At 70.0% G+C, this 453,860-nt stretch carries 425 protein-coding genes, 4 tRNA genes, 6 rRNA genes, 4 pseudogenes and 1 riboswitch (2 of these 440 cut by a window edge); of the genes and pseudogenes, 235 read left to right on the top strand and 204 right to left on the bottom strand.

The features are described from left to right. Positions 1-1,053 carry the 3' portion of a glutamine-hydrolyzing GMP synthase gene (guaA, locus tag DEJ14_RS17030; protein WP_111083415.1) on the top strand. The gene continues 528 nt to the left of window position 1, outside the view, so only the last 1,053 of its 1,581 coding nucleotides appear in the window; its start codon lies off the left edge, out of view; it ends in the stop codon at positions 1,051-1,053. Positions 1,054-1,345: 292 nt separating this feature from the next. On the opposite strand, the gene DEJ14_RS17025 is transcribed toward guaA, so the two are convergent. Together DEJ14_RS17025 and DEJ14_RS17020 are read right to left on the bottom strand one after the other, a co-directional pair. Then, positions 1,346-2,218, bottom strand: coding sequence for a Bax inhibitor-1/YccA family protein (locus DEJ14_RS17025; RefSeq protein ID WP_111083414.1), 873 nt, complete (start codon positions 2,216-2,218; stop codon positions 1,346-1,348). Between the two features lie 36 nt (positions 2,219-2,254). Then, positions 2,255-3,244, bottom strand: a complete 990-nt coding sequence (locus DEJ14_RS17020; protein ID WP_111083413.1) for a DUF817 domain-containing protein — start codon at positions 3,242-3,244, stop codon at positions 2,255-2,257. A gap of 106 nt (positions 3,245-3,350) precedes the next feature. Here DEJ14_RS17020 and DEJ14_RS17015 point away from each other — a divergent pair, with 106 nt between their 5' ends. From DEJ14_RS17015 to DEJ14_RS16985, 7 genes are all read left to right on the top strand, one after another. Then, positions 3,351-4,361: a glycerophosphodiester phosphodiesterase family protein gene (locus DEJ14_RS17015; RefSeq protein WP_111083412.1), complete on the top strand. Its 1,011-nt coding sequence runs from the start codon at positions 3,351-3,353 to the stop codon at positions 4,359-4,361. A 12-nt stretch (positions 4,362-4,373) separates the two neighbouring features. Beyond that, the gene (locus DEJ14_RS17010) at positions 4,374-6,815 is read left to right on the top strand and encodes an ATP-dependent helicase (RefSeq protein ID WP_111083411.1); all 2,442 of its coding nucleotides are present in this window, start codon (positions 4,374-4,376) and stop codon (positions 6,813-6,815) included. A gap of 150 nt (positions 6,816-6,965) precedes the next feature. Next, the gene (locus DEJ14_RS17005) at positions 6,966-8,387 is read left to right on the top strand and encodes a pyridoxal phosphate-dependent decarboxylase family protein (RefSeq protein WP_111083410.1); all 1,422 of its coding nucleotides are present in this window, start codon (positions 6,966-6,968) and stop codon (positions 8,385-8,387) included. Continuing rightward, positions 8,384-9,760, top strand: a complete 1,377-nt coding sequence (locus tag DEJ14_RS17000; protein WP_111083409.1) for a lysine N(6)-hydroxylase/L-ornithine N(5)-oxygenase family protein — start codon at positions 8,384-8,386, stop codon at positions 9,758-9,760. The genes DEJ14_RS17005 and DEJ14_RS17000 overlap by 4 nt, the downstream gene beginning before the upstream one ends. Then, positions 9,757-12,192: a GNAT family N-acetyltransferase gene (locus tag DEJ14_RS16995; RefSeq protein WP_258373120.1), complete on the top strand. Its 2,436-nt coding sequence runs from the start codon at positions 9,757-9,759 to the stop codon at positions 12,190-12,192. The genes DEJ14_RS17000 and DEJ14_RS16995 overlap by 4 nt, the downstream gene beginning before the upstream one ends. 248 nt (positions 12,193-12,440) lie before the next feature. Next, positions 12,441-12,980, top strand: coding sequence for a hypothetical protein (locus DEJ14_RS16990; protein ID WP_146249639.1), 540 nt, complete (start codon positions 12,441-12,443; stop codon positions 12,978-12,980). Positions 12,981-13,288: 308 nt separating this feature from the next. Next, positions 13,289-13,849: a hypothetical protein gene (locus DEJ14_RS16985; RefSeq protein ID WP_146249638.1), complete on the top strand. Its 561-nt coding sequence runs from the start codon at positions 13,289-13,291 to the stop codon at positions 13,847-13,849. A 16-nt stretch (positions 13,850-13,865) separates the two neighbouring features. Here DEJ14_RS16985 and DEJ14_RS16980 read toward each other — a convergent pair whose 3' ends face one another. The 11 genes from DEJ14_RS16980 to DEJ14_RS16930 form a co-directional block, all read right to left on the bottom strand. Beyond that, positions 13,866-14,501: a pyridoxine/pyridoxamine 5'-phosphate oxidase gene (locus DEJ14_RS16980; protein WP_111083405.1), complete on the bottom strand. Its 636-nt coding sequence runs from the start codon at positions 14,499-14,501 to the stop codon at positions 13,866-13,868. 18 nt (positions 14,502-14,519) lie between these two features. Next, on the bottom strand, positions 14,520-15,170 hold the full coding sequence (locus DEJ14_RS16975) for an NUDIX hydrolase (RefSeq protein WP_111083404.1): 651 nt from the start codon (positions 15,168-15,170) through the stop codon (positions 14,520-14,522). Continuing rightward, positions 15,167-16,747 (bottom strand): nicotinate phosphoribosyltransferase, encoded by a 1,581-nt coding sequence (locus DEJ14_RS16970; protein WP_111083403.1) that lies wholly within the window; start codon positions 16,745-16,747, stop codon positions 15,167-15,169. Before DEJ14_RS16970 ends, DEJ14_RS16975 begins: the two co-directional genes overlap by 4 nt. Further along, entirely contained in the window at positions 16,744-17,595 is an 852-nt protein-coding gene (locus DEJ14_RS16965; protein ID WP_111083402.1) for a phosphoribosyltransferase family protein, read from the bottom strand. The genes DEJ14_RS16970 and DEJ14_RS16965 overlap by 4 nt, the downstream gene beginning before the upstream one ends. Positions 17,596-17,619: 24 nt before the next feature. Continuing rightward, entirely contained in the window at positions 17,620-18,702 is a 1,083-nt protein-coding gene (locus tag DEJ14_RS16960) for a hypothetical protein (RefSeq protein WP_111083401.1), read from the bottom strand. Further along, positions 18,699-19,277: a hypothetical protein gene (locus tag DEJ14_RS16955; protein ID WP_146249636.1), complete on the bottom strand. Its 579-nt coding sequence runs from the start codon at positions 19,275-19,277 to the stop codon at positions 18,699-18,701. The genes DEJ14_RS16960 and DEJ14_RS16955 overlap by 4 nt, the downstream gene beginning before the upstream one ends. Before the next feature lie 44 nt (positions 19,278-19,321). Next, the gene (locus DEJ14_RS16950; protein WP_111083399.1) at positions 19,322-20,155 is read right to left on the bottom strand and encodes a hypothetical protein; all 834 of its coding nucleotides are present in this window, start codon (positions 20,153-20,155) and stop codon (positions 19,322-19,324) included. Then, positions 20,146-20,754 carry a hypothetical protein gene (locus DEJ14_RS16945; protein ID WP_111083398.1) on the bottom strand — a complete coding sequence of 203 codons (609 nt, stop codon included), beginning with the start codon at positions 20,752-20,754 and terminating at the stop codon, positions 20,146-20,148. Before DEJ14_RS16945 ends, DEJ14_RS16950 begins: the two co-directional genes overlap by 10 nt. Next, positions 20,751-22,589, bottom strand: coding sequence for a WXG100 family type VII secretion target (locus DEJ14_RS16940; RefSeq protein ID WP_284179745.1), 1,839 nt, complete (start codon positions 22,587-22,589; stop codon positions 20,751-20,753). Before DEJ14_RS16940 ends, DEJ14_RS16945 begins: the two co-directional genes overlap by 4 nt. A 2-nt stretch (positions 22,590-22,591) precedes the next feature. After that, a complete protein-coding gene (locus tag DEJ14_RS16935) occupies positions 22,592-22,921 on the bottom strand; it encodes a DUF6507 family protein (protein ID WP_123936922.1) in 330 nt (109 codons plus the stop codon). Between the two features lie 100 nt (positions 22,922-23,021). After that, on the bottom strand, positions 23,022-23,318 hold the full coding sequence (locus DEJ14_RS16930) for a WXG100 family type VII secretion target (RefSeq protein WP_071404660.1): 297 nt from the start codon (positions 23,316-23,318) through the stop codon (positions 23,022-23,024). 102 nt (positions 23,319-23,420) lie between these two features. Between DEJ14_RS16930 and DEJ14_RS16925 the strand changes: the two genes are divergently transcribed. Beyond that, on the top strand, positions 23,421-27,848 hold the full coding sequence (locus DEJ14_RS16925) for an FtsK/SpoIIIE domain-containing protein (RefSeq protein WP_220036424.1): 4,428 nt from the start codon (positions 23,421-23,423) through the stop codon (positions 27,846-27,848). 55 nt (positions 27,849-27,903) lie between these two features. Here the strand turns inward: DEJ14_RS16925 and DEJ14_RS16920 are convergent, their stop codons facing one another. From DEJ14_RS16920 to DEJ14_RS16895, 6 genes are all read right to left on the bottom strand, one after another. Then, positions 27,904-28,512 carry an FHA domain-containing protein gene (locus DEJ14_RS16920; protein WP_111085351.1) on the bottom strand — a complete coding sequence of 203 codons (609 nt, stop codon included), beginning with the start codon at positions 28,510-28,512 and terminating at the stop codon, positions 27,904-27,906. Continuing rightward, positions 28,512-29,120, bottom strand: coding sequence for a hypothetical protein (locus tag DEJ14_RS16915; RefSeq protein ID WP_111085350.1), 609 nt, complete (start codon positions 29,118-29,120; stop codon positions 28,512-28,514). Before DEJ14_RS16915 ends, DEJ14_RS16920 begins: the two co-directional genes overlap by 1 nt. A gap of 5 nt (positions 29,121-29,125) precedes the next feature. After that, positions 29,126-29,929 (bottom strand): oxygenase MpaB family protein, encoded by an 804-nt coding sequence (locus DEJ14_RS16910; protein WP_181437526.1) that lies wholly within the window; start codon positions 29,927-29,929, stop codon positions 29,126-29,128. A gap of 92 nt (positions 29,930-30,021) precedes the next feature. Then, positions 30,022-30,387 (bottom strand): hypothetical protein, encoded by a 366-nt coding sequence (locus DEJ14_RS16905; RefSeq protein WP_111085348.1) that lies wholly within the window; start codon positions 30,385-30,387, stop codon positions 30,022-30,024. Between the two features lie 63 nt (positions 30,388-30,450). Next, on the bottom strand, positions 30,451-30,744 hold the full coding sequence (locus tag DEJ14_RS16900) for a hypothetical protein (RefSeq protein ID WP_111085347.1): 294 nt from the start codon (positions 30,742-30,744) through the stop codon (positions 30,451-30,453). Positions 30,745-30,787: 43 nt separating this feature from the next. Further along, the gene (locus tag DEJ14_RS16895) at positions 30,788-31,222 is read right to left on the bottom strand and encodes an ester cyclase (protein WP_111085346.1); all 435 of its coding nucleotides are present in this window, start codon (positions 31,220-31,222) and stop codon (positions 30,788-30,790) included. Between the two features lie 325 nt (positions 31,223-31,547). On the opposite strand from DEJ14_RS16895, the gene sucC reads away from it, so the two are divergent. The 8 genes from sucC to DEJ14_RS16855 all read left to right on the top strand — a co-directional run bounded on the left by sucC (position 31,548) and on the right by DEJ14_RS16855 (position 42,789). Beyond that, a complete protein-coding gene (gene sucC / locus DEJ14_RS16890) occupies positions 31,548-32,717 on the top strand; it encodes an ADP-forming succinate--CoA ligase subunit beta (protein WP_111085345.1) in 1,170 nt (389 codons plus the stop codon). A gap of 11 nt (positions 32,718-32,728) precedes the next feature. After that, positions 32,729-33,616, top strand: coding sequence for a succinate--CoA ligase subunit alpha (gene sucD, locus DEJ14_RS16885; RefSeq protein ID WP_111085344.1), 888 nt, complete (start codon positions 32,729-32,731; stop codon positions 33,614-33,616). 142 nt (positions 33,617-33,758) lie between these two features. Next, the gene (locus DEJ14_RS16880) at positions 33,759-35,780 is read left to right on the top strand and encodes a cell division protein PerM (protein ID WP_111085343.1); all 2,022 of its coding nucleotides are present in this window, start codon (positions 33,759-33,761) and stop codon (positions 35,778-35,780) included. A gap of 41 nt (positions 35,781-35,821) precedes the next feature. Then, complete coding sequence (purN, locus tag DEJ14_RS16875) at positions 35,822-36,415, top strand: phosphoribosylglycinamide formyltransferase (RefSeq protein ID WP_111085342.1); 594 nt, start codon at positions 35,822-35,824, stop codon at positions 36,413-36,415. Continuing rightward, on the top strand, positions 36,412-38,046 hold the full coding sequence (purH, locus tag DEJ14_RS16870; RefSeq protein ID WP_111085341.1) for a bifunctional phosphoribosylaminoimidazolecarboxamide formyltransferase/IMP cyclohydrolase: 1,635 nt from the start codon (positions 36,412-36,414) through the stop codon (positions 38,044-38,046). Before purN ends, purH begins: the two co-directional genes overlap by 4 nt. 570 nt (positions 38,047-38,616) lie before the next feature. Next, positions 38,617-40,425: an ABC transporter ATP-binding protein gene (locus DEJ14_RS16865; protein ID WP_111085340.1), complete on the top strand. Its 1,809-nt coding sequence runs from the start codon at positions 38,617-38,619 to the stop codon at positions 40,423-40,425. A 92-nt stretch (positions 40,426-40,517) separates the two neighbouring features. Then, positions 40,518-42,326 carry an ABC transporter ATP-binding protein gene (locus tag DEJ14_RS16860; RefSeq protein ID WP_111085363.1) on the top strand — a complete coding sequence of 603 codons (1,809 nt, stop codon included), beginning with the start codon at positions 40,518-40,520 and terminating at the stop codon, positions 42,324-42,326. A gap of 37 nt (positions 42,327-42,363) precedes the next feature. Beyond that, entirely contained in the window at positions 42,364-42,789 is a 426-nt protein-coding gene (locus tag DEJ14_RS16855) for a DUF805 domain-containing protein (protein WP_111085339.1), read from the top strand. Positions 42,790-42,828: 39 nt separating this feature from the next. Here the strand turns inward: DEJ14_RS16855 and DEJ14_RS16850 are convergent, their stop codons facing one another. Next, positions 42,829-43,182 (bottom strand): MGMT family protein, encoded by a 354-nt coding sequence (locus DEJ14_RS16850; protein ID WP_284179736.1) that lies wholly within the window; start codon positions 43,180-43,182, stop codon positions 42,829-42,831. Between the two features lie 29 nt (positions 43,183-43,211). Further along, positions 43,212-43,667 carry a GNAT family N-acetyltransferase gene (locus DEJ14_RS16845; RefSeq protein ID WP_111085338.1) on the bottom strand — a complete coding sequence of 152 codons (456 nt, stop codon included), beginning with the start codon at positions 43,665-43,667 and terminating at the stop codon, positions 43,212-43,214. An 85-nt stretch (positions 43,668-43,752) separates the two neighbouring features. Between DEJ14_RS16845 and DEJ14_RS16840 the strand changes: the two genes are divergently transcribed. Both DEJ14_RS16840 and DEJ14_RS16835 read left to right on the top strand, forming a co-directional pair. Then, positions 43,753-45,048, top strand: a complete 1,296-nt coding sequence (locus DEJ14_RS16840; RefSeq protein WP_111085337.1) for an ROK family transcriptional regulator — start codon at positions 43,753-43,755, stop codon at positions 45,046-45,048. A 129-nt stretch (positions 45,049-45,177) separates the two neighbouring features. Continuing rightward, complete coding sequence (locus tag DEJ14_RS16835; protein WP_111085336.1) at positions 45,178-47,589, top strand: lamin tail domain-containing protein; 2,412 nt, start codon at positions 45,178-45,180, stop codon at positions 47,587-47,589. Positions 47,590-47,666: 77 nt separating this feature from the next. Here DEJ14_RS16835 and DEJ14_RS16830 read toward each other — a convergent pair whose 3' ends face one another. Next, complete coding sequence (locus DEJ14_RS16830) at positions 47,667-48,176, bottom strand: hypothetical protein (RefSeq protein WP_111085335.1); 510 nt, start codon at positions 48,174-48,176, stop codon at positions 47,667-47,669. A gap of 145 nt (positions 48,177-48,321) precedes the next feature. On the opposite strand from DEJ14_RS16830, the gene DEJ14_RS16825 reads away from it, so the two are divergent. The 7 genes from DEJ14_RS16825 (at position 48,322) to DEJ14_RS16795 (ending at position 57,752) form a co-directional block, all read left to right on the top strand. After that, complete coding sequence (locus DEJ14_RS16825; RefSeq protein WP_111085334.1) at positions 48,322-49,164, top strand: PhzF family phenazine biosynthesis protein; 843 nt, start codon at positions 48,322-48,324, stop codon at positions 49,162-49,164. A gap of 210 nt (positions 49,165-49,374) precedes the next feature. After that, entirely contained in the window at positions 49,375-50,733 is a 1,359-nt protein-coding gene (locus DEJ14_RS16820) for an extracellular solute-binding protein (RefSeq protein WP_111085333.1), read from the top strand. Positions 50,734-50,841: 108 nt separating this feature from the next. Further along, positions 50,842-51,792 carry a carbohydrate ABC transporter permease gene (locus DEJ14_RS16815; RefSeq protein WP_111085332.1) on the top strand — a complete coding sequence of 317 codons (951 nt, stop codon included), beginning with the start codon at positions 50,842-50,844 and terminating at the stop codon, positions 51,790-51,792. After that, the gene (locus DEJ14_RS16810; protein WP_374114446.1) at positions 51,792-52,691 is read left to right on the top strand and encodes a carbohydrate ABC transporter permease; all 900 of its coding nucleotides are present in this window, start codon (positions 51,792-51,794) and stop codon (positions 52,689-52,691) included. The genes DEJ14_RS16815 and DEJ14_RS16810 overlap by 1 nt, the downstream gene beginning before the upstream one ends. A gap of 37 nt (positions 52,692-52,728) precedes the next feature. Beyond that, positions 52,729-55,842, top strand: coding sequence for an alpha-mannosidase (locus DEJ14_RS16805; RefSeq protein WP_111085331.1), 3,114 nt, complete (start codon positions 52,729-52,731; stop codon positions 55,840-55,842). Positions 55,843-56,158: 316 nt separating this feature from the next. Then, positions 56,159-56,899 (top strand): histidine phosphatase family protein, encoded by a 741-nt coding sequence (locus DEJ14_RS16800; RefSeq protein ID WP_111085330.1) that lies wholly within the window; start codon positions 56,159-56,161, stop codon positions 56,897-56,899. Then, positions 56,889-57,752 (top strand): NAD(P)H-hydrate dehydratase, encoded by an 864-nt coding sequence (locus DEJ14_RS16795; protein ID WP_111085329.1) that lies wholly within the window; start codon positions 56,889-56,891, stop codon positions 57,750-57,752. Before DEJ14_RS16800 ends, DEJ14_RS16795 begins: the two co-directional genes overlap by 11 nt. Positions 57,753-57,884: 132 nt before the next feature. Here DEJ14_RS16795 and DEJ14_RS16790 read toward each other — a convergent pair whose 3' ends face one another. Further along, a complete protein-coding gene (locus DEJ14_RS16790; RefSeq protein ID WP_111085328.1) occupies positions 57,885-58,322 on the bottom strand; it encodes a YdeI/OmpD-associated family protein in 438 nt (145 codons plus the stop codon). Positions 58,323-58,516: 194 nt separating this feature from the next. Here DEJ14_RS16790 and DEJ14_RS16785 point away from each other — a divergent pair, with 194 nt between their 5' ends. The 4 genes from DEJ14_RS16785 to DEJ14_RS16770 are packed head-to-tail and all read left to right on the top strand — an operon-like array spanning position 58,517 to position 62,620. Beyond that, on the top strand, positions 58,517-59,659 hold the full coding sequence (locus DEJ14_RS16785; protein WP_111085327.1) for an ABC transporter substrate-binding protein: 1,143 nt from the start codon (positions 58,517-58,519) through the stop codon (positions 59,657-59,659). A gap of 5 nt (positions 59,660-59,664) precedes the next feature. Beyond that, on the top strand, positions 59,665-60,642 hold the full coding sequence (locus DEJ14_RS16780) for an ABC transporter permease (RefSeq protein WP_111085360.1): 978 nt from the start codon (positions 59,665-59,667) through the stop codon (positions 60,640-60,642). Beyond that, complete coding sequence (locus DEJ14_RS16775) at positions 60,639-61,553, top strand: ABC transporter permease (protein WP_111085326.1); 915 nt, start codon at positions 60,639-60,641, stop codon at positions 61,551-61,553. The genes DEJ14_RS16780 and DEJ14_RS16775 overlap by 4 nt, the downstream gene beginning before the upstream one ends. After that, complete coding sequence (locus DEJ14_RS16770) at positions 61,550-62,620, top strand: ABC transporter ATP-binding protein (protein WP_111085325.1); 1,071 nt, start codon at positions 61,550-61,552, stop codon at positions 62,618-62,620. Before DEJ14_RS16775 ends, DEJ14_RS16770 begins: the two co-directional genes overlap by 4 nt. Before the next feature lie 98 nt (positions 62,621-62,718). On the opposite strand, the gene DEJ14_RS16765 is transcribed toward DEJ14_RS16770, so the two are convergent. Beyond that, positions 62,719-63,198, bottom strand: a complete 480-nt coding sequence (locus DEJ14_RS16765) for an NUDIX hydrolase (protein WP_111085324.1) — start codon at positions 63,196-63,198, stop codon at positions 62,719-62,721. 59 nt (positions 63,199-63,257) lie between these two features. Here DEJ14_RS16765 and nagB point away from each other — a divergent pair, with 59 nt between their 5' ends. Next, a complete protein-coding gene (gene nagB, locus DEJ14_RS16760) occupies positions 63,258-64,043 on the top strand; it encodes a glucosamine-6-phosphate deaminase (protein ID WP_111085323.1) in 786 nt (261 codons plus the stop codon). Between the two features lie 9 nt (positions 64,044-64,052). Here the strand turns inward: nagB and DEJ14_RS16755 are convergent, their stop codons facing one another. Next, entirely contained in the window at positions 64,053-65,240 is a 1,188-nt protein-coding gene (locus DEJ14_RS16755; RefSeq protein WP_111085322.1) for a MalY/PatB family protein, read from the bottom strand. Between the two features lie 45 nt (positions 65,241-65,285). Next, on the bottom strand, positions 65,286-65,858 hold the full coding sequence (locus DEJ14_RS16750) for a TetR/AcrR family transcriptional regulator (protein WP_111085321.1): 573 nt from the start codon (positions 65,856-65,858) through the stop codon (positions 65,286-65,288). 77 nt (positions 65,859-65,935) lie between these two features. On the opposite strand from DEJ14_RS16750, the gene DEJ14_RS16745 reads away from it, so the two are divergent. Continuing rightward, a complete protein-coding gene (locus DEJ14_RS16745) occupies positions 65,936-66,832 on the top strand; it encodes an SDR family NAD(P)-dependent oxidoreductase (protein WP_111085320.1) in 897 nt (298 codons plus the stop codon). Positions 66,833-66,840: 8 nt separating this feature from the next. Here DEJ14_RS16745 and DEJ14_RS16740 read toward each other — a convergent pair whose 3' ends face one another. Further along, complete coding sequence (locus DEJ14_RS16740; protein WP_111085319.1) at positions 66,841-67,731, bottom strand: alpha/beta hydrolase family protein; 891 nt, start codon at positions 67,729-67,731, stop codon at positions 66,841-66,843. Positions 67,732-67,858: 127 nt separating this feature from the next. Between DEJ14_RS16740 and DEJ14_RS16735 the strand changes: the two genes are divergently transcribed. Continuing rightward, entirely contained in the window at positions 67,859-70,333 is a 2,475-nt protein-coding gene (locus DEJ14_RS16735; protein ID WP_258373266.1) for a GH92 family glycosyl hydrolase, read from the top strand. 42 nt (positions 70,334-70,375) lie between these two features. Here DEJ14_RS16735 and DEJ14_RS16730 read toward each other — a convergent pair whose 3' ends face one another. Then, positions 70,376-70,843 (bottom strand): DUF3592 domain-containing protein, encoded by a 468-nt coding sequence (locus DEJ14_RS16730; RefSeq protein ID WP_111085317.1) that lies wholly within the window; start codon positions 70,841-70,843, stop codon positions 70,376-70,378. Positions 70,844-71,140: 297 nt separating this feature from the next. Between DEJ14_RS16730 and DEJ14_RS16725 the strand changes: the two genes are divergently transcribed. Further along, entirely contained in the window at positions 71,141-71,443 is a 303-nt protein-coding gene (locus tag DEJ14_RS16725; protein WP_111085316.1) for a hypothetical protein, read from the top strand. Between the two features lie 5 nt (positions 71,444-71,448). On the opposite strand, the gene nagA is transcribed toward DEJ14_RS16725, so the two are convergent. The 6 genes from nagA to DEJ14_RS16695 form a co-directional block, all read right to left on the bottom strand. Continuing rightward, the gene (gene nagA / locus DEJ14_RS16720; protein ID WP_111085315.1) at positions 71,449-72,615 is read right to left on the bottom strand and encodes an N-acetylglucosamine-6-phosphate deacetylase; all 1,167 of its coding nucleotides are present in this window, start codon (positions 72,613-72,615) and stop codon (positions 71,449-71,451) included. Continuing rightward, positions 72,612-73,019, bottom strand: a complete 408-nt coding sequence (locus DEJ14_RS16715) for a YrdB family protein (RefSeq protein WP_111085314.1) — start codon at positions 73,017-73,019, stop codon at positions 72,612-72,614. Before DEJ14_RS16715 ends, nagA begins: the two co-directional genes overlap by 4 nt. A gap of 8 nt (positions 73,020-73,027) precedes the next feature. Beyond that, complete coding sequence (gene purU / locus DEJ14_RS16710) at positions 73,028-73,888, bottom strand: formyltetrahydrofolate deformylase (protein WP_111085312.1); 861 nt, start codon at positions 73,886-73,888, stop codon at positions 73,028-73,030. Positions 73,889-73,938: 50 nt separating this feature from the next. Then, positions 73,939-75,261 (bottom strand): MFS transporter, encoded by a 1,323-nt coding sequence (locus DEJ14_RS16705; RefSeq protein WP_220036423.1) that lies wholly within the window; start codon positions 75,259-75,261, stop codon positions 73,939-73,941. 92 nt (positions 75,262-75,353) lie between these two features. Then, complete coding sequence (locus tag DEJ14_RS16700) at positions 75,354-75,788, bottom strand: MarR family winged helix-turn-helix transcriptional regulator (protein ID WP_111085310.1); 435 nt, start codon at positions 75,786-75,788, stop codon at positions 75,354-75,356. 54 nt (positions 75,789-75,842) lie between these two features. Next, positions 75,843-76,301 carry a MarR family winged helix-turn-helix transcriptional regulator gene (locus DEJ14_RS16695; protein WP_111085358.1) on the bottom strand — a complete coding sequence of 153 codons (459 nt, stop codon included), beginning with the start codon at positions 76,299-76,301 and terminating at the stop codon, positions 75,843-75,845. 61 nt (positions 76,302-76,362) lie between these two features. On the opposite strand from DEJ14_RS16695, the gene DEJ14_RS16690 reads away from it, so the two are divergent. Then, positions 76,363-77,235, top strand: a complete 873-nt coding sequence (locus DEJ14_RS16690) for an NAD(P)H-binding protein (protein ID WP_181437525.1) — start codon at positions 76,363-76,365, stop codon at positions 77,233-77,235. A 7-nt stretch (positions 77,236-77,242) separates the two neighbouring features. On the opposite strand, the gene DEJ14_RS16685 is transcribed toward DEJ14_RS16690, so the two are convergent. Genes DEJ14_RS16685 through clpS form a run of 3 tightly spaced genes read right to left on the bottom strand, consistent with a single transcriptional unit; the run spans position 77,243 to position 78,944 of the window. After that, positions 77,243-78,169 carry a GNAT family N-acetyltransferase gene (locus tag DEJ14_RS16685; RefSeq protein WP_111085307.1) on the bottom strand — a complete coding sequence of 309 codons (927 nt, stop codon included), beginning with the start codon at positions 78,167-78,169 and terminating at the stop codon, positions 77,243-77,245. Next, positions 78,166-78,642 carry a DUF2017 family protein gene (locus tag DEJ14_RS16680; RefSeq protein ID WP_111085305.1) on the bottom strand — a complete coding sequence of 159 codons (477 nt, stop codon included), beginning with the start codon at positions 78,640-78,642 and terminating at the stop codon, positions 78,166-78,168. The genes DEJ14_RS16685 and DEJ14_RS16680 overlap by 4 nt, the downstream gene beginning before the upstream one ends. Beyond that, complete coding sequence (gene clpS, locus DEJ14_RS16675) at positions 78,639-78,944, bottom strand: ATP-dependent Clp protease adapter ClpS (RefSeq protein ID WP_111085304.1); 306 nt, start codon at positions 78,942-78,944, stop codon at positions 78,639-78,641. Before clpS ends, DEJ14_RS16680 begins: the two co-directional genes overlap by 4 nt. Before the next feature lie 37 nt (positions 78,945-78,981). Then, positions 78,982-79,067, top strand: a riboswitch (ZMP/ZTP riboswitch). Between the two features lie 54 nt (positions 79,068-79,121). Between clpS and glyA the strand changes: the two genes are divergently transcribed. The 3 genes from glyA to DEJ14_RS16660 all read left to right on the top strand — a co-directional run bounded on the left by glyA (position 79,122) and on the right by DEJ14_RS16660 (position 82,000). Further along, a complete protein-coding gene (gene glyA / locus DEJ14_RS16670; RefSeq protein ID WP_410004013.1) occupies positions 79,122-80,426 on the top strand; it encodes a serine hydroxymethyltransferase in 1,305 nt (434 codons plus the stop codon). Then, a complete protein-coding gene (locus DEJ14_RS16665) occupies positions 80,423-81,358 on the top strand; it encodes a bifunctional 5,10-methylenetetrahydrofolate dehydrogenase/5,10-methenyltetrahydrofolate cyclohydrolase (RefSeq protein ID WP_502868774.1) in 936 nt (311 codons plus the stop codon). The genes glyA and DEJ14_RS16665 overlap by 4 nt, the downstream gene beginning before the upstream one ends. A gap of 138 nt (positions 81,359-81,496) precedes the next feature. Continuing rightward, the gene (locus DEJ14_RS16660; protein WP_111085300.1) at positions 81,497-82,000 is read left to right on the top strand and encodes a hypothetical protein; all 504 of its coding nucleotides are present in this window, start codon (positions 81,497-81,499) and stop codon (positions 81,998-82,000) included. 120 nt (positions 82,001-82,120) lie between these two features. Here the strand turns inward: DEJ14_RS16660 and galK are convergent, their stop codons facing one another. Further along, entirely contained in the window at positions 82,121-83,257 is a 1,137-nt protein-coding gene (galK, locus tag DEJ14_RS16655) for a galactokinase (protein WP_111085298.1), read from the bottom strand. Next, positions 83,254-84,351: a galactose-1-phosphate uridylyltransferase gene (gene galT / locus DEJ14_RS16650; RefSeq protein ID WP_111085296.1), complete on the bottom strand. Its 1,098-nt coding sequence runs from the start codon at positions 84,349-84,351 to the stop codon at positions 83,254-83,256. The genes galK and galT overlap by 4 nt, the downstream gene beginning before the upstream one ends. Before the next feature lie 64 nt (positions 84,352-84,415). On the opposite strand from galT, the gene DEJ14_RS16645 reads away from it, so the two are divergent. After that, on the top strand, positions 84,416-85,261 hold the full coding sequence (locus DEJ14_RS16645; RefSeq protein WP_181437524.1) for a DeoR/GlpR family DNA-binding transcription regulator: 846 nt from the start codon (positions 84,416-84,418) through the stop codon (positions 85,259-85,261). Next, positions 85,258-86,190, top strand: coding sequence for an aldose 1-epimerase family protein (locus tag DEJ14_RS16640; protein WP_111085294.1), 933 nt, complete (start codon positions 85,258-85,260; stop codon positions 86,188-86,190). Before DEJ14_RS16645 ends, DEJ14_RS16640 begins: the two co-directional genes overlap by 4 nt. 74 nt (positions 86,191-86,264) lie before the next feature. Here the strand turns inward: DEJ14_RS16640 and DEJ14_RS16635 are convergent, their stop codons facing one another. From DEJ14_RS16635 to DEJ14_RS16620, 4 genes are all read right to left on the bottom strand, one after another. Then, entirely contained in the window at positions 86,265-86,585 is a 321-nt protein-coding gene (locus tag DEJ14_RS16635; RefSeq protein ID WP_111085292.1) for a hypothetical protein, read from the bottom strand. A 163-nt stretch (positions 86,586-86,748) separates the two neighbouring features. Further along, on the bottom strand, positions 86,749-87,498 hold the full coding sequence (locus DEJ14_RS16630; protein ID WP_181437523.1) for an SGNH/GDSL hydrolase family protein: 750 nt from the start codon (positions 87,496-87,498) through the stop codon (positions 86,749-86,751). A 172-nt stretch (positions 87,499-87,670) separates the two neighbouring features. Beyond that, positions 87,671-87,743: transfer RNA gene (locus DEJ14_RS16625), tRNA-Lys, on the bottom strand. 53 nt (positions 87,744-87,796) lie between these two features. Continuing rightward, positions 87,797-87,958: a DUF2207 domain-containing protein gene (locus tag DEJ14_RS16620; RefSeq protein WP_146249745.1), complete on the bottom strand. Its 162-nt coding sequence runs from the start codon at positions 87,956-87,958 to the stop codon at positions 87,797-87,799. A gap of 126 nt (positions 87,959-88,084) precedes the next feature. Between DEJ14_RS16620 and DEJ14_RS16615 the strand changes: the two genes are divergently transcribed. The 3 genes from DEJ14_RS16615 to DEJ14_RS16605 all read left to right on the top strand — a co-directional run bounded on the left by DEJ14_RS16615 (position 88,085) and on the right by DEJ14_RS16605 (position 90,775). Then, positions 88,085-88,714 (top strand): DNA-directed RNA polymerase subunit beta, encoded by a 630-nt coding sequence (locus DEJ14_RS16615; RefSeq protein ID WP_111085288.1) that lies wholly within the window; start codon positions 88,085-88,087, stop codon positions 88,712-88,714. Between the two features lie 595 nt (positions 88,715-89,309). Next, complete coding sequence (gene sigK, locus DEJ14_RS16610) at positions 89,310-89,909, top strand: ECF RNA polymerase sigma factor SigK (RefSeq protein ID WP_111085287.1); 600 nt, start codon at positions 89,310-89,312, stop codon at positions 89,907-89,909. Beyond that, on the top strand, positions 89,906-90,775 hold the full coding sequence (locus tag DEJ14_RS16605) for an anti-sigma factor (protein WP_111085285.1): 870 nt from the start codon (positions 89,906-89,908) through the stop codon (positions 90,773-90,775). The genes sigK and DEJ14_RS16605 overlap by 4 nt, the downstream gene beginning before the upstream one ends. Before the next feature lie 184 nt (positions 90,776-90,959). On the opposite strand, the gene pstB is transcribed toward DEJ14_RS16605, so the two are convergent. From pstB to DEJ14_RS16575, 6 genes are all read right to left on the bottom strand, one after another. Beyond that, entirely contained in the window at positions 90,960-91,739 is a 780-nt protein-coding gene (gene pstB, locus DEJ14_RS16600; protein ID WP_111085283.1) for a phosphate ABC transporter ATP-binding protein PstB, read from the bottom strand. 34 nt (positions 91,740-91,773) lie between these two features. Next, positions 91,774-92,859, bottom strand: a complete 1,086-nt coding sequence (pstA, locus tag DEJ14_RS16595) for a phosphate ABC transporter permease PstA (RefSeq protein ID WP_111085282.1) — start codon at positions 92,857-92,859, stop codon at positions 91,774-91,776. Positions 92,860-92,872: 13 nt separating this feature from the next. Continuing rightward, entirely contained in the window at positions 92,873-93,823 is a 951-nt protein-coding gene (gene pstC / locus DEJ14_RS16590; RefSeq protein ID WP_111085280.1) for a phosphate ABC transporter permease subunit PstC, read from the bottom strand. A gap of 179 nt (positions 93,824-94,002) precedes the next feature. Next, positions 94,003-95,106: a phosphate ABC transporter substrate-binding protein PstS gene (pstS, locus tag DEJ14_RS16585; protein WP_111085279.1), complete on the bottom strand. Its 1,104-nt coding sequence runs from the start codon at positions 95,104-95,106 to the stop codon at positions 94,003-94,005. 210 nt (positions 95,107-95,316) lie between these two features. Continuing rightward, positions 95,317-96,264, bottom strand: a complete 948-nt coding sequence (locus DEJ14_RS16580) for an NUDIX hydrolase (protein ID WP_111085277.1) — start codon at positions 96,262-96,264, stop codon at positions 95,317-95,319. Continuing rightward, on the bottom strand, positions 96,261-98,426 hold the full coding sequence (locus DEJ14_RS16575) for an RNA degradosome polyphosphate kinase (protein WP_111085276.1): 2,166 nt from the start codon (positions 98,424-98,426) through the stop codon (positions 96,261-96,263). Before DEJ14_RS16575 ends, DEJ14_RS16580 begins: the two co-directional genes overlap by 4 nt. A 207-nt stretch (positions 98,427-98,633) precedes the next feature. Between DEJ14_RS16575 and DEJ14_RS16570 the strand changes: the two genes are divergently transcribed. From DEJ14_RS16570 to DEJ14_RS16560, 3 genes are all read left to right on the top strand, one after another. Continuing rightward, complete coding sequence (locus tag DEJ14_RS16570) at positions 98,634-98,915, top strand: hypothetical protein (RefSeq protein ID WP_027466625.1); 282 nt, start codon at positions 98,634-98,636, stop codon at positions 98,913-98,915. Between the two features lie 106 nt (positions 98,916-99,021). After that, a complete protein-coding gene (locus DEJ14_RS16565; protein WP_111085274.1) occupies positions 99,022-104,403 on the top strand; it encodes a DUF6531 domain-containing protein in 5,382 nt (1,793 codons plus the stop codon). A gap of 83 nt (positions 104,404-104,486) precedes the next feature. After that, on the top strand, positions 104,487-104,792 hold the full coding sequence (locus DEJ14_RS16560; protein ID WP_146249744.1) for a hypothetical protein: 306 nt from the start codon (positions 104,487-104,489) through the stop codon (positions 104,790-104,792). Between the two features lie 66 nt (positions 104,793-104,858). Here DEJ14_RS16560 and DEJ14_RS16555 read toward each other — a convergent pair whose 3' ends face one another. Next, on the bottom strand, positions 104,859-105,272 hold the full coding sequence (locus DEJ14_RS16555; RefSeq protein WP_111085270.1) for a hypothetical protein: 414 nt from the start codon (positions 105,270-105,272) through the stop codon (positions 104,859-104,861). 19 nt (positions 105,273-105,291) lie between these two features. Here DEJ14_RS16555 and DEJ14_RS16550 point away from each other — a divergent pair, with 19 nt between their 5' ends. The 4 genes from DEJ14_RS16550 (at position 105,292) to DEJ14_RS16535 (ending at position 109,520) form a co-directional block, all read left to right on the top strand. Next, positions 105,292-107,283: an RHS repeat-associated core domain-containing protein gene (locus tag DEJ14_RS16550; RefSeq protein ID WP_146249743.1), complete on the top strand. Its 1,992-nt coding sequence runs from the start codon at positions 105,292-105,294 to the stop codon at positions 107,281-107,283. 32 nt (positions 107,284-107,315) lie between these two features. Beyond that, positions 107,316-107,768 carry a hypothetical protein gene (locus DEJ14_RS16545; protein WP_146249742.1) on the top strand — a complete coding sequence of 151 codons (453 nt, stop codon included), beginning with the start codon at positions 107,316-107,318 and terminating at the stop codon, positions 107,766-107,768. Between the two features lie 180 nt (positions 107,769-107,948). Next, positions 107,949-108,362 carry a hypothetical protein gene (locus DEJ14_RS16540; RefSeq protein ID WP_146249741.1) on the top strand — a complete coding sequence of 138 codons (414 nt, stop codon included), beginning with the start codon at positions 107,949-107,951 and terminating at the stop codon, positions 108,360-108,362. Between the two features lie 717 nt (positions 108,363-109,079). Continuing rightward, positions 109,080-109,520, top strand: coding sequence for a hypothetical protein (locus DEJ14_RS16535; protein ID WP_146249740.1), 441 nt, complete (start codon positions 109,080-109,082; stop codon positions 109,518-109,520). 18 nt (positions 109,521-109,538) lie between these two features. Here the strand turns inward: DEJ14_RS16535 and DEJ14_RS16530 are convergent, their stop codons facing one another. Continuing rightward, positions 109,539-110,132: a hypothetical protein gene (locus tag DEJ14_RS16530; RefSeq protein WP_111085265.1), complete on the bottom strand. Its 594-nt coding sequence runs from the start codon at positions 110,130-110,132 to the stop codon at positions 109,539-109,541. Between the two features lie 252 nt (positions 110,133-110,384). On the opposite strand from DEJ14_RS16530, the gene DEJ14_RS16525 reads away from it, so the two are divergent. From DEJ14_RS16525 to DEJ14_RS16515, 3 genes are read left to right on the top strand one after another with little or no spacing between them, the layout of a single operon-like run. Continuing rightward, the gene (locus tag DEJ14_RS16525) at positions 110,385-113,141 is read left to right on the top strand and encodes a hypothetical protein (protein ID WP_111085264.1); all 2,757 of its coding nucleotides are present in this window, start codon (positions 110,385-110,387) and stop codon (positions 113,139-113,141) included. Next, on the top strand, positions 113,138-114,550 hold the full coding sequence (locus DEJ14_RS16520) for a hypothetical protein (RefSeq protein ID WP_111085262.1): 1,413 nt from the start codon (positions 113,138-113,140) through the stop codon (positions 114,548-114,550). Before DEJ14_RS16525 ends, DEJ14_RS16520 begins: the two co-directional genes overlap by 4 nt. Before the next feature lie 36 nt (positions 114,551-114,586). Continuing rightward, a complete protein-coding gene (locus tag DEJ14_RS16515) occupies positions 114,587-118,822 on the top strand; it encodes a type VII secretion EssC family protein (protein ID WP_111085260.1) in 4,236 nt (1,411 codons plus the stop codon). An 88-nt stretch (positions 118,823-118,910) separates the two neighbouring features. Here DEJ14_RS16515 and DEJ14_RS16510 read toward each other — a convergent pair whose 3' ends face one another. Genes DEJ14_RS16510 through DEJ14_RS16500 form a run of 3 tightly spaced genes read right to left on the bottom strand, consistent with a single transcriptional unit; the run spans position 118,911 to position 122,493 of the window. Beyond that, the gene (locus tag DEJ14_RS16510; RefSeq protein ID WP_111085259.1) at positions 118,911-120,914 is read right to left on the bottom strand and encodes a serine/threonine-protein kinase; all 2,004 of its coding nucleotides are present in this window, start codon (positions 120,912-120,914) and stop codon (positions 118,911-118,913) included. Between the two features lie 56 nt (positions 120,915-120,970). Beyond that, positions 120,971-121,810: a mycothiol synthase gene (gene mshD, locus DEJ14_RS16505; protein ID WP_111085257.1), complete on the bottom strand. Its 840-nt coding sequence runs from the start codon at positions 121,808-121,810 to the stop codon at positions 120,971-120,973. Continuing rightward, positions 121,810-122,493 carry a response regulator transcription factor gene (locus DEJ14_RS16500; protein WP_111085255.1) on the bottom strand — a complete coding sequence of 228 codons (684 nt, stop codon included), beginning with the start codon at positions 122,491-122,493 and terminating at the stop codon, positions 121,810-121,812. Before DEJ14_RS16500 ends, mshD begins: the two co-directional genes overlap by 1 nt. Before the next feature lie 141 nt (positions 122,494-122,634). Between DEJ14_RS16500 and DEJ14_RS16495 the strand changes: the two genes are divergently transcribed. From DEJ14_RS16495 to ygfZ, 3 genes are all read left to right on the top strand, one after another. After that, positions 122,635-122,916, top strand: a complete 282-nt coding sequence (locus DEJ14_RS16495; protein ID WP_146249739.1) for a hypothetical protein — start codon at positions 122,635-122,637, stop codon at positions 122,914-122,916. Between the two features lie 137 nt (positions 122,917-123,053). Then, positions 123,054-123,656 (top strand): heme-binding beta-barrel domain-containing protein, encoded by a 603-nt coding sequence (locus DEJ14_RS16490; RefSeq protein ID WP_111085252.1) that lies wholly within the window; start codon positions 123,054-123,056, stop codon positions 123,654-123,656. Beyond that, positions 123,656-124,750, top strand: a complete 1,095-nt coding sequence (ygfZ, locus tag DEJ14_RS16485) for a CAF17-like 4Fe-4S cluster assembly/insertion protein YgfZ (protein ID WP_111085251.1) — start codon at positions 123,656-123,658, stop codon at positions 124,748-124,750. The genes DEJ14_RS16490 and ygfZ overlap by 1 nt, the downstream gene beginning before the upstream one ends. A gap of 97 nt (positions 124,751-124,847) precedes the next feature. On the opposite strand, the gene DEJ14_RS16480 is transcribed toward ygfZ, so the two are convergent. Further along, positions 124,848-125,624 (bottom strand): class I SAM-dependent methyltransferase, encoded by a 777-nt coding sequence (locus DEJ14_RS16480; protein ID WP_111085249.1) that lies wholly within the window; start codon positions 125,622-125,624, stop codon positions 124,848-124,850. 45 nt (positions 125,625-125,669) lie between these two features. Between DEJ14_RS16480 and DEJ14_RS16475 the strand changes: the two genes are divergently transcribed. Then, on the top strand, positions 125,670-126,416 hold the full coding sequence (locus DEJ14_RS16475) for a phosphoglyceromutase (RefSeq protein ID WP_111085248.1): 747 nt from the start codon (positions 125,670-125,672) through the stop codon (positions 126,414-126,416). Positions 126,417-126,474: 58 nt separating this feature from the next. Here DEJ14_RS16475 and DEJ14_RS16470 read toward each other — a convergent pair whose 3' ends face one another. Both DEJ14_RS16470 and phoU read right to left on the bottom strand, forming a co-directional pair. Further along, a complete protein-coding gene (locus DEJ14_RS16470) occupies positions 126,475-127,014 on the bottom strand; it encodes a P-loop nucleotide/nucleoside kinase family protein (protein ID WP_111085247.1) in 540 nt (179 codons plus the stop codon). Between the two features lie 55 nt (positions 127,015-127,069). Then, positions 127,070-127,738 carry a phosphate signaling complex protein PhoU gene (gene phoU / locus DEJ14_RS16465; RefSeq protein WP_111085245.1) on the bottom strand — a complete coding sequence of 223 codons (669 nt, stop codon included), beginning with the start codon at positions 127,736-127,738 and terminating at the stop codon, positions 127,070-127,072. A gap of 146 nt (positions 127,739-127,884) precedes the next feature. On the opposite strand from phoU, the gene DEJ14_RS16460 reads away from it, so the two are divergent. Beyond that, the gene (locus tag DEJ14_RS16460) at positions 127,885-129,051 is read left to right on the top strand and encodes a sensor histidine kinase (protein WP_111085243.1); all 1,167 of its coding nucleotides are present in this window, start codon (positions 127,885-127,887) and stop codon (positions 129,049-129,051) included. Next, a complete protein-coding gene (locus DEJ14_RS16455) occupies positions 129,048-129,728 on the top strand; it encodes a response regulator (RefSeq protein WP_111085241.1) in 681 nt (226 codons plus the stop codon). The genes DEJ14_RS16460 and DEJ14_RS16455 overlap by 4 nt, the downstream gene beginning before the upstream one ends. A 105-nt stretch (positions 129,729-129,833) precedes the next feature. Here the strand turns inward: DEJ14_RS16455 and DEJ14_RS16450 are convergent, their stop codons facing one another. Then, positions 129,834-130,298: a hypothetical protein gene (locus DEJ14_RS16450; RefSeq protein ID WP_146249738.1), complete on the bottom strand. Its 465-nt coding sequence runs from the start codon at positions 130,296-130,298 to the stop codon at positions 129,834-129,836. A 210-nt stretch (positions 130,299-130,508) separates the two neighbouring features. Here DEJ14_RS16450 and DEJ14_RS16445 point away from each other — a divergent pair, with 210 nt between their 5' ends. The 4 genes from DEJ14_RS16445 to rlmB are packed head-to-tail and all read left to right on the top strand — an operon-like array spanning position 130,509 to position 134,690. Beyond that, entirely contained in the window at positions 130,509-130,991 is a 483-nt protein-coding gene (locus DEJ14_RS16445; RefSeq protein ID WP_017888066.1) for a CarD family transcriptional regulator, read from the top strand. Positions 130,992-131,032: 41 nt separating this feature from the next. Further along, positions 131,033-132,223 (top strand): 2-C-methyl-D-erythritol 2,4-cyclodiphosphate synthase, encoded by a 1,191-nt coding sequence (ispF, locus tag DEJ14_RS16440; RefSeq protein ID WP_111085237.1) that lies wholly within the window; start codon positions 131,033-131,035, stop codon positions 132,221-132,223. A gap of 18 nt (positions 132,224-132,241) precedes the next feature. After that, the gene (cysS, locus tag DEJ14_RS16435) at positions 132,242-133,651 is read left to right on the top strand and encodes a cysteine--tRNA ligase (protein WP_111085236.1); all 1,410 of its coding nucleotides are present in this window, start codon (positions 132,242-132,244) and stop codon (positions 133,649-133,651) included. 28 nt (positions 133,652-133,679) lie between these two features. Then, the gene (gene rlmB / locus DEJ14_RS16430) at positions 133,680-134,690 is read left to right on the top strand and encodes a 23S rRNA (guanosine(2251)-2'-O)-methyltransferase RlmB (RefSeq protein WP_111085235.1); all 1,011 of its coding nucleotides are present in this window, start codon (positions 133,680-133,682) and stop codon (positions 134,688-134,690) included. Between the two features lie 386 nt (positions 134,691-135,076). Here the strand turns inward: rlmB and DEJ14_RS16425 are convergent, their stop codons facing one another. Together DEJ14_RS16425 and DEJ14_RS16420 are read right to left on the bottom strand one after the other, a co-directional pair. Further along, the gene (locus DEJ14_RS16425; protein ID WP_111085234.1) at positions 135,077-136,387 is read right to left on the bottom strand and encodes a DUF4032 domain-containing protein; all 1,311 of its coding nucleotides are present in this window, start codon (positions 136,385-136,387) and stop codon (positions 135,077-135,079) included. An 88-nt stretch (positions 136,388-136,475) separates the two neighbouring features. Further along, on the bottom strand, positions 136,476-137,576 hold the full coding sequence (locus DEJ14_RS16420) for an ABC transporter ATP-binding protein (protein WP_111085233.1): 1,101 nt from the start codon (positions 137,574-137,576) through the stop codon (positions 136,476-136,478). Positions 137,577-137,840: 264 nt separating this feature from the next. Between DEJ14_RS16420 and DEJ14_RS16415 the strand changes: the two genes are divergently transcribed. After that, the gene (locus DEJ14_RS16415) at positions 137,841-138,791 is read left to right on the top strand and encodes a DsbA family protein (protein WP_111085232.1); all 951 of its coding nucleotides are present in this window, start codon (positions 137,841-137,843) and stop codon (positions 138,789-138,791) included. A 3-nt stretch (positions 138,792-138,794) separates the two neighbouring features. Here DEJ14_RS16415 and ypfJ read toward each other — a convergent pair whose 3' ends face one another. Then, on the bottom strand, positions 138,795-139,688 hold the full coding sequence (gene ypfJ / locus DEJ14_RS16410; RefSeq protein WP_111085231.1) for a KPN_02809 family neutral zinc metallopeptidase: 894 nt from the start codon (positions 139,686-139,688) through the stop codon (positions 138,795-138,797). Between the two features lie 112 nt (positions 139,689-139,800). On the opposite strand from ypfJ, the gene DEJ14_RS16405 reads away from it, so the two are divergent. Beyond that, positions 139,801-140,943, top strand: a complete 1,143-nt coding sequence (locus DEJ14_RS16405) for a glycerol dehydrogenase (protein ID WP_111085230.1) — start codon at positions 139,801-139,803, stop codon at positions 140,941-140,943. Between the two features lie 27 nt (positions 140,944-140,970). Here DEJ14_RS16405 and DEJ14_RS16400 read toward each other — a convergent pair whose 3' ends face one another. Continuing rightward, positions 140,971-141,765, bottom strand: a complete 795-nt coding sequence (locus DEJ14_RS16400; RefSeq protein WP_258373265.1) for an NAD(P)H-hydrate epimerase — start codon at positions 141,763-141,765, stop codon at positions 140,971-140,973. On the opposite strand from DEJ14_RS16400, the gene DEJ14_RS16395 reads away from it, so the two are divergent. Both DEJ14_RS16395 and DEJ14_RS16390 read left to right on the top strand, forming a co-directional pair. Next, on the top strand, positions 141,764-142,543 hold the full coding sequence (locus DEJ14_RS16395; protein WP_111085229.1) for an alpha/beta fold hydrolase: 780 nt from the start codon (positions 141,764-141,766) through the stop codon (positions 142,541-142,543). The genes DEJ14_RS16400 and DEJ14_RS16395 overlap by 2 nt on opposite strands. Before the next feature lie 81 nt (positions 142,544-142,624). Beyond that, complete coding sequence (locus DEJ14_RS16390) at positions 142,625-143,656, top strand: aldo/keto reductase (protein WP_111085228.1); 1,032 nt, start codon at positions 142,625-142,627, stop codon at positions 143,654-143,656. 199 nt (positions 143,657-143,855) lie between these two features. Here the strand turns inward: DEJ14_RS16390 and DEJ14_RS16385 are convergent. Together DEJ14_RS16385 and msrB are read right to left on the bottom strand one after the other, a co-directional pair. Further along, a tRNA-Thr gene (locus DEJ14_RS16385) sits at positions 143,856-143,931 on the bottom strand. Positions 143,932-143,968: 37 nt separating this feature from the next. Next, positions 143,969-144,376 (bottom strand): peptide-methionine (R)-S-oxide reductase MsrB, encoded by a 408-nt coding sequence (gene msrB, locus DEJ14_RS16380; RefSeq protein WP_111085227.1) that lies wholly within the window; start codon positions 144,374-144,376, stop codon positions 143,969-143,971. A gap of 65 nt (positions 144,377-144,441) precedes the next feature. On the opposite strand from msrB, the gene DEJ14_RS16375 reads away from it, so the two are divergent. The 6 genes from DEJ14_RS16375 (at position 144,442) to groL (ending at position 149,289) form a co-directional block, all read left to right on the top strand. Further along, a complete protein-coding gene (locus DEJ14_RS16375; RefSeq protein ID WP_181437522.1) occupies positions 144,442-144,915 on the top strand; it encodes a GNAT family N-acetyltransferase in 474 nt (157 codons plus the stop codon). Continuing rightward, positions 144,915-145,994, top strand: coding sequence for a DUF2332 family protein (locus tag DEJ14_RS16370; RefSeq protein ID WP_111085225.1), 1,080 nt, complete (start codon positions 144,915-144,917; stop codon positions 145,992-145,994). Before DEJ14_RS16375 ends, DEJ14_RS16370 begins: the two co-directional genes overlap by 1 nt. 97 nt (positions 145,995-146,091) lie before the next feature. Beyond that, complete coding sequence (locus DEJ14_RS16365; protein ID WP_258373264.1) at positions 146,092-146,418, top strand: DUF3263 domain-containing protein; 327 nt, start codon at positions 146,092-146,094, stop codon at positions 146,416-146,418. Further along, positions 146,415-147,020, top strand: coding sequence for a LytR C-terminal domain-containing protein (locus DEJ14_RS16360; protein WP_111085223.1), 606 nt, complete (start codon positions 146,415-146,417; stop codon positions 147,018-147,020). The genes DEJ14_RS16365 and DEJ14_RS16360 overlap by 4 nt, the downstream gene beginning before the upstream one ends. A gap of 181 nt (positions 147,021-147,201) precedes the next feature. Next, positions 147,202-147,405 carry a cold-shock protein gene (locus DEJ14_RS16355; protein ID WP_111085222.1) on the top strand — a complete coding sequence of 68 codons (204 nt, stop codon included), beginning with the start codon at positions 147,202-147,204 and terminating at the stop codon, positions 147,403-147,405. Between the two features lie 261 nt (positions 147,406-147,666). Then, the gene (gene groL, locus DEJ14_RS16350) at positions 147,667-149,289 is read left to right on the top strand and encodes a chaperonin GroEL (protein WP_111085221.1); all 1,623 of its coding nucleotides are present in this window, start codon (positions 147,667-147,669) and stop codon (positions 149,287-149,289) included. Positions 149,290-149,851: 562 nt separating this feature from the next. Here the strand turns inward: groL and DEJ14_RS16345 are convergent. From DEJ14_RS16345 to DEJ14_RS16325, 5 genes are all read right to left on the bottom strand, one after another. Further along, positions 149,852-151,576, bottom strand: a complete 1,725-nt coding sequence (locus tag DEJ14_RS16345; protein ID WP_111085219.1) for a sensor histidine kinase — start codon at positions 151,574-151,576, stop codon at positions 149,852-149,854. Between the two features lie 66 nt (positions 151,577-151,642). Further along, positions 151,643-152,338, bottom strand: a complete 696-nt coding sequence (locus DEJ14_RS16340; protein WP_017888045.1) for a response regulator transcription factor — start codon at positions 152,336-152,338, stop codon at positions 151,643-151,645. A 51-nt stretch (positions 152,339-152,389) separates the two neighbouring features. Next, the gene (locus DEJ14_RS16335; RefSeq protein WP_111085218.1) at positions 152,390-154,087 is read right to left on the bottom strand and encodes a DNA repair helicase XPB; all 1,698 of its coding nucleotides are present in this window, start codon (positions 154,085-154,087) and stop codon (positions 152,390-152,392) included. A gap of 48 nt (positions 154,088-154,135) precedes the next feature. Further along, positions 154,136-155,899: a helicase-associated domain-containing protein gene (locus DEJ14_RS16330; protein WP_111085217.1), complete on the bottom strand. Its 1,764-nt coding sequence runs from the start codon at positions 155,897-155,899 to the stop codon at positions 154,136-154,138. A gap of 28 nt (positions 155,900-155,927) precedes the next feature. Then, positions 155,928-156,173: a multidrug ABC transporter ATPase gene (locus tag DEJ14_RS16325; RefSeq protein ID WP_111085216.1), complete on the bottom strand. Its 246-nt coding sequence runs from the start codon at positions 156,171-156,173 to the stop codon at positions 155,928-155,930. Between the two features lie 109 nt (positions 156,174-156,282). Here DEJ14_RS16325 and DEJ14_RS16320 point away from each other — a divergent pair, with 109 nt between their 5' ends. Together DEJ14_RS16320 and DEJ14_RS16315 are read left to right on the top strand one after the other, a co-directional pair. Further along, positions 156,283-156,660: a cold-shock protein gene (locus DEJ14_RS16320; protein WP_111085215.1), complete on the top strand. Its 378-nt coding sequence runs from the start codon at positions 156,283-156,285 to the stop codon at positions 156,658-156,660. 4 nt (positions 156,661-156,664) lie between these two features. Beyond that, positions 156,665-157,354, top strand: coding sequence for a DUF3027 domain-containing protein (locus DEJ14_RS16315; protein ID WP_111085214.1), 690 nt, complete (start codon positions 156,665-156,667; stop codon positions 157,352-157,354). Positions 157,355-157,450: 96 nt separating this feature from the next. Here the strand turns inward: DEJ14_RS16315 and serC are convergent, their stop codons facing one another. Further along, the gene (serC, locus tag DEJ14_RS16310) at positions 157,451-158,566 is read right to left on the bottom strand and encodes a phosphoserine transaminase (protein ID WP_111085213.1); all 1,116 of its coding nucleotides are present in this window, start codon (positions 158,564-158,566) and stop codon (positions 157,451-157,453) included. Positions 158,567-158,740: 174 nt separating this feature from the next. Here serC and DEJ14_RS16305 point away from each other — a divergent pair, with 174 nt between their 5' ends. The 8 genes from DEJ14_RS16305 (at position 158,741) to argG (ending at position 165,570) form a co-directional block, all read left to right on the top strand. Continuing rightward, positions 158,741-159,436, top strand: coding sequence for an iron-dependent transcriptional repressor DtxR (locus tag DEJ14_RS16305; RefSeq protein ID WP_111085212.1), 696 nt, complete (start codon positions 158,741-158,743; stop codon positions 159,434-159,436). Positions 159,437-159,613: 177 nt separating this feature from the next. Next, a complete protein-coding gene (locus DEJ14_RS16300) occupies positions 159,614-160,657 on the top strand; it encodes a C40 family peptidase (RefSeq protein WP_111085211.1) in 1,044 nt (347 codons plus the stop codon). Positions 160,658-161,022: 365 nt separating this feature from the next. After that, positions 161,023-161,517, top strand: coding sequence for an HNH endonuclease (locus DEJ14_RS16295; protein WP_111085210.1), 495 nt, complete (start codon positions 161,023-161,025; stop codon positions 161,515-161,517). 147 nt (positions 161,518-161,664) lie between these two features. Next, positions 161,665-162,018, top strand: coding sequence for a Cd(II)/Pb(II)-sensing metalloregulatory transcriptional regulator CmtR (gene cmtR / locus DEJ14_RS16290; RefSeq protein WP_111085209.1), 354 nt, complete (start codon positions 161,665-161,667; stop codon positions 162,016-162,018). Continuing rightward, positions 162,015-162,689, top strand: a complete 675-nt coding sequence (locus DEJ14_RS16285) for a cation diffusion facilitator family transporter (protein WP_111085208.1) — start codon at positions 162,015-162,017, stop codon at positions 162,687-162,689. Before cmtR ends, DEJ14_RS16285 begins: the two co-directional genes overlap by 4 nt. Positions 162,690-162,751: 62 nt before the next feature. Continuing rightward, positions 162,752-163,855, top strand: a complete 1,104-nt coding sequence (locus tag DEJ14_RS16280; RefSeq protein ID WP_111085207.1) for an epoxide hydrolase family protein — start codon at positions 162,752-162,754, stop codon at positions 163,853-163,855. Between the two features lie 13 nt (positions 163,856-163,868). Then, positions 163,869-163,943: transfer RNA gene (locus tag DEJ14_RS16275), tRNA-Arg, on the top strand. A 184-nt stretch (positions 163,944-164,127) separates the two neighbouring features. Further along, a complete protein-coding gene (gene argG / locus DEJ14_RS16270) occupies positions 164,128-165,570 on the top strand; it encodes an argininosuccinate synthase (RefSeq protein ID WP_111085206.1) in 1,443 nt (480 codons plus the stop codon). Positions 165,571-165,691: 121 nt separating this feature from the next. On the opposite strand, the gene DEJ14_RS16265 is transcribed toward argG, so the two are convergent. Continuing rightward, positions 165,692-166,405: an alpha/beta hydrolase gene (locus DEJ14_RS16265; protein ID WP_111085354.1), complete on the bottom strand. Its 714-nt coding sequence runs from the start codon at positions 166,403-166,405 to the stop codon at positions 165,692-165,694. A 215-nt stretch (positions 166,406-166,620) separates the two neighbouring features. On the opposite strand from DEJ14_RS16265, the gene DEJ14_RS16260 reads away from it, so the two are divergent. Both DEJ14_RS16260 and DEJ14_RS16255 read left to right on the top strand, forming a co-directional pair. Next, a complete protein-coding gene (locus DEJ14_RS16260; protein WP_181437521.1) occupies positions 166,621-166,788 on the top strand; it encodes a hypothetical protein in 168 nt (55 codons plus the stop codon). A 41-nt stretch (positions 166,789-166,829) separates the two neighbouring features. Continuing rightward, positions 166,830-167,444 (top strand): copper resistance CopC family protein, encoded by a 615-nt coding sequence (locus DEJ14_RS16255; protein ID WP_111085205.1) that lies wholly within the window; start codon positions 166,830-166,832, stop codon positions 167,442-167,444. Positions 167,445-167,710: 266 nt separating this feature from the next. On the opposite strand, the gene DEJ14_RS16250 is transcribed toward DEJ14_RS16255, so the two are convergent. Beyond that, entirely contained in the window at positions 167,711-169,147 is a 1,437-nt protein-coding gene (locus DEJ14_RS16250) for an MATE family efflux transporter (protein ID WP_111085204.1), read from the bottom strand. A gap of 118 nt (positions 169,148-169,265) precedes the next feature. Next, positions 169,266-169,703, bottom strand: coding sequence for a MarR family winged helix-turn-helix transcriptional regulator (locus tag DEJ14_RS16245; RefSeq protein WP_111086337.1), 438 nt, complete (start codon positions 169,701-169,703; stop codon positions 169,266-169,268). 409 nt (positions 169,704-170,112) lie between these two features. Between DEJ14_RS16245 and DEJ14_RS16240 the strand changes: the two genes are divergently transcribed. The 3 genes from DEJ14_RS16240 to DEJ14_RS16230 all read left to right on the top strand — a co-directional run bounded on the left by DEJ14_RS16240 (position 170,113) and on the right by DEJ14_RS16230 (position 172,747). Beyond that, positions 170,113-170,280 (top strand): hypothetical protein, encoded by a 168-nt coding sequence (locus tag DEJ14_RS16240; RefSeq protein ID WP_181437621.1) that lies wholly within the window; start codon positions 170,113-170,115, stop codon positions 170,278-170,280. Between the two features lie 40 nt (positions 170,281-170,320). After that, the gene (gene nadE, locus DEJ14_RS16235; RefSeq protein ID WP_111086342.1) at positions 170,321-171,148 is read left to right on the top strand and encodes an NAD(+) synthase; all 828 of its coding nucleotides are present in this window, start codon (positions 170,321-170,323) and stop codon (positions 171,146-171,148) included. Positions 171,149-171,289: 141 nt separating this feature from the next. Next, on the top strand, positions 171,290-172,747 hold the full coding sequence (locus DEJ14_RS16230; RefSeq protein ID WP_111086336.1) for an SPFH domain-containing protein: 1,458 nt from the start codon (positions 171,290-171,292) through the stop codon (positions 172,745-172,747). 35 nt (positions 172,748-172,782) lie between these two features. Here the strand turns inward: DEJ14_RS16230 and DEJ14_RS16225 are convergent, their stop codons facing one another. Together DEJ14_RS16225 and DEJ14_RS16220 are read right to left on the bottom strand one after the other, a co-directional pair. Beyond that, entirely contained in the window at positions 172,783-173,229 is a 447-nt protein-coding gene (locus DEJ14_RS16225) for a hypothetical protein (protein ID WP_111086335.1), read from the bottom strand. 71 nt (positions 173,230-173,300) lie between these two features. Further along, a complete protein-coding gene (locus tag DEJ14_RS16220; RefSeq protein ID WP_111086334.1) occupies positions 173,301-174,260 on the bottom strand; it encodes a phosphotransferase in 960 nt (319 codons plus the stop codon). A gap of 188 nt (positions 174,261-174,448) precedes the next feature. Here DEJ14_RS16220 and DEJ14_RS16215 point away from each other — a divergent pair, with 188 nt between their 5' ends. The 9 genes from DEJ14_RS16215 to DEJ14_RS16175 all read left to right on the top strand — a co-directional run bounded on the left by DEJ14_RS16215 (position 174,449) and on the right by DEJ14_RS16175 (position 184,666). Next, a complete protein-coding gene (locus DEJ14_RS16215) occupies positions 174,449-176,503 on the top strand; it encodes an MDR family MFS transporter (protein WP_111086333.1) in 2,055 nt (684 codons plus the stop codon). A 61-nt stretch (positions 176,504-176,564) separates the two neighbouring features. Beyond that, positions 176,565-177,149, top strand: a complete 585-nt coding sequence (locus DEJ14_RS16210) for a TetR/AcrR family transcriptional regulator (protein ID WP_111086332.1) — start codon at positions 176,565-176,567, stop codon at positions 177,147-177,149. A gap of 240 nt (positions 177,150-177,389) precedes the next feature. Then, the gene (locus tag DEJ14_RS16205) at positions 177,390-178,727 is read left to right on the top strand and encodes an enolase C-terminal domain-like protein (protein WP_111086331.1); all 1,338 of its coding nucleotides are present in this window, start codon (positions 177,390-177,392) and stop codon (positions 178,725-178,727) included. A 59-nt stretch (positions 178,728-178,786) separates the two neighbouring features. Further along, positions 178,787-180,025: an ABC transporter substrate-binding protein gene (locus DEJ14_RS16200; RefSeq protein WP_235035775.1), complete on the top strand. Its 1,239-nt coding sequence runs from the start codon at positions 178,787-178,789 to the stop codon at positions 180,023-180,025. Between the two features lie 108 nt (positions 180,026-180,133). Continuing rightward, positions 180,134-181,111 carry a carbohydrate ABC transporter permease gene (locus DEJ14_RS16195; protein ID WP_111086329.1) on the top strand — a complete coding sequence of 326 codons (978 nt, stop codon included), beginning with the start codon at positions 180,134-180,136 and terminating at the stop codon, positions 181,109-181,111. Further along, positions 181,104-182,021, top strand: a complete 918-nt coding sequence (locus DEJ14_RS16190; protein WP_111086328.1) for a carbohydrate ABC transporter permease — start codon at positions 181,104-181,106, stop codon at positions 182,019-182,021. The genes DEJ14_RS16195 and DEJ14_RS16190 overlap by 8 nt, the downstream gene beginning before the upstream one ends. Before the next feature lie 34 nt (positions 182,022-182,055). After that, the gene (locus tag DEJ14_RS16185) at positions 182,056-183,381 is read left to right on the top strand and encodes an alpha-L-fucosidase (RefSeq protein ID WP_111086327.1); all 1,326 of its coding nucleotides are present in this window, start codon (positions 182,056-182,058) and stop codon (positions 183,379-183,381) included. Next, positions 183,381-183,707 (top strand): L-rhamnose mutarotase, encoded by a 327-nt coding sequence (locus tag DEJ14_RS16180; protein ID WP_111086326.1) that lies wholly within the window; start codon positions 183,381-183,383, stop codon positions 183,705-183,707. Before DEJ14_RS16185 ends, DEJ14_RS16180 begins: the two co-directional genes overlap by 1 nt. Further along, the gene (locus tag DEJ14_RS16175; protein WP_111086325.1) at positions 183,704-184,666 is read left to right on the top strand and encodes an aldo/keto reductase; all 963 of its coding nucleotides are present in this window, start codon (positions 183,704-183,706) and stop codon (positions 184,664-184,666) included. The genes DEJ14_RS16180 and DEJ14_RS16175 overlap by 4 nt, the downstream gene beginning before the upstream one ends. A 91-nt stretch (positions 184,667-184,757) precedes the next feature. Here the strand turns inward: DEJ14_RS16175 and DEJ14_RS16170 are convergent, their stop codons facing one another. The 6 genes from DEJ14_RS16170 to DEJ14_RS16145 form a co-directional block, all read right to left on the bottom strand. Continuing rightward, positions 184,758-185,036 carry a GlsB/YeaQ/YmgE family stress response membrane protein gene (locus DEJ14_RS16170; protein ID WP_111086324.1) on the bottom strand — a complete coding sequence of 93 codons (279 nt, stop codon included), beginning with the start codon at positions 185,034-185,036 and terminating at the stop codon, positions 184,758-184,760. A 96-nt stretch (positions 185,037-185,132) separates the two neighbouring features. Beyond that, entirely contained in the window at positions 185,133-185,810 is a 678-nt protein-coding gene (locus tag DEJ14_RS16165; protein WP_111086323.1) for a FadR/GntR family transcriptional regulator, read from the bottom strand. Positions 185,811-185,897: 87 nt separating this feature from the next. Then, a complete protein-coding gene (locus tag DEJ14_RS16160) occupies positions 185,898-186,701 on the bottom strand; it encodes an SDR family NAD(P)-dependent oxidoreductase (protein ID WP_111086322.1) in 804 nt (267 codons plus the stop codon). Then, a complete protein-coding gene (locus tag DEJ14_RS16155; protein ID WP_111086321.1) occupies positions 186,701-187,570 on the bottom strand; it encodes a fumarylacetoacetate hydrolase family protein in 870 nt (289 codons plus the stop codon). Before DEJ14_RS16155 ends, DEJ14_RS16160 begins: the two co-directional genes overlap by 1 nt. A 42-nt stretch (positions 187,571-187,612) precedes the next feature. After that, complete coding sequence (locus DEJ14_RS16150) at positions 187,613-188,464, bottom strand: amidohydrolase family protein (protein WP_111086320.1); 852 nt, start codon at positions 188,462-188,464, stop codon at positions 187,613-187,615. Positions 188,465-188,625: 161 nt separating this feature from the next. Next, entirely contained in the window at positions 188,626-188,901 is a 276-nt protein-coding gene (locus tag DEJ14_RS16145; protein WP_111086319.1) for a glutaredoxin family protein, read from the bottom strand. Positions 188,902-188,950: 49 nt separating this feature from the next. Here DEJ14_RS16145 and DEJ14_RS16140 point away from each other — a divergent pair, with 49 nt between their 5' ends. The 3 genes from DEJ14_RS16140 to DEJ14_RS16130 are packed head-to-tail and all read left to right on the top strand — an operon-like array spanning position 188,951 to position 192,611. After that, positions 188,951-190,699, top strand: coding sequence for an adenosylhomocysteinase (locus DEJ14_RS16140; RefSeq protein ID WP_111086318.1), 1,749 nt, complete (start codon positions 188,951-188,953; stop codon positions 190,697-190,699). Further along, a complete protein-coding gene (locus DEJ14_RS16135; protein ID WP_258373343.1) occupies positions 190,696-192,117 on the top strand; it encodes an amidohydrolase family protein in 1,422 nt (473 codons plus the stop codon). Before DEJ14_RS16140 ends, DEJ14_RS16135 begins: the two co-directional genes overlap by 4 nt. Continuing rightward, entirely contained in the window at positions 192,114-192,611 is a 498-nt protein-coding gene (locus DEJ14_RS16130; protein WP_258373342.1) for a cupin domain-containing protein, read from the top strand. Before DEJ14_RS16135 ends, DEJ14_RS16130 begins: the two co-directional genes overlap by 4 nt. Before the next feature lie 42 nt (positions 192,612-192,653). On the opposite strand, the gene DEJ14_RS16125 is transcribed toward DEJ14_RS16130, so the two are convergent. The 3 genes from DEJ14_RS16125 to DEJ14_RS16115 form a co-directional block, all read right to left on the bottom strand. Further along, positions 192,654-193,229, bottom strand: a complete 576-nt coding sequence (locus tag DEJ14_RS16125) for a hypothetical protein (protein ID WP_111086317.1) — start codon at positions 193,227-193,229, stop codon at positions 192,654-192,656. Further along, positions 193,226-193,858: a hypothetical protein gene (locus DEJ14_RS16120; RefSeq protein WP_131846091.1), complete on the bottom strand. Its 633-nt coding sequence runs from the start codon at positions 193,856-193,858 to the stop codon at positions 193,226-193,228. Before DEJ14_RS16120 ends, DEJ14_RS16125 begins: the two co-directional genes overlap by 4 nt. Before the next feature lie 143 nt (positions 193,859-194,001). Further along, positions 194,002-194,493, bottom strand: a complete 492-nt coding sequence (locus DEJ14_RS16115) for a hypothetical protein (RefSeq protein ID WP_131846092.1) — start codon at positions 194,491-194,493, stop codon at positions 194,002-194,004. A gap of 471 nt (positions 194,494-194,964) precedes the next feature. Here DEJ14_RS16115 and DEJ14_RS16110 point away from each other — a divergent pair, with 471 nt between their 5' ends. The 3 genes from DEJ14_RS16110 to DEJ14_RS16100 are packed head-to-tail and all read left to right on the top strand — an operon-like array spanning position 194,965 to position 197,442. Beyond that, entirely contained in the window at positions 194,965-195,786 is an 822-nt protein-coding gene (locus DEJ14_RS16110; RefSeq protein ID WP_111086314.1) for an ABC transporter substrate-binding protein, read from the top strand. Positions 195,787-195,790: 4 nt separating this feature from the next. Then, a complete protein-coding gene (locus DEJ14_RS16105) occupies positions 195,791-196,669 on the top strand; it encodes an amino acid ABC transporter permease (RefSeq protein ID WP_111086313.1) in 879 nt (292 codons plus the stop codon). Then, complete coding sequence (locus DEJ14_RS16100; RefSeq protein WP_111086312.1) at positions 196,666-197,442, top strand: amino acid ABC transporter ATP-binding protein; 777 nt, start codon at positions 196,666-196,668, stop codon at positions 197,440-197,442. Before DEJ14_RS16105 ends, DEJ14_RS16100 begins: the two co-directional genes overlap by 4 nt. A gap of 66 nt (positions 197,443-197,508) precedes the next feature. Here the strand turns inward: DEJ14_RS16100 and DEJ14_RS16095 are convergent, their stop codons facing one another. Then, a complete protein-coding gene (locus tag DEJ14_RS16095) occupies positions 197,509-198,960 on the bottom strand; it encodes a DHA2 family efflux MFS transporter permease subunit (RefSeq protein ID WP_111086311.1) in 1,452 nt (483 codons plus the stop codon). 76 nt (positions 198,961-199,036) lie between these two features. Here DEJ14_RS16095 and DEJ14_RS16090 point away from each other — a divergent pair, with 76 nt between their 5' ends. Beyond that, on the top strand, positions 199,037-199,696 hold the full coding sequence (locus DEJ14_RS16090; RefSeq protein WP_181437620.1) for a TetR/AcrR family transcriptional regulator: 660 nt from the start codon (positions 199,037-199,039) through the stop codon (positions 199,694-199,696). On the opposite strand, the gene DEJ14_RS16085 is transcribed toward DEJ14_RS16090, so the two are convergent. Beyond that, positions 199,693-200,658, bottom strand: coding sequence for an NAD(P)H-quinone oxidoreductase (locus tag DEJ14_RS16085; RefSeq protein ID WP_111086309.1), 966 nt, complete (start codon positions 200,656-200,658; stop codon positions 199,693-199,695). The two genes, DEJ14_RS16090 and DEJ14_RS16085, sit on opposite strands and share 4 nt — an antisense overlap. 114 nt (positions 200,659-200,772) lie before the next feature. On the opposite strand from DEJ14_RS16085, the gene DEJ14_RS16080 reads away from it, so the two are divergent. Together DEJ14_RS16080 and DEJ14_RS16075 are read left to right on the top strand one after the other, a co-directional pair. Then, positions 200,773-201,183, top strand: coding sequence for a hypothetical protein (locus tag DEJ14_RS16080; RefSeq protein ID WP_111086308.1), 411 nt, complete (start codon positions 200,773-200,775; stop codon positions 201,181-201,183). After that, positions 201,183-201,659 carry a hypothetical protein gene (locus DEJ14_RS16075; protein WP_111086307.1) on the top strand — a complete coding sequence of 159 codons (477 nt, stop codon included), beginning with the start codon at positions 201,183-201,185 and terminating at the stop codon, positions 201,657-201,659. Before DEJ14_RS16080 ends, DEJ14_RS16075 begins: the two co-directional genes overlap by 1 nt. Before the next feature lie 74 nt (positions 201,660-201,733). On the opposite strand, the gene DEJ14_RS16070 is transcribed toward DEJ14_RS16075, so the two are convergent. The 4 genes from DEJ14_RS16070 to DEJ14_RS16055 form a co-directional block, all read right to left on the bottom strand. Then, positions 201,734-202,612, bottom strand: coding sequence for an aldo/keto reductase (locus DEJ14_RS16070; RefSeq protein ID WP_111086306.1), 879 nt, complete (start codon positions 202,610-202,612; stop codon positions 201,734-201,736). A gap of 145 nt (positions 202,613-202,757) precedes the next feature. Next, positions 202,758-204,005, bottom strand: coding sequence for an FAD-dependent oxidoreductase (locus DEJ14_RS16065; RefSeq protein WP_111086305.1), 1,248 nt, complete (start codon positions 204,003-204,005; stop codon positions 202,758-202,760). Positions 204,006-204,202: 197 nt separating this feature from the next. Continuing rightward, positions 204,203-204,670 (bottom strand): DUF6264 family protein, encoded by a 468-nt coding sequence (locus tag DEJ14_RS16060; protein WP_111086304.1) that lies wholly within the window; start codon positions 204,668-204,670, stop codon positions 204,203-204,205. A gap of 10 nt (positions 204,671-204,680) precedes the next feature. After that, on the bottom strand, positions 204,681-205,553 hold the full coding sequence (locus tag DEJ14_RS16055; protein WP_111086303.1) for an HpcH/HpaI aldolase/citrate lyase family protein: 873 nt from the start codon (positions 205,551-205,553) through the stop codon (positions 204,681-204,683). 161 nt (positions 205,554-205,714) lie between these two features. On the opposite strand from DEJ14_RS16055, the gene DEJ14_RS16050 reads away from it, so the two are divergent. Both DEJ14_RS16050 and DEJ14_RS16045 read left to right on the top strand, forming a co-directional pair. Then, positions 205,715-209,566, top strand: coding sequence for an AAA family ATPase (locus DEJ14_RS16050; protein ID WP_502868771.1), 3,852 nt, complete (start codon positions 205,715-205,717; stop codon positions 209,564-209,566). 314 nt (positions 209,567-209,880) lie between these two features. Next, on the top strand, positions 209,881-210,462 hold the full coding sequence (locus DEJ14_RS16045) for a CDP-alcohol phosphatidyltransferase family protein (protein ID WP_111086301.1): 582 nt from the start codon (positions 209,881-209,883) through the stop codon (positions 210,460-210,462). A 91-nt stretch (positions 210,463-210,553) separates the two neighbouring features. Here the strand turns inward: DEJ14_RS16045 and mscL are convergent, their stop codons facing one another. From mscL to DEJ14_RS16030, 3 genes are all read right to left on the bottom strand, one after another. Continuing rightward, a complete protein-coding gene (gene mscL, locus DEJ14_RS16040) occupies positions 210,554-211,054 on the bottom strand; it encodes a large conductance mechanosensitive channel protein MscL (protein WP_111086300.1) in 501 nt (166 codons plus the stop codon). A gap of 71 nt (positions 211,055-211,125) precedes the next feature. Further along, entirely contained in the window at positions 211,126-211,410 is a 285-nt protein-coding gene (locus DEJ14_RS16035; RefSeq protein WP_111086299.1) for an FmdB family zinc ribbon protein, read from the bottom strand. Between the two features lies 1 nt (position 211,411). Then, positions 211,412-211,996: a 5-formyltetrahydrofolate cyclo-ligase gene (locus tag DEJ14_RS16030; protein WP_111086298.1), complete on the bottom strand. Its 585-nt coding sequence runs from the start codon at positions 211,994-211,996 to the stop codon at positions 211,412-211,414. Between the two features lie 115 nt (positions 211,997-212,111). Here DEJ14_RS16030 and galU point away from each other — a divergent pair, with 115 nt between their 5' ends. The 5 genes from galU (at position 212,112) to DEJ14_RS16005 (ending at position 217,110) form a co-directional block, all read left to right on the top strand. Beyond that, complete coding sequence (gene galU, locus DEJ14_RS16025; RefSeq protein WP_111086297.1) at positions 212,112-213,002, top strand: UTP--glucose-1-phosphate uridylyltransferase GalU; 891 nt, start codon at positions 212,112-212,114, stop codon at positions 213,000-213,002. Positions 213,003-213,089: 87 nt separating this feature from the next. Further along, positions 213,090-213,749: a GNAT family N-acetyltransferase gene (locus DEJ14_RS16020; RefSeq protein WP_111086296.1), complete on the top strand. Its 660-nt coding sequence runs from the start codon at positions 213,090-213,092 to the stop codon at positions 213,747-213,749. Between the two features lie 73 nt (positions 213,750-213,822). Further along, positions 213,823-214,914, top strand: coding sequence for a hypothetical protein (locus tag DEJ14_RS16015; protein WP_111086295.1), 1,092 nt, complete (start codon positions 213,823-213,825; stop codon positions 214,912-214,914). A gap of 73 nt (positions 214,915-214,987) precedes the next feature. Further along, a tRNA-Ala gene (locus tag DEJ14_RS16010) sits at positions 214,988-215,063 on the top strand. A gap of 178 nt (positions 215,064-215,241) precedes the next feature. Continuing rightward, a complete protein-coding gene (locus tag DEJ14_RS16005; RefSeq protein ID WP_181437619.1) occupies positions 215,242-217,110 on the top strand; it encodes a glycoside hydrolase family 25 domain-containing protein in 1,869 nt (622 codons plus the stop codon). 106 nt (positions 217,111-217,216) lie between these two features. Here DEJ14_RS16005 and DEJ14_RS16000 read toward each other — a convergent pair whose 3' ends face one another. Then, the gene (locus DEJ14_RS16000) at positions 217,217-217,600 is read right to left on the bottom strand and encodes a hypothetical protein (RefSeq protein ID WP_111086293.1); all 384 of its coding nucleotides are present in this window, start codon (positions 217,598-217,600) and stop codon (positions 217,217-217,219) included. Positions 217,601-217,710: 110 nt separating this feature from the next. Between DEJ14_RS16000 and DEJ14_RS15995 the strand changes: the two genes are divergently transcribed. Then, positions 217,711-218,766: an amidase domain-containing protein gene (locus DEJ14_RS15995; protein WP_181437618.1), complete on the top strand. Its 1,056-nt coding sequence runs from the start codon at positions 217,711-217,713 to the stop codon at positions 218,764-218,766. Positions 218,767-218,797: 31 nt separating this feature from the next. Here DEJ14_RS15995 and DEJ14_RS15990 read toward each other — a convergent pair whose 3' ends face one another. The 4 genes from DEJ14_RS15990 to DEJ14_RS15975 form a co-directional block, all read right to left on the bottom strand. Continuing rightward, on the bottom strand, positions 218,798-220,018 hold the full coding sequence (locus DEJ14_RS15990) for a putative hexosyltransferase (protein WP_181437617.1): 1,221 nt from the start codon (positions 220,016-220,018) through the stop codon (positions 218,798-218,800). A 151-nt stretch (positions 220,019-220,169) separates the two neighbouring features. Continuing rightward, positions 220,170-222,032 (bottom strand): glycoside hydrolase family 2 protein, encoded by a 1,863-nt coding sequence (locus tag DEJ14_RS15985; RefSeq protein WP_111086291.1) that lies wholly within the window; start codon positions 222,030-222,032, stop codon positions 220,170-220,172. Between the two features lie 88 nt (positions 222,033-222,120). Next, the gene (locus DEJ14_RS15980; RefSeq protein WP_111086290.1) at positions 222,121-222,576 is read right to left on the bottom strand and encodes a MaoC/PaaZ C-terminal domain-containing protein; all 456 of its coding nucleotides are present in this window, start codon (positions 222,574-222,576) and stop codon (positions 222,121-222,123) included. Positions 222,577-222,625: 49 nt separating this feature from the next. Continuing rightward, positions 222,626-224,086, bottom strand: a complete 1,461-nt coding sequence (locus DEJ14_RS15975; RefSeq protein ID WP_111086289.1) for a CHAD domain-containing protein — start codon at positions 224,084-224,086, stop codon at positions 222,626-222,628. A 141-nt stretch (positions 224,087-224,227) separates the two neighbouring features. Between DEJ14_RS15975 and DEJ14_RS15970 the strand changes: the two genes are divergently transcribed. After that, positions 224,228-225,547, top strand: a complete 1,320-nt coding sequence (locus DEJ14_RS15970) for a phosphotransferase (protein ID WP_111086288.1) — start codon at positions 224,228-224,230, stop codon at positions 225,545-225,547. 102 nt (positions 225,548-225,649) lie between these two features. Here the strand turns inward: DEJ14_RS15970 and DEJ14_RS15965 are convergent, their stop codons facing one another. Beyond that, positions 225,650-226,006, bottom strand: a complete 357-nt coding sequence (locus DEJ14_RS15965; RefSeq protein WP_173170823.1) for a DUF1844 domain-containing protein — start codon at positions 226,004-226,006, stop codon at positions 225,650-225,652. A 288-nt stretch (positions 226,007-226,294) separates the two neighbouring features. Between DEJ14_RS15965 and infC the strand changes: the two genes are divergently transcribed. From infC to DEJ14_RS15810, 31 genes are all read left to right on the top strand, one after another. Then, on the top strand, positions 226,295-226,978 hold the full coding sequence (gene infC, locus DEJ14_RS15960; protein WP_111086287.1) for a translation initiation factor IF-3: 684 nt from the start codon (positions 226,295-226,297) through the stop codon (positions 226,976-226,978). 60 nt (positions 226,979-227,038) lie between these two features. Next, positions 227,039-227,233, top strand: coding sequence for a 50S ribosomal protein L35 (gene rpmI, locus DEJ14_RS15955; protein WP_111086286.1), 195 nt, complete (start codon positions 227,039-227,041; stop codon positions 227,231-227,233). A gap of 27 nt (positions 227,234-227,260) precedes the next feature. Further along, the gene (gene rplT, locus DEJ14_RS15950; protein WP_111086285.1) at positions 227,261-227,644 is read left to right on the top strand and encodes a 50S ribosomal protein L20; all 384 of its coding nucleotides are present in this window, start codon (positions 227,261-227,263) and stop codon (positions 227,642-227,644) included. A 65-nt stretch (positions 227,645-227,709) separates the two neighbouring features. Then, complete coding sequence (locus tag DEJ14_RS15945) at positions 227,710-228,573, top strand: TrmH family RNA methyltransferase (RefSeq protein ID WP_111086284.1); 864 nt, start codon at positions 227,710-227,712, stop codon at positions 228,571-228,573. A gap of 67 nt (positions 228,574-228,640) precedes the next feature. Further along, on the top strand, positions 228,641-229,681 hold the full coding sequence (gene pheS / locus DEJ14_RS15940) for a phenylalanine--tRNA ligase subunit alpha (protein WP_111086283.1): 1,041 nt from the start codon (positions 228,641-228,643) through the stop codon (positions 229,679-229,681). Next, positions 229,681-232,173, top strand: a complete 2,493-nt coding sequence (gene pheT, locus DEJ14_RS15935) for a phenylalanine--tRNA ligase subunit beta (RefSeq protein ID WP_111086282.1) — start codon at positions 229,681-229,683, stop codon at positions 232,171-232,173. Before pheS ends, pheT begins: the two co-directional genes overlap by 1 nt. 78 nt (positions 232,174-232,251) lie before the next feature. Next, complete coding sequence (locus tag DEJ14_RS15930) at positions 232,252-233,349, top strand: N-acetyl-gamma-glutamyl-phosphate reductase (RefSeq protein WP_111086281.1); 1,098 nt, start codon at positions 232,252-232,254, stop codon at positions 233,347-233,349. Next, positions 233,346-234,554, top strand: a complete 1,209-nt coding sequence (gene argJ / locus DEJ14_RS15925) for a bifunctional glutamate N-acetyltransferase/amino-acid acetyltransferase ArgJ (RefSeq protein ID WP_258373341.1) — start codon at positions 233,346-233,348, stop codon at positions 234,552-234,554. Before DEJ14_RS15930 ends, argJ begins: the two co-directional genes overlap by 4 nt. Next, a complete protein-coding gene (gene argB, locus DEJ14_RS15920; protein ID WP_111086280.1) occupies positions 234,554-235,606 on the top strand; it encodes an acetylglutamate kinase in 1,053 nt (350 codons plus the stop codon). Before argJ ends, argB begins: the two co-directional genes overlap by 1 nt. A 50-nt stretch (positions 235,607-235,656) precedes the next feature. Then, positions 235,657-236,841 carry an acetylornithine transaminase gene (locus DEJ14_RS15915; RefSeq protein ID WP_502868836.1) on the top strand — a complete coding sequence of 395 codons (1,185 nt, stop codon included), beginning with the start codon at positions 235,657-235,659 and terminating at the stop codon, positions 236,839-236,841. Then, complete coding sequence (argF, locus tag DEJ14_RS15910; protein WP_258373340.1) at positions 236,838-237,821, top strand: ornithine carbamoyltransferase; 984 nt, start codon at positions 236,838-236,840, stop codon at positions 237,819-237,821. The genes DEJ14_RS15915 and argF overlap by 4 nt, the downstream gene beginning before the upstream one ends. A gap of 9 nt (positions 237,822-237,830) precedes the next feature. Next, the gene (locus tag DEJ14_RS15905; RefSeq protein WP_111086278.1) at positions 237,831-239,027 is read left to right on the top strand and encodes an argininosuccinate synthase; all 1,197 of its coding nucleotides are present in this window, start codon (positions 237,831-237,833) and stop codon (positions 239,025-239,027) included. Positions 239,028-239,092: 65 nt separating this feature from the next. Continuing rightward, the gene (gene argH / locus DEJ14_RS15900) at positions 239,093-240,529 is read left to right on the top strand and encodes an argininosuccinate lyase (protein WP_111086277.1); all 1,437 of its coding nucleotides are present in this window, start codon (positions 239,093-239,095) and stop codon (positions 240,527-240,529) included. Next, complete coding sequence (locus DEJ14_RS15895) at positions 240,526-241,221, top strand: DNA-3-methyladenine glycosylase (RefSeq protein WP_111086276.1); 696 nt, start codon at positions 240,526-240,528, stop codon at positions 241,219-241,221. The genes argH and DEJ14_RS15895 overlap by 4 nt, the downstream gene beginning before the upstream one ends. 127 nt (positions 241,222-241,348) lie before the next feature. Further along, complete coding sequence (gene tyrS / locus DEJ14_RS15890) at positions 241,349-242,662, top strand: tyrosine--tRNA ligase (RefSeq protein ID WP_111086275.1); 1,314 nt, start codon at positions 241,349-241,351, stop codon at positions 242,660-242,662. 539 nt (positions 242,663-243,201) lie between these two features. Beyond that, a 16S ribosomal RNA gene (locus DEJ14_RS15885) occupies positions 243,202-244,723 on the top strand. Between the two features lie 429 nt (positions 244,724-245,152). Next, a 23S ribosomal RNA gene (locus DEJ14_RS15880) occupies positions 245,153-248,280 on the top strand. A 134-nt stretch (positions 248,281-248,414) separates the two neighbouring features. Continuing rightward, positions 248,415-248,531: ribosomal RNA gene (rrf, locus tag DEJ14_RS15875) — 5S ribosomal RNA — on the top strand. Positions 248,532-249,842: 1,311 nt separating this feature from the next. Further along, a 16S ribosomal RNA gene (locus tag DEJ14_RS15870) occupies positions 249,843-251,364 on the top strand. 429 nt (positions 251,365-251,793) lie between these two features. Then, a 23S ribosomal RNA gene (locus DEJ14_RS15865) occupies positions 251,794-254,921 on the top strand. Between the two features lie 138 nt (positions 254,922-255,059). Further along, positions 255,060-255,176: ribosomal RNA gene (rrf, locus tag DEJ14_RS15860) — 5S ribosomal RNA — on the top strand. Together the 16S, 23S and 5S rRNA genes form the textbook arrangement of a ribosomal RNA operon. A gap of 1,298 nt (positions 255,177-256,474) precedes the next feature. Beyond that, entirely contained in the window at positions 256,475-257,284 is an 810-nt protein-coding gene (locus DEJ14_RS15855; RefSeq protein ID WP_111086589.1) for a tetratricopeptide repeat protein, read from the top strand. A 31-nt stretch (positions 257,285-257,315) separates the two neighbouring features. Then, on the top strand, positions 257,316-258,287 hold the full coding sequence (locus DEJ14_RS15850; protein ID WP_131922791.1) for an HAD-IIA family hydrolase: 972 nt from the start codon (positions 257,316-257,318) through the stop codon (positions 258,285-258,287). A gap of 10 nt (positions 258,288-258,297) precedes the next feature. Then, a complete protein-coding gene (locus DEJ14_RS15845) occupies positions 258,298-258,465 on the top strand; it encodes a hypothetical protein (protein WP_165901481.1) in 168 nt (55 codons plus the stop codon). A gap of 13 nt (positions 258,466-258,478) precedes the next feature. Beyond that, positions 258,479-259,291, top strand: a complete 813-nt coding sequence (locus DEJ14_RS15840; protein WP_258373369.1) for a TlyA family RNA methyltransferase — start codon at positions 258,479-258,481, stop codon at positions 259,289-259,291. Further along, positions 259,288-260,217, top strand: a complete 930-nt coding sequence (locus DEJ14_RS15835) for an NAD kinase (protein WP_111086586.1) — start codon at positions 259,288-259,290, stop codon at positions 260,215-260,217. The genes DEJ14_RS15840 and DEJ14_RS15835 overlap by 4 nt, the downstream gene beginning before the upstream one ends. 25 nt (positions 260,218-260,242) lie before the next feature. Continuing rightward, entirely contained in the window at positions 260,243-261,937 is a 1,695-nt protein-coding gene (gene recN, locus DEJ14_RS15830) for a DNA repair protein RecN (RefSeq protein ID WP_111086585.1), read from the top strand. 94 nt (positions 261,938-262,031) lie between these two features. Further along, positions 262,032-263,747 carry a CTP synthase gene (pyrG, locus tag DEJ14_RS15825; RefSeq protein ID WP_181437642.1) on the top strand — a complete coding sequence of 572 codons (1,716 nt, stop codon included), beginning with the start codon at positions 262,032-262,034 and terminating at the stop codon, positions 263,745-263,747. A 101-nt stretch (positions 263,748-263,848) separates the two neighbouring features. Then, positions 263,849-264,424 (top strand): NUDIX domain-containing protein, encoded by a 576-nt coding sequence (locus tag DEJ14_RS15820; RefSeq protein WP_181437641.1) that lies wholly within the window; start codon positions 263,849-263,851, stop codon positions 264,422-264,424. Continuing rightward, positions 264,421-265,002, top strand: a complete 582-nt coding sequence (locus tag DEJ14_RS15815) for a DUF1349 domain-containing protein (RefSeq protein WP_111086583.1) — start codon at positions 264,421-264,423, stop codon at positions 265,000-265,002. The genes DEJ14_RS15820 and DEJ14_RS15815 overlap by 4 nt, the downstream gene beginning before the upstream one ends. Positions 265,003-265,021: 19 nt before the next feature. Then, positions 265,022-266,014 (top strand): site-specific tyrosine recombinase XerD, encoded by a 993-nt coding sequence (locus DEJ14_RS15810; protein ID WP_111086597.1) that lies wholly within the window; start codon positions 265,022-265,024, stop codon positions 266,012-266,014. Positions 266,015-266,066: 52 nt separating this feature from the next. On the opposite strand, the gene DEJ14_RS15805 is transcribed toward DEJ14_RS15810, so the two are convergent. Both DEJ14_RS15805 and DEJ14_RS15800 read right to left on the bottom strand, forming a co-directional pair. Then, positions 266,067-266,333, bottom strand: coding sequence for a hypothetical protein (locus DEJ14_RS15805; protein WP_111086582.1), 267 nt, complete (start codon positions 266,331-266,333; stop codon positions 266,067-266,069). An 87-nt stretch (positions 266,334-266,420) separates the two neighbouring features. Beyond that, the gene (locus DEJ14_RS15800; RefSeq protein WP_111086581.1) at positions 266,421-266,867 is read right to left on the bottom strand and encodes a DUF2510 domain-containing protein; all 447 of its coding nucleotides are present in this window, start codon (positions 266,865-266,867) and stop codon (positions 266,421-266,423) included. 123 nt (positions 266,868-266,990) lie between these two features. Here DEJ14_RS15800 and DEJ14_RS15795 point away from each other — a divergent pair, with 123 nt between their 5' ends. Next, positions 266,991-267,500 (top strand): ASCH domain-containing protein, encoded by a 510-nt coding sequence (locus DEJ14_RS15795; protein WP_258373368.1) that lies wholly within the window; start codon positions 266,991-266,993, stop codon positions 267,498-267,500. Between the two features lie 9 nt (positions 267,501-267,509). On the opposite strand, the gene DEJ14_RS15790 is transcribed toward DEJ14_RS15795, so the two are convergent. Further along, the gene (locus tag DEJ14_RS15790) at positions 267,510-268,541 is read right to left on the bottom strand and encodes an LLM class flavin-dependent oxidoreductase (RefSeq protein ID WP_502868767.1); all 1,032 of its coding nucleotides are present in this window, start codon (positions 268,539-268,541) and stop codon (positions 267,510-267,512) included. A gap of 56 nt (positions 268,542-268,597) precedes the next feature. On the opposite strand from DEJ14_RS15790, the gene DEJ14_RS15785 reads away from it, so the two are divergent. Beyond that, positions 268,598-268,930 (top strand): TraR/DksA family transcriptional regulator, encoded by a 333-nt coding sequence (locus DEJ14_RS15785; RefSeq protein WP_111086578.1) that lies wholly within the window; start codon positions 268,598-268,600, stop codon positions 268,928-268,930. 131 nt (positions 268,931-269,061) lie between these two features. Further along, positions 269,062-269,517 (top strand): TIGR02611 family protein, encoded by a 456-nt coding sequence (locus DEJ14_RS15780; protein WP_258373366.1) that lies wholly within the window; start codon positions 269,062-269,064, stop codon positions 269,515-269,517. A 97-nt stretch (positions 269,518-269,614) separates the two neighbouring features. Here the strand turns inward: DEJ14_RS15780 and DEJ14_RS15775 are convergent, their stop codons facing one another. Continuing rightward, the gene (locus tag DEJ14_RS15775) at positions 269,615-270,868 is read right to left on the bottom strand and encodes an MFS transporter (protein WP_111086577.1); all 1,254 of its coding nucleotides are present in this window, start codon (positions 270,866-270,868) and stop codon (positions 269,615-269,617) included. 100 nt (positions 270,869-270,968) lie between these two features. Here DEJ14_RS15775 and DEJ14_RS15770 point away from each other — a divergent pair, with 100 nt between their 5' ends. Together DEJ14_RS15770 and DEJ14_RS15765 are read left to right on the top strand one after the other, a co-directional pair. Further along, complete coding sequence (locus DEJ14_RS15770) at positions 270,969-271,334, top strand: ArsR/SmtB family transcription factor (RefSeq protein ID WP_111086576.1); 366 nt, start codon at positions 270,969-270,971, stop codon at positions 271,332-271,334. Positions 271,335-271,390: 56 nt separating this feature from the next. Then, complete coding sequence (locus tag DEJ14_RS15765) at positions 271,391-272,935, top strand: DUF7059 domain-containing protein (RefSeq protein ID WP_502868835.1); 1,545 nt, start codon at positions 271,391-271,393, stop codon at positions 272,933-272,935. Between the two features lie 18 nt (positions 272,936-272,953). On the opposite strand, the gene DEJ14_RS15760 is transcribed toward DEJ14_RS15765, so the two are convergent. After that, entirely contained in the window at positions 272,954-273,814 is an 861-nt protein-coding gene (locus tag DEJ14_RS15760; protein WP_111086594.1) for an NAD-dependent epimerase/dehydratase family protein, read from the bottom strand. A gap of 183 nt (positions 273,815-273,997) precedes the next feature. Here DEJ14_RS15760 and DEJ14_RS15755 point away from each other — a divergent pair, with 183 nt between their 5' ends. Genes DEJ14_RS15755 through DEJ14_RS15745 form a run of 3 tightly spaced genes read left to right on the top strand, consistent with a single transcriptional unit; the run spans position 273,998 to position 275,900 of the window. Beyond that, on the top strand, positions 273,998-274,744 hold the full coding sequence (locus tag DEJ14_RS15755; protein WP_111086575.1) for a S8 family serine peptidase: 747 nt from the start codon (positions 273,998-274,000) through the stop codon (positions 274,742-274,744). Next, the gene (locus DEJ14_RS15750; RefSeq protein ID WP_111086574.1) at positions 274,741-275,472 is read left to right on the top strand and encodes an SAR2788 family putative toxin; all 732 of its coding nucleotides are present in this window, start codon (positions 274,741-274,743) and stop codon (positions 275,470-275,472) included. The genes DEJ14_RS15755 and DEJ14_RS15750 overlap by 4 nt, the downstream gene beginning before the upstream one ends. Continuing rightward, complete coding sequence (locus DEJ14_RS15745) at positions 275,469-275,900, top strand: hypothetical protein (protein WP_111086573.1); 432 nt, start codon at positions 275,469-275,471, stop codon at positions 275,898-275,900. Before DEJ14_RS15750 ends, DEJ14_RS15745 begins: the two co-directional genes overlap by 4 nt. Positions 275,901-275,947: 47 nt before the next feature. Here the strand turns inward: DEJ14_RS15745 and DEJ14_RS15740 are convergent, their stop codons facing one another. Further along, a complete protein-coding gene (locus tag DEJ14_RS15740; RefSeq protein ID WP_111086572.1) occupies positions 275,948-276,538 on the bottom strand; it encodes a TetR/AcrR family transcriptional regulator in 591 nt (196 codons plus the stop codon). Between the two features lie 131 nt (positions 276,539-276,669). On the opposite strand from DEJ14_RS15740, the gene DEJ14_RS15735 reads away from it, so the two are divergent. After that, a complete protein-coding gene (locus DEJ14_RS15735; RefSeq protein WP_258373365.1) occupies positions 276,670-277,938 on the top strand; it encodes an MFS transporter in 1,269 nt (422 codons plus the stop codon). Between the two features lie 48 nt (positions 277,939-277,986). Next, positions 277,987-280,446, top strand: a complete 2,460-nt coding sequence (locus DEJ14_RS15730; RefSeq protein ID WP_258373364.1) for a glycoside hydrolase family 3 protein — start codon at positions 277,987-277,989, stop codon at positions 280,444-280,446. A 447-nt stretch (positions 280,447-280,893) separates the two neighbouring features. Here DEJ14_RS15730 and DEJ14_RS15725 read toward each other — a convergent pair whose 3' ends face one another. Next, positions 280,894-281,910 carry an LLM class flavin-dependent oxidoreductase gene (locus DEJ14_RS15725; protein WP_111086570.1) on the bottom strand — a complete coding sequence of 339 codons (1,017 nt, stop codon included), beginning with the start codon at positions 281,908-281,910 and terminating at the stop codon, positions 280,894-280,896. An 87-nt stretch (positions 281,911-281,997) separates the two neighbouring features. Between DEJ14_RS15725 and DEJ14_RS15720 the strand changes: the two genes are divergently transcribed. Continuing rightward, positions 281,998-284,601, top strand: coding sequence for a DEAD/DEAH box helicase (locus DEJ14_RS15720; RefSeq protein WP_111086592.1), 2,604 nt, complete (start codon positions 281,998-282,000; stop codon positions 284,599-284,601). Continuing rightward, on the top strand, positions 284,601-285,113 hold the full coding sequence (locus DEJ14_RS15715; RefSeq protein ID WP_111086569.1) for a GNAT family N-acetyltransferase: 513 nt from the start codon (positions 284,601-284,603) through the stop codon (positions 285,111-285,113). Before DEJ14_RS15720 ends, DEJ14_RS15715 begins: the two co-directional genes overlap by 1 nt. 10 nt (positions 285,114-285,123) lie before the next feature. Here the strand turns inward: DEJ14_RS15715 and DEJ14_RS15710 are convergent, their stop codons facing one another. The 3 genes from DEJ14_RS15710 to DEJ14_RS15700 form a co-directional block, all read right to left on the bottom strand. Then, positions 285,124-286,161, bottom strand: coding sequence for an NAD-dependent epimerase/dehydratase family protein (locus DEJ14_RS15710; RefSeq protein WP_111086568.1), 1,038 nt, complete (start codon positions 286,159-286,161; stop codon positions 285,124-285,126). A gap of 206 nt (positions 286,162-286,367) precedes the next feature. After that, positions 286,368-286,889 (bottom strand): ribonuclease H family protein, encoded by a 522-nt coding sequence (locus tag DEJ14_RS15705; protein ID WP_111086567.1) that lies wholly within the window; start codon positions 286,887-286,889, stop codon positions 286,368-286,370. Positions 286,890-286,959: 70 nt separating this feature from the next. Further along, entirely contained in the window at positions 286,960-287,820 is an 861-nt protein-coding gene (locus DEJ14_RS15700) for a LysM peptidoglycan-binding domain-containing protein (RefSeq protein WP_146249828.1), read from the bottom strand. Between the two features lie 85 nt (positions 287,821-287,905). Between DEJ14_RS15700 and DEJ14_RS15695 the strand changes: the two genes are divergently transcribed. Next, positions 287,906-288,157: a hypothetical protein gene (locus DEJ14_RS15695; protein WP_111086565.1), complete on the top strand. Its 252-nt coding sequence runs from the start codon at positions 287,906-287,908 to the stop codon at positions 288,155-288,157. On the opposite strand, the gene DEJ14_RS15690 is transcribed toward DEJ14_RS15695, so the two are convergent. The 3 genes from DEJ14_RS15690 to DEJ14_RS15680 form a co-directional block, all read right to left on the bottom strand. Further along, positions 288,154-288,726: a hypothetical protein gene (locus DEJ14_RS15690; protein WP_111086564.1), complete on the bottom strand. Its 573-nt coding sequence runs from the start codon at positions 288,724-288,726 to the stop codon at positions 288,154-288,156. The genes DEJ14_RS15695 and DEJ14_RS15690 overlap by 4 nt on opposite strands. A gap of 34 nt (positions 288,727-288,760) precedes the next feature. Continuing rightward, complete coding sequence (locus DEJ14_RS15685) at positions 288,761-289,579, bottom strand: aldo/keto reductase (RefSeq protein ID WP_111086563.1); 819 nt, start codon at positions 289,577-289,579, stop codon at positions 288,761-288,763. 200 nt (positions 289,580-289,779) lie between these two features. Then, entirely contained in the window at positions 289,780-290,985 is a 1,206-nt protein-coding gene (locus tag DEJ14_RS15680; protein WP_111086562.1) for an MFS transporter, read from the bottom strand. A gap of 334 nt (positions 290,986-291,319) precedes the next feature. Between DEJ14_RS15680 and nrdH the strand changes: the two genes are divergently transcribed. From nrdH to DEJ14_RS15635, 10 genes are all read left to right on the top strand, one after another. Then, entirely contained in the window at positions 291,320-291,553 is a 234-nt protein-coding gene (gene nrdH, locus DEJ14_RS15675) for a glutaredoxin-like protein NrdH (RefSeq protein WP_017886897.1), read from the top strand. Positions 291,554-291,664: 111 nt separating this feature from the next. After that, positions 291,665-292,081, top strand: coding sequence for a class Ib ribonucleoside-diphosphate reductase assembly flavoprotein NrdI (gene nrdI, locus DEJ14_RS15670; RefSeq protein ID WP_111086561.1), 417 nt, complete (start codon positions 291,665-291,667; stop codon positions 292,079-292,081). Positions 292,082-292,098: 17 nt separating this feature from the next. After that, positions 292,099-294,204, top strand: coding sequence for a class 1b ribonucleoside-diphosphate reductase subunit alpha (gene nrdE / locus DEJ14_RS15665; RefSeq protein ID WP_111086560.1), 2,106 nt, complete (start codon positions 292,099-292,101; stop codon positions 294,202-294,204). Between the two features lie 94 nt (positions 294,205-294,298). Then, positions 294,299-295,300 carry a class 1b ribonucleoside-diphosphate reductase subunit beta gene (nrdF, locus tag DEJ14_RS15660; protein WP_111086559.1) on the top strand — a complete coding sequence of 334 codons (1,002 nt, stop codon included), beginning with the start codon at positions 294,299-294,301 and terminating at the stop codon, positions 295,298-295,300. 201 nt (positions 295,301-295,501) lie between these two features. After that, complete coding sequence (locus DEJ14_RS19530; protein WP_111086558.1) at positions 295,502-295,774, top strand: helix-turn-helix domain-containing protein; 273 nt, start codon at positions 295,502-295,504, stop codon at positions 295,772-295,774. 507 nt (positions 295,775-296,281) lie between these two features. Continuing rightward, positions 296,282-296,470, top strand: coding sequence for a hypothetical protein (locus tag DEJ14_RS15655; protein WP_111086557.1), 189 nt, complete (start codon positions 296,282-296,284; stop codon positions 296,468-296,470). A 427-nt stretch (positions 296,471-296,897) separates the two neighbouring features. After that, the gene (locus DEJ14_RS15650) at positions 296,898-298,055 is read left to right on the top strand and encodes a hypothetical protein (protein ID WP_111086556.1); all 1,158 of its coding nucleotides are present in this window, start codon (positions 296,898-296,900) and stop codon (positions 298,053-298,055) included. A 362-nt stretch (positions 298,056-298,417) separates the two neighbouring features. Continuing rightward, positions 298,418-299,110 carry a PD-(D/E)XK nuclease family protein gene (locus tag DEJ14_RS15645; RefSeq protein ID WP_146249827.1) on the top strand — a complete coding sequence of 231 codons (693 nt, stop codon included), beginning with the start codon at positions 298,418-298,420 and terminating at the stop codon, positions 299,108-299,110. 115 nt (positions 299,111-299,225) lie between these two features. Then, positions 299,226-299,990 (top strand): HipA family kinase, encoded by a 765-nt coding sequence (locus tag DEJ14_RS15640; RefSeq protein ID WP_111086554.1) that lies wholly within the window; start codon positions 299,226-299,228, stop codon positions 299,988-299,990. Positions 299,991-300,008: 18 nt separating this feature from the next. Next, the gene (locus DEJ14_RS15635; RefSeq protein ID WP_146249826.1) at positions 300,009-300,869 is read left to right on the top strand and encodes a DUF3037 domain-containing protein; all 861 of its coding nucleotides are present in this window, start codon (positions 300,009-300,011) and stop codon (positions 300,867-300,869) included. A 323-nt stretch (positions 300,870-301,192) separates the two neighbouring features. Here DEJ14_RS15635 and DEJ14_RS15630 read toward each other — a convergent pair whose 3' ends face one another. Next, positions 301,193-302,011: a DUF4145 domain-containing protein gene (locus DEJ14_RS15630; protein ID WP_111086551.1), complete on the bottom strand. Its 819-nt coding sequence runs from the start codon at positions 302,009-302,011 to the stop codon at positions 301,193-301,195. A gap of 500 nt (positions 302,012-302,511) precedes the next feature. Here DEJ14_RS15630 and DEJ14_RS15625 point away from each other — a divergent pair, with 500 nt between their 5' ends. Next, positions 302,512-302,877 (top strand): hypothetical protein, encoded by a 366-nt coding sequence (locus DEJ14_RS15625; RefSeq protein ID WP_181437640.1) that lies wholly within the window; start codon positions 302,512-302,514, stop codon positions 302,875-302,877. A 152-nt stretch (positions 302,878-303,029) separates the two neighbouring features. Here the strand turns inward: DEJ14_RS15625 and DEJ14_RS15620 are convergent. Next, positions 303,030-304,177, bottom strand: a protein-coding gene (locus DEJ14_RS15620) for an IS3 family transposase (RefSeq protein WP_502868766.1) whose coding sequence is annotated in 2 segments (ribosomal slippage) — positions 303,030-303,907 and positions 303,907-304,177 — 1,149 coding nt in all. Because the reading frame shifts where the segments join, the coding sequence is not laid out codon by codon here. A gap of 138 nt (positions 304,178-304,315) precedes the next feature. Here DEJ14_RS15620 and DEJ14_RS15615 point away from each other — a divergent pair. Further along, positions 304,316-304,717: an NUDIX domain-containing protein gene (locus DEJ14_RS15615; protein WP_181437639.1), complete on the top strand. Its 402-nt coding sequence runs from the start codon at positions 304,316-304,318 to the stop codon at positions 304,715-304,717. Positions 304,718-304,867: 150 nt separating this feature from the next. Next, positions 304,868-305,515 carry an HAD family hydrolase gene (locus tag DEJ14_RS15610; RefSeq protein WP_111086550.1) on the top strand — a complete coding sequence of 216 codons (648 nt, stop codon included), beginning with the start codon at positions 304,868-304,870 and terminating at the stop codon, positions 305,513-305,515. A 519-nt stretch (positions 305,516-306,034) separates the two neighbouring features. Here the strand turns inward: DEJ14_RS15610 and DEJ14_RS15605 are convergent. Beyond that, the gene (locus DEJ14_RS15605; protein ID WP_284179592.1) at positions 306,035-307,057 is read right to left on the bottom strand and encodes an IS481 family transposase; all 1,023 of its coding nucleotides are present in this window, start codon (positions 307,055-307,057) and stop codon (positions 306,035-306,037) included. Between the two features lie 370 nt (positions 307,058-307,427). Between DEJ14_RS15605 and DEJ14_RS15600 the strand changes: the two genes are divergently transcribed. The 3 genes from DEJ14_RS15600 to DEJ14_RS15590 all read left to right on the top strand — a co-directional run bounded on the left by DEJ14_RS15600 (position 307,428) and on the right by DEJ14_RS15590 (position 311,726). Next, the gene (locus tag DEJ14_RS15600) at positions 307,428-309,044 is read left to right on the top strand and encodes a KAP family P-loop NTPase fold protein (RefSeq protein WP_111087042.1); all 1,617 of its coding nucleotides are present in this window, start codon (positions 307,428-307,430) and stop codon (positions 309,042-309,044) included. 397 nt (positions 309,045-309,441) lie between these two features. Beyond that, positions 309,442-310,467, top strand: coding sequence for a toll/interleukin-1 receptor domain-containing protein (locus DEJ14_RS15595; RefSeq protein WP_111087043.1), 1,026 nt, complete (start codon positions 309,442-309,444; stop codon positions 310,465-310,467). 398 nt (positions 310,468-310,865) lie between these two features. Next, positions 310,866-311,726, top strand: a complete 861-nt coding sequence (locus DEJ14_RS15590) for a hypothetical protein (RefSeq protein WP_146249866.1) — start codon at positions 310,866-310,868, stop codon at positions 311,724-311,726. 176 nt (positions 311,727-311,902) lie between these two features. Here DEJ14_RS15590 and DEJ14_RS15585 read toward each other — a convergent pair whose 3' ends face one another. Further along, positions 311,903-312,019, bottom strand: coding sequence for an LPXTG cell wall anchor domain-containing protein (locus DEJ14_RS15585; protein WP_146249867.1), 117 nt, complete (start codon positions 312,017-312,019; stop codon positions 311,903-311,905). Between the two features lie 122 nt (positions 312,020-312,141). Here DEJ14_RS15585 and DEJ14_RS15580 point away from each other — a divergent pair, with 122 nt between their 5' ends. Then, complete coding sequence (locus tag DEJ14_RS15580; protein ID WP_111087050.1) at positions 312,142-313,323, top strand: IS30 family transposase; 1,182 nt, start codon at positions 312,142-312,144, stop codon at positions 313,321-313,323. 107 nt (positions 313,324-313,430) lie between these two features. On the opposite strand, the gene DEJ14_RS15575 is transcribed toward DEJ14_RS15580, so the two are convergent. Continuing rightward, a complete protein-coding gene (locus DEJ14_RS15575) occupies positions 313,431-313,856 on the bottom strand; it encodes a hypothetical protein (RefSeq protein ID WP_111087045.1) in 426 nt (141 codons plus the stop codon). A gap of 129 nt (positions 313,857-313,985) precedes the next feature. Then, the gene (locus DEJ14_RS15570) at positions 313,986-314,339 is read right to left on the bottom strand and encodes an SdpI family protein (RefSeq protein WP_111087046.1); all 354 of its coding nucleotides are present in this window, start codon (positions 314,337-314,339) and stop codon (positions 313,986-313,988) included. A 104-nt stretch (positions 314,340-314,443) separates the two neighbouring features. On the opposite strand from DEJ14_RS15570, the gene DEJ14_RS15565 reads away from it, so the two are divergent. Beyond that, positions 314,444-314,683 (top strand): PLDc N-terminal domain-containing protein, encoded by a 240-nt coding sequence (locus DEJ14_RS15565; RefSeq protein WP_181437687.1) that lies wholly within the window; start codon positions 314,444-314,446, stop codon positions 314,681-314,683. 110 nt (positions 314,684-314,793) lie between these two features. After that, positions 314,794-315,639 carry a serine hydrolase domain-containing protein gene (locus tag DEJ14_RS15560; RefSeq protein WP_258373410.1) on the top strand — a complete coding sequence of 282 codons (846 nt, stop codon included), beginning with the start codon at positions 314,794-314,796 and terminating at the stop codon, positions 315,637-315,639. Positions 315,640-315,715: 76 nt separating this feature from the next. Here DEJ14_RS15560 and DEJ14_RS15555 read toward each other — a convergent pair whose 3' ends face one another. Further along, positions 315,716-316,231: a hypothetical protein gene (locus tag DEJ14_RS15555; RefSeq protein ID WP_146249868.1), complete on the bottom strand. Its 516-nt coding sequence runs from the start codon at positions 316,229-316,231 to the stop codon at positions 315,716-315,718. A gap of 254 nt (positions 316,232-316,485) precedes the next feature. On the opposite strand from DEJ14_RS15555, the gene DEJ14_RS15550 reads away from it, so the two are divergent. From DEJ14_RS15550 to DEJ14_RS15540, 3 genes are all read left to right on the top strand, one after another. Continuing rightward, positions 316,486-317,508, top strand: coding sequence for an IS481 family transposase (locus tag DEJ14_RS15550; RefSeq protein WP_284179592.1), 1,023 nt, complete (start codon positions 316,486-316,488; stop codon positions 317,506-317,508). Positions 317,509-317,626: 118 nt separating this feature from the next. Further along, the gene (locus DEJ14_RS15545; protein ID WP_111086691.1) at positions 317,627-319,513 is read left to right on the top strand and encodes an alpha/beta hydrolase; all 1,887 of its coding nucleotides are present in this window, start codon (positions 317,627-317,629) and stop codon (positions 319,511-319,513) included. A gap of 145 nt (positions 319,514-319,658) precedes the next feature. Continuing rightward, positions 319,659-320,057 carry a hypothetical protein gene (locus DEJ14_RS15540; protein ID WP_111086690.1) on the top strand — a complete coding sequence of 133 codons (399 nt, stop codon included), beginning with the start codon at positions 319,659-319,661 and terminating at the stop codon, positions 320,055-320,057. A 129-nt stretch (positions 320,058-320,186) separates the two neighbouring features. On the opposite strand, the pseudogene DEJ14_RS15535 reads toward DEJ14_RS15540, so the two are convergent. From DEJ14_RS15535 to DEJ14_RS15495, 10 genes and pseudogenes are all read right to left on the bottom strand, one after another. Beyond that, positions 320,187-320,702, bottom strand: a pseudogene (locus tag DEJ14_RS15535) (uroporphyrinogen decarboxylase/cobalamine-independent methonine synthase family protein); the annotation flags it as partial. Further along, positions 320,701-321,126 (bottom strand): hypothetical protein, encoded by a 426-nt coding sequence (locus DEJ14_RS15530; protein WP_111086689.1) that lies wholly within the window; start codon positions 321,124-321,126, stop codon positions 320,701-320,703. The gene DEJ14_RS15530 and the pseudogene DEJ14_RS15535, both read right to left, overlap by 2 nt. Positions 321,127-321,250: 124 nt before the next feature. Beyond that, positions 321,251-322,243: a CPBP family intramembrane glutamic endopeptidase gene (locus tag DEJ14_RS15525; RefSeq protein ID WP_111086688.1), complete on the bottom strand. Its 993-nt coding sequence runs from the start codon at positions 322,241-322,243 to the stop codon at positions 321,251-321,253. Beyond that, the gene (locus DEJ14_RS19525) at positions 322,240-322,653 is read right to left on the bottom strand and encodes a DUF1648 domain-containing protein (protein WP_502868834.1); all 414 of its coding nucleotides are present in this window, start codon (positions 322,651-322,653) and stop codon (positions 322,240-322,242) included. The genes DEJ14_RS15525 and DEJ14_RS19525 overlap by 4 nt, the downstream gene beginning before the upstream one ends. A gap of 11 nt (positions 322,654-322,664) precedes the next feature. After that, positions 322,665-323,627: a sporulation-delaying protein SdpB family protein gene (locus tag DEJ14_RS15520; RefSeq protein WP_111086686.1), complete on the bottom strand. Its 963-nt coding sequence runs from the start codon at positions 323,625-323,627 to the stop codon at positions 322,665-322,667. Beyond that, positions 323,618-324,121 carry an SdpA family antimicrobial peptide system protein gene (locus DEJ14_RS15515; RefSeq protein WP_220036464.1) on the bottom strand — a complete coding sequence of 168 codons (504 nt, stop codon included), beginning with the start codon at positions 324,119-324,121 and terminating at the stop codon, positions 323,618-323,620. The genes DEJ14_RS15520 and DEJ14_RS15515 overlap by 10 nt, the downstream gene beginning before the upstream one ends. 50 nt (positions 324,122-324,171) lie before the next feature. Further along, entirely contained in the window at positions 324,172-324,720 is a 549-nt protein-coding gene (locus DEJ14_RS15510) for a sporulation delaying protein family toxin (RefSeq protein ID WP_111086684.1), read from the bottom strand. Positions 324,721-324,747: 27 nt separating this feature from the next. Beyond that, a complete protein-coding gene (locus DEJ14_RS15505) occupies positions 324,748-325,305 on the bottom strand; it encodes a sporulation delaying protein family toxin (protein ID WP_284179587.1) in 558 nt (185 codons plus the stop codon). 275 nt (positions 325,306-325,580) lie between these two features. Beyond that, a complete protein-coding gene (locus DEJ14_RS15500; RefSeq protein WP_111086682.1) occupies positions 325,581-326,630 on the bottom strand; it encodes a methionine synthase in 1,050 nt (349 codons plus the stop codon). Between the two features lie 20 nt (positions 326,631-326,650). Then, positions 326,651-327,613 (bottom strand): putative oxygenase MesX, encoded by a 963-nt coding sequence (locus DEJ14_RS15495; RefSeq protein WP_111086681.1) that lies wholly within the window; start codon positions 327,611-327,613, stop codon positions 326,651-326,653. Positions 327,614-327,732: 119 nt separating this feature from the next. On the opposite strand from DEJ14_RS15495, the gene DEJ14_RS15490 reads away from it, so the two are divergent. Further along, positions 327,733-328,674 carry a LysR family transcriptional regulator gene (locus DEJ14_RS15490; protein ID WP_111086680.1) on the top strand — a complete coding sequence of 314 codons (942 nt, stop codon included), beginning with the start codon at positions 327,733-327,735 and terminating at the stop codon, positions 328,672-328,674. Between the two features lie 65 nt (positions 328,675-328,739). Here the strand turns inward: DEJ14_RS15490 and DEJ14_RS15485 are convergent, their stop codons facing one another. Continuing rightward, positions 328,740-330,242 (bottom strand): family 20 glycosylhydrolase, encoded by a 1,503-nt coding sequence (locus DEJ14_RS15485; RefSeq protein ID WP_111086679.1) that lies wholly within the window; start codon positions 330,240-330,242, stop codon positions 328,740-328,742. 90 nt (positions 330,243-330,332) lie between these two features. Here DEJ14_RS15485 and DEJ14_RS15480 point away from each other — a divergent pair, with 90 nt between their 5' ends. Continuing rightward, positions 330,333-331,511: an SGNH/GDSL hydrolase family protein gene (locus DEJ14_RS15480; RefSeq protein WP_111086678.1), complete on the top strand. Its 1,179-nt coding sequence runs from the start codon at positions 330,333-330,335 to the stop codon at positions 331,509-331,511. Between the two features lie 66 nt (positions 331,512-331,577). On the opposite strand, the gene DEJ14_RS15475 is transcribed toward DEJ14_RS15480, so the two are convergent. Beyond that, complete coding sequence (locus DEJ14_RS15475; protein WP_111086677.1) at positions 331,578-332,324, bottom strand: SDR family NAD(P)-dependent oxidoreductase; 747 nt, start codon at positions 332,322-332,324, stop codon at positions 331,578-331,580. Between the two features lie 86 nt (positions 332,325-332,410). Here DEJ14_RS15475 and DEJ14_RS15470 point away from each other — a divergent pair, with 86 nt between their 5' ends. Beyond that, positions 332,411-333,040, top strand: coding sequence for a TetR/AcrR family transcriptional regulator (locus DEJ14_RS15470; protein WP_181437649.1), 630 nt, complete (start codon positions 332,411-332,413; stop codon positions 333,038-333,040). Positions 333,041-333,080: 40 nt separating this feature from the next. After that, positions 333,081-333,515: a hypothetical protein gene (locus DEJ14_RS15465; protein WP_111086675.1), complete on the top strand. Its 435-nt coding sequence runs from the start codon at positions 333,081-333,083 to the stop codon at positions 333,513-333,515. Positions 333,516-333,637: 122 nt separating this feature from the next. Here the strand turns inward: DEJ14_RS15465 and DEJ14_RS15460 are convergent. The 10 genes and pseudogenes from DEJ14_RS15460 to DEJ14_RS15415 form a co-directional block, all read right to left on the bottom strand. Then, a pseudogene (locus tag DEJ14_RS15460) lies at positions 333,638-334,063 on the bottom strand (alpha/beta fold hydrolase); the annotation flags it as partial. A gap of 64 nt (positions 334,064-334,127) precedes the next feature. Further along, on the bottom strand, positions 334,128-334,634 hold the full coding sequence (locus DEJ14_RS15455; protein WP_146249835.1) for a hypothetical protein: 507 nt from the start codon (positions 334,632-334,634) through the stop codon (positions 334,128-334,130). 83 nt (positions 334,635-334,717) lie between these two features. After that, positions 334,718-336,184 carry an SDR family NAD(P)-dependent oxidoreductase gene (locus DEJ14_RS15450; protein WP_111086674.1) on the bottom strand — a complete coding sequence of 489 codons (1,467 nt, stop codon included), beginning with the start codon at positions 336,182-336,184 and terminating at the stop codon, positions 334,718-334,720. An 18-nt stretch (positions 336,185-336,202) separates the two neighbouring features. Beyond that, on the bottom strand, positions 336,203-337,276 hold the full coding sequence (locus DEJ14_RS15445) for a threonine aldolase family protein (protein ID WP_111086673.1): 1,074 nt from the start codon (positions 337,274-337,276) through the stop codon (positions 336,203-336,205). A gap of 9 nt (positions 337,277-337,285) precedes the next feature. Continuing rightward, complete coding sequence (locus DEJ14_RS15440; RefSeq protein WP_258373379.1) at positions 337,286-337,951, bottom strand: SDR family oxidoreductase; 666 nt, start codon at positions 337,949-337,951, stop codon at positions 337,286-337,288. Beyond that, positions 337,948-339,429, bottom strand: a complete 1,482-nt coding sequence (locus DEJ14_RS15435; RefSeq protein ID WP_111086672.1) for a DUF6421 family protein — start codon at positions 339,427-339,429, stop codon at positions 337,948-337,950. Before DEJ14_RS15435 ends, DEJ14_RS15440 begins: the two co-directional genes overlap by 4 nt. Positions 339,430-339,916: 487 nt before the next feature. Beyond that, complete coding sequence (locus tag DEJ14_RS15430; protein WP_111086670.1) at positions 339,917-340,642, bottom strand: hypothetical protein; 726 nt, start codon at positions 340,640-340,642, stop codon at positions 339,917-339,919. Then, a complete protein-coding gene (locus DEJ14_RS15425; RefSeq protein ID WP_181437648.1) occupies positions 340,639-341,538 on the bottom strand; it encodes an ABC transporter ATP-binding protein in 900 nt (299 codons plus the stop codon). Before DEJ14_RS15425 ends, DEJ14_RS15430 begins: the two co-directional genes overlap by 4 nt. Then, positions 341,535-341,789: a hypothetical protein gene (locus DEJ14_RS15420; protein WP_181437647.1), complete on the bottom strand. Its 255-nt coding sequence runs from the start codon at positions 341,787-341,789 to the stop codon at positions 341,535-341,537. The genes DEJ14_RS15425 and DEJ14_RS15420 overlap by 4 nt, the downstream gene beginning before the upstream one ends. 102 nt (positions 341,790-341,891) lie before the next feature. Then, the gene (locus DEJ14_RS15415; RefSeq protein ID WP_146249834.1) at positions 341,892-342,548 is read right to left on the bottom strand and encodes a hypothetical protein; all 657 of its coding nucleotides are present in this window, start codon (positions 342,546-342,548) and stop codon (positions 341,892-341,894) included. A 173-nt stretch (positions 342,549-342,721) separates the two neighbouring features. Here DEJ14_RS15415 and DEJ14_RS15410 point away from each other — a divergent pair, with 173 nt between their 5' ends. The 3 genes from DEJ14_RS15410 to DEJ14_RS15400 all read left to right on the top strand — a co-directional run bounded on the left by DEJ14_RS15410 (position 342,722) and on the right by DEJ14_RS15400 (position 344,065). Next, positions 342,722-343,174, top strand: coding sequence for a hypothetical protein (locus tag DEJ14_RS15410; protein WP_146249833.1), 453 nt, complete (start codon positions 342,722-342,724; stop codon positions 343,172-343,174). 61 nt (positions 343,175-343,235) lie between these two features. Further along, complete coding sequence (locus DEJ14_RS15405; RefSeq protein WP_111086666.1) at positions 343,236-343,811, top strand: TetR/AcrR family transcriptional regulator; 576 nt, start codon at positions 343,236-343,238, stop codon at positions 343,809-343,811. Positions 343,812-343,843: 32 nt separating this feature from the next. Next, positions 343,844-344,065, top strand: a complete 222-nt coding sequence (locus DEJ14_RS15400) for a hypothetical protein (protein ID WP_111086665.1) — start codon at positions 343,844-343,846, stop codon at positions 344,063-344,065. 46 nt (positions 344,066-344,111) lie between these two features. Here DEJ14_RS15400 and DEJ14_RS15395 read toward each other — a convergent pair whose 3' ends face one another. Continuing rightward, positions 344,112-344,756: a GntR family transcriptional regulator gene (locus DEJ14_RS15395; protein WP_111086664.1), complete on the bottom strand. Its 645-nt coding sequence runs from the start codon at positions 344,754-344,756 to the stop codon at positions 344,112-344,114. Positions 344,757-344,876: 120 nt separating this feature from the next. Between DEJ14_RS15395 and DEJ14_RS15390 the strand changes: the two genes are divergently transcribed. The 4 genes from DEJ14_RS15390 (at position 344,877) to DEJ14_RS15375 (ending at position 348,602) form a co-directional block, all read left to right on the top strand. After that, the gene (locus DEJ14_RS15390) at positions 344,877-345,584 is read left to right on the top strand and encodes a DUF969 domain-containing protein (protein ID WP_111086663.1); all 708 of its coding nucleotides are present in this window, start codon (positions 344,877-344,879) and stop codon (positions 345,582-345,584) included. Continuing rightward, positions 345,581-346,651 carry a DUF979 domain-containing protein gene (locus DEJ14_RS15385; RefSeq protein ID WP_111086662.1) on the top strand — a complete coding sequence of 357 codons (1,071 nt, stop codon included), beginning with the start codon at positions 345,581-345,583 and terminating at the stop codon, positions 346,649-346,651. Before DEJ14_RS15390 ends, DEJ14_RS15385 begins: the two co-directional genes overlap by 4 nt. Beyond that, on the top strand, positions 346,638-347,693 hold the full coding sequence (locus DEJ14_RS15380) for a DUF2891 family protein (protein ID WP_258373378.1): 1,056 nt from the start codon (positions 346,638-346,640) through the stop codon (positions 347,691-347,693). The genes DEJ14_RS15385 and DEJ14_RS15380 overlap by 14 nt, the downstream gene beginning before the upstream one ends. A 150-nt stretch (positions 347,694-347,843) precedes the next feature. Beyond that, the gene (locus DEJ14_RS15375) at positions 347,844-348,602 is read left to right on the top strand and encodes a glycoside hydrolase family 16 protein (RefSeq protein ID WP_111086661.1); all 759 of its coding nucleotides are present in this window, start codon (positions 347,844-347,846) and stop codon (positions 348,600-348,602) included. Positions 348,603-348,613: 11 nt separating this feature from the next. Here DEJ14_RS15375 and DEJ14_RS15370 read toward each other — a convergent pair whose 3' ends face one another. The 4 genes from DEJ14_RS15370 to DEJ14_RS15355 all read right to left on the bottom strand — a co-directional run bounded on the left by DEJ14_RS15370 (position 348,614) and on the right by DEJ14_RS15355 (position 351,268). Beyond that, the gene (locus tag DEJ14_RS15370) at positions 348,614-348,916 is read right to left on the bottom strand and encodes a putative quinol monooxygenase (RefSeq protein WP_111086660.1); all 303 of its coding nucleotides are present in this window, start codon (positions 348,914-348,916) and stop codon (positions 348,614-348,616) included. 80 nt (positions 348,917-348,996) lie between these two features. After that, positions 348,997-349,881, bottom strand: coding sequence for a 5-oxoprolinase subunit C family protein (locus DEJ14_RS15365; protein ID WP_111086659.1), 885 nt, complete (start codon positions 349,879-349,881; stop codon positions 348,997-348,999). Beyond that, positions 349,878-350,510: a 5-oxoprolinase subunit B family protein gene (locus DEJ14_RS15360; protein ID WP_111086658.1), complete on the bottom strand. Its 633-nt coding sequence runs from the start codon at positions 350,508-350,510 to the stop codon at positions 349,878-349,880. Before DEJ14_RS15360 ends, DEJ14_RS15365 begins: the two co-directional genes overlap by 4 nt. Beyond that, the gene (locus tag DEJ14_RS15355) at positions 350,507-351,268 is read right to left on the bottom strand and encodes a LamB/YcsF family protein (RefSeq protein WP_111086657.1); all 762 of its coding nucleotides are present in this window, start codon (positions 351,266-351,268) and stop codon (positions 350,507-350,509) included. Before DEJ14_RS15355 ends, DEJ14_RS15360 begins: the two co-directional genes overlap by 4 nt. Positions 351,269-351,440: 172 nt before the next feature. On the opposite strand from DEJ14_RS15355, the gene DEJ14_RS15350 reads away from it, so the two are divergent. After that, positions 351,441-351,623, top strand: coding sequence for a hypothetical protein (locus tag DEJ14_RS15350; protein ID WP_111086656.1), 183 nt, complete (start codon positions 351,441-351,443; stop codon positions 351,621-351,623). A 107-nt stretch (positions 351,624-351,730) separates the two neighbouring features. On the opposite strand, the gene DEJ14_RS15345 is transcribed toward DEJ14_RS15350, so the two are convergent. Beyond that, the gene (locus DEJ14_RS15345) at positions 351,731-352,315 is read right to left on the bottom strand and encodes a TetR/AcrR family transcriptional regulator (RefSeq protein ID WP_111086655.1); all 585 of its coding nucleotides are present in this window, start codon (positions 352,313-352,315) and stop codon (positions 351,731-351,733) included. A 132-nt stretch (positions 352,316-352,447) separates the two neighbouring features. Here DEJ14_RS15345 and DEJ14_RS15340 point away from each other — a divergent pair, with 132 nt between their 5' ends. From DEJ14_RS15340 to DEJ14_RS15330, 3 genes are all read left to right on the top strand, one after another. Further along, a complete protein-coding gene (locus DEJ14_RS15340) occupies positions 352,448-353,812 on the top strand; it encodes an MFS transporter (protein ID WP_111086654.1) in 1,365 nt (454 codons plus the stop codon). 92 nt (positions 353,813-353,904) lie between these two features. Continuing rightward, entirely contained in the window at positions 353,905-354,738 is an 834-nt protein-coding gene (locus DEJ14_RS15335) for a sugar phosphate isomerase/epimerase family protein (RefSeq protein ID WP_111086653.1), read from the top strand. Then, positions 354,735-355,886 carry a Gfo/Idh/MocA family protein gene (locus DEJ14_RS15330; protein ID WP_111086692.1) on the top strand — a complete coding sequence of 384 codons (1,152 nt, stop codon included), beginning with the start codon at positions 354,735-354,737 and terminating at the stop codon, positions 355,884-355,886. Before DEJ14_RS15335 ends, DEJ14_RS15330 begins: the two co-directional genes overlap by 4 nt. Positions 355,887-355,991: 105 nt before the next feature. Here DEJ14_RS15330 and DEJ14_RS15325 read toward each other — a convergent pair. The 4 genes and pseudogenes from DEJ14_RS15325 to DEJ14_RS15310 all read right to left on the bottom strand — a co-directional run. After that, positions 355,992-356,111, bottom strand: a pseudogene (locus tag DEJ14_RS15325) (DivIVA domain-containing protein); the annotation flags it as partial. Between the two features lie 39 nt (positions 356,112-356,150). Further along, positions 356,151-356,243: pseudogene (locus DEJ14_RS15320) on the bottom strand (DivIVA domain-containing protein); the annotation flags it as partial. 71 nt (positions 356,244-356,314) lie between these two features. Continuing rightward, positions 356,315-356,659 carry a hypothetical protein gene (locus DEJ14_RS15315; RefSeq protein ID WP_111086651.1) on the bottom strand — a complete coding sequence of 115 codons (345 nt, stop codon included), beginning with the start codon at positions 356,657-356,659 and terminating at the stop codon, positions 356,315-356,317. A gap of 146 nt (positions 356,660-356,805) precedes the next feature. Beyond that, a complete protein-coding gene (locus DEJ14_RS15310) occupies positions 356,806-357,627 on the bottom strand; it encodes an alpha/beta hydrolase (protein WP_111086650.1) in 822 nt (273 codons plus the stop codon). Positions 357,628-357,691: 64 nt separating this feature from the next. Here DEJ14_RS15310 and DEJ14_RS15305 point away from each other — a divergent pair, with 64 nt between their 5' ends. Next, positions 357,692-358,297, top strand: a complete 606-nt coding sequence (locus DEJ14_RS15305; RefSeq protein WP_181437646.1) for an LppP/LprE family lipoprotein — start codon at positions 357,692-357,694, stop codon at positions 358,295-358,297. 15 nt (positions 358,298-358,312) lie between these two features. Here the strand turns inward: DEJ14_RS15305 and DEJ14_RS15300 are convergent, their stop codons facing one another. After that, on the bottom strand, positions 358,313-358,978 hold the full coding sequence (locus DEJ14_RS15300) for a hypothetical protein (RefSeq protein ID WP_111086648.1): 666 nt from the start codon (positions 358,976-358,978) through the stop codon (positions 358,313-358,315). Positions 358,979-359,035: 57 nt separating this feature from the next. Here DEJ14_RS15300 and DEJ14_RS15295 point away from each other — a divergent pair, with 57 nt between their 5' ends. The 3 genes from DEJ14_RS15295 (at position 359,036) to DEJ14_RS15285 (ending at position 361,002) form a co-directional block, all read left to right on the top strand. Then, entirely contained in the window at positions 359,036-360,067 is a 1,032-nt protein-coding gene (locus DEJ14_RS15295) for a YeiH family protein (protein WP_111086647.1), read from the top strand. A 93-nt stretch (positions 360,068-360,160) separates the two neighbouring features. Next, positions 360,161-360,772 (top strand): hypothetical protein, encoded by a 612-nt coding sequence (locus DEJ14_RS15290; protein ID WP_111086646.1) that lies wholly within the window; start codon positions 360,161-360,163, stop codon positions 360,770-360,772. Beyond that, on the top strand, positions 360,772-361,002 hold the full coding sequence (locus DEJ14_RS15285; RefSeq protein ID WP_111086645.1) for a helix-turn-helix domain-containing protein: 231 nt from the start codon (positions 360,772-360,774) through the stop codon (positions 361,000-361,002). The genes DEJ14_RS15290 and DEJ14_RS15285 overlap by 1 nt, the downstream gene beginning before the upstream one ends. A gap of 78 nt (positions 361,003-361,080) precedes the next feature. Here the strand turns inward: DEJ14_RS15285 and DEJ14_RS15280 are convergent, their stop codons facing one another. From DEJ14_RS15280 to DEJ14_RS15265, 4 genes are all read right to left on the bottom strand, one after another. Further along, complete coding sequence (locus tag DEJ14_RS15280; protein ID WP_111086644.1) at positions 361,081-362,157, bottom strand: ABC transporter permease; 1,077 nt, start codon at positions 362,155-362,157, stop codon at positions 361,081-361,083. Beyond that, positions 362,154-363,035 carry an ABC transporter ATP-binding protein gene (locus DEJ14_RS15275; RefSeq protein WP_111086643.1) on the bottom strand — a complete coding sequence of 294 codons (882 nt, stop codon included), beginning with the start codon at positions 363,033-363,035 and terminating at the stop codon, positions 362,154-362,156. Before DEJ14_RS15275 ends, DEJ14_RS15280 begins: the two co-directional genes overlap by 4 nt. A gap of 330 nt (positions 363,036-363,365) precedes the next feature. After that, on the bottom strand, positions 363,366-364,070 hold the full coding sequence (locus DEJ14_RS15270) for a response regulator (RefSeq protein ID WP_111084770.1): 705 nt from the start codon (positions 364,068-364,070) through the stop codon (positions 363,366-363,368). After that, the gene (locus DEJ14_RS15265) at positions 364,052-365,326 is read right to left on the bottom strand and encodes a sensor histidine kinase (protein ID WP_258373221.1); all 1,275 of its coding nucleotides are present in this window, start codon (positions 365,324-365,326) and stop codon (positions 364,052-364,054) included. The genes DEJ14_RS15270 and DEJ14_RS15265 overlap by 19 nt, the downstream gene beginning before the upstream one ends. 65 nt (positions 365,327-365,391) lie before the next feature. Between DEJ14_RS15265 and DEJ14_RS15260 the strand changes: the two genes are divergently transcribed. Next, positions 365,392-365,730 (top strand): YciI family protein, encoded by a 339-nt coding sequence (locus tag DEJ14_RS15260; protein WP_111084769.1) that lies wholly within the window; start codon positions 365,392-365,394, stop codon positions 365,728-365,730. Here DEJ14_RS15260 and DEJ14_RS15255 read toward each other — a convergent pair. Beyond that, positions 365,636-366,892, bottom strand: a complete 1,257-nt coding sequence (locus DEJ14_RS15255) for an MFS transporter (protein WP_181437465.1) — start codon at positions 366,890-366,892, stop codon at positions 365,636-365,638. The two genes, DEJ14_RS15260 and DEJ14_RS15255, sit on opposite strands and share 95 nt — an antisense overlap. A 23-nt stretch (positions 366,893-366,915) precedes the next feature. Between DEJ14_RS15255 and DEJ14_RS15250 the strand changes: the two genes are divergently transcribed. Both DEJ14_RS15250 and DEJ14_RS15245 read left to right on the top strand, forming a co-directional pair. Then, positions 366,916-367,476 (top strand): TetR/AcrR family transcriptional regulator, encoded by a 561-nt coding sequence (locus DEJ14_RS15250; RefSeq protein WP_111084767.1) that lies wholly within the window; start codon positions 366,916-366,918, stop codon positions 367,474-367,476. Between the two features lie 120 nt (positions 367,477-367,596). Next, positions 367,597-368,490: an alpha/beta hydrolase gene (locus tag DEJ14_RS15245; RefSeq protein ID WP_220036398.1), complete on the top strand. Its 894-nt coding sequence runs from the start codon at positions 367,597-367,599 to the stop codon at positions 368,488-368,490. A gap of 119 nt (positions 368,491-368,609) precedes the next feature. Here DEJ14_RS15245 and DEJ14_RS15240 read toward each other — a convergent pair whose 3' ends face one another. Continuing rightward, on the bottom strand, positions 368,610-369,092 hold the full coding sequence (locus tag DEJ14_RS15240) for an ATP-dependent zinc protease family protein (RefSeq protein WP_111084766.1): 483 nt from the start codon (positions 369,090-369,092) through the stop codon (positions 368,610-368,612). Between the two features lie 87 nt (positions 369,093-369,179). Between DEJ14_RS15240 and rimK the strand changes: the two genes are divergently transcribed. From rimK to DEJ14_RS15220, 4 genes are read left to right on the top strand one after another with little or no spacing between them, the layout of a single operon-like run. Then, positions 369,180-370,358, top strand: coding sequence for a 30S ribosomal protein S6--L-glutamate ligase (gene rimK / locus DEJ14_RS15235; RefSeq protein ID WP_111084765.1), 1,179 nt, complete (start codon positions 369,180-369,182; stop codon positions 370,356-370,358). Between the two features lie 41 nt (positions 370,359-370,399). Then, positions 370,400-371,518: a 3-oxoacyl-ACP synthase III gene (locus DEJ14_RS15230; RefSeq protein ID WP_228505810.1), complete on the top strand. Its 1,119-nt coding sequence runs from the start codon at positions 370,400-370,402 to the stop codon at positions 371,516-371,518. Further along, positions 371,515-374,298 carry an alpha/beta fold hydrolase gene (locus DEJ14_RS15225; RefSeq protein ID WP_284179563.1) on the top strand — a complete coding sequence of 928 codons (2,784 nt, stop codon included), beginning with the start codon at positions 371,515-371,517 and terminating at the stop codon, positions 374,296-374,298. The genes DEJ14_RS15230 and DEJ14_RS15225 overlap by 4 nt, the downstream gene beginning before the upstream one ends. Beyond that, positions 374,295-375,290, top strand: coding sequence for an NAD-dependent epimerase/dehydratase family protein (locus tag DEJ14_RS15220; protein ID WP_111084763.1), 996 nt, complete (start codon positions 374,295-374,297; stop codon positions 375,288-375,290). Before DEJ14_RS15225 ends, DEJ14_RS15220 begins: the two co-directional genes overlap by 4 nt. 71 nt (positions 375,291-375,361) lie before the next feature. On the opposite strand, the gene DEJ14_RS15215 is transcribed toward DEJ14_RS15220, so the two are convergent. The 11 genes from DEJ14_RS15215 to DEJ14_RS15165 form a co-directional block, all read right to left on the bottom strand. Continuing rightward, complete coding sequence (locus DEJ14_RS15215; protein ID WP_258373220.1) at positions 375,362-376,012, bottom strand: gamma-glutamylcyclotransferase family protein; 651 nt, start codon at positions 376,010-376,012, stop codon at positions 375,362-375,364. A 73-nt stretch (positions 376,013-376,085) separates the two neighbouring features. Beyond that, on the bottom strand, positions 376,086-376,277 hold the full coding sequence (locus DEJ14_RS15210; RefSeq protein ID WP_111084762.1) for a hypothetical protein: 192 nt from the start codon (positions 376,275-376,277) through the stop codon (positions 376,086-376,088). 38 nt (positions 376,278-376,315) lie between these two features. Then, positions 376,316-376,732, bottom strand: coding sequence for an MFS transporter permease (locus DEJ14_RS15205; protein WP_111084761.1), 417 nt, complete (start codon positions 376,730-376,732; stop codon positions 376,316-376,318). Beyond that, complete coding sequence (locus tag DEJ14_RS15200; RefSeq protein WP_111084760.1) at positions 376,729-377,820, bottom strand: Asp23/Gls24 family envelope stress response protein; 1,092 nt, start codon at positions 377,818-377,820, stop codon at positions 376,729-376,731. The genes DEJ14_RS15205 and DEJ14_RS15200 overlap by 4 nt, the downstream gene beginning before the upstream one ends. A gap of 76 nt (positions 377,821-377,896) precedes the next feature. Continuing rightward, the gene (locus tag DEJ14_RS15195; protein ID WP_111084759.1) at positions 377,897-378,070 is read right to left on the bottom strand and encodes a CsbD family protein; all 174 of its coding nucleotides are present in this window, start codon (positions 378,068-378,070) and stop codon (positions 377,897-377,899) included. A gap of 98 nt (positions 378,071-378,168) precedes the next feature. Next, positions 378,169-378,732, bottom strand: coding sequence for a hypothetical protein (locus DEJ14_RS15190; RefSeq protein WP_111084758.1), 564 nt, complete (start codon positions 378,730-378,732; stop codon positions 378,169-378,171). Beyond that, positions 378,729-379,304: a DUF6286 domain-containing protein gene (locus tag DEJ14_RS15185; protein ID WP_111084757.1), complete on the bottom strand. Its 576-nt coding sequence runs from the start codon at positions 379,302-379,304 to the stop codon at positions 378,729-378,731. The genes DEJ14_RS15190 and DEJ14_RS15185 overlap by 4 nt, the downstream gene beginning before the upstream one ends. 9 nt (positions 379,305-379,313) lie before the next feature. Next, on the bottom strand, positions 379,314-379,631 hold the full coding sequence (locus tag DEJ14_RS15180) for a hypothetical protein (protein ID WP_111084756.1): 318 nt from the start codon (positions 379,629-379,631) through the stop codon (positions 379,314-379,316). Continuing rightward, positions 379,628-379,819, bottom strand: coding sequence for a DUF2273 domain-containing protein (locus tag DEJ14_RS15175; protein ID WP_111084755.1), 192 nt, complete (start codon positions 379,817-379,819; stop codon positions 379,628-379,630). The genes DEJ14_RS15180 and DEJ14_RS15175 overlap by 4 nt, the downstream gene beginning before the upstream one ends. After that, positions 379,816-380,283 (bottom strand): Asp23/Gls24 family envelope stress response protein, encoded by a 468-nt coding sequence (locus tag DEJ14_RS15170; protein WP_111084754.1) that lies wholly within the window; start codon positions 380,281-380,283, stop codon positions 379,816-379,818. The genes DEJ14_RS15175 and DEJ14_RS15170 overlap by 4 nt, the downstream gene beginning before the upstream one ends. A 162-nt stretch (positions 380,284-380,445) precedes the next feature. Then, positions 380,446-381,654, bottom strand: a complete 1,209-nt coding sequence (locus DEJ14_RS15165) for an AraC family transcriptional regulator (protein ID WP_146249712.1) — start codon at positions 381,652-381,654, stop codon at positions 380,446-380,448. A gap of 114 nt (positions 381,655-381,768) precedes the next feature. On the opposite strand from DEJ14_RS15165, the gene DEJ14_RS15160 reads away from it, so the two are divergent. The 4 genes from DEJ14_RS15160 (at position 381,769) to pgi (ending at position 386,436) form a co-directional block, all read left to right on the top strand. Beyond that, positions 381,769-382,059, top strand: a complete 291-nt coding sequence (locus DEJ14_RS15160; RefSeq protein ID WP_111084793.1) for a metal-sensitive transcriptional regulator — start codon at positions 381,769-381,771, stop codon at positions 382,057-382,059. Positions 382,060-382,094: 35 nt separating this feature from the next. Next, on the top strand, positions 382,095-382,313 hold the full coding sequence (locus DEJ14_RS15155; RefSeq protein WP_502868765.1) for a heavy-metal-associated domain-containing protein: 219 nt from the start codon (positions 382,095-382,097) through the stop codon (positions 382,311-382,313). Then, complete coding sequence (locus DEJ14_RS15150; RefSeq protein WP_111084752.1) at positions 382,310-384,547, top strand: heavy metal translocating P-type ATPase; 2,238 nt, start codon at positions 382,310-382,312, stop codon at positions 384,545-384,547. Before DEJ14_RS15155 ends, DEJ14_RS15150 begins: the two co-directional genes overlap by 4 nt. A 167-nt stretch (positions 384,548-384,714) precedes the next feature. Next, positions 384,715-386,436, top strand: coding sequence for a glucose-6-phosphate isomerase (gene pgi, locus DEJ14_RS15145; protein WP_111084751.1), 1,722 nt, complete (start codon positions 384,715-384,717; stop codon positions 386,434-386,436). Positions 386,437-386,624: 188 nt separating this feature from the next. Here pgi and DEJ14_RS15140 read toward each other — a convergent pair whose 3' ends face one another. Continuing rightward, positions 386,625-387,527, bottom strand: a complete 903-nt coding sequence (locus DEJ14_RS15140) for a LysM peptidoglycan-binding domain-containing protein (protein WP_111084750.1) — start codon at positions 387,525-387,527, stop codon at positions 386,625-386,627. A 138-nt stretch (positions 387,528-387,665) separates the two neighbouring features. On the opposite strand from DEJ14_RS15140, the gene DEJ14_RS15135 reads away from it, so the two are divergent. Together DEJ14_RS15135 and DEJ14_RS15130 are read left to right on the top strand one after the other, a co-directional pair. Beyond that, positions 387,666-388,199: a hypothetical protein gene (locus tag DEJ14_RS15135; RefSeq protein ID WP_111084749.1), complete on the top strand. Its 534-nt coding sequence runs from the start codon at positions 387,666-387,668 to the stop codon at positions 388,197-388,199. Between the two features lie 158 nt (positions 388,200-388,357). Beyond that, complete coding sequence (locus tag DEJ14_RS15130; protein ID WP_111084748.1) at positions 388,358-389,815, top strand: sugar porter family MFS transporter; 1,458 nt, start codon at positions 388,358-388,360, stop codon at positions 389,813-389,815. Positions 389,816-389,906: 91 nt separating this feature from the next. Here DEJ14_RS15130 and DEJ14_RS15125 read toward each other — a convergent pair whose 3' ends face one another. The 3 genes from DEJ14_RS15125 to DEJ14_RS15115 are packed head-to-tail and all read right to left on the bottom strand — an operon-like array spanning position 389,907 to position 391,808. Further along, positions 389,907-390,881 carry a zinc-binding dehydrogenase gene (locus DEJ14_RS15125; protein WP_111084791.1) on the bottom strand — a complete coding sequence of 325 codons (975 nt, stop codon included), beginning with the start codon at positions 390,879-390,881 and terminating at the stop codon, positions 389,907-389,909. Between the two features lie 24 nt (positions 390,882-390,905). Continuing rightward, the gene (locus tag DEJ14_RS15120) at positions 390,906-391,328 is read right to left on the bottom strand and encodes an organic hydroperoxide resistance protein (protein ID WP_071406102.1); all 423 of its coding nucleotides are present in this window, start codon (positions 391,326-391,328) and stop codon (positions 390,906-390,908) included. Positions 391,329-391,349: 21 nt separating this feature from the next. Beyond that, complete coding sequence (locus tag DEJ14_RS15115; RefSeq protein WP_181437464.1) at positions 391,350-391,808, bottom strand: MarR family winged helix-turn-helix transcriptional regulator; 459 nt, start codon at positions 391,806-391,808, stop codon at positions 391,350-391,352. A 107-nt stretch (positions 391,809-391,915) separates the two neighbouring features. Here DEJ14_RS15115 and mvk point away from each other — a divergent pair, with 107 nt between their 5' ends. The 5 genes from mvk to DEJ14_RS15090 are packed head-to-tail and all read left to right on the top strand — an operon-like array spanning position 391,916 to position 397,295. Then, positions 391,916-392,911 (top strand): mevalonate kinase, encoded by a 996-nt coding sequence (gene mvk / locus DEJ14_RS15110; RefSeq protein WP_111084747.1) that lies wholly within the window; start codon positions 391,916-391,918, stop codon positions 392,909-392,911. Beyond that, complete coding sequence (gene mvaD, locus DEJ14_RS15105; protein ID WP_258373219.1) at positions 392,911-393,996, top strand: diphosphomevalonate decarboxylase; 1,086 nt, start codon at positions 392,911-392,913, stop codon at positions 393,994-393,996. The genes mvk and mvaD overlap by 1 nt, the downstream gene beginning before the upstream one ends. Next, positions 393,993-395,075, top strand: a complete 1,083-nt coding sequence (locus DEJ14_RS15100; protein WP_111084745.1) for a phosphomevalonate kinase — start codon at positions 393,993-393,995, stop codon at positions 395,073-395,075. The genes mvaD and DEJ14_RS15100 overlap by 4 nt, the downstream gene beginning before the upstream one ends. Beyond that, a complete protein-coding gene (locus tag DEJ14_RS15095) occupies positions 395,068-396,132 on the top strand; it encodes a hydroxymethylglutaryl-coenzyme A reductase family protein (protein WP_111084744.1) in 1,065 nt (354 codons plus the stop codon). The genes DEJ14_RS15100 and DEJ14_RS15095 overlap by 8 nt, the downstream gene beginning before the upstream one ends. Next, a complete protein-coding gene (locus tag DEJ14_RS15090) occupies positions 396,129-397,295 on the top strand; it encodes a hydroxymethylglutaryl-CoA synthase (protein ID WP_111084743.1) in 1,167 nt (388 codons plus the stop codon). Before DEJ14_RS15095 ends, DEJ14_RS15090 begins: the two co-directional genes overlap by 4 nt. Before the next feature lie 66 nt (positions 397,296-397,361). On the opposite strand, the gene DEJ14_RS15085 is transcribed toward DEJ14_RS15090, so the two are convergent. Continuing rightward, positions 397,362-398,345, bottom strand: coding sequence for an SRPBCC family protein (locus DEJ14_RS15085; RefSeq protein WP_111084742.1), 984 nt, complete (start codon positions 398,343-398,345; stop codon positions 397,362-397,364). Positions 398,346-398,452: 107 nt separating this feature from the next. Between DEJ14_RS15085 and DEJ14_RS15080 the strand changes: the two genes are divergently transcribed. The 4 genes from DEJ14_RS15080 to DEJ14_RS15065 are packed head-to-tail and all read left to right on the top strand — an operon-like array spanning position 398,453 to position 401,424. After that, positions 398,453-398,920, top strand: a complete 468-nt coding sequence (locus tag DEJ14_RS15080; RefSeq protein WP_146249711.1) for a hypothetical protein — start codon at positions 398,453-398,455, stop codon at positions 398,918-398,920. Continuing rightward, a complete protein-coding gene (locus tag DEJ14_RS15075) occupies positions 398,920-399,825 on the top strand; it encodes a hypothetical protein (protein WP_111084740.1) in 906 nt (301 codons plus the stop codon). The genes DEJ14_RS15080 and DEJ14_RS15075 overlap by 1 nt, the downstream gene beginning before the upstream one ends. 4 nt (positions 399,826-399,829) lie before the next feature. Further along, positions 399,830-401,020, top strand: a complete 1,191-nt coding sequence (locus tag DEJ14_RS15070) for an alpha/beta hydrolase family protein (RefSeq protein WP_111084739.1) — start codon at positions 399,830-399,832, stop codon at positions 401,018-401,020. A gap of 8 nt (positions 401,021-401,028) precedes the next feature. Then, the gene (locus DEJ14_RS15065; protein WP_111084738.1) at positions 401,029-401,424 is read left to right on the top strand and encodes a DUF7882 family protein; all 396 of its coding nucleotides are present in this window, start codon (positions 401,029-401,031) and stop codon (positions 401,422-401,424) included. A 381-nt stretch (positions 401,425-401,805) separates the two neighbouring features. On the opposite strand, the gene DEJ14_RS15060 is transcribed toward DEJ14_RS15065, so the two are convergent. From DEJ14_RS15060 to DEJ14_RS15050, 3 genes are all read right to left on the bottom strand, one after another. Further along, positions 401,806-403,596, bottom strand: a complete 1,791-nt coding sequence (locus DEJ14_RS15060) for a sulfite reductase subunit alpha (RefSeq protein ID WP_111084737.1) — start codon at positions 403,594-403,596, stop codon at positions 401,806-401,808. After that, the gene (locus DEJ14_RS15055) at positions 403,593-409,160 is read right to left on the bottom strand and encodes a glutamate synthase-related protein (RefSeq protein WP_111084736.1); all 5,568 of its coding nucleotides are present in this window, start codon (positions 409,158-409,160) and stop codon (positions 403,593-403,595) included. Before DEJ14_RS15055 ends, DEJ14_RS15060 begins: the two co-directional genes overlap by 4 nt. Before the next feature lie 217 nt (positions 409,161-409,377). Then, positions 409,378-410,673 (bottom strand): bifunctional glycosyltransferase family 2/GtrA family protein, encoded by a 1,296-nt coding sequence (locus DEJ14_RS15050; protein ID WP_111084789.1) that lies wholly within the window; start codon positions 410,671-410,673, stop codon positions 409,378-409,380. Between the two features lie 122 nt (positions 410,674-410,795). Here DEJ14_RS15050 and DEJ14_RS15045 point away from each other — a divergent pair, with 122 nt between their 5' ends. Further along, the gene (locus tag DEJ14_RS15045; RefSeq protein WP_111084735.1) at positions 410,796-411,626 is read left to right on the top strand and encodes a helix-turn-helix transcriptional regulator; all 831 of its coding nucleotides are present in this window, start codon (positions 410,796-410,798) and stop codon (positions 411,624-411,626) included. Between the two features lie 67 nt (positions 411,627-411,693). Here DEJ14_RS15045 and DEJ14_RS15040 read toward each other — a convergent pair whose 3' ends face one another. From DEJ14_RS15040 to DEJ14_RS15015, 6 genes are all read right to left on the bottom strand, one after another. Then, the gene (locus tag DEJ14_RS15040) at positions 411,694-412,182 is read right to left on the bottom strand and encodes a hypothetical protein (RefSeq protein ID WP_111084734.1); all 489 of its coding nucleotides are present in this window, start codon (positions 412,180-412,182) and stop codon (positions 411,694-411,696) included. A 160-nt stretch (positions 412,183-412,342) separates the two neighbouring features. Further along, positions 412,343-413,947: a sensor histidine kinase gene (locus DEJ14_RS15035; RefSeq protein WP_181437463.1), complete on the bottom strand. Its 1,605-nt coding sequence runs from the start codon at positions 413,945-413,947 to the stop codon at positions 412,343-412,345. Continuing rightward, positions 413,944-414,666: a response regulator transcription factor gene (locus DEJ14_RS15030; protein WP_111084787.1), complete on the bottom strand. Its 723-nt coding sequence runs from the start codon at positions 414,664-414,666 to the stop codon at positions 413,944-413,946. Before DEJ14_RS15030 ends, DEJ14_RS15035 begins: the two co-directional genes overlap by 4 nt. Before the next feature lie 35 nt (positions 414,667-414,701). Beyond that, entirely contained in the window at positions 414,702-416,843 is a 2,142-nt protein-coding gene (locus DEJ14_RS15025; protein WP_258373217.1) for an ArnT family glycosyltransferase, read from the bottom strand. Between the two features lie 221 nt (positions 416,844-417,064). Then, positions 417,065-417,877 carry a fructosamine kinase family protein gene (locus tag DEJ14_RS15020; RefSeq protein ID WP_111084733.1) on the bottom strand — a complete coding sequence of 271 codons (813 nt, stop codon included), beginning with the start codon at positions 417,875-417,877 and terminating at the stop codon, positions 417,065-417,067. A 45-nt stretch (positions 417,878-417,922) separates the two neighbouring features. Beyond that, positions 417,923-418,771 carry a LysR family transcriptional regulator gene (locus DEJ14_RS15015; protein WP_111084732.1) on the bottom strand — a complete coding sequence of 283 codons (849 nt, stop codon included), beginning with the start codon at positions 418,769-418,771 and terminating at the stop codon, positions 417,923-417,925. Positions 418,772-418,842: 71 nt separating this feature from the next. On the opposite strand from DEJ14_RS15015, the gene DEJ14_RS15010 reads away from it, so the two are divergent. Together DEJ14_RS15010 and DEJ14_RS15005 are read left to right on the top strand one after the other, a co-directional pair. After that, positions 418,843-419,766 (top strand): DMT family transporter, encoded by a 924-nt coding sequence (locus DEJ14_RS15010; RefSeq protein WP_111084731.1) that lies wholly within the window; start codon positions 418,843-418,845, stop codon positions 419,764-419,766. Then, complete coding sequence (locus DEJ14_RS15005; RefSeq protein WP_258373216.1) at positions 419,763-420,632, top strand: UbiA family prenyltransferase; 870 nt, start codon at positions 419,763-419,765, stop codon at positions 420,630-420,632. Before DEJ14_RS15010 ends, DEJ14_RS15005 begins: the two co-directional genes overlap by 4 nt. An 87-nt stretch (positions 420,633-420,719) precedes the next feature. On the opposite strand, the gene DEJ14_RS15000 is transcribed toward DEJ14_RS15005, so the two are convergent. The 3 genes from DEJ14_RS15000 to DEJ14_RS14990 form a co-directional block, all read right to left on the bottom strand. After that, complete coding sequence (locus tag DEJ14_RS15000; RefSeq protein ID WP_111084730.1) at positions 420,720-421,901, bottom strand: FAD-dependent oxidoreductase; 1,182 nt, start codon at positions 421,899-421,901, stop codon at positions 420,720-420,722. A 10-nt stretch (positions 421,902-421,911) separates the two neighbouring features. Continuing rightward, positions 421,912-423,144, bottom strand: a complete 1,233-nt coding sequence (locus DEJ14_RS14995) for an acyltransferase family protein (RefSeq protein WP_181437461.1) — start codon at positions 423,142-423,144, stop codon at positions 421,912-421,914. An 89-nt stretch (positions 423,145-423,233) separates the two neighbouring features. Then, positions 423,234-423,806, bottom strand: a complete 573-nt coding sequence (locus DEJ14_RS14990; protein ID WP_111084728.1) for a TetR/AcrR family transcriptional regulator — start codon at positions 423,804-423,806, stop codon at positions 423,234-423,236. Positions 423,807-423,914: 108 nt separating this feature from the next. Between DEJ14_RS14990 and DEJ14_RS14985 the strand changes: the two genes are divergently transcribed. Continuing rightward, a complete protein-coding gene (locus DEJ14_RS14985; RefSeq protein WP_111084727.1) occupies positions 423,915-424,820 on the top strand; it encodes an SDR family oxidoreductase in 906 nt (301 codons plus the stop codon). Positions 424,821-424,899: 79 nt separating this feature from the next. Here DEJ14_RS14985 and DEJ14_RS14980 read toward each other — a convergent pair whose 3' ends face one another. From DEJ14_RS14980 to DEJ14_RS14970, 3 genes are all read right to left on the bottom strand, one after another. Continuing rightward, the gene (locus DEJ14_RS14980) at positions 424,900-426,198 is read right to left on the bottom strand and encodes an NAD(P)/FAD-dependent oxidoreductase (protein ID WP_111084726.1); all 1,299 of its coding nucleotides are present in this window, start codon (positions 426,196-426,198) and stop codon (positions 424,900-424,902) included. A 103-nt stretch (positions 426,199-426,301) separates the two neighbouring features. Then, complete coding sequence (locus tag DEJ14_RS14975; RefSeq protein WP_111084725.1) at positions 426,302-426,850, bottom strand: dihydrofolate reductase family protein; 549 nt, start codon at positions 426,848-426,850, stop codon at positions 426,302-426,304. Between the two features lie 19 nt (positions 426,851-426,869). Further along, positions 426,870-427,391, bottom strand: a complete 522-nt coding sequence (locus tag DEJ14_RS14970; RefSeq protein WP_111084724.1) for a hypothetical protein — start codon at positions 427,389-427,391, stop codon at positions 426,870-426,872. Positions 427,392-427,474: 83 nt separating this feature from the next. Here DEJ14_RS14970 and DEJ14_RS14965 point away from each other — a divergent pair, with 83 nt between their 5' ends. Together DEJ14_RS14965 and DEJ14_RS14960 are read left to right on the top strand one after the other, a co-directional pair. Next, entirely contained in the window at positions 427,475-428,248 is a 774-nt protein-coding gene (locus DEJ14_RS14965) for an alpha/beta fold hydrolase (RefSeq protein ID WP_111084723.1), read from the top strand. Continuing rightward, a complete protein-coding gene (locus DEJ14_RS14960) occupies positions 428,245-428,976 on the top strand; it encodes an esterase/lipase family protein (RefSeq protein ID WP_349775259.1) in 732 nt (243 codons plus the stop codon). The genes DEJ14_RS14965 and DEJ14_RS14960 overlap by 4 nt, the downstream gene beginning before the upstream one ends. 153 nt (positions 428,977-429,129) lie before the next feature. On the opposite strand, the gene DEJ14_RS14955 is transcribed toward DEJ14_RS14960, so the two are convergent. Both DEJ14_RS14955 and DEJ14_RS14950 read right to left on the bottom strand, forming a co-directional pair. Further along, a complete protein-coding gene (locus DEJ14_RS14955; protein WP_258373214.1) occupies positions 429,130-429,516 on the bottom strand; it encodes a VOC family protein in 387 nt (128 codons plus the stop codon). Positions 429,517-429,577: 61 nt separating this feature from the next. Then, positions 429,578-430,585 carry a LacI family DNA-binding transcriptional regulator gene (locus DEJ14_RS14950; RefSeq protein ID WP_111084722.1) on the bottom strand — a complete coding sequence of 336 codons (1,008 nt, stop codon included), beginning with the start codon at positions 430,583-430,585 and terminating at the stop codon, positions 429,578-429,580. A gap of 164 nt (positions 430,586-430,749) precedes the next feature. On the opposite strand from DEJ14_RS14950, the gene DEJ14_RS14945 reads away from it, so the two are divergent. The 3 genes from DEJ14_RS14945 to DEJ14_RS14935 are packed head-to-tail and all read left to right on the top strand — an operon-like array spanning position 430,750 to position 434,301. Next, on the top strand, positions 430,750-431,739 hold the full coding sequence (locus tag DEJ14_RS14945; protein WP_258373213.1) for an ABC transporter permease: 990 nt from the start codon (positions 430,750-430,752) through the stop codon (positions 431,737-431,739). Then, positions 431,736-432,662, top strand: coding sequence for a carbohydrate ABC transporter permease (locus DEJ14_RS14940; RefSeq protein ID WP_111084721.1), 927 nt, complete (start codon positions 431,736-431,738; stop codon positions 432,660-432,662). Before DEJ14_RS14945 ends, DEJ14_RS14940 begins: the two co-directional genes overlap by 4 nt. Positions 432,663-432,666: 4 nt before the next feature. Then, positions 432,667-434,301 carry a type 2 periplasmic-binding domain-containing protein gene (locus DEJ14_RS14935; RefSeq protein WP_111084720.1) on the top strand — a complete coding sequence of 545 codons (1,635 nt, stop codon included), beginning with the start codon at positions 432,667-432,669 and terminating at the stop codon, positions 434,299-434,301. A gap of 160 nt (positions 434,302-434,461) precedes the next feature. On the opposite strand, the gene DEJ14_RS14930 is transcribed toward DEJ14_RS14935, so the two are convergent. From DEJ14_RS14930 to DEJ14_RS14910, 5 genes are all read right to left on the bottom strand, one after another. Beyond that, positions 434,462-435,307 carry a PASTA domain-containing protein gene (locus DEJ14_RS14930; protein WP_181437460.1) on the bottom strand — a complete coding sequence of 282 codons (846 nt, stop codon included), beginning with the start codon at positions 435,305-435,307 and terminating at the stop codon, positions 434,462-434,464. Positions 435,308-435,552: 245 nt separating this feature from the next. Then, positions 435,553-435,933: a VOC family protein gene (locus DEJ14_RS14925; RefSeq protein ID WP_111084718.1), complete on the bottom strand. Its 381-nt coding sequence runs from the start codon at positions 435,931-435,933 to the stop codon at positions 435,553-435,555. A 27-nt stretch (positions 435,934-435,960) separates the two neighbouring features. Further along, positions 435,961-436,452 carry a GNAT family N-acetyltransferase gene (locus tag DEJ14_RS14920; RefSeq protein WP_258373212.1) on the bottom strand — a complete coding sequence of 164 codons (492 nt, stop codon included), beginning with the start codon at positions 436,450-436,452 and terminating at the stop codon, positions 435,961-435,963. After that, complete coding sequence (locus tag DEJ14_RS14915) at positions 436,449-437,102, bottom strand: CatA-like O-acetyltransferase (RefSeq protein WP_111084717.1); 654 nt, start codon at positions 437,100-437,102, stop codon at positions 436,449-436,451. Before DEJ14_RS14915 ends, DEJ14_RS14920 begins: the two co-directional genes overlap by 4 nt. Further along, positions 437,099-437,791: a maleylpyruvate isomerase family mycothiol-dependent enzyme gene (locus tag DEJ14_RS14910; protein WP_181437459.1), complete on the bottom strand. Its 693-nt coding sequence runs from the start codon at positions 437,789-437,791 to the stop codon at positions 437,099-437,101. Before DEJ14_RS14910 ends, DEJ14_RS14915 begins: the two co-directional genes overlap by 4 nt. 40 nt (positions 437,792-437,831) lie before the next feature. Here DEJ14_RS14910 and DEJ14_RS14905 point away from each other — a divergent pair, with 40 nt between their 5' ends. Next, positions 437,832-438,371 (top strand): YbaK/EbsC family protein, encoded by a 540-nt coding sequence (locus DEJ14_RS14905; protein ID WP_111084780.1) that lies wholly within the window; start codon positions 437,832-437,834, stop codon positions 438,369-438,371. Here DEJ14_RS14905 and DEJ14_RS14900 read toward each other — a convergent pair whose 3' ends face one another. The 7 genes from DEJ14_RS14900 to DEJ14_RS14870 form a co-directional block, all read right to left on the bottom strand. Continuing rightward, positions 438,372-438,740, bottom strand: coding sequence for a VOC family protein (locus DEJ14_RS14900; protein ID WP_111084715.1), 369 nt, complete (start codon positions 438,738-438,740; stop codon positions 438,372-438,374). Positions 438,741-438,759: 19 nt separating this feature from the next. After that, entirely contained in the window at positions 438,760-442,617 is a 3,858-nt protein-coding gene (gene hrpA, locus DEJ14_RS14895; RefSeq protein ID WP_111084779.1) for an ATP-dependent RNA helicase HrpA, read from the bottom strand. An 18-nt stretch (positions 442,618-442,635) separates the two neighbouring features. Continuing rightward, positions 442,636-444,480, bottom strand: a complete 1,845-nt coding sequence (locus DEJ14_RS14890) for a thioredoxin domain-containing protein (RefSeq protein WP_111084714.1) — start codon at positions 444,478-444,480, stop codon at positions 442,636-442,638. Between the two features lie 90 nt (positions 444,481-444,570). Further along, a complete protein-coding gene (locus DEJ14_RS14885; RefSeq protein WP_111084713.1) occupies positions 444,571-445,116 on the bottom strand; it encodes an AAA family ATPase in 546 nt (181 codons plus the stop codon). Continuing rightward, positions 445,113-446,180, bottom strand: a complete 1,068-nt coding sequence (locus DEJ14_RS14880; protein WP_111084712.1) for an NAD-dependent epimerase/dehydratase family protein — start codon at positions 446,178-446,180, stop codon at positions 445,113-445,115. The genes DEJ14_RS14885 and DEJ14_RS14880 overlap by 4 nt, the downstream gene beginning before the upstream one ends. A 31-nt stretch (positions 446,181-446,211) precedes the next feature. Further along, positions 446,212-447,084 carry a sulfurtransferase gene (locus DEJ14_RS14875; protein ID WP_181437458.1) on the bottom strand — a complete coding sequence of 291 codons (873 nt, stop codon included), beginning with the start codon at positions 447,082-447,084 and terminating at the stop codon, positions 446,212-446,214. 158 nt (positions 447,085-447,242) lie between these two features. Beyond that, complete coding sequence (locus DEJ14_RS14870) at positions 447,243-448,784, bottom strand: MFS transporter (RefSeq protein ID WP_111084710.1); 1,542 nt, start codon at positions 448,782-448,784, stop codon at positions 447,243-447,245. 169 nt (positions 448,785-448,953) lie between these two features. Between DEJ14_RS14870 and DEJ14_RS14865 the strand changes: the two genes are divergently transcribed. Further along, the gene (locus DEJ14_RS14865; RefSeq protein ID WP_159574131.1) at positions 448,954-449,616 is read left to right on the top strand and encodes a TetR/AcrR family transcriptional regulator; all 663 of its coding nucleotides are present in this window, start codon (positions 448,954-448,956) and stop codon (positions 449,614-449,616) included. Between the two features lie 132 nt (positions 449,617-449,748). On the opposite strand, the gene DEJ14_RS14860 is transcribed toward DEJ14_RS14865, so the two are convergent. Then, complete coding sequence (locus DEJ14_RS14860) at positions 449,749-451,380, bottom strand: dolichyl-phosphate-mannose--protein mannosyltransferase (protein WP_111084709.1); 1,632 nt, start codon at positions 451,378-451,380, stop codon at positions 449,749-449,751. A 66-nt stretch (positions 451,381-451,446) separates the two neighbouring features. On the opposite strand from DEJ14_RS14860, the gene rsmI reads away from it, so the two are divergent. Together rsmI and metG are read left to right on the top strand one after the other, a co-directional pair. Further along, positions 451,447-452,268 (top strand): 16S rRNA (cytidine(1402)-2'-O)-methyltransferase, encoded by an 822-nt coding sequence (gene rsmI, locus DEJ14_RS14855; protein ID WP_111084777.1) that lies wholly within the window; start codon positions 451,447-451,449, stop codon positions 452,266-452,268. Between the two features lie 121 nt (positions 452,269-452,389). Continuing rightward, on the top strand, positions 452,390-453,860 hold the 5' portion of the coding sequence (gene metG, locus DEJ14_RS14850; protein WP_111084708.1) for a methionine--tRNA ligase. It continues 107 nt past the right edge of the window; the window shows 1,471 of its 1,578 coding nt (coding positions 1-1,471); its start codon is at positions 452,390-452,392; the stop codon falls past the right edge of the window.

Raw genomic sequence — 453,860 nt, 5'->3', positions numbered from 1 at the left:
AAGCACTCCGAGCACGGCCAGGCCGTCCTCGAGAACTTCCTGCACCGCGCCGCCGGTCTGCCCGGCGACTGGAACTCGAGCAACGTCATCGACGAGCAGGTCGCCCGGATCCAGGCCCAGGTCGGATCGAACCGCGTGATCGCCGGCCTGTCCGGCGGTGTCGACTCCGCCGTCGCCGCAGCCATCGTGCACAAGGCCGTCGGTGACCAGCTCACCTGCGTGTTCGTCGACCACGGGCTCCTCCGCGCCGACGAGCGCAAGCAGGTGGAAGAGGACTACGTCGCCTCCACCGGTGTCCGGCTCATCACGATCGATGCCGAGCAGCAGTTCCTCGACGCCCTCGCCGGCGTGAGCGACCCCGAGCAGAAGCGCAAGATCATCGGGCGCGAGTTCATCCGCACGTTCGAGGCCGCGGCCGAGGCACTCGTGCTCGAGGCGCGTGGGGACGGTGACGACGGCGAGGTCAAGTTCCTCGTGCAGGGCACCCTCTACCCCGACGTCGTCGAGTCCGGCGGCGGAGCGGGTACTGCGAACATCAAGTCGCACCACAACGTGGGCGGCCTGCCCGAGGACATGACCTTCGAACTCGTCGAGCCGCTCCGTGCGCTCTTCAAGGACGAGGTCCGCGCCGTCGGTCGCGAGCTCGGTCTGCCCGAGGTCATCGTCGGCCGCCAGCCGTTCCCCGGACCGGGGCTCGGCATCCGCATCGTGGGTTCGGTCGACAAGCAGCGACTCGAGCTGCTCCGTGCCGCCGACAAGATCGCGCGCGAGGAACTCTCCGCAGCGGGCCTCGACGGGGAGATCTGGCAGTGCCCGGTCGTCCTGCTCGCCGACGTCCGCTCCGTGGGTGTCCAGGGTGACGGCCGCACGTACGGGCACCCGATCGTGCTCCGTCCGGTCTCGTCCGAGGACGCCATGACCGCGGACTGGACGCGCCTGCCGTACGACGTGCTCGCGAAGATCTCGAACCGCATCACGAACGAGGTGCCCGACGTCAACCGAGTCGTGCTCGACGTCACGTCGAAGCCGCCGGGGACGATCGAGTGGGAGTGACGCTCCCCTGAACGACCGGAGGCCCGGCACGCCCTGCGTGCCGGGCCTCCGCGCGTCCGGGGCCGTGCGCGTGCGTCCGGGCGCGCGTGCGTGCGTGCGTGCCCCGAGGTTCCGAGATCTCGGCATCTCGAGCCTCCCCCGGGGCGCCCGTGGAACCTCGGCGTCGCACCGGCGGCATGTCGTGGAACCTCGGCGCCGCACGGACGGAGCGTCGAATCGAGTCAGGACAACCCTGCTCCGGGAACGACGAAGGGCCCCGGCAGTGCCGGGGCCCTTCGTGGACGCGGTGGATCTAGTTGCGTGCGCTGCTCGCGACGATGGCGAGGATGCGCAGGATCTCGAGGTACAGCCAGACGAGCGTCACGATGAGGCCGAACGCGGCGGTCCACGCGTAGATCTTCGGGGCGCCGCGCTGGACACCGGTCTTGATCTGGTCGAAGTCGAGGATCAGCGAGTACGCCGCCATGACCACGACGAAGATGCCGATGAGGACGCCGAGCGGGATACCGAACAACGTCACACCCATGAGGCCGAAGGCGCTCTGGGTCACACCGGTCCACATCAGGACGAGGTTCACGAGCGAGAACGCCATGTACCCGACAATCGCGATGAGGAAGAAGCGGGTGGCCTTCGGGGTCGCACGGACCTTGCCCGACAGGAACAGGAGCAGCGTGACCGCGAACACCCCGAGGGTGCCGAACACGGCCTGGGCGACGATGCCGCCAGTCTGCGTGAAGTTGTACTCGAAGAAGTTCGAGATCCCGCCGACGAAGAGCCCCTCGAAGAACGCGTACGTCAGGATCAGACCCGGCGACGGCTTCTTCTTGAAGGTGTTCACGAGCGCCAGGACGAACCCGACGATCGCGCCGACGATCCACACGATCGGGGGCAGGTTCCAACCGGCCACCGCACCGACGAGCAGCACGCCGAAGGCGAGCAGCGTCTTGACGATGGTGTCCTCGTACGACATGCGGTCGGTGTCGACCGTCGATGCCGCCGGGCGGTCGTACATGTACTGCAGCTGCTCGGGGGTCATCCCGCCCTGTGCCTGCTGCGGGGTCTGTCCCCAGCCGGCCTGCTGCTGACCAGCGCCGCGCCCGCCCCAGGTGTTGGGTCCCTGGGCGTTGAAGGCGGGGGACTGGTCGAAACCGGGCTTGAAGGCCATGGTGTCCTCTTCCTAGGAGATATGAGTCCTCTCAGCCTAGGTGCGCTCGGTCGCGGAAGGCTGAGGATTCGCGGCGAGCGGACGCGGGCCCGGAGGCCCTGACGACGGCAGCCTATGGGCACCCGCTGCGCGCGCGCCTCGAAGTCGTCGAGAGTCCGCCGTCCAACGCGCCGAGCCGGACGGCAGCGCCGGGTAGAGCCAGGTGACGAGCGCGACCGAGATCGTCATGAGCAGGAACCACGCGACGATCTTCGTCGGGGCCACCGGGTGCCAGACGGCGAGCTGCGCGGGGTAGCTCCAGGCTCCGGCCCAGGTCGCGACGTTCTCGGCGAACCAGATGAACACGGCGACGAGTCCCATGGCGACGAGCACCGGCATGCGCATCGTCGCTCGGTGGATCCGGACGTGCATGGTCGTGCGGGCGAAGAGCAGCACGACGAGTGCGAGCAGGACCCAGCGGGCGTCGGGCAGGAAGTGGTGCCCGAAGAAGTTCAGGTACACGCCGGCAGCGACGACGGCGAGCAGCCACTGCCGCGGGTACCGGTCGAACCGCAGGTCGAACAGGCGGTACACGCGGACCATGTACGACCCGACCGCGCCGTACATGAACCCGGAGAACAGCGGAACCCCGGCGATCACGAACAGCCCGCCGGGTTCGTACGACCACGAGCCCATGTGCGTCTTGAAGACCTCCATGGCGGTGCCGACGACGTGGAAGAGCAGGACGACCCGGAGTTCCCGCACGGTCTCGAGCCCGAACACGAGCATGCCGAGCTGCAGCAGCACCGCCACGACGGTCAGCGCGTCGTTCCGGAACGCCGCCGGCACGGTCAGCGAGGCCACGGCCATCGAACCGAGCAGCAGTGCCCCGAACGCGCACGCCCACGCCTGCTTCGCGCCGAACACCAGGAACTCGGTGACGAACAGCCGGACGGGCCGGTGCGGCTGGTGCCCGGCGTCGAGCAGTCGGCGGGCGGCACGGTCGATCCTGGCCTCGACGGCGGTGGAGAGCGATCGGACGGTCATGCAGTGATGGTCAACGCCGATGCTGAGATGCACGGGCACCGGCCGGGCGCGTGTGTCCCGCGACACAGGACGGTCCGCCGTCACCCTGGCCCAGTAGGGTCGCGCCATGACCCTCGTGATCGCCCACCGCGGTGCGTCCGGCTACCGCCCCGAGCACTCGCGGAGCGCGTACGAACTCGCCATCGAGCTCGGTGCCGACGCGATCGAGCCGGACCTGGTGCCCACGAAGGACGGCGTGCTCGTGCTCCGCCACGAGAACGAGGTGTCCGGCACCACCGACGTCGCGGACCACCCGGAGTTCCGGCACCTGCGCACGACGAAGGCCGTCGACGGCCAGAGCCTGTCCGGCTGGTTCACCGAGGACTTCACCTGGGCCGAGCTGCAGACGCTCCGCACCCGGGAACGTCTGCCCGCCCTGCGGCCCGGGTCGGCCGAGCACGACGGCGAGGAGCCGATCCTGCGCCTCGAGGACCTGCTCGCGATCCTCGACGCCGCGCCTCGTCCGGTCGGGCTGGTCGCCGAGGTCAAGCACGCGGCGTTCTTCGACCGCGCGGGCTTCCCGATGGGCGAACTCGTCGACCGCACGCTCGGTGACGCCGGGTGGCGCCGTGACGAGCGGCTCACGGTCGAGAGCTTCGAGAAGGGCGTGCTCCGCGACCTGCGCGAGCGGCACACGGGTGGTCGGCTGGTGTACCTCCAGGAGGCCCGTGGCAGTGCCGCCGACGAGGTCGCGTCCCACGGATCGCTCGCCCCCACCTACGCTGCGGAGCGTTCCGAGGACGCGCTCGCGTCGTTCGCGACCGAGTTCCACGGCATCAGCGTCGACCTCGGCACGCTGATGGCCGGGGTGGACAGCGTCGCGCTCGAGGACCCGACGCCGGTCCGGAGCGCGATCGTCGACCGTGCGCACGCCGTGGGCCTCGCGGTGTACACGTGGACGCTCCGACCGGAGAACCGGTTCCTGCCCGGGCCGCTGCGCCGCGGTGGGGACGTCGCGGCCTTCGGCGACTGGGAGCGCTGGTACACCTCGGTGATCCGGACCGGCCTCGACGGGGTGTTCGCGGACCACACCGACCTGGCGGTCCTCGCCCGGTCGGCTGTCGGGGGTCCCGCTTAGACTGTCCCGAACATGACGATCGTGCTCGACCCCTTCGAATCGACGCCCGAGCCGGGCGCCGGTGCCCGTGCGTACGAAGACCCGTTCACCGCGGGTCTGAACCCCCAGCAGAAGGAAGCCGTCGAGTACCGCGGCGAGTCCCTGCTGATCGTGGCCGGTGCCGGATCCGGCAAGACGAGCGTCCTCACGCGCCGCATCGCGTTGCTGCTCGCCAACCGTGAAGCCTGGCCGTCGCAGATCCTCGCGATCACCTTCACGAACAAGGCCGCGGCCGAGATGCGTGAGCGCGTCCGGGCCCTGGTGGGTGGCGAGTCCGACGGCATGTGGATCTCGACGTTCCACTCGGCGTGCGTGCGCATCCTCCGGCGCGAGGCCGAGCGGTTCGGGTTCGCGCAGTCGTTCACGATCTACGACTCCGCCGACTCCAAGGCCCTGCTGAAGCGGATCATCAAGGACCTCGAGGCGGACACGCTCGGACTCACGGTGGGCGCCGCGGCGTCGAAGATCTCGAAGCTCAAGAACGAGCTGCAGGACATCGACTCGTACGCGCGCAACATCAACGTGAACGACCCGCAGGAAGTCATGTTCACCGAGGTCTTCCGTCGGTACACGAACGACCTGCGCCGGGCGAACGCCTTCGACTTCGACGACCTCATCGGCCAGACCGTCTTCCTGTTCCGGGCGTTCCCCGAGGTCGCCGCGCTCTACCAGCGGCGCTTCCGCTTCATCCTGGTCGACGAGTACCAGGACACCAACCACGCGCAGTACTCCCTGATCCGCGAGCTCACCCGTCCGGTGCCGGTCGAGCAGGTCGACAAGCTCGAGGACTCCGGTCAGCACGTCGCCCGCATGCGCGAGCGCGACGGGTCGATCGCCGGAGCGTCGCTGACCGTCGTCGGCGACTCGGACCAGTCGATCTACGCGTTCCGCGGGGCCGACATCCGCAACATCGTCGAGTTCGAGCGCGACTTCCCGAACTCCAAGGTGATCCTGCTCGAGCAGAACTACCGCTCGACGCAGACCATCCTCGACGCCGCGAACGCTGTCATCGCGAACAACTTCGACCGTCAGGCGAAGAACCTGTTCACCGACGTCGGCGCGGGCGAGAAGATCGTCGGCTTCACCGGGTACACCGGCCACGACGAGGCCCAGTTCGTCGCCGACGAGATCCAGCGCCTGCGCGAGGACGGCATGGACTACCGCGACATGGCGGTGTTCTACCGGACGAACTCGCAGACCCGTGCGCTCGAGGAGATCTTCATCCGCGCCGCGATCCCGTACCGGGTGCTCGGCGGCACGAAGTTCTACGAGCGCGCCGAGATCAAGGACGCCATGGCGTACCTGATCACCGTGGCGAACCCCGCCGACCCGATGGCGCTCCGTCGTGTGCTCAACGTGCCGAAGCGCGGCATCGGCTCCGTCACCGAGACGACCCTGCAGCGCTACGCCGACGAGCACGAGACCACGATGCGCGACGCCCTGCGGCACGCGGGCGAGCTCGGCTTCGGGCCGAAGGTGCGGAACGCCATCACCGAGTTCGCGGCGCTGCTGGACTCCGTGTCCGAGAAGGCCCCGACGCAGCCGGTCGTCGACACCTTGACCCAGCTGCTCGACGGCTCCCACCTGCTCGAGAACCTGCGGAAGTCGCCCGACGCGCAGGACGCTGCCCGAGCCGACAACATCGACGAGCTCGTGGCGGTGACGCGCGAGTTCCAGAAGAACAACCCCGAGGGCACCCTGACGGACTTCCTGACCGAGGTCTCGTTGGTCGCGGCGGCGGACGAGCTCGACGACTCGTCCGGCACCGTGTCGCTCATGACACTGCACACGGCCAAGGGGCTGGAGTACGAGGCCGTGTTCCTGACCGGGGTCGAGGAAGACCTGCTGCCGCACCGGATGTCCGCGAACGAGCCGGGTGGTCCCTCGGAGGAACGCCGGTTGTTCTACGTCGGCATCACCCGCGCGAAGAAGGTCCTGTTCCTGTCGCTGGCGATGACCCGCGCCCAGTTCGGTGACGTCAACGTCGCCATGCCGTCGCGCTTCCTGCAGGAGATCCCCGAGGGGCTCATCGAGTGGAAGCAGTCGCCGGGCATGGCGAACAGCCGTGGTGGCACGCAGCCCCGTGCGCTCAACGCGAAGCGCGAGGGCGGCATCGGCGGGGGTGGTGGTGGCTACCGCGGAGGCGGTGGCTGGGGCGGTGGCTCGTACGACCGCGCGGCCGCTGCGTCGAAGACCCGCCCGAAGACCGAGTGGGCGAACCGGGTATCCGGCCAGGTCCGCGACAACGGCGACATGGAACTCGTCGCCGGCGACCGGATCAAGCACGTCGACTTCGGCGAGGGCACCGTCTCGGCGGTGACCGGCCAGGGCGCGAAGCGCATCGCCGAGATCGCGTTCGACTCCGCGGGCCGCAAGAAGCTGCTCATCAAGATCGCGCCGATCGAGAAGCTCTAGCCCGAGCCGGCTGAACGTCCGTACACCCCGCCGGTTCCCCGGCGGGGTGCGGTCGTCGTGGGCATTGGAGCGTTGCGCCACGCCCGAGACCTGGGAGTCCACCCCTGTTCGGGTGACACCAAAAAGCAGGTGAGGTTAGCCTTACCTAACGTGACACCCATCGAACTGCTGACCACTGCCAACGCCGAGCGCTACCGGTCGACCGTCGGGTCGACGGTCGACCAGCTCGCCGACCGACTCGCCACCGTGGACCGCCCGACGACCGCGACCGCCCCTGGTGCGCTGCACGACCGGGTACGCGCGGTCGACCTGGACGCCGCTCCCGTCGGGACGGAACAGGCGCTCGCCGAACTCGACGACCTGTTCGTCCGCGAGGCCGTGTGGTTCCACGACCCCGGCTACCTCGCGCACCTCAACTGCCCGGTCGCACTGCCCGCGGTCGCCGCCGAGTCCGTCCTCGCCGCGGTGAACCCGTCGGTCGACACCTGGGACCAGTCCCGCATCGGCACGGACATCGAACGCCATGTGATCGACTGGCTGGCCCGTCGTGCCGGGTTCACTGCCGGCGACGGGGTGTTCACCTCGGGCGGTTCGCAGTCCAACCTGCAGGCGCTGCTGCTGGCGCGCGAAGCGGTCGGCGTGGCCGGAACCGTGTTCACGACGGCGGAGACCCACTTCAGCATCGCGAAGTCGGCACGACTCCTCGGTCTCGAGGCCGTGGTCGACGTCGCCACGGACGACGCCGGTCGGATGCGGCCGGCAGCCCTCGCGGAGGCGATCGCCGCGACCCGGGCAGCGGGCGGGACCCCGATCGCGGTCGTCGCGACCGCCGGCACCACCGACCGCGGGGTCATCGACCCGATCGAGCCGATCGCCGACGTCTGTGATCTGGAGGGCGTCTGGCTTCACGTCGACGCCGCGTACGGCTGCGGACTGCTCGTCTCCCCGACGCGTCGGCACCTGCTCGCCGGCATCGAGCGGGCGCGCAGCGTGACGACCGATCTGCACAAGTCCTTCTTCCAGCCGGTGTCCTCGAGTGCACTGCTCGTCCGTGACCCGGCCGACCTGCGCCGGACTGCCTGGTACGCCGACTACCTCAACCCCGAGGACGCCGCCGAACCGAACCAGGTCGACAAGTCGCTGCAGACCACCCGCCGCTTCGACGCCCTGAAGCTCTGGGCGACGCTGCGCGCGACCGGGGCCGACGCGATCGGCACCGCGTTCGACGCCGTCATCGACCTCGCCGCCGCCACCCACCGGATCGTCGAGGAGCACCCCGACCTGGTGCTCGTCGCCCCGACGCAGCTCAGCACCGTGCTCTTCCGCTGGCAGCCGGCCGGGGTGACCGACGAGCAGGCCGACGCGCTCGTCGCCCCGATCCGTGCGGCCCTGCTCGCCGAGGGCCGGGTCCTCATCGCGAAGACCGTGATCGACGGCCGACCCTGCAACAAGCTGACGCTGCTCAACCCCGAGACCACCCCGGCGCAGATGCGCGCCTCGCTCGACCACGTCGCTGCGACGGCGGCACGCGTCCGCGCGACCACCACCGCCCCGGAAGGAGCGATCCGATGAGCCACGTTGGGCAGCCCGTCCACGACCTGATCGGCATCGGCATCGGCCCGTTCAACCTCGGCCTCGCCTGCCTCACGGACCCGCTCGACGACCTCGACGCGGTGTTCCTCGACGCCGCCGACGGCTTCGCCTGGCACCACGGCATGATGCTCGACGACGCCACGATCCAGGTGCCCTTCATGGCGGACCTGGTGACGATGGCCGACCCGACGTCGCCGTTCTCGTTCCTCGCCTGGCTCAAGGAGACCGGCCGCCTGTACCCGTTCTACATCCGCGAGGACTTCCACCCCCTGCGCAGCGAGTACGACGCCTACTGCCGGTGGGCTGCCGACCGGCTCGACACGCTCCGGTGGGGCCGGTCCGTCACGGCGGTCGAGCACGACCCGGCGACGGACGTGTTCACGGTGCACGCCGAGACCGATCAGGGTCCCGAGACGTACCGCGCACGCCACGTCGTGGTCGGCATCGGCACGGAGCCGTCGGTCCCCGACCCGCTGCGCGGGATCGCCGGGCCGGCGATCCACTCCGCCGAGTTCCTGCCGAACCGCGACGCGCTCCGCGGTGCCGCCTCGATCGCGGTGATCGGCAGCGGGCAGTCCGCTGCCGAGGTCTACCGTGAGCTGCTCGAGGACCTGCGCCAGGACGGCTACCGACTCGACTGGATCACCCGGTCGCCGCGGTTCTTCCCGATGGAGGACACGAAGCTCACGCTCGAGATGACGAGTCCGGAGTACACGGACCACTTCCACGGCCTGCCCGAGGACGCTCGCGATCGACTCGGTCGTGAACAGCGCGGGCTCTACAAGGGCATCAGCGCGGACCTCGTCGACGAGCTCTACGACCAGCTGTACCGCATCAGCGCTCGAGGGCCGATCCCGACGACCCTGCGCACTGAGACCAGTGTCGTCGACGCCGAGTGGCTCGCCGACCGGGGGACGTACCGGCTGACGCTCCGCCACGAGCAGCTCGGCGAGTCCTACGAGCACGAGGTCGAGCGGCTGGTCCTGGCGACCGGCTACACCCCGCGGGTCCCGCGGTTCCTCGACCCCGTCGAGCACCTCGTCGCCCGTGACTCCCGTGGTCGACTGGCCGTCGCGCGCGACCACCACGTCGACACCCTCGGCGGCCGCATCTGGGTGCAGAACGCCGAGGAGCACACGCACGGCCTGACCGCGCCCGACCTCGGCATGGGTGCGTGGCGGAACGCATCGATCATCCGGTCCGTCACGGGTCGCCCCGTCTACGGCCTGGAGGCCCGGATCGCCTTCCAGGAGTTCGGCCTGCCCGCCACGGACCAGTCCACCGCCGCTCCCGCCGGTGCGCACCGCGCGCCGGCCCGGCAGGCGACCGAGCGCACGGAGGTGCCCGCATGAGCGCGCACGTGACGGGTACCGACGTGACGGGCACCGACGTGACGGGCACCGACGTGACGGGCACCGACGTGACGGGCACTGTACTGGCCGGTGCGCCCGAGGTGCCGGTGTCTGCCGGAGTCGCTCCGGGCCTCCTGACCGTCGAACCCGTGGACCCGGACCGCGACGCCGCCGTCGTCTGGTCGTGGCTCACCCACCCGGCGTCGTCGTGGTGGGAGATGGGGCACCTCGACGTGGCGGGCGTGCGCGACTACCTGACCGACGTGCAGGCCGACCCGGCGCAGGCCGCGTGGCTCGGCCGACGCGACGGGGAGCCGTGCTTCCTGGTCGAGACCTACGATCCCGCCGCCGTCCTGCTCACCGACGTGTGGGCGGCGGAGCCGGGCGACGTCGGCATGCACCTGCTCGTCGCACCGGTGCCGGCCGGCGGCCGCGTGCACGGACTGACGAGCGCCGTGATGCGCGCCGTCGTCGAGCACTGCCGCGACGTCCTCGGCGCATGCCGGGTCGTCGTCGAGCCGGACGTCCGGAACACCGCGGTGCAGGCGAAGAACGCGGAGGTGGGCTTCCGCGCGCTGCGCCAGGTCGACGTCGACGGCAAGCGGGCACTGTTGTCGGTGCTCGACACCGACCGGATCGGCGTGCCCGACGACGACGGGCCGGCCTCGCACCTGCGACCCGAGCACCTGGAACCCGCCGAACGGCACCTGGTGGCGAAGGCCATCGCCGAGTTCACCCACGAGCGGCTGATCGAACCCGTGCCGGACGGGGACGGGTGGCGGCTCGACGCGGGGGACTCGACCTACCGGTTCCGCGCACGGCAGCACGTGCTCGAACACTGGTCGATCGACGAAGCGTCGCTGACGCGCACTCGCTCTGGGATGCCGGCGTCGCTCAGTGCGCAGGACCTCGTGCTCGAACTGCACGAGGTGCTCGGGATCCCCGACGAGCTGCTCGGCACGTACCTGGAGGAGATCGCCTCCACGCTCGCCAGCGCCGCGGCGAAGCACCGGCGCGGCGGCCCGTCCGCTGCGCAGCTCGCGCGTGGGCGGGCGGGCGATTCCGTCGAGGCTGCCGTCGCCTCGTTCCAGGACGTCGAGGCGGCGATGACCGAAGGACACCCGGCGTTCGTCGCCGCGAACGGGCGGATCGGGTTCGGGCTCGACGAGTACCGGGCCTTCGCGCCGGAGGTCGGCGGCCGCTTCCGCTACCGATGGCTCGCCGCCCGACGCCAGCACACCCACCTGGCGCTCGCCGCGGACCGGACCGAGCGCGACCACTGGTCGGCGGAGCTCGACCCGCAGACCATCGTTGGGTTCCGGGCCGTGCTCGTGTCCCGCGGCCTCGACCCCGACGACTACGTGTGGATCCCCGTGCACCCCTGGCAGTGGCAGCACCGGATCGCCGTGACGTTCGCACCCGACCTGGGCCGGCAGGACCTCGTCGACCTCGGCGAGGGGCCGGACGAGTACCAGCCCCAGCAGTCGATCCGTACCGCGTTCGACCGCTCGGACCCGACGCGCTCGTACGTGAAGACGGCGCTCGCCGTGCAGAACATGGGGTTCCTGCGGGGGATGTCGCCCGCGTACATGCGGAACACCCCGGCCGTGAACGACTGGGTGGCCGGGGTGGTTGCTGCCGACCCGACACTCGCGTCGGTCGGGTTCTCGGTGCTCCGCGAGCACGCCGCCATCGGCTACACCGGCGACGCGTACCACCGGGTGGACGTGTCGTCGCCGCAGCGCAAGATGCTCGCGGCCCTGTGGCGGGAGAGCCCGCTGCCGCGGGTGACGGACGGCGAGCGACTGCTGACGATGGCGGCGCTGCTGCACCGGGACGCCTCGGGCAACGCCGTCGTCTCAGCGCTGATCGAGGCGTCGGGGCTGCCTGCCGACGAGTGGGTGCGGCGCTGGCTCGACGCGTACCTGTTGCCCGTCGTGCACTGCCTGACCGTGCACGACCTGGTGTTCATGCCGCACGGCGAGAACCTCGTGCTCGTCCTCCGCGACGATGCCGTTGTCCGTGCCGTCATGAAGGACATCGGGGAAGAAGCAGCGGTGCTCGGGCGGCACGACGATCGTCCCGTGCCCGCCGACATCGACCGGATCGTGCACCCGGTGTCCGACGACGAAGCCGCGCTCGCAGTGTTCACCGACGTGTTCGACGGGGTGCTGCGGTTCGTCGGCGCCATCCTCGACGACGACGGGGTGCTGCCGGAGGGCCGGTTCTGGCAGGTCGTGGGGGAGTGCATCGACGCGCACGCCGCCGCGCACCCGGACCGCCGGCGGCCGCTGGACCTGCGGGTGCCGACGTTCGAGCACTCCTGCCTGAACCGGCTGCAGCTGCGGAACACGCTGTCGATGGTCGACCTGGCAGACCAGTCGTCGTCGCTCATCCGGGCGGGGGCGATGGCGAACCCGATCGGGCGGTAGGGGCTGAGCGGCGGACGGCGGACCTACTCGGTGCGAGGTTGATCACTCGGTGCAGCGCAAGAAGCGCGCACGGAGTGGTCAACCTCGCACCAACCGGAGCAGCGACGAGGCTCTGGTCTTGCAGAGGACTTCATCTGCCTGGCTGTGTAACAAATGTATTTCAGAACATCACCGGTCAGTGGATGATCCTCTACTGTCGTGCGAGCAGGCCGCCGACGGTGGCGGCCCACGAACCGGTAGGGGTCGCAATGTCGAAACTGCGGAACACGTTCACTGGTGCAACGCTCGCTGGCACGCTCGTCGCGGGAGGGCTCGTTGCTGCGCCCGCGGCATCGGCAGCTGAGGTGCCAAGGCCCGTCGTCAATGTCGGAGCAGACCACCTGGAGGTCACGCCAGCGTTGGTGAATGAGGCCATCGCGGAAGCGCGTCGGGCGGGGGCAGTCAAGCGCGAGGACGTGCAACGGGACGGGACTCGTTCGGTCACCATCGACGGAGGCGACGGGTTCGAGTTCACGCTCAACGAGACAGACCCGCGGCAGCGCCTGGGCTTCGGGTCGGACAATCGCGGCGTCTACGTCGCCTTCAATACGTTCGACCAGAACGTGATCATCGGCGGGGCGGGCGCGGCACTGCTCGTCGGCATCTGCGCGCTCGGGCCGGCTGCTTGTGTGGTCGGCAACGCCGCGGTCATCCTCGGCGCCTCCTACCTCGCCACGCACAGCAAGTGCCCGAGCCCGAAGTCGGTTCGCGTGTACCCCGTCACCAAGAAGTCGTCCCGTTGCGTCTAGGCGGAAGTCGGCACGCCATGACGAAGTTCCTGCGCAGCGTTCCGTTCGCTGTCGCGTTCGGTATCGCACTCGTGATCGTCGGAGCAGCGGTCGCAAGCGCCACGGCGGGCACGCCGGGCCGTGCTCTCGGAGGTGTCGCCCTCGGGCTCGCAGCCGGTGGAGCCGGATGTTACGTCGGCTTGACGATCCGGTACCGTCGCCGACGCTGATCATCGACGGGAGCGCTCTGTGCTAGTCGGCGCGGAGCGCTCTCGTCCGCGGACATGGCTGTGGTCCGCGTCGATGGCCCGCTGCTGGGAAGCTCGTGCGTGCACACGAGTGGGGACGAGGTCACGGTCGACATCGGGGACGTCGTCGACGCGGATCAGACCTGGCGCGGTGCATGCCGGCCAGTCAGGCGGATCCGAGGCGCCGGACTGTTGCTCGGCGGGGCGGTCCTTGTCGGGGGAGTCGTCGTCGCGGACCGGCCGAGTGACCGCGGTACCGCAGCGGCCCTGGTCGGCACGGTGCTGGTTGCCGCGGGGCTCGTCGTCCTCGGGTACCTGGTCACGCGACGCCGGCTTCGGCTGGCCCGAGCCGCGCGGACGACGGCCATGGATGCCGGTGTCGCTCGTGTCCTCACGCAGGCGCGGGCTGCTGGCGTCCCCGAACTCGACCCTGCCAGCGTTCGACGTGTGCTGGTCGAGACCGACAACGGACCGGGGCCCTGGTACGACCCGAAGCTCGGCCCGGACACGTGGCCGGTGTGGCGCATGCTGACCGCCGACCCCACGGCGAGGGTGTTCGTGGTGGGCAGGAAGTCCGACAACGCACGGACGCTGACGATCACCGTCCAGTCCGCGAAGCCGTCCTGGTGGCAGCAGGACTGACCGGGAGCGGACTCGACTACGGCTGCAGGCGGGTAGCCGACCAGGCGCCGTCGGCGAGCACGTACTGCAGGCGGCGGTGCATCCGGTCGCGGCTGCCGTGCCAGAACTCCACCACGTCGGGTTCGAGCCGCCAGGCCACCCAGCCGGCGGGCCGCGGTACGGCGTCGTCGGACTCGTCGAGCAGCACGTTGGCATCGTCGATCAGGTCCTGCAGCGTCCGCGGTTCGAGCACGGCGGACTGGTCGGCGATGGCGGTGGCAGCACGGGACTTCGGCGAGCGATCGGCGAACAGCGCGTCGGACTCGTCGTCGGGCAGCTGCACCGCGAGGCCCTCGAACCGGAGCTGCTGCATGGTCTCGCGCCAGTAGACCTGGAGCGCCGCGTGCGGGTTGTCGGCGAGCTGACGACCCTTCGGGCTCAGCGTCGAGGTGCCGAACACGAGCCCGCGGTCGTCGAGCCGCTTCACGTCGACCGTGCGGGCGGACACCCGGCCATCCGCTCCGGCCGTGGCGAGGGTCATCGACTTCGGCTCGGAGACGTCGCGTTCGTCCGCGGCATCCAGCCACTGCTGCGCGAGGTCGAGCGGCGACGCCGGGGGTGCGTCGAACTCGGGCAGGTGCAGGGAGTCGTCACCGGACAGGGAAGAGGACATGGGCCCACCCAACCGTGCTCAGTCCTGCCACGTCCAGGCTGCCGGGGGACGCCCGCCCCGGGGTCCCGCACTCGCTGGGAGGTCGACCCGGGCAAGCGCGGTGTTCGTACGGAGCGTCCGGTTGAGGTTGCCCGGGTCCGGTGTGGTTCCCGTCAGGGCGATCCGCAGCCGAGCGGCGTCCGCCGTGGTGAACGGATCGCCGAGCAGCGCTCGCGTGAACGGCAGGTCAGACCAGAGGAGGACCCGTGCACGCTCGAGCGCCGAGTCGACGATCCGGTCGTGGTCGAACGGCAGTCCGAGCGGCAGCGCGCCGACGTCGTGCCACGTTGCGTCGGCGTGCGCTGTCGGGTCGATGACCGCGAGGAACGCGATGCTGATCGCGGAGCTCCGTGGATCGCGGTCGGGTCCGTCGAACGCGCCGACCTGCGCGAGGTGGCGCACCGCTGCCGGGCCGACGCCGGTCTTGGTCCGCAGGGCGCGCCGCGCACCGTCGGCGAGGATCTCGGTGCCGTCGAGGAGCACGCCGGGGAGCGCTTCCTGTCCGGCGTACGGTGCGTACGCCCGACGCGCGGTGGCGACCCGTAGACCGTCCGTCGTCACGAAGGACACCGGGACGACGTCGATCGCGATGAGCGGTTGGTCGCGGATCGCCGCTGCGGCATCGGTCACGCGGTGGCCCCCCGGCGGGTGGCACGAGCCGAACGCTCGTCGCGGAGCGTCTGGCGGACGTCGGCGAAGGACTGGAGGCGCGTGAAGCGGCCGTCGACCCACACCGGCTGGAGCAGGCTGGTCGCCTCGTCGTCGGCCGTGGCCTGGTCCGTCTGCCGGATCTCGCCGGTCTCGTCGCGGTGCAGGGCGATGCGGCCCTTCGCGCTCTTCTTGCCGCTGCCGGTCTTCGGGTCCTTCTGGATGTCGACGGGCTCGCCGTCGACGAGTGCCCACGTGGCCTTGACCGCGCTGCCGAGGTTGTCGCGGGTCATGTACTGGTAGGTGTACGACCCGATGCCGAGCACGATGTTGTCGCTCGAGTACCCCTTGGCGGCCAGGCGCTCGTATATGCGACGGGCACGGTCGAGCGTGATGCTGTCGCCGTAGATGACGCCGATGTGCTGGTCGAGGACCTTGAAGCCCTGCTCGTTCACGGTGTGCCCGAAGATCTCGTCGAGCAGTTCGACGACGCCCTTCTGCTCGTGGCTGCGGTCGGCGGCGAACAGTTCCGCCTCGTCGACGCCGTGCACGGTGCCGGTGACGATGTCGACCGGGTCGCCCGAGTCGGGTCGGATGACGAGCTTGCCGTCACGACCGGTGATGCGGTCCTTGAGCTGCGGCAGGGTCTCGGTGATGACCTTGAACAGGTCGAAGCCGTCGCTGACCGCCGAGACGATACCCGTCGGGTACACGTCGAGGATCTGCTCGAAGGTCGCCAGCTCGCCGTCGGCGCCGCGGACGCACATCACGCTGTGCTCGGTGGCGGGCACGCTCGCGGCCACGAGGCCGTTGTCGCCCGGGTAGTAGCGGTCGATGAAGTCGAGCGACGGCATCGAGTCCGTGCCGAGGAACGACAGGAGGTGGCCCGCGCCACCCGCTGCGGCCGACTCGATGCTCGACTGCCCACGGAACGAGAAGTCGTGCGCGGCGAAGTCGATGCCGGCCGGGACCGCGCCGGTGCGGGCGGCCCAGCCCTCCATCAGGTCGCGGTACTCGAGCGCCTTCGTCGCGACCGTCGACGGGTGCCAGATCGACGCCGACAGGGCGGTCTCGATGTAGTTGGGCAGCCAGTAGAACTCGTCGATCGTGTTCTCGACGGTGAGGGTCGCGACACCGATCGGGGCGAGGGTGCCTTCGGGCAGCGCACGGATCTCGAGGGGCAGGTAGCCGAGGCGGTGCAGGGCCCGGACGTGGTCGGTGCCGATGTGGTTCGGGCCGAAGTAGTTCTGCAGCGCTTCGTCGAAGAGCCGGACGACCTCGTCTTCGTCCGCCGCGAAGAACGGTGCCCAGGCCTCGACGAGCGAGCGCTGGATGAACGCCTGCAGCCCGAAGACCACGGCGTGCGTCGACTCGGGCATGTGCGCGTTCGAGCGGTTCGTCCAGTTGATCAGGATGCGGGTGGTGCCTGCCGGGTAGACCTGCCGGTGCGAGTGCTTGTAGCCGTCGACGGCCAGCAGTGGCGCGATCGGGCTTGCCGTGGTGATGCGCGGCTCGATCCCGGTGCTCGTGCTGGTCGTGGTGCTCGTGGTCTGCGTCATCGGATCTGCTCCGTCAGGTAGGGGGTGAGTGCGATCGTGCGCAGGCCGTCGATGGCGTTCTGCGCGGGGTACGAGTCGGTGGTGACGATCTCGCCGAAGTGGTCGGCGAGCTGTGCTGCCCGGCCGGAGAAGACGCCGTGCGAGACCCAGAGGCCGAGGCGTTCCTTGGGCAGGCCCGTCGAGCCGGCGAGGCCCATGAACGTGCCGCCGCCGTCGCAGATGTCGTCGACCACCAGGAACCGTCCGGTGTCCGGCAGGGGTTCGCAGGTGAAGCCGTCGAGCTTGCCGGTGTCGGGGTTGCGGTGTTTCTCGGCCCGGTAGAGCGGCAGCCCGCACGCCTCGGCGACCGCGGTGGCCCGGGGGACCGCGCCCTTGTCCGGAGCGATGATGCCGGTGTACGGGTCGCCGCCGTCGTACCCGGGTGCGCTGACCACCGCGTCACGGACGACCTGCTCGCTCGTGACGACGGTCAGGTTGTCGACGAGTCCGACGATGACCGGCGAGTGCGGGTCGAACGCGATGACCTGGTCGAGGCGGAAGCCGTTGAGGACGTCGGCGTAGACCTTCGCGCCGAACGGCAGGCCGCGGTCCTGCCGGGCACCGGGCAGGTAGGGGACGAGCGCGACCGACTTCGATCCGCGCTGCCGCACGGCGTCCGCCCACATGCCGAGCATGATCAGGTCGTCGCCGTTCGCGCCGCGCAGGGTCGCGATCTCGGTGAGGCCCCCCGGCTCGGCGGTGTCGTTCGCGACCTTGACGTGGGCTTCACCGGCGGGGAACCGCATGGTGGAGAACGTCGCTGTCGTCTGGTTGCCCTGGGCGTCCCAGGTGCTGAGTTCGACTGCCATGGTTCGACCGTACCACGGTAATTGTCAGTTGGACAAGAACGGTTCTTCCCGAACGATCCGGAGGTGCCCGGCACCGCTGACGAGCACCGTGTACCCCACCCCGTCGGCCGTGCTGTGGAAGGTCGTGTTCGCCCCCTGGTCGTCGTCGCGCCCCGTCGGGACGCGACCGTGGTCGGGCCAGAACATGGCGTCGATCGCTGTCGCCGGCACCATGCCGAGCCCCTCGATGTGTCGCCGCAGCGCTTCGACGTGCCGTTGCGGGGTGAGCGCTGCCAACTCGGTGGGTCGGAATCCGGTTGTCGGCAGGCCCTGCGCGCGGGTGTCGAGCAGCACCTCCACGTGCACGCGGGTCCGTCCGGTGTAGCGGCGTCGGAACCGTCGGACCTGCACCACGCCAGCCTCGTCGACCCCGATGTCGACGAGGTCCGACCACCGCACACCGTCCTCGTCCGCACCGACCGTCGTCACGAGCCGCACACCGTCCGGTTCGTCGGACAGCGCTTCGGCGTCGTCCCATTCGTCTGGTCGCAGTGCATCGGCGACCAGCGAACGTACGACCTGCCATCGCTCGTCGCCGGGGCGTCGACCACCGAAGAGTGCGGCACGGAGGCGGCCTCTCCGGCTCCGTGCGACGGCGAGTTGCTCGCACGGTGCAGAGACCGACACCACCTCGTCGGCGTCCTCGTACGCTGCGGCAGCAAGATCGAGTGGCGCGACCCCGACCGCCACGCGCTGCTCGGCCACGGTCGCCAGATGCTCGGTAGCGGGCGCGAACACGTCGACCACGTCCTCCGAACGGGGAGAACGCCCACGTCGGAGCCGGTAGGCGCGGAGCCCCCCGCCCTGGTCCCTCGCCATGCCGCTCGGCCAGACGTCCACCCGTGCACCCTCGATGCCGAGCAGCCAGCCGCGTTGTTCGAGCTCCATCCGCACCGTCGACAGGGCCTCGAAGGCGTCGTCCTCGACGGCGACGTGCCCGACACCGTCGACGACGACGGTCACGGAGTAGCGAAACCGGCCGTCCGCGCCGGACGGCTCGGAGCTCACGGTGATCATGGCTGGCGTCGTCTCGCCCTGGCGGTGCGCCGTTCGCGCGTACTCGGTCATCCGGGCGTCGATGCCAATGTCGGCCAGAGCAGGTTGCGGGCGGCCGTGCGCCAGGCACGGGGGACGGCGTCGAGGGAGTCGACGACGGTGATCTCCGGGTGCGGGCGTCGCCCGAGGGCCTCGACCGCTCGCCTCCGCCATCCGTCCGGGTCCGGGTCGATGACGACGGTGCAGCTCGCACCGCCCGTCGACGCCTCGAGGAGCATCCATGCCGAGTGCGGCCGAGCCAGTCTGCTGACGACGTCCCCCCAGATCCCGTTGGCTGCCGACAGCTCGAGGACGCGGACGCCGGACGGTGCGAACGGGAGCAGCCCTGGGCACCATGGACGCTGCTCCGTGATCGGGACGCCGTCGCCGTGTCCTTCGGCGGCGTCGACCTGCACGACGAAGCGACCGCTCCGCTCGTCCTCGAGCAGAGACTGCCGGGTCACCGGCCGCGTCGCGACGCCCCGCGTCGCCGGACGGTTCTCGGCGACCGAGTACGCGAACTCGACACGAACACCCCGATCGTGCGGTTCGGTGGCGGGGCGATCATCGGACTCGATCGCCAGGTAGAGGTCGTTCGGAACCGGCACGGCCCGGACCGTCGTCTGTCGGGTACTCGCGCGCCAGGTCACCATCAGGACACGTGGCTGTCGGGCCGCCCGAGCACCCACGCCTGCTCCGGTGAGGACCGGCGATCGGTCACGAAGACGGGCAGGGGCACGAGCGATGCGGCCTGGACCCGGACGCGTCCGAGTTCGTCGGCGTCGTCCGTGTCGACGACTACCACGATCCGCTCGGACGCCCGTTCGACGATGACACCGACCGTGCTGATCGCCGCCCCGCCGTACTGTTCGCGGAAGTCGGTCACCGCCGGGTACTGCTCCGGCTTCGGGGCACCGACGACGACGTCGAAACCCGCCGGGAACGGGCTCGCCGCTCGGATGAGTGCCGCCGTGGTCCATGCGTCGAGTTCGAGGGGCATCGTCGGCCCCGCCGCCAGCGTCAGCGGGACGCCGGATCGGCCGGCCTGGTCGAGGAGCACCCCCACGGGCAGACCATCCGGTTGCGGGCTGACGACTCCGTCCACGATCACCGCGGGGATCATCGACGTGATCGCCAGGTCGCGGGGTGAGAGCACCGGCGCGCGGTCCCGCGATCCACCGACGATCCGGTCCATGTCCTCGGGCAGCAGGACCTGCTCGTCGGGCTGGCCGGGCTGGAGCAGGAGAGCCACGTCGGCCGGGGCCGCGCGGAGCGCCGACCACAGCGTCGTGTGCAGGAGGACCGCGTCGTCCGGGGCCGCGGCCTGAGCCTGTTGCTGGTCGAGGAACGCGAGCGCGACGGCCTGGGGCGACTCGTCAGCCGGGGCGATGACCGCCGGGACGCCGTCCTCCGTCGCCAGCATCCACAGGTCCGTGTCGACCGCCCGTCGCCAGGCCGTGAGCTCGGCCGGCTCGCTCAGATCCACGGGCCTTCGAGTTCCCGTTGCGCGGGAGTGGCCTTCTTCCGCCAGCCATCGACGATCTTCGTCCATCGGTGCAGTGCCTTGGTGGTCTGCTTCGAGGGCGATGCAGCATTGTCGGTCTCGAAGGAGAGGACCTGGTCGAAGTACCCGGTGTCGCCGTAGCGCGTGAGTGCGGCTCCGGGGCCGATCTGCGAGACGACTTCGGCGCCGCGGGGGAAGGTGAAGAGCCCTTGTGCCATCGAGGGTTCGTTGCGGACATCCACGAGTCGGCCGAGGTCACTCGACCGGATCACAGTGGTCGTCAGCGAGCCGTACGCGAGCAGGCGCGGCGGAGTCCCACCGGCGCGGGTGTCGACGCGCCCGTCGATGTGGTCGTTGAGCAGGAACTGGTGACGTGCGCCGACTCGGACGTCGACTTCGGGGTCGAGCGCGTCGAGGAGCAGCGCCAGGAGTTTCGCCCGTGCGACGAGATCCGGGAGCGTTGCGTCAGGGGACCACCGAGGCGCCGTGCCGTAATCGATGACCAGCCGGCCGTCATCGGAGAACGACCGATCGGCGACCGGTCCCACGACGAGGACGTCCGGGAAGTCCTCGTGGATCATTCGTTGCTCCCGACGAGCGGCTGCGTGTAGGCCACCGCGCGCCACGGTGCGTGCAGGGCTCCGCGCATACCGACCGACTCGGTGATCGACCGAACGCTCGGGTCCATGCCGGAAGGCCCGCCTGCCGGGAACGGCGATGGGCTGTCGGTCGCCATGCCGGAGTGGAAGTACTGCGTTCCACCGCCGGCGCCGAACTGCGGGTTGGCCTGCGCCGTGCCGACGGCGTACGGCTGGTCCGCTCCGATGTGTGCGACTGAGACGTCTTCACGGTACGGGGTCGGGTAGTCGAAGTTCGCGCCGACCTGGGCCGATTCGTGGAACGCGGCGGAGTCGCCGCTCGGGGCGTTCGGGACGGCGTAGCTCGCCGACGGGCTCTGCATGCCGGACGGCGTCGAGGCGAACGCGTCGACCTGCGCATGCGGGCCGGTCACGTTGGTCATCGAGTCGACACCGTAGTAGCCGTCGCCGCCCTGCCACAGCTGGCTGGCCCGGGCCGGATCCGTCCGAGCGATGTCGGACACGTGGGCGTTGTAGGCGCCGCTGACGGTGCGGTTGAAGGCGCGGTCACTCGCGGTGAAAGCGTCGGTGAGGCGCTCGACGATCGGCTTGCCCTGCGACCCCACGAAGCCGGTGTGCAGTCCCCTCGCCGCATCGACGGCGCTGTGCACCATGTTCGCTGGGGTCAGGTAGCGCACCTGGAGCGCCATGCGCTCGAGTCGCCGCGTCGGGTTTGACGCGAACTGCTTCACCGCCAGCGGAAGCTCCTTGAGCGCCATCACGCCGTAGCGGCCAGCTCCGCTGAGGGTCCGGGCGGCGAGCGAGCCGAGCGATCCGGTCGAGCGGGCGAGCGAGAACGCCTTGCGTGCGTCGCCGGCTGCGGACAGGAGCCGTCCGGCGGTGGTGATGCCCTTCATCCCCGGGATGCAGTCGAGCAACGCGAAGGCGAGGTCCCACCCGTCGGCGGTGCCCTTCGACATCTTGTACAGGGTGTCGGCGAGTACGAGCAGGGCTGCGCCGAGCACGATCCAGGCGAGTGGCCCGCCGATGATCATGACGATGATCCCGCCCACCGCCACGACGACCTTCGCGACCGAGACGATGGTCTCCCACGCCTCGGACCCGAAGATCTTGTCCCACGTGGACTGCTTCCCCAGCCCCGCGTCGGCCGCTTCACCGATCTTGGTGGCGGTGCGCTGCTCCGCGTCCTGCCAGTCGCCCTTCGCGTCGGCGACGAGCCGCTTCGCCGCGTCGATCCGGGACTGCGCCGCCGCGATGTCGCCCTGCGCGGACGACACGGACCCCTGCGCGACGGAGGCGTTGTCGGACGCTGCCCGCAACTGCGCCGGCGACGGCACGTCCACCCCGTCCGGCACCTCGGAGCCGGCCGGGTACTTCTCCGCGACCTTCGACAGGTCGGACGATGCCGACTGGTAGTGCGACAGGGTCGACTGCGCGTCGGCGAGCCGGTCCTGCGCCGCGGCGAGGTCCCCGGAGGCGTCCTTCGCGTCCGCGAGCGCACCATCAGCCCGGTACTGGGTGTCGTCGACGGTGTCCGCCCACCCCGACAGGGCGGTCGCGGCGAGTTCGTAGGAGTCGACGAGCTTGGTCAGGTCCGACGGGGTGTCCTCGATCGCGTCGACGAACACGTCGGCGGCTTCACCCTCCCAGTCGGTCAGCCACCCGGAACCCTTGACGGACTTCAGCCGGGTCGAGGCGTCATCGGCTGCGTCGGAGATGCGCTGGTACTCCCGCGACATCATCCGCAACGTCGACGGATCACCCTTGACCGGGTCGTCACCCTGATCGACGACATCCCACCCCGACGGCCGCCCCATGACTACTCCGCCCTCGAGGCAGCGGGTCCGCCGCCGCCGTTCTCGTCGTTGACCTGCAGCGCCTGTGCGAGCTGCTCGTCGGTCTCGGTGTAGGTCTCGACGGACGCGCTGAGCATGTCCGCCAGCGCCTTCGTCGAGTCGCTGATCTTGTCGCGCTTGTCGCCCCAGCGGTGGTCGAAGTCGTGCAGGGCGTCCTGCACGGTGCCCGAGCCGATCTCGTCGTCGGACGCGTCGACGCGCTTGTGCGCCTGTTCGAGCGTGCTGTGCACGGTCGACAGGTCGGTCTGGAGCTCCCCGAGCCCCATCAGGTCAACGAGCAGTCTCGAAGCCACGGAACAATCCCTCCCCGATCACGAACCGGCAGCCACCACCACCGGAACCGCGTCGACCCCGTGCCCCACGCGATCGCGGGACACGGGGTCGTCAACGGTGTCAGCCCTTGAGGCCGGAAGCGAGCGACTCGTCCGTCTCGGACAGGGTCTGCGACGCCTTCGACAGGAACGTCGACAGGCCCTCGAGCCCCTGGACGGTCTGGGTCACGCCACGGTTGAACTCGTCGTAGGACTCGCCGAACGCGACGGACGACTTGTCGGTGACGTAGCCGTCGGAGATGAGCTGCTGGATCTTGCGCTGCAGGGCGGAGAGACGGTCTTCGATGTCCGCCTGACCCGCCTTGAGGTCGGAGGCTGCTGCCTCGAGGTCTGCGTACGAGACGTTGATGTTCGCCACGGTGTGACTCCCTTTCCCCGGAGTTTCGTCATGTCCCCCCAACGGGGCGTGTTGCAGGGGACATTACCATCGTCCTGCGACATGTAGTCAATGCTACGGGGGATGCCCATGACCTTCACGTTCACGATGGTCGACCGCGAGAGCGGTCAGACCGCCAACGTCTACGTCGACGGGGACGACACCCGTGCGGTCGGCGAGCTCGTCGCCGAGGCCGAACGCCTCATCGCGACGGACGTCGTGGCCTCCGGACGGACCCCGGCGTACTTCGTCGGGGAGCAACCGCTCGACCTGTCCGCGACGGTCGCGGAGTCCGGTGTGCGCGAGGGCGTGGTCGTGGCCCGCAGCCTCGAGCAGGTGCCGCCGCAGCCGCTCCGTCCGCTGACCGACGCCGAGATCCGGATCGTCTCGGGCCTGCACGCCGGCACCATCGTGCGGGTGGGCACCGGCACGGTGACGATCGGTACGGCGACGAACGCGACGGTGCGCATCCCGGTGAGCACCACCGCCGAGGTCGAGGCCGAGGCCACCGGAGCCGAGACCGTACCGGAGGTCGCCCTGCTCGTGTCGGTCACGGCCGACGGCGCGAAGGTCCGTCCGGCGAACGGCTTCGCCGGGGCGGTGCTCGACGGTGCTGCCGTCACCGAGGAGACCGACTGGCCGGAGACCGCGCAGCTGGCGATCGGCGGGGTCCTGCTCGGCTTCGGTCGGGCGCCGGACCGTGGGGCGCACCTGTCCCTGGCCGACGACGGCATGTCGCTCGAGTACAACCGCCCGCCGCGCATCCTGCCGCCCGACGAGCACACCCGCTACCAGCTGCCGGCCCCGCCGACCGAGCCCCCGGCGCGGGCGTTGCCCATCCTGATGGCGCTGGCGCCGATGGGCATGGCCGTGATGTTCGTGTCGACCACCGGTCGCTGGATCTACCTGCTCATCGCCCTGCTGTCGCCGATCCTGATGATCATCACGGGCCTCCAGGGCCGCCGTCAGGGCAAGAAGACGTACCGCCAGCGGATCGTGGAGTACGAGGACACCAAGGCGCGCATCGAGGCGGACGCGACCGAGAGCCTCCAGTCCGAACGGGCGCGCTGGATCGCGAGCGCCCCCGACCCGGCTGCCGTCTACGAGACGGCGGTCACGCCGCTGCCGCGCCTGTGGGAGCGGCGCCGGACCGACCCCGACCACCTGCTCGTCCGCGTCGGCACGGCGACGCAGCGGTCCGAGGTGACCATCGAGGACCCGGAACAGCTGTCGCACAAGCGGACCGTCGCGTGGGACGCGACCGACGTGCCGGTCCGGATCCGCCTGGCGGAGCGCGGCGTGATCGGCATCGCCGGTCCGGACGACGACGCCCGCCGGCTGGCGAACTGGGTGGTCGCGCAGCTCGCGACGCTGCAGAGCCCGAAGGACGTCACCTTCACGCTGCTCACCGACACCACCCGGACCGCGCTGTGGGAGTGGATGTCCTGGTTGCCGCACGTCCGCCGCGACGGCGCCGACCAGCCGATGACGAGCATCGCCTCGAACGCGGCGACGACCGCGCGGGCCATCGCCGAGCTCGCGGCGGTCATCGACGCCCGGAAGGAAGCCGGCATCGGCAAGAAGACCCCGCCGGCAGACGAGATCGTCGTCGTGATGGACGGCGCCAGGCGCCTGCGAGCGATGCCGTCGCTCGTGCAGGTGCTCAAGGAGGGGCCGTCGGTCGGGGTGTTCAGCATCTGCCTCGACCTGGACGAGCGGCTCCTGCCCGAGGAGTGCGACGCCGTGGTCGTGGTCCGCGACGACCGGATCCGGGTCACGCAGCAGCGCAGCGAGCGCATCGACGACGCCCGACCCGACCTGGTCGACCAGGACTGGCTCGAGTGGGTCGCCCGGTCGCTGTCGCCGATCGTCGACGCCAGCCCGGACGTGCAGGACGGCGCCATCCCGTCGTCGGCCCGCCTGCTCGACGTGCTGCAGCTCGAACCGCCGACGTCCGAGGCCGTGCAGGCCCGCTGGTTGCTCGGCGGACGCAGCACGACCGCCGTCATCGGCGCCTCGATCGACGGGCCGTTCGCGATCGACCTGCGGAACGACGGTCCGCACGGACTCGTCGCCGGCACGACCGGTTCCGGCAAGTCCGAGCTGCTGCAGACGATCGTCGCGTCGCTCGCCGTCGCGAACCGGCCGGACGAGATGAACTTCGTGCTCGTCGACTACAAGGGCGGTGCGGCGTTCAAGGACTGCGTCGACCTGCCGCACACGGTCGGCATGGTCACCGACCTCGACACCCACCAGGTGGAGCGGGCGCTCGAGTCGCTCGGCGCAGAACTGCGCACCCGCGAGCACGCCCTCGCCGAGGTCGGCGCGAAGGACCTCGAGGACTACCAGGACCTGCAGGCGAAGCGCGCCGCGTCGGGCGACGCGATCCCGAGCCTGCCGCGGCTGCTCATCGTCATCGACGAGTTCGCCTCGCTCGCCCGCGAGCTGCCCGACTTCGTCAAGGGCCTGGTCAACATCGCCCAGCGCGGTCGGTCGCTCGGTATCCACCTCGTGCTCGCCACCCAGCGCCCCGGCGGTGTCGTGTCGCCCGAGATCCGCGCCAACACGAACCTGCGGATCGCGTTGCGCGTCACCGACCAGTCGGAGAGCCAGGACGTCATCGGCGCGAACGACGCCGCGCGGATCGCCAAGACGACGCCCGGTCGCGCGTACGTGCGGCTCGGTGCGGCCTCGTTGCTGCCCTTCCAGTCCGGTCGGGTGGGTGGGCGTCGGCCCGGCACGGACGACCAGGAGGCCCGGCCCGCCCTGGTCCGCGAACTCACCTTCGCCTCGTACAGCGAACCAGCCCCCCGCCCGGCAGCCGTCGAGGCCGCCGCCAGCGACGTGGAGGTCACCGACCTGAGCGTCCTCGTCGCGTCGATCGGCGACGCCACCCGCGCCCTCGGCACCCCCGAGCAGCGGAAGCCGTGGCTGCCGCCGCTCGGTGCGGTCGTCGGGCTCGACGACGTCGAAGCCGCCGGTGCCGCCGGTGCCGCCGAGCTCCCGCCGCTCGCCGTGGCCTGGGGCGTCGAGGACCACCCCGCCGACCAGCAGCAGCGCCCCGCAGTGTTCGACCTCGACGCCGACGGCCACCTGTTCGTCATCGGGTCGCCGCGCTCCGGGCGCAGCCAGACGCTCCGCACCCTGGCCGGTGCGATGGCCCTGCGCCTCGGCGTCGGCGACGTGCACATGTACGGGATCGACTGCGGCAACGGCGCCCTGCTCGCGCTCGGGGCCCTGCCGCACTGCGGTGCCGTGGTGCAGCGGCACGAGCCCGACCGGGTCTCGCGGCTGCTCGGCATCCTGCTCCGCACCGTGCAGGAGCGCCAGGCGGCCTTCGCGAGCGGCGGGTACTCGTCCATCGCCGAGCAGCGGTCCGACGAGCACACCACCCCGCTGCCGCACGTCGTCGTGTTCCTGGACCAGTGGGAGAGCTTCATGGCGACCCTGGCCGACGCCGAGAACGGTGCGCTGCACGACGCCGTCCAGACGCTGCTGCGCGAGGGCGTCGGCGTCGGCGTGCACCTGATCGTCTCCGGTGACCGCACGCTGACCTCCGGCCGGATGTCGAGCCAGGTGGAGCGGAAGCTGCTGCTCGCCCTGGCCGACCGCGGCGACTACAACTACGAGGGCATCAACGGCAAGAAGCTGCCGGAGTCGATCCCGCCCGGCCGCGGCTTCCGGAACGCCACCGCGACGGAGACCCAGGTCGCCGTGCTGCCCGGCGGCCTCGGCGGACGCGACCAGGCGGCGGCGATCCGCGGCATCGGCGACGAGGTCCGCGCCCACGTGCCGGCGACCGTGCCGAAGCCGTTCCGGATCGACGTGCTGCCGCGGTCCATCACGTTCGAGGAGGCCGTGCGGTACCTGCCCTCGGCGGACGCCTCGGTCGGCCGGGTCGCGCTCGGCGTCGGCGGCGACGAGCTCCGGCTGTTCACCCACGACTTCGTGCAGGACACCCCGGTGTTCATCGTCGCCGGCAGTCCGCGCTCCGGCAAGAGCACGGCGCTCGTCGCGATGGCCCGGCACGTCCTGTCCGCGGGTGGGTCGGTCGTCGCGGTCACGCCGCGGGACTCCCCGCTCCGGGCACTCGAGGGCGCACCGCGCGCGACCGTGGTCACCGACGGTGGGATCGGGGCCGAGGGGCTCTCCGCCGCGATCGACACCGGGTCGGACGGCTTCACGCTCGTGCTCGTCGACGACGCCGAGGCGCTCAAGGAGACCCCGGCCGAACCGGTGTTCCGGGCGATCATGGACTCCGACCGGGGCCGTTCGGTCGGGCTCGTCATCGCGGGCGACGTCGAGGGCGTCGCGAGCGGGTTCCGTGGCTGGCAGGTCGACGCGAAGAAGGCCCGTCGCGGGATGCTGCTCGCGCCGCTCAGCACCGTCGACGGCGACCTGATCGGCACGAAGCTGTCGAAGAGCCTGGTGACGCAGGACCGGGTGCCGGGTCGTGCGCTGCTCAACGACGCCGACCAGGCGCTGCGGCTCGTGCAGGTGCCCGCCGACTGACGGGGACGGCGCGACGCTGGCGCGCGCCAGCGTCGCGCCGCAGCGCCGCTCGGCGTCAGCCGAGCGGGGCTTCGCCGACCAGCGCGGTCTGCGGCTCGGCGCGCAGGGTGTGGCCGCCGAACACGACCACGTCGCCCGGCTGCACCACGGTGCGCTGCGCCGGTGGCACCATCGTCGCCGGGAACCCCGGCCGCTGCAGCTCGACCCCGTTCGCCGACGCCGTGTCGAGCACCCAGAGCGAACCCTCGGCACCGAAGCCGAACTCCAGGTGCGTGCGGCTGAGCAGCTTGTCCGGGTCCTCGAGCGCGATCATGTGCGCGTAGCCGCCGTCCGGGTGGGCGCTCGCCGGGTCACGGCCGATCAGCCCGCCACCGGACACGGTCACCCGCTGGTGGTCGTCGAGCACCAGGACGGCCGCCGCGGTCTGCCGGGCCGGAGCCGCGTCGCGGCGAGCCGTGCCACCGGCGGAGCCCAAGGGACGCCCGGGCAGCTGCGCGACGGTCGCCCGCACCCGGTCGGCGCTGGCGCGGGGAGCCGGCGGCGGCGTGACGACCGCGCGGGCGAGTTCGCCGCGCTGCGCCATCCGCGCGAGGTCGTCGCCGGTGACCCGCTCCACGACGGGTTCGACGGGCTTCCGGCGCTTCCGGAACGGCCAGATCCGCATCAGTCGACCCCGCCGCCGACCGTGGCCGAGTCGATGAGCTCGAAGGTGTCGGTCACGGTCTCGAACAGTTCGTACAGCGGCTCGGCCAGGTCGGTCGCGGGCGAGGACACGCTCACCAGGGCGACCTGGTCGCCCGCCGGCACGAACGTCTGCATGAGCACGACGTCGAACGAGCCGCGGCCGTCCGGCGCCTGCACGGTCGAGACGCCCCAGACACGCGGCACACGGCCGACCCGGGGGACCTCGTGCACGTCGACGTGCATGCCGTCGTCGTCACCGCCGAGCGCGGCGACGTGGTCGGTCAGGGCGGCGAGCGGGTCGCCGCCGGCTTCGGGAGCGGGCAGGACCGTGACGGTCAGGGCGCCGGAGACGATGCCGTCCTCGCTCGGCTCGGCGAAGGCCGCGCAGTACCGCGCACCGCTGTCCCATGCCGACCGGGCGAACCGACGGAGGGCCCGGACGATCTCGGTGCGGTGGTCCCAGAGCTCGCGCTGGTCCTCGATGCGCTCCTGCACGAGGGCGCTGATCCGGTCGTCGCGGCGCTCCGGCTCGACGGGCAGCTCGAACCAGGAGCGCGGGACCGTGATGGCGAAGTGGTCGACCGACATGCCCGCTACCGTACCGTGGCGTGTCGCCCGGCCGTCCGGCGCATCGCCCGCAGCAGCAGCGGACCCGGCAGCCGCAGCAGGGCCCCGGGCAGGACCGACCGCACCCCGCTGACCACGGCGACCGTCCGCTGGAACCGACGGTGCTCACGCGGCCCCCACGCGAACCCGTACGCGGTCCGCAGCCGCTCCGGCAGCATCCCGACCGTGACGATCCGGACGAGCGGCATCGCGGCACGCACCCAGAGCGGCGCGAACCGCGGGTGGAGCAGGTCCCGCACCACCCCGCGGGCGTCGTCGGTGACCTCGAGCCGGTCGAGGGCGTCGGCCCAGTACTCGTCGAAGGCCGCGACCGAGGTCGGCCAGCGCTCGGCGGGCACCCGCAGCGTCGTCGCGATCGGGGCGTACGCGGCGAGCACGGCCTCGGCGCGTTCCGCCGTGACGGGAGCGCCGAACAGGTCGTGCGCCCGACGAGCCGAGTCGAACAGTGTCGCGGCCACCCACAGCTGCCGGTCGACCTCGTCCGCGCCGGTCACGGGCGCGTGGGCCCGGTTCACGAAGCCGGCGGCGATCGCGGCGTCCTGCTCCGTGCCGGAGACGACGGCGTACACGAACATCAGGGTGTGGGCCAGCCGCTGCTGCGGTCGACGGGCGAAGTCCGAGTGCCGGCGGACGCCCGCCGCGACGACCGGGTCGGCGATCTGCAGCAGGATGGCGCGGCCGCCCGCGGCCACGGGTGTGCTGTCACCGAGGAACCGACGCAGGTTGCGGTCGTGGACGCGACCGGACGACGGACGGGAGGTGGGCTCCACCAGCCGGTTCCGGCGCACCGCGCCAGCGGGGTGACGGCCGTGACTGGAGGGACGTGGCGGGCACGGCACCGGGCCTCCAGGCCGTGGGGTGGTCACGGTCCACCCCGTCGGCGTCGCGCCCGCAGGACGGGGACGAGATCAGCGGCGATCGCCGCGACGAGCGCGACCGCGCCGGTCACGAGGGCGGTCACCAGGTACGTGCCGTCGACCCGGACGTCGCCCGTCAGGGCGAGCAGGGTCGCGACGAGCCAGATCGCGGGGAGCGGCCAGTGGCGGCTCGGCGCTCCGGTGACGACGGCTCCGACCACCGCGACCGCGAGGAGCGGGACCCACCGTCCTGCCGGCTCGGACTGCGCGGCGAGGTGTGCGGAGGCCGCGACGAGCAGCATCGCCGCGATCGCCACCAGTCGGGCGGCCGACGGCATGCTGCGGACGCTGGCACGGACACGACGGAACACGGCCCGATGCTACGGGCCGTGTTCCGCGGATCGCTGGGGGAGGCGCTGATCAGGGGATGCGGATCAGAGCGGCTTGGTGCCGAGGTCGTCACCCAGGTCCGGCCGGTCCTCGTCGGCGTCGTGCTCCCACAGGTCGGGGGAGCCCTCGCGCGGGGAGCCGCCGGTCGGGCCGTCGTCGGTGCCGTCACCGGGCTGCGGCTCGACGGTCTCGCCGGCGACGGCGTCGTTCGTCACGGTCTCGAGGGACTCCTCGGACTCGTCCACCTCGTACGGGCCGACGTGCTCGCGGTCGATGTCGTCGTCGCGGCGCTGCTGGGCCTCGAAGTCGTCGACGGGGCTGATGCCGGGATCGCTCATGGTGTCCTCCTGGGTGTGGGTGGTGCCGGGTGTCAGATGGTGTTCAGGCGCTGACGAAGTGGACGTCGCCGGAGCCGAGCGCGAGCTGCTCCGCCAGACCCTTCTCGTCGGTGGCGCCCCAGCGTTCGGCGATCTTGCCGTCACGGAACTTCGAGACCTGGATGCCGCGGATCTCGAAGGTGCGACCCGTCGGCGCGTGGCCCTGGAACGGACCGGTGTGGGTCCCGCGGATCGTGAACACCGCGGTGATGAAGTCGTCCGTGACGACGAGCGGGTCGGGCTCGAGCGTGAGGTCCGGGAACGCGGTGGTGAACTCGGTCCAGAAGTCGACGATCCCCGCGAGGCCGGGCTGCTGGTCGGGCGCGGGGTCGTGGTCCACGACGTCCTCCGCCCAGACCTCGGGGAAGCGGTCGAAGGCCCGCGCCTCCAGGATCTCGCCGAGTCGTTCCTGCGCCTGCTGGTTCCGTTCCGCGGTCATGCGGGGTCCTTCCGTCGGGGTCTTCCGGTGTACGCCGGTCCCCCTGGGACGACCCGGAACGCCGGGGGAGTTCACCTCGACGTCACCTGCTCGTCACGAGGGACGTGCACACTGCCGGTGCTCGGGGGAGTGGAGCGCGGTCGCCGACGGGTGGTCGAGCGACCGCGCCTTCCCCTGCGTCCCGCGCCGCCCGTTGTCTCGACGTCCATGTCGCCGCGCTAGGCTGCGTGACGGCCGTTGTCTCGACATCGAGCGACCCTCGATGTGGAGTGCGCGACCGGGAAACCGATGCCGATCGCACGAACCGTGCGGGAAGAAGAACAGCGTGGATCTTTTCGAGTATCAGGCCAGGGACCTCTTCGAGTCCTACGGCGTCCCCGTCCTCCAGGGGATCATCGCCGACACCCCGGAAGAGGCGAGAGCGGCGGCCGAGGAGATCGGTGGCGTCGTGGTCGTCAAGGCCCAGGTGAAGGTCGGTGGGCGCGGCAAGGCCGGCGGCGTCAAGGTCGCGAAGACCCCCGACGAGGCGTTCGAGCACGCCCAGGCCATCCTCGGGCTCGACATCAAGGGCCACACCGTGCAGCGCGTCATGATCGCCCAGGGCGCCGACATCGCCGAGGAGTTCTACTTCTCCGTGCTGCTCGACCGGGCCAACCGCTCCTACCTCTCGCTCACCAGCGTCGAGGGCGGCATGGAGATCGAGCAGCTCGCCGTCGAGAAGCCCGAGGCGCTCGCCCGCGTCGAGGTCGACCCGCTCACCGGGATCGACGCTGCCGCCGGTCGCGCGATCGCCGAGCAGGCCGGGTTCCCGGCGGAGCTCGTCGACCAGGTGGCCGACGTCTTCTCGAAGCTCTACGACGTCTACAAGGGCGAGGACGCCACGCTCGTCGAGGTGAACCCCCTCGTCCGCACGGGCGACGGCCAGATCCTGGCGCTCGACGGCAAGGTCTCGCTCGACGAGAACGCCGACTTCCGCCACCCCGCGCACAAGGACCTCGAGGACTCCGCCAGCGAGGACCCGCTCGAGGCCAAGGCGAAGGCCCACGGCCTGAACTACGTCAAGCTCGACGGCCAGGTCGGCGTCATCGGCAACGGCGCGGGCCTCGTCATGTCGACGCTCGACGTCGTCGCCTACGCCGGTGAGCGGCACGGCGGCGTGAAGCCCGCGAACTTCCTCGACATCGGCGGCGGCGCCTCGGCCGAGGTCATGGCCAACGGCCTCGACGTCATCCTCGGCGACCCGCAGGTGAAGAGCGTCTTCGTGAACGTCTTCGGTGGCATCACCGCCTGCGACGCCGTCGCGAACGGCATCGTCGCCGCCCTCGGGATCCTCGGCGACGCGGCCACCAAGCCGCTCGTCGTGCGCCTGGACGGCAACAACGTGGAAGAGGGCCGACGGATCCTGGCGGAGGCAGCGCACCCGCTCGTCACCGTCGCCGCGACCATGGACGACGCGGCCGAGCAGGCCGCCGAACTCGCCGCTGCCGCGGCCTGAAGGGACTGACCATGTCGATCTTCCTCAACAAGGACTCCAAGGTCATCGTCCAGGGCATCACCGGCGGCGAGGGTACCAAGCACACCGCCCTCATGCTGAAGGCCGGCACCCAGGTCGTCGGTGGCGTCAACGCCCGCAAGGCCGGCACCACCGTCACCCACGGCGACGTGTCGCTGCCCGTCTTCGGCACCGTGCGCGAGGCCATCGACACCACCGGCGCCGACGTCTCCATCGTCTTCGTGCCGCCGGCCTTCGCCAAGGACGCCGTGCTCGAGGCCATCGATGCCGCGATCCCGCTCGTCGTCGTCATCACCGAGGGCATCCCGGTGCAGGACGCCGCCGAGTTCTGGGCGCACGCCAAGGCGCTCGGCGGGAAGACCCGCATCATCGGCCCGAACTGCCCCGGCATCATCACCCCGGGGGAGTCGCTCGTCGGCATCACCCCGGCGACGATCACCGGCAAGGGCCCGATCGGCCTCGTCTCGAAGTCGGGCACCCTGACCTACCAGATGATGTACGAGCTGCGGGACCTGGGCTTCTCGACCGCCATCGGCATCGGCGGCGACCCGGTCATCGGGACCACGCACATCGACGCGCTCGCCGCGTTCGAGGCGGACCCCGAGACCGAGGCCATCGTGATGATCGGTGAGATCGGTGGCGACGCCGAGGAGCGCGCAGCCGAGTTCATCAAGGCGCACGTCACGAAGCCGGTCGTCGGCTACGTCGCGGGCTTCACCGCCCCCGAGGGCAAGACGATGGGCCACGCCGGAGCGATCGTGTCCGGTTCCGCCGGCACCGCCGAGGCGAAGAAGCAGGCGCTCGAGGCCGCCGGCGTCAAGGTCGGCAAGACGCCGTCCGAGACCGCTGCGCTGCTGCGCGAGGTCGTCGCCGCCCGCTAGCGGTTCGTCCGTTCCGCAAAACACCGGTGTTCGTTCGTCGAACCGCGTCTTGCGCGTGTTCGTCCGACGAGCACCGGTGTTTTGCGTGGGTGGCCAGCGCGGCTGACCAGCGCAGGGCACGCCTCCACGTATCCTCGCTGCGATGAACCGCCTGGGAACCGCTCTGCTCGCCGCGATCGAGGCGGTCGTGACGGTCGGCGTCGGCATCGGGATCGCACTGGTGCCGCTCACCCTGCTGTGGGGCTTCGAGTACGGCCTGCAGGTCGACTGGGACGTGTTCTGGAAGGCCACCGGCAGCGTCTGGCTCGTCGGCCACGGCGTCGACGTCTCGTTCCTGCTCGGCTCCGCGCTGGCGAAGAGCTCCGGGGTCAGCGGTGCCGCCGACCCCATCCACGTGACGCTCGCGGCGCTCGGCTTCGCAGTCGTGACCGCCTGGCTCGGTGCACGTGCTGGTCGACGCTTCGCGGAGACCGAGCACCGCACCACCGGCCTGCTGGTGGGGACGGCGGTCGTCGCGGCGCTCGGCCTCGGCGTCGCGCTGTCGTCGACCTCCGCCGCCACGCAGCCGACGATCTGGCAGGCAGTGGTCCTGCCCGCCCTGTGGTTCGGGATCCCGGCGCTCATCAGCTCGGAGGTCTGCCGACGACGGCGGGACCTGCCGGCGGACCCCGCCACCCAGCGTGTGCTCGACCTGCTCGACCGCGTGCCCGAGCTCTGGCGTGCGATCGCCGGGTTCGGTCTCCGCGCCGGGACCGCCGCCACCGGAGTCGTCGTCGCGTTCGCCGGGGTCGTCGTCGCGTTCCTGCTCTTCACCTCGTTCGCCGAGGTCATCACCCTGTACGAGCAGTCGCACGCGGGCGTGATCGGCGGCATCGCCCTCACCGTCGGGCAGCTCGCGTTCCTGCCGGACTTCGTCGGGTGGGCGACGTCGTGGCTGGTCGGCCCCGGGTTCGCCATCGGGACCGGTTCGAGCGTGTCCCCGATCGCCACGACCCTCGGACCGATCCCCGGACTGCCGGTGTTCGGCGCACTGCCGACCTCGGGCCACACCTTCGGCCTGGTCTGGATCCTGGTACCGGTGATCGCCGGCTTCGCGATCGGCGGCTCGATGCGCCCGCGACTCGTCCGTGCGCTGGGGAACGCCGACTCCGCACTCCACCGAGCGCTCGCCGGTGTCGCGACGGGCGTCGTCGCCGGTGTCCTGACCGGGCTGATCGCCTGGGTGTCGTCGGGTTCGTTCGGCCCCGGACGACTGGCCGACGTCGGCCCGCACGCCCTGGTGGTCGGTGGCTTCGCCGCGCTCGAGATCGGCCTGCCGGCAGTCATCGCCCTCGCTGCGGGTAGCGACCTCGTCCGCCTGCCCGACCGGGGCTGGACACGGGAGCGCTGGACCGAGGCGGACGACGACGACGCGGACCGCAGCGGAGCCGAGGCCGGGACGGGATCGCTCCTCGCCGCGCTCGACCAGGCCGGCGCGGGACGGACCACCGACGTGCACCGGTTCGTCGTCGAGGAGACGCACGACGGGTCGACCGCTGCCCGCCCCCGCACCGCCGTGGAGCACCCGACGGAACCGATCGCCGACGGACCGGTCGCGCCGGCGCCCATCGCGACGCCTCGGACGCCTCGGACGCCTCGGACGCCCCCACGTGACCCGGACCACGACGTGGAACTGCCGGCCTGGGCCAAGACCGACGCCGTCGCTTCGGAGCGCCTGGTCGACGAGAGCCCGACCGAGCCCCGCTCGTCGGGACGTGCGGCGATGGGCGCCCTGCGCGATCGACTGCACGGTGTCGCCGACGGTGCGCGCGAACGGGCCGGTGGACTCCGCGAGCGAGCTGGTGGACTCCGCGACCGCGCCGGTGGACTCCGCGACCGCGTGACCGGTGCCGACGCCGTAGCCGAGCAGCAGCGCCCTGCGCCCGCTCCGGAACGGCCCGCCACGTCGACGTCCACTCCCGACCACACCGACGCGCAGCCGGCGTTCCCGTGGAGCACCGAGGAGTTCGTCGCCGGACGGGACGACGTCGCCGACGAACCGGCCGCACCCGAGGCCCCCGCCGCCGCTCCCACCCAGTCGTCCCGTCCGGCGAACTGGGACGTCACCGACCAGATCCCCGACGAGGAGCTGCCCTGGTGGCGCCGCCCGAAGGACGATCACTAGCGCCGACGTCATGCCGCGCGGGTCCCGGTAGGGTTGGTGCCGTGCTCGAACTGGTCGTCCTGATCTCCGGTACCGGGTCGAACCTCCGAGCCCTGCTCGAAGCGACCTTCGACGCCGAGTACCCCGCCCGTGTCGTCGCCATCGGTGCCGACCGCGACGCCGAGGGTCTCGGTCTGGGCGAGGAGTTCTCGATCCCGACCTTCACGGTGCCGTTCTCGCGCTACGAGACCCGCGCCGAGTGGGGACAGTCGCTCGCCGAGCAGATCCGCCCGTGGTCGCCCGACCTGCTCGTGCTCTCGGGCCTGATGCGCCTGCTGCCCCCGGCCGTGGTGTCCGAGTTCGCCCCGGGCATCATCAACACCCACCCGGCGTACCTGCCCGAGTTCCCCGGCGCCCACGGCGTGCGGGACGCCCTGGCAGCCGGCGTCACCGAGACCGGCGCGAGCGTCATCGCGGTCGACGACGGCGTGGACACCGGCCCGATCCTGGCCCAGGAGCGCGTCCCCGTGCTCCCGGGCGACTCCGAGTCGACGCTGCACGACCGCATCAAGCCGGTCGAGCGCCGCCTGCTCATCCAGACCATCCTCGACATCGCCAACGGCACCACCGACCTGAAGGGCACCCCGAGCGCATGAGCGTGCACGCAGCCGACCCCAGCCTCTACCGCGACCGTGACGTGGTGCCGGTCCGCCGCGCACTCATCTCGGTGAGCGACAAGTCCGGCCTGCTCGAGCTCGCCGGCGCCCTCGCCGAGTCGGGTGTCGAGATCGTGTCGACGGGGTCCACCGCCCAGACCATCCGCGACGCCGGGTACGCCGTCACCGACGTCGCGAGCGTCACCGGGTTCCCGGAGTCGCTCGACGGCCGGGTCAAGACGCTGCACCCCTCGGTGCACGCTGGTCTGCTCGCCGACCTGCGCCTCGAGTCGCACGAGCAGCAGCTCGCCGACCTCGGGATCGCGGCGTTCGAGCTCGTCGTCGTGAACCTGTACCCGTTCGTCGAGACGGTGGCCTCTGGTGCCGACACCGCGACCGTGGTCGAGAACGTCGACATCGGCGGCCCCGCGATGGTCCGTGCGTCGGCGAAGAACCACCCGAACGTCGCGATCGTCGTCTCGCCGTCGTCCTACGCCGAGGTCGTCGAGGCCGTCCGCGCCGGCGGCACCTCGCTCGAACTCCGCAAGCGTCTGGCGGCCCAGGCGTTCGCGCACACCGCGGCGTACGACACCGCGGTGGCGTCCTACTTCGCCAGCGACGTGGTCGCGGCCGCTGCGGCGCCGACGACCAGCGGCGACATCCAGACGCCCGGCGCGTTCGACGAGCACCTCGGCTTCACCGCCGACCTGTCGGCCACGCTCCGCTACGGCGAGAACGCGCACCAGGCAGCCGCGCTGTACACGAGCGCCGACGGCGCCGGCATCGCGCAGGCGACGCAGCTGCACGGCAAGGAGATGTCGTACAACAACTACGTCGACGCTGACGCGGCGGTCCGTGCGGCGTTCGACTTCGACACCCCCGCGGTCGCGATCATCAAGCACGCCAACCCGTGCGGCATCGCGATCGCCCCGTCGGACGCCGCCGACCCGATCGCCTCGGCCCACGCCGCCGCGCACGCCTGCGACCCGCTGTCGGCGTTCGGCGGGGTCATCGCCGCGAACCGTCCGGTCACCGTGGCGATGGCCGAGACCGTGAAGGACATCTTCACCGAGGTCGTCGTCGCCCCGGGCTTCGACCCCGAGGCGCTCGAGATCCTGTCGCGCAAGAAGAACATCCGCCTGCTCACGCTGCCGGCCGACTTCGCCCTGGCGCCGCGCGAGGTCAAGCAGATCTCCGGCGGCTTCCTGGTGCAGGACGCCGACCGCTTCACGGCGTTCGACCAGTCCACGTGGACCCTGGTCGCCGGCGCGCCCGCCGACGACCAGACCCTCGCCGACCTGGCCTTCGCGTGGAAGGCGAGCCGTTCGGTCAAGTCGAACGCCATCCTGCTGGCGAACCAGGGCGCGAGCGTCGGGGTCGGCATGGGCCAGGTCAACCGGGTGGACTCGTGCCACCTCGCGGTGAACCGTGCCGGTGACCGCGCGACCGGCAGCGTCGCGGCGTCCGATGCGTTCTTCCCGTTCGCCGACGGCCTGCAGGTGCTGCTCGACGCCGGTGTGCGTGCGGTGGCCCAGCCCGGTGGCAGCGTCCGCGACGACGAGGTCATCGCCGCGGCGACGGCCGCGGGCGTCACCATGTACTTCACGGGCGAGCGCCACTTCTTCCACTGAGGCGAGCGCCACTTCGTCCACTGAAGTGAACAAATCGCGGCACCCTATTGCGCGCTGAGAGTGACTGTGAATAGTCTGTAAGGCTCCGCGACAGGCAGCCGACGGTCCCCCGGGACCGGTGGCACCGCGGACACAACGGTGACGAAGACGACGACTGGAGTGACGATGGACAACATGACCGGAACCGTGGCGACGGCCGCCCGTGCAGGTCTCGTGTCCGTCGTGGGGACCACTCCCGCACGGCGATCCCTGATCGCACCGCGACCGCGCGTCGCGGCCGCCGTCTAGCCAGGCCGTTCCCACGGCCTCGCGGCGCAGCACCACCAGCGTTCGCGAACCACCCGCCTGAACCCGGGGGACGAGTGTCTCCCGGTGCCCTCCGGCCCGACCGACGTCACGCGAGTGACGGCGGAGGCGCGACCACGCGCCCGGCCGATGATCACCACGCAACGCCACACCGAGCCTCCAGGTCGAGGCCGCGCACGCACCGCACGCCAGCAGCAAGCAAGCAGCAGGCGGCCAGGGCGCAGCGCGACCCGGGGACCCGGCAGACGCATGAGGACGCAACGCATGTCCAAGTCGCCCACCACGGCGCGCCCGTCCACCTTCCGCGCGATCGCGCGGATCTACCCCTACGTGAAGCCCTACCAGGGGCGCCTCATCGGCGGCATGGCCGCAGCGATGGGAGCCTCCTTGGTGGCGCTCGCAATCCCCTACGTCCTGCAGTGGCTCGTCGACGGACCGCTGTCATCGAAGGACGGCGCACAGATCTGGCCAGCCGGCCTCGGCGTGCTCGCCCTCGGTGTGCTCGAGGCGTTCTTCATCGCCTCGCGCCGCCGGATGGTGATGCGCCCCTCGACGCGGATCGAGGCCAGCATGCGGAACTCGCTGTACGCGAAGCTGCAGGACCTGCCCGTCGCGTTCCACGACCGGTGGGAGTCGGGGCAGCTGCTGTCCCGTTCCGTGTCGGACCTGTCGCTGATCCGCCGCTGGCTGGCCTTCGGTGTCGTCCTGCTCGTCGTGAACGTCGTGACGATCGTCGTCGGCTTCGTCGTGCTGTTCACCTTCGGGTGGCTGCTCGGGCTGATCTTCCTGATCGCGTCGATCCCGCTGTGGATCAACGGGCTGCTGTTCGAGCGTCGGTACTCCGTGGTCGCGCGCCGCAGCCAGGACCAGGTCGGTGACCTCGCGACGAGCGTCGAGCAGTCGGTGCACGGCATCCGCGTGCTCAAGGCGTTCGGCCGCGGCGGGTCGAAGCTGGAGGAGTTCAGCGAGCAGGCCGAAGCCCTGCGCGGCACGGAGATCAAGAAGGCGAAGGCCATCGCGAGCATCTGGCTGTGGCTACTGCTCGTGCCGGACGTCGCGTTCGCGCTGTGCTTGCTCGCCGGAATCTGGCTGGCGTCGCAGGGCGAGATGACCGTCGGTCAGCTGTTCGCGTTCTTCGCGACGGCGACGGTGCTGCGGTTCCCGATCGAGTCGATCGGCTTCCTGCTCTCGATGACGTTCGACACCCGCACGGCGGTCGACCGCTTCTTCGAGGTCATGGACTCCGAGAACACCATCACGGACCCGCAGGACCCGAAGACGATCGCGGAGCCGCACGGTGCACTGTCGTTCAACGGCGTGCACTTCCGGTACCAGGACTCTGCGCCGCAGTACCCGGACCTGATCAACGGCGTCGAGCTGCAGCTGCAGCCGGGCGAGACCATGGCGCTCGTCGGGCTCACGGGCTGTGGCAAGACGACGCTCCTCTCGCTGGTGCCGCGCCTGTACGACGTGACCGGTGGTTCGGTCACGATCGACGGGGTCGACATCCGCGACCTCACCCGCGAAGAACTGCGCCGGCACGTCGGCGTCGCCTTCGAGGACGCCACCCTGTTCTCGTCGACCGTGCGCGAGAACGTGCTGCTCGGTCGTCCAGACGTGCAGGGTGCCGAGGCCGAGGCGCTCATGCGCGAGGCACTCGACATCGCGCAGGCGTCCTTCGTGGACGACCTGCCCGACGGCGTGGACACCCGGGTGGGCGAAGAGGGGCTGTCACTGTCCGGTGGACAGCGCCAGCGCTTGGCACTCGCTCGCGCGATCGCCGCGCGGCCGTCGGTGCTCGTGCTCGACGACCCGCTGTCGGCGCTCGACGTCGACACCGAGGCTCGGGTCGAGGCGGGCCTGCGCCGCGTGCTCGCCGACACCACCTCGCTCATCGTGGCGCACCGTCCGTCGACGGTGACGCTGGCCGACCGGGTCGCCCTGATGGAGAACGGCGTCGTCACCGCCGTCGGGACCCACCACGACCTGATGGCCACCAACGAGCACTACCGCTACGTCATCTCGTCGCTCGACGACGATGACGCGACCGCACGACAGGAGGCGATGGCATGAGCCAGCAGACCGACCAGAACCTGCCGGGAGGCACGGCGTCCGTCCCGCAGGAAGCTCCGGACGAGCAGTCTGCCGCGCCCGTCACCGCCTCGATCACCACCCTGGGCGTGCGCGGCGAGGAGCGCGAGGACTTCACCAAGGCGGAGAGCAAGCGCCTGCGGCGTCGTTCCCTCGCCCTGCTCGGTTCCCTCGCGGCCCCGCTGAAGCTCCGCCTGGTGCTGCTCGGGATCGTCGTCGTGGTCTCCACGGCGGGCACCGTCGCTGGCCCGGCGCTCATCGCGTGGGGCATCGACAACGCCCTGCCAGCCGTGATGGACCAGAACGACTGGGTGCCGGCGTTCGGCGTCGTCGCGACGTACATCGTCGTGGCCGTCCTCGGCGCGGTGCTCACCGCCTGGTACACCGTGCTCGCCGCACGGATCAGCCAGGCGATCCTGTTCGACCTGCGCAAGCGGGTGTTCCTGCACACGCAGCGGTTGTCGCTCGAGTTCCACGAGACCTACACGTCCGGCCGGATCATCTCCCGCCAGACGAGTGACCTCGACTCGATCCGCGAGCTGCTCGACTCCGGCCTGAACCAGCTCATCCAGGGCGTGCTGTACATGGCGTTCACCGCCGTGGCCCTGGTGCTGCTCGACCCGACGTCCGGCCTCGTGCTCGCGGTGTCGCTCGTGCCGCTCTGGTTCCTGATCCGCTGGTTCCAGAAGAACTCGCAGACGCTGTTCCGCGCCACCCGTGTCACCTCGGCGCGCGTGATCGTGCACTTCGTCGAGACGATGACGGGCATCCGCGCCGTGCAGGCGTTCCGCAAGGAGTCCCGCAACAAGGACGAGTACGGCGGCTTCGTCGAGGACTACCGGCTGGCGAACACGAAGGTGTTCAACCTGTTCGGGACGTTCGACCCGGTGCTCGTGCTCATCGGCAACGCCACGCTCGCCGCGGTCGTCATCGTCGGTGGGTTCCGGATCGTCGGCGGGACGCTCGAGGTCGGTGCGCTGCTCGCGGTCGCGCTGTACGCCAAGCGCTTCTTCGACCCGGCGCAGGAACTCGCGATGTTCTACAACGGGTACCAGTCGGCCTCGGCGGCGATGGAGAAGATCTCCGGCGTCCTCGAGGAGCGGCCGAGCGTGCCGGACCCCGTGAAGCCGACCAAGCTGGCCGACGCCACGGGGAAGATGGACTTCGACGAGGTCGTGTTCGCGTACAACGCGGGCAAGGTCGTCCTGCCGGAGTTCGACCTGCACATCCCGTCCGGGCAGACCATCGCGCTCGTCGGGTCCACCGGCGCCGGCAAGTCGACGCTCGCCAAGCTCATGGCGCGCTTCTACGACCCGTCGCACGGTTCCGTACGGCTCGACGGCGTGGACCTGCGCGACCTCGACACGAAGGACATGCGCCGCGCGATCGTCATGGTCACGCAGGAGGCGTACCTGTTCTCCGGCACGGTCGCGGACAACATCGCGCTCGGCAAGCCGGGGGCCTCCCGTGCCGAGATCGAGGCGTCCGCCAAGGCGGTCGGCGCGCACGAGTTCATCATGGCGCTCCCCGACGGGTACGACACCGACGTGAACAAGCGCGGTGGTCGTGTCTCGGCGGGACAGCGGCAGCTGCTCTCGTTCGCGCGGGCGTTCATCGCGGACCCGAAGGTGCTCATCCTCGACGAGGCCACGGCGTCGCTCGACATCCCCTCGGAGCGGCTGGTGCAGGAAGGGCTCGAGACCCTGCTCGCCGACCGCACCGCGGTGATCATCGCGCACCGCCTGTCCACGGTCGCGATCGCCCACCGCGTGCTGGTGATGGAACACGGGAAGATCGTCGAGGACGGCACCCCCGCCGACCTCATCTCGGGTACCGGGCGGTTCGCCCAGCTGCACGCGGCCTGGCGCGACTCGCTCGTGTAGGACGCAGCCGGGCTGCACCACGTGGTTGGCTTGCTCCATGAGCAACGACAGCGTGCAGCCCGGCGGCGTCGCCCTGCGCGACCCCTTCTACGGCGCACCCTTCACCGAGGCCGTCCGGCGGTTCTGGCGGAAGTACACCGTGTTCACCGGACGGGCCTCGCGTGCCGAGTTCTGGTGGTGGTGGATCACGTCGCTCGCGATCGGACTCGTGCTGCAGCTCGTCCCGCAGGCGTTCACGCCGGACACCGCGCTGTTCGAGAACCCCGTCGGGTCATACCTGTTCGTCCTCTGGGGCCTCGCGACCCTGATCGGGTCACTCGCCCTCGGCGTCCGACGGCTGCACGACGCCGGCCTGTCCGGCTTCTGGCAGTTCCTGCACGTCGTGCCGGGCATCGGCTCGCTCGTCGTGTACGTGCTGTGCCTGATCCCGACGAGCCCGAAGGGCGAGCGCTTCGACCGCTGACCGCCGGCGGACGGACGGCCGACGTGCGCGGGCTGCACGTCAGAACGGGTCGTCCGCCTCCGTGGACGGCGACCAGCGGGCACGACGCATGTCGAGCCTCCAGGCCGCCGTCCCCTGCACGAGCGGCGTCCCCTCCGCGCGGTAGTGCTGGAGCGCACGAGCCTCGTGGTGCAGCGGCGGGTGCCCACCCGCGCGCACGACACGCCACCAGGGCAGGTCGGCGCCCTCGTGGGCCATCACCTTGCCGACCGCACGCGACGCGCGTGAGCCGAGCGCCGCGGCGACGTCGCCGTACGTCATGACGTGACCGGACGGGATCATCCGGACCACCTCAGCGACGGCAGCGCCGAAGTCGACGGCAACGTCGTCGGAGGGCACGTCGTCGGACGGCACGTCGTTGGTGAGTACGTCGTTGGTGAGTACTAGAGCGTCAGGACCGCGAAGTGGTCGCCGTACTGGGTCTCGCGGACGACCTCGAAGCCCACGGCGCGGAAGAACGCCTCGGGGCTGTCGTCACCACCGGGCTCGTACACGACCGTCAGGCGTTCCTGCCCACGGCTGCGGGCCTCGTCCGCCAGGCCGTGCACGGCGAAGCGGCCGACGCCGCGACCCTGCGCGGTGCCGGCGACGTTGACGCGCCAGATGGCGCTGCGCAGCTCTTCCTGCGCGTTGTCGGCGTCGAACGAACCGATGATGAGGCCGAGGACCTCGTCGCCGTCCAGGACCACCCGGGTCCACGCGGAGCTCGGCTTGACGTCGGACTCGGCAACCCCGTAGGTGGTCGGCTGCACGAACTGTTCCTGACCCGGCTTGAGCGTCAGGGAGTTCGCCGCGGCAGCGGTCTTCGCGGAGAGTTCTTCGAGACGCAGGTCGGCCATGCGGCCAGGGTAACGGTGCGACCCGTGTGGGGGCCAGCGCGGACGGCAGACCGAGACCGCACCGTTGCCGCGGTATGGTCGCGGAATGGCAGAACATCGGCGTGGAGCGAACCTCCCGTCGATCGGCGGGTTCAACCGCACGGTCGTGCTCGATGCCGTCCGACGCTCGCCGGACGGCCTGAGCCGCGTCGAACTCGCCTCGCGAACGGGCCTCAGCGCGCAGACGGTGTCGAACGTCACCCGGTTCCTGATCGAGGCCGGCATGATCGTCGAGTCCGGCACCGTCGTCGCCGGTCGGGGCAAGCCGCGCACCATCCTGCGGCTCGAACCCGGCAGCCGGTACGCCGTCGGCGTGCACGTCGACCCGGCCGTCGTCACGTACGTGCTGCTCGACCTGGCCGGCACCGTCGTCGCCTCGTCCACCACCTCGACCCCGACCGCCGACGACCCGTCCGAGGTCGTCCGCACCATCGGCTCCGCCGTCGACGGCCTGATCGCCGACGCCGGCGTGGACGTCGACGGGGTGCTCGGCGTCGGGATCGCCAGTCCGGGCCCCATCGACGTCGACGCCGGCATCGTGGTCGACCCGCCGTTCCTGCCCCGGTGGCGGGACGTGCCCCTGCGCGACGCGCTCGCCGAGGCCACGGGCTACCCCGTCCTGCTCGAGAAGGACGTCACGGCCGCCGCGGTCGGCGAGATGTTCCTGGCGGGGGAGTCGTCGGCGCGGAACTTCGCGTTCGTGTACTTCGGCACCGGGTTCGGCGTCGGGCTCGTCGTCGACCACGAACCCGTGCGCGGCGTCGGGTCGAACGCCGGGGACGCCGGGCACATCATGGTCGACCAGCGATCGCTCGCCGGCACCCCCGACGGGTCCGGTACCCGGGGCGAGGTGGGTGCGGCCGTGGCGCCGGACCGGCTCGTGCGGATCGCGCGGGAGCGGGGGGTGGCGTTGTCCGGCGGCGACGCTGTCTCGTCCGACGGCCCGGTCTCGTCCGATGGCCCGGTCTCGTCCGACGGTTCGGTCGACGCGGTGAACCGTGCCTGGGACGAGCTCGCCAAGGCCATCGCCGCCGGCGACGAGGCCGCGATCACGCTCGCCGCCGAGGCCGGCACCGTCATGGGCGATGCCGCCGTCGTCATCGTGAACCTGCTCGACATCGACCGGGTCGTGTTCGGCGGACCGTTCTGGTCGCGCATCGCGAGCGCCGCACTGCCGGCCGCCCGCGCGGCGATCGTCGGGTCGCCGTTGCTCGTGCCGAAGCACGCGGTCGACGTGGTCGAGAGCGACCGCGGTGCCGACGTCGCCGCGGTGGGGGCCGCGTGCCTGGTGCTCGACGCCGCGTTGTCCCCGCGGGCGAGCGGGCTGCTCATCCGCCGCTGACGTCCGGCGCTGGGGCGTCGCGCGCTGCGGCGCCGCGCGACACCTGTCGTTCACCGGGCGGCCACCGGTCGGATGCCCGGGTGCTGAACAGTCGTGCAGGTCTCCCCTCCCCTCCCGAGAAGGACCTGCATGCGCACTCCTGCCCTGCGCCCCCGCTCCGTGCGGCTCGGCGCTGCCATCGTCACCGCGCTGGCCGTCGGCGCCGGTGTCGTCACGGCCAGCCCGGCACTCGCCGCCGTCGGTGACGACGACCCGAGCGTCGGCGCTGCCGCTCGGAACGGCCTCGTCGTCAACGAGGTCGAGTCGAACGGCGACGACACCGACTGGGTCGAGCTGAAGAACACGTCGTCGGCGTCGATCGACCTGACCGGTTACGCGTTCCTCGACGACGACAGCACCCACGACGCGTACGTCCTGCCCGCCGGCTCGACGATCGCCCCCGGCGGGTACTTCGTCATCGACCAGCTCTCGGCCACCGCACCCGGGTTCGACTTCGGGCTCGGTGGCGCCGACACCGCGCGGGTGTACGACCCCGCGGGCGACCTGGTGCTCCGGTACTCGTGGACGAGCCACGCGGTCGTCACGTACGGCCGGTGTGCCGACGGGACCGGTGCGCTGGTCGACACCACCGCGTCGACGAAGGGTGCCGCGAACGACTGCTCCTCGCCCGTGCGCATCAACGAGGTCGAGTCGCAGGACGGCACCCCCGGCGACTGGGTGGAGCTGACCAACGTCGGCAGCACCACGGTCGACCTGGGCGGGTACGTCCTCGAGGACAGCGAGGACGACCACGCGTACACGATCCCCGCCGGCACGGCCGTCGCGGCCGGGGGCTTCACCGTCCTCGACGAGGCGGACTTCGGCTTCGGGCTCGGCAAGGCCGACTCCGCACGGGTCTTCGATCCGCGGGGTGCGCTGGTCGACTCGTACTCGTGGACGGCCCACGCTGCCGCCACGTACGGCCGCAACCCGGACGGCACCGGCGACTTCGCCGACACCGCCGAGCCGACGAAGGGCACGGCGAACCGGTTCGCCGGAGTCGTCACCGCCGAGCCCTGGCCCGGTGGCCCGGACGAGACCGTGCTCGACGACGAGGACACCTTCACCGGTGACCTGAGCGGCATCGACTGGACCGCCTCCAGCACGTCCGAGGACGGCCAGCTCTGGGCCGTGCAGAACGGCGACGGGCTGCTCTACCACCTGACCTCGGACGGGCGGGGTGGCTGGGCGCTGTCGAACGCCGCGGGCACGGACCTGCGGTACGCCGACGGCACGGGGACCCCGGACGCCGAGGGCGTCACCGTCACGAGCGACGACCCGGGCGCCGTGTACGTGTCGACCGAGCGGGACAACGACGTGTCGAAGACCAGCCGTCCGTCGGTCCTGCGGTACGCCACCACCGACGGGTCCGAGTCGACGCTGCGCGCCACCGACGAGTGGGACCTCGCCGCCGACTTCCCGGGGCTCGGTGCGAACGCCGGCCTCGAGGGCGTCACCTGGATCCCGGACTCCTGGCTCACCGAGCACGGCTTCGCGGACGAGCACACCGGCGCGGCCTACGCGCCGTCGACGTACGCCGGACACGGCGAGGGGCTCTTCTTCGTCGGTGTCGAGGGCACCGCGAGCGTGTACGCGTACGCCCTGATGGCGGACGGCTCGTCCCAGCGCATCGCCACCATCGGGTCGCCGTTCGCGGTCGTCGCCGACGTGCAGTTCGACCCGACCCTCGACGTGCTCTGGGTGGTGTGCGACGACGCCTGCGCCGGACGCACCGCGCTGTACGAACTGACCGACGGTGTCTTCACCGCCGCGAAGGTCTTCGAGGCACCGTCGAACGCCGACCGGACCCTCGCCAACGAGGGCTTCGCGATCTCCGGCGTCTGCATCGACGGGGAACGTGCGACCTTCTACGCCGACGACAACGACACGGACGGGTTCTCGCTCCGCACGGGGACGTACCCGTGCGAGGGCAGCGGCACGGACCCTGGCACGGACCCGACGCCGACGCCGACGCCCACACCGACGCTCACGCCCGCTCCGGGTGGCGGTGGATCGACGCCCACGCCGACCCCCGGGACCGGTGGATCGACGCCGACCCCGTCGCCGGCCGCTCCGATCGCCCCGGTGGCCCCCTCGGAGACCGGCCTGACGGACACGAATCGCGGAAGCGTCTCGGCCCCGTCGTCCGCCCGCGCGGGGGAGAGCATCACGGTCACGGTGGGCACGCAGTACGCCGGTGACCGGGTGAGCGTGTGGCTGTACTCGACCCCGGCGCTGCTCGGCACGGTGACGGTCGCCGCTGACGGCACGGTGCGCGTCACGATCCCGGCCGATGCGCCGGCTGGCGAGCACCGCATCGTGGTGACCGCTGCGGACGGCACGGTGCTGGGCTGGACCACGATCACCATCACCGCTGACGGGCAGCTCGCGTTCACGGGTGCCGAAGGCCTCGGGGCCGGTGCGCTGATCGCGCTCCTGCTGCTCGCGGCGGGAACCGGCGTCCTGATCGTCCGCCGTCGCAAGGCGGCGGCTGCGGAGTAGCCCTGGGCGCGAGTCCACGGCGGACGGGAGGCCCGTGGCGGCGCCGCCACGGGCCTCCCGTCCGCTCTGTGGGTGCGTCAGCCGTCGGTGCGCAGCGTGTTCGAGTCGTCCTGCCCGGGAATCGCGTCCTTGGTGGTCCAGCCGTACCAGCGGTCGCCGATCTCGGCGACCGCGCGGCCGTCGCCGCACGTGACCAGGCCCGTCGTGGGCAGGTCGTCGGGGAGGAAGTCCGCCTTCATCGCCGATCCGCCGTAGGACTCGTCGAGCGGCGTGCACGCGTCCGTGTCGACGCCCTCCTTCGAGGCGAACCCGATGACGTACCCGGGTGCCGAGGCGTTGAGGCGGACGTCGATGTCCTTCGCGTCCTCGGGCACCCACTCCGGCATGAAGAACGCCATGTCCTCCGACTCACCGGACCGCGGCGCGTCCGAGTACGTGGCGAAGTGCTTCTGTGGCGTCTTGTTCGGGACGATGTCCTGGATCATGCTGCACCCCGTGGTCAGGAGGAGCGCGGACAGTGCTGCGGCCCCGGCGAGGGTGATGCGGAGGGTGCGGCGGGAGGTGTTCGGGCGCGTGTCGATGCTCATGCACCCAGTTTCGTGATCGATCACCTGCTGAAACATCACGTGCACACCCGGACCCGTGCGGGGGTTACCCCCACCTGCAGGTGCCGAGCCACCCGTCGGTGATCGGCCCGCGCGGACCTCGCTGCCCCCGCAGTAGCGTCGCACCATGAGCATCGACGTCCTCCGGTACACCGCCTTCGCCGCCGAGTCCGGGGGCGGCAACCCCGCCGGGCTGGTCCTCGACGCAGCAGCGCTTTCCGACGACGAGATGCTCGCCGTCGCGCGCGAGGTCGGCTACCCCGAGACCGCGTTCGTCATCGGCGCCACCGCAACGGGCCCGCACGTCCGCTACTTCTCGCCCGCCGCCGAGGTGCCGTTCTGCGGCCATGCGACGGTGGCGCTCGCGGTGGCGCTCGCCGAACGGCAGGGGCTCGGCCGGCGGGTGTTCACGACGGCCGCCGGCGAGGTCGCCCTCGACGCCACCACCGGCCCGAACGGGGAAGTCCAGGTGGCGATGACGAGTGTCGAACCGGCGACGCGGGACATCGACCCGACGCTCCTCGGGCGGTTGTTCGGCCTGCTCGGGCTCACGGCTGACGACATCGCGCCGGACTTCCCGGTGCTCGAGTCCTTCGCCGGCAACTGGCACCCGGTGCTCGTGCTGCACGACCGGGAGCTCTTCCACCAGTTCCGCTTCGCACCCGGCCCGCTCGCCGCCCTCAAGCACGAGGCGGGGTGGCAGGGAACGGTCACGGTGCTGCACCGGACCGGGGAGCGCGAGTACGAGGCCCGGAACCTGTTCCCCGCCGGCCGCATCACCGAGGATCCAGCGACGGGGTCGGCGGCGGCGTCGACCGGGGCGTACCTGCGCGAGGTCGGCGCCGTCGAGCCGGGGGACCGCGTCGTCATCCGGCAGGGGCGGCACGTCGGTCGTCCGAGCCTGCTGCTCGTCGACGTCCCGTCGGCCGGCGGGATCACCGTGACCGGGGGCGCGACCCCGATCGAGTGAGCCGCAGCGCGTGGGATGGGAAGCGGAATCGGGCGTACCTGGTCGAAAGTTCCGACCAGGTACGCCCGATTCGGCACGGTTCACCCCCGACCACGCGCACCCGACGCGCGCGGCGCGAGAAACTCCTTGACACGGATAAGTCCATACGCTGGACTAATCCTGCGCGCGGGCGATGGAGCCCGCGGATGTCACCCGTGCAAAGGAGCACCGATGAAACGCACCCGCATCATCGCCGGACTCGCAGCCGCGGCCGTCGCCGCGGTCGGCCTGGCAGGCTGCTCAGCCTCGGGGTCCGCCTCGAGCGACACGATCAAGATCGCGTACCAGAAGTTCGGAGCCTTCCAGCAGCTCGACGCCCAGATGAAGGTCGTCAAAAAGGAGTACGAGAAGGACAACCCGGGCAAGAAGGTCACGCTCGTCCCGATCCAGGCCCAGGGCAACGACTACTACACGAAGCTCGCGCTCATGAACAAGGCGCCCGCGACGGCTCCCGACGTCATGTACGAGGACACCTTCCTCGTCAAGGCCGACGCCGAGGCCGGCTACCTCCTGCCGCTCGACAAGTACACGGCGAAGTGGAAGGACTGGGACCAGTTCTTCGACAACGCCAAGCAGGCCGGGCAGGGTGACGACGGCAAGATCTACGGCGTCCCGATGGGCACCGACACCCGCGCTCTTTGGTACAACAAGGACATCTTCAAGTCCGTCGGCCTGCCCGTGCCGTGGCAGCCGAAGACCTGGGACGACGTGCTCGCCGCGGCGAAGACGATCAAGGACAAGAAGCCCGACCTCATCCCGTTCAACATCTACTCGGGCAAGGCGCAGGGCGAGGCGTCGACCATGCAGGGCTTCGAGATGCTCCTGTACGGGGCGGACGGCTCCGGCAACACGCTCTACAAGGACAAGAAGTGGGTCACGGGCTCGAAGCAGTTCGAGGACTCGCTGCAGTTCGTGAAGGACGTCTACCAGGGTGGTCTCGGCCCGACACCGCAGCAGGCGCTCGACACGAACGTCGGCACGACGATCGCGCAGACGTGGCTGCCGAAGGGCAAGCTCGCGATCGACCTCGACGGTTCGTGGCAGTCCGGCACGTGGCTCAAGTCCGGCACCGCGCCGTGGGCCGAGTGGAACGACGTGATGGGTCAGGCGCCGATGCCGACGCAGAACGGTCAGGACCCGGGCTACAACTCGATGTCCGGCGGCTGGACCCTGGCGGTCGGCGCGAAGTCGAAGAACCCGCAGGCGGCGTTCGACTTCATCACGAGCTTCCTCGACAAGGACGGCTCGCTGAAGTACGACACCGAGAACAGCCAGATCGCCGTCCGCAAGGACGTCGCGGACGACACCGCCTACACCGACGCCAACCCGACGTTCAAGTTCTTCTCCGGACTGGTGGAGAACACGAACTTCCGCCCGGCGACGAGCGACTACTCGCAGGTGTCCAACGCGATCCAGGTCGCGATGGAGTCGGTCATGACCGGACAGCAGACGCCGAAGCAGGCGGCTGCCGTGTACGACAAGGCCGTCACGCAGGTGGTCGGCAAGGAGAACACCGTCTCGGCTGGTTGACGGACGTCACCCACTGACGGACGGGAGGCGCGGGGCGGCCCCGCACCGCGCCTCCCGGTCCGTCCTTCCCCACCTTCGGAACCCCTCCGCACCCGGAAGGCACCCATCGTGTCCAGCACCCCCCTCGCGCCGACGCTGTCGGCGCCCGGTGCGCCGAAGCGCACCGATCCACCCGTGCCGCGCAAGCGGCGACCACTGCGGAACGTCGGCCGAGCGGTCCCGCTCCTGCCCGCCCTCGTCCTGCTCGTCATCTTCCTGCTCGGCCCCGTCATCTCGTCGTTCTACGGGTCGTTCACGAACTCCGCGCTCACCGGCGCCGGCGCTGCCGACCAGCAGTTCGTCGGCTTCCAGAACTACGTCGAACTCTTCCAGGACCCGGACTTCCCGAAGTCCGTCATCCTGACGGTCGTGTTCCTGCTCGCCTCGGCGGTCGTGGGACAGAACGTGCTGGGGCTCGGCCTCGCACTCCTGATGCGCTCGGCCAACAAGGCCGTCCGCGCGATCGTCGGCACCTTCGTCGTCGCAGCCTGGGTCCTGCCGGAGATCGTCGCCTCGTTCGCCGCGTACGCCTTCTTCAACGACGAGGGCACGCTCAACGAGTTCCTGAAGTCCATCGGCATCAGCGGACCGAACTGGCTCTACACGTTCCCGATGTTCGCCGTGATCCTGGCGAACATCTGGCGCGGCACGGCCTTCTCGATGCTCGTCTACTCCGCCGCCGTGCAGGAGGTCCCCGAGGAGATCACCGAGTCCGCCGAGGTCGACGGCGCCACCGGGTGGCAGCGCCTCGTCTACATCACGCTGCCGGTGATCCGACGGAGCATCTCGACCAACCTGATGCTGACGACGCTGCAGACGCTGTCGGTCTTCACCCTCATCTTCGTGATGACCGGGGGTGGGCCGGGCACGAACTCGTCGACCCTGCCGATCCTCGCCTACCAAGAGGCGTTCAAGTTCTCGCAGCTCGGCTTCGGGACCGCGATCGCGACCATCCTGCTCGTGGTGGGGGCGGTCTTCTCGATCATCTACATCCGAGCCCTCAAGCCGGAGGTGGACTGATGGCCATCACTGCCCCGTCTCTCGACCCGACCACCACCCGCTCGGTGACCGCTCCCGGTTCGCTGCACATGACGTCGCCCCGCGGCCGCACCATGCGGTGGGTGGCGAACATCGTGCTCCTCGTGATCGCGGTGTGCTTCGCGGTCCCGCTCCTCTGGCTCGTCCTCGCCTCGGTCGACACCCAGGCGTCGCTGTCCGTGAAGCTGCCGACGCAGTTCACACTCGACAACTTCACGAAGGTGCTCACGCCCGAGCTGTCGTTCATCCCGCTCGCGAACAGCCTGCTGCTCTCCGGTGGCACGGCGGTCGTCACCGTGGTCTTCGCACTGCTCGCCGCGTACCCGCTGTCCCGCTACAAGATGCGGGTCAACAAGCCGTTCCTGTACAGCATCCTGTTCGGGACCGGCCTGCCGATCACCGCCATGATGGTGCCCGTCTACGCGCTGTTCGTGTCGCTCAACCTGATCGACAACGTGTGGGGCTGCATCTTCTTCCTCGCCGCGACGTCGCTGCCGATGGCGATCTGGATGGCGAAGAACTTCATGGACTCCGTGCCGATCTCGCTCGAAGAAGCCGCGTGGACCGACGGGGCGTCGATGATGACCACCCTGACGCGCATCGTCGTCCCGCTCATGCGTCCGGGCATCGCCGTCGTGTTCATCTTCGTGTTCATCCAGGCGTGGGGGAACTTCTTCGTCCCGTTCGTCCTGCTGCTCTCGCCCGACAAGGTGCCCGCCGCGGTGAGCATCTTCAACTTCTTCGGGCAGAACGGGGCGGTCGCGTACGGACAGCTCGCCGCGTTCTCCATCGTCTACTCCGTGCCCGTCATCGCCCTCTACGTGATCGTGTCCCGAGGCCTCGGCGGCGGCAACGCCCTCGCCGGCGGCATCAAGGGCTGATCTGCTGGCTCCGGCCGGCTCTCTCGAAAGGAACCACATGCACCAGGACGAACCGCTCGTCGAGGCCCGGATCGCCCGCCTCGTCCGCGACCGTGTCGACCCCGCCGTCCACCGCCGCTCGGCGCCGGTGACGATCGAGGCGTGGGAGGTGCCGGACGAGCCGGTGCCGTTCGACTCCGCCGTCCAGCAGGCGTACACACCGTTCACCGTGGGCAGCGCCTGGGGTGGCCGGCCGTGGGGGACCACCTGGTTCCGGATCACCGGCACCGTCCCCGCCGACTTCGGCACCGCGCCGGGGACCACGGCGGAACTGCTCGTCGACCTCGGGTTCACGAAGCGGCACCCGGGGTTCCAGGCCGAGGGCCTGGCGTACCGCACCGACGGCTCCACGATCAAGGGCGTCGAGCCGCGGAACGACACCGTGCCCGTCGAGGCCCGGCCCGGGGAGTCCTTCGAGCTGTACGTCGAAGCCGGCGCGAACCCGGACATCGGCGGCGACTCGTTCCAGGGCGCGACGCCCCTCGGGTCGCGATCGACCGCGGGGGACAAGCCGATCTACCGCGTGCGTGCCCTCGAACTCGTCGAGCGTGACGACACGGTGTGGGAGCTGCAGCAGGACTTCTGGGTCCTGCGCGGCCTGATGGCGGAGCTGCCCACGGACGGCACGCGCGGCGCCGACATCCTGCACGCGCTCGAGTTGGCAGCGGACGCCCTCGACCCCGACGACGTCGCCGGCACCGCAGCCGACGCCCGCCAGGTTCTCGCACCGGTACTGGCCGTCCCCGCGAGCGCCGCGGCACACCGGGCGATCGCCGTCGGCCACGCGCACATCGACTCCGCCTGGCTGTGGCCGGTGCGCGAGACGATCCGCAAGTGCGCCCGCACGTTCTCGAACGTCCTCGACCTGATGGACCGCGACCCCGACTTCACCTTCGCCTGCTCGTCCGCGCAGCAGTACGCGTGGATCCGCGACGGCTACCCGTCGATCTGGGCCCGCATCAAGCAGCGCGTCGCCGAGGGCCGGTGGACCCCGGTGGGTGGCATGTGGGTGGAGTCGGACACGAACCTGCCCGGTGGTGAAGCGCTTGCACGACAGTTCGTCGCCGGCAAGCGGTTCTTCCTCGAGGAGTTCGGCATCGACACCCCCGAGGCCTGGCTGCCCGACTCGTTCGGCTACTCCGGGGCGCTGCCGCAGATCGTCCGCGCCGCCGGCTCGAAGTGGTTCGTCACGCAGAAGCCGTCGTGGAACGAGACCAACGTCATCCCCCACACCTCGTTCCACTGGGAGGGCATCGACGGCTCGCGCGTCCTGACGCACCTGCCGCCGGCGGACACCTACAACTCGGACGTCTCCGCGGCCGACCTGCACCGCGGGGAACGCAACAACAAGGAGCGCGGCGTCGCGAACACCTCGATGCTGCTCTACGGCTTCGGTGACGGCGGCGGCGGACCCACCCGCGAGATGGTCGCAGCGGCCCGACGCCAGCACGACCTGGACGGCTCGCCCCGCGTGCAGCTCGGCACCCCCGCCCAGGTCTTCGAGGAGCTCGAACGGGTGCTGCCGACCCCCGGCGTGTGGTCCGGCGAGATGTACCTCGAGTTCCACCGCGGCACCTACACGTCGCAGATCCGCACGAAGCAGGGCAACCGTCGCTCCGAGCACCTGCTCCGCGAAGCCGAGCTCTGGGCCTCGACCGCGGCCGTGCGCCTCGGGCTGGACTACCCCTACGAAGAGCTCGAGCGTGCCTGGCACACCGTCCTGCTGCAGCAGTTCCACGACATCCTGCCGGGGTCCTCGATCGCCTGGGTCTACGAGAACGCCGAGGAGAACTACGCGCAGATCGCCCAGGTGCTCGAGGGGCTGATCGGCAACGCGACGACCGCGCTCGCGAACGGGGGCGCTGCGGCGCTCGCCGGGGTCGGTGCCTCGTCGTCGACGGCCGCAGGGGGCAGCAGTGCGCTGCTCGACGCGCCGTCCGACGCCGACGCCGTCGGCGGCAGCGGCTCGTCCGGGAACGTCGTGCGCTTCAACGCCTCGCCGGTCGCGGCCGGAGACGCGGCCGCCCTGGGTGGTTCGCTCGGCTCGGAACCGCGACCCGTGCCTCCCGTCCGCTCCGGCGACCACTTCGTGTTCGACACGGGCATCGTCACGGCGACCATCGACGGAGCCGGGCACGTCGTGTCGCTCATCGACCGCGCGAGCGGACGCGACGCGATCGCACCGGGTGCGGCCGCTGCCGAGTACACGGTCTTCCGCGACACCCCGAACCAGTGGGAGGCGTGGGACATCGACCGTGCGTACCAGCGCAACGGCACGGTGCTGACGGCCTCGTCGGTCGCGATCGACGGCTCCTCGCTCGTGGTGGAACGGTCCTTCGGGTCGTCGACGCTCACCACGCGGTACTCGGCGGTCGCCGGGCTCGCAGAGCTGGTGATCGAGACCGAGGTCGACTGGCACGAGCACCAGAAGCTGCTGAAGCTCGCGTTCCCCGTCGACGTGCGTGCCGCGGCGGCCTCGAGCGAGATCCAGTTCGGCCACATCGACCGGCCGACCCACCAGAACACCTCGTGGGACCACGCCCGCTTCGAGACCTCGGCGCACCGCTGGGTCCACGTGGCGGAGCCCGGGTTCGGCGTCGCGGTGGCGAACGACTCCACCTACGGACACGACATCACGCGCTCCACGCGGCCCGACGGCGGCACCACGACGCTCGTGCGCGAGTCGCTGCTGCGCGGGCCGACGTTCCCGGACCCGAACGCCGACCAGGGGCACCACGTGTTCCGGACGGTGCTGCGGGTGGGGGCATCGGTGCTCGACGCCGCCGACTCCGGCTACCGGTTGAACCTGCCGGTGCGCTCGGTCGCGGGGACGACTGCCGTCGACCCGATCGTGACCGTGTCGTCGCCGCAGGTGCTGGTCGAGGCAGTGAAGCTCGCCGAGGACCGCTCCGGTGACGTGGTCGTGCGACTGTACGAGGCCTCCGGTGGTCGGGCGACCGACGTCGGGGTGTCGTTCGGGTTCGACGTCGCGTCGGTGGCGACGGTGGACCTGCTGGAACGCCCGCTGGGGGACTCGTGGGACTCGGGGGAGCCGGTCGTGCTCACGCTCCGGCCCTTCGAGATCGTGACCCTGCGGGTACGCCGGGCCTGAGGCAGCGGGGCCGGTCCCCTTCGGGGGAGAGACCGCGGCGTCGGACGGGACACGGGTGCGTTCCGTCCGGCGCCGCCTTCTGTGTGTGTGTGTGTGCGGGAGCGCCTGGTCGATTCGGGCGTAGGTGGTCGATTCGGGCGTACCTGGTCGGAAGTTCTCACCAGGTACGCCCGATTCCACTTGGCATCGCGGCCGTTCTGGGAAGGAACGTCCTTCCTCCACAGACGGGCAGGCCTGGAGGCCCGTCCACAGTCCTCGACGTCAGCCCGCTGGGCGTCGGTGAGCCGGCTCAGCGCGTCGTGGTTAGCGTGGCGGCATGGCAGTGCAGGAGATCTGGCTCGTCCGCCACGGTGAATCGCTCGCGAACGTCGCCGCCGCCCGAGCGGAGGCCGCGGGCGACGACGTCATCGACGTCCAGTACCGGGACGCCGACGTCCCGCTCAGCCCGCTCGGCGAGTCGCAGTCGCGGTCGCTCGGGCAGGAACTCGCCGATCGTGGCATCGACGACGTCCCCGTGGCGCTGTGGGTCTCCCCGTACCTGCGTGCGCAGCAGACCATCGAGATCGCGCTCGGGGCCGGCGGACTGGCCGAGCCGGAGAGACGGGTGGACGAGCGGCTCCGCGACCGCGAGCTCGGTGTCCTCGACCTGCTCACCCTGCAGGGTGTCCGGAACCGGCACCCCGACGAGGAACGTCGCCGGCAGTGGCTCGGCAAGTACTACCACCGGCCGGCGGGCGGCGAGTCCTGGGCCGATGTGATGCTCCGACTCCGATCGGCACTGGTCGACGTCGACCGGATCGAGGGCACCGAACGGCTCGTCGTCGCGGCCCACGACGCCGTCGTGATGCTGGTCGTGGCGGTGTGCCTCGACCTCGACGAGCCGGCGCTCACGGAGTTCGCTCGGACGCACGCGGTCGCGAACGCCTCCCTCACCCGACTCCGGCGCGAACGTGCCGGTGCACCGTGGGTGCTCGAGGAGTTCTCCTCCGTCGGGCACCTCGATGACGACGAGGTCACGGCACACACCGGTCGGAAGGACGACGAGCATGTCCGCTGAGACCGTCACCCCGAACTTCCTGCGGGACTGGCCGCTCCCCGAGCCCGGCGCCGGCAAGTACGGTCGCGGGCAGGTGCTCGTGGTCGGCGGCGCAGCGCGGACACCCGGAGCCGCGATGCTCTCGGCACTCGCTGCACTCCGGGTGGGAGCGGGGCGGCTCACCCTCGCAGTGGGACGGAGCATCGCGAACGAGGTCGCGGTCGCCGTGCCCGAGTCCGGCGTCGAACCGCTCGACGAGGACGCGGACGGTCACGTCGCCGTCGGTGCCATCGAGGGGATCGCCGCCTCCGCCGCGAGTGCGGACGCGCTGCTGGTCGGCCCGGGGCTCGACGAGCCGAACGGCACCCGTGACCTGGTGGCCGGCCTCGCCGACGTCGTCGGACCACGGACCACCGTCGTGCTCGATGCGTTCGCCCTCGGGGTGGCGGCCGACGTGCGGGACCGGCTGGAACCGCTCCGGGGTCGGCTGGTGATGACGCCCAACTCCGGCGAAGCCGAACGGCTCCTCGGTCGGGAGGGCAGCGACGACGACGTGGCCGACGCGATGGCGATCGCGCAGCGGTTCGGTGCGGTCGTGGCCCTGGGGGACGCCATCGCGACTCCGAAGGGGCGGAGCTGGATCAAGGGCACCGGCTCCGGAGGACTCGGCACCAGCGGCAGTGGGGACGTTCTGTCGGGTGCGGTCACGGGACTGCTGGCGCGGGGTGCCGATCCGGCGCAGGCGGTGGCGTGGGCGTCCTACGTGCACGCGGCTGCGGGTGACCGGCTCGCGGTGCAGGTCGGCCCGCTCGGTTACCTGGCGAGCGAGCTCGTAGCCGAGATCCCGCGGGTGCTCGTCGAACTCGGCGCCTGAGCTCGCCGGTTCTTTCCCAGGGCGCGCGCGGTACCTGATGTTCTCGGGCACACCTGCCAGGAACTTCTGACCGGGTACGCCCGAATCGACCAGGTACGCCGCCCGCCCGCCTCGCCCGCGCCCCCGCCCCGCTCAGCCCTGCAGCGCCTCCACGGCCTTCGCGATGCGCCGCGCTCGGGTCTCCGGCGCCTTCGCCTGCGACACCGGGTCGGCGAGCGCCCGCTGTCGCGAGTTCGACAGGGTGTCGAACGCTGCACGCACCCCGGCGACCTGCAGCGCCGCCGCCAGGTCGTCGGGCAGGTCGATGACCCGGGGCTGCGTGTCGACGACGAGCGTGACCTCGACGGTGTCGCCGGCAGCGATCCCGGCGGACTCGCGGTGTGCTGCGGAGAGCGGCACCAGGAACTGCTCGTCCATGACCCCGACGGTGGACCGGTAGGTGTAGCCGCCGTTGATCGTGACGACCACGGGCGGGCGCTTCCCCGAGCCGAGCGCATCGATCACGGACGACGGGACCGGGAGCCCGGTGGCCGTCTTCTTCGCCAGCAGGACCGTCGTCGTGAACTGCATCCGTGCCTCCAGGCCGTGAACCGGAGCACGCACCGAGCGTGCCGCCAGGCGAGATCGTACCGGCGCACCCGCTGTTCCGCAGCCGTTCACCGGCGCAGCACGGGCCGGAAACCGGCCGCCTCCACGATCGTCCCGGGCCGAGAACCGCGGCCCGACCCGAAGCACCCGCAGCACCCACCCGAAAGGCACCTCCCGTGCAGCACAAGCGCACCATCGCCGGCATCGCCCTCGCCGCAGCAGCGATCGTCACCCTCGCCGGATGCTCGGCCACGAGTTCGGCCAGCACGACGAAGGACGACACGAACTGGAAGACCGCCACGAGCGCCGAGGCCTCCGGTGGCATGGACGCCCTCGTGAAGGCCGCGAAGGCCGAGGGACAGCTCAACGTCATCGCGCTGCCGCCGTCGTGGGCCAACTACGGCAAGATCATCGACGGCTTCACGAAGAAGTACGACATCAAGGTCAACTCCGCGAACCCGAACGGCTCCAGCGCCGACGAGGTCGCCGCGGTGAAGTCGCAGAAGGGGCAGTCCACCGCTCCCGACGTGCTCGACCTCGGCAACGCCGTGCTGCAGGAGAACCTCGACCTGCTGACGGACTACAAGGTCGCGAACTGGAGCGACATCCCGGACACGCTCAAGGACAAGGACGGCGCCTGGACCCGCGACTACACGGGCCTGATGTCGATCGGCTACGACTCGTCGAAGATCACGGACGCCCCGAAGGACCTGACGGACCTGCTCGGCTCCGATTACAAGGGCAAGGTCTCCATCGCGGGTGACCCGACGCAGGCGAACCAGGCCGCATCAGCCGTGTACCTGGCAGCGCTCGAGAACGGCGGCTCGGCCGACGACATCACCAAGGGCGTCGACTACTTCGGCAAGCTCAAGCAGGCCGGCAACTTCCAGAACGTGCTGCCCACGCAGGCCACGGTCGCCTCGGGTGAGACCCCCGTCGTCATCCAGTGGTCCTACAACAACCTCGCGTGGGGCCCCGCCGCCGGTGCAAGTGGCAACAAGAACTGGAAGACCGTCGTGCCCGAGGGCCAGGCGCTCGGCTCGTACTACTCGCAGGCGATCAACAAGGACGCCCCGCACCCCGCCGCCGCTCGACTGTGGCAGGAGTACATCGCGAGCCCCGAGGCGCAGAACCTGTACCTGCAGGCCGGTGCGTTCCCGTCGACCCTCGCCGCCCTGGAGGAGTCCGGCAAGGTCGACCAGGACGCCCTCGACGCCGCCGGCGGTGCGCCGAAGGACTACGTCGAGCTGACCGATGCCCAGGTCGCCGACGCAGCGAAGGTGCTGTCGGCGAAGTGGTCCTCGACCATGGGGTCCTGACCAGCATGACCACCGCATCGGCGGGCGCGCCCGCGCCAGCGGCGAGCGCACCGGCGACGAGCGCGACGAGCCCCGTGCTCCCGACGTCCGCACGAGCGCCCGTCGATGCCACCCGCGGCGCCGGACCCCGTGTCCGGCGCCGTGTCGGCCTGGCCTGGATCGGCCTCACCCCGTTCGCCGCGTACGTCCTGCTCTTCCTCGCCGTCCCCGCGGTGATCGCGGTCGGCAGCGGGTTCTTCACCGACGACGGCGCGTTCACCCTCGCGAACCTCGCAGCGTTCGCCGAGCCCTCCGTCCTGCGGGCCTTCGGCGGCTCGTTCGGCCTCTCCGCGGTGTCCGCCGTGATCGGCGCCGTCATCGGAGCGCTCGTCTGCTGGGCGCTGTCAGCACTGCGGCCCGACGGGCTCGTCCGGTCGATGATCGACTCGGCCGCGAGCGTCCTCGCCCAGTTCGGCGGCGTCATGCTCGCGTTCGCGTTCATCGCCACGATCGGCGTGCAGGGTCTCGTCACGACGTGGCTGGCGTCCCTCGTCGACGTCGACCGCAACGCGACCGGCGCCTTCCTCTACACGGTGCCCGGTCTCGTGATCCCGTACGTCTACTTCCAGGTGCCGCTGATGGTCCTCACGTTCATGCCCGCGCTCGAGGGCGTGAAGACGCAGTGGGGCGAGGCCGCCGCCACCCTCGGCGCCTCCCGCGCCACGTACTGGCGCCGGATCGCCCTGCCCGTGCTCGCACCGGCGTTCTGGGGCTCGTTGCTCCTGCTCTTCGCGAACGGCTTCTCGTCGTTCGCCACCGCCGCGGCGCTCATCTCGCAGGGCGGCATCGTGCCGCTCACGATCCGCACGCAGCTCACGAGCGAGACGCTCATCGGTCTGCAGAACGTCGCCGGGGTGCTCGCGTTCGGCATGGTCGTCGTGATGGCGGTCGTGATGGGCGCGTACTCACTGCTGCAGCGCCGGGCTGCCCGGTGGCAGCGATGAGCGCGGCAACGCCGGTGGGGCCGTCGCGTCCGGCGGCGGTCGCGTCCGGTCGGACGGGAGGCCCGTCCCGCGTCGGCCGCTTCGGCACGGCTCCGTCACGGGGCACCGCCACGGCCGTGCTCACGGTCGTCGGGATCGTCTTCGCCGTCCCGCTGGCCGCGTTGGTGCAGTTCACCTTCCGCCAGGGCACCGACGACGGTCTGACCTTCGCGCACTGGGCGGCCATCGTCGACCCGGTCAACGCGTTCACCTACCAGCCGGTGGTCGACGGCCTCGGGGCATCGCTGCTCATCGCCGCCATCACCGTCGGCATCGTGCTGTTCGTCCTGCTGCCCGCCCAGGTCATCACGGCGCTGCGCTACCCGAGGCTCCGCCGCGTGCTCGAGTTCGTCTGCATCGTCCCGATCACGGTCCCCGTCGTGGTGCTCGTCGTCGGCTTCATCCCCGTGTACCAGGTGGTCTCGCGGGTCTTCGGGTCCGGGGCGTGGACGCTGGCCTTCGCGATCGGCATCGTCACGCTGCCGTTCGCGTTCCGCCCGATCGCCGCCGCCATCACCGCGACGGACATGACGGTGCTGTCCGAGGCTGCCCGGTCGCTCGGCGCGTCGTGGTGGACGGTCACCTGGCGGGTGCTCCTGCCGAACCTCCGCCGGGGCATCACCGCCGCGTGCTTCCTCACCATCACGGTGGTCCTCGGCGAGTACACGCTCGCCGCGTTCCTGTCCCGCACCACTTTCCAGACCGCGCTCGTGCTCGTGCAGCAGACCGACCCGTACGTCGCCGCGATCTTCTCGGTCGCGGCCCTCGTGTTCGGCTTCGTCCTGCTCGTCGTCATCGGCCGCATCGGGACCGGCCGTCGTGCCGGCCGTGCCCGCACCGTCCGCACCACCCGCGTCAAGGAGTCCGCATGACCGTCACCGCACCGGCAGCCCCGGCGTCCCTCGCCTCCACCGGCGCCGTCGTCGAGCTCGAGGCCGTCGAGAAGCACTACGGCACGCACCGGGCCCTGGCCGGGCTGTCGCTCCGTGTCGAACCGGGCGAGTTCGTGTCCCTGCTCGGCCCGTCCGGCTGCGGCAAGACGACGGCGCTCCGAGCGCTCGCCGGCCTCGAGGCCATCGACGCCGGAGCCATCCGCATCGACGGCCAGGACGTCGCCGACACCCCGGTGGACAAGCGCGACATCGGGATGGTGTTCCAGCAGTACTCGTTGTTCCCGCACATGACGGTGCGGCAGAACGTCGCCTTCGGCCTCGAGATGCGCCGCGTCCCCGCCGCCGAGCGCAGGAGCCGCGTCGTCGAGGCGCTCGACATGGTGCACCTGGGCGAGTTCGCCGAGCGCTTCCCCCACCAGCTGTCGGGTGGCCAGCAGCAGCGCGTCGCCCTCGCCCGCGCCCTGGTCACGCGGCCCCGCGTCCTCCTGCTCGACGAGCCGTTGTCCGCCCTCGACGCCAAGGTGCGCGTCTCGCTCCGTGAGGAGATCCGCCGCATCCAGAGCGACCTCGGCATCACCACCGTGTTCGTCACCCACGACCAGGAAGAGGCGCTCGCCGTCTCCGACCGCATCGCCGTGATGAACGCCGGTGACATCGAGCAGATCGGCACGCCGGAAGAGCTCTACCGCTCCCCGTCGTCGGCGTTCACGGCGGACTTCGTCGGGCAGTCCAACCGCCTGCAGGGCGACCTGCGCGGCGGCGACGTGTTCGTGTACGGGTTCCGCGTGCCCGCGCTCGACGCCTCGGTCGCCGACGGGCCGGTGCTCGCCTACGTCCGACCGGAGGACGTCGCCTTCGCCCCGGAGGGCATCACCGGCACCGTCGTGTCGTCGAGCTTCCTCGGCTCGATCCGCCGCACCACGGTCCGGCTCGACGACGACACCGTCGTGACCGTGCAGCACGAGGTCGGCGACCGTCGCGCCGCCGGCGAGTCCGTCGCCGTCCGCCTGCTCGGCGCCCCCGTCGCGGTCTCCCCGCTCGCCTAGGTCGCGGCTCCGTGCGCCCCGAGACTCGGCTGGGGCGACAGTATTCGCGACGAAACCGGCGAGAACTGTCGCTCACCGCGAGTCTCGGGCTGGACGGGTCAGCGCTGGAAGCGCGCCTCGCGCTCGTCGGCCAACGCTGCCGTGATGCGGGCACGCATGTTCGGGTGCATCTCGGGCAGGTCGTCGAGTCGTGCCCAGAACGCCTCGGTGTTCTCGCCGTCGGCGGGGTTCGGGGTGCCGGACACGTAGCGACAGGCGAACACCAGGTCGAGGTACTGCGCCCGGTCGCCGTTCGCGTACGTCAACTCCGGCAGCACCTGCACCCACGCCAGCCGTTCCGCGACGGCGACGACGTCGGCCTCTTCCAGGACCTCGCGCTCGGCGGCGACGGCGGGTTCCTCACCCGGGTCGATGATGCCGGTGACCGGGGTGAAGGAGCCGTTGTCGGCTCGGCGGACCACGAGGAGCTCCTGGTCGGCACCGGAACCCCGCGTGACCACGGCGGTGACGCCCGTCAGCCACAGCGGATCGGTACCGATCCTCGAGCGGAGGGACAGGACGAAGTCGGGGGTGGGCATGGGCCCACGCTACCGATCCCGCCCTGTCGGAGACTGGTCATGACCAGTAGCATGGGCGTGTGGAGATCATCATCCTGCCCACGCCGGCTGAGGTCGGTCGCGTCGCCGCGGCCAAGATCGCGTCCGTCGTCGCCAAGAAGCCGTCCGCCGTCATCGGTCTCGCCACCGGTTCCAGCCCGCAGGGCATCTACACCGACCTGCAGCGTCGGGTCGGTGCGGGCGAGATCTCGTTCGCCGAGGCACGCGGGTTCGCCCTCGACGAGTACGTCGGCATCCCGCTCGAGCACCCGGAGTCGTACGCCAGCGTCATCGCGCGCGACGTCGTGGCGCCGCTCGGGTTCGACCCCTCGCGGGTGCGGGTGCCCGACGGTCGTGCCGACGACCTCGAGTTCGCGGCGAAGGAGTACGACGCCGCGATCCGTGCCGCCGGTGGGATCGACGTGCAGATCCTCGGCATCGGCGCGAACGGGCACATCGGGTTCAACGAGCCGACGTCGTCCTTCGCCTCGCGCACCCGGATCAAGACCCTGGCGCCGTCGACCCGTGACGCCAACGCCCGGTTCTTCGACTCGCCCGAGCAGGTCCCGACGCACTGCATGACGCAGGGGCTCGGCACCATCCTCGACGCCCAGCAGCTCGTCCTCGTCGCGCAGGGCTCCGCCAAGGCCGACGCGGTCGCCGCCGCGGTCGAGGGGCCGCTCAGCTCGTTCGTCCCCGGTTCGGCGCTGCAGCTGCACGAGCACGCGACGGTCGTCGTCGACGAGGAAGCCGCGGCCGGCCTGCAGCTCGCCGACTACTACCGCTACACGTACGCGAACAAGCCGGCGTGGCAGGTGTTCGAGTAGAACCGACGATCAGCCGTCTGCGCGCTGCCGGAACGCGGTGTGCAGGCGGCTGAGGCCGTCGTCCAGGGTCTCGGCCGAGCACCCGAAGTTCAGCCGCGCGAAGCCCTGACCCTGGCGTCCGAACGCCGGGCCGGAGGCGAGCGCCACCTTCGCCTCGTCGACCAGCAGTGCCGCGGGGTCGTCGCCCCACGGCAGGGCGCGCAGATCCAGCCATGCCAGGTAGGACGCCTGCGGCTGCCGGTACTCCGCGCCGGGCAGGACGTCACCGATCCGCTCGGCCAGGGTGCGGCGGTTCGCAGCCAGTTCGGTGAGCAGTGACGCGAGCCACGGCCCCCCTTCGCTGAACGCGGCGACACTCGCGGTGTACCCGAGGATCCCGGTGCGCTCGACGACCTCGGTCGGCAGGGCGTCGAACCACGCACGGGCCCGCTCCGAGGCGCCGACGATCAACGCGCACTTCGTGCCCGCGAGGTTCCAGGCTTTGCTCGCACTCGTCAACGAGACGCCGAGCGCGGCTGCCTCGAGGCAGGACTCCAGGAACGGCGTGAAGACCGCGTCGGCGTGCACGAGCGGCGCGTGGATCTCGTCCGAGACGACCACGGCGTCCCACTCGGCGGCGAGCTTCGCGAGTGCGACGAGCGACGAGCGGTCGTGCACCAGGCCGAGGGGGTTGTGCGGGTTGCAGAGCAGCACCGTGCGGGCGCCGTCGGCGAACGCCTGCGCGAGGCCGTCCAGGTCCATCCGCCAACCGGCCGTGGTGTCGAACGGGTCCGCAGGGCCGTCGGGTGCGAGCAACGGGACCTCGGTCACGGTGCCTCCGGCTTCGGACACGTACTCCCAGAACGGTGGGTACACGGGCGGCATGATGACGACCTGGTCGCCGGGCTCGATGATCCGGCGGAGCATCTCGACCGCAGCGACCGACACGTCGGTGGTGGTGCGGACGAGTTCGGGGTCGACGCGCCAGGCCCACCGGCTCTCGGCGAAGTCCGCGAACGCCTCGGGCAGCGCACGACCGTGGCCGACGTACCCGGTGTCACCGTTGGTGACCGCGGCGACGAGGGCGTCGCGCACCGGTTCCGCGAGCATCGAGTCCATCTCGGCGACGAACATCGGCAGGACGTCCGGCGGGTACGCCGTGTACTTCTCGCTCGTACGGCTGCGGTGCGCATCGAACACGGAGACCATGACGCTCATGCGCCCATCCTGACAGTGCCCGCCGGTTCGTGGCAGTGCCGGCCCTCAGGCTGGACGGAGCCCGGCGAGCAGGATCTCGACGTAGCGCTCCGGATCGCTGACCCGGGTGCCGCCGGCGATGGCCGCCTCGCGCAGCCCGCACAGCAGTCGGCGGAGGTCGTCGGCGTCGACGTCCGTCCGGACGATCCCCTCGGTGCGTCCCCGCGCGAGCAGCGCGTCGACGGACACGACCAGGTCGCCGGCGAGGGCTGCGGTGTCCGCGCAGGAGAACCCGCCGTTCGTCAGCAGGTCGCCGAGGGCTGCGTTGTCCACCATGCTCCGGAACGCGGCCGTGACGACCCCGCGGAGCGCATCGGCTGCGTCCGGCAGCACGACGGCGTCGCGAACCTGGTCGAGCATGTCCTCGAGCGCGTCGATCGCGAGCGCTTCGAGCAGGTGCTGCTGGCTCGGGAAGTGCCGGTAGGCGGTCCCGACCCCCACTCCGGCCTCGTGCGCGACGGCGTTGAGCAGGGCCGGTTCGCCCCGGTCGACGAAGGTGCGGGCGACGTCGAGCAGAGCCGTCCGGTTGCGCTGGGCATCGGAGCGCAGTGCCTCGGGTCGGGCCATCGCGATCGTCATGTGGACACTCTATCCGGTTGTGCTAGCGTTCCGGATGAATCATCCGATTTGGTACGGCGAGCGAGCAGGAGACGACGATGGACAGCTTCGAGTGGGAACCGGCAGCGATGCCCGACCAGCACGGCAGGACCGTGGTGGTCACCGGCGCGACCGGTGGACTCGGCCTCGTCGTCGCCACGACCCTCGCGTCGGCCGGCGCCCGCGTCGTCGCCGGCGTGCGTGACCTCGACAAGGCGGCTCGCGTCCTCCCCGTGGGTCTCGACCTGGAGGCGCGGCTCGTCGACACCGCGTCCGTCGCCTCCGTCACGGCGTTCGCCCGGCAGCTCGCCGAGGACGGCATCGTCGTGGATGCCCTCGTCAACAACGCCGGTGCGACGATCGGCACGTTCGGGCGCACCGACGAGGGCATCGAGCGCACCTGGGCGACGAACGTCGTCGGGCCGGCCGCGCTCGCCGAGGCGATGCTCCCGCTGCTCGGCGGGCCGTCGCCCCGCATCGTGCTCGTCGGCTCGAACCTGTCGCAGCGCACCCGCCGCGTGCCCGGTCCCGGCGGGGTCGACGGTCCGGACGACTACTCGCAGTTCGGTGTGTACACCGACTCCAAGACCGCGGCCGCGGCGCTGAGCGTCGACCTCGGTGAACGACTCCGTGCTACCGGTTCGGACATCCGGTCGGTGATCGCGCACCCAGGCATCGCGGCGACGGGGATGAACGACCAGGCGGAGACCCTGACGCAGCGCCTCGGCGGCATGGTCGCACGCAGCCTGTCCCGGACCGCTGCGGACGGCGCTCGCTCGACCCTCTGGGCCGCCACCGCCCCGGACGTCACCGAGGGGGTGTTCGTCGGACCGGCCCTCCGTCGAGGTGACCGGCGACTGCACGTCGTGCCGGTGAAGGGCCCGGCGGCGGACCCGGCGTTCCGCGCGCGGGTCCGGGCGTTCGTGGACCAGGTCGCGGTGCGCGCCGGAGCCTGATCATCAGTTCACGTGGACAGGAGGTGCCGGACTGCCGCTTGCGCGACGCGCGGCGGCATCGCGTGGCCGCCGTCGAACAACTCGGTCTTCGCGACGCCTGGACGGAACGCGCCGAGGACGCGCTGCACGCCGGCGAGGGGGAACAGTCCGTCGTCCCGTCCCGCCGTGACGAGCACCGGTTGACGGACGGCAGACGCGACCAGGGGGACGTCGCCGGCGGCGGTCAGTCCCGGGACGAACCACGCTGGGTTGTGGTGGATCCGAGCGGCCTCGAACGAGGCCAGCGTCCCGAGTCCGCAGCTCACCACGCCCCGCGTGAACCGGGCGTCCACGGCGAGTGCGAAGAGTGCCACCTGACCGCCGAGGGAGTGCCCGATGACGCCGAATTCGGTGTCTGCGGCGCTCGTCTCGATCATCCAGGACGTCACCGTGGCGATGTCGTGCGAGTGCTTCGCCTGCAAGCTGCTGCCGTTCGCCACACGGAAGAGCGCGTCGAGACGTTCGTCGGCCGCCGGGTCGTCCGTCCAGTCGCGTCGGCGTTCCTCGAAACCGATCAGATCGGGGATGACCACGCGTGCTCCGCCGCGAGCGAGCATCACGCCGTACGCGAGGCTCGGGTCCCCGACTCGTCCGGCGGCCTCGCTCTTCCCGGAGGCGAAGTCGCCCGCGTGCTGGTGGACGGCGATGACGTCTGTTCCGGTGCCGTGGTCCGGTGTCAGGACAAAGCACGGGATGGTGTCGCCGTCGGCGGTGTCCAGCTCGATGCGTGCCCACTGGACCGACCCGTCGCGACCGAGCGGTTCCAGACGGACTGCGACCGGACGGAGTTCGCCAGGGGACGGCAGCCCGAGCAGTTCTCGCACACGTTCTCGGGCCGGTTCGTCGGTCGTCGACACCATGCCCGGACGCTACCAGCGGCGATGGGACCTGCCGGTGAGTCCCGAACACGTCGACTGTGGTGAACAGCAGGAAAGCGCTCGGTGACGGACCGCACGTCCCCCGTCCGAGGGGGCTAGCGTCACCGACGTGAACCGTTCTCGCGTGCACCGTCGCCCGCTCGTCCGCCCGCTCGCGCTCGCCCGCCCGATCCCGCTCGCCGCGGTGGCCACGATCGCCGCGCTGCTCGGGACGGGGGTCGTCGCCGCGCCGGCCGTCGCCTCGCCGTCAGGGCAGGCGACGCAGGCGGGGCGGACTGTCTCCGACCCGGCTCGGTACGTCGACCCGTTCATCGGCACGAGCGGCGACGGCAACACCTGGCCCGGCGCGACCGCACCGTTCGGCATGCTCCAGTGGAGCCCCACGGGCACCGCGGGCGACCAGACCTCGACGCCGGTCGCGAACGGCTACTCGTACGACGTGAACCGGCTGCGCGGCTTCAGCCTGACGCACCTGAACGGAGCCGGCTGCGCGCCGGGAGCCGCCGGTGACGTGCCGATCATGCCGGTCACGACCCCGATCACGACGTCGCCGTCGGCCGACAGCACCGACGCGGTCTACGCCGCCGGCTACTCGCACGACGACGAGTCCGCGAGCCCCGGGCGCTACGGCGTCGCGCTCGACAACGGCGTCCGCACCGACCTCGCCGTCACCACCCGCGCGGGCGTCGGCGAGTTCGCCTTCCCCGCTGGGAAGGCAGCGAACCTGCTCTTCCGCACCTCGAACTCGATCAACGGCAGCGAGGCCGCGACCACCCGCGTCGACGCCCGCACCCGCACCGTCAGCGGCAGCGTCCTGACCGGCGGCTTCTGCAGCCGCCGCGCGAACGGCGGCGGTGCCACCAACCCCGACCGGCGCAGCTACTATCGTCTCTTCTTCACGGCCACCTTCGACAAGGCCTTCACGAGCACCGGCACCTGGCAGGACGGCACGGTCCGACCGGGAGGCACGTCCTCCTCCGGTGGGGAGGGCTACCTGACCGGCGCCGACCGTGCCGGACGCGGCTCCGGCGCGTGGGTCGGGTTCGACGCGCGTCGCGGTGCGACGGTGCACGCGAAGATCGGCATCTCGTACGTGAGTCTCGCAGGAGCGATCGCGAACCGCGACGGCGAGGTGACCCAGCGCTCGACCGTCGCCAGCGTGGCGGCCGGCACACGGGCCTCCTGGAACCGCGAACTGTCGCGTCTACGCGTCGGAGGCGGCACCGCGGACCGCACCACCCAGCTGTACACGTCCGTGTACCACGCGCTCATGCAGCCGAACACGTTGAACGACCGCGACGGCCGCTACCTGGGGCCGGACCAGCGGGTGCACCGCATGGACCGAGGGCACCGGGCCGTCTACGGCACGTACTCCGGGTGGGACCAGTACCGGGCGCAGATCCAACTGCTCGCACTGCTGCGGCCGGACGTCGCCGGGGACATGGCGCAGTCGATGCTGCGGTTCGCCCAGCAGAACGGTGGGGTGTGGGACCGCTGGCTCCACCTCGGGGCGCCGACGCACGTGATGACGGGTGACCCCTCGGCCGCGACGCTCGCCACCTGGTACGCGATGGGGGTCCGGAACTTCGACGTGCGAGCCGCCTACGCCTCGCTGAAGCACCAGGCGACCGTCGAGAACGCCGACGCCGAGAGCGACATCGGGTGCCCGGGCCAGTGCCTGGCGCAACGCCCGGCGCTCGACGAGTACCTGCAGCGCCAGTACGCCGCGAACGACGACTGCTCGTGCTGGGGCGGCGCTGCCGAGACGCTCGAGGACTCGATCTCCGACAGTGCGCTCGGCTACTGGGCGGGTTCCCTCGGGCTGCGCTCGGACGCCCGGATGTTCGCGGAGCGCGGGACCTACTGGAAGAACACGTTCAACGCGGCCGTCGGCTACCAGGCCGCTCGCCAGGCGGATGGATCGTGGATGCCCGACTGGTCGCCCTCGACCGGAACCGGGTTCGCGCAGGGGACGAGCGCGCAGTACACGTGGCTCGTGCCGCAGGACGTGCAGGGGCTGTCGGCCGCGCTCGGTGGCGACGACGCGGCGGTCGCGCGACTCGACGCGTTCTTCCACGACAGCACTGGTGCGTTCGCGGTGACCGGCGGCGACGCCACGAGGTTCGACCCGACCAACGAGCCCGACATCCACACGCCGTGGATGTACAACGCGCTCGGCAAGCCGTGGAAGACGCAGGAGACCGTGCGCCGGGTCGTCGACGACGCCTACACGACCGGGCCGAGCGGGCTGCCGGGCAACGACGACCTGGGCACGATGAGCGCCTGGTACGTGTTCGCGTCGATCGGGTTGTTCCCGCAGACGCCGGGGCGGGCGGAGATGCTCATCGGGAGCCCCACGTTCAGCACGGTCGACATCCGGCGGTCGAGCGGGGAGCGGATCGTCGTGCGGTCCTCCGGCACGGCGCCCTACGTGCACGGTGCTCGGTTGAACGGGCGAACCCTCGAGAAGTCGTGGGTGCCGGCGTCGTTCGTGAACCGTGGCGGCACACTTTCGCTCCGGGTCGGGGACACGGCGAACACGACGTGGGCGAGCGGCGCTCGGGGTCGCCCGATCGACCGCTGAGTCGGGCCGGACACATCGGGGTCTCGCCCTCTGGTGGTGCGGTCAGCGGCTGGGTCTGCGCCGCGCGGTGCCGAGCAGCCGCGCGGTCTCCGCGCGCCGACGCTTCCGTCGCGCGCGGCGCAGGTCGACCGGCAGGCCGACGGCCACGAGGGCGAGGCCGACCGCTCCGACCCTGATCCCGCTCCGCACCTGTCGCTCCAGGGCGGCGCGAGCATCAGCTCCTGCGAGTGCGACCGTCCAGTGGTGGTCCGGATCGTAGAGCACCTCGATGCGGCTCCCACGCTCGTAGACGTCGGGATCACGCGTGGAGTACCGGCGCAGCGAAGCCGTGAACACGTCGCCGTCGACGGTCTGCTCGGTCACCGGCCAGTACTCGTCCCAGGAGCCGCCCCGGTATCCGCTGTGGTGCTCGTGCCTGACCTCGACGACGACCGCTTGCGCCGTTCGGCCGCGCTGCTGGAGGTCGGTGTTCTGCCGGAGTGAGGACACGTCGCCGGGCAGATGGAACACCGTCAGCAGGATGGCGAGGCCGCCGATGATCGTGAACCAGCGTGACCAAGTGTCGCGTGCGTACGTCCGGAGGCCTCGCCAGAACCGGGCCCTCGTCAGTGGCTCGCGAGGGCGACGCTTCCGCGGTCGTCGTCTGCGCTGGTCCGGCTGTGCCTTCGTGCTTCCCCCTGCCACGGGAACCAGGGTACGGCGCCCACCGATCGCTCAGAGAGCGTCGACGGAACAGCCAGCACGATGGCCGGACGGATCTGGTCCTGACGTGCAGGCCCTACGATCGACCCGACAGAGGGGACCACGATGACCGAACTCGCCGACTGGGAGACCGAGGGCGCCAAGGCCCGACCAGCGTCGCCGGACGAGCGGAACCGGGTACCAGCACCGGCCGCGCTCCGCGCCACGACCTGGATCGGCGTGCTGCTGCTCGTCGCGGCGGTCTTCGTGTTCGTGGGCGCGTCGTACCTCGGCGTCCGCGAGGACGAGACCGAGGCGCATGCCCTCGCCCGACTCGTGATCGTCGTCGTCATCGGGTGCGCCGTCGCCGTGGTCGGCGCGGTCGCCCTGCTGCTCCGGCTCGTCGCGGGAGCGCTCGCCCGGCGCTGACCGGGTCAGCGCAGCTCGCGCCCGCCGCCCCACACCCGCTGCACCTCGAGCGCCGGAGACAGCGCCACGAGGTCGGCCGCGGACCCCGGCGCGAGCCGCCCCAGCCGGTCGCCGAGCCCCAGCGCCCCGGCCGGCACGCTCGTCAGCGCCGCGACCGCCTCGGGCAGCGTCCGTCCGGCGAGCGAGACCGCGTTCCGCAACGCCACGTCCTGCGTCAACGTCGACCCCGCGATGGTGTCGGTGCCGGCGACGTGCGCCACACCGTCCGTCACGATGACGTCGAGCGACCCCAGCCGGTAGGACCCGTCGGCCGCTCCAGCAGCACCCATGGCATCGGTGATGAGCGCGACCCGGCCCGGGGCAGCCCGGAGCAGTGTGTCCGCGACGACGGGGTGCACGTGCACGGCGTCGAGGATGAGCTCGAGCGTCACCCGGTCGTCGGCCACGGCGGCACCGATCGGCCCCGGTGCACGGTGGTGCAGCCCCGGCATCGCGTTGAACGCGTGGGTCAGCAGCGTCGCACCGGCGTCGAACGCGGCACGGGCCTGGTCGTAGGTGCCGACGGTGTGGCCGACGGCGACGGTGACCCCGGCGGCGACGAACCGGCGGACGGCGTCGAGCGCGCCCGGCAGCTCGGGCGCGATGGTGACCTGGCGGATGACGCCCTCACCGGCCTCGAGCAGTGCGTCGACCGCTGCGGGTGACGGCTCGATGAGGAACGACTCGTTGTGGGCGCCCTTGTTGTGCGGGGACAGGAACGGCCCCTCCAGGTGCACGCCGAGCACCAGTGGGTCGGTCGCCATCACGGAACGGATCCGCGCGAGCGACTGCGCGAGGGCGGGGACCGGGTTCGCGACGAGGGACAGGACCGAGCGGGTCGTGCCGTGCGCACGGTGGACGGCCAGCGACTCGGCGAAGGAGTCGTCCTCGTACGACTCGGTGGCCCCGCCGTGCCCGTGCAGGTCGATGAACCCGGGCGTCAGGACCGCGTCGCCCAGGTCGACGACCTGGTCCGCCGTGGGTGCTTCGGGGCCGGAGCCGACCGCGTGCACGACGTCACCGGTGAGCAGGACCCAGCCGTCCGCCGTGGACCCGGCCGCGTCGACGACGCGGGATGCGCGCACCAGGGTGCGCTGGGCCTCCCGGCCGGCCTGGAGGCCCGTGGCGGTCATGCGGTCTCCCTGCGGAACGCGACCACGCCGCTCAGGGCGGCGATCACGATGAAGACGAAGCCCACGATCGGCAGGCCGATGGAGATCCACGTCGCGCCTGCGGCGATGACCAGGGCGACCTCGACGATCGTCTTGCCGACGATGTCGGTCTCGATCGGCGAGGCCGGCGAACGGAAGAAGTACCAGACGACGGCCGCGAACAGCGGGGCACCGATCATGAACAGGTAGCCGGGCAGGGGGAGCTGCCACGACCAGTAGCCCCAGAACGCCAGCGAGAGCAGGCCGAACGTGCAGACCAGGATGCGGAGCACGCGCCAGGCGTCGAACGGCCGTCGCTGCCTGCCGGCGGGGGACGGGCCGGGGACTGCTTCCCAGTCGACGGGGGACTGCGGGGCGTTCGTCATGGTGCTGCCTACTTGAAGATGATGGTGCGGGCGCCGTCGAGCAGGACGCGGTCCTCGGCGATCCAGCGCACTGCCTGGGTGAGGGTGCGGGACTCTTCGTCCTGACCGATGGAGACCAGCTCGGCGGGGTCCTTCGTGTGGTCGACGCGCACGACGTTCTGCTCGATGATCGGGCCCTCGTCGAGGTCGCTCGTGACGAAGTGAGCCGTCGCGCCGATGAGCTTCACGCCGCGGGCGTGCGCCTGGCGGTAGGGGTTCGCGCCCTTGAAACCGGGCAGGAACGAGTGGTGGATGTTGACCGCACGGCCCTCGAGCGCCGCGCAGAGCTCCGGCGACAGGATCTGCATGTAGCGGGCGAGGACGACGAGTTCGATGTCGTGCTCCTCGACCGCTTCGAGGACACGGCGCTCCATAGCCGCCTTGCTGTCCGCCTCGGTGACGGGCCGGTGCTCGAACGGCACCGAGTAGAACGACGCGAGCTCGGACAGGTCCGGGTGGTTGGACAGCACGAGGGGGACCTCGATCGGCAGCTGCCCACCGCGCTGGCGGTAGAGCAGGTCGTTGAGGCAGTGCCCGGCCTTCGACACGAGGACGAGGGTGCGCAGCGGGCGACCGACGACGTCGAGCTGGACGCGGGCGTCGTACCGGGCGGCGACGGGGGCGAGTGCCGCCTCGAAGGTCGCGCGGTCCACCGGCGCCATGACCTGCAGGCGCATGAAGAACGTGTTCGTGTCGACGCTCGAGAACTGCTGCGACTCGGTGATGTTGCCGTTGGCGGCGACGACCGCTCCGGAGACGGCGTGCACGATCCCGGGCTGGTCGTCGCAGACGAGCGTCAGGGTCCAGTGCGTGGGGGTCGGGTCGGTCACCGGATCAGGGTACCGGGCGCGGCGATGCAGCCGGTGCGGGCTGCCCGACGTCAGCGGTCGGCGCGGAGGCGCCGATCGGCCAGGGTCAGGACCGTCAGGAGCACCGCGACGCCGAGGATCACCCACGCCAGCACGTGCAGGTCCGGGGTGGTCGGGGCCTGGCCGAACACACCACCGATGAGCGACGAGGCCCCGATCGCCCCGATGTACACCGCCGTGCGGGACAGCCCGGCCGCGGTGCCGATGTACGCCGCGGGCACGAGCCGGTACAGCGCCGCCTGGTTCGACACCGACGCCAGCGCCTGCGGGACGCCGAACAGCGCCGGCGCCAGCGCGAGCAGCACGACCGGCGACCCGGTGTGCAGGAAGAGCAGGAGCGCCCCGCCGACGATCGGCACCACGGCCGCGACGATCAGGGGTCCGCGCACGGCGGTCTTCCGCGCGACGACGAACGACGCGATCCCGGCCACGATCGCGGCCGGCAGCTGGATGTACCCGGCGACGTCGCTCGAGTACCCGGCGACGTCCTGCACCCACTGCGAGAACCCGTAGGTCATCGTGTACGCGAGCAGGTAGGTCAGGAAGAGCCGGACGTAGGTGCGCGACAGGGCGCCGTTCTGCGCGAGCATCCGGACGTCCACGAACGGTCGGACCGCGCGCAGCTCCCACAGCACCAGGGCGACGAGCAGGACGACCGCCACCGCGAGCAGCCACCACAGCCCCGCGGACAGGTCGAGCAGGAACACGAGCAGCGCGGAGACCGTGCCCGTCATGAGCAGCATGCCGAACGGGTCGAGCGCCTGCAGGACGGGCAGGGCCTCGTCGTCACGGGGACGGAGGCGGTCGGACGGCAGCCACATCGACGCCACGACGATGCCGAACGCCGCCAGGGGCACGTTCACCAGGAAGATCGCGTGCCAACCGAACGCGGCGATGAGCGCGCCGCCGAGGGGCGGCCCGGCCGCGGCGGACACGAGCGAGGTGATCGACAGCGCTCCGAGCACGAGCGGCGGGGTCGGCTTCCCGATCCGTGCCGAGTGCTGCCGCAGGGTGGTGAGGGCCGCCGGGTACGCGGACGAGGTCCCGATGCCGATGAGCACGCGGGCGAACACCGCGCCGCCGAAGCCGGTCAGGAACTCGGGCACCACCCCGGCGACGCCGACGATCACGAGCCCGGTCAGGAACACCTTCTTCGGGCCGAACCGGTCGGCGAGCTTGCCCATCGTCGGCTGCGCGATCGCACTCGCCAGGTACAGGGCGGCGACGAGCCAGATCGCCTGCGCCGCACCGATCCCCAGGTCGCGGGAGATCGGTGTGAGGGCGACGGACACCATCGTGGTGTTGATCGGGTTGAGCAGCGGTCCGACGAGCACCGGGATGAGGAGCTTCGGGCCGAAGCCGCTGGTGGTGTCGTCGATCGTGGGCTGGGGGGCGGTGGTGGACGTGGTGTGGCTTCTCTCTCGGTTCAGGGGTCGACGATCGGCCCGAGCACCGCCATCGCGCGTGCGACGACGCGGCGGTCCGCTTCGGACAGCGTGGCCAGCCGATCGGCGAGCTCACGGTTCCGGGTGGCCCAGGTGGCCTGTCGCGCTGCGGCACCGGCGTCGGTCGCGCTGATGATCGACCGACGCCCGTCGGTCGGGTCCGCCTGGCGCTCGGCGAGGCCGAGGTCGACGAGGGCCTGCACGGTCGCGCCCATCGACTGCGGTCGGACGCCCTCGGCGCGCGCGAGGTCGGCCACGGTGGCGGGGCCGTACCGCAGCAACCGGCCGAGTGCGGCGGTCTGCGACGCGGTGACCTCGTCGGCCTTCGAGGCGAGCAGCGACCGTCGGAGTCGGCCGTGCATCGTGAGGACGGCGTCGGCGAGGTCGGTCGCGTCGGTCTCGGGTGCGTCGGTCACGCTCGGACGCTACGCCTCATCAGGGCAACTTGCAAGTCTTCCTTCTGATCTGCGTCAGGGCACGGCTGCGCTGTCGTCACTCAGGTCCTCCGGCCCGAGCAGTGGGTGCAGTGCCTCGTTGACCTGGTCGCCGAGGTGCCCGAACCACGCGTTGCTCGCGGACACCACGGGATGGGCGCGCGCCAGCAGCGCGTCGCCTTCCGGCGTCAGGTGCATCCGGGAGGCCCGCCCCCGGCCCGGCGCGGCGCCCCGCTCGACGAGTCCCCGCGTCGACAATCCGCCGACGAGCGTCGTCATGCTCTGCGGTCGCACGCCGACGGCGCGGGCGAGGTCGGCCTGGCTGAGCTCGCCCGCGGCGGCGAGCTGGATGAGCACCCCGAACTCGACGGGCGTGAGTCCGAGTGGTGCCAGGTCGACCGCCAGTCTCCGTGAGAGCGTCCGGGCCGCGCGGATCACCGTCCACGCCACGATCCCGTCGACGTCGGCGCGTGGAGCTGCGGGTTCCTGGGGCACGAGCCGATCGTACCGGCGTAGGGTCGGGTATCAGAAAGCTGATACTGACGGAGGAGTGCGCATGAGCGAGATCGTGGCGGTGACCGGGGTGACCGGAGACGTCGGTGGCAAGACGCTGGACGAACTCCGGCGGATGGGCGTTCCGGTGCGCGCGGTCGTCCGCCGACCGGAGCAGGTCACGGCGCTCCGTGCCCGGGGGATCGACGCGCGCCGCGCCGACCTCGACGACGCGGCCGCCCTGACCGCCGCGCTCGACGGGGTCGTCCGGTTCTTCCTCGTCACCCCGGTCAGCCCGCAGCAGGCGGAGCAGGGCGCAGTCGGGGTCCGAGCGGCGCAACGAGCTGGCGTCCGCCGCATCGTGCACCTGTCCGGCGGGGACGCTGCCGAGCACTCGCCGATGCCGTGGGCCAGCGCTGCCTGGCACACCGACCGCTCGGTACGCGACAGTGGTCTGGCGTGGACGATCCTGCACCCGTCGTCGTTCATGACGAACGTGATCCCGTCGGCGCCCGCGATCCGCCGCGGGTGGTTCCCGCACACGGCGGGGCGTGGCGTGATCGGCTGGATCGACACCGAGGACATCGCCCGGTCGGCTGCGCGTGTGCTGACGAGCGACGGCCACGACGGTACCGAGCCCGTGCTCACCGGCCCGGACCTGCTCGACGCTCGCGGGGTCGCCGCCGCGCTCGCCGCCGGCCTCGGGCGTCCGCTGCGGGCACTCCACCTGCCGAGCCGGGTGTACGCCGGCGTGCTGCGACTGAGCGGCGTGCCGGCGTGGCAGGCCGAGGGACTCCGGCAGCAGTTCGGCCGGGTGGTGCGACACGGCCTCGACGGCGTGGACGTGATGAGCGACGACGTGCTGCGGATCACGGGTGCAGCGCCCCGGGGCCTGGCCGACTGGGCGCGGGCGCACCGCGACGACCTGCTCGGGTGACGCAGGCTCAGTGTTCGAAGACGATGCGGCGCCTCGTCACCACGAAGCCGGCTCGTTCGAACGCGCGGCGCATCGGGGTGTTCGCCGCGTCCGTCGTGCCGACCACCTTCGGCTCGCCGGCCTCGGCGTGCACGCGCAGCCCCTCGGCGAGCAGCCCGTCGACCACGCCACGCCCACGGTGCTGCGGCAGCACGCCGATGAAGCTGATCGCCGCGTCGTACGCCGTCCGCGTCGCCAGGACGAACCCGACCACCAGGCCGTCCGGGTCGAGCGCGATCCGCCAGCCGTCGCGCGACCCCGGCAGCGAGCGGTAGAACTCGAGGTCGTCGGCGGCGGCGCCCCGCGGGCCGAGTTCGTCCACCGATGCCACGGTGTGGGCGTCGAGGCTCCCGACGGAGACACGAGCGAACAGGTCCACGAACTCGTCGTCGTCACCGGCCCGGAAGCGGAGCGAGGACGGCACCGGCATCCCGCGGTCCGGCGTCCACGCCACACTCACCCGCTCCGTCGACCGTCCGAGCCCCGCCGACCGAGCGGCCGCCGTGCGCCACGACACCGCGGCGACGGCCTCGGGATCGTCGTGCCAGTCCACCGCGACGTCGACGATCCACTCCGGTCGCGCCCCGAACGCAGCGGTCCCCGCCGTGATCAGCCCGGCGGCGATCGCCACCCGCTCGTCCTCGGTCACCTCCGGAGCCACCAGCAGGTCGTCGAGGGTCGACGGCGCCGCGGCGTCCGCCGCGCCCCACCAGAGCGCTCGTGCCACCGGGCGTCCGTCGCGCACGGCCAGCCACGACCACCCCGGGCGGTAGTTGTCCGTACCCGACTCGGCGCTATACCGGTCCGGACCGATCCACGCGACCGGTTCCGACGTCGAGAACGCGAGCAGGGCCTCCCGGTCGTCCTCGGTGGTCGCGCGGAAGGCGACCGTCACCGCGGGTCGGTCATCGTCGTGATCAGGTGCTCCTGCACGTAGCCGAGCCAGTCGTAGACGTCGCGCAGGCCGACGCCCGCGTCGGCCTCGACCGAACGCTCCTCGTCGTCGGCGTCGACGATCCCGAGGCGGTCGGCGATCGTCAGCCGAAGGTCGGTCAGGGTGCGGAGCCAGGCCTGCTCGTCCTCGGGGTCGAGGGCGCCGTCGCGGGCCCCCGTCAGCCACTCGTGCACGGTCGTCGCGTTCGTGGTCTTCTGCGCCAGCAGGTCGGACTGCGTGTACCTCCGGAACTCCGCGCTGGCGTCGTCGTCGTGCGGGTAGGCGTCCGGGAACATCCGCTCGGTGATCGGGTCCACCGACAGATCGCCGTCGAGCACCTGGCGCAGCTGCTCGGTCAGGGACGTGAGCAGCCCGCGCTCGCCGGAGGACATGCCGAGGTGGATGCCGTCGGCCCGGCGGACGAAGGGGATCACGCTTCGGGGGCCTTGTCGACGGTCGCCTGCAGGCCGTAGCCGTGCATCGACTGGACGTGGGCCTCCATCGCCTCGCGCGGACCCGTCGCCACGGTGGCCCGACCCTCGGTGTCCACCTGGTGCATGAGACGCTCCGCCTGCTCGCGTCCGAAGCCGAAGTGCCGCTGGAAGACGTAGGTGACGTACGACATCAGGTTCACCGGGTCGTCCCACACGACGGTGACCCACGGGGTGTCCGCGCGCGTACTGGTGCGTTCGTCCGGGGTGGTCCGTTCGTCCACGTCGGGCGAGGTCAGCGTCATGCATCCAGGGTGACACAGGGCGAGCGGCTCGGTACGATCGTCACGTCGCGACTGGCGTTGGATGGGTCACCATCGGGGAGCGACACCTGACACGGTGCGCGGCCGTACGCCTGGGCTGCACCGACCGATCGTCCGTGCGCGACCTCACCGGTCGTCGCCAACCCACGTAGGAGAACCGTGTCCATCACCGATCTGCCCGCCGTCGACGGCTCCGTCGACACCGACCGCGCAGCCTTCAACGCCCCGCTCACCGAGGTCGACCCCGAGATCGCCGCCGTCCTGCAGCAGGAGCTCGGCCGTCAGCGCGACACCCTCGAGATGATCGCGTCCGAGAACTTCGTGCCGCGCGCCGTGCTCGAGTCCCAGGGCTCCGTCCTCACCAACAAGTACGCCGAGGGCTACCCGGGCAAGCGCTACTACGGCGGCTGCGAGTACGTCGACGTCGCCGAGCAGCTCGCCATCGACCGTGCCAAGGCGCTCTTCGGGGCTTCTTACGCGAACGTGCAGCCGCACTCGGGCGCCACGGCCAACGCCGCGGTCCTGCACGCCATCGCCAGCGCCGGTGACACGATCCTCGGCCTCGAGCTCGCGCACGGCGGCCACCTGACCCACGGCATGAAGCTCAACTTCTCCGGCCGCATCTACAACGCCGTGGCGTACGGCGTCGACCCCGAGACGTTCGAGGTCGACTACGACGACATCCGCGCCAAGGCCATCGAGCACCAGCCGAAGGTCCTCATCGCCGGCTGGTCCGCCTACCCGCGGCAGCTCGACTTCGCGAAGTTCCGCGAGATCGCGGACGAGGTCGGCGCGAAGCTCTGGGTCGACATGGCGCACTTCGCCGGCCTCGTCGCCGCCGGTCTGCACCCGTCCCCGGTCCCGCACGCCCACGTCGTCTCGTCGACCGTGCACAAGACCCTCGGCGGCCCCCGCTCGGGCATCATCCTGTCCAACGACGAGACCCTGTTCAAGAAGCTGAACTCCGCGGTCTTCCCGGGTCAGCAGGGCGGCCCGCTCATGCACGTGATCGCCGCCAAGGCCACCGCGTTCCTGCTCGCCGGCACCCCGGAGTTCAAGGCCCGCCAGGAGCGCACCATCCGCGGTGCCCGCTTGCTCGCGGATCGACTCACGCAGCCGGACGCCCGCGCGGCCGGCATCGACGTGCTCACCGGCGGCACCGACGTGCACCTGGTGCTGGTCGACCTGCGCACCTCCGAGGTCGACGGCAAGCAGGCCGAAGACCTGCTGCACGAGGTCGGCATCACCGTGAACCGCAACTCCGTGCCCTTCGACCCGCGTCCGCCGATGGTCACCTCGGGTGTCCGCATCGGCACGTCGGCGCTCGCCACGCGTGGCTTCGGCGACGCCGAGTTCACCGAGGTCGCGGACATCATCGCGCTGACCCTCATGCCGAACCCGGACATCGCAGCGCTCTCGGCCCGGGTGAAGACCCTGACCGACGCGTTCCCGCTGTACGCGTGAGCGGTTCTGTGGCTGCTGCGCTCCCGCGCGAGCTCTGGGCTGGTGAGGGCACTGCCGTCCGCATCGACGGCACTGCCCTCGCCGCCCGGACCCTCGACGAACTGCGGGTCCGGATCGATCGGCTGCACGAGCACGGCATCCGTCCGGGGCTCGGCACGATCCTCGTCGGTGAGAACCCCGGTTCCCTGTCCTACGTCGCGGGCAAGCACCGCGACTCGGCGCAGATCGGGCTCGACTCGCACCGCATCGACCTGCCGTCGTCCGCGAGTGCTGCGGACATCCGAGCAGCGATCCTGCAGATGAACGACGACCCCCGGGTCACCGCGTTCATCGTGCAGCTGCCGCTGCCGGAGGGCATCGACCCGACGCCCATGCTCGAGCTGATGGACCCGTCGAAGGACGCCGACGGCCTGCACCCGACGAACCTCGGTGAGCTCGTGCTCGCCGTGCCCGGTGGTGCCGGCACGATCGACGCGCCCCTGCCCTGCACCCCGCGGGGCATCGTCGCGATGCTCGAGGCGTACGACATCCCGATCCGCGGCGCGCACGTCACGATCATCGGGCAGGGCCTGACGGTCGGCCGGCCGCTCGGTCTGCTGCTCACCCGCCTCGAGGCGACCGCCACCCTGACCCACTCCCTGACGGCGGACGTCGCAGCGGAGTGCCGTCGCGCCGACATCGTCATCGCGGCCGCCGGGGTCGCCGGGCTCGTCAAGCCGGACTGGGTGCAGCCCGGCGCGGCCGTGATCGACGTGGGCATCACCCGCGTGGTGAACGACGAGACGGGGAAGGCCAAGCTGCACGGCGACGTCGACCCCGCCGTCGCGTCCGTCGCTGGGTTCATGTCGCCGGTGCCCGGCGGCGTCGGCCCGATGACGCGCGCGATGCTCATGAAGAACGTGGTCGAGGCCGCGGAGCGCCACCTGAAGTAGCGCGCGTGGCGTTGCGCTGCGCTGCCCCGAGACTCGGGCTGAGCGACACTTCTCGGGACCGGCGCGGCGAGAAGTGTCGCTCACCCCGAGACGTGCCACTGCTGGTGCGAGTCTCGACCCCGGTGCTACGGTCACCGCATGGGGGAGAACGTCCAGACCGCGCCCGTGATGGCGGCCACCGGCAGGAAGCTGCGTCCGCGTGCGTGGGGACTCGCACTCGTCGGGATCGTCGCACTGGTGCTGTCCCCGAACCTGGTGCTCTGGAGCACGTCGTCGGGCTACGGCGGGGTCGACGCAGACGACAACTGGATCGACAACGGCGGCAAGGTCCTCGAGACCGCGCCGGTCACGGTGCAGGTCGAAGCGCACGTCGCGCCGGCCGCACTCGCACTGTTGCTGCTCGTGGTCGTCGTCGGGATCGTCCTGCCGCCGACGCTCGCGCGGTACGGGCACCGCACCCTCGGCGACATCGTCCGGTACTCGGCGTACCTGGCGGTTCCGGTGTGCATCATCGCCGGGTTCCTGGTCTACAGCGTGTGGCAGGGCCACGTCGTGACGGACCAGGTGCAGCACGAGGTGCTGCACCCCCACGGCTTCCCGTGGGGCGGCGTCACCGTCACCACGAGTCACATGACGCGCTGACCCCCGAGTCTCGGCCGCGCTGCCCCGAGTCTCGCGGTGAGCGACCGTTCTCGAGGGCGGCACCGCGAGAACCGTCGCCCAGCCCGAGTCTCGCGCGTACTGGCCCGAGACTCGAGGGGCTCAGTCGCGGCGGGCGCCCTGCGCGGCGTGCACCGTGAAGACGTTCGGCTCGCGGTACCCGGCGGCTGCGAAGGCGGCGGTGACGGCCTCGGTGATCGCACCACGCGATCCCCGGTCGACCAGCGCGATCGCCGCACCACCGAACCCGCCACCGGTCATCCGCGCACCGACCGCACCGTGCTCGACGGCGGTCGCGACGGCCAGGTCGAGTTCCGGCACGGAGATCTCGAAGTCGTCGCGCATCGACTCGTGCGACGCGACGAGCAGCGAACCGATCGCCCGCGGGCCCTGTTCGCGCAGCGTCCGGACGGTGTCGAGGACACGCTGGTCCTCGGTCACGACGTGGCGCACGCGGCGGAAGGTCTCGTCGTCGAGCAGCTCCTGCGCACGGGGCAGGTCGTCGACGCTCACGTCGCGCAGGGCCTCGACTCCGAGCACCTGCGCACCCTTCTCGCACGAGGCCCGACGAGCCGCGTACCCACCGGTGGCGTGTGCGTGCTCGACCCGGGTGTCGATGACCAGGACCTCGAGCCCGTTCGCCTCGAGCGCCAGGTCGACCACGGCGGTGTCGAGCGTGCGGCAGTCCAGGAACACGACGGCGTCCTGCTCGCCGAGCAGGGAGGCGGACTGGTCCATGATCCCCGTGGGTGCGCCGACGGCGTGGTTCTCGGAGTACTGGCCGACGCGCGCCAGGGTCTTGCGGTCGAGGCCGAGCTCCCACAGGTCGTTGAAGGCGAGCGCGACGCCGCACTCGATCGCTGCGCTGGAGGACAGGCCCGCGCCGACGGGGACGTCGGACTCGATGAAGACGTCGAACCCGGTCTTGTCGGACAGGTCCGCGCCGGCCTGCTCGCGGAGGGCCCAGGCGATACCGAAGACGTACGCCGACCAGCCGGTCATGTTCGACGGGTCGAGGTCGTCGAGCGACAGCTCGAGCACGGTGCCGGCGTCGAACGCGGACGAGACGCGCAGCAGACGGTCCGGCCGCGGGGCGATCGACGCGGTGGTGCGCCGGTCGATCGCGAACGGCAGGACGTACCCGTCGTTGTAGTCGGTGTGCTCACCGATCAGGTTGACCCGGCCGGGGGCGGAGTACCGCACCGCCGGTTCGTACCCGTAGACCTGCTGGAACGTCATGCTCGCTCGATTCCCTGTCGGATGAACTCGGCTGCCTTCTCGGGCACGAGGTCCCCGATCCAGGCGCCCATGGCGGCTTCGCTGCCGGCCAGGAACTTCAACTTGTCCGCCGCCCGACGCGGCGACGTGATCTGCAGCATGAGCCGCACGGTGTCCCGCCCGACGTGCACCGGCGCCTGGTGCCACGCGGCGATGTACGGGGTCGGGTCGTCGTAGAGCTTGTCGATGCCCCGCGTCAGGCGCAGGTGCATGTGGGCCAGCTCGTCCTTCTCGGCTTCGGTCAGGCCGGCGAAGTCGGGGACGTGGCGGTGCGGCAGCATGTGGATCTCGACGGGCCAGCGTGCGGCGAACGGCACGAACGCCGTGAAGTGCTCGCCCTGCAGCACGACCCGGTCCGAGGCCCGCTCGTTCGCCAGGTGCTGCTCGAACAGGTCCGGTCCGAAGCGCTCGATGGAGTCGAGCAGACGCTGTGTGCGGGGCGTGATGTACGGGTACGAGTAGATCTGCCCGTGCGGGTGGTGCAGCGTGACGCCGATCGCTTCGCCGCGGTTCTCGAACGGGAACACCTGCTGGATGCCGGGCATGGCGGAGAGCGCGGCGGTGCGGTCCGCCCAGGCCTCGACCACGGTGCGGGCACGCGACTCGGAGATCGACGCGAAGGACCCCTCGGTCGCGGGCGAGAAGCACACGACCTCGCACCGGCCGACGCTGCGCAGCTGCCGGTTCAGGCCGACGTCGCTGAGCGAGTCGAGCGACGACGGAGCGTCGTCCGCCGCGAGCGCGGGGCCGAACGACGGCGAGCGGTTCTCGAACACGGCGACGTCGTACGTGCTCGGGATCTCGGACGGGTTCTGCGGTGACTGCGGCGCGAGCGGGTCCTGGTCGGCTGGCGGCAGGAACGCACGGTTCTGCCGGCTCGCGGCGATGGAGACCCACTCGCCGGTCAGGACGTCCTGGCGCATCCGCGCGGTCTCGGGCCGAGGGTCGAGCGCACGCTCGTCGATGGCACGCTCCGCGGGCAGGGTGCTGTCCGCATCGTCGAAGTAGAACAGGTCGCGGCCGTCCGCGAGCTTCGTCACGCGCTTGGTGATCACCGGAACAGCCTAGCGCCGATCCGAAGCGTTGCGAAAGACTTCGGAAGCAAGCGAAACTAGAGCCGTGACCGACGACGACCTCTCCTTCCTGGCCGGATCGCTGCCTGCGCCGCTGCGGCAGGACCGCATCGTCTCCATCGTCGAGGGCGCACCCGGCATGGTCCGGACCGCCGCGCTGGCCGCGTCGCTCGGCACGAGTGAGGTGACGGTCCGGCAGGACCTCGCGGTTCTCGACCAGGAGGCCCGGATCCGGCGGGTGCACGGCGGAGCGGTCCGCCTCGGGGCCGGGTCCACCGAGCGCCCCTTCGAGGAGACCGCCGTCGAGCACCAGGTGGCCAAGGCTGCCATCGGCCGTGCGGCCGCAGCGCTCGTGCGTTCCGGCGAGTGCGTCGTGCTCGACGTCGGCACCACCCCGGCCGCGGTCGCCGAGGCGCTCGTCGCCCGCACGGAGCTGTCCGACGTCACCGTCGTCACGAACTCGCTCACGACCGCACTGGCCCTCGAGCGTGCCGTGCCGCGGTTCACCGTGATCGTCACCGGCGGCACCCTCCGACCGCTCCAGCACTCGCTCGTCGCACCGTTCAACAACACCCTGTTGCCGGTGATCGCCGCTGACATCGTGTTCCTCGGTGGCACGGGTGTGGACGTCGCGCACGGTCTGACCAACGTCAACCTGCCCGAGACCGAGGCCAAGCGGGTGCTCGCGGCCACGGCTCGGCGTACGGTCGTGGTCGCGGACGGGTCGAAGTTCGGCCGGGCCCACATCGGGGTCGTCCGCGCGCTCGAGGACATCGACGTCGTCGTCACCGCCGAGGCCGAGGCGGACGCGGTCGCCACGATCCGGGCGGCCGGCGTCGAGGTCGTCGTCGCGGACGGCGAGGACACAGCCGGAAGGAACCACACCCCATGACCGCAGCACCCACCGGTGGCCAGTACCGCCTGCACCACGCCGGACCGGACGGCGTCGTCGAGGCCGTCGTGACCGAGGTCGCCGCCGGCATCCGAGAACTCCGCGTCGCCGGCTTCGACCTGACCGAGCCGTTCCCCGTCACCGAGCAGCCGCCCGGTGCCAACGGCATCGTGCTCGTACCGTGGCCGAACCGCGTCGCCGGCGGGGTCTGGGAGCTCGACGGCAAGCGGCAGCAGCTGGACATCTCGGAGCCGAAGTACGGCAACGCGTCGCACGGCCTGCTCCGCTTCGCGCCGTACCGCGTGGTGTCGCAGACCGAGACGGGGATCGTGCAGGAAGCCACGATCCACCCGCAGCACGGCTGGCCGTTCACCCTCGAGACCCGCGTGCACCACGAGCTCGTCGACGACGGCATCCGGGTGACGCACGAGATCACGAACCGTTCCGGAGCTCGCGCACCCTTCGCCGTGGGGGCGCACCCGTACCTGCGTGCCGGTGACACCCCGGCCGACGACCTCGTCGTCACGCTCGACGCCGCCACCGCCTTCACCGTCGACGAGCAGAAGGTGCCGAACGGGTCCGTGTCGGTGGAGGGCACGCCGTTCGACCTGCGACGGGGACTGCGTGCCGGTGACGCGGATCTCGACACCGCGTACTCCGACATCACCCCGGACGCCGACGGGGTCCGTCACACGACGCTGCACGGCCCCGAGGGTGACGGCGTGCAGCTCTGGCAGGACGCCTCGTTCCCGTACGTGCAGGTGTTCACCTCGCGGGAGTACCCCCGCGGCGACGGGAAGGGTCTGGCCGTGGCGGTCGAGCCGATGACCGCACCGGCCAACGCCCTGAACTCCGGCGAGGGCCTGCGGTGGCTCGAGCCCGACGAGACCTGGACGGGTTCCTGGGGCATCCGCCGCGTCTGGTCCTGATCGCCTTCGTGCACTGAGAAGGCCCCGCCGGATGTCCGGCGGGGCCTGCTCAGTACGTGGTGGGGAGCTGCGGGTCAGCCGCGGCGCATGCGGAGTGCCTCGACCGCGAGCGACTCGCTGGCGTAGCGGCCGACCTCGTGCGCCCAGGCCGGATCGTCTCCGCGCAGGGCGATGAAGTCCTTGCGCTGTCGGCACACGTAGCCGAGCACCGCGGTGGCCGTCGCGACCTCGATGAAGTCCTTGCGGATGTGCCGGGTCGTGACCTGCGCGTTGCGACGGAGCGTGTCGAGCAGGAGCTCGTTGCTCATCGTCGTGTTGGTCGCTGCGGCGAGCTCGACGATGCGGCGCGCGTCCCCGGTGCTGCTGGTCTGCGTGGCTTCGATGGGCTCGATCACGGTGTACCCCGTTCGTTCGTGGTGGTGCGGTGCTGCAGGATCCGGTGATCGGATCCGGGAACGACACTATCGGCGGCAGCCCAACAGTCGGCTGTGCGCAGGCTGATGTGTGCAGGGGATCTGCCATGAGCCAGCTGGGGACGACTTGTACCCCGGCATGTGGTCAGGCGCAGCGTTCGTCGTCGGACGCAGCGAGGGCGTCGAGGGAGTCCGAGACCCGGTCCGCCAGGTACTGGTAGCCGGCGTCGTTGAGGTGTCCGCCGTCGATCGCCGCGTAGCCCGGGCTGTTCGCCGCGGTGAACCACTGCCCGGCGAGCGCGTCGATGTACGGCACGCCCGCTGCCGCCGCCCCCGCGGAGACCGAGGCGGCGACCCCGACGGTCGACTTCGCCCACGGCAGCGGCGCCGACGGTCCGAGCGCGACGACGACGGCGTCCGGCCAGGTCTGTTCGGCGTCGCGGAGGGTCTTCTCGACGCGGGCCTGCAGGACCGACGCGTCGACGAGCCAGTCGTTCTGGCTGCCCTGCACGATGACGAGCTCGGGATCGACGGTCGCGGCGTGCCGTTCGAGGCGCGGGCCGAACGTGTAGTGCGAGGAGCCGGTGCGGCCGGTGTCGACGTAGCCCGTCCCTGGGTAGCCGTCGATGGTGGCCTTCCAGTCCCGGTCGGCCGCGAGGTCCTGCGCCCACCCGTCGATGCCGCTGGTCGAACCGCGGCCGGAGGTGTACGAGTCGCCGACGATGAGCACACGCGAGCCGGGGGCGATCGCGTCGGTGACCTCGGCGGAGGAGACGCTCGACGACGTCGTGACGGGCTGGCAGGCACTCGACACGGTCGGCAGGATGACGAGCAGCCCGCTCACGCCGAGAGCCATAGCTCCGAGCGCGATGCCGGGGAGGAGTCGTCGTGCCATCCGCCACATCTTAGACAACGCAGTCCGGACAGCCGCCGAAGGGAAGGGTGTGTGGGCCCCGTGGGGCTCGAACCCACGACCCTCGGATGAAAAGCCGGCGTTCAGGAGAGTGTGGGCCCCGTGGGGCTCGAACCCACGACCCTCGGATGAAAAGTCGGCGTTCAGGAGAGTGTGGGCCCCGTGGGGCTCGAACCCACGACCCTCGGATTAAAAGTCCGGTGCTCTACCAACTGAGCTAGAGGCCCTCACCCGCAAGGCTAGCGGGTGAGGGCCTCTGGGAAGAACCTGGTGTCGAGGGTCAGCCGCGACGCCCGGTGAGCGTCCGCAGCAGCCACAGGACGACGGCCACGATGAGCAGCACGATGCCGACCCACAGCAGGAACTTGAGGCTCGCGGTGAAGCCACCGACGAACAGCAGGATGACCGCGATGACGGCCAGGATGATGAGCAACGGGTTCATGGGGGAGTCCTCTCCTTCACGGTCGGGAGGAGCGCCTCCCGACGAGACACCGTACCCGCGGCGCTGCCGTTGCGTTCTGGGCGAACGGAGGGCGGGCGTGTCACCGGCCGTGCCTACACTGACGCGGTGCCTCGCGATCACCACCGTCCTGTCCACTTCACCGATGCCGAGTTCGCCGCGATCCAGGGCGGCGAGGACCCGGCCGTCGTGAACCGTGTCGCGCACGAGACCGCGAACGCGCTGCTGCACCGGGTGCGGCAGGACCCGGACCCCGCGGTGGTCGAGCGGCTCGTCACCTACACGGACGTGCACGGCATCGACGCGATCGCCGAACTCTGGGCCCGGGTGGGTGCCCACACCCTGCCGGGTGCCCTGTGGCGGGTGTACCTCGTCCGCACCGTGATCCGGCAGAACCCGGAGGAGATCGCGTACTTCTTCCAGCGGGGCACCGAGCGCATCGGCACGATCGACCAGGCGGTCGCGGGCGCTGAGCAGCCGACGGGTCCGGCCGAGATCCTGACCCTCGCCGACCGCATCCTGCACGGGCTGTACACGGGTGACTTCGCCGTGGCGCTCGACCGTGGTGCGGCGTTCTGCCGGCTGACCGCGGCCGGTGCGACGGCGGTGGCGGACGACTCCGACCTGACCGCGACCGGCCGCGCGAGCGAGTTGACGACGCGCGCGCTCCGTCTGACGGAGCTGGCGGCCGACCTGACCGAGGCGGCGGCGCTCTGGCGTCGCGAGAGCCTGGATTAGCGAGCGAATGCGCCGGACCCGCACCGCGCCTCCCGGCCGAACGGCGACAGCCGCGACCAGGCAGAGAAGAACCGGGCAGAGAAGAACCGGGCAGAGAAGAACCGGGCAGAGAAAAACCGGGCCGCAGAAGCGCCTCTCGGCGCGAGGCCGCTCGAAGCGGCGAATTTTGGAGCCCGGGGCTTGCTGCGGCCCGGCGACACCAACTCTACGACGCGTCGGCTGAGTCCGCTGCCCTGTTCACTCTCGGTGGACAGATCCGGACCCGGGCGTGCCCGGCAGACGGCACGGACGCGGCGTCCCGACAACTTCTCGGCATCCGACCCAAACCACCACGGGCACCGCGCCGAATCATCAGCGTGACGGACTTGATGACCGTCACGAACGCGAGAGGCCCGGCGTGACCCGGACCGGTATCCGCCGGTCAATTCCCTGTGGGTCACGCTGGCCTCTCGTCTCGACCGTACGATGCGGCGGCTTCGTCCTATCCCGGGGCGGGACCGCAGCACAGCACCACCAGCACCACCGCACCACGCAGCACCCCTGACAGAACGGCCACAACCGGTCGCCGACGCACCCGAGAGGAGGGAAACCTGCAATGCTTGCCCTCGTGGATAGCGACACCGAACGCTGGAGCTCGTCAGAGCCAGCCCAGGCATCGCCGGACGACCTCTTGGCGCGGGTTGCCTCCGGTGACCAAGCCGCCTTCGCGGACCTCTACGACGTCCTCTCCGGCCGGGTCCTCGGACTCGTGACGCGGCTCCTCCGGGACCGCGCCCAGTCCGAAGAGGTCACGCAGGAGGTCTTCCTCGAAGTCTGGCAACAGGCCGCCCGGTTCGACCGGAAGCGCGGGACTGCCTCCAGCTGGGTCCTGACCATGGCGCACCGCCGAGCGGTGGACCGGGTCCGGGCGTCGCAGGCCTCGCACGACCGGGACACGAAGATCGGTATCCGCGACCTCGAGTCCGGTTTCGACCAGGTCTCCGAGTCGGTCGAGATCCGTATCGAGCACGAACGGGTCGGCCGGGCACTGGCCAAACTGACCGAGTTCCAACGGCAGGCCGTGCAGCTCGCGTACTACGGAGGCTTCTCGCACAGCGAGATGGCCGAACAACTCGGTGTCCCCATCGGCACCGTCAAGACCCGTCTCCGTGACGGGATGATCCGACTCCGAGACGAGATGGGGGTGACCTCATGACCGAACGACACGACGACCCCGCCCTGCTGACGGGTTCCTACGCACTCGACGCGCTGTCCGACGATGAGCGCATGCTCCTCGAGGACGTCCTCACGACGTCACTCGAACTCCAGGCCGAGGCCGACTCGCTGCGCGAGACCGCGCTGCAGCTGGCCTTCGCCGCCGCTCCGATCGAGCCGCCGACGTCGCTCCGCGCGTCGCTGCTGGCCCAGATCGCGACGACCCCGCAGGCTGCACCGCTGGCCGAGACGGCTCCTGCCGTCGACACGACCTCTGTCCAGGAGGCCCGTCCCGAGCCCGCCAGGCACGTCGCCTCGATCGCCGACGGCTCCACCACCGGTGGCCGGGCGACCTCCGAGGCCCGACGCCGCTGGTTCCAGCGTCCGGCAGCAATGCTCACCAGTGCTGCTGCGGTCGCCGTGGTCTTCCTCGGTGTCGGCCTGGGGGTCGGCGTCGCGAACGGCCCGGCCGACGGACCGGGCACCGGCACCACGCAGGCATCGAGCGGCCTCGACCGCATCTACGCCGCGTCGGACTTCCAGCGCAGCACCACCAAGGTCGAGGGCGGCGGCACGGCCACGGTCGTGTGGTCGAGCGACCTCGGCAAGTCCGCGGTCATCCTCGACGGTGTCGCCCAGGCGCCGAAGGGCAAGACGTACGAGCTCTGGTACATCGGGTCCGAGAACGAGGGCGGCACGATCAAGTCGGCCGGCCTGGTCGACGGTGTCGCCGACGGCGTGCACTCGGCCGTGCTCAAGGGCTCGATGTCCGACGGCGCGACGATCGGCATGACGGTCGAGCCGGCCGGTGGTTCGGAGCAGCCGACCACGACGCCGATCATGGCGGTCCCGACCACCTCGGCCTGACCCGCCCAGAAGATCGACCCCGAACGACACCCTCGCCGTCGCCCGACGTCGAGGGTGTCGTTCTGCGTCGGCACGCACTCCGCCCAGCCCCGCACCCAGCGCGACCACGAAGGCCCGGTGCGCGTCCGTGGCGGACGTGCACCGGGCCTCCCGGTCGTCCGTCAGGCCGACGGACTGACAGCGATCAACCGAAGCGACCCGAGACGTAGTCCTCGGTGGCCTGGACGGACGGGTTCGAGAACATCGTCGCGGTGTCGTCGAACTCGATGAGCTTGCCCGGCGCACCGGTGCCGGCGATGTTGAAGAAGGCCGTCTTGTCGCTGACGCGCGAGGCCTGCTGCATGTTGTGCGTGACGATGACGATCGTGAACTCCTTCTTGAGCTCCTCGATCAGGTCCTCGATGGCCAGGGTGGAGATCGGGTCGAGCGCCGAGCAGGGCTCGTCCATCAGCAGCACGTCGGGCTGCACCGCGATGGCGCGGGCGATGCAGAGACGCTGCTGCTGCCCACCGGACAGGCCCATGCCGGGCTTGTCGAGGCGGTCCTTGACCTCGTTCCACAGGTTCGCGCCCTGCAGCGAGCGCTCGACGATGTCGTCGGCCTCGGACTTCGAGACGCGCTTGTTGTTGAGCTTCACGCCCGCGAGCACGTTGTCCTTGATGGACATCGTCGGGAACGGGTTCGGACGCTGGAAGACCATGCCGACCTGGCGACGGACGAGCACCGGGTCGACCCCGGGGCCGTACAGGTCGTCGCCGTCGATCTTGACCGAGCCCTCGACCCATGCGCCGGGGATGACCTCGTGCATGCGGTTCAGGGTGCGGAGGAAGGTGGACTTGCCGCAGCCGGACGGGCCGATGAAGGCGGTGACGGTGCGGGGCTCGATGGTGATGTCGACACCCTCGACCGCCTTGAACTTCGAGTAGTAGACGTTGAGGCCGTCGACCTCGATGCGCTTGGACACGTTGATCCTTCTGGTGGGTGGGGAAGTGGGTTCGCTAGCGCGAGAGCTTGGGGGCGAAGAGTCGGGTGACGAACCGGGCGAGCAGGTTGAGCGCCATCACGATGAGGATGAGCACCAGCGCGGCGGTCCAGGCACGGTCGACGAACGGCTGCGGGTTGGCGCCCTGCTGCGAGTACTGCGTGTACGCGTACACCGGCAGGGTCATCATGGGGTCCTTGAACAGGTCGTAGTTCATGCTCGCGGTGAAGCCGGCGGTGACGAGCAGCGGAGCCGTCTCGCCGATGACGCGGGCGATGGAGAGCATGACGCCGGTGGTGATGCCGGCGAGCGACGTGGGCAGGACGACCTTGAGGATCGTGAGGTACTTCGGCACCCCGAGGGCGTAGGACGCTTCGCGGAGCTCCATCGGCACGATCTTCAGCACCTCTTCGGTGGAGCGCACGACGATCGGGATCATCAGCACCGACAGGGCGACGGAGCCGACCAGGCCGAAACGGGCGCCCGGGCCGAGGAACAGCGCGAACAGCGAGTACGCGAACAGACCGGCGACGATCGAGGGGATGCCCGTCATGACGTCGACGAAGAACGTGATGCCCTTCGCCAGCGCGCCGCGGCCGTACTCGACCAGGTAGATCGAGGTGAGCAGCCCGATCGGCACCGAGATGAGCGCCGCGAACAGGGTGATCTCGAGCGTGCCGACCAGCGCGTGGATCGCGCCGCCACCCTCGGAGATCACGCCGCGCATCGAGTACGAGAAGAAGTTCGCGTCGAAGCGGGCCAGGCCGTCGGCGATCACGGTCCAGAGCAGCGACACCAGCGGCAGGACCGCGATGACGAAGGCGGTGATGACGAGCGAGGTGACCAGTCGGTTGACGGCCTGACGACCGCCCTCGACGATGCGCGAGACGACCACGATCAGGACGTCGAACAGGACGGTGCCGAGGAACAGCGCGGCGACGACGTTGAAGTCCTTGACCGCGCCGCCGGCGTTGAGCAGGGCGAACACGGCCACCAGGGCGACCCAGCTGCCGACCAGCAGCAGCCACGGCACCGAGCGGTGCAGCTTGCCGTTGGCGTAGACGTTGCCGGCGGTGCCGGTCTGACGGAGCGCGAGGGACATCGGGTGCGACCTCTCAGCTGACCCGCGTGCGGACGATGTACCGCGCGAGCATGTTGATGACCAGGGTGATGACGAACAGGATCAAGCCCGTCGCGATCAGGGCGTTCAGGGCGGTCCCCGATGCCTCGGCGAACTGCAGCGCGATGTTCGCGGCGATCGTCGAGGGGTTCTGCGAGGTCAGCATCTGGAAGGTGACGTTCGTCGAGACCGACAGCACCAGGGCGATCGCCATCGTCTCGCCCAGGGCACGTCCGAGCCCGAGCATGATCGCGGACACGATGCCGGACTTCGCGAACGGCAGCACGGACAGGCGGATCATCTCCCAGCGCGTCGCACCGAGGGCCAGGGCGGCTTCCTCGTTGAGCGTGGGCGCCTGCAGGAAGATCTCGCGCATGACGGCCGTCATGATCGGGATCGCCATCACGGCGAGGACGATCGACGCGGTCAGGATGGTGCGGCCGGTGCCGGACACCTGGCCGGAGAAGAGCGGGAACCAGCCGAGGTACTCGTTCAGGAAGCCGTAGAACGGCTTCACGAACGGCGCCAGCACCACGATGCCCCAGAGGCCGTAGACGACCGACGGGACCGCGGCGAGCAGGTCGATGACGTAGCCGAGCACCGGCGCGAGGCGCCGCGGTGCGTAGTGCGAGATGAACAGGGCGATCCCGAGTGCGAGCGGGACCGCGATCACGAGCGCGATGAGTGCGGACCAGACGGTGCCGAAGACCAGGGGGCCGACGTAGTCCCAGAAGTTCGTGGCGTTGTTCGGCAGGTCGCCGACCTTGGCGGCGAACGCCGGGATGCTCTGCCAGACGAGGAACGCGGCGACGAGCACGAGCACGAAGAGGATGAGGCCGCCGGCGATCACCGAGGCGGCGGAGAACACCCGGTCACCGACGCGGACGACGGCCTTCGGCTTGGTCGGGGTGACGGTGGCCCCTGGCTGGGCCGGTGCGGTCGTCATGGGACTCCTGTCGGAGGAACGCCGGGGGAGGCGACGGGTTCGGGGATGGTGCGTGGTGCGTGGTGCGTGGTGCTGGTCGGACGGGCGCTGGCGGTGGAGCCGGGCTGCTCGCGTCGCGACGAGCAAGGGCCCGGACGCCGGTCAGGTGGGTGGGACCGGCGTCCGGGCGCTTGAGGGTCTTACTTGATGGAGTCGACCGCGGCAGCGGCCTTGTCGGCCAGGTCGGACGACAGGGCGGCCGACTTGGCCTCCTTCGCCGCAGCGTCCTGGGCGTCGCCGGAGACGACGTAGTTCAGGAAGCCCTTGACCAGGTCGGCCTTGTCCGAGTCCTTGTACTCCTGGCACGCGATGGCGTAGGAGACGAGGACGAGTGGCCAGGCGCCGTCAGCGGTGTCCTTGCGGTCGATGTCGATCGCGAGGTCGTTGTCCTCGCGGCCGCTGGCGACCTTCGAGTCGGCGACGACCTGCGCGGCGCCGTCGGCCGAGATCTCGGTGGCCTTGTCGCCGACCATCAGCTTCGCCTTGTCGAGGTCACCCGCGCCGGAGTCGTCGATGTAGGTGATCGCGTTGGACGCGCTGCCCATCGCGGAGGCGACACCGGAGGTGCCCTTCGCGCTGTCACCGACCGAGTACGGGAAGGTCTGGCTCGGCTCTTCGGTCCAGACGTCGCCGGCGTTCGCAGAGACGTACTCCGAGAAGTTCTGCGTGGTGCCCGAGTCGTCGGAGCGGTGCACGACCGTGATGTTCGCGTCCGGCAGGTCGACGCCGTCGTTCAGGTCGGCGATCTGCGAGTCGTTCCACTTGGTGATCTTGCCCGAGAAGATGCCCGCGATGGTCTTCGCGTCGAGGGTCAGGTCGCTGACGCCGTCGACCTTGTAGGCGATCGCGATCGGGGAGATGTAGACCGGGATGTCGATGGCCTTGGTGTCGGCCTTGCACAGGTCGAAGGAGCCCGAGAGCTCCTCGTCGTTCAGTGCTGCGTCGGAGCCGGCGAAGTCCGCGGCGCCCGAGATGAAGTTCTTGCGGCCGGCGCCCGAGCCGTCGGGCGAGTAGTTCACCGTGACGCCCTTGGCGACGTCCTGGAAACCGGCGGCCCAGGTGGCCTGCGCGGTCTGCTGGGCGGACGAGCCGGAGCCGGTCAGGGTGCCGGTGAGGCTCGAGGAGCCGGTGTTGCTCGAGGAGGACTCGGTGCTGCCCGCGTCCTCGTTCGCCGCGCACGAGGAGAGCACGACTGCGCCGGCGATCGCGATTGCTGCGATCGAACCGATTCGCTTGATGTTCACAGGGGTCCCTTCGGGGATGGGGTGCAGTGGGACCACTGCGGTCCCTGGGCCGGTGCCGACCCGGGAGCGACTGTAGGGACGCGAGGTGACGGGGATCACGCGCGTTGGTGAACGGAAGGTGAACGAGGGGTTGTGCCGACCGGGAGGCGCGGATCGCGTTCCGGGCGCGGCGGACGCCCGGCCCGTGGCCGGGTGCAGGGCGTGCGGTCGCTACGCCGGGATCGTGTTGCGGTGCGTCTCGACGGCGACGAGGGTCTCGCCGGCGATGTGCATCACCGAGAAGTCGCCGACCGACAGCATCGCGGCGCGGCGCAGGTCGAACCGGCCGGAGTCGTCGGCGGTCGCGGTGGCGATCCGGGCGATGATGTCCGGCAGCACCGGCCCGTGCGAGCACAGCACCGCGGTCTTGCCCTTGTCGAGCCGGCGTCGGACGACGCCCTTGACGTCTGCGGCCCCGCGGTCGTGGGCGTCCTGGCTGATGTCGGGGGTGCTCGAGACGCCGAGCTTCGTGGTGGCGGACAGCGGTTCGACAGTGGCGAGGCACCGGGCCGCCGTGCTGCTCACGATCTTCTTCGGGCCGAACGCGGCGACGGGCGACGCGGCGGCCTTGGCCTGGGAACGACCGACGGGCAGGAGTGGACGGGTGGCGTCCGGGCCGTTCCAGTCGGAGCCGGGCACGGTCTTCGCGTGTCGCAGCGCGATCAGGGCGAACGTGCGGTGCTGGCCCGCGGCGGCGCGCTCGGCGAACCGGTCGAGGATCGCCACGTCGCGCTCGTACGTCAGACGGTTGCGGGCGTCGTCGATCGTGACCCACTCGAGGGCCGCGACCTCGTGGTTCGGGGTGAAGTCACCCGCGCGGGCGTACTCCTTCGACGAGACGCGGGCTGCCCAGTAGTGCACGACCTTGTCGCGGCCGTTCGGCAGCACGTACTCCGCGGTGCCGAGCGGGGCGCCGAGGTGCACGCGGTACCCGGTCTCCTCGTCGATCTCGCGCACGGCGGTCGTCGGGACGGCCTCGCCCGGGTCGACCTTGCCCTTGGGCAGGGAGACGTCCTTGTGGTGGTCGCGGTGGATGAGCAGCACGAGGGGCGTGCCGTCCTGTTCGCGCCAGACGACTGCGCCGGCGGCGAGGACGGGGCCCGAGGGACCGCCGCTCACCGAGTGGAGCGCTTCCGAGCCGAGATCTTCCGCATCGTCACATTCTGCACGTCTTCGAGCGGGCGACCGTCATCGTCGGTCGAGTGGCGGGTCCACTCGCCGTCGGACTCGAGGTGCCACGAGCTCGCGGTGTCGGCCATCGCCAGGTCGAACATCGCGAGCACCTCGTCGATGTGGTCCGGTGCCGTCAGCCGGACGAGGGCCTCGACGCGGCGGTCGAGGTTGCGGTGCATCATGTCGGCGCTGCCGATGAACACCGCCGGGTCGCCGTCGTTGTGGAACGCGAACGCACGGGAGTGCTCGAGGTACCGCCCGACGATGCTCCGTACCCGGATGGTGTCGCTCACGCCTTCCATCCCCGGCTTGAGCGAGCAGATGCCGCGCACCCAGATGTCCACCGGCACGCCGGCCTGGCTGGCCAGGTACAGGGCGTCGATGATCTGCTCGTCGACCATCGAGTTGACCTTGATCCGGATGCCGGACGGCTTGCCGGCACGCGCATTGTCGGACTCGGTCTGGATCCGCTTGAGCAGCCCCTTGCGCAGGTGCAACGGCGCGACGAGCAGCCGCTTGAACTTCTTCTCGATCGCGTAGCCGGACAGCTCGTTGAACAGGCGCGTCAGGTCCTTGCCCACGGTGTCGTCGGCGGTGAACAGGCCCATGTCCTCGTAGATGCGCGAGGTCTTCGGGTTGTAGTTGCCCGTGCCGATGTGGCTGTAGTGCTTGAGCGTGCCGCCCTCTTGCCGGATGACGAGCACGAGCTTCGAGTGCGTCTTCAGCCCGACCAGGCCGTAGACGACGTGCACGCCGGCCTTCTCGAGCTTCCGGGCCCACGTGATGTTGTTCTGCTCGTCGAAGCGCGCCTTGATCTCGACGAGCGCCAGGACCTGCTTGCCAGCGGCGGCCGCGTCGATCAGGGCCTCGACGATGGGGCTGTCACCCGAGGTGCGGTACAGCGTCTGCTTGATGGCGAGCACGTGCGGGTCGGCCGCGGCCTGCTCGAGGAACGCCTGCACGCTCGTCGCGAAGGACTCGTACGGGTGGTGCACGAGGACGTCCTTGGCGGCGATCGCACGGAACAGGTCGGGCTTCGTGTTCGGCTCACCGGGCTGGAACTGCACCGGGGTCGTCGGCACGTGCTTCGGGTAGTGCAGGTCCGGGCGGTTGATCTTCGAGAGCTCGAACAGGCCGCCGAGGTCGAGCGGCGACGGCAGCCGGAAGACCTCCTGCTCGGTGATGTCGAGCTCACGCACGAGCAGGTCGAGGGTCACCGGGTCCATGTCCTCGGTGATCTCGAGGCGGATGGGCGGTCCGAACCGGCGGCGCAGCAGCTCGCGCTCGAGGGCCTGGATGAGGTTCTCGGCCTCGTCCTCCTCGATCTCGACGTCCTCGTTGCGCGTGACGCGGAACACGTGGTGCTCGAGGACCTGCATCCCCGGGAACAGGTCGTCGAGGTGGTTCGCGATGAGGTCTTCGAGGGGGATGAAGCGCATCCGGCCGGAGTTGTCGTCCGGCAGCTTGATGAAGCGGGAGAAGTTCTGCGGCACCTTGAGGCGCGCGAACTCCTGGCGCTGCGACTTCGGGTTGCGGACCCGGACGGCCAGGTTGAGCGAGAGCCCGGAGATGTAGGGGAACGGGTGCGCCGGGTCGACCGCCAGGGGCATGAGCACCGGGAAGATCTGCTCGTTGAAGTACTCGCGCATCCGGAGCCGGTCGGCCTCGTCCAGGTCGGACCAGTGCTCGACGTGGATGCCGGCGGCGTCGAGATCGGGCTTGAGCGACCCGATGAACGCCTGGGCGTGCCGGTCCTGGAGCTCGTGCGCCTTCTTCGCGATGTCGCGCAGGACGTCGCTCGGGGCGCGGCCGACGTTCGTCGGCACGGCGATGCCGGTGTCGATGCGGCGCTTCAGGCCCGCGACCCGGACCATGAAGAACTCGTCGAGGTTGGACGCGAAGATCGCCAGGAAGTTCGCCCGCTCGAGCAGGGGCTGCGTACGGTCCTCGCCCAGCTCGAGCACTCGCTGGTTGAAGCGGAGCCAGCTCAGCTCGCGGTCGAAGTAGCGGTCCGACGGCAGCGACTCGTGCTCGATCTCGACGACCTCGTCGAAGTCGTCGAGGTCGGGTGCGACGGATTCGCCGTCGAGCTGCGGTTCGGTGTCCATGTCCACATCCTGCCACCCGGGCACCACGGCCGGAGGGGCCCCGGTGGACGCTGTGGAAACCCGCGGTGAACGGACTGTTCGTGGAGGAACGATCACGATATACGAACGGTGACATCTGCGCCCGTTTGTGGGTATGGTGGGTCCCGTCAGAGCCTCCGGGGGGATTCCACTGCGCGGGGGTGCAGCTACGAATGAAAGAGGTTCATCATGTCGCGTGTCCTTTCGACCGAGCAGGCCAAGACCGCCATCCGTCAGGTCCAGTCGATCATCAACGGTGGTTTCACCGACCAGATCTCGCAGCTCGACGCCCAGGGCCGGATCCTGTCCGACTCCAACGTCTGGGACGGCCCGCTCGCGGCGACGTTCCGTGGGTCGACCTGGCCGGAGACCAAGGCCGCCCTCGACAAGGCGAAGACCGAACTCGAGCAGCTCCGCACGCAGCTCGACAAGATCTCGCAGGACATCTTCACCGCGGGTGGCGGCGCGTAAGCAGCCACTCGTTCCGCCCGGACCGTCGCACTCGCGGCGGTCCGGGCGTTCGCGGTCGGTGGGGCCGCGTGACCAGCACGACCAGTACGACTTCGGGGGATGAACCATGGCTGACCTGCACGGCAACGATCCGGTCGAGTTCGACGACGGCACGGCCGACGCACTCAGCACGGCGCTGAACGGCGCGGCCGAGTCGATCGAGGGGCAGGCCGGCTCACGGCAGTCCTACGTCACGACCGCGTCGCAAGAGTTCCGCGGGCACTTCTCCGAGCTCTTCGCGCAGAACGCGTCGACGGCAGCGTCCGACGGTTCGACGATCGCCGCGAACCTCCGCACCGTCGCGGGGTGGGTCGACAAGATGAAGGCCGCTGCCGAGCGGGAGAACGCTCGTCGCAAGGAAGCCCGCGACTGGGAAGCGGAGTACGGCGACCGGAACTTCTTCGAGTGGGTGCACGACAAGGTCGCCGGGGCTCCCGTGCCGCCCACCGTCCACCACGAGGACGCACCGACGTTCGACCAGGCGACCGGACCGAGCACCCCGCGCCAGACGCCGAACCCCGGCTCCGGTGGTGGGGGCGGTGGCGGGACGTCGTCCGCGAAGCCCGCCGACCTCCGCTCGTTCGCCACCGGGTCGTCGACACTGAACCAGTCGCTCGACGGCAAGCCGGCTGGCCTGCGCGGCAAGCTCACCGACTTCGCGTCGAAGTGCTCCTGGGGGCACATCGACGCGACGAGCCTGGTGAACGCCTTCGAGCAGTGGATCACCGCCAACGGCCAGGACGTCACGTGGGCGAACACCATCGCCGACGCGTTCGCTGCTGCCGGCGGTGAAGGCGCCGTCTCCACGGTTTCGGATGCCGCGCTCGCCGCAGCCCTGGCTGCCGCGGGGGTCTCGCAGTCCCGCACCGACCTGCAGTTCGATCCGCCGTCGGCCTACGGGGCCCAGCCGACGACCGGCTACTCGATGGACCCGGTCAACACCACGACGGGCAACTTCCTCGAACCGGAGCTCGACCTCGGGTTCACCGGTGCATCTGCAGCGCTGCAGGTCACCCGCATGTACAACTCCCTCGACCAGCACGTCGGGCTCTTCGGTCCGGGGTGGGCGTCGATCCTCGAGACCCGGCTGCTCATCGACGACGAAGGCGCGTCGTTCGTCGGCGCCGACGGTCGCCAGGTGCGCTTCCCGCGCGACGGCGAGGGGTGGGCCCGCGGCGTCGGCGAGAACCGCTGGCTCGCGGCCGAGGGCGACCGGCTCGTCGTCCGCGACAACCAGGGCGGGCGCATCGACTTCTCGCCGTCCGGGCTGTGGCTCGGACAGCGTGGTGGGACCGGCACCGCGGTCCGCGTCGAGCGGGACGCCGCCGACGTCGTCGTGCGCCTGGTGCACGAGCGCGGTCGCTCGATCGACGTCGACCACGTCGACGGCCGGGTGGCGGTGCTCCGCGCCTCCGACGGCCGCCGGGTCGAGTACGGGTACGACGATCGCGGCCGACTCGTCTCGGCGACCGATGCCGTCGGCACCCGGATCTACGGCTGGAACGACGACGACCTGATCACGACGGTCACGAGCGCGGCCGGTGTCGTCGAGGTCGACAACACCTACGACGACCAGCGTCGCGTCGTCGAGCAGGTCAGCCCGCACGGCCGCACGGTGCGGTTCGCGTACCTGCCCGGTCGTGTCACGGTGGTGTCCGACCACGACGGCTCCCGGTCCAACTCGTACATCGCCGACGCCAAGGGGCGCCTGGTCGGGGTCATCGACTCCGACGACCGACGCCAGTCGATGAGCTACGACCGGCACGGCAACCTCGTGTCGGCGACCGAGCGGGACGGGTCCGTCACCGTGCACGCGTACGACGACTGCGGCCGGAAGACCCGCACCGTCACGCCGTCCGGCGGTGACCTGACCTACGGGTACGACGAGCAGGACCGCGTCGCGACCGTCGTCACCGAGGCCGGCGCCGTCGTCGCCTACGAGTACGTGGGCGACGACCGCGACCCGTCGGTGATCACCGACCCGGTCGGCGGCCGGACGGAGCTGACCTGGCAGGACGGCGCCCTCACCCGCGTCGTCGACCCGGCGGGCGTGGTCCTGACGCTTTCCCACGACGCGTTCGGCGAGCTCGCCGCGACCACGAACGCTGTCGGCGACACCGCGCGGATCGAGCGCGATCCGGCCGGTCGCCCGGTTGCCGCGGTCAGCCCCTCCGGCGCACGGAGCGAGTACCGCTACGACGCAGCTGGGCTCCTCGTCGAACGACGTGACGCCGACGGAGCCGTCTGGCGATTCGAGTACGGCGCCGGCTCACGCATCGCAGCGGTCGTGGACCCGCTCGGAGCACGCACCACGTTCGACTACGCCCCGAACGGCGAGCTCTCGACGACCACCGACCCGCTGGGTCGGCGTGTCTCGCGGACGTTCGACGACCAGGGGAACCTGGCGGAGCTCGCATTGCCGGGCGGCGCGGTCTGGACGTTCGCGCACGACGCCTTGTCGCGCCTCCAGGCCATCACCGACCCCGCCGGCGCCACCTGGCGTCGTGAGTACGACGTCGTCGGCGAGCTGACCGCGACCGTCGACCCGACGGGCGTCCGCCAGGAGTTCTCGGACGACGTCGCGACCGGCGTCGCGACCCTGCGTGACGCCTTCGACACCGCGACCGTCCGGTTCGACGAGTACGGCCGACCGGTCGAGTCGACCTCCGACGAGACCGGTTCCGAACTCGTCACCTACGACGCTGCTGGCCGACCCGTCGAACTCGTCGACGGCGAAGGCGGCCTGACCCGACTCGAGCGCGACCTCGCCGGCCGTGTCGTCGCCTTGGTCGCCCCCTCGGGAGCGCGCTCGACCTACGAGTACGACGCCTGCGGTCGACCCGCCGCGGCGACCGACGCCGCCGGGGCGCGGACGACGCTCGCCTACGACGCGGACTCCCGCGTCGTGGCCCGGACCCTGCCCACCGGCGAGGTCGAGGAGGTCACGTACGACGCCGTCGGACGTGTGGTCACGCAGACGACTCCGGGTTCCGGCACCGCGCGGTTCCGGTACGACCAGGCCGGGAGGCTCGTCTCCAGCCACGACGCACGCTTCGGCCGTCGTCGGTTCCGCTACGACCCCGCGGGGCAGCTGATCGAGGTCGTCAACGGTCTCGACGGAGTCACCTCGTTCGAGTACGACGAGCGCGGGCGCCTGGTGACGATCACCGATCCTGCCGGCGGGACCACTCGACGCGAGTACGACGCCGCCGACCGTGTGGTCGCCGTCACCGACCCGCTCGACCGCACCACCACCGCGGCCTACGACCCCGCCGGGCGCCAGATCCGCCAGACGGATCCGGACGGCCGCACAACGGAGTGGACCCACGACGCGGCAGGCCGACAGCGGGCCGTGCTCGTCGACGGTGCGGTGCAGTCGGAGATCTCCCGTGACGCCGTCCACCGCACGGTCGTCGTGACGGACCACACCCGTGGTGCCGGTCGGACGATCCAGCACGACCGCCGTGGCCTGCTCGTCCGCCGTGCCCGAGGCGACCAGTCCGTCGCGTGGGAGTACGACGCCGACGGCAACCGCACGGCTCGGGTCGACCCGAACGGCACCCGCACCACCTACCGTCGCGATGCCGTCGGCCGCGTCGTCGGGGTGGAACGGGACGGCACCCCTGCCGGCACGTTCTCGTACGACGCCTCGGGTCGGATCGTCCAGGCAGCCACTGGTGAACTGGTGCAGTCGTGGTCGTACGAGGGTGGCGCACTCGTCGCGCACACCTCGACGACGCTCGACGGTGCCACCACCACGAGGATCGAGCGCGATGCCAACGCGCGGATCACCGCGATCGACGGACCGTCCGGAGTGGTGTCGTACGAGTACGACCCTGCCGGCCAGCTCGTCCGCGCCGGGGACTCGACGTGGACCTACGACGACCGTGGGCGGCTCGTCGCCGAGACCGTCGACAGTGTCGAGACGCGCCACGAGTACGACGACGCCGGACAGATCATCGCGACGATCACCGAGGATGGCCGGACCGAGTACGTCCACGACGGTCTCGGCCGACGCATCCGGCGGACCGCCGCCGACGGTTCGACCACCGAGTACGCGTGGTCGGACCTCGGGTACCTCGCTGCCGTCGTCGACCGCGACGCCTCGTACGCTGAGACCGGCCGGCTCGACGTCTGGGTCGATGCCCTCGGTGAGCTCGCCGAGGTCGGCGGGGTCGCGGCGTGGTGGGACTCCGCCGCGGTCGTTCCGTCGCTCATCAGCATTGCCGACACGTCGTTGCTCGACCTGCCGGGTGGTGTCACCGCGATCGGCGATGTCGTGACGCAGCCCGCGTGGCGCAGCGCGCGCGCCACCGATGCTGCGGATCCGTGGGCTGCGCTCGCTGCCGTCACCGACGTCGGACTGCCAGCGGGGGTGGCACTGACCGGTTCCGGCGGGGTGTCCGTCGCCGGGCTGGAGTGGCTCGGCGCCCGTGTGTACGACCCGGCGGCGCGGGGCTTCCTGTCGGTCGATCCGCTCGCGCCGATCCTGGGTGCGGCGTGGTCGGGGAACCCCTACTCGTACGCCGGAAACGACCCGTTGCACGCGGTCGACCCGCTCGGGTTGCGGCCGGCGACGGACAAGGACCTGCAGGCGTACCGGGATGCGAACCAGGGTGCGATCGCGGCTGCCGGGAGCTGGTGGAACGACAACTGGGAGTACGTCGCCGCAGGTGCTGCGATTGGACTGGGTGTCGCGCTCATGTTCACCGGGGTCGGCGGCCCTGCTGGAATCGCGCTCATGGCTGCGTCTGGGGCGTTGCTCAGCGGGGGCGTCTCGGTGGCGTCGCAGAAAGCACAGACCGGAAAAGTAGATTGGGGCAGAGTCGGAGTCGACACTGCTGTGGGCGGCGTGCTCGGTGCAGCCGGTGGTGGAGCAATGATGTTCGGCAAGGCTGCCATGGCAGGCGCACCTGCAGGCCAAGCGGCGCGAGCCGTCGCGGTCAACATGGGTGTCAACGGAGGGGTCGGTGCTGTGAGTGGTGGTGTGACCAACCTTCAGAAGAACGGCTGGCAGATCCGCAACGGGTGGGAGTTCGCGGGAGACGTCGTCGGCGGTGGGGTGACCGGTGCTGCCGGAGGAATGGCTGGTCCGGCCGGGGGAACGATCGCGAAGGAAATCGGGTACTCAGCGTCCGGAGCGCTCGCTCAGGGGACGTCCCTGGTGCTGAGCGGCGCATCAACGGCGGCCGGGACGGCAGTGAGTCAGGTGATCAGCGGGGACGGAGTGGATCTCGGCACTGTGGCGCAGAACGGAGCCACGGGTATGGCGGGCACGTACGTCAGCGGGAGGATCCTCCCGGGTCAGCACGGAGTGGATACTCTTGCGCAGATGCCGTACTTCCACCCGCGAACCCCCTCCGGCGCGTTCAACTTCTTGCAGAAGAACACGAGCACCTTGTGGGGATCGGCCGTCGGCGGTTCGGTCGTGGGAGGTCTTTTCGGATGACGAGTCGATCAAGCCGTCGAATGCGACCTTGGTTCGTAGATGCTGTTGCAGCCCTCGCTTGCCTAGTAATCGCCTGGTGGCGCTTGCGGAGTGGTCCCCAGGACATCAACGTCCCCGCGGCGATCATTGTCGGTGCCGTTGCTCTCGGCTACGGGAGCGCCGTCGGATTCTGGTCGAAGCTGAACGATCGTCGCCCGGTGGTACTGGCCGTGCTGATGGTGGTTGTGATCTTGGTCTTCATCGGCCTCGTCGGCGCTGCTCGGCCGATTGCGGGTCTTCAATGGTTGTGGCTTCTCACCGCCTTTGCCGGTCTGATCAGTGGCGCAGCGGTCGGCGATCGCGTGAGCGTACGGCTCCGGGGAACTGCGCAACCGAGGATCCAGCGCTGACCAATCCTGTGTGAGCTGCTTGGTACAGACAAGCGGTGTCCGTTGCGGAGTCGGCGGGGCAGTGGGTCAGCGCGCACATTTTCGTAGCCAAGAATGCAGTCGCTCAACTTCGACCGCCGTGAGCGTGTGCACGACGGCCTCGACGTTCGGCGCGATGACGAGAGCGATTGCGTCGCCCGGCACGTTCTGTCGCGCCGCATCGATGGGTGCTCCCGTCACCTGTTCTCCGCCGAAGAACAGGAATGCGGTCGGAGTCGAATCAGACTCGATCTGTTGCACCCGACGGTTGACAAGGCTCGAGAGCTCTTCGCCACGAAAGACGGCGACGACGCTCGCAATCTCCATTGTCACGATGAGCTGGAGGCGACGGGTCAAGCCGCGGGGTTCGGCGGAAGCTGTGATCCGAAGACCGCCGGAATCCCACGTCCACGGTGACGGCATCTGGATCGCTCCCGCCTTGGAGGCACGTTTTTCGAACATGCCGAAATGCTACTGACGTGTGCTGCTGGGCGGGCCGCCCGCGAGCAGGAAGGCCCTCGCAGACCCCGATGAACCGGTCAGATCGACGTCCAACGGAGACGGCTCCATCACCCTCGGCGCCGACGGCCGTCCCCTTGAAGCCGACGACGGCGCGGGCGGACTGACCCGCCTCAGACCTGATCTCGCAGGCCATCCTGCTGAGGATCGTCCTTTCTGGCGTCGGACGACGCTTGCGACCGATCAATTGGGCCGCCGCATCTCGCGGACGTTCGACGACCAGGGGAACCTGGCGGAGCTCGCGGTGCTTGGCGGCGCGGTCCGGACGTTCGCGCACGACGCGTTGTCGCGCCTCCAGGGCGTCACCGACCCCGCTGGCGCGACGTCGCGGCGACCGTCGACCCGACGGGCGTCCGCCGGGAGTTTTTCTCGCGATGTCGCGACTGCCGAGACGATCCTCGTCAACGGTCTCGACGGGGCACCTCGTTCGAGTACGACGAGCGCGGGCGCCTGGCGACAATCAAAGGCCCTGCCGGCGGGACCACTCGACGCGAGCACGACGCAGCCGACCGCCGCGATGCCGTCGTCGGGATGGATCGTGACGGCGCCGCTGCCGAGACGTTCTCCTGCGACGCCTCGGTCGTATCGCCCAGGCAACCACGGGCGATCTGGTGCAGTCGTGGTCGGCCGAGGTATCCGGCGGACCGCCGTCGACGGTTCGACCACCGAGTACGCGTGGTCGGACCTCGGGTACCTCGCTGCCGTCGTCGACCGCGACGCCTCGTACGCTGAGATCGGCCGGCTCGACGTCTGGGTCGATGCCCTCGGTGAGCTCGCCGAGGTCGGCGGGGTCGCGGCGTGGTGGGACTCCGCCGCGGTCGTTCCGTCGCTCATCAGCATTGCCGACACGTCGTTGCTCGACCTGCCGGGTGGTGTCACCGCGATCGGCGATGTCGTGACGCAGCCCGCGTGGCGCAGCGCGCGCGCCACCGATGCTGCGGATCCGTGGGCTGCGCTCGCTGCCGTCACCGACGTCGGACTGCCAGCGGGGGTGGCACTGACCGGTTCCGGCGGGGTGTCCGTCGCGGGGCTGGAGTGGCTCGGCGCCCGTGTGTACGACCCGGCGGCGCGGGGCTTCCTGTCGGTCGATCCGCTCGCGCCGATCCTGGGTGCGGCGTGGTCGGGGAACCCCTACTCGTACGCCGGAAACGACCCGTTGCACGCGGTCGACCCGCTCGGGTTGCGGCCGGCGACGGACAAGGACCTGCAGGCGTACCGGGATGCGAACCAGGGGGCGATCGCCAACCTGCGCGACTGGGCGGACGAGCACTCGGAGCTCATCTCCAACATCGCCATCGGCGTCGGGATCGCCGCAACTGTGCTGGCGATGTGCACACCGCTGGGCCCAGTGGTGGCAATCGCCGTGATGGCGGGCGGCGGCGCTGCTCTGGCCGGGGGCCTCTCGATCAAGAAGAACACGGGGGAGAACGGCAAGGTTGATTGGGGGAAGGTCGGCTCGGACACCCTCGTTGGTGGTGTGTCGGGAGCTGCCGGAGGGGGAAGCGCACTGGGGCTCTCGAAGCTCGGGACGGCGGCCGCTCGCGCAGGTGCTCCCGTGCTCCAGCGGATCGGCACGCAAGCCTTGACAGCGACAACTCGCTCTGCAGTTTCGTCAGGTGTGTCCGGTGCCACACAGAACGTCGGCGGCTACATGTTCGACCCAGATGCCCAGCACACTGCCGGCGGTTACGCAGCGTCTGCCGCGTCCGGTTTCAGCCTGGGGTCCGGGGCGCTCGGAGCTAAGATCGTCAAGAACTTGGATATCAGTTCTCCAGGAGCGACCGCTCTGATCGGTGGAGCGGTGAACCACAGTGCGGGCGGAGTTGGCGCTGTGGCTAACGAGCTGGTCCGACCGGGCGGGGATCAGACTCGCGCAAGCCTTGTTCAGACTTTTGGAACAGGATTTCTTGCCGGGGCTCGAGGTCCTACCGTCAGTTCACATCGTGCGCCATGAGCCGCGGGCGACGAGAGAAGGAGAGTAAAACGGTGCCGAACGCGGAGACCCGTCTCGGGATGGACGTCGCCCGGCGGCGTGTAGTTCGAAACCGCATCATCGCCGTGCTCCTGCTCTTCCTCGTCGTTGTCGTCCCGATTTTGACATTCCTTGTAGCTCCGATCGCCTTGGGTGCGTACGATGATTCTCATTCACTGACAGCGACATGCACCGTTGAATCAGCAAAAGCGAGGAGCACTTCGAGTCGTTCCTTGAAGGGCGTCGGGAGTTCGGGCGGTCAAGTTGTCATCGAGACCAAAGACTGCGGGCGGTTGCTGATCGACTCCGGGATCAATTCGGACAACGTGAATCGGGTAGCCGGCGAACTGAAAGTGGGGCAACGTTACCAGTTTACAGTCGGAGAGGGAACCTACCGGTTGCGCTCGGTTCTTCAGCTATTCAAGGTCGCCCCGGATGTGCGCGACTTCGAGGCAGCTCGCAAGTAGCGGGCGCGGGTCGCTTTGATGTGAATGCCAAGCTCCCGCGGCCGTGCGACAGCGTGTGGCTTGCAATCTGCTTCGACCAATAGATGTTATCGTGGCGCACAAGGGCCCTGCGTTGAAGTACCTCATCGCCGGACCAGGCAGGCTTGCTGACTACCTGAATCCACGGAACGGGAATTTTTCATGTTCGGAAGACTGAAGCACTCCGATTTTGACCCGGTGAAAGCTCCGGCGTGGAGTACCGAGGGTGTTCAAGCGCAACTGTCCGCGATCCCCTTGAGCCGTGGGAGGAGCAGGCGTGTCATAGAGATCACCTGCGCAGCGGGAGTTGCCTCATTTGCCGTCTCTGACATCCATGCCCTCCTGGCGAAGCAGCGCCTCGTGGTCGAGTCCGTGACCGAAGAGCCCCTCCTGTATTTCTGTTGGCCAGAGGGTGCCGATCCGAAGTCTGCGGCAGCGCCCGTGATGAAGGGAATTGATGGTGACTCGGTTGTCCTCGTTGAGGAATCTGAGTCCACGGACCCCGTTGCCACATTGACGGGTTCCTCTAAAGAATCCTTTGCGGACTGGTTCGAAGCCTTCGGAGAGCGCGAGTAGCACTTGTCCAGTGCACCGATGGGCGGCGAATCGATGAGCGCTCCAGCTGGTCACGAGTCTTCACTTCAGATAGTGCCGCGAGGGCGTTCCGGCCAGGTGCTGGCGGCGGGGCGCAGGAGCCGGGCATCGATGTACTGAATGGTTAATGACGGATTCGATTGGGAGAGATGAGTGCGTGACAAGATCTTCCTACGGCACGGAAGAGTCCGTAGTCGTCGCCGGGTGGTGCGAGGTGGGGTCATCGCGATCGTCGTGTTGGCGTTGGTCGTTGGTGCCCTGGTGACGCTCTCTGGGTTCGGGCCATCGATTCTTGGATCCTATGACCGTCATCACGCGACCGAAGTGCGCTGTGTGGTCCACTCCGCAAAGGCCGAAATCGCGTCGAGTCAAGGGACCAACGGTATCGGAAGTTCTGATCCGCAGGTGGTCATCGGTAAGGTGCGGTAAGCTCATTCTGAAAAAAACGGTGTCTCGAGACAACATGCGAGAAACTGCAAATGCCGTCGAAGTCGATCGTCCCTACGATTCCAGTGTCGGTGAGGGTTCGTTTGCTATCCGTTCGATCCTGAGCGTCATGCATGTCTCGCCCGAGACGTACGGATTTGAGCTGGCGCAGGGGAGCTGCGGGCATGCCGTGGCGCGTCCGTCCCGATGCCGGGACGGTGGACTGTCTGCCGGCTGGCCAGATTGTCGGCACGACGGGCGTCGGAGTCACGGTTGACTGACACCGGCGCTGAACGAGTCGCACGGAGAAGGCGCGTGCGGCGGGACAGGGTCGCGGCATCGATCGTCCTCGCTGTCGTTGTCCTCGTACCCCTGCTGGGCTTCTTCGTTGGGCCGATCACGTTGAAGGTGTACGACGCAGGAAACCGGGTGCATGCGGTCTGTACCGTCACCTCTGCCCACAGCAGCGCCGGATCGTCCCACTCGCTGAAGGGAATCGGTTCGTCTACGTCGCAGGTCGTGTTCGAGACCTCGGACTGCGGAACACTCGTTCTGCAGCGGGGCGTCACCCGTTACAACGAGGATGACCTCGCCAAGACCGTCGTCTCGGGCGAGCGCTACGAGTTCGACGTCGGTGCGGGCTCCCTCACCGTGCGGAGCTTCCTCAACACGATTCGACAGGCCGTCTACGTCAAGAGCTTCGAGCCGGCCTGAGGGTGGCTGAGGCGCTCGTCAGCGCCCGAAGACCCGGACGAATTCGTTCCACTGCGCCGGCGCACGCTGCTCGAGCCATGCGCACAGTTCCGGGTAGGCCGCATCGACGGAGACGACGCTGATGACGCCGCGCTGCCCGTTCACCTTGATGTCGAGTCCACCGAACCGGTTGGTGGTGGGCCGGATGTGCTTGATCGCCGCCGGGTCGACGGTCCGCGGGGCGCGGAACATCGGAGTGACCACCAGCTGCGAGTCGTACGCCTCGACGCGACGGCGCTTCTGCCCGACGCCGAGGTAGACGAACAGCAGGCCGAACAGCACCATGCCGACGCCGGCAATGAGCATCCCGATCGCGTCGGGGTCGTCGAGCATGCTGAGCGTGGCCAGGAAGAAGAACCCGCCGACGACGATGAACACGATCCCGATGATCCGGAGCAGCAGGTAGTTCCACCGGCGTGCGCGGACGGTGAAGAGCACGCCGTAGGCCTCGTCGCCGACGACGGTGGACGGTGGTCGCTTGCGATCGCTGCGGCGGACGAGCGCGCTGACGGCGGCCGGGATCGCGATCATCGCGAGCAGCGCGATGAGGACCGGCGAGAGGTTGAGTGTCACCGATCTGCCCCCGGTCGTGCGTGCGGACGTCGTCGTTCGATGGGCCCGAAGCCCTGGTCCCCCTGGATCATGCGTGCAGAGTATCAGCGCGGTTGTGGACGGCGAACGCGCAACTCGCCGGATGCGATACGTTGTATTCCAGTCGGGGCGTGTGGCCCGAACGGGGGCGGCCAGGGCGGCCGATCGACGCGGACCCGACGCCATCGAGCAACTAGCATCGATGTGCTCGACGATTCTCTTGGGGGGAAGACCGTGATCAACCAGCGTGCCGGGAACACCGGAGCACGAAGCACCACTCGCCGGCTCGTGGGGGCGGTCGCCGTCACCGGCATCGCCGCGCTGGTGCTCGCCGGGTGCACGTCCGACGACAAGCCGGTGGCTGACCCGTCACGGATCTTGCAGACGGTCGACACGCGTCTGGCCGCGGACGGCTCGATCACGTCGATCTCCGACACCGCGATCTCCGTCGCGGGCAAGGACTCCTCGTCAGCGACGACCGACCACGACCCCGCGAAGGCGGCTGGTGACCTCCCGCTCCGCATCACGACGCAGTACTCGACGTCGAAGAAGACCGGTACCGACCTCGCCGACCTCGACGGGTACTCGGGCCGGATCGCGATCGACCTGACGATCGAGAACCTCACGGTCACGTCGAAGAACCTGACCTACGACGTCGCCGGCACCTCCCGCTCGACGCCGGCGCTCGTGGGTGCGCCCTTCAGCGTCGCCGCTTCGACCGTCCTCACCGGCACCGCGGCCGACCGGATCGTCACCGATGCCGCTGACTCCGGTTCGTCCACGGACGGAGTCGTCAGCACGAACGAGGACGGGGACGCGGTCGTCCAGTGGGGCCGCCTGCTGGCACCGCCGACATCCGGCGCGAGCAGCACGCTGCACCTCGTCGCCGACGTCAAGGACTTCACGGCGCCGACGTTCGACGTCGCCGCGCAGCCCGGGCTGTCCACGGACCTGTCCTCGACCGGCGTGGTGAACGCGGCGTTCGGGTCCGACAGCGACTCCGAACTCGCGCTCCAGCGCCGCACCATCGACCTCATCTCGCAGGTGAACGAGGTGCTCGCACGAGCGGGCGGCACAATCACCGAGGTGCGGTCCAACCTCGAGACCACGTCGAAGACCCTCGGCGTCAGCACGGCCGAGCGGCTCAAGGAGAGCAGCTCGTCCCTGGCGGGCACCATGCGGTCCCTGTCCGGCGAGCTCGGTTCCCTGAACGGCGACCTCGGCACGACCGTCAAGGCGACACAGTCCACCGTGTTGCAGCAGCTCCAGCAGACCACGACGAGTCTCGACAGCCTGCTCGGCGACACCTCGGCGACGGCACCGGCCACGGTGCTCGACGGCAACGGGTGCGCGGCGACGCCGAAGACCTCGACCGCGGGCGGCAGCGTCTACGGCAACCTGCTCCGCGTCTCGTCGCAGCTCGAGGGCTACGCCGACGCGAGCGAGGCGTGCAAGCAGCAGGTCAGTGCGCAGCTCTCCGCTGCCGTCGGCCCGAAGGCCCCGGACGCAACGACCTGCGCCGCGACGGACGCACGAGACTCGCTGACCTGCACGCTCTACGAGTCGTCCACCGCGATCAACGGTTCGCTGATCGGACTGGTGAGCACCGGGCAGGCGCTCGCCGCGCGGTTGCAGCCGGAGACGGTCGACGCTGCGATCGCGAGCGCCGCTGACCTCGACACGCAGCTGACCAGCATCTCCGATGCCCTGGACGAGTACGAGGACGGTGGGGACGGCGGCACCGGTGACGCACTGCGCGCGCTGTCGGCGAGTGCTGACCAGATCGGCACGCGACTCGACGCACTGGCGACGGACGTGCAGACCACGCACGACCGTGCCGAGGCGGCACGTGACCTGGTCGACGGAGCAGGGTTTCCGCTGTCGATGCAGCGCCAGAACTCGGCGGTCGCGGACCAGCTCTGCGCCCTCGCGACGCTCGGACAGCTCGACCAGGCCGACGCCGATCGCCTCCGCGGCTACCTGACGGCCGAGCCCTGCGCCGGTGCGCCTGAGGGGACCGTGCTCCAGCCCGGTCTCGGGTTCACCGACCCGATGGACGAACGACTGGACGACCAGACGGCGCGCTGGCAGGAAGTCGTCGACTCGACCAGCGCCGACGCGACGACCGATGGCTCCATCGGCAGCGCGATCGCCGACCTGCGGACCGATCTCACGGCGCTCGACGACAGCATCCGGGCTGTCCGCGACGCCGTCCGTGGTGGGAACGACGACGTGGGTTCCACGATCGAGAGCCTTCGCGCGGCTCTCGCGAAGGCTGACGGGTCGCAGGCGGTCATCGCGACGCAGCTCGGGACGGTCCGTCAGACGCAGATCGACCTCGCTGCCGAGGTCGAGAAGACCTTCAAGGACGCCTCCGACCAGTCGTCGGAGACCTTCAAGGAGGCCATCGACGCACAGGTGCGGAAGGTCTCGACCACGGCGTCCGCGAGCAACCAGGCCGTCCGGGATGCCTTCGACAAGTCGATCGCCGGCCTCCGGTCCACCTCGGGCGAGGTCACGAAGGACTCGAAGGGCACGATCGACGAGCAGAAGAGCACGCTCGAGCAAGAGGGTTCGGAGCTCTCCTCCGCGGTCGACCGGCAGACGGCGTCCAGCCTCGAGCGCATCGCGGCCAGCACGAGCGCCTCGACGCGCGACGTGCAGGGTGCTTCGACGCTGCTGACCGGCGACCTCAACCGCGTGATGCTCGACCTGGGTGACCGCAAGGTCAACGGCTCCGGCATCCTCGGCGCCATGGCCACGAGCGCGGCGAAGTCCGACTCCGCCGACTACCAGCTCGCCCTGGCGTCGCAGAACGCCGCGGGGTACGCGAACGTCCGGGCCGAGGACGTCGCCGGCATCCTGCTCCAGCAGGAGCAGTTCCGTGCATCGCTCGATGCGGCGACGACGCTGCCGGCGTTCCAGCTGAAGGTCCCCGCCAGTGCGACGTCGACCACGCTGTACACCTTCCGGATCGGGGCCGACCGATGAGTGACCAGACGACCGAAGCAACTGCGACCGAGGGCGCTGACGGAACGCGTCCGCGCAGCCGCCGTCCGCTGCTCTTCGTCGGCATCGCGGTGCTCCTCGTGGCCGCGGTCGTCGCCGCCGTCCTGACGTTCCGGGCGTTCGGCAGCAGCACCCCGGCCGAAGCGGTGTCGGCGACCGTGCCGGTGAAGATCACGGTGGCACACGTCCCGGCGAAGACGAAGATCGGCATCATCGTCACGCTCGGAGACGGCGAGGGGTCCGAGTGGAACGAAGCGGCGCAGGGCGCGCTGGTGGCGGAGCGTCGGCTCGCCCTCGGTGGCACCGACGTCGCGCTCGTCACGAAGAACGACGGCGGGACCGCTGCCGGGGGTACGGCCGCGGTCGACGCCCTGGCGAAGAGCGGCGTCGCGGGCATCGTCGTCGCCTCGTCGGGCAGCCACGTGTCCGGCGCCCTCGCGGCAGCTGCGGCGAAGGGGATCCCGGTCGTCCTGCCCTACGCACCGGCGGAGAAGGACTCCTGGTCGACGGCGCCGGCCGCTGACTCGATCAGCAAGGCGATGACGACGGCACTCGGCGACGCCGACGCTCCACTGCTGGTCGACCTGGGCGGCGGAGCTCCGGCGGGCCTGCGGGTGGCGCACGTCCTGAACGGTGACGACACCGCGGACACCGCAGCGCTCGCCACGACCGTCGCCGAGCGCACCGGCGCGACGAGCAACGAGCAAGACGCGGACGCAGATGCCGACGCCGACGCGAAGACCCCGGCGCCTGACTCCGACGCCGTCGTCGTCAGCGGCTCCGCGGAACGCCAGGGTGCCTTCGTCGCCGCGCTCCAGGCCGAGAACGTCACGGTGCCGGTCGTCCTCACGCCGGATGCGACGAGCCCGGCGTTCGGCGCCGCACTCGTCGAGGCTGGCGGCAGCCTGAGCGGTTCCTTCCGGACCGTCGGTGTCGCCACCGACGACGCCCGCGCGCTCGCCTCCGACGCCGGGGGCCGCGCGATGTCCGCCTTCCTCGGCGGTGTCCGGGTGCTCGCCGGCGATCAGGACGCCGAGAACCTGACCGGTGACCAGCCGTTCTCGGCGGTCGCGGGCGCAGCGGACTCGCGTAGCCACGACGCCGTCATCGCCCTGGTCCGCGCCGTCGGCACGGCGCGGACCGTCGAGCCGACGGACGTCACCGACGCCCTCGCTGCGCTCGACCTCGACGCCGATGCGGGCATCGCCGGTCCGGCGCTCGACTTCACGAAGCAGCAGGCACTCGGCGCACACGCGACGGTGCTCGCGGCGTCGGCACAGCAGCTCGGTCTCCGTCCGGCCAGCACCGCGTCCGGCGACGGCACCGGGAGCGGAACCGACGCTGCCCAGACCGCGTCGCTCGTCTGGTTCGACGACTCCAGCACGGACTGACCCACCCACGCACCGACCCGGAAGAGGAACGCGAGCATGCGCCTGTTGATCGAGCTCGACGACCGACGTGAAGCGGTCGAGGTCGACGGGTGGTCCGGCGCATCCTCACTCGGGGAGCTCGTGTCCGCGGCCGTCGGCCTCACACTCGAACCCGGCACCACCCTGGCGGTCGACGGGCACCGCACCAGCGTCGACACCCCGCTCCGTGACCTCGTGCTGCTCGAGGGCTCCCGCATCGGACGAACCCCCGACGAACGGCCGCTCAGTACCGACGGCTGGACCGTCACGCTCGCCGGCGGGCTCGAAGCCGGGCTCGTGGTGCCGGTCCCGCGCGGGCGGAAGCTCGTGGTCGGCCGGGCGCCGCAGGCCGACGTCGTGCTCCCCACCGAGAGCGCGTCGTGGGAGCACTGCACCGTCGAGCGCGAGGACGACGGTGTCCGGGTGCGTGATGCGGGATCGACGAACGGCACCGTCATCGCCGGGGAGCGCATCGATGCCGAGGGGGTCCTGCTCACCGGGACGACGAGCGTCATCGTGGGCGGGGCCGTGCTGCTCGTCCGGCCGGCGCTCGACGAGGTGCCCGTGCCCGCGGCCGGCTCGATGGCGAACCTGACCCCGGCGGCGACGGCACCGTTCAACCGCCCACCACGCGCCGGCCGGACCTCCGACGCCGAGACGGTCGTGCCGCCCGGACGCAAGGACGTGCCGCCGGCCTCGAAGTTCAGCTGGATCACCGTCGCCGCGCCCCTGGTGCTCGCCGGGGCGATGGTGCTCCTGCTCGGCGACGCGCGGTTCGCGCTGTTCGCCCTGCTCTCCCCGGTCACCGCGATCGGCATGTGGTTCGAGCAGAAGCACCGCCGCGCGAAGAACCTGAAAGAAGAGGACACCCGCTTCGCCGAAGCCGTCGAGTCCTTCCGCGGTGAGATCTCCGAAGCCGCGGCCGTCGAGGCCGCTCGCCGCCAGGAGCTCGTGCCCGACCCGGCGACCGTGGTGCGGCGAGCAGAACTGCCGACCACCCTGCTGTGGCAGCGTCGATCGGACGACGAGGACTTCCTGAGCCTGCACGCCGGCACCGGAGACGCTCCCTGGCGGCCCGAGGTCGATCAGCGTGCAGCGACCGCGAAGCTCGAGGACGAGGCGAAGGCCGCCATCGCCGACAGTCGCCTGACGGCCGCCCCAGTGGTGGCCGACCTGTCCGACGCCGGCGTCGTCGGGATCGTCGGCGATCGTCAGGGCGCCCTCGCCCTCGCGCGCAGCCTGCTCACGCAGGCCACCGTGCACTGCGGTCCCGCGGATCTGACGGTGGGCGTCTTCTGCGACGCGGGCCGTGCGGAGGACTGGGGGTGGGCCTCCTGGCTGCCGCACGCGCGTGTGGCGGGGAGCAGTACCGGCGCCCGCTGGATGTCAGCGCAGCGCGACCAGAGCGCGGCGATGCTCCGTGGCCTGCGGGAGTCGCTCGACGAGCTGCCGACGCCGAACCTGCTCGTCGTGGTCGACTCCGAGGTGCTCACCGAGGGACGGGATGCCCCTGCCCGCAGCCTGCTCGGTCAGGGCCGCTCGGTGCCCGGGCAGTCCCTGCGCCCAGGGGAACGACCACACCGGGTGAGCGGGATCGTCATCGCGACGAACGAGCAGCAGCTGCCCGCCGCGTGCACGTCGATCATCACCGTGGGTGCGGACGCTGCAGCCACCGTGTACCGACCGGAGGACCGGACCCGTGTCGAGGACGTCGTGCTCGCCGGCCTCAGCGTCGAGACCGCTGAGCGCAGCGCGCGCAGCGTGGCGCACTTCGACGATCCCGAACTGCTGGTGCCGGGGGCGTCCTTGCCCTCGCTCGTCCGCCTGCCCGAGCTGTTGTCGAGCGAGGGGATCCGCACGGCGTGGGACGCCCGCACGGGCTTCTCGACCCCGATCGGCTCCTCGGAGAGCGGTGTGCTCGAGATCGACCTGGTGCGCGACGGCCCGCACGGCCTGGTCGGCGGCACGACGGGTTCGGGCAAGAGCGAGTTCCTCCGGTCCCTCGTGGCCGGGCTCGCCGCGCGGAACGACCCGACACGCTTGAACTTCCTGCTCGTCGACTTCAAGGGTGGTGCGGCCTTCGCGGCGTGTGAGCGCCTCCCGCACACCATCGGCACGATCAGCAACCTCGACGAACAGCTCGCCGACCGTGCGATCCGGGCACTGGAAGCCGAACTCGAACGACGTCAGCGGGTGTTCGCGGCAGCCGGAGCCGACATCGACAACCTCGATGCCTACCTGGCGACGAAGCCGGTCGAGCCGATGCCGCGGCTGCTGCTGGTCGTCGACGAGTTCGCGATGCTCGCGAAGGACTTCCCGGACGTCCTGACGTCGCTCGTCAGCATCGCGGCCGTCGGCCGCACGCTCGGCGTCCACATGATCCTGGCGACCCAGCGGCCTGCTGGTGTGGTGAGCGAGGACATCCTCGCGAACACGAACATGCGGGTCGCCCTGCGGGTGCAGAGCCGTGAGGACTCGACGAACGTCATCGGTGTCCCCGCCGCAGCCGGGATCGGTCGACAGCAGACCGGCCGCGCCTACGTGAAGCTCGGGCAGGACGACATCACCCCGGTGCAGACCGCCCTCGTCACCGGCCGAGCCCGTGACGAGCGTGCCGAGCAGCCGGTCTCGGTCCGGCCGACCGACGTCTTCGGTGTCCCCGCGCCGATGCCGGCACCGGCTCCGACCGCGTCGGACGTCACCGACCTCGATCAGCTCATCGAGGCGATCGGGCAGGCGAACGAGGCAGCCGGGTACGCCCCGCCGCGGCCGATCTGGCCCGAGGCACTCGGCGACCGCGTCGAGCTGGCGGAGCTCACCGAGCCAGGCCCGGGCACTGACCCGCGGTCCGGAACCGTCCCCGTCGCCCTCGCCGACGACCCGGACCACCAGCGCCAGGTCACCACCGGCTGGGACCTCGACGAGGGCAACCTCATGCTCATGGGCATCCCCGGCAGCGGGACGAGCACCGCCCTCGCGACGATCGCCTTGCAGCTCGCCGCCGCGTCGAGCCCCGACGAGCTCGACCTGCTGGTGCTCGACATGGGTCCGGGGGACCTCGCTCCGCTCGCGCAGCTGCCGCACACGACGGCGTACGTCGGCTCCGGTGCGGGTGCGGGGGAGCTGCAGACGCGGTTCCTGCGGCACCTCCGCGTCGAGCTCGAGCGTCGTCGCGCCGCACCCGGTGGGCGCCGTGCCGTGGTGCTCATCGACGGCCTCGCCGCCCTGCGCGACGAGTACCAGGACTTCGAGGGGCAGCAGCTGCTCGACGCGCTCTACCGGGTGTACGCCGAGGGGCCGGCGCTCGGCATCTCCTTCGCGGTCTCCACGACCCGCGCGAAGGCGGTGCCGTCGGCGATGGACGAGGTCACCACGCAGAAGTGGATGTTCCGCCTCGCGGACCCGTACGACTACGCGTCCATCGGGGTCCGCCCCAAGGACGTCCCGCCGCCGGTGCCCGGCCGCTTCATCGACTCGACCAGGCGGCTGCAGTCGCACGTCGCGACACCGGACATCCCGCTCGCGCAGGCCGTCGCACGGATCGCGGAGACCCGGTCGGACGGTACGAAGAAGGCGAGTGCGGTCGGCCGGCTCCCAGACGCCGTGCTGGTGGACGAGCTCGGCGCCGGGGCGGTGTTCGCGGGTGAGCCCTGGCGGATCCCGATCGGCATCGCCGAGGACGACCTGCAGCCGGCGTCCGTCGAGGTCTACGACGGCGAACACGTGCTCGTCGCCGGCCCGGCGCGGTCCGGCAAGTCGAGCGTGCTCCTCGCCGTCGCCGAGCTCGCACGGACGACCGATGGTGTCCGTCCGGCCGTCTGGGCGATCTGCGACCGTCGGTCGCCGCTCGCCTCGGCTTCGTTCGACCGGGTCGCCGTCGGTGCGGACGAGGTGCCGGCGCTCCTCGCCGGACTCCGCCTCGAGCGCGGCCCGGTCCTGCTGCTCATCGACGACGCGGAGCGGTTCGACGACGGCGACCAGGCCATCGCGACGCTGCTCACGACCGAGCGCCCCGGACTGTGCGTCGTGGCGGCCGGCCGGTCCGCTGACCTCCGGTCGCTGTACAGCCACTGGACCCGAGCGGTCCGGAAGTCCCGGTGTGGCGTCCTGCTGCAGCCGGACGTCGATTACGACGGCGAGCTGCTCGGTGTCACGCTCCCGCGTCGTGCACCGGTCGCGCTGACCGTCGGCCGCGGCTACGCCGCTTCGGGCGGGACCGTCCGTCTCGTGCAGACCGCGTCTGCTGGCAGCTGACCGAGACGCCGAGACCGTCGGCCTGGAGGCCCGTGGCCGCGTCCGCCACGGACGGCAGGGTCGACCCGTAGTCACGACCAGAGCGCGCTCAGTCGCGCGTCGTGATCCCGAAGGGCGAGCTCTCGAGGTTCGTGAAGTTCCCCACCGTCGCCCGCACCGTGCACGACGGCGCGACCGACAGGGCCGTGACGACCAGCCCGTCGGACGACACCGCCAACGCCCCCGAGCAGCCGTCGGCGAACCGCACGCCGGACTCCCCGCCGGCCACGTCGACGAGCATCTGCGACGGGCGTCCCGTGGCGGGACTGCGGTAGAGCGGGTTGAGCTCGTCGGCGCCGCTCGGCCACACCGGCACGAGCGTCACCGGCAGGGCCGTCTGGCTCACCGTGCGGTCGGGCGTCCGGACCTCGACGCCCTGCAACCGCTGCACCGGGTAGGCGGTCCCGCGCACGGAGTCGTCGGTCACGGCAGCGGTGGTCGCCTCGCCGACGCCGTCGAGCCACGTCTGCAGCGCCGCGCCGTCCGTGACGGAGGCGAGCGGCACCGCGGCCTCGACCGTGACGTCGCCGCCGGCGGGGACCTCGACCCCGGACAGGCTCCAGGCACACGCGGTGTCGACACCCGTCAGCGAGGGCTGGTTGCGCTTCGCGGAGATGCCCTCGCCGGTCCAGGTGACGGCGGGGCACGCGGCACCCGAGCGGGCTCCGGGGACGACCTCGAGGAACGGACCGGTCAGGGCCGATGCCTGCGCCGCGTACGTGACGCGCAGGTCGACGGTTCCCTTCGCCGGGTCGATGGTCGCGCGGCGGGTGGTCGCGAGGCCGGTGGGCAGTGGGCGGTCCTGCTGGTAGGCGTTGGCGGCCTGTGCGGTCGCGGTGCCGGTACCGGGCGTCTTCCGCACGGCACCGGGCAGCCAGACGACCCCGCCGACGACGAGCGCGGCCACGAGCACCACGCCGATGCCGCCGAACAGGAGCGCACGGTTCGTCAGCCACTCGGGCCGGGCGAACCGACGCGTCGGTACCGGCTCGGCGGCGGGGGCGGTGGGCAGCGGCTGTCGTGCCATCGGCCGGATGACGGTCTGCGACCCGGCGGGGCCGAGTTCCGGGGCCGGCCCGGCCAGGGCTTCGTCCTCTGGTACCCCGGTGTCATCCCGATCAGCATCGCGCTCCGGACGGACCCCGCGGACCACGGTGGCCGGCCGCTCGACCTCGTCGAACGCGTCTGGATCGCTCGTCGCGGCCAGCGCAGGGGCCGAGGCGAGGGACCGGGCGAGTCGCCGCAGGGTCGCCGCGGCGTCCGCTGCTGCCGGGCGGCTGTTCGGGTCCTTCGTCAGCAGGGCGGACACCGCGGACCACAGCGCATCGGGCACGTCGAGCGGCGGTGGGTTCGAGGTGACGTGCCGGTACGCCACGGCGAAGTCCGTGCCGGGCCCGGCGAAGGGCGTTCGGCCGGACAGCAGCTCGTAGAGCATGACCCCGGCGCCGTAGACGTCCGTAGCGGGACCGGCGCGGCCGTGGCTGATCGACTCGGGGGCCATGTACTGCGGTGTGCCGAGGAGCCCGGTGGTCGTGCGCTCGCGTTCGGCGACGACCGACGCGATGCCGAAGTCGGTGACCCGGACATCGCCCGTCGCACCGGGGACCCAGGCGGTCTGGAGCAGCACGTTGTCGGGCTTGACGTCGCGGTGGGTCACGTCGCGTTCGTGTGCCGCGGCGAGGGCGTCGAGCGCCTCGGCGGTGATCGTCAGGGCGTCCCGCGGGGTCAGCGGACCGTTCGATGCGAGCAGATCGCGCGCGGACCCACCCGGCACCAGGTCCATGACGATCGCGAGCCGGTCGCCCTCGACGACCAGGTCCCGCACCCCCACGATCGAGGGGTGCTGCAGTGCGAGGAGCACCGAACGCTCGCGGACGAAGCGTTCGACGATCTGCGGGTCGGCGGCGAGCTCGGCACGGAGCAGCTTCGCGGCGACGTGCTCGCCGGTCGCGGTGTGCTCGGTGCGCCAGACCTCGCCGGTGGCACCGGTCCCGAGCAGCTCGACCAACCGGTACGACGCGCCGAGCGGCTCACCCTGACCGTACTGCGCCACTGCGTCCCCGACTTCCCGATTCCCCCGCTGGCCGACCCCTCGCCGACCACGCAATGTTACCGGCCGGTCGGCGCCTCCGCCTGCTCCGGCGCGGCGTACTGCACGTCGATCGCGTACTGCTCGAACCCGGATCGCCGGTAGAGCGCCAGCGCGGGTTCGTTGTCGCCCTCGACGTACAGTGCAGCGGCGGTCAGCCCACGCCCGGTCAACCGAGCGGTCCCCGCGCGCATGAGCACCCCGCCGAGCCGCTGTCTCTGCAGGTCGGGCCGGACGGCGACGGCGTAGAACTCGCCGATGCCGTCCTCGACCTTGAGCCAACACGAGCCGGCGAGCTGCCCGGAGGCGTCGCGGAGCAACAGCAGGTCCTCGCCGGAGAACCAGGCGTCCGACTCGCGGGCGTGCAGGTCGTCGATGGTCATCCGCCCCTGCTCGGGGTGGTGTGCGAAGGCCGCGGCGTTCAGGGCGAGCCAGTCGGCCTCGTCCTCGGTGCCGGGTCGGAACGCGGACAGGCTGTACCCAGCCGGCACGTCGACGGGAGCCGCGTCCGAAGACGGCGCGCCACCGTCGATCGGCGCCCGGAGCTGCAGCAGGGTGCGGACCGCGCGCCAGCCGAACCGATCGGCCAGGGCCCGCGCTGCGGGGTGGTCCCCGTGTGCCCAGGCGAGCACAGGAGCGGCCCCGCCGCCCAGCGCGAGCGCCTGCGTGACGAGGGCGGTGCCGGTGCCGCGGCCACGGGCCTCCCGGTCGACCACGAGTTCCAGTTCGCCGTCACGGACCACGGCGACCCCGTCGTCGGCCTCGAGGACCGTCGCGCGCCCCGCGCGGACGTCGACCAGGGTCTGGTCGGAGAACGGCGGCGCCTCACCGGGCACCACGAACCGTGCGAGGTCCGGCACTACTGGCCCATCAGGCGCTCGGCCTCGTCGTCGTAGACGTTGAAGCGGTACCCGACGTTGCGGACCGTGCCGATGAGCGACTCGAGGTCGCCGAGCTTGGCGCGGAGACGTCGGACGTGCACGTCGACCGTGCGGGTGCCGCCGAAGTAGTCGTAGCCCCAGACCTCGCTGAGCAGCTGCTCGCGCGTGAAGACCCGGGACGGGTGCGTGGCGAAGAACCGGAGGAGCTCGAACTCCTTGAACGTCAGGTCGAGCGGTCGGCCGCGGACCTTCGCCGAGTAGCTGGCCTCGTCGATGACGACACCCGATGCCTGGATCTTCGAGCTGGACTGCCCCTTGGCCGCACGGCCCGCGGACAGGCGGATGCGCGCGTCGATCTCGGCCGGGCCCGCGCTCTCGAGCACCACGTCGTCGACGTTCCAGTCACTGTTGACGGCGGTGAGCCCGCCCTCGGTGACCACGAGCACGATGGGCGTCGTCGAGCCGGACGAGGCGAGGATCTTGCACAGGGCCTTCGCGCTGACCAGGTCGGTGCGGGCGTCCACGAACATCAGGTCGCTCTGCGGCGCGTTGACCAGCTGTGCGGCCTCGGCCGGCACGTGACGGATCCTGTGGCTCAGGAGACCGAGGCTCGGCAGGACGTCGCCGGGCGCGGTCGAGGTGAGTACCAGGAGCTGTGCCACAGGACCTCCGCAGGTGGATGACGTCGTGGACACATCCTAGTGATGCTCGGGAAGTCCTCATCCGGCCGGACGGTTTGCGCGTGAAGCCGCAACCCACAACCCGCAAGCGCGCCGGGCGTGACCCCTGTCATGATGGAACGCGTGACCCAGCCAGTGCAGCCCACCGACCAGCGGCGCCTCAAGCTGACGTCCGTCCTGCCGGTCTGGATCCTCAGCGTCGCCGGGGCGGTGCTCGTCCTGGCGCTCGCCGAGCGCGACGCCTTCGCCTGGCTGCTGCTCGTGTTCGTCGCCTGCGTGATGGTGAGCTTCGTGCTCCAGCTCATCACCGCGACGAAGGACGGGCTGGTCGAACGGATCAGCATCGCGTCGTCCGGTGCCTTCGTCGTGGTCCTCGTCACCGCGGTGGTGCTCCTGGCGCGTTGAGCCGAGCCGCGTAGACTCCAGGGCATGGATTCGCTGCTTGCGCTCGAGCTGTTCTACGTGGGCCTCCTCGGTCTGGCGTCGCTCGCGATCGCGTTCATCTCGGTCGTCGTCGTCGTGAAGCTGTTCAAGGGTCAGCGTTGATCGAGCTCCCCGAGGGCCTGGCGCCCGAACTGGTCCCGTTGTCGTGGCTCGTCGGCGTCTGGGAAGGCACCGGCGTCGTGGAGTACCCCGTCGGTGACGAAGAAGCGCCCCGCACCTACGAGTTCGGCCAGCGCGTGAGCTTCAGCCACGACGGCCTGCCGTACCTCAACTACTCATCCACCACCTGGCTGCTCGACGACGACCACACCCCGCTCGCCGCCGAGATGGGCTACTGGCGGATCGACCGTCCGACCGAACCCGGTGACCGTGGCCCCGCGATGCTCCTGGGCGAGGGGCCGACGCCGTTCAGCACCGTCGAGAGCGTCGAGGCGCTGCGCAACACCACCGACGGCTTCGACGTCGAAGCCGCGATCGTGCACCCGACGGGCGTCAACGAGCTCTACGTCGGCCGTGTGCTCAAGGGGCGGATCGATCTGGCCACCGACGCCGTGATGCGCTCGCCGAACGCGAAGGACTACTCCGCCGCGACCCGCCTGTACGGCCTGGTCGAGGGCAAGTTGTTCTGGGCGTGGGACATCGCGGCGCTCGGTCGCGAACTCACCTCGCACGCCTCGGGGCAGCTCGCGAAGGTCGACTGATGTCGGCGTTCGTGGTGCGCGACGGGTTCGTCGCGGCATCAGATGCGCCGGGCGCGCCCGCAGCACACTTCGGCAACCCCCTGGGTGAGCAGCGGCTGCTGGCCCGTGGCCGCGCGGTCGTCGGTCTCGGTCTCGGTGTCGTCACCGTCTCCGGCCCGGACCGTCTGTCGTGGCTCAACTCGATCACCTCGCAGCAGCTGACCGGTCTGCCGACCGGTGTCAGCACCGAGACTCTCGTGCTCGACCAGTCCGGCCGGGTCGAGCACGCCGCCCGCGTGGTCGACGACGGTGCGGTCGTGTGGCTCCTCACCGAGCCCCAGGACGCGGCACCGCTCGCCGCCTGGCTCGACTCGATGCGCTTCATGCTCCGGGTCGAGGTCGCCGACCGTTCGGCCGACTTCGCGACCCTCGGCTGGTTCGGCGAGGCCGCCCCGTTCGCGTCGACCGTCCTGCCGGACCCGCCCGTCGTCGAGTGGGTCGACCCGTGGGCGGCCGTCACGCCCGGTGGGTGGAGCTACGCCGCCCAGGAGGCCCATCCCGGCTCCGACTGGACCCTCCGCATCGCCGTGGTCACGCCCGGCACCTCGGCCGCGATCGCTGCGTCGGACGAACCCGTCGCGGGGCTGCTCGCGTACGAGGCGCTGCGGATCGCCGCCTGGCGTCCGACGCTGTCCGACGCCGACGAGCGCACCATCCCGCACGAGCTCGACTGGCTCCGCTCCGCCGTGCACCTGACGAAGGGCTGCTACCGCGGGCAGGAGACCGTCGCGAAGGTGCACAACCTCGGGCACCCGCCGCGTCGTGTCGTGCAGCTGCACCTCGACGGCTCCGACGCCGTGCTGCCGGCTCCGGGGACTCCCGTGATGCTCGGCGACAAGGAAGTCGGGCGCCTGTCGGCCTCGGCGGTCCACCACGAGCTCGGCCCGATCGGGCTGGCCGTGGTCAAGCGCTCGCTCGACCCCACCGCGACGCTGACCCTCACCGCCGACGACGTCGTGGTGACGGCGGCGCAGGAGACCATCGTCCCGCCGGAGGCCGGCGCCACGGCGAACGTCCCGCGGCTGCCCCGGCTCGGAGCCGTCAAGCGGTCCTAGCCGCCGTCTCGGGTCGATGCTGGCGCGAGACTCGGCCTGAGCGACACCTCTCGGGCCCCGGAGCGCGAGAGCAGTCGCTGCGCGCGAGACTCGCCCCTCAGGTGGCGGGCTCGACCGCGGACCACGGCACGCTGAGCTCACCGAGCCGCCAGCGCGTCACCCCGTGCAGCACCGGCCACCCGCGGTCACGCATCCCGCGCACCGTGGCGATCCACCGCTGCCGGGGCCCGTACGTGCCGAGCGGCGCCGCGATCGCCCACGACAGGTCGAGGTCGCGTAGGAACGCGTGCACCCGCTCACCAGGCACGTTCCGGTGGATGAGCGCCTTCGGCAGCCGTTCGGCGACGATCGACGGCACGTCGAGTCCGGCGAGCCGCAGCGACACCGTGAACGACACCGGTGCGTGCTCGTCGAGCGTCACCCACGAGGCCACCCGCCCGACCTCGTTGCACGTCCCCTCGACCAGCGCGCCGCCGGGCTGCAGTCGGTCCTGCATGATCCGCCACGACGCCACCACCGCGGACTCGTCGTACTGCCGCAGCACGTTGAACGCCCGGATCACGGCGGGTCGGCGCTGCCCGGGCGTGGGCGTCTCGAAGCCACCGAGCCGGAACGTTACGCCGTCGCGGGTGCCCGCGTTCGCGAACGTCACGCGTGCCGGTTCGATCTCGATGCCGGTCACCTCGACGTCCGGACGCACCAGTGCCAAACGGTCGCGCAGCTCGAGCGTCGTCGTCGGCGAGGCCCCGTACCCGACGTCGGCGACCAGCGGGTCGTCGGCCTTGCGGAGGGCCGGCAGCGATGCGATCCACCGGTCGACACGGCGGAGCCGGTTGTACCCGGTCGTCCCGCGCGTCACGTTCCCGATGGGCATGACGTCAAGGGTACGGGCCTGCCGACGCTCGGTAGACTCGGCAGCATGACCTCCACGCTCGTCCTGCTCCGTCACGGAAACAGTGACTGGAACCAGAAGAACCTGTTCACCGGTTGGGTCGACGTCCGGCTCAGCGAGCTGGGCGAGAAGGAGGCGAAGCGCGCCGGCGACCTCATCGCCGAATCGGGCATCGTCCCCGACGTCCTGTACACCTCGCTCCTCACCCGCGCGATCCAGACGGCCGACATCGCGCTGCTCCAGGCCGACCTCGCCTGGCTGCCGGTCAAGCGTGACTGGCGCCTCAACGAACGCCACTACGGCGACCTGCAGGGCAAGGACAAGGCCCAGACGCTGGCCGAGTACGGCGAGCAGCAGTTCATGGAGTGGCGCCGGTCGTTCGACGTCCCGCCGCCCCCCATCGCCGACGGCGCCGAGTGGTCGCAGGCCGGCGACCGCCGCTACGCCGAACTCGGCGACCAGCTGCCGCGCACCGAGTCGCTCAAGCTCGTGATCGACCGACTGCTCCCCTACTGGGAGTCGGACATCACGAAGGACCTGGGCGAGGGCAAGACCGTGCTGGTCACCGCCCACGGCAACTCGCTCCGCGCGCTCGTCAAGCACCTCGACGACATCTCCGACGACGACATCGCCGGGCTGAACATCCCGACGGGCATCCCGCTGGTGTACGAGCTCGACGACGACTTCCGGCCGACGAAGCCGGCGTACTACCTCGACCCCGAGGCCGCTGCCGCCGGCGCTGCCGCCGTGGCCGCCCAGGGCGCCAAGAAGTAGCACCGCACACACGAACGCCCCGTCCGGTCTCCGGGCGGGGCGTTCGTCGTTCGGCCGGTCAGACGAAGTGCGACGCGATCTCCTGCACGAGGGCACCGACGTCGTAGGGCTTCGTCGTGTCGACTCGCACGACGGGGAGCAGCCCGGTCGGTCCCGCGGTGGGACCGAGGGTGTCCCAGGTGTCGATGATCGACGCCAGGTCGCCGTGGACCTCGTGCCGGAGCGGAGCGTCCGGCTCGTAGCGATCACGCAGACGTTCGTCGGCGGTCGCGCGGTCGACGTGGCACCAGACCTCGACGGCACGGGGTGAACCGGCCGTCAGGAGCCCGGCGGTGAGGAAGTCCCGGCTCTCCGGCGTGACCCAGACCGCGTCCAGGACGACGCCGTTCTCGACCGCGCCGGCCATCGCCCACACGGTGTCCATCGCGATGCCACCGAGCGGACGCGACGCGATCATCGGCCCGACGATGTCGGCGAGGGGCTCCTTGATCCGGTCCTTCGACAGGAACGGGCAGCCGAGCACCTCGGCCAGCGCCGTGCCGATCGTGCTCTTGCCGGAACCGGGCATGCCGTTGACGATGATCGCGACCTGAGCCATGGCACGATCCTCGCAGAACCGAGCGGCCCGAGCGTCCCGACCGGACCGAACCGGGTCAGACCGCGGCGGTCGAGGTGGACGCGCCGGTCCAGTCGCCGGTCGCCAGGTACTCGACCTTCTTGGCGATCGACACCGCGTGGTCGGCGAAGCGCTCGTGGTAGCGGGAAGCCAGGGTGGCGTCGACCGTGTCGATCGGCCCGCCCTTCCACGCCTCGCCGAGCACGAAGTCGAACACGCTGGCGTGCAGTTCGTCGACGGCGTCGTCCTCGTCGCGGATCTCCGCCGCCAGGGCGATGTCCTCGGTTGCGAGCAGTCGCGTGAGCTTCTGCGACATCGCGACGTCGTGCTTGCCCATCTCCTTGAAGGTGCCGCGGAGGCCCTTCGGCACGACCTTCTCGGGGAAGCGCTGGCGGGCGAGCTGGGCGATGTGCTCGGCCATGTCGCCCATGCGCTCGAGCGAGGAGCTCACGCGCAGGGCGGTGACGACGACGCGCAGGTCGCGGGCGACCGGTGCCTGGCGGGCCAGGATGTCGATGGCGATCTCGTCGAGGCTGTTGGCGGCCTCGTCGATCTTCTGGTCGTCGGCGATCACCTCCTCGGCGAGGGCGACGTCGGAGTCGCTGAAGGCCTGGGTGGCCCGGGTGATGGCGGACTCGACGAGTCCTGCGATCTCGGTCAGTCGCTCCTGGACGTCCTGGAGTTCCTGCTGGAAGACTTCGCGCATGGGGGAGTACCTCTCTCTGCGTACCGGACGAGTGTCGTCAGCCCAGGTGAACGAACGGTGACGTGGGGCTGAACGCTTCGCGATCCGGCCTTCCGAGGCGGGTGAACGGTACCGGAACCCCGCATGACCATCCCTACACTGGCGACATGGACAACGCGTGGCTCGTGCCACTGTCGATGCTCCTCGGCGGGGTCTTCGGCGCGGGCGTCGTGGTGCTGATCATCACCGCCGAGCGCACGGCACGTGCTGCCGACGTGGCGGAACGCACCCTGCCGGACGGCGTCGCAGCGGTGATCGCGACGATGCACAACCCGGCGGTGGTCATCGACCCGTCGAACACGGTCGTGGCCGCATCGCCCCAGGCACTGACCGTCGGGCTCGTCGTGCGGCGCCGGCTCGTGCACCAGGAGCTGCTCGACCTGGTCGACCGGGTGCGCAAGAGCGGCGAGATGGGGGCGGAGGACCTCGAGCTCCCGCGCGGACGGCACGGGGAGCTCATCGGCTACCTCAGCTTCCGCGCCGCGCAGCTCGGCAACCGGTACGTGCTCATCACGGCCGACGACCTGACCGAGAGCCGGCGCATCGACGAGGTGCGCCGTGACTTCGTCGCCAACATCTCGCACGAGCTGAAGACCCCGATCGGCGCCATCGGCCTGCTGTCCGAGACGCTCGTGATCGCGGCCGACGACCCGGAGCACGTCAAGAAGTTCGCGGCGCAGCTCATCACCGAGTCCGAGCGGCTCGGCGCCCTGACGAAGGACATCATCGAGCTGTCCCGGCTGCAGTCGGTCGACGCGTTGGAGAACAGCGAGGAGACCGGTGTCGACAAGATCGTGCAGGCCGCGGTCGACGCGAACGAGGTCGTCGCGCGCGCCCGTTCGATCGAGATCATCCGGGCGAAGAAGTCGAAGCTCCGGGTGATGGGCGACCCGGGTCTGCTGCAGGTCGCCGTCTCGAACCTCATCGCCAACGCGGTGAAGTACTCGCCCGACGGCACCCGCGTCGGCGTCGGCGTCCGGTCCGCGAAGGGCTTCGTCGAGATCGCGATCACCGACCAGGGCGTCGGCATCCCCGAGGCCGACCTCGACCGGGTGTTCGAACGCTTCTACCGCGTCGACCCCGCCCGGTCGCGCGCCACCGGCGGCACCGGCCTGGGGCTCGCCATCGTCAAGCACGTCGTCGGCAACCACGGCGGCGACGTCCGCGTCTGGTCGCAGCCCGGCAAGGGCTCGACCTTCACCATCCGCCTGCCCGAGGCGGACACCGAACTGACCACCGCACTCGAAGAGCAACTGGAAGAGCAGCCATCGTGACCAAGATCCTCATCGTCGACGACGAGCCGGCCCTGAGCGAGCCCCTGGAGTTCCTGCTGCAGCGCGAGGGGTACGAGACCTCCGTCGCGGCCGACGGCGTGACCGCGCTGTCGAAGTTCGACTCGGAGAACCCGGACCTGGTGCTCCTCGACCTCATGCTGCCGGGGCTCTCCGGCACCGAGGTGTGCCGCCAGATCCGGACCCGGTCGAACGCACCGATCATCATGCTGACGGCGAAGGACTCCGAGGTCGACATCGTCGTCGGGCTCGAGCTCGGCGCGGACGACTACGTGACGAAGCCGTACTCGACGCGCGAGCTGCTGGCCCGCATCCGTGCCGTCCTGCGCCGCCGCACCGAGGACGACCCGGCGGACAGCGGGATCCTGCAGGTCGGGGGCATCCGGATGGACGTCGAGCGGCACACGGTGTCGGTGGACGGGTCGGAGACGGCGATGCCGCTCAAGGAGTTCGAGCTGCTCGAGCTGCTGCTCCGGAACGCCGGCCGGGTGCTCACCCGTGGGCAGCTCATCGACCGGGTGTGGGGCTCCGACTACTTCGGCGACACCAAGACGCTCGACGTGCACATCAAGCGCATCCGCTCGAAGATCGAGCGCGTTCCGTCGACCCCGGAGATCCTGGTGACGGTCCGCGGTCTCGGGTACCGCATCGAGGCCTGAGACGGACGGACAGGAGGCCCGGTGCGGGTCCCTGGGACCAGCACCGGTCCTCCCGTGCGAAGCGTGGCGCTTGCGCGCTGCGACGGTGGCGCGTGCGCGGAGCGGCTACTCGCCGTCCGTCGGCGTGGCCGACGGGGTCTCGACCGGCAGCGTGATCTGGCCGGACGGCTCGGGGGTCGAGGTCGGCGCGAGGGTGGCGTACTCCTCCTGCGAGGTGGTCAGCACCGGCACGTTGGCCGAGACGCCCTCGGCGTCGGGGTACGAGAAGTACACCTTGACGAGCGAACCGGGCTCGGCGTCTGCGCTGTCGAAGTCGAGGGTGTCGTGCTGCGAGTCGTTCGCCAGGTCGACGTGCGAGTTCGCCGGCACCAGCACGGTCTCGGTGTCGCCACCGATCTCGACCGACACGGTGATGCCGTCGGTGTCGGAGTTGTTCACCAGCGTGCCGATGAAGCGCGCGCCCTCGCCGTCGTCCGAGATGAGGATGGCGTTCCGCACGTCGACCTTGCCGGTCGAGACGTTCACACCGTCGGTGATCTGCTTGATGTCGACGGTGTGCGCAGGCGACATGAACTCGCACCCGGTGGCGCCCAGCGCGATGGTTGCCGCAACGGCGACGGACACGAGTACCCGAGCTCGCAAGAGATTCCTCCGTAAGTCGATGAGGACCGGACGGTCCCGGTCCATCCTAGCGATCACCGGGACGCCCCCAGTGCTGAGGGTCCCCTTACCCGAACACCCCTTGTGGTAAACTGGAAGTCTGGGAACGGAGCCTGATACATGCAATTCGAGGTCGGCGAGACCGTCGTCTACCCCCACCACGGGGCGGCAACCATCTCTGAAGTCAAGACGCGCGTCATCAAGGGCGAGGAAAAGGTCTACCTGAAACTGCGGGTCACGCAGGGTGACCTGACGATCGAGGTACCGGCGGACAACGTCGACCTGGTCGGAGTCCGCGACGTGATCGGCAAGGAAGGGCTCGACAAGGTGTTCGAGGTCCTCCGGGCGCCGTTCACCGAAGAACCCACCAACTGGTCGCGCCGGTACAAGGCGAACCTCGAGAAGCTCGCTTCCGGGGACGTCATCAAGGTCTCCGAGGTCGTCCGCGACCTCTGGCGACGCGATCAGGACCGCGGCCTGTCCGCGGGCGAGAAGCGGATGCTGGCCAAGGCACGGCAGATCCTGATCTCCGAGCTGGCCCTGGCCGAGAAGACCGACGAGGACAAGGCATCGACCGTCCTCGACGAAGTCCTCGCGTCCTGAGCGCACTGCACACCACGACGACCGCACGGTTCCCCGAAGGGGTGGACCGGGCGGTCGTCGTCGTTGCAGCCGGGTCCGGCACCCGGCTCGGCATCGGCACCGCGAAGGCGTTCGTCCCCGTCGCCGGACGGCTCATGCTCGCGCGAGCGCTCGAGCCGCTGTTCACGCTGTCGTCCCCGACGCTGGTCGTCGTGGTCGCGCCGTCGGCGCTGCTCGAGGACTGCCGTCAGGTGGTCGCCTCGGTCGCGGGCGCTGCAGTTGCGTACACGGCGGTGGTTCCGGGAGGCACGGATCGCCACGGCTCGGTCCAGGTCGGCCTGGGCGTGCTGCCGGACTCCGTCACCGCGGTGCTGGTGCACGACGCGGCGCGGTGCCTCACGCCGGCGGCGCAGTTCGACCGGGTGTTCGACGCGGTCGAGGGTTCGGTCGCGGCCGGCACTGGTGACGGCGTCGTCCCCGCGCTGCCCGTCACCGACACGGTCAAGCGGGTGTCCGGCGACGTGGTCGTCGAGACCGTCGACCGATCAGCGCTCGTCGGGGTCCAGACGCCGCAGGGCTTCCCGCTCGACGCACTCCGACGGGCGTACGCGGTGTCGACGCAGTCCGAGACCGACGACGCCGGCGTGTTCCAGGCGGCTGGTGGCACGGTGCGCTTCGTCCCGGGCGACGCCGATGCCTTCAAGATCACGACCCCGTGGGACCTCGGACGGGCGGAGTCGATCGTCCGGTCGCGCGCGACGGCCTCGGGTGACTCCGCTGCCTCGGCGGTCCGCTTCGGGCTGGGGGTCGACGTGCACGCGTTCGACGTCGAGTCGCCGTGCCGCGTCGGCCTGCTCGACTTCCCCGGCGAACCCGGCCTCTCCGGGCACAGCGACGGTGACGCCGTGGCGCACGCGGTGTGCGACGCGCTGCTGTCCGCGGGTGGCCTCGGTGACATCGGTGGGACGTTCGGCACCGCCGACCCCGCCTACGCCGGAGCCGCGGGGGACGTCTTCATCCGCGGTGCCGTCGGGCTGCTCGCCGACGCCGGCCTCGTACCCGTGTCGGTCACGGTGCAGGTCATCGGGGACCAGCCGCGCATCGGGGCCCGTCGCGCCGAGATGCAGGACGCCCTGTCCGCCGTCGTCGGTGCCCCGGTGGCGGTGTCCGGCACGACGACCGACGGCCTCGGGTTCACCGGCCGGGGCGAGGGGCTCGCCGCGATCGCCACGGCCGTCATCCGTCCGGCCTGACGTCCTAGGCTTGGGATCGTGACCGTTCGCCTCTACGACTCCCGCGCCGCAGCCGTCGTCGACCTCGTCCCGCTGGTCGACGGACACGTCAGCGTCTACGTCTGCGGTCCGACGGTGCAGTCGTCGCCGCACATCGGGCACCTGCGCTCGGCCCTGGTCTACGACATCTGGCGCCGCTGGCTGACGTACCGCGGGCTGCGCGTCACCCTCGTGCGGAACGTCACCGACATCGACGACAAGGTGCTCGACCTGGCCGCCGGCACCGACGAAGCGTGGTTCGCCCGCGCCTACCGCGTCGAGCTCGAGTTCACCGCCGCGTACAACGCCCTCGGCATCCTGCCCCCGACCTACGAGCCGCGCGCCACCGCGAGCGTGCCGCAGATGCACGACATCATCACCGAGCTCATCGATCGCGGTCACGCGTACGTCGCCGCCGACGACTCGGGCGACGTCTACTTCGACACCGGCAGCTGGCCGTCCTACGGCGCCCTGACCCGGCAGCGCCGCGAGGACATGGTCGAAGCCGCCGACGCCGACCCCCGCGGCAAGCGGGACGCCCGCGACTTCGCGCTCTGGAAGGGTGCGAAGCCCGGCGAGCCGTCGACCGCGTCGTGGGACTCCCCGTGGGGTCCCGGTCGTCCGGGCTGGCACATCGAGTGCTCCGCCATGTCGCGGCGGTACCTCGGTCCGGCGTTCGACATCCACGGCGGCGGACTCGACCTGCGGTTCCCGCACCACGAGAACGAGCTCGCGCAGTCCACGGCGGCGGGCGACCCGTTCGCGTCGTACTGGTTGCACAACGGGCTCGTCACGGTCGAGGGCCAGAAGATGTCGAAGTCGCTCGGCAACTCGATCTTCGCCGCCGACTTCCTCGCCGCTGCCCGTCCGGCCGTGGTGCGGTACTTCCTCGGCGCTGCGCACTACCGCTCCTCGATCGACCACCACGACGGCTCGTTGGCCGAGGCAGAGGCCGCCTACGACCGCATCGACGGGTTCCTGCAGCGGGCCGAGGTGCGGCTCGAAGGAGTGCACCTCGCCGACGCTCCCGCCGTGCCGGACGCCTTCGCCGCCGCGATGGACGACGACCTCGCAGTGCCCCAGGCGCTGGCCGTCCTGCACGAGACCGTGCGTACCGGCAATGCTGCCCTGGACGCCGACAATGCGGAAACGCTCGGGGTCGCGTACCATCAGGTGGCCGCCATGGTAGAGGTCCTCGGCATCGACCCGCGAGCCGCCCACTGGTCGGGGGGCGGTCAGGACACCTCGGCAGGCCCGCTCGCCGCTCTCGTCGAACGCCTCGTGCAGGAGCGCGCGGACGCCAGGGCAGCACGGGACTTCGCTGCGGCCGACCGCGTGCGCGACGACCTCGCCGCCGCGGGCATCACGATCGAGGACACGCCGTCCGGAACACGCTGGAGCATCGCCTGAACACGGCAGTGCCGAACAGGAGCTACGCATGAAGAACGTCTCGGGAAGCAAGAAGGGTCGGCCCGGCGCCGTCCGCACCGGTCGCAAGGGCAACAAGCAGGTCGGCTCCGGTGGTCAGGGTGCCCAGGCGCTCGAGGGTCGCAAGCCGACCCCGAAAGCCGAGGACCGGCCGTACCACCCCGCCGGCAAGCGCAAGGCGGCGAAGGACCGCTTCGAGGCAGCCAAGGGCCGTCACGGTTCCTCGAGCACCCCGCAGGGCCGCACCGGTCGCCCGCCGGCCCGGAAGACCGATGACTCCGAGCTCGTGACCGGACGCAACTCCGTGCTCGAGGCGCTGCGCACGAAGACCCCGTCGACGACGCTCTACATCGCGTCACGCATCGAGGTCGACGACCGCGTCAAGGAGATCCTGACGCTCGCGAACCACCGCAGCGTGCCGATCATCGAGCTCATGCGCCCCGAGCTCGACCGCATCACGGGCCACGACAGCGTGCACCAGGGCGTCGCGCTCAAGGTTCCGGCGTACGAGTACGCCGTGTCCGAGGACATCGTCGAGCAGGCCTTCTCGCGCGACCAGGTCCCGCTGCTCGTCGCGCTCGACGGCATCACCGACCCGCGCAACCTCGGTGCGATCATCCGCTCGACGGCCGCGTTCGGCGGACACGGCGTCATCGTGCCGCAGCGTCGTTCGGTCGGCGTCACCGCGTCGGCGTGGAAGACCTCGGCCGGCGCCGCGGCCCGCACGCCCGTCGCGATGGCCCCGAACCTCACCCAGACGCTGAAGTCCCTCAAGTCGATGGGCCTGTTCGTCCTCGGTCTGGACGGCGACGGCGACGTGGAGCTCGACGGCCTCGCGCTCGCCGACCGCCCGATCGTGATCGTCGTCGGTTCCGAGGGCAAGGGCCTGTCGCGCCTGGTCACCGAGACCTGCGACGCGATCGTGTCGATCCCGATCTCGAGTGCGACCGAGTCCCTCAACGCCGGCATCGCCGCGAGCGTCACCCTGTGGGAGGTCGCCCGGCGCCGTCGCGCCGAGTAGCCGCACCGGCACGGGGTCGGCGGGGGTCGGCGCGAACGGTCAGGACACGTCGGCTGGTGTTCGCCGGGTGGTCACGAGTCGTCCCTCCGCGACGCCGCAGGCGACGGTCTGTGACCAGTCGGAGCCCACCCGGCGGGGTGTCGTGACCGCTCGACGTGCAACGTCACCACCGGCGGTGCGGGCGTGACGGTCTGGAGGGCCGGCGCCGGTCTCCGGGACGCGCGCCGGGCCTCCAGGCGGTCGCGTTCACGGACCCCGAACGGTCACGACATGTCGGCCGGTGTCCTCCGGGTGGTCACGTGTCGTCGCTGCGCGACGACGGTGCCGACGGTTCGTGACCGGGCGGAGGCGCTCCGGCGGGGTGTCGTGACCGAGCGGGGAGCGCGTCAGACGGTGGTGCGCCAGTCCTGGACGTCGGCGTCGTCGTCTGCGGGCTCGGCGTCGTCGACCACGGGGATCGGCAGCGTCATCGACGACGTCGGCGGGTTGATGAGCAGGCGCTCGTCGCGGCGGTGGCGCAGCACGTCGTTGATGTACGCCGTCGTGGCCTCGGGCAGCGAGACCGAACGCTCTTCCTGCTGCGACATGAACCAGCGGTGCTCGAGCAGCTCGTGGAAGACCTCTGCGGGTTCGAGGCGACCGCGCAGGTCGCGGGGGATCGAGCGGACCACGGGTTCGAAGACCCGCGAGACCCACTCGTGCGCCACCATCTCCTCGTCGAGTTCGTCGCGGCCGTTGCGCGCCCGGTACGAGTCGAGGTCGTTGAGCAGACGTCGGGCCTGGTTCTCGCCGGCGTCCAGGCCGGTCAACCGCAGCAGGCGTCGCTGGTGGTGCCCGGCGTCGACGACCTTCGGCTGGATCCGCACCTGCGAACCGCCCTCGGTCGTGTGGATCGAGAGCTCCTCGATGTCGAAGCCGAGTTCGTTGAGCCGCTCGACGCGGTCGTTGATGCGCCAGCGCTCCTTGATGTCGAACTGCTCGGTGCCCGTGAGCTCGGTCCAGAGCGTCCGGTACTGCGCCACGATCCGGTTGGAGACGTCGACGGGGTCGGCGTTCTCGTCCAGCCGGCCACCCGCCTCGAGGTCGAGGAGCTCGCCGGCGATGTTCACGCGCGCGACCTCGAGGTCGTTCTCACGCTGCCCGTTCGACAGGCCGCCGGGGTAGAGCTTGCCGGTCTCGGCGTCGACCAGGTACGCGGCGAACGAGCCCGCGTCGCGACGGAACAGCGTGTTCGAGAGCGACACGTCGCCCCAGTAGAAGCCGATGACGTGCAGCCGGACGAGCAGCAGCGCGAGGGCGTCGACGAGACGGGTCGCGGTCTCCGGGCGCAGGGTCTGCGAGTACAGCGCGCGGTACGGCAGCGAGAAGCGCAGGTGCCGCGTCACGAGCACGGGGTGCAGCTGCTCGCCGTCCGCGTCGACCCGACCGGTGATGACGGCGACGGGGTCGACGCACGGCACGTCCATGCGCTGCAGCGTGCGGAGCATCTCGTACTCGGAGCGCGCGATCTCCTCGCCGGTCTCCTTCACGGCGGCGACGTACCCACTCAGGTGCACGAAGCGCACGAGGTGCCGCGAGATGCCCTTCGGCAGGGCCACGATGGTGTCGTCCGGCCAGTCCGCCAGCGGCAGGTCCCACGGCAGGTCGAGCAGGCCGGGGTCGACGGTGGCTGCGGTGATGGACATCGAGTCGGGCACGGTGGATCCTTCGGTGTCGTGGGGGACAGCCGAGAGCCCGCGACCCGCCCTTGTGAGGCGGCGCGGGCTCTCGGGGAGTGCGCTTCGGTTACGCGCTGACGACGGCCTTGTCGTCCAGGCGCTCGCCCGACTCGGTGTCGAAGGCGTGCACGTGGCCCGACTTCGGCGTCACCACGATGGTGTCACCGATCGACGGGTGCGAACGGCCGTCCACGCGGGCGACGATGTCGACGCGCGTGCCCTTGACGTCGGCGTGACCGTAGAGGTAGCCGTCGGCGCCGAGTTCCTCGACCACGTCGACCGTGACCGGCAAGCCCTCGCCCGACTGCGCCACGACGACGTCCTCGGGGCGGATGCCCACCGTGATCTGGGCGGAACGCGCGTTGGAGAGCGTGTCGCGGTCGATCGCGTGGTTGAGCGTGCCGAACTTGATGCCGCCCTCGACGACGTCGGCCGGCAGCAGGTTCATCGCCGGCGAGCCGATGAAGCCCGCGACGAAGACGTTGTTCGGCTTCTCGTACAGGTCGCGCGGCGTGCCGACCTGCTGCAGGATGCCGTCCTTGAGCACCGCGATGCGGTCACCCATGGTCAGTGCCTCGGTCTGGTCGTGCGTGACGTAGACCGTGGTGACGCCGAGACGACGCTGGAGCGACGCGATCTGCGTACGGGTCTGGACGCGGAGCTTGGCGTCGAGGTTCGACAGCGGCTCGTCCATGAGGAACACCTGCGGCTGACGGACGATCGCACGGCCCATCGCGACGCGCTGACGCTGACCACCGGAGAGCGCCTTCGGCTTGCGGCCGAGGTAGTCCTCGAGGTCGAGGAGCTTGGCGGCCTCCTGCACGCGGGTGGCGCGCTCTTCCTTGCCGACACCGGCGATCTTGAGCGCGAAGCCCATGTTCTCGGCGACGGTCATGTGCGGGTACAGCGCGTAGTTCTGGAACACCATCGCGATGTCGCGGTCCTTCGGCGGGACGTCCGTGACGTCGCGGTCGCCGATGCGGATCTGACCGGAGTTGACCTCTTCGAGGCCGGCCAGCATGCGGAGCGAGGTGGACTTGCCACAACCCGAGGGGCCGACGAGGACGAGGAACTCGCCGTCGGCGACGTCCAGGTCGAGGGAGTCGACCGCGGGACGGTTGCCTCCGGGGTAGAGACGGGTTGCCTTGTCATAGGTGACGGACGCCATGAGCGTTCGGTCCTTTCTTCACCGGCAGGTACGTGCCGGACGATCCGAGTGAAGCGGTCAGCCCGCGAGGGCCCCGGATGGTCGTCGTCGACCATCGAGGTTCATACAACACGAGTTCTCGCGGGTGCGCCAGTGTTTTCCACCTGGCCGGTCGGTTCCCAGAGCGTGGTTGGGTGGTTCCCAGAGCGGCCCACTACAATCGCCGGGTCCGTCCGCCGAGCGGGGGTAGGTCGTGCGGACGCCGATCAGGAGGACGACGCACCGATGACCAACCGCCCCGAGGGTGACGCCCGCGCCGCGCGGAACGAGCGCCGCGAAGCCGCCCGACAGCGAGCGCAGCGCCACAGGACACAGCAGAAGCGCCGCCAGCGCGGAACCCGGCTCGGACTCCAGATCGGACTCGGTGTCGTCCTGCTCGCAGCGGCCGCCGTCGTCACGCTCGTCCTGGTCGACTCCGTGAAGCCAGCAGGCCCCGGGCCCTCGACCATGTCGCAGGGCGGCATCACCCTCGGCGAGGGGCTCAAGCCCGTGACCGCGTCGAGCAGTGCGTCGCCGAGCGCCTCGGCGACCGCTGGTGCGGGCACGGTGCGCATCACGCTGTACGTCGACTACCTCTGCCCGACGTGCGGCGAGTTCGAGCAGGCCAACGGCGACTACATCGAGAGCCTCGTCGACTCCGGCGCGGCCACCGTCGACATCCACCCGCTCGCGGTCCTGTCGAACCGGTCGCAGGGCACCAAGTACTCGCTGCGCGCCGCGAACGCCGCGGCCTGCGTCGCCGAGCACTCGCCGGACCAGTTCTACGCGGTCAACAAGGCGCTCTACGCCGAGCAGCCGGAAGAGGGCACCCCCGGGCTCACCGACGCGCAGCTCACCAAGGTCGTCACCGGGGTCTCGGGTCTGCAGGACCGCCGGGCCGTCAGGAGCTGCATCGCCGACCAGGACTACAGCAAGTGGGTCGACGAGCAGACGACCGCGGTGTCCGGCGGGGACATCCCCGGATCCTCGTTGAGCGAGTTCCCCGGAACGCCGCTGGTGCTCGTCAACGGGCAGCAGTACGAGCTCACGTCGCCGATCACGAACGACGACTTCCGCACCTTCGTGGTCACCGCGGCCGGTGCCACCGAGGCGACGCCCACCCCGACCCCCACACCGAGCGCGACGCCGTCGCGCACGCGGAGCGCGACACCGACGCCCACGCCGACGAAGGGCTGATCCCTACAGCGACGACCCGGGGACGCTGAACGTGTCGCAGCTCGTCGCGCCCTGCTGGTAGCCGCGGACGAACCACCTCTGGCGCTGCTCGCTCGAGCCGTGCGTGAACGAGTCCGGGTCGACCCGGCCGCTCGAGCGCTCCTGGATGCTGTCGTCGCCCACGGCGCTCGCGGCGGACAGGGCATCGGCGATCTCGGACCGGCTGATCGGCTCGAAGAAGGTCTCACCGTTCGCGTCCTCGGTGTTCGCCGCGTCGCCGACCCAGGCGCCGGCGTAGCAGTCGGCCTGCAGCTCGACGCGGACACTGCCGGACGATGCCCCGGTGCCCGAACGGTCCGTGCTCGCGAAGGCACCCTGCAGCTGCTGGATGTGGTGGCCCCACTCGTGCGCGACGACGTACATCTGCGCGAGCGGCCCGCCCGACGACCCGTACTTCGACTGCAGGTCGTCGTAGAACGCGGTGTCGAGGTAGATCGCGCGGTCCGGCGGGCAGTAGAAGGGCCCGGTGGCGGCCGACGCCTGACCGCACGACGTGTCGGTCGAGCCGTCGAAGAGGAAGAAGTCCGGCGCCGTGTACGAGATGCCGAGTTTCCGGGCCTCGGCCGTCCAGTAGCCGTCGAGCGACTCCGCGGCGCCCTCCATCCGGCACTCGACCTTGAGGTTGGCGTCTCGCCCGGTGCGGCACTCCGGCGCGGCGTCGACCGGCTGGTCCTGCTGCTGGATCTGCGTCGTGCCACTGCCGCCGCCGACGAACCCGCTGAGGTCGAAGCCCGTGAACTGCGCGATCAGGAAGACGACGATCGCCGTGACGCCGACGGCACCGCCGCCGACCGCGGCCGTCCGACCCCGGCGCTTCACCCTGCCGCCCGTGAGCTGCGAATCGTCGTTGAACGTCATGCCCCCGAATGTACGGCCCACGGGACTCGCACGCCGCACGCATGCCCCGCGCGTACCGTCTGGGACGTCGGCGACCCCGACACGTGTCGTACAACCGGAAGGAACCGCAACCATGGCCACTCCCATCAGCACCGTGATGAGCCCCGCCCGCTACGTGCAGGGCAAGGACGCGATCACCCGTGTCGGCGAGTTCGTCGCCCCCATCGGGAAGCGCCCCCTGATCGTCGCCGACGACGTCGTGTGGGGCATCGTCGAGGCCGCGGTGACGACGAGCTTCCAGGCGGCCGACCTGCGGGTCGAGCGCGTCGGCTTCGGTCGCTTCGCCACTCCGAAGGCGGTCGACGACCTCGTCGAGCAGATCCGGTCGACCGACGCGGACGTCATCGTCGGGCTCGGTGGCGGTTCAGCGATCGACGCGGCCAAGGCCTCCGGGCACCTGGCCGGCATCCGCTGGGCGAGCGTCCCGACAGCGGCGAGCACCGACGCCCCGACCTCGGCGCTCGCGGTGATCTACTCCGAGGAAGGGGAGTTCATCGAGTACCGGTTCTTCCCGCACAACCCCGACCTCGTGCTCATCGACACGAAGCTCGTCGCGAACGCACCCGTCCAGTTCCTGGTCGCGGGCATCGGCGACGCCCTGGCCACCTGGGTCGAGGCCCGTGCCGCCAAGCGTGCGAACGCCGACACCATGGCCGGCGGGCTGCAGACCGAGACCGGTGTCGCGCTCGCCGAGCTGTCCTGGAAGCTGCTGCACGAGAACGCCCTGCAGGCGATCGAGGCCGTGAAGGCCGGGGTCGTGACGCCCGCGCTCGAGAAGGTCGTCGAGGCGAACACCCTGCTGTCGGGCCTCGGGTTCGAGTCCGGCGGACTGGCGGCAGCGCACGCGATCCACAACGGCCTGACCGCCGCTCCGCAGGCGCACGGTCTGGCGCACGGGCAGAAGGTCAACATCGGCACGATCGCGCAGCTCGTGCTCGAGGGTGCGCCGGCCGAGGAGATCGAGGACTTCGTCGTCTTCACCACGAAGGTCGGCCTGCCGAACACCCTCACCGAGATCGGCCTGACCGTGGACGACACGACGGAGCTCCGCGCCGTGGCCGAGGCCGCGACCGTCGAGGGCGAGACCATCCACAACATGCCGTTCCCGGTCACGCCGGAGCTCGTGGTGGACGCGCTCATCGCCGTCGAAGGTATCGCGCGCAGCATCCGCGCCGAGCACGGCCTGCCGGAGCCGGTCCTGTACCAGCACCACTGAGGGACGGCTGCGCTGATCGGATCGGGGTCAGGTGCGGACCAGCGGCTCCATCGTCGCCAGGTCCGCGCCGATCCCGACGTCCACCAGCTCGATCCGTCCCGCGAGGGTGGCGGCCGGCCCCGTCAGCAACCCGGCCTTCACCCCGCCGAACGTGACGGTCACGTCGGCGTGCAGGACGTGGTCGTCCGCGATCCCGCCGGTGTCGACGTCGATGCCGCTCGGCACGTCGACGGCGACGACGAACGGCGCGCGTTGATCGCGGGCGAGTTCACGGATGGCGTCGACGACCTCGCGGGCGGGGGAGCGGAGGGCCGCAGGCCCGCGCACCCCGATCCCGAGGATCGCGTCGAGCACCAGGTTGGCGTCGAGCGCGGCGTCCGTCACCACCGTCTCGGGTCCGGACGGATCGTCCGGGGCCCCCGCCGCCGGTCCCGGACCGACGCGCCAGCGGCGGGTCGGCCGTGCCGGTGGGGCGAGGCGCGCCCCGGCGTCCAGCGCCGCTGCCAGGCCCGCCTCGTGCACGCGTGAGCCGACGCGCAGGACCGCCACGTGCCTCCCGGCCGTCGCCAGCCGCGCACCCGCGAACAAGGCGTCACCACCGTTGTCGCCGCTGCCCACCAGCAGCAGGACGGACCCCGGTCCGTCGCCCGGCCGGACGGCCGGATCGTCGAGCAGATCGCCGACGATGCGGGCCAGGCCGTCGGCCGCTCGTTGCATGAGGGGCTCGCCGGAGTCGAGGTGCGGCCGCTCTGCCGCCCGGATCTGGTCACCGCCGTAGCCGTCCATGACGACCACAGTGCCCCGGTACCCTGGAGGGGACATGTCACTCGTCCCCGAAGCGCCCCGTCCCCGCATCGTGATGTCGCCCGACGGCCTCCGGATCGCGACCTACGACTTCGGCGATCCCGACGCCCCAGCGGTCGTCGCGGTGCACGGGTTCGCCTCTGGTGCGGTGCTGAACTGGCACGCCTCCGGCTGGACCCGCGACCTCGTCCGCGCCGGGTACCGCGTGCTGGCGTTCGACCAGCGCGGGCACGGCGCGAGCGCGAAGCCGCGCGATCCCGGTGCGTACTCGATGGACCTGCTGGTGGCGGACGTCACCACCGTGATCGACACCTACCTGCTCGACGAGGTCGCGTTCCTCGGGTACTCGCTCGGCGCACGCGTCGGCTGGCACACCGCCGAACGGCTGCCGGACCGCATCACCCGCGCCGTGTTCGGCGGGATCCCCGACGCCGACCCGATGCGCCGCGTGCGGGTCGACCAGGCGAAGGCGTACCTGGCGGACGGCACACCGATCGAGGACCGCGTGACCAACGGCTACCTGACCATGGCGGGGAACGTCGAGGGGAACGACCTCGCGGCGCTCGTGGCGATGGTCGAGGGGATGCGGAACAGCATCGAGCCGACGCCCGACAACGCCCCCGCGCAGCCGATCCTGATGGCGGCCGGCAGCGAGGACGGCATCCGCGACAGTGCCGTGCGGTTGGCGCAGGCGGCCCCGGATGCGTCGTTCTTCGAGATCCCGGGGCGGAACCACTTCAACGCGCCGACGTCGCGGGCGTTCCGCGAAGCCGCGCTGGCGTTCCTGCGTTCCTGACCGCAGCGCGTTGTCCGCCCCGCGCTGAGGGGTACTCGTAGGTCCTCGCTGTCGCCGGACACCGCGCGTACCGTCCCCGCCATGGACTACAGACTCCTCGGCAACAGCGGGACATCGGTGTCGACGTTGACCCTCGGCACCATGACGTTCGGCAGCGAAGCCGACGAACCCACCTCCCACACCATCATCGACACGTTCGTCGCGGCCGGCGGCACCCTGATCGACACGGCCGACGTCTACTCGGGCAACGAGTCCGAGCGGATCATCGGCCGCTGGCTCGCGGCGCACCCCACCGAGGCGCAGCAGGTCGTCCTCGCCACCAAGGGCCGCTTCCCGCAGGGTGACGGACCGAACGACGTCGGCCTGTCGCGCCGGCACCTCCGAGTCGCCCTCGACGCCTCGCTCGAGCGCCTGGGCGTCGAGCACATCGACCTGTACCAGATGCACGCCTGGGACGCCCTGACGCCGATCGAGGAGACGCTCCGGTTCCTCGACGACGCGGTCTCCGCCGGCAAGATCGGCTCGTACGGCTTCTCGAACTACCTCGGGTACCAGATCACGAAGGCCGTGTACGAGGCGAAGGCGCACGGTTGGGCCCCGCCGGTGACCCTGCAGCCGCAGTACAACCTGCTCGTCCGCGACATCGAGCACGAGATCGTGCCCGCCAGCCTCGACGCCGGGATCGGCCTGCTGCCCTGGTCGCCCCTGGCCGGCGGCTGGCTGTCCGGCAAGTACCAGCGCGACGAAGCCCCGACCGGCTCCACCCGCCTCGGCGAGAACCCGGCACGCGGCATGGAGGCCTGGGAAGCGCGGAACGGTGACGAGCGCACCTGGGCCGTCCTCGACGCGGTGTCCGCGGTCGCCGACGCGCACGGCGCCTCGCGGTCGCAGGTCGCCCTCGCCTGGCTGCTCGCCCGGCCGGCGGTGACGAGTGTGATCCTCGGCGCCCGGACGGTGTCCCAGCTCGAGGACAACCTCGGTGCAGCCGACCTCGTGCTGACCGACGCGGAGCTCACGCAGCTCACCGACGCCAGCGCGCCGCGCATCGACGACTACCCGTACGGCACCGCGGGCGTCGCCCAGCGGGGGCGCAAGATCACCGGCGGGCGCTGAAGACCCGTGCACGTTCGTGCGGATTCGCGCTGATGTGGGCTCCGGGTGTGGACGCACGGTTCGGTGAGGTGTCATCCTCTTCGCACGACCGGCTGGTTACCGCGTCCAGCGCCCGGAACACTCCCTGATCCGTGTTCCACACGCGCCGATGCCCCGGGTGAGTGATCACCCGGGGCATCGTTCCGCCCGACGGCGGTCGTGGGGCCGGCAGCGGGACTTGAACCCGCAACCCCCGTATTACAAGTACGGTGCGCTACCAATTGCGCCATGCCGGCTGACGCCGCTCATCCTACCGGTGAGGGCGTCGGGGTCTCACTCGGCCGGCTTCTCCGAGAAGTTCAGCGAGATCGAGTTCATGCAGTACCGGTCGCCGGTGGGCGTGCCGAAGCCGTCGGGGAACACGTGGCCCAGGTGCGAACCGCAGTTCGCGCAACGGACCTCGGTGCGCACCATGCCGAGCGACTTGTCGTCGATCAGCTGCACGGCGTCGGGGTTCACCGACTCGTAGAACGACGGCCAGCCGCAGCCGGAGTCGAACTTCGTGCCGCTCTTGAACAGCTCCGCGCCGCAGGCCGCACAGGTGTAGACGCCGGCACGCTCCTCGTCGAGGAGTTCACCGGTCCACGGCCGTTCGGTCCCCGCCTGACGCAGGACGGCGTACTGGTCCGGGGAGAGATCCTCGCGCCACTGGGCGTCGGACTTGTCGACGTTGTATGCCATTGTTTCCTCCTGCTTCCGGTCGGGTTCTTCCGGGCACTCCCGACCACTTCAGTAAACTCGCGACGATGTCCGAGCATTCCGTGCACCACGCCCGCTGGACCCGTCTGACGACGGACGAACTGTACGGCATCGTGGTGCTCCGGAACCGCGTCTTCGCACTCGAACAACGGGTGACGGCCGAGGACTTCGACGGCCGTGACCGCGAGCCCGAGACCGAGCACTGGTGGTTCGGTACGGACACCGAAGCGGTTGGGTACCTGAGGCTGATCCGACCGGCTGCGGACGAGGAGCACCCGGTGGACGCGCCGCCGCCGTCCTGGGTGATCGGCCGGGTCGCGACGCACCCCGACCACCGTGGGCAGGGCATCGCCGGCCGGCTCGTCGCCGCCGTGCTCGCGGCCCACGGGCACGAACCCGTCGTGCTGCACGCCCAGGAGTACGTCGCCGCGCTCTACGAACGCCACGGCTTCGTCCGGTTCGGGACGCCCTACGACGAAGCCGGCATCCGGCACGTCGGCATGCACCGCCCGGGGCGCTGATGGACACCCTCGGCCGCTACGCCGCCTACGCCGCCCGCATCGAGGCCGTCTCGCCGTCCTACGCCGCCTGGGCGCGGTCGCTCGACCCCGTGTTGGTCGCGCTGCTCGACGAGGTCGCCGAGCAGCAGCGGCAGCCGGAACTGCTCTTCGCGGTCGCGCGGCGGCTCGGCGCGGATCCGTCGGACCCCGGTGCGCTGCGCGCGATCGGTCGGGAGGCCCGCCCCGCCCTGGTCGCGGCCCTCGCCTCCGCCACGGTGCAGGCCAACGACCCGCGGCGGCTCGGTCCCGTCGTCCCGCTGTTCGCGGCGCTCGCCGAGCGGGCCTCGCGGCCGCTCGGGTTGGTGGACGCGGGGGGCGCCGCCGGGCTCTGCTCGATCCCGGACCGGGTGACGCTCGACCACCGGACGTCGGAGTCCCGGGTGCCGGCGGATCGCGCCCCGGTGCTGTCGTCGCGCCCCGACTCCTCGGGGCGCGACGACCACGGCGGGGTGCGCACCGAGCTCGTCCGGATGCACACGGCGGTCGACGAACCCGCGGTCCGTCTCGTCGCAGAAGTCTCCGGGGTCCTTCCGGCTCCGGCCCGCGCGCCGATCCGCGTCGGTGCCCGGGTCCTGCTCGACCCGAACCCGATCGACCTCGCCGCACCGGGCGCGTTCGACCGGTTGGTCGAGGCCGTCCCGCCCGAGGCGACGGACCGGATCGCCCTGATGCGCGAGGCGGCGCGCGCGACGCTCGCCGTGCCTCCCGTGCGGATCCGGGGCACGCTGCCGGGTGACCTCGACCGTGCGCTGGACGCCCTGCCGGACGACGTGGAGCCGATCGTGCTGACCACCGGCACCCTGGTCTACGTGCCGGGTGCCGAGCGCCAGCGGTTCGTGGACCGCGTCCGCGAACGTGGCGTGCACTGGATCGCGCTCGAACGCACCGGGATCCTGCGCGGTGTGGCGGCGACGCTGCCCGACGACGTCGATGCGGCGGATCCGGACGCCTTCGCCACGGCCTCGATCGACGGCACCGCGGTCGCCGTCTCGGACCCGTTCGGCACGCGCGTGCGCTGGTTCCGCGACCCGAACCTGTGACCGGTGTTCGCGACAGTCCAGCGCCGTGCCAGGGTCCGGATGCTCTCCGCCCCTACGATGTGCGAGACCCGTTACCCGATACGTGATCGGAACCGCCGTGACCAGCCCCACCGACGAGCACCGCGCTGACGAGCTCAGCGCTGACCAGCTCAGCGAGCTCGCGCAGCGTGTGCTGTCGTTCGAGCACGACCGGGCACGGCACGACCGCACGAAGGAAGCGGAGATCCGGGTCGAGTTCGAGATGTCGGCGGCGCGCTACTACCAGGTGCTGAACCGCGTGATCGACTCGCCCGCGGCACTCGCGTACGACCCGCAGCTCGTCACCAGGCTGCAGCGGCTCCGGCACGCGCGCACCAGCGCCCGGGCGACGCGCAGCTTCGTCGCGCCCGGTGCCGCTCCCGAAGGACGTGAAGAGGAACGATGAGCACCAGATTCCCCCGTGACCGTTTCGACGACGTCGCCGACGGCCCCCGGGTCGGCGCACACCGCGGTGCCCAGCGCCGCGGCCGTGGCTGGATCGCGTTCGCCTGGGCGGCACTCGCCACCGGTGTGCTCGTCGGCATCGGCGTGCTCGTCCTCGCGCTCCTGAACGGCAGCTACTCGTTCAGCGGTTCGGACTCGCCCTCGGCGTCGACGAGTTCGTCGGCCACGTCGAAGCCGTCCGCGTCCGCCACCTCGAAGCCCTCGGCGTCGTCGTCGGCCGGGTCGGGTGCCGACTCTGGAGCCGCTGCCGCGACGCCGGCACAGCAGGGCACGACCACCGTCGTCGTCCTGAACGGCACGACGACCACCGGTCTCGCCGCCCGCGCCAGCGCGACGCTCACCGGTGCCGGCTGGCAGGTCGCCTCGACCGGGGACGCTGGCACGACCGGGTCGACCTCGACGGTCGTGTACTACCAGCAGGCCGCACAGGCGGCGGTCGCGCAGGGCATCGCGAAGCAGCTCGGGGTCACCGCCGTGCAGCAGTCGGCAGCGTTCCCGAACGCCGACGTGAGCGTCGTGCTCGGGGCCGACTACACCGGCTGATCCGCATTCCGCGGGCCCGTTCCGTCCGCATTTGTGACGGTCGTGTTTCGGGCACGTTGATTTCTGTCGGAATCGACGTGAAACAACGTCACACCTCTTGCCTGATCGGCGTGCTTCGAGCAGAGTCCCTTGCAGACGACGAACACGTCGTTCGCACAGCAGTACCAGGGAGCAAGAGATCATGGCCAACGGAACCGTGAAGTGGTTCAACGCTGAAAAGGGCTTCGGCTTCATCACCGTCGATGGAGGAGGTCAGGACGTGTTCGTGCACTACTCGGCCATCGACATGTCGGGTTACAAGGTCCTCGAGGAGGGCCAGGCAGTGGTGTTCGACGTCGGCACCGGGTCGAAGGGCCCGCAGGCGGAGGCGGTCCGACCGGCCTGAGCGCACGACACTCATCGCGAACGCGCCGTCCCGTCAGGGGCGGCGCGTTCGTCGTGCGTGGCCCGCGCTGCGTGACGTGCGTGGCGGGCGGTCCGCGGCGGTGGTCGGGGTGCGCTGTTGGCGGGGCGTGTCCTGGGAAGACGTGACGAGCCTCCCGATCGTGTTGCACTCGCACCGGGCGAGTGCCAGAATCGGCGTTGGCACTCGCTCACGTTGAGTGCCAGCACGACCCCACGACGTCCGGGAGGGACGAGAACTCACATGGCTAAGATCATTGCTTTCGACGAGGAGGCCCGCCGTGGCCTCGAGCGCGGCCTGAACCAGCTGGCCGACGCCGTGAAGGTGACGCTCGGCCCGCGCGGCCGCAACGTCGTCCTCGAGAAGAAGTGGGGCGCCCCCACGATCACGAACGACGGTGTCTCCATCGCCAAGGAGATCGAGCTCGACGACCCGTACGAGAAGATCGGTGCGGAGCTCGTCAAGGAGGTCGCCAAGAAGACCGACGACGTCGCCGGTGACGGTACGACCACCGCGACCGTCCTCGCCCAGGCACTCGTCCGCGAGGGCCTCCGCAACGTCGCCGCCGGCGCCGACCCCGTGTCGCTCAAGCGCGGCATCGAGAAGGCCGTCTCCGCCGTCTCCGACCAGCTCCTCGCCAACGCGAAGGACATCGAGACCAAGGACCAGATCGCCGCGACCGCGTCGATCTCGGCTGCAGACCCGACCATCGGCGCGCTCATCGCCGAGGCCATCGACAAGGTCGGCAAGGAAGGTGTCGTCACCGTCGAGGAGTCGAACACCTTCGGCACCGAGCTCGAGCTGACCGAGGGCATGCGCTTCGACAAGGGCTACCTGTCGCAGTACTTCGTCACCGACCCCGAGCGTCAGGAAGCCGTCTTCGAGGACGCCTACATCCTGATCGTCAACTCGAAGATCTCGAACATCAAGGACCTCCTGCCGGTCGTCGACAAGGTGATCCAGGCGGGCAAGCAGCTCTTGATCATCGCCGAGGACGTCGACGGCGAGGCCCTGGCCACGCTCGTCGTGAACAAGATCCGCGGCATCTTCAAGTCCGTCGCCGTCAAGGCCCCGGGCTTCGGTGACCGCCGCAAGGCCATGCTGCAGGACATCGCGATCCTGACCGGTGGCCAGGTCATCTCCGAAGAGGTCGGCCTCAAGCTCGAGAACGCGACGCTCGACCTGCTCGGTCGTGCCCGCAAGGTCGTCATCACCAAGGACGAGACCACGATCGTCGAGGGTGCTGGCGACGCCGAGCAGATCGCCGGCCGTGTCCGTCAGATCCGCGCCGAGATCGACGCGACCGACTCCGACTACGACCGCGAGAAGCTCCAGGAGCGCCTGGCGAAGCTCGCCGGTGGCGTCGCCGTCATCAAGGCGGGTGCCGCGACCGAGGTCGAGCTCAAGGAGCGCAAGCACCGCATCGAGGACGCCGTCCGCAACGCGAAGGCTGCCGTCGAAGAGGGCATCGTCGCCGGTGGTGGCGTCGCCCTCATCCAGGCCGGCAAGGTCGCGCTCGACGCACTCACCCTCGAGGGTGACGAGGCGACCGGTGCGAACATCGTCCGCGTCGCGATCGACGCACCGCTCAAGCAGATCGCGCTGAACGCCGGTCTCGAGCCGGGTGTCGTGGCCGCCAAGGTCCGCGAGCTCGAAGCAGGTTGGGGCCTCAACGCCGCGACCGGCGAGTACGTCGACCTCATCGCCGCGGGCATCATCGACCCGGCCAAGGTCACGCGTTCGGCGCTCCAGAACGCTGCGTCGATCGCTGGTCTGTTCCTGACGACCGAGGTCGTCGTCGCCGACAAGCCCGAGCGTGCCGCGGCCGCTCCGGCCGGCGACCCGACGGGTGGCATGGACTTCTAGGTCCGCTGTTCCGGAAGGGCCCCGCACGCTGCGCGTGCGGGGCCCTTCCGCGTGCGGGGGGGGAGGGGTGCGTGGGGCGGCAGGTCACAACACCCCGCTCAAGTTCGGCGAGCGGTCACAAACGGACGGTTCGGCCCGTTCCGTCCCGCCCCGTGAGGTTCCGAAATCTCGGCATCTCGGGGCCGGATTCGCCGTTGTTCGGAACCTCGGCGATCAACGAGCGGCATGTCGTGGAACCTCGCCGAGTCGGTCGGTTCGGACTGGAGGCCCGTCCAGCGTCGTTCTCCGTCGCTGCGTCCGACCGTCGCCGGGTCCGGCGTCTCGTGCGCATGTTCGGTCCGGGCGAGAGCTTCGTGCCGCTCCTCGTCGATGGACGGTCTCGCTGGTCGGTGTGACGCGGCTCCGGACAGAACGGGTTTGCGGCGGAATCGGTGCGCCGGGGTCCCACGACTCGCCGTGTGCTGAACGCCGAGGTTCCGAACTCGAGCGCCACGTGGCGCGACATGCCGAGATTTTGGAACCGCGGGCGCGGGCGCGGGCGCGGGCGCGCCGCGCGCCCGCGTCAGGCGGCGTAGTCGCGCGGCAGCAAGGGGAGCCAGACGCGGAAGGTCGCGCCGCCGCCCTCGGTGTCGAAGACCTCGACCGAGCCGTGGTGTGCCGCGACGATGCCCGACACGATGGCGAGCCCGAGGCCCGAACCGCCGGTGTCCCGCGCACGCGAGGTGTCGGCACGCCAGAACCGCTGGAAGATCTTGTCGCGCAGCTGCGCCGGGATCCCCTCACCGTGGTCGATGACGTCGATGTGGGCCATGCCGCGGTCGTCGTCCACCCCGACACCGATCTCGATCGGGTCGTCGTGCTCGGTGAACCGCATGGCGTTGCCCATCAGGTTCGTGACGATCTGGCGGATCTTGTTCTCCTCCGCCAGCACGATCGGGGGACGCTTGGGCATGACGACCGTGGGCAGTGGCGTCGTCTCGTCGGTGGGAGCGGCACCGGCCTCGATGTCCATCGCTCGGGTCCGCCGAGCACGGAGGCGCGCGATCGTCTGCCGCGAGAACGCGATGGGGCCCGTGGTGTTCGCCGACGTGGGCGATGCCGGGGGGACCTCGCCCGTGTCGGACAAGGAGCCCGACGAGTCCGACGACCCCGACGACAGCGACGATGACGACGCGGGCGGCCGCACGGCCTGGGGCACGCTCTCGCCCGTCATGGCGTCCTCGACCAGGACCTGGATCTCGCGGTCGGGGTTGGACGCCATGGTGTCGAGCGCCGAGTCACGGGCGATCGCGACGAGGTCGACCGGGCCGAGCTCGAGCGGCTTGGACTCGTCGATGCGGGCGAGCTGGAGCAGGTCCTGCACGAGCAGGCCCATCCGCTTCGCCTCTTTCTCGATGCGCTCCATCGCCTGGGCGACGTCTTCTTCCTTGCGCAGGGCGCCCATCCGGTAGAGCTCGGCGTACCCGCGCAGGGACACCAGCGGGGTGCGGAGTTCGTGCGAAGCGTCGCCGACGAACCGCCGCATCTGGTCGATGGTGCGCTGGCGGTCCTCGAACGCGGTGTCGATGCGCTCGAGCATGACGTTGAGGGAGCGGTTCAGTCGACCGACCTCGGTGTTCGGGGTGTCGGCTTCGAGGCGCTGGTTGAAGTCACCGGCGGCGAACCGCGCCGCGGTGTCCTCGACGTCGCGCAACGGGTCGAACGTGGCGGTGACGAGCAGCCGCGTGAGCATGGCGCCGAGCAGGATCACCGAGATGCCGAAGCCCAGGAAGATGACGGTGAACCGGGCGATGGTCTGGTCGGTGTCGGCGCTGGACACCGCGACGAGCACGAAGCCCGTCTCGGTGGAGCCGCTCGTCTGGTTCTGCAGTGACGCCGGGATGACCTGGGCACGCCACTCGTGGTTGTGCTGGCTGTCGTAGAGCGAGAAGCGCGCACCGTTCTGCGCCGCTGCTGAGAAGTCGAGTTCGCGGATGTCCGGACGGCTCGACGCCTTCGTCTGGCAGATCTGGTCGCCGTCGGCGTCGTACGCGGCGACGTAGGCGCTCTGCGACAGCACGACCGACAGCTTGCAGTACTGCTCGCCGTCGCTGATGTTCTGGCCCTCGAGCTGCTCCGTGGTGCCCTTGACGTTGTTGTCGAGTTGCGCCATCAGGTAGGTCGACAGGACGGTCATCGTGCCGAGCCCGGCGACGAGCAGCCCGAGCGCGACCAGGAGCACCGTGATCCCGGTGATCTTGGTGCGCAGGGAGATCCCGTCCCACCAGCGGCTCATTCGCGTGTGCATGCTGCACCAACGATAGACAGCGGCCGCCCGGTGAAACCGGACGACCGCCGTGAAGAACGGAACGGGCTACGACGCCTTGGACGCCTTGAGCATGTACCCGAAGCCGCGCTTGGTCTGGATGATCGGCTCGGCCGAGTACTGGTCGAGCTTGCGACGCAGGTACGAGATGTAGCTCTCGACGATGCCGGCGTCGCCGTTGAAGTCGTACTCCCACACGTGGTCGAGGATCTGCGCCTTCGACAGCACGCGGTTCGGGTTGAGCATCAGGTAGCGGAGCAGCTTGAACTCGGTGGGGGAGAGCTCGATCTGCGCGTCGCCGATGGTGACCTCGTGCGTGTCCTGGTCCATGGTGAGCTCGCCGGCGCGGATGATCGCGTCTTCCTCGTCGTTCATGGTGCGACGGAGGATGGCCTTGATGCGGGCGACGATCTCGTCGAGCGAGAACGGCTTGGTGACGTAGTCGTCGCCGCCGACGGTGAGGCCGGTGATCTTGTCCTCGGTGTCGTCCTTCGCGGTGAGGAACAGGATCGGCGAGGTGTACCCCGACGACCGCAGGCGCTTGGTGACGCCGAAACCGTTCATGTCGGGGAGCATCACGTCGAGGATAATCAGGTCGGGTTCTTCCTCGAGCACGGCCGAGATCGCCTGTGCGCCGTTGCCGACGGCACGGACGGCGAACCCGGCGAAGCGCAACGAGGTCGTCAGGAGGTCGCGGATGTTCGGCTCGTCGTCGACGATCAGGATCTTGGGGCCATCGCTCATGGTCCTATCTTCTGACCGTTGCCTAATGGTTTCCTGAGAGCGGTGCGTACGTCAGCCCACGGGCGCCTGGACCTGGTCGGCATCCAGGATCGTGTAGGAGTACCCCTGCTCGGCGAGGAACCGCTGCCGGTTCTGCGCGAAGTCCTGGTCGACGGTGTCCCGTGCGACGAGCGTGTAGAACGACGCCGGCAGGCCGTCCTTGTTCGGACGGAGCAGTCGACCGAGGCGCTGCGCCTCTTCCTGCCGTGACCCGAACGACCCGGAGACCTGGATCGCGACGGTGGCGTCGGGCAGGTCGATCGAGAAGTTCGCGACCTTCGACACGACGAGCACGTCCACCTCGCCGGCTCGGAACGCGTCGTACAGCCGCTCACGTTCGTCGACCGGGGTCGCACCCGTGATCTCGGCCGCGTCGAGCGACGCCGCCAGTTCGTCGAGCTGGTCGATGTACTGCCCGATCACCAGGATCTGCTCGCCGCGGTGCTTCTCGATGAGCTCGCGGACGACCGGGGTCTTCGCGGGCGAGGTGGCGGCGAGCCGGTAGCGCTCGTCGTCGCTCGAGGCCGCGTACTCCAGGCGCTCCTGGTGCGGCAGGTCGATGCGCACCTCGTAGCACTCGGCCGGCGAGATGTAGCCCTGCGCTTCGATCTCCTTCCACGGAGCGTCGTAGCGCTTCGGGCCGATGAGCGAGAAGACGTCGCCCTCGCGGCCGTCCTCGCGTACGAGCGTCGCGGTCAGGCCCAGGCGTCGGCGGGCCTGCAGGTCGGCGGTGAGCTTGAAGACCGGGGCCGGCAGCAGGTGGACCTCGTCGTAGACGATGAGGCCCCAGTCGAGGGCGTCGAGCAGCGACAGGTGCGTGTACTCGCCCTTCCGACGGGCGGTGAGGATCTGGTAGGTCGCGATCGTGACCGGCCGGATCTCCTTGACGCTGCCCGAGTACTCGCCGATGTCCTCGGCCTGCAGGGTAGTGCGCTTGAGGAGCTCGCTGCGCCACTGCCGTGCGGACACGGTGTTCGTCACGAGGATGAGCGTGGTCGCCTTGACGGTCGCCATCGCGCCGGCACCGACCAGGGTCTTGCCGGCGCCACAGGGCAGCACGACGACACCGGAGCCCTGCGCGAAGAACGTGTCGACGGCCTGCTCCTGGTACGGGCGCATGTGCCACTCGGCCGTGTCGAGATCGATCGGGTGCGGCTGCCCGGGGGTGTAGCCCGCCAGGTCCTCGGCCGGCCAGCCGAGCTTCACGAGTTCCTGCTTGATCTGCCCGCGTGCCCACGGCTGCAGCTCGACCTCGGAGGGGGTCCGCATGTCGCCGAGCAGTGGCTTGATCCGCTTCGACCGGATGACCTCGGCCAGCACGGACGGGTCCTCGGCGGTCAGGAGCAGGACGGGCAGTCGCTCGAGTTCCTCGGTGGGGGAGTTCGCGATGACCGGGGCGTCCTCGCGTTCCTCACGCCGGATGACGAGTCGGCCGTAGCGGGACACCGTGTCGCGGATGTCCACGGTGACGCTCTGCGGCACCGGGAACTTGGCGAAGCGCTCGAGGGTGGCGATCATCGCCTCGGCGTCGTGTCCGGCGGCCCGTGCGTTCCACAGGCCGAGGCGGGTGATGCGGTAGGTGTGCACGTGCTCGGGGGCGCGTTCGAGTTCGGCGAAGGCCGCGAGCTCGTGGCGTGCGTCCTCGGCGTCGGGGTGTGCGACCTCGAGGAGCACGGTGCGGTCGCTCTGCACGATCAGCGGTCCGTTCATGACCTGCCAGCCTAGCCGTCGTCACCTGCGTTCGGGTGACCGTGCACCTCAGGCGTCGCTCTCGACCGACACGACGAGCGACAGCGGCAGCGTGCGCTCGACGTCCACACTGGTGTCGCGCCCACGGACGCGTCCGGCGGCGACCGAGGTCGGGATGATCGAGAACGGCCGCTCGGAGCCGTCCGGCATCCGCACCGTCAGCCGGATCGGCGTGCGACCGCGCACGGCCAGGTCGATCTGCCGCCCCAGCCACTCCTGCTCCGGCTCCGCGTCGCCGCGCTGGGTGGTCAGGCGGAGCCGTTCCACGAGTGCGTGCGCCGCCTGTTCCGGCGAGCGTCCGGTGGGGCTGCGCCGACCGGGAGGCCCGTGGTGCGTCTCGGGGCGGGCGCCGGTCGCGAGCACGGCCGGGTAGCGCTGGTCCTCGAGCGCGGTGTGCACGACGTGCGCCGGGTAACGGGTGGTGAGCGTCGTCAGGTCGCTGCGGTCCCACGCCATCTGCCGCAGTTCGGCGTCCACACCGATCAGGTCGAGCTGGTCCGCGGTACCGCGGACGACGGTGCCGACCCCGCCTTCGCCGCGGTCGACGACGATGCTGCCGTCGCGTCCGGCGACCTGGTCGACCAGGTAGGCGAGGGGTTGCGGGACGCCGGTCGACGACAGCCGGGTGAGCAGCGCCAGGACGTCGTCGCGGGAGTGCCCGGCGCGGAACGCGGTGCGCAGGGTGTCCTCGGAGATGCGGTAGCGGGCGGCCAGTCCGGGGGCTTCGAGCACGGCGACCGTGCGCAGGGCGGCGTCGTCGACCGGGGCGAGGGGGCCGGGAGCGATCACCGTCAGGTCGTGCTGCAGGTACACCTGGTCGACGGTGCCGGGCAGGTCCTCCGCCGCGGGCCCGGCGTCACCGTCCAGCAGCGCTCGGCCGGTGCTCGTGACGATGCCGTCGACCGCGAGCCCCAGCGACGCGGCGGTGCCGGCCGCGTCGAGCAGCACGGCGTCGAGCCAGCGGGAGCCCGCCGGGTACGCCCAGCGGCCGAGGGCCACGAGGTCGCGCAGGTCGTCGTCGGCGAGTGCGAGGACCTCGTGCACCGCGGGGCCGAGGGTGTCCGCCCAGGCCGACACGAGCGTCGCCCAGCGGTCCGGCCAGTCGGCGACGAGCCAGTCCTGTCCGGCGTCGGTGACCGTCCACCGGCCGGAGCCCGGGTCGGCGAACCCGACCCGGGCGAGCAGTGCGAGGCGGCCGGGCACGACGTCGGCGTCGGTGCCGATGCGCTCGGCCAGGGTCTTCGCGAGCGGGGTGCCGATGCCGCCCTTGACGAGTTCTCGGACGGTGCCGGCGTCCACCGCACGCAGCAGCTCGGCGAGCACGGTCATGCTCGAGAACGCCTGCTCGGCGCCGGTGGTTCGCGCGCGGTCCTGGCCGGCCACGTCGTCGGCGTGGGCGGCGCGGTCGGGGCGATCCGGGCCTCCCGTCGATCGCAGTGCCACGAGGTCGGGGTGGGCGGCCACGCGTGCGGCGACCGCGTCGTCGACGGCGCCGTCCTCGTCGGCCAGGCCGAGCGTGATCGCCGGACCGAGGCGGTCGGCGTCCCCGCCGTCGCGGAGCGCCAGGATCGTGGCGCGGGGCAGGTGCTCGACGGCAGCGTCGACGGCGTCGTCGGTGCGGAGCGCCTCGGCCAGGTCGAAGAAGTCGGTGATCCGTTGCGGACCGGTCTCAGCGAGGGCAGCCGGGGGCAGGCTCCGCGCAGCGACGAGTCGTTCGAGGGAGTCGTCCGGCAACGCCCGGAGTCGGGCGGCCAGGTCGGCGGTGGTCGTCATCGTCCGGTGCCAGCGTCCGGGGCGGACGTCAGCGAGCCGTCCGGTTGGCTCGTGCGCGGCGCGTCCAGGTGATGCCGAGGAGGGCGAAGACCAGGACCATGGCGATCGGGAAGCCGTAGAGCGGTATGGCCATGACCACCGGCCACGGCATCGTGCCCCGGGCGGCCGGAGCGGTGAGCCACATGATGATCATCGCGACGAAGCAGAGCAGGCCGAGGATGATGATCCCACCGATCATGAACGCCAGAGCGCGTTCGGTACGATTGAACGTCACCGGGGGTTCTGCGGAATCCTGCGGGTTCCCGGTTGATCGGGTCGGATTGGCCATCGACCCAGGATATCCGACGCACCACGGCCGTACCACGACCTCGAGGAGTCCACGCATGCCCACCGGCAAGGTCAAGTTCTACGACGACGACAAGGGCTTCGGCTTCATCACCGGAGACGACGGCGACCAGGTGTTCCTGCACGCGTCCTCGCTGCCCGACGGCGTCGTGACCGTGAAGGCGGGATCCCGGCTCGAGTACGGCGTCGTGCAGGGGAAGAAGGGGTCGCAGGCACTGTCCGTGCGGCTCCTCGACCCGCAGCCGTCGTTGTCCCGGATGACCCGTCGCTCCGCAGACGACATGGCCGTGATCGTCGAGGACCTGGTGAAGGAACTCGACCGGATCAGCGGAGACCTCCGCCACGGCCGCTACCCGAAGAACGGCGATCGACTCGCCGCCATCCTGCGGCACGTCGCAGACCAGTTGGAGGCGTGACCCCATGACAGACAGCGACGCAGTACCTGTTGACTACACCGACCTGGCGCGGACCGCGCTGCTCGAGGTGACCCCCGAATCGAGCATCGGCGCGCCCGTCGGCACCGTGGACGAGGGCGACGGCGTCGTCTCCGTCCTGTTCGCGAACCGCATGCCGGGCTACCCCGGCTGGCGCTGGACCGTCAGCGTCGCGAAGGTCGGCGACGAGGACCCCACCGTGCTCGAGGTCGAGCTGATGCCCGGCGACGGCTCGCTCGTCGCACCGGAGTGGGTGCCGTGGTCCGAGCGACTGGCCGAGTACCGGGCGGCGCAGGACCACGAGTCGGACGAGGAGTCCGACGACGAGGACGACGACTTCGATGACGAGTCGGATGACGACTCGGACGACGACGAGGACGCCGACTACGACGACTCGGACGACGACGAAGCCGACGACGAGTCGGAGGACGACGAGGACGACGAGGACGCCGAGTTCGAAGCGGACGAGGACGACCTCGACGAACCGGACGACGACGACATCGATGGTGTGGACGTCGACGCGCTCGCCGACACCGCTGACGAGGACGTCGACGACGCCCCGCAGCCCCCTCGCCGTCGTCGCGCGCAGCGCGTGCAGCCCGTCGACCCGGACGCCGACCTCGACGGCGCCCAGCTCGATGCCGGTGAGGTCGACCCGGACTTCCACCGCTCCTGACACGCACCCGAACAACGACGAAGCACCACGGGATCCCGTGGTGCTTCGTCGTTTTGGTGGTGTTCGTCGCCGGCGCTGGCCCGCGCGACGGACGGGTCAGCGCAGGGCGTTGACCGTGAAGTCGATCGCCTGCACGAGCTTCGCGACGTCGTCCGGGTCGATCGCGGTGAACGTCGCGACGCGCAGCTGGTTGCGCCCGAGCTTCCGGTACGGCTCGGTGTCGACGATGCCGTTCGCGCGCAGGGTCGCGGCGACGGCCTTGGCGTCGATCGAGTCGTCGAGGTCGATCGTGGCGACGACCTGCGAGCGGGCTGCGGGGTCGGTCACGAACGGCGTCGCGTAGTCGACCGACTCGGCCCAGTCGTACAGCGTGGACGACGAGGTCTTCGTGCGGGTGTCCGCCCAGGCCAGACCGCCGGACTCGTTGATCCACCGGACCTGGTCGTCGAGCAGCAGCAGCGTCGAGATCGCCGGGGTGTTCAGCGTCTGGTTCAGGCGCGAGTTGTCGACGGCGTTCTTGAGCGACAGGAACTCGGGGATGTACCGACCGCTCGCTGCGATGCGCTCGACCCGCTCGATCGCGGCGGGGGAGAACAGCGCGAGCCACAGGCCGCCGTCGGAGGCGAAGTTCTTCTGCGGGGCGAAGTAGTAGACGTCGGCGGCGTCCACGTCGAACGCGGCACCACCGGCGGCGCTCGTGGCGTCGACGACCGTCAGTGCTCCGGCGTCACCGGTGGCGCGGACGACCGGGGCCATGACGCCGGTCGAGGTCTCGTTGTGGGGGTAGGCGTAGACGTCGACGCCGTCGACGGGCTCGAGCGCGGCGAGCGATCCACCGGGGGCCTCGACGACGTGCGGAGCCTCGAGCCAGGGGGCACCGGCGGCCTTGGCGAACTTCGACCCGAACTCGCCGAAGGACAGGTTCTCGGCACGGCGCTCGATGAGGCCGAACGCGGCGGCGTCCCAGAACGCGGTCGAGCCGCCGTTGCCGAGGACGACCTCGTAGCCCTCGGGGACCTGGAACAGGTCGGCGAGCCCGGAGCGGACGCTGCCGACCAGGTCCTTCACGGGCTTCTGGCGGTGGGACGTGCCGAGGATCGTGGCCCCGCGCGTCACGAGGGACTCGAGCTGCGCGCCGCGGATCTTGGACGGTCCGCAGCCGAAGCGGCCGTCGGTGGGGAGGAGTTCGGCGGGGATGACGATGTCTGCCATGCACCGATCCTACCGAGCGCGATCCCAGTGCTGGTGCGCCTGTACCGGCCGGACGGGGAGGCCTGGAGCGCTGTGGCCACGGCCCTCTTCTTGCCCCGTGCAAGTGTCGGTCGGAGTTCGTCGGTCCGAACAAGTAGGGTGGTGGCCGCTGGGCCCAGACATGAGAGGCGGACCGTGACCGATCTCGTCGACACCACGGAGATGTACCTTCGCACCATCCTCGACTTGGAGGAGGAGGCGATCGTTCCGCTGCGCGCTCGCATCTCGGAGCGGCTCGGCCACTCCGGCCCGACGGTCTCGCAGACCATCGCCCGCATGGAGCGCGACGGCCTGGTCGTCGTCTCCGGCGACCGCCACCTCGAGCTCACCGACGAAGGGCGCTCCCGAGCCACCCACGTCATGCGCAAGCACCGTCTGGCGGAGCGCCTGCTGGCCGACGTCATCGGACTCGACTGGGCGTTCGTCCACGACGAGGCCTGCCGGTGGGAACACGTCATGAGCGAGCAGGTCGAGGTCCGCCTGCTCGAGATGCTCGGCAACCCGACCGAGTCGCCCTACGGCAACCCGATCCCCGGCCTGGCCGAGATCGGCGGCCCCGCAGCCGCCGGGTTCCTCGACGGTGTGCAGAACATCGTCGCCGCGACCGAGGGCACCGACGCCGTCGCGACCGGTGTGATCCGTCGTCTGGGCGAGCCCGTGCAGTTCGAGCCCGAGCTGCTGCACCAGCTCCGCACGGCCGGCGTCATGCCCGGCCGTCTGGCGAGCGTGCAGCGCGCCGGGGCCTACGTCGCCGTCCGCGTCGAGGGCGAGGACTCGGGCATCGAGCTCCCCGTCGAGGTCGCGCAGCACGTGTACATCGAGCGGGACTGATTTCGCGGCCCTGACCAGGGCTTCTTTACCGTTTCGTTACAAACGGCCCGTTTCATCTCGACAAGGTAACGACGGCCCCGTACACTCGTCGAGTCCCCGCGCTGCGCCTGAGCCGGAGACCCGTGGCAGGACGTCTCGAACCCGTCTCCTGCCTCGATCGGAAACGATGACGAACGGATGGGGTTGCACGTCGCCGGACACCCACGGCAGCGTGATGACGAGACGCCGGAGACCACACCCTTGACGCAGACCGGTTCCGCCGCGGACGACCAGACGCCCGCCAACCCGACGAACACCGAGAACGCCACCGACGCACCGCTCACCCGACGGTCCGTCCGCCAGGCCGACGCGCGCCCGACCCGCAAGGTCGTCCCGGTCCGCTCCGCCCCGCTCCCCGGCGGCCGTCGTGCCGCACAGGCCGCAGCCACCGCGACCGCTGCCAAGGCGAGCTCGTCGTCGCGCAAGCGCAAGTTCCTCGCCCCCATCGTCCTGACGGTCGCCGCCGGCATGTTCGGCACCGTGGCGGTCGCGCCGGCCTTCGCCGCACAGACCTCCACCGGCACCGAGGCGGCGAACGCGCAGCGCCAGGTCCGTGCGACGGAGAGCCAGGAGTTCTCGGTGTCCGACGCCGTCGCACTGGCCGGCACGAGCCGCGACGGCTACGGAGCCACGTCGACCGCGACGCTCGACGCACGCGCAGCGGCCGAGCAGGCTGCAGCCGACCAGGCCGAAGCGACCGAGGCAGCCGCTGAGCAGGCCGAGCAGGCGGCATCGGCCACGCAGGCGGCGCGTGCCCAGACCGCCGAGCAGTACGCCTCGTACACCGGCCCGTCCGCCGCCGACTACGTGGCGAGCTCCAGCGCCGCGGACACCCCGTTCTCACTGCCGGCCGTGGTCGCCACCGCCAAGCAGTACATCGGCACCCCGTACGTCTTCGGCGGCGCCGACCCGTCCGGCTTCGACTGCTCGGGCTACGTCATGTTCGTCTACGCCCAGTACGGCATCAACCTCGCGCACTCCGTGCCGCTGCAAGACCAGGCCGGCACCACGATCCCCGAGTCCGAGGCGCAGCCCGGCGACGTCGTCATCTTCAACAACGAGGCGCACGACGGCTTCTACATGGGGAACGGCATGATCATGGATGCCCCGAAGCCCGGTGGCTCCGTGTCGATCCGTCCGATCTGGACCAGCGACTACCACATCGTCCGCTTCGGCATCTGAGGCACCAGACCCGACCGCGGGGCATCGAACCCGTGAACATCGCCGAAACCGGCCCGCACACCCTCGTGCCGGGCCGGTTTCTGACGTAGCCTGACGCTGCACCGGTCCGCAAGGCCCCGAGCAGGGAGACCCCATGTCGTTGTTCCGCACGACCCGCACCATGGGTCGGCGCGCGCGCATCGACATACGGTCGACCACCGCCTGCGTGCACGAGCACGCCCCTGCATGACCAGAGCACTGCCCATCCGGGTGGTGCTCTTCGTGGTTCAGGGGACGTGTGCGCGAGCGACGGTCACCTGCGAAGGACCCCGGTCCGACGCACCCGCAGCGCCTGGAAGCCGTCCAGGCACGTCGGAAGGGAACCAATGCGCACTCTCGTCCTCAACGCCGGTTACGAGCCCCTCGCGGTGATCTCGTTCCGACGAGCCCTCGTGCTGGTCATGAACCAGAAGGCCTCCGTCGTCGCGGCCGACCTCGAACACCCGGTGACCGGGTCGACCTCGAGCTTCGATCGGCCGTCCGTCATCATCCTCACCCGGTACGTGCGCATCCCGCACTCGAGACTCGTGCCGGTGTCGCGCCGCGGAGTCCTGCGCCGTGACGCCAACCGGTGCGCGTACTGCGACCGGCACGCGACGACCATCGACCACGTGCAGCCGAAGTCGCGCGGTGGGCAGGACTCGTGGGAGAACCTCGTGGCCTGCTGCCTGGCCTGCAACAACGAGAAGGGTGACCGCACCCCGCAGGAGATGGGGTGGCGGCTGCGCTTCCGTCCGAAGATCCCACACGGGTCGTCGTGGGTCGTGCGCGGAATCGAGCGTCCGCAGGCGGAGTGGGACGAGTACCTGGTCGCCGCGTAGCGGACGGGCGCGGCACGCTCAGCGGTGGCGCGAAGCGTCACGCGGGCCGCGCCGACCGAGCTTGCGAGGGAGGGGTGGCGGGGCCGCCACGGGCCTCCTGTCCGCCGTCCGCTCGCAACACGTCAGCGGACGCTGTATGGTCAGCGCATGCTGACCACTGCACCGCGGCTCGACGTCATGCACCGGCTCGGCCGGGCGATGGCGGACCGGACACGATCCCTGATCCTGCTCGAGATGCTCGAGGCGCCGGTCCACCCGGGCCGGCTCGCGACCGACCTGGGGCTCACCCGCTCGAACGTCTCGAACCACCTCGCCTGCCTGCGCGGATGCGGGATCGTCGTCGCCGTGCCCGAGGGGCGGTCCACCCGGTACGAGATCGCCGACCCGCACCTCGGGGCCGCGATCCGCTCGCTCCTCGAGGTCGTGCTCGCCGTCGACGACGGCGAAGCGTGCACCGACGAGGACTGCGACGTCCCGCTCTGCTGCGGGCCCGGCGCATGACCGGGGTGACGGCTGCGGTCGTGCCCGATCGCCGACGGGTGCTGCAGCGACGGATCCGCTGGATCGTCGCCGCGACGATCACCTACAACGTCATCGAGGCGGTCATCGCGATCGCAGCCGGTTCGGTGGCATCGTCGACAGCGCTCATCGGCTTCGGACTCGACTCCGTCGTCGAGGTCCTGTCCGCCGCGGCGGTCGCGTGGCAGTTCGCGGGGCCGGACCCCGAAGCGCGGGAACGCGTCGCGCTCAAGGTCATCGCGGTCTCCTTCTTCGGGTTGGCGCTGTACGTCAGCGGCGATGCGGTGCTGACCCTGACCGGGGTGCGCGAGCCGGAGCACAGCACCGTCGGGATCGTGCTGGCGGCGGTCAGCCTGGCCGTGATGCCGTTCCTCAGCCTGGTCGAACGGCGGACCGGCAAGGAGCTCGGTTCGGCGTCGGCGATCGCGGACTCGAAGCAGACCCTGGTGTGCAGCTACCTGTCCGCCGCGGTGTTGATCGGTCTGCTCCTGAACACGCTGTTCGGGTGGTCGTGGGCTGATCCGGTGGCCGGCTTGGTCGTCGTCGTGTTCGCGGTGCGCGAGGGGCTCGAGGCCTGGCGCGGCGACGCGTGCAAGCAGCCGGTCGCTGCCCTGACCGGCGAGCGTGCAGCCGACGCCTGCGACTGCTGCTGACGCGGGGTCGGGCGTCAGTGCCAGCCGTCCACGTGTCGGTCCCGCTGAGTAGCGTCGCGGACATGGGTGAGACACCGCAGATCGACGACGCGACCATCGAGGACCTCCGCGCGCGACTGCGGGCCACGCGCTGGCCGGACGCACCCGCCGGCACTGGCTGGTCCCTCGGCGCGGACGTCGACGAGCTCCGGTCCCTCATCGAGTACTGGGCCGACGGCTTCGACTTCGACGCGCACCGAGCACAGCTCGCCGCACTGCCGAGCCGACGGCTGACGATCGACGGCACCGGGATCCACGTGCTGCACGCCCGGGCCGACGCCGAGGATGCGCTGCCGCTCCTGCTCGCCCACGGCTGGCCGGACTCCGGGTGGCGGTACCGCAAGGTCCTGCCGATGCTCGTCGAGGCCGGGTTCGACGTGATCGTGCCGGACATGCCCGGGTACGGGTTCTCCGAAGCCCCGCCGCAGCCGATCGACGCCCGCGCGGTCGCCGGCATGTGGGCCCAACTGATGACGGAGTTGGGTTACGAACGCTTCGCGGTTGCCGGCGGGGACATCGGCACGCACGTCGCCCGGTACCTCGCGCTCGACCACGCCGACCGGGTCGTCGCCGTGCACCGCATCGACGGCGGGCTCGCCTGGCCCGGCATCGACCTCGACACGTTGGCGCCGGAGGAACGCGGGTTCGTCGCGGCGACCGCCCGGTGGCGCGACGCCGAGGGTGCCTACGCGATGATGCACCGCACCAAGCCGCAGACCGCCGCGGTCGGCCTGAACGACTCACCCGCCGGGCTCGCCGCGTGGATCGTGGAGAAGCTGCGGTCGTGGAGCGACTGCGACGGCGACCTCTGGTCCGTCTACACGCAGGACGAGGTGCTCGCGCTCCTGACCGAGTACTGGGCCACCGGCACGATCGGTTCCGCGATGCGGATGTACCACGCGAACGCCGCGATCCCGCCGGAGCAGTCGGCCCGGCGGGTCGAGGTGCCGTCCGGCTTCTCGCTGTTCCCCGGCGACCTGGTGGAGCCGCCGCGGGCGTGGCTCGAGCGGACGACGAACCTGGTGTCGTACCGGATGATGCCGCGCGGTGGGCACTTCGCGCCGTTCGAGCAACCGGCGCTGTACGTCGACGAGCTCACGACCTTCCTGGAGCCGTTCCGCCGCTAGAGTGGACGGGCCAGCCTCTGTAGCTCAATGGAAGAGCAGTTCCGTCCTAAGGAAACGGTTGGGGGTTCGAGTCCCTCCAGGGGCACCAGCAGGTCGACGGGGTTCGAGTCCCTGCCGCGCCCTCCAGGGGCACCAGCAGGTCGACGGGGTTCGAGTCCCTGCCGCGCCCTCCAGGGGCACCAGCAGGTCGACGGGGTTCGAGTTCCTGCAGCGCCTTCCACGGGCACTTTGCCGGTCGTTGTACCGGCTGGACTCCCCGTACGATTGACCCCGTGTCCAAGGTCCTGAGCAGTCTCCCCGTCGGCGAACGAGTCGGCATCGCGTTCTCAGGGGGTCTCGACACCTCCTGCGCCGTTGCCTGGATGCGCGAGAAGGGGGCGATCCCCTGCACGTACACGGCCGACATCGGTCAGTACGACGAGCCGGACATCGACGCCGTCCCGAGCCGCGCCCACGAGTACGGCGCCGAGATCGCCCGCCTGGTCGACGCGAAGAGCGCCCTGGTGGAAGAGGGCCTCGTCGCCCTGCAGACCGGCGCGTTCCACATCCGTTCCGGCGGCAAGACGTACTTCAACACGACGCCCCTCGGTCGAGCGGTGACGGGCACGATGCTCGTCCGCGCGATGAAGGAGGACGGCGTCGACATCTGGGGCGACGGCTCCACCTACAAGGGCAACGACATCGAGCGGTTCTACCGCTACGGCCTGATGGCCAACCCGCGTCTGCGCGTCTACAAGCCGTGGCTCGACTCCGAGTTCGTCGAGGAGCTCGGCGGCCGCAAGGAGATGAGCGAGTGGCTCGTCGCCCGCGGCTTCCCGTACCGCGACTCCGCCGAGAAGGCGTACTCGACCGACGCCAACATCTGGGGTGCCACGCACGAGGCGAAGAGCCTCGAAGAGCTCTCGAGCGGCCTGGACATCGTCGAGCCGATCATGGGCGTCGCCGCCTGGCGTGACGACGTCGAGGTCGCCACGGAGGTCGTCAGCATCCGCTTCGAGGCCGGACGCCCCGTCGCGATCAACGGCCAGGAGTACACGGACGCCGTCGCCCTGGTCTACGAGGCGAACGCGACCGGCGGTCGTCACGGCCTCGGCGCGTCCGACCAGATCGAGAACCGCATCATCGAGGCGAAGAGCCGCGGCATCTACGAGGCACCGGGCATGGCCCTGCTGCACATCGCCTACGAGCGGCTGCTCAACGCGATCCACAACGAGGACACCGTGGCGTCGTACCACAACGAGGGCCGCCGACTCGGGCGCCTGATGTACGAGGGCCGCTGGCTCGACCCGCAGTCGCTCATGCTCCGCGAGTCCCTGCAGCGCTGGGTCGCGTCGGCCGTCACCGGCGAGGTCACGCTGCGCCTGCGTCGCGGCGACGACTACACGATCCTCGACACCACGGGTCCGGCGCTGTCGTACCACCCCGACAAGCTCTCGATGGAGCGGGTCGGCGACGCCGCCTTCGGTCCGGACGACCGCATCGGTCAGCTGACGATGCGCAACCTCGACATCGCGGACTCCCGGTCGAGGCTCGAGCAGTACGCGGCCGCCGGTCTCATCGGCGGTGCGACGGCCGAGCTCGTCGGCGAGCTCGAGGCGGGCGAATCCGAGGAGATCCTCGGTGGCGCCGTCATCGCCTCGGATGCCGAGGACGCGCTCGGACGCCGGACGGACCTCGCGTCCGAGGGCGCAGCCTTCGACTCCGGCACCGACTGAAGAGCGGCGCCACGGGACCGGTACCACGCGGCCGGTCACGCGCCGTAGACGCGCAAAGAGCCTGACGGGAGGCGCGGTGCCAGCTGGCATCGCGCCTCCCGTCCGTCGTCCTGCCGCCGACTCAGGCCGTGGCACCTCCGAGCAGCAGCTCCAGCTGCTCGACGACCAGGTCGGGCCGGGTGATGAACGGGTGGTGCCCGGTCGGCACGTCGACGCTGCGCGTCGCCCGCGCCGCGTGCGCGCGCTTCAGCCCCACGGTGGTGCTGCGGTCCTCGGTGCAGACGAGGGAGGTCGAGTCGACGTCCTGCCACCCTGCTGCCGTCGTCGGCGTCACGAACGCCCCCGCCGACTGGGCGGTCACCCGCCCCCATGCCGCTCGCTGCGTGTTCCCGTCGGCGTCCTGCAGGAAGCGCGCACCGAAGGACGCAGCGTCGTACCCGGCGACGGCGAGGACACCGTCACCGGCCGGGCCGATCGACACGGGGTCGGGCTCGTCGGCCATGATGCCGGCCTGTGCAGAGCCGACGTCGGGCAGGTACGAGGACACGTACAGCAGGTGTGCGACGGCGTCGTGCTGACCGGCCTCGGCGATGACGGTGCCGCCGTAGGAGTGTCCGACGACGATCGCCCCGTCGCTGTCGTCGAGGGCGGCGCGCAGGGCGGCTGCGTCCTCGGCGAGCCCACCGTCGGGGTGACCCGCCGGGCCCTCGCCGCAGGACGGCAGCGCGACCGCCCGACTGCGGATGCCGGTGCTGCCGTGGAACAGCTCAGCGGTGGGCTGCCACCACCAGGCACCGTCGCGGACGAGGGCGCCGTGAACGAAGAGGATCTCCATGCGTCGACGGTACGGCCGACCGGCCGGCGGCGTGCGGTCGGCCGAGAAGCGCATCGGACTCGACGACATCGGACGGAACCCCTACCGTGGAGGAACTGGATCGGTCATCAGGGACCCGTCGTCACGATGCTCCCCACACGCTTGTGGGGTCTGGCACAGCGGGTCGATCCGGACGAATCCGAGATGCGCATCATCTCGACGAAGGGCTGGTCATCATGGCCGCCAGAATGCAGCACGACTGGCACCGTCACGGTCTCCGGTCGCCGGAGGACCTCGAAGCCCTCGTGGCCGAGCGCCTCGAAGGAACGGGCCACGCGTCCACCAGCACGGGCGACGCCCGGCGCGAGCCGTCCTACGCCGACTTCCTCGGCGAGCAGATCTGATCCGTTCCGCTCCGCTGCTCTACGGCTTGTAGAGTCTGTGCATGCGGACAGGACGAACGACGGCAGCTTCCCTCGCGATCGTCGTCGGAGGGCTCCTGGCGCTCATCGGGGTCCAACCGGCCTCGGCGCACTCGGCCCTCACCGGCAGCTCGCCCGCTGACGGCGCGGTCGTCACCGAGCCGCTCGACCGGGTCGACCTGACGTTCAGCGAGGCTCCGCTCGCGGGTCTCGACGCGGGACTGCGGATCCAGGTCACCGACGCCGACGGCACCGATGTGTCGGCGGGCGAGGTGACCGTCTCCGGCATGACGATGGGCAAGGCCGTCGACCTCGAGAACGGCGCGTACACGGTGCTCTGGCGGTACGTGTCGCCGGACGGGCACCCGATCGACGGCACGTACGGGTTCGAGTACCGCGCCGCGGTCACGACACCGTCCGCGACGACTCCGGCGACGACGGTGCCGACGTCGGACCCCGTCGCCCCCACTCCGACGTCGACCGCGACGGCCACCGGGGCATCCGATGGCGCGCCCGACTCGGCGCCCGGCATCGCCCCGGGTGTCTGGGTCGCGCTCGGCGCCGGCACGGTGCTCGCCGCCGGGGCCGTCGTCGTGCTCCTCCTGCGCCGCGGCGGCGGCGGCCGAGGCCGCGCGTAGCGCGCCGCACCGAGCGCCCTCCGCGCACTTCGTGAGCAGGAACGGTCAGGTGGCCGAGCGCCACTCGACCTTTCCTGCGCACCATGCGCCGCGCCTGCAACCCGGCCACGCACCGGACGGGAGGCCCGTCACCCGGCCGCCACGGGCCTCCCGTCCGACGCCGGCCGCGTTCACCCCCGCTTCGTGAGCAGAAGAGGTCGGGTCCTGGAACGGGACCCGACCTCTTCTGCTCACCATGCGCACGAGCGCGTGCCAAGAGCACCGCGTCACGCGGCGGGCGCCTCCTCGAGCGCGGCGTCCGCCCGCTCCTCGCTGCCGGCGGCCAGGCCGCGCGCGATCTTCCCGCGCGAGGCCAGCCACAGCACCACCGCAGCGACGAACACGATGACCTCGGTGACGGTCAGCGCCCAGATGATCCCGGCGAGTCCGAACCACAGGTTGCCGACGATGACGATCGGGATGAACAGCACGCCCTGCGCCAGCGACAGCACCATCGCGGGCAGCACCATGCCGGTCGCCTGGAACAGCGAGGTGAGCAATCCCGTGAACCCGTTCACGATGGCGGCGACGAGCTGCGCCGTCAGGATCGTCAGGCCGATCGCGAGGACCGAGTGGTCGCCGGAGAAGATCGTGAACACCTGCTCGCGGAAGGTGAAGACCGCGCCGGAGAACACGAGGACGATCGCGCCGACCGTGAAGGCGGCTCCGCGCAGGGCGGCCCGGAGGCGTGCGGCGTCGCCCTTGCCGAACGCGTAGGCGAGCAGCGGCAGCACGCCGATCGTGACGCCCATCACCAGGAACTCCGGCACCTGCGCGATGCGGACCGCGACGCCCATGGCGGCGAGCGGGTCGTCGCCGTATGCGGCAGCGAGGTTGTTGAGCACGAGCGTCGTGACGATCAGGAAGGCGGACTGCAGCAGTTCGCCGACGCCGATGCCGAAGACGGGCTTCAGGATGTCGGCACGGAGCGTGAACCACTTCGGCGCGAAGCTGACGTTCTCGCTGTTCCGCTGCAGCCAGGTCACCCAGTAGGCGATCGACACGACGTTCGCGAGTCCGACGGCCAGTGCTGCACCGCCGACCCCCCAGTGCAGCACGAGGATGAAGAGCACGTCGAACACCAGGTTCCCGATCGTCGACAGGACCAGGCCGATCATCGCCTGGCGTGCGGCACCCTCGGAGCGGACGATCTGCTCGAGGGCGAACGACGAGGCGAGCACCGGGACGAACGCGAGCATCACGGCGACGTACTCGCTCGTGGCGGGGACTGCTGCTGCGTCGGCACCGAGCACGGCGACGAGGGGGCGCAGGAACACGAGCCCGACGACGGCGAGGACGGCGCCGGTGACGACGGCTCCCCACAGCGCGAACGAGGCGACGTGCTTGATGTCCCGCGCTTTGGCGGGGTCGTGCTCCGAGGCGCCGAGCAGGCGGGACATCAGAGCGCTGCCACCGCCGCCGAACACACCGCCGACGGCCATCACGATGCCGAGCAGCGGGGTGCCGAAGGTGATCGCGGCGAGCAGCGAGGTGTCGTGCTGCGAGCCGATGAAGCCGGCGTTAATGACGTTGTACAGGGCGCTGACGACCATCGCAGCGGCCATCGGCACACACAGGTGCACGAGGGCCCGGGCGATCGGGGCGGCGGAGAGGTACCAGCGGTTGGTGGCCGCGGCGGTGTTCTCGGGGGTGGTGGTGGTCATGACTGCCTCCTCGTGGGCAGGGCTGAGGGCGCGACGGGATGCCGTCGCGTGCGGGGGGGGGGGCGGGGGAGGCCCGGGGCGCGTCGAGCGCGCCGGTGACGTCGGTGCCGGGGCGGTGCTACCGCGTCGGCGGTGCGAGTTCCGCGGTCACCTTCTGCAGCAGGCGCCGCAGGGTGGCGCGTTCGTCCGTGTCGAGTGGTGCGAGCAGGGTGTCGTCGAGGGCGACCATCGCGTCGGTGAAGCCGGCGATGAGGTCGATGCCCGCCGGGGTGGCGTGCACGGTCTTCGTCCGTCCGTTCGTGGCGTCGGGGCGTCGTTCGACGAGGCCGCGCCGCTCGAGGCCCTGCAGGAGACTCGAGACGCTGGCCGCGCTGGTCCGGGTGATCTCGGCGATGTCGCGTTGGATCGCTCCTGGGTTCTGCTGCAGGTACCCGAGCACGAAGCTCTGCTCGCGGGTGAGGTCCCGATCACGGACCCACTCGTCGGCCGCCTTGCGCTGTGCCCATCCGATCCACCGCATGAGTTCGAGCGGAGTGGTGAGGTCCGGTGCCTGCATGATCAGAACTCTAACTGTTTGATATCTAACTGTCAACGAAGACTCGATCCGACTTCGACCCCGGAACGGGGGTATGGCCTCGGGTCGTGCCGCTGGTAGCTTGCACAGGAAGACGGCCTCACCACCCGTCGTCCTCGGTCCGGCAGCGGATCGTTCGGATCTCCCGTCGGACCGCCGGGGGATGGATCAGCAGCGGCGGACTTCCGCCCGGGAAAGGGACCCATGACTCGCACTGCGCTCCGAGCGCGACGCCGCCGGCGTCCATGAACTCCGACGCGCGCCGGCGGGTACCGGCGTGCGTCTCCACGGGGCCGCGGCGTTCGGGTCGCCTCGGGCCCTCCGGTGCGGTGGCGGTTCGGGCCGCCGCCGCACCGGACATCCGCACCGCCACGAGTCAGTGAGGACCACCGTGCACGATCACGACACCCACCCGCTCGACCGTCGAGTCGGCCCGCCGCACGTCGAGCGGTTCCGGCTGACGCAGAGCGCCGAGACGCTCGGCGTCGTCTGCACCTGCGCCATCGGAGTCGACCACGACAACACGATCCGGCCGCTGCACGCAGAACCCGCCCGCTGAACCCCGTGCACACCGGCGGGTGCAGCGGGATACTGGGGTGGTGCGTGAACTCCAAGCCGCCATCGCCGCGGACCTCAACGTCCAGCCGACCATCGAGCCGGAGCAGGAGATCGCCCGCCGTGTCGGGTTCCTCCGTGACTACCTGCTCACGACCGGCGCGAAGGGCTTCCTGCTCGCGATCAGTGGCGGCCAGGACTCCACGCTCGCCGGGCGCCTGACCCAGCTCGCGGTCGAGTCCCTCCGCGCCGAGGGGCACCCCGCCGAGTTCACGACCGTCCGCATGCCCTACCGCGTGCAGGCCGACGAGGACGACGCCCAGCTCGCCCTGCAGTTCATCGCAGCCGACCCGGGCATCACCGTCAACATCGAGCACGGCGTCGACGGTGTCATGCAGGACACCGCTGCTTCCGGCGCCGAGCTGAGCGACTTCGTGAAGGGCAACGTCAAGGCCCGGATGCGCATGGTCGCCCAGTACGCCGTCGCCGGCCAGCGCGGGCTGCTCGTCGTCGGGACCGACCACGCGGCCGAGGCGGTCACCGGCTTCTTCACGAAGTACGGCGACGGCGGCGTCGACCTGACGCCGCTCACCGGCCTGTCGAAGAGCCAGGGGCGGCAGCTGCTCGAGCACCTCGGGGCGCCCGCCCGCCTGTACGAGAAGGCCCCCACTGCAGACCTGCTCGACGAGACGCCCGGCCAGACCGACGAAGCGAACCTCGGGCTGTCCTACGCCGAGATCGACGCCTACCTGCAGGGGCACGACGTGCCGCTCGAGGTCGCCGAGGCGATCGAGGCGCGGTACCGCGCGACCGAGCACAAGCGCCAGGTGCCGGCGACGCCGTTCGACGACTGGTGGCGTGCGGGCGCGTAGGCGCTGACGCGACCATCGACAGGAGGCGCGCTGCAGGTGATCCTGCCGCGCCTCCTGTCCGTCCGCGCGGTCTCCTAGGATGGGAGCCGACGGAACAACAGATGCGGAATCCAGGCTGGCGCCTGGACCGGAGGGGGAGTCATGGAAGTCCTGTTCGCGCTCGGAGCCATCCCGCTGATCATCGTGGGGATCATCGTCCTCGCCGTGATCGCGCTGATCTACGCGAAGGTCGTGTACCGCAACGCCGGCGCCGACGAAGCGCTCATCATCACCGGCAAGCGCTCACGCAAGGTCAAGAACGACGACGGCACCGAGACCGTCGAGTCCGGCATCAAGGTCGTGCTCGGCGCCGGCGTCCTCGTCCGGCCGTTCTTCGAGAAGGTCGCGAAGCTCTCGCTCAGCTCGCGGGCGATCGACATCAACGTCAACGCGCAGGACTCCCGCGGCGTGACGATCGACGTCGAAGCGGTCGCGCTCGTCAAGGTCGGCGAGACCGACGCGTCGATCCGGGCGGCCGCGCAGCGGTTCCTCGGGCAGGAGAAGAAGATCGACGACTTCGCGCGCGAGGTCCTGTCGGGTTCACTCCGCGCGTCGATCGGTGCGACCGACGTGTCCACGATCATCCGCAACCGCGACCAGCTCACCGTCGCGGTGCTCGACGTGGCGAAGGAAGCCCTGCACAGCCAGGGCCTCGACGTCGACTCCTTCGAGATCAAGGGCATCTCGGACCGCAACGAGTACATCAGCGACCTCGGTCGTGCCGAGCGCGCCCGGGTCCGGCTCGAGGCGGAGAACGCCGAGGCGCAGGCCGACCGCGAAGCACGAGAGGCCCGTGCCACCGCCGACCAGGCCATCGCCGAAGCCGAGAACACCCTGGCGATCCGCCGTGCCGCGCTGCAGCTCGACGCCGACCGGGCATCGGCCGAGGCCGCAGCCGCCGGTCCGCTCGCCCAGGCCCGTGCGGCGCAGGGCGTCGTCGAGCAGGAGCAGATCACCGCGCAGAAGCGTGCCGAGCTACGCCGTGCCGAGCTCGAGTCCGAGGTCTCCGCCGTCGCCGAGGCGCAGGCGCGCAAGACCCGTGTCGAGGCCGAAGCGGCTGCCGGAGCCCAGGTCGAGACGGCCCGCGCCCAGGCCGAGGCCCGTCGCATCTCCGCCGAGGCGATCGCAGCCGAGGCGAAGGCCGAGTCCGAGGCGCGCAAGCTGGCCGCCGATGCCTCCCGTGCCGAAGGTGAGGCAGCGGCCGACGCGATCCGCGCCAAGGGTCAGGCCGAGGCGGACGCCACGAAGGCCCAGGCCGACGCACTCGCGCAGCACTCCGAAGCCGTCCTGCGCGTCAAGGCCATCGAGACCCTGCCGAGCATCGCCCGCGAGCTCGCCGCGCCGATGGGCAACATCGACAAGCTGACCGTGGTGTCCTCCGACGGCGCCGGTGCCCTGTCGAAGAGCATCGTGAGCCAGTTCAGCGAGGTCGACGCCCTGCTCGGGACGACCGCCGGGTTCACCCTGAGCGACATCGTCAAGAGTGCGACGACGGGGCAGGCTGCCGCACGGGCCGTCGTGCGCGAGCAGTCCACCGGTGCCGTGGAGCCGATCGAGTAGTCGTCAGCGGCAGCGCGCAGCGGGCGTGGCGAGGATCAGTCCTCGTCGCGCCCGTTCTCGTCCCGGCGCTCGCGCTGCTGGCCACCGGCGTCCTCACGCTGACCGCCGTTGCGCGGGTCGGCGTCGCGCGGGTCCTCGCCGCCGGCGGCGTCGCGCTGGTCGGCGAGCCGCTGCTGCCACACGACGCTGCGGGCCGCGCCCTCGAGGATGTCGTCGACGCTCCGTCCGGTCTGCGCCGCGAGCGCACCGCTGAGTCCGGCGGTGAGGGTCCCACCGGCGGATGCGAGTCGTTCGACCACCTGTTCCTGGCGTGGGGTCAGGGGCTCGTCGACCATCTCGTCGATGGTGTCGCGGATGTTCTGCTCGCTCGCGTCCAGTGCCGCCTCGTCACCGGAGTGCAGCGCTGCTGCCTCTCCGACGACGACGAGACCGAGGCGCGCGGCGTCGTCTTCGGGACGCGGAGTGCGGTGCTCATCAGTCATGCGGGGGACCGTACGCTCCGTGGTGCCGCGCTTGCTGGACAGACGGGGTACCCGACGCCTGTCGTTCGTCGTCAGTGCGGTGTCGTGTCCCACCTGCGGAGCAACCACTCCGCCGCGGCCAGACCCTCGCGCCGTTGGAAGTCACGGATGGTCGGCATGTTCGGCGGTGCCGGCGGCAGCGCGTGCTCGAAGAACAGACCGGCGAGACCGGCGAGCACGGCGTCGACGGTGGTGGCAGGCACACCGGCGAACACCGCGTGGGTGGCGAGGTGGTGCTCGACGTCGCTGTCCTCGCCGCGGACGAGCGTGTCGTTCAGGTAGGTCAGCGGGTCGAGCCAGTGCGCGCCGATGCTCGCCCACGGCCAGTCCACGACCCAGACGACACCGGAGTCGTCGACGAGCAGGTTGTCGGCACGGCAGTCGGCGTGCACGAGGTGCTCGCCGTCGACGAGGGTCGCTGCCCGGGCGGCGGCGCTGGCGAACGCGGGGCCGGCGGCGAGCACGTGCGCCGGCACGACCTCGGCGACCCGATCGGCAAGGGTGGGGTCGCCGAGCATCCGGTCCCAGGCGCCGAACTCGTGTCGCAGGTCGTCGGCGATCCGGGGGAGCGTGCCGAGGTCGCCGGTGGCCGCCGGCAGGGTGTCCAGCGCATCGAGCACCGCCGCGGTGTCGGAGCCGTTGAGCGATTCCCCGGGGTGCCTGCCGGCGACGTCCTCGAGGACGAGGACGACCCACTCGTCGCCGTCCACGGTGGCGTCGAAGGCGTCCAGCAGGGGCGGCGCTTGCACGGTCGACGGCAGCTGCGCCACCACCCGGGCTTCCCGGCGGTGCAGGTCGAAGGCATCGGCGTTCCGCGATCGCGAGACCGTCTTGACGAACGCCCGTCGCCCCGTCGCCGTGGCCACTCGGTCGGCACTCCCCGGCGACCACCCGGCCTCCTGTGACTCGGTGGTCGTCGCCGTTCCGCCGAGGGTCTGCTCCACCCGTTCGCGCAGGATCGCCGGCACGTCCGTCCACGCAGTTCTCCCCATGGCCGACGACGCTACCTGAGAAGCCGTTCACGAACGTGCACGGACGGCAAGTTTGCGCTGGCGGCAAAGGTGCTCGTGATGTAAAGTTGCAGCGTCTGCAAGGTTGACCCGCCGTTCGACGGCCCGCCACGCACGCTCCGGCGTCCCTTGCCCGCACGACGACCACCACGCACCCCTGAAGGACCCCCATGTCTACTGCCACCGCACCCGTCGAGGTGTCGCGCGGACGACACGACTCCCCGGCCAGCACGCCGGGCAAGCCGATCATGTCGCACCGTCAGATCCTGCTCGTCATCTACGGCCTCATGGCCGGCATGTTCCTGTCGTCGCTCGACCAGACGATCGTCGGCACCGCGATCCGCACCATCGGCGACGACCTGCACGGTCTCGACCAGCAGGCGTGGGTCACGACCGCGTACCTGATCGCGTCGACCATCACGACGCCGATCTACGGCAAGCTCTCCGACGTCTTCGGCCGCCGGCCGCTCTACATCTTCGGCATCGCGGTCTTCATCCTCGGCTCGCTGCTCTCGACGATGTCGACCTCGATGATCATGCTCGCCGCGTTCCGTGCCTTCCAGGGCCTCGGTGCCGGTGCGCTGATGTCGCTGCCGCTCGCGATCATGGGTGACATCCTCGCCCCGCGTGAGCGTGCCAAGTACCAGGGCTACTTCCTGGCCGTCTTCGGCATCTCGTCCGTCATCGGCCCGCTCATCGGTGGCCTGTTCGCCGGCGCGAGCACGATCCTCGGTGTCACCGGATGGCGCTGGGTCTTCCTGATCAACGTGCCGATCGGCGTCGCGGCGCTCCTGATGGTCATCGCCTTCCTGCACCTGCCGAAGTTCGGTGACGCCAAGGCGAAGCCGCGCATCGACTGGTGGGGTGCCACCTCGGTCATCGCGACGCTCGTCCCGCTCCTGCTCGTGGCCGAGCAGGGCCGCACCTGGGGTTGGGGATCGGCCGGCGCCATCGCCTGCTACGTGATCGGCGCGCTCGGACTCGTCGCCTTCCTGGTGATCGAGACCCTGATGAAGGACGACGCGATCATCCCGCTCAAGCTCTTCCGTTCGGGCACCTTCTCGATGGCCACGATCCTCGGGTTCCTGGTCGGCTTCGCGATGTTCGGCGCCATGCTGACCATCCCGCTGTACCTGCAGATCGTCACGGGGCTGACCCCGACGGAGTCCGGCTTCGCGACCCTGCCGATGATCGGTGGTCTGATGATCGCCTCGATCGCGTCGGGGCAGATCGTGGCCCGCACCGGTCGCTACCGGATCTTCCCGGTGATCGGCACGGCCCTGGTCTCGGTCGGCTACGTCGTCCTGACGTTCATGACGATCGACAAGCCGCTCTGGTTCCTGATGATCGGCATGTTCCTGATCGGCCTCGGCCTCGGGCAGCTCATGCAGAGCATCACCCTCGCCTCGCAGAACTCCGTGCAGCCGCGGGACATGGGTGTGGCGACGTCGTCCGCCACGTTCTTCCGCCAGATCGGTGGAACGCTCGGTACGGCGGTGCTGCTCAGCGTCCTGTTCTCGATCATGCCGGCGAACATCCTGCACGCCACCGCGGACCAGGAGAACCTGTCCGGTGCGCTCGACGCCGCCCTGAACCCGACCGTGGCCACGGCGAAGGCGAACGCGGGGGTCATGGAGCAGATCTGGAACCCGATCGTCACCCCGGTCAAGTCGCAGGTGCAGTCCGGCCTCGACCAGGCCACGGCGCAGGTCACCACGGCGACGGCCGGTGCGCCGGAGGCCGTGCAGCAGCAGGCCCTCACCGCCGCAGCCGACAAGGCGCACGCCAGCGTGCAGGACGGCAAGCTCGTGGTCGACTGGTCGGACGCCTCACAGCGCTCGTACTGGGTCGGTGAGCTCGCCCCCGAACTGTCGAAGCAGATCGACAAGGGGGCCGGCGACGGCAGCAGCTCGAGCAGCGAGACGAGCGACACGTCCTACCTCAACGGTGCGACCCCGGCACTGACCAAGCCGTTCATGACCGGCTTCAACGCGTCGGCCGTGACCGTCTACTGGGTCGGCTTCGCCGTGATCCTGCTGGCGTTCATCCTCAGCTGGTTCTTCAAGGCGCCGCCGCTCCGCAAGAGCTCGGCCCTGCAGGAGCAGGCCGACCAGGCCGGCACCGCCGACGACCTCGAGGTGCAGGCCGTCAAGGCGGCCGACACGATGGGGTCGCCCACGGCACCCGTCACCGGATCGATCCCCGTGCAGCGGGACCGCGCGTAGGACCGGCCACCGGGGCCTCTCGTCACCAGACGGGAGGCCCCGACCCGCACCAGGAGCAGCAGTGAGCACGATCGAATCGCACCCGGCAGGCGACAGCGGCCTGCGGGAACGCAAGAAGCAGCAGACCCGGCACGCGATCCACCAGGCCGCGCTGGCGCTGGTCTCCGACCGGGGCCTGGCCGGCGTCACGGTCGAGGAGATCTGCGCCGGCGCCGGCGTCTCGCCCCGCACCTTCTTCAACTACTTCCCGTCGAAGGGCGACGCAGCACTCGGACTCCCCGAGAGCTCGGTGCCCGAGGCGGCACGGCAGGCGTTCCTGACCGCCGAGGGCCCGCTCGTGTCGGACCTCTGCGACCTCGTCGCCCGGACGGTGACACTGCCCGCGGACCGCCGCCGCATGAAGGAACTCGTGCAGGCGCGACCGGAGATGGTGCCCGCGATGCTGCAGTGGATGGCGCGTGCCCGGCTCGCCGTGTTCACGGTCGCCGCCGAGCGCACCGACGTCGACTCCGCACGGACCGCGGTGACACTCGTCATGGCGGCGCTCATCGAGTCGGCACATCGCTTCGCCGACGGCTCGCGCGATGAGCTGGCGGACCGCCTCCGCGGCGTGGTGGCCGAGATGGGCCGGCTCGCCTCCGCCTGAGACGCGTGGCGGCGCCCCGAGTCTCGCGCTGAGCGACACCTCACGGGCCGCGGAGCGCGAGAACTGTCGCTGACCCCGAGACTCGCCTCGAGCGGTGGCCCGGTCGCAATCTGTGCAGCCATCCGACGACTCGGCCCCGTTCGAGACCTGAACGTGACGAAGAGTTCTCTTGACGCGCGAGACATCCGATGTTTTGATTGCCTCGTTCGGTCGACGGAGACCGGACGGCAGGAGACACGAATGAGCCGCATCACCGGTCTGCACGTGCGCGACATCCGCTTCCCGACCTCTCGGGAGCACGACGGATCCGACGCCATGAACCCCGCGCCCGACTACTCCGCCGCGTACGTCGAGATCACGACCGACGCCCTGGACGGACACGTCGGCACGGGCTTCGTGTTCACGATCGGCCGCGGCAACGAGGTGCAGGAAGCCGCGATCGCCGCCCTGCGCGGGCACGTCGTCGGCGCCGACGCCGAAGCGGTCCTCGCCGACATGGGCGGCACCTGGCGCGCGATGGTCCACGACTCGCAGCTGCGCTGGCTCGGCCCGGAGAAGGGCGTCATGCACATGGCGATCGGCGCCGTGGTGAACGCGCTCTGGGACCTCCGAGCCAAGCGCGCGGGACAGCCGCTGTGGGCGCTGCTGGCGGACCTGAGTCCCGAGGAGCTCGTCGACCTGGTGGACTTCCGGTACCTCACCGACGCGATCACCGCGGACGAGGCGCTCGAGCTGTTCCGGGCCGCCGAACCGCACCGTGCGACCCGTCGGGCCCGGCTCGAAGCGCAGGGCTACCAGGCGTACACGACCACCCCGGGCTGGCTCGGCTACGACGACGAGAAGCTCGCCCGGCTCTGCCGCGAGGCCGTCGACGAGGGCTTCGAGCAGATCAAGCTCAAGGTCGGCGGCGACGTCGACGAAGACGTCCGACGGATGGGCATCGCCCGCGCCACGGTCGGCCCCGACATCCGGATCGCGGTCGACGCCAACCAGCGGTGGGACGTCGACGAGGCCGTCCGCTGGATCGAACGGCTGAGCCCGTTCGACCTCGCCTGGGTCGAGGAACCCACGAGCCCCGACGACGTCCTCGGGCACGCCGAGATCGCCCGGCGCATCGCCCCGATCCCGGTCGCGACCGGCGAGCACATGGCCAACCGGGTGATCGCGAAGCAGCTCATCCAGGCCCGGTCGATGTCGGTGCTGCAGATCGACGCCACCCGGGTCGCGGGGGTCAACGAGAACCTCGCGATCCTGCTGCTCGCCGCGAAGCACGGCGTCCGGGTGTGCCCGCACGCCGGCGGGGTCGGCCTGTGCGAAGCGGTGCAGCACCTGTCGATGTTCGACGCCGTCGCGCTGACCGGCGACCTCGACACCCGGTGCATCGAGTTCGTCGACCACCTGCACGAGCACTTCGTGACCCCGGTGGACGTCCACGGCGGCCGCTACTGGCCGCCGACCGCTCCGGGAGCCGGCACCGAGATGCTCGCCGACTCCCTCGACGCCTACGCGTTCCCGGACGGCCCGGCCTGGGCCGTCGTCGACGCGGAGACGGTCCCCGACGCGGTCCGCGTCGCCTGATCCAGCAAGCCAGCAATCCACCCCACACACCCCATCACCACGACGAAGTGGAGACTCCGATGCAACGACGACGCATCATCACCGGGCTCGCGGCAGCAGCTGCCGCGGCCCTCGTGCTCACCGGCTGTTCCTCCGGCAGCAGTGCCGGTGGAAGCCAGTCGAAGGACGCCCTGACCTGGTCCATGTGGATCGCCGGGAAGGAGGACAAAGCCGCCTGGCAGAAGGTCGCCGACACCGTGAAGAGCGAGGACGACATCACCCTGACGATCCAGGGCGCGCCGTTCGAGAACTACTTCACGAAGCTCAGCACGCAGTTGAGCGCGGGCGGCGCCCAGTGCGTCGTGAGCATGCAGTCGCTCCGCACCGCGAACTACACGTCGTCGCTGCTGCCGCTCGACGACCTCGCGAAGCAGGACGGCACCGACCTGTCCGCGTTCGACAGCACCGCGCTCGACGGCATGAAGGTCGACGGGAAGCTCTACGGCCTGCCCTACGACACCGGGCCCATCATGATGTTCTACAACAAGGACGTCTTCACGAAGGCCGGCGTGGCCGAGCCGAAGCCGGGATGGACCGTCGACGACTTCGAGGCGGCGGGCGCCGCGCTCAAGGCGAAGGGCGTCACCATGTTCGGTTCGACGGTGGGCGACCTCAACCTCGAGTCGATGGTCTACGGCTACAACGGTGGCCGGGTGATCACGTCCGACGGCGAGCTCGACGCGTCGAACGCGAAGTTCGCGGACGGCCTCGACTGGCTCTCGACACTGGTGGAGAAGGGCTACGCGACGCAGGCGTCGTCGGACGCGTCGACGCCGGGCAACGACTTCGCCGCCGGCAAGGTCGCGATGTACACCGACGGTCCGTGGTCGCTCATCAGCCAGAAGGCCAAGGTGAAGTTCGACCTCGGGGTCACGACGCTCCCCGCGGGGACGTCCGGCCCGTCGACCTTCGCCGCCGGCTCCGGCTTCGGTGTCTCGAAGCAGTGCAAGTACCCGGAGCAGGCGTTCAAGGCCGTCCAGACGATGACCAGCGAGAAGGTCCTGACGTCGCTCGCCGAAGCGGGACGAGCCTTCCCCGGCCGCACCGCTGCCCAGTCGGCGTGGTACTCGAGCGCCGGCATCGACGGCGCCGAGGCCGCGCTCAAGGCGGGACTCGCGAAGTCCTCGCCGCTCCTCGGGAACAAGCAGAGCGACCAGCTCTCCCAGCTGTTCACGCAGTACGCCCTGCAGGCGGTGAACGGGCAGACCTCCGGCAAGGAGACGATGTCCTCCATCGCCGGCCAGCTCGGCACGCAGTGACCAGCTGAACCAGTGATCGCCACGGGAGGCCCGTTGCGGCCCCGCCACGGGCCTCCCGTCCGATCCATCCCCTGTTCAGGACCGCGCGAACGACGAGGAGGTCGTCGCATGACCACCATCCAGGACCCACCGGCCGAAGCGGCCGTCCCCGCGGTCGCGACCGCGATCGCGGTCGGAGCCGCCACCCCGCGGCGGAAGGACAGCGAGGACACGAGCGCGCTCGGGCGCCGCTCCTGGTGGGGCGCCGCGTTCGCGGCACCGCACTCGATCGGACTCGTCGTCTTCACGGCGTTCCCGATCGTCGCCTCACTCGTCGTCAGCTTCATGAACTGGCCCATGCTCGGCGAGCGCAGCTGGGCCGGCATCGAGAACTACACCCGGCTCTTCGCCGACCCGGTCTTCCGCACCGTCGCCCTCAACACGGCGCTGTTCGTGGTGCTCTACGTGCCCCTCAACCTGGTCGTGTCGCTCGGGCTCGCCGCCTGGCTGACGCCGCGGATCGCCGGCCGGCACGTCTTCCGCGTCCTGTTCTTCATCCCGACCATCACGCCGATCGTCGCGAACGTCGTGGTGTGGCGGATGCTGTACCAGCCCGGTGGGGCGATCGACGCGTCACTGCAGTCCACCGTGGGCGTGCACGCGCCGAACTTCCTCGCCGACGAGCACTGGGCGATGCTCGCCATCGTCGCGATGAGCGTGTGGCAGGGCTTCGGCTACAACATGCTGATCTTCTCGGCGGCGCTCGACGCCGTGCCGGAGAACCAGATCGAGGCCTCGCAGCTCGACGGCGCGAACGCCTGGCAGACCTTCTGGGCCATCAAGTTCCCGCTCATCTCGCCGTCTGTGTTCTTCGCGACGATGATGACGCTGATCACCTCGTTCCAGGTGTTCGTGCAGCCGTTCGTCCTCACCAAGGGCGGCCCGGGCACCGCGACGGAGACCCTCGTGCAGTACATCTACAACACCGGCTTCCAGAACCAGCAGCTCGGTCTTGCCTCGGCCGGCGCCTGGGTGCTGTTCGTCATCATCCTCGGGATCACAGCTGTCCAGTTCCTCGGGCAGAAGCGGTGGGTGCACTATGAGTGAAGCGGTCCGCGGGCACGTCGCTGCCACGACGTCGAACCGAACGGTCAACCCCCGTGCCGTCGCCAGGACGAAGTCCGCGCCACGACCGGGGCGGGTCCGGCACGCGATCGGGTACGCCCTGCTCTGCCTCGTCACACTCCTGTTCGTCTCGCCGCTCATCTACATGGTCGCGACGAGCCTCAAGCCCGCCGACCAGGTGTTCACCACCCCGCCGACGCTCTGGGGTCGCTCGCTCGAGTGGGACAACTACGTGCAGGCGTTCACCTACCTGCCGTTCGCCCGCTTCATCCTCAACGGCGTGTTCGTCGCTGCGGTCGGGACGGCCATCAACGTCGCCGTGGCCGTGCTCTCCGGGTACGCGTTCTCACGGTTGCGCTGGCGCGGCCGGAACACGGTGTTCCTGCTGTTCCTCGTCACGCTGATGATCCCGCAGGACGTCCTCGTCATCCCGATGTACGTGATGATGCAGGGCTTCGGCTGGGTCGACACGTTCCAGGCGCTCATCATCCCGTGGGCGTTCACGGCCCTCGGCGCGTTCCTGGTCCGGCAGTTCTTCCTGACCGTGCCGCAGGAACTCGACGACGCCGCCCGGGTCGACGGAGCCGGTGCGATCCGGACCTTCTTCTCGGTGATGATGCCGCTCGCCCGACCGACCATGGCCGTCCTCGCGGTGTTCTCGTTCATCTCGTACTGGAACTCGTTCCTCTGGCCCCTCGTCATCGTCAACGACGTCGAGGCCCGGGGCACCATCCCACTCGGCCTGCAGCAGTTCTTCGGCCAGCAGGGCTCCGAGTGGAACCTCGTGATGGCGGCGTCGGTGATCTCGATGCTGCCCACCGTGATCCTGCTCGTCCTGTTGCAGAAGCACCTCGTCAAGGGCATCGTCACCAGCGGCCTCGGCGGCCGGTGACACCCCTCCCCCCTCTGAAAGGAACACTGGCCTCATGACCATCACCGCACCTGCAGAGCCGCAGACCGCGACCGACGCGAGCGGCCTGCCCGCCTGGTTCACCCACGACCGGTTCGGCATGTTCATCCACTGGGGGCTGTACGCCCTGCCGGCACGGCACGAGTGGGTGAAGAACCGCGAACGGATCACCGACGCCGACTACCAGAAGTACTTCGACCACTTCGACCCCGACCTGTTCGACGCCGCCGACTGGGCCCGCCGTGCTCGCGAAGCCGGCATGAAGTACGTCGTGCTCACCACGAAGCACCACGAGGGCTTCTGCCTCTGGGACAGCAAGCTCACCGACTACAAGTCCACGAACACCCCGTTCGGCCGCGACATCGTGCGCGAGTTCGTCGACGCCGTCCGGGCCGAGGGGCTGCGGGTCGGCTTCTACCACTCGCTCATCGACTGGCACCACCCGGACTTCACCGTCGACGGCGTGCACCCGAGGCGCGACGACTCGCCCGAGGAGATCGAGGCGTTCAACCAGGGCCGCGACATGTCGCGCTACCGGGAGTACCTGCACGGGCAGGTCGAGGAGCTGCTCACCGACTACGGGCAGGTCGACTACCTGTTCTACGACTTCTCGTACCGGGACAACGACCACGAGGACATCTGGGGCGGCAAGGGTCGGGACGACTGGGGATCCTCGGAGCTGCTCGAACTGACCAGGCGGCTCCAGCCCGGCATCATCGTCAACGACCGGCTCGACCTGCCGGGCGACATCGTCACCCCGGAGCAGTACCAGCCGGACAAGCCGATGGAGGTCGACGGCGCCCAGGTGCCGTGGGAGGCCTGCCAGACGCTCAACGGGTCGTGGGGCTACGACCGCGACAACGTGAACCTCAAGCCCGTCGACCTGCTCGTCCGCATGCTCGTCGACGGCGTCTCGAACAACGGGAACATGCTGCTCAACATCGGCCCCACCGGCCGCGGCGAGTTCGACGGGGTCTCGCGTCAGACCCTCGACGGCATCGGGACGTGGATGCACCAGCACGCCCGCTCCGTCTACGGCGCCGGACCGTCGTCGTTCGTCGCGCCGCGCAACACCGTGTACACGCAGAACGGCAACCGCCTGTACCTGCACCTGTTCGCGTGGCCGTTCGAGCACGTGCACCTGCCCGACCTGGCCGGACGCGTCGCCTACGCCCAACTGCTCAACGACGCGTCGGAGCTGCACTTCCGCGAGATCCCGCCGGGGACCCGTGCGCAGAACACCGGGCTCGGCGGGCAGCCGGCGGGGACGCTGACGCTCACGCTGCCGATCGTGCGACCCGACGTCGCCGTGCCGGTGGTCGAACTGTTCCTGCGCGACTGATGCAGCGCATCCTGTCGAGGACCCGGCTGCGGGCGGGGAACGAGGCCGCGTACGACGCCGTGCACGCTTCGATCCCGCCCGCGCTCGCGGCCCGACTGCGCGACGCCGGCGTGCACGACTGGACGGTGTGGCGGGACGGGCAGGACCTGGTCCACCTGATCGAGGTCGAGGACTACCGCGCGATGCGCCGGGCGCTCGCCGACGACCCGGTCAACGCGGAGTGGCAGGAGACGATCAACCCCCTGCTCGAAGCCGACGACGACTACTCGGGGAACGACGACGGCGTGCCGCGGGTCTGGTCCCTGGCGGACCAGGTGGACGCATGAAGGACCTCGACCTCGACCTCGACCGCGGTCCGTTCTGGTTCGGCGGCGCCGGCATCGGCAACCTGCTGCGCCCGGTGTCCGACGACGACGCCCGTGCCACCGTCGACGCTGCCTGGGAGGCCGGCGTGCGCGGGTTCGACACCGCGCCGCACTACGGCCTCGGGCTGTCGGAGCGGCGGCTCGGGGCGGCGCTCGCCGACCGCCCGCGCGACTCGTTCCTGGTGTCGACGAAGGTCGGGCGGCTGCTCGTCCCCGGGCGGGGGGACGGCGACGACATGGCCTCCGGCGGGTTCGCGGTGCCGAACGACACCGTGCGGCAGTGGGACCCGTCGCCGATGGGCGTTCGGCGGTCACTGGACGAGTCGCTCGGACGGCTCGGACTCGACCACGTCGACATCGCGTACCTGCACGACCCCGACGTGTACTCGCTCGAGGACGGCCTGACGCAGGCGCTGCCGACGCTCGCCGAGCTGCGGGACGAGGGTGTCGTCCGGGCCGTCGGCGTCGGGTCGAACTCGGTCGAAGCCCTCGACGCCGCGGTGTCCACCGGGCTCTGCGACGTGGTCATGCTCGCGGGACGGTACACACTGCTCGAACAGCCGGCGGCGGACCTCGTCGACCGGTGCGCCTCGCTCGGCGTCGCGGTCGTCGCGGTCGGTGTCTACAACTCGGGACTACTCGGGCAGGACCGGCCGGACGCCACGGCGACGTACGACTACGCCACGGCGCCGGCGGCACTCGTCGCGCGGGCGAACGCGATCGCCGACGTCTGCGCGCGGCACGGGGTCACGCTGCCCGAAGCGGCGCTGGCGTTCCCGCGCCGTGCGGCTGCGGTCGCCGCGATCGCCCTCGGCGCGCAGTCCGCCGAGCAGGTGCGCTCGAACGTCGCCCGGGCCGTGGCCGTGGTGCCGAAGGCCCTGTGGGAGGACCTGCGCGCCGCGGGCCTGCTCAGCGCCTGAGCCCCGCACGACCAAAGTCACCCCGAACCGCACGGATGCGTGGTTCGGGGTGACTTCGGTTGTGCGCCGGGTCGTGCCCGGTGCGACCTGCCTAGCGGGTCTTGGCGCCGCGGCCGGCGAAACGCGTGTAGATGAACAGCACGATGATGGCGCCGATGATCGAACCGATGATGCCAGCCGGCTGGAAGAAGCTGTCGTTGGCGTCGTGGTTGAAGATCAGGTACCCCAGGAACCCACCGACGAACGAGCCGATGATGCCCAGGACGATCGTCATGAGGATGCCGATGTTCTGCTTACCGGGGATGACGAGCCGGGCGATGGCGCCGGCGATGAGTCCGATGATGATCAAGCTGATGATGAGACCGATCACGGTTTCCTCCTCGTGGGTGCGGTTGCCGCGGCATGGTTGCCGGAGTCAGGGCCGACGACCAACGCAACACCCACCCACCTGCACGCGCTCTCGGTTTCAGTCGAGGGAGCGCCGCAACCAGCGCTCGACACCCTCGACGTGCGACACCACGAGCGCCTGCACGAGCTGCGGATCCCGGCGTCGGATGGCGTCCACGATGGCGGCGTGCTCGTCGAGGGTGCGCTGCACCGAGCCGTTCTGCGTCAGCCCCCGCCAGACCCGCACCCGCACGGTCTTGCTCGACAGGGCGTCGAGCAGCCCGGACAGGTACTGGTTGCCGCCGATGCCCGCGATCGTCGAGTGGAACAGCAGGTCGTGCGCGACGAGGTCCTCGACGCCGGTGTCCTCGCCGACGGACTGCATCAGCGTGGCGAGCTCGTCGATCTGCTGCTCCGAGGCCCGCGCGGTGGCCAGGACGGCGGACGCGGGCTCGAGGATGCGGCGGACCTCGAGCAGGTCGACGAGGGACCGGTCGTGGTGCATGTCGACGACGAACGACACGGCCTCGAGCAGGACGCCCGGTTCCAGCGACGTCACGTAGGTGCCGTCGCCGCGGCGGACGTCGAGCACGCGGATGAGCTCAAGGGCCTTCACGGCCTCGCGCAGACTGTTCCGGGACAGGCCGAGCGACTCGCTCAGTTCCTTCTCGGGCGGGAGGCGCTGCCCGGGTTGGAGCTCACCGCTCACGATCATCTGCTGGATGCGCGCGATCGCATCGTCGGTCAGCGACGCCACGTCACCACCTCCTGATCCCGGCCCGCTCGCGGACGCGAGCCGACAGGTCGACGATAGCCGGGCCTCCCGGTCGTCACGGGCCGACCATCAGGCGGGCCGCAGCCGGAGGGCCTGCATCCCGCCGTCGACGGCCAGGTCGACGCCCGTCGTGGACCGGGCGAGCGGGCTCGTGAGGTAGGCGACCGCCTCGGCGACCTCCTCCGCCTGCACGAGCCGACCGTGCGGCTGCCGGGCTTCGAGGGCAGCGCGCTCGGCGGCCGGGTCGCCCGCGGTCGACAGCAACCGCGCGACCCACGGGGTGTCGGCGGTGCCCGGGTTGACGGCGTTGACGCGGATGCCCTCGCGGATGTGGTCGGCGGCCATCGCGCGGGTCAGGGCGGCGATCGCACCCTTGGTCGCCGAGTACAGCGCCCGCTGGGGCAGCCCGGCGGTGGCGGCGATCGAGCAGGTGTTCACGATGCTCGCGTTGCCCGAGGCCCGCAGGTGGGGGAGCGCGGCCCGCGACAACCGGACGGCACCGAGGACGTTGACCTCGTACACGCGGCGCCACTCGTCGTCGTCGTTGTCCTCGACCGTGCCCTGTGCGCCGATGCCGGCGTTGTTGACCAGGACGTCGAGGCCGCCGAGCTGCTCGACGGCGGTGGCGACGGCGGTGCGGACCGAGGCGTCGTCGCTGACGTCGCACGTGGCCGAGAGGAACCCATCGACGGCCGACGGCTGCAGGTCGAGCACGGCGACCGTCGCACCGCGGTCCTGCAGGGCGGCGGCGATCGCTGCGCCGATGCCGGACGCGCCCCCGGTGACGATGGCCCGGACGCCGTCGTGGCTGCCGGCGCTGCGAGCGCTGCCGGTGCCGCCGGTGTTGCCGGTGTTGCCGGTTGCGTCCGCCATCAGGCTGCTCCGACCGTCTGGCGCTGCGAGCCGAGCCCGTCAGCGGTGAGCTCGACGACGTCGCCAGGCTGCAGGTAGGGCGCGTGTCCCGCCAGCGCGACGCCCGCCGGGGTCCCCGTGCTGATGACGTCGCCGGGGTACAGCACCATGAACCGGGACAGGTACCGGACGATCTCCGCAGGACGGAAGATCATGTCGGCGGTGGTCCCGTCCTGCCGGACCTCGCCGTTGACGGTCAGCCGGAGCGCGAGTGCCGCGGGGTCGAGGCCGGCGTCGGCGAGCGACCCTGGCGTCACCAGCCACGGGCCGAGCGGGTTGAAGGTCTCGCAGGACTTCCCCTTGTCCCACTGCCCACCGCGCTCGAGCTGGAACTCGCGCTCGGACACGTCGTTCGCGATCGCGTAGCCGGCGATGGAGGCCTCGGCGTCCGCATCGGTCTCGCAGTACCGAGCCGTGCGCCCGATGACGATCGCGAGCTCGATCTCCCAGTCGGTCTTCGTGCTGTTCCGGGGGATCAGGACCTCGTCGTCGGGGCCGATCACCGTCATCGGGTCCTTCATGAACACGATCGGTTCGGTGGGGATGTCGGCGCCGGTCTCGGCGGCGTGGTCGCGGTAGTTCAGGCCGATGCACACGACCTTGCCGGGGCGAGCGATCGGTGCCCCGCGGCGCATGCCGTCGGCCCGGTCTCGGCCGATGATCGTCAGGTCGCCGGCGCTGCGGGCGTGGTCGACGCGGCCGACCGGGTCCGAGGCCAGGAAGGCCCCGCTGATGTCACTGGTGATCGAGCGGAGGTCGACGACCTCGCCGTCGGTGTCGATGGCCACGGGGATCTCGCTCCCCACCGGGCCGAGTCGTGCGAACTGCATCGTTCCTCGCTCTCCGGCTGCGCCAGTGCAGCCAGAAACATCCTATGTCTGCGTGGTCCCCGGGACAAGGTAGATGCGTTCCGCGGTGCCGCCGAAGACGGCGTCGTGCTCGGTCGTCGACAGGTCGGCGAGTGCGTCCGTCGTCCGCTGCACGACGTCGGCGTACCCGGTCGCCAGGGTCGACACCGGCCAGTCCGAGCCGAACATCGCCCGATCGGGGCCGAACTGCTCCACGACCTCGCGGGCGTACTGCTCGACGGGGCGGTCTCGCCAGTCCGGGCCGGCCTCGGTGAACAGGCCGGAGACCTTGCACGTGACGTTCGGCCGTGCGGCGAAGTCGGTCATCCGTCCGCGCCAGGCCGCCGCCGACTCGGCATCGTCGTGCGCGATGTCCGGCTTGCCGGCGTGGTCCAGGACGAACGACGCGTCGGGGACGGCGTCGACCAGGGCCAGCGCAGCGGCGTGCTCCCGCGCTCGGACGAGGACGTCGAACACCAGGCCGGCACCGGCGAGGGATCGCACCCCGCGGGCGACGTCCGAGCGGCCGAGCCAGTCCGGGTCCGGTTCGTCCTGTGCCAGGTGCCGGATGCCGACCAAGCGATCACCGCCGGGGAGCGCACGGACGGCGGCGATCCGGTCCGCCACGTCCGGCGCGGTCAGGTCCACCCAGCCGACGACGCCCGCGACGGGGTCGGGCTGCTCGAGGAGCCAGGCGGTCTCGTCGGGATCGTGCACGGCCTGCACGACGATGGTCCGCGTCACGCCGGTGTCCCGCGTCGCCGCACGGAGGTCGTCCACGTCGAACCGGCGGCGGATCGGGGCGACGGAGTCGTCCATCCAGGGGTACGGCCGGTCGGCGGGGTCCCAGAGGTGGTGGTGAGCGTCGATGATCACGCCCTCATGATGCCCGATTCATCCGATGTCCGCCCGGCGCGCAGGTGCCGCGTTCCCCCGAGACTCGGGGTGGGCGACAGAACTCGGGCGCGGAGCCCCGAGACGAGTCGCTCAGCCCGAGTCTCGGGGCGAGCTGCCCGAGTCTCGGGCCGAGCCGCAGCTCAGACGGCGCCGGAGGCCTCGAGCTCGGCGCGCAGCTCGGCGTCCGACGGCTCGACGAAGTGCTTGCCGTTCGGCAGCACCACGACGGGGATGTTCTTCCGCCCGCTGATCGCCTCGGCACGGTCGGCCGCCGACAGGTCCTGCTCGACGTCGACGTACTCGTAGTCGACACCCATGGTGTCGAGCAGCGCCTTGGACCGGCGGCAGTCGCGGCACCAGTCCGCACCGAACATCGTCACCTTGTCGAACACTTCGGTCGTGGATGCATCGCTCATGCCCAGAGAGTACGTCGGCGGACCCCCGCGCATTCCCTACGATTGGGGCATGCCGCCAGGACCCGACCCCGAGACGCGATCCTGGGCGTCGGCGGCCGTCCGACGCTTCGCCGCGGTCACGAACCTGCTCGTCGCGGCCCGTCGGTTCCGCATCGTCGGTGGTGACCCCCGCGACGCCGCGGCACTGCACGGGCTGCTCACCGGACTCGGCGCCCGTCCGGCCGCGGAGCACGAACCGATCGACCAGCTCTGGTGCCTCGGTTCCCCCGACGACTCCACCCCCGTCATCGAGCGCGAGGCGCACCGCCCCCGCGGCGCCACGCTCATCGTGATCGACGCCGGCCGGCACCTGCCCGCGGTCGACGAGGACGCCTTCGGCCCCGTCGTCACCGCCCGCCCGGGCGTGCTCGGCGTCCCGATGCTCTCCGACGACGTCTTCCTGGTCTCCACCGGCCGCGACCCCGAGGACGACCCGGCCGCCGACGCCCGGCTGCGCTGGGCACGACGCTCGATGCCCGTCTCGCGCGCGGTCGCCGCCGAACTCCGCGACGGCGGGCTGCTCCGCGGCACCCGCATCGGCGTCGCGATGTTCCTCGAGCCGAAGACGGCGGTGCTGAGCCTGCTCCTCCGCGACGCCGGTGCCGAGGTCGTCGTCTACGCGCACGCCGACGAGACCGACGACGCCGTGGCCGCGTCGCTCCGGGCAGCGGGACTCACGGTGCACGCGAGCAGCACGGCCTCGCTACCGGAGCAGAAGGCGCTCGCCCTCGCGATGCTCGACACCCGGCCGCACATCCTGCTCGACGACGGTTCCCACGTCATCCGGCTCGCCCACCAGGAGCGTCCGGACCTGCTGCCGACGATGCTCGGCGCGGCCGAGGAGACCACGAGCGGCCTCCGACCCTTGCGCGTGATGGCGTCGCGGGGCGAGCTCGGCATCCCCGTGATCGCCGTCAACGACGCCCGCACCAAGACGTTCTTCGACAACCGGTACGGCACCGGGCAGTCGACGGTGTTCGCAGTGCTCGACCTGGTCGACGGGCTCCCGTCCGGCATGCACCGAGTGCGGCCTGGGCCCACGCCGCCGGTTCCGGACCGACGCGCCAGCGGCGGGCCGGCCGTGCCGGTGGGGAGAGGCGCGGCGGTCGTCGCCGGGTTCGGGCACGTCGGCGAGGGGGTCGCGCTGGTGCTCTCCGCCCTCGGGTTCCGGGTCACGGTCGCCGAGACGGATCCGGTGCGCGCCCTGCAGGCGCTCTTCGCCGGTCACGCCGTCGCGCCGCTCGCCGAGGCGGTGCAGGACGCCGACCTCGTGGTGAGCGCCACCGGGGTCGCCGACACCATCGACCTGCGCGTGCTGCGATCGTGCGCGGACGGGGCCGTCGTCGCCGTCGCGGGTGGGGCCGACCACGAGGTCGCGCTCGACGACGCCCGCGCCGCCGGAGCCGAACTGCGGCCAGTGGGTCCGAAGGCCGAGCGCCTCGTGTTCCCCGACGCCGAGGGCGGGCCGATCGTGCTCGACGGCGGCGGGTGCATCAACATCACGGCGGCCGAGGGCAACCCGATCGAGATCATGGACCTGTCCTTCGCCGCGCAGCTCGGGGCCGTCCGCATGCTGCTGGAGCGCGGCGACGAACTGGAGCGAGCCGTCGTGCCCATCGATCCCGCGGTCGACGACGCGACCGCCCGCGTGGCGCTCGCCGCGTTCGGAGCGCGCCCCGTTCCTCCCGTCCACCTTGCCGAACACCCTGCGGACCGCGAGCCGGACGCCCGGACGCGTCGTTTCGGAGACCCGGCATGAGCGCCGCGCACCCGAGCGCCGCGCACCCGCGTGCCGACCACTCCGTCGTCGTGCACTCGGCGCGCGTGGTCGTGCCGATGACCGCGCCGCCGATCGCCGACGGCGCGGTCGCGGTGCAGGACGGCCGCATCCTGCACGTCGGCGACCGGTCCTGGGTCGTCGACCAGCTCGCCGGCTCGGGTGCGACGTTCACCGAACGGCAGTGGCGCGGAGCCCTCCTGCCGGGCCTCGTCAACGCGCACTCGCACCTGCAGTACACCGGCATGGCCAGTGTCGGCACCCGGCAGTACGACGGATTCGAGGACTGGGCGGCCGCCTTCAACGAGGTCTACGCCGAACCGCACGACTGGCGTGCCGAAGCGGCCGCCGGCGCCGCGGCCTCGATCCGCGCGGGCGTCACGAGCATCGCGGACATCGTCACCGACATCGAGGCCTCCACCGCGCTCGAGGACGCCGGGCTCGGCGGCATCGCCTACTGGGAGGTGATGGACTGGGAGAACGACGCGTGGCAGTCGCACGGCCGCGACCAGGTGCTCGACGAGCTCGCCCGGATCCCGACCACCCCCGGCGCCGGTCTGTCGCCGCACGCGCCGTACTCGCTCGAGGTCGCGCCCCTCCTCGAACTCCCCGACATCGTCCGGCAGCGCGGACTCCGGCTGCACCTGCACCTCGGCGAAGCTGCCTTCGAGGGGGAGCGCATCGCCCTCGGACCGGTCCCCGGACTCGACGGCGTCGACGGCGTCGGCCACGGCAACGACTGGCACTTGGCGAACGTGCCCTCGTTCCGGGCACTGCGAGCCCTCGGGTTCGGGGCGAGCGCCACCGCGTTCGTCGACCGGCTCGGAGTGCTCGGCCCGGACTGCCACATCGCGCACGGCGTCTACATGACCGCTGCCGACCGTGCGCTCCTGCGCGCCCGCGGCACCGCCGTCGCCCTGTGCCCGCGGTCGAACGCCGTCATCGGCCTCGACCCGCCGCCCGTCGCCGACTACCTGCGCGAGGGCAGCCCGATCGCCATCGGCACCGACTCGCTGTCGTCGTCGCCGTCCCTCGACCTGATGGCCGACGTCACCGCCCTGCACCGGATCGCCCGCGCCCAGGGCTACGGGCACCGGGACCTGCACGAGCGGCTCCTGGCTGCCGCGACCCTCGGTGGCGCGCACGCCATGGGCCTCGCCGTCGGCCCGGACCGCATCGGCCACCTCGCCGTGGGCGCCCGCGCCGACCTGGCCGTCTTCGACGTCGACGCCCGGACCGTGCCCGACGCACTCGCCGAGCTCGTCGAGGACGGTGCCGGGCGTGCGTCCGCGACCGTCATCCGCGGGGTCGTCCGGGCCGTCGACGGAGCACTGACCGGCGTGCCCACGTCATCGCCCGACCGCCCTGCCCGCCCTGTCATCCCTGTGGAGGAATCATGACCGAGACCGCACCCCGCCCCGGCATGGCCGCCCGTCGCACCGTCGACGGCGCACTGATCGAGTGGCTCGACGTGCCGAAGCGCGCCATCGCCCTCGGCATGGAGCCGCACCCCGAGGGCGGTTGGTACGTCCGCACCTGGACGTCGCCGGCCACGGTGACGACGCCCGCGGGGGACCGCCCCGCCGCGACCCTGATCCACTTCCTGCTGCCCCCGGGCGAGGCCTCGGCCTGGCATCGGGTGACGAGCGACGAGATCTGGATGTGGCACGGTCCGGACACCGTCGAGCTCGAACTCGGTGGATCCGACGATGCTCCCGAGCCCGGTGCGCGGATCACCCTCGGGCCCGACGCCGGTCGCGACCGGGTGAACGACGCGCAGGCGTTCGTGCGCGGTGGCGTGTGGCAGCGGACGATCCCGAACGACGGCGAGGTGCTGCTGAGCTGCCTGGTGTCACCGGGCTTCTCGTTCGAGGACTTCACGATGGCCGACTGACGTACCACTTCCGTGACCGCGGCGTCGAGTGGTGAGGGTTGGTCAGCGGATTGCTGCGTTGTCCCAGATGTTGCGCACGAAGCCAGCAACACGTGGAAGCAACGGGCCGGCCATGAGGGCTGTGGTTGCGAGCAGCGTTGCCGCCTGCAGGGCCAGGAACAACTCGAGCCACAGCGGCACGAACCCGCCCACCGCCCACGACACCGCCAGGATCGCCGTGAGCGACGACCCCACGCGCAACACCTTCATCGGAGATCTGCTCCATGTGACGAGCGCGGAGGCCGCGAACGCCAGCGGCACGAGCGCGTGCAACGCGGTCGACAGCGGGAGCCACAGATCGGTGCCGAGAGCCGGCGACTGTGTCACGACGAACCCCGCCACGGATGCGGCGGCGACGCCGGGTGCGAGATCACGTCCACGCACTGCGAACACCATGCAGGCCGATCCACCGAGCAAGGCCAACGCGACGAAGAACGCCGTCGCGCCGAAGCCGAACAGGTGGGAGCCACCGAAGCCGAGCAGGTTGTCGACGGACAGGACGGTGCTGCTGAGTGATGCGATCGTTCCGGTGGTCGCGACCGCGGTGCGCTCCGAAGCAGGCCTGGACGTGCTCGTCACGGGCTTCCCTCGACTGGACTCACGGTGGCGGCCACCTTCTCGTACGCGGTCGCGCACTTCGCCTTGAGGCGAGGACCGATCGGTGAGAGCGCTGCTGCCCATCGCTCCGTGTCCGGGACCTTGCGGATGCGGTCCCTGCCGAGGCTGTCGACTGCTCTGTGCACTTCGGCAGTGACGGCTGGGAACAACCTGTCGTACTGGGCCGCTGTCTCGTTGCGCTCACCCGGATGGTTCACGTATCGTTCTCCCTCGCTCGCGACGAACTGCGTGCAGGTGGTGAGGTACTCCTGCTCCGCTGTCAGCTTCGTGGGGGACCCGGCATCCCCGGCGATCTTCGGCGCGTCTGGAGGAGCGTCCAACGCCGCGACGATGGCAGGTGGTCCGATCACGTACCAGTTCTCACCGCGAGCGACGGCACGTTCCCCGTTGAACGTGTCGGCCCAGTCCTCAAGCGTCTGAGGAACGGACGCGGTGTGAGCGTAGGCGCGGACGAACGTTGCATCACCACCGTTGAAGCAATCGAATCCCCGCATTGCGTCCCAGAAGGAAAGGTCATCGAGCAACGCGTCGGCGTCTTCGCACGGCACGGAATCGCGGAGCTGATCAGCGATTGACTGCATCGAAGCCACGTCGAGCGCAGGCTCGTCGGGCCGGGACGCCGGGCCGGAAGGAGCCGCTCGAAGTTCGCCGGATGCGCAACCCGACAGAAGAGCTGCGGCGACGCAGCTCGAGGCGATGACCCCGAGCCCGCGTCGCCGCATGCTGTGCCGTGTCACTGCCACTGCACGCCGGCCCAGCCGACCGCGGTGAGCCCCTTCATCTTCTTGGTGCCGGCAACATTGCCCCACGGAACGGTCTTCGTCTGCCCCGAGCCACAGCCGATCGCCGTCCAGGTGGGTGCGTGCTTGGAGTTGAACCCTTTGCCCCAGATGCAGGGGTTGGTGGTACCCATGTGCTTGTACCACTTGTAGGGGGCCCGCGCTGCGGCGTTCCAGCCGATCACGTTGCAGCCGTTGACGGACTGGCCCATGACCGGTAGCACCGTGAAGGCGCGGTCCTTGCAGTTACCGGACTGGGTCGTGGGGCCGTCGCCGACCATCACGACCTCACTGTCGGGATCAAAGCTCCCATCGACCACGACGTGTGGCGGGATCGAGGTCCGTAGGCGTTCACTGCTTGCATGCGCCGGGACGGCGGGTGCCAGCACTGAAGCCGCGACTGCGGTCGACACGAGGACAGCAGAAAATGTGTTCTTCTTGGTCATCTCTCACCCTTGGGTAGCCGGTGAAGTGTTACCGGATGAACACATACTGCACAGCGACAGCGATCTCGGCAACCCGTCTCCTGGCCGGACGAGAAGTCGTTGCCGTGACCTCCCGCGTCGTCGACGTTGGGTCGGCATCGGAGGCTGATGCGCGACCGGCTGTGACTGCAAATCTCGGCGGATCGCCTGGTGCGCTCGGCGCGAGGGTGTCGTCGGTCTGCGGGACAGAGCGGGCGGAGGGCGTCCAGAGCGCAGAAAGGGGGCACCCCGTGGTGGGGCGCCCCTTGATCTCAGACCTCAGCCGAGCATGCGCTCGGTTCAGCCCGCTTCGCCAGATTACCGGCCCGACGTCGACCCGTCGACTGGTGTGTGACACGGGACCGGGTCGCGTGAGACGCCAGGAGTCGCGTTGGTATCCCACCGCGAAGTACACTTCCACCTGCCCCCACCCCCTCGCACGAAGGCCCGACCGTGACCCGATCCCTCCGCTTCACCCTCGCCGTCGCAACAGCCGCGGTCGCCGCCCTCGCCCTGACGTCGTGCGCCGCCGGCAGCGGCAGCAACGAAGACGGCACCGTCACCGACGGCAAGCTGACGATCGCCACCGGTGAGCCGGCGTACTCGCCGTGGATCGAGGACAACAAGCCGGAGTCCGGCAAGGGCTTCGAGTCCGCCGTGGCCTACGCGGTCGCGAAGGAGATGGGCTACAGCAAGTCCGACGTCGTGTGGAAGCGCAGCACCTTCGACAGCGCGATCGCACCGGGTCCGAAGGACTGGGACCTCAACGTCCAGCAGTTCTCGATCGACGCCAAGCGCAAGAAGGCCGTCGACATGTCGAGCGCGTACTACACGACCACGCAGGCCGTGGTGACCACCAGCACCTCGAAGGCCGTCGACGACACGAGCATCGCCGCGCTCAAGCAGGATGCGATCGGCGTCGCCACCGGGTCCACGTCGATCGCCAGCGTGAAGAGCGTGCTGGGGATCACCCCGCAGGTCTTCAACTCGAACGACGACGCCGTCCTGGCGCTCAAGTCGGGCCAGATCGACGCGATCGTCACCGACCTGCCGACGGCGTTCTACATGGCGGCAGCGCAGCTCGACGACGGCACGGTGTCGGCGCAGTTCCCGTCGGACGGCAAGGGCGACCAGTTCGGCTTCGTCCTGCCGAAGGGCTCGGAACTCACGAGCAAGGTCGACAAGGCGCTCAAGACGCTCAAGGACGACGGCACGCTCGAGGACCTGCAGACCAAGTGGCTCTCCTCGGAGACCAACACCCCGGTCCTGAAGTAACCGCATGACCGTGCCAGCAGGCGCCGGTACCCCGGTCGCCGCAGCCGCGCCGAGCCAGGTCGAGGCCGAGCGGCGGCTCTACCGCCGGCAGCGCGGACGCCGGTCGATCGTGGTGTCGGTGGTGTCGACGCTCGTGGTGATCGCGATCGCCTACTTCGGTGTCGTGAACACCCCCGGCTGGGCAGCGGTCCAGCAGTCATTCTTCGACCCGCAGACCGCGATCGACACGTTCCCGGACATCCTGCTGGGCCTCTGGCTGAACGTCCGGATCCTGTTCTTCAGTGCCATCGGCGTCGCCGTGTTCGGCACGCTGCTCGCAGTGGTGCGGGGCCTGCGGAACCCGGTCTTCTTCCCGTTGCGGATGCTCGCGACCGGCTACACGGACCTGTTCCGCGGCCTGCCGCTCATCATCGTGCTGTACCTGGTCGGCTACGGGATCCCCGGTCTCGGGGTGTTCCCGCGGCTGCCCGCTGAGGTCTGGGGCACCATCGCGATCGTCCTGACGTACTCGTCGTACATCGCCGAGGTCCTGCGGGCCGGCATGGAGGCCGTGCACCCCTCGCAGCGTCTGGCCGCGCGGTCGCTCGGGCTCTCGCACGCCAAGACGCTGCGGCTCGTGGTGCTGCCGCAGGCGATCCGCAAGGTCACGCCGGCACTGATGAACGACTTCGTCTCGATGCAGAAGGACGTCGGCCTGGTGTCGATCCTCGGCGCCGTCGACGCGGTCCGTTCGGCGCAGATCGCGCAGGCGGAGACCTACAACTTCACGCCGTACTTCGTCGCGGGGCTGCTGTTCGTGGTGATCAGCCTGCCGCTGATCCGCGTCACGGACACGATCGCGCGCCGCCAGCAGCGGCGCGAGCAGATCGGAGGCACCGTATGAGCGAGGGCTGCCAGGAGGCCCGTGGTGCGTCGGATGCGGACGCTCCGGTCCTCGAACTGCGCGGGTTGCGCAAGGCCTTCGGCGAGCACGAGGTCCTGCGCGGCATCGACCTCACGCTGCACCGCCACGAGGTCATCTGCGTCATCGGGGCGTCCGGCTCGGGCAAGTCGACCCTGCTCAAGACGGTGAACCTGCTCGAGGGCATCGACGACGGCGAGATCCTGCTGCAGGGGACCGACATCGCCGATCCCCGCATCGCCGTCGACGGCGTCCGGGCGCGGATCGGCGTGGTCTTCCAGCAGTTCAACCTGTTCCCGCACATGCGCGTGCTCGACAACGTGACACTCGCCTCGCGGCAGGTGCACGGCGTCGGCCGGGCCGAGGCGGAGGCGACCGCGCGTCGGCTGCTCGAACGGATCGGGCTGGCGGAGTTCGCCGACGCCTACCCGGACCGGCTCTCCGGCGGCCAGCAGCAGCGTGTGGCCATCGTCCGGGCGATCGCGTCCGACCCCGAGCTCCTGCTGCTCGACGAGGTCACGAGCGCCCTCGACCCCCAGCTCGTCGGCGAGGTGCTCGACCTGGTCACCGAGCTGAAGCGGCAGGGCTCGACGATCCTGATGACCACGCACGAGATGCACTTCGCGCGGAACGTGGCCGACCGGATCGTGTTCCTGCACCGGGGAGAGGTCGTCGAGCAGGGCGTCCCCGCCGAGGTCCTCGACGCCCCGCAGCACCCGGCGCTGGTCGAGTTCCTCTCCCGCGTCCACGCCTAGGACCAGACCGGGCGACTACGCGACGGGAGCCGGGACGGCGGGCGTGGGCCGGGCCTCTCCCCACCGTCACGGCCGGCTCGCCGCTGGCGCGTCGACCCGGAACCGGCGGCGTGGGCCCAGGTCGTCATCGGCGACCACGTCGGGGACGTGGGATCCGCGACCTGCCGGCAGGAACACGGCGACGAGTGCCGAGGCTGCGACGACGGCCGCTCCGACCAGCACGGCGGGCTGTGCCGCGTCGACGTAGCCGCTGGGCGTGAGCTGGCCGCCGGCACCGGTGAACACGGCGGTGAGCACCGCGATGCCGAGCGCGACGCCGATCTCGCGCAGGGTGGAGTTCGCGCCGGAGGCCTTCGCGTGGTCGTCCTGCGGCATCCGCGCGAGCACCGCGGTCGAGATTGGCCCGAACACGGCGCCCATGCCGATGCCGGCGAGCAGGAAGCCGGGCAGGAGGCCGGTGAAGGTGACGTCGGCGGACATCGTGGCGGCGATCCAGAACAGTCCGGCGGACAGGAACGCCATGCCGCCGGCGATGAGCACCCGGGTGCCGACCCGTGGTGCGATGATCCCGGCGAGCGGCGCGACGACCATCGGTGCGAGCGTCCACGGCATCGTCCAGACGCCGGCCTCGAGCGGTGACCGGCCCTGCACCACCTGCAGGAACTGGATCAGGATGAAGACCGACCCGAAGGCGCCGAACGAGAACGTCATGGCGACGAGGTTGGCGAGGGTGAAGCTGCGGTCGCGGAAGAACCGGAGCGGCAGGAGCGGTGCAGCCGTCGTGGCCTGGCGGACGACGAACGCGACGAGCAGTGCACCGCCACCGATGAGGCCGACCAGCACGTCGGTGCTCGTCCAGCCCGCGTCGTTGCCGCGGACGATGCCGAACACGACGCCGAGCACCCCGAGGCCCGCGAACACGACGCCGAGGACGTCGGTCCGGACCCGGGCACCACGGGTGTTCGGCAGGGCGAACAGGGCGAGCGGGATCGCGATCACGCCGACGGGGACGTTGAGCCAGAAGATCGCCTCCCAGCTCCAGTTCTCGACGACGGCTCCGCCGATGAGCGGGCCGAGTGCGACACCGAGGCCGGAGACACCGCCCCAGACGCCGATGCCCACGGTGCGCAGGCGGTCCGGGACGCTGCCGACGAGCAGGGTCAGCGACAGGGGCATGATCGCCGCGGCGCCGGCCCCCTCGACCGCGCGCCAGACGATGAGGGCGGTCGGGTCGGTGCTCATCGCCGCGAAGGCCGACGAGACGGTGAAGACGCCGATGCCGGCGATGAACAGGTGGCGGCGGCCGATGCGGTCGCCGAGGCCGACGGCCAGCAGCATCAGGGCGGCGAAGGCGAGCGTGTAGGCGTTGGTGATCCACTGCAGCTCCTCGACCGAGGCGCCGAGGTCGGCGTGCACGGCGGGGAGTGCGCTGGTGACGACGAGGTTGTCGAGCGTCGCCATGAACATCGGGAGGGATGCGGCGGCGATCGCGAGCCACACGGGGATGCGTCGGGACATGGTGTCTCCAGTCGTTGGTAATCCGATGATTACTTGTCTCGACGGACTGTAGTAATCGACTGATAACATGTCAACCATGAGCACGGAGACAGCCGTCCGGATGCCGGCAGCGCAGCGTCGCGCGATGATCCTCGAAGCCGCACGCGGGGTGTTCGGCCGCCAGGGGTACCACGGCACCACCACCGACCAGATCGCCTCGGCGGCGGGCATCAGCCAGCCGTACGTCGTCCGGATGTTCGGGTCGAAGGAAGCGCTGTTCCTCGAGGTCTTCCGCGACACCCTCGGCATCCTGCTCGACGCCTGGCGGGAGACCCTGACGACCCTCGGCCCGGACGACGTGCCGGCGCACGTCATCGGTGAGCAGTTCGTCGACCTCGCTGCCGAGCAGGGCCTGCACACCGTGCTGCTGCAGGGGTTCGTCTCCGGTGCCGAGCCCGCGATCGGTGCGGCCGCACGCGACGGCTTCCTCGAGATCTACCGGTTCCTGCGGGACGAGGCGGGGATCCCGGACGACCAGGTGCAGGGCTTCCTGGGCAGCGGGATGATCTTCGCGATCATGCTCGCGATCGACATGCCGGCGCGGTTCGACGAGGACCGTGACGCGGCGGACCTGCTCCGCGCGACGTTCGGCGCGAAGTGCGGGCAGGTGCTCGACCTGGTGCGGCCGAGCGCGGCAGACCCGGGCGCGGCAGGCCCGGGCGCAGGGCACCCGGGCGCCGCCCGCCCACGCGCCTAGAGCGTCAGCAGCACCTTCCCGACGACCTCGCCGTCGCGGACCTTCCGGTGCGCCTCCTCGACCTCGGCGAGCGGCAGGACGGTGTCGATGACCGGTCGGACGCTGCCGTCGGCGACGAAGGGCCAGACGTGCTCACGGACGGCGGCGACGATCGCGGCCTTCTCGGCGAGCGGCCGGGCGCGCAGGGTCGTCCCGCTGATCGACGCCCGCTTCCGCATCAGCGCGCCGAGGTCGAGCTCTGCAGTGCTGCCGCTGCCCGAGGCGATGACGGCGATGTGCCCGTTGGGTGCGAGGGCCTGCAGGTTCCGCGCCAGGTAGGACGGTCCGACGACGTCGAGCACCACGTCGACCCCGACGCCGTCCGTGAACGCGAGGACGCGCTCGACGAAGTCCTCGGTGCGGTGGTCGACCACCAGGTCGGCACCCAGGTCACGTGACGCCTGGACCTTGCGGTCGCCGCCGCTCGTCGCGATCACCGTGGCACCGAGCGCCTTCGCCCACAGGACGGCGTGCGAGCCCATGCCGCCGGTGCCGCCGTGCACGAGCAGGGTCTGCCCGGGGCGGAGTCCGGCGAGCATGCCGACGTTCGAGTACACGGTGCAGGCGGCTTCGGGCAGGCCGGCGGCCTCGACCAGGTCGACCGAGTCGGGGACCGGCAGCACCTGCGTCGCGGGAGCCACGACGAGCGAGGCGTAGCCGCCGCCGGACAGCAGGGCGCACACGCGGTCGCCGACGGCCACCGAGGTCACGCCGTCGCCGAGTGCCCGGACGGTGCCGGAGACCTCGAGCCCGAGGATCTCCGAGGCCCCGGGCGGCGGCGGGTAGTTCCCCGCGCGCTGCTGCAGGTCGGCGTTGTTCACCCCGGCGGCGGCGACCTCGATGAGCACCTCGCCCGCGGCGGGCACCGGGTCGGGCAGGTCGGCAACGGACATGGTGGTGTCGTCGAACGTGATGGCGGGCATGCTCTCGACGGTACGCCGGGCGGCCGGTCATCCTGTGAGTGCCCCATGTACGCTCGATGACGGATCTGCACCTCATCCGGGGGAGTGCGGACCGATCGAGGGGGACTCTCCACCATGCCGAAGAACAAGTTCATCGCGCTCGCCACCGCCGGCCTCGCGCTCACCCTGCTCGCCGGTTGCTCGACCGGGCCGTCGAAGGCCAACCAGTGCACCCAGTTCGAGAAGACGGTCAAGTCCGCCGCCGAGGGCGTGCAGTCCGAGGCCGCGAACCTGCAGTCCGACCCGGACGCCGCCGTCACGAAGCTCAAGGAGCTCGACGAGAAGATCTCCGACGGCGTCGACGACCTGTCCGACGACGACCTGCAGGACAAGGGCGAGGCGTTCGAGGACGCCTACGGCGACCTCGTCGACCAGATCGAGGACATTGCTGACGACCCGCAGTCGGCGGACGTCTCGGCGCTCACGAAGTCCAGCACCAAGGTGCAGGACGCCGGCAACGCCTTCCAGAAGGAGTGCAACTCCTGATGCGCCGCACCTTCACCGCGGTGACCACGGCGCTCGTCGCCGTGGCGCTGCTGGCGGGCTGCTCCGGCGGGTCATCGGACGACGGCGACTCGTCGGACACGCCCGCTCCGTCCAGGACATCCGCTCCGTCGAAGACCTCGGCCGCCGCTCCCGCGCAGACCAAGACCGAGGCGTGCGCCCTGGTCGAGAACGAGCTCAAGTCGTTCATCGACGAGCAGACGTCGTCGTCGGCGCCGGCCGATCCGGCTGCGCGTGCCGCGATCATCGGTGAGTTCGCCGACCGGCTCGATGCCGCGCTGCCGAAGGTCACCAACGACGACGTCCACGACGCCTTCGAGGACTTCAGCGAGGACGCGGAGGAGTACGCCTCGGCGCTCACCTCCAGCGGCTCGAGCGACTCCGCCGAGGCGAAGGACGCCCAGACCGACGTGCAGTCCTCGCTGAACGAGGTCTCGGCGGTCTGCCCGACGAACTAGTCGCCACACCAGGTCCCGACACCACGACGCCCCGCAGCTCCGACCGGAACTGCGGGGCGTCGTCGTGGGACTGCTCAGACGGCCGCCGGCTGCGACGCGTCCAGACGGGCGACGTCCTCCGGTCGCAGCTTCACGGTCGGTGCGGTCAACGAGTTGAGGATCGACTGCGGCCGCGACGCCCCGGGGATCGGGACGACCACGTCGCTCTTCTGCAGCTCCCACGCGAGCGCGATGACCTGCGGGGTCACGCCACGGTCGCGTGCGATGTACGCGAAGTCCTCGTACGCGGTGCCGAGGTCGGCGGCGTTCGCGATGCCACCGAGCGGGCTCCACGGCAGGAACGCGATCCCGAGCTCGTCGCAGAGCTCGAGTTCCGGCTCGCTCGACCGGAACTTCGGCGAGAACTGGTTCTGCACCGAGGCGAGACGTCCGTCGAGGACGTCGTTCGCCGTCCGGATCTGGTCGGGGTCTGCGTTCGAGATGCCGGCCATCCGGATGACGCCCTCGTCGAGCAGCTCGCCGAGCGCGCCGACCGACTCGGCGTAGGGCACCGCGGGGTCCGGACGGTGGAACTGGTAGAGGCCGATCGCCTCGACGCCGAGGCGCTTCGCCGACGCCCTCGCCGCCTGCTTCAGGTACTCCGGGTGGCCGTTCTGCGCCCACGCGCCGGCTTCCGGTCGCAGGTGGCCGCCCTTCGTGGCGATGAGGATCGACTCGGTGTCGCCGTGGAACTCGCGGACCGCCCGGGCGATGAGCTCCTCGTTGTGCCCCACCTCGTCGTGGGCGGCCAGGTGGTACGCGTCCGCGGTGTCGATGAGCGTGACACCGTTCTCGAGCGCGGCGTGGATGGTCGCGATGGACTGTCGTTCGTCGGGTCGGCCCTCGATCGACATGGGCATCCCGCCCAGACCGATGGCGCTGACCGACACGTCTCCGATGACTCGTTGCTTCATGGCCCCAGCATGCGCCGGGGGTGCGCGGTCGCGCACAGGGTGCGTCGCGCAGTGGCGGTGACCACCCGCCGACCGGGAGGCCCGTGGCGGCCCCGCCCCGCGCCTCCCGTCCGCCGTCCGGTCCCGTCCACCGCGCGCGCTCCGTTCAGCGCCGCGCCCAGCTCGGCGCGTGCTCCGGCAGTGGCCCAAACGCGATGCCCCGGGCGTAGAGACCCCGTGACGGCGGCACGTACCGGGCGAGCAGCACGGGCAGCAGCGGTGGCCCGTCCTGCAGTCGTCCGGCGAAGGCCCGCTCGAACACGACGCGGTGCAGCACGGCCTGCGCCGACTGGACGATCACTGCCGGCGGCTTCCGACGACGCTGCACCGCGGCCAGCGCACCGTCCAGCCCCGCACCTCGGAGCCCGTGCCGCAACGACGGCGCGAGGATCGCCGCCGTCGCCACGGCGTCCTGCACCGCCAGGTTGATCCCCACCCCACCCGCGGGCGACATCGCGTGCGCCGCGTCGCCGATGCACAGCAGCCCCGGCCGCCACCACCGCCGCAACCGGTCCATCCGGACGTCGAGCACGTGCACGTCGTCCATCGACCCGAAGGCGTCGACCCGGTCCGCGAAGTCCGGACGGAGCCGCGCTACCCGCTCCCGGAAGGCGTCGATCCCCTCGGCCCGCAGCGCCGCGTCCGAGCCCTTCGGGGCGAAGTACGCGACCTGGTGGTAGTCGGGCCGCGGGAAGCTCAGCAGCACGTCCTTCCCCGAGAACGCGGGGGTCAGGGCGCTCGCCGCATCGCCCGATCGCCGGGGGAGCCGGAACCACCAGGTGTCGAACGGCACCGGGAACGCCCGCGGCACGAGCCCCGCTGCCCGGCGCAGGACCGAGTTCCGTCCGTCGCAGGCGATCACGACGTCGGCGCGGAGCTCCTCGGGTTCGCTGCTGCCGTCGCGCGGGCGGAGGTGGACCCCGGTGACGGTGCCGTTCTCCTCGATGAGCCCGGTCGCCGCGAGGCCCATCGCGATGTCGAACGACGGTTCCTGCCGGGCAGCGGTCACGAGCAGGTCGAGCAGGTCCCACTGCGGCACCATCGCCACGTGGTCGTACGGGGGATCGAGCCGTGAGAAGTCGCCGAGCAGCAGCCGCGACCCGTCGGGCATGGGCAGGGAGAAGTCGTCGAGCCGTGACTGCGGCAGGGCCCGGAAGCGCTCGCCGAGGCCGAGCTCGTCGAGCAGCCGGATCGTCGAGGCGTGCACGGTGTCGCCCCGGAAGTCCCGGTTGAAGTCGTCGTGCTGCTCGATGACGCGCACATCGATGCCGGCCCGGGCGAGCAGCAGCCCGAGGACGACCCCGGCGGGGCCACCACCGACCACCGCGACCGTCGTCCGCGACACCGTCACCATGCCGTGGACGGTACGCCGTGTCGGACGGGACCCCCGTGGCCGTGTCCGCCATGGGCCTCCCGTCCGTCGCCCCGTCGCCGCTGCCCACGCGACGTGACGCGGTGCGATGCGATGCGATGCGACAGTCTCGACGTCGTACGACGTCGATCGTGTCGTTCGGAGTCGGTCCGGCGGGACCAGCGCGGTGCGCGACGGCGCTAGGCGCTCGCGGACACCGAGGACGACGCGGTCTCGTCGTCGGCGGCGTTCGCGAAGACGACCCCACCCCACGTGATGACGGCGATCGCGAGCACGAAGCCGACCGCGGCGATCCACCACGACGACTTCCGACGGATCCACGCGCCGATCGCCAGCACGATCGTGGCGACGCCGATCACGAACGCGCCGCCGACCGCGATGGCCGTGCCGCCGATGTACCCGCCGGGCGAGCACCCGGCGGAGGCATCGCAGGTCGCGGTCGCCGAGATGACCGCGATGATGCCGACGACGGCGGTGACGATCGTCATCACGGCGCCGAAGGCCAGCAGCAGCACGGTGGAGATCCGGTCGGCGAGCTTCGCCGGCGGGAACAACGTGGTGCCGCTGCGCTCCCAGGCCGCGCGCTGCGGGTCCTGGGGGCCGGGCGAGGACTGCGGCGGACCGCCGGGGACGTTGGACCAGGTCATGGGAGCAGTCCTACCGCGCTTCGACGCCGAACGCCTGTGCGAGCCGCTGGATCTTCTGCGCCCGACCCAGTCGGGGCAGGTCGGAACCGTCGCGGATGACCTTGCCGCGGGCCTCGAAGTCGTCGAGGAAGTCCTGTGCCCAGGCGACGTCGGTCGGCGTGGGGGAGATGACCTCGTTGATGACGGGCAACTGCTCGGTGTCCAGGCAGAGCTTGCCGGTCAGGCCGAGCGACACCGCGACCTGGGACTGCTCGCGCAGGATCGGGTGCGACGACCCCACCGTCGGGCCGTCGATCGGGCCGGGCAGATCGCCGACGCGCGAGGCAACGACGAGCTTCGACCGTGGGTACGCCATCGCCAGGGTGTCGGCGCTCGTACCGGTGTCGCGGCGGTAGTCGCCGGAGCCGAACGCGAGCCGGAACGCGCCCTGGGCCCGCGCGATCGAGACGGATTCCTCGATGCCGAGCGCCGACTCGACCAAGGCGATCACCGGGGTCTGGCCGCCGAGCCGGTGCCACGTGTCGGTGACCTGAGCCGGGGACTCGGTCTTCGCGAGCATCACGCCCTGCAGCCCGGGCAGGCCGCGGAGCTCCTCGACGTCGTCGGCCCAGAAGTCGGTCGTGACGTCGTTGATCCGGACCCAGGCCTCGCCGCCGCCGGCCAGCCACGCGGCGACGCCCTGCCGTGCCGAGGGCTTGGCGGCGGGGTCGACGGCGTCCTCGATGTCCAGGATGATCTGGTCGGCGCGGGACCGCTGGGACTTCTCGAACCGGTCGGTCGCGGTGCCGGAGACGAGCAGCCACGAGCGGGAGATCTCGGCGGGGACCGATCGACGCCGGTTCGGCGTGGGGGCGGACGGGGTGGTGCGGTCGTCGATGGCCATGCCCCGTTGGTACCACATCGGACGCGTCGGGCGCGGACCGGAGCGCTTCACCGTGCACCGGAAACCCCGAAACCTCGGTTCATTGCCAGAGAGGGCGCTCGTTCCCGCCTACAGTGTCGGATGTGTGGCGAGCGGACAGGGTGACCGACGGTGAGGACGACGTGAACGACGACGTCCCCGTCGAGGGTGCCCACGAGCGCCCCGACGACGAGCGAGACGACCGCGGTCAGCGAGACCACCGCGACGAGCGAGACGACCGAGACGAGCAGCAGGACGTGGACGAGGACCGGACCGACGACGAACCGGACCGTACGCTCCGCCCGGAACTGCAGCTGACCAGCCCGCAGGCGATCAGCCTCGGCGATCCCCGGCTGCAGGCGGGCAACGCGGCCGAACCGACGTGGGACGGCTGGCGCGGCCAGCTCACCGGCGTCGGCGGCACGAGCCCGCTCACCCACTTCAGCGACCACCCCCGCGCGCGCATCGAACTGTCGACGACGCACCCGGGCGGCCTCGCCCAGTTCATCACCGGCAAGACCACCCTGCTGTCCAGCCTGATCCGCGACGAGGTGGCGCTCCGAGCGGCCCGCGTCGCCGCCGGCCAGGTCGAGGCGAAGGGCACCGAGCTCGCCACGGTGCGCGGGATCGACGCCGTGAAGCTCGGCATCGGCATGGCCGACTGGAAGCACGGCGACGAGCAGTTCCGCGGCCCGGTGCTCCTGCGCCCGCTGGCGATCCGTCGCCACGGCCGTGACTTCGAGGTCCGGCTCCTCGGCGAACCCGTGCTCAACCCCGGTCTCGCCGATGCGCTGCACGAGCAGTTCGGCGTCATCCTCGACGCGCAGTCCTTCGTGGCGCTCGCGCAGCAGGACGGCTCGTTCACGCCGAACCCCGTCATCGACCGGCTGCGCGGCCTGACCGCGCACATCCCCGGCTTCTCCGTGCACGCCCGGCTCGTGGTCTCCACGTTCGCCGAGGTCGCGACCGGTCTGGTCGAGGACACCGGCGACCTGTCCCACCCCGTGCTCGACGCCCTGGCCGGCAACCCGAGCGCCAAGTGGCAGGTCGAGCAGTCGTACCACCCGGTCGAGCAGACCCCGTCGGACGAGCGCAGCCCGGAGACCGACACGCTGCTGCTCGACGCCGACGACGAGCAGGAGAACGTGATCGCGCAGATCGCGGCCGGCAACTCCATCGTCGTCAAGACCCTGCCCGGCACCGGTGGCACCCAGACGATCGTGAACGCCCTGGGTGGCCTGGTCGCCGCGAACAAGCGCGTCCTCGTGGTGAGCCCGCGCCGCGCGACCCTGCGGGGCATCGCGGCGCGCTTCGGCGAGGTCCAGCTGCCCGGCGTCGCGGTCACACCGTCGACCCTGCGCCGTGACGTCGTCCGTGCCATCGCCCGGAACGAGAAGGCGGCCCGTCCGAACCTGCGCGAGGTCGACGACGCCCTGGTCCGGCTCCGCAAGGTCCTGAAGGACTACCGCGGTTCGCTCACCCGCAAGGACGCCGACTTCGGCGTCTCGGTGCTCGACTGCCTGGTCGAGCTCTCGCGCCTGTCGCTCCTGCCGGTCCCGCCGTCGACGACCGCGCGGCTGTCGAAGCAGTCCGTGGCGTCCATGGTCGAGGGGCGTTCGCGCGTCGCCGAGACGATGGTCAGCGCGGCCAACCTCGGTGAGTTCCGCTACGGCCCCGACGATTCGCCCTGGTACGGCGCGAAGTTCTCCACCAGCGACGGTGCCCAGCGCGCCCACCGCACCGCGAAGGACCTCGACTCCGACGGTCTGCCGACGCTGCTCCGCCGGGCGCACGACCTGGTGAGCTCGACGCACATGCGCCAGTTCACGACGATCAACGAGCTCGGCATCTACCTGCGCCTGCTCACCGAGATCCGTGACACCCTCGACCGCTTCCTGCCGGTGGTCTTCGACCGTTCGGTGTCCGAGCTCGTCGCCGCCACCGCCCCGCGTGGCGAGGGGGCTCCGATGTCGTCGACGAACCGCCGTCGCCTGAAGAAGCTCGCTCGCGAGTACGTCCGCCCCGGCGTGCACGTCTCCGACCTGCACGAGGCCCTGACCCGGGTGCAGCAGCAGCGCGTGCTCTGGCAGCGCTACGTCGCCGCCGGCGTGAACCCCGAGGTGCCCACGGGCATCGCGGACGTGCAGGTGCTGTTCTCGAACGTCGCCGAGGACCTCGCGCGCCTCGACGAGCCGCTCGGCCGGACCGAGCGCGACCGTCAGCTCGCGAACACCCCGGTCGACCAGCTCGTCCCCACCATCGCCGAGCTCGCGGCCGAGTCCGACGTCCTGCACAACCTGCAGGAGCGCACCGAGCTCATGCAGACCCTGCGCGACCTGCAGCTCGAGCCGCTCATCACCGACCTGGCGAACCGGCACGTGCCGGACCTGCAGGTACCGGCCGAGCTCGAGCTCGCCTGGTGGCAGTCCGCGCTCGAGACCATGCTCGAGTCCGACCGGGCCCTGCTCGGCGCGAACACCGACATGCTCGACCGGGTCGAGGCCGACTTCCGCCTCGTCGACGACGCCCACGCGGCCGGGGTCTCCCAGGGCCTGGCGTGGCAGCTCGCCGAGAACTGGAAGGTCGGACTCGTCGACTGGCCGGAAGAGGCCACGGCGCTGAAGACCCAGCTGCGCGAGGGTGCGATCACCTCGCGGCTGCTCCAAGACTCCGCACCGCACCTGTCCCGGTCGATCGCGCCCGTGTGGCTCGCGAGCCCGTACGAGGTGTCGCAGATCGCCGACACGATGCCGTTCGACACCGTGATCCTGGTCGACGCCGGCGCCGTGACCATCGCCGAGACCGTCGGAGCCGTCCGTCGTGCGCGCCAGACCGTCGTCTTCGGTGACCCGGTCACGCAGACGCCGTCGCCGTTCCGCATCGCCGTCGACCCCGAGCACCGTGCGCTGCAGGTCGACGAGGGCACCCTCGACGCCTTCCACGCCGACTCCGCCCTGGCGAAGCTCTCCACGCTGCTGCCGACCCTGTCGCTCTCGCGGTCGTACCGCGCCGGCGGCGAGGACCTGGCCGAGCTCGTGAACCGTCGCTTCTACGGCGGCAAGATCGAGTCGCTGCCCTGGGCCGGCTCGTTCCTCGGACACGGCTCGATCGCGCTCGACTACGTCAGCGACGGCAAGGCCGTGCCGGACCCCGAGTCCGGCGCCGTCGAGAGCGTCGACGCCGAGGTGGACCGCGTCGTCCGCCTCGTCATCGACCACGCCCGCACCCGCCCGTCCGAGTCGCTCATGGTCATCACCGCGTCGGCGAAGCACGCCGTGCGCGTCGAACAGGCCGTGCTGACCGCGGCGCAGGGGCACAAGGACCTGACCGAGTTCGTCATCGGCGACCGCGCCGAGCCGTTCATCGTTGCGACGCTCGAGCAGTCGGTGGCGCAGAGCCGCGACCGCGTCGTGTTCTCCATCGGCTACGGCCGCACCCCGCACGGCCGCGTCCTGCGTGACTTCGGTCCGCTCGGCAAGCCCGGCGGCGAGCGGTTGCTCGCGGTCGCGATGACCCGTGCGCGCCGCTCGATGGTGATCGTGACGTGCTTCCAGCCGTCCGACATCGAGGCCGAGCGCATGGGCCACGGCACCGTCGCCCTCGCCGAGATCCTGGCCGAGGTGCGTGCGCGCACCACCGCCGAGTACGTGCCGGACGACTCCGACCCGCTGCTCGTCGACCTGGCCCGCCGACTCGAGATGCGCGGCATCCCGGTCGCGCTCGGACACCGCGGCAAGCTCGGCCTGGTGGCCGCGCACGGCGGCGTCTGCGTCACGATCGAGACCGACGCGTCGCTGGTCAAGGGGTCGCTGCGTGAGTCACTCCGCCTCCGCCCCGAGGTCCTGCGCCGACTCGGTTGGCACTACGTCCGCGTGCACGCGTTCCAGCTGTTCTCCGACCCGGACCGTGTCGCGAACACCGTCGCCGCCGTGCTCGGTGTCGATCGTGGCGCCACGCAGGAGATCTCGATCCCCCCGATCCCCGCACGCCGATGACCGACCGGCCGAGTCGGCGGGCCTCCCGGCCCGCCGGGCCGGTGACGCCGGAGACGGACCAGCTGGTGGGCACGTGGACGCGAGCCGACGACGCGTCGCCAGCCGCGCCTCCCGTCCGGTCAGCGTCTCCGGAACGCGACACGGACGACCTGTCGGGAGGCCCGGTGCGGCGGCGCAGACGCGTCACCACCCAGCCGGTGCCGGGCTCGGACCCCACCCCCGCGCCGGAGCCGGCGCGGCACGGAACCGGCGAGAACGATGTCCGTCTCCGGGCGGACGTCCCGCCCCACTGGTAGCAGGTAGCCTGGCCTGCGATGACTGACACCGTGCGGGAGCGCCCCGACTGGCAGACCTGGCCGAACCTGATCTCGCTGTTCCGGCTGCTCCTGATCCCGGTCTTCGTGTGGCTCGTCGTCGCCGGACACCCGGGCTGGGCGCTCGTCGCACTCGTCGTCATCGGCGTGAGCGACTGGGCGGACGGCTTCATCGCGCGCAAGTTCGACCAGGGCTCGAAGCTCGGCAAGGCGATCGACCCCGTCGCCGACCGACTCGCCATCATCGCGATCGTGCTGTCGCTCGTGCTGACCGGCCTGCTGCCGTGGTGGGTCGTCGCCGTCGTCGTGCTCGTCGACCTGGTGCTCGTGGTGCTGTCGAGCGTGCTGTTCCACGGCAACCCGGACCTCGACGTCACGTGGACCGGCAAGATCCGCTCCGCGCTGCTCTTCGTCGGGCTGCCGGTGCTGCTGTTCTCGGCCGTGCACGCCGTCGACGAGAACGCGCCGTGGGTGCGGGTCGTCGCACTGGTCTTCGTCTACCTCGGCACCGTGGGCCACGTTCTCGCGGGTATCCAGTACGCGACGGCGATGTTCGCCAAGCGCCGCCGCGTCACCGCCTGACGCGCCCCGTACGCAAAACACCGGTGTTCGTGCTGCACGCCGCGGGATGCGGGTGTGCAGTGCACGAACACCGGTGTTCGGCGAGCTGTGGCTAGAGCTTCGTCGAGCCGCCGATGCCGGGGCCCTCGGGAGCGGTGCTCGGAGCGACGTGCGCACCCGAACCCGTGCTCGTCGGCTCGCCGTTCTGGGAGCGGAGCAGGTCGCGGATCTCGAGCAGCACCTCGACGTCCGTCGGGGGCACGTCCTGCGGGGTCTGCTCCTCGTCGTTCTTGACGCGCTCGAACGCCACCTTCTTCAGGTGGTTCACGGGCACGACGAGGGCGAAGTAGACGACGGCGGCGACGATCACGAAGTTGATGACCGCGCCGATGACCGCGCCGAACAGGATCTTCGCGCTTCCGCCGGAGACCGTCGGGATGGACCAGACGAGCGCCTTGTCGAGGCTCGACGCGTTGAAGACCGCGCCGATCAGGGGGTTGATGAGGCTGGTGACGATCGTGGTGACGATGGCGGTGAACGCAGCACCGATGACGACTGCGACGGCCAGGTCGATGACGTTGCCGCGGAGCAGGAACTCCTTGAAGCCCTTCACGGGACTCCTTCCGGTCGAGGACAGTCGCCGGTCGGCGACCCCATCAACCTATCGGCGAGGAGTGCTCGTGGTCAGGAGGCGCTGGGCTTCGGCGTGCTCGGCTTCGACTCGGTCTTGGCGGGGGTGGACTTCGTCTCCGACTTGGCCGGCGCGCTCGACGAGCCCTCGGACTTCGGCGCCGGGCGGGAGTCGGTGCGGTAGAAGCCGCCGCCGTTGAAGGTCACGCCGACGGGGGAGAACACCTTGCGCAGGACGCCGCCGCACACCGGGCACTCGGTCAGGGTGGCGTCGGAGAACGACTGCTTGATGTCGAACGCGTTGTCGCACTCGGTGCAACGGTACGAGTAGGTGGGCACGTCAGCTCCGGAACGTGATGATGCGCGACGGCGTGATGATGCCGTCCACGGGTTCGTCGTGGGGTTCGCGCGGGACCTCGTCGAGGTACTCCGCGTCGAAGATCACAGCATAGACGGGCGGGCGCTTCGCCATGGACCCGAGGGTCTTGTCGTAGTAGCCGCGGCCCCATCCCATCCGGACGCCGTCGTGCCCGACGGCAGCTGCGGGAGCGAGGATCGCGTCGACGTCGTTGATGGCGAGCGGGGACAGGACCTCGCCGACGACCTCCGGCATGCCGAAGATGCCCTCGGTCTCGCTCTCACCGTCGCCGACCGCCCAGTCGAGCAGGCCGTCCTCGCGGGTGACCGGCAGCAGCACCCGGATGTCGTGCGCGAACGCCCAGTTCAGGAACGGCCGGACGTTCGGCTCGTCCGACGCCGACAGGTAGAGCGCCAGCGAGGTGACCTGGCGCTCCTCGGCGAAGCGCTGCAGGGTCGCGGTGAGCGCCGCACTGTCCGCGTCGCGTTCCGTCGTGGTCCGGGTGCGCCGCCGCTGCCGGAGTTCGGCTCGCAGGGCGCGCTTCTCGTTCCCGAGATCAGCGATCATGCGCAGGAGTCTACCGAGCGCATCCGTTGCGGCTTCCCGCCGGGAAACGCGCTGATGCCGTGTCCCCAGTAGCGATGACATGCCCCGGAAACCCGGATCGGATACGGTCTGGGGCATGGGCTTCCAGATTTCCAAGGCGGTGATCCCAGCGGCAGGGCTGGGCACTCGCTTCCTCCCCGCGACCAAGGCGATGCCGAAGGAGATGCTCCCCGTCGTCGACAAGCCAGCCATCCAGTACGTGGTGGAAGAGGCTGTCGACGCAGGACTCACCGACGTCCTGATGATCACGGGCCGCAACAAGAACGCTCTCGAGAACCACTTCGACCACGTGTCGGAGCTCGAGGAGACCCTGAAGAAGAAGGGTGACCACGAGAAGCTGCAGAAGGTCAACCAGTCGACGGACCTCGCCGACATGCACTACGTGCGTCAGGGTGACCCGCTCGGCCTCGGCCACGCGGTGCTCCGCGCGAAGATGCACGTCGGCCGCGAGCCGTTCGCCGTGCTCCTCGGCGACGACATCATCGACGCCCGCGACCCGCTGCTCAAGCGCATGATCGAGGTCCAGGGCGAGAAGAACGCCACGATCGTGGCGCTGCTCGAGGTCCCCGAGTCGCAGACCCACCTGTACGGCATCGCCACGGTCGAGCCGACCGACACCGACGACGTCGTGAAGATCACCGGGCTCGTCGAGAAGCCCCCGCAGGGCGAGGCGCCCTCGAACCTGGCCATCATCGGCCGCTACGTCATCCGCCCCGAGGTCTTCGACGTCCTCGAGAAGCAGGAGCCCGGCAAGGGCGGCGAGATCCAGCTCACCGACGCGCTCATGAAGATGGCGAGCGCCGAGGAGTGGACCGGCGGCGTGTACGGCGTCGTGTTCCGTGGACGCCGGTACGACACCGGTGACAAACTCGACTACATCAAGGCGATCGTGCAGCTCGCCTCGGACCGCGAAGACCTCGGCCCCGACCTCAAGTCGTGGCTGAAGGAGTTCAACGCGGGCGAATGAGTCGGCCATCCCGCCCGGGTCCGTGCACACGGACCCGGGCGGGACACCCCGTCCCGCACAGCGGCGGGATCCCGGAGGAACCAAGCGATGACGACGATCCCGACCCTGTCCCACGGGCGGGTCACCATCCGGCCCCTCCGGCTCCGTGACACGCGCGACCTCGACCTCGCACTCGCGTCGAACCGATCGTGGCTCCGCACCTGGGAGGCCACGAACCCCTCAGGACACGTCTCCACCGATGTCCGCGGCAGCATCCGCGCGCTCCAGGCCAACGCCCGCGCGGGACTCGGACTGCCGTTCGCGATGGAGCTCGACGGCCGGTTCGTCGGGCAGCTGAACGTCTCCGGCATCACCTACGGATCCCTGGCCAGCGCCTCGATCGGCTACTGGGTCGTCGAGGACGCCGCCGGACACAACGTGACCCCGATCTCGGTCGCCCTGGCCGTCGACCACTGCTTCCGCGCGGTCGGCGTGCACCGCATCGAGATCTGCATCCGCCCCGAGAACGCCCCGTCGCTCCGCGTCGTCGAGAAGCTGGGCTTCCGGTACGAAGGGCTGCGCCGCCGGTACATCCACATCAACGGCGACTGGCGCGACCACTTCTGCTTCGCGCTCGTCGCCGAAGAGGTCCGTGAGGGCGTCCTCGAGCGCTGGGTCCGCGGGCAGGTGCCACCCGGCCTCGGTGCCGTGCCGCTCGCGGCCCGCGACGAAGCGGCGCTGCCGATCACCACCACGCCCCGGCTGTAGATTCCGCCGCGACACGCGCAACACGCGTTCCGCAATCACGCGACGGGGATACCCCCGCCCCTACCGTGTCCCCATGGCAGGAATCGGCTCGTGGGGTGGCGGCATCGTCCTGCTCGTCGCGGCCGTCCTCTGGCTCGTCTACCTGATGCCGTCGTGGGCTGCCCGACGCCAGTACCTGGCCACCGAACGCAACGCGATCCGGCTGCAGCAGACCCTGCGGATCCTGGCGCAGACCGCTGAACTGCCCGACGAGGTCCGTGTCGAGATGAACGCGAAGTCCCTGGCCGAGGCGCAGCGCGTCGCCCGGTCCGAAGAGGCCAAGCGCACCGCGATCGTCCGCGCCCACGAGGCCGCACGTCAGCGCGAGATCACCCGCCGGCTCGCCGAGCAGGCCCCCGTGCTCGAGCGTGCGTCGTCGGTGCCCGCACTGACCGCGATGCGCATGCGCCGCTCCCGCCTCGGAGCCACCCTGTTCGGCACGCTCGGCGTCGTCGTCGCACTGGTCGTCTTCGTCGCGTCGCCCGCCCTGTGGCTCGTCGGTGTCGCAGGACTCCTCGCCGCGGGTGGGTCCGCAGCGGTCCTGGCCCAGCTGCACCAGGTGGCGACGGCACGGAAGACCCGTGTCGCGGCGGCCGAGGCGGGCGCGACCCGTGCCTCCCGGCCTGCGAGCACGTGGACGGACCCGGCACCGCCGCTGTCGACCGAGCAGTCCGCCGAACCCGCGCAGGACCGCAGCTGGACCCCGAACCGGGTGCCGAAGCCGCTGTACGTGGAGCGTCCGACAGCGCCCGCTGCCTCGCCGGAGTCGTCGGCCGAGCTCGCCGCGCGACTCAAGGAGCGCGTCGCCGAGGCCAAGGCCGAGGCGGACGCCGAAGCCGCTGCCATCCGAGCGGGCGAGGCCGACCCGTCGCTCGCCCGGGTGTCACGCATGCGGCCCGAGCTCGAGGACGCTGCCGCGTCGCTGTCCGCCCACGACCAGGGGCGTCTCGCCGAGCGGCTGGGGCTGCGTGCTCCCGCCGTGCCCGAGCTCGTCGCAGAGATCCCTGACGAGCCGACCACGCCGCCGGGTCCGCCGAGCAAGTGGGCCGGCATGGGGGTCCTCGACGACGACGCGTACCAGCAGGCCGACCTCGACGCGATCATGCGTCGGCGCCGCGCGGTCTGAGTCGCGGCTCGCCCGACCGGCTGTCCGCGATTTCGGATCGGCCGAACGGTGGTGCTACTGTGGTCGAGCACTTGGGGCTATGGCGCAGTTGGTAGCGCGTCTCGTTCGCAATGAGAAGGTCAGGGGTTCGAATCCCCTTAGCTCCACCAAGGCAATGCCGAGACGGCCCGGAACCGACAGGTTCCGGGCCGTTCTGCGTTCGGTGTGTTCCACAGGCTCGCGTCACTGTGTCGTCGTGCACAGTTCGCGAACAGGGGTGGTGTGTTGCTGAGCGCATCGTTCTAGACTCCCGGTGCGCCAAGGGGGCGCGGGGAACGGGGGAACACGTTGCGCTTCAGGACTGCCATCGCATCGATCGGGACGGTGCTCGCCGTCACTGCTGGGCTGCTCGTGGTCGCCCCGGTGGCACCGGCATCGGCCGCAGCGCCCACCACTGGTCGGTTCACGCCTGTGGCACCCGCGCGAGCCTGGTCCGGCACCGCGACGAGCAAGCTGACGACCGTCACGCTCGGCGGCCGCAACGGCATCCCGTCGAACGCGACCGCGGTCGTGCTGACCGCGACCGTGACCTCCCCGAGCGCGGCGGCGTACGTGAGCGTCGCCCCGTTCGGCAGTACCGCGAGCCCCGCCATCCAGAACTTCGCCAGGGCGCAACCGATCTCCGGCACCACCACGGTCGGACTCACCAGCGGCAAGGCCCAGGTGAAGGTCTCGGCCGGCAAGGCGACCGTCGCCCTCGACGTCGCCGGTTGGTACGGCACCAGCGCAGCCGGGTCGACCTACACGCCGCTCGCGCCGACGAACGTGCTGAACGGCACCGTCACGACGGGCGCCAAGCGCATCGTCGTCGCGGGCAAGGCGGGCGTGCCGTCGAACGCCACGGCCGTCGTGCTCCAGGCCGACGTGTCCCGTCCCGCGACGAGCGGCCGACTGCGCCTCACCCCGTACGGCAACAACGCCGGCGTCGTCTCGCTCATGTACTCCAAGGGCACCACCGTCGCGAACACGACCACCGTCCGGCTGTCCGGCGGCGCCGTGCAGGCCAAGGTCTCCACTGGCTCCGCTCGCGTGCTCGCCGACGTCGTCGGGTACTACGCACCGAACGCCAACGGGTCCGTGTTCGTGTCGGCGCACCCGGTCCGCGCCGCGACCGTCGCCGCGGGCACCACCGCGACGAAGGTCACCGTCGCCGGGACCGCAGGCGTCCCGCGCAACGCGACCGCGGCCGTCATCAACGCCAAGGTCGGTGGCGGCAGCGTCGGGGGGTCGCTCCGCGTCGTCGGCGCCGGGCTCGCCTCGAGCGTGCCGACGCAGGTCTACGCCAAGGGGCAGACGATCGGCAACGCGCTCATCGCGCCGCTGGCGTCCGGTGGGCAGGTGCAGGCGAAGGTGTCGGCGGGCAGGGCCACCGTGTACGTCGACGTCGTGGGGTACTTCCTCAACGGCAACAGCGGGTCCGGCACGGGCGTGGACGTCTCCTACCCGCAGTGCGGCAAGAGCGTGCCGACCGACCAGTCCTTCGGCATCGTCGGGGTGAACTCGAGCCTCGGCAACACCACGAACCCGTGCCTGCAGCAGCAGCTGTCCTGGGCTGCGTCGTCAGCCGGCGGCACCGCGCAGCCGAAGACGCAGGTCTACGCGCTGTTCGCCAACCCCGGGGCGGCGGCAGCATCGGTCTGGCCGACGTCCAACGCCGCGCCGAACGGGCAGTCCGTGACGAACCCGTACGGCACGTGCGCGGCACAGTCCGGCGCGAAGCCGACCTGGAAGACGACGTCGGCGTGCTCGTACATGTACGGCTACGCCAGGGCCTACGAAGCAGCGAACACCCGGGGCGTCGCCAACCCGGGGCAGTACCGCTGGTGGCTCGACGTCGAGACCGGCCTGTCCCACCTGAGCGACACCGGTCAGAACCGGGTGGCGCTCGAGGGCATGGTCGCGGCACTGAAGCGCAGCGGTGTCACGCAGATCGGCGTGTACTCGACCTCGTACCAGTTCCGCACGATCATGGGCACCGTCCCGACCGCGAGCCCGCTCCGGCCGCTGCCGAGCTGGATCGCGATCGGCGACGGCCGTCTCGACCAGGCGCAGGCAGCATGCTCCGGTGCGCGGCTCCTCGGCGGCCCGATCGCGATGACCCAGTACAAGACGCCGTTCGGGTCGACGGAGATCGACCGCAACTGGTCCTGCTCCTGACGAGGCCGCACGCGGTTCGCGACCATCCACGAGTCGTTCGTCGCGTGTTCTGTCGGGGAACGCGTGCCAGCGCCCGCGGCCACCGCGCGCCGGCGATGCGACCGGGTCAGCTCGCGAAGCTGTCCGTCAGGACGCCCGCCTGCGCGAAGGACGTGTGGATCGCGTTCGCGGCCTGCTCGAAGGCGCGGTTGCCACGCGAGATCCCGAGCGCACCACCCTTGATCGCGGACTTGCCGGAGCCGCGCAGCAGTCGCGCGACGGTGCGGCCGTCCGCGGTGACCATGATCTGCACGTCGAGCCGGGTGTGGAAGGTGCGGTCGTCCGCGAGACCGCCGATGAGCAGCGTCAGGCCCATGCTGCCGCGGGTGGCTCGGAGCGCGCCCTGTTCGGCGTCGTCCACCGTGTAGCCCTCGCGGCTGAGGGCGAGTCGGACCTGACCGCGAGCGGTCTCGGGGTCGGTGGCGACGAAGAAGTCGTGGCTCTCGGGCATGGTCTGCTGATCCTCTCGAACGCGTCCGTGCGGACACGGAGGACGCTCGCCCCCCGGAGACGATCATGCCGTGTCGGAACGTCAGGTGCGTCGCTTACGCTGGCTGTGTCATGACTGCCTCGATGAACCGCCGCGCACTCCTGTCCCTCGCCGGTGTCGCCGGGATCGGGCTCGCGGTCGCCGCGTGCTCGTCCGGCAGCGACGATGCCGGCAAGAAGAACGGCAGCGGCAAGAGCGACAACGCCGGGGACGGCAACGCCGGCAAGAGCACGACCACCCCGAAGCCCGTCGCGAAGTCCCTGACCCCGGCGCAGGTCCCGCTCGTCGGCGGCGTCACGGTCACCGTCGCGGGCACCGGTCTCGCCGCGGTCAAGGGCGTCACCGTCGGCGGGGTCGCCGCGCGCGACGTCACGGCCACGGCGTCGAAGGTCACCTTCACGGCTCCGCACCAGGCGATGTACACCGCTGGTGACGCCGCCGTCGCGCTCTTCACCGAGTCGATCGAGCCGACCCCGTCCGCCAACCAGTCGTCCGACGGCAACGGCAGCGCCGCGAACGACGGGCAGACCGGCGCGACGCAGGACTCGGCCACTGCGACGCCGACCCCCACGGCAGCGCCGGTGCCCGATGCGTCCACCGCGGTTGCGACGTCGACGGTGGCATACGCAGCGCTGACCGACGTCGACCGGCAGCTCCAGTACGCGATGGCGCACTGGAAGGACTACAACCTGTCCGAGTACGGCACCATGAACCCGATCGGTGGCGACTGCGCGAACTACGTCAGCCAGACGCTCATCGCCCGCGGCTGGGAGCAGCGCTCCGACTGGTACAACCGGGCCGCCGGCGCCGAGCACAGCGCCACGTGGACGTACTGCCCGACGATGGACCCGTGGCTCGAGACGAACGCTGCGGAGTTCGGTCTGACCCGGCGCACCTCGGACGAGCGCGACAAGGTCAAGGTCGGCGACATCGTCTTCTACGACTGGAACGCGAACGGATCGCCGGACCACACCACCATCGTGTCCGAGGTCTTCACCGAGTCCGACGGCACCATCCGCATCAAGTCGGCGAGCCACAACCAGGACGGCCCGTACCGCGACCTCGACGAGATGATCACGGTGCAGCACCCGGGCGGGACCGCCTGGTTCCACACGTTCGACGCGTAGGCCGACAGGCCGACTGACATCGGCCCGCCGCTCAGGGGTACCCGAGGAACCAGAGCAGCACGATCGCGACGGGCTGCAGGCACACCCCGACCACGAGCCACGTCACCGCCCGCCATCGCGTCCGCACGAACACGTCCGACCCGAGCAACGGCGCCATCGGCATGAGCAGCCGCGGCAACGACTGCTGCGGCAGGAACACCGCGACCAGGTACAACCCGTACGACGCCGTGAACGCGAGCACCTCGGTGCCGAGCGCGCGGGTGCTCCGTCGGGTGAAGAACCACACCGCACCGCCGAGCACCGCCACCACGAGCAGGATGCCGAGCGGCCCGAGCCACGTCGAGGCCATCGTGAACCACGGCGTCAGCGGGGCGAAGTGCTGTCGCCCGACGAACCCCACCCACCACGACAGTTCGGTGTCCACGTACGCGTTCGGCCGCCCGGTCACCGCCGAGGCGATCACCGGCCACGCCAGACCAGCCGCCGCGACGACGAGGCCGGACACCACGATCGCGATGCGGTCGCGCCACGGGAACGGGTCGTCCTGTCGGCGCGAGGCGACCCACCGCACGACGAGGTGCACCGCCAGCGCCACCGCCAGCGCGAGGACGCCCGGCTTCGTGAACGCGGCAACCACGCCGAGCGGCGCGATCAGCCAGTACCGACGCCGCACCAGCGCCAGCAGCGCTCCGAACAGCAGCACGAGCAGCAGGCTCTCGGCGTACGCGACCTGCAGCAGGAACCCGGTCGGCGCGAACGCGAACAGTGCGGTGGCCCAGCGGGCCCGGTGCGAGCAGCCCACCGCGAGCACGAGCCGGTACAGCAGCACGCAGGCACCGGCGCCCGCGATGGTCGCCACGAGCACGCCCGCGACCCAGAACGACGCACCCGTCAGGGCCATGACGGCCCGCACGATGGCCGGGAACACCGGCAGGAACGCCCAGGCGTTCGGCGCGACGTGGCCCGCGTCGTCGAGGGGGAGTGTGGCCGGGTACCCGTGCTCCGCGATCGTCCGGTAGAACGAGGCGTCCCACGATCCGGAGAATGTGAAGAACGACGGGTCCTGCCGGTACGACGCGAACGTCCAGCCGTTCGCGGTCGCCAGCACGTACATCGTGGCGAGCAGCAGGGTGCTCACCAGGCGCGAGGCGGCCCAGATGAGCAGGGGCGCGGTCCACGCGCTGCGGGCTCCGGTCAGCAGGCTGCGCACCCCCGACCGGGAGGCCCGGCTCGTCTCCGCCACGCTCGTCACCCGCCCGATCCTCGCAGACCAGGGCCCGGGCCCGCGCCAGCGGGCGGCCGTGCGCCGGGCCGCGCGCCGACCTGCGTGCATCGTGAGCAGCAATGGTCGGGTCCGTCTGCCGGACCCGACCATTGCTGCTCACGAAGTGCGGGCCTCCCGGCTAGCGACCGGTGACCGCCAGGCGGATCTGCTCGATCGGGACCTTCGGGGAGCGGTCGGCGTTCAGCAGGCCGTTCGTCTCCTGCATGGTGTCGGTCAGCTGCGTGTAGCAGGAGCCAGCCAGGAACGAGCTCGCCCGGATCGCGTCGTACAGCGCCGTGATGCGGGTGACCCAGTCGTCGCCGTCGCTGGCCGAGGTGTAACCCCAGCCGTCCTCGCGCTGTGCACCGGGCTGGTAGTTCACGCCACCGAACTCGGTGAGCATCACCGGCTGGCCGAGGTCCTGCGCGCCACCGACGAGCACCCAGCGGTCCGCCGGGCCGAAGTGGGCGAACAGTGCCGTGCGGGCGTCGTCGTCCGAGTAGGTCTTGGCGAGGGCATCGCCGGCACCCTCGTAGTCGTGGACCGTGACGATGTCGGAGTTGGTGTGCTCCCATCCGTCGTTCGAGATCACCGGACGCGTCGGGTCGATCGCCCGCGTGACGTCGGCCAGGGACCGGGCGTAGGCCTGCTGCGCCGGGTCGGTGGCGATGTGCTGCACGCCCCAGCTCTCGTTCGCCGGCACCCACGTGACGATCGACGGGTGCGAGGCATCGCGCTCGACGGCGTCCATCCACTCGCGCATCAGGCGCTGGACGGCTCGCGGCGAGAAGGCGTAGGCGCCGGGGGCCTCGCCCCAGACCAGGATGCCGAGTCGGTCCGCCCAGTACAGGAACCGGGGGTCCTCGATCTTCTGGTGGTTGCGGGCGGCGTTGAAGCCGAGCTCCTTGATGAGCTCGACCTCGCGGCGCAGCGCCTCGCGTGACGGTGCGGCGATGTGCGAGTCCGGCCAGTAGCCCTGGTTCAGGACGCTGCGGACGTCGTAGCTGCGGCCGTTCAGCAGGAAGGTGCCGCCGTCGACGCCGACGGTGCGGAGTCCGAAGTAGGACGCGACGGAGTCGATCGGCGTTGCGCCGGTACGGGGGAGCAGCGAGACCGTGGCGTCGACCAGGCGCGGGGCGTCCGGGGTCCAGTGCAGTTCGTCCTCGGCCTGCCCGTTCGTCTGGCGCGCGATCGGCACGACCACGTCGAACTCGTCCGAGGTGTCGCCGAGCGTGGCCTCGACGGTGGCGAGGTGCTCGTCGCGCTCGTCCCACCGGGCGACGACGCGCAGGCGCTCGCCGCCGGTGCGGTCTCCCGCGATCCGGACCGTCAGGCGGACGGTGGCGTGGTCGACGTTCGTCCAGCGCAGGTACCCGATCGAGGCGGTCGGCACGGCTTCGAGCCACACGGTCTGCCAGATGCCCGTGGTGCGGCGGTACCAGATGGCGTGCGGGTCCTCGTGCCAGTCCTGCTTGCCGCGGGGCTGGGTCAGGTCGTGCGGGTCGTCCTCGGCGCGGACGACCAGGGTGTGGTCGGCGTCGGGGTCGGTGGCGAGGGCGTCGGTCACGTCGAACGAGAACGGCGTGTGACCGCCCTCGTGCTCGCCGATGAACTGGCCGTCGATCCAGACGCGGGCGCGGTAGTCGACGGCGCCGAAGTGCAGGACGAGTCGGGGTGCGGCGGTGTCGTGTCCGGCTGCCTCGAGGTCGGCGCGGGTGATCGCGCGGGAGTACCAGACCACGGGGTGGAAGCCGGGCTCGTCGATGCCCGAGGCGACGGACTCGGGCGGGAACGGCACGACGATGTCGCGGGCGTCGGGGAACCCGGCGCGCCAGTCGGTGTCGTCGCCGTCGTTCCGGAAGGACCACGTGCCGTCGAGGTCGGCCCACGCGGTGCGGAGCATCTGCGGCCGGGGGTACGTGCCGTCCTGCCGCGAGGCGAGGGGGAGTGCGGGAGCGGATGCGGTGTCAGGTGCGGCCACGGTGCCGTCGAGCGTGCTCATGAGTCGATACTCCCGCGCGGGTACATCGTTGTAAAGAGCGTCGCAACGATTGCCGTCCGGAGAATCCGGTGGGTGCTCGGGGGCGACGTCAGGCGATCGCGGCGTCGCGCGTCAGGACCATCACGTCCATGCGTCCCTGCTGCACCACGTCGCCGCGCTGGTTCCGCAACGAGACCGTCCGCTCGACGATGCCGGTCCTGCCGGAGCTCGTCAGGCGCGTTGACAGGATCTCGACCTCGCAGGTCACGGTGTCGCCGATGAACACCGGCTCGGTGAACCGCCACTGGTCGATCCCGAGCAGTGCCACGGCCGACCCCTCGAACACCCCGGTCCGTGCGATCAGCCCCAGGCAGAGCGAGGTGCCGAGCAGCCCGTGCACGATCCGCTGGCCGTACCGGGTCTTGCCGGCGAACTCCACGTCGGTGTGCACCTGGTTGTTGTCGTTCGTCCACGAGGCGAAGGACACGACGTCCGCCTCGGTGATCGTGCGACCCGGGGTCGTGAAGGTCTGTCCGGCGGCGAGGTCCTCGAGGTAGTGGGGCACGTCTGCGATTCTCGCAGAGCAGCGCGACGAGCAGCCCGCCGAGCCGCGCTCACAGCCGGGCGAGCACCTTCCGCGATCGTCGCAGCCCCCGCTCGAACACCGCATGCTCGGCCGTCGCCAGCGCCCCGTACCCGAAGGTGTCGGCCCCGTCCCGAGCCGCGGGCCCGGACAGCCGCCGGTAGGCCTCCGCCGCGTGGGCCGCGTCGAGGGCGTCACCGAGCGTCTCCTGCACCCGCCGCAGCCGACCGAGCCGCCGCTTCCCGAGATCGGCGACGTCACCGGCTGCCTGCAGCGCGTACCGCAGGCGCCGTGCCGCCTTCCGGATCTCGTGCAGGACGTCGAGACCGGCTGCCCCACCGTCGACCAGTCGTCGGACCCGAGTGCGCTCGCGGTCAATGCGCTGCGCGACGAAGGCAGCGGCGGCGTCGTCGGCGTGCGGTCCGGCCGGGGCGCGGAGCAGCAGCTGGTCGAGCGCGTCGAGGGTGCGGAACCAGTCGTCCGAGCGCAGGGCCTGGCGGAGTTCCGCTGCGGCCGCGCTGCGGAGTGCCGCCGCCTGCTCGCCGATCCGGTCCAGCGTGGGCGCGTCGACGAAGCCGTCGGGGGCCCGCGCCGCCGACCGGAACAGCCCGCCGTGCAAGACCTCGGCATCGCGGGCGACACCGGCGACGCGTCCGGCCTCGGCAAGTGCGGCCCGCAGTGCCTCGGTTGCCTCACGGTCGAGCGCCCCGCGGTACGCCGCGAGCACGCTCCGCAGCCGACGGACCACCTTCCGGAAGTCGTGCACCGACTCGTGGTCGTCGGCGCGGACTCGGGGGTCGACCGCGACGAGGTCGGCGCGCAGCGACTCGAGGACCCGCAGGACGAACGCCGCAGCGGTGCCCGAACGTGGTCGCTTCGCCCGGTTGCCGCGCCGCTCCGGGGTGAGCACGGGAGCGGACGCGACCGCGACCGCCGAGGTCGACGGCGGCTCGGTGGCCGCGTCGTCCAGCGCTCGCTCCGCGGCCCGTGCCGTGGTGCCGTCCCGCCCGTCGTCCGACAGGGCCCACCACCGTGCGGACCGCAGCACGGTGCTGTCCGGGTCACCTTCGTCCACCCGGACGTCGGCGATCTCGGCCCGCACCCGACCGTCCTTGCCGCGCAGGGTCACGAGCGTCGTCGTGGTGTCCCGGATGCGGACCGTCGCCACCGCCCGCCCGCGCAGGAACACCTCGACCCCGTCACGCGGGGGCTGCTCGCCGTCCGGTCGATCGAGGTCCGTGCCCACCGGTTCCGGGCCGTCGCCGTGGTCGAGGCTCCAGGAACCGTCCTGGGCGCGGGTGAGCGTCACCCCTTCGGCCGCGAGCACACGCTCCGCGGAGTCCCACACGGTCTCGCGGAGCGTCACGGGCTCGTGCCGTTCGACGGCGGATGCGAGGGGCTCGAGTGCCGGCAGTCGGCGGTCGTCGGGGATCCGCCAGCTCCGGCGGGGATCGGTGCGGGCGGTGTCGGGGGCGGGGTGCTGACTCGGCATGTCCGCAAGTGTCGTCCGACTGTGCCCGTGCGGTCCGAGCGCAGGCGTGTTCTGTGGACGGACCGCTCAGAACCGCGAGCTGTGCAGGGATGAGTGACGGACTCGGCACCTCGCCAGCACTCGGCGCGTACGGTCCGCTGCATGAGCGACGGAGCCCGCCACCCCAGCGACACCGCACCCGACACCCGCGAGACCGCACCCCCGAGCGCCACCGCCCCGAGCGACCACGACCTCGAGTCCTGGATCGGCGACCGCCGGTGGTACGCGTCGAAGGGGTCCGTGCCGCGCCTCCGCACCCTCTCCACCGCCGACGGCACCCGACTCGTCCTCGACGAAGCCCCCGCAGCACCCGCGGCTCCGGTCCTCTACCAGTCACCCGTGGTCAGCGGCCCCGACGGCACCATCGCCGACGCCACCACCGACCACGCGTGGATCACGGCGCTCGCCGCACGCATCGACGCCGACCCGCAGAGCCTGCGCCCCATCGGCCGGGTCACCGGTGCGCGCGTCCTGACCGGCGAGCAGTCCAACACCTCGGTCATCTGCGACACCGAGTCCGGCGCCCGGGTCATCATCAAGGTGTTCCGCGTCCTGCACCACGGCGACAACCCCGACGTCACGACGCAGCTCGCGTTGTCCGCCGCCGGCAGTGCACGCGTCCCCCTGGTCTACGGCGCGTTGCGGAGCAGCTGGCCCGACGTCGGGCAGGGCAGCGGCACGGCGACCGGCCACCTCGCGTTCGCGCAGGAGTTCCTCCCCGGCCTCGAGGACGCCTGGCGCGTGGCGCTCGAGGAAGCACACGCCGGCACACCCTTCGGAGACCGGGCCGAGCAGCTCGGTGCGGCGCTGGCCGACGTCCACCGCACCCTCGCCGAGGCGCTGCCGTCCGAACCCGCCGACGAGGCCCGACGAGACGCAGCGGTCGCGACGATGCACGAGCGGCTCGACACGGCCGCGCGCGAGGCCCCGGCCGTCGCCGAGCACGCGGACGCGATCCGAGCGGTCTACGCCCGTGCCACGGCGACGCCTTGGCCGGACCTGCAGCGCATCCACGGCGACCTGCACCTCGGCCAGGTGCTCGCCGCCCCCGAGCCGCGCGGCTGGGTCTTCCTCGACTTCGAGGGGGAGCCGCTCCGTCCCCTGGCCGAACGCTCGTTGCCGGACGTCACGCTCCGTGACGTGGCCGGCATGCTCCGGTCGTTCGACTACGTCGCCGGAGCCCTGGCGCACGACGCGGATCCGGTCGACGCAGCGGCCTGGGCGGACGAGGCACGCGTGCGGTTCCTCGACGGGTACCAGCGGGGGACCGGCGCCGACCTCCGAGCGCACCGCGAGCTCCTCGATGCGTTCGAGCTCGACAAGGCCGTCTACGAGGTCGTCTACGAGGCCCGGAACCGACCCGACTGGGTCGGCATCCCGCTCGCGGCCGTCACGCGCCTGGTCGGCCGAAGCGCGTCCTGACCGCGCACCCGAAGGCGGACGGGAGGCCCGTGGCGATCCCGCCACGGGCCTCCCGTCGAACGCCGTGACGGACAGTGCCCGTCGTGCGTCAGCCGCCAGCCGTCAGTTGACGGGGCCGGTGTACTTCTCGCCCGGTCCGGCGCCCGGTGCGTCCGGGATCGCCGACGCCTCGCGGAACGCGAGCTGCACCGAGCGCAGCCCGTCGCGCAGCGGACGCGCGTGGTGGTCGCCGATCTCGGTCGCCGCCGCGGTGACCAGTCCGGCCAGTGCGGTGATGAGCTTGCGCGCTTCGTCCAGGTCGGTCTGCTCCTGGGGGTCGTCGGCCAGGCCGACCTTCACGGCGGCGGCACTGAGCAGGTGCACGGCCACGGTGTTGATGAGTTCGACGGCCGGCACCTCCGAGATGTCCCTGGCGGCATCGATGCCGCTGCCGTCGTCGTCGATCGGGGTGTCGGTCACGGTGCTCCTCTGCTAGACTCGCTCGCGGCAGATGCTGTCCGTGTGCCATCAGGTTCTCCTGAAGCGCTGGGACGGTGTCACGAAAGAGGAGTCTCTCCCACCCGCGGCCGCGTTCCACCAGGCTACCGGGTCACCACCGCTCCACGAGTGCACAGCAACTGGGTGCACGCGTCGGTCGGGTCCACGGATCCGACGCAGGGCGGCTGCCGAACGGGTTCCGATCCGTGCGTCAGATCTCCTCTCTCGTGCTGTCGTCCAGGGCAAACGTCCCGGACGACCACCACCTGATTGAAGGAGCTCCGCATCACCGATCCCCGTACCAACGACCGAATCCGCGTTCCCGAAGTCCGACTCGTCGGCCCGCAGGGTGAGCAGGTCGGCGTTGTCCCGATCGCCATGGCACTGCGCCTCGCGCAGGAAGCCGAACTGGATCTGGTCGAGGTCGCGCCGAACTCGAAGCCGCCCGTGGCCAAGATCATGGACTACGGCAAGTTCAAGTACGAAGCCGCTCAGAAGGCCAAGGAAGCCCGTCGCAACCAGGTGAACACGGACCTGAAAGAGGTCCGTTTCCGCCTGAAGATCGACGTGCACGACTACGAGACGAAGCGCAAGCGCGCCGAGGGGTTCCTCCTCGGTGGCGACAAGGTGAAGGCGATGATCCTCTTCCGTGGCCGCGAGCAGTCGCGTCCGGAGCAGGGTGTCCGTCTCCTCCACAAGTTCGCGGAGGAGATCGCCGAGTTCGGCGTCGTCGAGTCCCGTCCCACCCAGGACGGCCGCAACATGACGATGATCATCGCCCCCCTGAAGAACAAGTCCGACGTCAAGGGCGAGCAGAACGCGAAGCGCGCTGCACAGAAGGCCGAGCGTCGTGCCACCGAGCACGCTGCGAAGGACCACTCGGAGACCGACGCCCCGGCCGAGGCTCCCGCGCAGGACACGGCACCGGCGAAGAGCGACGCTCCCGCCGAGTAGGTCACCCAGACCGACCCCGCAACGACGCGGCTCCCATCCATCCCACGGAAAGGCACCACCATGCCCAAGCAGAAGACCCACTCCGGGTCGAAGAAGCGCTTCAAGATCACCGGTACCGGCAAGGTCATGAAGCAGCAGGCCGGTATGCGTCACAACCTCGAGGTCAAGAGCTCCAAGCGCAAGGCCCGCCTGAACGAGGACCAGGTCCTCTCCAAGGCAGACGCGAAGAACGTCAAGAAGCTCCTCGGCCACTGAGCCCCCGGATCGTAAAGGAATAGTGCAATGGCACGAGTAAAGAGAGCGGTCAACGCCGCCAAGAAGCGCCGCGTCATCCTCGAGCGCGCCGAGGGTTACCGCGGCCAGCGTTCGCGTCTGTACCGCAAGGCCAAGGAGCAGGTCACCCACTCCCTGGTCTACGCGTACCGCGACCGTCACGCGAAGAAGGGCGAGTTCCGTCGCCTGTGGATCCAGCGCATCAACGCTGCGTCCCGTGCGAACGGCCTGACCTACAACCGTCTGATCCAGGGTCTGGGTCTCGCCGGTGTCGAGGTCGACCGTCGCATCCTCGCCGACCTCGCGGTGAACAACCCCGAGACCTTCACCGCGCTCGTCGAGACCGCGAAGAAGGCCCTCCCGGCCGACACCTCGGCCCCGAAGGCTGCGTAGTCAGTTCTTCTGCTCGCGAAACCCCCGCCGCACGGCGGGGGTTTCGTCGTTCCTAGACTTGGGTCGTGAGCGAACTCCTCGAGAACCCCCGTGCCGGACGCGTGAAGGCCGTCGCGGCCCTGTCGAAGAAGGACGTCCGTGCCGAAACGGGCCTCTTCCTGCTGGAGGGGCCGCAGGCGGTGCGTGAAGCACTCGAGTACGCCCCGGAGCTCCTGCGCGAGCTCTACGTGACGCCGACTGCCGCAGCCCGCTACGGCCTCGACGACGCGCCGGTCGACACCTGGTTCGTGACGGAGCAGGTCCTCGACGCGATGGCCGACACCGTGACGCCACAGGGCGTCGTCGCCGTCTGCCAGCAGTTCCCGACGTCGGTCAAGGACGTCTTCCCGGACCGTCGCGTCGGTGATGCTGCTGCTGCCGTCGACCTGGAGGCCCGTGGGGACTCCGACGAGCCGGCCGCGTTGCCGGGACTGGTCGCCATCCTCGAAGAGGTACGGGACCCGGGGAACGCCGGCACGATCATCCGCGCCGCCGACTCCGCCGGCGCCGACGCGGTGGTCCTCACCGGGCGGTCAGTGGACCCGTACAACCCGAAGGTCGTCCGGTCGACCACGGGCTCGCTGTTCCACGTGCCGGTGTCGGTCGGCGTGACCCTGTCCGACACGATCGCACGGGCGAAGGCACTCGGGTACACCGTGCTCGCGGCCGACGTCTCGGGCGACGACCTGCCGGTGGTCCGGGCCGAGGGCATGCTCGACGGTCCGACCGCGTGGGTGTTCGGCAACGAGGCCCGTGGGCTCACCACCGAGGACCTCGCGCTCGTCGACCGTGCGGTGAAGGTGCCGATCTACGGCCAGGCGGAGTCGATGAACCTGGCGACGGCGGCCTCGGTCTGCCTGTACGAGTCGGCGTTCGCACTCCGGAGCTGACCCCTCCTCTCCACAGTCCGACCGGTGCAGGCGGGTGGTATCCCGTCGGCCGGTAGGCTTGGGTCTCGTGTCAGAACCTCTCGAGATCAGCGAATCGGCCGTCGCCGACGCCGTGGACGCAGCACTCGCCGCCGTCCGCGCCACGACGACGGTCGCCGAACTGAAGCAGGCCAGGGCCGAGCACACCGGTGAGCAGTCGCCGCTGGCTCGGATGAACGCGTCGATGCGCAGCGTCCCGCCGGAGCAGAAGGCCGCGGCCGGCAAGCTCGTCGGTCAGGCCCGCGGGCGGCTGAACGCGGCGATCGCGGAGCAGGAGTCGGTCCTCGCCGTGGCTGAAGAGCGCGCGCGGCTCGAGGCCGAGCGTGTCGACGTCACCGCGTTGCCGACCCACCGCCCGACCGGCTCGCGCCACCCGCTCTCACTCCTGAACGAAGCCGTCGCGGACATCTTCGTCGGCATGGGGTGGGAAGTGGCGGAGGGCCCCGAGCTCGAGCACGAGTGGTTCAACTTCGACGCCCTGAACTTCGACCAGGACCACCCGGCCAGGGCCATGGCGGACACGATCTTCGTCGAGCCCGTCGACCGCCACCTGGTCATGCGCACCCACACGTCGCCCGTGCAGGTGCGGTCGCTGCTGTCCCGCGACCTCCCGCTCTACGTCATCGCACCGGGTCGCGTGTACCGCGCCGACGAGCTCGACGCCACGCACCTGCCGGTCTTCACCCAGGTCGAGGGCATCGCGATCGACAAGGGCCTGACGATGGCGCACCTGCGCGGCACGCTCGAGCACTTCGCCCGCCAGGTCTTCGGTGCCGAGGCGCAGATCCGCCTGCGCCCGAACTACTTCCCGTTCACCGAGCCCAGCGCCGAGATGGACGTCTGGCAGCCGAACGCCAAGGGTGGCGCCCGGTGGGTCGAGTGGGGCGGCTGCGGCATGGTCAACCCGAACGTCCTGCGTGCCGCCGGCATCGACCCGGACGAGTACCAGGGCTTCGCCTTCGGCATGGGCATCGAGCGGACGCTGCAGTTCCGCAACGGCCTGAACGACATGCGTGACTTCCTCGAGGGCGACATCCGCTTCTCGCAGCAGTTCGGAACGGTGGTCTGATGCGCGTCCCACTCCGCTGGCTCGGCGAGTCCGTCGACCTCCCCGAGGACGTCACCCTCGAGCACGTCCACGCGGCGCTCGTGTCGGTCGGCTTCGAGGAAGAGGACGTCCACACCTTCGACCTGACCGGCCCCGTCGTGGTCGGCCGGGTGCTCGAGCGCGTCCCGGAACCGCAGAAGAACGGCAAGACGATCAACTGGTGCCAGGTGGACGTCGGCGAGCCCGAGCCCCGCGGCATCGTCTGCGGTGCGCACAACTTCGACGTGGGCGACCTCGTCGTCGTGACGCTGCCCGGCGCCGTGCTGCCCGGACCGTTCCCGATCGCAGCTCGCAAGACCTACGGACACGTCTCCGACGGCATGATCGCCTCGGCGCGCGAGCTCGGTCTCGGCGACGAGCACGAGGGCATCCTGCGCTTCGCAGACCTCGACATGGAGCCCGACGTCGGCCAGGACGCCATCGCGCTCCTCGGCCTCGACGACGCGGCGGTCGAGATCAACGTCACGCCGGACCGCGGGTACGTGCTGAGCATGCGCGGTGTCGCGCGTGAGTACGCCCACGGCACCGGCGCGAGCTTCCACGACCCCGTCGACCGCGTCGCACCCCGCACTGCCGAGGGCTTCTCGGTGACGATCGACGACCGGGCCCCGATCCGTGGTCGCGTGGGCGCGAGCACCTTCGTCACCCGCGTCGTCCGTGGCATCGACCCCACCGCGAAGACACCGGCCTGGATGGTGTCGCGTCTCGCCCTGGCAGGCGTCCGCGCGATCTCGCTGCCGGTCGACATCACGAACTACGTCATGTTCGAGCTCGGCCAGCCGCTGCACGGCTACGACCTGTCGACCGTGCGCGGTGGCCTGGGAGTCCGTCGTGCCGCTGCGGGCGAGACGCTCGAGACCCTCGACGGCGCCGTGCGGAAGCTCGACCCCGAGGACCTCGTCATCACCGACGACGACGGCCCCGTCGGGCTCGCCGGCGTGATGGGCGGTGCCCGCACCGAGATCTCGGCGAGCACGACCGACGTCCTGATCGAGGCAGCCGGCTTCGACCAGGTCTCGATCGCGCGGACCGCTCGCCGCCACAAGCTGCCGAGCGAGGCCTCCCGTCGCTTCGAGCGCGGCGTCGACCCGCTCGTGGCCGAGGCCGCGGCGAACCGCGCCGTCGACCTCCTCGTCGAGCTCGCCGGCGGCACGGCAGACGCCCTCGGCTCGACGCTCGTCGACACCGAGCCGCGTGCGACGGTCCCCATGTGCACCTCGCGGCCGGCCGAGCTCATCGGCGTGGACTACACCGACGCCGAGGTCGTGGACACCCTCCGTGCGATCGGCGCGACGGTGCAGGCCGACGGCGCGCAGCTCGCCGTCACCCCGCCGACCTGGCGTCCCGACCTGACCGACGACACCACCTTGGTCGAAGAGGTCGCGCGGATCGTCGGGTACGACCGCATCCCGAGCGTGCTCCCCGTGGCCCCGCCCGGACGCGGGCTCACCCCGCACCAGCAGGCGCGCCGCCGGGTCTCCGCGGCCCTCGCCGCCGCGGGTCTGGTCGAAGCGGTGACGGCGCCGTTCGTCTCCGCCGCGACGCAGGATGCCTACCCGGGGATCGACCCGGAGGGCGGCCCGAGCGTCGTCCTCGCCAACGCCCTCGACAGCGAGCAGAACCTGCTCCGCCGCAGTGGTGTGCCGGCCCTCGTCGACGCCGCCCGCCGGAACGTCTCGCGCGGCCTGCTCGACGTCGCGCTCTACGAGACCTCGCGGGTGTTCCTGCCGGTGACGGGCGTGACGCTCGGCACCGACGAGGTCCCGGCCGGTGCCGCGCTGCCCGACCGCGCGACGCTCGAGGCGCTCGACGCGTCCCTGCCCGCACAGCCGTTCCACGTGTCCGCCCTGCTCACCGGCAACCGCGTCGGCAAGCAGGCGGGCGTCGCGGCCGAGCAGTACGGCATCGCCGACGCGATCGACGCGGCCCGCCAGGTCGCGTGGGCCGTCGGCGTGGAACTGCGCGTCGCGCAGACCACCCACCCGTCCCTGCACCCGGGCCGTGCGGCATCGCTGTTCGTGGGCGACACCGTCGTGGGCGTCGCCGGCGAACTCCTGCCGGAGCTGTCCGCCGCTGCGGTGCTGCCCCGCGTGGTGGCCGTGGTCGAGCTCGACCTCGACGCCATGGTGGCTGCGGCCCCCGACCTCGTCGCGGTCGCGCCGATCGTGTCGTACCCGGCAGCGACGCAGGACCTGTCCCTGGTCGTCGACGCCGGGGTGCCGGCCGGTGACGTGTTGGATGCGGTCCGCTCTGGTGCCGGAGACCTGTTGGAGTATGCTCGGCTCGTGGATGACTACCGGGGCTCCGGCGTGGACGAGGGACAGAAGTCCCTGACGTTCGCCCTGCGCTTCCGTGCCACGGACCGCACGCTGACCGCTGCCGAGGCCACCGAGGCCCGTGACGGCGCAGTCCGACGTGCCGGCGAGCGATTCGGGGCGACCCTGCGCGACTGACCCACGACGGGATCAGCACCGCCCGGGGTCGCCGCCTCCGACTCTCTCGACGACCAGTCCGACCAAAGGTGGAATCCCATGTCCGTATCCGTCGCCGTGGCGGGAGCCTCCGGCTACGCGGGTGGTGAGCTCCTGCGCGTGCTCTCCGCCCATCCCGAGTTCGACGTCAGGACGGTGACGGCGTTCTCGAACGCCGGACAGCCGTTGATCGCGACGCAGCCGCACCTCCGGTCGCTGTCGCACCTGACCCTCGAGAAGACGACGGCCGAGACGCTCCGAGGGCACGACGTCGTGTTCCTGGCGCTGCCGCACGGTCAGTCGGGGGCGATCACCGAGGAGCTCGGCGACGACGCCCTGGTGGTGGACTGCGGCGCGGACCACCGTCTGACGGACCCCGCGGCCTGGGAGCAGTTCTACGGTGGCGACTACCACGGCGCCTGGACCTACGGCCTGCCCGAGCTCCTGCTCGCCGCCCCGACCCCGGGTTCGGCCGACGAGTGGCGCGAGGTCGAGGACATCGCGTCGCAGGGCAAGCAGCGTTCGGCCCTGGTCGGCACCAAGCGGATCGCGGTCCCCGGGTGCAACGTCACCGCGGTGACGCTCGGCATCCAGCCGGGCATCCAGGCCGGGCTCGTCGAGTCGGACGACATCGTCGCGGTGCTGAGCGTCGGCCCGAGCGGTGCCGGCAAGAAGCTCGCCAACACCTACCTGGCGTCCGAGATCATGGGCTCCGCCAGCGCCTACGCGGTGGGCGGCACGCACCGGCACGTCCCGGAGATCCAGCAGAACCTGGTCGTCGCGGGTGCTGCCGACGTGACGATCTCGTTCACGCCGGTACTCGTCCCGATGTCGCGGGGCATCCTCGCGACGACGACGGCCAAGATCACCCCGGGTGTCAGCGCCCGCGACGTGCGGCTCGCCTGGGAGCAGGCCTACGCCGACGAGCCGTTCGTGCACCTGTTGCCCGAGGGCGAGTTCCCCCGGGTCGCGGACACGATCGGCGCGAACACCGCGCTCGTCGGCATCGCGGTCGACGAGGCCGCAGGCCGCGTCGTCGCCGTGACGGCACTCGACAACCTCGCGAAGGGCACGGCAGGTGCCGCCGTCCAGTCGACCAACATCGCCCTGGGTCTGCCGGAGACCCTGGGCCTCAGCGTGGACGGAGTCGCACCGTGACCGACCTCACCGACGTGAGCAAGCCCACCCAGGGCGAACCGGGCCTCCAGGGCGTCACCGCGGCAGCGGGTTTCCGCGCTGCCGGCGTGACCGCCGGCCTGAAGACCAGCGGCAGGCCGGACGTGGCCCTCGTCGTCAACGACGGCCCCGACGCGGCCGTGGCCGCGGTCTTCACCAGCAACCGCGCGCAGGCGCACCCGGTGATCTGGTCCCGCCAGGTCGTCGGTGACGGCGTCGCGCGCGCCGTCGTCCTGAACTCCGGCGGCGCCAACTGCTTCACCGGCCCCTTCGGCTTCCAGACCACGCACCTGACCGCCGAGGCCGTCGGCGACGCCCTCGGCATCGGCGCGGGCGACGTCGTCGTCTGCTCCACCGGCCTCATCGGGGTCGGCGACCAGACGTTCCGCGACAACGTGCTGCGCGGGGTCGACCTGGCGAGCACCGCACTGAGCGCCGACGGCGGCCCGGACGCGGCCACGGCCATCATGACGACCGACACCCGGGCGAAGCAGTCCGTGGTGACCGAGGACGGCTGGACGGTCGGCGGCATGGCGAAGGGTGCGGGCATGCTCGCACCCGGGCTCGCGACGATGCTCGTCGTGATCACCACCGACGCCGTGCAGACCCCGGACCAGCTCGACCAGGCCCTCCGCGCGGCCACCCGCATCACCTTCGACCGCGTCGACTCGGACGGCTGCATGTCGACGAACGACACCGTCGTGCTGCTGTCGTCGGGCGCGAGCGGGGTGACGCCCGAGGTCGGCGACTTCCAGGAAGCACTGACCGCGGTCTGCGCCGACCTGGCCCGCCAGCTGCAGCAGGACGCCGAGGGCGCCAGCCACGACATCGCGATCGAGGTCGTGCACGCAGCGACCGAGGACGACGCCGTCACCGTCGGCCGGAGCGTGGCGCGCAACAACCTGTTCAAGGCGGCCGTCTTCGGCAACGACCCGAACTGGGGTCGGGTCCTCGCTGCCATCGGCACCACCGACGCCGACTTCGACCCGTACGCGGTCGACGTCAGCATGAACGGTGTCCGGGTCTGCCACGCCGGCGCCCCGGACCAGCCGAGCGGCGCCGTCGACCTGACGCCGCGGGACACCCTTGTGCGCATCGACCTCGGCGTCGGGACGCACTCGGCGACGATCCTGACCAACGACCTCACGCACGACTACGTGCACGAGAACAGCGCGTACTCCAGCTGATGGCGAACGACACCGAAGGGGCCGGGACGCCCCTCACGAAGGAAGAAGAGCACGAGTTCGCCGCCGTCAAGGCGGCGACCCTGATCGAGTCCCTGCCGTGGCTCAAGCGGTTCTCCGGCAAGGTCGTCGTCGTCAAGTTCGGCGGCAACGCGATGGTGAACGAGGACCTCAAGCGTGCGTTCGCCGAGGACATGGTCTACCTCCGCTACGCCGGGCTGCACCCCGTCGTCGTGCACGGCGGGGGTCCGCAGATCTCGGCCGCGCTCAAGGAACAGGGCATCGAGTCCGAGTTCCGTGGCGGCTACCGCGTCACCACGACCGAGGCGATCTCGGTCGTCCGCGACGTCCTGGCTGGCGAGGTCAACCGCGAGATCGTCGACCTGATGAACGAGCACGGCGAAGGCCTGGCCGTCGGCGTGTTCGGCGACGGCGGGTCGTTGTTCACCGGCGAGCAGAAGGGTGTGGTCGTCGACGGGCAGGAGTACGACCTCGGCCACGTGGGTGACATCACCCACGTCGACCCGTCAGGGGTGCTCGCCGCGATCGAGGCCGGCCGGATCCCGGTGGTGTCGAGCATCGCGATCGACGACGCCCACCCGGACCAGGCGCTCAACGTGAACGCCGACGCAGCCGCGGGTGCCCTGGCGATCGCGCTGCGTGCGTCGAAGCTCATCATGCTCACCGACGTCCCCGGCCTGTACCGCAACTGGCCGGACCGCGACTCGCTCGTCGACCTCATCGCGGTCGAGGAGCTCCGCGAGCTCCTGCCGTCCCTCGAGTCGGGCATGATCCCGAAGATGACCGCGTGCCTCGACGCCGTGGTCGGCGGGGTCGGCGGGGCGACGATCATCGACGGCCGGATCCCGCACTCGATCCTGCTCGAGGTCTTCACCCTGCGTGGTGCGGGCACCGAGGTGATCCCGGACCCGAGCCGACGCACCGAGAACCAGATGACCCACGCCGAGATCGGCCGACGCGTCGCAGCACCGTCGACGAGCACCAGCACCGGCCAACACGTGGCCAGCACGACCGAGAAGGGGCAGCAGCCGTGAGCAGCGAGACGCAGACCGAGACCTGGAACGACCGGTTCGGGGCGTCGCTGATGCGATCCCTGACCCCGCCGAAGATCATGCTCGAGCGCGGACAGGGCTGCCGTGTCTGGGACGTCGAGGGCAACGAGTACCTCGACTTCCTGGCGGGCATCGCCGTGAACTCGCTCGGCCACGCGCACCCCGTCCTGGTCGAGGCGATCGCCGACCAGGCCGCGAAGCTCGTGCACGTGTCGAACTACTTCGCGACGCCGCCCCAGCTCGAGCTGGCGGAGCGTCTCAAGCGCATCACCGGTGCGGGCGACGCCGGGCGGGTGTACTTCGGCAACTCCGGTGCCGAGGCGAACGAGGCCGCGTTCAAGCTCGCGCGCCTGAACAAGGGCGCCGACGGGCAGAAGACCCGCATCCTCGCGCTGAAGCAGGGGTTCCACGGCCGGACGATGGGGGCGCTCGCGCTCACCGGCAAGCCCGCGCTGCAGCAGGACTTCCTGCCGATGATCCCGGGCGTCGAGCACATCGACTCCACCGTTGCAGCGCTCGAGGAGTCAATCGACGACACGGTCGCCGCGATCGTCATCGAGCCGATCAAGGGCGAGGCCGGCGTCGTCGACCTGCCCGAGGGATTCCTGCTCGCCGCGCGCCGGCTGACCGAGGAGCACGGTGCGCTGCTGATCCTCGACGAGATCCAGACCGGCGTCGGGCGGACGGGCAACTGGTTCACGTACCAGGGCCACGGCTTCACCCCCGACGCCGTCACGGTGGCCAAGGGCATCGCCGGCGGATTCCCGATCGGTGCGCTCGTGACCTTCGGGTGGGCGTCGGACCTGTTCTCGGCCGGTCAGCACGGTTCGACCTTCGGCGGCAACCCGCTCGGCACCCGCGTGGCGAACGCGGTCCTCGCCGAGATCGAGCGCGCCGACCTCGTCGCGGCCGCCGTCATCAAGGGCGAGCGGATCCGGGCTGGCATCGCCGGCATCGGCTCACCGCTCGTCGAAGAGGTCCGCGGCACCGGTCTGCTCATCGGCGTCGGACTCACCGGCCCGATCGCGGCCGCGGTCAACGCCGCCGCCCTCGAGCGTGGCCTCATCATCAACGCCCCGAACGAGTCGAGCCTGCGCCTCGCGCCGCCGCTCATCGTGTCCGACGCCGAGATCGACGAGTTCGTGTCGATCCTCGCCCAGAGCCTCGCGGCCGTCGCTGCCGAGCAGGGCACCGCTACCCAGGAGACCTCCGCATGACCCGCCACTTCCTCCGGGACGACGACCTCAGCCAGGCCGAGCAGTCCGCGATCCTCGACATCGCCGACCAGATGAAGGCCGACCGCTGGGGTGCGAAGCCCCTCGCCGGCCCGCAGAGCGTCGCGGTCATCTTCGACAAGTCGTCGACCCGCACCCGGGTGTCCTTCCACGTCGGCATCTCCGACCTGGGCGGCAGCCCGCTCATCATCTCGACGGCGAACAGCCAGCTCGGCGGCAAGGAGACCCCGTCGGACACCGCCCGCGTGCTCGAGCGCATGGTGTCGGCGATCGTCTGGCGCACCTACGGTCAGGCCGGCCTCGAGGAGATGGCCGCCGACACGACCGTCCCCGTCGTCAACGCGCTGTCCGACGACTTCCACCCGTGCCAGCTGCTCGCCGACCTGCTCACCATCCGCGAGCACCGCGGCACGCTGGCGGGCCAGACCGTGGCGTTCATCGGTGACGGCGCGAGCAACATGGCGCAGTCGTACCTGCTCGCCGGCGCGACCGCGGGCATGCACGTCCGCGTCGCGGCTCCCGCCGAGTTCTCGCCGTCCCCGCAGGTCGTCACCGACGCCGAGCACCGTTCGGCCGAGACCGGCGGCTCCGTCCTGGTCGTCACCGACCCGGTGGCAGCGGTCGCCGGCGCCGACGTCGTGGTCACCGACACCTGGGTGTCGATGGGCAAGGAGTCCGAGAAGCAGTCGCGCCTCGACACCTTCTCGGGGTACCGCGTGGACGACGCCCTGATGGCGCACGCCGCCGACGACGCGGTGTTCATGCACTGCCTGCCCGCCGACCGTGGCTTCGAGGTGACCGCCGACGTCATCGACGGGCCGCGCAGCATCATCTGGGACGAGGCGGAGAACCGTCTGCACGCCCAGAAGGCGCTGCTGGCCTGGCTCCTCACCGCGAACGGCGCGACGACGGCGACCGCTGCGACCGCCGCGACCGCCGCGACCGCCGCGGCGACCGCGTAGGCGCACCGCATGGCTGACCGCGTCGTCCTCGCCTACTCCGGCGGCCTCGACACCTCCGTCGGGATCGGCTGGCTGCGTGACGCCACCGGCAAAGAGGTGGTGGCGCTGGCGGTCGACGTCGGCCAGGGCGGCGAGGACCTCGACGCGATCCGGCAGCGCGCGCTCGACTGCGGGGCCGTCGAGTCGATCGTGGTCGACGCCAAGGACGAGTACGCCGACGAGTACATCGTGCCGGCGCTCAAGGCCAACGCGCTGTACCAGAAGCGCTACCCGCTGGTGTCGGCGCTGAGCCGCCCGCTCATCGCGAAGCACCTCGCGCTGACGGCGAAGCAGCTCGGTGCCGACAGCGTCGCGCACGGCTGCACCGGCAAGGGCAACGACCAGGTCCGGTTCGAAGCCGCCGTCGCGGCGATCGCCCCGGACCTGCGGAGCGTGGCACCGGTGCGTGACCTCGCCCTGACCCGGGACAAGGCGATCGCGTACGCCGAGCAGCACGCCCTGCCGATCCAGCAGTCACAGCGGTCGCCGTACTCGATCGACCAGAACGTGTGGGGCCGGGCGGTCGAGACGGGTTTCCTCGAGGACCCGTGGAACGCCCCGACCGAGGACCTGTACGCGTACACGCAGGACCCCGCCGTCCCGCGCGAGCCGGACGAGGTGACCATCACGTTCGAGCGCGGCGTCCCGGTGGCGCTCGACGGGCAGCGCTTCAGCGTGCTGCGGATCGTGCAGGAGCTGAACGCCGTGGCCGGCAAGCACGGCGTCGGTCGGATCGACGTCGTCGAGGACCGCCTCGTCGGCATCAAGTCGCGTGAGGTGTACGAGGCCCCGGCGGCGATCGCGCTCATCACGGCGCATGAGGAGCTCGAGCGCCTCACCCTCGAGCGGGACGTCAACCGCTACAAGCGGGGTGTCGAGTCGGAGTGGGCCGACCTGGTCTACGACGGCCTGTGGTTCGGCGGGCTGAAGCGCAGCCTCGACGCCTTCGTCGATCACACCCAGCAGCACGTCTCCGGCGACGTCCGTCTCCAGCTGCACGCCGGTCGCGCGACGGTGACCGGCCGTCGCTCGGAGCAGAGCCTGTACGACTTCGACCTCGCCACGTACGACACCGGCGACACGTTCGACCAGTCCCTCTCGAAGGGCTTCATCGAACTCTGGTCGCTCCCCAGCAAGATCTCCGCCCGCCGCGACGCGGCGAACTGACAGCACGCCACCCGGCGGACGACACACCGCCGCCACCCGGCCCGACGACAACGACGCAGGACGAGATGACCGACGAGAAGACCGACGCCACCAACACCGGAGCCCTCTGGGGCGCCCGCTTCGCCGACGGCCCGAGTGCGGCCCTGGCAGCGCTGTCGAAGTCGACGCACTTCGACTGGCAGCTCGCCCCGTACGACATCGCCGGCTCCCGCGCGCACGCCCGGGCCCTGCACACGGCCGGGTACCTGACGGCGGACGAGCTCGAGCGCATGCTCGCCGGACTCGACCGGCTCGAGGCCGCGCACGCCGACGGCACGCTGCAGCCCGATGAGTCCGACGAGGACGTCCACGGTGCCCTCGAGCGCCTCCTCATCGCCGACCTCGGTCCGGAACTCGGCGGCAAGCTCCGCGCCGGCCGCAGCCGCAACGACCAGATCGCCACGCTCGGCCGCATGCACATGCTCGACCACGGGCGGCGCATCGGCCGACTCGTGATCGACCTGGTCGACGCGATCACCCAGCAGGCCAACGAGCACCCGGCGGCGATCATGCCGGGCCGCACGCACCTGCAGCACGCGCAGCCCGTCCTCCTCGCGCACCACCTGCTGGCGCACGCGTGGCCGTTGGTCCGCGACCTCGAGCGCCTCCGCGACTGGGCGGGGCGCGCGAGCGTGAGCCCGTACGGCGCCGGTGCCCTCGCCGGCAGTTCGCTCGGCCTCGACCCCGCCGCGATCGCCGCGGAGCTCGGGTTCGACCGCCCGGCCGACAACTCGATCGACGCCACGGCCGCCCGCGACGTCGTCGCCGAGTTCGCGTTCGTGCTCGCGCAGATCGGCATCGACGTCTCGCGTCTGTCGGAAGAGGTCATCCTCTGGAACACGAAGGAGTTCGGCTTCGTCCGGCTCCACGACGCGTTCTCGACCGGCTCGAGCATCATGCCGCAGAAGAAGAACCCGGACATCGCCGAGCTCGCGCGCGGCAAGTCCGGTCGTCTGATCGGCAACCTGACGGGCCTGCTCGCGACCCTGAAGGGCCTGCCGCTCGCCTACAACCGCGACCTGCAGGAGGACAAGGAGCCCGTCTTCGACTCGGTCGCCACGCTCGAGGTCCTGCTGCCCGCCTTCACCGGCATGATCGCGACGCTCACGTTCGACACGGACCGGATGGCCGAGCTCGCGCCGCAGGGCTTCTCGCTCGCGACGGATGTGGCCGAGTGGCTGGTCCGCCAGGGCGTCCCGTTCCGTGACGCGCACGAGGTGTCCGGCGCGCTGGTCCGGTACTGCGAACAGCGGGGCATCGAGCTCGACGACCCGACCGACGACGAGTACCGGTCCGTCTCCGAGCACCTGACCCCCGGGGTCCGCGCCGTGCTCACGATCGAGGGCAGCGTCGCGTCCCGCTCGGGCGTCGGCGGGACCGCTCCGGACCGTGTGGCCGAGCAGCTGGCGTCCGTCACGCGTCGCGTCCACGACCTGGCCGAGGGCGCACCCTTCACGCGATGACCGAGGGGCTGCTCGCGATGCTCGCCGAGCCTGCGCCGCGCATCGCACCAGCGCTGCTCGGCGCGACGATCGCGGGCCGTGGCGTGACCCTGCGCATCACCGAGGTCGAGGCCTACTTCGGGCCCACCGACCCCGGTTCGCACGGACACCGCGGTCCGACCGAGCGCAACCGCCACCTGTTCGGGTCGCCGGGCACCCTGTACGCGTACCGCTCGTACGGCATCCACACCTGCGTCAACGTCGTGAGCGCACCGGCCGGCACCTCGTCCGGTTCCCTGCTCCGCGGTGCGCAGGTGATCGAGGGCGTCGACACCGCACGCGGACGACGTGGCCCGTTGGTCGCCGACGTCGCGTTGGCGCGTGGCCCCGGCAACCTCGGTGGCGCCCTCGGCGCGGTGCTCGGACAGGACGACGGCACCTCGCTGCTCGACGGGTCCGGTCCGTTCGTGCTCACGTTGGCACCCGGCCTGGAGGCGCGGCTCGCCTCCGCCCCGCCGGCCCGCGTCATCGAGGCACTCCTGGCCGAGACCACACCCGGCCCCGGCGGGACGGGTCCGGTCCCGCGCATCTCGCGCGGACCGCGCACCGGCGTCGGCGGCATCGCCGGCGGTGCACAGTACCCCTGGCGCTTCTGGTTGACAGGCGACCCGACGGTCTCGACGTACCGACGGCACAAGGGTGCCCTCGACTGACCCCCACCGGCACGGCCGGCCCGCCGCTGGCGCGTCGCGCCGGAACCGGCGGCGTGGGCCCAGACGCACCACGGGCCTCCCGGTCGACGGCGCGCTGTCGGTGGTGCGCCGCCGCTACGATGGCGGGGTGTCCAGTGATACCGCTCAAGACGTCCTGACGCGCCAGCAGAACGACCCCACCTTCGCCTCGGTGTGGGACGAACTGCGCTGGCGCGGTCTGGTGCAGGTCTCGACCGACGAGACCGCACTCCAAGAGGCCCTCGACGGTGATCCGATCACGTACTACTGCGGCTTCGACCCCACGGCGCCGTCGCTGCACTGCGGCAACCTGCTGCAGCTCCTGACCATGCGTCGGTTGCAGCTCGCCGGGCACAAGCCGCTGGCGCTCGTCGGGGGATCGACGGGGCTCATCGGCGACCCGCGTCCCACCGCCGAGCGCACGCTGAACACCCGCGAGACCGTCGCCGAATGGGTTGCTCGGCTCCAGGAACAGGTGTCGCGCTTCCTCAGCCCGGACGGCGACAACGGCGTCCGGCTGGTGAACAACCTGGACTGGACGTCGCCGATGTCCGCCATCGACTTCCTGCGCGACGTCGGCAAGTACTTCCGGGTGAACTCGATGCTCAAGAAGGACGCCGTCGCCGCGCGGCTGAACTCCGACGCGGGCATCAGCTACACCGAGTTCAGCTACCAGATCCTGCAGGGCCTCGACTACCGCGAGCTCTTCCGGCAGTACGGCTGCACGCTGCAGACGGGTGGCTCGGACCAGTGGGGCAACCTGACCTCGGGGACGGAGCTCATCCGTCGTGCCGAGGGTGCGACGGTGCACGCGCTCGGGACACCCTTGATCACGAACTCGGACGGCACGAAGTTCGGCAAGAGCGAGGGCAACGCCATCTGGCTCGACGCCGAGATGACGTCGCCGTACGCGCTGTACCAGTTCTGGCTCAACACGGCCGATGCCGACGTGATCGCCCGGTTGCGAGAGTTCACGTTCCTGTCCCGTGCCGAGATCGAGCGACTCGAGCAAGCGGTCGCCGACGAACCGTTCCGACGCGAAGCGCAGCGGACCCTCGCATTCGAGGTCACCTCGCTCGTGCACGGGGTCGACGCCACCCAGGCCGCGATCGACGCTGCGGCCGCCCTGTTCGGCAACGGCGACCTCGGTGCGCTCGACCCGGACACCCTGCGGTCGGCGATCGCGGAGCTGCCGGGGTCGGTCACCATCGAGGCCGGCGCCGACGTGGCCCGGGCACTCGTCGAGACCGAGCTCGTGAAGTCCCTCGGTGAAGCCAGGAGGGCGATCGACCAGGGCGGCGTGTACGTGAACAACGTCCGAGCCGAGGACGCCACCGCACCGCTGTCGGACCTCGCCCTGCCCGGGGGAGTCCTCGTGCTCCGCCGCGGCAAGAAGACCCTCGCCGGTGTGACGCTGGCCTGATCGCGCCGGCACCCGGGCGACGCGTGTTGCACAACGCGACACGCCCGGGATCGGGCCTGGCTTGGCACACTCGCCCAGGCCTGCGTAAAGTTCCTACTCGTCACCCCAAAGGTGCGGCGGAGCGGCTGGAGCGAAAGCCCAGAGCACGCCGGCCCTCAAGCGGGACCATCCTCCACTGAAGATCAGATCTGGCCTTGTGCTCGATCGCTTCGACGCCTAGGATGACAAGCCCACCGGCTCTCTCCCCTTGGGGATGAGCCACAGGACCTCCGGGTCCGACGACACACCGGTGGCAAGCCAAGTACACAAGCCTCGTGGCTGGAGCTCGAACCTGAGCCGAAGAGCGAGTGCGTCTGGTCCTTGAGAACTCAACAGCGTGCACATTGTCAATGCCAATTTATTGATTGACCTCGTGCCTGGCCTTCCTTCGGGTTGGTTGGGTTTGAGACAATTCCTTTTGGATTGAAGATTGTCAGTAGACAGTCAACAGTCAGAATCAACTCGGTCTGATGCCTTTTGGGGTGTTGGGTCTGTATTTTTTTACGGAGAGTTTGATCCTGGCTCAGGACGAACGCTGGCGGCGTGCTTAACACATGCAAGTCGAACGATGATGCCCAGCTTGCTGGGTGGATTAGTGGCGAACGGGTGAGTAACACGTGAGTAACCTGCCCCTGACTCTGGGATAAGCGTTGGAAACGACGTCTAATACTGGATATGATCACTGGCCGCATGGTCTGGTGGTGGAAAGATTTTTTGGTTGGGGATGGACTCGCGGCCTATCAGCTTGTTGGTGAGGTAATGGCTCACCAAGGCGACGACGGGTAGCCGGCCTGAGAGGGTGACCGGCCACACTGGGACTGAGACACGGCCCAGACTCCTACGGGAGGCAGCAGTGGGGAATATTGCACAATGGGCGAAAGCCTGATGCAGCAACGCCGCGTGAGGGATGACGGCCTTCGGGTTGTAAACCTCTTTTAGTAGGGAAGAAGCGAAAGTGACGGTACCTGCAGAAAAAGCACCGGCTAACTACGTGCCAGCAGCCGCGGTAATACGTAGGGTGCAAGCGTTGTCCGGAATTATTGGGCGTAAAGAGCTCGTAGGCGGTTTGTCGCGTCTGCTGTGAAATCCCGAGGCTCAACCTCGGGCTTGCAGTGGGTACGGGCAGACTAGAGTGCGGTAGGGGAGATTGGAATTCCTGGTGTAGCGGTGGAATGCGCAGATATCAGGAGGAACACCGATGGCGAAGGCAGATCTCTGGGCCGTAACTGACGCTGAGGAGCGAAAGCATGGGGAGCGAACAGGATTAGATACCCTGGTAGTCCATGCCGTAAACGTTGGGCGCTAGATGTAGGGACCTTTCCACGGTTTCTGTGTCGTAGCTAACGCATTAAGCGCCCCGCCTGGGGAGTACGGCCGCAAGGCTAAAACTCAAAGGAATTGACGGGGGCCCGCACAAGCGGCGGAGCATGCGGATTAATTCGATGCAACGCGAAGAACCTTACCAAGGCTTGACATACACCGGAAACGGCCAGAGATGGTCGCCCCCTTGTGGTCGGTGTACAGGTGGTGCATGGTTGTCGTCAGCTCGTGTCGTGAGATGTTGGGTTAAGTCCCGCAACGAGCGCAACCCTCGTTCTATGTTGCCAGCGGGTTATGCCGGGGACTCATAGGAGACTGCCGGGGTCAACTCGGAGGAAGGTGGGGATGACGTCAAATCATCATGCCCCTTATGTCTTGGGCTTCACGCATGCTACAATGGCCGGTACAAAGGGCTGCGATACCGTAAGGTGGAGCGAATCCCAAAAAGCCGGTCTCAGTTCGGATTGAGGTCTGCAACTCGACCTCATGAAGTCGGAGTCGCTAGTAATCGCAGATCAGCAACGCTGCGGTGAATACGTTCCCGGGCCTTGTACACACCGCCCGTCAAGTCATGAAAGTCGGTAACACCCGAAGCCGGTGGCCTAACCCTTGTGGAAGGAGCCGTCGAAGGTGGGATCGGTGATTAGGACTAAGTCGTAACAAGGTAGCCGTACCGGAAGGTGCGGCTGGATCACCTCCTTTCTAAGGAGCATCTGGCCTCGTGTGCCCTTCGGGGTGGGCGTGGTCCAGGCGCCGAGTAACCCGAACGTGGTTGCCGGTAGCTCATGGGTGGAACATTGACAGTGCAGTTGGGAGTGATGCTTCCGACCTCAGTACGCTCTGCTTGCAGGGTTGGGACGGGTCGGGGTGGAGTTGCCTGCTGGTGCACGTTGTTGGGTCCTGAGGGACCAGGCTTCCTGCTGACATGAGAGTGTCTGGTGGGGGTTGGGCCTACGGGTCCTTCGTTGGGCCGCATGAAGCACTGTCATTGGACGGTGGGGAGTGTGGTGCCGATCGTATGTTGAGAACTACACAGTGGACGCGAGCATCTTTGATTCGCGTCATCCAATCGACCGGGCACTTTTGGTGTTCGTGTTGTGGGTGATGACGGATCGCAATTTTAATCTTTGTGGTCAAGTTTCTAAGAGCAAACGGTGGATGCCTTGGCATCTGGAGCCGAAGAAGGACGTAGAAATCTGCGATAAGCCTCGGGGAGCTGATAATCGAGCCCTGATCCGAGGATTTCCGAATGGGGAAACCCCGCTGGGCGCTTTTGTGACCTGGTGACTCCCGCCTGAATATATAGGGCGGGTAGAGGGAACGTGGGGAAGTGAAACATCTCAGTACCCACAGGAAGAGAAAACAACATGTGATTCCGTGAGTAGTGGCGAGCGAAAGCGGATGAGGCTAAACCGATCATGTGTGATAGCCGGCGGGCGTTGCATGGTCGGGGTTGTGGGACACGTCACTCAGTTCTGCCGGACTGGGGCGGTTACAGCGCATCATAGTCGAACCGGTTTGAAAGCCGGGCCGTAGTGGGTGCCAGCCCCGTAGACGAAATGGTGTTATGGCCGGATGTGTATCCCAAGTAGCACGGGGCCCGAGAAATCCCGTGTGAATCTGTCAGGACCACCTGATAAGCCTAAATACTCCCAGATGACCGATAGCGGACAAGTACCGTGAGGGAAAGGTGAAAAGTACCCCGGGAGGGGAGTGAAATAGTACCTGAAACCGTTTGCTTACAAACCGTCGGAGCCTCCTTAGTAGGGGTGACGGCGTGCCTTTTGAAGAATGAGCCTGCGAGTTAGTGATATGTGGCGAGGTTAACCCGTGTGGGGCAGCCGTAGCGAAAGCGAGTCTGAATAGGGCGTTTGAGTCGCATGTTCTAGACCCGAAGCGAAGTGATCTATCCATGGCCAGGTTGAAGCGACGGTAAGACGTCGTGGAGGACCGAACCCACTTCAGTTGAAAATGGAGGGGATGAGCTGTGGATAGGGGTGAAAGGCCAATCAAACTTCGTGATAGCTGGTTCTCTCCGAAATGCATTTAGGTGCAGCGTTGCGTGTTTCTCGCCGGAGGTAGAGCTACTGGATGGCCGATGGGCCTCAACAGGTTACTGACGTCAGCCAAACTCCGAATGCCGGTGAGTGAGAGCGCAGCAGTGAGACGGTGGGGGATAAGCTTCATCGTCGAGAGGGAAACAACCCAGACTACCAACTAAGGTCCCTAAGCGTGTGCTAAGTGGGAAAGGATGTGGAGTTGCATAGACAACCAGGAGGTTGGCTTAGAAGCAGCCACCCTTGAAAGAGTGCGTAATAGCTCACTGGTCAAGTGATTCCGCGCCGACAATGTAACGGGGCTCAAGCACACCACCGAAGTTGTAGATTTCGCACACTAGACAAGCCTTCGTGGTTCAGTCGTGCGGAGTGGTAGGAGAGCGTCGTGTGGCGAGTGAAGCGGCGGAGTGATCCAGCCGTGGACGCTACACGAGTGAGAATGCAGGCATGAGTAGCGAAAGACGGGTGAGAAACCCGTCCTCCGAAAGACCAAGGGTTCCAGGGCCAGGTTAATCCGCCCTGGGTAAGTCGGGACCTAAGGCGAGGCCGACAGGCGTAGTCGATGGACAACGGGTTGATATTCCCGTACCGGCGAACAACCGCCCAAGCTAATCCAGTGGTGCTAAGAGTCCTAACCCGGACGTCCGGATCCCTTCGGGGTGATGGTGGCCGGTCTAACGCTCGACCCCATGCTGGTGCGGTTAGCGTATGAACAGGTGTGACGCAGGAAGGTAGCTGAGCCAGGCGATGGTATCCGTAAGGTGAACCTGGTGTAAGGATGTAGGGCTGACGATAGGCAAATCCGTCGTCTGTGTGCCTGAGATCCGACGCGTACCCGTAAGGGGAAATCAGTGATCCTATGCTGCCGAGAAAAGCATCGACGCGAGGTTGCAGCCGCCCGTACCCGAAACCGACTCAGGTGGTCAGGTAGAGAATACCAAGGAGATCGAGAGAATCGTGGTTAAGGAACTCGGCAAAATGCCCCCGTAACTTCGGGAGAAGGGGGGCCGGACACGTGACCGGATTTACTCCGTGAGCGTTGAAGGCCGCAGAGACCAGTGGGAAGCGACTGTTTACTAAAAACACAGGTCCGTGCGAAGTCGCAAGACGATGTATACGGACTGACGCCTGCCCGGTGCTGGAAGGTTAAGAGGAAGGGTTAGCCTTTGGGCGAAGCTCTGAATTTAAGCCCCAGTAAACGGCGGTGGTAACTATAACCATCCTAAGGTAGCGAAATTCCTTGTCGGGTAAGTTCCGACCTGCACGAATGGCGTAACGACTTCCCAGCTGTCTCAACCGCGAACTCGGCGAAATTGCACTACGAGTAAAGATGCTCGTTACGCGCAGCAGGACGGAAAGACCCCGTGACCTTTACTACAGTTTGGTATTGGTGTTCGGTGTGGCTTGTGTAGGATAGGTGGGAGACTGTGAAGCGGGCACGCTAGTGTTCGTGGAGTCATTGTTGAAATACCACTCTGGTCACTCTGGATGTCTAACGTAGGACCCTGATCGGGTTCATGGACAGTGCCTGATGGGTAGTTTAACTGGGGCGGTTGCCTCCCAAAGAGTAACGGAGGCGCCCAAAGGTTCCCTCAACCTGGTTGGCAATCAGGTGGCGAGTGTAAGTGCACAAGGGAGCTTGACTGTGAGACTGACAGGTCGAGCAGGGACGAAAGTCGGGACTAGTGATCCGGCAGTGGCTTGTGGAAGCGCTGTCGCTCAACGGATAAAAGGTACCTCGGGGATAACAGGCTGATCTTGCCCAAGAGTCCATATCGACGGCATGGTTTGGCACCTCGATGTCGGCTCGTCGCATCCTGGGGCTGGAGTAGGTCCCAAGGGTTGGGCTGTTCGCCCATTAAAGCGGTACGCGAGCTGGGTTTAGAACGTCGTGAGACAGTTCGGTCCCTATCCGCTGCGCGCGTTGGAAATTTGAGAAGATCTATCCCTAGTACGAGAGGACCGGGATGGACGAACCTCTGGTGTGTCAGTTGTTCTGCCAAGGGCACCGCTGATTAGCTACGTTCGGACCGGATAACCGCTGAAAGCATCTAAGCGGGAAGCCGTCTTCGAGATGAGATTTCCATGCACCTTGAGTGTGAGAGGCTCCCAGCAGACTACTGGGTTGATAGGCCGGATGTGGAAGCGGGGACTAACGACCCGTGGAGCTGACCGGTACTAATAAGCCGAAGACTTGATAACACACTGATTTCCCGCACCTTAGCGTGTGGGGCTCGCGTCCACTTTGTGGTTCCCGACAGACGATCGGGAATCAAACTGAATAACTCAGCTACAGCTGGGACATGTTTGAGACCGTGATTCATGGTCGACAGTGTTCCGGTGGTCATAGCGAGAGGGAAACGCCCGGTCACATTCCGAACCCGGAAGCTAAGCCTCTCAGCGCCGATGGTACTGCAAGGGGGACCTTGTGGGAGAGTAGGACGCCGCCGGACTTAACGTTGCAACACCAGGGAACCCCTGACCAGCACTGGTCAGGGGTTTTCTGCGTTTCCGGGGGCTTTCGCGGCGGTGGCCGTTCGCGGCGCTCGTTCGTGAGCAGAAATCGTCGAGGACCCGTGTACGACCCGACCATTTCTGCTCACGAAGCGTCCCGCTCGGATCCGAAGCCCTGCCGCTCCTCGCTGCGTCGCTCGACCGCGGTCTGGCGCCGGCCTCCTTCGATGACGAGCTCGAAGTTCCCTCGCGAGTGGCGCTGGCCCTTCGTGAGCAGAGACGGACGAGGGCTGCCGAACTCAGAGTGGAGCCTTGGGTTGGCGGTGGCACGGGTCCAGGCGGGTTGCGCCCATGGGCCGGCGGCTGTGAGCGCCTTCGAGTGTGCGACTCGGTTCGGTACGAAGTGGTTCACTCGCGTACTGCCGCGCCTCGAGCCGGACTCTGGACTCGAAGCAGCTTGCTGAGCCGGCGGAGCGATCCGCGATGTGGATCCCGTTTGCGGACTCCGGTCGCTGATCCAGAGGGAGCTGTTCATGTGATGAGTGGTGGCGCCTTGTCCTGAGAGCGATCGCTCGAGCTGGGCGCGTCGTGGTGTTCAGACTGCATGGGAGAGCTGGCACGGGGCCGACACTCGCTATCCGGTTGCCGGGGGAGGATGCTGGTCCCGGTGTCCCGGTGTCCCGGTGTCCCGGTGTCCCGGTGTCCCGGTGTCCCGGTGTCCCGGTGTCCCGGTGTCCCGGTGTCCCGGTGTCCCGGTGTCTCGGTGTGCCGGTGTCTCGGTGTGCCGGTGTCTCGGTGTGCCGGTGTCTCGGTGCAGGTAACGACGTCGAACCGTTCGGGCCTGCTCGTCGACGCACGTGGGTCCCCGACTGCGACACGCCCGGGAAGTGGCCCGGCTGGCGCTCCCGTTCACCTCCCCGTAATGTTGTCACTCGTTGCCGCTGAGGCGGAGAACGGAACGGCCGAGACGGTCACCAGGTGGAACCACCTAGAGATGCAGTCCGGACGGGGTCCCGCTCAGGCAACCGACACCCAAGAGTTCCACGGTCTCGATCGTGGCGGTCGATGGTGTCGCGAGACGAATGCCTCTCTGATGAAGCCCGACGGGTGGAGTGGGGAGTGCGTCTGGTCCTTGAGAACTCAACAGCGTGCACATTGTCAATGCCAATTTATTGATTGACCTCGTGCCTGGGCGGCTTCGGTTGTTCAGGTCATGATGCAATTCCTTTTGGATTGAAGATTGTCAGTAGACAGTCAACAGTCAGAATCAACTCGGTCTGATGCCTTTTGGGGTGTTGGGTCTGTATTTTTTTACGGAGAGTTTGATCCTGGCTCAGGACGAACGCTGGCGGCGTGCTTAACACATGCAAGTCGAACGATGATGCCCAGCTTGCTGGGTGGATTAGTGGCGAACGGGTGAGTAACACGTGAGTAACCTGCCCCTGACTCTGGGATAAGCGTTGGAAACGACGTCTAATACTGGATATGATCACTGGCCGCATGGTCTGGTGGTGGAAAGATTTTTTGGTTGGGGATGGACTCGCGGCCTATCAGCTTGTTGGTGAGGTAATGGCTCACCAAGGCGACGACGGGTAGCCGGCCTGAGAGGGTGACCGGCCACACTGGGACTGAGACACGGCCCAGACTCCTACGGGAGGCAGCAGTGGGGAATATTGCACAATGGGCGAAAGCCTGATGCAGCAACGCCGCGTGAGGGATGACGGCCTTCGGGTTGTAAACCTCTTTTAGTAGGGAAGAAGCGAAAGTGACGGTACCTGCAGAAAAAGCACCGGCTAACTACGTGCCAGCAGCCGCGGTAATACGTAGGGTGCAAGCGTTGTCCGGAATTATTGGGCGTAAAGAGCTCGTAGGCGGTTTGTCGCGTCTGCTGTGAAATCCCGAGGCTCAACCTCGGGCTTGCAGTGGGTACGGGCAGACTAGAGTGCGGTAGGGGAGATTGGAATTCCTGGTGTAGCGGTGGAATGCGCAGATATCAGGAGGAACACCGATGGCGAAGGCAGATCTCTGGGCCGTAACTGACGCTGAGGAGCGAAAGCATGGGGAGCGAACAGGATTAGATACCCTGGTAGTCCATGCCGTAAACGTTGGGCGCTAGATGTAGGGACCTTTCCACGGTTTCTGTGTCGTAGCTAACGCATTAAGCGCCCCGCCTGGGGAGTACGGCCGCAAGGCTAAAACTCAAAGGAATTGACGGGGGCCCGCACAAGCGGCGGAGCATGCGGATTAATTCGATGCAACGCGAAGAACCTTACCAAGGCTTGACATACACCGGAAACGGCCAGAGATGGTCGCCCCCTTGTGGTCGGTGTACAGGTGGTGCATGGTTGTCGTCAGCTCGTGTCGTGAGATGTTGGGTTAAGTCCCGCAACGAGCGCAACCCTCGTTCTATGTTGCCAGCGGGTTATGCCGGGGACTCATAGGAGACTGCCGGGGTCAACTCGGAGGAAGGTGGGGATGACGTCAAATCATCATGCCCCTTATGTCTTGGGCTTCACGCATGCTACAATGGCCGGTACAAAGGGCTGCGATACCGTAAGGTGGAGCGAATCCCAAAAAGCCGGTCTCAGTTCGGATTGAGGTCTGCAACTCGACCTCATGAAGTCGGAGTCGCTAGTAATCGCAGATCAGCAACGCTGCGGTGAATACGTTCCCGGGCCTTGTACACACCGCCCGTCAAGTCATGAAAGTCGGTAACACCCGAAGCCGGTGGCCTAACCCTTGTGGAAGGAGCCGTCGAAGGTGGGATCGGTGATTAGGACTAAGTCGTAACAAGGTAGCCGTACCGGAAGGTGCGGCTGGATCACCTCCTTTCTAAGGAGCATCTGGCCTCGTGTGCCCTTCGGGGTGGGCGTGGTCCAGGCGCCGAGTAACCCGAACGTGGTTGCCGGTAGCTCATGGGTGGAACATTGACAGTGCAGTTGGGAGTGATGCTTCCGACCTCAGTACGCTCTGCTTGCAGGGTTGGGACGGGTCGGGGTGGAGTTGCCTGCTGGTGCACGTTGTTGGGTCCTGAGGGACCAGGCTTCCTGCTGACATGAGAGTGTCTGGTGGGGGTTGGGCCTACGGGTCCTTCGTTGGGCCGCATGAAGCACTGTCATTGGACGGTGGGGAGTGTGGTGCCGATCGTATGTTGAGAACTACACAGTGGACGCGAGCATCTTTGATTCGCGTCATCCAATCGACCGGGCACTTTTGGTGTTCGTGTTGTGGGTGATGACGGATCGCAATTTTAATCTTTGTGGTCAAGTTTCTAAGAGCAAACGGTGGATGCCTTGGCATCTGGAGCCGAAGAAGGACGTAGAAATCTGCGATAAGCCTCGGGGAGCTGATAATCGAGCCCTGATCCGAGGATTTCCGAATGGGGAAACCCCGCTGGGCGCTTTTGTGACCTGGTGACTCCCGCCTGAATATATAGGGCGGGTAGAGGGAACGTGGGGAAGTGAAACATCTCAGTACCCACAGGAAGAGAAAACAACATGTGATTCCGTGAGTAGTGGCGAGCGAAAGCGGATGAGGCTAAACCGATCATGTGTGATAGCCGGCGGGCGTTGCATGGTCGGGGTTGTGGGACACGTCACTCAGTTCTGCCGGACTGGGGCGGTTACAGCGCATCATAGTCGAACCGGTTTGAAAGCCGGGCCGTAGTGGGTGCCAGCCCCGTAGACGAAATGGTGTTATGGCCGGATGTGTATCCCAAGTAGCACGGGGCCCGAGAAATCCCGTGTGAATCTGTCAGGACCACCTGATAAGCCTAAATACTCCCAGATGACCGATAGCGGACAAGTACCGTGAGGGAAAGGTGAAAAGTACCCCGGGAGGGGAGTGAAATAGTACCTGAAACCGTTTGCTTACAAACCGTCGGAGCCTCCTTAGTAGGGGTGACGGCGTGCCTTTTGAAGAATGAGCCTGCGAGTTAGTGATATGTGGCGAGGTTAACCCGTGTGGGGCAGCCGTAGCGAAAGCGAGTCTGAATAGGGCGTTTGAGTCGCATGTTCTAGACCCGAAGCGAAGTGATCTATCCATGGCCAGGTTGAAGCGACGGTAAGACGTCGTGGAGGACCGAACCCACTTCAGTTGAAAATGGAGGGGATGAGCTGTGGATAGGGGTGAAAGGCCAATCAAACTTCGTGATAGCTGGTTCTCTCCGAAATGCATTTAGGTGCAGCGTTGCGTGTTTCTCGCCGGAGGTAGAGCTACTGGATGGCCGATGGGCCTCAACAGGTTACTGACGTCAGCCAAACTCCGAATGCCGGTGAGTGAGAGCGCAGCAGTGAGACGGTGGGGGATAAGCTTCATCGTCGAGAGGGAAACAACCCAGACTACCAACTAAGGTCCCTAAGCGTGTGCTAAGTGGGAAAGGATGTGGAGTTGCATAGACAACCAGGAGGTTGGCTTAGAAGCAGCCACCCTTGAAAGAGTGCGTAATAGCTCACTGGTCAAGTGATTCCGCGCCGACAATGTAACGGGGCTCAAGCACACCACCGAAGTTGTAGATTTCGCACACTAGACAAGCCTTCGTGGTTCAGTCGTGCGGAGTGGTAGGAGAGCGTCGTGTGGCGAGTGAAGCGGCGGAGTGATCCAGCCGTGGACGCTACACGAGTGAGAATGCAGGCATGAGTAGCGAAAGACGGGTGAGAAACCCGTCCTCCGAAAGACCAAGGGTTCCAGGGCCAGGTTAATCCGCCCTGGGTAAGTCGGGACCTAAGGCGAGGCCGACAGGCGTAGTCGATGGACAACGGGTTGATATTCCCGTACCGGCGAACAACCGCCCAAGCTAATCCAGTGGTGCTAAGAGTCCTAACCCGGACGTCCGGATCCCTTCGGGGTGATGGTGGCCGGTCTAACGCTCGACCCCATGCTGGTGCGGTTAGCGTATGAACAGGTGTGACGCAGGAAGGTAGCTGAGCCAGGCGATGGTATCCGTAAGGTGAACCTGGTGTAAGGATGTAGGGCTGACGATAGGCAAATCCGTCGTCTGTGTGCCTGAGATCCGACGCGTACCCGTAAGGGGAAATCAGTGATCCTATGCTGCCGAGAAAAGCATCGACGCGAGGTTGCAGCCGCCCGTACCCGAAACCGACTCAGGTGGTCAGGTAGAGAATACCAAGGAGATCGAGAGAATCGTGGTTAAGGAACTCGGCAAAATGCCCCCGTAACTTCGGGAGAAGGGGGGCCGGACACGTGACCGGATTTACTCCGTGAGCGTTGAAGGCCGCAGAGACCAGTGGGAAGCGACTGTTTACTAAAAACACAGGTCCGTGCGAAGTCGCAAGACGATGTATACGGACTGACGCCTGCCCGGTGCTGGAAGGTTAAGAGGAAGGGTTAGCCTTTGGGCGAAGCTCTGAATTTAAGCCCCAGTAAACGGCGGTGGTAACTATAACCATCCTAAGGTAGCGAAATTCCTTGTCGGGTAAGTTCCGACCTGCACGAATGGCGTAACGACTTCCCAGCTGTCTCAACCGCGAACTCGGCGAAATTGCACTACGAGTAAAGATGCTCGTTACGCGCAGCAGGACGGAAAGACCCCGTGACCTTTACTACAGTTTGGTATTGGTGTTCGGTGTGGCTTGTGTAGGATAGGTGGGAGACTGTGAAGCGGGCACGCTAGTGTTCGTGGAGTCATTGTTGAAATACCACTCTGGTCACTCTGGATGTCTAACGTAGGACCCTGATCGGGTTCATGGACAGTGCCTGATGGGTAGTTTAACTGGGGCGGTTGCCTCCCAAAGAGTAACGGAGGCGCCCAAAGGTTCCCTCAACCTGGTTGGCAATCAGGTGGCGAGTGTAAGTGCACAAGGGAGCTTGACTGTGAGACTGACAGGTCGAGCAGGGACGAAAGTCGGGACTAGTGATCCGGCAGTGGCTTGTGGAAGCGCTGTCGCTCAACGGATAAAAGGTACCTCGGGGATAACAGGCTGATCTTGCCCAAGAGTCCATATCGACGGCATGGTTTGGCACCTCGATGTCGGCTCGTCGCATCCTGGGGCTGGAGTAGGTCCCAAGGGTTGGGCTGTTCGCCCATTAAAGCGGTACGCGAGCTGGGTTTAGAACGTCGTGAGACAGTTCGGTCCCTATCCGCTGCGCGCGTTGGAAATTTGAGAAGATCTATCCCTAGTACGAGAGGACCGGGATGGACGAACCTCTGGTGTGTCAGTTGTTCTGCCAAGGGCACCGCTGATTAGCTACGTTCGGACCGGATAACCGCTGAAAGCATCTAAGCGGGAAGCCGTCTTCGAGATGAGATTTCCATGCACCTTGAGTGTGAGAGGCTCCCAGCAGACTACTGGGTTGATAGGCCGGATGTGGAAGCGGGGACTAACGACCCGTGGAGCTGACCGGTACTAATAAGCCGAAGACTTGATAACACACTGATTTCCCGCACCTTAGCGTGTGGGGCTCGCGTCCACTTTGTGGTTCCCGACAGACGATCGGGAATCAAACTGAATAAATAGCTCAGCTACAGCTGGGACATGTTTGAGACCGTGGTTCATGGTCGACAGTGTTCCGGTGGTCATAGCGAGAGGGAAACGCCCGGTCACATTCCGAACCCGGAAGCTAAGCCTCTCAGCGCCGATGGTACTGCAAGGGGGACCTTGTGGGAGAGTAGGACGCCGCCGGACTTAACGTATGAAGATGTGGCCATCGGCCCTCCATCGTGGATTCGCAGGGGAGACCCTCGTTCACGGTGGTGGCCGGTGGCCATTTCTGTTTTGCCGCTCGTTGCTCGACGTCGGCTCCGGTTCGTGATGGACTGGAGCTCGAACGTCGGTCCGACCGACGCGGCACCCAACACAACGACACAGCGGACGAACGCCCGGCCTTCGGCTCGGGCACGCGATGAGGAGCAACGGTGGCGAACGACGACGAGCGGCGGAACGACGGCGACCGGGGAGACCGACCCCGACGGGACGACCGAGCCCCTCGACGCGACGGAGGTCCGCGCGGAGACGGTGGGAGCGCAGGCCGTTGGTCGTCCGGTCCACGTGACTTCGAACGCCGTGAGGGCGACCGCCGTGACCGTCCTGAGCGCTCCGACCGTCCGTTCCGCGACGGCGCTGCACGTCGCGACGGTGCGCCGCGGAGCGGTGGCGATCGTCCGTTCCGCTCCGGAGACCGTGACGATCGTCCGTCGTGGCGGAGCGATCGCGGCGACTCCGGCCGTCCGCCGCGCGGCGACGGCCCCCGCGGTGCTGAGCGTCCGCGCCGCGACGGGGACCGTCCGTTCCGATCGGACCGCCCCGCGCGTGATGGTGACCGCCCCGCCTACCGTGGTGGTTCGGATCGTCCGCGTCGTGATGGTGACCGCCCGTACCAGGGCGGTTCGGATCGTCCGCGTCGTGATGGTGACCGTCCCGCGTACCGTGGCGGGTCCGACCGTCCCGCCCGTGACGGCGACCGTCCCGCGTACCGTGGCGGCTCCGACCGTCCCGCCCGTGACGGCGACCGTCCCGCCTACCGTGGTGGTTCGGATCGTCCGCGTCGTGATGGTGACCGCCCCTACCAGGGTGGTTCGGATCGCCCGCGTCGTGACGGTGACCGTCCCGCCTACCGCGGTGGTGCAGACCGTCCCGCTCGCGATGGCGACCGCCCGTACCGCGGCGGCTCCGACCGCCCGGCTCGTGATGGCGACCGTCCTGCTCGCGACGGCGACCGTCCGCGTCGTGACGGGGACCGACCGTCCTTCCGGGGTGCTTCGGACCGTCCGGCGCGCGGTGGAGACCGCCCGCGTCAGGACGGTGGCGACGACCGACGCCGCTTCGGCGACGGGACGCGTCACGCCGGCGCACGGTTCGGTGAGGCAGCCCGCGACGACTGGGAAGACCGCGACCCGTACGGCACGAAGTCGATCCGACCGCGTCACGACGACCCGGACATCCCCGACGAGATCGATGCGCGCGACCTCGACCCCGCAGCGCGCATGGAGCTGAAGACGCTCAGCAAGGACAACGCCGACTGGGTCGCCCGGCACCTCGTGGCCGCGGCGCTGTTCGTCGACGAGGACCCCGCCCTGGCGAACGAGCACGCCCTGAGCGCCGCCCGCCGTGCCGGTCGCGTCGGTGTCGTCCGCGAGACCGCTGCGATCACGGCGTACCGCCTGGGTGACTTCGCGACCGCGCTGCGCGAGCTCCGCACCTACCGGCGCATCTCCGGCCGCAACGACCAGCTCCCGATGATGGTGGACTGCGAACGAGGCCTCGGTCGCCCGGAGCGCGCGCTCGAACTCGGCCGTTCGGTGGAGCGTGCCGCGCTCGACACCGCCGTACAGGTCGAACTCGCGATCGCGATGTCCGGCGCACGCATCGACCTCGGGAACCCCACAGCTGCCCTGGGCGAGCTGGAGATTCCACAGCTGGACCCGTCCACGGCCTACACGTGGTCACCGGCGCTCTACAGTGCTTACGCGGCCACGCTCGAAGAGCTCGGCCGCCAGGACGAGGCCGACGAGTGGTGGGCCCGTGTCGACCGTGCGGCAACGGCTCTCGCCGAAGCCGCCGACGAGAACGCTTGGGAGACAGTTGATGTGGTCGAGGAAACGCTCGAAGTCGAAGAACACGGAGACGCCGGCGAGCTCGACGACACCGACCAGCTCGACGACGCCGACCTCGACGACGACGACGAGCCAGCCCTCGCCGAGCCCGATGTCGTCGGCGAACCCGGCGACGCCGACGAGCCCGGCGAACTCGACGACGACAACCCCCGCGACGTCGACGGCTCCGCAGCCGACTGACGTCCCGACCGCGCCGACGGACGGCGTCCACGTGGTGCTCACGGACCTCGACGGCGTCGTCTACCGCGGGCGGAACGCGATCCCGCACGCGGTCGAGGCGCTCACACGGGCATCGCTGACCGCACGGGTCGGGTACATCACCAACAACGCGTCCCGACGACCGATCGACGTCGCCGAGCACCTCGAGCGCTACGGGCTCGAGGTGTCCGAGGACGACGTCGTCACGTCGTCGCAGGCGGGCGTGCAGCTCCTGTCGACGCTGGTGCCCGCCGGCGCGACGGTGCTCGTCACCGGTGGCCTGGGACTGTCGAGCATCGTCGAGGCCGCCGGCTTCACGGTGACGACCAGTGCCGAGGACTCCCCGGCCGCGGTCATCCAGGGCTTCTCCCCGGACCTCGGGTGGAAGGAACTGGCCGAGGCGTCGTTCGCGTTGGCCGACCCGGCGATCCCGTGGGTCGCCACGAACATGGACTGGTCGATCCCGGTCGAGCGCGGCATCGCCCCCGGCAACGGCACGCTCGTGTCCGCGGTCCACCAGGCCGTGGGGCGGATGCCCGTGGTCGCCGGCAAGCCGGAGCGCCCGATCTTCGACGCCGCGGTCGAGCGGTTCGGCGGCGGGAAGACACTGTTCATCGGTGACCGTCTCGACACCGACATCAAGGGGGCGAACGACGTCGGGATCCCGAGCGTCCTCGTGCTCACCGGCATCGACCAGGCGAAGCAGGTGCTCGCGGCCGACCAGCGCTCGCGTCCGGTGTTCGTGCTCGAGGACCTACGCGGTCTGTCCGAGCCCTACCCGGTGACCGTCCGTCGGCAGGACGACGACGGCACGCGGTACGTCACCGTCGGCAGCGCCACCGTGGCGATGCGGGGGCACGTGGTGCGGGTGCTCGACGCGGGCAGCGACATCGATCGGCTCCGCGCCGGCGCAGCGCTGATCTGGGAGTCCGGTCTGGCCATCTACGGCCTCGACGTGGACCCGCAGCTGTACGGCGGCGAGTAGCGTGTCGGACGTGCCGAACCCCGAGCAGCCGTCCGCCGACCTGGAACCGCAGGACGAGTTCGCCGCGCGCACCTCGGCGGCCGAGGCCCTGCCGCTCGTCGAACGTGCAGACGCCTTCTCGGCACTCCACGACGAGCTGCGCACGCGGCTCGAGAGCGGCGGCACCGCGAGTGCCTGAACCGGACGGAGCCGTGCCCGACGCGACCCCGGTCCGCCTCGACGCTCTCCTCGCGACACGTGGCCTCGCGCGGTCGCGCACCGCTGCCACCAAGCTCATCCAGGACGGCCGGGTGACGGTCGATGGTCGTCCCGTCGTGAAGCCCTCGACCCCGACCTCGCCAGCTGCCGACATCGTGGTCGACGCGGCCGACGAGTGGGTCTCCCGCGCCGCCCAGAAGCTGGTCGGGGCGCTCGATGCGTTCGGCGTCGACCCGTCCGGCCGTGTGGTGCTCGACGTCGGCGCGAGTACGGGTGGCTTCACGCAGGTGCTCCTGGCACGAGGTGCTCGCCGGGTCATCGCGCTCGACGTCGGGCACGGGCAACTGCACCCGACGATCGCCGTCGACGAGCGTGTCGCCGTGGTCGAGGGCACCAACGCCCGCAGCCTGACCCGGTCGGACTACCTCGCGCTCGACGGCGCCGCAGCCGAGACGACCCTGGTGGTCGGCGACCTGTCCTTCATCTCGCTCCGGCTCGTGCTGCCCGCTCTGGCCGAGGCCGTCCCTGCCGACGACTTCGTCCTGTTGGTCAAGCCGCAGTTCGAGGTCGGTCGCGGTGGGGTGCGCGAGGGCATCGTGCACGATCCGGCACTCCGCGACGACGCCCTGATGAACGTCCTGTGGGCGGCGTGGGACCTGGGCCTCGGGACCACCGGCCTCGCGGCGTCGCCGATCATCGGCACGCACGGGAACCACGAGTACCTCGCGCGCTTCCAGCGTGGTGTCGGTGGCAATCCGACAGAATGGAGAGTCCGGGCAACCGAACTCACAGAGGGGACCGCATGAGCGACGACCGGCACATCCTGCTCGTCTCCCACACGGGTCGCCGTGACTCGATCGACGCTGCGGTCGAGGTCTGCGACCTCCTGCACGCCGCCGGTCTGATCCCGGTGATGCCGTTCGACGAGTACGCCGACATCCGGCGCGCCGAAGCGTCGGTGGGGCAGGTCGACATCCTGGGCGTGGACGTCCAGGCGGACCAGCTCGAGATCGTCATCGTGCTCGGCGGCGACGGCACGATCCTGCGCGCGGCCGAACTCGTGCGCGAGACGCGGGCACCGATCGTCGGCGTGAACCTCGGGCACGTGGGCTTCCTGGCGGAGAGCGAGCGGGACGCCCTCGCCGAGACCGTCGAGCGCGCCCTGTCCGGTGAGTACCACGTCGAGGAGCGTGTCACCCTGCAGGTCGACGTGGTCGTCGGCAACCAGATCGTCTACTCGAGTTGGGCGCTCAACGAGGCCACCATCGAGAAGGCTTCGCGCGAGCGCATGCTCGAGGTGGTGACCGAGGTCGACGGTCGCCCGCTGTCCTCGTTCGGGTGCGACGGCGTCGTCGTGTCGACCCCCACCGGGTCCACGGCGTACTCGTTCTCCGGCGGCGGTCCCATCGTGTGGCCCGACGTCGACGCCCTGCTGATGGTCCCGCTCAGCGCGCACGCCTTGTTCGCCCGCCCGATCGTGGTGGGCCCGGACTGCACGCTCGCGATCGAGGTCCTGCGGCGCACGAGCGGTGTCGGGGTGCTGTGGTGCGACGGTCGCCGGACGCACGACCTGCCGCCGGGCGCTCGCGTCGAGGTCCGACGGTCGCCGGACCCCGTGCGGGTCGCGCGCCTCAAGGACGCTCCGTTCACCGACCGGTTGGTCGCGAAGTTCCGGCTCCCGGTCACCGGGTGGCGGGGGCCGCAGACCGACGAGGACGAGGACCACCTGTGACCGGCCGAGGCGAGGAGCACCACCGATGATCGAGGAGATCGCGATCCGTGACCTCGGGGTCATCGGCGAGACCACGCTCGAACTCGGTCCGGGGTTCACCGTCGTCACGGGCGAGACCGGTGCCGGCAAGACCATGATCGTCACGGCCCTCGGGCTGTTGCTCGGTGCTCGGGCGGACGCCGGCTCGGTCCGCCGTGGTGCCTCGAGCGCCGTGGTCGAGGGCCGGTGGAACGTCCCCGAGCACGCTGCCGTCGCCGAACGCGTCGAGGACGCCGGCGGCGCGGTGGAGGACGGCGAACTGATCCTCACGCGCACCGTCTCGGCCGAGGGGCGCAGCCGTGCGACCGTCGGGGGCCGCAGCGCTCCCGTCGCGGTGCTCGGTGAACTCGCGGACCAGCTCGTGACGGTGCACGGCCAGTCCGACCAGATCCGACTGACCTCGTCGACCGCGCAGCGTGCGGCGCTCGACGGCTTCGGCGGGGCGGCCCTCGAGAAGGCCCTGAACCGGTACGTCGCCGCGTACGACGCGTGGCAACAGCACACGGGCGAACTCGAGACACTGACGCGCGACCGCGACGAGCGGGTGGCCGAGGCCGACCGGATCCGCGCTGCCTCGGACGAGATCGAAGCGGCCGACCCGCAGCCCGGCGAGGACGTCGAGCTCGCCGAGCGCGCCGACCGGCTCGGCAACCTCGAGGAACTCCGGCTGTCCGCGGCCCTGGCGCACGAGGCCCTGTCCAGCGAGTCCCTCGACGGCGTCTCCGACGTCGTCGGCCTGGTCGAGTCCGCCCGACGCGCCGTCGAGCGGGTCGCCGACTCCGACGCCGCCCTGCAGCCCGTGCTCGAGCAGCTCACGGAGCTCGGCATCCAGGCGGCCGAGGCCTCGGCGAGCATCTCCAGCTACCTCGGCTCGCTCGAGCCCGAGGCCGGGCACGACCTGGAGCTCATCAACGAACGGCGCGCCCTGCTCGCCGGCCTCACCCGCAAGTACGGCGAGACCGTCGACGACGTCATCGCCTACGGGCAGCGGGCGAGCGACCGCCTGCTCGAGCTGGACGGCGACGACGACCGCATCGCCGCCCTCCAGGAGGCCCTCGAACAGGACGAGCAGGCACTCGGGGCGGCAGCGGCCGCGTTGACCGCTGCCCGCACGAAGACGGCGGCGGACCTCGCGAAGCGCGTCACGACGGAACTGAAGACGCTCGCGATGGCCGGCGCCACCCTCGTGGTCGAGGTCACCGACGCGGGGGAGTACCGCCGACACGGACGCGACCAGGTGTCGATCCTGCTGCAGCCGCACTCCGGCACCGACCCCCGACCGATCGGCAAGGGGGCATCGGGCGGCGAGCTCTCGCGCGTGATGCTCGCGATCGAGGTCGTGATGGCCGGCAGCACGACCGTGCCGACGTTCGTCTTCGACGAGGTCGACGCCGGCGTGGGCGGTGCGGCGGCGATCGAGATCGGCCGTCGGCTGGCGAAGCTCGCCGAGCGCACGCAGGTCATCGTCGTCACCCACCTGGCGCAGGTCGCGGCGTTCGCGAACAACCACCTCAACGTGGTGAAGGACGCCAGCGGCGCCGTGACCTCGTCGAGCGTGCAACGGCTCGAGGGCGAGGACCGCCTGCAGGAGATGGCGCGGTTGCTCTCGGGGCTCGGCGACAGCGCGAGCGGCGTGGAGCACGCCCGCGAGCTCCTCGACGTGGCCGGCCAGACGGCCTGACGCACGGCCCGAAGACCCGGCCACCCACCCCGCGCAACGCCCACGGCGAACCGAGGTCGCGCCTCCCGGCAGTTCTGACGTACGATGGAATCCCGTGGCGGACACTCTCAGCAGCGGTACCCAGGCAAACACCCCGACCCCGAAGGTGACGAAGCAGATCTTCGTGACCGGCGGGGTCGTCTCGTCTCTCGGCAAGGGCCTGACGGCAGCCAGCCTCGGCAATCTCCTGACGGCTCGCGGCCTCAAGGTCGTCATGCAGAAGCTCGACCCGTACCTCAACGTGGACCCGGGCACCATGAACCCGTTCCAGCACGGCGAGGTCTTCGTGACCGACGACGGTGCGGAGACGGACCTCGACATCGGGCACTACGAGCGCTTCCTCGACATCAACCTGGCGCAGTCGGCGAACGTCACGACCGGCCAGGTGTACTCGACGGTGATCGCCAAGGAGCGTCGTGGCGAGTACCTCGGCGACACCGTGCAGGTCATCCCGCACATCACCGACGAGATCAAGCGTCGGATGCGCGAGCAGGCGGAGAACGACCCGCAGCCTGACGTCATCATCACCGAGGTCGGCGGCACCGTCGGCGACATCGAGTCGCAGCCGTTCATCGAGTCGGCGCGCCAGGTGCGCCACGAGCTCGGTCGCAACAACGTGTTCTTCGTGCACGTGTCGCTCGTGCCGTTCATGAACGCGTCGGGTGAGCAGAAGACGAAGCCGACGCAGCACTCGGTCGCCGCGCTCCGCTCGATCGGCATCCAGCCCGACGCGCTCGTGCTGCGGTCGGACCGTCCGGTGTCGGAGTCGAACAAGAAGAAGATCGCGCTGATGTGCGACGTGGACGAGGACGCCGTGGTGAACGCGGTGGACGTCCCGTCTATCTACGACCTTCCGACGCTGCTGAACAACCAGGGCCTCGACCAGGTCATCGTCGACGCGCTCAAGCTCGAGGCCGGCCCGGTCGACTGGACCGCGTGGACCCCGGTGCTCCGTGCCGTGTACGAGCCGAAGAAGGACGTCACGATCGCCCTGGTCGGCAAGTACATCGACCTGCCGGACGCCTACCTGTCGGTCACCGAAGCGCTCCGTGCCGGCGGTTTCGCGCACGACGCGAAGGTGACGCTGAAGTGGGTCGTCTCCGACGACTGCACGACGCCCGAAGGCGCTGCGAAGCAGCTCGGCGACGTCGACGGCATCTGCATCCCCGGCGGGTTCGGCGTGCGCGGCATCGAGGGCAAGCTCGGCGCGCTGCGCTTCGCCCGTGAGCAGGGCATCCCGACGCTCGGCCTGTGCCTCGGCCTGCAGTGCATGGTCATCGAGTACGCCCGCCACGAGGCCGGCCTGACCGACGCGTCGAGCACCGAGTTCGACCCGGAGACCTCGACGCCGGTCATCGCGACCATGGCGGAGCAGGTCGACATCATCGCCGGCGGCGACCTGGGCGGCACCATGCGCCTCGGCCTGTACCCGGCGACGTTCACGTCGGGGTCGTTGGCCGAGTCGCTCTACGGTGCGCCCGAGGCGTCCGAGCGCCACCGTCACCGCTACGAGGTCAACAACACGTACCGGCAGCAGATCGCGGACGCCGGCCTGGTGTTCTCGGGCACCTCGCCCGACGGCACCCTGGTCGAGTACGTCGAGCTTCCGCGCGACGTGCACCCGTTCTACATCGCCACGCAGGCGCACCCGGAGCTGCGCTCGCGTCCGACGAACGCGCACCCGCTGTTCGCGGGGCTCGTCGCGGCCGCGATCGAGCGCCACGAGGCGTCCAGCCTGTTCGACCCGCAGAACGAGGAGCAGGTCGCGTAAGCGGAGGCCAGCCACGGTCGGACGGGAGGCGCAGTGCCAGCTGGCACCGCGCCTCCCGTCCGTCGTCTGGTTCCGCGAGGGGCGCGTGCTTGGATGGTTCCGTGACTGACGCACCCATCGCTGACGAACCCGCCTCGTTCGAGGTCACCGAGTCGACCGTCGTGTACGAGGGGGCCGTCTGGGACGTGCGCCGGGACGCGATCGCCTACAACGACGAGACGATGGTGCGGGAGTACATCGACCACACCGGTGCCGTCGCGGTCTACGCCGAGGACGACGAGGGCCGGGTCCTCGTGATCCAGCAGTACCGACACCCGGTGCAGGTGCGCGACTGGGAGCTGCCGGCCGGGCTGCTCGACGTCGAGGGAGAGGACCTCCAGGTCGCTGCCGCCCGAGAGCTGGCAGAAGAGGCCGACCTCGAAGCGGACACCTGGGAGCCGCTGGTCCGGTACAACACGTCGTCGGGCGGGAGCAACGAGTTCCTGCAGGTCTACCGCGCCCGGGGCGTGCGGCCCACGACGACGGCGTTCGAGCGCGAGGCCGAGGAGGCCGACATCGTGAAGCGGTGGGTGCCGCGGGCCGAGCTGGTGGAGGCGATCCTCGACGGTCGGCTGCAGAACTCCGGACTGGTCGTGGCCGTGCTCGCGGTGGATGCGCTCGAGCGAGGCCGCGCATGAGCCTGCGAGAACTGGTCGACGCGGCGACGTGGACGCACGAGCCCGAGGCCGTGGAGTTCGACGGCGATGTGCTGCGGGTCACGGCGGCCCGGGGCAGCGACGCCTGGCGGACCACGTCGTACGGGTTCGTCCACGACTCCGAGCACGCGCTGGTGCAGCCCCTCGACGGGTCGTTCTCGGTCGAGGCCTCGTTCGTGCTCGACTACACGGAACAGTTCGACCAGGCCGGCGTCTTCCTGCGCGTCGACGAGCGGAACTGGATCAAGGCCGGTGTCGAGGTCTCCGACGGGACGCCGCAGCTCGGCGCCGTGGTGACCCGTGACTTCTCGGACTGGTCGGTGGCGCCCGTGTCGGAGTGGGTGGGACGCGTCGTGACGGTCCGGGTCAGCCGCGAAGGCGACGCCGTGACCGTCCGGGCGTGGGCCGACGACGAGCAACCCCGGCTGGTGCGCGTCGCGTACCTCGATCCCGATGCTGCCGTGTCGGCCGGACTGTTGTGCGCTGCTCCGACGCGTGCCGGCCTGACCGTGAGCTTCACCGGGTACCGGGTCGGGGCGCCTGACGAAGCGCTGCACTGACCGTGCGCCTGCTGTCGTGATTCCGCTCGACCGTGCCACGGAGACGTACCTGCGGCACGTCGCGATTGAGCGCGGCCTGTCGCAGCACACCCTGTCGGCGTACCGGCGAGACCTGGCGGTGTTCACCTCGTGGCTCGCAACGGCTCCGGTGGTCGACTCCGACGGTGCCGACCGAGCCGGCGGGGCGTCTGCGATGGACGACGTCGGGCGGTTGGCGCGTGCGGACGTCTCGGAGTTCGTGACCTACCTGGCGACGAAGCCGGACGGTCCGCTGGCACCGAGATCGATCGCCCGGATGCTCAGCTCGGTGCGGTCGTTCACCGCCTTCGCGGCGGGGGAGGGCTGGCTGCCGCTCGACCCCGGTACCGCCGTCCGGCCGCCGAAGGCCCCGATGCGGCTGCCGAAGGCGATCTCGGTGGAGGACATGGAGCAGCTGCTGGGCGCGGTGTCCGTCGACGCCGACGACCCCGTCCAGCTGCGTGACAAGGCCCTGCTCGAACTGCTCTACGCCACCGGCGCGCGGATCTCCGAGGCGGTGGGGTTGTCGGTGGACGATGTGACCACGTTGTCCGACGACTCGGCTCCGGACGCCGATGGCCTCGCCGTCGTGAAGGTCACCGGCAAGGGCAACAAGCAGCGGGTCGTGCCGCTCGGCAGTTTCGCGCGGGCTGCGATCGATGCTTACCTGGTGCGGGCCCGGCCGGTGTTCGCGGCACGAGGGGCCTCGACGCCGGCGCTGTTCCTCGGCGCCCGGGGTGCCCGGCTGTCACGGCAGAGCGCGTGGCTCGTGATCCAGTCGGCGGCAGCGGCGGCGGGCCTCGAGGCGCACGTGTCGCCGCACACCTTCCGGCACTCGTTCGCGACGCACCTGCTCGAGGGCGGCGCCGATGTGCGTGTGGTGCAGGAGTTGCTCGGGCACGCGAGCGTCGCGACGACCCAGATCTACACGATGGTCACGGCGGACATGCTGCGGGACGTGTACCAGACGGCGCATCCGCGGGCGCGGCGGTAGCGGGCGCGGCGGAAGCGTCTCGCCCACGAAGGCGAGACCCTTCCGCCACGCATCAGCTCGAGTGCCCCCGGCGGCGACGCGCACGATGGCCGAACGAGGCCCAGGCGAGGAACATCCCGGTCAGGAGACCGAACATCGCGACACCGAGGAGGCGCAGCTCGACGTCGGAGACCCCGTTCGGCATCACGCTGACCAGCCATCCGAACCACAGGACGATCGGCAGGACACGCAGGAGCCTCGAGGCCCACCGATCGGTGAATTCCCCGGCCGTGGACAGGGCGAACCCGACGAAGAGTCCGACGAACATGGGTGCGATCATGCTGGAATACTGCATGACAGGGCTGTTCGATCTCAACATCTGGCGACGGTTGCCACGAGCTGCGGCTGGTTCGTGCGGCGTTCTGCGTCAGAAGAGGTGGAACTGGGCCGACGCCGCCACCGCGCCCGTCGCGACCGCCACCACCACCGCGCTCGAGGATGCGCTCCTCGCGGCGACCGCCCACCCGCCGGTCGCACCGGGGCGGACGACACCGACGAACCCGCACACGAGCGCGAGCAAGCTGCAGGCACCCAGCGGGTTGATGAGGATCGACGTCAGGGCCAGCAGCACCGCGAGCACCGTGAACACGCACAGCCGTCGGTCGCGACCGCCGCCGGACGCCCACGCGTGCGTCCGGATCGAGGCCGTGTGCACCGAGAACGAGGGTCCGACGGGTGCGACGGCGACCGGCAGGATCGGCTCCGGTGCGCTCGCCACGACCCGGGTAGCGGCACCCCAGGCGTGACCGTCCCACCAGCGGAGACGGCTGGCGTCCTGCGGGTCCGGGAACCAGCCTGCGGCCGGCAGTGTCACGGGGACTCCTCGAGGTGCGGGGGACGGTGCTCCTCGACGGTACGAGTCGGGACGGTCCTGCCACAGTCCCAAGGCGGGTGTCGGCACAAGTGCGGACACCCGGCGGTGCGCTACGGTCGGCTGGTGACCACGACCCTCGACGGCTTCTGGAACGCGCGGCGGGGCGAGGCCCCGGAACTGCCGACCGAGGTGCCGGAGGCGTGGTCGTTCGGTGCAACTCCGGAGCAGGCGGACGAGCTGCTCGGCCTGGTGCTCCGCGGGGTCAAGGACGGCACGGCGTCATCGCTCTGGGACTACGAGGCGATGGGTGACCCGCTCCCCGCGACCGGTGAGTGCAGCATCGTGACCGACGGCGCCGGTGTTCCCCGAGCCGTCATCGAGACGACGGACGTCCGGATCGTCCCGTTCGACTCCGTCGGGGCCGAGCACGCGCGCGCCGAAGGCGAAGGCGACCGGACTCTCGACCACTGGCGGACGGTGCACGAGGCGTACTGGCGTGAGCACTCCGAGAACCCGCGCGGCTTCGAACCGGACATGCCGGTGGTCTGCGAGCGCTTCCGGCTGATCTGGCCGACGTCGACGTCGACGCCGACGCCGACGGCGGAGACGCTGCCGCCGACCGTCAGTGCCTGAATAAGCGGGTCAGGCGGGGACGGGTGCCGCGTCGACCTCACGCATCACGCCGGCGACAGCGGCCAGCAGCCGCGCGTTGAAGTCGACGCCGAGCTGGTTCGGCACCGTGACGAGCACGGTGTCGGCAGCGCGGACCGCCTGGTCGGCCGCCAGCTCCGCGACGAGGTCCTCGGGCGACCCGATGTAGGACCGGCCGAAGCGTGCCAGACCGCCGTCGAGGTGTCCGACCTGGTCCTGCCCCTCGACCTGTGCGCGGACGCCGAAGTAGTGCCGTGACTCGTCGTCGATGATCGGGATGATGCTGCGGGAGACGGAGACGCGCGGGGTCCGCTCCCAGCCCGACTCTGCCCACACTCGGCGGAAGCGCTCGATCTGTTCGGCCTGCAGTTCGTCGAACGGCACGCCGGTGTCCTCGGTGAGCAGGGTCGACGACATCAGGTTCATGCCCTGCTCGGCCGTCCACTCGGCGGTGGCCCGGGTGCCGGCACCCCACCAGATGCGGTCGCCGAGCGAGTCGGAGAGCGGGGAGATCGGCAACGATCCGACCGAGCCGGTCATCTGCGGGTTGGCGTTGGCCATCGGCTCGCCGGCGATGGCACGACGGAACACGCTGGTGTGCGCGCGGGCCATGTCCCCGCCGTTCTCGTCGGACGCGTCCGGCACGTAGCCGAACTGCTGGTAACCGGCGAGGGCGGTCTCGGGTGAGCCACGGGAGACGCCGAGCTGCAGTCGTCCGCCGGAGATCAGGTCGGTCGCCGCTGCCTCTTCCGCCATGTACAGCGGGTTCTCGTAGCGCATGTCGATCACGCCGGTCCCGATCTCGATCCGGCTGGTCTTCGCGGCGATCGCGGACAGCAGGGGGAACGGTGCGGCCTGCTGCGGTGCGAAGTGGTGCACGCGGAAGTAGGCGCCGTCGACGCCGGCCTCTTCGGCAGCGACCGCGAGGTCGATCGCCTGCACCAGGGACTCACTCCCGCTGCGCACCCTCGACCCCGGCACGTCGCGCCAGTGTCCGAACGACAGGAACCCGATCTTGGTCATGTCGATGCAAACGCATCCGGAGAGTCGGGCATTCCGTCACGACTACGGTGTCCGCCATGGACGACCCCCGCACTGCACTCGACACGGAACGCGCCCGCAACGAACGGCTGCTCGCCGACGTCGAGCGGAGCATGCGCGACGTCAGTGACGCCCGCCAGGACGCCAACTCCGACGACGAGCACGACCCCGAGGGCGCGACCCTCGCGTGGGAGCGCGGCTCGCTCGGCGCCGTCCGTGACGCGGCCCGGCAGCGGATCGAGCAGGTGGACGCCGCGCTCGCGCGGCTCGACGCCGGCACCTACGGAACCTGCGCGGTCGGCGGCGAACCGATCCCAGCGGCCCGATTGGCCGCCGTCCCGTGGGCCGCGACGTGCGTCGCCCACGCATGACGGGCCTCCCGGCGGACACCCGCTGACGGACGGGAGGCACGGCGCATCCCCGCCACACGTCCTCCATCACGCGCACCGCGCGTCCACCGCGTGCGCCGCGGATTCCCAGCCGCACGCCCTACGTTTTCGGCATGGATGGCGACCCGAACGACGGACCCGGCGAGAGCCGGACCGACGGTGCGCCGCGTCAGCGCTTCCAGTGGTTCCACGACATGCGGACCTGGATCCACGCCAGGCCGCACCTGCACCTGTTCTACAAGGTCCTCGTCGGCATCGTCGGCGGGCTGGTCGTCATCATCGGACTCATCCTGGTGCCGCTGCCCGGGCCGGGGTGGCTCGTGGTGTTCATCGGACTCACGGTGCTGGCGAGCGAGTTCCACTTCTTCCACAAGATCATCGTGTGGCTCAAGGCGCAGCTGCACCGCTTCTGGGACTGGGCCAAGCGGCACGGACCGAAGCGCCTGCGCGATGCTGCCGACCGGGGCAAGGCCGACGTCGACGCCGCCCACACGGGTGCTGCTCGGACGGTCGGCGTGCGTGCTCGTGGACGGGCGCGCGGCGCGAACTCGGCGCACCCGGGGCACTAGCCGTCGGCTGGTGCGAGGTTGATCACTCCGTGCGGTGCTGTGGCCTCGCACCGTGTGGTCAACCTCGCACCAACCTCGCACCAAGCGGACGGCCCGCCTACTCCGCCGCGACGCGGATCGAGCCGGTGGCGGTGCGCTCGATGACCTCGGCGGCCTGCTCCTCGACGGCGGCCGCGTCCTTCGACACCAGCTGCAGCACGAGCGCGACGACGGCCGCGAGGACGATGAACCCGCCGTACCCGGCGATGACGGGGACGAGTCCGATCGACGGTTCGAGCAGCCCACCGATGACGGCGGGGACCCCGAACGCCAGGTAGCTGACGACGTAGATCGTCGAGAGCAGTCCGGCGCGGTGTGTCGGTGCCGCGGTCGCGAGCAGCATCCGCAGCGGTGCCTGGAACCCGGCACCGAAGCCGACGCCGGCGATCGCACTGCCGACGACGAGCCCGGGCAGTGAGTGGGCCATCACGAACGCCACGGTCACGATGGGGCCGAGCACCAGGGCGACGAGCCCGACGAGCACGGCGCGACGAGCATCCATCCGCTGCGTCGCGAGCCCGGTCAGTGCGCCGACGCCCGTGACGACGGCGATGAGTGCGCCGGCCGCGAAGTGGTTCGTGATGCCGAACACCGCACCGAGGGCCGAGGGGACGAATGAGAGGAACATCCCGCCGAGCGCCCAGCTGGCGACGAGGGAACCGACGACCCCGCGGAACAGTCGACGCGAGCTCCGCGGCACGCTGATCGTCGGGCGCAGCGAACGGAGTGCTCCGGGGCGCCGTTGGACCAGCTCGGGGACCACGAACAGTGCCAGCACGAGGAGCACGAGCAGCGCACCGAAGACCAGGTAGACGAGCTGCTCCGGCGCCGGACCCCACTGGACGAGCGCACCGCTGGACATCGCGCCGGTGGCGAGTGCGATCGGCGGGATGACGCCGTTCAGCACGCCGGCCAGGGTCGGGTGCCGCTCGAGCGAGTTGTCGATGAGGGCCGCTCCGAGTGCACCGATCAGGAGGCCGACGGAGACGCCCTGCACGATGCGGTCGACGATGAGCGCACCGACGCCGTCCGCGATCGCGAAGAGCCCGAGCGACAGGGCGACGCCGAGCCCACCGGCGACGAGCACGGGCTTGCGGCCGACGTGGTCGGACAGTCGGCCGGCGATCAGCAGGCTCGCGAGCAGCCCGGCGACGTAGATGGCGAAGACGCCGGTCAGCATGAGCGGCGTGAGGTGCCACTCGGCGGCGTAGACCGGGTAGATCGGCGAGGGGACCGCGGACGACGCGACCGACACCAGGAGCATCGCCGCGAGGATCCAGAACCCGACAACCGAGCGAGCTGACTGCTGCATGAGCATCCTTCCGATGGTCCGTTGTACGAGTGCATTCGTACCGCAGTCCGCTGTACGACGCAAGTCGTACAGCAAGCCGAACGGTGGTAGCGTCCCGTCCATGCCCGCGCACGTCGATGCCCCCGAGCGGCTGCCCCAGCCGGCCGTGGCCGAGATGGACCTCCCCGTCGTCCTGGACGCCCTGAGCGACCCGATCCGGTTGGCGATCCTGCACCGCTACCTCGTCGACGCGGCCGGTGGTGAACGGAGCTGCGGCTGGGTCGGCATCGACCGACCGAAGTCCACGCTCACCCACCACTTCCGGGTCCTGCGCGAGGCCGGACTGCTCGAACAGCACCTCGAGGGTCTGACCCGGATCAGCCGGGTCCGCATCGAGGACGTGCAGCAGCGGTTCCCGGGGCTGCTCGACCTGGTGCTCGACTGGCAGGTGCCCGCGGCGCTGCTCCGCGACGGGATCGAGTCGTGAGCACGGTGCCCGGCGCGGGTGCCGCCGCCGGCGCGGGTGCCGCCGCCGGCGCGGGGGTGGCCGTGCACCGGCTGCCCGACATCGGTGCTGACCCGGCAGTGACGACGGCGCTCGCCGCGGACCTCGACGCCGCCGGCTTCACCGTCGACCGGGTCGACGCACTCTGGGGGACCGAAGCGGCCGCATCGCTGCACCGGGGGTCGCGAGTGGCGGCCCTCCGTGCCCTGGGTGCTCGTGAGACATCCCCGCTCGGCACCCTCGCCACCCTGTTCGTGCTCGGACTGCCGACGTCCCGCGCGGACGCCGCAGCCGCGTTCCCGTCCGCCGGGCTCGACGTCGTGGTCGCGGCAGGGCTGCTGACGGCAGACGGAGACGACGTCCGCCCGACGGTCGACCTGCGTCCCTACGCCTTCGTCGACGACCTCGGCGCCGGCAGCTGGTGGATCGTCTCGGACCTCGGCGAGCTCGCCCTCGGCCACGCGATCAGCGAGGAGCACGTCCTCGGCATCGGCGGCGCCACCACCACCCTGAGCGGCCTGCAGGTCCCCGTCCCCGTCCGCACGGTGCTCGACCTCGGCACCGGATGCGGGATCCAGGCCATGCACGCCCGGCGCTTCGCCGAGCACGTGGTCGCCACGGACATCTCGCGCCGCGCCCTCGACATCGCCCGTTTCAACGCGCAGCTGAACGGCATCGACGGGATCGACTTCCGGTACGGCTCCCTCTTCGAGCCCGTCGCGGGGGAGCGGTTCGACCGCATCGTGTCGAACCCGCCGTTCGTCATCACACCTCGCCGGCCGGGCGTCCCCTCGTACGAGTACCGCGACGGCGGCATGGTCGGCGACGCGCTCGTCGAGACCGTGCTCCGTGGCCTGTCCGAGCACCTCGAGCCCGGTGGGACCGCGCAGCTGCTCGGCAACTGGGAGTACCACTGGGGCGTCGACGGCCTCGACCGCGTGCGCAGCTGGTTCGCGGACACCGACCTCGATGCGTGGGTCATCGAGCGCGAGCGCCAGGACCCCACGTCGTACGCCGAGACCTGGATCCGCGACGGCGGTACGAAGCCCGGAACACCCGAGTTCGACACGCTGATGGGCGCCTGGCTCGACGACTTCGCGGACCGCCGCGTCACCGGCGTCGGCTTCGGGTACGTCGTGGTGCGTCGAGCCCTGCCAGGAGGAACGGCGAGCCTCCGCCGGTTCGAGCGCGTCCCCGAGACGCTCGGCTCCAACCCCGCAGGGCTCGGTGCCACGGTCGCTCGCGTCCTCGACGCGGCCGCCTGGCTCGCCGACCACGACGACGCCGCGCTCGCCGTGGCGCACCTGACGGTGGCGGGCGACGTCACCGAGGAGCGCTACTACTGGCCGGGCAACGACGACCCGACGGTGATGACGCTCGTGCAGGGCGGCGGACTCGGACGGCGGGTGGACGCGGACACGGCGCTCGCCGCGTTCGTCGGAGCCTGCGACGGGGAGTTGTCCGTCGCCGCGATCGTCGGCGCGCTCGCGCAGATCACGGGTGTCGACGAGCAGGTGCTCGCTGCCGACCTGCTGCCGGCGGCGCGCGACCTGGTGCTCGACGGGCTGTTGCTGCCGACGTAGCCGCGGTCGCGGGCGCTGTCAGCGCCCGTCGCGCCAGCTGTGCTCCGGGGCGTAGCCGAGCAGCTCGCGAGCCTTCTCGGACGACAGCAGCGAGCTGACGCCGTCGATGTCCGCACGACGCTCGATGTCGGGCACGTAGCGCTCGACGAGCTCGATCGTCGGGGTGTCCATCACGGTGTCGGGGCTCGCGATGACGAACGCCTCGAACCCGGTGAGCTCAGCCTCGACGGCCTTGCGGACCGCCTGGGCGCCGTCACGCGAGTCGATGTACGACCACAGGTTGAAGGTCTTCGCCTCGGGGGTGGCGTCCCACGGGAACGCGGGGTAGTCGGTCTCGTCCATCACGTTCGAGAACCGCAGGCCGATCATCTTCAGCTCCGGGTCCCAGCGGGTGAAGTGGCGGGCCATCTCCTCCTCCACGGCCTTGCCGAGCGAGTACGACGACTGCGGACGGACCGCGAACTCCTCGTCGACGGGCAGGTAGGGCGGGTGGTGCTCGCCCATCGGGATGCCGAGCAGGGTCTCGCTCGACGCCCACACCAGGTTCTTGATCTTCGCGGCGCGAGCGGCGTGGAAGACGTTGATCGACGCCGTGACGTTGTTCGTGATGAGCGCCACGTCCGGCACCTGCCCAGGTGCGGGGACGGCCGCGAGGTGCACGACGGCGTCCACGTGGTCGTACCGGTCGTCGATGCCGAGCAGGGCGTTCAGGACCTGGCCGTAGTCGGTCAGGTCGATCCGGACGAACTGCACGCCCTCGGGCTGGTCAGGGGAGGGCACGCGGTCGAGCAGCACCACGTCGTACCCGTGCGCATCGAGGTCACGCACCACCGCTCGTCCGAGCTTGCCGCTGCCGCCGGTCACCACTACACGCGTCATCGCGTCACTCCACATCGTCGTCGGGTCGCCCTTCGGGCATGGCCCATCCTGCCCGGTGTCGGCTGACCCGGCCAGGCCCTGTCCGTACCCCGCTTGGCAATGTGCCTGCAGGATTTCAGATCTCACGTGTCGTATGACAGTCTCGATCTCATGCTTCGATGGGGATGCGGCGCAGTCGCGGTCATGACGCTGCTGGCTGTCGCCGGCTGCGCGCATGTGTCTGACTGGACGCCGACTCGATCAAGCAGCGACCGGAGTATCGCGATCATCGACGGGGGCATGAAGCCAGCGGGCAAGGTCCAGTTCTCGGTGGCTGGCTCGTGGACCGTTCCCGGCCTTCCGAGCGAGCCTGTTGATGGACACGCCGATCTCCTCGCCGCAGTGATCGGAAAGCTCGGGGATGCTGCGCCGTCGCTCCTGGACGTCCGGGTGGCGACTCCGGGTCACGCGGCGACCCCGGATTCGATCGCACAAGGGCTCGACTGGGCCGTGGGCCGAGGAGTCGACATCGTGTTGATAGCGCTCAGCGGTCGTTCTGACTCGGTCACCCTCCGACAGGCGTTGCGTCACGCCGACCACAACGGCGTCCTCGTGGTGAGCAGCCTGCGGAACGAGTTGGTCGGTGCATCGTCGTTCCCTGCGGATCACGAGTCCGTGCTCTCCGTGTCGAGCGTCGACGAAGCCTTGGCGCGGGCCGCGACATCGCCGCGCGACGGTGACGTCAGCGCGCTCGGCGTGGAAGTCGACCTCGGAGATGGACGGGTGATCTCCGGTACCAGCATCGCTGCGGCTTCTGCCGCCGCTGCGGTGGTCCGGTGCGGTCCGCCGTCCGCATCGCGAAGCGACCTGATCCGTGACGCGCAGCGTCGCGGGCTCCGAGACGACCGCGGCGTCCCAGTGCTGCGGTGCACCGAAAGGAACAAGCAATGAAGCTCTTCAAGCGGGCAGCGCCCGTCGGCATCCTCGTGACCGTGGCCATGGTCTTCGGCCTCGTCACACCGGCCTCTGCAGAATCGCTGGAGCCCGACCAGGGCGAAGCAGTCGTCGATGTGTCTGTGGACATGCAGGGGATGCCAGCCGACGAGGCGTCGGTCGCGACTCAGATCGAGTCTGAGCTCGGGCTCGAGGGTGAGGCCGTCGTGTCGATCGACGCCTACGAGATCGACGAGGTGCGTGTCGAGACAGAGCAGGAGGGCGAGGTCCTCCAGGACACGTACTCGATCAGTGACGTCACGATCGTCGATGACGAGAACTTCTCGGCGCTGCTGACGTCTGATTCGACCGGTGAAACACACTTCATCGACACATCGGTAGCCGAAGCTCAGGTGCTTCCGCTCATCCTCGTGGTGCTGGCACGCGTGGGGATCCAGATGGCCATCCGTCAGTTCTCGAAGGCCGCGATCCAGAGCGCAGCGAAGAAGTACGCTCTCTCGCTCGCAACGAAGAAGTGGACGCACATCATGGCGTCGAAGCACAATTGGCGCTACGTCGGGGGGACGACGCGAGCGAAGGTGGCTGATCTGATGAGCAAGGCCGTGGTCAATGGACGCTCTTCGAAAGCTCGCGACCACATCGACTACACCTGGGGGTACAAGGGCCGGACGATCACCGTCCGGACATCAACGGGTGGCCACATCAGCAACGGATGGGTGAAATGAGCGGCATCGCTGACCTGGTCGACGCGGGCAAGATCGGTGACGCCGTGCAGCAAGCTCGTGGGCTCACCCCGCAGCGGGTTCGCGAACTCCTGTTCGCGTCCGGAGGCTTCATGCGGGACTCAGGGCCGTACGACGAGTTCCTCCGTCGCTGGTACGCCACGCTCGAGAGCCCGTACCTGCGAGCAGAAGCGGCCGATTGGTTCTGCCAGGCCTACCTGACCGAGCTCGCCGACGTCCCCGGCGCGGAACAGCACGGCGCGGCATTGGCGACTGAGTCGAAGCGTGACGTGCTCGAACATCTCGCGAGTGAGATGCGGGGGCGGAACATCTCGGATTGGTCGACCTCTCCGGAGGAGCCTCTGTCGAAGGCGCAGGTTCGTGCCTGGGCCGACGCGTCGTACGTGCTGGCCTCGGTGCGGTTGCCCTGACCGTCGCGTGACCGGAGGCGCGGCGCTGGACCGCGCCGTGCCTCCGGTCAGGCGGTGGGGGCGACCTGGGCGATCGCGAGGCGGGCGACGAGCTCGACGTGCTGCGCCATGTCCCGCGACGGGTCGAACAGCCACTGGATCTGCATGCCGTCGGACACCGCGAGCAGCACGCTCGTCAGCTCCTCGGCATCGACGTCGGCGCGGAGTCGTCCGTCCTGTTGCATGGTGCGGAAGTCGGCGGACAGGTCGCGACGGCTGCGCTCGTAGCGCTCCTGGAAGTAGGCGTGGGCGGGGTGCTCGGGGTCGGTCGCAGCGGCGGCGGACAGGTTGACGAACATCTGCACCAGGCCGGGGACCTCGGCGTTGTGCCGGACGATCGCCGCGAGCAGCGCGGCGGGGTCGGGTGCCCGCCAGTCGTGGGCGAGGTCGAGCTGGTCGCGTCGTCGCAGGATCTCGACCCAGAGCTCGTCCTTGGAGTCGAAGTAGTGCAGCAGGCCGGCCTGCGTCAGCCCGACGGCGTCGGCGATGTCCTTGATGCTGGTGCGGCGGAAGCCCTGCGAAGCGACGAGGTCGAGCGCGACCGTGAGGATCTCCTCGCGCTTCGCGATGCCCTTCGCGTACGAACCCCGTCGTGCCATGGCAGGACTGTACCGCTCGGAGTGCACACAGAAAACCTAGCCGTGTTTGGTTTTGGTGTTACGGTGGCACGAGCCGCCGATGAAGGCGTGCGAGTCACCGGTGCAGGTGGCGTCCCCGAGAAGAGGTTGCAGTGGCCAACGACGCCCTGACCGTCAACGACACCCCGACCGCAGTCGCACCCACGCGCGGCCGAGGTGCCCCGCTCATGTACACGCTCGGCATGCCGATCGCGATGCTCGGCCTGTACATCGCGCTGCTGCCGCCGGTGCTGGTCGCCATGGCGCTCAAGGTCGCCGAGATCGCGCCGGACAACCAGGCGGGCGTGCTCGGCCTGGCACTCGGTGTCGGCGCGTTCGCCGCGATGGTCGCCAACCCCCTGGCCGGTCGCTTCAGCGATCGGACTGCCGGGAGGCTCGGCATGCGTCGTCCGTGGATCATCGGTGGCACCGTGGTCGGCTTCGCGGGCCTCGTGGTCGTCGCGACGACCACCTCGACCGTCGTGCTGGTGATCGCGTGGGGCGTCACGCAGATCGCCTACAACGCCACGATCGCCGCCATGACCGCGGTGCTGCCGGACCACGTCACGCGGTCCCAGCGCGGCCGGGTCGCGGCGCTGCTCGGGCTCTCCCAGAACCTCGCGCTCGTCGGCGGCACGTTCCTCGTGCAGCTCTTCTCGACCTCGGCGACGCAGATGATCATCCCCGGCGCGATCGGGTCGATCGTCGTCGTGCTCTACGCGCTCGTGTTCCGCGACCGCGTGCTCACCAACCGGCCGACGTCGAAGCTCAGCGTCGGGCAGGTCTTCGGCTCGTTCGTCTTCAACCCCGTGAAGCACCCGGACCTCGGGTGGGCGTGGCTCACCCGGTTCCTGATGGTCGCCGCGCAGTACACGGCGGTGAGCTACCTGACGTACTTCCTGCGGGACGACATCGGGGTGGACCCCGACCACGTCGCGAACGCGGTGTTCCAGGGAACGCTGTGGAACGTCGTCGGCATCGTGCTCACCTCGCTGATCGCCGGCTGGCTGTCGGACAAGCTCGGCCGCCGCAAGCTGTTCGTCGCGATCGCGGGCATCGTCGGCGTGGTCGGGCTCGTGATCATCGCCCTCGCGCCGTCGCTCGGCACGGTCCTGGTCGGCGAGTTCGTGATGGGTGCCGGCATGGGCGTCTTCTACGCCGTCGACCTGGCGCTCATCACCGACGTGCTGCCGTCCGACGAGGACAACGCGAAGGACCTCGGCGTCGTCAACATCGCGCAGGCGCTGCCCCAGTCGATCGTCCCCGCTGCGGCCCCGGGCGTCATCGCCCTGACCGGCGGGTACAGCGGCTTCTTCATCACCGGCGCCGTCGTCGGACTGCTCGGCATCGTCTCGGTGTCCCGCATCCGCGGCGTGCGCTGACCACGCTTCCCCAGGCTCTGAACGAAAGGACCGACCACCGTGACTACCGTGAACGACGTGACCACTGCCTCCAGTACGGCCGAGCGCATCGACGCGCTCGTCGACCAGCTGACCACCGACGAGAAGGTGCAGCTCCTGACCGGGCGCGACTTCTGGACCACCTGGCCCATCGAGAAGATCGGGCTGCGCCGGATCCTGATGTCGGACGGCCCCTCGGGCGTCCGTGGTGAGGTCTGGGACGAACGCGACCCGTCGCTGAACCTGCCCTCGGCGACCGCGCTGAGCGCGTCGTGGGACCGTGCGATCGCGAAGCGCTACGGCGCCGCAGCAGCCGTCGAGGCACGCCGCAAGGGCGTCGACGTCGTCCTCGGCCCGACCATCAACCTGCACCGCTCGCCGCTCGGCGGCCGGCACTTCGAGGCGTTCAGCGAGGACCCGGTCCTGACCGGTGACCTGGCTGCGTCGTACGTCGACGGTGTGCAGGAGAACGGCGTGGCCGCGACCCCCAAGCACTACATCGCGAACGACTACGAGACCGACCGCTTCACCGCGTCGACCGAGGTCTCCGACCGTGCGCTGCGCGAGCTGTACCTGCTCGCGTTCGAGAAGGCCGTGACCGAGGCGCACGCCTGGGCGATCATGTCGTCGTACAACTCGATCAACGGCGTCACCGCGTCGGAGCACGACCTGCTCGAGACGCCGCTGAACTCGGAGTGGGGCTTCGACGGCATCGTCGTGTCCGACTGGACCGGCGTGCGCTCGGTCGACTCGGCGAAGGCGTCGCAGGACGTCGCGATGCCCGGACCGAACCAGTGGTGGAGCGAGGGCCCGCTGCTCGCCGCTGTGCAGTCCGGTGCGGTGCCGATCGAGGCGATCGACCGCAAGGTCCGCCGCATCCTGACCCTCGCCGCCCGCGTCGGCGCACTCGAGGGCTTCGAGCCCGTGGCCGCGCAGCCGGTGCACGTCGAGGACGGCATCGCCTTCGTGCGCGAAGCCGAGGCCGAGGGCACCGTCCTCGTCCGCAACACCGGCGTGCTGCCGCTCGACGCGCCCGCCGTCTCCCGCATCGCCGTCATCGGCCACAACGCCGACCAGGCCCGCACGCAGGGCGGTGGCTCGGCCACGGTCGTGCCGTCGCAGGTCGTCTCGCCGCTCGACGGGATCCGTTCGGCGTTCCCGGGCGCCACGGTGGACTACGCGATCGGTGCCGTCGTGCAGGAGGGCATCGCGGAGTTCCCGCTGTCCACCATCACGAACCCCGGCACCGGCGAGCCCGGCGCCCGCGTCGCCTTCGTCAAGGACGGCGAGGAGCTGTACGTCGAGGACCGTCGCGCCACGGCACTGTTCTGGTTCGGCGGCGATGCCCCCACGCGTGAGGCCGACCGGCTCGACATCACCACGACCTACACCGCGCCGTCCACCGGCACCGTGCGGATCGGCATCGGCGCGGCCGGCCGGTCGCGGATGTGGATCGACGGGGAGCTCGTGCTCGACGAGGACGTGCCCTTCGAGGGCGACCAGCTCGGCGCGGCGTTCCTCAACCCGCCGGCACGTTCGGTGCCCGTGTCGGTGACCTCGAGGCAGCAGGTCGCGATCCGCATCGAGTACGACGTCATCCAGGACGAGACCCTCGGCGGCGTGCTCGCGTACCAGTTCGGCACCGAGCCGTCCGACGAGGACCCGTCGGTGCTCATCGATGCGGCGGTCGAGGCTGCCCGAACTGCCGACGTCGCCGTGGTGGTCGTCGGCACGAACTCGAAGGTCGAGTCCGAGGGCTACGACCGCTCGTCGCTCGCGCTGCCCGGGCACCAGGACGACCTGGTGCGTGCGGTCGTGGCGGCGAACCCGAACACGGTCGTCGTCGTGAACGCCGGCTCGCCCGTGGAGATGCCGTGGCGGAACGACGTCGCCGCGGTCCTGCTCACCTGGTTCGGTGGGCAGGAGTACGGCAACGCGCTCGCCGACGTCCTGACCGGAGCGCAGGAGCCCGGCGGACGTCTGCCCACCACCTGGCCGGTCGCGATGGCCGACGTGCCCGTGCTCGACGTCACCCCCGTCGACGGCAAGGTCTCGTACGACGAGGGCGTCCACATCGGCTACCGTGCGTGGCTCCGTGCCGGCACCACGCCGGCGTACCCGTTCGGGCACGGCCTCGGCTACACCTCGTGGACCATCGACGGCGTGGTCGCGACGCCGACCGTGTCCGAGGGCGACGCGGTCATCGTCACGGCGACGGTCGCGAACACCGGACCGCGCGCCGGCAAGCACGTCGTGCAGGTCTACGCCTCGCGCGAGTCCTCGGCGGTCGACCGTCCGGCGCGCTGGCTCGTCGGGTTCGCCCCGGTCCGCCTCGGCGCGGGGGAGTCGACCGAGGTCTCGATCGAGGTGCCGGCCCGGGCGTTCGCGCACTGGGACGGAGCCTGGCAGTACGAGCGCGGCACCTTCACGCTGCACGTCGGAGCCTCGGTCACCGACGAGTCCGGGACCGCGGCCCTCGAACTGGAGTGACCAGTTCGTCCGGTTTCCGCGCACGGACGACGCCTGTTGAGTAACATCGATGTGCGCCAGTCGGCTGGTTACCGTCGGCGCACGCACCGACTACGGGGTCGCTGGGTGTGCGACTCAGCCTCCTGATCCGGCTGACGATGCCCCAGCTTCCCCGGTGCGTCCAGAATGCGTCCCCGCGTCCGCGCGGGGGCGCATTCGTTTGTCCCGACTGTTTCCAGTCCGGAAGGGGTTCGGCGAACCGGTTGACGGACTTCGTGCGATCCGGGCAAAACGGGTGACGGATGATCAACTTTCTCGTCCTGAGGGCGCATCTGAGTGTGACAAACCGCTCGGTAGGTGGAACGATGGTGCCACCATCCCGTGCGGATCAGGGACGAGATGGTCATCCGGCAGGGCTCTCGGGACTCACCGATCCGATCTGAGCCCGCCGGATGTCCTGATCCGTTCTCAGGCCCGCAGTGCCGGCGCGATCTCCTCGGCGACGATGCGCAGGATCCGCTCGTGCGCGGCCACGTCCCCGTTCGCCGGCAGGGTGATCACGAGCTCGTCCGTCGCGGTGACGGCGGGGTCGTCGAGCAGTGCATCGACGATGGCGGCCGGCTCGCCGGACAGCACCTTGCTGAACCGGAACGGCGGACCGGAGAGCGGTCGGCCCTCGTCGTCCATGCCCGACGCGTACCCGGTCAGGAACTCCTCGTGCACCGCGCGGTCGTGGTCGTCGAGCAGCGGCACGACGATGCGGCCCACCGCGACCTTCGACGTGCGGCTGGTCCCGCCGTGCAGCTCGGTGAACCGCTCGCCGTAGGCGGCGATCTGGTCGGCCTGCGCCTGGGCGAAGGGTGCACCGGTGTCCTCGGTGTTCAGGGTCGAGCAGTGCAGGAGCAGCCCCTTCTCGGCCGTGCGCACCGCCGTACCCATGCTGCCGCCGCCCCACCACACGCGGTCGCGCAGGCTGGGGCTGAGCGGCTGCAGGGTCAGGTCCGCACCGGCCGGGATGCTCTCGTAGCCAGACCCCGCGCTGCCGAGTGCGTCGCCGTCGAGCACCTCGAGCAGTCGGGCAGCCCGGGCCTCGGCCTCGTCGCGGAACGAGCGGTCGACGGCGCCGAACACCGGGTCGAGGATCGGCCCGTACCCGGCGATGCCCGTGCTGATGCCGAGCTGCACGCGCCCACCGCTCAGCAGGTCGACCGTGCTGGCGTCCTCGGCGAGGCGCACCGGGTCCTCGTAGCGCATGCCGAGCACCGCGGTGCCGAACGCGATGGTGCTCGTGCGCTGGGCCGCGGCGGCGAAGAACGTCATCGGGCTCGTCAGGAAGGGCTCGAAGTGGCGACCGCGGACCCAGCCCGTGCCGTAGCCGAGGGTCTCGGCCGTCTCGAACAGCCGCAGACCGTCCTGCAGGGCGCTCGCCGCACCCGCAGTGCCGCCGTGGTTCGGGACGAAGGTGAGGAAGCCGAGTTCGCGCATGACGCGAGTCTATGCGCGCGTATGGAGCCGGGCCTCCCGGTCGACCGTACCGACCACCTCGTCACCGCAGCCTGGGAGGATGGAGCCATGACCGACGTCACCACCGTGCCCCCGCTCGTCGCCGCGATCCCGGCGGCGGTGGACGGCGTCGTCGACGCCGACGAGGTCTACGAGGCCTTCGCCGCCTGGGCAGCCGAGGGCGGCCGGCCGTTGTACCCGGCGCAGGACGAAGCGGTCATCGAGCTCGTGTCCGGTGCGAACGTCGTGCTGAGCACCCCCACCGGTACCGGCAAGTCGCTCGTCGCGGCCGGCGCACACTTCGCCGCGCTCGCCGAGGGCAAGCGGAGCTACTACACGGCACCGATCAAGGCGCTCGTCTCCGAGAAGTTCTTCCAGCTCGTCGAGCTGTTCGGCGCGCAGAACGTCGGCATGGTCACCGGCGACTCCAGCGTGAACGGCGACGCCCCCATCGTCTGCTGCACGGCCGAGATCCTGGCGAACCTGGCCCTGCGCGAAGGTCCGGACGCCGACGTCGACGTCGTGGTCATGGACGAGTTCCACTTCTACGGCGACCCCGACCGGGGTTGGGCGTGGCAGGTGCCGCTGCTCGTGCTCGAACGCGCGCAGTTCCTGCTGATGTCGGCCACCCTCGGTGACGTCACCACCATCGCCGACGACCTGTCCCGGCGCACCGGCCGACCCACCGCCCGCGTGACCGGGGTCAGCCGACCGGTGCCGCTCGAGTACGAGTACGTGATGACGCCCGTGCAGGAGACCGTCGAACGGCTGTTGGAGGAGGGCAAGGCGCCGATCTACATCGTGCACTTCGCTCAGGCGGCTGCGCTCGAACGGGCGCAATCGCTGATGTCGGCTCGCGTCGCTGATCGGGCGCGTCGAGACCAGATCGCGGAAGCGATCGCGGGCTTCCGCTTCAGCGCCGGGTTCGGACAGACCCTGTCCCGCCTGATCCGCGCCGGCATCGGCGTGCACCACGCCGGCATGCTGCCCAAGTACCGACGGCTCGTCGAGCAGCTCGCACAGCGCGGACTGCTGCCCGTCATTTGCGGCACCGACACCCTGGGCGTCGGCATCAACGTGCCGATCCGGTCCGTGCTGTTCACCGGACTGACGAAGTTCGACGGCACCAAGATGCGGCAGTTGTCCGCACGTGAGTTCCACCAGATCGCCGGCCGTGCCGGCCGCGCCGGGTACGACACCGAGGGTGACGTCGTCGCCGAGGCCCCCGAGCACGACATCGAGAACGCCCGCGCCGTCGCCAAGGCCGGCGACGACCAGAAGAAGAAGAGCAAGATCAAGCGGAAGAAGGCGCCGGAGGGGTTCGTGTCCTGGGGACAGGCCTCGTTCGACCGGCTCATCGGCGCCGAACCGGAGCCGATGGTCTCGCGCATGCGCATCACGCACGCGATGGTGCTGTCGGTGGTGGCCCGCGGCGGTTCGGCGTTCGACGAGGTGCGCTCGCTGGTGTTCGACAACCACGAACCGCGTGCCCGCCAGCTCGCGATGGCCCGGCGTGCGCTCGTCATCGCCCGGACCCTCATCAACGCGCAGGTCATCGAGCGGGTGCCGGGGCCTCCGGTCTCCTACCGGCTCACCGTCGACCTGCAGTCGAACTTCGCCCTCAACCAGCCCTTGTCCCCGTTCGCGCTCGCCGCGTTCGAGCTGCTCGACCCTTCTTCGCCGACGTACGCCCTGGACATGGTCTCGATCGTCGAGGCGACACTGGACGACCCGCGGGCGATCCTGTCGCAGCAGCAGTTCAAGGAGCGTGGCGAAGAGGTCGCCCGCATGAAGCGCGAGGGCATCGAGTACGAGGAGCGGATGGAGCTGCTCGAGGAGGTCACCTGGCCTCGCCCGCTGTCCGAGCTGTTGGAGGCGGCGTATGAGGCGTACGCGGCGGAACAGCCCTGGGTCCTCGACTTCCAGCTCTCGCCGAAGGCCGTCGTCCGCGACATGTACGAACGCGCGATGACCTTCGGCGACTTCGTGCGGTTCTACCAGCTCACCCGGTCCGAGGGGCTCGTGCTCCGGTACCTGTCCGACGCCTACCGCACCATGCGGCAGACGATCACCGAGGAACAGCGGAACCAGGAGCTCGACGACCTGATCGAGTGGCTCGGCGAGGTCGTCCGGCAGACCGACTCCTCGCTCGTCGACGAGTGGGAAGCGCTGCTCAACGGCGACGTGCTGCTCGCCCTCGCCGAAGAGCAGGAGATCGCGCCGCCGCAGCCAGCGCGGCTCACCGGCAACGTGCGGGCCTTCACCGTGCTCGTGCGGAACGCACTGTTCCAGCGGGTGCTGCTCGCCGCACGGGACGACGTCGACGGCCTCGGGGCACTCGACGCCGCTGCCGGGTTCGACGGCGACGCGTGGGACGCGGTGCTCGAGGAGTACTACGAGTCGCACGACGAGATCCGCACCGACGCCGACGCCCGGTCGATGTCGTACCTGGTGCTCGACCAGACGGGAGCAACGGGTGCCGGGGCGACGGGGGCTGCTGGTACGTCGCGCGTGTGGCGTGCACGGCAGATCTTCGCGGACCCGTCGGGCGACAAGGACTTCGGGTTCTCGGCGACGATCGACCTCGACGCCTCGGACGAAGCCGGCGAGGCCGTCGTCCGGGTCACCGAGATCGGACGGTTCGACGGGTGGACCGACGTGGACGTGGACTGATGCCGGGCGGTGCTGGTCCGTTCGTCGTGCGAGCGCTCGGCGCTGACGACGTCGACGCGTTGCAAGCGCTGCTCGAGACCGTGCCGGACTACGCCGAGCGGATCACGGGGTACCCGCCGGGGCCGTCCGACGGACTGAGCGCCCTCGTGTCGGTGCCGGACGGCTTCGACCCGGCGGGCAAGCACGGGATCGGGCTGTGGGACGGCGACTCACTCGTGGCGTTCGCGGACGTGCTGCTCGGGTACCCGGCACCGACCACGGCGTACGTCGGACTGCTCGTCGTCCGTGGCGATCGGCAGGGTTCCGGCCTCGGCCGGGTCCTGCACGAGGCCGTCGTTTCCCTGGCAGCCGACGCCGGCGCCGACCGACTGCGACTGGGGATCGTGGCGACGAACGCGGCCGGTGCGGAGCCGTTCTGGCAGGCGCTCGGGTACGCACCGACGGGGGAGCGGAAGCCGTACCGGTACGACGGGCTCGAGAGCACGGTGGCGTTGTGGGAGCGGGCGGTCTGATCCTCGTGGGTCAGGGGCGGACGAGGCCCTTGGCCACGAGGCTCCGGGCCGCCGCCACGATCGCCTGGTGGGGATCACGAGGTGTCCAGCCGAGCACGGTGCGGGCTCGCTCGTTCGAGGTGCGCTTGGCGTAGCCGAGGTCGGGCACCATCGCACGGAACTGCGGCTGCGTCTCGGCCGCGGTCCGCACGACGTCGTCGGGCAGCGTCTGCGTCGGGACCGCCCGGGCGTCGTCACCGAGGTGCTCGCGCAGGGTGGCTGCGATCTCGGCCATCTCGAGCGCGGGACCGTTCGACAGCAGGAACCGCTTGTCCGCTGCATCCGGCGCGGTCGTCGCGATGACGTGCGCCGCGGCGACGTCACGGACGTCGACGATGGGGATGAACAGGCGCGGGGTCGCGGGCATCCCTCCGGAGAGCATGGACTGCAGGATGTGGTTCGCACCGGACACCGCGTGCCCCATCGCAGGACCCATCACCGCGACCGGCATCGTCGTGACGAGCTCCGGCGCACCGGGCTCGGACGCGACGAAGTCCCACGCAGCCCGTTCGGCGAGGGTCTTGCTCGTGCCGTAGGCATCGACCCCGGGCCCGTCGAGCACCGTCCAGTCGGCCTCGGTGAACACGTGGTCGGAGTGCGGGTGGCCCCAGCTGACCGCGTGGAAGGCCGAGGTCAGCACGACGCGATCGACTCCGGCAGCGTGTGCGGCGCGCAGTACCCGCAGCGTCCCCTCCACCGCCGGACGGATCACGGTGTCCTCGTCCTCGACGTGGCCGGGCATCACCGGCGAGGCGACGTGGTGCACGACGTGGATGTCCGCGACCGCCTGAGCCCATCCGTCATCGGACGTCAGGTCGGCGGCGACGAACTCCAGCCGGTCGTCGGCGGTCAGGCCGGCTTCGGCGAGGACCGCACGGACCGCGGGTTCCCGGTCGAGGGACCGGATCGTGGTGCGGACGCGGTGCCCGGCGTCGAGCAGCTGCAGGATCAGGTGGCCGGCGATGAAGCCGGAGCCGCCGGTGACCAGGACGTGTTCGGTGTTCTCCATGCGCCCAGCATCGTCTCGGGGTCGGACGCGGACCAGTGCCTCGGTGTTCCTGGGTCTGCGAGACCCAGGCTGACCGAGGGCGGACGCGCTGGCCCGAGACTCGTGCGCGCTGCCGCGAGACTCGCGGTGAGCGACGGTTCTCGGGCGAGCGGCCGCGAGATCAGTCGCTCAGGCCGAGACTCGGCCACCGGCCCGGCGCGGCCGGGTCAGAAGAGCGTGGCCGGCGGGGTCGCCTCGGGCAGTGCGGACGGCTCGGTGACCTCGACTCCGGGCCAGCCCGGACCGTGCGGCACGTCGGTGTGGTTCTGGTAGGCGGTGGCCGCACCACGGGCGCGGACGTCGGCGGCCTCGTTCATCTCGTGGCCGACGTGCCCGCGGACCCACTCGAACGTGACCTTGCGGCCCTGCAGTTCGGCGTCGAGCTCCTTGATGATCTCGACGTTCATGACCGGCTTGCCGTCGGCCTTGCGCCAGTTCTTCCGCTTCCACCCAGCGAGCCACTCGGTGCAGGCCTTGATGGCGTACTGACTGTCGCACAGGATGTGCAGCGGCTCGCCGGTGTCCTTCGTCGCGCGGAGCAACTGCAGGACGGCCGTGAGTTCGCCGATGTTGTTCGTTGCCCGGGGCCAGCCACCGGCGGCCCAGCGGTCGTCGTCGACGTACCAGGCCCAGCCGGCGGGGCCGGGGTTGCCGAGGGCTGAGCCGTCTGCTGCGGCGACGATCGTCACGAGGGGACCTCCTGGTCGGGGCTGGTGCCCGTCGAGCGTAACGGACGGTCGAGTTCCGTCCGCGCCGAGGTCAGCGGCGCGCGGGGTCGAGGTTCAGCGTGCTGCCCTCGAGCAACCAGTCGTCGGCGCGGGTCTCCATGTACGGGTTGAGCCACTGCACCTCGGCCGGCGTGATGCCGAACCGCTGCGCGACCGTGGTCAGCTCGTCGCCGTGCGCCACCAGGTAGTCCGCCGGACGACCGTCAACGTCCGTGACGATGCCGTACGCCCCCGGCCGGTCCTTGCCCACGGTGATGCGCAGGTCCGGGTAGGGGTTCGGGATCTTCCAGTCCAGAGCACCGACGGCCAGCACCGATCCGACCCACGGGCGTTTCGACGGGTCTTCGTCCGTGACCGAGGCGGGGACGAGCACGACACTGCGCAAGTAGTCGGGGAGCGGGCCTGACTGGCCCATCGTGAACGAGATCGGTGGACCGGCGCTGGCGTCCCACTCGACCGTGTCGCGCACCGAGCTGTCGTCGCCGTCGAGCGGGCTGGCGGTCCGGTGCCGGAACTGCAGGCTCATCGGCTGCGGGTTGGTCGTGCGGTAGCCGGACAACTGTGCGTCGAAGGTGCCCTGGTCGTTCGCGACGATCCGAACGTGGATGCTCGTGTCACCGCTTGGAGAGGTGACGTCGGTCTCCGCCGCGACCGTGCCGGTGGGCAGGACCTGCTCGAGCTCGTCCGGGTCGCCGCCGATCTGTTCGGTCATGAGCGTCGGGTCGGGGATCGGCTCCGCCGTCCGCTCGGCAGCTTGTCTGGTCGGCTTCGGCAAGGGGTCGTCCCCGCCGAATGCCGTGCAGCCCGTGAGCAACAACCCCACCAGTGCGGTGCCGGCCACTGCGCTCGCCGCGGTCCGCGCTCGTGTTCGTCGTCGTTCGATCTCCCCCACGGCAGCGAGCGTATCGCCGGGGCCGGGCGCGATCGACCGTCGTGACCGAACTGGTACTCGGGGCACACGGACTACCGTCCGGGTCATGAGCGACAGCATCCCGGAGACGCCGGATCCCGACTCGACCGACACCGCGTACAGCCCGTCGAGCGAGCGGGAGACCGAGGCGTCGCAGACGAATCAGCGCAGCGACGCCGAGCTCGAGGCGGACGGCATCGACACGTCCAAGATCACCGCGGCGCCGGGAACGGGTGGCGCGGACGACGCCGGCGACGTGGAACCCGCTCCGGGCGATCTGCACCTGCCGTGGCAGTCGGAAGAAGACCGCCGGGGCTAGCGGGACGCCCGGTCGAGTTCGCGCACGAGTTCCTCGCCGTCGCGGACGTCCCAGAACGCGAACACCTGCGGTCCGAACAGCCCGTCGAGTCCGGTGTTCGCGTAGATCTTGGCGGTCGCTCCGCCGGCGAAGAACGCCGCTACTCCGCTCGGATCGCCGGTGTTCCACTCCACCGAACAGTGTCGTCGGCCGCCGGTCCAGGTGATGGTGCGATCGGTGCGTCCCACCGGGACCTCGCGGGTGGTGTTCGGCCTGATGATCAGCGCGCGGCGGTCGGTGACGGCGTAGACGGTCGTGCGTTTGCGGTGGGCCTTCACGAAGAAACGCCCGAACACGAGGTGCAGGCCGACCAGCGACAAGACAATCGGGATGATCGCTCCCACGCCGAGGTACCCGTTCCGCACGACGTCGGCCACTGCGAACAGGATGAAGCCGGTCCAGAACAAGGAGAACGGGATGAGGAAGCCGTCCCGCCCCGTGAAGAGCTTCGCGGGGTCGCTCGTGCCGGCCCAGTACAGGTGCTCATCCGGCCCGAGGTGCTCGCGGGCGGTCTGCTGAGGATCGTTCACCCCGAAGAACCTACGCCGTCACACACGCTCCACGTCACGAGACCGAGTCTGGGTGTGAGCCCGTCCGCTGCCCGGACTCGAGCGTCGCGATCGCCGCGAGCTCGTCGTCACTGAGGACGAAGCCGTCGACGTCGAGGTTCGACCGGATCCGAGACGGCGTCACCGACTTCGGCAGCACCACGACCCCCTGCTGCACGTTCCACCGCACGAGGACCTGCGCGACGCTCACCCCGTGGGCGTCCGCGATGCCGGTGAGGACCGGTTCGTCGATCAGCCGGCCGCGACCGAGCGGCGACCAGGCTCCGGTGACGATGTCGTGCTGCTGGTGGAACTCGATCAGCTCACGCTGGGGGAGCCACGGGTGCCGCTCGACCTGGTTGAGCACCGGGACCTCGCCCGTCTCGTCGACGAGTCGCTGCAGGTGCGGCACCTGGAAGTTCGAGACCCCGATGCCCCGCGCCCGGCCGGAGTCGCGCAGTTCGACGAGCGCGCGCCAGGTCTCGACGTAGCGGTCGTTCGCCGCAGCGGGCCAGTGGATCAGGTACAGGTCGACCGTGTCGAGCCCCAGCCGCTCGAGGCTGCCGTCGAACGCCCGCAGGGTCGCGTCGCGCCCCTGGTGGTCGTTCCACACCTTGGTCGTCACGAAGACGTCGTCACGGTCGAGCCCGGAGGCCCGGATCGCCGTGCCGACGCCGGTCTCGTTGCCGTACATCTCGGCCGTGTCGACGTGTCGGTAGCCGGCGTCGAGCGCGAGACCGACCGCCGTCTCGGCCTCGGTGTCGTCGACCTTGTAGACGCCGAACCCGATCGCGGGGATCGCGGCGCCGTCACGCAGGGGAAGTGAACTGACCATGCACCCATCCTGCCGGTGCGTGGCGGGCGCGCGCCGGGCCTCCCGGCCATCTGTGGAGAACGCGACCCGCTCGTGGGAAGCACGTTCCTTCCCATACGGGCCGCGATCGCAAACGCAATCGGGCGTACCTGGTCAGAACTTCCGAACAGGTACGCCCGATTCGACCAGGTACGCCGAAAGCCCGCGCCCGCGCGCCCCGCTCAGGTCGGCAGGACCACCGGCTCGGTGTCGGGGATGGGGCTGGCGTCACGGCCGCGCAGGTCGGGCAGCCAGCGCTTGGCCCCGAGCGCGACGACGACGCCCACCCCGGCCATGACCGCACCGACCGTGAAGCCGCCCACCGGGCCACTGCTGTCGATCAGGAAGCCGGCGACGGCGGACCCGCCGGCGGCGCCGATGAGCTGACCGGTGCCCATCCAGCCGTAGGCCTCGGCCGTGTCGGAGAACTTGACCGTGGCGGAGACCGAGCCGAACATCACCGCGAGTGCCGGCGCGATGCCGATGCCCGCGATCACGAGGGCGAAGCAGAGCCACCAGAAGTCCGTGCCGCCCAGGGCGAGCGCCAGACCGACGAAGACGATCGCCATGCGCGTCCACAGGGTGTTGGGGGAGATCGGACGGTGGCCGAAGGCCAGGCCGCCGAACAGCGACCCGACCGCGAAGACGGCCAGGACGATGCCGGCGTTCGGGCTGCCCTCGCCGAAGACGCTGGTGACGCTGGCCTCGACCGCGGCGCACGCCCCGATGAGCAGCAGACCGGTCAGGGTGGCGACGACGACCGACGGCCGCTTCAGCACCACGCCGAACGCGCGCTTCGAGCGGGGGATGCGGACGCGGCCGAGCTCGGGGGAGGCGATGAACCACGTGCCGCCGACCACCAGGAAGACCATGGCGACGACGATCGCCTCGACCGTGCCGACCTGGGTCGCGACGAAGGTGGTGATGACCGGTCCGGCGACCCAGATGAGTTCCTGGGCGCTGGCGTCGAGCGAGAACAAGGGGGTGAGCTGCGACGAGGTCACCATCTTGGGGTAGATGGTGCGCACCGCCGGCTGCACGGGCGGGACCGCGAGACCGCCGAGGAACCCGACCACCACGTAGCCCCAGAGCGGCATGAGCACGAAGCCGATGACCCCCATGCTCACGAGCGCGACGATGCTCGTCAGGATGAGGACGGGACGCATGCCCCAGCTGCCCATCCAACGGCTGGTGAGCGGGCCCGCCAGTGCCTGCCCGACACTCGTCGTCGCGAGCACCAGGCCGGCGGCGCCGTAGGAGTGGAAGACGTGCTCGACGTGCAGCAGGTAGGCCAGCGAGAGCATCCCGAACGGGAAGCGCGCGGTGAGCTGTGCAGCGATGACACGACCCACGCCGGGGGTCTTCAGGAGGGGGCCGTACGTGCTCACGAGACGAGTGTACGGACCGGACGGAACGGGGTGTCACCCGTCCGGGGGAGGTGTGGAGGAGGTCCTCGTCGACACCGTTCTCAGACACGCCGACGGGAGGTGTCGAGAACTTCCGTCCACAGCTTGTGGAGGACTGTCGGTGGTCGGTGCGAGAGTGGCGGAAAACCGGGCCTCCGGGAATCCACAGTCTGTGGATCGGCTTGTGGAAACTACAGGTGTGTAACACTTTCTCTTGTGGTCGACGGGTCCGCCGGGCACAACATGTAGTAGCGTCGTCCTCAGCACCGCACACGAACTTCGGACCTGGAATCAGGCCCAGAAACCAGGGGAGAACATGGCCGTCACCGTCTACACCAAGCCGTCCTGCGTCCAGTGCACAGCGACGTACCGGGCCCTCGACAACAAGGGCATCGAGTACGAAGTGCACGACGTCTCCACCGACGAGGCAGCCCTCGAGCACGTCAAGAGCCTGGGCTACATGCAGGCCCCCGTCGTCGTCACGGACGACGACCACTGGTCGGGCTTCCGCCCCGACAAGATCGCGACGCTCAGCGCCGAACTGGCGTAGTCGTCTCCCGTCCTGTGGACGGTCACCCGGTTCCGTTCAGGAGGCCCGGATCACCACCCGCAGGACACCCTCCGGTCCGCCTGTTCCGCACCTTCACCACAGGAGCGCACCATGAGCCGATTGGTCTACTTCTCGAGCGTGTCCGGGTACACCGCACGCTTCGTCGAGAAGCTCGGCCGCGACGCGGACCGGATCCCGCTCTACCCGAGCGAACCCTTCCTCCACGTGGACGAGCCCTACGTCCTGTTCCTGCCCACCTACGGTGGCGGCAACGGCGATGGTGCGGTCCCCAAGCAGGTCATCAAGTTCCTCAACGACGCACACAACCGCTCGCTCATCCGCGGTGTGGTCGTCGGCGGCAACACGAACTTCGGCGAGGCCTACGGCCTGGCAGGGGACGTCATCGCGCGGAAGTGCAACGTCCCCCTTCTCTACAGATTCGAACTCTTCGGGACCCCTGACGACGTGTCGGCGGTCAACTCAGGATTGGATGCATTTTGGACGCAGCAGTTGCAGACGTCGATCTGACGTCGCCGCAGACGGGGATGGACTACCACTCCCTCAACGCGATGCTCAACCTCTACGACGCGGACGGGAACATCCAGTTCGACAAGGATCGTGAGGCCGCCAAGCAGTTCTTCCTGCAGCACGTCAACCAGAACACCGTCTTCTTCCACAACCTGAAGGAGCGGCTCGACTACCTGGTCGAGAACGAGTACTACGAAAAAGCCACGATCGACATGTACTCGCTGGACTTCATCCAGCGACTCAACGACCTGGCGTACTCGAAGAAGTTCCGGTTCCAGACGTTCCTCGGCGCGTTCAAGTACTACACGAGCTACACGCTCAAGACGTTCGACGGCAAGCGCTACCTCGAGCGCTTCGAGGACCGCGTCGTCATGACCGCCCTCGGCCTGGCCCAGGGCAACGAGCAGCTCGCCATCGACCTGGTCGAAGAGATCGTCGCCGGCCGCTTCCAGCCCGCCACCCCGACGTTCCTCAACACGGCGAAGGCACAGCGCGGCGAGCTCGTCTCCTGCTTCCTGCTCCGCATCGAGGACAACATGGAGTCGATCTCGCGCGGCATCAACTCCTCCCTGCAGCTCTCGAAGCGCGGCGGCGGCGTGGCCCTGCTCCTCTCCAACATCCGCGAGGCCGGCGCCCCGATCAAGCAGATCGAGAACCAGTCCTCGGGCATCATCCCCGTGATGAAGCTGCTGGAAGACTCCTTCTCCTACGCGAACCAGCTCGGTGCGCGTCAGGGTGCCGGCGCGGTCTACCTCAGCGCCCACCACCCGGACATCATGAAGTTCCTCGACACCAAGCGCGAGAACGCCGACGAGAAGATCCGCATCAAGACGCTGTCCCTCGGCGTCGTCGTGCCGGACATCACGTTCGAACTCGCGAAGAACAACGAGGACATGTACCTGTTCTCGCCGTACGACGTCGAGAAGGTCTACGGCGTCCCCTTCGGCGACGTCCCGATCTCCGAGAACTACCGCGCGATGGTCGACGACTCGCGCATCAAGAAGACGAAGATCAAGGCGCGTGACTTCTTCACGACCATCGCCGAGATCCAGTTCGAGTCGGGCTACCCGTACATCGTGTTCGAGGACACGGTGAACAAGGCCAACCCGATCAAGGGTCGGATCAACATGTCCAACCTGTGCTCCGAGATCCTGCAGGTCAACACCCCGACGACCTTCAACGAGGACCTGTCCTACAAGGAGATCGGCAAGGACATCTCCTGCAACCTCGGCTCGCTGAACATCGCGCTGACGATGGACTCGCCCGACTTCGGCAAGACCATCGAGACGGCCATCCGCGGCCTGACCTCGGTCTCGCAGATGTCGCACATCACCTCGGTGCGTTCCGTCGAGGACGGCAACGACAAGTCGCACGCCATCGGCCTCGGCCAGATGAACCTGCACGGCTACCTTGCTCGTGAGCGCGTCTACTACGGCTCCGAAGAGGGCATCGACTTCACGAACATCTACTTCTACACGGTGCTGTTCCACGCCCTTCGTGCGTCGAACAAGATCGCGATCGAGACCGGCGAGACCTTCGACGGCTTCCGTGACTCGAAGTACGCGTCGGGTGAGTTCTTCGACAAGTACACCGACCAGGCGTGGACCCCGGCGACCCCCCGCGTTGCGTCGCTGTTCGACAACGCGAACATCACGATCCCGACGCAGGACGACTGGAAGGCGCTGAAGGCGTCCGTCCAGGAGCACGGCATCTACAACCAGAACCTGCAGGCCGTGCCGCCGACCGGTTCGATCTCGTACATCAACCACTCGACGTCGTCGATCCACCCGATCGCGTCGAAGATCGAGATCCGCAAGGAAGGCAAGCTCGGCCGCGTCTACTACCCGGCGCCGTTCATGACGAACGACAACCTGGACTACTACCAGGACGCGTACGAGATCGGTGCCGAGAAGATCATCGACACGTACGCCGCGGCGACGCAGCACGTGGACCAGGGCCTGTCCCTGACGCTGTTCTTCAAGGACACCGCCACCACGCGTGACATCAACAAGGCGCAGATCTACGCATGGCGCAAGGGCATCAAGACGATCTACTACATCCGTCTGCGTCAGCTCGCCCTCGAGGGCACCGAGGTCGAGGGCTGCGTCAGCTGCATGCTGTAGAGCTGCCGCTCTCTTCCTGGAGGCGCGGGGCGGGCCCCGCCCCGCGCCTCCAGTCCGTCATCAGATCACCATCTCGAATCCGGAAGACAATCCCATGACCCTCACCGACCCGGTCCACGCCACGGGCAAGTCCATCCCGCTGATCAGCTCGGTCAGTGCCATCAACTGGAACCGCATCCAGGACGACAAGGACGTCGAGGTCTGGAACCGGCTGGTCAACAACTTCTGGCTGCCCGAGAAGGTGCCGCTGTCGAACGACGTGCAGTCGTGGAACACGCTGACCCCGGCAGAGCAGCAGCTCACCATGCGGGTCTTCACCGGCCTGACGCTGCTCGACACCATCCAGGGCACCGTCGGCGCGATCAGCCTGATCCCCGACGCCATCACCCCGCACGAAGAAGCCGTCTACACGAACATCGCGTTCATGGAGTCGGTGCACGCGAAGAGCTACTCGTCGATCTTCTCGACGCTGGCCTCGACGCCCGAGATCGACGACGCCTTCCGCTGGTCCACCGAGAACGTGAACCTGCAGAAGAAGGCCCAGATCGTCCTCGACTACTACACCGGTGACGACCCCCTGAAGCGCAAGGTCGCCTCGACGCTGCTCGAGTCGTTCCTGTTCTACTCCGGCTTCTACCTGCCGATGTACTGGTCGTCCCGCGCCAAGCTCACCAACACCGCTGACCTGATCCGCCTGATCATCCGCGACGAAGCCGTCCACGGGTACTACATCGGGTACAAGTTCCAGAAGGGCCTCGAAGGCGCTTCCGAAGAGCGCAAGCAGGAGATCAAGGACTACACGTTCAACCTGCTGTTCGAGCTCTACGAGAACGAGGTGCAGTACACGCAGGACCTCTACGACCAGGTCGGGCTGACCGAGGACGTCAAGAAGTTCCTGCACTACAACGCCAACAAGGCGCTGATGAACCTGGGCTACGAGCCGATGTTCCCCAAGGAGACGACGGACGTGAACCCGGCGATCCTGTCGGCCCTGTCGCCCAACGCCGACGAGAACCACGACTTCTTCTCGGGGTCCGGGTCGTCGTACGTCATCGGCAAGGCGGAGAAGACTGAGGACGAGGACTGGGACTTCTGATCCTGGTCTGACTCGTGGGGCGCCCCGCTGGCTTCGTGATGACCCGTCTTGGACCTGGCCATTCAGGAGTCAGTGTTGGCCGAGGCTGTTTCCTTGCTGGCCTGACGGCGCTCTAGCTGGCCAGTTTCGGTTTGTGCGGGCGTTCCTTGCCCAGTTGGCACGTGGTGTGCCTGCGATCTATTGCCCTTTTTGGGAGGTGTTGTGAGCAGAACGTCTCGGTTGAGTCCGGTGGAGTTGGCTCCTGCGCCGTGGCCCGAAGTGGCGTCTTCAGATCCGGTCGGGGAGATCGGCCGTCAGTTCGCGCGTCATCTAAGTGAGGCGATCGGCTCGCAGTCCCTCCGTGAAGTCGCTGCAGCGGCGGGGGTGAATCGTCAGACGTTGGCGAACATCCTGGCCGGAGAGGTGTGGCCGGACTTGGCGACGATCGGGCGCCTGCAGTTGGCCTTGGGTGTCCAGCTAGTTGTTCTGCGGTGAAACCATGGCGATTCGGCCCAGTGAGCCATTCCGGAGCCGAGATCACGCAGTTCGGTAACGGGCGGCGCGACCCGGACCTTGGCGCGAAGCGATTGAAGACAGTCTCGTAGGGGCTTGCAAGAGTACGGGTTGGCGTTCAGTCCGATCTCGAGCCGGGCAGTCGTTGCGAGGTCGGACCAAGCGCGAGTGTTCCAAACTCCGAGGTGGTGTGAAGCGGATTCAGGCCAATGGTTCGCTGCCGTGCCCAAGTCACGGACACGACGTGGGGCACACAAACGATCAGGCCTGTCGAGCGTCGACGCTCCGGTCGTCGAGCGTCATCGTCCGCCGGCCGGGGTGTCGATTCCCTCCGTAAGGAGGCGCGCCGGTGCCGCCCAGCCCTTTACGCCGTCAGGGATTTGGTCTGCCGTGGTGGGAGTGGCGCGGGGGTCGCGTCCGTCATACCCGGCGAACCCGCCCTGATGATGGCGGCGGACCAGGGGGACAGTCCAAATCGCCGTCGACGGCATGAACGTCGGTCAGCCGCAAGACCTCTACAGCGCCCAGACGGGGAAGTGGGCCTCCCTCACCGTTCCCATCCACATCACTTCCGACGGGACCCACACGGTCAGTTACACCGTCACCGGGAAAAACGCCGCGAGCACGTCCTACATCGTCGGCATCGACTACCTCACGCTGACGCAGACCAACAACTGATCGCAGCAATCAGCGAGAATTCACCGAAGGCCCGGCGCAGATCTGCGCCGGGCCTTCGGCCGTCCGCACCGCTCATGCGGAACCAGACACTGCGGGCCCGAAGAGAGGCCAGACAGACGGCCGGTACCGGCCTGTGAAGCCGACCGCCGACGACATTCAGGACGTATTCGACGCTTTTCTGCGTGGAGCACTCCTCCGCGGCGAGAGCGCGGCTAAGTCCCCCGGTGGGCAGGGGGCGTGCTCGGGGGGAGGAGCGCACATATCGCGAGAGCCCGCGTGGCGGCCCGGTTCCGAGCGGACGCGCTCATCCCGATACAGTCACGCTGTGTTCATGGGGAGAGGTACTCGGGGTCAGCGCGCAACAGGTCGGCTGGCGGAGCACGCTGACGGCGGCGGGCGGCACGACCGGCGTTGGCGGGGTCGCGACGTGAACTCGGCGGTCGTCCGGAACGTGCGCCGTTCGAACATCAGGAAGGCCGCCTATCAGGGCACGGGGATAGCCACTGGCGCCGTCCTCTTGGTCCTCGCCGCCACCACGTCCACCACGGCATGGCTCGACCCCAGCCTCAACCGAAGTACGGCGATACTGAACGCGATCGGGGACCTCGGCCTGACTCTCATCGACGACGCTGGCTGGTTCCTCCCGCTCCTGTGCGCCATGTTGCTCGGCATCATCGGCCTGCTGCTCGGGCAGTCCAAAGATGCGGCCGAGGACGATGGCGCACTGCGGCTTCGGCGCCGGCTCGCGCTCTCCGCGTGGGCCATTGCCGGTATCTGCGTGGCCCACCTCGTCATCGTCATCGTCGCGGTCGTGAACTATCACCGCGTCGCTCCGCACCTGTGGTCCGCCGCCGTCACCACTGTGCTTCTCACCGGAGGGGCACTCTGGATCGGCATCATCGTCCTCGGGACGAGCCACGAGCAGCTCCGGCTGACCCGAAGTCAGGCGGAGCTGGTCGAAGTCGACCTCCAGCACATTCCCGCAGATGTCCGCCCAGCTTCCGGCAAGCGCCGCGCTCTCCTGCTCATAGTGACGGTATCCGTGATCACGTCGACGTGCAGCATCGGGATCGTGGCGATGCTGGGACAGACGCTCGATCCCCCGACCGCGATCATCATCGACCTGCTCGTCGCAGTGACGTGGAGCACGGCCATGTTCGGGCTGTGCTGGCTCGCCGCGCTCATCAGCCGTCCGGTCGGAAGCCGCATCCTCATCATCGTCGGTGCGACTGCGCCTGCAGCCTCGTGGGTCGCAAGCGTGACACTCGCCGACGGCATTTCGATCACACAAAGCGCGGTCGACGGCTTCGTCGCGATGCTCGTCCCATCGGCAGCCGCGCTCATGCCGCGCACCTGGTTCGGAGGATGGACCTACCAGGACGCAACACTCAGGATGCGGCGACGCGCGCTCCTCAAACAGTCCATAGACCTGTGCGAAACCGAGGCGCACCTTCGCTCGGCGATTGATGCAGAGCGACCGCTCCTCGCCCGCCTGCAACACGCGCGGATGGACCGCGACGAGCGTAAGCGGGCATGCTCGTGCCGGGAACGTCGTGCTGAGCTCGTACGTCGTCCGCTGACGTAACCGAGCAGCTTCTGGGCCATCGATGGACAGAAACGAGCGCCTGGCTGCATCACGCCGCCCCGCACCGACGGATGCGGCGCATGGGCACGAGGACACGCAAGGTGGTCCAGCTCTCGGTGTCACGTGCGTCCGCGTCGCATGCCCTTTCCGCGGGAACTTCCCGCCGGCACATTGACACGAAGCGGCCTCTTCGATGCTCGAACTTCGAAGCGACTCATCAGGTCTGCGTGCGACGACCCAGCCCGGCAGAGCGGCGTCGCGCCCCCGCAGCCCTGCTCGTTTGGGGCACGCCACGACGCACAGACCAGACACTCCAACGCCTATGCGGCCGTGCCGACAGGCGTGCGAGCAAAATGTCCTCCATGGGGGATAGCACGATCTTCATGCTCCGCGGTCAGCTCGTTCACCGAGCCGTGTTGTGGCCGTTCGTCAGGCCACTTGTCGGGGACCAGCTTCGCGCTGTGAAAGACCCGGAATTCGTGAAACGGCGAGCGATTGTCGCTGCGACTGTGCTCGCCCGAGCGCTCGAGAACCTGCTCGATGGAGGTACCGATCTTGAGAAGGACACCGCTCTCGGCCTCGTCAACCTCGAAGGCCCGAGAGATTTCACGACCTTCGAACCGGAGTGGCAACGCCTGTCCACTGCTGATCGCCGCGAGGTTCTCATCGATCTCGACCGGTACATCATCAACGCTGCGAACGGTATCGCCGCCTTCATCCGGGAAGTCGGCCTCACCGGAGGGCTGACGACCTGCGTCTGGTCGGAAGTGCCGCTGTTCATGGCGGACGGATTCTTCAACCCCGTCGAAGGTGCGCCGACTCGCCTTCGCGCGGACCTCGTCGTGTGGCGGCAAAGGGGCGTCATGGACGTCCTCGATCTGAAGGTCGGGAACGCTAACCCGCCGGACTGGGTGCTGCAGAAGGACCGGAAGCAACTCGCGCTCTACGTTGATGCCGTCAAGCGCCGAGCCGCCGGAACTTCCCGCGTCCGCGCAAAGCTGCTCTACGTCGGCAGGGGCCACGGTGCCAGCCGATTCGAGTCGCTTACGCCATAGCGGGCAGCGATATCTCCGGCGGAGGGCGAACCCCGCCTCGCCGCGTTGGACCACGGCCGCGCGCTAGAGTCGCACTCGTGGGGGACCGACTTGCAAGACGCGGGGTGCGCGCGCGATGACCGACGAGCGTCCGATCGCCGTCGCGCTCCGAAGCGTGGTCGCGCCCTTGCAGATCAGCGGCTCCGGGGCGGGCGCATTCCTCGTCCTCGCAGACGACGGCGAGGAGTACTGGGTGAAAGCACCGAACAACCCGCAGGGTGCCCGGTCGCTCATCGCAGAGCGGGTTGTCGCCGGCATCGGTGAACTCATCGGTGCTCCAGTGCCGGACACGGCGCTGATGGCGATCCCCGACGACCTCCGGTTCGAATTCAAGCCGGGCATCCGGACCAACGGCGGATTGGGACACGGCTCGCTCAACGTGCAACCGGTCGTGAACTCAACCGATTGGGGGCGTTTCGCACCAGACGACCACAACCGTGAACGGACCGCCAGCATTCTCGGGCTCTGGGACCTCTGCCTCGGATTTGACGAGCAATGGGTTCACCAGTCCGACGAGGACAACCAGATCTTCACGGTCGACCACGGCTTCTGGTTCGGAGGGGGGTCGGACTGGACCATCGCCGACCTCCAGCGAGTCGGCACCAACGCATGGGACCAGGACCTCGACCCCGGCATTGCATCAGCTGTGGCGCTCCGTGACGCCGCGGACCGCATCGATACCCTCACGCTCGACATGTTGCGGGGCGTCGTCGACACCGTCCCCGTAGAGTGGGACACCACTCCGGCGGAACTGTCGGAGCTGGCATCCATACTGTTCGTCCGAGCCGAAGGCGTTGCGGCGCGACTGCGCACCAACGCCGCCCACTCCCGCCACCGATGACGCAAGGAGGTGCATGAGATGGTCTACCAATACTGGGTCGTTCGATACGTCCCCAACGTCGCTCGAGGCGAGTTTACGAACATCGGTATCGTCTGCGGCATCGACGGCGGCGGCTGGGCAAGCCGATTCGACCTGCGCAACGTACCGAATCCCGGCTCGCTCCGCGCCGACCTTCGGGAACTCGGGAGCTGGGTCCGCTGGTTCGAGCGCCGCGTCGGCGCATATGATGCTGGCCAGCTCGACGAGGGCCGCATCGACAGCGGCTGGATGAACGAGATGCGCGACCGGCAGGCGAACGCCGTTCAACTCGCAGGCCCCACCCCGATCGCCGTCGAATCCGCGCAGGCCGGCGTCGAACTGCTTTACCCGCACTTGGTGGAACGAACGAACAGACGTCGACGTCGACGTGGTCTCACACGCGCCGACATGCGCAACGAACTGCGCGACACGTTCACGCACGAGCTAGGTTTCCGTATCGGTCAGAACCTCTTCCGTCAGCCCACGATGCTTGTCGGGTCCTGGCACACAAAGTTCGACCTCGGACGACGCCAAGACGGGACCGTTCTCACGAACACGTGGACGTTCAACGGGTCTAGCCGCGAGTACCTTGAGCGTGACATCGGCCACTGGAACTACATCGTCAGCCGCTTCCGCACCGAAGGTGCGCACGTCGTTCTCGGACACACTGACGAACACCTCACCGGCTCTGAGCGGATCGAGGTCGTATTCGACGCCCCCGACCGTCGTGACACCGCACCAACCTGGCGGGAAGACGTCTTCGAGGCAGCACTCGAATCATGGCGCCATGAGGGCGTCGTCGCCACGAACTACGACGACTACCTCTTGCAGCTTCGCAGTGGCGACTTCGCGCTGCACTAGGAATCTACATCACGGGAGTGATTGGTGAACCGGACAGGGACCGACTCGTATTCGAGCCCATTGTTGAACAGGCGTGCAGGGACTTGGGCGACGCTGGCACAGCGCACCGAGTAGACGTTCCCGGAGAAGATGGGCACCGCGACGTTGAGATCGGGTTCGTGGAGGCGGTGCGTTCGTCCGATTCGATCGAACATCAGGTGGACGACTTGTGCGGAGCCCTGGTGCCGCCTCTCGTCCTTCATGGGCAACGCTGCTATCCCGCAGATAGCGACCTCGTGGACGCCGTGGCCCCGGCTCGGTACCCGTCCCGGCGAGAGCCGAGCCTACGTCTTCAATTCGCCGGTCTGCGCACGCATCCGGTCGGCGGCGGTGCGGCGCTGCTCGATCCCAGCGCGGACCGATTCCGGCAAGGACTGCGCCAGTCCGCGCTGCCGTGAAGGCTTAGTGCGGAGTTCGTCGACCAGATCATTGATGCTCTCGAACAGGAAGTCGATGAGCTCAGTGTTCCGTTCGTCGAGCACGAGGACAATGACGTCGTCCGTGCTGTCGCCAACATGCACTGACTCGTTGCCGGCGTAGCGAATCACGTCGAGCATTTCCATGAGCCCGCTCGACACTCGCGTTCGGACGTGCTCGATCCGAGCGTTCAAGGTCGCCTTCTCGCCGGCTTCGGGGTCGAGTTCGCGCAGCACCAGCTCAAGTGTCGCTCGCGCCATCGCGGCGCCGGCACGCCTGGAAATGGGCACGACTGCGCGCGCCTCCTCATACAGCGTTACTGCGGATGCGGACATGTCCGGGTGCGGTGCGGGCCCTCCCTTGCCGCTGGGGTACACCATGACGCCGTCACGCCAAATCGAAGCCTGGCGGCACCGCTGGCACTGCGCCGACGCCCACATCGATCCGACAACCCAATCAGCCTTCGGGTCGTCGAACGGCTGCGTCTCGTCGTCGAACTCTCCGGCGAACGGGTCGTAGACCTCTTCGGAGAGCACGTGGTAGGTCTGCGGCTCTATCCAACCGGTGCCCTGATTCGCCAGCATGTAGCCGACCATCTGCCAGTCCTGCACGCTGTGTACGCCGCAGGTTGGGCATTTGAAGGACCGAGCGGATCGGCTGCGAGCGGCGTTCGCTGCGTCGGTCATCGGCGTGTTCCCGGAAGCATGGAGCGAGCCTACCGACGGCAGGAGCGTCGGAATCGGCGCGGCCCTCCTCAATGTTTGCCTCGCTCATCCAGCGGCGCAGACCGGACTCGCTGATATCGAAATCTCCCGGACCGGTTTCTCACCCTGCCGGGCAAGCGCCACAGCGCCGCGGCGGAGCTCCTCAGGCTTCGCACCAGGCATCACGGCCTTCTTATCCGGGACGATCATCGCCCCAACTCAGGTGTCCGGGAGACCCGGGACAGGTCATGTCGGCTGTGTGCGGCGGAGAATTCGTCGGCCGTGAGGCGTCTATCGGTCGATGGGATCTGTTGGCGGGTTGAGCAGCCGGAGGATGGCTCGGGCGAGGACGCCGGCAGCGTCGGCTGTCTCCGCTGGCGTCAGGGAGAGCGTCCGTCGGAGGACGGCCAGGATCGCGCCGAGCGCCGCCGTGACGAGGATGTCGGACTCGAGCGTGTCGGGAATACCACTCGCTCTATAGCGTGCATCAGGTTCTCACAACTCAAATGCTCCGAGGCCTCGTCGACAGCATTCGGACGGCTGCACTGGACTTCGCGATCGAACTACAGCTGGCGAACCCTGACGCCGGTTCCGTAGGAGGTCCGACGATCGAGACAGATCCCAAAGTCGCTTCGGTGGTGTATAACGTGACAAACAACGTCACCGGGCACGGTACAAACATCGCGGCGGGCTCGTCGATCACGCAGACGTCCACCGTCAACGCCGGAGACCGCGACGGTCTTCGTGAGGAGCTAACGAAGGTTGGACTTGATGAGGCCTCGGCCGAAGAGTTCGCAAACGCCCTTGACACGGACGGAAGCGTCGAAGGCCCCCGTGTTTCACGATGAAGACCGATACGCGGTCACAGGCCTTGCAGTCGTTGCCGCGTGGGTGCTGCTCTTCTGTGCAGCTCAAGCGCACTACGTTCCTCTCGAGACCGCCTACCAAGCCCACCTCGACACCCTGAAGGGACTGCTGCAGGTTTCGTTGACTCGTTGGTTTAGGCCGCGAGTGCTGCCTGTGGGTTGATGATTGCTTCGTACTCGATGGGTGTCAACTTCCCGAGACCGCGCTGTCGGCGCTTTCGGTGGTAGGTGCCCTCGATCCAGTGCACGATCGCGAGCCGCAGTTGCTCACGAGAAGTCCATCGGTGCCGGTTGAGGACGTTCTTCTGCAGTAGCGCGAAGAACGACTCCATTGCCGCGTTATCCGCGCACGCACCGACCCTGCCCATCGACCCCAGCAGCCCGGCATCCGACAGCGCTCGAACGAACTTCTTGGACCGGAACTGGCTGCCGCGATCCGAATGAACCACGGTGTGGAGCGGGCCGCGGCGAGAGATTGCCATCTGCAGCGCCGCGACGGCGAGTGAGGATCGCATCCGGTCGCTGATCGAGTAGCCGACGATCCGGCGGGAGCACGCGTCCTTCACGGCGCAGAGGTAGAGCTTGCCCTCGCCCGTGTTGTGCTCGGTGATGTCGGTCAACCACAGCTTGTCCAGATCCGGCGCGGTGAACGCCCTCCGCACCCGATCGTCATGCACTGGAGGTCCGGCTTTCCGGGTCAGGCCCCGTTTTTTCGCGTGCAGTGACCAGAGCCGCTGCTGCGAGCACAGTCGCCAGACGCGCCGCTCCGAGACGAGCAGGCCGGCTGCGCGGAGGTCGTCGGCGATGAACCGGTACCCAAACGCCGGGTCGTCGCGGTGCGCGTCGACGGCGGCATTAGTCAGGTGCGCGTTCTCCCAATCGCGGCGGCTCACCGGGTTCCTCCGCCAGGCATAGAACGCCTGCTTCGTGAAGCCCAACACCCGGCAGGTCGCCGCGACCGGGATCCGGTCGGCGAGTTCAAGGACCAGCGGGTACATCATTTTGGGAGATGGGCTTGGGAGAGATACGCGGCAGCACGGCGGAGGATCTCGTTCTCCTGCTCGAGGAGCCGGTTCCGTTTCCGCAGTTCTCGCAGCTCCACGTTCTCCACAGTCGTGACGCCCGGCTTGACGCCATCGTCGACGTGGGCGCGGCGGAGCCAGTTCGTCACCGTTCCCTCGGATATCCCGAAGTCCTTCGCCACTTGATGCAGCGGGATCTCGCCCCGGCGGGCAACCGCGACCACATCGCGTCGGAACTCCTCCGGATAGGGCTTGGCCATGATCGACATCCTTCCACCGAGGACCACGTCCTCAGAGGTCAGGAGTCAACTGAAGCTGCAGCAGTCCCGATCGTCAGTCGGGACACCTTGACGCCGGGCTGTGGGACACGAACAGGCGTTTCGTGGTGTGCTGGCCGGATGCGCGCCAGATCAGCGGCCGTCGTCATCCGAGACGAGAGCCTGCTCGTCATCGATCGATTGAAGGACGGTCGGAACTACTGGGTGCTTCCTGGTGGTGGGGTGGAGGAAGGTGAGAGCCTCCGCGAGGCTTGCCGGCGCGAACTTCGCGAGGAGACTGGCCTTGAGGCGATCATCGGTGATCTGCTCGACGTGCCAGTGGACAGCGCCGCTCCAGCGGCCTACTTCGCAGCCCAAGTGCGTCCTGGTTCGTTGGTGCTCGGTGGCCCAGAAATCGAACGAGCATCAGAACTGAACCAGTACGAGCCGAGGTGGGTGGAAGTGGCTTTCCTCGCTCAGATCCCGTTGGTGCCGGAAGCGGCAAGACAGGCGGTGCAGCTGGTCGTCGAGGCCCGCCGGTAGGGGATCGGCCGTTGAGGCAAACTTGCCTCGAAGGACGAGAACTTGCGTTCCCCGATCGTCCCGGCAGTAGCGTCACGTGATGATCATTGATGTCCCGCTCCGTCCGACCGGCCGCGCCCCGGGCGCGCGCGCCATTACTGAAGTCCTCTGATGGCTCGGGCCGTCCTGCTGGACTTTTTCAATACCTTGGCGGTCCGTTCCTCGAAGGGTCTCTGGATCGATGCCGCGCTGAGACAAATCGGCAGCGGCGATGAGGTCGCTCGCGAGGCGCTCACGGCAAGACTGTCGCAGGTGTGGTTGGTGGCGCGGTCGCTCTTCCCGGCCGAGAACTGGGACCTGCACCCGGCGAAGCACCGCAGCACGTTCATCGCTGCCATCAGTCACGACGGTGTCGCAACGCCAGCACTTGCAGAGGCGCTGTACGACGTCATGCCGGACCAGGTGGAGATGAACAGGGGTGCTGAGGACTTCGTGCGAGCGATCCACGATCAGGGAAAGAAGCTCGCCATCGTGTCGAACACGGCGTTGGATGTTCGCCCGATCCTGCAGCGCTGGGGGCTCGAGTCGCTGTTCGACGCGGTGGTCCTGTCCTACGAGGTTGGATGCGTAAAGCCGGACCCAGCGATCTTCCGGGTGGCGGCACGCGAGTTGGGGGTCGAAGCGCCGGACTGCGTCATGATTGGCGATACACCAGTGGACGACACCGGAGCCGTCGCGGTGGGGATGCAATCCGTCATCGCGCAGCCCGAGCAGATGTGGAGAGCGTTCGAACTCGTGCTGGGCGGATCGAGGCGCTAGGTACATCGACGAACGGCATGGTTGTCGGAATCTGCGGCACACTCGATCGTGGCGAAGGCGCCCGAGTTGCACGATAGGTCCGGGAACGGATCCACGCACTCTGGCGAGTGCTCTGGGGACCCGCCTGCGGAATCCGCCCGACGACTGCCGGCGTCTCACATGCCGATCGTTCACGGGATGGAAAGCCTGCTGAAGCGGGCGTAGCGTCGGAACCACGAAGTAGCGAAAAAGCTTCGCATCTGCCACCAGAGGAGTCCCGTGCCTCAGGTCGTCGTGAGTGTTCCGCCTGCGCAGGTGCCGGGACTCTTCCGCCAGGCGATTTACGCCGTGCAGGGGGCCACCCTCATCGAGGTCCTCGAAGACCGTGCACTCGTCGGCCGCCGTAGGACCTTCGCAGCACGATCCGAGACGACCCGCTTCACGTTCCATAGTAGGTCTGACTCGACGACGGGGATCCGCGCCGAGTCCACTAACGGTCGAGACACCGGATAAGCGTGCCACAGCAGACCCCAGTCCGTCTTAGTTGTATGAGGCCATGACGTTGGTGACGCCGGTGCGGAGACGAGTAGCGGGTGGCATGTTGCCGGCGGTGGTGTGGGGCCGATGGTAGTTGTAGTGCACGTTCCACACCTTCAGGGCGTCCGCGCGCTGCTGTTCTGAGGTGAAGGTGCGGGCGTAGAGGAACTCGTCGGCGAGGATCCGGTTGTAGCGCTCAACCTTCCCGTTATGCCGGGGCGTGTAGGGCCGTGTCCGTTGGTGCCGGGACGCGTGTGCGAGCACGATGCGGTGGAACCGGTCGGCGCGGTAGTTGGAGCCGTTGTCGGTCACGACCCTCGTCAACCGGGTGATGCCGTGCGCTTGGAAGAACGCTCTCGCGCGGGTGAAGAACCCGATCGTGGTCGCCGCGGTCTCATCCGGCAGGTGCTCGGTGTAGGCCAGCCTCGAGTACCCGTCGATCGCGGAGTGCAGGAACACATACCCGGGGCGTTTCCCACCTGTCGCGCGGTCCTTCGTGCGTGCCCGGCCGGTGGCGCGGTGTTGGTCGGAGCCGCGGCCGTGGACGCGCCAGCCGCCGCCGTCAGGGATCCGGCCGACCTTCTTCACGTCCAGGTGCACCATGTGCCCCGGATACCGGGCCGTGATCGTCCGCGGCGTCCGATTTACCTCCCCGTCGGGGTCGATGTGGCGGCGACGGTTCAACCCGAGCCGGTCCAGAACCCGGGTTACCGTCCGCACCGAGATGACCACCTGGTCTGCGGCGAGTTCGGTCACGATGCGGCGAGCCGAGTGCTTGCCGTCACGGCGGAGTTGCTCGATCCGAGACACGACGTGCGCGGGCGTCGCGGTCGGTGACGTTCCGGGCGCGCTGGAGCGGTCCTCGAGACCGAGACCGCCGTGCTGCCGCCACCGGTTCACCCACTTCGACGCGCACGCCCGTGAGATGCCCATCTCGGCGGCGACATGGCTGATGGGGCGGGTGCGGCAGCGTTCGATGAGGCGGCGGCGGCCCTCGACGGACAGCGGGGCGTTACGGTGGGTCACGAAGCGGGTCCTTGCAGGTCGGAACGGTTGTCAGCACTTCCATCCAACCGACAACGGACCCGCTTCTTCACACCCACCCGACGTCTACAACGTCATGACCCACAACACTTAGTGGGCGATCCCCGCGACTCTGAGCAGCGGTCTACTCGTCGTCAAGCACCGCCTGAATTCGCCGTTGAAGTTCCTCTCGCTCTTATTCCCGCACCCAAGCTCTCTAGTCCGATTCGGTCGCAGGGAGACATTTGTCGTTGACGGCTTAGAACACGGTTTCCTTGGCGCGGTGCACGCGCCACTCATGTTCCCTGACACCATGTCCGTCCCCCGTTCGAGGTGGTTGACAGCCGGCAGACGGTCAAGCAGTGTTTGAGAAATGGTCGACGCATCGCTGAGCACCGTTCCCGTCCATCGCGATCTCAAGATTGTGGTCGATCAGCCGACAAAAGAACTCGGTCTCGGCTACGACAAGTACGTCGATGCGCTCGCGGCCGTCGTCCGAAACGGGGACCCGGCGCGCTACACGGTCGGTATCTACGGGGCGTGGGGCGTTGGGAAATCTTCCATCCTCCGAGCGCTCGAGGACGCTATCGCAAACAAAGACCTCCCGGTGGCGAGCTTCGATGCGTGGCGGTACGCACGTAATCCGAACGTGCTCGTGCCGCTGCTACACGAGATCGACCGTGTGGTCGAAGGGAAATCTGAGCCTTTCTGGAAGGGGTTCGCCCGTGGGCTCCGCGCGATCACTGCAGAGCTCACCCTCCCGACGCCATTCGGTTCGATCTCGGGCGCCGCGATCGGCAACGCCGTGACCGCGGTGTCGCGAGCCGCTCGGGAACCGATCGAACGCCGATACGTCGAGGTGCCCCATGACCGGCTCCGAGAGCTGGGAGATGACCTGACGAAAGCGAACCAGCGGATCGTCGTGCTCGTTGACGACCTTGACCGGTGCCCGCCCGACACGATCGTAGACATCCTCGAAGCCGTCCACTTCCTCACGGACGTCCAAGGATTCGTTTTCGTGTTGGCCCTCGACTACGAGGTGCTCGTCGATGCGATCCGCCTGCGGTACCCGTCGGTCGACGCAGCGCTCTTCATCGAGAAGATCATCCAGATCCCGTTCTGGATCCCAGAGGTCGACCGCGGCGCCTCCGTAATCAACGAAGTCGTTCGAGGATGGGACACCATGCTCGGACTCGATGCCGAGGACCAGGCAACGCTCGAGCGGGTCGTCCACCTTGCTCTCCGGACGAACCCTCGTCAAGTGAAGCGACTCGTCAACAGCATGTTGGTGGCACAGCACATCCTCGGCGCTGGTTCGGCCGAAGCGACGGACAGGTCTACTCTGATCGCGGTGACCGGACTCCAACTGCGTTGGCCCGCGCAGTTCAAGGATCTGCACCGCGCGCTCCTGGCCAACCCCGACAACGATCTGCTCGGCGACTTCGACGCGGACTTGGCGTCGTTCGCCAAGGTCCCTGGCCTGTCCGAGTACGTCGCGGCGGTGCTGCCGCCAGAGCTCTCGCGCGGCCAGGTCCTCGCTGCGATGAAGTACTCGCAGACCACGGCCTCAGCACCGGCGCAGTCCGAGTCCGACCCGGTCGTCGACGAAACCGAAAGTGGGCAGTATCAGTACGAGATCGCTGAGCCCCATCAGGAGTGGTTCAAGTGGGTCTGCGACAAGCTCGGCAGTCGCGGTGCCATGTGGATCGCACGACAGCAGTACATCGTCTTCAAGATCGGCACCAGGGCGTTCCTACGAGTCGACGGTTATGAGCGAATCGGCCTCCGCTTGTTCTTCCCGGACTGGTTGCACATTGACGATGCCGATCTGGAGCGCTTCACAGCGGGTTCAGGTGGCAGAGCCGGAAATTTCTCGAAGACACTCGTCCTCGATGACGACACGAGGGATCTAGCACTGGAGTACATGGTGCGCGCACTGCAGTCTTCACCCGGTTGGCGTCGGCCCGCCGAACGCGGGTTTCAGGGCTGAGAACTGCAGGACGGCGAACCGGAACACGCTTGATCGACGCGACCACACGCCGCCCGGCTTTACCCCGATCGTTCGCGATTTCCTGAAGGGCCTCCGTCGCACTTGCTGTCATCCCCTCCGCCCCGGTCGACGAAGAAGACGTAGTCGTCCTTGCCACCGACCTCGGAGCTGTTCGGCTTGGCTGGTACATCGACGACACCGACACCGTTGACATCTATCTCTGGCGGCCGGACGAACTCAGCCGGCTATGCGACGCCTGGTTCGAGAGCGACTGACTCGGAGGCGGTCATCCGCCGGTCCGTGAGACGTCTCACAACCCGATCCTGCTCCGGACGTCGGGTGAGGTGACCCGGCGCGTTCAGGCTCGTCGTGGTCTCGCTGGCGGCCACACTTAGATGTGCACACTTTTCCAGCTTCAGAGCAGCCCGACCCGCCGGTTGCCTTCGTTTCGTATTCCTGGGCCTCCGAAGAGCATGTCGTCTGGGTTGCGGAGCTAGCTCGGCGGTTGCGTGCCAATGGAGTTGACGTCCATCTCGACCGTTGGGACGTGCGTCTCGGACACGATCTCAACTTGTTCATGGAGCGGTATCGCGCTCCGTCGGCCCGAGTTCTAGTCGTGCTCTCCGATGATTACGGCCCGAAGGCAGACAATCGCGGCGAGCAGCCTTCTGGTGTTGGCACGGAGACGACCATCGTCTCCCCGACCGTCTACCGCGACCTAGGAGGCAATCGAGTAATCCCTGTCGTCCCGGACTCTGGGACTGTGGCGGGGCAGCCTGTCCCACCCGCATACCTGGACGGCAGACAATGGATTGACTTCCGGGACGATCACGAGTACGCCTATGAGCGGCTGCTCCGCGAACTACACGGAGTCCCAATCGAAGTTGCTCCTGCGTTGGGACGTAACCCGTTCGTCGGTGCAACCGAAGCACAAGCCAGGACTGCGATCCGGAACGATCCCGCTCGTTGGCACGACGGGCGGACCAGCGCGGCGATCGAGGTGAACCTAAACGAGAACTCTGGCCACTTCGCCATCGGAAGCGATGAGGCCCGCTTTGAGCTCCAGATGGAGTACCTGTCTGGCGGCGGTCCCCGACCGGGCGGAGAGAAGCGTGTGCGCCACTACAACGATCGGATCGGCAACATCGGCCTGATCACCGCGGATGCAGACCAAACGAAGGCGTTCGTCGACCTCGCCGCCCTGCCAATGTCTAACCGAGTGGAGGTAACCGCTCCCGGCGACGCGTTGGTCATGGTCAACCGCGAGGGCTATTGGGCGCTCCTCACGCACGATGACGTGGTCTTCCGGCCGGGCTTTAACGGCTTCGAAGCCGTGGCTCAGCTGCGCTACGTCATCGCTGCCGACCGCGGCGCCACTCTTACGCCTGACGATCTACCGCCCAGGGTTGAACAAGACGCATGACGGTTCGGCTAAAACACCACTGGTGTGTAGGCAAGCCACGAGACTCCCAGCGCGCCCCGAATGGGGAACCGGACGGGGTTCGGCTCAGTCGTGGGCACTATCCGTTTCCCTGATCGTCGAGCCGTTACGGTCAACAGATGATGCGAGCAGTGATCCTGGTGGGAGTTGCCGTCGGATGCGTGGTGGCGACCGCCGCGATCGTCCTCACTCTCAGGGACGTCCGAGCAAGCCGGTCAATGTCTCGTCGAGCGATCGGAACTTTCTGCGCGGCCGGGCTCATCATGACTGCCACCATCGCCTACGCCATCACCACGCCTGCATCCTCTTGACCCCTGCGTCGTCAGCCTCGGACTCAGGCACCTGTCCCGCTGACCGATCGGCATCAGGAGCCTTCTCTTGTGGCGCGCTCCGGCATGGCTGTCCTTCCTGCTTGGGATCCGCTTCTTCCTATGCACCGGCACGGCCCTGCTGCGATCGTCGCGACGCGGACGCGAGATACTCGTTCGGCCCCCTCCGCGCAGCACCACCACGAGAGCGATCACCACTTGGGACGTCACAGCGTGTCCGACGAGTTCTCCGACGGCAAGCGGCTGAGCGAGCAGTCGAAGGATGTCGTCGAAGACGCCGGCGGCTTGCTGCTCGAGCTCGCGATGAGCCCGCTCCCGTTCCTCGGAACGCTGACCTCGCGCATGCTTGGCTCGGCCGCCGGTCGGCGGAACGCGGCCGTCCTCGAGCAGCTGCAGGCGGACCTCACTCGCCTCAGCGCCAAGGTGCACGGACGGTTCGAGGAGCTCGCCGCGGACGACGCGTTCATCGCCGCGACCAACAGCACCGCACGGAAACTCCTTGAGGCCGGCACGGAGGACAAGCGCCGGCTGCTGCGTCATGCACTCATGAGCCGCGGCGCCAACGCCGACTCACCGGACGCGGCCGACTTTGACGACTTCGACGACGCCCTTGACCGGCTCATGCCGCGCGACCTCGTGCTCCTCCTCGAGCTCTCGCAGCACTCGCATGTCTACGGCCTGAGCTACGGCGACAGCGACACCAACGACCGGCTCGCACCCGAACTTGGGCCCCTGAGCCCGCGCATCAATCGGCTCGTCACGCTCGGCCTCGCTGAGGAGACGACCGATGTCGCCCAGCGGTACCGAGACGCATTCGACGGCGTCACGCACAACCCGAACCAGTCGCTGCACGTCATCTCAGACTTCGGGCAGCGCTTCCTGACCCACCTCGAGGACCCCTTCGAAGACTGACCCGCGCCAGCTGTCGACCGACCCGCAGCGCGTCGCCGATGTGGGCTCGCCAGGCCTCCTGGCAGTGCGCTCATCGCTCGAGTCGGTCGAATATCTTGTCGCCCTTCGCCGACGTTCCGGCCTTCTCGGTAGGCGATCCGCTACCGAACGAGACGCCCCAGCTCTCCAAAGGACAGTCAGCGCTTGCGGCGAAGAAACATCGTGAGTCCGACAGCGACGATCACCACGATCACGAGGACGAACGCCCACAGAGGAATCGTGGCGCCCGACTTCGGACTGACAGCAGCGAGCATCACGACCACGGTGGCGACGAGTGCGTTCGTGCGCCTGCGACTAGAGGGCGACCGCTGTCTCGTCAGAAGATCCTTGGGTTCAGCCGGTCGTTGCAACACCACCGTGATTTGGAGTGTTGCAGATGGGATCGAGGCTGGAACACCGTGCCCGAGAGGCGCGGTTCTGGGAGCTATTGAGACGGGGCCTTGGGCGTACGGCGGCCTGTGATGCTGTCGGCGTGGACCGACGTCAGGGATATCGATGGGTCAAAGCAGCCGGCGGACGGAACCCGTTCGCCCACACGCCCCGCTCCGACAGGTACCTCAGCCAAGAAGAGCGGCTCCAGATCGCAGACCTACGCCAGGACGGTGAGGGCGTGCGCGCGATCGCCAAAGCACTCGGTCGGTCGCCGTCGACGATCAGCCGCGAGCTCACCAGGAACGCCGCGGCTGGCGGAACCTACCGGCCGTACTCGGCTGAGAAGCAATGCCGTGCTCGTGCGCGACGCCCGAAACCGCGGAAACTCGACCGGCTGGAGCTCGCTCTGCAGGTCGAGCTGCGGTTGGTGCGGAACTGGTCCCCGGAGCAGATCCGTGATGACCTGGCTAGGACATTCCCCGACCGGCCGGAGATGCACGTGTCCCACGAGACGATCTACCAGTCCCTCTTCGTGCAGGGCCGTGGCCACCTGCGCGCTGACCTGCACAAACACCTCCGCACCGGCCGAGCCCTCCGCCGGCACCGCGGTGAACGTCGGCAAGCGTCGTGGTCGAAGATCCGCGACATGATCCTGATCAGTGAACGCCCCGCTGAGGCCGACGACCGGGCCGTTCCCGGCCACTGGGAAGGCGATTTGATCGTCGGTATCAACGCCAGAAGCGCGATCGGCACCCTCGTCGAACGCACCACCCGGTACGTGATGCTGCTGCATTTGCCCAACGGGCACAGTGCCGACGCGGTCCGTGACGCGATGATCCCCACCATTCAGAGCCTGCCGGAGCATCTGCGGCGCTCGTTGACGTGGGATCAGGGGACCGAGCTTGCCCGTCACAAAGACATCACTCTCGCCACGGACCTCGCGATCTACTTCTGCGACCCGCACAAGCCGTGGCAGCGCGGCTCGAACGAGAACACCAACGGACTGCTCCGGCAGTACTTCCCGAAGTCCACCGACCTCAGCGTCCACAGCCCGGAACGGCTCCTCGAAGTCGCTTCCGAACTCAACGGCCGCCCCCGCAAGACCCTCGACTACCGCAGCCCTGCAGAAGCATTCGAGCAGCTACTCTCGGACCCGAAACAACCACCCGTTGCAACGACCCCTTGAAACCGCCATCGTCTGTTGAGACGCCGGCGCACGCTCGCCTAAGACTTCTTATGGCACGGGGGGCGCTCGCACGTGTGATCTACGCAAAGGCCGCCCCCCGGGCACAGTCAGGCCGCCGGCGTCGTCCCAGCGCCCTCGGTGTCGTCCGCGCCTGCCGGACCTGTCCCGGACTGATCGAGGTTCTCGTGCGGGTCGCCCATGTCCCCGGTCGCTGCGCCAGCGGCAGACAGCCCGAAGTGCTTACGGACGGCGTTCGCCTCGGCAGGGGACAGGGTCTGTCCGACTCCGAGGGATGGCGCGCCCTTGATTGCGTTCTTCGTGTACCCGACGTGCAGATCCGTACCGTCGAAGGTGGCGTCCTCGACCGGGACGAGCGCCTGGTGCCTCCCGAGCATTCCCGTCGCGACGCTGACGTAGGCAGCGCTTCCGTCCTCGTCGGAGGGGAACACTTGCGTCAACTTGCCGACCATCGCGCCGTCGCGATCCCGGACCGTCGCGCTCTCGACCTGATGGATGAGGCTCTTGGAGATCATGGGCGTAGTCAACGCCGTGCGCCTGACGCTTCACGGCAACGCGTGTTTGGACAGGAGGCACGGTGCCAGCTGGCACCGTGCCTCCCGTCCGGCGCGTGGCAGGCAGACCCGGGAGAGACGACTTCGCGATCAGCTCTCGAGGGAGGCTCGACGGATGGCACGGTGCGCCACCGGAATCGACAGGAGTGCGCCGCCGACGAGTACTCCTGCGGCCACGAGTACCGAGACCGGATGGCGGAGAGGAGCAAGGCCGATGCTGGCCAGGCACCACGCCGCGGTGATCGTCCCGCTGATGATTGTGGGACGCAGCGCCGCATGATGCCCGATCCGCCAGGCCGCATCGCTGGACATGGTGATCCGGGTCCGGATGCCGGCGAGATCGTTCCGAGCCAGCGACCCGTTCGCGGCTCTCCAGGTCAGCCAGGTCACGAGTACCGCGGTACCGACCTCGAGAGCTAGCGCGAACACCATTGCCTCATCCATGAGTTCGACGCTACTGTGCTGATGTATGAACGGCAATGTTTCGGATGCTGTGTTGTCGCCGAGAGGGGAGCGGACGGAATGTCGAATCCGACGGAGGACTGGGCGTGAGCCCTCTCGTCCCGACAGTGTTGGATGGCGCCGCGATGAGCGTCTGCACCTTCGGGCTGTTGCTTGCCCTTGCAGCTCTCGCGTCGCTGATCAGAGCCGCGTCACCGACGGGATGGCATTTGCTCGGCTGGGCTCTCGTCGTCCTCTTCGTTCCCTTCGTCGGTCCGGTGTCGTGGTTCGCCGTTCGGCTCCGCGGGCGGCGACAGAGGTTCCGGTACCTCGATGACGACGCCTGATTCTCACCGCATGGTGAGCGGTGATGTCCCGAGCCGCCAGCGCCGAGTCCGGTCACGGCGGAACGGCGCTGCACACCCCCTGACGACCCTTCTGCGGAGGAAGGGATCCGGTGCGGAGCCCGCGTGAGCCCCAAGAGCTTTGGCGCGCGAGTCTTCGCGCGGCGGACGGCTGGCAAACCGTCCGTGAGCCACGCGGGCCGTACGCCACCGCCTCGATGCTCGAGTGGGGGAGCATCACGAAGGGACTCGTCGGCGCGACGGCCTGGCTCACGCTCGAGGTCGACCGGCCTGTCGTGCACTACCTCCCCGGTGTGCCCGACGCTGACATGACCGTTGCTGACCTCGTGCACCACACCTCGGGTTTGCCACGGCTTCCGGCCACGATGCGCGACCGACTGTTCGGCGACCCGTATCGAGAGGCTGTCGGGGTTCCTCTGGACCTGGCAGCTGCGGGGCCGGTCACGCCCCGAAGCCAGTTCGGGTACTCAAACCTGGGGTACGCGCTCCTCGGCGCAGTACTCGACGAGGTGCACGGCGACTGGTTCGCCGCTGTGCGCCAGCACGTCCTCGAGCCGGCGGGGATCAGCTCGGCGGTCCTCGTGCCAGCTCCAGCAGACCGGGTAGTGCCGAAGCTCTTCGGTCGCGCGATCAAGCCGTGGGCGCTCGGGGAGTCGTCGTTCGCGGCGGCAGGCGGCGTCTGGTCTACGTTCGACGATCTCTGTCGCTACGCCGATTGGGCGCTTGAGCCAGGCGCCGGAGCGTCCCGCACCGTGAGCTGGCAGCGGAGAGGAGCATCGATCTGGATCAACGGAGAAGTGCGAGCGTCGGGAGCGGTCATCGCCAACGCGGCCGAAGTCACTGCGGTGGTCCATGCGCTCGCGAAGACTCCGCACGCGGCTGATGCGATCGCAACGGCGCTCATCGAGCGGAAGGTGCGGGAGAAGTGCGACGGCTGATGAGCGGCTACGCGTTCGAGTGTGGCCACGCCCCAGTCCTGTACTTCGTCGAGGAAGACAGCTCGCGCCTCTTGGATCACTCCCCGTTGCGCTGTAGCTCCTCCGCGTCGCCAGCGGTGCAGGAAGAAACGGCGTCGAGACTGTACCCGCGTTCGTCGGCGAGGAAGTCGATGCTCTTCATCGGGCCACCGACACCTCGGAGGCCGAGCGTCGGTTCCGCGCCGCCGCTCTTGTGTCGCTCGGTCTCTATCCCCTTCTCCTTCCAGAGCCGTTCGACGTTCGCCACGTCTTCGGCGGGATCGCCGCTGCGCTGCTCCCGCATCTTCGTGGTGAAGTACGCAGCGCCGCGTCCGCCGCTGTCGCGATTGCAGCCCTGCACTGCCGGTCCGCTCGCCACCGACCACGCACCACCGACCGCATTCGCGGTGTCGTCGACGATCGCCACGACGGCCTCCTTTGCCTGGGCCGGGGTCTGCTCCCTCTCCACGGCGGTTCCTCCGTCGCATCCGGTCAGTGAAAAAACCGCTGTGGCGATCACGGCGATGGTGGCCGACGATCGAACGGCCAGCAGCTGGGGAATCCGTTGGATCATGCGTCGAGCCGAGTCGCTGCTCGTGATCAGAGAGCTCGAAGGACTTGCTGATGCGGGGTTCACTTCGTGAGCTTTCCTTCTTGGTTGATGGTGGCGTGAGCGAGGCTACTGAGACACTGCACATCGCGGTCGAGATCGCGTATTAGTTGTTGTGGGTCATGACGTTGTAGACGTCGGGTGGGTGTGAAGAAGCGGGTCCGTTGTCGGTTGGATGGAAGTGCTGACAACCGTTCCGACCTGCAAGGACCCGCTTCGTGACCCACCGTAACGCCCCGCTGTCCGTCGAGGGCCGCCGCCGCCTCATCGAACGCTGCCGCACCCGCCCCATCAGCCATGTCGCCGCCGAGATGGGCATCTCACGGGCGTGCGCGTCGAAGTGGGTGAACCGGTGGCGGCAGCACGGCGGTCTCGGTCTCGAGGACCGCTCCAGCGCGCCCGGAACGTCACCGACCGCGACGCCCGCGCACGTCGTGTCTCGGATCGAGCAACTCCGCCGTGACGGCAAGCACTCGGCTCGCCGCATCGTGACCGAACTCGCCGCAGACCAGGTGGTCATCTCGGTGCGGACGGTAACCCGGGTTCTGGACCGGCTCGGGTTGAACCGTCGCCGCCACATCGACCCCGACGGGGAGGTAAATCGGACGCCGCGGACGATCACGGCCCGGTATCCGGGGCACATGGTGCACCTGGACGTGAAGAAGGTCGGCCGGATCCCTGACGGCGGCGGCTGGCGCGTCCACGGCCGCGGCTCCGACCAACACCGCGCCACCGGCCGGGCACGCACGAAGGACCGCGCGACAGGTGGGAAACGCCCCGGGTATGTGTTCCTGCACTCCGCGATCGACGGGTACTCGAGGCTGGCCTACACCGAGCACCTGCCGGATGAGACCGCGGCGACCACGATCGGGTTCTTCACCCGCGCGAGAGCGTTCTTCCAAGCGCACGGCATCACCCGGTTGACGAGGGTCGTGACCGACAACGGCTCCAACTACCGCGCCGACCGGTTCCACCGCATCGTGCTCGCACACGCGTCCCGGCACCAACGGACACGGCCCTACACGCCCCGGCATAACGGGAAGGTTGAGCGCTACAACCGGATCCTCGCCGACGAGTTCCTCTACGCCCGCACCTTCACCTCAGAACAGCAGCGCGCGGACGCCCTGAAGGTGTGGAACGTGCACTACAACTACCATCGGCCCCACACCACCGCCGGCAACATGCCACCCGCTACTCGTCTCCGCACCGGCGTCACCAACGTCATGGCCTCATACAATTAGTGAGCACCGGGCACCGGAACGATGCTCTCGACAGCTCACTGTTGTGTAGAACACATGCTTCGGCGACGCTTCGGGGTAGGGTCAGAGATCGGACCGGGGTGGGCCTGAGGGGGACGTCATGGGGAAGATCGAGTTCGACGCGGCCGCGGCAGACGCCGTCGTCAGAGCGGCCACGTCGGCGAAGGACGAGCTCCGCGCTCAGTCGGGGGCTCGTCGGTCCGCCGTCGAGGAAGCAGCGGCTGACTTTTCCGGAGCCTACGCGGACCGGTTCACCGAGTCCGCCTCGACTGAGTCGACCGACCGGGGCAAGTTGGCGTCCGTCCTGGATGACCTCGTCGGTCAGGTGCGCGACGCCAAGTCCTCCGCGCAGGCTGAGGAGGAACGGCTGGACGCACTCGATGCTTGGAACGAAGCCGAACGCGAACGCCAGCACGCCGCAGCGACCTCCCTGCTCGCCACCACCACTCTGCCCCCAGTCGCGATCCGTGCGCCGAAACCGTCGGAGGTTGCGGTCCGACCGCCGTCGATCCATGCGGCGTTCGCACCTCGGGAACGCAGGCGGTCCGGAGGCGGCACGGGACACGGTCGAAGCTCAGCGGACCCGGCGCCACTGCGCGACTTCAGTATCGTCAGCCGGGCGAACGACGCGGCTGCCGAGTCAAAGGCCGCAACGCTCGCCAGTGCATGGACGGCGTTCACCGCTTCGTGTTCCTGGGTGCTGATCGAGGGGTGCACCTTCGTGACTGGGTTCGATCGCTTCCTCGAGGAGAACCGAGCCGATGCCGCATGGATCGACCGCATCGCGGACGCGTTCGAGCAAGCCGGGAGCGGCGGGTCGCTGACGAACGCCAGGATCGACAAGGCGACCGACGACGAGCTCATCCGCGATGTTCAGCGGCTCTTCGCTGACGACTTGACCCCGACGCAGGTCGCGGCGAGGTGGGCGGATCTCGGTCTGACGAGGGCGGACGCTGCGGACCTCGCACTCCTCCCGACCTCGGTGCTGACCACTCTGGGGAATCTGGAAGGGGCGCCGTACTGGGCGCGCGGAGCTGCGAACGTCGCCGTACTCGACCGCCGGATCGCCTCCGCGAAGAAGTTCCTGGACGACCTTGGCCGCCCGGACCGCACCTACAGCGCGGAGGCGCGCAAGAACGCGGAAGACCTCTCCGCACTCGAATCGATCAAGGCATCACTCAACCCCAACGGCCGCAAGGGCCAGCGAAGCCTCACGGTACTCAGCGCAGACCATCCACCCCTGGCTGCGGTGTCCATCGGAGATCTCGACGAAGCCACGAACGTCACCTGGGCGGTGCCGGGAATGGGATCGAGCACGGGCAGCATGACCGATTGGGCGGATGCCGCTCAGAACGTCTACAGCGAGCAGGCAAAGGCCGCTCCCGCAGGACGCGGCACCACGAATGCCGTCGTCGCGTGGATGGGGTACGAAGCACCGCCCGTCCCGCCGGCGAGCACCGCCGTCTTCGGCAGTGACTACGCGAAGGCCGGCGGCGAGAAGTTGGCCGCGTCGATCAAGGGCCTCGACGCGACGAGAGCCGATACGATGCCGACGGTCAACGTCCTCGGACACTCCTACGGCACCACGACCGCGTCCTACGCGCTCACGACCGAGGGCGTGCACGTGGATTCGTTCACCACCATTGCTTCGGCTGGGATCCCGGACAGCATCCACGAAGCAGACGAGATCCACGCGGATGCGGTGTACGCGGGGCAAGCAGAAGTGGTGAAGCCGATCATCGAACATTGGAGTGGCGACGAATGGGCGGCGGTTGGGCGTGACTTCAGCTCTGACCATCATCAGGATCCGACTGCTCCGGAGTTCGGCGCGACGAGCTTTGGCGCTGACGGGGCGCCCGGCCTCAAGCCCGTCCGCGACCACGGCGTGCACACCTGGTACGGCGGCGGTTACCTCGATGAAGACACGCAGTCGTTGCAGAACGTCGCGTACGCCACGACCGGCCAGCCCGAACGATTGACGAACTGATCATGCCGATTTCGCGGAAGCAAAGTGATCTGGAAGGAACTCCCAGATGAAGCCACCACGGGCGAAAGCCGTCTCCGTCCTCCGGACGACAGGAGCCGTACTGCTCGCTGTCGCCGTTCTCACTGGTTGCAGCGAAGGGTCTGGCATGAACACGAAAGAAGCGAAGCAGTCCATCGTCACGTTCGTCGAGGGTTCGACCGACGTGGTCGGTGACGGCTGGGAAGTCAGCGACGGTCCGGGGCTCGGGAAGTGCGGCCGGGGTCTTGGGCAAGAGGGCGTCCAGTACGTCTACGCCAAGGTCCGCTCCGCGAGCGCTGACCCGAAGGCCGACGTCGAGGCGGTGGAACAGCACTGGAAGGAGCTCGGGGTCACGACCGAGCGGTACCAGACCGGCGGCGAGGACCCGATCCTCGGCGTCCGGGGCAGGGGCGGTCCGGTGAGCTCCTCCGACTTCCGTGCGGATCCCCGCGGGTACACGATCGATGGCAGCTCACAGTGCATCGCGGGGGACTTCGAGAAGATGAGCCTCGACAGTCAGGAGTGAGGACCGCGACCTGACCACCGGAACCGAGCCGCGCCTCCAGACCGTCCCGAGACGCGAGCCCCTGCCGGGCGAGACATGGAAGACGGCCCGCCCCGTTGCCGAGGCGAGCCGTCCGGTCGGACCGGGACGCTAGCGCGCAGCCTGGACCGCCGCGCCGACGAGCTCTGCCCGCACGATGTCCGCACCAGCGGACAGCGCACTGAGCTTGTCGAGCGCGGCGTTCCGCGCCAGCGGTGCCATCCCGCAGTTCGAGCTCGGGATGAGCTTGTCCGCGTCGACGAACTCGAGCGCCCGACGCAGCACCTCCGCGACCTCGTCCGGGGTCTCCACGGTCTCGGTCGCGACGTCGATCGCCCCGAGCATGACCTTCTTCCCCCGGATGAGCTCGACGAGCTCGAGCGGCACGTGCGAGTGGATGCACTCGAGCGAGACGATGTCGATGGACGACTGCTGCAGCAGCGGGAACGACTGCTCGTACTGACGCCACTCGGCTCCGAGCGTTTCCTTCCACTTGTTGTTGGCCTCGATGCCGTAGCCGTAACAGATGTGCACGGCGGTCTCGGCGCGCAGGCCCTCGGTCGCGCGTTCGAGCGCGGCCACACCCCAGTCCTGCACCTCATCGTGGAAGACAGTGAAGGCGGGCTCAGTTCGGCCGCGTCGTCCCTGCGTCCTCGGTGTCGTCCGCGCCCGCAAGACCGGTCCCAGCCTGATCGAGGTTCTCGTGTGGGTCACGCATGTCACCGGTCGCCGCGCCGGCGGGAAACAGCCCGAAGTGATTGCGGACGGCGTTTGCCTCGGCAAGGGACAAGGTGCGTCCGGTTCCGAGGGACGGCGCGCCCTTGATCGCGTCCTTCGTGTACCCGACGTGCACGTCCGTGCCGTCGAACGTGGCGTCGTCGACCGGGACGAGCGCCTGGTGACGCCCGAGCAGTCCCGCTGCGACACAGACGTAGGCAGCACTGCCGTCCTCGTCGGAGGGGAACACCTGCACGACCTTGCCGACCGACACACCGTTGCGATCCCGGACAGTCGCATTCTCGACCTGGTGGATGATGCCCTTGGCGATCATGAGCGTAGTCAACGCCCCCTAGTTTGACCCGGCGCAGACGCCGTCCTCCGGATCGGCGGTGTGGACCCGATCGTTGTGGTCCGGGGCCGAGGTCGCCCGGTGAGTTCCTCGGACATCCGATCGGCTACGGGGACACCGCGGTGTCGCGGATCTCACGGCCGCCCTGTTCTGAGTCATGTCGCTGCCGACGTCGAGTTGCCCGCAACATGCATGACGTGATCAGGAGCGTCATGACGATCCACCCGGTGATGGCGAGCGGCCCGACAAGGCGTTGGTCGAATGGGGGGAAGAGCACGGACTGGTACGTGGCGAAGCTGTTGAGTGCCGCATGTGCGAGCACGCAGGGCAGAAGCGATCCGCTCGCAAGCCGTAGCCAACCAATTAACACCCCCGCACCGACGCAGCCGATCATCATCATGATGATCCCGAGCGGATTGCGTTGCTCGAAGTTCAGGCCGAGCAGGATCGCGGGGGCGTGCCAAAGGCCCCAGATAGCGCCGCTCACGCTCAGCGCCCATCCGGGACCGAGCGGCAGTAGTTTCGGGAGGAGCCAGCCGCGCCAACCGACTTCTTCGCCGGTCGCAGCGATCGCGGTGATGGCAATCCCGATCGGGAGATTCACCAGCTGAAGCAGCGCCAGGAGCGCCATCGGTATCGGCGGTTGCTCGCCCGTGACTCGAACGATGAGTTCTTTCGCCACAGATTGTTCGGGGTCGAGCTGCACCCACCCGAACAGCATCCCGAGGCCCCAACTGCCGGAGATCAGCACAACAGCTCCGGTGACGCCGGCGAGAGCGAAGCGCCAGGCTTGACGCGTGAAGAATCCCGTCAGCCCAAGCTCAACCAGGATCGCTTTCCCACGGCGACGTTGGAGCGCGACCGCGACCAGCAGGGCTGCGAGACCCGGTGTGAACATCATCGCGACGGTCCCGATGTACGCGCCAGGGCTCCCGACGGGGTCCGAGAGATCCGCGCTTGTCTGGATTGCTGGCCAGAGCAGCACCCACGCCGCACCATAGGCCAGGGACACGAACACGCTGATCGCACCCCATCGTGTGCCACGCGAACTCCCAGCTGTGGTCTCCCTCTCGTCCTTTCGTGCCGTGATCTGCCTCATACTGCCTCCTTGTCGGGTCGTAGCAGCCAGTAGGGAACGACTGCCCACGCCGGGCCCGCCAGGATTGCCCACCACGCTGCTGGTGCCACGGTCGAGGCCGCGACTCCCGCGATGATCAGCCAGCTGATCGCCACGGTGGCGATGAATCCAGCAGTCACCGCGCAGGCGATCCGACCTTTTCGCCGATCTCGAGCGAAGGCAGATCCGACCGCCGCGATGAGAAAGGGGGTTTGCACGGCAGCGAGAAGCGTTGCTGTACCCAACGGTGTGCCGTATCCGCTCGCGCTGCCGTCCGTACCGAAGGTCGTAGCGATCCGATCAGGGAGTCGGTTCCACCACGCACTCGTGACTGCGATCTCGATGAAGACGGGGACGGCCGCGGCTAGGGAGCCAAGAGACGCGATACGCACGTGCTGCGCGCTCACCGGACGCCAGCGCCATTCATGCTGGGGCTGTTCATGGTGGCGTGGTGCCTTCTGCCGAGGCGGGACCAGACCTGGTGCGTCTGCTCATGCGGCGTGTACGGCATCGCGGCGATGCCGACGATCGCAATCATGATCAGCCCGAAACTCCAGAGCCCCATCGTGATGATGATCGCCCCGTGCAGCGCCACGCACAGGACGAAGGCGATCGACCGACTCCGCGCGCCACACAGGATCAGGACACCGATCGCGATCTCGGCGATCACCGCACCCCAGGTCGCGCCCACCGTCACCGCGGGGAGTGTGGTTGCAGCTTGCAGCACAGGAGCAAGCGGTCCACTCGCCCCGAAGAACGGGTCCCGAAGAACGTAGTACTCGGCAGTGCCGTCGGCCCATTCTGGCGCGAACAGCTTGGCGATCGCGGCGTTGAAGTAGATCGCAGCGACCTGGACCCGCATGACCATGAGACCTGCGAGCGCTACTTGTCGGCGCCAGCTCCCGACGGTCTGCGGTGGACCGAGCAGCCAGCGACGTTGGTCGGCAAAACTGACGGCGACGAGGAGCAGGGTGCACACCGCGGCCGCTTGGTCGCCACCGTCGGGGAGCGAGATCGACCCTGCGATCGAAAACGCAACCCACGCGTGCAGGATCGCCGTGACGGTCGGCGCAATCCCGATCGCAACCCCGATGAGGATCATGACCATGGCGGATGTGACGAGTCCATCGGGCATGGAACGTCCGAGGCAGTACGTCGACGCGTTTCTCAGTCCACCACAGACCGGACCGGCTTCGCTTCCCACCAGAGTCTGCATCAACGCGTCGTACGGCGTTGCCACGAGGATCGTGAGTTGAGCCAGGACGAGCGTTCCCCGAAAGCCGCTGAAGCGGAGCGTCTGAAGGTCAAAGCTGCGGAGGGTGCGCCGCAGCCGGGGCCCGCTCACCTCAGCGAAGATCAGTTGCACGACACCTCCACACGTGCAGCCTGCAGCACCCGGAAATTCGGGAGATCGAAGCTACGGAACTCGAACGGAGTCGCCTTTTCCTGAGCGAGGAGGAGATCTCCGCAGAGAGTCTTCCGCTTCGCCCCATTCCTCAGAGTCTGCGGTCGCTCTTCGGCTGCCTGTCGGATGCACTTATGAGACGCAGACTTGTCCACGCACTTATTCCAGTTCGCCACCTGCTGATGCAGCGCTGCCAGCTCAGGACCCTGCGCACGCTGCGCGCGCGAGACGCCGAACATGTTCGTTGCTCTTCCTTGCGGCAGCGAAAGCGCCGATTCGCCTGTCCGCGTGCGGTAGGCAACGTATTGCCTGCCCTTGGAAGACGCGGTGAAGAACTCCCAGCGCTGTGGCGCGATTGTCAGCACCGCATCTCGCACCTTCACTGCGGCAGGATCACGACTCGACAAAGCGTGCGGAGACAACGACTCCACAATGCTCAGTGCCGTCCAGCTCATCAGCAGTACGACCGTCGTCACAAATGGCCAGGGCGCTCGTTTCGGACCCATCAGCCCAGGGCGCGAGTCAGCTCCGCAGCAAAGAGTGCGCCGGAGTCATGGTCTGCTGACTTCGGCCCCCAGAACTTCACCGAGACGGAAACAGCCGCCCAGACCAGGACACCGACTGCGACGACCACCAGGCACTTGCCATCACCGGTGATCGTGGCGGGCTCCGAGGTTGCGAGGCGTTCGGTTGCGGTTTCGAACGCGTGCAGCGCATCGAGCGCTCGGTACGGGTCGCCGCTCTGCAGCGGGACGGTGATGTTGTCGTGAAACTGCGGGTAGGCGTTCTGGTACTCCGCCGTCACGTCGGAGATCTGCGCAGCTGTCAGCTTCTGCTCCCCGCTTGGTACGTACTTTGCAAGCTCCGGGTGCTCGGCGATGATCCGCCCCTGCCCGGTGAACAGCTCGATGACGTTCCGGTCAGAGAGCGGAGCCCGTTCGGCGGTGAGGTGTTGCGTCGTCGGTGTTGCTGCCTGGACCGGCGCAGCCGGCACCGTGATTGCAGCGGAAACGGTGACCATCACGGCCGCAGCCGCGATCATGATCTTCGACATCGAAGGTATTTCCTCTCGAGGTTCTCGTCAGTTGCTCAACGGCAAAGCAGCCGCCAGCTCGGCCGCGAACTGTTCCTCGGTCAGGGTGGAGCCGGATCGGCCCGCAACCCAGACAAGGACGCCCAACCACAGCATTGCAGCGACAGCGACGGCGACCAGGAGGGCGCACTTGCCGTCCCCGGTGATGGTGGCGGATTCCGAGGTTGCGAGGCGTTCGGTTGCGGTTTCGAACGCGTGCAGCGCATCGAGCACTCGGTACGGGTCGCCGCTCTGCAGCGGGACGGTGATGTTGTCGTGAAACTGCGGGTAGGCGTTCTGGTACTCCGCCGTCACGTCGGAGATCTGCGCAGCTGTCAGCTTCTGCTCCCCGCTTGGTACGTACTTTGCAAGCTCCGGGTGCTCGGCGATGATCCGCCCCTGACCCGTGAACAGCTCGATCACGTTGCGGTCAGAAAGCGCAGCCCGCTCGGCAGCGACTTGATGCTGCGTTGTCGGTGACGTTGCGTGGGCCGGCAGCGCCGGCACCGTGGTTGCCGCCGAAACGGTGACCATCACGGCCGCAGCCGTAATCATGAACTTCGACATCGAAGCCCCCTTCTCGCGCGGCCCCTCCGTGCTCGGGTATCAACGTACATGTTATGAAGTTTGATGCGCAACATATTAAGTGGTTGAGAGTGCGACGTTTGCAGGATCCGCTAGCGCCGTTCGGGTTCTGGTCGGGACGCCAGTACCAATCCGACCTGTCAGCCGGACGGAAGCCGCGCCTCCCGGCCGGGTCGAGAGCCGCACACGCGGCGGGCGCAACACGAACGGCGGCCCTCCTCCTTCCGGAAGAAAGCCGCCGCGGTGTCTCGCAGTGGTCAGCGCGCCGACGGAACGGCCGAGCCGACGAGCTCGGCCCGCACGGTGTCCGCACCAGCGGACAGTGCACCGAGCTTGTCGAGCGCTGCCCCACGCGCAAGCGGAGCCATCCCGCAGTTCGAGCTCGGGATGAGCTTGTCCGCGTCGACGAACTCGAGCGCCCGACGCAGCACCTCCGCGACCTCTTCCGGGGTCTCGACGACCTCGGTCGCGACGTCGATCGCCCCGAGCATGACCTTCTTTCCCCGGATGAGCTCGACGAGCTCAAGCGGCACGTGCGAGTGGATGCACTCCAGCGAGACGATGTCGATCGACGACTGCTGCAGGAGCGGGAACGACTGCTCGTACTGCCGCCACTCCGCCCCGAGCGTCTCCTTCCACTTGTTGTTCGCCTCGATGCCGTACCCGTAACAGATGTGCACGGCGGTCTCGGCGCGCAGGCCCTCGGTCGCGCGTTCGAGCGCGGCCACACCCCAGTCCTGCACCTCATCGTGGAAGACAGTGAAGGCGGGCTCGTCGAACTGGATGATGTCGACGCCGGCGGCTTCGAGCTCGCGAGCTTCCTGGTTGAGGATCGTGGCGAACTCCCACGCCAGCTTCTCGCGGCTCTTGTAGTGCTGGTCGGAGAGCGTGTCGATCATCGTCATCGGGCCGGGAAGCGCCCACTTGATCGGCCGGTCGGTCTGGGTGCGCAGGAAGCGAGCGTCGTCCACGAACACGGGCGCCCGGCGGCTCACGGCACCGACCACGGTCGGGACGGCCGCGTCGTACCGGTCACGGATCCGGACGGTCTCCTTGCGCTCGAGGTCGACGCCGTCCAGGTGCTCGATGAACGTCGTGACGAAGTGCCGGCGGGTCTGCTCGCCGTCGCTGACGATGTCGATGCCACGGCGCTCCTGCTCGTGGACGGCGGAGCGGAGGGCGTCATGCTTGCCCTCGGTCAGGGCGTCTCCTTCGAGCAGCCAGGGGGACCAGAGTCGCTCGGGCTCGGCGAGCCAGGACGGTTTCGGCAGGCTGCCGACGATCGAGGTGGGCAGGAGGGTGCTCATGCGGTTGCGAGTCCTAACGATCAAAGAGAAGGAACGGCGGCGCCGGCAGCGAAGCGCGAGAGGAGCGCGCGGTGCGGCGTCACGAGGTGCTCCTCGGTCCACCGGCCCTGCGTGATCCCGAGGCGGCTGCGCTCCTCGCGGTCGTAGGTGACCGGGGTGGGCGTGAAGTCGGTGTGGTCGAGGGTGGGGCGGTAGGTGCTGCCGGCCGGGGTGTTCGCGGCGTAGATCTCCGGGCGGTAGATCTTCTGGAAGGTCTCCATGGTGGCGATCGTGCCGATGAGCTGGAGGTCCGTGTAGTCCCCGGTCAGGTCGCCGCGCGTGTAGAACGCGAGCGGGGCCGACGCTCCGGCGGGCTGGAAGTACCGGACCCGCATGCCCATCCGACCGAAGTAGTCGTCGGTGAGCGATGAGTGCTCGTGCTCGTACTCGGCGCCGAGGACGGGGTGGACGTACCCGGTCTGGCGGTAGGTCTGGCTCGTCGAGACGCTGATGCAGACGACGGGCTCGCCACCGAACCCGTCGCGGAATGCCGGCGACGAAAGGAACCGCTGGAAGAGCGCCCCGTGGAGCACACCGAAGTCGGACGGCAGGCCCTCTGACGACGGCAGCAGCACCGAGAAGTCGTAGTCGCGCAGGTACGACGAGAAGTTGTTGCCGAGGATGCCGTGGTGGTGCTCGCCGGTCTGCTGGTCGACGATCGTGACGTCGAGCATCTCGAGCAGTGGGAACTCGGCGTCCGACCCACCGTCGGAGAACGCCAGCGCGGCCGAGACGATGTCGAGCTCCAGGCGGTAGCGGTCCCCGGCAACCGAGAGGTCGTTCGCGCGCCCGTCGATCATCGCCAGCGCAGCACGGAGGTTCTCCTGCCGGCGCTCGCCGCGCGCCAGGTTGGCGAAGTTCGTGGTCAGCCGGGAGCTGTCCGCGGGGGAGTAGTCCTCGTCGAACCGGGTCCGGGTGATGCTGAAGGTGATGTCGTTCGCCATGGTCGGCAATCTGTTCGTCGAGCGCCCGAGGGCACTGGGGAAGGGGTACTTCGATGATGGCGGGAACCACGAGCCATCAGGTAATACCGAGACACTATGCACTGGTATAGCCTGCGCCTATGGCACGTATCTCGAACGACATCACCCTGCAGCAGCTCCGGTACTTCATCGAGGTCGCGACGGAGGGCTCGATCAGCGCAGCGGCCGACCTGCTCTACGTGTCACAGCCGACGATGTCCGCCGCGATGAAGGACCTCGAGACGCGGATCGGGCGCCCGCTCTTCACCCGCTCGGCCCGGGGCGTCGTGCTCACCGTCGACGGCGTCGAGTTCCTCGGGTACGCCCGGCAGGTCGTCGAGCAGGTCTCCCTGCTCGAGCAGCGGTACGTCGGCGGCCAGCGGTCGCGTCGGCTGCTCGGGGTGTCCGCCCAGCACTACTCGTTCGCGGTGGAGGCCTTCGTCCGCATGGTCGAAGCAGCCGCTGCGGACGAGTACGAGTTCTCGCTCCGCGAGACACGCACCTGGGACATCATCGAGGACGTCCGCACGCTGCGCAGCGAGGTGGGCATCCTCTACCGCAACGACTTCAACAAGCAGGTGCTCGGCAAGCTGCTGCGGGACGCCGGGGTCGTCTTCACGCCGCTGTTCGTCGCGCAGCCGCACATCTTCGTGGCCCGTCGGAACCCGATCGCGTCACGGGAGCGGGCAACCCTCGAGGACCTGGCCGACCTGCCGCGGCTGACCTTCGACCAAGGCGCGAACAACTCCTTCTACCTGGCGGAGGAGATCCTGTCGACGATGTCGAGCAAGCGGGAGATCCGGGTTTCGGACCGGGCGACGATCTTCAACCTCATGATCGGCCTGGGTGGCTACACGATCTCCACCGGGCTCATCAGCGATGACCTCGACCCCGAGATCGTCGCCATCCCCCTCGACGTCGACGAACGCATCGAGATCGGCTGGATCGCGCACGCATCCGTTCCGCTCACCGTGCAGGCGCAGACCTACCTGGACGAGTTGCGCGCGGTGGTCACGAGCTACGGCGTCGAGCCGCTCGGATAGGCGGGCGGCGATTCCGGCGCTTTCGGCGGTTCCGGCGGTCGGCCTGGAGGCGCGACATGCGTCCGTCAGGAGGCTGCGGTCTCGATCATCGCCTTCACGTGCGGCGCGCTCCACCGCAGGAGCGCGTCAGCGGGTGGACTGTCGAGGTCCTCGCCCCAGATCGCGACGGCCGCGCCCGACATCGGAGCAGCGAGACGTGCTCCGGAGTCGCCGTCCCACGTCCGGAGTGACCAGTGCTCGCGGAGGTCGGCGACGGTGTAGTCGCTGTCGGCGGGGTCGAGGTCGGTCGGCACCTCGTAGAGGTAGTACGAGTTGTAGTTGAGCAGGTCGATCCCGGCCTGCTGCAGGTCGACCGCACTGGCCCGTCGCGCTCGGCGTTCGCGACGCTCCGCTGCGTCCTCGGTGTCGCCGTCGAAGCTCCAGTACGTGACGTGGATGCGCGGGTCGAGTCGCCCGACCGCGGCGCGATCGATCCCGTCGTTCCAGGCCCACACCTCGCGGGTGCCGAGGGCGGCTGCCATCGCGTTCATCCACCCGACGCGCCCGTCGGCGGTGACGTTGCCGCCCCATTCGTCCCCACCGATGTGCACGGCGCGGCTGGACGGGAACGTCCGCTGCACCTCGGCGTAGAGCTTCGTCGCCAGCGCGAGACTGCCGGGCGCCGACGGGTCGAGCTCGCTCTCGCCCGAACGGATGCGATCGACCCACTTCGTGCCGTGTTCCGCCTCGAGCAGGGCGAAGGCGGCAGCCATGTGGCCGGGAGTGTCGACCTCGGGCACGATCGCCACGCCCCGCTTCGCCGCGTGGTCGGCGATCGTGCGTGCCTGTGCGGCGCTGAGGAACGGACGACCGGTCACGCGGCTCGTGTAGACGTCGTGGTCGAGATCGGCGTTCGCGAGGGTCTGACCGAGGACCTTGCTCTCGATCCCGACGTTCTGGTCATCGGTGAGGTGCAGGTGCAGGAAACGCCCGCCGTTGTCGTCGAGCAGGTCGATGTACCGCTTGATCAGTGCCACGGGGTAGTAGGCGCGAGCGAGGTCGAGCATCACGCCGGTCTCGGGACGTGGGCGGGGCGTCGGCTTGGTGGTGACGGTCGAAGCAGACGTGCGGCAGTGCTGCCCGGAGTACGCACCCACGCAGGCGAGCACCGAGTACTTCCCGGCCGCGGCGCGGAAAGGTGTCGTGCGGACTGCGCTGACCGTCGTGCTCGAGCCCGGGGCGAGTGCCTGCACCGCGACCCGGCCGAGCGAGTACTTCTTCGTGCCGGTGGACAGGGAGAGCCAAGCGGAGGAAGCCGGCTTCCGCACCGAGGTGGTGTTCGTGACCTTCAGGGTGGCCCGCACGGCGCTGCCGGTCGAGGTGACGGTGGACGCCGCGGTGACCTTGGTGACCTTGGTGACCGTCACCGGCGACGCTGCGGTGTCCGCTGATCCGGCGACCGCATCGATGCCGACCAGGGCTGCTGCCGACACGGCGATCGCCAGACCGACCGCGATGGTCCGTCTGACGGAGTGCGGCGCGGTCGCTGGACCGGCAGTCGGGTCCGGAGTCCCGGTGGAGGAGGGCACAGAGACGACGGTAGTTCACCAGGGTTGCGCGGTTAGCATTGCCCGACCCGGCGCCCGGTCGCGGAACACATCCCACCCGAGGGAGACAACGTGAACGGCCACGAGCGCACCACCGATCGCGGTCGGCGTCGAGGATCGCCCCGGCTCGTCGCCGGTCTGGTCGTCGCACTCGTGTCGATCGTCGCGACCGGGTGCACCGCGGCGAAGCCCCCGGAGGTCGCCGAGCCGCTCGCGACCTGGAACGCCGCCGTGGCCGACCGGACCGAGGCGCCCGCGAACTGGGTCGCCCTGGGGGACTCGATCACCGAGGGGCAGGGCGCCTCGTCACGCTCCACCCGGTGGATGGACCTCACGCTCGACCAGCTGCGCACGGAGCACCCGACGGACGGGGTCACCGGAGGGGCCGGGTACCTCCCCGCGCAGTTCGCCGTGTACGCACCGGACTCGACCTGGGGTGACTGGGCGACGGCGCGCACGGGGGAAAGCCAGTTCGACGTCACCACCCCCGACCTCGGCTACCGATCGGTCGGCATGCAGGCGGGCGCCTCGCGGAGCTACGGCTTCACGGGCACCGGGATCGACATCTGGTGGGCGCGCTACCCCGGGTCCGGCGACTTCACCTACAGCGTCGACGGAGCCGCACCGACGACCGTGTCCACGACAGGGACCGCCAGCACCGGGACGATCACGAAGGTGGACGGATTGTCGAGCGGGGAGCACACGGTGACCGTCACCGCCGTCGCGCCGTTCTCCTTGCTGGGGTTCACGATCTACGACGGTGACCGGGACAAGGGGATCCTTCGCTACGACTCCGCGCACTCGGGATCGACGATCGCGACGTTCACGAAGAACCAAGAGGGCTTCCTGACGGCGATGCGTCGTGCTGCTCCGGACCTCATCACCATCACGCTGGGTGGCAACGACGCGGCGAACCTCACACCCGACGAGCTCGGCGCCCGGTACGTGGCGTTCCTCGAGACGCTCGCGGCGCTCCCCACGAAGCCCTCGCTGCTCGTGATCGGCGAGTTCACGCCGGCCTCGAGCATGACGGACGGCATGGCGGAGCCGTGGTCGAGCTACCTCGCCGAGATCGAGCGTGCCGCAGCGAAGGGCGGCGCCGCGTACGTCAGCATGGCCGACACGTTCCCCGAGGCCGACACATCGGGCTCGGGGATCTACTCGACGGACGGCATCCACCCGAACGACGAGGGGCAGCGTCGGATCGCGAAGCTCGTGCTCGCCACCCTGGCTGCGCACGAGGGCGACTGACGGACCGACGGACGGGAGGCGCGGCGTCATCTTGCACCGTGCCTCCTGTCCGCCCCGTGTCCCGGTTCAGGCGATGGTGCTGCCGCCGTCGACCAGGAGCTCGCTTCCGGTCATCCCGGAGCTCTGGTCGGACACGAGGAAGAGGACCGCGGCGGCGACCTCGTCGGGTCGGAGGAGACGACCGAGGGGCATCCCGCTGGCCATCTGTTCCAGCAGCTCGTCGCCGTTGCCCGGAGCGAGACCCTTCAGCCCAGGCGTCTCGGTGGGCCCGGGCACGACCGTGTTGATCCGGATGCGCCGTGGTGCGAGCTCTGCGGCCCACGCGCGGGTGAGGGCAGCGATCGCGGCTTTCGACGCGCCGTAGATCCCGAACGACGGTTCGGTGCCGGAGGCTGCGGTCGACCCGGTGACGACGATCGCGGATCCCTCGCGCAGGAACGGCAGCGCGCCCTGCACGGTGAGGGTCGTCCCGCGGACGTTCGTGCCGAAGGTCGCCTCGAAGTCCTCGGCCGTGACGTCGGCGAGGGGCTTGAACTCGCCGATCCCGGCGTTGACGTGCACGGCGTCGAGGCCGGACCCTCGCTCGGCGACGGCACGGAAGACGGTCGCGATGCCGTCCGGCTCGGTGGCGTCCGCGCGGATCGTCGTGACGGCGTCGCCGAGCTCCTCGCGGATGGTGTCGAGTGCTTCCTGGCGACGTCCGGTGACGAAGACGTGCGCTCCTTCGTCGACGAAGCGGTGGACGACGGCCAGGCCGATCCCCGACGTCCCTCCTGAGACGAGCGCGGTCCTGCCCTGCAGTGCTCCGGTCATGGTGTCCTCCTTGTTATTGACTGAATGATCCAGAACCGTACGTCATAATGGACGGATCAGTCAACAACCGACGTGCAGGAGTTCCGATGCCGCGACCACGCAAGTTCGACGAGGCCGACGTGATCGAACGCGCCCGACGCACCTTCGCCGAGAGCGGGTTCGAGGGGACGTCGCTCGACGACCTGCTCGAGGCGACCGGACTCGGGCGCCAGAGCCTGTACAACGCGTTCGGTGGCAAGAAGGAACTCTTCATGCGGGCGTTCCTCAGCGACACCGCGGAGGCCGTCGACGCGGTGAAGACCGTCCTGCAGGGGGCCGAGCACCCGATCGCCCGCATCCGGACGCAGCTCGTGTCCTCGGCGGTCGAGCACGGTGAGGCCCAGGGGGCGCCGTCGTTGCTGCTCCGCGCGGCGGTCGAGCTCTCCGCCCGCGACCCGGAGGTCGCGGCGACCGTCACCGAGGCCTTCGACGCGATCCGTGCCGACTACACCGCGTGCATCGTCGACGCGCAGGAGGCCGGCGAGATCGAGGCCACCGCTGACGCCGATGCGCTCGGCACCTACTTCTGCGCGGTCATCGAGGGGATGGGCGCGATCGGCCGCGTCGGGACGTCCCGCGCCGCCCTCCTGCAGGTCGGCCTCACCAGTCTCGGCGTCGTGCCGATCACGCCCCTGGGGCACGAGCACCTCGGCACCGCGGACGGCCCCTGGACCTAGGCATCCCCGGAGTGGTGCGACGATCCGCTACCGTGAGCGCATGGGGGAGCAGCGCAACCAGTGGCTCGGCCCCGATGAGGACGCGTACCTCCGCCCGGCACGAGCGCAGCCTCGGACACCGCGCGTCCCGACGAAGCCCGGCGCGATCGACCTCGTCGTGACCGCTGTCACGCTGGCCGTCACCTACGTCGCCGCGCCCCTCGCCTGGTTCTGGGTCGTGCTCAGCCAGATGGCCTTCGTCGGGTGCACGGACACCGCGAGGAACTGCAACTACGACGCGAGTTCGGTCGTCCTCATCGCGTATCCGCTCGTCTCGGGTGTCATCGCCGTCGTCGGGACGTGCTGGGTGGTCGCCCGTCGGCGACGGTGGCAACCGGGGTCTTTCGCCGCTCTGGGCACGCTCGCCGGCCTCCTGGCGGCCTTCGTCGTCGCTGAGTTCGTCACGGACGTCGCGTCCGGCGGCCACCTGTTCTGAACCGCCGGCCGGGCCGCTGACGCACGGTGGGCAACGGACTGGAGGCGCGGTGCAGGTGAGTCGATCGACTCACCCGCACCGCGCCTCCAGTCCGGGTCGCTGCGAACGCAGCGTCAGCGACGTCAGCCGCGGATGAACGCGAGGATGTCGGGGTTGATGACGTCCGCGTGCGTCGTCAGCATGCCGTGCGGGTAGCCCTCGTAGACCTTCAAGGTCGAGTCGCTGAGCAATTCGGCCTGCTTCAGCGAGGCGTCCGCGTAGGGCACGACCTGGTCGTCGTCGCCCTGCAGGACGACGACGGGCACGGTGATCGCGCGCAGGTCCTCGGTCTGGTCCGTCTCCGAGAACGCCTTGATGCCCTCGTAGTGCGCGACGGCACTGCCCGTCATGCCCTGACGCCACCAGTTGGCGATGACCGGCTCGGACGGCGTCACGCCGTCACGGTTGAAGCCGTAGAACGGGCCGGAGGCGACGGTCTGGAAGAACTCGGCGCGGTTGGCGGCGAGTGCCTGGCGGAACCCGTCGAAGACCGCGATGTCCGTGCCCTCCCGGCGGCTGCGACTCGTGCCGATCCGGCGCCCCTTCGTCTGGGCAGCGGCTTCCGGGCGTCGATCAGTTTTCCGACCGGAGCTTGTCGGGCACTCCGTCGGAGCATGCGGAGGTAGCGGAGATCTGGTAATTGCCGGGGTAGGCGTTGAAGCTTGCCGAGGTCACTGGACCACCTCGACCACGGACGCCGGGTACTGGATTCGCGCCTCCGCTCTGGTACTCCTCGACCTGGATGCCGAGGCCCTGCCAGTGCTTGCTCACCGATTGGACGTCGGTCTTCGCGTCGGCGCCCGTGGTGTCCGCTCGTTTCATGACGTACACGAACGTCGTCCCCGTCGCACCACTCGGCTGCTCGCACTCCCGAACTCCCGGACCGCTCAAGTGCTCCCAGCTCCCGCCGGCTGCTGACGAGGACTGTTCCACGAAGTCGACAACGGACTGCTTCGCTTCTGACGGTTGCACTGTGGGTTCTCCTGGATCGTTGCTGCAGCCGGACAGGAGGAGGGTGGAGCATCCAAGGACCACCGCGGTCGCGATCGACCTGTTGAGCGGGGAGCGCTTCGTCGTCACGGTTGTCCCTGCATCTGATCGATCACGGTCTTCTCGTACCACGTCATTCCTTTGGGCTGCGCAGCGTCACTGCCGTACGGAGCTCACCAGGAACTCGGCTTGTAGTCCTTCAGGAACACGCCGAACACGTCCTCGCCCGCCTCGCCCCGCACGATCGGGTCGTACACGCGTGCAGCCCCGTCGACGAGGTCGAGCGGCGCGTGGAAGCCCTCCTCCGCCAGCCGGACCTTCGTCGGGTGCGGTCGTTCGTCGGTGATCCACCCGGTGTCGACGCTCGTCATCAGGATGCGATCGGTCTCGAACATCTCCTGCGCACTCGTGCGGGTGAGCATGTTCACGGCGGCCTTCGCCATGTTCGTGTGCGGGTGTCCCGGTCCCTTGTAGGCCCGGCCGAACACCCCTTCCATCGCGCTGACGTTCACCACGTAGGTACGGTGCGCCTCACTCGCGGCCATCGCGGGGCGGAGCTTCGAGATCAGGATGAACGGAGCCGTGGTGTTCGCGAGCTGGACCTCGAGCATCTCGAGCGGGTCGACCTCGTCGACGGCCTGCGTCCACGAGTTCACGTCGTGCAGGTCGGGCACGAGACCACCGGCGTCGATCGCGGTGCCCATGGCCAGGCGCTCGAGCGAGCTCGACCCCGGAGCCATCGCCTGCTCGGTGAGCTCGTCGGCGCGGGCTGCAGCGGCCGCGAGGATCGGGTGCGCCGTCACCGAGCGGGCGAGCGCCTGCGGGTGCTGGTCGTTCGTGTGCCCGAAGGTCACGAGCTCGGGCAGCGGGCCGTCCGGCAGCGGCGCGAGTTCAGCGTCGACGAGGGGCTGGTACGCGCCGGGCGACCGGCGGACCGTCTGCGTCGCGTTGTTGATCAGGATGTCGAGCGGGCCGGCAGCGGCGACGTCCTCGGCGAGACCGATGACCTGAGCCGGGTCGCGCAGGTCGATGCCGACGACCTTGAGGCGCGAGATCCAGTCGGCCGAGTCCGGCAGGCTCGTGAACCGGCGCACGGCGTCGCGGGGGAACCGCGTCGTGATGGTCGTGTGGGCGCCGTCGCGCAGCAGGCGGAGCGCGATGTACATGCCGATCTTCGCGCGGCCGCCGGTCAGCAGCGCCCGCTTGCCGGTCAGGTCCGTCCGGGCATCACGCTTCGCGTGGCTCATCGCCGCGCACGAGGGGCACAGCTGGTGGTAGAACGCGTCCACGACCGTGTACTGCTGCTTGCACATGTAGCAGGGGCGGGACTTCAGCAGGGTGCCGGCGGTGGACGCCGTCGTCGAGGTGCTGATCGGGACCCCGCGGGTCTCGTCGTCGATCCGGTCGGCGGCTCCGGTCGCGGTGGCGGCGATCACGCGGCGGTCGGCCTCGGCGATGACCGCGCGCTTCTCGAGTCGGTGCGCCCGCTTGACGGCCTTGAACATCTTCGCCGTGGCCTGACGCACCCGCACGAAGTCGGGGTGCGTCTCGTCGATCTCGCTCATCTGCCCGAGCACCCGGAGCGTGGCGTCGAGGTCCTCGGGGAGGATGCCGCTGGGTTCGGGCTGCTCGGAGATCACACGGGATTCTACGTTGGATCAGGCCGCGTCGAGCTCCCGCGTCAACGCCGCCACGAAGTCGTCGATGTCCTGCTCCGACGTGTCGTACGCGCACATCCACCGCACCTCGTTGCGGCTGGCGTCCCAGTCGTAGAACCGGAAGTGCTTGCGCAGCCGCTCTGCCACCCCCGCGGGCAGCGTCGCGAACACCCCGTTCGCCTGGGTCTCCTGGCTGAACCCGACGCCCTGGATGCTGCCGTCGGCGATCCGGGCCTCGAGTGCGCCACGGAGTCGGGCGGCCATGGCGTTGGCGTGCCCGGCGGAGCGCAGGTACAGGTCGTCGGACAGCAGCGCGATGAGCTGCGCGGAGACGAACCGCATCTTCGACGACAGCTGCATGTTCATCTTGCGCAGGTAGTGCAGCCCCTCTGACGCGTCGGGGTCGAGCACGATGATCGCCTCGCCGTAGAGCATGCCGTTCTTCGTGCCGCCGAAGCTCAGCACGTCCACGCCGGCATCGGTGGTGAAGTCGCGCAGGGGCAGGCCGAGGGTTGCAGCGGCGTTGGAGATGCGTGCGCCGTCCATGTGCAGCGTCATGCCGAGCGGGTGGACGTGGTCCGCGATCGCCCGGATCTCGTCGACCGTGTAGGCGGTGCCGAGCTCGGTGGTCTGCGTGATGGACACCACCAGTGGCTGGGCACGGTGCTCGTCACCCCAACCCCAGGCCTCCTTGTCGATGAGCTCGGGGGTGAGCTTGCCGTCCGGGGTCTCGACCGGCAGCAGCTTGATCCCGCCGATGCGTTCGGGAGCACCCGCTTCGTCGGTGTGGATGTGCGCGGTCGTGGTGCACACGACGGCGCCCCACCGCGGCAGCATCGACTGCAGCCCCACGACGTTGGCGCCGGTCCCGTTGAACACCGGGAACGCCTGCGCCTGGGAGCCGAAGTGGTCGCCGATCACCTCGTTGAGACGGGCCGTGTAGACGTCCTCGCCGTACGCGATCTGGTGGCCGTCGTTGGCCGCTGCGATCGCGTCGAGGACCTCGGGGTGGACGCCGGCGTAGTTGTCCGAGGCGAAGCCCCGCAGGTCCAGGTCGTGGAGTCGAAGGGTCACTGGTTCATCCTAAGGAAGGGAGAGCGGGAGACGGGCGCCGTTCACGTCGGCCGGCGATGCCGACCAGAGCCGCACGACCTCGTCGCCGAGCCGCTCTTCGAGACCGGCCAGAGCGCCGACGACGAACACGGTGGCTGCCGCCGAGTCCGGTGCATCCTTCCGGAAGCCCTGGGCGACCGCACGGACCCACGCGTCGGAAGCGGCCTTGGCGGCTGCGTAGTTCGCGGCACCCGCCGTGGGGGAGTCGACGGCGGTGGACGAGACGAACGCGAGCCGTCCGGCCGGCGACGCCACCAGGTCGTCGAAGAACACGCGTGTGGTGTTCCGCAGGGTGCGGAACGCCCGGTCGAAGAAGTCCCAGTCGTCGTCCGACTGGCCGGCGATGCCGCCGCCCCCGCGCCACCCACCGACCAGGTGGACCAGCCCGTCGACCGGGCCCGACGTGTCGCGGACCGCAGCCGCGAGCGCGGTGACCGCGCCGAGGTCTGCGAGGTCGTACGTGTGGGTCGTGACGCCCGGGACGGAGGCGTGCAGGGCCTCCAGTGCGTCTGGTCTGGTGCCGACCGCGACGACGGCCGCCCCGGCGGAGGTGAGTGCGCGCGCGACCGCCGCGCCGCTGGTGCTGGTCGCGCCCGCGACCAGCACCGTGCGACCGGACAGTGACCCAGCGCTCACGCGGCGACGTCCGGAACGGACGGAACAGCGGACGGAGCGTCCGACGACGAGCCGGTGATGCCAGCCGTCGAAGCGATGACCGCAGCCATCTTCTTGTTGAGCGCTTCGTAGAACATCGACAGCGGGAATTCGTCGTCGAGCACGGCGTCGGTGTAGCCCTTCGACATGCCGGCGAGCGTTTCCTCCGGCAGTCCCCGCGCCCATCTCGATGCCGGGTGCGGCGTGAGCGTCCGGGTGAGCATCTCGTACGCAGCGAGCCAGTGCGCCGATTTCGGTCGGTCGATCGACCGCCGGTACAACTCGTTGATCTCATCGCTGAGCGCGATGATCACGTCGGGAACGGCATCCCAGTCGATGGTGAGCTGCGTGTCCGTCCAGTGCAGGACATCGTGCTGGTGCATCCACGCGAACAACAGTTGCCCGCCGAGCCCATCGTAGTTCCGGACGCGGCTGCCGGTGATCGCGAACCGGAAGATGCGGTCGAAGACGACGGCGTACTGCACCAGGCGTGCGTGGTCGCGGATCGCGCGTTGCGCTTCGTCGAGATCTGCATCCGGCAATGCAGAAAGTGCACGTTCGAGCCGTACGGACTCCCGGAACGCCGTCAGGTCGCAACGCAGTTCTTCCAGCGAGTAGAGGAAGAACGGCATCCGCTGCTTGATCATGAACGGATCGAACGGCAGATCCCCGCGCATGTGCGATCGGTCGTGGATGAGGTCCCACATCACGAACACCTGTTCCGTCAGCTCCTGGTCGTCGAGCATCGCTGCAGCGTCGTCAGGCAGTTCCAGTTTCGTGATCTCCGCAGCGGCACGGACGACTCTGCGGTAGCGAGCGGCTTCGCGGTCCTGGAAGATCGCACCCCACGTGAACGTCGGGATCTCGCGCATCGCGACCGTCTCGGGGAACAGCACCGCCGAGTTCGTGTCGTAGCCGGGCGTGAAGTCGACGAACCGCAGTGCGACGAAGAGCTTGTTGCTGTAGTCGCCCGCTTCGAGTTCCGCGATGAACTCCGGCCAGATGACCTCGACCAGGACGGCTTCGACGAACCGCGAGGAACTGCCGTTCTGCGTCACCATCGGGAAGACGACCAGGTGGCCGAGCCCGTCGACGCGGTGCTGTTGCGGCTGGAATTCGTTCAGTGCGTCGAGGAAGTCGGGAACGCCGAAACCGTCGCGTTCCCAGCGTGTCAAATCGCGCTGCAGTGCAGCGAGGTACGCCGCATCGTGCGGAAAGAACGGGGCCAGTTCGGCAATGGCCGGGAGGATCGTGGCCAGGTGCTCGGAAGCGGTCGCGTGGACCGCATGGTCGGGTATCGAGCCGTCGGCCGTCTGCAACGCACGGAACGACACGACAGCGGCTTTCAGCCGCATCCACGCGGGATGCTCGGCGACCTCGCGCACCGACGCGCGGTCCTCGACGACCTCGGGTTCTCCGACGATGGCGCCCTGCGTGAACTCCTGGACGAACTGTGACATGTCGAACCTCCCGTCATTGGGCCGGCCGCGGATCTGCGGCGTGGTGGTGCGCTTGTCATGAGCCTAGGGAGGATCGGGGGACGCATTCTTGCCCATCCGTGGGGGTTTCGTGCGCCGGGGCATTGTCAGCGCACGCGATGCCGCTCGGCGCGCAACGTTTCGCCGGCGCGGGCTCGGGGGACCGTCAGCAGCTACGACTTCGTGACTGCGGCAATCGCCTCGCTCACGGTCGAGCTCGGGTGCTGTGCGCGCCATCGCCGCACTGCCGCAGGGTCCGGCGATGCTCCCTGGGGGATCGGCGTGGTCCCGATGATGCTCGGCGCAGACGCCGCCCAGGTGATCGTGGCCAGCGCAGCAACGCAGGCGGAGAGCAGGTCGAGAACCAGCCAGGTGCCGCAGGTCACGACCACCCCGCCGACGAGGTCGAGCGTCGGTACGCGATGTCTCGGAGGGCGTCCGCTTGCCTTGCCCGCGGTCGGACCAAGCATCAGCGAGGCTCCGCGCGGAGTTGTCGGACCCACCCGAGCGCGAGCGGGAGCGCGGTCCAGACCGCGAATGACGTCACCGCGGGCCCGAGTCCGACAGTGGTCTCCGACGTGATGGTCCAGGACAGTTGCGGCTCCGCGAGCCAAGACGCGAAGCCGTACGGGTTCAGCCAGTCGACCAGGCCGGGTGTGAACGCGAGCCCGATGGTCAGGAGAAAAGGTCCGAACACGGCGATGAGCAGGGCGAGCGCCGTTCGCAGCACGAGGCTCGCTACGGCGATTGCCGTGAGGGTTGCCGCGATCGTTGTCGCAAGCATCTGCCAGAACTGCGCCAGAACGGCAACGTCGAAAACGGAACCGACAGAACCGGGCCTGCTGACAACGAAGCCGACGGCTGCGAGGAGATGGATGGCAACGAGAGTCGAGGCAGCGAGGAGCAGGATTGCGGCGTAACGGGCACCGAGTATTCGTTGTCGGCGTGGAGTGACAGCGAACGTCGTCAACGCAGCGCGCGTGCTCCATTCCGCCGTGAACGCCATGACAGCCAGAAGGCCCATGAGCAGCGGAAGCGCAAGGCTGAGTCCGGCGACGAACGCCGCGAACGTCGTCGCATCTCGCGCAACGACAAAGGACAGCAGGACACCGCTGACGGCCGCCGCCGCGAAGGACCAGCGCGGCCCGCGCGTATCGACCGCGCGTCGCAGTTCGACGAGAACTAAGCGGATCACGTCGCCTTCCCCTCGTATTCGGTCTCAGTGATGGAGGACAGGTAGGAATCAAGCCGGACGTCCTCTGCGCGGAGTGCAGAGAGCGCGATGCCCGAATCTCTGGCAAGCCGCCCGACTTCCACGGGCTCGAGGTCCACGAGCAAGCCTTCTGCCATCGGAGATGGGTGTGCCCCGACGAGCCGCAGAGCATGCGCGAAGCGCGGTTGATCCTCGGCCACGAGGAAACTCCGCCCGGTTCGTGCGCGCAGCTCCTCAAGCCGAACCTGGTCGACGACCCGTCCGCGGGAGATCGCAACGATGCGATCCGCAGTCCGCTCCACCGCCGCGAGCTGATGTGTGGAGACCAACACCGTCCCGCCCTGATCAGCGAATTGGCGAAGCATCCTGTCGAGCCACTGCATCCCTTCGGGATCCAGACCGTTGGAGGGCTCGTCCAGGACGAGCGTCCGAGGGCGTCCGAGTAGTGCATGCGCAAGCCCGAGTCGTTGTCGCATACCGAGGGAGAGCTTGCCGACTCGTCTAGCGGCCACCGACTGCAACCCGACGGTCTCGAGGCACTCGTCGACTCGTTGTCTGGACTCACCGATGGTGAAGGCGGTGAGTCGGAGCGTCTCGCGAACCGACCGACCTGGGTGGAACGCTGACGCGTCGAGAAGGGAACCGAGGAATCTAGCCGGAGCAGGCAGCTTCTGGAGTTCCTGACCGTTCACCATCGCAGTGCCAACGTCCGCTCGGGTGATCCCAGTCAGGATCCGAAGCGCGGTGGACTTGCCGGCGCCGTTCGGTCCGCAGAACGCTGTGATCGTCCCCTGTGGGCAGGTGAAGGACACATCGTCGAGGGCGACGTGCTTCCCATAGGCCTTGCGGACCCCGCGAAGTTCGATCGGGTCGCTCACGAGACCACCTGATGGACAATCAACGCCGTGCCGATTGCTGCAACGCAGATCAGGAAGGCGGCCGGGGCGGCCTTGCTCTTCGGATCGACGGTGCCTGCAAAGCCCGAGGCGGTCAGCCCGGCTGCTCCGGCTGCGACCGACAGTGGCCAGCCGCCGGCGACGAGCACGACACAAGTTGTCCCGAGCAGGACTGCGCTCACTGCCAGCCCTGTGCTGACGATGTGTCGCAGACGAGAGTGCTTGACGGGCACGGACCCTCCTTCTTCGTGCTCCGGAAGGGGCGGCGCAGGCCACCCCTTCCGGAGGCCATTCGAATCGTCGGTCAGGCGCTCGATGCCATTGGTTTTTGACGCTCAGCGGTAGATCGCCATGCAAGTTCGGCCGCGGGCTTCGCCGTTGTTCCGGAAGTCAACACACATGCTTCCCGGACGCAACGTGTGCTTCTTGACGCTGGGAATCTTGAACACCGCCTGGCCGCAGCCCGATCGCACGGAAGTCGTTTCCTGGGCGTATTGCCGACCGTTGACGTCCTTGAATCGGTAGACACCGCTCCAGTTGCAGAACATGCCGGGGATGATCGCGGCGGGGCCGTAACACTCGACGGCAGTTGTTGATCCTGTGACGCTGAGACCTGAGCCTCGTACAGCCATGTTGAGGAAGCATCCTGCTGGTACGACGATCGTGACGCCTCGGTAACTCCACCGAAAGGAAGCCACCGGCGAGGTGGCGAACCCGCCATTGATCGAGTTTCCCCCCTCGTCCTTGGCGGTGCCGTAGGCGTGCTGGAGGGCTACGAATTCCTGACCCTGCTCTTCAACGTCGACGTGGGCCGCGGGGACCTCTGCGAGTGGCGCAGCAGCCGCCGGCGCGACCAGCGAGCCCAAGAGGAGCAAGCAGGCTCCGAACCCCATCGATCGAGCAATGTACTTACGAAACAACTTCATCTCCCCGAGTCGCTGCCAGCTTGTGCTGACATCCGCACTGTACTGATGTTGCAGGTCGATGTACACAACGTTAAATATCGTGAATATCACTCGTTGTGCTTGTGCGGCTGCCGGTCGTTCCTGCTGCACCGCGCCGGTACTACTCTTAGAATGTGAAACATGACGAGCGGATAAGTCAGCGGTGGTGGAGGCAGGGACTACTCGCGCTCGCCTCCTCGAGCGTTGCTCTCGGTGCTTCGATGACCACTGCACCGGCTTCGACTTGGTGGGGCGCAGCGCCACTCCTCGTCGTTGGTGGCACCGTCGTCTACTTGATCCTCTTGTGGGGACTACGTCGGCGCAGGGATGGCTCGCCAACCAAGCTCCGCGTGGTGGACTGGGTGACCTTCGCGACGAGTCTCGGGGGTGGACTGCTTGCTGGAGTCCTCCTCTTCAACGGCTCAGCTTCCTTCGCTGCTCTCTTTCCCGTCCCGCTTGTGGCGATCGCCGCCGCAGTCAGTCGTTCCGGCGGGGGATTGCGAGACCGGTCGATCGTGCTCGGCCTGACCGCTGCCCTGATCGCCGTGGTCCTCTTCTGGAACGCCGACGTGCGCCAGGGCTTCTCCGACCTGGTCCAGGGATCGGTGGTCGCGGGCGTCCTGCTGGCGGTGGGGCTCGTCCTGAGGGGGGTCGTTCGGCGACAGCGCGCCTGACCAGCGCGGTATCGCGGCCATCCGGCTCCGCGGCGCCGACTCGGTCGATACGGTTGTCTGCATGGCACGCTTCACGCCCCCAGCCCCCGACGCGATGCGCGCACGACTCCTGCTCGCGGCACGCGACGAGTTCGCCGCGGCTGGGCTCGTCGGCGCCAAGATCGAGCGGATCGCCGCGGCGTCGTCGAGCAACAAGGCGCAGATCTTCCACTACTTCGGCAGCAAGGAGGGGCTGTTCGACGCGCTCCTCGCCCAGACCGTCGCTGAGACGTTCGACGAGGTCCCGATCGACACCGACGACCTCGCCGAGTGGGCTGCCCGCCTGCACGACTCGTACGTCCAGCGACCCTGGGCCGAGCGGCTCGCCACGTGGCACCGCCTCGAGCGGGGGAGTGACGGTGCGCTCGAAGCCGTCATCGCCAGCAACGCCGAGGCCGTCGCCGCGGTGGAGCATGCCCAGCGCGCCGGGGTCCTGCCGCGCAGCTACCGTCCGGCGGTGCTGCTCGGTCTGGTGATGCACCTCGCCGCGTTCTGGAGCTCGGCCTCCCCCGAGTACGGCTCGTTGGTCGCGGCGGTCGCACCTGCGCGGCGTCGGCAGATCGTGATCGACGCGGTGAAGGCACTCGTCGGGGGCTGACGTCGTGCACGGCCGGGCGTAGGGTTCGGGCCATGAGCAGCGACAACCGGTTCCTCCGCGCGACCTTCGGTCGGCCGTTGGTCTGGGTTGGCGCGGTGTGGATCGCGGTCGGGGTGCTGTGGAGTGTCATGGCGGTCATCGAACCGAGTGGCTTCCGCGTGTTCATGGCTGTCCTGTGGCTCGTGCTCGGCGGCAGCATGCTCGCCGTCGCGCTCCGCGACAAGAAGCGCGGCCTCGGCCGGTACCAGCGCTAGTCGCGGCGGCGCGAGCCCGCAGGAACGACCCGCACCGGGCCTCCCGTCAGCCTTTCGCGCCCGCAGCGACCCGCAGCGTCCGCTCCGCATCGTCGAGGTAGTCAGCCAGCAGTGCTGAGGCCCCGGTCTGGTCACCGGCGCGCAGCGCCACGACGATCGCCTCGTTCCGCTCCACGAACTCGGCGTGGAACGACGCCGGGTCGTCGGCCGTCAGAAAGGCCAGCCGCATCTCGGCGAGCAGCCCGTCCATCAGCCCGTGGATCCGTGTGCTCGGAACCGCGCGCACGAGCTCGGCGTGGAACCGGATGTCCGCGGTGCCGACGGCGCCCCAGTCGCCCGTGACCGCAGCGTCCCGCGCAGCCGTGACGGCGGCGGCCGCCGCGTCGAGCGCGGGTGACGTTGGTGTGCACGCCCGCACCGCGGCTTCCTCGAGCACCCGCCGGGCGGCGTACAGGTCGGTGACGTCCTCGGCGGAGAGCCGTCGCACGAAGACCCCGCGGTTGAACACGTGCTCGACCAGCCGGTCGCGCGCGAGCAGCCGGAAGGCCTCGCGCAGCGTGTTCCGCGACACCCCGAGCTGGTCGCTCAGCCGCTCCTCGGACAGCTGCGCCCCGGGGGAGAACTCGCCCGACGCGATCATGGTGCGCAGCCGATCGGCCGTCGAGTCGGCACCACTGACGGTTCGGGTCATGTCCCGATCCTGACACGGCCTCGAGCGTCGCAGGTGCGAACCTCGCACCGTGTGACCGTCGTGTTACAGAGCAGAACAGCCTCTTGCGATTGTTGAACAATGCGGGCCAGACTGTCCCGCATGTTCGTCCTCATCGGCGTCGCCGTTGTCATCATCGGGTTCGCGTTGCGCGTCAACGCGCTGCTCGTCGTGACCGTCGCGGGCATCGTCACCGCGGCCATCGGCGGGATCGGTCCCGTCGGCATCCTCACTGCGTTCGGCGACGGTTTCGCGTCGAGCCGGTCCGTCACGACCTTCGCACTCGTCCTGCCCGTCATCGGCCTGATCGAGCGCTACGGGCTGCAGGACCAGGCCAAGCGCCTGATCGCGAAGCTCGACAAGCTCACGACGGGTCGTCTGCTGGCGGGCTACCTGGCCATCCGGCAGGTCACGGCCGCGGTCGGCCTGACCAGCATCGGCGGGCCGGCGCAGACCGTGCGGCCCCTCGTGCACCCGATGGCCGAAGGTGCGGCGATCAAGAAGTACGGCCGGATCGACGAGCGGATGCGCGAGAAGATCAAGGGCTACTCGGCGTCGTCCGACACCGTCGGGGTCTTCTTCGGCGAGGACGTGTTCGTCGCCGTCGGCTCGATCCTGCTCATCACCACCTTCGTCGACGCCACCTACGGTCTGTCGCTCGAGCCCATCGACCTGGCACTGTGGGCGATCCCGACGGGCATCGCCGCGCTCCTGGTCCACGGCACGCGACTGCTGCTGTTCGACCGCACGCTCGACAAGATGGCCGCCGACGCCCGCATCGACACCCCGACGCAGGGAGCTGCAGCGTGATCACCAGCGAATGGCTCTACTGGCTCATCGGCGCGTTCTTCATCGCGGTGGCCGTCCTCATCGTCACGGACACCTCGCACGCCAAGCGACTCGGCAACGCGGCGTTCTGGGGGATCCTCGGGGTCTCGTTCTTCTACGGAACGTTCGTCGCCGCGAAGACCGCGCCGTCGTGGGTGCTCGGCATCGCCGTGCTGGTGATGGTCGCGCTCGCCGGACTCGGGTTCACCGGGACGACCAGCCGCACACGGGTCGCCAGCATCCCCGGTGCCGGCACGGGGGCGGAGACCGGCCCGGCCGAACCCACCGCTGCCGCCACGAAGCCGTCCGCCAGCACGAGCGTCCTCGCCACCACCAGCCCCGACGAGCGCGCGGCGTTCGCCACCCAGTTCGGCAACAAGCTCTTCATCCCGGCGCTGGTCGTGCCCGTGGTCGCCGTCCTCGTGGCGACGCTCGGTCCGCTCGTCTCGATCGGCGGTGCGCCGCTGCTCGCCGAGGGCAGCGCGACCCTGACCGGCCTGGGCATCGGCTCGGTGCTGGCCGTGGTCGTCGCGGTGTTCGTCCTGCGCCCGCCGAGGATCGCCACGCCCATCCGTGAGGGCGGTCGACTGCTGCAGGCCATCGGGTGGGCGGCGCTGCTGCCGCAGATGCTCTCCACCCTCGGCATCGTCTTCACCCAGGCCGGGGTCGGCGATGCCGTCGGCACCATCATCAAGTCGATCCTGCCCGGCGGCTCGCTGATCGCCGCGGTGGTCGTCTACTGCCTCGGCATGGCCCTGTTCACGATCATCATGGGCAACGCGTTCGCCGCCTTCCCGATCATGACGGCCGCGATCGGATGGCCCGTCCTGGTGCAGGGCTTCGACGGCAACCCCGCCGCGATCTTCGCCATCGGCATGCTCGCCGGCTTCTGCGGCACGCTCGTCACGCCGATGGCCGCGAACTTCAACCTGGTGCCTGCTGCCCTGCTCGAGATGCGGGACAAGTACGGTCCGATCAAGGCGCAGATCCCGACCGCCGCCATCCTGCTCGTCGTCAACATGGGAGTCATGTACCTTGTCGCTTTCTGATGCTGCCCCGCTCGATCTGACCCGGGCCGCCTGGGCCGACCGCTTCGCGGCCGTCGCCGCCGAGAACACCTCGCGCGAGTACCCGTACGCGGCGCACCACACGACGTCCGGCCCGGACGACCGGGCGCTGCCGGTCGAGCTGCACCCCGCCTTCGCCACGTCGTACGACTGGCACTCGTCCGTGCACATGCACTGGCTCGCAGCGCGTCTGGTCGCGCACGGTCTGCCGGCCGACCTGGAGGCCCGGCTCACCACGATCCTGCAGGCCCACCTGAGCGCGGATCACCTGGCGACGGAAGCCGCCTACTTCCACACGACGCCGCACTACGAGCGCCCCTACGGGTGGGCCTGGCTCGCGAAGCTCGCCGCCGAGGTCTCCGCGTCCGAGGTGCCGGCCATCCGGCAGCTCGCCCCCGGGTTCGCGCCCGTGGTCGACGTGCTCGAGGACCTCGTCACCCGCTGGGTCGACGGCGCCGCCCACTCGGTGCGGCACGGGGTGCACTCGAACTCGGCGTTCGGGCTGCTGCTCGTGCTCGAGGCCGCACGGGCGCTCGGCCGCGACGAGCTCACCGCGACGGTGGAGCGAGCGGCGCGCGAGTGGTTCGGCGAGGACGCCGGATGGCCGTTCGCCTGGGAGCGCAGCGGGCACGACTTCCTGTCCGCCGGGCTGGCCGAGGCCGACCTGATGCGGGCCGTGCTGACCCCGGCCGAGTTCGCGACGTGGTCGGACGGCTTCTTCGCCCAGGTGCGGTCGGGCGACGCGATCCTGCAGTCGACGGTGGTCCGCGACGAGAACGACCCGCAGCAGGTGCACCTGTTCGGGCTCGACCTGTCGCGAGCGGGATCAGCCCGGCGCATCGCGGACGCCCTGCGCGCCGGTGAGCTCGACGACGACGGGCTCGCGAGCCTGCTCGACGAGGCGGCCGACCGGCTGTTGGCCTCGGGTCTGGCCGCGAGTGTCGGCGAAGAGTACTACTCCACGCACTGGCTCGCGAGCTTCGCCTGGGACGCCATGGAAGCGCGGGAGCACGCCGCGCGCTGACCCTCGAACGAGGGGCATGGTCGCCGGTCCGGCGTGCTGCTGTCAACCCCCTGCATTCGTTGCGGAATGCACCTACCTTCGACGCGCAGCCGAGATCCGGCTGGGTGCCCGAGGGGAACGGGTGCCACCAGTCACACCAGGGAGTGACACATGCAGCACCGCAGGATCAGGCGGACAGCACTCATCGCCGCACTCATCGGAGCCGTCGTCGTGGCGGCGCCGCTCGGAGCGGGAACCGTTGCCTACGCGGGGGTCACCGCCCCGGTCGGCAACGTCGGCAAGTTCAAGCAGACCTTCGTCGAGAACTTCAGCACGACGGCCTCGGCGAACGGCCAGTTCGCGAAGACCTACGCGAACTCATGGCAGCCGTACCCGGACGGGACGGGCGGCACGTACTGGTCGGGCTCGCAGGTCAGCGCCCGCAACGGCTACATGGACGTCACGCTCGACGGCAAGCACGGAGCCGCGGGGACCTTCGGCACCCCGAACGGCGCGTGGTCGCACGTGGGCGGCAAGTTCAGCGTCCGGGCGAAGGCCACCGGCGGCGACGGGAACGGTGCAGCGTTCATGCTGTGGCCGTCGTCCGACGTCTGGTCGGACGGCGAGATCGACTACCCGGAGGCGAACTTCGAGGCATCGCCGATGCTCCACCACCATTCGATGGTCGCCGGGCAGGAAGCGAACTCGACGAGCATGAGCACCGGGGTGACCTGGCGCAGCTGGCACGTCTACTCGGTCGAGTGGATCCCCGGCAAGTCGGTGCAGTACCTGCTCGACGGCAAGGTCATCAAGACGATCACCTCGAACGTGCCGAAGACCGCGCACCGGTACATGTTCCAGGTCGGCAACTGGGGTGCCGCCGGGCACCTCGACATCGACTGGGTCAGCACCTACGAGTACACGGGCTGACCCGCAGCAGGTCAGCTGATCGCGATCGTCCGTGCGAACGTCCGCGCGACGGGCGGTGCGGCGACGATCGGTCCGATCGCTGCGGCACCGTCCGGGGTCGCCCGCCATGCCTCGTAGGCGTCGTGGGCGGCCCCGCTCGTCCAGGACTCGACGACGACCATGCGCGTCGGGTCGGCGTCGTCGACCAGCACCTCGAGGGACTCGCAGCCGTCGAAGGCGCGGGTCTGGGCGAGCGTCTCGCGGATCGCCGCCTCGACGGTGTCGGCGGGGACGTCGCTCCGGAACTGGACCTCGAGCAGGACGGTGATCGACATGTGGTGCACCTTTCGTCGGCAGTGTCCGACTCAACCCGCAGTGGCGCCGACCTGTTCCGGATCGGTCAGTGAGCGGGTCGTCAGTGGACGAACCGGAAGCGGATGGTGTCACCCGGCCGGAGCTGCGCGGCACGGTCGACCGACTCCGGCGTGAGGACCGCCACGACGGGGTAGCCGCCGGTGACCGGGTGGTCGGCGAGGAACAGCACCGGGAAGCCCTCCGGCGGGACCTGCAGGGAACCGGTCTCCACCCCTTCGCTCGGCAGCTCGTGCGTGACGGCGCGGACGAGCGGCTGCGGAGCCGTGGTGCGGACCCCCACGCGGTCGCTGTCCGACCCGACGGTGAAGTCCTGACGGGTCAGGGTGTCGCGCCAGTCCGGCGTGAACCAGTCGTCGCGGGGGCCGGCGGTGACGTCGAGGAGCACCGGTTCGTCCGGCCAGTGCTCGTCGGGTTGCGGCACGGCGTCGACGATCGGCCACGAAGCGCGCGCGTCGCCGATCGGCAGGACGTCACCCGGCGACGGCGGCGGCGGCCCGAGGCGTGCGAGCGAGTCCCACGAGCGGCTGCCGAGCACGGGCTCGACCGCGAACCCGCCGAGGACCGCGATGTAGGAGCGCAGTCCGGTGGTGGCAGTACCGATCCGGAGGGTGTCACCCGGGGCGAGCATCAGGACCTCGTGCGAGGCCGCACCGCGGACCCGCCCGTCCGCCCGCTCGATCTCGACCGGGCAGGCGGCCCCGGCGGTGGCGACGACCACGTACGCGTCGGTCCGCAGCGTGACGGCGCCGAGCAGGGCCTCCAGGACGGCCGCATCGGGACGGTTGCCGACCAGCCGGTTGGCCAGTGCTGCGGACCCGCGGTCGGCGGCGCCCGCCGCGCCGAGGCCCATTTCACTGAAGCCGGGGCGCCCCAGGTCCTGCGTTGCCGCGCCGTAGCCGACCTGCAGGACGGTCAGCGCGCTCATGCCGCACCCGCGTCGACGAACCGGACCCGTGTGCCGGCGGGTGCCAGCGCCGGCGGTTCCCGGTCGAGCGCCCACATCGGTACGTCGGTGCGGCCGATGAGCTGCCAGCCGCCGGGGGAGACGCGTGGGTAGACGGCGCTGAACTCGCCCGCCAGTGCGACGGCACCGCTCGGCACGGCGGTGCGCGACGTGCTCCGGCGTGGCAGGTCGAGTGACGGCTCGGTGCCGGTGAGGTAGCTGAAGCCCGGGGCGAAGCCGCAGAAGGCGCTCGTCCAGAGTTGGCCGGTGTGCCACGCGATCACGCGGTCGCGGCGCATGCCCGTCAGGGCGACGACCTGGTCGAGGTCCTCGCCGTCGTAGACCACCGGGATGACGAGTGGGTCCGCGGCGCTCGCCGCTTCGGCGTCGGCGGACGGGACGACCCGTTCGAGTGCGCTGCGGAGTCTCGCGGCGTCGGTCGTCGCCGGGTCGTACCGGAGCAGCAGGGTCCGCGCGCCGGACACGACCTCGGTGAGGCCGGGCAGCCGAGCCGCGGCCAGCCCGGCGCGGAACGCGACGACCTGCGGCAGCGAGTCGAACGTGGCGAGCAGGGCGGTGCGCCCAGTGGGCCGGAGGTCGAGGACGGTCACGGTGCGAACGGCGCGATCGTGACGCCGTGCTCGGTCAGCAGCGACCGGATCGCGCGGGCCATCGCAACGGCGCCGGGGGAGTCGCCGTGGACGCAGACGGAGTCGGCGCTGACCCGCAGCTCGGAGCCGTCGACGGCGGTCGCGACCCCGTCGGTGACCATGCGGAGGACACGGGCGGCTACCTCGTCCGGATCGTGGAGCACCGAACCCGGCGTGCTGCGGGACACCAGGGAGCCGTCGGGTTCGTAGGCGCGGTCGGCGAAGGACTCCGCGACCGCGCGGAGCCCGTGGCGTTCTGCCGCGAGCAGGAGTTCGGAACCCGGCAGCGCGAGCACCGCGAGCGAGCTGTCGACATCGGCGATCGCCCGGACCACGGCCTCGGCCTGGACCGGGTCGGCGCACGCCGTGTTGTAGAGGGCGCCGTGCGGCTTGACGTAGGTGACGGCGGTGCCGGCGACCCGTGCGGTGGCGGCCATCGCGCCGAGCTGGTGCACGACGTCGGCGTGGAGTTCGTCCGGGGTGACGTGCACCGGACGGCGACCGAAGCCGGCGAGGTCGCGGTAGGCGACGTGCGCACCGATCGCGACCCCGCGCTCGGCGGCAGCGCGGGCGGTGGCGAGCATGATCGTCGGGTCGCCGGCGTGGAATCCGCAGGCGATGTTGGCGCTCGACACGACGTCGAGCATCGCGGCGTCGTCGCCCATCGTCCAGGCGCCGAACCCCTCGCCGAGGTCGCTGTTCAGGTCGATCGTCGTCACGGGGACTCCCTGTCGTCGCGGGTTGTTGAACAATCTACCGAGCGGTGACTCCGCTGTCGACCGGTCGGGGCACGCGGCTGGTGGGTGGATTCCGAGCAGCGGCACGTAGCGTCCGAGTTCAGCACCTGCCGGGGGCGTCGCCCTCGGTTCGACCACTGCACTGGAGCAGACCATGACCGACAGCAGCAACACGCACGACGACGACGCCAAGGCCCCCGTGAACGACTCCGAGGGCACCGAGAAGCCGGGCGGGCTCGGCGACGACAACACCATCCCGAACGACCCGGACGGCCTGGCCGCTGGGCACGTCGGGGACGACTCGCACTTCAACCCGGAAGAGGACGGCGAGAAGTAGGGGTCGTTCGTCGACTCGGAACGACGTCCTCGTTGTCGTACGACGACGAGGGCGTCGTTCCGAGTCGACCCGGTGTCGTTCCACATCGACATGCGCCCGAAGGTCCCCTACAGCACCCGCTCCAGCAACCGCAGCGTCCCCGCGATGTCCACGTTCCGGTCCAGCAGCCACTGCACCTGCAGCCCGTCGAACGCCGCGATGATGAGCGACGCCACCTGCTCGAGGTCGGCGTCCGAGTGCCGCCCCGACGCCGCGAGCTCATCGTGCAGTTGTGCGACCAGGTTCCCCCGTGCCTCGTCGAACCGGGCGGCGAAGAACTCTCGTGCCGTCTCGTTGCCAGACTCCACCGATGCCCCGAGCAGGGTCGTGTAGAGCGTCACGAGTGCCGGTTCGCTGACGTTCCGGTCGGCGACGAAGGAGAGCCTGCTGAAGACGCCGGCCGTGTCGCCGAGTGCCCGGTCCGAGGCGGCATCGCGTTCCCGCAGGACCTCGACCAGCAGCGCTTCGCGCGACGAGAAGTAGTGCCGGAGCGCCGCGTGCGAGACCCCGATCGCATCGCCGATGGCGCGCAGCGAGGTGCCGTCGATCCCGCGCGAGGCGACGACGTCGAGCGTCTGGTCGAGGATCTCCTGCCGACGCTGCACGCCCTTGGCGTAGGGGCCCCTGGTGCCGATTCCATCGTTGGAGGTCACGCGTGCCAATGTACCGGCGCAACAATCGGGACGAAAACTTCCGGTCGGAGGTTTCCGGTGCTACAGTCCCGATCACCTAGCAGCACTAGGTATTCGAGGGCCCCGAAGCCCCCTATGACTCGAGGAGGAGTCATGTCGACACCGACGTCGAAGGAAGAACCCACCCGCGGCATCGCCGGGACCGCATCACCGGTGGTCACCGCAGCCGCCGGTGCCACCGCCTCGGACGCCGCGGCGCCCCGAGCGTTCTCGGTCGAGGGGATCACGCAGTCCGTCAGCACGATGCGTGTGGGCCGCGGCTACCTCTGGGGCCTCAGCTTCGCCCAGTTCGGCCTGTTCGTCGCCCTGCTCACGCCGGTCTTCGTGAGCATGTCGATCAAGGCGACCGAGCTCAACCCCTCGAGCCCCGAGACCGTGGTCGGCTCCGTCCTGCCGTTCGGTGCCCTCGGTGCACTGTTCGCCAACCCGCTGTTCGGCGCGATCTCCGACCGCACCCGCAGCCGGTGGGGACGTCGACGCCCGTGGATGCTCGGCGGCGTCATCGTCTTCGTCGGTTCGCTCGCCTGGCTCGCGTTCTCGCCGAACGTCCTGCAGCTCACGCTGGCCTGGGTCCTCGCGCAGGTCACGGCGAACGCCGTCCTCGCCACGCTGACCGCGAGCTTCGCCGACAACGTGCCGGAGTTCCAGCGCGGCAAGGCCTCGAGCGTCATCGCCCTCGCGCAGAACATCGCCATCCTCGCGGGCCTGTACCTGGCCGTGTACCTGGTCGGCAACCTCCCGGTGCTCTTCATCGCCCCGGGTGTCCTGGCGATCATCGCGATCCTCGTCTACTGCTTCGTGGCCCGCGACGACCTGCCGACGACGCCGGTCAAGCCGTTCAGCTGGATCAACCTGATCAGCTCGTTCTGGACCAACCCGATCAAGCACCCGGACTTCGGCCTGGCATGGTGGGGTCGCTTCCTCATCACCTTCGGCACGTTCATGTTCACGACGTACCGCCTGCTCTACATGGAGGACCGCATCGGCCTCCCGCAGAAGGAAGCCGTCGGGGTCGTCGCCTTCGGGGTCCTGCTGTACACGGTCGCCCTGCTCGTCAGCGCCGCCGTCTCCGGCTGGGTGTCGGACCGCGTCCAGCGCCGCAAGGTCTTCGTCTGGGGCTCCACCGCACTGACCGCGGTCGGCCTCGTGATCCTGGCCCACGTCGACACGGTCGGCGGCTTCTACTTCGCCGAGATCGTCCTCGGCTTCGCCTTCGGCATCTACGCCGCCATCGACACCGCCCTGATCGTCGACGTGCTGCCCGACCCGGAACGCCCCGGCAAGGACCTCGGCGTCATCAACATCGCGAACGCGCTGCCGCAGTCGCTCGCTCCGGCCGTCGGCCTGTTCCTGCTCGGCATCGGCGGTGGTCAGAACTACACGCTCATGCTCTGGGGTGCCGGCGTCGCCGTCATCCTCGGCGCCCTCGTGATCCTGCCGATCAAGTCGGTCCGCTGACCAACGCAACCAGCCGGGAGGCGCGGCGCGCGTCCGCAACGCGAGTCGCGCCTCCAGGCAGTCACCTGCACCACCCCCGGAAAGGACCCGACATGGCTCCCGCCATCTCCCTGCAGCTCTACACGGTGAACGCCGCGCTGGAGCCCGACCTCGACGGCGGCGTCCGCCGCCTGGCCGAGATCGGCTTCGACACCGTCGAGGCGTTCGCGTTCGTGGACCGAGCACCGCAGCTCAAGTCCGCTTTCGACGCCCACGGCATCACCGCGAAGACCGGCCACGCGTTCCTGGTCGAGGAGACCATCCCGCTGCCCGACGGCACCGTGATGACCGCTCCGTCGCACGCCGACACCTTCGCCGCGGCGAAGGAACTCGGCCTCGAGATCGTCATCGACCCGTTCGTCGGGCCCGACGCGTGGACGACCCGCGAGGGCGTCGAGCGCGTCGCCGCACGACTCAACGCCGCCGCCGTCGAGGCCGCCGAGCACGGTCTGCGCGTCGGCTACCACAACCACGACCACGAGCTCCGGCCGCAGATCGACGGGCAGCCCGCGCTGCAGGTGCTCGCGTCGCTGCTCGACCCGGCCGTGGTGCTCGAGCTCGACCTGTACTGGGCATCGGCCGCGGGCATCGACGTCGTCGCGTTCATCGAGGAGCTCGGCGACCGCATCGTCGCCGTGCACGTCAAGGACGGTCCGATGCGCGACGACATCTCCACCGCGACGATCCCCACCGACCAGACCCCGGCCGGCCAGGGCGACGTCCGGCTCGCCGAGGCCCTCCGTGCGGCGACGGCGCTCGAGTACGCCGTGATCGAGTTCGACGGGTTCGACGGGGACGTCTTCGACGGTGTGCAGCAGTCGTACGAGTGGCTCGCGGCGCAGCTCGCGCCGGCCGGTTCGTCGTCCGCATCGGAGGTGTCCGCATGACCCGCACCGGACGCGTCGGCATCGGCTTCATCGGCGCTGGCATGATCAGCGAGCAGTACCTGGCGAACCTCACGACGTTCCCCGACGTCGAGGTCGTCCGGATCGGTGACATCGACACGGAGCGCGCCGCGGCGTCGGCTTCGAAGTGGGGTGTCGCGGCCTCGGGCGACGGCGCATCCGTGCTCGCCGATCCCGACGTCGAGATCGTCATCAACCTGACGCTCCCCGCCACGCACGTCGCCGTCTCGATGGACGCACTGCGTGCCGGCAAGCACGTGTGGAGCGAGAAGCCGATCGGCGTGGACCGTGCCTCAGCCGCATCGCTCGTCGAACTCGCCGACTCCCTCGGTCTGAAGCTCGGCATCGCGCCGGACACCGTGCTCGGCCCGGGGTGGCAGACCGCCAAGCGTGCGATCGAGGCCGGTGCGATCGGCACCCCGCTCACCGCGGTCACGAGCATGCAGTGGCAGGGGCCGGACGTGTTCCACCCGAACGCGTCGTTCCTCTACGCCAAGGGTGCGGGCCCGCTGTTCGACATCGGCCCGTACTACTTCACGGCGCTCGTGCACCTGCTCGGACCGATCGACTCCGTCGTCGCGACGGGGTCGAAGTCCCGAGAGACGCGGCAGCTGGTCGTCGGGCCGAACGCGGGCGACTCGTTCCCCGTCGAGGTGCCGACCCACGTCTCCGTCCTGACCTCGTTCGAGCAGGGCGGCAACGCGCAGTCGCTGCTCTCGTTCGACACCCCGCTGTTCCGCCACGGCGTGTTCGAGGTCAACGGGACCGAGGGCACGATCGTCCTGCCCGACCCGAACACGTTCGGTGGCGGGCACCCGATCCGGATCGCGCGACCGCTGACCGCGGACGCGACGTTCCCCTTCTCGCAGGACTTCGAGGTCCTGCTCGACGAGGAGCCCACCGTCGGTCGTGGCCTCGGCGTGCTCGACATGGCGCGGGCGATCCGCGGCGGTGGCTCGCACATCGCGACCGGTGAGGTCGGGTACCACGTGCTCGACACCATGGTCGCGGTCGAGGAGTCGATCGCCGCCCGCTCGTTCATCGAGGTCGAGTCGACCGTCGCACCGATCGCGTCGTTGCCCGAGGACTTCGACCCGCTCGCGGCGACGCTGGAGGGCGCGCAGGTCTGAGGGCTCGCTCGACTGGCGGGATCGACCCGGAACGACATCCCCGACGTCGTACGACGACGGGGATGTCGTTCTGCGTCGGCGCCGGTCTCAGCGAGCTGCGTGCGAGCGGAGTGCCACGACGACCTGGTCGAGGAAGTCGTCGACCTGGTCCTGGTCGTAGCCCTCGCGGAACTTCGTCGGTTGGAACCGCACGGCGGTCACGTCATCCGGCGTGAGCGGATCCACCGGCCGCCCCTGCTCGTACCCGGCGAGGGTGGTCTGGATCCGGTCGAGGAACGCATCGACCTCACCCTGGTCGTAGCCCTCCCGCCACTTGGTCGGTCGGAACCGCTTGTCGGACACGTCCTTCGCGAGCATGTGCTCCCCCTTCTGCATGCCCGTCATGCTCTCACGGACGTGCGCAGCGGCAGCGGCAGGGTAGGCGGGGGTCAGGGCTGCGGCAGTCGGCGGCCGAACACCGCGCTGAGGAAGCGCGCGAAGCGGGTCTCCGTCGGCTCCTCTGTCCGGACCGCGCGCGTCGGCGACCGGAACGCCAGGTCGTGCAGCATGTTCCGCTTCGAGCCGTCCCAGTTCGCGAACAGGTAGGTGCCGCCGATGAACGACATGCTCCGGACCGGTGTGCGCTTCCAGGAGTCGGCGGCCACGTAGTAGCCGGTGTGGCCGGAGCGGATGTGCTGGATCACGGTGTCGACGTCGATGACGCTGGTGGTCGTCACGACGGCGGTGATGCCCGTGCGGTCACGGGCGACGTACTCGATGAGGTGTTCGGTCACGGTTGGACTCTTCGTCGCAGAGGCGGGACGCCACGACGGTGAACGTGGCGAAGGGTGTTCGGAACCGCCGTTGCTTCCGACAGCAGAATACGTCCGGTTCGCCGTGGCGTCACCGGAATGTCCGACGGTCGCACACGCTCGAACGTTCAGACGGGCCGACGGACCACCCACGAAGCGATCAGGTCGACGGCAGCCGCGAAGTCGATGCTGCCCGGTCGGTTGAGGAAGGCGTGCCGGCTGTCGCGCAGGACGTGACGTTCGAGATCGACCCCCGCGGCACCGAGTTGCCGTGCGAACCGGTCGCCGGATGCGCGCATCGTGTCCCGCTCGGCGTCGAGCACCAGGGTGCGCGGGAACGTGCTGAGGTCCTCCGGTGGCGGGAACGCTCCGGCGCCGAGTGGCCCGGCGTAGGTGCGGTTCGCGGCGTCGAGCAACAGTGGAGCGTGCGTGATCCGCCGGTGCCCGCGCACGAGACGCTGCACCGCTGGGTCGCGGGGGAGTCGCGCGTGGAAGAACCCGTACGCGAGCACGGTGCCGGCCAGGGGCGGGCCAGCGGCGACCGCCGACGCCGCGAGGCATGCGCCGGCACTCGCGCCACCGAGCACCAGGCTGGCCGGGCACTCCTCCGCGAGCGAGCGGAGCACCGCTACGACCTCGTCCCGCGCGTGCGGTGCACGTCGGCGTGCCCGTGGACCCGTCCGCCCGATCCAGGGCATGCCGGGCAGCGGACCGAGGCGGTAGTCGACGCAGACCACCGGGATGCCACGGGCGCTGAGCACCCGGGCCACGGCGTCCGACTCGGGCAGATCGAGGTCGCCGCGGAAGAACCCACCCCCGTGCAGCCAGACCAGTGTCGGAGCGGCTGCGGGGTCCTGCGGCCGGTAGCGCCGGATCGGGACCGGTCCGTGCGGACCCACGACGTGGTCGTCCACGACGTCCGCCGATGCCCCGATGCCCGCTCCCCGCATGCCAGCAGACTACGGGCCGGTAACGATGCGAGCGCCGACACTGCCGTCGGTGCACCGTGGAGTGGTGCGCACCTCGAAGACTGCTCTGTTCCTGACCGGCGCGGCCGTGGTCGCCCTGCTGACCGGCTGCTCCGGTGACGGGGACGGTGGCGACGCGACCCCGACCGTCACCGAGACCGTGACCGCGGCGCCGACGGACACGGCAGCCACCCCGTCGCCGACGAGCACGCCGACACCGACGCCGACCCCCACCCCGACCTGTGATCCCGCGACCGGCTCCGAGGCAGCGGCTGCCGGGATCGCTGCGCTGCCGTCACCCGCTGACCTCGAGGACACCAAGTGGGACGCTGCGAACGCCGACTACACCGGCTACGACGCCTGCGCCTCACTGTCCTGGTCCGTCGTCGCGCCCGAGTTCGGCACCGCCGGGTCACCGTACGCGATCCTGCTCTTCCACCAGGGCCGGTACCTCGGCACCGCGACGTCCGAGCAGTACGCGTTCGAGCCGGTTGTCGAGCGGTTGGCCGACGCCTCGATCAAGGTCACCTACACGTACGCGAAGGCGAACGAGGCGAACGCTGACGCATCCGGTCGCACCACCGCGACGTACATCTGGAACGACGGCACCGAGCGCGTCGACATGACCGGCGAGGTCCCGCCCGTCGGCTGACCCGGCGTCGGTGGCTCAGCGGCGCTCGCGCGCTCCGTGGTGCGGATCGAACTCCCGCCGCAGCGACCGGAGCACCTGCATCAGGATGTGGATCTTCGTCACGCTCGCGCCGAACGGCCGCCCGATGACTGCGCGCGGCAGCAGCACGAACCGGCCCACCGCCTCGGTGACGATCCAGATGCCGGTGTCGGTGCGTTGTCCGCGGACGTCCGTCGAGGCCAGCTCGATCGTCCTGACGTCGTCCCACACCAGGTCGAACACGGGCTCGTCGCGCTCGGGTGACCACGCGTGGAGGCCCGCCGCGTCGACCGTCCACAGCTCCGGCCTCGGGTCCGGGAAGTCGTCGGCGGCGTACGGGCCCGTGCGGAGGACGGGCAGGTGGAAGCGCGTCGTGGTCCCGTTCCGGCGGATCCGGTCCAGCACCACGCGGTCGCGCCGCCCGCGCAACCAGGACAGCACCGCGGCCACGGGCCCGAACCCGAGCAGCAGCACCGAGAACAACGGCACGGCGAACGGGCGTCGGGCGTCCGAGTGCAGGATGCCGTCGAGGTGGGTCGCCGAGAAGTACACCCCGATCCCACCGGCCACCGTGACGATCGCGAGGCCGACCAGGAACGGCCACCGCTTCGGTGTCTCCCCGTCACGCAGCCGCTGCACCCACCGCTCGCCCGAGTACTCCACCGCACCATCCTGCCCGGCTGGACCGCACCACGGCCGCGAGCACGAGATGCTGTTCCCATGCAGTTCGCCCGCACCGCCGCTCCCGGTGTCGCCGTCGCCGTCGCGATCGGCCTCGTCGCGACCCTGATCGCATCGGTCGTCCCGGTCGTGGGCGGGCCCGTCCCCGCCGTCCTGATCGGCGCGGTGCTCGGTTGGCTCGTCCGTCGCCGGACCGGCGGCACCCTCGCCGTGCTCGCTCCCGGCGTCAAGTTCTCGTCGAGCCGTGTGCTGCAGTTCGCGGTGGTCCTGCTCGGCGCGCAGCTGTCGATCGGCGAGGTCCTGCGCATCGGCGGCGAGACCCTGCCGGTCATGCTGACGACCCTCGTGGTGTGCCTCGGTGCCGCCTGGGGGATCGGCCGTCTGCTGCGGGTGTCGAGCGCCCTCCGCACCCTGATCGGCGTGGGGACCGGGATCTGCGGTGCGTCCGCGATCGCGGCCGTCACGCCCGTCATCGGTGCGGTCAGCGCGGACGTCGCCTACGCGATGTCGACGATCTTCCTCTGCAACATCGCCGCGGTGTTCGCCTTCCCCCTGCTCGGCCACGCCGTCGGGCTCAGCCAGCACGCCTTCGGCGTGTTCGCGGGGACGGCGGTGAACGACACGTCGTCCGTCGTCGCCACCGCGACGGTCTACGGTCGCCAGGCGACCGACACGGCGGTCGTCGTGAAGCTGGTGCGGACCCTGATGATCATCCCCATCGTCATCGGGCTGGCCGGACTGGAGGCCCGACGCGCCTCCCGCGAGCAGCTCGCGCCGGACACGGGGTCGCGCAGCGGGTTCCGCGTGTTCCGGTTGGTCCCGTGGTTCCTGATCGGGTTCCTCGTGGTGGTGCTGCTCCGGACCGTCGGGGTGCTGCCGGCTGACGCTGCCCCGGAGTTCTCGACCGCGGCGTCGTTCCTCATCACGGTGGCCCTGGCGGCGATCGGGTGCTCGACGGACTTCGCGGCGCTGCGACGTGCCGGCTTCCGTCCGATGCTGCTCGGCATCGCTCTCTGGGTGCTCGTGGCGGGCACGAGCCTCGGCGCGCAGGCGGTCTTCGGCCTGCTGTAGGTCGGAGCGGGACGGGGTCTTGCACCGGTCCGACCCATCGTTTATCGTTGTATCGAAATTCGATGGTATCGATGATCGACAAGGGAAGACGCCATGACCGCACCCGTGTACGAACCGCCCCGCGGACGGAACTCCTACCTCGCCTACGTCGCCTGCTGCGTGATCGGCATCGCGCTCGTCGTCTGGCGGTACGTCGACCTGCTCGTCCGCTCGCTCAGCTCCGGGACGGTGTCGGTGCCCGTCCGGATGACCGCGACGAGCGAGGTCCCGCAGCCGCCCGGTGGTGTGACCGTCACCGCCGAACACCTCGTGCTCCGGGCCCCGATCGCGGACGTGCCGACCGGGGCGATCGGGTACATCCGGGTCGGTGACGCGCTCGAGGTCCTGTTCGTCAGTGCGCTCATCGCCCTCGTGGCGGCGGTGGCGTGGAAGATCTCGCGCGGTGGGCTGTTCGACCGATCGACGACCCGCATCCTTGACTGGCTCGCGGCCGCGGTGCTGGTGGCCGGGTTCGTGCCCCAGTTCGTCCGCCGGATGGGGTGGAACTGGGTGGTGTCGGGGCTCGGCTGGGACGGGCGCCTGCCGACGCCCGACGTCGACCACCAGTTCGTGCCGGTGTACCTCGGCCTGCTCGTCGTCATCTGCTTCCGGTTCGCCCTGACCGCCTCGCAGCGGATGGTGCGCGACCAGTCCGGGCTGGTCTGATGCCCCCGGAACAGGAGGACGGTCACGCGGTCGTCTGCCACCTCGACGAGCTGCTCGCCGCTCGGGGCACGACGCTGACCGAGCTCGCCGACCGGGTCGGGGTGACCGTGGTGAACCTGTCGGTGCTGAAGAACAACCGGGCACGCGCGATCCGGTTCTCCACGCTCACCCGGCTCTGCCAGGAGCTCGGGTGCCAGCCGGGCGACGTTTTCTCGGTGCGCGCGGACTGACGACAGGAGGCCCGGATCACGTGAGCCGATCTGCTCACGTGATCCGGGCCTCCCGTCCGATCTGCCGGGCCGGCGGCGTCAGCCGCGCAGCGCCTCCGTCAGCTTCACGCGACTGCCCGTCCGCAGCAGCGCGTTCTCGTAGACGCGCGCGCCCACCAGCACGACCACGACCACCGCGGCGACCACGATCAGGAGCGACAGGATCGGCTCCCACCACTCGGCCGTGCCGAGGAAGATCCGCATCGGCATGCCGATCGGTGCACTGAACGGCACGTACGACATGATGCCGAGCACCGTCGGGTTGTTGTACGCGACGATGATCAGGATGTACGGGATCATCACGAGCATCATCACCGGCGTGGTGACGCTGCCGACGTCCTCCTGACGCGACACGAGCACGGCCGCCGCGGCGAACAGCGACGCGATGAGCACGAAGCCGACGGCGAAGAACCCGACGAACCACAGGATGCTCGGGCCGAGCATCGAGAACATGTTGTCCTGCCCGGTCACCGCCAGGGTGACGACCGCGGCGATGGCCACGGCGACGATCTGCGCGAACGCCATCACGCTGTTGCCGAGGACCTTGCCGGCGAGCAGCGCCCTGGCCGAGATCGCGGACATCAGGATCTCGACGACCCTGGTCGACTTCTCCTCGACCACGCTCTGCGCGATGGACTGGCCGAAGGTCACGGCCGAGGCGAAGTACACGACGCCGAACGCGATGGCGATGAGGTAGACGAGTCCGCCGGGCAGCGCGTCCGGGTCGAGCAGCTCGATCCGCGGTGTGACGCTCAGCGCGGAGACGACGTCGGTCGGGGCTTCGTCGAGGCCGACGACCTTGTAGCCGAGCGGGTCGTCGGACGGCACGATCGCCGCGTCGACGTCGCCGTTCTGCACGAGCCGTTCGGCGTCCGCCACCGAGGTGGAGTCGGTGACGTCGAGGCCCGCGGTGGTGGGCAGGGAGACACCGTCGACCACGGCGACCGGCGTGGTGTCGTCGGCGGTGGCCTTGCCGACGATGCCGCCGACCACGATGGACGCGACGACCATGCCGATCAGGATGAGGGCGGAGACCACGAAGGCCTTGCTGCGGATGCGTGCCTGGATCTCGCGTGCGGAGACGAGCCGCACGGCCTGCACGAAGGAGTCGTTCATCGGATGACCTCCCGGAAGACCTCGCTGAGCCGCGGGACCCGCGGGGCGAACGAGCCGACGGTGCCGTGCTGGACGGCCCGCTGCAGGACGTGTTGGGCGGTGGACGGGTCGGCCTCGAAGACGGCGTAACCGCCGTCGAATTCGCGGACCGTCACGCCGGGCTCGTCGCGGAGCCAGGCGACGTCACCGTCGACGAGCAGCTCCCAGGCGGCGGGGCCGGCCTGCTTGCGGAGTTCGTCCTGCGGGCCGGCGGCACGGATGGTGCCGCCTGCGATCACGACGACGTCGTCGCAGAGCCGCTCGACGACGTCCAGCTGGTGGCTCGAGAACAGCACCGGGACGCCCCGGGCCGCGGTCTCGCGCAGGACACCGAGCACCGTGTCGACCGCCATCGGGTCGAGGCCCGAGAACGGCTCGTCGAGCACCAGCACCTCGGGGTCGTGGGCGAGGGCCGCGGCGATCTGCACCCGCTGCTGGTTGCCGAGCGACAGCTTCTCGACGGCGTCGTCGGCGTGGCCGGTCAGCTCGAGCCGTTCGAGCAGCTCGGTGGTCCGCGTGGTCGCCGCGCGCTTGTCGACGCCGTGCAACCGTGCCAGGTAGGTGATCTGCTCGGCCACCGGCATCTTCGGGTACAGCCCGCGTTCCTCGGGCATGTAGCCGAAGCGGCGGCGGTCGGCGGGCCGGACCGCGGTGCCGTCGATCGAGACGGATCCCGCGTCGGCCTGCAGCACGCCGAGCATGATGCGCATGGTGGTCGTCTTGCCGGCGCCGTTGCCGCCGACGAACCCGGTGAGGCGGCCGTTGCCGACCGTGAACCCCACGTCGTCGAGCACCCGGCGGTCGCCGAAGTGCTTGGTCACCCCTTCGATGGTGAGCATGTCGTACCCCTCTCGCGACGGCCCGCGCCGCCTGCGTCGACGCTATTGGTCGGGAGGCACGGGTCGCCTCCGCCGTCCGGCGGGACTTGGGTGGGTGGTCGACTCCACCGCGCGGGGGAGCGGGCGGGCGGGCGGCGTCGTCCCGAGGTGCCGCGACGGGCCTCCAGGCCGGATGCGTGTGCATCTTCCGACGTTCCACGCGTCGAACGTCTCGCGTTCTGTCGGAACATGCACCCGCACGTAATGCGTGTGCATCTTCCGACGTTCCACGCGTCGAACGTCTCGTGGAACGTCGGACTTCGCGGCGGCCGGTCGGCGAGTCGGGCTCGGTCAGCCGGCGACGCCGTGCTCGAACGCCCAGACGACGGCCTGGATGCGGTCGCGCAGCACGAGCTTCTGCAGCACGTTCGACACGTGGGTCTTCACGGTGGCGTCACCGACGTACAGCTCGGCGGCGATCTCGGCGTTGCTGAGGCCTCGGGCAAGCAGTCGGAGCACCTCGGTCTCGCGCTCGGTGAGCCCGGCTGCTGCGAGCGCGCCGTCCGCGGTCCGCGCGCTCGCCACCGGTGCGGCCGTCGCCCGGCTGATCACCCGCCGCGTGACGTCGGGTGCGAGCAAGGCGTCCCCGGCCGCGACGGTCCGGACGGCGTCGATCAGCCGTTCGGGGGAGGCGTTCTTCAGCAGGAAGCCACTGGCACCCGCCTCGAGCGCCTGGAACAGCGCGTCGTCGCTGTCGAACGTCGTCAGGATGAGCACCGCCGGCGGGTCCGGCAACGCTGCGATCCGCCGTGCGGCCTCGAGTCCGTCGACGCCGGGCATCTGCACGTCGAGGCACACCACGTCGGGGCGCAGGGTCCGGACGGCCTCGACCGCACGGGCTCCGTCGGGCGCCTCGCCGATCACCCGGAACCCCGGCTCGGACTCCAGGATCACGCGGAACCCGGCCCGCACCAGCTCCTGGTCGTCCGCGAGCACGATCGTCAGGTCGGTCGCGCCGTTCGGGTCGTTCGTCTCGTTCACGTCGTCGGCAGCCATGCCCGCACCAGGTAGCCTCCCCGGGCGCGTGGCCCGATCTCGATCCGTCCGTCCACCGCGGCGACCCGCTCCCGCATGCCGATGTGCCCGAGGCCGCTGCCCGACGGGTTCCGCGCAGCACGGTCGCCGTGCCCGTCGTCGGTGACCTCGACCTCGACGCCGTCGTCGAGGTACCGGAGCCGGACGTCCGCGCGGGCGGTGGGGCCGGCGTGCTTGAGGACGTTCGTCACGGCCTCCTGCACGATCCGGTACGCCACGGCGGCGACCGTCGGCGGCACCGGACGCTCGTCGCCCACGACCACGTACTCGGTCGGGTGACCGGCGACCCGGGCGGACTCGGCGAGCTCACCGATGCGGGCGATGCCCTCGGTGCTCGGACCGTCCCCGACACCGGGGTCGCCGGCGCCCGGCTCGTCCGCCGACCGCAGGGTGCCGAGCATCCGCCGCAGCTCTTCGACTGCGGTGCGCGCGCTCTCCTCCACCACGCCGAGCGACGCCGTCGCCTGCGCGGGATCACGGTCGATGACCCGTCGGGCGGCGCCGGCCTGCACGCCCATCAGCGACACGTGGTGGGCGACGACGTCGTGCAGTTCGCGGGCGATCCGGACGCGCTCGATCGTCACTGCCTGGGCAGCGCTGCGCTCCCGTTCGGCTGCCAGCTCCGCGGTGCGCTCGTCGAGCTGGTGCCGGGCGACGGCCGAGGCCCACGCCCGGTTGCCCGCGTACCAGGCGGCGCCGAAGTAGATGACGTTGATCACGATGTTCAGCAGCGAGTACGCGATGTACGGCGGGATGAGGGCGCCCTCGTCGTTGGGCAGTGCGTTCGGTACCGCCCAGCCGAACGAGATCGCGAGGAACAGCCACGCGAACATCCCGCCGATGACGACCCACCGGACCGCCTCGGCCCGCACCCGGTCGGCGCACCACGCACCGACGGAGTACAGCGAGATGAACAGGGTGAAGTTGACCAGGAACACCTCGGGCACGTGCAGCAGCTGCGTGGCCGCGAACGCCAGCGCGGACACCACGGCAGCGGACATCGGGAACCGGCGGCGGAACGCGATCGGGACGGCGTTCGCGATGATCATCAGGGCCGAGACCCACCAGGCCGCCTGGTCGTCGCCGTAGATGCCGGACGCCCCGTACAGGACGGTGGTGATCGTCAGGCCGGCGGCGAGCACCAGGGCGAGCACGGCGTCCTGGCGGTGCTCGCGGCGCCCCACGGGCAGCCGTGACCACTCCGCCGTCGTCCCCATGCAGAGAACGCTAGCGGGTGGCCCCGGGCGGGAGTAGCCTCCGGCCAACGAGCAGGGGAGTCACCATGCAGTTCCTCGTCAACGTCATCGACGACGGGCAGGCCGAGGCTGCTGGTCGCACGGAGTCCGCCAGTCAGACCGAGGCCGCGGCGGTCGACGCCCTCAACGAACGCCTGGGCGACGCCGTCGTGTTCGCCGCCGGGGTGTCCGCCCCCGCCGACGGCACCGTCGTCGACGCCCGCGGTGGCGGTCCGGACACCACGCCCGGACTGGTGGCCGACACCGCCGAGTTCGTCGCGGGGTTCTGGGTCATGGAGCTGCCGGACGCCGAGACGGCGCTCGGTGTGGCGCACGAGGCGTCGCAGGCGTGCAACCGGAAGATCGAGCTGCGCCCGCTGCTGTGACGGCGGCGTCACCGTGCGGAGGGCCTCCGCGCCTGCCGACCACGGCGGGCACGGCGCTCGCCGCGGTGACGACCGCCCCGATCACGAACGTCACCGCGTAGCCCGACGTGCCGACGAGCACGCCCGCCGCCGCCGCTCCCACGGCCTGCCCGAGCACCAGCGCGACGAAGAGCATCGACGTCCCCGCCGACGACCGTGCAGCGTCGAGCTCGGTCGTCCAGGCGATCAACGCGCCGGTCGCCGCCGTGTAGCCCCAGCCGAACACCGCACACGCCAGCATCGCCACCGCCGTGGACTGCGGCGCGAGCCCGAGTGCGACGACGGCCACTGCCACGGCGCCCGCGGTCACCGCCCAGAGCGTCCGTGCGCGGAGTCCGCTCGTCCACCGAGCCGTCACGGCGACCGCAGCACCGCCGACCCCGAGCGCGATCCACGCCGACACCGACACCACGACGGGCGCGCCCGCGTCGACCAGCGCGGAGCGGCCGTACGTCCACACGACCGCCGACCCGGCACCGAAGAGCAGCGCGAGCGCGATGACCCGTCGGTGTGCCGCGAACCACGCCGTCCCCGGTGCGGCTGGCCGGTCACCGCCGGACTCGCTCCCACGGGACACCACCAGCAGCACGACGCCGACGACGAGTGCGAAGACCCCGGACCACGCCCAGGCCGTCCGCCAGTCCGGCAGGAGCACGAGTGCGAGCGCCCCGGCGGCGACCAGCCCCGGACCGGTCCCCGAGTTGACGACCGCCTGCGCCGTTCCCTGCGCGGGCCCCGGCACCGCCAGCGACACGAGCTGCACGAGGGCCGGTGAGGCCAGCCCGGCTCCGGTCGAGGCGAGCACGGCGGCGATCCCGAAGGACCACGGCCCCAGCGCCGCTGCCATCGCGAGCGCGCCGACCCCGGCGATCCCGGCGGCTGCGGCGACGAGCACCCGGGGGACGCGTGCGGCGGCCAGGAACCCGACCACCGCGCCGACGCAGTACATCGCCGAGGCGCCCGAGGAGACCCACCCGGCGGCTTCCGGGCGCAGGCCGAGGTCGCGTTGGACGTCGGGCAGGAAGAGTCCGAACGCCAGGCGCACCAGCCCGTACGTCGCAGCGATCAGGGCCAGCCCGCTGCCGAGGAACACCCACTGTCGTAACGAAAACGATCGTTTCACTTTTGAGAGCCTAGGGTGCTTGCATGGCGATGCGTCCAGGAACCGAGCAGCGGCTGCTCGACGCGGCCGAGGAGCTCTTCTTCACGCGGGGCATCGCCGCCACCCCGATCGACGTCGTGCTCGACCGCGCCGGGATCTCGAGCGCCACGCTCTACCGCGGGTACGCGAGCAAGGAAGCCCTGGTCGCCGCGGCCCTCGATCGCCGGCACGACGACTGGCTCGCCACGTGGGACCGCGCGGTCGAGGCCGCTCCGGACGACCGTGGTCGCCTGCTCGCGGTGTTCGACGCACTCGACGACTACCGGTCGACCGCCGCCGGCTCGCGCTGGTGCGCGTTCCTCGGGACCGCTGCCGAGTACGCGGACGCCCCTGCCGAGGTGCACGAGGTGCTCGACCGCGAGACCGGTGCGCTCCGGACCCGGCTGACCGAACGTGCCGCGCCCGTCGTCGGCGAGCGCGCCGGGGCCCTGGCCGATCAGCTGCTGCTCGTCGTGTCCGGGTACCTCGCGATGCGCCTGCGCGATCCGTCGGTCGGCACGGCGACGGCGCGCGCGATCGCCGCGGCGCTCGTCGCAGCAGCCTGACCGCTCGACAGCGCCCCGGGGGTTCTCCGACGCCACGCTGGGTATCTTGCCCGGTGTGCAGCGACTCTCCTCGACCCTCGTCATGCAGCGCGTGACCTCTGACGGAACGGCGCCCCGCGGATGACCCGCTCGCGTGCGGCGACGATCACCCGTCGGTCGCTGCTGATCGGGGGAGTCGGCATCGTCGCCGCGGGTGCAGCCGCCGAGGCGGTGAACCTCGACCTGCTGCCGGGGCGGACGCGTGTGTACAGCCTCCTCGGGCTGAACGGTGCCGACGGCACGATCCCCGACATCACCCCGGTCCCATCGGTCTCCGGCACCTTCGTGTCGACCGCGCGGAAGGGACGGACCGTCGGGTGGACGATCGCCGCCCCGGCGTCGGACACCCCGTTGCCCGTCGCCGTCGCGCTGCACGGCTACGGCGACGACCACGCGGCGTTCTTCGGGCGGGAACTCGGCTGGGACCGGTTCCTCGCGGCGCACATCGAGGGTGGCGGCGCTCCGTTCGCGATCGCCTCGATCGACGGTGGCAACCGCTACTGGCACCACCGTTCCGACGGGGACGACCCCGCAGCGATGGTCGTCGACGAGTTCCTGCCCCGGATCGCTCGGCGTGGTTTCGACACCGACCGGCTCGCGCTGACCGGGTACTCGATGGGCGGGTTCGGTGCCCTCCGGCTCGGCGGGGTGCTCGGTGCGTCCCGCGTCCGCGCCGTGTCGGCGATCAGCCCCGCACTCTGGACGTCAGCAGCGGACACCGCCCGCGGAGCCTTCGACGACGCGGCCGACTTCCGTGCGAACACGGCCCTCGGTCGGCAGCGCGCGCTCGACGGGGTCGCGGTCCGTGTCGACTGCGGCAACGGCGACGGGTTCGCTCCGGCGGCCCACGCCTACGTCGACGGCTTCGCGACGCCGCCCGCCGGGGGCTTCGAGCCCGGCGCCCACACGCACGGCTACTGGCGCCGCCTGGCACCGCAGCAGCTCGCCTTCCTCGGCCGCCACCTCGGTCGCTGACCCGACCCGCGCCCTGGGCGGTCACCGAGGCGGACGGGAGGCCCGTGGCGGCCCCGCACCGCGCCTCCAGGCCGTCGACCGGTCGCGCCCACGGCACGCGACGCGTGCGGGCGAAGCGCTCAGCCGCGCCCGCGGTTGCGCCGCCGGATCTCCTTCGGAGCCCGTCCGGCCATGAAGGACCTCGCAGGGTCGACGAGGAACCCCTGTCGCAGCGCCTCGCGTCCGACGAGCATCCGGAACCCCATCTGGTCGCGGTTGCTCAGGGTGACCTCGGACTCGACGGCGCGCCCGGCCAGGGTGATCGTGGTGAGCACGACGATGCGCTCCTGGGTGTGCCCGGTCGAGCTGCGGATGATGCGCCGGTCGTGCACGTCGCACTCGATCGTGACAGCGTCGGCATCGGTGTCCTGCCACGGGTGCACGGAGAACCGGACCCGGTCGCCCGGGAGTTCCTCGAGGTCGAACGCGTGCAGTGCCGAGCTGCGTGCACCGGTGTCGAGCTTGACCTTGATCCACGGCAGGCCGAGGTCCGGCAGGCCGGCCCACTCGCGCCAGCCGGCGACGACGAGCCCGCCGTCGGGGGGCTTCGGAGCACGGGCCATGTGCCCATCCTGTCGTACGCCCGAGCGTCGTGTTCGCGTGCTTGGATGGACCGTCGCCGTCGATCCCACCCCGCGGAGAACCCCTCGATGAAACTCGCCATCCTGTCCCGCGCCCCGCAGGCGTACTCGACCCAGCGCCTCCGTGCTGCGGCGCTCGACCGCGGCCACGACGTCAAGGTCCTGAACACCCTGCGGTTCGCGATCGACCTGTCCGGCGAGGACCCGGACCTGCTGTACCGCGGCAGACTGCTGTCCGACTACGACGCGGTGCTGCCCCGGATCGGGAACTCGATCACCTACTACGGCACGGCCGTCGTCCGGCAGTTCGAGCAGATGGACGTGTACACGCCGAACACCGCGACGGGCATCACGAACTCCCGCGACAAGCTCCGGGCGAACCAGATCCTGTCCCGCCACCACATCGGCATGCCCGCGACGACGTTCGTGAACAGCCGGGCCGACGTCCGGGGTGCGATCGAACGGGTCGGCGGGGCCCCGGTCGTCATCAAGCTGCTCGAGGGCACGCAGGGCATCGGCGTGATCCTGGCACCCGAGGAGAAGGTCGCCGAGTCGATCGTCGAGACCCTGCACTCGACGAAGCAGAACGTCCTGATCCAGTCGTTCATCTCGGAGAGCCGCGGCCGTGACATCCGCGCGCTCGTCGTCGGCGACCGGGTGGTGGCCGCGATGCGCAGGACGGCGTCGGGGGACGAGTTCCGCTCCAACGTGCACCGTGGCGGCACGGTCGAGAAGGTCACGCTGTCGCCGGAGTACGAGGCGGTCGCGGTCCGGTCGGCGCAGATCATGGGGCTCAAGGTCGCCGGTGTCGACATGCTCGAGGGCAACGACGGTCCGCTCGTGATGGAGGTCAACTCGTCACCGGGGCTCGAGGGCATCGAGCGTGCGACGGGCCTCGACGTCGCCGGCGCGATCATCGACTTCATCGGCAACCAGGTCGCCTTCCCCGAGATCGACGTGCGCCAGCGGCTCAGCGTCTCGACGGGCTACGGCGTCGCCGAGCTGCTGGTCCACACCAACGCCGACCTGGTCGGGAAGACGATCAAGGAGTCCGGACTGTGGGACCGGGACATCACCGTGCTGACCCTGCACCGGGGCGCGACAGTCATCCCGAACCCGCGCAGTGGCGTCGAGCTGCAGGCCAGTGACCGGCTGCTCTGCTTCGGCAAGCTCGAGGAGATGCGCTCGATGGTGCCGGACCGTCGACGCCGTCGCAGCAAGATCCGGAAGCTCCCGAAGGACGCCTGACACCGCGCGTCCAGCCGAGCCGGACTGCACACACAGGTGAAATGAGGAAGTATGTGTCGGTGACGATCATGACGGAACGGCCGGTCGACCGGGCAGCGAGCAGTGACCGGGCGCCGAGCAGCGAACCCGAGCAGCCCGGCAACGCCACGGCGAAGCACCACAACGTCTCGCTGCTGTCCGTGGCGACGACGACCGCCGAACGCGTGACGACCTCTGCGGACATCGAAGCGCGGCTGCGCGGCGTGCTCCGCCGCCTCCGCCTGCCGATGGGACTGCTCGAGCGGGTCGCCGGTGTGATCGAGCGACGCAACTGGGGCGAGGGCCAGACCTTCCAGGACGCCGCCATCGACGCGGGCCGTCGTGCCATGGCCGAGGCGGGGGTGCGTCCGGACGAGATCGGCCTGCTGATCAACACCTCGGTGACCCGTCCGCACCTCGAGCCGTCGGTCGCCGTGCGCCTGCACCACGGGCTCGGTCTGCCGTCGTCCGCGATCAACTTCGACATCGCGAACGCCTGCCTGGGGTTCGTCAACGCCATGAGCGTCGCCGCGGGCATGATCGACTCCGGTCAGATCAAGTACGCGCTCGTCGTCGACGGCGAGGACGCCGACCAGGTGCAGCTGAACACCATCGACCGCCTGAACCAGGGCGGTCGGAACCGCAAGGACTTCATGAGCGAGTTCGCGAGCCTGACCCTTGGGTCCGGTGCCGCGGCCGCCGTGCTGGGCCCGGCTGACCTGCACCCCGAAGGACACCGGATCGTCGGCGGCGTCACCCGCGCGGCGACCCAGTGGTACGACCTGTGCGTCGGCAGCGTGGACGGCATGTTCACCGACGCCAAGATGCTGCTCAAGGGCGGCATGGAGCTCGTCGTCGCGGCCTGGACCGAGGCCCGTGCCCACTTCGACTGGGCCGACATGGACCGCTACGTCCTGCACCAGGTCTCCGACGTGCACACCAACGCGTTCGTCGAGGCGATCGGCATCCCGCGCGACAAGGTCCCCACCACCTACCAGCGCTTCGGCAACGTCGGCCCGGCGTCGATCCCGATCACCCTGGCCGACGAGGTCGAGTCCGGCGGCATCCGCCGCGGTGACCGCGTCTTCCTGGGCGGCGTCGGTTCCGGCATCAACACGGCGATGATGGAACTCCACTGGTGAGGTCCCGGCTGCCCCGCGTCGCCGCGAGCACGGCTCCGGCGACGCAGCCGCCCTCCCTGCCCGGACTCGACCCGACCTGGTCGCGCCTGGTCACGGTCCCGGAATGGTCCGAGAGCCGCTCGGGAGGTGGGCCCACGTGGGCCGGTTCCGGGGCGTCGTGGAGCTCGCGGAGCGGCGTTCCGGCCGAGCCCGTGGGGACGGATCGCGCCGCGCGCACCTGGCACCTCCTCGACACGGCCGGGTCCCTGGCCGCGCTCGGTGTGGAACCGGTCGGCACCATCCTGTGCGTGCACGGCAACCCCACGTGGTCGTACCTGTGGCGGTCGGTGCTCCGCACCTCGCTCGAGGTCGCCCAGACCGGTGGTCCGGCCTGGCGCGTGGTCGCCGTCGACCAGCTCGACATGGGTTTCTCGGAGCGCACCGGGGTGGAACGGGGGCTGCCGCAGCGCGTCGCGGACCTCGGTGCCCTGACCGACGAACTCGGGCTGACCGGCCCGGTCGTCACCCTCGGCCACGACTGGGGCGGCGTCGTGTCGCTCGGCTGGGCGGTCGACCACCCCGACGTCCTGGCTGCCGTGATGACGTGCAACACCGCCGTGCACCAGCCCGACGACGCCCCGATCCCGGCGCCGCTGCGGTTGGCGCTGGGCCCGGGGCTGCTCGGCCGCGCGACCGTCGTGACGCCGGCGTTCCTCGAGACGACGCTCGGCATCGCGCACCCGAAGCTCGACCGTGCCGTGGCCGACGGCTACCGTGCCCCCTACCGCGGTGCGGCACGTCGTGGCGGCATCGGCGGGTTCGTGGCGGACATCCCCGTCGACGCCCGGCACCGGAGTGCCCCCGAGCTCGACCGGATCGCCGCCGGGGTCGCGGCGCTCGACGTCCCGGCGCTGCTGCTCTGGGGTCCCCGCGATCCGGTGTTCCTGGAGCGCTACCTCGACGACCTGTCCGAGCGGCTGCCGCAGGCCGACGTCCACCGCTTCGAGGGTGCCGGTCACCTGCTCCCCGACGACGCCGACGTGGCGGGCGCGGTGTTCGACTGGATCGGCGACCGCCTGCCGGACGGACACGTGCCTGCTCCAGCCGAGAAGAGCCTCCCGGTCGACGCCGACCAGTCGACCGACGTGAGCCGCCCGCTCGGCGCCGCGCTCGAGGACCTGCGCGACAGCGACGAACCGGCCCTGGTCGAGATGGCCGCGGCTGGCGGCCCCCGGACGATCACGTGGCGTCTGCTCGCCCGTCGGGTGGACGAGATCGCCGCCGGGTTGGACGACCTCGGTGTCCGGAGCGGTGACCGGGTCTCGCTGCTCGTCACCCCGGGAGCCGACCTGACGGCCGTCCTCTACGCCTGTGTCCGGATCGGCGCGGTCGTCGTGGTGGCGGATGCCGGACTGGGGCTCCGCGGCCTGACCCGCGCGGTCCGCGGAGCCCGGCCCGACTGGATCATCGGCGCGCTCCCCGGACTCGGAGCCGCTCGTGCACTCGGCTGGCCGGGGCGGCGCATCGCGACCGTCCCGCTGCCCGCACCCGCACGCCGTGCGCTGCACGTCGAGCACACGCTCGTCGACGTCGCCCGGCGGGGTGCCCGTCGGCTCGCGCACGGTTCCGTGCTGCCCACGGTGCCGGCGTCCGACGCTCCGGCCGCGATCCTGTTCACCTCCGGGTCGACCGGACCGGCGAAGGGCGTCGTCTACACGCACGGACAGCTCGGTGCCGTCCGCGACGTGCTGGCGGCCCAGTACGACATCGGTGTCGGCACCGGCCTCGTCGCGGGCTTCGCCCCCTTCGCGCTGCTCGGACCGGCCCTCGGTGCCAGGTCGGTGGCCCCGGACATGGACGTCTCCGCGCCCCGGACCCTGACGGCGCGCGCCGTCGCGGCGTCGGTGGCCGCGGCCGACGCGACCGTGGTCTTCCTGTCGCCGGCGGCACTGGCGAACGTCGTGGCGACGGCGTCGGAGTTGACCGACGCCGACCGTGCGGCGCTCGCGCGCGTCCGGTTGTTCCTGTCGGCGGGCGCCCCGGTGTCGGCCGCGCTGCTGACCGCGGCGACCGAGCTGATGCCGAACGCGAGTGCGCACACCCCTTACGGCATGACCGAGGGGCTGCTCATGACCGATGTCGACCTGGACGGCGTCCGGTCGGCAGCGGCCTCGGACGACGAGGGCATCTGCGTCGGACTCCCGGCGGCGAACGTGCGGGTGCGGATCGCGCCGCTCGACGCCGCGGGTGCTGCGACCGGTGCGCTGACCGACGCGGCGGGCGTCACGGGCGAGATCGTCGTCGTGGCACCGCACGTGCGCGACCACTACGACCGGCTCTGGCGGACGAACCGTGTCGCGCGCTTCGGTGTCGAGGACCCGCGTGGACACCGCACCGGTGACGTCGGACACCTGGACACCTCCGGGCGCCTCTGGGTCGAGGGGCGGATGCAGCACGTGCTCACCACCCCGGACGGTGTCGTCACCCCGGTCGGACCGGAGCAGCGCATCGAGGGCGTGTCCGGGGTCGGCCGTGCCGGCGTCGCGGGGATCGGCCCGCGCGGGACGCAGCAGGTCGTCGCGGTGGTCGAGACCACCGGCGGGCGACGTGCCCGACGGCCTGCCCTGGCTCCGCCGGCGTTGGCCGCTTCGGTCCGTGCCGCGGCCGGGGTCCCGCTCGCAGCGGTGCTGACCGTGCCCGTGCTGCCGACCGACATCCGGCACAACTCGAAGGTCGACCGTGCCCGGCTGTCCCGTTGGGCGACCGCGGTGCTGTCCGGTGGACGGATGGTCCGCCCGTGACAGTCCTGGTCACCGGCGCCAGCGGGTTCCTCGGTCGGGCGACCGCCGCAGCCGTGCGCGACGCCGGGCACGAGGTCCGCACGTTCCAGCGACGGCCGTCAGGGGTCGCGGGCGTGCAGGACGTCGCCGGGTCGATGACCGATGCCGCCGCGGTGGCACGCGCGGTCGACGGTGTCGACGCCGTCGTGCACCTCGCCGCGAAGGTCTCCCTGGCCGGTGACCCGGCCGACTTCGCCCGTGTGAACGTCGACGGCACCCGAGCACTCGTCGACGCCGCACGTCGTGCCGGTGCCCGGCGGTTCGTGTTCGTCTCGTCACCGTCGGTCGCGCACACCGGGTCGTCGCTCGTCGGCGCCGGAGCGGGCGTCGCCGAACCGCAGCACGCGCGTGGCGACTACGCCCGCACGAAGGCTGCGGCCGAACTCCTCGCGCTCGACGCCGACGTTCCGGGGTTCGCCGTCGTCGCCGTCCGGCCGCACCTGGTGTGGGGGCCGGGGGACACGCAGCTGATCGGCCGGATCGTCGAGCGGGCACGGGCCGGGCGACTGCCGTTGCTCGACTCCGGTGCCGCCCTGATCGACACCCTGTACGTCGACAACGCCGCGTCGGCCATGGTCGCGGCGCTCGAGCACGCGGCGGACGACGACGTGCACGGCAACGCCTACGTCGTGACGAACGGCGAGCCCCGACCGGTCGCGGACCTGCTCGCCGGGATCTGCGCGGCGTCAGGTGTGCCTGCGCCGCGGTGGCACGTGCCGGCTGCCGTCGCGCGGGCGGCGGGCTCGCTCGTCGAGGCCGTGTGGCGGGTGCGCCCGGGCCAGGACGAGCCGCCGATGACGCGGTTCCTCGCCGAGCAGCTGTCGACGGCGCACTGGTTCGACCAGCGCCGTACCCGAGCCGACCTGCAGTGGTCCCCGTCGGTGTCGATCGACGAGGGCCTCGCGCGCCTGGCGGCGGCCGCGGCGGCGGACGGCTCCCGAGTCTCGCGCTGAGCGACAGTGCTCGGACGCTGCGCCCCGAGGAGTGTCGCTCAGCCCGAGTCTCGCGCACACGCGAACGGGGCTCAGACCTCGTCGGCCGCGACGTAGACCCAGGCCGACCGGCCCGAGGTGAGCTCGACCCGGATGCGCTGGTAGTCCGCGACCTCGTAGTCGTCGACCGCGCGGAGCTGCCACTCGTAGCCGAGGGTCAGAGCGACACCTTCGACGACGTCGTCTGGTGCACCCCGGCGGAGGATCGGGTGCAGGTCCGAGCCGCTCGTCCGGACCACCTCGGGGTCGGTGATCGCCACCCAGTCGAGTCGCCACCCGGGCAGCGTGTCCGGGGTGGTGGGCACGTGGCCGCCGAACAGCGACTCCTGCACGAGCGGCTGCCGCAGCGTGCCGTACGAGAACACCCGGTGAGTCTCACCGGCGCCCGGTGTGGGGCGCTCAGCGGGGCCAGGAGCGATGGCCGGGGTCGAGGTCCAGACGAGCGCACCGGCCAGGCCGGTCAAGCCGAGGTGCAGCAGGCCGATGATGCCGAGGGCGCTGCCCCAGAAAATGCCGGAGTCGTCGCCGAGGCAGCGCTCCTGCGGCCAGACGTCTCCGTCCGAGAGGCACCCGTACCGGTTCGTGACGCCGACGACCAGACCGATGATGCCGACGACGAGACAGACGAGCGCGAACGCGCCGAGACCGATGACCCAGCGCTGGCCGGGGGAGAGACGCTTCACGTCGCGAGGGTAGCGGACGCGGGGCCCGGATCACACGCGCCGATCGGCGCAGGTGATCCGGGCCTCCAGGTCGTCAGCTGTGCCGCTTGGCGGCCTTGGCGATCTTCTTGCCCAGCTTCTTGCGGGCCTTGCGGGCGTGCGGGTCGTTCCAGGCCTTGCGGACGGTCTCGCCCTTGGACGTCTTGATCACCGGGCGGTTCGCGCGGGAGCCGAACCAGAACCCGATCAGGACGATCAGGCCGATGACGATGATGCGGTTGCGCATGGTGGGACTCCTTGGTCGGTGGTGCAGGTGCCGGCGGATCAGCCGGTGAAGCGTTGCCAGAGCTCGGTGACGATCGGCCACACGTCGCCAGCACGGTCGGCGGAACCGACGGCCACCAGGACCACGGGGACGACTGTGACGGCGATGCTCACCAGGACGGCGAGCACGACCGAGATCGTCGCCGTCGTGGTGTGGCGCCGGGTGAGCGCCAGCGCCAGGAGCGCCAGCACGACGACCAGGCCGAGCACCGCGACGACCGTGACCCGCACGAACGGGAACGGCACGAGGCCGGCGGTGGTGGCGGTGACGCCGCCGAGGAACCCGACCAGGGGCAGGAACGCCCCGAGCAGGACCCCGGCGACCAGGACCACGCCGATGCCACCGGCGATCCACACGCCGCGCGGCCGGGGCCGACGGGTGCGGGGCCGACGACCGCCGGACCAGGCGGTGGTCACGGTCGGTCCGCGGTCGGTGCAGCCGGGGTAGCCGGCTGGTCGGTGCCGCGGGCGGCGGCCCGGGCTGCTTCACTGGCGTCGGCTGCGGCGTCGGCCGCGTCCTGCGCGGCGTCCTCAGCGGAGTCGGCGGCGCGCACGGCGGCGTCGGCAGCCGTCTCGGAGGCCACGACGGGGGTGGCAGTGTCCTCGTCGGCGACGGCCGCACGTGCGCGGCTGGCCGCATCGCGCGCGGTGTCCGCGGCGTCGCGGGCACCCTCCGACGCGCGGTCGAGTGCGTCCGATGCAGCGTCCTGGACACGACCTGCCGTGTCGGCCGTCGCGTCGACGGCCCGCTCCGCTGCGTCGGCGGTGGCGTCGGCGGCACGCTTCGTGGCGTCGGCCGTCGCGCTGGCGGCGCGCTTGGTCGTGTCGGCGGTCGCGTCGGCAGCGCGTCGAGCGGTGTCGACCGTCGCGTCGGCGGCACGCTTGGTGGCGTCTGCGGTGACCTCGGCCGCCTGCTTCGTGACGTCGGCGGTGGCGTCGGCGGCGCGCTTGGTCGCCTCGGCCGTTGCGTCGGCCGCCTGCTTCGTGGCGTCGACGGTCGCCGTCGCCACACGCTTCGTGGTCTCGCTCGTCGCCTTGGCGGCGTCCTGCACGGCATCGCCGACGGCGGTGGCCGCGCGCTCGACGGGCGAGGGCTCGTCGTCGAACGGTCCGTGCACGTCGAGGACGCGCACGTCCACGGTCGTCGGCACGGATGCGACCTGGCCGGCTGCTGCGGCGACCTGTCGTTTCACCTCGTCGGCGACCTCGCGGACGTTCCGCGGGTAGGTGACGATCACGGAGACCTGCACCGCGAAGGTGCCGTCCTCGTCGTCGACCTGCACGCCGGCGGTCCCGGCGGAGCGGCCGAGCCGCTTCCGCAGTTCGTCGGCGGCTCGGGACACGGTCCCGCCGAGGTGGTGCACGCCGGGCACGCCGAGCGCCGTCTCCGCCGCGGTGCGCGCGATGAGCATCGCGGGGGTCGCGTCGTCGGGCAGCGGCTCCGTCAGTTCTGCGGGCAGGGCCACCTCGGTGACCTGCGTGTGCGCATGGGGGTCGTGCTGCATGGTTCCTCCTCGTTCGGGTCCGCGGAACGCATCGGGGCACTCGACGTCGCGAGTGCCCCGACACGCATCGAGCGTCCTAGTTCTTGAAGACGTCCTTGACGTCCTCGCCGGTCTTCTTGACGCTCGCGGAGGCCTGGTCCTTCTGGCCCTCGGCGACCTTGGAGTCGTCGTTCTGGGCCTTGCCCACGGCCTCCTTCGCCTTGCCGGCGATGTCCTGAGCTGCGTTCTTGATCTTGTCGTCGAGTCCCATGTCGGGGTCCTTTCGTCGGTGGGCGTTCGCCCGGTGGTGGGTGTTGCGTTGGTCTTCGGTGGGCCGGGAGGCCCGGGGTCGCGTCCGGCTGACGGGTGTCAGTGGACGCGGGTCGACTTCGCGAGCGCCGAACGGGTCCCACCGGTGAGGTGGACCAGGACGGGCACCTGGCGGCCGAGCGTGCGGTCGAGGACCGCGACGGCGCGGTCGACGGCGTCGAGCACCGAGACGGCGTCCCCGCCGCGGCGGACCGCGACGCGGATGCGAGCGGCACGCTGCTTGCGCACCAGGTAGGTGTCGACGCGGGAGCCGACGACGTCGCGGACCCCGGCGAGCTCGTGCTCGACGACGTCGCGGACGAGTGCGACGTTCACCGTGACGGCGTCCTCACCGGAGCGCTCGCGGACGGCGACGGACGTGCCGCCCCCGCCGCGGGTGAACACCCAGACCAGGGCGAGCACGATGACGACGGCGCAGGCGACGGCGACGATCCAGAGCGAGGACGCGGGGACGTCCAGGTTGCTCGGCAGGTCGACGTAGGGCTTGATCGCGTCCTGCACGGCGGGCAGCACGCCCGCGCCGATCGTGAGACCGACGACGACGGCGACGAGGCCGAGGACGAAGAGGATGATCCGGTTCATGGTCCGGTTGCTCTTGGTCATGCGAGGGTCCCCTTCTCGTCGATGCGGACGCGGATGTTCTGGCCGAACCGCTCGTCGAGACCGCTGAGGCGGTCGCGGACGGCTGCCTGCACGGCCTGCTCGTCGACCGGGATGCCGGTGACGGGCACGATCCGGACGTCGGTGCGGCGACCGCGGGCGGTGGCCGAGGCGTTGCCCTCGGGGACCCCCGCGGCCGTCCCGGCGGCGTTGGCCGCGGTCGAGGCGACGATGCGGGTGTCGATGACGACGGCGCCACGGTCGTGCTGGACGACGGATCGGTGCTGGCGGCCCGGCTTCAGGGCCAGGACGATCAGCACGATGCCCAGGACGACGAGCACGACGGCGATGACCTCGGCGATCGTGACGAACGCGGCGTCGGGCTGCAGTGCGGCGTCGACGGCGGTCTGCGGGTCGGCGAGGAGCGGAGGCCGCCCGATCGCCCGCAGGACCGACTCCGTGCCGATCCACGCGGCGACCAGTGCGAGGACCACCAGCGCCACCGCCACGGCGGTCGAGCGGGAGCGGTGCACGCTCCGACGACGGATGCGTCGTTCGACGGAACCGTTGCTCATGATGGTCTCCTACCGGGTTCGGGACTCGCGCTCGCGCACGATCCCGGTGAGTTCGATGTGGGCACTGCCGACGCGGCGGCCGGTGAGTTCGCTCACGCGGCGCTTGACCTCGTCGGCGACCTGGGCCGAACGGGCGACGAGGTCGTCGCCCGCGGCGATGGGGCCGGTGACGTCGAGGGCCATCGCTCCGGCCGCGTCTCCGAGACCGACCCTGACCCGCTTGGCGGGGGCGCCGAGCCGTTCGGCTGCGATGGCCCGCGCCAGCGAGGTCAGTGCACGAGCGGTGATCTCGACGCGGCCCGGGACGACGTCCGGGCCGGCGTTCACCGGGAGCTCCGGCGCCCGGTGAGCACGTCGGTCAGGGCGCCACGGTCGATCTTGCCGGTGGCGAGGGCGGCCACGAGGGCCCCGATCGCACCGAAGACGATGACCAGGACGAAGCCCCAGAACCCGAACTGCAGTGCCACGACTGCGAGGACGGCACCGATGAGGGCACCGATCAGTATGTTGCTCATGCGACTCGCGCTTCCTTCTTCTCGTCGTTGTCGTTGTCGTCGTCGTCGCCCGGGATGAAGACGTCCTGGACGGTCACGTTGACCTCGGCGACCTCCATGCCGACGATCTGCTCGAGGGCACGGGCCACGCTGCTGCGGACGCCGTCGGCGACCTGCTGGAGCGACACCGGGTACTCGGCGACGATGACGATGTCCGCGGCGACCTGCTTCTCGCCGACCTCGACCTTGACGCCCTGACCGAAGTCGCGCTGGCCGATCGCGTCGCGGAGCGCACCGATCGCACGGGCTGCGCCGCCACCGAGCGAGTGCACGCCGTTGACCTCACGGGCGGCGATGCCGGCGACCTTCGACACGACGGTGTCGTCGATGACGGTCTTGCCGGTGACGCCGCTGTTCGAGCCGGCGTGCGAGGTGGTCCGGGCCGCGGCGGTGGTGGCCGGGGTGGTGGTGATGGAGTCAGCCATGGTTCGTTCCTTCCGATTGACCCGCCGGGCGTTCCCAGCGGTTGCTGTTCACGGATGAGACGGGCTGCACCAGAGATTCGTCACACGTGACTTTTCGGATTCGGCAGAAATCCAGGAATCCGCGGGAACACGGGGATGTGGCTGTACCCCCTGGCCGTCCGCTCAGGCGGTTTCGCGTGTTCCGTCCGCCGCGTTGCGTTCTGCAGCGGCGCGGATCGCCCGGGCGCAGGCCATCGGGGACTCGCCCCGCTCGGCCCGGAAGAGCTGCTGCAGGCGTCGCGGCAGGACCCCGGCGGCGTCGGCGATGTCCTGCAGGGAGAGGTCCTCGTCGGCGTGCTGCTCGATGAACGCCACCGCGCGGCGGACACGCCACGAGGACCGACCACCGTCGGGTCGTGCGGACAGCGACGTGCGGAGCGTGGCGGCGGGGTCCTCGCCGAACCGCTCGCGGTAGGCGGTGGCGAACCGGCCCGGGTTGGTGAACCCCCAGCGACGTGCGACCACGGCGACCCCGTCGGCGCCGGGGGCCCGGTCGTCGCCCGCGCGCAGGAGTTCGCTCCGGGCACGGTCGAGCCGGTGCTCGCGCAGGAACCGGTGCGGCGTGGAATCGAGGGTACGGGCGAACACGTCCTGCAGCCCCCGCTGACTGAGCCCGCACGCCGCGGCGATGTCCGACACCGCCGGACGTTCTGCCGCGTGCTGTTCGACGTAGCGGATCGCGTCGCGCAGGCGGTTCGCGACGGGGACGTCGTCGCCGCGGTTGCGGATCGGGAAGGTGTCGAGCACGACGATCGCCAGCCGACGGTTCAGCGCCGTCCGCATCGGACCGACCACGCGGTCGTCCACGAGCGCCGGGCCGAGCTCCCCGATGAGGTGGCGCAGCGGTTCGCGGCGGGCGATGACCTCGTCCTGCTGGTCGAACAGCAGCGGGCCGTCCGGCAGCCGGTAGCCGAGGTCGCGCCCGACGGTCCGCAGGAACGAGTCCGCGATGTGCACGCCGTTGTAGACGGTGCCGTCGGACTCGAAGCGGTACGCCTCGGACGCACTCGCGATGTACGGGCTGCCGGGCTCGACCACGCGCGTGCGGTCGGGGAAGTGCATCTCGAGCCGGCCCCTGGTGAGCCAGAAGACGACGTGGTCCTCCCGCGCCCCGATCACCCCGCCGCGTCGACCGCCCTCGGCGCGCATGGTCCGCAGCGTCAGGTCGTCGTCGCCCACCACCGTGTACTCGTAGCGGGTGTCGTCGGTCGCGTAGGTGTCCGAGGCGAAGTCGGATCCGTGGTACTCCGCCTCGAAGATGTCGGAGTAGGCGGAGCCGTCGCCGTCGGCGAACCGCAGTCTGCGGAAGCCGTTCGTCGCCGGATCGGTCATGGTCGAAAGCATGACATCGACGGCACGGCGACGTGAATACCCTCGTTCGTGTCCGCGCGTCCATCGGAGGGAATACCCTAGGGGGGTACCGTATTGAGGACCGTGGAGGCCAGCATGCACGAACACGTCGGGTACATCGGCGACAAGGACGACCTGCTCAAGCGGCTCCGTCGCGCCGAGGGCCAGGTGCGCGGCATCGCCCGCATGGTCGAGGACGAGACGTACTGCATCGACGTCCTCACCCAGATCTCGGCGGCGAACCGGGCGCTCGAACGCGTGGCGCTGTCGCTGCTCGAGGACCACCTCAAGCACTGCGTCGCCGAGGCGGTCGCCGAGGGCGGCGACGCCGCGGACGAGAAGGTCCGCGAAGCCAGCCAGGCCATCGCCCGGCTCGTGCGCTCGTGACCGCCGCCCCCACCCGAACCACAGGAGGAGACACCGTGACCACCGAACTGCTGCTCGTCGAGGGCATGACCTGCGAGCACTGCGTGCTGAGCGTGACCGAGGAACTCACCGAACTCGAGGGGGTGTCCGACGTCGCCGTCACGCTCGTCCCCGGCGGAGCCTCGTCGGTGACCGTCACCTCGGACGCACCCGTCGACGCCGATGCGCTCCGCGGCGCGGTCGCCGATGCGGGGTACGAGGTCGTGCCGTCGTGACGGACGGCATCGTCGAGCTCGACATCACGGGCATGACCTGCGCCTCGTGCGCGAACCGCATCGAACGGAAGCTGGGCAAGCTCCCCGGGGTCACCGCCACCGTCAACTACGCCACCGAGAAGGCGCAGGTGCAGGTCGCCGCTGACGGCCCCGCCGACCCCGCGGCCCTCATCGCCGCCGTCGAGTCGGCGGGCTACGGTGCGACCGTCCCCGCGCCGCCGACCGACACGACGGAGCCGGACCACGACGCCGACGACCCGGCCGGTGCGCTGCGCCGACGACTCGTCGTGTCGGCGGTCCTGGCCGTGCCGGTCGTCCTGCTCTCGATGGTGCCGGTCCTGCAGTTCCCGAACTGGCAGTGGCTCGCCCTGACGCTCGCCGCGCCCGTCGCGGTGTGGGGCGCGCTCCCGTTCCACCGCGCCGCGTGGGTGAACGCCCGACACGGTGCCGCGACCATGGACACCCTGGTCAGCGTGGGTGTGCTGGCGGCCTTCGGCTGGTCCCTCTACGCCCTCTTCTTCGGCGACGCCGGCACGACCGGCATGCACATGACGTTCTCGTGGATCGCGACCGACCCCGAGGCGACCGACCTGTACCTCGAGGTCGCGGCGGCCGTCACGGTGTTCATCCTGGCCGGCCGGTACATGGAGGCCCGCGCCAAGAAGCAGTCCGGGGCGGCACTCCGCGCCCTGCTCGAACTCGGCGCGAAGGAGGCCATGGTGCTGCGCGACGGCGTCGAGCAGCGTGTGCCCGCGTCGGCGCTCGTCGTCGGGGACGTCGTCGTCGTGCGGCCGGGGGAGCGGATCCCCAGCGACGGCCTCGTGCAGGACGGGTCCTCGGCCGTCGACCGCAGCATGGTCACCGGCGAATCCGTCCCCGTCGAGGTCGGACCGGGCGACCGGGTGACCGGCGCGACGATCAACGTCGGCGGCCGGCTCGTGGTCGCCGTCACCCGCGTCGGCGCCGACACCGAGCTCGCCCGGATGGGACGGCTCGTCGAGGACGCGCAGACCGGCAAGGCCGACGTGCAACGCCTGGCCGACCGGGTGTCCGGCGTCTTCGTGCCGATCGTCATCGCGCTCGCCGTGCTGGCGTTCGTCGGCTGGCTCGTGCTCGGCGGTTCGGTCACGGCGGCGTTCACCGCAGCCGTTGCCACGCTCATCATCGCCTGCCCGTGCGCCCTCGGGCTCGCGACGCCGACCGCGCTGCTCGTCGGCACCGGCCGTGGATCGCAGCTCGGCATCCTGATCGGTGGCCCGCAGGTGCTCGAACGGACCCGTGGCGTCGACACCATCGTGCTCGACAAGACCGGCACCGTCACCACCGGCGAGATGACCATGCGCGCCGTGACCTCCGCCGACGCCGCCCTCGACGAGGACGCCGTGCTCCGCCTCGCTGCGGCCGTCGAACACGGGTCCGAGCACCCCGTGGCCCGTGCGGTCGTCCGTGCGGCAGTGGCCCGGCACCTCGACGTCCCGACCGCCGAGCAGTTCGAGTCGACCCCCGGCGCCGGCGTGCAGGCCGTCGTGGACGGCGACGTCGTCCTCGTCGGCGGTACCCGCTGGCTGACCTCGTCGTGGGCGATCCCCGTCCCCGACGCGGTGACCGCGGCGATCACCGCCGCCGAGACCGACGGCGGGACCGCGGTCGTCGTGGCCCGGAACGGCAGCGTGCTGGGCGTCGTGGTCGTCGGTGACACCGTGAAGCCCGAAGCAGCCGACGCGGTCGCGCGCTTCGTGGCCCTCGGTCTGCACCCCGTCCTGCTCACCGGCGACAACGACGGAGCAGCCCGAGCCGTCGCCGCGCAGGTCGGCATCGACGAGGTGCACGCCCGTGCGACCCCGGCCGGCAAGCTCGACACCGTCCGGGGCATGCAGGCCCAGGGACGGAGCGTCGCCATGGTCGGCGACGGTGTCAACGACGCTGCGGCGCTCGCCGCGGCCGACCTCGGCATCGCGATGGGTGCCGGCACCGACGCGGCGATCGCGGCCAGCGACATCACGGTCGTGAGCGGTCGGCTCACCGTCGTCGCCGACGCCGTCCGGTTGTCGCGGGCCACGCTCGGCATCATCAAGGGCAACCTGTTCTGGGCGTTCGCGTACAACGTGGCGGCGATCCCGCTCGCGATGGCGGGGCTGCTCAACCCGGTGCTCGCCGGCGCCGCCATGGCGTTCTCGTCCGTCTTCGTCGTGACGAACAGCCTGCGGCTGCGGCGTTTCGCACCCCGGCCCTGAGGCCGACCACCCGCCGGACGTGACGCGCGCAGCGAACGCACCCCGTGCCTCCCGTCCGGCGGTGCGCACCACGGTGCCGACGGCACTACGCTCGAAGACGGTCCGCGACGCACTGGTGCGGTGACCTGCGGGCTGTACGTCTCGAACGTGATCCCAGGAGGACCGAAGTGACCGAATCCGCTCCCGTCGACCCCACATCGACCGAAGGCTGGAAGAAGCTGGACGGCATCGCCGCCGGCTTCACCCCTGACCTGCGCGGGTGGTTCGACAGCGACCCCGGCCGTGCCGAGCAGTACACCTTCCAGGCCGCCGACCTGACCGTGGACCTGTCGAAGGGCCTCGTCACCGACGAGATCCTCGCGGCGCTGCTGCAGGTCGCGAAGGACACCGGCGTCGCCGAGCGCTTCCAGGCGATGCTCGCCGGTGAGCACATCAACGTCACCGAGGACCGCGCCGTCCTGCACACCGCGCTCCGCCGCCCGAAGGCGACCGAGGGGCTCGTCCCGGCGGCGCCGCTGACCGTCGACGGCCAGGACGTCGACGCCGACGTGCACGCCACGCTCGACAAGGTCTACGCGTTCGCGTCGCAGGTGCGTGACGGCTCGTGGACCGGTGTCACCGGCAAGCGCATCGAGACCGTCGTCAACATCGGCATCGGTGGGTCCGACCTCGGCCCCGTCATGGTCTACGAAGCACTCAAGCCGTACGTGCAGGCCGGGCTCGAAGCCCGCTTCGTGTCGAACATCGACCCGGCGGACATCTACGAGAAGACCGTGGACCTCGACCCCGAGACCACGCTGTTCATCGTCGCGTCGAAGACCTTCGGCACCCTCGAGACCCTGACGAACGCGCGACTCGCACGCCAGTGGCTGTGGGAGCGGCTCGGCCTGACCGACGCCGGTGACGACGAGAAGAAGAACGCCGTCGCGAAGCACTTCGTCGCCGTGTCCACCGCGCTCGACAAGGTCGAGGCCTTCGGCATCGACCCCGAGAACGCCTTCGGGTTCTGGGACTGGGTGGGCGGCCGCTACTCCGTCGACTCCGCGATCGGTACGAGCGTCATCGTCGCGATCGGCCAGGAGAACTGGGAGCAGTTCCTCGCCGGCTTCCACGCCATCGACGAGCACGTCCGCACCACGCCGCTCGAGCAGAACGTCCCCGTCCTGATGGGCCTGCTCAACGTCTGGTACACGAACTTCCTCGGTGCGCAGAGCCACGCGGTCCTGCCGTACACGCAGTACCTGCACCGCTTCGCCGCGTACCTGCAGCAGCTCACCATGGAGTCGAACGGCAAGCGCGTCCGCTGGGACGGCTCGCCCGTCACCACCGAGACGGGCGAGGTCTTCTGGGGCGAGCCCGGCACGAACGGCCAGCACGCGTTCTACCAGCTCATCCACCAGGGCACCCGCCTGATCCCGGCCGACTTCATCACGGTCGCGAACCCGGCCCGTCCGCTCAAGGACGAGACCGGTGACGGCAAGGGCGTCGCGCCCGGCACCGACGTGCACACGCTGTTCCTGGCGAACTTCTTCGCGCAGACCAAGGCGCTGGCGTTCGGCAAGAGCGCCGACGAGGTCCGTGCCGAGGGCACCACCGACGAGGGCACCGTCGCGGCGCGCACCTTCCCGGGCAACAAGCCGACGACGTCGATCCTGGCGCCGGAGCTCACCCCGAGCGTGCTCGGCCAGCTCATCGCGCTCTACGAGCACATCGTGTTCACCGAGGGCACCATCTGGGGCATCGACTCGTTCGACCAGTGGGGCGTGGAGCTCGGCAAGCAGCTGGCGCTGCAGGTCACGCCGGCCGTCGAGGGCGACCAGGCCGCGCTCGACGCGCAGGACGCCTCGACCAAGGCGCTCATCGCGAAGTACCTGGAGCTGCGCAAGTAGCGAGGTACCCACCTGCGAGACGGGAGGCCCGTGGCGGATCCGTCACGGGCCTCCCGTTCGTCTGTCGGTCGCGCTGGCCGCGGGGCGGACGCGGCCCGAGACTCGGGGTGAGCGACAGTTCTCGGGAGGCGCGCGCCGAGAACTGTCGCTGAGCGCGAGTCTCGGGCCCTGCGCTCCGAGACTCGCGGTCAGCGGGCGAGCGGGTCGAGGTTGAGCGTCGTCCCCTCGTAGAGGTGCTGGTCCGTCCCGAACACCTGCACGCCCTCGTTGAGCCAGACGAGCGCCCGCACGCTGATGCCGAACCGCGCGGCGACGTCCCCGATGAGGTCGTCCGGGGCGACCGTGTACGACCGCGGCGCCCCGCCCGTCGTCGTCGCGGTGACCGGACCGGTCGCGTTCGCCCGGGCACCGGCGTCCTTCGGGTGCACGTTCGTCTGCCGCGCCGGGACGGACCACCGCACGGTGGTCACCGCGAGCACCTTGCCGGCCCCGATCTCGACCGGGACCTCCTGCCCCGGATCCGCCGCGGAGTAGGTCACGAGCGTGGTGAGGTGCGACGGGTCGACGCCGGAGCCGCTCAGTGGGACGTCCACCGCGGTCGCCGTGCTGGTCGGCCCACCGAGCGTCCGGTCGCCGACGCCGGGGTAGGTCAGGCCGTCGCCGACCGCGCGCGGCAGGTCGAACAGGCCGACCCCGACCGGCACCGGCAGGGTCGAGGTGAAGCCGGAGTACTGGGCGGTGAACGTGTCGTCGCCGACCGCGACCACGCGGAACCGGAAGTGCACGCTGCCCTTCGGGGACGCGACGTCACCCTGGGCGAGGACGGTCCCGGCGGGGATCGGCGTCAGCGTCGGAGCCGGAGCCGCCGACTCGGTGGGTTCCGGCGTCGGCGTGCGGGGGTGCGCCGACGACTCGAGGAGGTCGCCCTCCGGGTCGGCGTCGGGCGTCGGCGTCGGCGTGGCGGACGAGGTCGACGTCGTCGCCGGGGTGGACGGGGCGGGGACGGCTCGGTCCGACCCGCGCAGCAGCGAGCACCCCGACAGTGCCACGGCGGCCGCGACGACGACCCCGATCGCGAGCGTCCGGTGCATGATTCCCCCTCAGCTCGATGCTAAGCGCGCGGTGTCCCCGGGGCGAACGCAGCGCCTCCGTCCTGTGTCTGCAGACGTACCGCGTACCGGACGGAGCGGCGGTGGCCGGTGTCGGTCGGAACGGCTACCGTCGAGGCCATGGAGCGTTCGGAGATCCTCGCCGCGGCTGCCGCCGCGCACGCCGCCCGCATCGCAGAAGAAGGCGGTGACGACGGCGCTGCTCGTGAACGGGCGGAGAGTGTCCGGCGCCGGGCCGACGGCCTCACCGACCGGTACGACACGGTCGAGGGCGCGAGCGAGTCCGCTGCACGCGACGCCGCGCGCCGTCGAGCGGGCGAGGCCGACCGTGCGGCCTCCCGGACCGAGGGCGTGCTGTCCGACTGGCACCGGATGGGCACGCGACGCGGTGTGACGCCCGACGCCCAGGTGCGCACGGCGTGGACCGTGACCGGGGTGCCCGAGCGCGGCGACGCCCGGGCACTGGCGAACGTCCTGCTCTCGACCGCGGGGCACGCGGGCCGCGTTGCCGATGCTGCGCGGCGCAACCCGGCGCTGTCCGGTGCTGCGAGCGCCGCTGCCCGTCGGACCGTGCGGCGTTACACCGACCACGGCGCGGACATGCCGTCGCTCGGTGACGTGCTGGGGGACAGCCCGGAGCCCGACGAGTCCTGACGGTCGAACGGGGCCCGTTGGACCGCTCCCGTTCTGATCAGGCCTTATGTGGACCGATCCAATCGTCCTGACGACAGAATGTCCAATTGACAGGACATGGATTCGGGTTACCATCGGTGCACGCACTGAAGCGCGATCACCGACGAAGGAGTCACCGAATGGTCGACATCAAGCCGACAGCCCCGACTGTCGCACTGCCCCCGATCGGGACCGGACCGCACCGACGCCGCCTCGGCGTCCTGGCCCTGGTCGCCACGTTCGGTGGGCTGCTCTTCGGGTACGACACCGGTGTCATCAACGGTGCCCTGAACCCGATGAAGGCCGAGCTCGGTCTCACGAACTTCACCGAGGGCGTCGTCACCAGCTCCCTGTTGTTCGGCGCCGCGATCGGTGCCATGCTCGGCGGTCGCATCGCCGACGGGTGGGGCCGTCGCAAGACGATCATCGCCCTCGCCGTGACGTTCTTCCTCGGCACGCTCATCTGCGTCGTCGCACCGACGTTCGGAGTGATCGTCGTCGGTCGTGTGCTCCTCGGCCTCGCGGTGGGTGGGGCATCGACCGTCGTCCCGGTGTTCCTCGCCGAACTCGCCCCGTTCGAGATCCGCGGTTCGCTGTCCGGCCGCAACGAGCTCATGATCGTGATCGGGCAGCTCGCCGCGTTCGTGGTCAACGCCATCATCGGCAACCTGTGGGGTGAGGGCAACGGCGTCTGGCGCGTCATGCTGGCCGTCTGTGCGCTCCCCGCCATCGCACTCTTCGTCGGCATGCTCCGGGTGCCGGAGTCGCCGCGTTGGCTCGCGTCGAAGGGGCGGTACGACGAAGCGCTGTCCGTCCTGCAGCAGGTCCGCACCACGGAGCGTGCGACCGCCGAGCTCGACGACATCAAGCGGAGCAACGACCTCGAGGCGAAGGAAGATCGCGTCAGCGGATGGCAGACGCTGCGCGGGAACAAGTGGCTCATCCGCATCGTGCTCATCGGTGCCGGGCTCGGCGTCGCCCAGCAGCTCACCGGCATCAACTCGATCATGTACTACGGGCAGACCGTGCTCATCGAGTCCGGGTTCCAGGCGTCGGCAGCCCTCATCGCCAACATCGCCCCCGGCGTGATCGCCGTGGTCGGTGGCGTCATCGCGCTGTACAACATGGAGAAGATCAACCGCCGGACGACCCTGATCATCGGGTTCTCGCTGACGACGGTCTGCCACTTCCTGATCGGCATCGCCTCGGTCGCGCTGCCCGAGGGCAATCCGGCCCGCCCGTGGGTGATCCTGTTCCTCGTCGTCGCGTTCGTCGGCTCGATGCAGACCTTCCTCAACATCGCCGTGTGGGTGGTGCTGTCGGAGATCTTCCCGACCCAGATCCGCGCGCTCGGCATGGGCATCTCGGTGTTCTGCCTCTGGATCGCGAACGCGTTCCTCGGGCTGTACTTCCCGACGATCGTCGCCGCGACCGGCATCACGGGCACGTTCTTCGGATTCGGGATCGTCGGTCTGCTCGCGCTGCTCTTCATCTGGAAGTTCGTGCCGGAGAGCCGCGGTCGCACCCTCGAGGAAGTGGAAGAGGGCGTCACCACCGGCAACATCTTCACCGTCCCGCAGAAGGCGTCGCGCGGCTAGGTCGTGCACGTGGCGCGGTGATCGCGCGCACAGACGGACGGGAGGCCCGGTGCCAGCTGGCACCGGGCCTCCCGTCCGTCCTGTGGTCGCGTCACGGGCGCAGGAGCACCTTGCCGACGCGGCCGGCGGTGTCCGAGGCGCGGACGGCGTCGCGGACCTGCTCGAAGGCGAAGGTCTCGGCGACGGGGAGCGTCAGCGAGCCGTCGAGCACGCGGGTGATGAGCTCACCGAAGAGCTGCCCCTTCGTCTCGGCCGGCATCGTCTTGCTGACGACGCTGCCCCAGAAGCCCTTCACGGTGAGCTGCCCGAAGATGACCTTGCCCGACGGGATCTCGAGCGTGGGCGACGCCATCGCGCCGAAGACGACGAGGGTGGCGTTCTCGCCGAGCACCGATGCGATGTCGCCGGCGGCCTTGCCGCCCACGGACTCGACGCCGGCGACGATCGGAGCGCCTCCGGTGATCGCGGCGACCTGGTCCTTCCAGTCGTCCGCGTCGGTGGCGACGATGCGCTCGATGCCCTGCTCGCGCAGCTCCTCGACACCGGCGGCGCGACGCACCAGGCCGATGACGTTGATGCCGCGGGCTGCGCCGAGCTGGGCGACCATGCGGCCGACCGCGCCGTTCGCGGCGTTCTGGATCAGCCAGTCGCCCTCGTGCAGGTCGAGCGAGTGCAGCAGGCTGATCGCGCTGAACGGCATCGAGACGAGCTGTGCGGCGGCCTCGTCGGACATCGCGTCCGGAACCGGGACGAGTCCGGCGGCGTTCGCGGTGTAGTACTCGGCCCAGACGCCGAAGGCGCCGCCGGCGACGCGCTGGCCGACCGTCAGGTTCGTGACGCCCTCGCCCAGGGCCTCGACGACACCGAGCGCCTCGGTGCCGGATGCTGCGGGCAGCTCGGGCTTGAAGCCGTAGGTGCCGCGGACGGTCCACAGGTCGTGGTTGTGGATGGGGGAGAGGACCGTGCGGACGAGGACCTCGCCGGCGCCGGGCGTCGGGACGGGGCGCTCCTGCACCTCGAGGACGTCGGCGGGCTCGGCGAAGGTCTCGTGGACGACGGCGCGCATGGTGGTGGGGGTGGTGCTCATGGGTCAGTCCTCCGAGACGACGATGGTGACGTCGATGTTGCCGCGGGTCGCGTTCGAGTACGGGCAGACCTGGTGGGCTGCGTCGGCGAGGGCCTGGGCCTGGTCGTGCTCCAGGCCGGGGATGACGACCTCGAGCATGACGGCGAGCTGGTAGCCACCGTTGCCGTTCGGGCCGATCGACACGCGACCGCCGACGGACGAGTCGGTGATCTTCACCTTCTGGCTGCGGGCGACACCCTGCAGCGCGGAGTGGAAGCAGGCGGCGTAGCCGGCGGCGAACAGCTGCTCGGGGTTGGCGCCGTTGCCGGAGCCACCCATCTCCTTCGGGATGGCGAGGTCGAACTCGACCGTGCCGTCGCTCGTGGCGACGTGGCCGTTGCGGCCTTCGCCGGTGGCCAGGGCCTCGGCGGTGTAGAGGGTTTCCATGGTGTTCCTTCCTTCGTGGGGTCAGTGGTCCGTGACGGCGCGATCGGGGGCGTCCACCGCGGCGTGCATCGTCTCGGTCAGCCGGTGCAGGGTCGCGATGAGTTCGGCGGCGGCCCGCTCGTCGGCCAGGCCCATGCCGGCGGCGATGCGTGCGGGGATGCCGCTCAGCTCGGACCGGAGCTCGCGCCCGCGGTCACCCACGGTCACGGTGACGAGGCGCTCGTCGCTGCTGCGGCGCTCACGGCGGACCAGGTCGCTCTGCTCCATGCGGCGGAGCAGTGGCGAGAGAGTGCCGGAGTCGAGCTGCAGGTGTTCCCCGAGGCTCGAGACGGTCTGGTCGCCCTCGACCCACAGGGTGACGAGTACCAGGTACTGCGGGTAGGTCAGGCCCCAGGGCTCGAGCATCGTGCGGTACGCCTGCGTGGTCGCGCGGCTCGCTGCGTAGAGGGAGAAGCACACCATCTCGTCGGTCACGGGCATGGCATCAGCCTGTCACGCAACCCGGTTGTGCACAACTCATCGCAGCGGATGCTCAGGTCACGACGAACACGCCGACGGCCCGGACGGTTAGGCTGACGTGACCCACGATGACCAGCACCCACCTCGACACCACCACGACCCCCGGCAACGGATCGGCGTCGTCCCACGGCAAGACGATCCTGATCGGTGAGCACGCCGTGGTCTACGGCGCACCCGCTCTCGTCCTGCCGGTGCTCGACGCACGGGTCGTCGCGACGGTGAGCCCGGTCAGCGCCGGGGCGGACGAGGCCGCCGGCACCACCGTCGGGCACACCCTCGAGTCCACGGTGCACACCGGCCCGCTCGACCTCGCACCCGCGGCCGTGATGCCGACGGTCACCGCCGTCACGGCGACGCTGCGGCACTTCGGTGTGACCGACCGGCACTTCCACGTCCGGGTCGACAGCGAGGTCCCCACCGCCCGTGGCATGGGCTCGAGCGCAGCGGTCGCCGCGGCCGTCACGGCAGCCGTCGCGGACGCGCTGGGCGAGACCCTCGACGCCGAGACCCACCACGACCTCATCCAGGAGTGCGAGCGCGTCGCACACGGCCGACCGTCGGGCCTCGACGCCCGCGGGGTCGTCGCCGCGGTGCCGGTCTGGTTCGAGGGTGGCCGCATCGAGCCCGTCGCGCTCGGTGCCCGCTTCACCTTCGTCGTCGCCGACACCGGCGTCCCCGGCCACACCCGGCAGGCCGTCGCGGCCGTGCGGGAACGGCACGACCAGGACCCGGCGGCGGTCGACGGCGTCATCCACCGGATCGGCGAACTCGCGCGGCAGGCGCGGGGGACACTCGAGGCTGGCGACGCACAGGGGCTCGGTGTCACCATGGACGCCGCGCACGACCTGCTCAGCGCACTCGACGTGTCGAGTGCCGACCTGGACCGGCTCGTCGACGCCGCACGTGCTGCGGCCGCCCTCGGCGCGAAGCTGACCGGCGGCGGGCGGGGCGGGTGCGTGCTCGCACTCGCCACGGACGACGACCACGCGGACCGCATCGCGGCCGCACTCCGCGGCGCAGGTGCCGCAGCCACCTGGACCACCACGATCGGAGCCCGCGCTTGATGACCGCCACCGCCGTCGCGCACCCCAACATCGCCCTCGTCAAGTACTGGGGCAAGGCGGACGCGCAGCTGGCGTTGCCCGCCACGGGCAGCGTCTCCATGGGCCTCGACGTGTTCCCGACGACGACGACCGTCACGCTGGACGGCGGATCCGGTGCCGGTGCGGAGGCTCTGGGCCCACGCGGGCCGGTACCTGACCGTCGCGAAGCGGCGGGCAGGCCGAGCCCGTGGGGAGACGCCTTCACGCTGAACGGCCACGTCGTCGAGGACGGTGCCCTGGTGCGCGTGCAGCAGTTCCTCGACCTCGTGCGGGAGCTCGCCGGCAGCGACACCCGCGCGTCCGTCGTGTCCGAGAACACCGTGCCGACCGGTGCCGGGCTGGCGTCGAGCGCCTCGGGGTTCGCGGCGCTCGCGACCGCCGCGTCGGCGGCGTACGGTCTCGACCTGTCCGCGCGCGACCTCTCCCGCCTCGCCCGCCGCGGCTCGGGGTCGGCCACCCGGTCGATCCCCGGGGGCGTCGCCGTCTGGCACGCCGGTGACGACCAGGGTTCCTTCGCGGAGCCGATCCCGGCGCCGCCGATGGCCATGGTGGTCGTGACGATCGACGCAGGTCCGAAGCCCATCGGTTCGCGCGAGGCGATGCGCCGCACCATCGCGACCTCGCCGTTCTACCCGGCGTGGGTCACCTCGACCACCGAGACCGTCGGCGACATGCTCGACGCCTGCGCGGCCGGCGACTTCACCCGCATCGGCGAGATCACCGAGAGCAACGCGCTGCGCATGCACGCCACGATCGAGGGCGCCTTCCCGCCGATCCGCTACCTCAACGCGCGCAGCGTCGCCGTGTTCGACGCCGTGGGCGAACTCCGCGCCGCGGGGCTCGAGGCCTACGCCACCGCCGACGCCGGACCGAACGTGGTCGTGCTCTGCCAGCCCGCGGACCGCTCCGCCGTGGCCACCGCGCTGGCGTCGTTCGGCGACGTGATCGAGTCCGGCACCGGACCTGCCGCTCGGGTGCTCCGCTCCGAAGAGATCGGGGTCGCCGCAGCGAGCGACAGCCCCGACCAGAAGGAGTCCGTGCAGTGATCGAGTTCCGCGCCCACGGCAAGCTGTTCGTCGCCGGCGAGTACGCCGTCGTCGAGCCCGGCCAGCCGTCCGTCCTCATCGCCCTCGACCGTGCCATCACGGCCCGCGTGTCCGAGGCGCACGGTGCGGGCAGCGTGCACTCGGAGGAGTACGGCCACCTGCCGCTCACGTGGACGCGCGACGAGGACGGCCTCGCCCTCGACCGCGAGCACCACCCCTACGACTACGTGATGGCGACGATCGACCTCGTCGAGAAGCTCCGCGCCGAACGGGGCATCGCGCCGCGGTTCCACGACCTGCGGATCGAGAGCCAGCTCGACGACGCCAGCGGCCGGAAGTTCGGGCTCGGGTCCTCGGCGGCGGTGACCGTCGCGACCGTCGGTGCCCTCGACCGCTTCTACGGCATCGGCCTGACGCAGCGCCAGCGCTTCCAGGTCGCTCTGCTCGCCACCATCCGGGTGAACCCGCGGGCATCCGGCGGGGACCTCGCCGCGAGCACGTTCGGCGGTTGGCTGCGCTACAGCGCCCCGGACCGCGACCACCTCGCCTCGTTCGTCGACGAGCGCCGCGTGTCCGACATCCTCACCGACGCCGACGCGTGGGCGGGCTTCGACGTCCAGCGGCTACCGGCCCCCGAGAACCTGCAGCTCCTGGTCGGCTGGACCGGCTCGCCGGCCTCGACCACGAAGCTCGTCGGCGTGGTGCGTCGGCACCGCAACGGCGGGTACCAGGCGTTCCTCGACGAGAGCCGCAGCTGCGTCGACGACCTGACCACGGGCCTCCAGACCGGCGATGCGGAGCAGACGCTCGACGCGCTCCGACGTGCCCGGGTGCTCATGCAGCGCCTCGGCGACTCGGTCGGGTCGAAGATCGAGACCGAACGCCTCGCGACCCTGTGCGACGTCGTCGAGGCGGCCGGCGGTGCGGCGAAGCCGTCCGGCGCCGGTGGCGGCGACTGCGGCATCGCGCTCGTCCCCGCGGACATCGACCCCGCCGGCATCCACCGCGCCTGGGAGGCGCACGACATCAGACACCTCAGCGTCGCGGTGCGAGCACCAGAAGGAGCCCTCGATGAGTGACCTGCTCACGCCGATCCCGACCAAGTGGGTCGGACCGATCCGCATCAGCGGCAACGCGGTCCAGGGCGAGCACGAGGTCCCGCTCGCCACGTACGAGTCGCCGCTCTGGCCGTCCGTCGGCCGCGGCGCCCGCATCTCGCGCATGGTCGACGACGGCATCGTCGCGACCGTCGTCGACGAGCGCATGACACGCTCGGTCGTCGTCCGCGCGGCCAGTGCCGCGGCGGCGCACGTCGCCGCGGGACAGATCCTGGCGCGACAGGACGAGCTCGAGGCGCTGGTCGCCGGGCAGAGCCGGTTCGCGAAGCTCATCGAGGTGCACCCCGAGATCGTCGGTGACCTGCTGTTCCTGCGGTTCGCCTTCACGACCGGTGACGCCTCGGGTCACAACATGGTCACGCAGGCGGCGGACAAGCTCCTGCCCGCGATCCTGGCGTGGCAGCCGGGCCTGCGCTACGTGTCCGTCTCGGGCAACTTCTGCACCGACAAGAAGGCCACCGCGGTGAACGGCATCCGTGGTCGTGGCCGCAACACCATCGCCGAGATCGTGATCCCCGGCGACGTCGTCGAGAAGCGCCTGCGGTCGAGCACCGAACGCATCGTCGAACTGAACATCGCGAAGAACCTCATCGGGTCGACCATCGCCGGGGCGCTCCGCTCCGCGAACGCCCACTACGCGAACATGCTGCTCGGCTTCTACCTGGCCACCGGGCAGGACGCCGCGAACATCGTCGAGGGCTCGCAGGGCATCACGAGTGCCGAGAACCGCGACGGTGACCTGTACTTCGCCACCTCGCTGCCGCACCTGATCGTCGGCACGGTCGGCAACGGCAAGGGCGGGGACCTGCCCGTCGTCGAGGACGCCCTCGTGCGCCTCGGCTGCCGCGAGGACCGCGAGCCCGGTGCGAACGCCCGTCGTCTCGCCGCCCTGTGCGCAGCCACGGTGCTGTGCGGAGAACTCTCGCTCCTCGCCGCCCAGACGAACCCGGGTGAGCTGATGGCCGCCCACGTCGCCATGGAGCGACGCGGCGCGAAGCCGGCCGGAGGTGCAGCATGACCGCGGACGGCGCACTGCGCATCGGCATCCACGACATCGCCATCGCGACCGGGCACCACGTGCTCGAACTCGACGACCTGGCCGAGCGCCTCGGCGTCGACCCGGCGAAGTACCACGTCGGCATCGGCCAGGACGCCTTCAGCGTGCCCGCCCCGGACGAGGACATCGTCACGATGGGTGCCGCCGCGGCCAAGGAGGTCATCGACCGCCACGGCGTCGAGGGCATCCGCACCGTGCTGTTCGCCACCGAGTCCGGCGTCGACCAGTCCAAGGCCGCCGGCGTCTTCGTGCACGGCCTGCTCGGCCTGCCGAAGAACGTCCGCGTCGTCGAGCTGAAGCAGGCCTGCTACGGCGGGATGGCCGCCGTCCAGCTCGCCCTCGGCATCATCGCCCGGGCGCCGGGCGAGCGAGTCCTCGTGATCGCCGCCGACGTCGCGCGCTACGACGTCGACACCGCCGCCGAGCCCACGCAGGGTGCCGGCGCCGCCGCGATCCTGGTGTCCGCCGATCCCGACCTGATCGAGATCGAGCCGGCCGCCGGTGTCTTCACCGCGGACGTCGACGACTTCTGGCGCCCGAACGACCGGTCGACGGCGCTGGTCGACGGCCGCCTGTCCGTCAGCGCCTACGTCGACGCGTTCGTCGGCGCGTGGGACGACCTGGCGGACCAGGGCGGCCCCGCGTACGAGGACATCGTGCGCTTCGTCCACCACCAGCCGTTCACGAAGATGGCGCTCAAGGCCCACCGGAAGCTGACGCAGCACGTGGGTGTGCCGTTCGACGAGTCGGAGCTGTTCGTCGGCTTCACGTACAACAAGCAGACCGGCAACACGTACACGGCGTCGCTCTGGATCGGGCTCGCAGCACTGCTCGACCTCGACGAGGACCTGGCGGGGGAGCGCATCGCCCTGTTCAGCTACGGTTCCGGCAGCGTCGGCGAGCTCCTCACCGGCATCGTGCAGCCGTCGTACCGCGACCACCGTCGCGTCGGCCGGGTCCGACAGCTGCTCTCGGCCCGCGTCCCGCTGACCGTGGACGCGTACCGCGAGCTGCACGCGACCGGCGCCGCGACGAGCGACGACGTCGAGCGTCCGCGCGTCACGGCAGGGCCGTACCGGTTCGCCGGGGTGCGCGGCGGCGCGCGCCACTACGAGGCGTCCTGAGACGCACCGCGTGACGGACGGGAGGCCCGTGGCGGGGCCGCCACGGGCCTCCCGTCCGTCCGCTGGTCACGTGGCGGACAGCACCTCGCGTTCCAGACGCCGGTAGCTGGTCTCCATGCCGTCGGTCATGCCGGTCGCCAGGATCACGTCGCGCTGCGTCTTGTCGGGGTAGGTGATGCGCAGCGTCAGCAGGGTGACGCCGTCGGCCTCGTCGAACTGCAGGTCGTTCGTGTTCGGCGGGAACGGCGCACCGGTCATCCGCTCGGTCGACACCATCCGCCGCTCCGGTTCCACGACGAGGTTCTCGCCCTCGAAGCCGAACGGCTCGCCCTCGGTGTCTCCCGTCGGCGCCCACGCCTGCCGGAACGTGCCACCCGGGGTCAGGTCGTTCTCGTACACCGTCATCTCCCACCCGTCCGGTCCGAGCAACCACTGCCGGACGAGCTCGGGCTCGGTGTGCGCCCGCCACAGCAGGTGGCGTGGTGCTGCGAAGGCCCGCGTGATGCGGACGTGGGTGTCGTCGACGAGCTCGGTGACGGTGCCCTTGCCGAGGGCGTCCTCGCGCAGGTCGGCGAGGACGACGTCGAGCTGTCCGAAGGCCTGCTCGTAGCCCTCGACCATGCCCATGTCCACCATGGTCTCGAGGTCGGCGGTGGACCCGAACGACGACCGGACGGTCACACGGGACCCGCTTCCGACGGTCTCGAACGACAGGACGGTCTCGCTGGCCGGCAACGCGTCGTCGACCTCGCCGTCGGCGTCGGTGAAGAGGTCGCGGAACACGATGCGGTGTGGCTCGTCGACCGCGGTGACCTGCCAGACGGCGTGGAACCGCTCGCCCTGTGGTGACGTCATCCGGTAGTCGGCGCGGCCGCCGGGCCGCAGGTCGAACGAGGTGAATGTGGCGGGGAAGCCGGGCGGACCCCAGAAGCGTTCCAGCTGACGGGGATCGGCGAAGGCGCCCCAGAGGCGCTCGACCGGGACGGGGAACTCGGCGACGAGCGTCAGCGCGAGGGCCTCGGGATCGGTGTGGACGGACGTGGTGGGCATCGTCGCTCCTGGTCGTCGGGTTCGGTCCTGGTCCCAGGCTCCGCCCGCGCACCCTCGTGCGCAAGGGGGACGTGCAGGTAGTCTGTCCGCGGAGATCGAAAGGGGCGATGTCAGTGGGTACGAGCGCGTCGGACACCGTCAGTGCCCTCGTCGCGACCCTTCCCCCGTCGCCGAGGCTCCCCGACGTCGTCGCCGGGGTCGGGCGGTTCGTCGGCAAGCCGACCCGCGTGGTCGACGTCGACGGTCCGAGCTGGGGACCGCTCACCGCGCTGGTGTCGCAGTTCGAGCACGAGAACCTCGTCCTCGTGCCGGCCGGTGCTCCCGAGCTGTACCGGATGCACTGCGTCCTGCACGAGCTCGGACACCTCGTGCACGGCGACGCCGGAGCCCCGACCACCACCTCGATCGCCGAGTTCGCCTCGGGCGGGCACGTGTGCCGCCGCGCCCTCGACGGCGACACCGGACTGGTGAGCATCTCGGACGACGACGAGCACTTCGCCGAGCGGTTCGCGTACGAGCTCGCGACCGTGCTGCTCGCCGGCAGCGCGAGCGCGGACGAGCGGGCCTACGGCTGATGGCCGTCCTGCACGCCGCCGCCTTCTGGTGCGCGGCGCTGATCTTCCTCGCCCGCACGCCCTACGTGCTGCGGAACCCGCGTGGCCGCGCAGCCTGGGGTGCGACCGGCGTCGGTGCGCTCGGGCTGCTGACGCTCGGCAGCGTCGTGCCGCAGACCGTGCTCGACGGTGCCCTCGGGGGCACGAACCTCATCAACCTGGTGCAGAACGTGTGCGCCACGGCGGCCTTCTGGCTGATGCTCCGGGCGAGCACGTCCGACCTGCCGAAACGGCCGGGGCTGGCGAGCCCGCTGGCGCTCCTCGTGGTGGTCGTGGCCTTCGCCGTCCCGTTCTTCGCCGTGCGCGACCGGGGTGGCACGGACTTCCACTTCATCGTGCGGGAGATCCACCAGCCGGCGATGTGGCTCTACGGGTCGGTCTACATGGTGGGTGTCGGCGTGATCGCCGCCGCGACGCTCCGGTACGGCGTGCTGCGGAACCCGGTCGCGCTCGTGGTCTTCCGGGTGGGTCTCTCGCTCGTGGTCATCGCGAGCATCGACGAGCTGCTCTCCCTCACCGCCGACCACTTCGGGTGGTTCCCCGCTCCGCTGCGCGACGGACTCCGTCTGGGCTTCGACCCGCCGTTCTACCTGGGCATCGTCCTCATCGTCGTCGCGATGGCGTCCCTGACGTTCCGGCGGTGGTGGCGGGACGTGACGTGCCGTCGGCACCACCGGCTGCTCCGCCGCATCGCCCGGCGCCACGAGCTGCGCGCCGTCGAACGGGACGGCGACGTGCAGGCGCGGACCTACGACCTCGTCATCGCGATCCGCGACGCCGAGGTGCAGGGCCGGACCCTCGACGATTCCGAGCTCGCCCAGGTGCGCTCGGCGGAACTGACCCTGACCCGCAGTCTCGGAGGCTGATGCGATGACGATCGTCTGGTGGGTGCTCGGTTCGCTCGTCGCGCTGGCGGCGGCGTTCCTGCTCGTGGTGCGGAAGGTCGTCGGCAAGATCGTGCTGCCCGGCGGCGACCGCTGGACCCCGGTGCTCGAGACGACCGACGACTCGATCCGGCTCCCGATCACCGACGACACCGTCCGCCCGGGGGAGTACGGCCTGTGGCACGACGGCACCGGGCACACCACGGTCGGGCCGGTGCTCGACGTCGACGAGGCCGCCGGCACCGTCCGGCGTGCGGTGGTCCGGACGACGGGTGACGTGTCGACACGGGTGCGGTGGAGCGGGCACGTGCACCCGGACCCCGCCGCGATGGACGTCGACTGGGCGGAGGTCGACCTGCCGACGCCCGTGGGCCCGGCGCCGGCGTGGGTCATCCGGCCCGGTGGCCCCGCGCCCGCGCCCGCACCCGCACCCGCCGCCGATGCGCCGCCCGCCGCCGACGTGCCCGCCGCCACGACGTGGGCCGTCCACGTGCACGGCATCCGCACCACCCGCGTGACGGCGCTCCGGACCGTGCCGGCGGCGCTCGAGGCCGGCTGGACCTCGATCGTCCCGTCGTTCCGCGGCGACGGCGAGGCGCCCTGGCAGGGCCGTGCCTCGCACCTCGGCGCCCGCGAGTGGCCCGACGTCGAGGCCGCACTCGACCACGCCGTCGCGAACGGCGCGGAACGGCTCGTGATCGTGGGGTGGTCGATGGGTGCGACGATCACCCACGAGCTGCTCGCCCGATCGGCGCACCGCGACCGGTTCGTGGGACTGGTCCTCGTGTCGCCGGCGCTCGACTGGGCGACCACGGTGCGCTCACAGGCCGGTCGTGCCGGGCTCCCCGGGTTCGTCGTCGGTGCTGCGCTCCGGGCGATGGCACTGCCGCTGGTGTGCCGCCTCGTCGGGCTCCGATCATCCGTGGACGTCCGCGCGCTCTCCTGGTTGCACGCGCCGCGGAGCCTGCCGCCGACCCTGCTCATCCACTCGTCGGGGGACACCACCGTGCCGTTCGCCGTCAGCCGGGCGTTCGCCGACGCGCACCCCGACACCGTGACGTTGGCGGTGAGCGAGCCCGCCGAGCACGCCTGGGAACGGAACGTCGACGCCGTCTGGTTCGACACCACGATCACGACCTGGGCGAGATCGCTCGGGCACACCGGCACCATGGAGTAGAAGGGGCCATGGGTCAGCTCATCTACGACGGCCAGCCGCTCGACCTCCGCATCGACGACCGCGCCATGACACACCTGCAGATCGTGATCGTGAACATGCTCCGACGCGAGCACCGGTTCGCGTTCTCGTGGAAGGACGACGTCATCCACGGCAACGGTCGCAGCACGATCTGGCTGAACCCGAACGTCAGCCTGCACTTCAAGTTCTCCGGCAGCCGGGTGCCGTCGATCAACCGCAGCTGGCTCGAGGACCTCTACGCCTCGGCCACGTCGGGTTCGGGGCTCGTCCTGACGCCGGAGCCGCCGGACACGAGCACGGCGGCCGACTCGGCGTGGTCGCGAGCGGTCGCCCCGGGGGACGCCGACGACGCTTCGGGGACACCGAGCGGTAGCACGGCTGAGTGATTCCCGTCAACGGGTTCCGAAGACCCGGTGATCGTCGTACCGTTTCTGTACCGCGGATCAGAGTCGTCCCTTCGGGCCGGCATCCAGGGAGCCGGTGACGGCGACGAACCGCGGCAGGAGGGGGACCCGAATGACCGTGACGCAGTGCGCGCCCGGCGCCGACCAACCATCGGCGATCGAGCGGCGTGCACGACGGGAGTCCCGGATCAGGAGACTCGTCGTCCAGGAGGCCGGGTCATCGCACCCGGGTCCTTGCGTCACGCCACTGGGCTCGTCGGTCAGGCCTCACTGACCGGCACCCTCCACAGGACGCCCCGGCTGTCGGATTCGGGTTCCGCTGCCGGGGCGTCCTGCTGCCCGGATCGGGCGTGGGCTGCTGGCTCAGTAGACGTCGCGGACGTACCGCTTCGTGCGGCGCAGGTCGGCGAGGTACGACAGCGCGTCGTCCTCGTCCCGCCCGCGGCCGGTGCGGATGACGTCGAGCAGCGCGGCCTCGACGTCCTTCGCCATCCGCGAGGCGTCGCCGCACACGTACACGTGGCCGCCGTCCTCGAGCCAGGCGAACAGCTCGGCGGACTGCTCGCGCATCCGCGTCTGCACGTAGACCTTCTCGGCCTGGTCGCGTGAGAACGCCAGGTCGAGGCGGTTCAGCACGCCCTGCTCCTGCAGCTCGGTGAGCTCGTCCTGGTAGACGAAGTCGGTGTCGCGGTGCTGGTCGCCGAAGAACAGCCAGTTGCGCCCCGTCGCACCGGCCGCGGCCCGCTCGTGCAGGAACCCGCGGAACGGGGCGATGCCGGTGCCCGGACCGATCATGATCATCGGCGCGGACGCGTCCGCCGGCACGCCGAACGACGCGTTCGGCTGCAGGTAGACGTCGACCGTTTGGTCGGGGGCGACCCGGTCGGCCAGGAACGTCGACGCGACGCCGGCGTACATCCGGTGCGGGTCGCCGTACCGGACGGACGCGATGGTCAGGTGGATGCGGTCCGGGTGCGCCAGCGGGCTCGACGAGATCGAGTACTGGCGTGCCTGCAGCGCGCGCAGGTTCGGCAGCAGCTCGTCGAGCCCGGGAGCGGCCGGTCCGGCGTCGCGCAGCAGGTCGAGGACGTCACGGCCCCACAGCCAGCGGTCCAGTTCGTGCTTGTCGCCGTGCGAGACGACCGCGGCGAGTTCGCTCGCCGGGGCGCGCTGCACGAGGTCCGCGATGAGGTCCTTCGACGGCGTGCGGATCTCACGGTCGTTCCGCAGGACCTCGGTGATCGGTCGGCCGTCGAACGACTCGCCGCCGTTCGCGCCGACCTGCTCGAGCAGTTCCGCGACGAAGACCTCGTCGTTGACCGGCACGACCGCCAGCGCGTCGCCGGCGGCGTACTGGATGCCGGAGTCGCCGAGGTCGAACTCGTAGTGCCGGATCTCCTTCGCGCTGCGCGGCGAGGAGAGCAGCCGGTTCTCGGCCAGCCGTGACGGGTACGGGTTGCGCTTGTTCCACTGCGACCCCGGCCGGGAGGCACGGCCCGCGCCCGCCCCGCCGGTCGCGGTGGCACCGTCGCCGGCACCACTGCCCGTGGTCGCGCCGGGTGCGCCGGTCGCGCCGGCCTCGGCAGCGAGCCGGTCGAGCACGGCGGCGCTCCAGAGTGCGGCGGCGTCCTCGAAGTCGACGTCGCAGTCCACGCGGTCGTGCACCCGGGTCGCGCCGAGCTGCTCGAAGCGGGTGTCGAGGAGCTTGCCGGCCTGGCAGAACTCGTCGTAGCTGGTGTCCCCGAGGCCGAGGACCGCGTACTGCAGCCCCTCGAGCCGCGGCACGGTGGGCGCCTGGACCGCGTCCCAGAACAGGCCGGCGTTGTCGGGCATCTCGCCCTCGCCGTACGTCGAGGTGACGACGAGCACGTGGGTCATCCCGGCGAGCTGCTCCGGGGTGACGGCGTCGAGCGCGGCGGCACGGCCGCCGAGCCCACGGGCCTTCGCCCCGGCGACGAGCTCGTCGGCCAGGAACTCCGCGTTGCCGGTCTGCGTGCCGAACAGCACGTCGATCGTCGTCGTGGGGGCGGCGCCGGACGCCTTCTTGCCGGCGGCGGCGATGCCCGCGATGAACCCGGCCAGCCAGGACTCCTGGGCGGCCGAGAACGGTGCGTCGACGGGGATCAGCGATCCGGTCGGGGGGAGCAGGCTCACGCGGACACCGCCTCGGTCGGCGCCTGGGGTGCACGGCGGGCGATGTCCTCGAGCGCCGCGGTGGCGAGCAGCTCGTCGAAGCGGGCCTCGCGGACGCGTCCGTCGTTCTTGGCGTTCTGGTGCATGATCCACCCCGTGGTGCCCGGTGCGTCCATGCTGCGGTTGTTCCGCTGCGTGAGCGCACGCTTGTAGTCGTCGAGCCGCTTGATCGCGATGAGCGTCGCGAGCTGGTCGTCCGCGAACCGGTCGAGCGTGCCGCGCAGGTACTTCACGACGCGCTGCTTCACGGAGAAGTCCTCGGTCAGGACGAGGTTCTTCACCGCTTCGGTGACGCGGGGGTCGTTCGCACCCGCACCGGGGACGCGCTCGAGGGCGACGTCCTGGGCGACGCCGAGCACCGTGTACGACGACAGCAGCGAGAACATGTCGTCGCCCTGGTCGCCGAGCGCCGGGGCACGGCCGTCGAGGACGGTGCGCTGGTCGCGGTAGTCGACCTTGAACGCACGGAGCTTGTCCGTGGCGATCGAGGTCGCGAGCTCGTCGAGCAGCTCGGGGCGGGTGGCGGCCGCGAGGATCTCGCCGGCGTCCTGCGAGAGCAGGAGCGCGCGCGGCATGCCGACGAACACGTGCTGCCGGGTGGTCTCCCAGTCGGCGAGCAGCCGCTCGGCCAGCGCCGACCCGGTCGCCTCGAGGTGCCACTCGAGCAGCAGTCGCGCGCCGGCCTCGTGGAACGCTCCGCGCTCGGTGTCGGTCACCGGGAACACGAGGAGCGAGTCGGTGCTGGCGCGCTCGGCGACCTGACCGGACGGGTCGTACTGGTACAGGAACCCGCCGGACATGCCGTTGCCGAGGCCCTTGCCGAACGCGCCGAGGTTGAACACGGCACCGCCGGTCATGTACTCGCACCCGAAGTCGCCGACGCCCTCGACCACGGCCGTGGCGCCGGAGTTGCGCACGGCGAAGCGGTCTCCGGCCTCGCCCTCGACGAACGTGCGGCCGCCGGTGGCCCCGAAGAGCGCGAAGTTGCCGATCAGCACGTTCCCGCCCTGGTCGGCACTGCCGCCGCCCGGTGCACGGACGATGATCCGACCGCCGCTCTGGCTCTTGCCGACGCCGTCGTTCGCGGTGCCGGTGTGCTCGAGCACTATGCCGTCGTTGTTGAACACGCCGTACGACTGCCCGGCCGAGCCCTGGGTGCGGATCGTGACCGCACCGTCGACCAGCCGGCGGCGCCCGCGGTCGTCGGTCGCCACGGCGGGCAGCCCCTGGACGTCCTCGGCGCGGAGCTCGTGGTTGAGCAGGCGCTCGACGTCGATGCCGAGCTGACCGCCGACGGACTTGTCGCTGTTGCCGAGCAGGACGCCGTGCACGAGCACGTGCTCCTGGGCGTGGTCGACCAGCGCCGTGCGGATGCGCTCGAGCAGTGCGTCGTCGGTGTGGAAGTCCTTCTCCAGGTACTCCGGGTCCGTCACGACCTTCTCCGGCACCTGCGCGAGCAGGGCGCGGGCGTCCAGACGGCCGACGCTCGCCGGGTGGTCGAGGAGCTGCAGCAGGTCGGTGCGACCCCGTGCCTCGCGCAGGGAGCGCAGGCCGAGGCGGGCCAGGATCTGCCGCACGTCGTGGGCGATGTTGAGCAGGTACTGCGCGAGTGCACGCGGGTCGCCCTCGAACGCCTCGGCGTTCGTGGTGAGGCCGGCCGGGCACTTCACGTTGCAGTTCTTCGCCATGACGCAGCCGAGCATCATGAGCGCGGTCGTGCCGAACTCGAAGCTGTCGCCGCCGAGCAGGGCGCTCGTCACGACGTCGGACCCGGTCTGGTGCGCGCCCGAGCAACGGAGCGTGACCTTGGAGCGCAGGCCGTTCGCGACGAGGGCCTGGTGGACCTCGGCGACGCCGATCTCCGCCGAACGTCCCGCGTACTTCAGGCTCGTGACGGCCGCGGCGCCGGTGCCACCGGTGTTGCCCGCGACGTTGATGACGTCCGCGCCGGCCTTGGCGACGCCGACCGCGATGGTGCCGATGCCCTCGGAGGACACGAGCTTCACGATCACCCGGACGCGGGCGGCCTTGCAGTCGTGGATGAGCTGCGCCAGGTCCTCGATCGAGTACGTGTCGTGGTGCGGCGGCGGCGAGATGAGCTCGACGCCGGGCGTGCCACCACGGGCCGCGGCGATGTCCACCGTGACCTTCGGCGCGGGCAGCTGACCGCCCTCGCCGGGCTTCGCGCCCTGACCGATCTTGATCTCGAGTTCCTCGAGCATGGGGTCGGCGAGGTAGCCCGCCCAGATGCCGAAGCGACCCGAGGCGAACTGCTTGATCCGCGAGCCGCGGATGGTGCCGTAGCGGGAGTGGTGCTCGCCGCCCTCACCACTGTTCGACATGCCGCCGACCATGTTCGTGCCGTGCGCCACCGCCTCGTGCGCGGTGGCGACGAGGGCGCCGTGGCTCATCGCGCCGGACGCCAGGGTCCGGGTGATCTCGTGTGCCGGCTGGACCTCGTCGAGCTCGACGCTGTCGGGCGCGCTCTCGAGCAGGGCGAGCAGCCCGACGGCCGCGCCGGTGGCGCGGAGCGTCACCTGGGTGTCGTCGACGGAGTCGACGTCGACCTGGCCCGGGTACAGCAGCCCGAGGCCGTCTGCCAGGGCCTGGTGGCGCAGTGCACCCGTGGCGCCCGTCGACGCGAGCTCCAGGCGGAACCGCTCCGTGCCTCCCGGGAGCTCGTCGGAGAACGCCGGACGCGAGCCGGACAGCCCGCGCACGGTGACGCTGGCGTTGCCGGTCGTCGAGAACCGACCCAGCTCGCGGGCGAAGTCCTCGGCCGTGTCGATGCCGGTGACGTCCGCGGGCAGCGCGAGCACGTCGCGGAGCGCAGCGGGGCGGCGCGACCGTTCGTCGTGCGTGGTCTGCAGGAACGTGACGTAGCCCGGCGTGATCCGGTGCTGGTCGATCTCGGTGTCACTGAGGCGGTCGTACCCGGTGTTGCGGTACGCGGCGTCGGTGATGCCGAACGAGTCGTCGAGCTGGCCGAGCGTCAGCAGGCGCAGCGCGTCCGAGTCGCCGGAGCGCTCGAAGGACGGACGCTCCTCGGTCATCCCGCCGAACCCGCGGACGCTCGCGACGCCGAACGAGTGGCCGGCACCGTCCGAACGCTCCTTGAACAGGCCGAGCAGGGGGACCTGGCCCTCGGCCGCGACCGAGCGGGCACGCTCGTGCCAGTCCGTCGCCGCCTGGGCGATGCGGGCGAAGCCGACACCGCCGACCGGCGCCTGCATGTGCGGGAACACCCGAGCCAGGACGTCGTCGCCGGTGTCCAGGTAGTTCGGCTCGAAGAACGCGCCACCGATGTAGCTCTCGGCGGTGCAGAGGCCGACGCGGCCCATGGTCTTCGCGAGCGCCTTCTCGGCGGCCTTGCGGAACTGCTTCAGCGCGAGGTCCGTCGCGGTGAGCTCGCCAGCGGGGGCGGGCGCCGCGGGGTACTTCTCCTCGGCACGCAGGCGCGCGCTCAAGCTGTACACAGCCGAGGCGCCGAAGCCCAGGGCCGTCGCCACGTGGTGTGACGATGGCAGCTGACCGCTCTCAGCGACGACGGACACCCGAAGGCGCAACCCGGTCTCGATGAGCCGCTGGTTCACGGCGGCCACGGCCAGGATCACGGGCAGGGGCGCACGGGTCGACGAGACCTCGCGGTCGGTCAGCACGGCGATGCCGCCGGACGTCCCCGCGAACTGCTCCACGGCGTCGCACAGGGCGTCCACGGCGTCGCGCACGGCGTCCGCGTTCGCCTGCTCGTCGCCGAGCACCGGCACGTAGAGCATGTCGAAGCGCTCGAGCGGCACGATGTCCTGGTCGCGCAGGCGCACCATGTCCAGGTGGCCGAGGATCGGCGACTGCACGACGAGCTGGCGGCTCGTCGAACCCGTGCCGTCCGGCTTCGCGCCGAGCGCCACGCGCATGCTCATCCCGTCGGCTTCGCGGATCGAGTCGAGCGGCGGGTTCGTCACCTGGGCGAAGCGCTGCGAGAAGTACTTCGCCATGCCGCCCTCGGTGTCGCTCAGGGCGTTGATGGCGTTGCCGTAGCCCATCGCCGAGATCCGCTCCGAGCCGTTCTGCAGCATCGGGTCGAGCATGAACCGGAAGCTCTCCTGGTTCAGCGAGTACGCCACGTACCGGCCGGCGAGCGACAGGTCACCCGCGTAGCCCAGGGTGTTCCTGGTGCGGTCGTACGCGGGCGCGGGCAGGTCGTCGAGGTTCACACGGGCCGCGTCGAGCAGCGTGCCGTAGTCGCGGCGGGCCGCGAGCATGCGCAGCACCTCGTCCGTGCGCATCCGGGTCCCGGTGCGGTGGTCGACGACGAGCATGCCGCCGGCCTCGATGCGGCCGCGGTGCACGACCTCGTCGGCGTCGAACGTGACCTGACCGGCCTCGGACGACACCATCAGGTACTCGGTGGTCTCGACGGTGCGCAGCGGACGCAGCCCCAGGCGGTCCAGGCGCGCGCCGACCACGTCGCCGTCGCTGAAGATCACGGCGGCGGGGCCGTCGTTCTTCTCCTCGTACAGCGAGAAGTACTCGAGCATGTCCCGCACGTCGGCGGTCAGCGTGCGGTCGTTCTCCCACGCCGGCGGCATGAGCGAGACCACGGCCTCGACGATCTCGAGCCCGTCGTCGAACACGCGGCTCTGCAGCGTCTGGTCGAGGCGGCTCGAGTCCGACTGCCCGGGCGGGCGGACGATGCTGCGGGTGCGGGCACGCGCCAGTGCCTCGTCCGACAGACGGTTCTTCCGGTCGGTGTTCAGCTCGCCGTTGTGCGCCATCAGCCGGAACGGCTGCGCCATCGTCGGGTGCGGCTCGGTGTTCGTCGAGAACCGGGTGTGGAAGTACAGCGTCCGCACCGAGTGACGCGGGTCTCGCAGGTCCGTGAAGTACCCGATGACCTCGCCCGAGTTCAGGCGGCCCTTCAGGATCTGGGTCCGGGCGCTGAGCGACAGCGGGTACAGGGCCGCGTGCTCGGCGCGCTGCTCGGCGGCTTCGCCGTAGGACACCGACTCGATCGCGAGCAGGGCACGGTTCGCCGCCGCGTCGACCTCGGTGCGGTCCCACTGCTCGGGCGCGCGGAAGACCCACTGCACGATCGGCAGCTGGTACTGCTCGGCCTCGGGGCGGGCGACGGAGTGGTCCACCGGGACGTCGCGGACGACGAGCAGCTCGAAGCCCTGCTGCTCGATGGCGTCCGTGACGGTCTGCTGCGCACGGGCGCGCTCGGCGTCCGCCGTCACACCCTCGCCGCTCGGCACGAAGCAGTTCGCGACACCGAAGTGACCGGCGCGGAGCTCCTGGCCGGTGATGGCGCTGAAGAACTCCACCGACAGGTCGATGCTCACACCGGCGCCGTCGCCGACACCCTCGGCGGACTTGCCGCCGCGGTGGGGGATGGCGCAGAGCGCTTCGTCGCCCTTGCGGATGACGTCGTGGTGGGGCGTGCCGTCGAGTCGGGTGATGAAACCGACGCCGCAGTCGCTCGATTCGCGGGCAGGGTCGTAGAGACCGAAGGAGGTGGGGTTCACGTGTGCGGGTCCAGTGGGGCGTTGCCGGCAGCGGACGGCCAGGCTGCATCGATGGAGCGCTCGCCGCGGGCGGACCGGTGTTGGCAGTCGGGCCCTGTGGGGTTGTGGTGCGGTACGGCGATGCTACGGCGCGGTATACCGCCCACGCAACACCGCGCGGTGCGGCGGACCGCACGTGCCGAACGACCCCGCACCGAGTGGCCAGCCCGGCACGGTGTCAGGCCGCGCGCTCGCCGGTCCGTTCGTCGACGGTGATCGGCTCCGTCACCGCCGTGCTGGCGTCGGCGGCGGGGGTCGTACCGGCGCGGATGAGCTCCGGGCGACGGCGGCCGCTGCGGAACACCCACGCCTTGAACAGCACGAACCGGACGCAGGTCGCGACCAGGTTGGCGGCCGTCAAGACCAGGATCTCGGCACCGTGCGACGCTCCCGGCACGCTGCTGTGCAGCACGACCAGGGACCCCGACGTGATCGCCCAGGCGATGCCGAACACGACCAGCCCCTGCACGTGGTGCCGCCCCGCCCCGGCCCGCCCGCGGAGGCCGAAGGTGAAGCGCCGGTTCAGTGCGGTGTTGCCGATCGCGGTCAGCAACAGGGCGGTGAAGTCCGCCGTCTGCGCCCCGATCGCCGGACGGAACAGTGCGTACAGCACTGCGAACGCGACGGTCGACAGCACCCCGATGGCGCCGAAGCGCAGCACCTGCCCGAGGAACCCGACGTGCGGTGGCGTGAACGGACGGCGGCCGATGGTCTCGTACACGGCACCCACCGGCACCCGCCCGCTGGCGATGCCCCGCGAGACGCGCCACATGCCCTTGAGGTCCTCGGTGGCGGTCGAGGCGATCTGCACCGACGAGTTCACGTCGTCGACCCAGTCCACCGGCACCTCGTGGATCCGGAGGCCCGCGTGCTCGGCGAGCACGAGCATCTCGGTGTCGAAGAACCACGCGTCGTCCTCGCACAGCGGCAGCAGCTGGTCGGCCGCCCGTTTCGTGACCGCCTTGAACCCGCACTGGGCGTCCGAGAACGACACCCCCATCGTCGTGCGGAGCAGCAGGTTGTACGAGCGGGAGATGAACTCGCGCTTGCTGCCCCGCACCACCCGCGACGAGTCCGCCAACCGCGTGCCGATCGCCAGGTCGGAGTGCCCGGAGAGCAGCGGTGCCACGAGCGGCTCGAGTGCCGCGAGGTCCGTCGACAGGTCCTCGTCGACGTACACGAGCACCGTCGCCGGAGATGCACCCCACACGGCCTTGAGTGCCCGCCCACGACCCTTCTCGGGCAGGTGGACCGCGTGCACGCCGGGCAGCATGGCGGCCAGGTCGTCGGCGATCCGCGCGGTGTCGTCGGTCGAGGCGTTGTCGGCGATCGTGATCCGCCAGGTGTGGTGCAACGACGTCCGGCAGAACGTGTGCAGGCGGCGCACGTGGGCCGCGAGCGTGTCCTGCTCGTTGTAGCAGGGGACGACGATGTCGATGTCGAGGGTCTGGTTCGTCTCCGTCATGCCGCTCATGCTCGGCAGCGGGCACATGCGGACCGAGGCAGTGCGCTGTGCTCCCGGTAAGAACGGCGTTCGGTGACCGTTCACGTCACGGTCGAACACGACAGGTGTCGCGCGGATACGGTCGACGGACGATGACGACCGAGCGCGACGACGCACACCGATCGGCGGTGCTGCTCCCGGGGGAGCGGCTCGGCCTGGCGCTCGACGAGCGGTGTCCGGAGTTCGAGGAGCTCCTGCTCACGCCTCCGCTGCACGGCATCCGACCAGACGGCCACGACTGGCTGCGACGCCGGTACGCCGAGATCGTCCCGCTCGTGCTCCCGGCCGCGCTGCGTGCCGTCGAGCGCGGTGAACCCGTCGACCGCGAGTGCCTCGCCCAGCTGCGCGCGGTGGCGGCCGCGAGCGCCCAGGACCCCCGTGTCGACGTGTCGGTCGTGCTCCGCGGGGCCCTGCCGGCGATCCGGGTCTTCGCCCTCGTCATGCACACGGCCACCCGCGACCACGCCGTCACGCTCGACCACGCCGGCCGGACGATGCTCGCGATGAGCCGCGCCTCGCTCGTCGCCCACGAACTCGGCTCGTGCTGGGCCGAGGCCTGGGCCCAGCAGCGACGGCGATCGGCGGGCGAGTCCGCGGCGGCGGTCACCACCGGGGAGATCGACCTCGTCGCCCGTGCGCCCGGCCTCGACGAGACCGAGGAGCAGATGCTCGCGCTCGCCGCGCAGGGGCTCTCCAACGACGAGATCGCGAAGGAGACGGCCTACAGCCGCCAAGCCGTCGCGTGGCACCTCGGACGGCTGATGAAGGCGTGGAAGGCGCCGAACCGGACGGCGCTGGTGTCGGTCGCCTTCGTGAAGGGGTGGATCCGTGCACGGCGCGAGGTCCGCGGTGCAGCACGGACCTGGCCCCCGGCGATCGAGCCGGCCGCCGAGCGTCCCGCCACGCACGACGACGCCCCCTGAGACCGTGGTCCCCGGGGGCGTCGGTGCAGCGCCGACGGATCAGCGCCGGCAGATCAGCGCCGGCAGATCAGCCGCCGTTCACGTGGATGACGTTGTCGATGCGTTCGATGTTGCCGAACGCACCCCAGTTCAGCCAGCCACCGTCACCGTTGTTCGTGATCGAGCCGGGGCCCTTGAACCAGTAGATGACGTAGTTGCCGCCCTTGATGTCGATCGACTGGGCGTCGGCGACGTCGCCGGACACCGTGATGTCCTGGTTCTTGTTGACCACCGCGACGGTGAGGCGATCGGGGTTGCCGGCGTTCCAGTAGCCGACGTCGAGCGCGGCCTGCACGGCGCCGCCGCGGTCGCTCTGGTCGTTCACGGCGTCCTTGATCGCGTTGACGATCGCGACCGGGTCGAGGTTCACGTTGACGTTGCCGCCGACGGAGGCCGAGGTGCTCGGTGCGGGCTCGGCGGCCTGTGCCGGTGCCGCGACGAACGCCCCGGCGATGACGGCGCCACCGAGTGCGGTGCCGGCGAGGAGCTTGACGGACTTGCGCTTGAACGAGTTCATGATCGTGTTCCCATCTCTGCGGTGGTGACCCGTGTGGGTCGTCCAGCTCGGACAGGACCCAGCCTGTGTCGTCGGGTGCCGGGTCGCACGCGTTCGGCCCGGACGTTGGACGATCGTCTGACGATCGGTCCAGCGCCGCGAAGGTGTGCCACCCTCCGCCTCAGTCGGCGAGCGGGACGAGCTCGGCGAGCACGTCGGGCGGCCCCGGCAGGTCCACCGTGAACGCCGTCCGACCGGGGCCGGAGGCCACCCGCACGCTCCCGCCGTGCGACGACACCACGGCCTGCACGATCGCCAGCCCGAGGCCGCTCGTCCCCTGGCCCTGCGCACGGGTCCGAGACGCCTCGCCCCGGGTGAACCGGTCGAACAGCGTCGGCACGGCCTCCGCCGGGATCACCGGCCCGTCGTTGGCCACGACGAGGCGAGCGGCCGCACCGGCTCCGGACGGCCCCACCCGCTGCAACGACACCACCACCGCGGTCCCGGTCGGGGTGTGCGTCCGGGCGTTCGCGAGCAGGTTCGTCACGACGCGGCGCAGCTGCTCCGCGTCGCCCGTCACGGTCAGCGGGTGGTCGTCGACGATCTGCAGGGTCCACCGGTGCCCGGGAGCGGTGGCTCGGGCGTCCATCGTCGCCTCGACCACGATCGAGGTCAGGTCGACGGGTTCGCGCACGAGCGGGGACACCGGAGCCCCGGACGCCAGGGCCGTCGCGTCGAGCCGCGCGAGCAGCAGGAGCTCCTCGACGAGGTCGCCCATCCGCACGGCCTCCCGGCCGATCCGGTCGACGTTCCGGTGGATCGCGTCGAGGTCCGACGAGCGCGCGGTCAGCTCGGCGTAGGCCCGGACCGTCGCGATCGGCGTCCGCAGTTCGTGCGAGGCGTCGGCGACGAAGGTCCGCATGCCGGCCTCGGCGTCGCGGCGCACCGTCAGGGCTCGGGCGACGTGCCCGAGCAGCCGGTTCAGCGCAGTGCCGACCTGCCCGACCTCGCGGTTCGCGGTGAGGTCGGCGTCGGCGACCCGCACCGGGATGTCGGTGTCGCCGCGTTCGAGGTCGAGAGCGGTCACCCCGGAGGCGACCGCGGCGACGCGTTCGAGCGGTCGGAGGGACCGCCGCACGAGCAGTGCGAGGGCCCACGCAGCGACGACGAGGCCCAGCACCGTGACGATCCCGATGACGAGCAACAGGCGGGTGATGGCGGCGTTCAGGTCGCCGAGGGGGAGTGCGGTGACGAACACGTCGCCGTCGTCCCCGACCGCCTGCACCCGGTAGGTGCCGAGCGAGCCGAGGTCGATCGTCGCCGGGTCGGCGCCGCTGTCGACCGCGGTGAGCGTCTTCCGTTGCGCCGACGACAGCCCGTGCTGGTCGCCGTCGCTGTCGGTGTACCCGCCGAGCACCACGTCGCCGTCGCGGACGATCGCGACGACGGTGCCGGCGGACTGCCCGGGCGCTCCGATGAAGGCGTTGTCCGGATCCGGGCGGTCCGACGACGATCCCGATGACGATCCCGACGACGACTCGGGCGGTGGGCCGGTGGGCGCGTCCGCACCGTCCCGGCCACCGACGGTCCGGTTCGCCGCCGCCGACAGCTCCGCGTCGAGGCGGTCGACCAGGTACCCCCGGAACGCGACGACGGTCACCGCTCCGACGACGACGTTCGTCGCGACGAGCAGGAGCGCGACGGCAGCCACGACCCGCCACCGCAACGACGGCACCCGACCGGCGCGGGTCGGACGGGCCCGGATCGCCTTCGTCGATCGGCTCACGTCGTCGGCCGCAAGACGTACCCTGCCCCGCGCACGGTCTGCAGCATCGGCTCGCGTCCGGCGTCGAGCTTCTTCCGCAGGTACGACACGTACATGTCGACCAGGTTCGACGACGACCCGAAGTCCATCCCCCAGACGCCTGCGAGCAGCTGTTCCCGCGAGAGCACCCGGTTGGCGTTCCGCGCCAGGTGCCGCAGCAGCTCGTACTCGGTCGGTGTGAGCTCGATCGGTTCGCCGGCACGGCTGACGGCGCGGGCGTCCTCGTCGAGGCGGAGGTCACCGACCACCACCTCGGCGCTCCCGCCCACCGCTGCGACCCGAGCGGAGGTCCGTGCGAGGATCCGCGCCCGGACGAGCAGCTCGTCGATGCCGAAGGGCTTCGTCAGGTAGTCGTCCCCGCCGCCGGTGAGCCCGGCGAGCCGGTCCTCCGGGGCGTCGCGCGCGGTGAGGAACAGCACACGGACGGTGTCGCGGGAGTCGCGGAGCCGCTCGAGCACCTCGAAGCCGTCGATGTCCGGCAGCATCACGTCGAGGACGATGACGTCGGGTTGGAACTCCCGCGCGGCGAACAGGACGTCACGGCCACGGTGAACCGCCCGCACGGCCCAGCCGTCCCCCTCGAACGCGAGGGCGACGGCGTCGGCCAGGGCGTGCTCGTCGTCGACGACGAGGGCGCGGACGGGGGTGCCGTCGGTGCGCTGCAGCGGTTGGCCGGTCACGTCCGCGAGCCTATCCACCGCGCCCTCGTCGTCGATCACTTCGTGGTGCTCAGGTCGTAGACGGTCTGCCCGCCGACCGTGGTCGACTCGTAGTTCGCCGCGACCCACTCCTGGATCGCCGAGGCCGTGGACGAACCGCCGCCCATGCCGCCGCCACCGGAGCCGGAGGAGACGTAGTACCCGATGTCCCCGTCGGCGACGTACGCCTTGAACTGGGCGAGCGTGGGTGCCGGGTCGCTCGACCAGCCGCCGATCGCCATCACGGCGGTGTCGGTGTCGAGTTCGAGCTGCGCGGCCGACTGCGATCCGTTGACGGCGGCCGCCCACTTCGCGTCGGACGCCTCGAGCAGCTTCTGCAGGGCCGACGAGGTCGTCGACCCCTCGCCGCCCATGCCGCCCCCGGTGCCGCTGGGAGCGCCGTCGGTCGAGCCCTCGGTGGTGCCGCCGGCGGAGTTGCCCGGCGCCTCGCCGGTCATGCCCTCCGGCGGGGTGCCGCCGGGACCCTGCTGGGAGCCGTCGTCGGTGGTGGAGCCGTCACTGTCGGAACCGGCGGCCGATCCGCCGGGTCCCCCCGTGCCTCCCGGCATGCCACCCGTGCCACCGCCGCCCGTCGCGCCGGAGCTGCTGCCCGCCGGACCGACGCTCGGGATCGAACCGGAGTGCGCGACGGTCGTCGTGGCGAGGGCGTAGGCCGTGGTGCCGGTGAGCCCGAACAGGGTGCCCGCGAGGACGCCGACCGTGACCAGCTTGCGGAGTGACGGGACGCTGCCCATCACGACGAGCGCTGCGGACAGCAGGCCGCCGGCCAGCATCACCCAGCGGAGCCAGGGCAGCCACGTCGGGTTCTCGTTGAGCAGGCACCAGCCCCAGAAGGCCGTGGTGCCGATCATCGCGGCGAGGCCGATCCGGCCGACGAAGCGCGCTCGTGCGTGCCAGAGCAGCGCGCCGCCGGTGCCGACGAGTCCGGCGATCGCCGGTGCCAGCGCCACCGTGTAGTACGGGTGGATCGTGCCGGACATGTACGAGAACACGAGTCCGGTGACCAGGAGCCAGCCGCCCCACAGGACGAGACCGGCGCGGGCCGGATCGGCGAGGTGTCGACGACCGACGACGACCACGCCGACGACCAGCGCGATGAGCGCGGCGGGCAGGAGCCACGAGATCTCGAGCCCCATCTCGGACGAGAACAGCCGGTTCAGGCCCGTCGAGCCACCGAACGAGCCACCCGCAGTGCCGCCGGTCATGCCGCCGCCTCCGCCGCCGTTGCCCGAGCCGCCGAAGATCCGACCGAGGCCGTTGTAGCCGAACACCAGGTCGAGGACGGTGTTGTTCGTCGAACCGCCGATGTACGGGCGGGACTCCGCCGGCCACAACCACACGGCGACGACCCACCAGCCGGCCGACACCACGAGGGAGCCTGCGGCGATGAGCAGCCCGATGACGCGCCTGCCCCAGGTGGTGCGGGCGGCGAACAGGTAGACGAGGCCGAAGGCCGGCAGGACGAGCAGCCCCTGCAGCATCTTCGTCAGGAACGCGAAGCCGAGGGCGACCCCGGCCAGGGCGATCCACTTCCAGCTGCCCCGCGGCAGCGCCCGCACGGTGCAGTACGCGCCGGCGGTCATCAGGAACACGAGCATCGCGTCCGGGTTGTCGAAGCGGAACATCAGGGCCGCCGCCGGGGTGGCCGCGACGACGAAGCCCGCGAGCAGCGCGCCGACGTTCGCGGTGGTGGTGCCGACGCGGGCGAGGGTCCGGCGGACCGTGCCCCACACGAGCGCGACCGAATCGACGGCCATCAGCGCCTGGGGGAGCAGCAGGCTGAAGCTCGAGAAGCCGAACAGCCGCGCGGACAACACCATCACCCAGAGCGACGCGGGGGGCTTGTCGACCGTGATGAAGTTCGACGAGTCGAGGGAGCCGAAGAAGAACGCCTCCCACGACTTCGTGCCGGCCTGCACGGCGGCGGCGTAGAAGCTGTTGGCGTACCCCGAGACGCTGAGGTCCCAGAGGTACACCACGGCGGTCACGGCGAGGAGCGCCCAGAACGCCGGCCGGAGCCAGCGGGCGTCCTCGCGCTCGCCGAGGAACAGGCGGGCGAGCGGCTTGCGGCGCCGATCCTGCGCGTCGGTTCGCGCGGCATCGCGTCGATCGGTCACGGGTATCGGGTACGTGGTCATGTCGATGAGCATCCGGGGCGTTCCCCGAACGCGGCACTGCGCCGGCTGTGCACGGCCTAAGGATGCACGGTGCGAGCCTCGCACCGTGCGAGGGGCGGTCTGCCGTGGTGCGAGGGGCGGTCTGCCGTGGTGCGAGGTTCCGCACTCGGTGCGAGGCACGCGGGGTCGCACGGGGTGCGGAACCTCGCACCGTTCGGCCGCGCCCCTCGCACCGTGCGCGGTCAGGCGTACCGCTGCGCCGCGTGCAGCGCCGCCCCCGTGTACGACCCGCCGAACAGGAACACGTGCAGCAGCAGCGGCGCGAGCTGGTGGAGCTCGACGCGGTCCTGCCAGCCGTCGGCGAGCCGCGACTCCCGGTCGTAGGCGGCGAGCACCGTCTCGAGGCGCGGCAGCCCGAACAGTCCGAGCAGCGCGAGGTCGGTCTCGGCGTGCCCGCCGTGCGCGATCGGGTCGATGAGCACCGCGCCGGTCGGTTCGGACGCGTCCGTCGGCCAGAGCACGTTGCCGGCCCAGAGGTCGCCGTGCAGCCGTGCGGGACGGTCCCCGACGAGTGCAGGCTGCGGCGACCCGAGCGTGCCGTCCTGCACCCGGGCGGCGACCCGGTCGAACACGGCCGCCTGGGCGTGGTCGAACCCGCCGGCGTCGACGATGCGCCGGACGAAGTCGCGGATCCGGTACTCGGCGAAGAACGCACCCCAGGTGCTCGGTGTGTGCGCGGCGTCGACGAACGGGGTGCGGGACCGCCCCATCCGGAGCGCGGAACCCTTCGTCCAGCCGGCGGGCGGTGCGCCCCAGTGGTCGGCGCCGGCGGCGTGGGTGTGCGCGAGGGAGCGTCCGAAGCGCTCGGCCTGTGCGGCGGTGGGGGAGCCGTCGGAGATCAGCTCGAGGTCGAGCACGGTCGGGCTCGGGCGGTCCAGTACCCGGGCGGTCCTGGTGCCGCCGGACTCCTCGGCGTCGGCGAGCCACCGGAGCCCGGCGGCTTCGGCTGCGGCTTCGTCCGGGGTGGTGAAGGTCTTCACGTGCGTCTCGGCCATCGGTCCATCCTGCCGAGGGGCCGTCGACGTCCGTTCAGCGGGCCGTCAGACCGCGTCGACCAACGCCCTCGCCAGCGGGTGCCACTCGCGCGACGACGGCCCGCTCAGCACCAGGGTCCGCTCGAGTCGCCGCGCCATCGGCACCATCACGAGGTCCGGCGGCAGCACCACCCGGCCGAGCGTCGGCACGATCGAGACGCCCTCGCCCCGTTCGATCATCCCGAACATGGTGCTCATCTCCCGCACACGGTGGGCGTACCGGAAGGGGCGTCCGTCGAGCTCGTGCAGCTTCTGGATCTGGTACTCGCACCCGCCGCCGCCCGCGACCAGGCCGTCCTCGTGCAGGTCGTCGAGCGTGAGCGCGGGCAGTTCGGCGAGCGGGTGGTCGCGTCGGACGACGGCGGCCATCTCGTCCCGGGCGACGACGACGCCACCGGCCGGCACCGGCGCGGGGTCGACGAGCACGGCGGCGTCCACGGTGCCGCTCTCGAGCCACTCGGGCATCTCGTCGTCGTCGCCCTCGTAGACCTGCACGTCGACGTCGGGCAACGTCACCGCCCACAGCTCGCGGAGCCGCGGCAGCAGGCCCTGGCAGACGGTGGGGACGGCCGCGAGTCGCACGGTGCCGCGCGCTGTTGCGGGCCGGACCACTGCCTCCAGGGCGTCGACCGAGGCGAGCACGCTGCGGGCGTGGGCGAGCAGGCGGTCGCCCAGGGGAGTCGGGACGGCGACCGCGCCGCGCCGGACGACCGGCCCGCCGACCTCGCGCTCGAGCCCGGCGACGGCGTGCGAGACGGCCGACTGGCCGACGCCGAGCACGGAGGCAGCGGACGTGAACGACCCGGCGTCGAGCGTCGCGACGAACGCTCGGAGCTGGGGGACCGAGACGGTCATGCGTGCTCCTCATGTCGACATGAACCCCATGCGTTTGCCGCATGGGCGTGGGTGGTTCGACACTAGGCCACATGAACGCCCTCCTCTACGGTCTCGTCGCCCTCACCTGGGGCTCGAGCTTCCTCTTCGCGAAGATCGGCCTCGACGGACTCGCACCGCAGCAGGTCGCCACCGTGCGGACCGTCCTGGGCGGCGTGACGCTCGTCGTGCTGTTGCTCGCGACCCGTCGGCGCTGGCCGCGGGAGCCCCGTGTGTGGGCGCACCTGGCGGTCGTCGCGTTCTTCCTGAACGCCCTGCCGTCGTCGCTGATGGCGTGGGCCGAGCAGACCGTGCCGTCCGGGCTCGCGAGCATCTACAACGCGACGACCCCGATCATGACGCTGGCCGCGCTCGCGGTGCTCGTGCCCTCCGAGCGGCTGCGGGGCCGGCAGGTGGCCGGGATCGTGGTGGGCATCGTGGGCGTGCTGGTGCTGGTCGGTCCGTGGGACCTGCTCGGTGACCCGGCCGTCCTGGCGAGCGTCCCGGGGCAGGTGGCGTTGCTCGGCATGACCGCCTCCTACGGCATCGGGCTCGCCTACCTGCGGCGCGTGGCGGTGGGCAGCGCGTACGACCCGGTCACGATCGCAACGGTGCAGCTCACGCTGGCGTCCGGCATGCTCCTGTTGGTCGCGCCCGCCATCGCCACCGGCCCGGTACAGCTGGACGGGAGGATCGTGGCCGCGATGGTCGCGCTCGGTTGCGTCGGCACCGGGCTGGCCTACGCGTGGAACACGCGCCTGGTGCAGGCGTGGGGTGCCGGTCGGGCGTCGACGGTCACCTACCTGACGCCGGTGGTCGGCGTGGCGCTCGGGGTGCTCGTGCTCGGTGAGCGCGTGCGGTGGAACGAGCCGGTGGGTGGACTGGTCGTGCTGCTCGGCATCGCATTGGCCTCGGGCGTGCTCGGCCGTCGGAGTCTGCGTCGCCCGGCACGCCCCGCCCGTACGCTGGCCGGGTGACCTCCGGCCGGGACCCCCACGTGGTGCGACTGCTGTTCGCCTCGTCCCACCCCGGCCCGACGGTCACGGTCACGGTGCTCGCCGCCGTCATCGCCGCGGCCGTCGGACACCCGGTGTGGCTCGTGGTCCTGGTCGCGCTGACGGTGGTCGCCGGGCAACTGTCGATCGGCCTGGCGAACGACTGGATCGACGCGGACCGCGACCGCGCCGTCGGCCGGAGCGACAAGCCCGTCGCCCGCGGACTCATCGCGGTCGAGACGGTCCGCACGGCGGCGTTCGTGACGGCCGGTGCCGCCGTGGTCCTCTCGCTGTTCCTCGGGCCCGTCGCCGCCGTGGCGCACCTGGTGCTCGTCGCCGCCGGGTGGGCCTACGACGCCGGGCTGAAGCGCACCGTGTGGTCGGTCGTGCCGTTCGTCGTCGCGTTCGGGCTGCTGCCCGTGGTCGCGGTGGCCGCCGGCCCCGAGCAGCTGTGGCCGGCGTGGTGGGCGATCGCCACCGGCGCGGTGTTCGGTGTCGCGATCCACTGCACGAACGTCCTGCCCGACCTGGTCGACGACGCCGCCACGGGGGTCCGTGGGTTCCCGCACCGCCTCGGGCTCCGGGGAGCCGGGGTCGTCGCGTTCGGGTCGCTCGTCGTCGCGGCCGGCCTGGTGCTCGGCGGACAGGTGCTCGGCGACGATCCGGTCCGCGGTGTCGGGGTCGTGCTCGCCGTGGTCGGGGCGGTCGTCGTGCTGGCGCTCGCCGTGGTGGGGGTCCGGCTGGTGTTGGCGGGACGGGCGTCGCGGACCCTGTTCCGGCTCGTCATCGCGTCGTCCCTGGTGCTCGTCGTCGAGCTCGGGCTCGCCGGGGCGCGGCTCGTCGCCTGACGCACTCCTGCGCGGGACGCACCGCGCGGCTCGCCTGACGCGCTTCCGGGCGGCTCGCACCGCGCCGCCCGGAGCCGACGCGAGCCATCAGGCCCAGCGCATGGCGTAGAGCCGGGCCAGGCCGTGCGCGGTCGGCAGCGACAGGACGGTCCGGAGCAGCGCCTCCCGTCCGATGGTGGAGACGGCACCCAGCGGACGACCGAGCCCCATGTTCGCCTCGGCCTGCCGGGCCGCACGGCGGGCTGCTGCCTGCCGGCGGGCGGCGTACCCGGGCCACGGTCCGGGCACGCCGGTCCGGACCGCGCCGGCGAGCAGCGGCGCGAGCTCGGCCGCGTCGAGCCAGCCGAGGTTCATGCCCTGTCCGCCGATCGGGCTGATCTCGTGGGCGGCGTCGCCGACGAGCACGACCCGGCCGACCCCGACGCGGTCGGCCGCGCGGCGCCGCACCCGGAAACCGCTGAGCATCGTGCAGGAGGACGGATCCGGGACGACGCCGGTGCGTGCGGCGACGATCGCGGCCAGTCGTGCCGCCGTCTCAGGGTCGGGGGTCGCGCCGCTCGGGGCGAACGCGAGCGAGTCCGGCACGAGGGCGACGTACCGGCGTCGACCATGCGGCAGGGGGAAGGACTCGACGACGCCTCCGGGGCCGACGTCCACCAGGGCGGCGGTCCGTGCGTCGGCGCCCTCGGGGTCGGCGAAGTCGCCCATCACGTAGCGGTCCGGGTAGTCGCGTCCGGTGGTGCCGATGCCGAGCAGGTCACGGACGACGCTCCGTGCGCCGTCGGCCCCGACGACGAACGCCGCCCGGACGGTGACCGGTGCGCCGTCCGGGCCGGTGCCGACCGCGTCGACGTGGTCACGGTGCCGGGACAGGGCGGTCACCGTCGTCCCGGTGCGCAGCGCTGCCCGGTCCGACGCGGCGAGCCGGTCCCGCAGCAGGGACTCGGTGCGGTGCTGGTCGAGCGTCGCGACGTACGGGTGGGTGTCCGAGGCGCTGTCGAAGGTCAGCGTGCCGAGCGTCCGCCCCCTGCTCCGCGCGACGCCCGTGCGCACGAGGGTGGCCTCGGCGAGCACCGGGACGTCGAGCCCGATCGCGGCGAAGGCGTCGAGTGACGGCGGGTGGATGCCGATGGCGCGGGAGCCCTCGGGTGGACCGGGGCGACGCTCCCACACCTGCACGGCGATGCCCCGGGCAGCCAACAGCGCGGCGAGGAAGAGGCCGACGGGACCACCGCCGACGACGAGGACGTCGGTGCGCTCCGTGGTCACGGGCCCGAGCCTACGGTCGGGCGGCCGAGCCGCGTCCAGCTGCACTGCTCGAGCGCAGCCGGTGCCGGAGACGCTCGACCGGGACCTCGACCGCGTAGGCGGCACCGATCGACACGAGCAGCACGACGCCGATCAGCCCGACCGTGCCCCACGCTCCGATCGCGAATGTGCCGAGCAGCGCGATGACGAGCGGGTGCCACAGGTAGGCCGAGTACGACACCCTTCTTCCGAACCACGCCACCGGGGTCCAGCTCAGCGCGGTGGCGACGGGAGAGCGCACCGACACCAGCCCACCGATGAGCACCGCCGAGATCAATCCGGTGACCGGCAGGACGACACCGAAGGTCCAGGCGTGCTGCGTCCAGTCGTCGTCGATCCAGAGGAGCACACCCACCAGGAGACCGAGGCCGAGCCAGGTCGCGACGTGTCCGGCGATCCCGGCTGCCCGGACCCGTGCCCGTTCGTCGTCGAGCAGCAGCGCGAGCGCGCACCCGATCGCGAGCGGCACGACGCCGAGCACCGGTGAGAAGTACACGTCGGGGGTGGCACCGCCGCTCGGGGTCCGGTAGCTCGCCCACGACGCCGCCGACGCTCCGACCACCAGGACCCCGAGGCCCGTCACCAGCCAGCGCCGTCGGGTCCGCAGTGCCGCGAGCAGCACGAGCACGGGTGGCCAGACCAGGTAGAACTGCTCCTCCATCGACAGGCTCCACGTGTGCGCGAACACGCCCTGCGTGGTGTCCCAGAACGCGCGGAAGAGGTTGCCGGTGTAGGTCAGGGCGATGACCCCGGCCTCGCCGGCCGAGAACGACGCGCCCTTGTAGTCGCCGACCCAGTTCCACAGCAGCAGACCGACCGCGACGAACACGAGCAGCGCGGGGTAGAGCCGGAGCAGGCGCTTGAGCCAGAACGACCCCAGCCGGACACGACCGGTGCGGCGGCGTTCTCCGAGCAGCAGCGTGGTGATCAGGAAGCCGGACAGCACGAAGAACACCGTCACGCCGATGAAGCCGCCCTCGAGCTGCGGGATGTGCAGGTGGTACAGGATCACGGCGAGGATCGCGATGGTCCGGAGGCCGTCGAGGGCGGGTGCACGGTGGGTGAGCGGTGGCGGTGGCGTCCGGCCCGTCGGGTCGCCGTCGGTCCGGCCCCGCGCGGTCGTGGCGTGGCCGGGCCCGGTCGTCGCGTGGCCGGGCGCGGTCGCCGCGCGGATCCGCTCTGGTGAGAGCACGTCGGTCGTCACGGGCACCTCCTGCGCGATCGGGAGGCCACGACAGCGGGATGCGTCGTGACCGGATCGTCACATGATGCGCGCGGCGGGTAAGAGCCGACTCAACGACCGGGGTGCACCAGCGTCGCCAGGGCGTCGAGTCGTTCGTGCACGATCGCAGCGAACGGGCGCTCCTCACCCGGGGCGATCCACTGTGCGAAGGAGAGGTGGAACACCGTCACGGCGGTCTCGGCGGCCATCGTCGCCGCTGGTTCGGGGACGCCGCGCTCGCGCATGACCTCGCCCAGGCGTGCCTTCAGGGTGGCGAGCTTGCCGAGCTCCCGTTCGCCGAGCGCTGCGTTCGCGTCGATGATCCCCTGCCGGGCCCGCGACCACGACCGGCGGTCCTCGGGGAAGAACCCGGCGGCGGCGTCGAGGGCCCGGCCGACGAGGTCGAACGGCACCGCGTCGGCCGGGGCAGCCGCGATCGGGTCGACGAACATCGCGAGGAAGTCGTCCTGTCCGGCGAACAGGACCTCGCGCTTGTCGGCGAAGTGCCGGAAGAAGGTGCGCTCGGTGACCTGGGCCTCGGCGGCGATCCGCGCGACCGTCGTGCCGTCGTAGCCCTCGGACGCGAAGAGCTGCAGCGCGACCGCCTGCAGTCGTTCACGCGTTCCGGGTTGCCAGCGAGCCATGCGGAGAGTCTACTGATCAGGACGACTTGATGACAGCGGCTGACATCGAGTGCTACGGTGATGTCAGTTCATGACATCGCGCCGTGGACATCTGTGAAAGGACCACTCATGCACGTGTTCGTCACCGGGGCCTCCGGCTGGATCGGCTCCCACACCGTCGACGACCTGCTCGCCGCCGGACACACCGTCACCGGGCTCGCCCGGTCCGACGCCTCGGCCGCAGCGCTCGAGGTGAAGGGCGTCTCCGTCGTCCGGGGCGATCTCGACGACCTGGACGCCATCCGCCGGGGCGCTTCCGAGGCCGAGGGCGTGCTGCACCTCGCCAACAAGCACGACTGGGCGAACGCCGCCGCTACGAACGCCAGCGAGCGCGCCGCCGTCGAGACCATCGGCGCTGCCCTCGTCGGCACCGACCGCCCGTTCGTCCTCGCGTCGGGCGTCGCCGGGCTCGCCCAGGGCCGCCCCTCGACCGAAGCGGACGCCAACCCCTTCGTCGGTCCGGACAGCATGCGTGGCGGCAGCGAGAACCGCGGCTTCGACTTCGTCGACCAGGGCGTGCGCACGATCGCGGCCCGGTTCGCGCCCACCACGCACGGCACCGGTGACCACGGCTTCATCGCCGCGATCGTCGGCGCAGCCCGGCAGCGCGGCGTCTCCGGCTACGTGGGCGACGGCACCAACAGCTGGTCCGCCGTGCACGTCACCGACGCCGCCCGGCTCGTCCGCCTCGGTCTGGAGCAGGCCCCCGCCGGCACGCGGCTGCACGCCGTCGCCGAGACGGCGATCCCGACCCGGGCGATCGCCGAAGCCATCGGCGAGGTCCTCGCGCTGCCGGTGACCTCGATCGACCCGGCGGACGCGGACGCGCACTTCGGGTTCATCGGGCGGTTCTTCGGCATGGAGATGTCCGCCACCTCCGAGGCCACCCGCGAGCTCCTCGGGTGGCAGCCGACCGGCCCCGGCCTGCTCGAGGACATCGCCGCTGGCGCCTACTCCGGCGTGCGGGTCGCGTAGGCGGCTGGTTCCCGCCCGACTCGGAACGACATGGTCGATGTCGCACGACGTCGACCATGTCGTTCCGGGTCGGCGCCGGCTACTCGGACTTCTGCATCTGCCACGGCTCCGGCTCGCGGTCGCCGTTCGGGCGCACGGGCCGGACGTCGCCGACGATCGGGATCGCGCGCTTCCGCATGAACCACAGGTAGCGGACGAAGAAGTGCGACAGCGTCGACAGCCGGTTGCCGTTGCCGAGCAGTGACGCGATGTGCACCGCGACCCACGCCAGCCACGCGACCGGCCCGACGAGTGTGATGCCACCCCGCAGCTGCGCGACGGCGGCGTTCGTGCCGATGGTCGCCATCGTGCCCTTGTCGAAGTACTTGAAGTGCTCGGTGGGCTTGCCCTCGAGCAGACGCTTGATCTGCTTCGCGACGTGCCGTCCACCCTGCAGCGCCGGCTGGGCCAGCTGCGCGAGGGCTTCGGACTGCGCCGCGATGTCGCCGGCCGAGAAGATCCGCTCGGCGCCGTTGACGCGCAGGTCGTCGCCGACCTGGATGCGTCCGCCGCTGGTCTGCGGCAGGCCCCAACCCGAGACCTCCTTGTGGGCGGCGACGCCGGTGGCCCAGATGACCTGCGAGGCGGGGATGAACTCGCCGTCGGCCGTCATCACGCCGTCGGTCTTGACCTCGGAGACGCCGGTGTTCAGCCGGAGGACGACGCCGCGCTTCCGCAGGACCTTGGCCGCGTACCGGCGCAGGCGCGGGGCGAACGGCTTGAGCAGTTCGCCGCTGCGGTGCACGAGGGTGATGGTGATGGCGCCCTTGTCCAGCTCGGGGTACGCCCCCTCGAGTGCCTGGTCGCGGAGCTCCGCGAGTGCGCCGGCCATCTCGACGCCGGTCGCGCCGCCGCCGACGATGACGATCTTGATCTCGTCGGGGCCCTGGTTCGCGGCGGCTTCCTCCAAGCGGGTGAACAGCTCGTCGCGGATCCGCAGGGCCTGCGAGCGGGAGTACATCGAGTACGCGTACTCGTAGGCACCCGGGGTGCCGAAGTAGCTCGTGTTCACGCCGTTCGCGAGCACCAGGTAGTCGTAGTGCAGGTGCTCGCCGTCGGACATCTCGGCGATGCGTTCGTCGGTCCGGATGCCGGTGAGCAGGCCGTGCCGGAACTCGGCGTTGTCCTGCTTGGCGCGCAGGCTGCGCAGGAAGTACGTCACGTCGCCGGCGTTCAGTCCGCCCGTCGCCACCTGGTACATGAGGGGCTGGAACATGTTGTAGACGTGCCGGTCGACGAGCGTCACCCGGACGGGAGCGTCCGCCAGCTCGCGCATGGCAGCGACACCGGCGAATCCACCGCCGACGATGACGACGTGCGGGCGGGTGTCCTGGGGCATGCTGATCCGGCTTTCTTCGGTTCGTGAGGTGGTCACCCACGAGGGTACGCGCGCTGTGGACCGCTCCCGTCCACTGCCGACCGGGAGGCCCGGGTCGGCTCCGTCAGGCGTCGAGCCGTGCGTAGGTGCTCACGACGTTCCCCTTGCTCGTCACGGTGCTGTCGACCAGCCGCAGACGCGTGGCCGGGTCGGTCGGCTCGAAGAGCTTCCGGCCTGCGCCGGCGATCGCCGGGTGCACCATCAGTTGCAGCTCGTCCAGGAGCCCCGCGAACAGCAGGTGCCGGACGACGCTCACGCTGCCGCACACCGCGATGTCGGCCCCGTCGCGCTCCTTGAGCTCGCGGACGAAGGTGTCGAGGTCGCCCGGGATCCTGGTGGTGTTCTGCCACGTCAGGTCGTCGCCGAGCGTCGTGGAGGCCACGTACTTCTCGATCGGGTTGATCCACTGTCCGAACGGGTCGTCGGGGTGCGCTGGCCACCACTCGGACCACTCGAGGTAGCTGTTCCTGCCGAGCAGGACGGTGTCGGTGCGGGCCGTGAACGCGCCCATCCCGGCCCCGAGCTCGTCGTCGAAGCTGTCGTACTGGAACTCGTACGGGTCCTGCACGACGCCGTCGACCGACGTGAACAGCCCTGCGGTGACCTTGCGCATGGCCGGAGCGTACTGCGGATCAGCTGCCGGTGCCGCTGTCGCTGCTGCCGTCCGTGCCGCTGCCGGATCCGTACCCGGGGAGCTGCCCGGTGCCGTTGCCCGGGAACTGGTTCGTGCCGCCGTTGGTCCCGCCGTTCGTGCCGGGCACCTGGGTGGTCGACTGGGACTGGTTCCCACCGATCGCATGCCCGATGGCGAAGCCGATGCCACCGCCGACGAGCAGTGCTGCGAGTCCGACGATCGCAGCCAGGACGGGCCAGAACCACGGCGGCTTCGGTGCGCTCTTCCGGTTCGTCGGGGCCGAGGCGCCGTACCACGGGGTGGTGCCGTTCGGGTCGCCGGCGTTCCACGATCCGGCGTCGGAGCGGTAGGGCTGCTGGGCGTACTGGTTCGGTGCGGGTGCGGGTGCGGGTGCGGGTGTGTCCAGTGTGGCGGTCGAGGTCGGCGTCGGGGCCGACCCCCAGCCGGCCGGTGCTGCTGCCGAGGGCGTGCGGGCGGCGTCGCCCGGCTCGTGGCCGTTCAGGGGAGTGGTGTCGCTCATGGGAGGCAGTGCACACCGCGTGCCTATGCGTGGCCGATGACGACGCTGATCCAGTGCTGCGAACCGCCGCGTAGCCTCGGTTCGTGCGCGCCAAGGTGGAGACGATCCGGATCGACGGCCTGCCGGTGCGCCTGCACACCGCGGCGCCCGCTGGATGTGTGCGCAGCGACGTCGCCCCCACCGTGGTGCTCGTCCACGGCATCGGGATGTCCCACCGCTCGTTCGCCCGGTCACAGTGTGCGCTCGCCGCGACCCACCGCACCGTCAGCGTCGACCTGCCCGGCTTCGGTGGGCTGCCCGGTGCCGGCCGGACCCTGCCGATGGCCGAACTCGGCGACCTGGTCGTCCGGGCCGTCCGTGCGCGGGGTGCCGACGACCTCGTGCTCGTCGGGCAGTCGATGGGTGCGCAGGTCGTGACGGAGGCAGCCCGGCAGCACCCCGGGGCCGTCGGCTCCGTCGTCCTGGTCAGCCCGGTGATCCCGGTGGAGCGGCGGTCCCTGCCGCTGGTGGCATCCGACCTGTTCCGCGACGGAGCGGGTGAGGGGTTCCGGATGAACAGCGTGCTCGTCACCGACTACCTGCGGAGCGTCCGGCAGTACATCCGTGAGCTGCGCCCGATGCTCCGCTACCGGCTGGAGGACACGATCGCCGAGGTGCGCCGACCCGTCCTCGTCGTCCGGGGCACCGAGGACCCGATCGTGCGCCGCGACTGGGCCGTCGGCGTGGCAGCCCGTGCACCGCGAGGATCGTTCGTCGAACTCCCGGGGCCGCACCACGTGCAGGAGCGGCACCCCGTCGCGTTCGCCCGACTCGTCGGCGAGTTCCGACGCTCGCACGCTTCGGAGGGGATCCGATGACCGAGCCGACCGCCTCGGCGACCGGACCGGCGCGCACGGGCCGACCCGTGCCTCCCGGCATCCCGCTGGTGCGACGCGCGACGTGGGCCGCACTCGACTGGTGGTACGCGATCTCGTGGCAGGTGCGGAGCCTCGGGCCCACCACCGCTGACGACTACCGGACCGGCGACGGTCAGCCCGTCGTCGTGATCCCCGGCGTCTACGAGACCTGGCACTTCATGCGGCCGCTCATGGACGCCCTGCACGACCGCGGGCACCCGGTGCACGTGCTGCCGGTGCTGCGGCACAACCTGCGGCCGGTGCCGGACTCGGCGCGCGACGTGTTCGCGTACCTCGAGGAGCACGACCTGCGGAACGTGCTCGTGCTCGCGCACAGCAAGGGCGGGCTCATCGGGAAGTACGCGATGACCCAGCTCGACGACCACGGTCGCATCGACCGCATGGTCGCCGTGTCGACGCCGTTCGCCGGGTCGGGCTACGCGCGCCTGGCTCCGGTGCGGCACCTGCGGGTGTTCCGGGCGGCCGACCCCGTGCTGGCCGGACTGGCGCGGGAGCTCGACGCGAACGCCCGCATCACCTCGGTCTACGGGGTCTTCGACACGCTCATCCCCGAGGGCAGTGAACTCTCCGGGGCGACGAACGTGCGGCTGCCGGTGGGCGGGCACTTCCGGATCCTCGGTGACGTCCGCACGCGCGACGCGGTGCTGGCGGCCGCCGACCCGGCCTGAAGCGCGCCCGTCCCGCGCCCGTCCCGTCCCCGTGCCCGTCCCGTCCCCGAGGTTCCGAAATCTCGGCATGTCGGCGCTCGGATCGCCGCAGTTCGGAACCTCGGCCGCGATCATCCGGCGTGGTGTGGAACCTCGGGGCGCGGCCAGACTGCCTCAGGCCCCGGGCAGGAACAGGCAGAACGGGTGCCCGTCGGGGTCGAGCAGCACCCGGACGTCGTCCTGCGGTTGGAACGCGGCCTGTGTGGCACCGAGCCCCTCGGCGCGGGCGACGGCTGCCGGCAGGTCCTCCACCTGGAAGTCGAGGTGCAGCTGCATGCCGGGGGCATCGGCGGTGCCGGGCCAGGTCGGGGCGACGTACTCGGGCTCGAACTGCACGGACAGGCCGGGGCCCTCGGCGAGGCGGATGCGGGCCCAGGTCGGGTCGTCCTCGTACACGGTCCACCCGGTCAGGGCGCCGTAGAACCGGGCGAGGGCGATCGGTTCCGGGGACTGCAGGACGGTCGCGGCGAGCGTCGGCATCGAGGCGTCTTCGCTGGTCATGCCGCGGAGCGTACGCCGATCAGCGATCAGCGATCAGCGATCAGCGATCAGCGATCAGCGATCAGCGGTCGGCGACGCTCGCGCGCTCGACGATGCGGTGCGGCACGACCACGGTCTCGGGCGGCAGGCTCCGGTCCTCGATCCGTCGGGTCAGCAGGTCGAGTGCTGCCGTCGCGAACGCCCGCCGGTCGAACGACACCGTACTGAGCGCGGGGATCGCGTACGCCGCACCGTCGATGTCGTCGAACCCGATGACGCTGACGTCCTCGGGGACGCGGACACCTCGGGCGGCCAGGACGTGCAGCACGCCGAAGGCGATCGAGTCCGTGAACGCGAACACGGCGTCGGGCAGGGGGTGCTCGTCGAGCCATGTCGCGAACGCCGTCGCCGCCGAGCTCGTCGTCCAGGACGGCAGCGGCACCCGCAGCGCCGGGTCCGGTTCGATCCCGGCGGTGGCGAGCGCGGCGAGGTACCCGCGCTCCCGCAGCTCGCTGGTGGCGGTGGGCTCGGACGATCGGGCGGCACCGACGACCGCGATCCGGCGGTGGCCCCGGGACACCAGGTAGGCGGTGACCTGCTCGGCGGCGGCCCGGCTGTCGACGTGCACCTGGTCGACGTGCTCGGGTTCGACCTCACCGATCACGACGGTCGGCGGCAGCCCCTCGGTCGAGGCCAGGACGCTCGCGCTGAGCGACACCGGGTTGAGCACGAGGCCGTCGACGAGGTGGGCGCGGGCTCGTGAGACGAGCTCGCGCTCGCGGGCCGGGTCGTTGCCGGTCTGGTCGAGCTGGACGACCCACCCGCGCTCGCGGGCGAGTTCGACGAACCACTGCGCGAGTTCGGCCGAGTAGGCGCTGCCCATCTCGGGCAGGGTCAGGGCGATCGCACCGGAGCGGCCGTTCCGCAGCCCGCGGGCGGACAGGTTCGGCACGTAGTCGAGTTCGGCGACGGCCCGCTCGACGCGCTCGCGGGTCTCCGGGCGCACCACCACGCCGCCGTTGATGACGTTGGAGACGGTCTTCGGCGACACCCCGGCGAGGGTGGCCACGTCCCGCACGGTTGCGCGCATCGGGACGAGCGTAGCGCGGCCGGTCTCCGGTGGAGTCGTCCTGTGGGGCTGCGGGTGTGCGCTCACTGGAGCGTTACAACGATGGAAACGTTTGGCAACGAATTGCCACCGCGTCCCCCGGCGCGCCAGGGTCGCTGCAGGAATCCAACGGAGGAGGCCACCGAGTGACGAAGCTCGACGTCCGCGCGACGACCACTGCGCACACTGCACCGCCGCCGCACCCCGGACTCCGACGGCGCACGACGTGGCAGCGGATCCGCCGCGACCGGGTGCTGCTGCTGATGGGCCTGCCGGGAGTCGCCCTGCTGCTCGGGTTCCACTACCTGCCGCTGCTCGGCAACCTCATCGCGTTCCAGGAGTACCTGCCCTTCGTCCCGCTCGGCCGGAGCCCGTGGGTCGGAGTCGAGAACTTCGCAGTGATCTTCGACGGGGACCCGGAGTTCCTCGGCGCGCTCCGGAACACCCTCGTGATCACCCTCGTGCAGGTCGTGTTCGTGTTCCCCGCACCGATCATCCTGGCGCTCATGCTCAACTCGCTGCTGTCCGAGCGGATCAAGGGCGTCGTGCAGTCGATCCTGTACCTGCCGCACTTCCTGTCGTGGGTGATCGTCGTCGCCGTGTTCCAGCAGATCCTCGGCGGCTCCGGGCTCGTGAACAACGCGATCCGCGCCGCGGGCGGTGACGCGATCGACTTCCTCGGCAACCCCGACGGGTTCATCGCCCTGCTCACCAGCCAGGTGATCTGGAAGGACACCGGCTGGGCGACGATCCTGTTCCTCGCCGTCCTCAGCTCGATCGACGCCAGCCTGTACGAGGCGGCGAAGATGGACGGCGCGTCGCGCTGGCGGCAGCTGTGGCACGTCACGCTGCCGGGCATGCGCGGCATCATCATCCTGCTGCTCATCCTGCGCCTCGGCGACTCGCTCACCGTCGGGTTCGAACAGATCCTCCTGCAGCAGGCCGCGGTCGGTCGAGCGGCCAGCGAGGTCCTCGACACCTACGTCTACAACAACGGCGTGCTCGGCGGGCAGTGGGGTGTCGCCGCGGCCGTCGGGCTCGTCAAGGGCGTCGTCGGCGTGCTGCTCGTCCTCGGCGCCAACAAGCTCGCGCACGTCTTCGGCGAAGCGGGCGTCTACCAGAAGGAGTCGCGATGAGCGCCACCCGGAGCGTGACCGTGCCCGCGGGGACCACCCGGAAGCACCGCCCGCTGGACGCCCCGCCGCTGCCCGGACGGCTGCTGACCGGGTTCGTCCTGCTCGTGATCTGCTTGGTCGTCCTGCTGCCGTTCCTCGGCATCGTCTCGACGAGCGTCGCGCCGTCCAGCCAGGTCAACGGTGCCGGGGGCTTCGTGATGTGGCCGACCGGGCTCGACTTCAGTGCCTACGAGAGCATCTTCGCCGGCGGCGTCGTCACCCGGGCACTGCTCGTCAGCGTCGGCATCACCACGGTCGGCACCCTGATCAGCTTGTTCGTCACCGCGATGCTCGCGTACGCGCTGAGCCGGCCGGGATCCTACGGACACGGTGTGGTCCTGAGCCTCGTGCTCGTCAGCCTGTTGTTCGCGCCGGGGCTCATCCCGAACTACCTCGTGGTGAAGCAGTTCGGCCTGCTCGACTCCTACTGGGCGCTCATCCTGCCGACGGCGCTGAGCGCGTTCAACGTGATCGTGATGCGCTCGTTCTTCATGGCGATCCCGCGCGAGCTCATCGAGAGCGCCCGCATCGACGGCGCCGGTGACTTCGGCGTCTTCCTGCGGATCGTGCTCCCGCTGTCGAAGGCGGTGCTCGCCGTCATCGGGCTGTTCTACGCGGTCGGCTACTGGAACGCCTTCTTCAACGCCCTGCTGTACATCAACGACACCGCGAAGTGGCCCCTGCAGCTGGTGCTCCGCACCTACGTGATCAACAACGCGCAGCTCGGCGGCGCCGACCTCGGCACGAGCTCCGACGCGCTGCCCCCGCAGGCGTCGATCCAGATGGCGATCCTCGTCGTCTCGATCGTCCCCATCCTCATCCTCTACCCGTTCCTGCAGCGGCACTTCGCCAAGGGTGTCCTGACCGGCGCCGTGAAGGGCTGACACCATGACGACCAACGCACCACGGGGCATCAGCCGCCGCGGCCTGATCGCTGGCGGTCTCGGGATCGCGGCCACGGGCCTCCTGGCCGGTTGTGACACCGTCACCCGTTCCACCGACGTGAAGGCGATCAACCGGGCCGTCACGCTGCCGGACTACGTGCCGTGGGCCGGCGGGCCGGACCCGGTGCTGCCGAAGACCAGCGCGCTCATGCCGTCCGCGTTCCGACGGATCCCGGCGGACCTGGTGCCGACCGACCGCGTGCCCGGCGACGGGTCGACGCTGCACGGCAGCGTCCCGACGAACTCGCCCGTCCCGCCGTCGAAGGGCAGCAACCCGTACTGGCAGGGCCTCGACGAGCGGATGGGCGTCGACCTCGACCTGACCATCACGCCGAACGCCGACTGGGGCAACAAGTTCGCCACGCAAGTCGCTGGCGACACCCTCGGCGACGTGTTCACGGTGTTCGGCACGTTCTCGTACCTGCCGCAGTTCCTCGAAGCCAAGGCGGCGAACCTCACCGAGATCCTCTCCGGCAGCGGCGTCCGGGACTACCCGTACCTCGCCAACCTGCCCACAGCGTCCTGGCGCGGGACCGTGTTCTCGGGCGGCATCTACGGCGTGCCCGTCCCCCGCGGGCCGCTCACCACCGGCGTGCTGCACCGACGGCAGGACCTCTTCGAGCAGCTCGGCGTCGACCCGTCGTTCCGCGACCTCGGCGAGTTCGAGGCGCTCTGCCGCGAGGTCTCCGACCCGCAGCGCAACCGCTGGGCCCTGGGCTCTGTGCCGACCAACATCCTGGCGTCGATGTTCGGTGTGCCCAACCAGTGGGATGAACAGGATGGCCGCCTGACCCACATGTACGAGGTCGACGCGTACCAGGACATGCTCGAGGCATCGAGGAAGCTCTTGGCCGACGGCCTCGTCCACCCCGACAGCGTCACCGCCTACAACGGCAAGGTGTGGTTCGTGCAGGGCTCGGCGCTGATGCTCCAGGACAGCTACAGCGCGATCCCCGGGCTGCTGCAGCAGGCCGAGCCGGGCAGCGGGTTCCGCATGACCATGGCCCCGTTCGTCGGACCGGGCGGCGCGAAGCCGAAGCCGTGGCTCGGGGACCCGAACAACGCGATCACCGCGCTCGCGGCCGGATCGGAGGACCGCATCCGCATGTTGCTGGGGGTACTGAACTGGTGTGCGTCGCCGTTCGGGACCGAGGCCTGGATGTACCGGAAGTTCGGCATCGAGGGACGGGACTTCGACTTCCGCGACGGCGCCCCGGTCCTCACGAAGACGGGCAACAGCGAGACCGCACTCGGCGAGTTCCCGTTGCAGTACTTCACGGAGTGCCCGCTGCCGCTCTTCTACTCGGGTGCCCCGGAGATGACGGACGTCGTCTACGAGTCGCTGTCCTCGTGGTTGGACGACGGGATCACGAACCCCACGTACGGGTTGTACTCGCCGACGAACTCCACCAAGGGCCCGGCCATCGGGACCTCCGCCACGAGCGCGATCAACGACGTGCTGCTGGGCCGAGCGCCGGTGTCGGGGTGGAAGGGCGTCGTGCGCGACTGGCGTCGCCGGGGCGGCGACGCGATGCGGCGTGAGTTCGAGCAAGCCCTGGAGGCACGCGCCGGCGCGTGACGCCGTCGTCCCAAGACACCTCCATGTCTCCGAGACGCAGCGCAGTTCCGCGGTGTCTCGCCCACATGACGGCGTCTTGCGTGGCCCTGGACTCGGGGCGAGCGGACGGGAGGCCCGTGGCGGGGTCCACCACGGGCCTCCCGTCCGTCGTCCGAAACGTTCAGTTCGTCTTCACGAACACGCTGCCGTCACCGAACGACACGATGCCGCCGTGGAAGGTGTTCGGGACTTCGAACGCGATCTTGCCAGTCGCACTCTGCCCTTCGCCGAGTGTGACGCTCGGCATGCTCTTCACATCGCTGAGGTACTCCGACTCGTACACGGAACCGTCCGTGCCGGCCAGTGCGACGTCGTAGGCAGCTGAGCTCGCGTCGACACCTGAGGTGGTCGCCGTGACGTGGACAGTCAGCAGCACGTACTTCATGTTGGCAGCTGGCTGTTCGTATTCGTTCGACGAAGTGAAGCTGTCGTTGTACCCGTCGATCCACTGTGTGTAGTCGGATTCCGTTCCGTCGAGTCGATTCGTGTTGGTCATGTCGAATTTGGACCCGGCGGGAGCAGGTTGGGTCGCGCTCGAGCCGTCCGCGACCGCTGCAGTCAGTTCGACTGTCGAACCCTTATCGACCGCGGAACCGGCGGCCGGCGACTGGCTGGCGACGGTGTCGGCTGCATCAGCGCCACTGTCGTCCGATGCGAAGCCAGCGTCCTCGAGCGCCCCGGTCGCTTCTTCGACCGACATTCCGACCACATCGGGGACCTCTACCGACACCTTGTCCGTCCCGTCGTCGGTGGCATCCGCGGCCTGCACGGGTGCGGTATCGGGGGCTGAGGTGCCAATCCCGTACACCGTGCCGAACGTCAGGGCGAGGACGATGCCGACTCCGCCGAGCACCGTCCCCGCCATCCCCTTCCCGATGCGTCGACGGAGGGCGATGATGCCGAACACCAGCGCGAGGACAGCCAGGATGAAACCCAGGTGCAAGATGACCGGGACGAACGAGAACACGACTGCGATGATCCCGAGGATGAGCGCAGCGGTACCGAATCCACCGCCCCGAGGCGTCGGTGGCTGCTGCATCGGGTAGTAGGGCGGCGGCGTACCCGGGGCGTACGGACCTGACATGGCGGACTCCTGAACTGAGAAACGATCAGGAGAACGATACTCGTCAGTATGAGCACGGTACAGCGGTCAACTTGCCCCCGATCGGGTGGGTCTTGCCGAGAAGTTCTCGGCACAGCTGCTGCAGCTTGTCACCGTGGGACGGCCACCCCGACCAGGTTGCCCGCAGGGTCGCGGAAGTGGGCGACGGTGATCCCGCCGCCCTCGTTCCGGGTCGGTGGCAGTGCCATTGACGCGCCCAGGCTCTCCGCGTGCTGCAGCGCGGCGGCGACGTCGTCGACGCCGACGTGGAAGACCGCGTGCGCGGCGAAGCCCGGACCGCCGCCGATGCCGCCCGCGACCGGACCCGCGCCGTCGACGGGGTCGAGGAACGAGTACGACGTCTGATCGGAGACCGCCGCAGCGACCGGCGCCCCGGGTGGCGCATCCCACCCGAACAGTGCGGCGTAGAACGCGCGCAACCGTTCCGGGTCGGGGCCGATGAGTTCGACGTGCACCACGGCGTTCGTCATGGGGCCGTTGTACTCCCGGCGCCGGACTCAGGCCACTGGAGCGCGGACCATGTGGACCTCGCGGACGCCGTCGTCGACCTGCTCGCCGCCGTCCGGCACGAAGCCGTGCTTGCGGTAGAACGCCTGTGCACGCGGATTCGGGTCGGCAACCCACAGCGTGGCCCGTTCGTCCAGGCCGACCACCGCGTCGAGGAGCCCGCTGCCTGCGCCGGATCCGTGGTGACCGTGGAGCAGGTAGAGGATGAAGAGGTGCACGTCTCCGGCACCCGCCCCGCCGGTCGCTGGACCCGCCATGGCGATGCCGACGACCGTTCCCTCGTGTTCGGCCACGGCGACCCGGTTCGCTGCGAACCGGGCGTCGGTGAGCGCCGCCGTCCAGAACGCTTCGCGACGGGCGACGAAGGACGGGTCGTCGAGGACCTCGTCCCGCATCAGGCCGCGGTACGTCGTTCGCCATGATGCGACGTGGACGCGGGCCATCGCGGCCGCATCGGTCGGCACCGCGGGTCGGACCGTCACGCCAGCCACGCCGGGTGAGCGAACAGGTCCTCGAGCTCCTGGACCAACCGCGAGGTGTGGAAACCGTCGGCTGCCGCGTGGTTGATCTGCAGCGCCATCGGCATCAGCGTGCGGTCACCCTCCGTCCGGTACCTGCCGAGCGTGATGATCGGCAACAGGTGGTCGTACCCGTCGCGGACGTGCAGCGCGAACCCCGTGAACGACGTGCGGGGGAAGGTCGACACGTCGAACACGTTCCGGGGCCGGTCGTCCTGCGGGAACATCCGGACGTCGTCCCGGTACCGATCGATGGTCTCGACCGCGGCGGCGTGGAACCTGCCGGGGTCCTCGTCGTAGGGCACGACCAACGCCGAAAAGGTCTCCGTGTCCGGGTGGAACACCGTGAACATCGGGTGCACGACGTCCCAGACGCCGGGGGAGCCGTCGTCGAGCAGCTGCATCCGGAACTCGGCGTGACGGTTGACCACCGTCGCGATCGCCCAGATCTGGGACGCGTAGGTCTTCGCCGCGCTCGTGCGGACCGCCGCGACGAACGCCGTCACGTCGACGTCGACGGTCACCTCGTAGGAGCACTGCACACGCTGCCGGTAGTGCTCGAAGTGCTCGCGGCGGGGCCAGGTGTCCAGGTCGATCGGTCGGAGCTCCGTCATGGCACCAGTCTGGTCGCGAGTGCGGCGTCGAGTGCTGCCCGCTCGCCGTCGATCGTCAGCGCGACCTCGTCGAGCGCCCGTCGCTTCCAAAGGAGGAGCAGCACGTCCTCCGCCCGACCGGTGACGATGACGGCGGCGCCGCCACCGTCCGCACCGTCGAGCGTGGCCTCGCCGGGTGCGTCGGAGAACGCGAACACGACGGTCCGCGCCAGCGCCGCGATGCGGCCGAGCCGCACCTGACGCGGGTACAGGTCGCCGACGACCTCACGAACGCCGTCGGTCGCCAGCTCGACCGGGAGGCCCGGCTCGACTCCCAGCGCCCGCTGCGCGTCGCACAGGTGGATCGCGGTCTCGTGCGCCTGGCGACGTGCCCAGGTCGCGGCCGTGTCCGGCGGGTAGATCGCCGAGCACGGGGTGTCCGAGGAGCGTGCCCGGAGCGCCGCGACGAGTTCGTCGGCTCCCGTGCGGAAGCGGTCCGCGAGGTCGTCGTGCGCGAGCGGTGCGGGCTCCGAACCGGTCAGCTGCCCGAGCGCCCATCGGTGCACGTCGGCCAGGTGGGTACCGAGGTCCCCTACGGACCAGCCAGGGCACGACGGCACCGGTGCCGCGCGGTCGCCGGACCGCAGGACGTCGTCGAACCGTTGCGCTGCTCCGGCGAGGGCGGTGAGGTGGGTGTCGTACATCGACATGGAGCCAGCATGGTCACGGGGTGCTCCGTAGGGTGGAGCCATGCCGACGCTCGAACGGGTTCCCGCCCTGACCGCCCCGGAACTGCTGGCCGCACCGGTGGCCGCGGCGCTCGCCGCGTTGCCCGCCGACGTCGCAGCACGCATCGAGGCAGCTCCGATCGACCCGGACCTGGCAGACACCGCCGCGTTCTCGGAGGCCTACGGCTTCCCGCTCGACGGCGGGGCGAACTGCATCGTCGTCGCGGGCAAGCGCGGTGAGGACGTCCGGTTGGCTGCGTGCGTCGTGCTCGCCCACACCCGCCTCGACGTGAACCGTGTCGTCCGGAAGCTGCTCGACGTGCGGAAGGCGAGCTTCGCGCCGATGGACCAGGCCGTGGAGCTGACGGGCATGGAGTACGGCGGGATCACCCCGATCGGGCTGCCCTCCGCGTGGCCCGTGTACGTCGATTCCCGCGTGCTCGATGCCCCGGACGCCGTGATCGGAGCCGGACGCCGCGGTGCGAAGGTGTTCCTGACCGGCTCCGTCCTCGGAGCGTTGCCGGGTGTGCAGGTCGTCGAGGGCCTGGCGACCGAAGCCTGATCAGTCGTTCGGGCGGATGAGGCAGAACGGGTGGCCCGCCGGGTCGAGGTAGACGCGGAACGTGTCCGTCGCCGATCCCGTGGCGGTCGCACCGATCGCCAGGACCGCTGCCTCGCCGTCGTCGAGGTCCTCGACCTTCACATCGAGGTGGCTCTGCTGCGGGACGAGCTGGCCGGGCCACTCCGGTGCGCGGTAGTCCTCGACCTGCTGGAACGCCAGGAGCGGACGCTGGTCGGTGAAGGGGAGCGCGACCTCGGCCCAGTCCTCGTCGAAACCGACGATCTCGCCGCCGAGCAGCTCCGCGTAGAAGCGTGCCAGGCCGCGAGGGTCTGCGCAGTCCAGGACGACCATGTCGAGTGTGCCGATCATGGCCGTCACGGTAGACCGATCAGCGTGCGGCGGTCAGGGCCTTCGTGATCCGCTGCAACGACACCGTCTCGGCGGTGCCGAGTTCCTGCGCGAACAGGCTGAGGCGGAACTCCTCGAGCATCCACCGCGCGTGCACGAGCTCGGGGTGCGAACCGACTGCCGGAGGGAAGGCGCCGCCCGCGTCGACGTAGCGGTCCGTGGCGACGGTGACCTCGCGCATCCACGTGGCATCGCGTCCGGGGTTCTGCAGCAGCTTCTGCACGCGTGCCTCGATGCCCTGCAGGTACACCCGGATGCGCCGGAGCCGGTCGAGCCCGGCGACGGAGACGAACCCCGGGGAGACGAGACGCTCCATCTGCTGGCGCATGTCCGTCAGCGCACCGAGCAGGGACATCGAGTTCGCCTGCTTGAGTGCTCGTTCGGCGGACCGTTGGGCGAGGAGCACGGCAGCGAGCTCGGACACCGCCGTGAACATCGTGTCGACGACCGTCGCCGACACGGCGTCACGAACCGCTTCGAACGCGGCCTTCGTGAACACGAGACCATCCGGGTGGGCTCGGCGGATCACCGCGTCGACGACGGCCGCGAGCACGTCGTCGAACAACGCGTTCGTGGAGGCGTACGGGCTCGCCGCGAGAGCGAGCTTCTCCTGCGCGGTCAGGTGCGACTGGATGTACGACACCGGGGACGGCACCGCGAGCATCACCAGGCGACGGACCCCGGCGGGCATGCGGACCTGCCGGTCGGACGGCGTCGCGAGCAACTGCACCCCGACGGTCGCCTTCGGGCCGGAGCCCTCTTCCACCAGGGACGGGTACGCGCGGATGACACCACCGGCCTGCTTGGTGTCGAGGGTCTGCGGCAGGTCCTGGGCCGGCCAGGTCGTCAGGCCGGACTGCTCCACCCCGGCACCGCCACCAGCGGCGGCGACGCGAGCCGCGCCTCCCGGCTGTCCCGCAGCCCGCACCGTGGCGGAGGCGACACTCTGCTGGGTACGGTCCTTGAGCTTCGTCTGCAGGACCGACAGGTCCTTGCCGGCCTCGACCCTCCGACCACGTTCGTCGACGACCGCCCAGGTCGGCAGCAGGTGCGACGGCACGCGGGCCAGGTCGAAGTCGGACTCCGACACCGGCACGTAGGTCATGCGCTGGATCGCCTTCGCCAGGGTCGCGCGGAACGACTCGGTCGGCTCGGTCGGGGCGTCGTCCGGCAGTTCGGCGACGATCTTCTCGGCCCAGTCGGCGGCGGGTACGACGTTCTTGCGGATCTGCTTCGGCAGCGACTTGATGAGGGCGGTCACGAGTTCCTTGCGCAGGCCGCGGACCTGCCAGTCGAAGCCCTCTTCGCGCATGCGGGGGAGCAGTGCGAGCGGCACCTGCACGCTCACGCCGTCGTCCTGCGCGCCCGGCTCGAAGCGGTACTGGATCGCGAGTCGCTGGTCGCCGCTCCGCCACTGGGTCGGGTACTCGACGTCGTCCTCCGCCGCCTCGGCAGCGGATTCGTCCAGCAGGTCCGCCCGGCGCATCGTGAGCAGGTCCGGCTGGTCGCGGCGCGTCGTCCGCCACCACCCCTCGAAGTCACGGGTCGTCGCGATGTCCGCGGGGATGCGCGCGTCGTAGAACTCGTAGACGTTCTCGTCATCGAGCAGGATGTCGCGCCGGCGCGTGCGCTCCTCGAGCTGCTCGAGTTCCTTGCGGAGCTTCCGGTTGGCACGGTCGAACGCCTGCTGCGACTCCCACTCGCCCTCGACCAGGGCGTGGCGGATGAAGAGCTCGCGCGAGTGCTCCGGGTCGATCCGGGCGTACTGCACGCGGCGCCGCTGCACGATCGGCACGCCGAAGAGGGTCACGCGCTCGTACGCGACGACCGCGCCCTGCTTCTTCTCCCAGTGCGGTTCGCCGTAGGTGCGCTTCAGGAGGTCACCGGCGAGGGGCTCGACCCACGCGGGGTCGATCCGGCCGACGGTCCGCGCGAACAGCCGGCTGGTCTCGACGAGTTCGGCCGCCATCACCGCATCGGGCTGCTTCTTCGCGAGCACACTGCCCGGGAACACCACGAACCGGGTGTTGCGCGAGCCGAGGTAGTCACGCTTCTCGCGGTCACGCAGCCCGATCTGGCTGAGCAGACCGGCGAGCAGGGACCGGTGCACCGCGTCGCCGTCGTCGGAGCGGGACTGCCCGACCCGGACGTCGACCTGCTTCGCGGCGCGGGAGAGCTGGCGGTACAGGTCCTGCCACTCGCGGATGCGCAGGTAGTTGAGGAACTCGGCCTTGCAGAGCCGGCGGAACGCGCTCGACGACAGCTCGTCCTGCTTGTCCTCGATGTAGTTCCACAGCGCGAGCAGGGTCAGGAAGTCGCTCGTCGGGTCGGCGAAGCGGGCGTGCATCTGGTCGGCGTGGGCGCGCTTCTCGAGCGGGCGTTCGCGGGGGTCCTGGATGCTCAGGGCGCTGACGACGGCGACGACCTCGCGACCGACGCCCTGCCGCCCGGCTTCGAGCACCATCCGGCCGAGCCGCGGGTCGATCGGCAGCCGGGTGAGCTGTCGTCCGGACTTGGTGATCCGGCCGTCCTTGTCGACGGCACGGAGTTCGCGCAGCAGGTCGAGGCCGTCCTTCACCCCACGGGAGTCCGGCGGCTGCAGGAACGGGAACGACTCGATGTCGCCGAATCCGAGCGAGATCATCTGCAGGATCACCGCGGCGAGGTTCGTCCGCAGGATCTCGGGGTCGGTGAACTCGTCGCGACGCTCGAAGTCGTCTTCGGAGTAGAGCCGGATCGCGATGCCGGCGCTCGTGCGGCCCGCTCGTCCCGAACGCTGGTTCGCGCTGGCCTGCGAGATCGCCTCGATCGGCAGCCGCTGCACCTTGGCGCGCGGGGAGTACCGCGAGATGCGGGCGGTCCCGGTGTCGATGACGTACTTGATGCCGGGCACCGTCAGCGAGGTCTCGGCGACGTTCGTGGCGAGCACCACGCGTCGGCGGATCCCCGGCGTGGTGCGTCGGTCGAACACGCGGTGCTGGTCGGCGGCGGAGAGCCGGCCGTACAGGGGCAGGACCTCGGTGCCCTGGTAGCGCTTGCCCTCGATCGCGTCCTGCGCGTCACGGATCTCGTTCTCGCCGGACAGGAACACGAGCACGTCGCCGGGTTCTTCGCGCGCGAGTTCGTCGAGTGCATCGGTGATCCCCTGCAGGGTGTCGCGGTCGTCGGCGCCGTTCGCCCCGCCGCGGTCGGCCGTGCGCGAGTCGGTCTCGTCGTCCTCGTCGGTGTCGTCGGCGTCCTCGGACACGAGCGGGCGGTACCGGATCTCGACGGGGTAGGTCCGCCCGGAGACCTCGATGATCGGGGCGTCGCCGAAGTGCTTCGAGAAGGACTCGGGGTCGATCGTCGCGCTCGTGATGATGAGCTTGAGGTCGGGTCGCCGGACCAGGAGTCGCTTGAGGTAGCCGAGCAGGAAGTCGATCGTGAGCGAGCGCTCGTGCGCCTCGTCGATGATGATCGTGTCGTACCGCTTCAGGTCGCGGTCGAAGTGGATCTCGTTCAGCAGGATGCCGTCGGTCATCAGCTTGATGCGGGTGTTCGACGACACCTTGTCGGTGAACCGGACCTGGTAGCCGACGAGGTCGCCGAGGTCGCTCCCGAGCTCTTCGGACACGCGCTCGGCGATGGTGCGAGCGGCGATCCGACGGGGCTGGGTGTGTCCGATGTGCTCACGCCCCAGCTCGAGGCAGATCTTCGGCAGCTGGGTGGTCTTGCCTGAGCCGGTGGCACCCGCGACGATGACGACCTGGTTGTCACGGATGGCGGCCGCGATGTCGTCCCGCCGCTGCGAGACCGGCAGTTCGGGCGGGTACGTGATGACTGGCGGCGTGGGAGACATGAGCATTCCAGGATACCGTCACGCCGCCGGTGCTGCGAGCCCGGCGGCCAGGTCTCCTGCGGACCGAGCGGGCAGGGCACACACGCGGTCGTGACAGACGTACGCGGCCGGCTCGAGCGCATCCCGCGCCTCGAACAGCTCGAACCCCGCGGCTGCCCACTCCGTGGCCTGCGTCGGGGTCACGCGAGCGATGATCGTGCCGGGTCGGCGCGCGGCACGGACGGCGTCCCGCAGCGGGTCGTGCGGGTCCGACGTCACGACCACGATCTCGCGCGAGGGTCGTTGCAGCCCGAGTGCGAGACCGAGGGCGTCCGCGTGCCCGAGCGGCCGCTCGGTACCCGTCGTCGCCCGGTCCGCCACCAACCGCTCGGCGGCTGTTCGGTACGCGGAGTCGCCGGTCAACGCCGCGAGCTCGGCTGCCGCTGCGGCCAGCGCCACCGTGCCGGAGCGCATCGCGGTCTGCGGCTGTTCCCCGGTCGCCGTGCCCGCTCCGGCGAGCACGGCGTCGACGTCGAACCGGTTCGCCAGGCCGTCGTCGACCAGGGAACGAGCCGTCACGGCGTAGGTGACCTCGCCGGTCACCAGAGCGAGCTCGAGCAGCCCCTCGGCCAGCAGCCCGACGTCCTCGATCGTCGCCGGGGCCGCCGACGGCCCGCGCGGCGTGCTCGAGCGGACCGCGACGTGCCCGTCGTGCACGTGCGACCGCAGCAGCGCATCGGCTGCCGACCGGGCGAGGTCGATCATCTCGGGGTCGTCGTGGCGTTCACCGGCGATCGCGAGCCCGCGGATCGCCAGGCCGTTCCAGCCGGTCAGGACCTGGTCGTCGAGTGGTGGCGGGTCCAGGAGGGCGCGCTCCGACAGCGGCCGTCGGTACCACTCGCCCTCCACCCGCCGGCCGTCGATCGTGGACTCGCTGTCCTGCGCGGCCACGAACGCTCCGTCGTCCTGCTGCAGGGTGTCCCGCAGGAAGTCCGCGATGCCGCGCGCCTGTTCGGCCCCGGCGACCGCGAGCAGGCCAGCGTTGTCGTAGAGCATCCGTTCGTAGTGCGGCACACTCCAGTCGCGCTTGGTGGCGTACCGGAACACGCCGCCGTCGGCATCGGTCAGCCCGGAGGCCCGGATCGCGTGCAGCGACCGGTCGAGCAGGCCGCCGGCCTCGGCATCGCCGTCGCGTGCTGCATCGGCGAGGAACTCCAGCAACGGCGTGCTCGGGAACTTCGGAGCACCGCTGAAACCCCCGTAGGTGGTGTCCTCGGCCTGCGACAGCTGGCCGGTGACGGCCCGGATGCTGTCGACGGACGGGAGGCGCGGGTCGGCTCCGCCAGGACCGTCGCCGGCGCGGGCGGTCGCGTCCGCCGCGGCCCCCTGCCGGATCGCCGTCGCGATGGCCGCGGCGTTCGCGTCGACCTCGTGCCGCCGCTCGGTCCACGCGTCGAGCACCGCCGCCAGGATCTGCCGGAACGCGGGCACCTGACCGACCGGGGTCGGCGGGAAGTAGGTGCCGGCGAAGAACACGTGGCCCTCGGGCGTCAGGAACGTCGTCAGGGGCCACCCGAGCTGCTGCGTGAACGCGCTCGCCGCGGCCATCAGGCTGGCGTCGACGTCGGGACGTTCTTCGCGGTCGACCTTGACGGCGACGAAGTCCTGGCGGAGCAGTGAACCGATCTCCGGGTCGCCGAAGCTCTCCCGCGCCATGACGTGGCACCAGTGGCACGTGGCGTAGCCGACCGACACCAGGACCGGGACGCCGCGCTCACGTGCCTCGGCGAAGGCTTCGGGGCCCCACTCGCGCCAGTCCACGGGGTTGTCGGCGTGCAGCCGGAGGTACGGGCTGACCGAGGTGCCGAGTCGGTTGTCGTTCATGGCTCCAGCGTGCCCCGTGGCGACTGAGCGGGCCAGCGACGGGCGCGATCTGTGGACGGATCGCGGAGTCCACAGGCCGCAGCGGGACGGTCAGTGGGGGAGCCACCCCGTCAACGCGGCGAGACGCCGTGCGACCTGGGTGGGGGTGAGACCGTCCGTGTCCACCCGGGTGACCGTGTCCCCGGAAGCCGCGTCGAGCCTCCTGGCCGTCCGCGTGCTGTGCGCGAGCTGCGCCTGCGGGACGTCGCCACCCGACCGTCGGGCCAGCCGCTCGGCAGTGGGACCGTCTGCCGCGCGCAGCAGGACCGTCGTGACCACGGGGTCGTCGCCCATGGCGGCGGTCAGACGCTCGTGTTCGAGCACGGAAACGGTGTTCGTGTAGACCAACCGGTGGTGGCCGAGCTCGCGGTAGGACGTCCACAGGGCGGCGAGGTTCCGTTCCGCGAGCCGCGCCTCGGGGTGCTCGACGTGCGGTGCGGGGTGCGCCAGGTCGAGCAGGTCGCCCTCGATCACCGCATGGCGCACGTCCGCAGCGACGAGCAGGTCGTGCAGTGCCTCGGCAGCGGTGGACTTGCCGACACCGGACCGACCGCCGATGAACAGGACCTCGGAGCGGGGCGTGCTCGGCGCCGTCACCCGAGGCCCAGCGACAGGAGCGCGAGGGCAGCGTCCTCGGGGCCGTAGTCGAACATGCGCTCCCAGAACGGGTCGTCGGCCCACGGCACGTCGCCGTCCGCCGGTGTGGACTGCGCGGACTCCACCAACCAGTCGAGTTCGGGCAGGACCGCGGTCGCGAAGGTCGGCGGCTGCCACCCGAGCGCGCGTGCCGCCGTCGTGTCGAGGACGAACGGTGACGGCGACGACCAGGGGGTGGTGCCGACGAAGGCAGGGGCGTCCGCGTCGAGCAGGACCTCGTCGAACCGGTGGTCGAGGTGCCCGGCGATGGTCCGCACGATCTCGAGCGCTGTCGGAGCGGAGTCGTCGGCGACGTTGAGGATGCGCCGGTCCGGAGCGTCCGCGACCAGTCGGACGAGCGAGCCGATGCCGCTCGCCGCCGTCGTGTGGTCCACGCCGCGGCCGTGGTCGGCGAGCAGGATGCGTTCGCGGCCGTCGAGGACCCGGCGGACCACGAACCACTCGCGTGGTCGACCGATGCCGACGCCGTACACCTTCGACGGGCGCAGCACCGTGACCGGGGCGCCGTGGTCGAGCAGCACCTGCTCGGACGCCACCTTCGCCGCGCCGTAGCCGTCACGGCTGGTCGGGTCGCCGTCGCCCGCGGTGACGGTCGGTTGGATCTCGGTGACCGCGGCGCCGAAGACCGGCTTGTCCGTCGAGTTCGCGTGCCGGCCCTGCTCGTCGACGTAGACCGCACGTGAGGAAACGAACACGGTGGACCCGACGTCGTCGAGGAACGGCAGGAGCTGCGTCGCGTCGTCGCGGGTCAGCCCCACGGTGTCGACGAGCAGGTCCGCGCCGGGGCGGAGGAGGTCGCGCAGGGTGCTCGTGTCGCGGCGGTCACCCGCGGTGAAGCTCGCGCCGCGGGCGGTGAGGGAATCGGCTGCCGGGCCACCGCTGCGGGCCAGGACGTCGACCTGCCAGTCGTCGCCGCCCCGCCCGGAGGCGTCGAGGAGCTCACGCGCGACGGCCGAACCGATCCCGCCGGTACCGCCGAGGATGACCGCGCGTCTGGAGCTCATGCCCCAACGCTAGCCGGGACGCGCGGCGTCGTCAGGACGCCAGGACCTCGGGCTCGTGCCGCCACCAGTCCAGCAGCGAGCCGTCGTACACGGTGACCTTGTCGTGGCCGAGCACGGTCAGGGCCAGGGCATCGACGCACGCGGCGCTGCCGACCCCGCAGTACGTCACGATCTCGTCCTCGCCGACGACCGCGGCGAACGCCTCGGCGAGCTTCGGCCCGCGCAGGTACGCGTTGGTGTCCGGGTCCACCAGGGTGTCCGCGGTGATCGGGGTGCTGCCCGGGATGATCGGCGGGTGCTCGTCGCCGAGGGCCGCTTCGGGTGCCGCGAACACCAGTGCGGCGGGCTGTTCACCCGACACGGCTCGGCGGACACGGGCGTGGTCGGCCCAGAGCGGGCGTTCTTCACCGGCGAGGAAGGCGCTGTCGTCATCGGGCGCCTTCGCCGGCGAGGGTGCCTGGCGCAGGGCACCGACGCGGACCGGCCGGCCCTCGTCGCGCCACTTCGTGAACCCGCCGTCGAGGACCGCGACGGAGTCGAAGCCGAACGACCGGAAGATCCACCACAGCCGTGCCGACCACTCGCCGACGCTGTCGTCGTAGACCACGACCGTCGAGGTGTTCGTGACGCCGAGGTCACCGGCAGCTGCTTCGAACCGCTCGGCACCCGGGCGGGTGAAGGGCACCTCGGCACCCGGCGTGGAGAACGCGTCGACGAGGTCGGCGAAGCGGGCGCCGGGGACGTGCCCGCGCTGCTCGTAGGAGTCGACCGCGGAGTGCCACATCGTCTCGAAGCCGGTCCCTACCGTGTGCACGGAGGCGTCGAGGACGACGAGCTCGTCACCACCGAGGTGGTCGGCGAGCCACTGCGTCGACACGAGCGGCGAGGTCAGGACGGGGGCCATGCCGCACACGATAATGCGGACCTCTGACGGGTGACAGGGAAACCGACACACTGCGCAACCGGGGCGCGGGTGGTGGCGTGTGCGTCGACTCGGAACGACAAGATGGTCGTCGTACGACATCGTGATCGTCGTTCCGAGTCGGCAGCCCCGCTGCGGCGTCAGTGCGCGGCGGCGGGGATGCTCCCGGTCGTCGTGGACGCGGCGTGGGCGAGCCGGTCGAGCCGCACCGACTGCCGGTTGATGAGCAGGCCACCCGCGAGGGCGACGAGCACGAGCACACCGGCCGAGATGCCGAACGCAACGTGGTACCCGTCGAGCGTGGCCTGTGCCTGCTGCAGCTTCGTGGGTGCCGCCGACAGCCCGGTCAGGCTGTTCTTCACGACGTCGGCGAAGATCGTCGACAGCAGCGCCGTGCCGATCGAGCCACCGATCTGCTGCATGGTGTTGACCGTCGCCGAGGCCACACCGGCGTCGGCTCGGGCCACCCCGGTGGTCGCGGTGTTCATCGCGGACGAGAAGATCGTGCCCATGCCGAGCCCGATGACGATCAGCGCCGGCAGGACGGTGCCCGCGTAGGAGCTGTCCAGGTCGGTGCGCAGCAGCAGGAGCAGGCCGATCGCGGCGACGAGGCCACCGGCGAAGATCAGGATCTTCGGGCCGATGCGCGGCAGCAGTCGCCCACCGATCTGCGTCGCCGAGATCATGATCGACAGCGGCATCGGCAGGAAGGCCAGACCGGTCTGCAGCGAGCTGAACCCGAGGGTCTGCTCGAGGTAGTAGGTCAGGAACAGGAAGATGCCGAACATGCCGATCGCCACCAGGCCGATCGCGATGAACGACCCACCGCGGTCACGGTCGAGCACGACCCGCAGGGGCAGCAGCGGGTGCGCCACACGGGTCTCGATGAACACGAACGCGGCGATCAGGACGACGCCACCGGCGAGCATCGCGATGGTGACGGGGGAGTCCCAGCCGTTGGTCTCGGCGTTCGAGAAGCCGTAGACGACGCCGACCAGGCCGGCGGTGATGGTGATGACGCCGGCGACGTCGATGCGCGGGCGGTCGACCTTCGGCGGCTTCTCCATGAAGACGAGTGCGCCGATCACGCCGAGCACCGCGAAGACGACGTTGACGTAGAGGCACCAGCGCCACGACGCGTACTCGGTGAGCACGCCGCCCAGGAGCAGGCCGATGGCCGCACCGGAACCGGCGATCGAGCCGAAGATGCCGAACGCACGACCGCGCTCCTTCGGGTCGCGGAACGTGGTGGTCAGCATGCCGAGCGCGGACGGGGCGAGCAGCGCCCCGAACACACCCTGCAGGGCGCGGGCCGCGACGAGCAGGCCGAACGAGTCGGCGAGGCCACCGAGGACCGATGCGACCGCGAAGCCGACCAGGCCGATGATGAAGGTGTTCTTGCGGCCGAACAGGTCGCCGAGGCGGCCGCCGAGCAGCAGGAGCGAACCGAACGCCAGCGAGTACGCGGTGACGATCCACTGGCGCTGGTCGGTGCCGAACCCCAGGTCGGCCTGGGCCGACGGGAGCGCGATGTTCACGATGGTGGCGTCGAGCACGACCATCAGCTGGGCGAGGGCGATGACCGCCAGGGCGATCCAGCGGTGGTTGCTCTTGGCGGGGGTGGGGCCAGAGGTCGTGGGTGCTGCCCCGGTGGGGGTCGGCACGGTGTGTTCTGCCGTCACGGCAGCCTCCTTCGAGAAGGTTGGAGGGGGAGCACGAAGCGCGCACCGTCGGGCGTTTCGAAGAGGGGAGGTGTCAAACGGATGCGCTGCATCCGTTTGTCGACAGTGTAGACCGAAACGGAAGGTCCGCATCCACTTATTCCCAGAAAGTTCAACTAGGTTCGGCATCGTGAGCACCACCGAGTCCGCGCCCGACCTCGAGCGCCCGCTGCGCGCCGATGCGGCACGCAACCGCGAGCTGATCCTGCAGACCGCTCGCAAGTGCTTCGCGGAGCGCGGCCTGTCGGTCACCCTGAACGACATCGCGCACGAAGCGGGGGTCGGTGTCGGCACCGTGTACCGACGCTTCGCCGACAAGGACTCCCTGATCGAGGCGCTGCTCGCCACCAAGTTCGAGGCGATGAACGACGCTGCGGCTCGCGCCGCCGACGTCGTCGACCCGCGCGAGGCCCTGCGGGTCTACCTGACCGGGGTGTTCGAGTTCCGCGCCCGCGACCGTGCGCTCGCCGATGCCATCGTGCGTGCGGGCAAGGCGCGTCCGTCGATCGTGCAGGAGCGTGACCGGCTGGAACGCCAGGTCTCCGCGATCATCGGTCGGGCCGAGACCGCCGGGGTGGTCCGCGCCGGATTCGACTACCGCGACCTGCCGATGCTCACCGCCATGGTGGGCGCCGTCGCGGACGCCACCCGCGAGCACGACCCGAACGCCTGGCGCCGGTACGCCGAACTCCTCATCGAGGGCGTCCTGCCGCAGACCCGGACCGCGCCGAGCATGGTCGGCGACCCGCTCGACCGCGAGTCCATCGAGCGCGCGCTGCACGCGCAGTCCTGACGCGTCACCGCGGACCGCGCGCGGCTCGGGTGCCAACCGACTCCGGACGGGAGGCCCGTGGCGGGCCCGACCCGTACCTCCCGTCCGGCGGTCTGGTCGCGACCAGTGCGCCGGGCCGACACCCGAAGCGCGCTACAGCCAGCTCGGCAGCCAGTAGTGCGACCGGATGAAGTCCCACGGCACCTGGATCGCGGTCCACATCGGGTACCAGTACGCCGACGCGAGCACCACCACGACCAGGCACACCCCGACCCAGACGATGGCCCGGGTCCGTCGGGGCCGCGGATCGGTCCGTGACCCGAGCACCAACCCGATCGCCGCCGCCAGTGCCATCACCATGAAGGGCTCGAAGGCGATCGTGTAGAACTGGAAGACCGTCCGGTTGACGTACATCAGCCACGGCAGGTAGCCCGCGGCGACGCCGAGCAGGACGAAGCCATACTGCCACTGTCGGCGCAGGATCCAGAGCACGAGCAGTGCCACGGTCGCGATGACCGCCGCGTACCAGATGAACGGGTTCGCGACGCCGGTGATCGCCTCACCGCAGCGGCTCGCCGAGCAGCCGTCCTGGCCGGCATCGGTGCCGACGTAGAACATCGACGTGGGCCGCTGCATGACGAGCCAGAGCAGCGGGTTCGCCTGGTACGAGTGCGGCGTGTGCAGCCCGATGTTGAAGTTGTAGATCTCCGACTGGTAGTGCCACCAGTTCTGCAGGCTGTCCGGCACCCACCGGAGCAGACCGGTCCAGCGCTCTCCTCCGGAGGCCAGCCAGTTGCGGTCCCAGCCGTCCTTCGACACGAACCAGCCGGTCCACGATGCGACGTAGGTGACGGCGGCGATCGGCACGGTGAGCAGGAACGACACGGGTGCCTGCTGCAGCAGCGCGCTCGACGACCAGAACTCGACCCCTGCACGGCGGCGCATCATCATGTCGCTCAGCACGGAGTACACGGCGAAGAACGCCAGGAAGTACATCCCCGACCACTTCGTCGCGGTGGCCAACCCCATCGTCAGCCCCATCGCGAACAGCCACGGACGCCACCAGAGCACGGGCCCCCACAGGGTGTCCCGGCCAGCAGCGACGCGCTCGGCGACCCAGTCGTCGAGCCGCCGCTGACTCCGGCGCCGGTCGAGCAGGAGCGCCCCGAAACCGAGCACGACGAAGAACGTCAGGATCCCGTCGAGCAGCGTGACGCGGGACATCACGATGGCCTGGCCGTCGATCGCGAGCAGGCCGCCGGCGAGCGTGCCGACCAGGGTGGAGCGGAACAGCGACCGGGCGATCACGGCGGTGAGGAACACCGTCGCGATGCCGAGCACGGCGACGGCGAACCGCCAGCTGAACGAGTTGTCCGCCCCGAACAGGAGCATGCCGAGCCCGATCAGGTACTTGCCGAGCGGCGGGTGCGCGATGAACTCCGCGGCGCTGGTGAAGATGTCCGTCTCACCACTCGAGAACCGATCGTCGGTCGTCGGGGCGGAGTCGCTGCTCGGGTTCGCCGGCCAGGTGCCCTCGTAGCCGAGGTGGACGATCGACCAGCCGTCCTTGACGTAGTAGGTCTCGTCGAAGACCAGCGAGTGCGGGTTCCCCAGGTTCGCCAGGCGCAGCACGGCGGCGAGCAGCGTCACTGCGATCGGTCCGGCCCAGCGCCACACCGCGACGCGCTGGGCGGTGGAGAGCACCCGCCCCCACCAGTCGTCGAGGCGCGAGCCGACCGGCCCGTCGGGCACGGCCGTGCGGTCGTCGGTCAGCTCGCTGGTCATCGCTGAGCATCCTACGGATCGACCGCATGTCCGCGCTGCGTCGGAGCTGCGACGACAATGGGTGGCGTGATCGTCCTCGCAGCAACCCCCATCGGCAACCTCGGGGACGCCTCGCGCCGTCTCGTCGAGACCCTCTCCAACGCCACGGTGGTCGCGGCGGAGGACACCAGGACCGCCATCCACCTCATGCGCGCCCTCGGAATCGAGAACCGTCCGCGGCTCATCGCCCTGCACGAGCACAACGAACGGGCGAAGGCGTCCGAGGTCGTCGAGCTCGCCCGTGACGAGGACATCGTGGTCCTCACCGACGCCGGCATGCCCGCGATCAGCGACCCCGGCTTCCCGCTCGTCGAGGCAGCGGCAGCCGCTGGCGTCACGGTCACGGCACTGCCCGGCCCGTCGGCGGTGCTCATGGCGCTCGCCGTCTCCGGACTGCCGACGGACCGCTTCACGTTCGAGGGGTTCCCGACGCGCAAGGGCGGGGAGCGTCGCCGCGCGTTCCAGGCGCTCGCGGGGGAGCAGCGCACGATGGTCTTCTTCGAGTCGCCGCACCGGTTGGCCGAGACGCTCGCCGACATGGCCGTCGGGTTCGGGGGCGACCGTCGCGCCGCGGTCTGCCGTGAGCTCACGAAGCTCTACGAAGAGGTCAGGCGCGGTCCGCTCGACGAGCTCGTCACGTGGGCATCAGAGGGGGTCCGGGGCGAGATCTGCATCGTCGTCGCCGGTGCCGCCGAGGCCACCGAGGAGGCGACGCTCGACGACGGGGTCCGCCTCGTGCTCGAGCGGGTGGCCGCCGGCATGCGCATGAAGGAGGCCGCAGCGGCGGTCGCGGACGCGACCGGGCTGTCGAAACGCGACCTCTACGAAGGCGCGCTCGCGGCGCGGTAGACGACGGCAGTGCCGGACGGGAGGCGCGGGGCGGGCCCGCCACGGGCCTCCCGGATCCGGTTTTCCACAGTCCACCGCCGCGCGCGTCATCCGGGTTCCGCGCGCCCGTAGGATGGTCCGCATGTCCGACGGGTCCTCGTTCAGCATCACCACGCCGATCTTCTACGTGAACGACGTGCCCCACATCGGGCACGCCTACACCGAGGTCGCCGCGGACGTCCTCGCGCGCTGGCACCGGCAGCGGGGTGACGACACCTGGCTGCTCACCGGCACCGACGAGCACGGGCAGAAGATCCTGCGCACCGCCTCGGCGAACGAGGTCACGCCCAAGGAATGGGCCGACCGACTGGTGACCGAGGCGTGGAAGCCGCTGCTCGACACCGTCGACGTGGCCAACGACGACTTCATCCGCACCACCGACGAGCGCCACGAGCGCGGTGTGACGGCGTTCCTGCAGAAGCTCTACGACGACGGCTACATCTACGCCGGCGAGTTCGAGGGCTTCTACTGCGTGGGCTGCGAGGAGTACAAGCAGCCGAGCGACCTGGTCCCCGGCACCGGCGCGTACGAGGGGCAGCAGGTCTGCGCCATCCACTCGATCCCGGTCGAGGTGCTGTCCGAGCGTAACTACTTCTTCCGCATGTCGGACTTCGAGCAGCGCCTGCTCGACCTCTACGAGTCGAACCCGCTGTTCATCCAGCCGGAGAGCGTCCGCAACGAGATCATCTCGTTCGTGAAGCAGGGTCTCCGCGACCTGTCGATCTCGCGGTCCAGCTTCGACTGGGGCATCAAGATCCCGTGGGACAGCGACCACGTCCTGTACGTGTGGTTCGACGCCCTGCTCAACTACGTCACGGCGCTGGGCTACGGCACCGAGGACGACGAGGCCTTCAAGCGCCTGTGGCCGAGCGTGCACATCGTCGGCAAGGACATCGCCCGCTTCCACGCGGTCATCTGGCCGGCGATGCTCATGGCTGCCGGACTGCCGGTGCCGGAGCGCGTCTTCGGTCACGGCTGGTTGCTCGTCGGCGGCGAGAAGATGTCGAAGTCGAAGCTGACCGGCATCGCGCCGTCGGAGATCACCGACACCTTCGGGTCCGACGCCTTCCGCTACTACTTCCTCCGCGCCATCACCTTCGGGCAGGACGGCAACTTCAGCTGGGAGGACATCTCGGCGCGGTACCAGGCCGAGCTCGCGAACGGCTTCGGCAACCTGGCCTCGCGCCTGGTCGCGATGCTGCAGAAGTACTTCGACGGCGCAGTGCCGGCGCGTGGGTCGCTGACCGAGTCGGACCAGGCGATCGACGCCCTTGCGGTGTCGGTCACCGAGCGTGCTGACGCAGCCATCGCCGCGTTCGCCCCGCACGAGGCGATCGCCGCCGTCTGGGAGCTCGTCGACGCCCTGAACGGGTACATCACCGAGCAGCAGCCGTGGGCGCTGGCGAAGGACGACGCGAACCGCGAGCGGCTCGGCACCGTCCTGACCACGGCACTGCGTGGCCTCGGCACCGTCGCGGTGCTGCTCTCCCCGGTGATGCCGAAGGCCACCGAGAAGCTGTGGGCGTCGATCGGTGCCGGCGGTTCGATCGCCG

This window comes from Curtobacterium sp. MCJR17_020, from assembly GCF_003234365.2.
Lineage (GTDB): Bacteria > Actinomycetota > Actinomycetes > Actinomycetales > Microbacteriaceae > Curtobacterium.
This window is presented reverse-complemented; position numbering and strand designations above follow the sequence as displayed.

What these genes read in the sequence shown, in the direction of transcription:
- DEJ14_RS17025 (WP_111083414.1), bottom strand. Translation starts at nt 2,218, where the DNA reads ATGGCCTTCAAGCCCGGTTTCGACCAGTCCCCCGCCTTCAACGCCCAG.
- DEJ14_RS17020 (WP_111083413.1), bottom strand. Translation starts at nt 3,244, where the DNA reads ATGACCGTCCGATCGCTCTCCACCGCCGTCGAGGCCAGGATCGACCGT.
- DEJ14_RS17015 (WP_111083412.1), top strand. Translation starts at nt 3,351, where the DNA reads ATGACCCTCGTGATCGCCCACCGCGGTGCGTCCGGCTACCGCCCCGAG.
- DEJ14_RS17010 (WP_111083411.1), top strand. Translation starts at nt 4,374, where the DNA reads ATGACGATCGTGCTCGACCCCTTCGAATCGACGCCCGAGCCGGGCGCC.
- DEJ14_RS17000 (WP_111083409.1), top strand. Translation starts at nt 8,384, where the DNA reads ATGAGCCACGTTGGGCAGCCCGTCCACGACCTGATCGGCATCGGCATC.
- DEJ14_RS16995 (WP_258373120.1), top strand. Translation starts at nt 9,757, where the DNA reads ATGAGCGCGCACGTGACGGGTACCGACGTGACGGGCACCGACGTGACG.
- DEJ14_RS16990 (WP_146249639.1), top strand. Translation starts at nt 12,441, where the DNA reads ATGTCGAAACTGCGGAACACGTTCACTGGTGCAACGCTCGCTGGCACG.
- DEJ14_RS16980 (WP_111083405.1), bottom strand. Translation starts at nt 14,501, where the DNA reads ATGTCCTCTTCCCTGTCCGGTGACGACTCCCTGCACCTGCCCGAGTTC.
- DEJ14_RS16970 (WP_111083403.1), bottom strand. Translation starts at nt 16,747, where the DNA reads ATGACGCAGACCACGAGCACCACGACCAGCACGAGCACCGGGATCGAG.
- DEJ14_RS16965 (WP_111083402.1), bottom strand. Translation starts at nt 17,595, where the DNA reads ATGGCAGTCGAACTCAGCACCTGGGACGCCCAGGGCAACCAGACGACA.
- DEJ14_RS16960 (WP_111083401.1), bottom strand. Translation starts at nt 18,702, where the DNA reads ATGACCGAGTACGCGCGAACGGCGCACCGCCAGGGCGAGACGACGCCA.
- DEJ14_RS16945 (WP_111083398.1), bottom strand. Translation starts at nt 20,754, where the DNA reads ATGATCCACGAGGACTTCCCGGACGTCCTCGTCGTGGGACCGGTCGCC.
- DEJ14_RS16940 (WP_284179745.1), bottom strand. Translation starts at nt 22,589, where the DNA reads ATGGGGCGGCCGTCGGGGTGGGATGTCGTCGATCAGGGTGACGACCCG.
- DEJ14_RS16925 (WP_220036424.1), top strand. Translation starts at nt 23,421, where the DNA reads ATGCCCATGACCTTCACGTTCACGATGGTCGACCGCGAGAGCGGTCAG.
- DEJ14_RS16920 (WP_111085351.1), bottom strand. Translation starts at nt 28,512, where the DNA reads ATGCGGATCTGGCCGTTCCGGAAGCGCCGGAAGCCCGTCGAACCCGTC.
- DEJ14_RS16915 (WP_111085350.1), bottom strand. Translation starts at nt 29,120, where the DNA reads ATGTCGGTCGACCACTTCGCCATCACGGTCCCGCGCTCCTGGTTCGAG.
- DEJ14_RS16900 (WP_111085347.1), bottom strand. Translation starts at nt 30,744, where the DNA reads ATGAGCGATCCCGGCATCAGCCCCGTCGACGACTTCGAGGCCCAGCAG.
- DEJ14_RS16895 (WP_111085346.1), bottom strand. Translation starts at nt 31,222, where the DNA reads ATGACCGCGGAACGGAACCAGCAGGCGCAGGAACGACTCGGCGAGATC.
- sucD (WP_111085344.1), top strand. Translation starts at nt 32,729, where the DNA reads ATGTCGATCTTCCTCAACAAGGACTCCAAGGTCATCGTCCAGGGCATC.
- DEJ14_RS16880 (WP_111085343.1), top strand. Translation starts at nt 33,759, where the DNA reads ATGAACCGCCTGGGAACCGCTCTGCTCGCCGCGATCGAGGCGGTCGTG.
- purH (WP_111085341.1), top strand. Translation starts at nt 36,412, where the DNA reads ATGAGCGTGCACGCAGCCGACCCCAGCCTCTACCGCGACCGTGACGTG.
- DEJ14_RS16865 (WP_111085340.1), top strand. Translation starts at nt 38,617, where the DNA reads ATGTCCAAGTCGCCCACCACGGCGCGCCCGTCCACCTTCCGCGCGATC.
- DEJ14_RS16855 (WP_111085339.1), top strand. Translation starts at nt 42,364, where the DNA reads ATGAGCAACGACAGCGTGCAGCCCGGCGGCGTCGCCCTGCGCGACCCC.
- DEJ14_RS16845 (WP_111085338.1), bottom strand. Translation starts at nt 43,667, where the DNA reads ATGGCCGACCTGCGTCTCGAAGAACTCTCCGCGAAGACCGCTGCCGCG.
- DEJ14_RS16840 (WP_111085337.1), top strand. Translation starts at nt 43,753, where the DNA reads ATGGCAGAACATCGGCGTGGAGCGAACCTCCCGTCGATCGGCGGGTTC.
- DEJ14_RS16835 (WP_111085336.1), top strand. Translation starts at nt 45,178, where the DNA reads ATGCGCACTCCTGCCCTGCGCCCCCGCTCCGTGCGGCTCGGCGCTGCC.
- DEJ14_RS16830 (WP_111085335.1), bottom strand. Translation starts at nt 48,176, where the DNA reads ATGAGCATCGACACGCGCCCGAACACCTCCCGCCGCACCCTCCGCATC.
- DEJ14_RS16825 (WP_111085334.1), top strand. Translation starts at nt 48,322, where the DNA reads ATGAGCATCGACGTCCTCCGGTACACCGCCTTCGCCGCCGAGTCCGGG.
- DEJ14_RS16820 (WP_111085333.1), top strand. Translation starts at nt 49,375, where the DNA reads ATGAAACGCACCCGCATCATCGCCGGACTCGCAGCCGCGGCCGTCGCC.
- DEJ14_RS16810 (WP_374114446.1), top strand. Translation starts at nt 51,792, where the DNA reads ATGGCCATCACTGCCCCGTCTCTCGACCCGACCACCACCCGCTCGGTG.
- DEJ14_RS16805 (WP_111085331.1), top strand. Translation starts at nt 52,729, where the DNA reads ATGCACCAGGACGAACCGCTCGTCGAGGCCCGGATCGCCCGCCTCGTC.
- DEJ14_RS16800 (WP_111085330.1), top strand. Translation starts at nt 56,159, where the DNA reads ATGGCAGTGCAGGAGATCTGGCTCGTCCGCCACGGTGAATCGCTCGCG.
- DEJ14_RS16795 (WP_111085329.1), top strand. Translation starts at nt 56,889, where the DNA reads ATGTCCGCTGAGACCGTCACCCCGAACTTCCTGCGGGACTGGCCGCTC.
- DEJ14_RS16790 (WP_111085328.1), bottom strand. Translation starts at nt 58,322, where the DNA reads ATGCAGTTCACGACGACGGTCCTGCTGGCGAAGAAGACGGCCACCGGG.
- DEJ14_RS16780 (WP_111085360.1), top strand. Translation starts at nt 59,665, where the DNA reads ATGACCACCGCATCGGCGGGCGCGCCCGCGCCAGCGGCGAGCGCACCG.
- DEJ14_RS16775 (WP_111085326.1), top strand. Translation starts at nt 60,639, where the DNA reads ATGAGCGCGGCAACGCCGGTGGGGCCGTCGCGTCCGGCGGCGGTCGCG.
- DEJ14_RS16770 (WP_111085325.1), top strand. Translation starts at nt 61,550, where the DNA reads ATGACCGTCACCGCACCGGCAGCCCCGGCGTCCCTCGCCTCCACCGGC.
- DEJ14_RS16765 (WP_111085324.1), bottom strand. Translation starts at nt 63,198, where the DNA reads ATGCCCACCCCCGACTTCGTCCTGTCCCTCCGCTCGAGGATCGGTACC.
- DEJ14_RS16755 (WP_111085322.1), bottom strand. Translation starts at nt 65,240, where the DNA reads ATGAGCGTCATGGTCTCCGTGTTCGATGCGCACCGCAGCCGTACGAGC.
- DEJ14_RS16750 (WP_111085321.1), bottom strand. Translation starts at nt 65,858, where the DNA reads ATGACGATCGCGATGGCCCGACCCGAGGCACTGCGCTCCGATGCCCAG.
- DEJ14_RS16745 (WP_111085320.1), top strand. Translation starts at nt 65,936, where the DNA reads ATGGACAGCTTCGAGTGGGAACCGGCAGCGATGCCCGACCAGCACGGC.
- DEJ14_RS16740 (WP_111085319.1), bottom strand. Translation starts at nt 67,731, where the DNA reads ATGGTGTCGACGACCGACGAACCGGCCCGAGAACGTGTGCGAGAACTG.
- DEJ14_RS16725 (WP_111085316.1), top strand. Translation starts at nt 71,141, where the DNA reads ATGACCGAACTCGCCGACTGGGAGACCGAGGGCGCCAAGGCCCGACCA.
- nagA (WP_111085315.1), bottom strand. Translation starts at nt 72,615, where the DNA reads ATGACCGCCACGGGCCTCCAGGCCGGCCGGGAGGCCCAGCGCACCCTG.
- DEJ14_RS16715 (WP_111085314.1), bottom strand. Translation starts at nt 73,019, where the DNA reads ATGACGAACGCCCCGCAGTCCCCCGTCGACTGGGAAGCAGTCCCCGGC.
- DEJ14_RS16690 (WP_181437525.1), top strand. Translation starts at nt 76,363, where the DNA reads ATGAGCGAGATCGTGGCGGTGACCGGGGTGACCGGAGACGTCGGTGGC.
- clpS (WP_111085304.1), bottom strand. Translation starts at nt 78,944, where the DNA reads ATGACGCTGACCTCGCCCGACGTGGACGAACGGACCACCCCGGACGAA.
- DEJ14_RS16660 (WP_111085300.1), top strand. Translation starts at nt 81,497, where the DNA reads ATGGGGGAGAACGTCCAGACCGCGCCCGTGATGGCGGCCACCGGCAGG.
- galK (WP_111085298.1), bottom strand. Translation starts at nt 83,257, where the DNA reads ATGACGTTCCAGCAGGTCTACGGGTACGAACCGGCGGTGCGGTACTCC.
- DEJ14_RS16640 (WP_111085294.1), top strand. Translation starts at nt 85,258, where the DNA reads ATGACCGCAGCACCCACCGGTGGCCAGTACCGCCTGCACCACGCCGGA.
- DEJ14_RS16630 (WP_181437523.1), bottom strand. Translation starts at nt 87,498, where the DNA reads ATGGCACGACGACTCCTCCCCGGCATCGCGCTCGGAGCTATGGCTCTC.
- DEJ14_RS16620 (WP_146249745.1), bottom strand. Translation starts at nt 87,958, where the DNA reads ATGAACCCGTTGCTCATCATCCTGGCCGTCATCGCGGTCATCCTGCTG.
- sigK (WP_111085287.1), top strand. Translation starts at nt 89,310, where the DNA reads ATGCTTGCCCTCGTGGATAGCGACACCGAACGCTGGAGCTCGTCAGAG.
- DEJ14_RS16605 (WP_111085285.1), top strand. Translation starts at nt 89,906, where the DNA reads ATGACCGAACGACACGACGACCCCGCCCTGCTGACGGGTTCCTACGCA.
- pstA (WP_111085282.1), bottom strand. Translation starts at nt 92,859, where the DNA reads ATGTCCCTCGCGCTCCGTCAGACCGGCACCGCCGGCAACGTCTACGCC.
- pstC (WP_111085280.1), bottom strand. Translation starts at nt 93,823, where the DNA reads ATGACGACCGCACCGGCCCAGCCAGGGGCCACCGTCACCCCGACCAAG.
- DEJ14_RS16575 (WP_111085276.1), bottom strand. Translation starts at nt 98,426, where the DNA reads ATGGACACCGAACCGCAGCTCGACGGCGAATCCGTCGCACCCGACCTC.
- DEJ14_RS16570 (WP_027466625.1), top strand. Translation starts at nt 98,634, where the DNA reads ATGTCGCGTGTCCTTTCGACCGAGCAGGCCAAGACCGCCATCCGTCAG.
- DEJ14_RS16565 (WP_111085274.1), top strand. Translation starts at nt 99,022, where the DNA reads ATGGCTGACCTGCACGGCAACGATCCGGTCGAGTTCGACGACGGCACG.
- DEJ14_RS16555 (WP_111085270.1), bottom strand. Translation starts at nt 105,272, where the DNA reads ATGTTCGAAAAACGTGCCTCCAAGGCGGGAGCGATCCAGATGCCGTCA.
- DEJ14_RS16540 (WP_146249741.1), top strand. Translation starts at nt 107,949, where the DNA reads ATGTTCGGAAGACTGAAGCACTCCGATTTTGACCCGGTGAAAGCTCCG.
- DEJ14_RS16520 (WP_111085262.1), top strand. Translation starts at nt 113,138, where the DNA reads ATGAGTGACCAGACGACCGAAGCAACTGCGACCGAGGGCGCTGACGGA.
- DEJ14_RS16515 (WP_111085260.1), top strand. Translation starts at nt 114,587, where the DNA reads ATGCGCCTGTTGATCGAGCTCGACGACCGACGTGAAGCGGTCGAGGTC.
- ygfZ (WP_111085251.1), top strand. Translation starts at nt 123,656, where the DNA reads ATGTCGGCGTTCGTGGTGCGCGACGGGTTCGTCGCGGCATCAGATGCG.
- DEJ14_RS16480 (WP_111085249.1), bottom strand. Translation starts at nt 125,624, where the DNA reads ATGCCCATCGGGAACGTGACGCGCGGGACGACCGGGTACAACCGGCTC.
- DEJ14_RS16475 (WP_111085248.1), top strand. Translation starts at nt 125,670, where the DNA reads ATGACCTCCACGCTCGTCCTGCTCCGTCACGGAAACAGTGACTGGAAC.
- DEJ14_RS16470 (WP_111085247.1), bottom strand. Translation starts at nt 127,014, where the DNA reads ATGGCTCAGGTCGCGATCATCGTCAACGGCATGCCCGGTTCCGGCAAG.
- phoU (WP_111085245.1), bottom strand. Translation starts at nt 127,738, where the DNA reads ATGCGCGAAGTCTTCCAGCAGGAACTCCAGGACGTCCAGGAGCGACTG.
- DEJ14_RS16460 (WP_111085243.1), top strand. Translation starts at nt 127,885, where the DNA reads ATGGACAACGCGTGGCTCGTGCCACTGTCGATGCTCCTCGGCGGGGTC.
- DEJ14_RS16450 (WP_146249738.1), bottom strand. Translation starts at nt 130,298, where the DNA reads ATGTCGCCTGCGCACACCGTCGACATCAAGCAGATCACCGACGGTGTG.
- DEJ14_RS16445 (WP_017888066.1), top strand. Translation starts at nt 130,509, where the DNA reads ATGCAATTCGAGGTCGGCGAGACCGTCGTCTACCCCCACCACGGGGCG.
- rlmB (WP_111085235.1), top strand. Translation starts at nt 133,680, where the DNA reads ATGAAGAACGTCTCGGGAAGCAAGAAGGGTCGGCCCGGCGCCGTCCGC.
- DEJ14_RS16420 (WP_111085233.1), bottom strand. Translation starts at nt 137,576, where the DNA reads ATGGCGTCCGTCACCTATGACAAGGCAACCCGTCTCTACCCCGGAGGC.
- DEJ14_RS16415 (WP_111085232.1), top strand. Translation starts at nt 137,841, where the DNA reads ATGACCAACCGCCCCGAGGGTGACGCCCGCGCCGCGCGGAACGAGCGC.
- ypfJ (WP_111085231.1), bottom strand. Translation starts at nt 139,688, where the DNA reads ATGACGTTCAACGACGATTCGCAGCTCACGGGCGGCAGGGTGAAGCGC.
- DEJ14_RS16405 (WP_111085230.1), top strand. Translation starts at nt 139,801, where the DNA reads ATGGCCACTCCCATCAGCACCGTGATGAGCCCCGCCCGCTACGTGCAG.
- DEJ14_RS16395 (WP_111085229.1), top strand. Translation starts at nt 141,764, where the DNA reads ATGTCACTCGTCCCCGAAGCGCCCCGTCCCCGCATCGTGATGTCGCCC.
- DEJ14_RS16400 (WP_258373265.1), bottom strand. Translation starts at nt 141,765, where the DNA reads ATGTCCCCTCCAGGGTACCGGGGCACTGTGGTCGTCATGGACGGCTAC.
- DEJ14_RS16390 (WP_111085228.1), top strand. Translation starts at nt 142,625, where the DNA reads ATGGACTACAGACTCCTCGGCAACAGCGGGACATCGGTGTCGACGTTG.
- msrB (WP_111085227.1), bottom strand. Translation starts at nt 144,376, where the DNA reads ATGGCATACAACGTCGACAAGTCCGACGCCCAGTGGCGCGAGGATCTC.
- DEJ14_RS16375 (WP_181437522.1), top strand. Translation starts at nt 144,442, where the DNA reads ATGTCCGAGCATTCCGTGCACCACGCCCGCTGGACCCGTCTGACGACG.
- DEJ14_RS16370 (WP_111085225.1), top strand. Translation starts at nt 144,915, where the DNA reads ATGGACACCCTCGGCCGCTACGCCGCCTACGCCGCCCGCATCGAGGCC.
- DEJ14_RS16360 (WP_111085223.1), top strand. Translation starts at nt 146,415, where the DNA reads ATGAGCACCAGATTCCCCCGTGACCGTTTCGACGACGTCGCCGACGGC.
- DEJ14_RS16355 (WP_111085222.1), top strand. Translation starts at nt 147,202, where the DNA reads ATGGCCAACGGAACCGTGAAGTGGTTCAACGCTGAAAAGGGCTTCGGC.
- groL (WP_111085221.1), top strand. Translation starts at nt 147,667, where the DNA reads ATGGCTAAGATCATTGCTTTCGACGAGGAGGCCCGCCGTGGCCTCGAG.
- DEJ14_RS16345 (WP_111085219.1), bottom strand. Translation starts at nt 151,576, where the DNA reads ATGCACACGCGAATGAGCCGCTGGTGGGACGGGATCTCCCTGCGCACC.
- DEJ14_RS16340 (WP_017888045.1), bottom strand. Translation starts at nt 152,338, where the DNA reads ATGAGCGATGGCCCCAAGATCCTGATCGTCGACGACGAGCCGAACATC.
- DEJ14_RS16335 (WP_111085218.1), bottom strand. Translation starts at nt 154,087, where the DNA reads ATGAACGGACCGCTGATCGTGCAGAGCGACCGCACCGTGCTCCTCGAG.
- DEJ14_RS16330 (WP_111085217.1), bottom strand. Translation starts at nt 155,899, where the DNA reads ATGACGACCACCGCCGACCTGGCCGCCCGACTCCGGGCGTTGCCGGAC.
- DEJ14_RS16320 (WP_111085215.1), top strand. Translation starts at nt 156,283, where the DNA reads ATGCCCACCGGCAAGGTCAAGTTCTACGACGACGACAAGGGCTTCGGC.
- DEJ14_RS16315 (WP_111085214.1), top strand. Translation starts at nt 156,665, where the DNA reads ATGACAGACAGCGACGCAGTACCTGTTGACTACACCGACCTGGCGCGG.
- serC (WP_111085213.1), bottom strand. Translation starts at nt 158,566, where the DNA reads ATGGCAGACATCGTCATCCCCGCCGAACTCCTCCCCACCGACGGCCGC.
- DEJ14_RS16300 (WP_111085211.1), top strand. Translation starts at nt 159,614, where the DNA reads ATGGGGTTGCACGTCGCCGGACACCCACGGCAGCGTGATGACGAGACG.
- DEJ14_RS16295 (WP_111085210.1), top strand. Translation starts at nt 161,023, where the DNA reads ATGCGCACTCTCGTCCTCAACGCCGGTTACGAGCCCCTCGCGGTGATC.
- cmtR (WP_111085209.1), top strand. Translation starts at nt 161,665, where the DNA reads ATGCTGACCACTGCACCGCGGCTCGACGTCATGCACCGGCTCGGCCGG.
- DEJ14_RS16285 (WP_111085208.1), top strand. Translation starts at nt 162,015, where the DNA reads ATGACCGGGGTGACGGCTGCGGTCGTGCCCGATCGCCGACGGGTGCTG.
- DEJ14_RS16280 (WP_111085207.1), top strand. Translation starts at nt 162,752, where the DNA reads ATGGGTGAGACACCGCAGATCGACGACGCGACCATCGAGGACCTCCGC.
- DEJ14_RS16265 (WP_111085354.1), bottom strand. Translation starts at nt 166,405, where the DNA reads ATGGAGATCCTCTTCGTTCACGGCGCCCTCGTCCGCGACGGTGCCTGG.
- DEJ14_RS16260 (WP_181437521.1), top strand. Translation starts at nt 166,621, where the DNA reads ATGGCCGCCAGAATGCAGCACGACTGGCACCGTCACGGTCTCCGGTCG.
- DEJ14_RS16255 (WP_111085205.1), top strand. Translation starts at nt 166,830, where the DNA reads ATGCGGACAGGACGAACGACGGCAGCTTCCCTCGCGATCGTCGTCGGA.
- DEJ14_RS16250 (WP_111085204.1), bottom strand. Translation starts at nt 169,147, where the DNA reads ATGACCACCACCACCCCCGAGAACACCGCCGCGGCCACCAACCGCTGG.
- DEJ14_RS16245 (WP_111086337.1), bottom strand. Translation starts at nt 169,703, where the DNA reads ATGCAGGCACCGGACCTCACCACTCCGCTCGAACTCATGCGGTGGATC.
- DEJ14_RS16230 (WP_111086336.1), top strand. Translation starts at nt 171,290, where the DNA reads ATGGAAGTCCTGTTCGCGCTCGGAGCCATCCCGCTGATCATCGTGGGG.
- DEJ14_RS16225 (WP_111086335.1), bottom strand. Translation starts at nt 173,229, where the DNA reads ATGACTGATGAGCACCGCACTCCGCGTCCCGAAGACGACGCCGCGCGC.
- DEJ14_RS16220 (WP_111086334.1), bottom strand. Translation starts at nt 174,260, where the DNA reads ATGGGGAGAACTGCGTGGACGGACGTGCCGGCGATCCTGCGCGAACGG.
- DEJ14_RS16215 (WP_111086333.1), top strand. Translation starts at nt 174,449, where the DNA reads ATGTCTACTGCCACCGCACCCGTCGAGGTGTCGCGCGGACGACACGAC.
- DEJ14_RS16205 (WP_111086331.1), top strand. Translation starts at nt 177,390, where the DNA reads ATGAGCCGCATCACCGGTCTGCACGTGCGCGACATCCGCTTCCCGACC.
- DEJ14_RS16200 (WP_235035775.1), top strand. Translation starts at nt 178,787, where the DNA reads ATGCAACGACGACGCATCATCACCGGGCTCGCGGCAGCAGCTGCCGCG.
- DEJ14_RS16195 (WP_111086329.1), top strand. Translation starts at nt 180,134, where the DNA reads ATGACCACCATCCAGGACCCACCGGCCGAAGCGGCCGTCCCCGCGGTC.
- DEJ14_RS16190 (WP_111086328.1), top strand. Translation starts at nt 181,104, where the DNA reads ATGAGTGAAGCGGTCCGCGGGCACGTCGCTGCCACGACGTCGAACCGA.
- DEJ14_RS16185 (WP_111086327.1), top strand. Translation starts at nt 182,056, where the DNA reads ATGACCATCACCGCACCTGCAGAGCCGCAGACCGCGACCGACGCGAGC.
- DEJ14_RS16180 (WP_111086326.1), top strand. Translation starts at nt 183,381, where the DNA reads ATGCAGCGCATCCTGTCGAGGACCCGGCTGCGGGCGGGGAACGAGGCC.
- DEJ14_RS16175 (WP_111086325.1), top strand. Translation starts at nt 183,704, where the DNA reads ATGAAGGACCTCGACCTCGACCTCGACCGCGGTCCGTTCTGGTTCGGC.
- DEJ14_RS16160 (WP_111086322.1), bottom strand. Translation starts at nt 186,701, where the DNA reads ATGGCGGACGCAACCGGCAACACCGGCAACACCGGCGGCACCGGCAGC.
- DEJ14_RS16155 (WP_111086321.1), bottom strand. Translation starts at nt 187,570, where the DNA reads ATGCAGTTCGCACGACTCGGCCCGGTGGGGAGCGAGATCCCCGTGGCC.
- DEJ14_RS16145 (WP_111086319.1), bottom strand. Translation starts at nt 188,901, where the DNA reads ATGAGCGATGCATCCACGACCGAAGTGTTCGACAAGGTGACGATGTTC.
- DEJ14_RS16140 (WP_111086318.1), top strand. Translation starts at nt 188,951, where the DNA reads ATGCCGCCAGGACCCGACCCCGAGACGCGATCCTGGGCGTCGGCGGCC.
- DEJ14_RS16135 (WP_258373343.1), top strand. Translation starts at nt 190,696, where the DNA reads ATGAGCGCCGCGCACCCGAGCGCCGCGCACCCGCGTGCCGACCACTCC.
- DEJ14_RS16130 (WP_258373342.1), top strand. Translation starts at nt 192,114, where the DNA reads ATGACCGAGACCGCACCCCGCCCCGGCATGGCCGCCCGTCGCACCGTC.
- DEJ14_RS16115 (WP_131846092.1), bottom strand. Translation starts at nt 194,493, where the DNA reads ATGACCAAGAAGAACACATTTTCTGCTGTCCTCGTGTCGACCGCAGTC.
- DEJ14_RS16105 (WP_111086313.1), top strand. Translation starts at nt 195,791, where the DNA reads ATGACCGTGCCAGCAGGCGCCGGTACCCCGGTCGCCGCAGCCGCGCCG.
- DEJ14_RS16100 (WP_111086312.1), top strand. Translation starts at nt 196,666, where the DNA reads ATGAGCGAGGGCTGCCAGGAGGCCCGTGGTGCGTCGGATGCGGACGCT.
- DEJ14_RS16095 (WP_111086311.1), bottom strand. Translation starts at nt 198,960, where the DNA reads ATGTCCCGACGCATCCCCGTGTGGCTCGCGATCGCCGCCGCATCCCTC.
- DEJ14_RS16090 (WP_181437620.1), top strand. Translation starts at nt 199,037, where the DNA reads ATGAGCACGGAGACAGCCGTCCGGATGCCGGCAGCGCAGCGTCGCGCG.
- DEJ14_RS16085 (WP_111086309.1), bottom strand. Translation starts at nt 200,658, where the DNA reads ATGCCCGCCATCACGTTCGACGACACCACCATGTCCGTTGCCGACCTG.
- DEJ14_RS16080 (WP_111086308.1), top strand. Translation starts at nt 200,773, where the DNA reads ATGCCGAAGAACAAGTTCATCGCGCTCGCCACCGCCGGCCTCGCGCTC.
- DEJ14_RS16075 (WP_111086307.1), top strand. Translation starts at nt 201,183, where the DNA reads ATGCGCCGCACCTTCACCGCGGTGACCACGGCGCTCGTCGCCGTGGCG.
- DEJ14_RS16070 (WP_111086306.1), bottom strand. Translation starts at nt 202,612, where the DNA reads ATGAAGCAACGAGTCATCGGAGACGTGTCGGTCAGCGCCATCGGTCTG.
- DEJ14_RS16065 (WP_111086305.1), bottom strand. Translation starts at nt 204,005, where the DNA reads ATGGTGACGGTGTCGCGGACGACGGTCGCGGTGGTCGGTGGTGGCCCC.
- DEJ14_RS16060 (WP_111086304.1), bottom strand. Translation starts at nt 204,670, where the DNA reads ATGACCTGGTCCAACGTCCCCGGCGGTCCGCCGCAGTCCTCGCCCGGC.
- DEJ14_RS16055 (WP_111086303.1), bottom strand. Translation starts at nt 205,553, where the DNA reads ATGGCCATCGACGACCGCACCACCCCGTCCGCCCCCACGCCGAACCGG.
- DEJ14_RS16045 (WP_111086301.1), top strand. Translation starts at nt 209,881, where the DNA reads ATGACTGACACCGTGCGGGAGCGCCCCGACTGGCAGACCTGGCCGAAC.
- DEJ14_RS16030 (WP_111086298.1), bottom strand. Translation starts at nt 211,996, where the DNA reads ATGATCGCTGATCTCGGGAACGAGAAGCGCGCCCTGCGAGCCGAACTC.
- galU (WP_111086297.1), top strand. Translation starts at nt 212,112, where the DNA reads ATGGGCTTCCAGATTTCCAAGGCGGTGATCCCAGCGGCAGGGCTGGGC.
- DEJ14_RS16020 (WP_111086296.1), top strand. Translation starts at nt 213,090, where the DNA reads ATGACGACGATCCCGACCCTGTCCCACGGGCGGGTCACCATCCGGCCC.
- DEJ14_RS16015 (WP_111086295.1), top strand. Translation starts at nt 213,823, where the DNA reads ATGGCAGGAATCGGCTCGTGGGGTGGCGGCATCGTCCTGCTCGTCGCG.
- DEJ14_RS16000 (WP_111086293.1), bottom strand. Translation starts at nt 217,600, where the DNA reads ATGCCCGAGAGCCACGACTTCTTCGTCGCCACCGACCCCGAGACCGCT.
- DEJ14_RS15995 (WP_181437618.1), top strand. Translation starts at nt 217,711, where the DNA reads ATGACTGCCTCGATGAACCGCCGCGCACTCCTGTCCCTCGCCGGTGTC.
- DEJ14_RS15985 (WP_111086291.1), bottom strand. Translation starts at nt 222,032, where the DNA reads ATGAGCACGCTCGACGGCACCGTGGCCGCACCTGACACCGCATCCGCT.
- DEJ14_RS15975 (WP_111086289.1), bottom strand. Translation starts at nt 224,086, where the DNA reads ATGCCGAGTCAGCACCCCGCCCCCGACACCGCCCGCACCGATCCCCGC.
- DEJ14_RS15970 (WP_111086288.1), top strand. Translation starts at nt 224,228, where the DNA reads ATGAGCGACGGAGCCCGCCACCCCAGCGACACCGCACCCGACACCCGC.
- rpmI (WP_111086286.1), top strand. Translation starts at nt 227,039, where the DNA reads ATGCCCAAGCAGAAGACCCACTCCGGGTCGAAGAAGCGCTTCAAGATC.
- rplT (WP_111086285.1), top strand. Translation starts at nt 227,261, where the DNA reads ATGGCACGAGTAAAGAGAGCGGTCAACGCCGCCAAGAAGCGCCGCGTC.
- pheT (WP_111086282.1), top strand. Translation starts at nt 229,681, where the DNA reads ATGCGCGTCCCACTCCGCTGGCTCGGCGAGTCCGTCGACCTCCCCGAG.
- DEJ14_RS15930 (WP_111086281.1), top strand. Translation starts at nt 232,252, where the DNA reads ATGTCCGTATCCGTCGCCGTGGCGGGAGCCTCCGGCTACGCGGGTGGT.
- argB (WP_111086280.1), top strand. Translation starts at nt 234,554, where the DNA reads ATGGCGAACGACACCGAAGGGGCCGGGACGCCCCTCACGAAGGAAGAA.
- DEJ14_RS15915 (WP_502868836.1), top strand. Translation starts at nt 235,657, where the DNA reads ATGCGATCCCTGACCCCGCCGAAGATCATGCTCGAGCGCGGACAGGGC.
- argF (WP_258373340.1), top strand. Translation starts at nt 236,838, where the DNA reads ATGACCCGCCACTTCCTCCGGGACGACGACCTCAGCCAGGCCGAGCAG.
- DEJ14_RS15905 (WP_111086278.1), top strand. Translation starts at nt 237,831, where the DNA reads ATGGCTGACCGCGTCGTCCTCGCCTACTCCGGCGGCCTCGACACCTCC.
- argH (WP_111086277.1), top strand. Translation starts at nt 239,093, where the DNA reads ATGACCGACGAGAAGACCGACGCCACCAACACCGGAGCCCTCTGGGGC.
- DEJ14_RS15895 (WP_111086276.1), top strand. Translation starts at nt 240,526, where the DNA reads ATGACCGAGGGGCTGCTCGCGATGCTCGCCGAGCCTGCGCCGCGCATC.
- DEJ14_RS15855 (WP_111086589.1), top strand. Translation starts at nt 256,475, where the DNA reads ATGGAGCTGAAGACGCTCAGCAAGGACAACGCCGACTGGGTCGCCCGG.
- DEJ14_RS15835 (WP_111086586.1), top strand. Translation starts at nt 259,288, where the DNA reads ATGAGCGACGACCGGCACATCCTGCTCGTCTCCCACACGGGTCGCCGT.
- recN (WP_111086585.1), top strand. Translation starts at nt 260,243, where the DNA reads ATGATCGAGGAGATCGCGATCCGTGACCTCGGGGTCATCGGCGAGACC.
- DEJ14_RS15815 (WP_111086583.1), top strand. Translation starts at nt 264,421, where the DNA reads ATGAGCCTGCGAGAACTGGTCGACGCGGCGACGTGGACGCACGAGCCC.
- DEJ14_RS15805 (WP_111086582.1), bottom strand. Translation starts at nt 266,333, where the DNA reads ATGATCGCACCCATGTTCGTCGGACTCTTCGTCGGGTTCGCCCTGTCC.
- DEJ14_RS15790 (WP_502868767.1), bottom strand. Translation starts at nt 268,541, where the DNA reads ATGACCAAGATCGGGTTCCTGTCGTTCGGACACTGGCGCGACGTGCCG.
- DEJ14_RS15785 (WP_111086578.1), top strand. Translation starts at nt 268,598, where the DNA reads ATGGACGACCCCCGCACTGCACTCGACACGGAACGCGCCCGCAACGAA.
- DEJ14_RS15780 (WP_258373366.1), top strand. Translation starts at nt 269,062, where the DNA reads ATGGATGGCGACCCGAACGACGGACCCGGCGAGAGCCGGACCGACGGT.
- DEJ14_RS15775 (WP_111086577.1), bottom strand. Translation starts at nt 270,868, where the DNA reads ATGCAGCAGTCAGCTCGCTCGGTTGTCGGGTTCTGGATCCTCGCGGCG.
- DEJ14_RS15770 (WP_111086576.1), top strand. Translation starts at nt 270,969, where the DNA reads ATGCCCGCGCACGTCGATGCCCCCGAGCGGCTGCCCCAGCCGGCCGTG.
- DEJ14_RS15760 (WP_111086594.1), bottom strand. Translation starts at nt 273,814, where the DNA reads ATGACGCGTGTAGTGGTGACCGGCGGCAGCGGCAAGCTCGGACGAGCG.
- DEJ14_RS15755 (WP_111086575.1), top strand. Translation starts at nt 273,998, where the DNA reads ATGACGCTGCTGGCTGTCGCCGGCTGCGCGCATGTGTCTGACTGGACG.
- DEJ14_RS15750 (WP_111086574.1), top strand. Translation starts at nt 274,741, where the DNA reads ATGAAGCTCTTCAAGCGGGCAGCGCCCGTCGGCATCCTCGTGACCGTG.
- DEJ14_RS15745 (WP_111086573.1), top strand. Translation starts at nt 275,469, where the DNA reads ATGAGCGGCATCGCTGACCTGGTCGACGCGGGCAAGATCGGTGACGCC.
- DEJ14_RS15740 (WP_111086572.1), bottom strand. Translation starts at nt 276,538, where the DNA reads ATGGCACGACGGGGTTCGTACGCGAAGGGCATCGCGAAGCGCGAGGAG.
- DEJ14_RS15725 (WP_111086570.1), bottom strand. Translation starts at nt 281,910, where the DNA reads ATGCGCGAACTCGGCTTCCTCACCTTCGTCCCGAACCACGGCGGCACT.
- DEJ14_RS15720 (WP_111086592.1), top strand. Translation starts at nt 281,998, where the DNA reads ATGACCGACGTCACCACCGTGCCCCCGCTCGTCGCCGCGATCCCGGCG.
- DEJ14_RS15715 (WP_111086569.1), top strand. Translation starts at nt 284,601, where the DNA reads ATGCCGGGCGGTGCTGGTCCGTTCGTCGTGCGAGCGCTCGGCGCTGAC.
- DEJ14_RS15710 (WP_111086568.1), bottom strand. Translation starts at nt 286,161, where the DNA reads ATGGAGAACACCGAACACGTCCTGGTCACCGGCGGCTCCGGCTTCATC.
- DEJ14_RS15695 (WP_111086565.1), top strand. Translation starts at nt 287,906, where the DNA reads ATGAGCGACAGCATCCCGGAGACGCCGGATCCCGACTCGACCGACACC.
- DEJ14_RS15685 (WP_111086563.1), bottom strand. Translation starts at nt 289,579, where the DNA reads ATGGTCAGTTCACTTCCCCTGCGTGACGGCGCCGCGATCCCCGCGATC.
- nrdH (WP_017886897.1), top strand. Translation starts at nt 291,320, where the DNA reads ATGGCCGTCACCGTCTACACCAAGCCGTCCTGCGTCCAGTGCACAGCG.
- nrdI (WP_111086561.1), top strand. Translation starts at nt 291,665, where the DNA reads ATGAGCCGATTGGTCTACTTCTCGAGCGTGTCCGGGTACACCGCACGC.
- nrdE (WP_111086560.1), top strand. Translation starts at nt 292,099, where the DNA reads ATGGACTACCACTCCCTCAACGCGATGCTCAACCTCTACGACGCGGAC.
- nrdF (WP_111086559.1), top strand. Translation starts at nt 294,299, where the DNA reads ATGACCCTCACCGACCCGGTCCACGCCACGGGCAAGTCCATCCCGCTG.
- DEJ14_RS15655 (WP_111086557.1), top strand. Translation starts at nt 296,282, where the DNA reads ATGAACGTCGGTCAGCCGCAAGACCTCTACAGCGCCCAGACGGGGAAG.
- DEJ14_RS15645 (WP_146249827.1), top strand. Translation starts at nt 298,418, where the DNA reads ATGGGGGATAGCACGATCTTCATGCTCCGCGGTCAGCTCGTTCACCGA.
- DEJ14_RS15640 (WP_111086554.1), top strand. Translation starts at nt 299,226, where the DNA reads ATGACCGACGAGCGTCCGATCGCCGTCGCGCTCCGAAGCGTGGTCGCG.
- DEJ14_RS15635 (WP_146249826.1), top strand. Translation starts at nt 300,009, where the DNA reads ATGGTCTACCAATACTGGGTCGTTCGATACGTCCCCAACGTCGCTCGA.
- DEJ14_RS15630 (WP_111086551.1), bottom strand. Translation starts at nt 302,011, where the DNA reads ATGACCGACGCAGCGAACGCCGCTCGCAGCCGATCCGCTCGGTCCTTC.
- DEJ14_RS15615 (WP_181437639.1), top strand. Translation starts at nt 304,316, where the DNA reads ATGCGCGCCAGATCAGCGGCCGTCGTCATCCGAGACGAGAGCCTGCTC.
- DEJ14_RS15610 (WP_111086550.1), top strand. Translation starts at nt 304,868, where the DNA reads ATGGCTCGGGCCGTCCTGCTGGACTTTTTCAATACCTTGGCGGTCCGT.
- DEJ14_RS15600 (WP_111087042.1), top strand. Translation starts at nt 307,428, where the DNA reads ATGGTCGACGCATCGCTGAGCACCGTTCCCGTCCATCGCGATCTCAAG.
- DEJ14_RS15585 (WP_146249867.1), bottom strand. Translation starts at nt 312,019, where the DNA reads ATGCTCGCTGCTGTCAGTCCGAAGTCGGGCGCCACGATTCCTCTGTGG.
- DEJ14_RS15580 (WP_111087050.1), top strand. Translation starts at nt 312,142, where the DNA reads ATGGGATCGAGGCTGGAACACCGTGCCCGAGAGGCGCGGTTCTGGGAG.
- DEJ14_RS15575 (WP_111087045.1), bottom strand. Translation starts at nt 313,856, where the DNA reads ATGATCTCCAAGAGCCTCATCCATCAGGTCGAGAGCGCGACGGTCCGG.
- DEJ14_RS15570 (WP_111087046.1), bottom strand. Translation starts at nt 314,339, where the DNA reads ATGGATGAGGCAATGGTGTTCGCGCTAGCTCTCGAGGTCGGTACCGCG.
- DEJ14_RS15555 (WP_146249868.1), bottom strand. Translation starts at nt 316,231, where the DNA reads ATGATCCAACGGATTCCCCAGCTGCTGGCCGTTCGATCGTCGGCCACC.
- DEJ14_RS15545 (WP_111086691.1), top strand. Translation starts at nt 317,627, where the DNA reads ATGGGGAAGATCGAGTTCGACGCGGCCGCGGCAGACGCCGTCGTCAGA.
- DEJ14_RS15540 (WP_111086690.1), top strand. Translation starts at nt 319,659, where the DNA reads ATGAACACGAAAGAAGCGAAGCAGTCCATCGTCACGTTCGTCGAGGGT.
- DEJ14_RS15530 (WP_111086689.1), bottom strand. Translation starts at nt 321,126, where the DNA reads ATGATCGCCAAGGGCATCATCCACCAGGTCGAGAATGCGACTGTCCGG.
- DEJ14_RS15525 (WP_111086688.1), bottom strand. Translation starts at nt 322,243, where the DNA reads ATGAGGCAGATCACGGCACGAAAGGACGAGAGGGAGACCACAGCTGGG.
- DEJ14_RS15515 (WP_220036464.1), bottom strand. Translation starts at nt 324,121, where the DNA reads ATGAGCTGGACGGCACTGAGCATTGTGGAGTCGTTGTCTCCGCACGCT.
- DEJ14_RS15510 (WP_111086684.1), bottom strand. Translation starts at nt 324,720, where the DNA reads ATGTCGAAGATCATGATCGCGGCTGCGGCCGTGATGGTCACCGTTTCC.
- DEJ14_RS15505 (WP_284179587.1), bottom strand. Translation starts at nt 325,305, where the DNA reads ATGTCGAAGTTCATGATTACGGCTGCGGCCGTGATGGTCACCGTTTCG.
- DEJ14_RS15500 (WP_111086682.1), bottom strand. Translation starts at nt 326,630, where the DNA reads ATGAGCACCCTCCTGCCCACCTCGATCGTCGGCAGCCTGCCGAAACCG.
- DEJ14_RS15495 (WP_111086681.1), bottom strand. Translation starts at nt 327,613, where the DNA reads ATGGCGAACGACATCACCTTCAGCATCACCCGGACCCGGTTCGACGAG.
- DEJ14_RS15490 (WP_111086680.1), top strand. Translation starts at nt 327,733, where the DNA reads ATGGCACGTATCTCGAACGACATCACCCTGCAGCAGCTCCGGTACTTC.
- DEJ14_RS15475 (WP_111086677.1), bottom strand. Translation starts at nt 332,324, where the DNA reads ATGACCGGAGCACTGCAGGGCAGGACCGCGCTCGTCTCAGGAGGGACG.
- DEJ14_RS15470 (WP_181437649.1), top strand. Translation starts at nt 332,411, where the DNA reads ATGCCGCGACCACGCAAGTTCGACGAGGCCGACGTGATCGAACGCGCC.
- DEJ14_RS15465 (WP_111086675.1), top strand. Translation starts at nt 333,081, where the DNA reads ATGGGGGAGCAGCGCAACCAGTGGCTCGGCCCCGATGAGGACGCGTAC.
- DEJ14_RS15435 (WP_111086672.1), bottom strand. Translation starts at nt 339,429, where the DNA reads ATGTCACAGTTCGTCCAGGAGTTCACGCAGGGCGCCATCGTCGGAGAA.
- DEJ14_RS15410 (WP_146249833.1), top strand. Translation starts at nt 342,722, where the DNA reads ATGACCACTGCACCGGCTTCGACTTGGTGGGGCGCAGCGCCACTCCTC.
- DEJ14_RS15405 (WP_111086666.1), top strand. Translation starts at nt 343,236, where the DNA reads ATGGCACGCTTCACGCCCCCAGCCCCCGACGCGATGCGCGCACGACTC.
- DEJ14_RS15400 (WP_111086665.1), top strand. Translation starts at nt 343,844, where the DNA reads ATGAGCAGCGACAACCGGTTCCTCCGCGCGACCTTCGGTCGGCCGTTG.
- DEJ14_RS15395 (WP_111086664.1), bottom strand. Translation starts at nt 344,756, where the DNA reads ATGACCCGAACCGTCAGTGGTGCCGACTCGACGGCCGATCGGCTGCGC.
- DEJ14_RS15390 (WP_111086663.1), top strand. Translation starts at nt 344,877, where the DNA reads ATGTTCGTCCTCATCGGCGTCGCCGTTGTCATCATCGGGTTCGCGTTG.
- DEJ14_RS15375 (WP_111086661.1), top strand. Translation starts at nt 347,844, where the DNA reads ATGCAGCACCGCAGGATCAGGCGGACAGCACTCATCGCCGCACTCATC.
- DEJ14_RS15370 (WP_111086660.1), bottom strand. Translation starts at nt 348,916, where the DNA reads ATGTCGATCACCGTCCTGCTCGAGGTCCAGTTCCGGAGCGACGTCCCC.
- DEJ14_RS15365 (WP_111086659.1), bottom strand. Translation starts at nt 349,881, where the DNA reads ATGAGCGCGCTGACCGTCCTGCAGGTCGGCTACGGCGCGGCAACGCAG.
- DEJ14_RS15350 (WP_111086656.1), top strand. Translation starts at nt 351,441, where the DNA reads ATGACCGACAGCAGCAACACGCACGACGACGACGCCAAGGCCCCCGTG.
- DEJ14_RS15340 (WP_111086654.1), top strand. Translation starts at nt 352,448, where the DNA reads ATGTCGACACCGACGTCGAAGGAAGAACCCACCCGCGGCATCGCCGGG.
- DEJ14_RS15335 (WP_111086653.1), top strand. Translation starts at nt 353,905, where the DNA reads ATGGCTCCCGCCATCTCCCTGCAGCTCTACACGGTGAACGCCGCGCTG.
- DEJ14_RS15330 (WP_111086692.1), top strand. Translation starts at nt 354,735, where the DNA reads ATGACCCGCACCGGACGCGTCGGCATCGGCTTCATCGGCGCTGGCATG.
- DEJ14_RS15310 (WP_111086650.1), bottom strand. Translation starts at nt 357,627, where the DNA reads ATGCGGGGAGCGGGCATCGGGGCATCGGCGGACGTCGTGGACGACCAC.
- DEJ14_RS15295 (WP_111086647.1), top strand. Translation starts at nt 359,036, where the DNA reads ATGCAGTTCGCCCGCACCGCCGCTCCCGGTGTCGCCGTCGCCGTCGCG.
- DEJ14_RS15290 (WP_111086646.1), top strand. Translation starts at nt 360,161, where the DNA reads ATGACCGCACCCGTGTACGAACCGCCCCGCGGACGGAACTCCTACCTC.
- DEJ14_RS15285 (WP_111086645.1), top strand. Translation starts at nt 360,772, where the DNA reads ATGCCCCCGGAACAGGAGGACGGTCACGCGGTCGTCTGCCACCTCGAC.
- DEJ14_RS15280 (WP_111086644.1), bottom strand. Translation starts at nt 362,157, where the DNA reads ATGAACGACTCCTTCGTGCAGGCCGTGCGGCTCGTCTCCGCACGCGAG.
- DEJ14_RS15275 (WP_111086643.1), bottom strand. Translation starts at nt 363,035, where the DNA reads ATGCTCACCATCGAAGGGGTGACCAAGCACTTCGGCGACCGCCGGGTG.
- DEJ14_RS15270 (WP_111084770.1), bottom strand. Translation starts at nt 364,070, where the DNA reads ATGGCTGCCGACGACGTGAACGAGACGAACGACCCGAACGGCGCGACC.
- DEJ14_RS15265 (WP_258373221.1), bottom strand. Translation starts at nt 365,326, where the DNA reads ATGGGGACGACGGCGGAGTGGTCACGGCTGCCCGTGGGGCGCCGCGAG.
- DEJ14_RS15260 (WP_111084769.1), top strand. Translation starts at nt 365,392, where the DNA reads ATGCAGTTCCTCGTCAACGTCATCGACGACGGGCAGGCCGAGGCTGCT.
- DEJ14_RS15250 (WP_111084767.1), top strand. Translation starts at nt 366,916, where the DNA reads ATGGCGATGCGTCCAGGAACCGAGCAGCGGCTGCTCGACGCGGCCGAG.
- DEJ14_RS15245 (WP_220036398.1), top strand. Translation starts at nt 367,597, where the DNA reads ATGACCCGCTCGCGTGCGGCGACGATCACCCGTCGGTCGCTGCTGATC.
- DEJ14_RS15240 (WP_111084766.1), bottom strand. Translation starts at nt 369,092, where the DNA reads ATGGCCCGTGCTCCGAAGCCCCCCGACGGCGGGCTCGTCGTCGCCGGC.
- rimK (WP_111084765.1), top strand. Translation starts at nt 369,180, where the DNA reads ATGAAACTCGCCATCCTGTCCCGCGCCCCGCAGGCGTACTCGACCCAG.
- DEJ14_RS15230 (WP_228505810.1), top strand. Translation starts at nt 370,400, where the DNA reads ATGAGGAAGTATGTGTCGGTGACGATCATGACGGAACGGCCGGTCGAC.
- DEJ14_RS15210 (WP_111084762.1), bottom strand. Translation starts at nt 376,277, where the DNA reads ATGCGCAACCGCATCATCGTCATCGGCCTGATCGTCCTGATCGGGTTC.
- DEJ14_RS15200 (WP_111084760.1), bottom strand. Translation starts at nt 377,820, where the DNA reads ATGCAGCACGACCCCCATGCGCACACGCAGGTCACCGAGGTGGCCCTG.
- DEJ14_RS15195 (WP_111084759.1), bottom strand. Translation starts at nt 378,070, where the DNA reads ATGGGACTCGACGACAAGATCAAGAACGCAGCTCAGGACATCGCCGGC.
- DEJ14_RS15190 (WP_111084758.1), bottom strand. Translation starts at nt 378,732, where the DNA reads ATGACCAAGAGCAACCGGACCATGAACCGGATCATCCTCTTCGTCCTC.
- DEJ14_RS15185 (WP_111084757.1), bottom strand. Translation starts at nt 379,304, where the DNA reads ATGAGCAACGGTTCCGTCGAACGACGCATCCGTCGTCGGAGCGTGCAC.
- DEJ14_RS15175 (WP_111084755.1), bottom strand. Translation starts at nt 379,819, where the DNA reads ATGAGCAACATACTGATCGGTGCCCTCATCGGTGCCGTCCTCGCAGTC.
- DEJ14_RS15170 (WP_111084754.1), bottom strand. Translation starts at nt 380,283, where the DNA reads ATGGCTGACTCCATCACCACCACCCCGGCCACCACCGCCGCGGCCCGG.
- DEJ14_RS15165 (WP_146249712.1), bottom strand. Translation starts at nt 381,654, where the DNA reads ATGACCGATCCGGCGACGAACGGCTTCCGCAGACTGCGGTTCGCCGAC.
- DEJ14_RS15160 (WP_111084793.1), top strand. Translation starts at nt 381,769, where the DNA reads ATGCACGAACACGTCGGGTACATCGGCGACAAGGACGACCTGCTCAAG.
- DEJ14_RS15140 (WP_111084750.1), bottom strand. Translation starts at nt 387,527, where the DNA reads ATGCACCGGACGCTCGCGATCGGGGTCGTCGTCGCGGCCGCCGTGGCA.
- DEJ14_RS15135 (WP_111084749.1), top strand. Translation starts at nt 387,666, where the DNA reads ATGGAGCGTTCGGAGATCCTCGCCGCGGCTGCCGCCGCGCACGCCGCC.
- DEJ14_RS15130 (WP_111084748.1), top strand. Translation starts at nt 388,358, where the DNA reads ATGGTCGACATCAAGCCGACAGCCCCGACTGTCGCACTGCCCCCGATC.
- DEJ14_RS15125 (WP_111084791.1), bottom strand. Translation starts at nt 390,881, where the DNA reads ATGCGCGCCGTCGTCCACGAGACCTTCGCCGAGCCCGCCGACGTCCTC.
- DEJ14_RS15120 (WP_071406102.1), bottom strand. Translation starts at nt 391,328, where the DNA reads ATGGAAACCCTCTACACCGCCGAGGCCCTGGCCACCGGCGAAGGCCGC.
- DEJ14_RS15115 (WP_181437464.1), bottom strand. Translation starts at nt 391,808, where the DNA reads ATGCCCGTGACCGACGAGATGGTGTGCTTCTCCCTCTACGCAGCGAGC.
- mvk (WP_111084747.1), top strand. Translation starts at nt 391,916, where the DNA reads ATGACCAGCACCCACCTCGACACCACCACGACCCCCGGCAACGGATCG.
- mvaD (WP_258373219.1), top strand. Translation starts at nt 392,911, where the DNA reads ATGACCGCCACCGCCGTCGCGCACCCCAACATCGCCCTCGTCAAGTAC.
- DEJ14_RS15095 (WP_111084744.1), top strand. Translation starts at nt 395,068, where the DNA reads ATGAGTGACCTGCTCACGCCGATCCCGACCAAGTGGGTCGGACCGATC.
- DEJ14_RS15090 (WP_111084743.1), top strand. Translation starts at nt 396,129, where the DNA reads ATGACCGCGGACGGCGCACTGCGCATCGGCATCCACGACATCGCCATC.
- DEJ14_RS15085 (WP_111084742.1), bottom strand. Translation starts at nt 398,345, where the DNA reads ATGCCCACCACGTCCGTCCACACCGATCCCGAGGCCCTCGCGCTGACG.
- DEJ14_RS15080 (WP_146249711.1), top strand. Translation starts at nt 398,453, where the DNA reads ATGTCAGTGGGTACGAGCGCGTCGGACACCGTCAGTGCCCTCGTCGCG.
- DEJ14_RS15075 (WP_111084740.1), top strand. Translation starts at nt 398,920, where the DNA reads ATGGCCGTCCTGCACGCCGCCGCCTTCTGGTGCGCGGCGCTGATCTTC.
- DEJ14_RS15070 (WP_111084739.1), top strand. Translation starts at nt 399,830, where the DNA reads ATGACGATCGTCTGGTGGGTGCTCGGTTCGCTCGTCGCGCTGGCGGCG.
- DEJ14_RS15065 (WP_111084738.1), top strand. Translation starts at nt 401,029, where the DNA reads ATGGGTCAGCTCATCTACGACGGCCAGCCGCTCGACCTCCGCATCGAC.
- DEJ14_RS15050 (WP_111084789.1), bottom strand. Translation starts at nt 410,673, where the DNA reads ATGAGCGGCATGACGGAGACGAACCAGACCCTCGACATCGACATCGTC.
- DEJ14_RS15045 (WP_111084735.1), top strand. Translation starts at nt 410,796, where the DNA reads ATGACGACCGAGCGCGACGACGCACACCGATCGGCGGTGCTGCTCCCG.
- DEJ14_RS15040 (WP_111084734.1), bottom strand. Translation starts at nt 412,182, where the DNA reads ATGAACTCGTTCAAGCGCAAGTCCGTCAAGCTCCTCGCCGGCACCGCA.
- DEJ14_RS15025 (WP_258373217.1), bottom strand. Translation starts at nt 416,843, where the DNA reads ATGACCACGTACCCGATACCCGTGACCGATCGACGCGATGCCGCGCGA.
- DEJ14_RS15020 (WP_111084733.1), bottom strand. Translation starts at nt 417,877, where the DNA reads ATGGCCGAGACGCACGTGAAGACCTTCACCACCCCGGACGAAGCCGCA.
- DEJ14_RS15015 (WP_111084732.1), bottom strand. Translation starts at nt 418,771, where the DNA reads ATGACCGTCTCGGTCCCCCAGCTCCGAGCGTTCGTCGCGACGCTCGAC.
- DEJ14_RS15010 (WP_111084731.1), top strand. Translation starts at nt 418,843, where the DNA reads ATGAACGCCCTCCTCTACGGTCTCGTCGCCCTCACCTGGGGCTCGAGC.
- DEJ14_RS14990 (WP_111084728.1), bottom strand. Translation starts at nt 423,806, where the DNA reads ATGGCTCGCTGGCAACCCGGAACGCGTGAACGACTGCAGGCGGTCGCG.
- DEJ14_RS14985 (WP_111084727.1), top strand. Translation starts at nt 423,915, where the DNA reads ATGCACGTGTTCGTCACCGGGGCCTCCGGCTGGATCGGCTCCCACACC.
- DEJ14_RS14980 (WP_111084726.1), bottom strand. Translation starts at nt 426,198, where the DNA reads ATGCCCCAGGACACCCGCCCGCACGTCGTCATCGTCGGCGGTGGATTC.
- DEJ14_RS14975 (WP_111084725.1), bottom strand. Translation starts at nt 426,850, where the DNA reads ATGCGCAAGGTCACCGCAGGGCTGTTCACGTCGGTCGACGGCGTCGTG.
- DEJ14_RS14970 (WP_111084724.1), bottom strand. Translation starts at nt 427,391, where the DNA reads ATGAGCGACACCACTCCCCTGAACGGCCACGAGCCGGGCGACGCCGCC.
- DEJ14_RS14960 (WP_349775259.1), top strand. Translation starts at nt 428,245, where the DNA reads ATGACCGAGCCGACCGCCTCGGCGACCGGACCGGCGCGCACGGGCCGA.
- DEJ14_RS14955 (WP_258373214.1), bottom strand. Translation starts at nt 429,516, where the DNA reads ATGACCAGCGAAGACGCCTCGATGCCGACGCTCGCCGCGACCGTCCTG.
- DEJ14_RS14950 (WP_111084722.1), bottom strand. Translation starts at nt 430,585, where the DNA reads ATGCGCGCAACCGTGCGGGACGTGGCCACCCTCGCCGGGGTGTCGCCG.
- DEJ14_RS14940 (WP_111084721.1), top strand. Translation starts at nt 431,736, where the DNA reads ATGAGCGCCACCCGGAGCGTGACCGTGCCCGCGGGGACCACCCGGAAG.
- DEJ14_RS14935 (WP_111084720.1), top strand. Translation starts at nt 432,667, where the DNA reads ATGACGACCAACGCACCACGGGGCATCAGCCGCCGCGGCCTGATCGCT.
- DEJ14_RS14925 (WP_111084718.1), bottom strand. Translation starts at nt 435,933, where the DNA reads ATGACGAACGCCGTGGTGCACGTCGAACTCATCGGCCCCGACCCGGAA.
- DEJ14_RS14915 (WP_111084717.1), bottom strand. Translation starts at nt 437,102, where the DNA reads ATGACGGAGCTCCGACCGATCGACCTGGACACCTGGCCCCGCCGCGAG.
- DEJ14_RS14910 (WP_181437459.1), bottom strand. Translation starts at nt 437,791, where the DNA reads ATGTCGATGTACGACACCCACCTCACCGCCCTCGCCGGAGCAGCGCAA.
- DEJ14_RS14905 (WP_111084780.1), top strand. Translation starts at nt 437,832, where the DNA reads ATGCCGACGCTCGAACGGGTTCCCGCCCTGACCGCCCCGGAACTGCTG.
- DEJ14_RS14900 (WP_111084715.1), bottom strand. Translation starts at nt 438,740, where the DNA reads ATGATCGGCACACTCGACATGGTCGTCCTGGACTGCGCAGACCCTCGC.
- hrpA (WP_111084779.1), bottom strand. Translation starts at nt 442,617, where the DNA reads ATGTCTCCCACGCCGCCAGTCATCACGTACCCGCCCGAACTGCCGGTC.
- DEJ14_RS14890 (WP_111084714.1), bottom strand. Translation starts at nt 444,480, where the DNA reads ATGAACGACAACCGACTCGGCACCTCGGTCAGCCCGTACCTCCGGCTG.
- DEJ14_RS14880 (WP_111084712.1), bottom strand. Translation starts at nt 446,180, where the DNA reads ATGAGCTCCAGACGCGCGGTCATCCTCGGCGGTACCGGCGGGATCGGT.
- DEJ14_RS14875 (WP_181437458.1), bottom strand. Translation starts at nt 447,084, where the DNA reads ATGGCCCCCGTCCTGACCTCGCCGCTCGTGTCGACGCAGTGGCTCGCC.
- DEJ14_RS14860 (WP_111084709.1), bottom strand. Translation starts at nt 451,380, where the DNA reads ATGACCAGCGAGCTGACCGACGACCGCACGGCCGTGCCCGACGGGCCG.